At 46.4% G+C, this 461373-nt stretch carries 427 protein-coding genes, 3 pseudogenes, 2 riboswitches and 1 other annotated feature (1 of these 433 only partly in view); of the genes and pseudogenes, 81 read left to right on the top strand and 349 right to left on the bottom strand.

The window, feature by feature from the left end:
• The 90 genes and pseudogenes from recA to RB160_RS01705 form a co-directional block, all read right to left on the bottom strand.
• Nucleotides 1–502, bottom strand: the start of a protein-coding gene (gene recA / locus RB160_RS02145) for a recombinase RecA (protein WP_316568554.1). 542 nt of this gene lie to the left of the window's left edge; only the first 502 of its 1044 coding nucleotides appear in the window; it begins with the start codon at nt 500–502; the stop codon falls past the left edge of the window.
• Between the two features lie 282 nt (nt 503–784).
• Nucleotides 785–2026, bottom strand: coding sequence for a competence/damage-inducible protein A (locus RB160_RS02140; protein WP_316568553.1), 1242 nt, complete (start codon nt 2024–2026; stop codon nt 785–787).
• Between the two features lie 31 nt (nt 2027–2057).
• Entirely contained in the window at nt 2058–2636 is a 579-nt protein-coding gene (pgsA, locus tag RB160_RS02135; protein ID WP_316568552.1) for a CDP-diacylglycerol--glycerol-3-phosphate 3-phosphatidyltransferase, read from the bottom strand.
• A gap of 58 nt (nt 2637–2694) precedes the next feature.
• The gene (locus tag RB160_RS02130) at nt 2695–3609 is read right to left on the bottom strand and encodes a helix-turn-helix domain-containing protein (RefSeq protein WP_316568551.1); all 915 of its coding nucleotides are present in this window, start codon (nt 3607–3609) and stop codon (nt 2695–2697) included.
• 12 nt (nt 3610–3621) lie between these two features.
• A complete protein-coding gene (locus RB160_RS02125; RefSeq protein WP_316568550.1) occupies nt 3622–4413 on the bottom strand; it encodes a DUF3388 domain-containing protein in 792 nt (263 codons plus the stop codon).
• A 152-nt stretch (nt 4414–4565) separates the two neighbouring features.
• Nucleotides 4566–4823: a DUF3243 domain-containing protein gene (locus RB160_RS02120; RefSeq protein WP_316568549.1), complete on the bottom strand. Its 258-nt coding sequence runs from the start codon at nt 4821–4823 to the stop codon at nt 4566–4568.
• A gap of 81 nt (nt 4824–4904) precedes the next feature.
• Nucleotides 4905–5627, bottom strand: coding sequence for an elongation factor P 5-aminopentanone reductase (ymfI, locus tag RB160_RS02115; RefSeq protein ID WP_316568548.1), 723 nt, complete (start codon nt 5625–5627; stop codon nt 4905–4907).
• A 147-nt stretch (nt 5628–5774) separates the two neighbouring features.
• Nucleotides 5775–7076: an EF-P 5-aminopentanol modification-associated protein YfmH gene (gene yfmH / locus RB160_RS02110; RefSeq protein ID WP_316568547.1), complete on the bottom strand. Its 1302-nt coding sequence runs from the start codon at nt 7074–7076 to the stop codon at nt 5775–5777.
• The gene (gene yfmF, locus RB160_RS02105) at nt 7069–8355 is read right to left on the bottom strand and encodes an EF-P 5-aminopentanol modification-associated protein YfmF (RefSeq protein WP_316568546.1); all 1287 of its coding nucleotides are present in this window, start codon (nt 8353–8355) and stop codon (nt 7069–7071) included. Before yfmF ends, yfmH begins: the two co-directional genes overlap by 8 nt.
• Nucleotides 8356–8583: 228 nt before the next feature.
• Nucleotides 8584–9534 carry an ABC transporter permease gene (locus RB160_RS02100; RefSeq protein WP_316568545.1) on the bottom strand — a complete coding sequence of 317 codons (951 nt, stop codon included), beginning with the start codon at nt 9532–9534 and terminating at the stop codon, nt 8584–8586.
• Between the two features lies 1 nt (nt 9535).
• Nucleotides 9536–10615, bottom strand: coding sequence for an ABC transporter permease (locus tag RB160_RS02095; protein WP_316568544.1), 1080 nt, complete (start codon nt 10613–10615; stop codon nt 9536–9538).
• Nucleotides 10612–12135, bottom strand: coding sequence for an ABC transporter ATP-binding protein (locus tag RB160_RS02090; RefSeq protein WP_316568543.1), 1524 nt, complete (start codon nt 12133–12135; stop codon nt 10612–10614). Before RB160_RS02090 ends, RB160_RS02095 begins: the two co-directional genes overlap by 4 nt.
• A 168-nt stretch (nt 12136–12303) precedes the next feature.
• Nucleotides 12304–13413 (bottom strand): BMP family lipoprotein, encoded by a 1110-nt coding sequence (locus RB160_RS02085; protein ID WP_316568542.1) that lies wholly within the window; start codon nt 13411–13413, stop codon nt 12304–12306.
• A 72-nt stretch (nt 13414–13485) separates the two neighbouring features.
• Nucleotides 13486–14211, bottom strand: a complete 726-nt coding sequence (locus tag RB160_RS02080) for a GntR family transcriptional regulator (RefSeq protein WP_316568541.1) — start codon at nt 14209–14211, stop codon at nt 13486–13488.
• Nucleotides 14212–14773: 562 nt separating this feature from the next.
• The gene (locus RB160_RS02075; RefSeq protein ID WP_316568540.1) at nt 14774–17128 is read right to left on the bottom strand and encodes an FtsK/SpoIIIE family DNA translocase; all 2355 of its coding nucleotides are present in this window, start codon (nt 17126–17128) and stop codon (nt 14774–14776) included.
• A 180-nt stretch (nt 17129–17308) separates the two neighbouring features.
• The gene (locus tag RB160_RS02070) at nt 17309–17518 is read right to left on the bottom strand and encodes a YlzJ-like family protein (protein WP_316568539.1); all 210 of its coding nucleotides are present in this window, start codon (nt 17516–17518) and stop codon (nt 17309–17311) included.
• On the bottom strand, nt 17515–18246 hold the full coding sequence (locus tag RB160_RS02065) for a ClpP family protease (protein ID WP_316569046.1): 732 nt from the start codon (nt 18244–18246) through the stop codon (nt 17515–17517). Before RB160_RS02065 ends, RB160_RS02070 begins: the two co-directional genes overlap by 4 nt.
• Before the next feature lie 212 nt (nt 18247–18458).
• On the bottom strand, nt 18459–20126 hold the full coding sequence (locus tag RB160_RS02060; RefSeq protein ID WP_316568538.1) for a ribonuclease J: 1668 nt from the start codon (nt 20124–20126) through the stop codon (nt 18459–18461).
• Nucleotides 20127–20322: 196 nt separating this feature from the next.
• Nucleotides 20323–21204, bottom strand: coding sequence for a 4-hydroxy-tetrahydrodipicolinate synthase (gene dapA / locus RB160_RS02055; RefSeq protein WP_316568537.1), 882 nt, complete (start codon nt 21202–21204; stop codon nt 20323–20325).
• A gap of 91 nt (nt 21205–21295) precedes the next feature.
• Complete coding sequence (dapG, locus tag RB160_RS02050) at nt 21296–22525, bottom strand: aspartate kinase (RefSeq protein WP_316568536.1); 1230 nt, start codon at nt 22523–22525, stop codon at nt 21296–21298.
• A 30-nt stretch (nt 22526–22555) separates the two neighbouring features.
• Nucleotides 22556–23611 carry an aspartate-semialdehyde dehydrogenase gene (asd, locus tag RB160_RS02045; RefSeq protein WP_316568535.1) on the bottom strand — a complete coding sequence of 352 codons (1056 nt, stop codon included), beginning with the start codon at nt 23609–23611 and terminating at the stop codon, nt 22556–22558.
• Between the two features lie 197 nt (nt 23612–23808).
• Entirely contained in the window at nt 23809–24408 is a 600-nt protein-coding gene (dpaB, locus tag RB160_RS02040) for a dipicolinate synthase subunit B (RefSeq protein ID WP_316568534.1), read from the bottom strand.
• Nucleotides 24405–25307 (bottom strand): dipicolinic acid synthetase subunit A, encoded by a 903-nt coding sequence (gene dpaA / locus RB160_RS02035; protein ID WP_316568533.1) that lies wholly within the window; start codon nt 25305–25307, stop codon nt 24405–24407. Before dpaA ends, dpaB begins: the two co-directional genes overlap by 4 nt.
• Nucleotides 25308–25655: 348 nt before the next feature.
• Nucleotides 25656–25904 (bottom strand): YlmC/YmxH family sporulation protein, encoded by a 249-nt coding sequence (locus tag RB160_RS02030; protein ID WP_316568532.1) that lies wholly within the window; start codon nt 25902–25904, stop codon nt 25656–25658.
• Between the two features lie 1125 nt (nt 25905–27029).
• A complete protein-coding gene (locus RB160_RS02025; protein WP_316568531.1) occupies nt 27030–28268 on the bottom strand; it encodes a M16 family metallopeptidase in 1239 nt (412 codons plus the stop codon).
• Between the two features lie 98 nt (nt 28269–28366).
• Nucleotides 28367–29341, bottom strand: a complete 975-nt coding sequence (locus tag RB160_RS02020; RefSeq protein ID WP_396954659.1) for a polysaccharide deacetylase family protein — start codon at nt 29339–29341, stop codon at nt 28367–28369.
• Between the two features lie 195 nt (nt 29342–29536).
• Entirely contained in the window at nt 29537–31657 is a 2121-nt protein-coding gene (gene pnp / locus RB160_RS02015; RefSeq protein WP_316568529.1) for a polyribonucleotide nucleotidyltransferase, read from the bottom strand.
• Between the two features lie 179 nt (nt 31658–31836).
• Nucleotides 31837–32106, bottom strand: coding sequence for a 30S ribosomal protein S15 (rpsO, locus tag RB160_RS02010; RefSeq protein ID WP_053366210.1), 270 nt, complete (start codon nt 32104–32106; stop codon nt 31837–31839).
• Nucleotides 32107–32252: 146 nt separating this feature from the next.
• Entirely contained in the window at nt 32253–33203 is a 951-nt protein-coding gene (gene ribF / locus RB160_RS02005; protein WP_316568528.1) for a bifunctional riboflavin kinase/FAD synthetase, read from the bottom strand.
• A 69-nt stretch (nt 33204–33272) separates the two neighbouring features.
• Complete coding sequence (truB, locus tag RB160_RS02000) at nt 33273–34196, bottom strand: tRNA pseudouridine(55) synthase TruB (RefSeq protein WP_316568527.1); 924 nt, start codon at nt 34194–34196, stop codon at nt 33273–33275.
• 69 nt (nt 34197–34265) lie between these two features.
• Nucleotides 34266–34637, bottom strand: a complete 372-nt coding sequence (gene rbfA, locus RB160_RS01995; protein WP_316568526.1) for a 30S ribosome-binding factor RbfA — start codon at nt 34635–34637, stop codon at nt 34266–34268.
• A 17-nt stretch (nt 34638–34654) separates the two neighbouring features.
• Complete coding sequence (locus RB160_RS01990) at nt 34655–34933, bottom strand: DUF503 domain-containing protein (protein ID WP_316569045.1); 279 nt, start codon at nt 34931–34933, stop codon at nt 34655–34657.
• Nucleotides 34933–36771: pseudogene (infB, locus tag RB160_RS01985) on the bottom strand (translation initiation factor IF-2); the annotation flags it as partial. The pseudogene infB and the gene RB160_RS01990, both read right to left, overlap by 1 nt.
• A complete protein-coding gene (locus RB160_RS24105) occupies nt 36702–37928 on the bottom strand; it encodes a hypothetical protein (RefSeq protein ID WP_483870174.1) in 1227 nt (408 codons plus the stop codon). The gene RB160_RS24105 and the pseudogene infB, both read right to left, overlap by 70 nt.
• A gap of 22 nt (nt 37929–37950) precedes the next feature.
• A pseudogene (locus tag RB160_RS01980) lies at nt 37951–38040 on the bottom strand (translation initiation factor IF-2 N-terminal domain-containing protein); the annotation flags it as partial.
• A 19-nt stretch (nt 38041–38059) separates the two neighbouring features.
• A complete protein-coding gene (locus tag RB160_RS01975) occupies nt 38060–38362 on the bottom strand; it encodes a YlxQ family RNA-binding protein (protein WP_316568525.1) in 303 nt (100 codons plus the stop codon).
• Nucleotides 38362–38643: an RNase P modulator RnpM gene (gene rnpM / locus RB160_RS01970; RefSeq protein WP_316568524.1), complete on the bottom strand. Its 282-nt coding sequence runs from the start codon at nt 38641–38643 to the stop codon at nt 38362–38364. The genes RB160_RS01975 and rnpM overlap by 1 nt, the downstream gene beginning before the upstream one ends.
• Before the next feature lie 18 nt (nt 38644–38661).
• Nucleotides 38662–39795, bottom strand: a complete 1134-nt coding sequence (gene nusA / locus RB160_RS01965) for a transcription termination factor NusA (protein ID WP_316568523.1) — start codon at nt 39793–39795, stop codon at nt 38662–38664.
• Nucleotides 39796–39900: 105 nt separating this feature from the next.
• The gene (gene rimP, locus RB160_RS01960; protein ID WP_316568522.1) at nt 39901–40371 is read right to left on the bottom strand and encodes a ribosome maturation factor RimP; all 471 of its coding nucleotides are present in this window, start codon (nt 40369–40371) and stop codon (nt 39901–39903) included.
• A gap of 195 nt (nt 40372–40566) precedes the next feature.
• Complete coding sequence (locus RB160_RS01955; RefSeq protein WP_316568521.1) at nt 40567–44895, bottom strand: PolC-type DNA polymerase III; 4329 nt, start codon at nt 44893–44895, stop codon at nt 40567–40569.
• 189 nt (nt 44896–45084) lie between these two features.
• Nucleotides 45085–46782, bottom strand: coding sequence for a proline--tRNA ligase (locus RB160_RS01950; protein WP_316568520.1), 1698 nt, complete (start codon nt 46780–46782; stop codon nt 45085–45087).
• A gap of 93 nt (nt 46783–46875) precedes the next feature.
• Nucleotides 46876–48135, bottom strand: coding sequence for an RIP metalloprotease RseP (gene rseP / locus RB160_RS01945; protein WP_316568519.1), 1260 nt, complete (start codon nt 48133–48135; stop codon nt 46876–46878).
• A gap of 99 nt (nt 48136–48234) precedes the next feature.
• Nucleotides 48235–49389, bottom strand: coding sequence for a 1-deoxy-D-xylulose-5-phosphate reductoisomerase (gene dxr, locus RB160_RS01940; protein ID WP_316568518.1), 1155 nt, complete (start codon nt 49387–49389; stop codon nt 48235–48237).
• Nucleotides 49390–49449: 60 nt separating this feature from the next.
• Nucleotides 49450–50241 (bottom strand): phosphatidate cytidylyltransferase, encoded by a 792-nt coding sequence (locus RB160_RS01935; protein ID WP_316568517.1) that lies wholly within the window; start codon nt 50239–50241, stop codon nt 49450–49452.
• A 135-nt stretch (nt 50242–50376) separates the two neighbouring features.
• The gene (locus tag RB160_RS01930; protein ID WP_316568516.1) at nt 50377–51162 is read right to left on the bottom strand and encodes an undecaprenyl pyrophosphate synthase; all 786 of its coding nucleotides are present in this window, start codon (nt 51160–51162) and stop codon (nt 50377–50379) included.
• A 962-nt stretch (nt 51163–52124) separates the two neighbouring features.
• Nucleotides 52125–52682, bottom strand: coding sequence for a ribosome recycling factor (frr, locus tag RB160_RS01925; protein WP_316568515.1), 558 nt, complete (start codon nt 52680–52682; stop codon nt 52125–52127).
• Nucleotides 52683–52684: 2 nt separating this feature from the next.
• Nucleotides 52685–53407 carry a UMP kinase gene (pyrH, locus tag RB160_RS01920; RefSeq protein ID WP_316568514.1) on the bottom strand — a complete coding sequence of 241 codons (723 nt, stop codon included), beginning with the start codon at nt 53405–53407 and terminating at the stop codon, nt 52685–52687.
• Between the two features lie 179 nt (nt 53408–53586).
• Nucleotides 53587–54471, bottom strand: coding sequence for a translation elongation factor Ts (gene tsf, locus RB160_RS01915; protein WP_316568513.1), 885 nt, complete (start codon nt 54469–54471; stop codon nt 53587–53589).
• 206 nt (nt 54472–54677) lie between these two features.
• Complete coding sequence (gene rpsB / locus RB160_RS01910) at nt 54678–55385, bottom strand: 30S ribosomal protein S2 (protein WP_316568512.1); 708 nt, start codon at nt 55383–55385, stop codon at nt 54678–54680.
• A gap of 223 nt (nt 55386–55608) precedes the next feature.
• Nucleotides 55609–56388 (bottom strand): GTP-sensing pleiotropic transcriptional regulator CodY, encoded by a 780-nt coding sequence (gene codY, locus RB160_RS01905; protein WP_316568511.1) that lies wholly within the window; start codon nt 56386–56388, stop codon nt 55609–55611.
• Nucleotides 56389–56494: 106 nt separating this feature from the next.
• Entirely contained in the window at nt 56495–57901 is a 1407-nt protein-coding gene (hslU, locus tag RB160_RS01900; RefSeq protein WP_316568510.1) for an ATP-dependent protease ATPase subunit HslU, read from the bottom strand.
• Nucleotides 57902–57920: 19 nt separating this feature from the next.
• A complete protein-coding gene (gene hslV / locus RB160_RS01895; RefSeq protein ID WP_316568509.1) occupies nt 57921–58463 on the bottom strand; it encodes an ATP-dependent protease subunit HslV in 543 nt (180 codons plus the stop codon).
• A gap of 37 nt (nt 58464–58500) precedes the next feature.
• On the bottom strand, nt 58501–59400 hold the full coding sequence (gene xerC / locus RB160_RS01890; protein WP_316568508.1) for a tyrosine recombinase XerC: 900 nt from the start codon (nt 59398–59400) through the stop codon (nt 58501–58503).
• A 61-nt stretch (nt 59401–59461) separates the two neighbouring features.
• On the bottom strand, nt 59462–60769 hold the full coding sequence (gene trmFO / locus RB160_RS01885; RefSeq protein ID WP_316568507.1) for an FADH(2)-oxidizing methylenetetrahydrofolate--tRNA-(uracil(54)-C(5))-methyltransferase TrmFO: 1308 nt from the start codon (nt 60767–60769) through the stop codon (nt 59462–59464).
• Between the two features lie 184 nt (nt 60770–60953).
• The gene (gene topA, locus RB160_RS01880; protein WP_316568506.1) at nt 60954–63029 is read right to left on the bottom strand and encodes a type I DNA topoisomerase; all 2076 of its coding nucleotides are present in this window, start codon (nt 63027–63029) and stop codon (nt 60954–60956) included.
• Nucleotides 63030–63221: 192 nt separating this feature from the next.
• The gene (gene dprA / locus RB160_RS01875; protein ID WP_316568505.1) at nt 63222–64094 is read right to left on the bottom strand and encodes a DNA-processing protein DprA; all 873 of its coding nucleotides are present in this window, start codon (nt 64092–64094) and stop codon (nt 63222–63224) included.
• Nucleotides 64095–64257: 163 nt separating this feature from the next.
• Nucleotides 64258–65160, bottom strand: a complete 903-nt coding sequence (sucD, locus tag RB160_RS01870) for a succinate--CoA ligase subunit alpha (protein WP_316568504.1) — start codon at nt 65158–65160, stop codon at nt 64258–64260.
• A 15-nt stretch (nt 65161–65175) separates the two neighbouring features.
• The gene (sucC, locus tag RB160_RS01865; RefSeq protein ID WP_316568503.1) at nt 65176–66336 is read right to left on the bottom strand and encodes an ADP-forming succinate--CoA ligase subunit beta; all 1161 of its coding nucleotides are present in this window, start codon (nt 66334–66336) and stop codon (nt 65176–65178) included.
• 149 nt (nt 66337–66485) lie between these two features.
• Entirely contained in the window at nt 66486–67277 is a 792-nt protein-coding gene (locus RB160_RS01860; protein WP_316568502.1) for a ribonuclease HII, read from the bottom strand.
• Nucleotides 67278–67332: 55 nt separating this feature from the next.
• Nucleotides 67333–68211, bottom strand: a complete 879-nt coding sequence (gene ylqF, locus RB160_RS01855) for a ribosome biogenesis GTPase YlqF (RefSeq protein ID WP_316568501.1) — start codon at nt 68209–68211, stop codon at nt 67333–67335.
• A 32-nt stretch (nt 68212–68243) separates the two neighbouring features.
• The gene (gene lepB, locus RB160_RS01850; RefSeq protein WP_316568500.1) at nt 68244–68804 is read right to left on the bottom strand and encodes a signal peptidase I; all 561 of its coding nucleotides are present in this window, start codon (nt 68802–68804) and stop codon (nt 68244–68246) included.
• 295 nt (nt 68805–69099) lie between these two features.
• Nucleotides 69100–69444, bottom strand: a complete 345-nt coding sequence (gene rplS, locus RB160_RS01845) for a 50S ribosomal protein L19 (RefSeq protein WP_316568499.1) — start codon at nt 69442–69444, stop codon at nt 69100–69102.
• Between the two features lie 135 nt (nt 69445–69579).
• Entirely contained in the window at nt 69580–70317 is a 738-nt protein-coding gene (gene trmD / locus RB160_RS01840; protein ID WP_316569044.1) for a tRNA (guanosine(37)-N1)-methyltransferase TrmD, read from the bottom strand.
• Nucleotides 70317–70835 (bottom strand): ribosome maturation factor RimM, encoded by a 519-nt coding sequence (rimM, locus tag RB160_RS01835; protein ID WP_316568498.1) that lies wholly within the window; start codon nt 70833–70835, stop codon nt 70317–70319. Before rimM ends, trmD begins: the two co-directional genes overlap by 1 nt.
• A gap of 5 nt (nt 70836–70840) precedes the next feature.
• The gene (locus RB160_RS01830) at nt 70841–71227 is read right to left on the bottom strand and encodes a YlqD family protein (RefSeq protein ID WP_316568497.1); all 387 of its coding nucleotides are present in this window, start codon (nt 71225–71227) and stop codon (nt 70841–70843) included.
• 61 nt (nt 71228–71288) lie between these two features.
• Entirely contained in the window at nt 71289–71519 is a 231-nt protein-coding gene (locus RB160_RS01825; protein ID WP_115450473.1) for a KH domain-containing protein, read from the bottom strand.
• A 15-nt stretch (nt 71520–71534) separates the two neighbouring features.
• Nucleotides 71535–71807: a 30S ribosomal protein S16 gene (gene rpsP, locus RB160_RS01820; RefSeq protein WP_053366175.1), complete on the bottom strand. Its 273-nt coding sequence runs from the start codon at nt 71805–71807 to the stop codon at nt 71535–71537.
• 106 nt (nt 71808–71913) lie between these two features.
• Entirely contained in the window at nt 71914–73266 is a 1353-nt protein-coding gene (ffh, locus tag RB160_RS01815; protein ID WP_316568496.1) for a signal recognition particle protein, read from the bottom strand.
• Nucleotides 73267–73277: 11 nt separating this feature from the next.
• Nucleotides 73278–73610, bottom strand: a complete 333-nt coding sequence (locus tag RB160_RS01810; RefSeq protein WP_316568495.1) for a putative DNA-binding protein — start codon at nt 73608–73610, stop codon at nt 73278–73280.
• Nucleotides 73611–73736: 126 nt separating this feature from the next.
• Complete coding sequence (locus tag RB160_RS01805; RefSeq protein ID WP_316568494.1) at nt 73737–76544, bottom strand: VWA domain-containing protein; 2808 nt, start codon at nt 76542–76544, stop codon at nt 73737–73739.
• Nucleotides 76528–78300: a vWA domain-containing protein gene (locus tag RB160_RS01800; RefSeq protein WP_316568493.1), complete on the bottom strand. Its 1773-nt coding sequence runs from the start codon at nt 78298–78300 to the stop codon at nt 76528–76530. Before RB160_RS01800 ends, RB160_RS01805 begins: the two co-directional genes overlap by 17 nt.
• A 10-nt stretch (nt 78301–78310) precedes the next feature.
• Nucleotides 78311–79180 carry a DUF58 domain-containing protein gene (locus tag RB160_RS01795; protein ID WP_316568492.1) on the bottom strand — a complete coding sequence of 290 codons (870 nt, stop codon included), beginning with the start codon at nt 79178–79180 and terminating at the stop codon, nt 78311–78313.
• On the bottom strand, nt 79177–80184 hold the full coding sequence (locus tag RB160_RS01790) for an AAA family ATPase (RefSeq protein WP_316568491.1): 1008 nt from the start codon (nt 80182–80184) through the stop codon (nt 79177–79179). Before RB160_RS01790 ends, RB160_RS01795 begins: the two co-directional genes overlap by 4 nt.
• Before the next feature lie 4 nt (nt 80185–80188).
• Entirely contained in the window at nt 80189–81802 is a 1614-nt protein-coding gene (locus RB160_RS01785; RefSeq protein WP_316568490.1) for a hypothetical protein, read from the bottom strand.
• A gap of 14 nt (nt 81803–81816) precedes the next feature.
• Complete coding sequence (locus RB160_RS01780) at nt 81817–82647, bottom strand: ABC transporter permease (protein ID WP_316568489.1); 831 nt, start codon at nt 82645–82647, stop codon at nt 81817–81819.
• Entirely contained in the window at nt 82644–83579 is a 936-nt protein-coding gene (locus tag RB160_RS01775) for an ABC transporter ATP-binding protein (protein WP_316568488.1), read from the bottom strand. Before RB160_RS01775 ends, RB160_RS01780 begins: the two co-directional genes overlap by 4 nt.
• Nucleotides 83576–85954, bottom strand: coding sequence for a hypothetical protein (locus RB160_RS01770; RefSeq protein ID WP_316568487.1), 2379 nt, complete (start codon nt 85952–85954; stop codon nt 83576–83578). Before RB160_RS01770 ends, RB160_RS01775 begins: the two co-directional genes overlap by 4 nt.
• Nucleotides 85955–86116: 162 nt before the next feature.
• Nucleotides 86117–87103, bottom strand: coding sequence for a signal recognition particle-docking protein FtsY (gene ftsY, locus RB160_RS01765; protein ID WP_316568486.1), 987 nt, complete (start codon nt 87101–87103; stop codon nt 86117–86119).
• Nucleotides 87104–87120: 17 nt separating this feature from the next.
• Nucleotides 87121–90687: a chromosome segregation protein SMC gene (smc, locus tag RB160_RS01760; protein WP_316568485.1), complete on the bottom strand. Its 3567-nt coding sequence runs from the start codon at nt 90685–90687 to the stop codon at nt 87121–87123.
• A 19-nt stretch (nt 90688–90706) separates the two neighbouring features.
• Nucleotides 90707–91480: a ribonuclease III gene (rnc, locus tag RB160_RS01755; protein WP_316568484.1), complete on the bottom strand. Its 774-nt coding sequence runs from the start codon at nt 91478–91480 to the stop codon at nt 90707–90709.
• A 116-nt stretch (nt 91481–91596) separates the two neighbouring features.
• A complete protein-coding gene (locus tag RB160_RS01750; RefSeq protein WP_066200792.1) occupies nt 91597–91830 on the bottom strand; it encodes an acyl carrier protein in 234 nt (77 codons plus the stop codon).
• 218 nt (nt 91831–92048) lie between these two features.
• Nucleotides 92049–92792 (bottom strand): 3-oxoacyl-[acyl-carrier-protein] reductase, encoded by a 744-nt coding sequence (gene fabG / locus RB160_RS01745; RefSeq protein WP_316568483.1) that lies wholly within the window; start codon nt 92790–92792, stop codon nt 92049–92051.
• Nucleotides 92789–93736, bottom strand: a complete 948-nt coding sequence (gene fabD / locus RB160_RS01740; RefSeq protein WP_316568482.1) for an ACP S-malonyltransferase — start codon at nt 93734–93736, stop codon at nt 92789–92791. Before fabD ends, fabG begins: the two co-directional genes overlap by 4 nt.
• Nucleotides 93737–93752: 16 nt before the next feature.
• Entirely contained in the window at nt 93753–94757 is a 1005-nt protein-coding gene (plsX, locus tag RB160_RS01735; RefSeq protein WP_316568481.1) for a phosphate acyltransferase PlsX, read from the bottom strand.
• A complete protein-coding gene (gene fapR / locus RB160_RS01730; protein ID WP_316568480.1) occupies nt 94741–95337 on the bottom strand; it encodes a transcription factor FapR in 597 nt (198 codons plus the stop codon). The genes plsX and fapR overlap by 17 nt, the downstream gene beginning before the upstream one ends.
• A gap of 97 nt (nt 95338–95434) precedes the next feature.
• Nucleotides 95435–97483, bottom strand: coding sequence for an ATP-dependent DNA helicase RecG (recG, locus tag RB160_RS01725; protein ID WP_396954652.1), 2049 nt, complete (start codon nt 97481–97483; stop codon nt 95435–95437).
• Nucleotides 97480–98364 carry an L-serine ammonia-lyase, iron-sulfur-dependent, subunit alpha gene (gene sdaAA / locus RB160_RS01720; protein WP_316568478.1) on the bottom strand — a complete coding sequence of 295 codons (885 nt, stop codon included), beginning with the start codon at nt 98362–98364 and terminating at the stop codon, nt 97480–97482. The genes recG and sdaAA overlap by 4 nt, the downstream gene beginning before the upstream one ends.
• Before the next feature lie 20 nt (nt 98365–98384).
• Nucleotides 98385–99047, bottom strand: a complete 663-nt coding sequence (sdaAB, locus tag RB160_RS01715) for an L-serine ammonia-lyase, iron-sulfur-dependent subunit beta (RefSeq protein ID WP_316568477.1) — start codon at nt 99045–99047, stop codon at nt 98385–98387.
• A gap of 423 nt (nt 99048–99470) precedes the next feature.
• Nucleotides 99471–101141, bottom strand: coding sequence for a DAK2 domain-containing protein (locus RB160_RS01710; RefSeq protein ID WP_396954658.1), 1671 nt, complete (start codon nt 101139–101141; stop codon nt 99471–99473).
• 22 nt (nt 101142–101163) lie between these two features.
• Nucleotides 101164–101526 (bottom strand): Asp23/Gls24 family envelope stress response protein, encoded by a 363-nt coding sequence (locus RB160_RS01705; protein WP_316568475.1) that lies wholly within the window; start codon nt 101524–101526, stop codon nt 101164–101166.
• Nucleotides 101527–101822: 296 nt separating this feature from the next.
• On the opposite strand from RB160_RS01705, the gene rpmB reads away from it, so the two are divergent.
• Nucleotides 101823–102011, top strand: coding sequence for a 50S ribosomal protein L28 (gene rpmB, locus RB160_RS01700; protein WP_316568474.1), 189 nt, complete (start codon nt 101823–101825; stop codon nt 102009–102011).
• 118 nt (nt 102012–102129) lie between these two features.
• On the opposite strand, the gene spoVM is transcribed toward rpmB, so the two are convergent.
• The 17 genes from spoVM to RB160_RS01615 form a co-directional block, all read right to left on the bottom strand.
• Nucleotides 102130–102213, bottom strand: coding sequence for a stage V sporulation protein SpoVM (spoVM, locus tag RB160_RS01695; protein ID WP_048824436.1), 84 nt, complete (start codon nt 102211–102213; stop codon nt 102130–102132).
• Between the two features lie 100 nt (nt 102214–102313).
• The gene (locus RB160_RS01690; protein ID WP_316568473.1) at nt 102314–102961 is read right to left on the bottom strand and encodes a thiamine diphosphokinase; all 648 of its coding nucleotides are present in this window, start codon (nt 102959–102961) and stop codon (nt 102314–102316) included.
• 106 nt (nt 102962–103067) lie between these two features.
• A complete protein-coding gene (gene rpe / locus RB160_RS01685) occupies nt 103068–103712 on the bottom strand; it encodes a ribulose-phosphate 3-epimerase (protein ID WP_316568472.1) in 645 nt (214 codons plus the stop codon).
• Between the two features lie 2 nt (nt 103713–103714).
• Nucleotides 103715–104596 carry a ribosome small subunit-dependent GTPase A gene (gene rsgA, locus RB160_RS01680; RefSeq protein ID WP_316568471.1) on the bottom strand — a complete coding sequence of 294 codons (882 nt, stop codon included), beginning with the start codon at nt 104594–104596 and terminating at the stop codon, nt 103715–103717.
• A 69-nt stretch (nt 104597–104665) separates the two neighbouring features.
• Entirely contained in the window at nt 104666–106630 is a 1965-nt protein-coding gene (pknB, locus tag RB160_RS01675; RefSeq protein WP_316568470.1) for a Stk1 family PASTA domain-containing Ser/Thr kinase, read from the bottom strand.
• Entirely contained in the window at nt 106631–107383 is a 753-nt protein-coding gene (locus RB160_RS01670) for a Stp1/IreP family PP2C-type Ser/Thr phosphatase (protein ID WP_316568469.1), read from the bottom strand.
• Complete coding sequence (gene rlmN / locus RB160_RS01665) at nt 107384–108478, bottom strand: dual-specificity RNA methyltransferase RlmN (RefSeq protein WP_316568468.1); 1095 nt, start codon at nt 108476–108478, stop codon at nt 107384–107386. It lies immediately after the preceding gene.
• 3 nt (nt 108479–108481) lie between these two features.
• Complete coding sequence (gene rsmB, locus RB160_RS01660) at nt 108482–109831, bottom strand: 16S rRNA (cytosine(967)-C(5))-methyltransferase RsmB (protein ID WP_316569043.1); 1350 nt, start codon at nt 109829–109831, stop codon at nt 108482–108484.
• Between the two features lie 60 nt (nt 109832–109891).
• Nucleotides 109892–110836 (bottom strand): methionyl-tRNA formyltransferase, encoded by a 945-nt coding sequence (fmt, locus tag RB160_RS01655; RefSeq protein WP_316568467.1) that lies wholly within the window; start codon nt 110834–110836, stop codon nt 109892–109894.
• Nucleotides 110833–111318 carry a peptide deformylase gene (def, locus tag RB160_RS01650; protein WP_316568466.1) on the bottom strand — a complete coding sequence of 162 codons (486 nt, stop codon included), beginning with the start codon at nt 111316–111318 and terminating at the stop codon, nt 110833–110835. The genes fmt and def (RB160_RS01650) overlap by 4 nt, the downstream gene beginning before the upstream one ends.
• A 98-nt stretch (nt 111319–111416) precedes the next feature.
• A complete protein-coding gene (priA, locus tag RB160_RS01645) occupies nt 111417–113831 on the bottom strand; it encodes a primosomal protein N' (RefSeq protein ID WP_316568465.1) in 2415 nt (804 codons plus the stop codon).
• On the bottom strand, nt 113828–115036 hold the full coding sequence (gene coaBC, locus RB160_RS01640; protein ID WP_316568464.1) for a bifunctional phosphopantothenoylcysteine decarboxylase/phosphopantothenate--cysteine ligase CoaBC: 1209 nt from the start codon (nt 115034–115036) through the stop codon (nt 113828–113830). Before coaBC ends, priA begins: the two co-directional genes overlap by 4 nt.
• 425 nt (nt 115037–115461) lie before the next feature.
• On the bottom strand, nt 115462–115680 hold the full coding sequence (rpoZ, locus tag RB160_RS01635) for a DNA-directed RNA polymerase subunit omega (protein ID WP_316568463.1): 219 nt from the start codon (nt 115678–115680) through the stop codon (nt 115462–115464).
• Nucleotides 115681–116295, bottom strand: a complete 615-nt coding sequence (gene gmk / locus RB160_RS01630) for a guanylate kinase (protein ID WP_316569042.1) — start codon at nt 116293–116295, stop codon at nt 115681–115683.
• A 10-nt stretch (nt 116296–116305) separates the two neighbouring features.
• Entirely contained in the window at nt 116306–116569 is a 264-nt protein-coding gene (gene remA, locus RB160_RS01625; RefSeq protein ID WP_316568462.1) for an extracellular matrix/biofilm regulator RemA, read from the bottom strand.
• A 63-nt stretch (nt 116570–116632) separates the two neighbouring features.
• On the bottom strand, nt 116633–117508 hold the full coding sequence (locus RB160_RS01620; RefSeq protein WP_316569041.1) for a YicC/YloC family endoribonuclease: 876 nt from the start codon (nt 117506–117508) through the stop codon (nt 116633–116635).
• A gap of 335 nt (nt 117509–117843) precedes the next feature.
• Nucleotides 117844–120525 carry a cation-translocating P-type ATPase gene (locus RB160_RS01615; protein WP_316568461.1) on the bottom strand — a complete coding sequence of 894 codons (2682 nt, stop codon included), beginning with the start codon at nt 120523–120525 and terminating at the stop codon, nt 117844–117846.
• A 183-nt stretch (nt 120526–120708) separates the two neighbouring features.
• On the opposite strand from RB160_RS01615, the gene RB160_RS01610 reads away from it, so the two are divergent.
• On the top strand, nt 120709–122421 hold the full coding sequence (locus RB160_RS01610; RefSeq protein WP_316568460.1) for an Rqc2 family fibronectin-binding protein: 1713 nt from the start codon (nt 120709–120711) through the stop codon (nt 122419–122421).
• A 77-nt stretch (nt 122422–122498) separates the two neighbouring features.
• On the opposite strand, the gene pyrE is transcribed toward RB160_RS01610, so the two are convergent.
• The 45 genes from pyrE to RB160_RS01385 all read right to left on the bottom strand — a co-directional run bounded on the left by pyrE (nt 122499) and on the right by RB160_RS01385 (nt 171403).
• Nucleotides 122499–123122, bottom strand: coding sequence for an orotate phosphoribosyltransferase (gene pyrE / locus RB160_RS01605; protein ID WP_316568459.1), 624 nt, complete (start codon nt 123120–123122; stop codon nt 122499–122501).
• Nucleotides 123119–123838 (bottom strand): orotidine-5'-phosphate decarboxylase, encoded by a 720-nt coding sequence (pyrF, locus tag RB160_RS01600; RefSeq protein WP_316568458.1) that lies wholly within the window; start codon nt 123836–123838, stop codon nt 123119–123121. The genes pyrE and pyrF overlap by 4 nt, the downstream gene beginning before the upstream one ends.
• On the bottom strand, nt 123807–124748 hold the full coding sequence (locus RB160_RS01595) for a dihydroorotate dehydrogenase (protein ID WP_316568457.1): 942 nt from the start codon (nt 124746–124748) through the stop codon (nt 123807–123809). Before RB160_RS01595 ends, pyrF begins: the two co-directional genes overlap by 32 nt.
• Nucleotides 124745–125521 (bottom strand): dihydroorotate dehydrogenase electron transfer subunit, encoded by a 777-nt coding sequence (locus RB160_RS01590; RefSeq protein ID WP_316568456.1) that lies wholly within the window; start codon nt 125519–125521, stop codon nt 124745–124747. Before RB160_RS01590 ends, RB160_RS01595 begins: the two co-directional genes overlap by 4 nt.
• Nucleotides 125518–128724, bottom strand: a complete 3207-nt coding sequence (carB, locus tag RB160_RS01585; RefSeq protein ID WP_316568455.1) for a carbamoyl-phosphate synthase large subunit — start codon at nt 128722–128724, stop codon at nt 125518–125520. Before carB ends, RB160_RS01590 begins: the two co-directional genes overlap by 4 nt.
• A complete protein-coding gene (locus tag RB160_RS01580; RefSeq protein ID WP_316568454.1) occupies nt 128703–129809 on the bottom strand; it encodes a carbamoyl phosphate synthase small subunit in 1107 nt (368 codons plus the stop codon). Before RB160_RS01580 ends, carB begins: the two co-directional genes overlap by 22 nt.
• The gene (locus RB160_RS01575; protein ID WP_316568453.1) at nt 129806–131095 is read right to left on the bottom strand and encodes a dihydroorotase; all 1290 of its coding nucleotides are present in this window, start codon (nt 131093–131095) and stop codon (nt 129806–129808) included. Before RB160_RS01575 ends, RB160_RS01580 begins: the two co-directional genes overlap by 4 nt.
• Nucleotides 131058–131984: an aspartate carbamoyltransferase catalytic subunit gene (locus tag RB160_RS01570; protein ID WP_316569040.1), complete on the bottom strand. Its 927-nt coding sequence runs from the start codon at nt 131982–131984 to the stop codon at nt 131058–131060. Before RB160_RS01570 ends, RB160_RS01575 begins: the two co-directional genes overlap by 38 nt.
• A gap of 162 nt (nt 131985–132146) precedes the next feature.
• Nucleotides 132147–133451, bottom strand: coding sequence for a solute carrier family 23 protein (locus tag RB160_RS01565; RefSeq protein WP_316568452.1), 1305 nt, complete (start codon nt 133449–133451; stop codon nt 132147–132149).
• 227 nt (nt 133452–133678) lie between these two features.
• Nucleotides 133679–134239 (bottom strand): bifunctional pyr operon transcriptional regulator/uracil phosphoribosyltransferase PyrR, encoded by a 561-nt coding sequence (gene pyrR, locus RB160_RS01560; protein WP_316569039.1) that lies wholly within the window; start codon nt 134237–134239, stop codon nt 133679–133681.
• Nucleotides 134240–134441: 202 nt separating this feature from the next.
• A complete protein-coding gene (locus tag RB160_RS01555; protein ID WP_316568451.1) occupies nt 134442–135353 on the bottom strand; it encodes an RluA family pseudouridine synthase in 912 nt (303 codons plus the stop codon).
• A complete protein-coding gene (gene lspA, locus RB160_RS01550) occupies nt 135325–135837 on the bottom strand; it encodes a signal peptidase II (RefSeq protein WP_316568450.1) in 513 nt (170 codons plus the stop codon). The genes RB160_RS01555 and lspA overlap by 29 nt, the downstream gene beginning before the upstream one ends.
• A gap of 133 nt (nt 135838–135970) precedes the next feature.
• Nucleotides 135971–138736: an isoleucine--tRNA ligase gene (ileS, locus tag RB160_RS01545; RefSeq protein ID WP_316568449.1), complete on the bottom strand. Its 2766-nt coding sequence runs from the start codon at nt 138734–138736 to the stop codon at nt 135971–135973.
• Between the two features lie 73 nt (nt 138737–138809).
• Nucleotides 138810–139049: a binding site (T-box leader), on the bottom strand.
• 51 nt (nt 139050–139100) lie between these two features.
• Nucleotides 139101–139616, bottom strand: coding sequence for a DivIVA domain-containing protein (locus RB160_RS01540; RefSeq protein WP_053366125.1), 516 nt, complete (start codon nt 139614–139616; stop codon nt 139101–139103).
• 134 nt (nt 139617–139750) lie between these two features.
• Nucleotides 139751–140524, bottom strand: a complete 774-nt coding sequence (locus RB160_RS01535; RefSeq protein ID WP_316568448.1) for a YlmH family RNA-binding protein — start codon at nt 140522–140524, stop codon at nt 139751–139753.
• Nucleotides 140525–140633: 109 nt separating this feature from the next.
• Nucleotides 140634–140894: a YggT family protein gene (locus RB160_RS01530; protein WP_316568447.1), complete on the bottom strand. Its 261-nt coding sequence runs from the start codon at nt 140892–140894 to the stop codon at nt 140634–140636.
• 6 nt (nt 140895–140900) lie between these two features.
• Complete coding sequence (locus RB160_RS01525) at nt 140901–141341, bottom strand: cell division protein SepF (protein ID WP_316568446.1); 441 nt, start codon at nt 141339–141341, stop codon at nt 140901–140903.
• Complete coding sequence (locus RB160_RS01520) at nt 141331–142032, bottom strand: YggS family pyridoxal phosphate-dependent enzyme (protein WP_316568445.1); 702 nt, start codon at nt 142030–142032, stop codon at nt 141331–141333. The genes RB160_RS01525 and RB160_RS01520 overlap by 11 nt, the downstream gene beginning before the upstream one ends.
• The gene (pgeF, locus tag RB160_RS01515) at nt 142032–142859 is read right to left on the bottom strand and encodes a peptidoglycan editing factor PgeF (RefSeq protein ID WP_316568444.1); all 828 of its coding nucleotides are present in this window, start codon (nt 142857–142859) and stop codon (nt 142032–142034) included. Before pgeF ends, RB160_RS01520 begins: the two co-directional genes overlap by 1 nt.
• 58 nt (nt 142860–142917) lie before the next feature.
• Nucleotides 142918–143199: a YlmC/YmxH family sporulation protein gene (locus tag RB160_RS01510; protein WP_316568443.1), complete on the bottom strand. Its 282-nt coding sequence runs from the start codon at nt 143197–143199 to the stop codon at nt 142918–142920.
• 170 nt (nt 143200–143369) lie between these two features.
• The gene (gene sigG, locus RB160_RS01505; RefSeq protein ID WP_316568442.1) at nt 143370–144149 is read right to left on the bottom strand and encodes an RNA polymerase sporulation sigma factor SigG; all 780 of its coding nucleotides are present in this window, start codon (nt 144147–144149) and stop codon (nt 143370–143372) included.
• 167 nt (nt 144150–144316) lie between these two features.
• Nucleotides 144317–145036 carry an RNA polymerase sporulation sigma factor SigE gene (gene sigE / locus RB160_RS01500; RefSeq protein ID WP_316568441.1) on the bottom strand — a complete coding sequence of 240 codons (720 nt, stop codon included), beginning with the start codon at nt 145034–145036 and terminating at the stop codon, nt 144317–144319.
• A gap of 44 nt (nt 145037–145080) precedes the next feature.
• Nucleotides 145081–146013, bottom strand: coding sequence for a sigma-E processing peptidase SpoIIGA (gene spoIIGA, locus RB160_RS01495; protein WP_316568440.1), 933 nt, complete (start codon nt 146011–146013; stop codon nt 145081–145083).
• 412 nt (nt 146014–146425) lie between these two features.
• The gene (gene ftsZ / locus RB160_RS01490) at nt 146426–147562 is read right to left on the bottom strand and encodes a cell division protein FtsZ (RefSeq protein ID WP_316568439.1); all 1137 of its coding nucleotides are present in this window, start codon (nt 147560–147562) and stop codon (nt 146426–146428) included.
• A 172-nt stretch (nt 147563–147734) separates the two neighbouring features.
• Nucleotides 147735–149018, bottom strand: a complete 1284-nt coding sequence (ftsA, locus tag RB160_RS01485) for a cell division protein FtsA (RefSeq protein ID WP_316568438.1) — start codon at nt 149016–149018, stop codon at nt 147735–147737.
• Between the two features lie 121 nt (nt 149019–149139).
• Nucleotides 149140–149502, bottom strand: a complete 363-nt coding sequence (locus RB160_RS01480) for a small basic family protein (protein WP_316568437.1) — start codon at nt 149500–149502, stop codon at nt 149140–149142.
• Nucleotides 149502–150245, bottom strand: coding sequence for a DUF881 domain-containing protein (locus RB160_RS01475; RefSeq protein ID WP_316568436.1), 744 nt, complete (start codon nt 150243–150245; stop codon nt 149502–149504). The genes RB160_RS01480 and RB160_RS01475 overlap by 1 nt, the downstream gene beginning before the upstream one ends.
• A gap of 36 nt (nt 150246–150281) precedes the next feature.
• A complete protein-coding gene (locus RB160_RS01470; protein ID WP_316568435.1) occupies nt 150282–150986 on the bottom strand; it encodes a DUF881 domain-containing protein in 705 nt (234 codons plus the stop codon).
• Nucleotides 150967–151752 carry a cell division protein FtsQ/DivIB gene (locus tag RB160_RS01465; protein ID WP_316568434.1) on the bottom strand — a complete coding sequence of 262 codons (786 nt, stop codon included), beginning with the start codon at nt 151750–151752 and terminating at the stop codon, nt 150967–150969. The genes RB160_RS01470 and RB160_RS01465 overlap by 20 nt, the downstream gene beginning before the upstream one ends.
• A 165-nt stretch (nt 151753–151917) precedes the next feature.
• A complete protein-coding gene (murB, locus tag RB160_RS01460) occupies nt 151918–152826 on the bottom strand; it encodes a UDP-N-acetylmuramate dehydrogenase (protein ID WP_316568433.1) in 909 nt (302 codons plus the stop codon).
• A 392-nt stretch (nt 152827–153218) separates the two neighbouring features.
• Complete coding sequence (gene spoVE, locus RB160_RS01455) at nt 153219–154319, bottom strand: stage V sporulation protein E (protein WP_316568432.1); 1101 nt, start codon at nt 154317–154319, stop codon at nt 153219–153221.
• Between the two features lie 85 nt (nt 154320–154404).
• Complete coding sequence (gene murD / locus RB160_RS01450) at nt 154405–155757, bottom strand: UDP-N-acetylmuramoyl-L-alanine--D-glutamate ligase (RefSeq protein WP_316568431.1); 1353 nt, start codon at nt 155755–155757, stop codon at nt 154405–154407.
• A complete protein-coding gene (gene mraY / locus RB160_RS01445) occupies nt 155758–156732 on the bottom strand; it encodes a phospho-N-acetylmuramoyl-pentapeptide-transferase (protein ID WP_316568430.1) in 975 nt (324 codons plus the stop codon).
• Between the two features lie 366 nt (nt 156733–157098).
• A complete protein-coding gene (locus RB160_RS01440; RefSeq protein WP_316569038.1) occupies nt 157099–158577 on the bottom strand; it encodes a UDP-N-acetylmuramoyl-L-alanyl-D-glutamate--2,6-diaminopimelate ligase in 1479 nt (492 codons plus the stop codon).
• A gap of 164 nt (nt 158578–158741) precedes the next feature.
• Nucleotides 158742–160661, bottom strand: a complete 1920-nt coding sequence (locus tag RB160_RS01435; RefSeq protein WP_316568429.1) for a stage V sporulation protein D — start codon at nt 160659–160661, stop codon at nt 158742–158744.
• Between the two features lie 158 nt (nt 160662–160819).
• Nucleotides 160820–163030: a penicillin-binding transpeptidase domain-containing protein gene (locus RB160_RS01430; protein WP_396954651.1), complete on the bottom strand. Its 2211-nt coding sequence runs from the start codon at nt 163028–163030 to the stop codon at nt 160820–160822.
• Nucleotides 163031–163032: 2 nt separating this feature from the next.
• Nucleotides 163033–163389, bottom strand: a complete 357-nt coding sequence (gene ftsL, locus RB160_RS01425; protein WP_316568427.1) for a cell division protein FtsL — start codon at nt 163387–163389, stop codon at nt 163033–163035.
• A 52-nt stretch (nt 163390–163441) separates the two neighbouring features.
• Nucleotides 163442–164374 (bottom strand): 16S rRNA (cytosine(1402)-N(4))-methyltransferase RsmH, encoded by a 933-nt coding sequence (gene rsmH / locus RB160_RS01420; RefSeq protein ID WP_316568426.1) that lies wholly within the window; start codon nt 164372–164374, stop codon nt 163442–163444.
• 64 nt (nt 164375–164438) lie between these two features.
• On the bottom strand, nt 164439–164870 hold the full coding sequence (gene mraZ, locus RB160_RS01415; protein ID WP_316568425.1) for a division/cell wall cluster transcriptional repressor MraZ: 432 nt from the start codon (nt 164868–164870) through the stop codon (nt 164439–164441).
• A gap of 202 nt (nt 164871–165072) precedes the next feature.
• A complete protein-coding gene (gene bshC / locus RB160_RS01410) occupies nt 165073–166707 on the bottom strand; it encodes a bacillithiol biosynthesis cysteine-adding enzyme BshC (protein WP_316568424.1) in 1635 nt (544 codons plus the stop codon).
• Nucleotides 166708–166806: 99 nt separating this feature from the next.
• Nucleotides 166807–167202 carry a DUF3397 domain-containing protein gene (locus RB160_RS01405; RefSeq protein ID WP_316568423.1) on the bottom strand — a complete coding sequence of 132 codons (396 nt, stop codon included), beginning with the start codon at nt 167200–167202 and terminating at the stop codon, nt 166807–166809.
• On the bottom strand, nt 167199–168092 hold the full coding sequence (locus RB160_RS01400) for a 2-dehydropantoate 2-reductase (protein WP_316568422.1): 894 nt from the start codon (nt 168090–168092) through the stop codon (nt 167199–167201). The genes RB160_RS01405 and RB160_RS01400 overlap by 4 nt, the downstream gene beginning before the upstream one ends.
• A 157-nt stretch (nt 168093–168249) precedes the next feature.
• A complete protein-coding gene (locus RB160_RS01395) occupies nt 168250–169791 on the bottom strand; it encodes an acyl-CoA carboxylase subunit beta (protein ID WP_316568421.1) in 1542 nt (513 codons plus the stop codon).
• A 10-nt stretch (nt 169792–169801) separates the two neighbouring features.
• Nucleotides 169802–170014 (bottom strand): biotin/lipoyl-binding carrier protein, encoded by a 213-nt coding sequence (locus tag RB160_RS01390; RefSeq protein WP_316568420.1) that lies wholly within the window; start codon nt 170012–170014, stop codon nt 169802–169804.
• Between the two features lie 60 nt (nt 170015–170074).
• Nucleotides 170075–171403, bottom strand: a complete 1329-nt coding sequence (locus tag RB160_RS01385) for an acetyl-CoA carboxylase biotin carboxylase subunit (RefSeq protein WP_316568419.1) — start codon at nt 171401–171403, stop codon at nt 170075–170077.
• 308 nt (nt 171404–171711) lie between these two features.
• Here RB160_RS01385 and RB160_RS01380 point away from each other — a divergent pair, with 308 nt between their 5' ends.
• The gene (locus RB160_RS01380; protein ID WP_316568418.1) at nt 171712–172185 is read left to right on the top strand and encodes an N-acetyltransferase; all 474 of its coding nucleotides are present in this window, start codon (nt 171712–171714) and stop codon (nt 172183–172185) included.
• A gap of 51 nt (nt 172186–172236) precedes the next feature.
• Here the strand turns inward: RB160_RS01380 and RB160_RS01375 are convergent, their stop codons facing one another.
• The 4 genes from RB160_RS01375 to RB160_RS01360 form a co-directional block, all read right to left on the bottom strand.
• The gene (locus tag RB160_RS01375; protein ID WP_316568417.1) at nt 172237–172845 is read right to left on the bottom strand and encodes an RsfA family transcriptional regulator; all 609 of its coding nucleotides are present in this window, start codon (nt 172843–172845) and stop codon (nt 172237–172239) included.
• An 81-nt stretch (nt 172846–172926) separates the two neighbouring features.
• Nucleotides 172927–173682: an enoyl-CoA hydratase/isomerase family protein gene (locus tag RB160_RS01370; RefSeq protein WP_316568416.1), complete on the bottom strand. Its 756-nt coding sequence runs from the start codon at nt 173680–173682 to the stop codon at nt 172927–172929.
• 96 nt (nt 173683–173778) lie between these two features.
• Entirely contained in the window at nt 173779–173952 is a 174-nt protein-coding gene (gene rpmF, locus RB160_RS01365; RefSeq protein ID WP_053366094.1) for a 50S ribosomal protein L32, read from the bottom strand.
• A 79-nt stretch (nt 173953–174031) separates the two neighbouring features.
• Complete coding sequence (locus tag RB160_RS01360; protein ID WP_316568415.1) at nt 174032–174556, bottom strand: YceD family protein; 525 nt, start codon at nt 174554–174556, stop codon at nt 174032–174034.
• Between the two features lie 238 nt (nt 174557–174794).
• Between RB160_RS01360 and RB160_RS01355 the strand changes: the two genes are divergently transcribed.
• On the top strand, nt 174795–176015 hold the full coding sequence (locus RB160_RS01355) for a nucleotidyltransferase (protein WP_316568414.1): 1221 nt from the start codon (nt 174795–174797) through the stop codon (nt 176013–176015).
• A gap of 13 nt (nt 176016–176028) precedes the next feature.
• Here RB160_RS01355 and RB160_RS01350 read toward each other — a convergent pair whose 3' ends face one another.
• Nucleotides 176029–177057 (bottom strand): SepM family pheromone-processing serine protease, encoded by a 1029-nt coding sequence (locus RB160_RS01350; RefSeq protein WP_316568413.1) that lies wholly within the window; start codon nt 177055–177057, stop codon nt 176029–176031.
• Between the two features lie 3 nt (nt 177058–177060).
• Nucleotides 177061–177843: a patatin-like phospholipase family protein gene (locus RB160_RS01345; RefSeq protein WP_316568412.1), complete on the bottom strand. Its 783-nt coding sequence runs from the start codon at nt 177841–177843 to the stop codon at nt 177061–177063.
• Nucleotides 177844–178164: 321 nt separating this feature from the next.
• Here RB160_RS01345 and ylbJ point away from each other — a divergent pair, with 321 nt between their 5' ends.
• Nucleotides 178165–179385 carry a sporulation integral membrane protein YlbJ gene (ylbJ, locus tag RB160_RS01340; RefSeq protein ID WP_316568411.1) on the top strand — a complete coding sequence of 407 codons (1221 nt, stop codon included), beginning with the start codon at nt 178165–178167 and terminating at the stop codon, nt 179383–179385.
• A 56-nt stretch (nt 179386–179441) separates the two neighbouring features.
• Here the strand turns inward: ylbJ and coaD are convergent, their stop codons facing one another.
• Both coaD and rsmD read right to left on the bottom strand, forming a co-directional pair.
• On the bottom strand, nt 179442–179921 hold the full coding sequence (gene coaD, locus RB160_RS01335) for a pantetheine-phosphate adenylyltransferase (RefSeq protein ID WP_316568410.1): 480 nt from the start codon (nt 179919–179921) through the stop codon (nt 179442–179444).
• On the bottom strand, nt 179914–180495 hold the full coding sequence (rsmD, locus tag RB160_RS01330) for a 16S rRNA (guanine(966)-N(2))-methyltransferase RsmD (protein ID WP_316568409.1): 582 nt from the start codon (nt 180493–180495) through the stop codon (nt 179914–179916). The genes coaD and rsmD overlap by 8 nt, the downstream gene beginning before the upstream one ends.
• Nucleotides 180496–180847: 352 nt before the next feature.
• On the opposite strand from rsmD, the gene RB160_RS01325 reads away from it, so the two are divergent.
• Nucleotides 180848–181237, top strand: a complete 390-nt coding sequence (locus tag RB160_RS01325) for a DUF7147 family protein (protein ID WP_316568408.1) — start codon at nt 180848–180850, stop codon at nt 181235–181237.
• Nucleotides 181238–181329: 92 nt separating this feature from the next.
• Here the strand turns inward: RB160_RS01325 and RB160_RS01320 are convergent, their stop codons facing one another.
• On the bottom strand, nt 181330–181605 hold the full coding sequence (locus tag RB160_RS01320; RefSeq protein WP_316568407.1) for a YlbG family protein: 276 nt from the start codon (nt 181603–181605) through the stop codon (nt 181330–181332).
• 142 nt (nt 181606–181747) lie between these two features.
• On the opposite strand from RB160_RS01320, the gene RB160_RS01315 reads away from it, so the two are divergent.
• Complete coding sequence (locus tag RB160_RS01315; protein ID WP_316568406.1) at nt 181748–182080, top strand: hypothetical protein; 333 nt, start codon at nt 181748–181750, stop codon at nt 182078–182080.
• Between the two features lie 206 nt (nt 182081–182286).
• On the opposite strand, the gene RB160_RS01310 is transcribed toward RB160_RS01315, so the two are convergent.
• The 3 genes from RB160_RS01310 to RB160_RS01300 form a co-directional block, all read right to left on the bottom strand.
• Nucleotides 182287–182733 (bottom strand): YlbF/YmcA family competence regulator, encoded by a 447-nt coding sequence (locus tag RB160_RS01310; protein WP_316568405.1) that lies wholly within the window; start codon nt 182731–182733, stop codon nt 182287–182289.
• A 99-nt stretch (nt 182734–182832) separates the two neighbouring features.
• Nucleotides 182833–183081, bottom strand: coding sequence for a YlbE-like family protein (locus RB160_RS01305; protein ID WP_316568404.1), 249 nt, complete (start codon nt 183079–183081; stop codon nt 182833–182835).
• Between the two features lie 14 nt (nt 183082–183095).
• Nucleotides 183096–183503, bottom strand: a complete 408-nt coding sequence (locus RB160_RS01300; protein WP_316568403.1) for a YlbD family protein — start codon at nt 183501–183503, stop codon at nt 183096–183098.
• 132 nt (nt 183504–183635) lie between these two features.
• On the opposite strand from RB160_RS01300, the gene RB160_RS01295 reads away from it, so the two are divergent.
• Both RB160_RS01295 and RB160_RS01290 read left to right on the top strand, forming a co-directional pair.
• Nucleotides 183636–184136, top strand: coding sequence for a PaaI family thioesterase (locus RB160_RS01295; RefSeq protein WP_316568402.1), 501 nt, complete (start codon nt 183636–183638; stop codon nt 184134–184136).
• A gap of 6 nt (nt 184137–184142) precedes the next feature.
• The gene (locus RB160_RS01290; protein ID WP_316569037.1) at nt 184143–184505 is read left to right on the top strand and encodes a hypothetical protein; all 363 of its coding nucleotides are present in this window, start codon (nt 184143–184145) and stop codon (nt 184503–184505) included.
• Between the two features lie 33 nt (nt 184506–184538).
• Here RB160_RS01290 and RB160_RS01285 read toward each other — a convergent pair whose 3' ends face one another.
• Entirely contained in the window at nt 184539–185606 is a 1068-nt protein-coding gene (locus RB160_RS01285) for a CAP domain-containing protein (RefSeq protein WP_396954657.1), read from the bottom strand.
• Nucleotides 185607–185810: 204 nt separating this feature from the next.
• Nucleotides 185811–186245: a CBS domain-containing protein gene (locus RB160_RS01280; protein WP_316568400.1), complete on the bottom strand. Its 435-nt coding sequence runs from the start codon at nt 186243–186245 to the stop codon at nt 185811–185813.
• Between the two features lie 200 nt (nt 186246–186445).
• Between RB160_RS01280 and RB160_RS01275 the strand changes: the two genes are divergently transcribed.
• Nucleotides 186446–186805: a YugN family protein gene (locus RB160_RS01275; protein ID WP_316568399.1), complete on the top strand. Its 360-nt coding sequence runs from the start codon at nt 186446–186448 to the stop codon at nt 186803–186805.
• Nucleotides 186806–186967: 162 nt separating this feature from the next.
• A complete protein-coding gene (gene ytvI / locus RB160_RS01270) occupies nt 186968–188026 on the top strand; it encodes a sporulation integral membrane protein YtvI (RefSeq protein WP_316568398.1) in 1059 nt (352 codons plus the stop codon).
• A gap of 227 nt (nt 188027–188253) precedes the next feature.
• On the opposite strand, the gene RB160_RS01265 is transcribed toward ytvI (RB160_RS01270), so the two are convergent.
• From RB160_RS01265 to cyoE, 7 genes are all read right to left on the bottom strand, one after another.
• Nucleotides 188254–188721, bottom strand: coding sequence for a DUF420 domain-containing protein (locus RB160_RS01265; protein WP_316568397.1), 468 nt, complete (start codon nt 188719–188721; stop codon nt 188254–188256).
• A gap of 108 nt (nt 188722–188829) precedes the next feature.
• Nucleotides 188830–189723, bottom strand: a complete 894-nt coding sequence (gene ctaG / locus RB160_RS01260; protein WP_316568396.1) for a cytochrome c oxidase assembly factor CtaG — start codon at nt 189721–189723, stop codon at nt 188830–188832.
• Between the two features lie 416 nt (nt 189724–190139).
• Complete coding sequence (gene ctaF, locus RB160_RS01255) at nt 190140–190475, bottom strand: cytochrome c oxidase subunit IVB (protein WP_316568395.1); 336 nt, start codon at nt 190473–190475, stop codon at nt 190140–190142.
• A 4-nt stretch (nt 190476–190479) separates the two neighbouring features.
• A complete protein-coding gene (locus tag RB160_RS01250; protein ID WP_316568394.1) occupies nt 190480–191109 on the bottom strand; it encodes a cytochrome (ubi)quinol oxidase subunit III in 630 nt (209 codons plus the stop codon).
• Nucleotides 191109–192980: a cytochrome c oxidase subunit I gene (ctaD, locus tag RB160_RS01245; protein ID WP_316568393.1), complete on the bottom strand. Its 1872-nt coding sequence runs from the start codon at nt 192978–192980 to the stop codon at nt 191109–191111. Before ctaD ends, RB160_RS01250 begins: the two co-directional genes overlap by 1 nt.
• Before the next feature lie 30 nt (nt 192981–193010).
• A complete protein-coding gene (gene coxB / locus RB160_RS01240) occupies nt 193011–194084 on the bottom strand; it encodes a cytochrome c oxidase subunit II (protein ID WP_316568392.1) in 1074 nt (357 codons plus the stop codon).
• An 87-nt stretch (nt 194085–194171) separates the two neighbouring features.
• Nucleotides 194172–195104, bottom strand: a complete 933-nt coding sequence (cyoE, locus tag RB160_RS01235) for a heme o synthase (protein WP_316568391.1) — start codon at nt 195102–195104, stop codon at nt 194172–194174.
• A gap of 663 nt (nt 195105–195767) precedes the next feature.
• On the opposite strand from cyoE, the gene RB160_RS01230 reads away from it, so the two are divergent.
• Nucleotides 195768–196670 carry a COX15/CtaA family protein gene (locus RB160_RS01230; RefSeq protein WP_316568390.1) on the top strand — a complete coding sequence of 301 codons (903 nt, stop codon included), beginning with the start codon at nt 195768–195770 and terminating at the stop codon, nt 196668–196670.
• Nucleotides 196671–196756: 86 nt separating this feature from the next.
• On the opposite strand, the gene RB160_RS01225 is transcribed toward RB160_RS01230, so the two are convergent.
• A complete protein-coding gene (locus RB160_RS01225; RefSeq protein ID WP_316568389.1) occupies nt 196757–197956 on the bottom strand; it encodes an FtsW/RodA/SpoVE family cell cycle protein in 1200 nt (399 codons plus the stop codon).
• Nucleotides 197957–198111: 155 nt separating this feature from the next.
• Nucleotides 198112–198393, bottom strand: a complete 282-nt coding sequence (locus tag RB160_RS01220; RefSeq protein WP_053368835.1) for an Fpa/YlaN family protein — start codon at nt 198391–198393, stop codon at nt 198112–198114.
• A 177-nt stretch (nt 198394–198570) separates the two neighbouring features.
• Between RB160_RS01220 and RB160_RS01215 the strand changes: the two genes are divergently transcribed.
• Complete coding sequence (locus RB160_RS01215) at nt 198571–199065, top strand: peptidyl-prolyl cis-trans isomerase (protein WP_316568388.1); 495 nt, start codon at nt 198571–198573, stop codon at nt 199063–199065.
• Nucleotides 199066–199125: 60 nt separating this feature from the next.
• On the opposite strand, the gene RB160_RS01210 is transcribed toward RB160_RS01215, so the two are convergent.
• Nucleotides 199126–200454 carry a PhoH family protein gene (locus RB160_RS01210; protein ID WP_316568387.1) on the bottom strand — a complete coding sequence of 443 codons (1329 nt, stop codon included), beginning with the start codon at nt 200452–200454 and terminating at the stop codon, nt 199126–199128.
• 158 nt (nt 200455–200612) lie between these two features.
• On the opposite strand from RB160_RS01210, the gene RB160_RS01205 reads away from it, so the two are divergent.
• Nucleotides 200613–201200 carry a YhcN/YlaJ family sporulation lipoprotein gene (locus RB160_RS01205; RefSeq protein ID WP_316568386.1) on the top strand — a complete coding sequence of 196 codons (588 nt, stop codon included), beginning with the start codon at nt 200613–200615 and terminating at the stop codon, nt 201198–201200.
• A gap of 168 nt (nt 201201–201368) precedes the next feature.
• Here RB160_RS01205 and RB160_RS01200 read toward each other — a convergent pair whose 3' ends face one another.
• Nucleotides 201369–201824, bottom strand: coding sequence for a pyridoxamine 5'-phosphate oxidase family protein (locus tag RB160_RS01200; RefSeq protein ID WP_316568385.1), 456 nt, complete (start codon nt 201822–201824; stop codon nt 201369–201371).
• A gap of 183 nt (nt 201825–202007) precedes the next feature.
• Here RB160_RS01200 and RB160_RS01195 point away from each other — a divergent pair, with 183 nt between their 5' ends.
• Complete coding sequence (locus tag RB160_RS01195; RefSeq protein WP_316568384.1) at nt 202008–202208, top strand: YlaI family protein; 201 nt, start codon at nt 202008–202010, stop codon at nt 202206–202208.
• A 42-nt stretch (nt 202209–202250) separates the two neighbouring features.
• On the opposite strand, the gene RB160_RS01190 is transcribed toward RB160_RS01195, so the two are convergent.
• From RB160_RS01190 to typA, 3 genes are read right to left on the bottom strand one after another with little or no spacing between them, the layout of a single operon-like run.
• Complete coding sequence (locus tag RB160_RS01190; protein WP_316568383.1) at nt 202251–202556, bottom strand: hypothetical protein; 306 nt, start codon at nt 202554–202556, stop codon at nt 202251–202253.
• Nucleotides 202557–202574: 18 nt separating this feature from the next.
• The gene (locus RB160_RS01185; protein ID WP_316568382.1) at nt 202575–202889 is read right to left on the bottom strand and encodes a YlaH-like family protein; all 315 of its coding nucleotides are present in this window, start codon (nt 202887–202889) and stop codon (nt 202575–202577) included.
• Between the two features lie 14 nt (nt 202890–202903).
• On the bottom strand, nt 202904–204742 hold the full coding sequence (gene typA / locus RB160_RS01180) for a translational GTPase TypA (protein WP_316568381.1): 1839 nt from the start codon (nt 204740–204742) through the stop codon (nt 202904–202906).
• A gap of 191 nt (nt 204743–204933) precedes the next feature.
• Between typA and RB160_RS01175 the strand changes: the two genes are divergently transcribed.
• Complete coding sequence (locus RB160_RS01175) at nt 204934–205113, top strand: DUF5325 family protein (protein WP_316568380.1); 180 nt, start codon at nt 204934–204936, stop codon at nt 205111–205113.
• Nucleotides 205114–205223: 110 nt separating this feature from the next.
• Here RB160_RS01175 and RB160_RS01170 read toward each other — a convergent pair whose 3' ends face one another.
• Nucleotides 205224–206024: an inositol monophosphatase family protein gene (locus RB160_RS01170; protein ID WP_316568379.1), complete on the bottom strand. Its 801-nt coding sequence runs from the start codon at nt 206022–206024 to the stop codon at nt 205224–205226.
• A gap of 202 nt (nt 206025–206226) precedes the next feature.
• Complete coding sequence (locus RB160_RS01165) at nt 206227–206421, bottom strand: hypothetical protein (RefSeq protein ID WP_053366055.1); 195 nt, start codon at nt 206419–206421, stop codon at nt 206227–206229.
• Nucleotides 206422–206597: 176 nt separating this feature from the next.
• Between RB160_RS01165 and RB160_RS01160 the strand changes: the two genes are divergently transcribed.
• Nucleotides 206598–207218, top strand: a complete 621-nt coding sequence (locus tag RB160_RS01160) for a YktB family protein (protein ID WP_316568378.1) — start codon at nt 206598–206600, stop codon at nt 207216–207218.
• A 131-nt stretch (nt 207219–207349) separates the two neighbouring features.
• Here RB160_RS01160 and RB160_RS01155 read toward each other — a convergent pair whose 3' ends face one another.
• Together RB160_RS01155 and RB160_RS01150 are read right to left on the bottom strand one after the other, a co-directional pair.
• Nucleotides 207350–207622: a UPF0223 family protein gene (locus tag RB160_RS01155; RefSeq protein WP_316568377.1), complete on the bottom strand. Its 273-nt coding sequence runs from the start codon at nt 207620–207622 to the stop codon at nt 207350–207352.
• An 86-nt stretch (nt 207623–207708) separates the two neighbouring features.
• Nucleotides 207709–208674: an NAD(P)H-dependent flavin oxidoreductase gene (locus RB160_RS01150; protein ID WP_316568376.1), complete on the bottom strand. Its 966-nt coding sequence runs from the start codon at nt 208672–208674 to the stop codon at nt 207709–207711.
• Between the two features lie 253 nt (nt 208675–208927).
• On the opposite strand from RB160_RS01150, the gene RB160_RS01145 reads away from it, so the two are divergent.
• The gene (locus RB160_RS01145; RefSeq protein WP_316568375.1) at nt 208928–210400 is read left to right on the top strand and encodes an aminotransferase class I/II-fold pyridoxal phosphate-dependent enzyme; all 1473 of its coding nucleotides are present in this window, start codon (nt 208928–208930) and stop codon (nt 210398–210400) included.
• Between the two features lie 82 nt (nt 210401–210482).
• Here the strand turns inward: RB160_RS01145 and RB160_RS01140 are convergent, their stop codons facing one another.
• A complete protein-coding gene (locus RB160_RS01140) occupies nt 210483–210608 on the bottom strand; it encodes a GapA-binding peptide SR1P (RefSeq protein ID WP_316568374.1) in 126 nt (41 codons plus the stop codon).
• Nucleotides 210609–210787: 179 nt separating this feature from the next.
• Complete coding sequence (locus RB160_RS01135; protein WP_316568373.1) at nt 210788–211087, bottom strand: DUF3055 domain-containing protein; 300 nt, start codon at nt 211085–211087, stop codon at nt 210788–210790.
• A 154-nt stretch (nt 211088–211241) separates the two neighbouring features.
• On the opposite strand from RB160_RS01135, the gene RB160_RS01130 reads away from it, so the two are divergent.
• Nucleotides 211242–211679, top strand: coding sequence for a DUF1885 family protein (locus tag RB160_RS01130; RefSeq protein WP_316568372.1), 438 nt, complete (start codon nt 211242–211244; stop codon nt 211677–211679).
• A gap of 504 nt (nt 211680–212183) precedes the next feature.
• Nucleotides 212184–212561: a small peptidoglycan-associated lipoprotein gene (locus RB160_RS01125; RefSeq protein ID WP_316568371.1), complete on the top strand. Its 378-nt coding sequence runs from the start codon at nt 212184–212186 to the stop codon at nt 212559–212561.
• Nucleotides 212562–212618: 57 nt separating this feature from the next.
• Here the strand turns inward: RB160_RS01125 and lpdA are convergent, their stop codons facing one another.
• From lpdA to RB160_RS01100, 5 genes are all read right to left on the bottom strand, one after another.
• Nucleotides 212619–214028, bottom strand: a complete 1410-nt coding sequence (lpdA, locus tag RB160_RS01120) for a dihydrolipoyl dehydrogenase (RefSeq protein ID WP_316568370.1) — start codon at nt 214026–214028, stop codon at nt 212619–212621.
• 3 nt (nt 214029–214031) lie between these two features.
• Nucleotides 214032–215408 (bottom strand): dihydrolipoamide acetyltransferase family protein, encoded by a 1377-nt coding sequence (locus RB160_RS01115; RefSeq protein ID WP_316568369.1) that lies wholly within the window; start codon nt 215406–215408, stop codon nt 214032–214034.
• Between the two features lie 73 nt (nt 215409–215481).
• Nucleotides 215482–216459, bottom strand: a complete 978-nt coding sequence (locus RB160_RS01110) for an alpha-ketoacid dehydrogenase subunit beta (protein ID WP_316568368.1) — start codon at nt 216457–216459, stop codon at nt 215482–215484.
• A 3-nt stretch (nt 216460–216462) separates the two neighbouring features.
• Entirely contained in the window at nt 216463–217578 is a 1116-nt protein-coding gene (gene pdhA, locus RB160_RS01105) for a pyruvate dehydrogenase (acetyl-transferring) E1 component subunit alpha (protein ID WP_316568367.1), read from the bottom strand.
• Between the two features lie 528 nt (nt 217579–218106).
• Nucleotides 218107–218772, bottom strand: a complete 666-nt coding sequence (locus RB160_RS01100) for a YkyA family protein (protein ID WP_316568366.1) — start codon at nt 218770–218772, stop codon at nt 218107–218109.
• 220 nt (nt 218773–218992) lie between these two features.
• Here RB160_RS01100 and RB160_RS01095 point away from each other — a divergent pair, with 220 nt between their 5' ends.
• Nucleotides 218993–219124 carry a YjcZ family sporulation protein gene (locus tag RB160_RS01095; protein ID WP_316568365.1) on the top strand — a complete coding sequence of 44 codons (132 nt, stop codon included), beginning with the start codon at nt 218993–218995 and terminating at the stop codon, nt 219122–219124.
• A gap of 231 nt (nt 219125–219355) precedes the next feature.
• Nucleotides 219356–219910 carry a peptide deformylase gene (gene def, locus RB160_RS01090; protein ID WP_316568364.1) on the top strand — a complete coding sequence of 185 codons (555 nt, stop codon included), beginning with the start codon at nt 219356–219358 and terminating at the stop codon, nt 219908–219910.
• Between the two features lie 97 nt (nt 219911–220007).
• On the opposite strand, the gene RB160_RS01085 is transcribed toward def (RB160_RS01090), so the two are convergent.
• Nucleotides 220008–220916, bottom strand: a complete 909-nt coding sequence (locus RB160_RS01085; protein WP_316568363.1) for a DMT family transporter — start codon at nt 220914–220916, stop codon at nt 220008–220010.
• Nucleotides 220917–221411: 495 nt separating this feature from the next.
• Here RB160_RS01085 and RB160_RS01080 point away from each other — a divergent pair, with 495 nt between their 5' ends.
• Entirely contained in the window at nt 221412–221621 is a 210-nt protein-coding gene (locus tag RB160_RS01080; RefSeq protein ID WP_316568362.1) for a DNA-dependent RNA polymerase subunit epsilon, read from the top strand.
• A 6-nt stretch (nt 221622–221627) separates the two neighbouring features.
• Nucleotides 221628–223295, top strand: a complete 1668-nt coding sequence (gene rnjA, locus RB160_RS01075) for a ribonuclease J1 (RefSeq protein WP_316568361.1) — start codon at nt 221628–221630, stop codon at nt 223293–223295.
• 53 nt (nt 223296–223348) lie between these two features.
• On the opposite strand, the gene RB160_RS01070 is transcribed toward rnjA, so the two are convergent.
• From RB160_RS01070 to RB160_RS01020, 11 genes are all read right to left on the bottom strand, one after another.
• The gene (locus RB160_RS01070) at nt 223349–224011 is read right to left on the bottom strand and encodes a potassium channel family protein (protein WP_316568360.1); all 663 of its coding nucleotides are present in this window, start codon (nt 224009–224011) and stop codon (nt 223349–223351) included.
• Between the two features lie 109 nt (nt 224012–224120).
• The gene (locus tag RB160_RS01065; RefSeq protein WP_316568359.1) at nt 224121–225029 is read right to left on the bottom strand and encodes a DUF4349 domain-containing protein; all 909 of its coding nucleotides are present in this window, start codon (nt 225027–225029) and stop codon (nt 224121–224123) included.
• A gap of 352 nt (nt 225030–225381) precedes the next feature.
• Nucleotides 225382–225837 carry a TlpA family protein disulfide reductase gene (locus RB160_RS01060; RefSeq protein ID WP_316568358.1) on the bottom strand — a complete coding sequence of 152 codons (456 nt, stop codon included), beginning with the start codon at nt 225835–225837 and terminating at the stop codon, nt 225382–225384.
• 97 nt (nt 225838–225934) lie between these two features.
• Nucleotides 225935–226483, bottom strand: a complete 549-nt coding sequence (locus RB160_RS01055; RefSeq protein WP_316568357.1) for a peroxiredoxin — start codon at nt 226481–226483, stop codon at nt 225935–225937.
• Nucleotides 226484–226730: 247 nt separating this feature from the next.
• Complete coding sequence (locus tag RB160_RS01050; protein ID WP_396954650.1) at nt 226731–227864, bottom strand: N-acetyldiaminopimelate deacetylase; 1134 nt, start codon at nt 227862–227864, stop codon at nt 226731–226733.
• Between the two features lie 86 nt (nt 227865–227950).
• Nucleotides 227951–228661, bottom strand: a complete 711-nt coding sequence (dapD, locus tag RB160_RS01045; RefSeq protein ID WP_316568356.1) for a 2,3,4,5-tetrahydropyridine-2,6-dicarboxylate N-acetyltransferase — start codon at nt 228659–228661, stop codon at nt 227951–227953.
• Nucleotides 228662–228736: 75 nt separating this feature from the next.
• A complete protein-coding gene (locus RB160_RS01040; RefSeq protein ID WP_316568355.1) occupies nt 228737–229618 on the bottom strand; it encodes a transcriptional regulator CcpC in 882 nt (293 codons plus the stop codon).
• Between the two features lie 77 nt (nt 229619–229695).
• On the bottom strand, nt 229696–231132 hold the full coding sequence (locus RB160_RS01035) for an MDR family MFS transporter (protein ID WP_316569035.1): 1437 nt from the start codon (nt 231130–231132) through the stop codon (nt 229696–229698).
• 148 nt (nt 231133–231280) lie between these two features.
• Nucleotides 231281–231727: a cyclic-di-AMP-binding protein CbpB gene (gene cbpB / locus RB160_RS01030; RefSeq protein ID WP_316568354.1), complete on the bottom strand. Its 447-nt coding sequence runs from the start codon at nt 231725–231727 to the stop codon at nt 231281–231283.
• A gap of 129 nt (nt 231728–231856) precedes the next feature.
• Nucleotides 231857–232093: a YkuJ family protein gene (locus tag RB160_RS01025; RefSeq protein ID WP_316568353.1), complete on the bottom strand. Its 237-nt coding sequence runs from the start codon at nt 232091–232093 to the stop codon at nt 231857–231859.
• Between the two features lie 234 nt (nt 232094–232327).
• Entirely contained in the window at nt 232328–233020 is a 693-nt protein-coding gene (locus RB160_RS01020; protein ID WP_316568352.1) for a DUF3993 domain-containing protein, read from the bottom strand.
• 242 nt (nt 233021–233262) lie between these two features.
• On the opposite strand from RB160_RS01020, the gene RB160_RS01015 reads away from it, so the two are divergent.
• The gene (locus RB160_RS01015) at nt 233263–234045 is read left to right on the top strand and encodes a C39 family peptidase (protein ID WP_316568351.1); all 783 of its coding nucleotides are present in this window, start codon (nt 233263–233265) and stop codon (nt 234043–234045) included.
• Nucleotides 234046–234150: 105 nt separating this feature from the next.
• On the opposite strand, the gene fadH is transcribed toward RB160_RS01015, so the two are convergent.
• Nucleotides 234151–234915: a 2,4-dienoyl-CoA reductase gene (gene fadH / locus RB160_RS01010; RefSeq protein ID WP_316568350.1), complete on the bottom strand. Its 765-nt coding sequence runs from the start codon at nt 234913–234915 to the stop codon at nt 234151–234153.
• Between the two features lie 177 nt (nt 234916–235092).
• Here fadH and RB160_RS01005 point away from each other — a divergent pair, with 177 nt between their 5' ends.
• On the top strand, nt 235093–235965 hold the full coding sequence (locus RB160_RS01005) for a metallophosphoesterase (RefSeq protein ID WP_396954656.1): 873 nt from the start codon (nt 235093–235095) through the stop codon (nt 235963–235965).
• 70 nt (nt 235966–236035) lie between these two features.
• On the opposite strand, the gene RB160_RS01000 is transcribed toward RB160_RS01005, so the two are convergent.
• Entirely contained in the window at nt 236036–238165 is a 2130-nt protein-coding gene (locus tag RB160_RS01000; protein ID WP_316568348.1) for a putative bifunctional diguanylate cyclase/phosphodiesterase, read from the bottom strand.
• Between the two features lie 227 nt (nt 238166–238392).
• On the opposite strand from RB160_RS01000, the gene RB160_RS00995 reads away from it, so the two are divergent.
• Together RB160_RS00995 and RB160_RS00990 are read left to right on the top strand one after the other, a co-directional pair.
• Nucleotides 238393–239007 (top strand): PadR family transcriptional regulator, encoded by a 615-nt coding sequence (locus tag RB160_RS00995; protein WP_316568347.1) that lies wholly within the window; start codon nt 238393–238395, stop codon nt 239005–239007.
• The gene (locus RB160_RS00990) at nt 238997–240259 is read left to right on the top strand and encodes an MFS transporter (RefSeq protein WP_316568346.1); all 1263 of its coding nucleotides are present in this window, start codon (nt 238997–238999) and stop codon (nt 240257–240259) included. Before RB160_RS00995 ends, RB160_RS00990 begins: the two co-directional genes overlap by 11 nt.
• A gap of 142 nt (nt 240260–240401) precedes the next feature.
• Here the strand turns inward: RB160_RS00990 and tnpB are convergent, their stop codons facing one another.
• Nucleotides 240402–241559 carry an IS200/IS605 family element RNA-guided endonuclease TnpB gene (gene tnpB / locus RB160_RS00985; RefSeq protein WP_316568345.1) on the bottom strand — a complete coding sequence of 386 codons (1158 nt, stop codon included), beginning with the start codon at nt 241557–241559 and terminating at the stop codon, nt 240402–240404.
• A gap of 253 nt (nt 241560–241812) precedes the next feature.
• Here tnpB and RB160_RS00980 point away from each other — a divergent pair, with 253 nt between their 5' ends.
• Nucleotides 241813–242274 carry a YkyB family protein gene (locus RB160_RS00980; RefSeq protein WP_316568344.1) on the top strand — a complete coding sequence of 154 codons (462 nt, stop codon included), beginning with the start codon at nt 241813–241815 and terminating at the stop codon, nt 242272–242274.
• A 96-nt stretch (nt 242275–242370) separates the two neighbouring features.
• Here RB160_RS00980 and RB160_RS00975 read toward each other — a convergent pair whose 3' ends face one another.
• Nucleotides 242371–243690: an MFS transporter gene (locus RB160_RS00975; protein WP_316568343.1), complete on the bottom strand. Its 1320-nt coding sequence runs from the start codon at nt 243688–243690 to the stop codon at nt 242371–242373.
• Nucleotides 243691–243891: 201 nt separating this feature from the next.
• Here RB160_RS00975 and RB160_RS00970 point away from each other — a divergent pair, with 201 nt between their 5' ends.
• Complete coding sequence (locus RB160_RS00970; RefSeq protein ID WP_316568342.1) at nt 243892–245037, top strand: aminotransferase A; 1146 nt, start codon at nt 243892–243894, stop codon at nt 245035–245037.
• A 236-nt stretch (nt 245038–245273) separates the two neighbouring features.
• Here RB160_RS00970 and RB160_RS00965 read toward each other — a convergent pair whose 3' ends face one another.
• The 13 genes from RB160_RS00965 to RB160_RS00905 form a co-directional block, all read right to left on the bottom strand.
• Nucleotides 245274–245639 carry a hypothetical protein gene (locus RB160_RS00965; protein WP_316568341.1) on the bottom strand — a complete coding sequence of 122 codons (366 nt, stop codon included), beginning with the start codon at nt 245637–245639 and terminating at the stop codon, nt 245274–245276.
• A 939-nt stretch (nt 245640–246578) separates the two neighbouring features.
• Nucleotides 246579–247454, bottom strand: coding sequence for an NAD(P)-dependent oxidoreductase (locus RB160_RS00960; protein ID WP_316568340.1), 876 nt, complete (start codon nt 247452–247454; stop codon nt 246579–246581).
• A 161-nt stretch (nt 247455–247615) separates the two neighbouring features.
• A complete protein-coding gene (locus RB160_RS00955) occupies nt 247616–248065 on the bottom strand; it encodes a hypothetical protein (RefSeq protein WP_316568339.1) in 450 nt (149 codons plus the stop codon).
• A 138-nt stretch (nt 248066–248203) separates the two neighbouring features.
• On the bottom strand, nt 248204–248356 hold the full coding sequence (locus RB160_RS00950) for a hypothetical protein (RefSeq protein WP_316568338.1): 153 nt from the start codon (nt 248354–248356) through the stop codon (nt 248204–248206).
• A gap of 257 nt (nt 248357–248613) precedes the next feature.
• Nucleotides 248614–250329 carry a phosphoenolpyruvate--protein phosphotransferase gene (ptsP, locus tag RB160_RS00945; protein ID WP_316568337.1) on the bottom strand — a complete coding sequence of 572 codons (1716 nt, stop codon included), beginning with the start codon at nt 250327–250329 and terminating at the stop codon, nt 248614–248616.
• Complete coding sequence (locus RB160_RS00940) at nt 250329–250595, bottom strand: phosphocarrier protein HPr (RefSeq protein ID WP_316568336.1); 267 nt, start codon at nt 250593–250595, stop codon at nt 250329–250331. Before RB160_RS00940 ends, ptsP begins: the two co-directional genes overlap by 1 nt.
• A 227-nt stretch (nt 250596–250822) precedes the next feature.
• Entirely contained in the window at nt 250823–252034 is a 1212-nt protein-coding gene (locus tag RB160_RS00935) for a DUF4129 domain-containing protein (RefSeq protein WP_316568335.1), read from the bottom strand.
• Between the two features lie 159 nt (nt 252035–252193).
• On the bottom strand, nt 252194–253402 hold the full coding sequence (locus RB160_RS00930; RefSeq protein ID WP_316568334.1) for a DUF4129 domain-containing protein: 1209 nt from the start codon (nt 253400–253402) through the stop codon (nt 252194–252196).
• The gene (locus tag RB160_RS00925) at nt 253399–254592 is read right to left on the bottom strand and encodes a DUF58 domain-containing protein (RefSeq protein ID WP_316568333.1); all 1194 of its coding nucleotides are present in this window, start codon (nt 254590–254592) and stop codon (nt 253399–253401) included. Before RB160_RS00925 ends, RB160_RS00930 begins: the two co-directional genes overlap by 4 nt.
• Nucleotides 254592–255539 carry an AAA family ATPase gene (locus RB160_RS00920; protein ID WP_316568332.1) on the bottom strand — a complete coding sequence of 316 codons (948 nt, stop codon included), beginning with the start codon at nt 255537–255539 and terminating at the stop codon, nt 254592–254594. The genes RB160_RS00925 and RB160_RS00920 overlap by 1 nt, the downstream gene beginning before the upstream one ends.
• Nucleotides 255540–255575: 36 nt before the next feature.
• Nucleotides 255576–256319 (bottom strand): SDR family NAD(P)-dependent oxidoreductase, encoded by a 744-nt coding sequence (locus RB160_RS00915; protein WP_316568331.1) that lies wholly within the window; start codon nt 256317–256319, stop codon nt 255576–255578.
• A gap of 74 nt (nt 256320–256393) precedes the next feature.
• On the bottom strand, nt 256394–256582 hold the full coding sequence (locus tag RB160_RS00910; RefSeq protein WP_316568330.1) for a Spo0E family sporulation regulatory protein-aspartic acid phosphatase: 189 nt from the start codon (nt 256580–256582) through the stop codon (nt 256394–256396).
• Between the two features lie 104 nt (nt 256583–256686).
• Nucleotides 256687–256881, bottom strand: coding sequence for a hypothetical protein (locus RB160_RS00905; RefSeq protein WP_316568329.1), 195 nt, complete (start codon nt 256879–256881; stop codon nt 256687–256689).
• A gap of 272 nt (nt 256882–257153) precedes the next feature.
• Between RB160_RS00905 and RB160_RS00900 the strand changes: the two genes are divergently transcribed.
• Together RB160_RS00900 and RB160_RS00895 are read left to right on the top strand one after the other, a co-directional pair.
• Nucleotides 257154–257342 (top strand): YkvS family protein, encoded by a 189-nt coding sequence (locus RB160_RS00900; RefSeq protein ID WP_316568328.1) that lies wholly within the window; start codon nt 257154–257156, stop codon nt 257340–257342.
• A 242-nt stretch (nt 257343–257584) separates the two neighbouring features.
• Nucleotides 257585–258196, top strand: a complete 612-nt coding sequence (locus RB160_RS00895) for a CPBP family intramembrane glutamic endopeptidase (protein ID WP_316568327.1) — start codon at nt 257585–257587, stop codon at nt 258194–258196.
• A 182-nt stretch (nt 258197–258378) separates the two neighbouring features.
• Here the strand turns inward: RB160_RS00895 and RB160_RS00890 are convergent, their stop codons facing one another.
• Nucleotides 258379–259422 carry a YkvI family membrane protein gene (locus RB160_RS00890; RefSeq protein ID WP_316568326.1) on the bottom strand — a complete coding sequence of 348 codons (1044 nt, stop codon included), beginning with the start codon at nt 259420–259422 and terminating at the stop codon, nt 258379–258381.
• Between the two features lie 212 nt (nt 259423–259634).
• On the opposite strand from RB160_RS00890, the gene RB160_RS00885 reads away from it, so the two are divergent.
• A complete protein-coding gene (locus RB160_RS00885; RefSeq protein WP_316568325.1) occupies nt 259635–261794 on the top strand; it encodes an ATP-dependent Clp protease ATP-binding subunit in 2160 nt (719 codons plus the stop codon).
• A gap of 79 nt (nt 261795–261873) precedes the next feature.
• Here RB160_RS00885 and RB160_RS00880 read toward each other — a convergent pair whose 3' ends face one another.
• Nucleotides 261874–263568: a M3 family oligoendopeptidase gene (locus RB160_RS00880; protein WP_316568324.1), complete on the bottom strand. Its 1695-nt coding sequence runs from the start codon at nt 263566–263568 to the stop codon at nt 261874–261876.
• Nucleotides 263569–263758: 190 nt separating this feature from the next.
• The gene (locus RB160_RS00875) at nt 263759–264199 is read right to left on the bottom strand and encodes a MarR family winged helix-turn-helix transcriptional regulator (RefSeq protein WP_316568323.1); all 441 of its coding nucleotides are present in this window, start codon (nt 264197–264199) and stop codon (nt 263759–263761) included.
• A 207-nt stretch (nt 264200–264406) separates the two neighbouring features.
• Here RB160_RS00875 and RB160_RS00870 point away from each other — a divergent pair, with 207 nt between their 5' ends.
• Complete coding sequence (locus RB160_RS00870; protein ID WP_316568322.1) at nt 264407–265636, top strand: MFS transporter; 1230 nt, start codon at nt 264407–264409, stop codon at nt 265634–265636.
• A 64-nt stretch (nt 265637–265700) separates the two neighbouring features.
• Here the strand turns inward: RB160_RS00870 and RB160_RS00865 are convergent, their stop codons facing one another.
• Nucleotides 265701–266228 carry a hemerythrin domain-containing protein gene (locus tag RB160_RS00865; protein WP_316568321.1) on the bottom strand — a complete coding sequence of 176 codons (528 nt, stop codon included), beginning with the start codon at nt 266226–266228 and terminating at the stop codon, nt 265701–265703.
• A gap of 206 nt (nt 266229–266434) precedes the next feature.
• On the opposite strand from RB160_RS00865, the gene RB160_RS00860 reads away from it, so the two are divergent.
• Entirely contained in the window at nt 266435–266776 is a 342-nt protein-coding gene (locus RB160_RS00860; protein WP_316568320.1) for a hypothetical protein, read from the top strand.
• A 179-nt stretch (nt 266777–266955) separates the two neighbouring features.
• Here the strand turns inward: RB160_RS00860 and RB160_RS00855 are convergent, their stop codons facing one another.
• The 10 genes from RB160_RS00855 to RB160_RS00810 form a co-directional block, all read right to left on the bottom strand.
• Nucleotides 266956–267240 (bottom strand): ferredoxin family protein, encoded by a 285-nt coding sequence (locus RB160_RS00855; RefSeq protein ID WP_115450877.1) that lies wholly within the window; start codon nt 267238–267240, stop codon nt 266956–266958.
• Nucleotides 267240–268535 carry an FAD-dependent oxidoreductase gene (locus tag RB160_RS00850; protein WP_316568319.1) on the bottom strand — a complete coding sequence of 432 codons (1296 nt, stop codon included), beginning with the start codon at nt 268533–268535 and terminating at the stop codon, nt 267240–267242. The genes RB160_RS00855 and RB160_RS00850 overlap by 1 nt, the downstream gene beginning before the upstream one ends.
• A complete protein-coding gene (locus tag RB160_RS00845; RefSeq protein ID WP_316568318.1) occupies nt 268528–269559 on the bottom strand; it encodes an electron transfer flavoprotein subunit alpha/FixB family protein in 1032 nt (343 codons plus the stop codon). Before RB160_RS00845 ends, RB160_RS00850 begins: the two co-directional genes overlap by 8 nt.
• A 32-nt stretch (nt 269560–269591) precedes the next feature.
• A complete protein-coding gene (locus tag RB160_RS00840) occupies nt 269592–270416 on the bottom strand; it encodes an electron transfer flavoprotein subunit beta/FixA family protein (protein WP_316568317.1) in 825 nt (274 codons plus the stop codon).
• 339 nt (nt 270417–270755) lie between these two features.
• The gene (locus tag RB160_RS00835; protein WP_316569034.1) at nt 270756–271019 is read right to left on the bottom strand and encodes an aspartyl-phosphate phosphatase Spo0E family protein; all 264 of its coding nucleotides are present in this window, start codon (nt 271017–271019) and stop codon (nt 270756–270758) included.
• Nucleotides 271020–271250: 231 nt separating this feature from the next.
• Entirely contained in the window at nt 271251–271775 is a 525-nt protein-coding gene (locus tag RB160_RS00830) for a cupin domain-containing protein (RefSeq protein ID WP_316568316.1), read from the bottom strand.
• A gap of 91 nt (nt 271776–271866) precedes the next feature.
• Nucleotides 271867–272496, bottom strand: a complete 630-nt coding sequence (locus tag RB160_RS00825; protein WP_316568315.1) for a methylthioribulose 1-phosphate dehydratase — start codon at nt 272494–272496, stop codon at nt 271867–271869.
• A complete protein-coding gene (locus RB160_RS00820) occupies nt 272490–273164 on the bottom strand; it encodes a 2-hydroxy-3-keto-5-methylthiopentenyl-1-phosphate phosphatase (RefSeq protein ID WP_316568314.1) in 675 nt (224 codons plus the stop codon). Before RB160_RS00820 ends, RB160_RS00825 begins: the two co-directional genes overlap by 7 nt.
• A complete protein-coding gene (locus tag RB160_RS00815; protein WP_316569033.1) occupies nt 273161–274369 on the bottom strand; it encodes a 2,3-diketo-5-methylthiopentyl-1-phosphate enolase in 1209 nt (402 codons plus the stop codon). The genes RB160_RS00820 and RB160_RS00815 overlap by 4 nt, the downstream gene beginning before the upstream one ends.
• A 116-nt stretch (nt 274370–274485) precedes the next feature.
• A riboswitch (SAM riboswitch) is annotated at nt 274486–274588 on the bottom strand.
• Between the two features lie 84 nt (nt 274589–274672).
• On the bottom strand, nt 274673–275845 hold the full coding sequence (locus RB160_RS00810) for a pyridoxal phosphate-dependent aminotransferase (RefSeq protein ID WP_316568313.1): 1173 nt from the start codon (nt 275843–275845) through the stop codon (nt 274673–274675).
• A 133-nt stretch (nt 275846–275978) separates the two neighbouring features.
• Here RB160_RS00810 and RB160_RS00805 point away from each other — a divergent pair, with 133 nt between their 5' ends.
• Nucleotides 275979–276761 (top strand): carbon-nitrogen family hydrolase, encoded by a 783-nt coding sequence (locus RB160_RS00805; protein WP_316569032.1) that lies wholly within the window; start codon nt 275979–275981, stop codon nt 276759–276761.
• 43 nt (nt 276762–276804) lie between these two features.
• On the opposite strand, the gene RB160_RS00800 is transcribed toward RB160_RS00805, so the two are convergent.
• The 3 genes from RB160_RS00800 to RB160_RS00790 form a co-directional block, all read right to left on the bottom strand.
• A complete protein-coding gene (locus tag RB160_RS00800; RefSeq protein ID WP_316568312.1) occupies nt 276805–277389 on the bottom strand; it encodes a DUF2087 domain-containing protein in 585 nt (194 codons plus the stop codon).
• 428 nt (nt 277390–277817) lie between these two features.
• On the bottom strand, nt 277818–280112 hold the full coding sequence (locus RB160_RS00795) for a thiamine pyrophosphate-dependent enzyme (protein WP_316568311.1): 2295 nt from the start codon (nt 280110–280112) through the stop codon (nt 277818–277820).
• A 3-nt stretch (nt 280113–280115) separates the two neighbouring features.
• The gene (locus RB160_RS00790; RefSeq protein ID WP_316568310.1) at nt 280116–281126 is read right to left on the bottom strand and encodes a 2-oxoacid:acceptor oxidoreductase family protein; all 1011 of its coding nucleotides are present in this window, start codon (nt 281124–281126) and stop codon (nt 280116–280118) included.
• A 322-nt stretch (nt 281127–281448) separates the two neighbouring features.
• On the opposite strand from RB160_RS00790, the gene RB160_RS00785 reads away from it, so the two are divergent.
• Together RB160_RS00785 and RB160_RS00780 are read left to right on the top strand one after the other, a co-directional pair.
• Entirely contained in the window at nt 281449–282480 is a 1032-nt protein-coding gene (locus RB160_RS00785; RefSeq protein ID WP_316568309.1) for an acyltransferase family protein, read from the top strand.
• Between the two features lie 165 nt (nt 282481–282645).
• Complete coding sequence (locus tag RB160_RS00780) at nt 282646–284391, top strand: B12-binding domain-containing radical SAM protein (protein ID WP_316568308.1); 1746 nt, start codon at nt 282646–282648, stop codon at nt 284389–284391.
• Between the two features lie 16 nt (nt 284392–284407).
• Here RB160_RS00780 and RB160_RS00775 read toward each other — a convergent pair whose 3' ends face one another.
• Nucleotides 284408–284560, bottom strand: a complete 153-nt coding sequence (locus RB160_RS00775; RefSeq protein WP_316568307.1) for a hypothetical protein — start codon at nt 284558–284560, stop codon at nt 284408–284410.
• Complete coding sequence (locus RB160_RS00770; RefSeq protein WP_316568306.1) at nt 284560–284721, bottom strand: hypothetical protein; 162 nt, start codon at nt 284719–284721, stop codon at nt 284560–284562. The genes RB160_RS00775 and RB160_RS00770 overlap by 1 nt, the downstream gene beginning before the upstream one ends.
• Before the next feature lie 150 nt (nt 284722–284871).
• On the opposite strand from RB160_RS00770, the gene RB160_RS00765 reads away from it, so the two are divergent.
• The 4 genes from RB160_RS00765 to RB160_RS00750 all read left to right on the top strand — a co-directional run bounded on the left by RB160_RS00765 (nt 284872) and on the right by RB160_RS00750 (nt 288430).
• The gene (locus tag RB160_RS00765; protein ID WP_316568305.1) at nt 284872–285219 is read left to right on the top strand and encodes a DUF3905 domain-containing protein; all 348 of its coding nucleotides are present in this window, start codon (nt 284872–284874) and stop codon (nt 285217–285219) included.
• A 121-nt stretch (nt 285220–285340) separates the two neighbouring features.
• Nucleotides 285341–286765, top strand: a complete 1425-nt coding sequence (gene glcD, locus RB160_RS00760) for a glycolate oxidase subunit GlcD (RefSeq protein ID WP_316568304.1) — start codon at nt 285341–285343, stop codon at nt 286763–286765.
• Nucleotides 286762–288102 carry a (Fe-S)-binding protein gene (locus tag RB160_RS00755; RefSeq protein WP_316568303.1) on the top strand — a complete coding sequence of 447 codons (1341 nt, stop codon included), beginning with the start codon at nt 286762–286764 and terminating at the stop codon, nt 288100–288102. Before glcD ends, RB160_RS00755 begins: the two co-directional genes overlap by 4 nt.
• A 127-nt stretch (nt 288103–288229) precedes the next feature.
• Entirely contained in the window at nt 288230–288430 is a 201-nt protein-coding gene (locus RB160_RS00750; protein WP_059173753.1) for an alpha/beta-type small acid-soluble spore protein, read from the top strand.
• A gap of 28 nt (nt 288431–288458) precedes the next feature.
• Here the strand turns inward: RB160_RS00750 and RB160_RS00745 are convergent, their stop codons facing one another.
• The 4 genes from RB160_RS00745 to RB160_RS00730 all read right to left on the bottom strand — a co-directional run bounded on the left by RB160_RS00745 (nt 288459) and on the right by RB160_RS00730 (nt 293514).
• Nucleotides 288459–289766: an anti-sigma factor domain-containing protein gene (locus RB160_RS00745; RefSeq protein ID WP_316568302.1), complete on the bottom strand. Its 1308-nt coding sequence runs from the start codon at nt 289764–289766 to the stop codon at nt 288459–288461.
• Entirely contained in the window at nt 289763–290518 is a 756-nt protein-coding gene (sigI, locus tag RB160_RS00740) for an RNA polymerase sigma factor SigI (protein WP_316568301.1), read from the bottom strand. The genes RB160_RS00745 and sigI overlap by 4 nt, the downstream gene beginning before the upstream one ends.
• Nucleotides 290519–290637: 119 nt before the next feature.
• Nucleotides 290638–291738, bottom strand: coding sequence for a DUF5667 domain-containing protein (locus RB160_RS00735; RefSeq protein WP_316568300.1), 1101 nt, complete (start codon nt 291736–291738; stop codon nt 290638–290640).
• 195 nt (nt 291739–291933) lie between these two features.
• Nucleotides 291934–293514, bottom strand: coding sequence for a peptide chain release factor 3 (locus RB160_RS00730; RefSeq protein WP_316568299.1), 1581 nt, complete (start codon nt 293512–293514; stop codon nt 291934–291936).
• 400 nt (nt 293515–293914) lie between these two features.
• Here RB160_RS00730 and RB160_RS00725 point away from each other — a divergent pair, with 400 nt between their 5' ends.
• Both RB160_RS00725 and RB160_RS00720 read left to right on the top strand, forming a co-directional pair.
• Complete coding sequence (locus RB160_RS00725; RefSeq protein WP_316569031.1) at nt 293915–295651, top strand: AAA family ATPase; 1737 nt, start codon at nt 293915–293917, stop codon at nt 295649–295651.
• A gap of 440 nt (nt 295652–296091) precedes the next feature.
• Nucleotides 296092–296508 (top strand): YkvA family protein, encoded by a 417-nt coding sequence (locus RB160_RS00720; protein ID WP_316568298.1) that lies wholly within the window; start codon nt 296092–296094, stop codon nt 296506–296508.
• 28 nt (nt 296509–296536) lie between these two features.
• Here RB160_RS00720 and RB160_RS00715 read toward each other — a convergent pair whose 3' ends face one another.
• The 9 genes from RB160_RS00715 to RB160_RS00675 all read right to left on the bottom strand — a co-directional run bounded on the left by RB160_RS00715 (nt 296537) and on the right by RB160_RS00675 (nt 306153).
• Nucleotides 296537–297115, bottom strand: a complete 579-nt coding sequence (locus RB160_RS00715; protein ID WP_316568297.1) for a cell wall hydrolase — start codon at nt 297113–297115, stop codon at nt 296537–296539.
• A 225-nt stretch (nt 297116–297340) separates the two neighbouring features.
• Complete coding sequence (locus RB160_RS00710) at nt 297341–298210, bottom strand: carbohydrate ABC transporter permease (RefSeq protein WP_316568296.1); 870 nt, start codon at nt 298208–298210, stop codon at nt 297341–297343.
• Nucleotides 298207–299160 carry a carbohydrate ABC transporter permease gene (locus RB160_RS00705; protein ID WP_316569030.1) on the bottom strand — a complete coding sequence of 318 codons (954 nt, stop codon included), beginning with the start codon at nt 299158–299160 and terminating at the stop codon, nt 298207–298209. The genes RB160_RS00710 and RB160_RS00705 overlap by 4 nt, the downstream gene beginning before the upstream one ends.
• 378 nt (nt 299161–299538) lie before the next feature.
• Nucleotides 299539–300831: an ABC transporter substrate-binding protein gene (locus RB160_RS00700; RefSeq protein WP_316568295.1), complete on the bottom strand. Its 1293-nt coding sequence runs from the start codon at nt 300829–300831 to the stop codon at nt 299539–299541.
• Between the two features lie 303 nt (nt 300832–301134).
• Entirely contained in the window at nt 301135–301260 is a 126-nt protein-coding gene (locus RB160_RS00695) for a YjcZ family sporulation protein (protein ID WP_316568294.1), read from the bottom strand.
• 18 nt (nt 301261–301278) lie between these two features.
• Nucleotides 301279–301386 carry a YjcZ family sporulation protein gene (locus RB160_RS00690; RefSeq protein WP_082306846.1) on the bottom strand — a complete coding sequence of 36 codons (108 nt, stop codon included), beginning with the start codon at nt 301384–301386 and terminating at the stop codon, nt 301279–301281.
• Between the two features lie 160 nt (nt 301387–301546).
• Nucleotides 301547–302578: a sporulation integral membrane protein YtvI gene (gene ytvI / locus RB160_RS00685; protein ID WP_316568293.1), complete on the bottom strand. Its 1032-nt coding sequence runs from the start codon at nt 302576–302578 to the stop codon at nt 301547–301549.
• A gap of 125 nt (nt 302579–302703) precedes the next feature.
• Nucleotides 302704–305340, bottom strand: coding sequence for a cyanophycin synthetase (gene cphA, locus RB160_RS00680; RefSeq protein ID WP_316568292.1), 2637 nt, complete (start codon nt 305338–305340; stop codon nt 302704–302706).
• Nucleotides 305341–305343: 3 nt separating this feature from the next.
• Nucleotides 305344–306153 carry a cyanophycinase gene (locus RB160_RS00675; RefSeq protein WP_316568291.1) on the bottom strand — a complete coding sequence of 270 codons (810 nt, stop codon included), beginning with the start codon at nt 306151–306153 and terminating at the stop codon, nt 305344–305346.
• A gap of 206 nt (nt 306154–306359) precedes the next feature.
• Here RB160_RS00675 and RB160_RS00670 point away from each other — a divergent pair, with 206 nt between their 5' ends.
• The 3 genes from RB160_RS00670 (at nt 306360) to RB160_RS00660 (ending at nt 307261) form a co-directional block, all read left to right on the top strand.
• Nucleotides 306360–306596, top strand: coding sequence for a hypothetical protein (locus tag RB160_RS00670; protein ID WP_316568290.1), 237 nt, complete (start codon nt 306360–306362; stop codon nt 306594–306596).
• A gap of 12 nt (nt 306597–306608) precedes the next feature.
• The gene (locus RB160_RS00665; protein ID WP_316568289.1) at nt 306609–306737 is read left to right on the top strand and encodes a 3-methyladenine DNA glycosylase; all 129 of its coding nucleotides are present in this window, start codon (nt 306609–306611) and stop codon (nt 306735–306737) included.
• A 188-nt stretch (nt 306738–306925) separates the two neighbouring features.
• Entirely contained in the window at nt 306926–307261 is a 336-nt protein-coding gene (locus RB160_RS00660) for a hypothetical protein (RefSeq protein WP_316568288.1), read from the top strand.
• Between the two features lie 131 nt (nt 307262–307392).
• Here RB160_RS00660 and RB160_RS00655 read toward each other — a convergent pair whose 3' ends face one another.
• The 4 genes from RB160_RS00655 to RB160_RS00640 all read right to left on the bottom strand — a co-directional run bounded on the left by RB160_RS00655 (nt 307393) and on the right by RB160_RS00640 (nt 310365).
• Complete coding sequence (locus RB160_RS00655; protein ID WP_316568287.1) at nt 307393–308043, bottom strand: amino acid ABC transporter permease; 651 nt, start codon at nt 308041–308043, stop codon at nt 307393–307395.
• 13 nt (nt 308044–308056) lie between these two features.
• On the bottom strand, nt 308057–308707 hold the full coding sequence (locus RB160_RS00650; protein ID WP_316569029.1) for an amino acid ABC transporter permease: 651 nt from the start codon (nt 308705–308707) through the stop codon (nt 308057–308059).
• A gap of 99 nt (nt 308708–308806) precedes the next feature.
• The gene (locus RB160_RS00645; protein ID WP_316568286.1) at nt 308807–309616 is read right to left on the bottom strand and encodes a transporter substrate-binding domain-containing protein; all 810 of its coding nucleotides are present in this window, start codon (nt 309614–309616) and stop codon (nt 308807–308809) included.
• A 20-nt stretch (nt 309617–309636) separates the two neighbouring features.
• Nucleotides 309637–310365 (bottom strand): amino acid ABC transporter ATP-binding protein, encoded by a 729-nt coding sequence (locus RB160_RS00640; protein WP_316568285.1) that lies wholly within the window; start codon nt 310363–310365, stop codon nt 309637–309639.
• Nucleotides 310366–310716: 351 nt separating this feature from the next.
• On the opposite strand from RB160_RS00640, the gene RB160_RS00635 reads away from it, so the two are divergent.
• Nucleotides 310717–311070, top strand: coding sequence for a hypothetical protein (locus tag RB160_RS00635; protein WP_316568284.1), 354 nt, complete (start codon nt 310717–310719; stop codon nt 311068–311070).
• A gap of 97 nt (nt 311071–311167) precedes the next feature.
• Here the strand turns inward: RB160_RS00635 and RB160_RS00630 are convergent, their stop codons facing one another.
• Entirely contained in the window at nt 311168–312142 is a 975-nt protein-coding gene (locus tag RB160_RS00630) for an aldo/keto reductase (protein WP_316568283.1), read from the bottom strand.
• A 69-nt stretch (nt 312143–312211) separates the two neighbouring features.
• Nucleotides 312212–313090: a GNAT family N-acetyltransferase gene (locus RB160_RS00625; protein ID WP_316568282.1), complete on the bottom strand. Its 879-nt coding sequence runs from the start codon at nt 313088–313090 to the stop codon at nt 312212–312214.
• 133 nt (nt 313091–313223) lie between these two features.
• Here RB160_RS00625 and RB160_RS00620 point away from each other — a divergent pair, with 133 nt between their 5' ends.
• The 3 genes from RB160_RS00620 to RB160_RS00610 all read left to right on the top strand — a co-directional run bounded on the left by RB160_RS00620 (nt 313224) and on the right by RB160_RS00610 (nt 317059).
• On the top strand, nt 313224–314120 hold the full coding sequence (locus RB160_RS00620; RefSeq protein ID WP_316568281.1) for an ABC transporter ATP-binding protein: 897 nt from the start codon (nt 313224–313226) through the stop codon (nt 314118–314120).
• Nucleotides 314121–314132: 12 nt separating this feature from the next.
• Nucleotides 314133–315089, top strand: a complete 957-nt coding sequence (locus tag RB160_RS00615) for an ABC transporter permease (protein ID WP_316568280.1) — start codon at nt 314133–314135, stop codon at nt 315087–315089.
• A gap of 110 nt (nt 315090–315199) precedes the next feature.
• Entirely contained in the window at nt 315200–317059 is a 1860-nt protein-coding gene (locus RB160_RS00610) for a GGDEF domain-containing protein (RefSeq protein WP_316568279.1), read from the top strand.
• A gap of 82 nt (nt 317060–317141) precedes the next feature.
• Here the strand turns inward: RB160_RS00610 and RB160_RS00605 are convergent, their stop codons facing one another.
• From RB160_RS00605 to RB160_RS00575, 7 genes are all read right to left on the bottom strand, one after another.
• Entirely contained in the window at nt 317142–318098 is a 957-nt protein-coding gene (locus RB160_RS00605; protein ID WP_316568278.1) for a hypothetical protein, read from the bottom strand.
• Entirely contained in the window at nt 318088–318642 is a 555-nt protein-coding gene (locus tag RB160_RS00600; RefSeq protein ID WP_316569028.1) for a sigma-70 family RNA polymerase sigma factor, read from the bottom strand. Before RB160_RS00600 ends, RB160_RS00605 begins: the two co-directional genes overlap by 11 nt.
• Before the next feature lie 119 nt (nt 318643–318761).
• Nucleotides 318762–320018: a GNAT family N-acetyltransferase gene (locus tag RB160_RS00595; protein WP_316568277.1), complete on the bottom strand. Its 1257-nt coding sequence runs from the start codon at nt 320016–320018 to the stop codon at nt 318762–318764.
• Nucleotides 320019–320038: 20 nt separating this feature from the next.
• Nucleotides 320039–320920, bottom strand: a complete 882-nt coding sequence (locus tag RB160_RS00590) for a GNAT family N-acetyltransferase (protein ID WP_316568276.1) — start codon at nt 320918–320920, stop codon at nt 320039–320041.
• Nucleotides 320921–321155: 235 nt separating this feature from the next.
• Complete coding sequence (locus tag RB160_RS00585) at nt 321156–322310, bottom strand: glycerate kinase family protein (protein ID WP_316568275.1); 1155 nt, start codon at nt 322308–322310, stop codon at nt 321156–321158.
• A gap of 162 nt (nt 322311–322472) precedes the next feature.
• Nucleotides 322473–325433: a type III restriction-modification system endonuclease gene (locus RB160_RS00580; RefSeq protein ID WP_316568274.1), complete on the bottom strand. Its 2961-nt coding sequence runs from the start codon at nt 325431–325433 to the stop codon at nt 322473–322475.
• Nucleotides 325434–325436: 3 nt separating this feature from the next.
• Nucleotides 325437–327323 carry a site-specific DNA-methyltransferase gene (locus tag RB160_RS00575; protein WP_316568273.1) on the bottom strand — a complete coding sequence of 629 codons (1887 nt, stop codon included), beginning with the start codon at nt 327321–327323 and terminating at the stop codon, nt 325437–325439.
• A 218-nt stretch (nt 327324–327541) separates the two neighbouring features.
• Here RB160_RS00575 and RB160_RS00570 point away from each other — a divergent pair, with 218 nt between their 5' ends.
• Nucleotides 327542–328114: an FAD-dependent oxidoreductase gene (locus tag RB160_RS00570; protein ID WP_316568272.1), complete on the top strand. Its 573-nt coding sequence runs from the start codon at nt 327542–327544 to the stop codon at nt 328112–328114.
• Nucleotides 328115–328179: 65 nt separating this feature from the next.
• Here RB160_RS00570 and RB160_RS00565 read toward each other — a convergent pair whose 3' ends face one another.
• Nucleotides 328180–328563: a VOC family protein gene (locus RB160_RS00565; protein ID WP_316568271.1), complete on the bottom strand. Its 384-nt coding sequence runs from the start codon at nt 328561–328563 to the stop codon at nt 328180–328182.
• Nucleotides 328564–328709: 146 nt separating this feature from the next.
• On the opposite strand from RB160_RS00565, the gene RB160_RS00560 reads away from it, so the two are divergent.
• The 8 genes from RB160_RS00560 (at nt 328710) to RB160_RS00525 (ending at nt 335665) form a co-directional block, all read left to right on the top strand.
• On the top strand, nt 328710–329237 hold the full coding sequence (locus RB160_RS00560; protein WP_316568270.1) for a DinB family protein: 528 nt from the start codon (nt 328710–328712) through the stop codon (nt 329235–329237).
• Nucleotides 329238–329483: 246 nt separating this feature from the next.
• Entirely contained in the window at nt 329484–330014 is a 531-nt protein-coding gene (locus RB160_RS00555; RefSeq protein WP_316568269.1) for an RNA polymerase sigma factor, read from the top strand.
• Complete coding sequence (locus tag RB160_RS00550) at nt 329995–330603, top strand: hypothetical protein (RefSeq protein WP_316568268.1); 609 nt, start codon at nt 329995–329997, stop codon at nt 330601–330603. Before RB160_RS00555 ends, RB160_RS00550 begins: the two co-directional genes overlap by 20 nt.
• Before the next feature lie 132 nt (nt 330604–330735).
• On the top strand, nt 330736–331926 hold the full coding sequence (locus RB160_RS00545; RefSeq protein WP_316568267.1) for an NAD(P)/FAD-dependent oxidoreductase: 1191 nt from the start codon (nt 330736–330738) through the stop codon (nt 331924–331926).
• 255 nt (nt 331927–332181) lie between these two features.
• Nucleotides 332182–332877, top strand: coding sequence for a response regulator transcription factor (locus RB160_RS00540; protein WP_316568266.1), 696 nt, complete (start codon nt 332182–332184; stop codon nt 332875–332877).
• Nucleotides 332874–334223: a HAMP domain-containing sensor histidine kinase gene (locus RB160_RS00535; protein WP_316568265.1), complete on the top strand. Its 1350-nt coding sequence runs from the start codon at nt 332874–332876 to the stop codon at nt 334221–334223. Before RB160_RS00540 ends, RB160_RS00535 begins: the two co-directional genes overlap by 4 nt.
• Before the next feature lie 90 nt (nt 334224–334313).
• Nucleotides 334314–335015 (top strand): PepSY domain-containing protein, encoded by a 702-nt coding sequence (locus tag RB160_RS00530; RefSeq protein WP_316568264.1) that lies wholly within the window; start codon nt 334314–334316, stop codon nt 335013–335015.
• A gap of 119 nt (nt 335016–335134) precedes the next feature.
• Nucleotides 335135–335665, top strand: a complete 531-nt coding sequence (locus RB160_RS00525; RefSeq protein WP_316568263.1) for a PepSY domain-containing protein — start codon at nt 335135–335137, stop codon at nt 335663–335665.
• A gap of 49 nt (nt 335666–335714) precedes the next feature.
• Here RB160_RS00525 and RB160_RS00520 read toward each other — a convergent pair whose 3' ends face one another.
• The 9 genes from RB160_RS00520 to RB160_RS00480 form a co-directional block, all read right to left on the bottom strand.
• Nucleotides 335715–337151 carry an NAD-dependent succinate-semialdehyde dehydrogenase gene (locus RB160_RS00520; protein WP_316568262.1) on the bottom strand — a complete coding sequence of 479 codons (1437 nt, stop codon included), beginning with the start codon at nt 337149–337151 and terminating at the stop codon, nt 335715–335717.
• 115 nt (nt 337152–337266) lie between these two features.
• On the bottom strand, nt 337267–340443 hold the full coding sequence (locus tag RB160_RS00515; protein WP_316568261.1) for a DEAD/DEAH box helicase: 3177 nt from the start codon (nt 340441–340443) through the stop codon (nt 337267–337269).
• A 264-nt stretch (nt 340444–340707) separates the two neighbouring features.
• Nucleotides 340708–341802 (bottom strand): cytochrome-c peroxidase, encoded by a 1095-nt coding sequence (locus RB160_RS00510; RefSeq protein WP_316568260.1) that lies wholly within the window; start codon nt 341800–341802, stop codon nt 340708–340710.
• Between the two features lie 151 nt (nt 341803–341953).
• A complete protein-coding gene (locus RB160_RS00505) occupies nt 341954–342685 on the bottom strand; it encodes a YwaF family protein (RefSeq protein ID WP_316568259.1) in 732 nt (243 codons plus the stop codon).
• A gap of 73 nt (nt 342686–342758) precedes the next feature.
• Nucleotides 342759–343904 carry a VWA domain-containing protein gene (locus tag RB160_RS00500; protein WP_316568258.1) on the bottom strand — a complete coding sequence of 382 codons (1146 nt, stop codon included), beginning with the start codon at nt 343902–343904 and terminating at the stop codon, nt 342759–342761.
• Nucleotide 343905: 1 nt separating this feature from the next.
• Entirely contained in the window at nt 343906–346215 is a 2310-nt protein-coding gene (locus RB160_RS00495) for a DUF5682 family protein (protein ID WP_316568257.1), read from the bottom strand.
• Complete coding sequence (locus RB160_RS00490) at nt 346170–347255, bottom strand: AAA family ATPase (RefSeq protein ID WP_316568256.1); 1086 nt, start codon at nt 347253–347255, stop codon at nt 346170–346172. The genes RB160_RS00495 and RB160_RS00490 overlap by 46 nt, the downstream gene beginning before the upstream one ends.
• Complete coding sequence (locus RB160_RS00485) at nt 347255–349051, bottom strand: hypothetical protein (RefSeq protein ID WP_316568255.1); 1797 nt, start codon at nt 349049–349051, stop codon at nt 347255–347257. The genes RB160_RS00490 and RB160_RS00485 overlap by 1 nt, the downstream gene beginning before the upstream one ends.
• Nucleotides 349052–349062: 11 nt before the next feature.
• On the bottom strand, nt 349063–350475 hold the full coding sequence (locus tag RB160_RS00480; RefSeq protein ID WP_316568254.1) for an SWIM zinc finger family protein: 1413 nt from the start codon (nt 350473–350475) through the stop codon (nt 349063–349065).
• A 352-nt stretch (nt 350476–350827) separates the two neighbouring features.
• On the opposite strand from RB160_RS00480, the gene RB160_RS00475 reads away from it, so the two are divergent.
• Nucleotides 350828–351778 carry a Gfo/Idh/MocA family protein gene (locus RB160_RS00475; protein ID WP_316568253.1) on the top strand — a complete coding sequence of 317 codons (951 nt, stop codon included), beginning with the start codon at nt 350828–350830 and terminating at the stop codon, nt 351776–351778.
• Nucleotides 351779–351898: 120 nt separating this feature from the next.
• On the opposite strand, the gene cypC is transcribed toward RB160_RS00475, so the two are convergent.
• From cypC to RB160_RS00460, 3 genes are all read right to left on the bottom strand, one after another.
• Nucleotides 351899–353155, bottom strand: a complete 1257-nt coding sequence (cypC, locus tag RB160_RS00470) for a CYP152 family fatty-acid peroxygenase CypC (RefSeq protein ID WP_316568252.1) — start codon at nt 353153–353155, stop codon at nt 351899–351901.
• Nucleotides 353156–353740: 585 nt separating this feature from the next.
• The gene (locus RB160_RS00465) at nt 353741–354277 is read right to left on the bottom strand and encodes a DinB family protein (protein WP_316568251.1); all 537 of its coding nucleotides are present in this window, start codon (nt 354275–354277) and stop codon (nt 353741–353743) included.
• A 141-nt stretch (nt 354278–354418) separates the two neighbouring features.
• Nucleotides 354419–355075, bottom strand: a complete 657-nt coding sequence (locus RB160_RS00460; RefSeq protein ID WP_316569027.1) for an HAD family hydrolase — start codon at nt 355073–355075, stop codon at nt 354419–354421.
• Between the two features lie 112 nt (nt 355076–355187).
• Between RB160_RS00460 and RB160_RS00455 the strand changes: the two genes are divergently transcribed.
• Nucleotides 355188–355859: a response regulator transcription factor gene (locus RB160_RS00455; protein WP_316569026.1), complete on the top strand. Its 672-nt coding sequence runs from the start codon at nt 355188–355190 to the stop codon at nt 355857–355859.
• Complete coding sequence (locus RB160_RS00450; protein ID WP_316568250.1) at nt 355856–356875, top strand: sensor histidine kinase; 1020 nt, start codon at nt 355856–355858, stop codon at nt 356873–356875. Before RB160_RS00455 ends, RB160_RS00450 begins: the two co-directional genes overlap by 4 nt.
• Nucleotides 356876–356914: 39 nt before the next feature.
• On the opposite strand, the gene RB160_RS00445 is transcribed toward RB160_RS00450, so the two are convergent.
• On the bottom strand, nt 356915–358834 hold the full coding sequence (locus RB160_RS00445) for an FtsX-like permease family protein (protein ID WP_316568249.1): 1920 nt from the start codon (nt 358832–358834) through the stop codon (nt 356915–356917).
• A complete protein-coding gene (locus tag RB160_RS00440; RefSeq protein WP_316569025.1) occupies nt 358821–359588 on the bottom strand; it encodes an ABC transporter ATP-binding protein in 768 nt (255 codons plus the stop codon). Before RB160_RS00440 ends, RB160_RS00445 begins: the two co-directional genes overlap by 14 nt.
• Nucleotides 359589–360013: 425 nt before the next feature.
• Here RB160_RS00440 and RB160_RS00435 point away from each other — a divergent pair, with 425 nt between their 5' ends.
• Nucleotides 360014–360454, top strand: a complete 441-nt coding sequence (locus RB160_RS00435) for a C40 family peptidase (RefSeq protein ID WP_316568248.1) — start codon at nt 360014–360016, stop codon at nt 360452–360454.
• 54 nt (nt 360455–360508) lie between these two features.
• Here RB160_RS00435 and RB160_RS00430 read toward each other — a convergent pair whose 3' ends face one another.
• The 15 genes and pseudogenes from RB160_RS00430 to RB160_RS00360 all read right to left on the bottom strand — a co-directional run bounded on the left by RB160_RS00430 (nt 360509) and on the right by RB160_RS00360 (nt 378633).
• On the bottom strand, nt 360509–361639 hold the full coding sequence (locus RB160_RS00430) for an ABC transporter permease (RefSeq protein WP_316568247.1): 1131 nt from the start codon (nt 361637–361639) through the stop codon (nt 360509–360511).
• Entirely contained in the window at nt 361632–362840 is a 1209-nt protein-coding gene (locus RB160_RS00425; RefSeq protein WP_316568246.1) for an ABC transporter permease, read from the bottom strand. Before RB160_RS00425 ends, RB160_RS00430 begins: the two co-directional genes overlap by 8 nt.
• A 13-nt stretch (nt 362841–362853) precedes the next feature.
• A complete protein-coding gene (locus RB160_RS00420; RefSeq protein ID WP_316569024.1) occupies nt 362854–363780 on the bottom strand; it encodes an ABC transporter ATP-binding protein in 927 nt (308 codons plus the stop codon).
• A 126-nt stretch (nt 363781–363906) separates the two neighbouring features.
• Complete coding sequence (ribD, locus tag RB160_RS00415; protein WP_316568245.1) at nt 363907–364998, bottom strand: bifunctional diaminohydroxyphosphoribosylaminopyrimidine deaminase/5-amino-6-(5-phosphoribosylamino)uracil reductase RibD; 1092 nt, start codon at nt 364996–364998, stop codon at nt 363907–363909.
• Nucleotides 364991–365731 (bottom strand): GTP cyclohydrolase II, encoded by a 741-nt coding sequence (locus RB160_RS00410; protein WP_396954655.1) that lies wholly within the window; start codon nt 365729–365731, stop codon nt 364991–364993. Before RB160_RS00410 ends, ribD begins: the two co-directional genes overlap by 8 nt.
• Nucleotides 365732–365861: 130 nt before the next feature.
• Nucleotides 365862–366332: a 6,7-dimethyl-8-ribityllumazine synthase gene (gene ribH / locus RB160_RS00405; RefSeq protein ID WP_316568243.1), complete on the bottom strand. Its 471-nt coding sequence runs from the start codon at nt 366330–366332 to the stop codon at nt 365862–365864.
• A 50-nt stretch (nt 366333–366382) separates the two neighbouring features.
• A pseudogene (ribB, locus tag RB160_RS00400) lies at nt 366383–366991 on the bottom strand (3,4-dihydroxy-2-butanone-4-phosphate synthase); the annotation flags it as partial.
• A 12-nt stretch (nt 366992–367003) separates the two neighbouring features.
• Nucleotides 367004–367660 (bottom strand): riboflavin synthase, encoded by a 657-nt coding sequence (gene ribE, locus RB160_RS00395; RefSeq protein ID WP_316568242.1) that lies wholly within the window; start codon nt 367658–367660, stop codon nt 367004–367006.
• Nucleotides 367661–367899: 239 nt separating this feature from the next.
• Nucleotides 367900–368050, bottom strand: a riboswitch (FMN riboswitch).
• Between the two features lie 92 nt (nt 368051–368142).
• Nucleotides 368143–369843 carry a gluzincin family metallopeptidase gene (locus RB160_RS00390; RefSeq protein ID WP_316568241.1) on the bottom strand — a complete coding sequence of 567 codons (1701 nt, stop codon included), beginning with the start codon at nt 369841–369843 and terminating at the stop codon, nt 368143–368145.
• A gap of 193 nt (nt 369844–370036) precedes the next feature.
• On the bottom strand, nt 370037–370780 hold the full coding sequence (locus RB160_RS00385) for a L,D-transpeptidase family protein (protein ID WP_316568240.1): 744 nt from the start codon (nt 370778–370780) through the stop codon (nt 370037–370039).
• Between the two features lie 232 nt (nt 370781–371012).
• Nucleotides 371013–372782, bottom strand: a complete 1770-nt coding sequence (locus tag RB160_RS00380; RefSeq protein ID WP_316568239.1) for an ABC transporter ATP-binding protein — start codon at nt 372780–372782, stop codon at nt 371013–371015.
• 3 nt (nt 372783–372785) lie between these two features.
• Entirely contained in the window at nt 372786–374537 is a 1752-nt protein-coding gene (locus RB160_RS00375; RefSeq protein ID WP_316568238.1) for an ABC transporter ATP-binding protein, read from the bottom strand.
• A gap of 600 nt (nt 374538–375137) precedes the next feature.
• Complete coding sequence (locus tag RB160_RS00370) at nt 375138–376628, bottom strand: peptide MFS transporter (RefSeq protein WP_316568237.1); 1491 nt, start codon at nt 376626–376628, stop codon at nt 375138–375140.
• Nucleotides 376629–377079: 451 nt separating this feature from the next.
• On the bottom strand, nt 377080–377784 hold the full coding sequence (locus RB160_RS00365) for a DUF421 domain-containing protein (RefSeq protein WP_316568236.1): 705 nt from the start codon (nt 377782–377784) through the stop codon (nt 377080–377082).
• Between the two features lie 186 nt (nt 377785–377970).
• Nucleotides 377971–378633, bottom strand: a complete 663-nt coding sequence (locus tag RB160_RS00360) for a lysozyme family protein (protein ID WP_316568235.1) — start codon at nt 378631–378633, stop codon at nt 377971–377973.
• 375 nt (nt 378634–379008) lie between these two features.
• Here RB160_RS00360 and RB160_RS00355 point away from each other — a divergent pair, with 375 nt between their 5' ends.
• On the top strand, nt 379009–380133 hold the full coding sequence (locus tag RB160_RS00355; protein ID WP_316568234.1) for an ABC transporter ATP-binding protein: 1125 nt from the start codon (nt 379009–379011) through the stop codon (nt 380131–380133).
• Entirely contained in the window at nt 380134–381702 is a 1569-nt protein-coding gene (locus tag RB160_RS00350) for an ABC transporter permease/substrate-binding protein (RefSeq protein ID WP_316568233.1), read from the top strand.
• A 136-nt stretch (nt 381703–381838) separates the two neighbouring features.
• On the opposite strand, the gene RB160_RS00345 is transcribed toward RB160_RS00350, so the two are convergent.
• The 3 genes from RB160_RS00345 to RB160_RS00335 all read right to left on the bottom strand — a co-directional run bounded on the left by RB160_RS00345 (nt 381839) and on the right by RB160_RS00335 (nt 384548).
• On the bottom strand, nt 381839–382453 hold the full coding sequence (locus RB160_RS00345) for a GntR family transcriptional regulator (protein ID WP_316568232.1): 615 nt from the start codon (nt 382451–382453) through the stop codon (nt 381839–381841).
• 415 nt (nt 382454–382868) lie between these two features.
• The gene (locus RB160_RS00340) at nt 382869–383186 is read right to left on the bottom strand and encodes a hypothetical protein (protein WP_316568231.1); all 318 of its coding nucleotides are present in this window, start codon (nt 383184–383186) and stop codon (nt 382869–382871) included.
• Nucleotides 383187–383336: 150 nt separating this feature from the next.
• On the bottom strand, nt 383337–384548 hold the full coding sequence (locus tag RB160_RS00335) for an MFS transporter (protein ID WP_316568230.1): 1212 nt from the start codon (nt 384546–384548) through the stop codon (nt 383337–383339).
• A 204-nt stretch (nt 384549–384752) separates the two neighbouring features.
• Between RB160_RS00335 and RB160_RS00330 the strand changes: the two genes are divergently transcribed.
• A complete protein-coding gene (locus tag RB160_RS00330; protein WP_316568229.1) occupies nt 384753–385061 on the top strand; it encodes a BC1872 family protein in 309 nt (102 codons plus the stop codon).
• Between the two features lie 88 nt (nt 385062–385149).
• Here RB160_RS00330 and RB160_RS00325 read toward each other — a convergent pair whose 3' ends face one another.
• From RB160_RS00325 to RB160_RS00285, 9 genes are all read right to left on the bottom strand, one after another.
• Nucleotides 385150–385860 (bottom strand): response regulator, encoded by a 711-nt coding sequence (locus RB160_RS00325; RefSeq protein WP_316568228.1) that lies wholly within the window; start codon nt 385858–385860, stop codon nt 385150–385152.
• A complete protein-coding gene (locus tag RB160_RS00320) occupies nt 385844–387445 on the bottom strand; it encodes a sensor histidine kinase (protein ID WP_316568227.1) in 1602 nt (533 codons plus the stop codon). The genes RB160_RS00325 and RB160_RS00320 overlap by 17 nt, the downstream gene beginning before the upstream one ends.
• Before the next feature lie 100 nt (nt 387446–387545).
• Nucleotides 387546–389072, bottom strand: coding sequence for a tripartite tricarboxylate transporter permease (locus tag RB160_RS00315; protein WP_316568226.1), 1527 nt, complete (start codon nt 389070–389072; stop codon nt 387546–387548).
• Between the two features lie 21 nt (nt 389073–389093).
• On the bottom strand, nt 389094–389546 hold the full coding sequence (locus RB160_RS00310) for a tripartite tricarboxylate transporter TctB family protein (RefSeq protein WP_316568225.1): 453 nt from the start codon (nt 389544–389546) through the stop codon (nt 389094–389096).
• Between the two features lie 98 nt (nt 389547–389644).
• Nucleotides 389645–390670 carry a tripartite tricarboxylate transporter substrate binding protein gene (locus tag RB160_RS00305; protein WP_316568224.1) on the bottom strand — a complete coding sequence of 342 codons (1026 nt, stop codon included), beginning with the start codon at nt 390668–390670 and terminating at the stop codon, nt 389645–389647.
• Nucleotides 390671–390938: 268 nt separating this feature from the next.
• On the bottom strand, nt 390939–392558 hold the full coding sequence (locus RB160_RS00300) for an ATP-binding protein (protein WP_316568223.1): 1620 nt from the start codon (nt 392556–392558) through the stop codon (nt 390939–390941).
• Between the two features lie 172 nt (nt 392559–392730).
• A complete protein-coding gene (locus RB160_RS00295; RefSeq protein ID WP_316568222.1) occupies nt 392731–394530 on the bottom strand; it encodes a S9 family peptidase in 1800 nt (599 codons plus the stop codon).
• A gap of 91 nt (nt 394531–394621) precedes the next feature.
• Nucleotides 394622–396031 (bottom strand): M20/M25/M40 family metallo-hydrolase, encoded by a 1410-nt coding sequence (locus RB160_RS00290; RefSeq protein WP_316568221.1) that lies wholly within the window; start codon nt 396029–396031, stop codon nt 394622–394624.
• 166 nt (nt 396032–396197) lie between these two features.
• Nucleotides 396198–397472 carry a M20/M25/M40 family metallo-hydrolase gene (locus RB160_RS00285; RefSeq protein WP_316568220.1) on the bottom strand — a complete coding sequence of 425 codons (1275 nt, stop codon included), beginning with the start codon at nt 397470–397472 and terminating at the stop codon, nt 396198–396200.
• Nucleotides 397473–397558: 86 nt separating this feature from the next.
• Here RB160_RS00285 and RB160_RS00280 point away from each other — a divergent pair, with 86 nt between their 5' ends.
• Nucleotides 397559–398320, top strand: coding sequence for a hypothetical protein (locus tag RB160_RS00280; RefSeq protein WP_316568219.1), 762 nt, complete (start codon nt 397559–397561; stop codon nt 398318–398320).
• Between the two features lie 6 nt (nt 398321–398326).
• On the opposite strand, the gene RB160_RS00275 is transcribed toward RB160_RS00280, so the two are convergent.
• A complete protein-coding gene (locus RB160_RS00275; protein WP_316568218.1) occupies nt 398327–398497 on the bottom strand; it encodes a hypothetical protein in 171 nt (56 codons plus the stop codon).
• A gap of 299 nt (nt 398498–398796) precedes the next feature.
• Nucleotides 398797–399975 (bottom strand): M24 family metallopeptidase, encoded by a 1179-nt coding sequence (locus RB160_RS00270; RefSeq protein WP_316568217.1) that lies wholly within the window; start codon nt 399973–399975, stop codon nt 398797–398799.
• A gap of 355 nt (nt 399976–400330) precedes the next feature.
• Between RB160_RS00270 and RB160_RS00265 the strand changes: the two genes are divergently transcribed.
• The gene (locus RB160_RS00265) at nt 400331–400969 is read left to right on the top strand and encodes a helix-turn-helix transcriptional regulator (protein ID WP_316568216.1); all 639 of its coding nucleotides are present in this window, start codon (nt 400331–400333) and stop codon (nt 400967–400969) included.
• 54 nt (nt 400970–401023) lie between these two features.
• Here the strand turns inward: RB160_RS00265 and RB160_RS00260 are convergent, their stop codons facing one another.
• Nucleotides 401024–401635, bottom strand: a complete 612-nt coding sequence (locus RB160_RS00260; protein WP_316568215.1) for a superoxide dismutase — start codon at nt 401633–401635, stop codon at nt 401024–401026.
• 246 nt (nt 401636–401881) lie between these two features.
• Between RB160_RS00260 and RB160_RS00255 the strand changes: the two genes are divergently transcribed.
• Complete coding sequence (locus RB160_RS00255) at nt 401882–402640, top strand: YqcI/YcgG family protein (RefSeq protein ID WP_316568214.1); 759 nt, start codon at nt 401882–401884, stop codon at nt 402638–402640.
• Nucleotides 402641–402722: 82 nt separating this feature from the next.
• Nucleotides 402723–403289, top strand: coding sequence for a cysteine hydrolase family protein (locus RB160_RS00250; RefSeq protein WP_316568213.1), 567 nt, complete (start codon nt 402723–402725; stop codon nt 403287–403289).
• A gap of 98 nt (nt 403290–403387) precedes the next feature.
• Here RB160_RS00250 and trhO read toward each other — a convergent pair whose 3' ends face one another.
• Both trhO and RB160_RS00240 read right to left on the bottom strand, forming a co-directional pair.
• Entirely contained in the window at nt 403388–404368 is a 981-nt protein-coding gene (gene trhO / locus RB160_RS00245) for an oxygen-dependent tRNA uridine(34) hydroxylase TrhO (RefSeq protein ID WP_316568212.1), read from the bottom strand.
• Nucleotides 404369–404591: 223 nt separating this feature from the next.
• The gene (locus tag RB160_RS00240) at nt 404592–404837 is read right to left on the bottom strand and encodes a YuzB family protein (protein WP_316568211.1); all 246 of its coding nucleotides are present in this window, start codon (nt 404835–404837) and stop codon (nt 404592–404594) included.
• A gap of 252 nt (nt 404838–405089) precedes the next feature.
• Between RB160_RS00240 and RB160_RS00235 the strand changes: the two genes are divergently transcribed.
• A complete protein-coding gene (locus tag RB160_RS00235; RefSeq protein ID WP_316568210.1) occupies nt 405090–406619 on the top strand; it encodes a hypothetical protein in 1530 nt (509 codons plus the stop codon).
• A gap of 116 nt (nt 406620–406735) precedes the next feature.
• Here the strand turns inward: RB160_RS00235 and RB160_RS00230 are convergent, their stop codons facing one another.
• The gene (locus RB160_RS00230) at nt 406736–407665 is read right to left on the bottom strand and encodes an aldo/keto reductase (protein WP_316568209.1); all 930 of its coding nucleotides are present in this window, start codon (nt 407663–407665) and stop codon (nt 406736–406738) included.
• A 31-nt stretch (nt 407666–407696) separates the two neighbouring features.
• Nucleotides 407697–408281: a class I SAM-dependent methyltransferase gene (locus RB160_RS00225; RefSeq protein ID WP_316568208.1), complete on the bottom strand. Its 585-nt coding sequence runs from the start codon at nt 408279–408281 to the stop codon at nt 407697–407699.
• A gap of 256 nt (nt 408282–408537) precedes the next feature.
• On the opposite strand from RB160_RS00225, the gene RB160_RS00220 reads away from it, so the two are divergent.
• A complete protein-coding gene (locus tag RB160_RS00220; protein WP_316568207.1) occupies nt 408538–409755 on the top strand; it encodes a thermonuclease family protein in 1218 nt (405 codons plus the stop codon).
• A 143-nt stretch (nt 409756–409898) separates the two neighbouring features.
• Nucleotides 409899–410309 carry a DUF6944 family repetitive protein gene (locus RB160_RS00215; protein WP_316568206.1) on the top strand — a complete coding sequence of 137 codons (411 nt, stop codon included), beginning with the start codon at nt 409899–409901 and terminating at the stop codon, nt 410307–410309.
• 50 nt (nt 410310–410359) lie between these two features.
• Here RB160_RS00215 and RB160_RS00210 read toward each other — a convergent pair whose 3' ends face one another.
• Nucleotides 410360–411841 carry an amidase gene (locus RB160_RS00210; RefSeq protein WP_316568205.1) on the bottom strand — a complete coding sequence of 494 codons (1482 nt, stop codon included), beginning with the start codon at nt 411839–411841 and terminating at the stop codon, nt 410360–410362.
• A 213-nt stretch (nt 411842–412054) separates the two neighbouring features.
• On the bottom strand, nt 412055–412882 hold the full coding sequence (locus RB160_RS00205; protein ID WP_316568204.1) for an alpha/beta fold hydrolase: 828 nt from the start codon (nt 412880–412882) through the stop codon (nt 412055–412057).
• A 532-nt stretch (nt 412883–413414) separates the two neighbouring features.
• On the opposite strand from RB160_RS00205, the gene sstT reads away from it, so the two are divergent.
• On the top strand, nt 413415–414653 hold the full coding sequence (sstT, locus tag RB160_RS00200; protein WP_316568203.1) for a serine/threonine transporter SstT: 1239 nt from the start codon (nt 413415–413417) through the stop codon (nt 414651–414653).
• A gap of 249 nt (nt 414654–414902) precedes the next feature.
• On the top strand, nt 414903–416729 hold the full coding sequence (locus tag RB160_RS00195) for a CocE/NonD family hydrolase (protein ID WP_316568202.1): 1827 nt from the start codon (nt 414903–414905) through the stop codon (nt 416727–416729).
• Nucleotides 416730–416804: 75 nt separating this feature from the next.
• On the opposite strand, the gene RB160_RS00190 is transcribed toward RB160_RS00195, so the two are convergent.
• The 11 genes from RB160_RS00190 to RB160_RS00140 all read right to left on the bottom strand — a co-directional run bounded on the left by RB160_RS00190 (nt 416805) and on the right by RB160_RS00140 (nt 429011).
• Nucleotides 416805–417170 (bottom strand): hypothetical protein, encoded by a 366-nt coding sequence (locus RB160_RS00190; protein ID WP_316568201.1) that lies wholly within the window; start codon nt 417168–417170, stop codon nt 416805–416807.
• Between the two features lie 714 nt (nt 417171–417884).
• Nucleotides 417885–418613: a gamma-glutamyl-gamma-aminobutyrate hydrolase family protein gene (locus tag RB160_RS00185; protein ID WP_316568200.1), complete on the bottom strand. Its 729-nt coding sequence runs from the start codon at nt 418611–418613 to the stop codon at nt 417885–417887.
• A 306-nt stretch (nt 418614–418919) separates the two neighbouring features.
• Nucleotides 418920–419186, bottom strand: coding sequence for a hypothetical protein (locus RB160_RS00180; protein WP_316568199.1), 267 nt, complete (start codon nt 419184–419186; stop codon nt 418920–418922).
• Nucleotides 419187–419305: 119 nt separating this feature from the next.
• Entirely contained in the window at nt 419306–420091 is a 786-nt protein-coding gene (locus RB160_RS00175) for an SDR family oxidoreductase (RefSeq protein WP_316568198.1), read from the bottom strand.
• Between the two features lie 165 nt (nt 420092–420256).
• Nucleotides 420257–421678, bottom strand: coding sequence for a vWA domain-containing protein (locus RB160_RS00170; RefSeq protein ID WP_316568197.1), 1422 nt, complete (start codon nt 421676–421678; stop codon nt 420257–420259).
• Between the two features lie 231 nt (nt 421679–421909).
• The gene (locus tag RB160_RS00165) at nt 421910–422458 is read right to left on the bottom strand and encodes a GNAT family N-acetyltransferase (RefSeq protein WP_316568196.1); all 549 of its coding nucleotides are present in this window, start codon (nt 422456–422458) and stop codon (nt 421910–421912) included.
• An 87-nt stretch (nt 422459–422545) separates the two neighbouring features.
• A complete protein-coding gene (locus RB160_RS00160; protein WP_316569023.1) occupies nt 422546–422851 on the bottom strand; it encodes an MTH1187 family thiamine-binding protein in 306 nt (101 codons plus the stop codon).
• A gap of 501 nt (nt 422852–423352) precedes the next feature.
• Nucleotides 423353–423871: a GDYXXLXY domain-containing protein gene (locus RB160_RS00155; protein ID WP_316568195.1), complete on the bottom strand. Its 519-nt coding sequence runs from the start codon at nt 423869–423871 to the stop codon at nt 423353–423355.
• Nucleotides 423858–424913, bottom strand: coding sequence for a DUF2157 domain-containing protein (locus RB160_RS00150; RefSeq protein WP_316568194.1), 1056 nt, complete (start codon nt 424911–424913; stop codon nt 423858–423860). Before RB160_RS00150 ends, RB160_RS00155 begins: the two co-directional genes overlap by 14 nt.
• A gap of 390 nt (nt 424914–425303) precedes the next feature.
• On the bottom strand, nt 425304–426350 hold the full coding sequence (locus tag RB160_RS00145) for a P-loop NTPase family protein (RefSeq protein WP_316568193.1): 1047 nt from the start codon (nt 426348–426350) through the stop codon (nt 425304–425306).
• A 468-nt stretch (nt 426351–426818) separates the two neighbouring features.
• Nucleotides 426819–429011: a S8 family serine peptidase gene (locus tag RB160_RS00140; protein ID WP_316568192.1), complete on the bottom strand. Its 2193-nt coding sequence runs from the start codon at nt 429009–429011 to the stop codon at nt 426819–426821.
• Between the two features lie 371 nt (nt 429012–429382).
• Here RB160_RS00140 and RB160_RS00135 point away from each other — a divergent pair, with 371 nt between their 5' ends.
• From RB160_RS00135 to RB160_RS00125, 3 genes are all read left to right on the top strand, one after another.
• Nucleotides 429383–429748 carry a hypothetical protein gene (locus RB160_RS00135; protein WP_316568191.1) on the top strand — a complete coding sequence of 122 codons (366 nt, stop codon included), beginning with the start codon at nt 429383–429385 and terminating at the stop codon, nt 429746–429748.
• Between the two features lies 1 nt (nt 429749).
• Entirely contained in the window at nt 429750–430016 is a 267-nt protein-coding gene (locus tag RB160_RS00130; RefSeq protein WP_316568190.1) for a hypothetical protein, read from the top strand.
• A gap of 354 nt (nt 430017–430370) precedes the next feature.
• A complete protein-coding gene (locus RB160_RS00125; protein WP_316568189.1) occupies nt 430371–431114 on the top strand; it encodes a YhcN/YlaJ family sporulation lipoprotein in 744 nt (247 codons plus the stop codon).
• A 60-nt stretch (nt 431115–431174) separates the two neighbouring features.
• Here the strand turns inward: RB160_RS00125 and RB160_RS00120 are convergent, their stop codons facing one another.
• From RB160_RS00120 to RB160_RS00090, 7 genes are all read right to left on the bottom strand, one after another.
• Nucleotides 431175–431342: a hypothetical protein gene (locus RB160_RS00120; RefSeq protein WP_316568188.1), complete on the bottom strand. Its 168-nt coding sequence runs from the start codon at nt 431340–431342 to the stop codon at nt 431175–431177.
• Nucleotides 431343–431449: 107 nt separating this feature from the next.
• Complete coding sequence (locus tag RB160_RS00115; protein WP_316568187.1) at nt 431450–432301, bottom strand: amidohydrolase family protein; 852 nt, start codon at nt 432299–432301, stop codon at nt 431450–431452.
• Complete coding sequence (locus RB160_RS00110) at nt 432288–435368, bottom strand: GNAT family N-acetyltransferase (protein ID WP_316568186.1); 3081 nt, start codon at nt 435366–435368, stop codon at nt 432288–432290. The genes RB160_RS00115 and RB160_RS00110 overlap by 14 nt, the downstream gene beginning before the upstream one ends.
• Nucleotides 435369–435681: 313 nt before the next feature.
• Entirely contained in the window at nt 435682–436533 is an 852-nt protein-coding gene (locus RB160_RS00105; RefSeq protein WP_316568185.1) for a DegV family protein, read from the bottom strand.
• Nucleotides 436534–436704: 171 nt separating this feature from the next.
• Entirely contained in the window at nt 436705–437277 is a 573-nt protein-coding gene (locus RB160_RS00100) for a hypothetical protein (RefSeq protein ID WP_316568184.1), read from the bottom strand.
• Between the two features lie 187 nt (nt 437278–437464).
• Nucleotides 437465–438124 carry a Dph6-related ATP pyrophosphatase gene (locus RB160_RS00095; protein ID WP_316568183.1) on the bottom strand — a complete coding sequence of 220 codons (660 nt, stop codon included), beginning with the start codon at nt 438122–438124 and terminating at the stop codon, nt 437465–437467.
• 189 nt (nt 438125–438313) lie between these two features.
• Nucleotides 438314–439732: a purine-cytosine permease family protein gene (locus tag RB160_RS00090; protein ID WP_316568182.1), complete on the bottom strand. Its 1419-nt coding sequence runs from the start codon at nt 439730–439732 to the stop codon at nt 438314–438316.
• Nucleotides 439733–440214: 482 nt separating this feature from the next.
• Between RB160_RS00090 and RB160_RS00085 the strand changes: the two genes are divergently transcribed.
• On the top strand, nt 440215–440994 hold the full coding sequence (locus RB160_RS00085; RefSeq protein WP_316568181.1) for an acetoin reductase: 780 nt from the start codon (nt 440215–440217) through the stop codon (nt 440992–440994).
• A gap of 357 nt (nt 440995–441351) precedes the next feature.
• Here RB160_RS00085 and RB160_RS00080 read toward each other — a convergent pair whose 3' ends face one another.
• From RB160_RS00080 to RB160_RS00015, 14 genes are all read right to left on the bottom strand, one after another.
• On the bottom strand, nt 441352–442719 hold the full coding sequence (locus tag RB160_RS00080) for an MATE family efflux transporter (protein WP_316568180.1): 1368 nt from the start codon (nt 442717–442719) through the stop codon (nt 441352–441354).
• 12 nt (nt 442720–442731) lie between these two features.
• Complete coding sequence (locus RB160_RS00075; RefSeq protein WP_316568179.1) at nt 442732–443022, bottom strand: metal-sensing transcriptional repressor; 291 nt, start codon at nt 443020–443022, stop codon at nt 442732–442734.
• A gap of 493 nt (nt 443023–443515) precedes the next feature.
• On the bottom strand, nt 443516–444451 hold the full coding sequence (gene arcC / locus RB160_RS00070) for a carbamate kinase (RefSeq protein WP_316568178.1): 936 nt from the start codon (nt 444449–444451) through the stop codon (nt 443516–443518).
• A 152-nt stretch (nt 444452–444603) separates the two neighbouring features.
• Entirely contained in the window at nt 444604–445878 is a 1275-nt protein-coding gene (locus RB160_RS00065) for a YlbE family protein (protein WP_316568177.1), read from the bottom strand.
• Nucleotides 445879–445922: 44 nt separating this feature from the next.
• Complete coding sequence (fdrA, locus tag RB160_RS00060; protein ID WP_316568176.1) at nt 445923–447668, bottom strand: acyl-CoA synthetase FdrA; 1746 nt, start codon at nt 447666–447668, stop codon at nt 445923–445925.
• Between the two features lie 72 nt (nt 447669–447740).
• A complete protein-coding gene (locus tag RB160_RS00055; protein WP_316568175.1) occupies nt 447741–447887 on the bottom strand; it encodes a hypothetical protein in 147 nt (48 codons plus the stop codon).
• Nucleotides 447888–447985: 98 nt separating this feature from the next.
• Nucleotides 447986–449035, bottom strand: a complete 1050-nt coding sequence (gene allD / locus RB160_RS00050) for an ureidoglycolate dehydrogenase (protein WP_316568174.1) — start codon at nt 449033–449035, stop codon at nt 447986–447988.
• A gap of 59 nt (nt 449036–449094) precedes the next feature.
• Entirely contained in the window at nt 449095–450144 is a 1050-nt protein-coding gene (allD, locus tag RB160_RS00045; protein ID WP_316568173.1) for an ureidoglycolate dehydrogenase, read from the bottom strand.
• Between the two features lie 24 nt (nt 450145–450168).
• Nucleotides 450169–450933 carry a (S)-ureidoglycine aminohydrolase gene (gene allE / locus RB160_RS00040; protein WP_066201913.1) on the bottom strand — a complete coding sequence of 255 codons (765 nt, stop codon included), beginning with the start codon at nt 450931–450933 and terminating at the stop codon, nt 450169–450171.
• A 76-nt stretch (nt 450934–451009) separates the two neighbouring features.
• A complete protein-coding gene (gene allC, locus RB160_RS00035; protein WP_316568172.1) occupies nt 451010–452272 on the bottom strand; it encodes an allantoate deiminase in 1263 nt (420 codons plus the stop codon).
• Between the two features lie 469 nt (nt 452273–452741).
• Nucleotides 452742–452939 carry a hypothetical protein gene (locus RB160_RS00030; protein ID WP_316568171.1) on the bottom strand — a complete coding sequence of 66 codons (198 nt, stop codon included), beginning with the start codon at nt 452937–452939 and terminating at the stop codon, nt 452742–452744.
• A 14-nt stretch (nt 452940–452953) separates the two neighbouring features.
• On the bottom strand, nt 452954–454570 hold the full coding sequence (locus RB160_RS00025; RefSeq protein ID WP_316568170.1) for an L-lactate permease: 1617 nt from the start codon (nt 454568–454570) through the stop codon (nt 452954–452956).
• A 617-nt stretch (nt 454571–455187) separates the two neighbouring features.
• Entirely contained in the window at nt 455188–456858 is a 1671-nt protein-coding gene (locus RB160_RS00020) for a PucR family transcriptional regulator (protein WP_316568169.1), read from the bottom strand.
• A 174-nt stretch (nt 456859–457032) separates the two neighbouring features.
• A complete protein-coding gene (locus RB160_RS00015; RefSeq protein ID WP_316568168.1) occupies nt 457033–457971 on the bottom strand; it encodes an oxamate carbamoyltransferase subunit AllH family protein in 939 nt (312 codons plus the stop codon).
• A gap of 185 nt (nt 457972–458156) precedes the next feature.
• Here RB160_RS00015 and RB160_RS00010 point away from each other — a divergent pair, with 185 nt between their 5' ends.
• A complete protein-coding gene (locus RB160_RS00010; RefSeq protein ID WP_316568167.1) occupies nt 458157–459809 on the top strand; it encodes a PucR family transcriptional regulator in 1653 nt (550 codons plus the stop codon).
• Between the two features lie 43 nt (nt 459810–459852).
• Here RB160_RS00010 and RB160_RS00005 read toward each other — a convergent pair whose 3' ends face one another.
• The gene (locus tag RB160_RS00005) at nt 459853–461205 is read right to left on the bottom strand and encodes an allantoinase (RefSeq protein ID WP_316568166.1); all 1353 of its coding nucleotides are present in this window, start codon (nt 461203–461205) and stop codon (nt 459853–459855) included.
• Between the last annotated feature and the right edge of the window lie 168 nt (nt 461206–461373).

Raw genomic sequence — 461373 nt, 5'->3', positions numbered from 1 at the left:
GGCGGGCCTGCAAACCGACGTGTGAGTCTCCCATTTCCCCTTCAATCTCAGCTTTTGGAACCAATGCAGCAACGGAGTCGATGACAACGATGTCCACCGCGCCGCTTCGGACGAGGGCCTCAGCAATTTCAAGAGCCTGTTCTCCGGTATCCGGCTGGGAAAGAAGAAGCTCATCAATGTTGACTCCAAGCTTTTGCGCATATGCCGGATCAAGAGCATGCTCGGCATCGATGAAAGCAGCCTGGCCGCCAGCAGCCTGGACTTCAGCGATTGCATGAAGCGCCACTGTCGTTTTACCCGAGCTTTCCGGTCCATAAATTTCGATAATACGTCCCCTTGGATATCCTCCTACCCCAAGGGCTGCATCAAGTGCAAGCGAGCCGCTAGGGATTGTGGAAATCCTTGTCTCCGTCTTTTCACCGAGCTTCATAATTGAACCTTTGCCGAATTGTTTTTCTATTTGCTTTAGGGCCATTTCTAAGGCAGCCTGACGATCACTCACTGTGTTTCCTCCTTCAAAATCATATATATAAAAGCATAAGCGATTGACTCTAATCTAGCAAATTGCTTCTATAAATAATATACAATTTTCCATTGCGTTTGTCCAGTAAAAATACGAACATTTATTCGATTTTTTTCAGAAGGCAACTGGCTCCAAAATAACTGAATCTCCTAGGAAAACGAGGATTTTAACCGATATCGCCACCATTGTTCAGCTGTTTTACACCATTATCTGAAAATTCATCTTCCTATAGAAATGGAAAAAGAAGCCCCATTAGGCTTCTCACCCTTCGTTCAGATGCTTCAGCAAAAAATGGCAGCCGTACTTAACGGTCCGGATTCGGTTGGCTCGCCTTCCTCCACCTAGATTCAGCTTCTCCACATGGGCTGGCTTCCCGTTCATGCTGATGCCGATATAAACAGTTCCGACCGGCTTCCCTTCAAGTTCATCCGGTCCGGCGACACCGGTGAAACTGATCCCAATATCGGCATTCATCAGGCCGGCGACGTTTTCGGCAAGCTCCGCCGCGCATTTTGCGCTGACAACCCCTTCCTTTTCGATCGTTTCATTTTTGACATGAAGGATTCCTGCCTTCACTTCATTCGTGTAGCAAACGACGCCACCCTTAAGGCTTGAACCGGCACCGGGTATGCTTGTGAATTCCTCCTGGAACATCCCGCCGGTCAGGCTTTCGGCGCAGGAGATCGTCAGTCCTGTTTCCTTCAATTTTTTGGCCAGTTCATTCATCAGGGAAGTATCGTCATACCCATAAAAATAATCGCCAACCCTGTCCAGGATTTTCTTTTCCGTCTCATCAAGCAATTCAATGGCACTTCCCAAAATCGAATGCTTGGCGGTAAGGCGGAGAGTGACCTCCCCTTCCGAAGCGAGCGGGGCGATAGTGGGGTTTGATTGGCTGTCAATCAAATCTTCAATTTCATTCTCAAGCATCGCTTCCCCGATTCCGAAGAAACGGAGTACCCTGGAGACAATTTGCTCCTGGGAGGATTGCCTGCTGGTCAATGCCTTGATGCCGTACGTGAGGAACATCGGCTCCATTTCGCTCGGCGGCCCGGGAAGCAGCATATAAAGCTTTTCCCCTTTCTTAAGGACCATCCCCGGCGCCATCCCGTAATCATTCGGCAATACCTGGGAACCTTTTAAAACAAGCGCCTGTTTCCGGTTGTTCTCAGACATCACCCGGTTGGTCCGCTTGAAAAAAAGCTCGATCGATTCCATTGCCACCTCATCCATTTCAAGTCCTACTCCTAAATGGGAGGCAATCGTCTCTTTCGTCAAATCGTCTTTCGTTGGGCCAAGACCGCCAGTAATGATCACCAGGTCGGAGCGGCTTTCGGCGATTTCGAGCGCCTGTTTCAGACGGCCTGGATTATCCCCCACAACTGTATGGAAGTACACATTGATACCGATCAGCGCGAGCTGCCCGGAAAGGAAGCGAGCGTTTGTATTCGTAATTTGTCCGAGCAAAAGCTCGGAACCGACTGCAATAATTTCAGCATTCACCCATCGATCACACCTTCAACTATAAAAGCATTTATTTGGAGTTTTTAAAGACATGCATATTTTTCGCAAAATAATCCCACCCGGACCAAAGGGTGAAAAACAATGCTACCCAAAGGGCGATATCATCGAACGGGATGGATATCATTTCAAAAATAATGTTGTGGAGCAGCAAGGCCGAAATCGCCACAATCTGCGCCCATGTCTTAATTTTGCCAAGCATATTGGCCGCAACGACTTCCCCGCCCTCTACGAGGAGGAGACGCAATCCGGTTACGGCGAATTCCCTGCTGATAATCAGGATGACAATCCACGATGGCGCGAATTGCAGTTCAACAAGCACGATCAACGCCGCGGAAACAAGCAGCTTGTCGGCAAGCGGGTCAAGGAATTTCCCCATATTTGTGACAAGCTTGTATTTCCGGGCATAGAAGCCGTCAACCCAGTCCGTCGCTGCGGCAACGATGAACAGCAGCGCACCAACCAGGTGGGTGACGGGCATTGTCGCTCCGAGAAGGCTGACCGTTCCCCAATCAAACGGGGCGAGTACAATAATCATAAATAAAGGGATTAGGAAAATTCTCGAGATGGTTATCTTATTAGGTACATTCATTTGCTTTCCTCCAAGGTTATTGATTAAGGCGAGAAAAAATAGCCATCATACAGGATGACTATTCGCTCCCTTTGTTATAGCGGATCGTAATATCCTGCCGGACCCTATCTGTTGGCGGCACAGCATATTCCAGCTTCTGCCCATTCACAAAGATATCCGTATCAACAGTATTCCCGACGACTAATACCGCTTCCGCTTCATTGGAAAAATCAACTGTTTTTTCGCTTTCCGGTTTGCCAACAGCCAATATTCCCTGGAAGAAAGTCTTGCCACTGCCATTTTTTATACTTACCCAGGTTTCACCTTTGGAAACTACCTTCAGCTCAAATTTTTCCGCGTTATTCAAATCATAGGACGTATTACGCCCTTCGGTTTTCACCACTGCTATTTCCTGTGCAGGGGTCTCGGGCTCGTCGGGTTCTTCTTCTTGCTGGCTTTCTTCTTCGCCCTCATCTTTGCCTGCATCCGGCTGGTCGTCCTGTTCATCTTCTTTTTCATTTGTATCAGGCCCGACAATTGAGGCTGGGGCCTTGGTATCGCCATCGGCCGAGCTGGAATCATTCCCGGCGTTTTGTTGTTGGACGAAGTAATAAATCAGCGCGAACACTCCCAATACAACCACCCATACCAATATTTTCGGAAGGATCTCAAAAATTCTGGAACCGCCATCGGTTAGCCCTTTCCTTGATTTCACACGTGAAAGCTGCTCGGGGAGATCCTGTTGGTATGGGGAAGGGATGTCCCCCTTGTATGTATCGAAAATTTCGTCCGCATTCAGGCCGATTGCTTCACAGTATTGCTTGATAAATGCGCGGACGTAGAAGTCGCCGGGCATGCTGGAATAGTTCCCTTCCTCTATGCCGGCAAGATATCTTTTCTGTATCTTGGTTGCTGCCTGGAGGTCATCAAGGCTCAGGCCCTTCGCAAGCCGTTCCTCCTTCAATCGGTTTCCCAATTCAGTCAATTCAAACACCTTCCAACCTTATTAAAAATTGAATTCTCCAAAATCGGATGCAAACGGTTCGTTTTCCTTATCGACCACATCATAAGTAATTTCTTCGTCAGCATCATTACGGAGTTCAATGATATAGTCAAAATCCTCCATAGTATATTCCGAATTCCGAATAAAAATATCCGGATGCTCGATTACCTTGACAGCGGGCAGGCGCATGATTTCTCGGACAAGCTGCCAGTGTTTTTCGTTTGCCCTTTTGGCCGAAACAATCCCATCGATGATATAGATATTGTTTTCGCCGTATTCGTCTACAAGCAGCTGGCTCCTGATTGTTTGTTTTAAAAGGGTTGAAGATAAAAAGAGCCACCTTTTATTGGCGCAAACACTTGCAGCGACAATCGATTCCGTCTTTCCAACCCGGGGCATTCCCCTAATCCCTATTAATTTGTGGCCTTCCTGCTTGTATAATTCGGCCATGAAATCAACGAGGACACCAAGCTCATTCCTTATAAACCGGAACGTTTTTTTGTCATCGGCGTCGCGCTGGATGTAACGTCCATGCCTGACAGCAAGCCGGTCCCTTAGCTTCGGTTCACGGATTTTGATTACCTTTATTGTATCCATTGTGTGCAAAATCGACTCAAGGCGCTCAATCAAGTCATCGTTTTCGGCGCGGATAAGCAAGCCGCGCCTGCCCTGGTCGACTCCATTGATCGTTACAATATTGATGGAGAGCATGCCAAGAAGAGATGAGATATCGCCCAGCAAGCCAGGCCGGTTTTGTTTGATTTCGTATTCCACGTACCATTCTTTCATTGCCATAGTTACCTCCTGGCCGAGCTTCTGACAAATTTCATCATATTATCTAAACCTATATTATATGATTTTGTTAGAAGATGAAAGGAAAAACAATATGCAACGATGTTTCCACCATTCTTCCCGGAAAAAGCAAAAAAGAGAGGGTGTCCTCTCTTTTAGCGGGTACCGTTATTTTGGACAAGCTTGACCATCATGTTGGCAATGGCTTGCTGCTCATCCTTGTCAGCTACAGACCAAAGATCGGCAAGGATCCTTTCCTGCTCGTTTTTCGGTTCAACCTGATTTGCGAGATAATCGCCAATCTGATAGGCCAAATCCGAAACAACCTCTTTGCTGACACCCTCGTTCTGGGCTTGGTGAAGCCTGTCTGCGAGGAAGTCTTCCCACTGTTTCCAGTTATCAAGTACAGACATCATATTCCCTCCTGTTTTCATAATACAAGGTTAGTTTTCCGGAGGGAGGACGAAAATATACCTGAATTTTTCAAGGCTACATCACGTATACCATCCGCCATTGACGGACAGAATGTGCCCCGTAATATAAGATGCCTCACCTGAAAGCAGGAAGGCCACTGCATTGGCGATTTCTTCAGGCCGGCCAAGCCTGCCCATCGGGATGTCCCCTGTCAGCGCCTCCACTTCCTCCGGGGCAAACCCCGAAAGCATTGCAGTTTCCACGGCACCTGGCGCAATCGCATTCACCCTGATCCCGCTCGGTGCAAGCTCTTTTCCCAATGCTTTAACGAACGAAATTTGCGCGCCTTTCGCAGCGGAATAAACCGTTTCACATGCTGCCCCTGTTTGTCCCCAAATGGATGAAATAAAGACGATTCCGCCCGTTTTCTTTTTTAAAAGTGCCGGAATTAACGCTTTTGTCAACAGGATTGGATTTAGGACATGGATATTGAAAAGGCTGGCCACCTCTTCATCCTCCATGTCCTGGAATAACCCATATGCGGCTGTTCCGCCGCAATGCACAATCGCATTAACCCCAACTAAGCTCGGGAGCAATTCCTTGTATCCCCCCTGCTTTGAAAAATCAGCCCGTACAGGCACGTATTCCCCTCCATGCACTGAAAGCTTGGCTGACAGGCGGTCGACCGCTTCCTTATTCAAATTGTAATGTAGATATAAATTATAGCCACGTGCGGCAAGTTCAGCTGCGATTGCCTGGCCGATTCCACCGCTCGCACCTGTGATCAATGCGAATTCCCGCATTTCTCCAACCCCAATCCAGTTAACCTTATTTCTCTAAAAAAGCGCCAGAATCGGCGCTTTTCGTGATTTTAAAACTTGTGAGGCTAATCGTGCTTTTCCTGACTAAAGGGAGGATAAGTCCCTGTGCCAAGCAGCCGATTTCACTGCTTACCCTGCCTGAGTGCTTCCGCCAGGCAATACCTGGCATACTGAAAAACGGTCCTCCGAAAAAAGGTCTCTTGCTACGTTTCGGATGTCATCGACCGTGATTTTCTCCAACTCCGGCACGACAGAGAACAGGTCCATTTCATTAAAAGCATACCGGGTGAATTGGTTGGCGATGAATTCAGGCGAATTGACCGCCCTCAGGAACGAACCAATCCTTTTCCGTTTTGCCCGCTCAAGCTGCTCCTCGGATATGTTGCCATCCTTTGTTTGCTCAAGGATTACCCTCAATGCGTCAGCCAGCCCATCAGGGTTTGCCGTATCGCCGCCAATCATCGCGAACCCGAATCCCTGCTCCTGAGTATAATCGAACGAGAACGTTTCATCAATGAGCCCGTCATCATAAAGGCGGATATAGTTTTCGGAACTTTTTCCGAAAAGGATATCTAGCAGCAAATTAACCGACAATTCCTGTACAAGCATTTCCCTACCCTTTGTATCAGCATGCGCGGCCTTAAGCCCGACAAGGCATTTTGGCGTCTGGACGTTCATTTTCAACACTTGCTTCGCCTTCGCGACTCCTGCCTGCTCCGTTTCAAACTTTCTTTCTACAGGAGGACGGTCGGTAAATTGTTTCCGGGCCTGGTTCTCCCTCACCTGGGCCATCATCTTTTCCGGTGAAACCGGACCGACAATGAACAGCAGCATGTTCGCCGGATGGTAGAAAGTGTAGTAGCATTCATACAGCATATCTTTATCAATTTTCGCGATAGATTCAACCGTTCCCGCGATATCGATTTTAACAGGATGTGCATGGTACATGTTTTCAATAAGGCCGAAATAGAGGCGCCAGTCCGGATTGTCATCGTACATCGTGATTTCCTGGCCGATGATCCCCTTTTCCTTTTCAACCGTCTTTTCGGAAAAATACGGATCCTGGACGAAATCAATGAGCGTTTCCAGGTTTTCTTCCACTCTGGACGTACTTGAAAAAAGGTAGGCGGTCCTTGTAAAGGAAGTAAACGCGTTCGCGGACGCCCCCTGTTTGCTGAACTGCTGGAACACATCGCCGTCTTCCTTTTCAAACAGCTTATGCTCGAGGAAGTGGGCAATCCCATCCGGAACCTTGACGAATTCGTCCTTGCCATGGGGCTTGAATGTGTTGTCGATCGAACCGTATTTAGTCGTAAATGTGGCATATGTTTTGTTGAACCCTTGTTTCGGGAGGATATACACATCGAGCCCATTCGGCATTTTTTCGTAATAAAGTTCTTCGTTTAATTGGCCGAACTGGATTTTATCCATTATTGGCATCCTCCTTTCCAGTTAAAAAATAAATCGTATCAAGTTCGATTTTCTCACCGACTGCAACAATATCGTCGCGGGTCGCTTCCTGCATGCCCTTGATCCAACTGTCAAAAGGAATGCTTTTTCCGGCAGCAACATTGTGGTAAAGAACTTCGACGATGCCCCTGTTCGTATCAATTGTTTCAAGAAGCTGGTTCACGATAACCGCCTTTGTTTGTTCAAGCTCATCATCCGTGAAATCGCCTTTTTTCATCGCTTCCATCTGTTCCTTGATGATCCCGACGGCCTGGTCGAAATTTTTCAGGTCGATTCCCGACATGACGAGCATCAGGCCTTTATGGCTCTCAAGCCTGCTTGCGGCGTAATAAGCGAGGCTTGCCTTCTCGCGAACATTAATAAATAATTTCGAATGGGAAAAGCCTCCGAAGATTCCGTTGAAAACCTGAAGCGCATGATAATCCGGATCTCCATAGAGGATACTTGTCCTGTAACCGATGTTCAGCTTGCCCTGCTTCACATCCTGCGCTTCCTTAATCACTTTTGGCTCCCCATTTCTCGAAAGAGGCGCGTTTGCCGGTGTTTTTGCTTCATTCTTTTCAAAGTGGAAAAGTTCTCCGGCTATGCCTTTCACCGTTTCATCCTCGACATCACCGACAATGTATATGTCCATTTCATCCTCGGAAAGGGCTGTTCGGTAATAGTCATACAGGCGTTCAGGGGTAATCGCGTCGATATCCTCAATTCGTCCGTTCACGTTCAGCGCATAAGGTTCCCCTTTGAACATTTCCTCGATCAACCGGAAGCTTGAATAACGCATTTTGTCATCAAACGTTGACTGGATTCTTTGTTTCAGCGTCCGCTTTTCCTTTTCGACTGTCGCACGGTGAAATCCTTCCCCTTCAAGAAGCGGGTTAAGGATGATTTCCCTCAGTAGCTCCATTCCTTTTCTTAATAGCGGAGCCTGGTCCGAAAGAAATTTTTCATTCGCAATTTCCATGAAAACCGTAATGATATGCGAGTTTCCCTTTTTAGCAAGGTCCACACTTAAGACCGCTCCATAAAGGTCATCGAGATACGACCTGAGCAAAGTGGTCGTGGGGTATGCGGCCGAGCTGCTTTGCAGGACATGCGGAAGAAGGGCCCTTAGTGTGGCCGTTTCCTCACTTAAGGGCGCTTTCATTTTTAAAACAATCGCATTCGTTTTATACTTTTCCGTCTTTGTTACATGAAGGGTATATCCCTGCATGGAAAACGTTTGTTCAGGCAATAAGCTCATGTTTTAGGCCTCCTTTGGTAAAAGCAATAGGCAATAATATCCATATTTCTGCCATATTATTTTCCCCATGCCATTTACATTCTATTCTAACTATAATTTGTCAGGACTCGTTTTTACAACTTTACAGCTTATGTTCACGAGTATTAAAAAAGCCTCCCGGGTGGCCAGGAGGCTTAACTAATTCAGATTAAAACTGTTTTCACGCATTTAAAACTGTTCTGCAAAAGATTAGCGTTTCGCCGAGTCGAATGGTTCGCCGACCGCTTTTGGCGCCTGGGATGATTTGGAGAATGCGACCAGGGCAATCAACGTAACGACGTAAGGGAAAATCTTCAGGATGATTGGCGGAATGACGGCCAGTTCCGGAATAACCTGCGAAACGTTGGCAATCGTGCTCGCGAATCCAAAGAAGAATGTCGCGGCCAATACTCCCAGTGGCCTCCACTGGCCAAAAATCAGGGAAGCAAGAGCAAGGAATCCAAGCCCGGATACTGTACCGGTGAATTCGCCGGCATACGTAAGGATGATAATCGCTCCGCCCAATCCGGCAAAAGCTCCGGAAATCAGCACTCCCGCATACCTGATCCTCAACACATTAATCCCCGCCGCCTCCGCAGCCTGCGGGAATTCACCGCAAGACCGTAAACGGAGGCCGAATTTCGTTTTATACAAAATAAATGCGCTTGCAAAAAGAATGGCAAGTATAAACCATGTCGTAGGGTAGGTTTTTGTAAAGAACAAGTCGCCTATGACAGGGATTTTCGAAAGTAAGGGAACCGATTTAGGAGTAAATCCGCTCACCCCAATATTTCCGCTCCCGGTGATGTTTCTCGCAAGGAAAATCGTCAGTGCTGCGGCAATTAAATTGATTGCCGTACCGCTGATAATTTGGTTCGCGCTCAAATTAATGCTCGCAAAGGCGTGGAGGGTGGCAAACAAGACGCCGGCCGTCATCGCCGCGAAAAGCCCTGCCCACAGAACCATCGTATCACTTTTCCACACGTCGCCCAGGAAGTGGACTGTCAGCGCGCTTGCGAATGCGCCAATGATCATCAAGCCCTCCAACCCAATATTGACGACACCACTTCTTTCACTAAAAAGGCCGCCCAATGCAGTAATCAGAAGAGGAATTGTAAAAGCAATCGCATAAGGAAATATTTGCTCTATGATGGTCCACATATTATGCTTCCCCCTTCTTTGCCGCCGGCACATCATTTACATTGCCTTCGGAACCGCGCTTCCAAAATTTATTGACAAGGCGGTGAATCAGGACGCTAGTGGCCGCGAAATAAATGATGATGGCAATGATTGTGTTCGCCAGTTCAGGCGGGATTTCCGTCATGGCATTCATAAAGCCTGTACCGGAATAAAGAATCCCAAACAGGATGGCTGCGAATAACACGCCAAACGGCGTATTGTTCCCAAGCAGCGCAACCGCGATTCCGTCGTAGCCCTGGAATGGCAGGATTCCAATTTGGATGCTCGTGGCATTGCCTGTGTACATCGCGACCCCGCCAAGGCCAGCAAGCGCCCCTGAGATAACCATTGAAAGGATAATATTCCTGTTTACCCGCATTCCCGCGTATTCCGCCGCATGCCGGTTAAATCCTACCGCTTTTAACTCAAACCCAAGCGTTGTTTTGTTAATAATGAAAGCGATAATGATGACACTGATAATGCCAAGGAATATTCCAAGGTTGATATAGGAACCATCGAACATATCCGTCAAAAACTGCACTTTCAAAGTAGCTTTTTCCGGTAATTTCTTCGATTCGGTTTCAAGGAATTCGCCTTTAAAATAGCCCGGTACAACATAATAAACGGTCCAATAAGCAATCCAGTTCATCATGATTGTGGAGACAACTTCATGGACGTTGAATTTCGCTTTCAGCAATCCAGGAAGAAACGCCCACAATGCGCCGCCCAGGATGCCAGCCGCGATCATTGCCAGCAGAAGGACCGGCCGTGAAAAATCATAAGTCAGGCCGACCGCGGAGGCGCATAGGCCGCCAATTAGCATCTGGCCCGAAGCACCAATATTGAAAAGGCCTGTCCTGAATGCAAATGCTACTGAAAGACCAGTAAAAATAAGCGGTGTGGCGGTGGCAAGCGTGTCACCGATACGCTTGATGGTCATAAATGCTCCCTGCATTAAATACATATATCCCTCAAGAGGGTTGCTGCCAATTAAGAGCATCAATATTCCGCCAGCAATGAGGCCGAGGATAATCGCAATTAAAGATACAATGGCATTTCTCATACGTTTCTCTCCTTGTTTACCCCAGCCATCATGAGCCCTACTTCGTTTTCATTCGTTTCGGATGCATTCACGACGCCGATTAACTCCCCATTGTTTATGGCGGCTATCCGGTCTGAGAGCTGGAGGACTTCATCAAGCTCGAGGGAAACGAGTAATACGGCATTCCCCTTATCCCGATGCTCAATAAGCCGTTTATGGATATATTCAATTGAACCGACGTCGAGCCCCCTTGTGGGCTGTACAGCAATCAATAGCTTCGGATCAAGTTCGATTTCCCTTCCGATAATCGCTTTTTGCTGATTTCCACCTGATAGTGTGCGGGCTATCGACGCTGCACCTTTTCCGGAACGGACATCGAAATTTTCGAGGATATTATTCGCATATTTTTTCATTTCCGGTTCATTCAATAAACCGTATTTTGCAAAAGGCTTCTTATTGAAAACTTCCAAAACCATATTGGACTCGAGGGAGTAGTCAAGCACGAGGCCGCGTTTCTGCCTGTCTTCCGGAATATGCCCGATCCCTTTTTCGATTCTATCCCTAATGGGAAGGGCAATAATTTCCTCACCATTTAATTGGACTGATCCTGAATCTGCTTTCCTGAGTCCCGTAATGGCCTCAACAAGCTCGGTTTGGCCGTTCCCATCAACCCCTGCTATCCCGACGATTTCCCCGGCGCGTACTTCAAGGGAGAAGTTTTTCAGCGCAAGGACTTTTCTGTTATTTTTTACGGAAAGAGAATCTATCTTCAATACGACATCACCTGGCGTACTTTCTTTCTTATCCACTTTAAATGATACATGGCGCCCGACCATCATTTCTGCAAGTTGTTCTGTGCTAGTCTCGGCTACTTCCACAGTACCAATCGATTTCCCTCTTCGAATTACCGTGCATCGATCCGCAACGGCTTTAATTTCTTTAAGTTTATGGGTGATGATAATGATCGATTTGCCCTCATTAATCAGATTGCGCATAATTTTCATCAGTTCATCGATTTCACTTGGAGTCAATACTGCTGTCGGTTCATCAAAAATCAGGACTTCCGCTTCCCTGTAAAGCATTTTAAGAATTTCGACCCTTTGCTGCATTCCAACAGAGATGTCTTCAATTTTTGCATGGGGATCCACATTAAGGCCGTATGATTTTGATAATTCTTCAATTCTTCTAGCCGCACTGTCAATATCAATGACCAAACCTTTTATCGGCTCGCTCCCGAGAATGATATTTTCGGTGACTGTAAAATTTTCCACCAGCTTAAAATGCTGATGCACCATCCCGATTCCAAGCCTTGTCGCGACATTTGGGTTTGTGATGCGAACTTCTTCGCCACGAACTTTGATTACTCCCTTTTCCGGCTGGTACATCCCAAACAGGACGCCCATCAGGGTTGATTTTCCCGCGCCATTTTCACCGAGGAGAGCGTGTATTTCCCCCTTTTTTAAAGATAGGGAGATATTATCGTTGGCAACAATACCCGGGAATTCCTTCCGGATATTGAGCATTTCAACTACATAATTCATCGTTACACTCACCTTTGCCATTTACTGTTTCCTTAATGTTAAAAGGAAAAACCCGTTTTCCGAATCAAAAACCGTCCCCGGGTCTGGTAGTTTGCAAGAGTCCTATATTTCAAGTCCAATATACAAAAGAGACGGGAAAAGAACCGTCTCATTTTGTATACACGTTTTTTACTTGAACAGATCGCCTTGTTCACTCTTTACTTCAATTTCTCCACTCTTAACTTTTTCGTAAACCTCTTTAACTTTGCTGGATGTATCATCGCTCAAGTTAGGGTTTTCAGCAGGAATGCCGACGCCATCATTTTTAGCATCAAACATGAGGGTCTTGCCGCCCTGGAATTTGCCGTCAAGTTCGTCCTTAATCATGTCAAATGCCGATTGGTCAATATTCTTCACGGCAGAAGTAAGGATAACTGACTTGTCCCCATCATATTTACCGTCTTCGTACTGGTCTACGTCAACTCCGACGATCCATACATTTTTACCGTCTTTAACACGGTTGATTGCTTCCTTGATCGCACCAACGCCAACACCGCCTGCAGCTGCGTGAATGACATTAACTCCGCGGTCGAACATGGAGGCTGCAATCTGGCCGCCTGCAGCAACGTTGTCAAATGAGCCTTGATAAATGAAGTTTTCTTTCTTCATGCCAATCTTGGTTTCGAAGTTTTCATTGGCGTATTTAATTCCCTGCTGGAAGCCCCAGTTGAATTTTTGAACTGGAGGGATTTCCATGCCGCCGATGAACCCTGCTTCGCCTTCTTTCAGTTCAAGGGCAGTAGCTACCCCTGCCAAGAAGCCTGCTTGGTGTTCTGCAAAGAAAATAGAAACGGTGTTTTCCTTCACAACTGGATTAAAATCGCCATTGTGAGGATTTCCATCGATAATGACAAATTTTGCATCAGTATAGTTGTCCTGTGCCTTGAACACAGCTGTTTCGAACTTAAAACCAGGTGTTACGATGAATTTGTAGCCCGCATCGTAAAGGTTGCCAATTTCTTTCAGGTAATCAGCTTCAGTAGTACCGGATGGCTTAAGATATTTAGTCTTAACGCCAAGCTCACCTTCTGCTTTTTTAATACCTTCCCAAGTACCCTGGTTGAACGATTTATCATCGATTGTACCCGCGTCAGTGACCATACCTACTTTAAGGTCATTCTTCTTTTGGTCGTCTCCACCTTTACTAGAAGAAGCATCTTCTTTACCGCCACATGCTGACAAAAGCATCCCCGCAGACAAAAGCAGCGACATGAACAAACCTAATTTGCGCTTTTTCAAGGCATTGTCCCCCTAAAAATTGTTGTTTGATTTAGTAGAAATGTTTTTTCGCAGCAGGAAACTCCAGCAAGGCTATACCCTCTTTCTAAGAACCTTGAAGCTGAATTTATCCGCTTTGAAATAGTTTACCGAGTAAAGGATTGGTTCGTCGTCTTCATCGAAGTGCATTTGCTTTAGCACTAATAAAGCGGTTTCCGGATCGCATTCGAGGATAGGCGAAATTTTATCGTGATAGCCAAGTGGTTCAATTTGGGCTACCGCGTATGTAATTCTCCGCCCCGTCTGGTTTTCCAAAATGGAAAGGAGCGATTCTTCCTGATGGGATAAAGCCTCTGGCAGTATGCGTACAGGCATCTTGTCTATGCAATAGACAACGGGCTCCCCATTGGCGGTCCTTACCCTTTCGGTCACAGCGATTGATTCATCCTCGTCCAGCGAGAACCGGCGAATGTCCTCCTCTGCCGGCAATTGTGTTGATGAACTCAGAAAAATGGTGCCCGGCTTCATGCCTGCCTGTAAAATCATGCTCGTCACACTGCTAAGCTGCTCGATTCCGGAAGTAAACAAAGGCTTTGCGTTAACAAATGTACCGACCCCATGCCGGCGAATGATAACGTTTTCTTCTTCGAGTATACGAAGCGCTTCCCGAAGAGTCGCCCTGCTCACCCCAAGTTGTTTTGCAAGATCGAATTCTGAAGGAAGTTTCTCTCTTTCTTTATAAACGCCCTCTTCAATATTTTGCTTCAACCGATCGATCACCTGCAAATACAAATGACGGTTATCCGACTTAATAGACATGTGCATCCTCCAGGCTTTGCTGAGACATCAGACATCTGATGTTTAATCATTCCTACTAATCGACAATACTATAACATTTTTCCAGTCATAAATAAATAGAATAAAGATTTTTTTGGAAAACAAAAATCGTCGAATTTCGTAAATTTTTGTTGACATTTTAGCTTTTTTTGTAGTTAACATTATGGGTTAACAACATAAAAAGGATTGATTAAACAGCCAGACAACCCATTAAAACACCCCGCTTTCCAATTCGGCTATATCCTGCTGAAAGGATATAGTATGTCATATTGATTAAAAATATCCTTTATGGCATTCATGTAAACTTGTTTTTCAAGGGTGAGTTTCCTGTCCTGTGGGGAGCTAAGAAATGCTTTTTTGATTGGGAGTTCCGTGACATTTAACCTGAATTTCTGCTCTTGAATGTCATGCATCCGTGCTTTGCCTTACATTTAAACTAGTGTTCTGCTCTGGAATTTTACCGATGAATTTTGCCCTCGTACAAAAGGACGCAAAAAAAAGAAGCCGGCATTGCCAGCTTCCTGAATCGAATTCCTATTAATGATTAATGGCCTGCTTCTTCCGGCTGCTTCGAAACAAGCACCGCCCTCGGTTTGCTTCCCTCGTACGGGCCGACAACACCGCGCGCTTCCATTTCGTCAATCAGCCTCGCCGCCCTTGTATAGCCAATCCTGAACCTTCGCTGCAGCATGGAAACGGATGCCGTCTGCATCTCGACAATCAGGTCGACCGCTTCCTCATAAAGCTCGTCATCGACTTCGCCTTCCACTTCCTGGACATCGTCAGGAATCATTTCTTCCTGGTACTGGGCCTTTTGCTGGGAGATGACAAATTCAACCGTATCTTCGACTTCATCGTCCGATAAAAATGCACCCTGTACCCTTATTGGCTTTGTGGCGCCGACAGGGAGGAACAGCATGTCGCCACGGCCTAGCAACTTTTCGGCTCCGCCCATATCAAGGATAGTCCGTGAATCGGTCTGCGACGATACCGCGAAGGCAATTCTCGATGGAATATTTGCCTTGATTACCCCGGTAATGACATCCACGGAAGGACGCTGGGTGGCGATAATTAAATGGATACCCGCGGCCCTGGCCATTTGTGCAAGCCTTGTAATTGAATCTTCAACATCCGAAGATGCGACCATCATCAAATCCGCAAGCTCGTCAACAATGACGACGATATATGGGAGCAGGGGTTGCTTATCCTCTTCCTCCGCGTTATGCCGTCTGATATGTTCATTGTATCCTTCAATATTCCTTGTTCCTGTAAATGAAAAAAGCTCATAACGCCTTTCCATCTCATTGACGACCTTTTTCAGCGCCTGGGATGCTTTTTTCGCATCGGTCACAACAGGCGCGAGCAAATGGGGAATACCGTTATACACATTGAGCTCGACCATCTTTGGATCGATCATCATCATCTTTACTTCATGGGGCTTTGCCCTCATCAAAATGCTCGTAATAATGCCGTTGATGCACACACTTTTCCCGCTTCCAGTCGCCCCAGCGACCAAAAGGTGCGGCATCTTGTTCAATTCAGCGAGAACCGCTTCTCCTGTAATATCACGGCCAAGCCCGATCAAAAGCTTTGAATCCGGGCGGTCGTTTTGAGTCGCCTCCAGTACCTCCCGTAAAGAAACCATTGCTACCTCGGAATTGGGAACCTCTATCCCAATTGCCGACTTTCCAGGGATCGGCGCTTCAATCCTGATATCTTTGGCGGCAAGCGCCAAAGCGAGGTCATCATTCAGGCTGACAATTTTGCTTACCTTTACACCGACATCCGGATGGACCTCGTATTTTGTTACGGCCGGTCCAAGGTGCACCTGGGTTACCCTCGCCTTTACTCCGAAGCTGTGGAACGTTCGTTCAAGTTTCGCGGCATTGGCGTGGATTAATTCATATTCCCCACTTTGGTCCGCTTTTTTTGGAGCTTTCAATAATGATATAGGCGGCAGCTCATACGATGTATTTTCAAGTTCGACAAAGGTGATTGGGGGAGCGATTTCCTCTTCCTCCACCTCTTTTTCCGCTGGTTCAGGCTGGCGTTTTTTAGTGCGTTCCTGCGCGCCGCCACTTCCATATGCCTTGTCAATAAAACTTGAAATGATAGGTTCCGTTACCGATTGCTCTTCCATTATCCCAGCCACGGACCCATCGATGATCTCGGTTGGGGCAGCCGCCGGTTTTTCCGCAGGCTTTTTTTCCTTTCCGGTCTTTTCCCGTTTCTGCTTTTCTTTCTGTTTTTTCCTTTTTTCCTTCCATTCTGACAAATCAGCTTTAAACGCCTCAAGCTGGCTTCTGTAGCCTGAACCAATTAAAGAGAAAATTTTACCAAGTGCTTCACCGAACGTCTTACCGGTAAGCAGGATTAGGCCGCTCGCAATCAATAGCCCAGCAATGATTTTTGTGCCTGTCGTCGCAAACAGGTAATGGAACATCGCATACAGGACTGCGCCAACCATACCGCCTCCAAGGTCCCCGGAAGACGGCTTACCCTTTACCTCATCCCAAAAAAATCCCCAAGTGTTGGCTATCACACTTGGATTCTCAATCTGTCCATTCTTTACCAGTGTGGAGAATAGGGTAATATGGCTTAGGATCAGCAAAGCCGCCAATATAAGGTAAGCCCCTGTGAGCCTTGAATGGAAAAGAAAAGGAAATTCCCGCTTCCACATCATAATGATGCTTAACACGAACATCCCTAATAGCCCTGCCATTGCCCATTCCCCGAGCCAAAGCCGGAAAAACAGGGTAACCCCATTTCCCACAGCCCCTAGCTCAGCCATTGAAATAATGGATAGGGCGAGCATAATAAGGCCAGCCAGTTCGAATTTAAGTGTTGTTTTTAATTGATTATCCCTGTTTCGGGTTTGCCTGCGTTTTTTCTTGGCCATTCCGATCACCTTTATGTATAAGTCTGCAGCAAGGGACCGCCAAATAGAACAAGCAGCCATCCGGCTGCTTCATTCAGTATGGCAGTTCCACCTTTTGGATATGAATCCAAAAATGCCATTTTAATAAACCGTAACACGATTATAACATAAAGGGCGGCTGGATTGGACAAGACCTTCAAGCTACATTGAAATTTTCGAACCCGGCTGCCATCTTGAGTCCATGAAATGGGCGGGATCGGTGCTCAGCAGCCTGACGATCTGGAAGGAGTCCCCCGAAGGTTCTACCTCCATAGCAACGCCTTCCCTAAAGATGATTTTTCTTCCTGTCAGCACCGCTTCCTGCTCTTGTTGAAATATAAGCTCTTGGGGCATCATTGTATAAAGGATCATTGAATCAGCCCTTCTTTCTCCGCTTTCCGCATGTCAATCATTTCATTCAGTTTCTTCATTGCCGGGCCAAGACCGCCCACTTCATCAATGAGACCATACGCGACCGCATCGACCCCAATTACATTCGTCCCGATATCACGAGTCAAGTTTCCTTTTGCAAACATCAATTCTTTAAACGTTTCCTCCGGGATATTGGAATGGGTTGTCACAAATCTGACGACCCGCTCCTGCATTTTATCAAGGTATTCAAAGGTTTGTGGAACGCCGATGACTAGCCCTGTCAGCCGGATTGGATGAATCGTCATTGTGGCTGTTTCTGCAATGAAGCTGTAGTCGCAAGAAACGGCAATTGGAACCCCGATCGAATGCCCTCCCCCGAGGACAATGGATACGGTAGGCTTTGAAAGCGATCCTAGCATTTCGGAAATGGCAAGGCCAGCTTCCACATCCCCGCCGACCGTATTAAGGATAACAAGCAGCCCTTCAATTTTAGGGTTTTGCTCAATCGCAACAAGCTGTGGAATAATGTGTTCATATTTCGTCGTTTTATTTTGCGGCGGCAAGGTAAGATGCCCTTCAATTTGCCCAACGATCGTCATGCAGTGAATCCGCGAATCATTTGAGAGTTGTGGTACATTGGTTGCCCCAAGCTGTTGGATTTTCTCAATCAGCGCTGAGCTTGGCTTCTCTTCGGTTTCCGGGCTAGGCGCCTCCCCCTTGTCGCCCATCCGCCCTGACGGAAGTAAGTGGTCCATTTAAACTGTCTCCCTTCGGTTCATATAGGGTTAGTATTGAACCGCCTTGGCAAAATCATGCCTTTTACTGTTAATAACGGTAAGATTCCCGCAGCCCACTGAATGTTTTTTTTACACAAATGGGGGACTATAAAGGGCCGCAGGATTTTCCGAAAAAAAAGCACCGGCATTGCCGGCGCTTTGAATTAGGCTTCCATAATGATCGGGAGGATCATCGGGCGCCTTTTTGTTCTTTCGAATAAATATTTGTTCAGGTCATCCCTGATTTCCTGTTTTAGGCTGGTCCAATCAAAGAAATCGCGTGAAATGTTTTTCTCGACGATATCCTTGACCAGCTTGCCGGAGTCCTCCATCAGCTTTTCTGATTCCCTGACATAGACGAAGCCCCGTGAAATTATCTCAGGCCCAGCAAGGATTTTCCTTTCTTTCCTTGAAAGCGTGACGACTACAATTAATGTGCCATCCTGGGAGAGGAGCCTGCGGTCACGGAGGACAATATTGCCGACATCACCGACGCCAATCCCATCGATCAGGATGTTCCCAGATGGAACCTTGCCGCCCGGCACGAACTTCCCTTCCTTGATTTCGACTACTTCACCGTTATCGGGAATGTAAATTTGTTCCCAGGAAAGTCCGCATTCCTTGGCGATTTTTTCATGTGCCTTCAGCATCCGGTATTCCCCGTGTACCGGAATGAACAGCCGCGGCTTCATCAAATTGATCATAAATTTCAATTCTTCCTGGCTGCCATGGCTTGAAACATGGATCATTTTTTTGTTTGAAACGACATTCGCACCCGCGCGCAACAACATATCCACCGTTTTTGCCAGGAAAAGCTCGCTTCCCCTGAGCGTAGAGGCGGCGATCATGACAGTGTCGCCTTCCTTAATGTTGACAAGCCTATGAGACTTGCGCGCCATTTTTTGCAGCCCTTCAATTGGTTCTCCCTGGGATCCTGTCATGAGGATGACGATTTCCCTGTCTGGAAGGTTCCCAATTTCGGCAGCCGGGACAATAAGCCCTTCCGCAATATCAAGATAACCTAGTTCAACGGCGATGTGGTAAATCCGTTCAAGGCTCTTTCCGACAACAGCGACCTTCCTCCCTGTTTCATGCGCGGCATCAAAGATATGCTGGATGCGGTTGATATCCGAAGCGAAGCACGCCGCGATAATCCTCCCAGGAGCGCTATAGAAGGTGTCGCACATTTCCCTTGCGACAATCGCTTCGGAAGTTGTATAGCCGGGCTTTTCCGCCTCCGTGCTGTCCGAAAGAAGGCACAGCACCCCTTTTTCGCCAATCGCGGCCATTTTACCGATTTCGGGCTTGTACAACTCCGTCGCGCCCTGGTCGAACTTAAAGTCGCCTGTATAGACGATTGCCCCTTCGGACGTGTTAATGCAAATCCCAACCGAGCCAGGGATGCTATGGTTTGTTTTGAAAAATGAGACGGTTACGTTCCCAATCTCAACGATTGAATCCGAGTTGATTTCGATAAAATCCGTTTTACCCTTGAATTCCTGTTCCTTCAGCTTCGCCCAGGCGAGTGCCAGCGTCAGCTCCGTCCCGTAAACAGGAACCTTAAGTTGCCTCAGGATGTAGGATAAGGCACCAATATGGTCCTCATGGCCATGGGAAAGAAAAACCGCCTTGACCCTTTCCTTGTTTTCGAGCAGGTAGGTAATATCGGGAATGACAACATCAATGCCAAGCATTTCATCCTCGGGGAACATTAAGCCGGCATCGATGACGAAGATATCCCTGTCCACCTCGCACAGGAACATGTTCTTCCCGATTTCTCCTACGCCGCCAAGAGCGACGATCCTGATATTCTTATTTTTTTTCTTTGCCAATTTCTGTTTCCTCCTATGGTGATTTAGGCCGATCGAGATCAGTTACAATCATTATACTTGAATGCGGAAAATCTTTACAACCTTATTCCCCTCCCGCGCGCCAAAAGTGCACGCATGGAAAAAGGCAGCGGGCAAAAATCGCGCCCTGCTGCCTTAAAAATCACTTCATTTTCCCATGAAGGGACGAAAATACATTTTAAGATGGCTGATGGATTCCCAATACGGCAGACAATGTCGCACGTTCTTCAGCGGTTAAAGGAACGAGCGGAAGCCTTACCGATCCTACGTCCAGCCCTTTCAGCTGCAGGGCGGTTTTTACCGGAGCGGGGCTTGGTGCCGCGAATAACCCCTGCATGACCGGAAGAAGCTGCTGATGCAGACGGGCCGCTTTGTCAGTATCTTTTACAAAAAATGCCTGGACCATTTCTTGCATTTCATTGCCGATAATATGGGAAGCCACCGATACGACACCAAACCCGCCAATGGAAAGGACAGGCAAAGTAATGCCGTCGTCTCCACTGTAGAGGATGAAATCTTCAGGTGTATTTGCGATGATTTTTGTCATGGCATTCAGGTCGCCGCTGGCTTCCTTCACTGCTACGATATTTGGAATCTCGGATAGGCGGATGATCGTTTCCGGTGAGATATTGACGACAGCCCTGCCCGGAATGTTATAGACCATTACCGGCAGGGTTGTGCTTTCCGCCACCGCCTTGAAATGCTGGTAAAGGCCTTCCTGGTTTGGCTTGTTGTAATAAGGGGCGACCACCATGACAGCATCGACGCCAAGCTGTTCCGCTTTTTTTGTCATTTCAATTGATTCATACGTATTGTTGCTGCCCGTTCCCGCAATGACAGGGATCCTTCCGGCGACTGTTTTGACAGCATGGCTGAACAACGCAAGCTTTTCTTCTTTTGACAATGTTGGGGATTCGCCGGTGGTACCCGCAATGACAAGGGAATCAGTCCCATTTTCGATTAAATGGTTGATTAACTGTGTTGTTTTTGAAAAATCGATATGTCCTTTGTGATCAAAAGGAGTTACCATCGCTGTAGAAACTCTTCCAAAATGAATCATTGTCCTCTTCACCCGTCCTTTGTTTGGTTTGGGCAGGCAAGGCACCTGCCGGCTAATTATGTTCATGTATGTTTACAATCCTTGCAGCCCTTCAATAGTCGGCGGGCTCATTTTCAAGTTGGAATGCGTCGTGAAGGGCATTGACCGCCTTTACGAGGTCGTCCTGTTCTACAAGGACCCAAATGGTTGTATGGCTATCTGCTGACTGGAGAATACGGATGCCCTGGCCGGCAAGCGCTGTTACAATCCTTGCAGTAACCCCCGGAACCCCGGCCATCCCCGCGCCGACAACCGAAACTTTCGCGCAGTTCCTTTCCACAACCGGCTCATGGCCAATCCCATTCAGGACAGAAATCGCCCTGTCAGCGGAATCTTCCGATACTGTGTATACTACCCCGTTTGGAGAAATATTGATAAAATCGACAGAAATTTTCTCATTCGCCATTGCCTTGAAGACTTCGGATTGCAGGTTGTATTGGCCTTCTTTTGCAAACACCTTAATCTGTGTCACATTAGGCACATGGGCAATCCCGGTAACCGGCCGTTCCTTAATATCACTGCCGGCGCTCGTTCTTGCCTGGCTTGTTACGAGTGTACCCGGACCATCCGAATAGGTGGACCGGATGCGCATCGGCACTTTTGCCTGCATTGCGATTTCAACCGCCCGTGGATGGATGACTTTTGCGCCCTGATAAGCCAGATTGCATACTTCTGTGTAGGTGACGACTGGCAATGGCCGAGCATTTTCGGCGATTCGCGGATCGGCCGTCATGATTCCTTCAACATCCGTAAAGATATCAATCCACTCGGCGCCAAGTGCTGCGCCGATTGCCGCGGCAGTTGTGTCGCTTCCTCCCCTGCCAATGGTCGTTACGTCCCCGTTTTGGGCTATACCCTGGAAACCCGCGACAACGACAACATCCGCTTCATTCAATTCTTCAAGCAGCCGCTCGCATTTCATTTCGATGATTTTGGCATTCGTATGGTCATCATTTGTCCGGAAACCAGCCTGTGCTCCATTCAGGGCGGCAGCATTAATACCCGATTCAAGAAGAAGCGATGTAAACACTACGCTGGAGATGATTTCACCGCAGGACATGAGCATATCAATTTCACGCCTGCTGATTTTCCCGATGCTTCCTTCCACTAGGGATAAAAGCGTGTCTGTAGCGTACGGGTCTCCCTTGCGCCCCATGGCCGAAACAACGACGACGACCTTATACCCCTCTGAAAGGGCCTTTTCTATATGGCTTTTGGCATTTTGCCTGCTTTCTTCATTCCTGACGGATGTTCCGCCAAACTTCTGGACAATTAGTTTCATTCAAGCACCCCAAAACTGCTATGTTGTTTTTTACTTTTGTCCAACAACGCCGAGGCGGACAAGGCTTTCCGCGATTTGGACGGAGTTCCAGGCCGCGCCTTTCAGGAGATTGTCTGAAACGACCCACATATGGAAGCCCTTCGTGTTATCCAGATCCCTTCTCACCCTGCCGACAAATACATCCTGTTTCCCTACGCAATCAGCCGGCATAGGATAAACCTGGTTTACGGGATCATCCTGAAGGACAACACCTGGCGCTTCTTTTAAAAGCTCCCTAATATCGTCTGCGCTAACGCCGTCGGATTCAATTTCAAAGTAAAGAGATTCCGAATGGCCTGTCTCGACTGGGAGCCTGACACATGTAGCAGCTACCTGAAGGCTCTGGTCGTGCATGATTTTTTTCGTTTCATTGATCATTTTGAGTTCTTCTAATGTAAAGCCGCTATCATCAAACATATCGATCTGCGGAATTGCATTGAAGGCAATTTGATAATGCCTGTCTGCACTTTTAACCGGAAGTACTTTTGGTTCATATTCCTCACCGGCAAGGATGGCCCGGGTCTCCTCTTTCAATTCCTCAATCGCCGCGGCTCCCGCGCCGGATACAGCCTGATACGTAGAGACAATGATTTTTTTCAGGCCGAATTTCTTTCGAATCGGTTCAAGCGCAACAACCATCTGTATTGTTGAACAGTTCGGATTAGCTATAATTCCTTTATGTGTATGGACATCTTCTTCATTTACTTCGGGAACAACAAGCGGCACTTCCTGGTCCATCCGGAACGCGCTCGTATTGTCGATGACAATGGCCCCACGCTTTGCCGCTTCGGGCGCAAGCTCCTTCGAAACACTGCCGCCCGCGCTGAATAACGCGATATCTATGCCTTCGAAGCTTTCTGGCCTAGCTTCCTCGACCACATATTCCTTCCCATTTACCGTTACAATCTTCCCTGCCGACCGGGATGAGGAAAGCAGGACTAGCTTTTCAATCGGAAAGTTCCTTGTCACAAGTGTTTCAATCATTTGCTGGCCAACAGCGCCAGTTGCACCTACTACAGCCACATTCAATCCAGTTTGACGATCCATTTTCTGTTAACCCCTTCCGTCCAAAAAGCCTCAAATTGATTATTTAAGTGAATGCTATCCTATGATGGAGCCTCCCTTTAAAGAAGATCCATATGTATGAAAGGTATCAGCGGGCTTAGCCCGCCGATAAACTTTCCTACATTTTATCACATTCCCCCGACAATGAAATAATCAATTGCATGGCTGGCTCGAATTGGTTAGTCTTTATCCAGGTATCTCTCCACAAGAACAGGCTGCAATTGGACACCTTCAAGGGCGGATTCCACCGTTTCTTTTAAAAGTCCCATCCTTGCAACCATCGAATTCGGTTTTTTTACCGGGTCGTCCTGCCCGAACGGAATGAAAAAAATATTCTTCGACGACATAAGCCTCATTAGGTTAACACCGTTCAACCCAAGCGCGTCATTCGTTGATATTCCCAGGACGACCGGCTTCTGGTTCCGGAGTGTCGCCTTCGCGGCCATCAATACAGGGGAGTCATTGATCGCATTCGCGAACTTGCTCATCGACGCTCCCGTCAACGGGGCGATGACCATGCAATCCAGGGGTTCCTTCGGGCCGAGCGGTTCGGCTTTAACGATTGAATCTATCGCTGTTTTCCCGGTCAGCTGTTCGATCCTCTCAATCCAATCCTCTCCCTTGCCGAATCTTGTCTCGGTATTCTTTACCGTAAACGTGACAACAGGAACAACCTCCGCGCCGGCGTTAACCAGTTTCTCAATTTCCGGGTAGACGGCATCATATGTGCAATGAGAGCCTGTTAGGCCGAAACCGATTCGTTTCCCTTTAAGATTCATGTCACTTTCCCCTTTCGATTTTTAAAATCCGATTGAAGCAATTGCGTCAGGACGTTCGCCAAAATTTGGCCTGCTGTCTTCGGGGCCACAATTCCAGGCAGCCCCGGCGCAAGAAGTGCCTTAATGCCTCGTTTTTCGGCATAACGGAAATCCGTTCCTCCCGGCTTGGAGGCAAGGTCGATGATCAGCGTATGCGCCGCCATTTTCGAGATGACCGAGGCGGTGACGATTTGGTGCGGTACCGTATTGATGACGATATCCACATCCCTAAGTTCTTTTTCTATATCCGAAAGATGGAAAGGCTCAAGTGCCATTTCCGTAACCCGTGCAAGATGTTCGCTTTTCCTTGCTCCTACTTTCACCTTGGCTCCGAGCGCGGAAAACGCTCTTGCCACACTCATACCGGTCCTTCCGAGACCGAGAACAGCCACTCTCGATCCATGGATTGTGATATCGGTATGCTGGATCGCCATCATGATCGTTCCCTCGACGGTAGGAATCGAGTTGTAAATCGCCACATCATCTCGTTCAAATAGCTGAACAAGCCGCCTTTTGGATTGCTTTGTAATACCAGTCAAATATGGGTTCGTTATTCCGGTATAAACCGTGCATGATTCAGGCGTTTTTGCCAGACTTGCTTCTGTTAAAATAACCTGTTCATTTGAAAAAATCGTTTCAACCTGGCCCTCCAGGCTCGTTCCCGAAACCGGGAGAATTAGCGCATCCATTTCAGATAAGTCCGCTTCGGCGAGTTTTTCCTTTTGCGCACCTGTAAAGGCATGATCCAGTTGCTCGAAACCAATCAGCGATAGTCTTGCATCGAGTTCGGTCAGCTTCCTGATGATTTCGAGCTGCCGGGCATCTCCGCCAATGATGGCTATCTGCATACCTGTCAGCATGAACCCTTCACCTTCTTTATAAGAATCATTCGTTGCCCTGGTCTCCAGGCTACTTATCAGTTTATGAAGGGAAGCGGATTTCTGTGAAAAACAAAGGGGAATGCTGGCTTGTTCAGCTCCAGCTCTTATTTAAAAAAATTGCCATTGGCTAATATGGAGTTTAGCGTTTACATGGACCTGCAACCGACTAAGCGTTTTTATCAAATGAAGCCATGAAAAAATAACCCGGCTGCATTTCAACCGGGTTTGGTTAACATAATGTTATTATTGTTTTTATTTTTGGGATGGGAACATCCAGTCTATTTAGCTGTAAATCATTTTATAAATCTCGTGATTCACCTATTGAAGTTACTCGTCGGCTTCTCCCGGGAAATCAATGATAATCATGTCGGCACCGATTTTTTTGATGTGCTTCCATTGAACCCGGATTTCTTCCCCTTGCTTGCGGAGTCCAAACCATTTAAGGGACGGGATTAGCAATGCCTGGATTTGGCCTGTCTGTTCATTTATCTCAAGATCGGTTTGTCCCAGGACCCCAAGCCGCTCAGCCCGCTTCACATCCACAATTTCCTTTCCGCTTAGCTCGCTTAGCCTCAATTCAATCGCCCCCCTGCTATTCTTTTACTAGTGTATAGCGTAAAGGCGGAAAATAGACTAGCTGAAAATGGGTAACCGCTCTCCCTGGGTGAGGAGTGGATTTAATGACTGGCAGCTGTGTTTCCGTTCTATATCCAAATATGAGGCTTCTTTGGACAAATGTCCTTGGTTTTTTGCATTCTCTGTCCAAACACGAGACATCTTTGGACTCATGTCCCGGAATTTTTGCAATCTCTGTCCAAACATGAGGCTTCTTTGGACAGTGGCCCCCGAATTTTTGCATTCTCTGTCCAAACATGAGGCTTCTTTGGACAGTGGCCCCCGAATTTTTGCAATCTCTGTCCAAACATGAGGCTTCTTTGGACAGTGGCCCCCGAATTTTTGCATTCTCTGTCCAAACATGAGGCTTCTTTGGACAGTGGCCCCCGAATTTTTGCAATCTCTGTCCAAACATGAGGCTTCTTTGGACAGTGGCCCCCGAATTTTTGCATTCTCTGTCCAAACATGAGGCTTCTTTGGACAGTGGCCCCCGAATTTTTGCAATCTCTGTCCAAACATGAGGCTTCTTTGGACAGTGGCCCCCGAATTTTTGCATTCTCTGTCCAAACATGAGGCTTCTTTGGACAGTGGCCCCCGAATTTTTGCAATCTCTGTCCAAACATGAGGCTTCTTTGGACAGTGGCCCCCGAATTTTTGCATTCTCTGTCCAAACATGAGGCTTCTTTGGACAGTGGCCCCCGAATTTTTGCAATCTCTGTCCAAACATGAGGCTTCTTTGGACAGTGGCCCCCGAATTTTTGCATTCTCTGTCCAAACATGAGGCTTCTTTGGACAGTGGCCCCCGAATTTTTGCAATCTCTGTCCAAACATGAGGCTTCTTTGGACAGTGGCCCCCGAATTTTTGCATTCTCTGTCCAAACATGAGGCTTCTTTGGACAGTGGCCCCCGAATTTTTGCAATCTCTGTCCAAACATGAGGCTTCTTTGGACAGTGGCCCCCGAATTTTTGCATTCTCTGTCCAAACATGAGGCTTCTTTGGACAGTGGCCCCCGAATTTTTGCATTCTCTGTCCAACTCCCCACAATACAAAAAGCCATTGCATGAGCAATGGCCGTAAAAAATCAATTATTTCAATTTAGCTGGAAGTTCCCCGTCCGGGCTGATCAAAGCGATTGAGAAGTGGTTTGTGAAAATCGAGTTTGCTAGACGGTCCACGCCCTGTTTCGATACATTGTCGATCAGCTCAACGATTTCATCCAATGAACGGTGATGTTTTAACAGCAATTCGTTTTTCCCGTTCCGGCTCATCCTGCTATTCGTGCTCTCAAGGCTTAACATCAGGCTTCCCTTGAGCTGTTCTTTGCTGTTTGTCAGCTCTTTTTCGGTAATTCCGTCACGCTTCAGCGTATCGAGCGTCTCCTGGATTGTTTCATACAGCAAATTGAGCTGGTTGGCTCCAGTTCCGCCATAAATCGTGACAATCCCGCTGTCCTGATAGGCTGAATGATATGAAAAGACCGAATACGCAAGGCCGCGCTGTTCACGGACATCCTGGAATAGTCGGCTGCTCATGCTTCCGCCAAGGACATTGTTTAACACAATAAGGCTGTAAATATCATCATGGCCAACTTTCAGCCCTTCAAAGCCGATGCAAAGGTGGGCTTGTTCCGTTTCTTTTTTCCTGGAAAGCCTGTTTGCATGAAAATCTGGTTTGTTTTCGCGGATCGTAGGATTGCCGCCTTCGTACGAGCCGAAATGTTTTTCCACCTTCGATATAAATGTGTCAGAAATATTCCCGGCGATCGAGATGACGACATTATCGGGTGTATAATAGTTGTGTATATATTCCTTAAGCTTTTCACCTGTAAAGGTTTCAAGCGTCGATTCCGTTCCAAGGATTGGATAGCCGAGCGGATGGTTTTCATAGACCGCCTTGCTTAAAAGGTCATGGACGATGTCATCCGGCGTGTCATCGTACATTTTGATTTCTTCCAATACTACATTCTTTTCTTTCTTGAGCTCTTCACTGTCAAACGTTGAATTGAAAAACATATCAGAAAGGATTTCAAGCGCGAAATCGGCATGCGCATCAAGCACTTTTGCATAATAGCAGGTGTATTCTTTCGAAGTAAAGGCATTTACCTGGCCGCCGATGCTGTCGAATGATTCTGCGATTTCCCGGGCTGTACGCGTTTTTGTCCCTTTGAAGAACATGTGCTCCAAAAAGTGTGAAATTCCGTTGTTCTCAGGCATTTCATTTCTGGAGCCTGTGCCGATCCAGACTCCGATGGCAACGGACCTGACCGTTGGAATCGTTTCCAGCACAACCCGTACACCATTTTGACAAGTATATTTCTTAATCATCGAATTCCTCCTGTTCTTGGACAACTGCTGCGGCTAGCTCTGAAATCATTTTACATGTTTGGGGCGAATTCTCCAAATTTTAACGGCGATTTCGCAAGCTATTCTAATACTTCTACCCTGCTTTCCGATAGCATATCGGAAACTGTGCCGATTTTCAGTTTTTTTCCTTTTATTGATAAAATTAGACGTTCGAGTGCGAGTGCCGTCGGTTCAGTTGGATGCATAAGGATGATCGAGCCGTTTGAAACTTTCGATGAAACCCTGTTAATGATTGTTTCCGGTTTCGGCTTCTGCCAATCGATCGTATCGACCGTCCACATAATGGTCCGCATCCCCGCTTCTGCGGCAATCACGGCTGTTTCGGGACCCATACTGCCTGCTGGCGGGGCGAACCATCTACATTTGCTGCCGGTTGTCGCTTCTATGACCTCATTCGTTCTCGCTAGCTCGTCGAGAGCCTTCTCTCTGGATATTCGTTTCATATCCGCGTGCGAATAAGAATGGTTGCCGATTTCATGCCCGGCGGAGGCAATCATTTTCGCCAGCTCTGGATTCTTTTTTACCCAATTTCCTTCAAGAAAAAAACTGGCGGACACATTGTGCCTCTTCATGACGGCCAGCATATCAGGCAGGTACTCGTTCCCCCAAGCGACATTGACAGCAAACGAAACCATCGGCTTTGACGGGCTTCCCCTGAAAGTCGGGGCAGGCGGCAATTGGCCAAGATGGACCTTTGGCTTGACTTCCTTATAAACGAGCTTCTTGGGGTCGTATTTCCCCAAAGCCTTCATTTTCCGGTACGAAGCGGGAATGTCGACCTCCAGCCCATTATACCCCGGCATCGCTTTCCAAACTTTATCGATCCGGGCATCTTCAGGCTGGATTCCTTTATTCTTAGCCTCTGCTAAAATTCTCTCATACAAAGGATCACTCTGCTTTGAAACGGCCTGTGCACCGGTTTTAAGCGATTGTATGTATGTCCCGACCAAAGGGCTGTTAACAAATGATAATGAAAGAAAACATGCCACAAGAAATAATCCTAACCGTTTTGCCATTTTTGCTCCCTCCTCCATACAAAAGTATGTTGGCGAAGCATTTGATAGAACAAGCCTCCCCACGGCGAGGCATCAGCATGTCGATGGGGTTATCGGGAGGGAAAACTGGCAGCCGGTATTATTTTAAATGAGAAAAGCCAGGGATGTCCCCTGGCTTCGTTTTCCCATCCATATTTAAGGCAATCAACCCAGCCGCGGAATAATCAGGATGCATTACTTATTTTGTTGATCCGCTTTTTCACGCTGTTCTTTCAGGACGGCTTTCCTTGATAGGTTCACCCTGCCCTGGCGGTCGATTTCAGTTACCTTCACTAGCATCTCATCGCCAATTTTGACGACGTCCTCGACTTTTCCGATCCTTTCTTCAGCAAGCTCGGAAATGTGGACAAGGCCGTCTTTGCCGGCAAATATTTCAACGAAGCAGCCAAACTTCTCAATCCGCTTCACTTTTCCGAGATAATATTCCCCGACCACTACTTCACGGACGATATCTTCAATGATTTTCTTCGCTTTCTGGTTCATTTCTTCATTAGTGGAAGCAATGAATACAGTTCCGTCCTGCTCAATGTCGATTTTTACGCCAGTTTCTTCAATGATTTTATTGATCTGCTTGCCGCTAGGCCCAATGACATCCCTGATTTTGTCCGGATTGATGGTCATTGTCAAAATCTTAGGCGCATACGGCGACAGCTGCTCCCTTGGCTCGGAAATGGTCGCAAGCATCGATTCTAGGATCTGCATCCTTCCTTTTTGCGCCTGTTCCAAAGCTTCCTGGAGAATTTCGCGAGAAAGGCCTTCGATCTTGATGTCCATTTGAAGAGCCGTAACCCCTTTTGACGTGCCGGCAACCTTAAAGTCCATATCGCCAAGGTGGTCTTCCATTCCCTGGATATCGGTCAAAACTGTATAATTTTCACCTGATTTTACAAGGCCCATTGCAATCCCCGCAACTGGTGCCTTAATTGGCACACCTGCATCCATCATCGCCAGTGTGCTTGCGCAGATGCTCGCCTGCGATGTCGAACCATTCGATTCTAATACCTCGGATACGAGTCGGATCGTGTATGGGAAATCCTTTTCAGATGGAATGACAGGCTCAAGCGCTCTTTCGCCTAAAGCACCATGGCCAATTTCCCTTCGGCCAGGGCCTCTGATTGGCCCGGTTTCCCCAACTGAGAAGAGAGGGAAGTTGTAATGGTGCATGAACCGTTTTTCTTCTTCAAGGCCGAGACCATCAAGAATCTGGACATCTCCCATCGCACCAAGCGTACAAACGCTAAGAGCCTGGGTTTGTCCGCGGGTAAACAGACCAGAGCCATGGGTACGCGGCAAAATGCCAACCTGGGAAGACAACGGGCGGATCTCATCCACGCCGCGGCCGTCCGGACGTACCTTTTCTTCAGTAATCAAGCGGCGCACTTCATCCTTGACGAGCTTGTCCAGGATTTGCTTTACCTGCTTGATGTCTTCGTCCGTTGCTTCCTGCTCTACATATTTCGCAAGAACCTGGTCCTTCACTTCTTTGATGGCCGCTTCACGTGCATGCTTTTCCTGGACCTGGATCGCACTTAGCATATCTTTTTCACATAGTTCAAGAACTTCAGCTTTCAAGTCCTGGTCAACCTGATACAGGGAAATTTCGCGTTTTTCCTTGCCGACCGCCTTTACGATCTCATCCTGGAATTCTATAAGGCGCTTGATTTCTTCATGGCCGAACATAATGGCCTCAAGCATGACTTCCTCCGGAACCTCCAAGGCGCCTGCTTCGACCATGTTGATTGCATCCCTTGTTCCGGCTACAGCTAAATGAATATCACTCTTTTCGCCTTGCTCAACCGTTGGGTTGATGACAAACTTGCCATCTACCCGGCCCACGATAACCCCTGCGATTGGGCCTTCAAACGGAATGTCTGAAACGCACAAAGCGAGGGATGAACCAAACATCGCGGCCATATCGGATGGGCAATCCTGGTCTACACTCATGACAATGCTAATAACCTGGACATCATTCCTGAAGCCCTCTGCAAACAAAGGGCGGATCGGGCGGTCAATCAGACGGCTGGCGAGAATAGCCTTTTCACTTGGACGACCTTCGCGTTTGATAAATCCGCCAGGGATTTTTCCAACCGCGTAAAGGCGCTCCTCGTAGTTTACTGTAAGCGGGAAAAAGTCTAAGTTTTTTGGTTCCTTTGAAGCTGTTGCCGTGCTTAGGACGGCTGTATCTCCATAACGGACAAGGGCGGCGCCATTCGCCTGCTTTGCAAGCTGGCCAACCTCAACAGTTAGCTTTCTTCCTGCCCAGTCAATGGAAAACTCTTGTTTCGGTGATTCCATATAGTTATTACCCCTCTTTCCGGCTCATTCGCTTTTGAATATGCCATCAGCACTATTACATTTATTTAATAACAAATCAATGTTAGTATGCTCAAATTTCAGCTGGCTTAAAATATGTATGAATATTGCCACTCTATTTTTACCTAACAAAAAAGCGGGAAAATTCCCGCTTCTTTTGACTATCGACGTAAGCCAAGCTTATTGATTAACTCACGGTAGCGTTGAACGTCCTTGTTGCGAAGGTAAGTCAAAAGGTTACGGCGCTTACCAACCATTTTCAAAAGACCGCGGCGTGAATGGTGGTCTTTCTTGTGAGTGCGCAAATGATCGTTCAGATTGTTAATCGATTCTGTAAGGACAGCGATTTGGACCTCTGCGGATCCAGTATCGTTTTCATGAGTTTTGAACTCATTAATCAGCTCGTTTTTGCGTTCTTGCGTGATTGCCATCCTGTTCACCTCCTAAAATTTCAATCCCCGTTTACTGAGCAAGCGTCGGTGATTTCGACTTGCCAAGCAAAGGTTCTTTTTAATACGTTTATAAGAATACAACGTTTTGGCCCAAAAAGCAAGCATGAACCTTGAATGGAAAGGATTTATTCGTCTTTAATGCCGAAATAATCCATTGCATTCTGCTTGTCTTTCGAAATTTGGGCCACGAGGGCTTCGATGCCTGAAAACTTTTGTTCTTTCCGGAGATACTTGTGCCACTCCACAATCACAGTTTTACCATAGACAACTTCTGAAAAATTGAATATATGGACTTCCACGGAAGGCTTGCCTTCCATATCTTTATTGAATGTCGGCTTGAACCCGCTATTGCAAACACCAAAGTGCCATTCCCCGCCAATATTGATTCGGACCGCGTATACACCCGGAGGAGGAATGATATAGCCTTTTTCCGTCTGGACATTGGCAGTCGGAAACCCTATTGTCCTTCCCCGCTTGTCTCCATGGATGACCACACCTGGTGTCGTGTAATTCCTTCCGAGCAGATCGGCGGCTTCATCCGTCCGCCCTTCGGAAAGCAGCTTCCTGATGCGGGTAGAGCCGATTTTCTCTCCTCCATCACTTAGCTTCCCGACGGTTGTGTGCGTAAATTCCCCTCTTGAATGGAAGGGCAGTGTTTCCATCGTCCCTTTTCCCATCCGTCCGTACGTGTAATCAAAGCCGGCTGAAACATGGACAATATTCAGTCCGATGATATATTGGTCCACAAATTCCTGCGGAGTGAGGTTGGCAAATTCAGGCGTGAAGTCCACGATGTATAAAATATCCACACCCTGGTCTCCGATACGACGAATTTTTTCATTAAGGGGGGTGATATGTTCGATATCCTGCCCGACCTTTCCAAGCACAGCCTTCGGGTGGGGATGGAAAGTCATCACAGCCGTTTTTATCCCCTTTTGTACTGCATACTCCCTAGCATAAGCGATGACGCGTTGGTGCCCGCGATGGACACCATCGAAATACCCAAGCGCAACAGCGGCCATAGGTACCGCATGCCGGTCCAGCTTATGGGGGAATCCGAGATTTATTACTTCCACTATTGGTTCACCTTTCTCGTAAAGCTGCATCTTCGCAGGACTTTCAATGAAGCCGTTGAAGCATACTCTTTAAAGTTCCCTGTCATTTCGAAGCACTTTAACTGGCTTCATGATCCCGGGTTTGTCGGGATGGCGGCTGTAAATGGCCAGAGCCTTGCCGTCCCGGCTTTCCATAACGATAGGGCCGTCCACATCCATGATTTGCTCAGGGATTGGCAGGCGTATACCGTTCTTCACTTTCTCTGCTAATGTATCACTTATCCTGTATTTCGGCAAATGAGAAAGCGCGCTTTCAAGCGGCCGGAGAGCTTTATCGATTTCCCCCTTCTCCATCATTTCCGCAATGTCGGAAAAAGTAAGGCAATCTTCAAGCGAAAAGGATGCGGAACGGGTCCTGACAAGCGAGGACATATGGGCTGGATAGCCGAGGCGCTCGCCAATCATGACGGCAAGGGTTCTGATGTAGGTTCCCTTGCTGCATTCAGCCCTAAATCGAAAGCTGATTTTCTCACCGGCGAATTCTGTCCGGCTGTCCAATAATTCAAGTGAGTATATCTTTACCTTCCTGGCAGGCCTTTCAATTTCCTGGCCATTCCGCGCGTATTCATATAATCTTTTCCCGTTTACCTTAACCGCCGAATACATCGGCGGCACCTGGACGATTTCCCCTGTCAATGATTCGAGGACCGAGAGAATTTCCTCCCTCGAAATCGCACGGCCAACTTGAATTTCCTCGACGATGGCTCCCGACGCATCTTCCGTTTCTGTTGAAACGCCAAGTGTCACTTCGCCCTCATACGCTTTTCCCGCATCTGTTATGTATTCGGCAACCTTGGTCGCCCTTCCTACGCAAATCGGCAAAACTCCTGTAACGTCAGGGTCGAGTGTGCCTGTGTGTCCGACCTTTTTTGTTTTTAAAATTTTTCTCAGCTTAAATACGCAGTCATGAGAAGTTAGCCCGGCAGGTTTAAAAAGCGGTATAATCCCTTCCATCGCCACTGCTCCCTTCAGTTTATCTTCAGTCAGAAAAAAGATGGATAGACATACGTCTACCCATCGTGCCTACTCCTCATCGGTTTGGCCACTTTGCTTTTCTTCATTGTGGATTTTCGTGAGTAGTGTTTCAATCCTGTTCCCATAGTCAATCGACTCATCGAATTCAAATACGATTTCCGGGGTTTTCCTCAGGCGGATTCGGTTGCCGATTTCGGAACGGATGAATCCTTTTGCCTTGGCTAGCCCCTTCAACGTATTTTCCCGTTGTTCCTCATCACCGAGAACAGAAATGTATACCGTTGCCTGCTGAAGGTCGCCCGTTACATGCACATCTGTCACGGTTACGAATCCAATTCGCGGATCCTTGATTTTCCGGCCGATGATTTCGCTCAGCTCTTTTTTCATTTGTTCTCCAACACGGTTTGCTCTATGGCTCATGTCAGTCACCTCTTATTTTAAAGCCACTCTATATCGGTGAGGGTTCTCTCTATTTCTGGAAAGGAATCAATCAGCTTGATAGCATTCTGGATTTCCCTTTCAGCCGGGACCTTTGAGGAGGCGATGGCAGCGACTGCTATCGCGGTCCTTTGCCATGCATCCTGATAGTCCACTTCCGAGACGGAAACATTGTATTTTTGCCTGATGCGGGTAAGAATCCTCTGGAGGACCGCACGTTTCTCTTTAAGGGAACCGGCATCATAAATCATGCACTCGCATCTGGCAATGCCTACAATCATTTCCTTTCCACTTCCTCCATGATAAACGCTTCAATGACATCTCCTTCTTTGACGTCATTGTAGTTCTTGATTGTGATTCCACATTCATAACCTTGTGCGACTTCTTTCGCATCGTCCTTGAAACGCTTCAAAGCGTCAATTGTTCCTTCAAAAATGACGATGCCGTCACGAATGACACGGACACCGCTATCTCGGGTAATCTTGCCATCTGTTACATATGAACCGGCAATTGTCCCAATTTTGGATACTTTGAATGTCTGGCGCACTTCAGCCTGCCCGATAACTTTCTCCTGGAATTCAGGATCAAGCATACCCTTCATGGCTGCTTCAATCTCTTCAATTACTTTGTAAATAATCCTGTGCAGGCGCATATCCACTTTTTCAGCCTCTGCCGCACGTTTAGCATTCGCATCAGGACGGACATTAAATCCAATGACGATAGCATTTGAAGCAGCCGCTAGGGTGATGTCAGATTCATTAATAGCACCGACTCCAGTATGGATGATTCGGATATTGATTCCAGGAACTTCAATTTTCATAAGTGATCCAGCCATTGCTTCGGCAGAACCTTGAGCATCAGCTTTTATAATGATGTTTAAGTCTTTCATTTCCCCTAGTTTTAACTGTTCAAACAGGTTATCCAGGCTTACACGGGATTTTTCACCTCGGGATGCAACCAATGCCTGTGAGGCACGCGATTCCCCGACCTGCCTTGCAGTTTTCTCATCTTCAAAGACAACAAAACGGTCCCCAGCTTGTGGCACATCACTCAGGCCTGTGATTTCAACCGGGGTGGATGGGCCGGCTTCTTTAACACGGCGCCCTTTGTCATTTACCATAGCGCGTACGCGTCCGAACGTATCTCCGACAACAATCGGGTCGCCGACTTTTAGCGTTCCGTTCTGTACAAGCAATGTCGCAACGGAGCCTCGGCCTTTATCAAGCTGGGCCTCGATGACAGTTCCTACTGCTTTTCGGTTCGGATTCGCTTTATATTCTTCCACTTCACCTACGAGAAGGATCATTTCAAGGAGATTATCGATACCCTCCCCGGTCTTCGCTGAAAGGGGAACAAAAATCGTATCTCCGCCCCATGCTTCCGGTACAAGCCCGTGCTCCGTCAATTCCTGCATGACCCTGTCAGGATTGGCGGTCGGTTTATCCATTTTGTTGATTGCGACAATAATCGGAACTTCCGCTGCCTTCGCATGGTTGATTGCCTCGACAGTCTGCGGCATTACGCCATCGTCGGCTGCGACAACAAGGATGGTGATATCCGTGATTTTCGCGCCACGCGCACGCATAGTGGTGAAAGCAGCGTGTCCAGGGGTATCAAGGAAAGTGATCCTTTTGCCGTTTTCTTCTACCTGGTATGCGCCGATATGCTGAGTAATTCCGCCAGCCTCGCCAGCAGTTACCTTCGTATTGCGGATTGAATCAAGTAAGGTAGTCTTTCCGTGGTCGACGTGGCCCATGATGGTAACAACAGACGGACGTTCTTCAAGATCGCCGGATTCATCTTCCGTGAAATAAACCTCAAGATCGGTTGTGTCGATTTTGATTTCTTCTTCCACTTCGACTCCGTACTCGCTTGCAATCAGTTCAATCGCGTCTTTGTCAAGCTCCTGGTTGATCGTCGCCATTACACCGAGAAGGAACAATTTCTTGATAATCTCGGACGGCTCTCTATATAGCTTTTTTGCGAGTTCCGCAACCGTCAGGGATTCCGTGAAAGTAATCTTTTCAGGAAGCTCCCTTTCTTTTTTCACAACTGGAGCCTGCTGTTGCTGTTGAGGCTTCTTGCCAGGCTTATTCCTGTTTTGGCCTTGGTTATGGTTAGGCCTATTAGAAGGTTTCCCTTTATTGAACGCTTTATTTTCTTTTGACCTGAAATCATTTTCCGTTTTTTTACTTTCGCCCGGCTTTTGGCCTGCTGGCTTTCCAGTAGGCCTTTGCTGGCTGCCTGATCCCGCCTGCTGTGGACGGCCTTGCTGTCCACCCTGCGGACGGGTTGATTGGCTGCCTTGCGGACGGCCATCACGGTTCCCCTGAGGGCGTGTTCCCTGGCTTCCTTGTGGTCTGCCATCACGGTTCCCCTGAGGGCGTGTTCCCTGGCTTCCTTGTGGTCTGCCATCACGGTTCCCCTGAGGGCGTGTTCCCTGGCTTCCTTGTGGTCTGCCATCACGGTTCCCCTGAGGGCGTGTTCCCTGGCTTCCTTGTGGTCTGCCATCACGGTTCCCCTGAGGGCGTGTTCCCTGGCTTCCTTGTGGTCTGCCATCACGGTTCCCCTGAGGGCGTGTTCCCTGGCTTCCTTGTGGTCTGCCATCACGGTTCCCCTGAGGGCGTGTTCCCTGGCTTCCTTGTGGTCTGCCATCACGGTTCCCCTGAGGGCGTGTTCCCTGGCTTCCTTGTGGTCTGCCATCACGGTTCCCCTGAGGGCGTGTTCCCTGGCTTCCTTGTGGTCTGCCATCACGGTTCCCCTGAGGGCGTGTTCCCTGGCTTCCTTGTGGTCTGCCATCACGGTTCCCCTGAGGGCGTGTTCCCTGGCTTCCTTGTGGTCTGCCATCACGGTTCCCCTGAGGGCGTGTTCCCTGGCTTCCTTGTGGTCTGCCATCACGGTTCCCCTGAGGGCGTGTTCCCTGGCCGCCTTGAGGACGGGATTGCTGGCTGCCCTGTGGACGGCCTTCGCGGTTTCCTTGTGGACGCTGACCTTGGCTCCCTTGTGGACGGCCTTCGCGGTTCCCCTGAGGGCGTGTTCCCTGGCCGCCTTGAGGACGGGATTGCTGGCTGCCCTGTGGACGGCCTTCTTGGTTTCCTTGTGGGCGGCCTTCCCTGTTTCCTTGTGGACGCGCCTGCTGATTTCCCTGTGGCCGGTTGTCCCGGCTTCCTTGCTGTTGGCGGCCGGATTGGTCGCCCTGTGGCCGTTGCTGCTGCTCCTTGGCATCCTTTTTATTGTAGATGGCTTCCAATTTATTGAAAGCATCTTTTTCAATGGTCGCCATATGATTAGAGACTTCAACATTCATATCTTTCAATTTCGCGATTATATCCTTACTTGAAACATTGTATTTTTTTGCGTATTCATATACACGTGTCTTACTCATTCTTTCACCCCCGCTAGTATTAATCGAGCAGTGTCATCAATTTCGCGGCAAAACCATCGTCCAGTACAGCCACAACTACACGCGTATCTTTTCCAATTGCAGAACCGAGGTCGAACCGGTTGTCTACAGTCTTGCATGGGACACGATAGGAATTGCACTTATCAGTGATTTTTTTAGCCGTATTGGCAGATGCATCCGCGGATAATAGGACCAGCTTTGCTTTTCCGTTCCTAATTTCCTTTAGGGAAAGCTCTTCTCCCGAAATGACTTTTCTTGCCCGATTTGCCAAGCCAAGCAATGACATCCATTGATTCGATTTCATCAGGATTGCCGTTTCTCCTTTTCCATGAGCTCAAGGAGCTCGTCATATATCGCAGGATCTATGTCAGTTTGCAAATGGTTTGATAGTACGTTCTTCTTCTTTGCCAACAGGACGGCTTCACGATCCAGAGTAAGGTACGCGCCACGGCCTGACTTCTTACCCGTCAAATCGATTGAAACCTCTCCTTCTTTAGAGCGAACGATGCGAACAAGTTCTTTTTTGGGCCTCATTTCCCCTGTTGCGACACATTTGCGCATCGGAACCTTTTTCATTTTGTTCACGCCATTTCCCTCCGCTCTTTAATCCGTTTCTTCCTCAAAGTCATAATCGTCTTCCTCGTAAAACTCTTCCTCTTCGTCAAAGAGCCTGATTGTTTCCTCACGTGGGAAGATGCCCAATTCACGAGCTTCGGTTTCTGCCTTAATATCAATCTTCCACCCGGTAAGTTTTGCTGCTAGGCGGGCGTTCTGGCCTCTTTTGCCGATGGCCAGGGATAATTGATAGTCTGGAACAATCACCGTTGTCGCTTTATCGGCCTCATTGACAATGACATCCAGGACTTTGGACGGGCTCAGCGCGTTTGCAACGAACACCACTGGGTCATCCGACCATTTAACAATGTCGATTTTTTCTCCCTTCAGCTCATTCACAACTGCCTGTACGCGTGTTCCTTTAGGGCCCACGCATGAGCCGACAGGATCTACTTCCGGGTTTTCGGAATGGACGGAGATTTTCGACCTGTCACCTGCTTCGCGCGCGACAGACTTAATTTCAACGGTCCCATCATAAATTTCTGGAACTTCGATTTCAAATAGCCTTTTTAGAAGGCCGGGATGGGTTCTTGAAACAAATATCTGCGGCCCCTTTGTTGTTTTCTCGACTTTTGTAAGAAAAACTTTAATCCTGTCGTGTGGCTTGTAATGTTCATTTGGCATCTGCTCATTGACTGGAAGCAGCGCCTCAATTTTTCCAAGGCTGACATAAATGAATTTGGAATCGATCCGCTGGACAATCCCGGTCATGATGTCTTCTTCGCGATCGATGAACTCCGAATAGATGATTCCGCGTTCAGCTTCACGGACACGCTGGGTTACTACCTGTTTTGCGGTCTGGGCGGCGATCCTGCCAAAGTCCTTTGGAGTGACTTCCATTTCAACGATATCTTCGACCTGGTAGTTCGGGTTGATTTTCCTTGCCTCGTCGATTGAAATTTCCAAACGCGGATCAAAAACTTCGTCAACAACTTCCTTCCTGGCGAACACGCGCATTAGCCCGTTCTCCATGTTAATATCGATCCTTACATTTTGCGCCTGGTTGAAGTTGCGGCGATATGCCGAAACAAGGGCCGCTTCAATCGCTTCTATTAATACATCCCTGGAAATTCCCTTGTCTCTTTCCAGAATAGTTAGAGCATCCAAAAGTTCGCTGCTCATGAGTCCTTATCCCCCTTTAGCCTTTTTTAATGACATGGCAAACCGTTGGGCGGGATGCCTACACTTTAGGCCATCCGCCCAACCTGTTGCTTTATGGCTGTCCAATCAGCCGAACGTTACCGCCAGCCTAGCGCTCGCCACTTTCTCAAATGGAATTTCAACTGTTTTTTTGCGTGTTTTCACTTTGATTTCAAGTTTGACCGTTTGTCCGTCATATTCGAGAAGAGTGCCCTCAAACGACTTTTCTCCGTCGATTGGCTCATAGGTTTTGATAAAAACATTTTTGCCGATCGAATTGATGAAATCCTTTTCCTTTTTCAGCGGCCTTTCCGCACCGGGGGAGGATACCTCCAGGAAGTAATTGTGCGGAATCGGATCGAGTTCATCAAGCTTTTCGCTTAACCGTTCGCTTACCGTGCCGCATTCCTCGATATCGACGCCATTTTCCTTATCAATGTAAAGCCGTAAAAACCAATCCCGGCCTTCTTTAACGTATTCGACATCGACCAGTTCAAGGCCCAGATCATTTACAATCGGAGTGGCCAATTCTTCCACCACTTCAGTTACCTTGCTCATCGCTAACCTCCTTTACAGCTTCTCGCCCATATTGTGCGCTTTTTGCGGTGACAATTATCATTTACCCGGCAAAATGCCTTAGACAACAACGAAAGAGTGGGTTTCCCCACTCTTCCGGACATTTTGCTTAGTATTTCCAATAAGACTATACCATACACATTGCCGTATTGCAAATTAACGGCCTTATGTCCGCTTTTAGAAGAGCGACAATTGGTTTTGTTCAGGGAGGGCATCCAGGCACCCTTGTTTCTCAAGGTATTCGAGGATTGTTTTCGAAACCTTTCCTCGCTGCTGAAGGTCTTCCTTCGACAGGAATTCCCCGTCTTCCCTTGCTCTTACGATGTTTACCGCCGCGTTTGTCCCAAGGCCGGGAATAGAGTTGAATGGCGGTATAAGAGTATTGCCTTCAATAATGAATTCAGCCGCGGCTGATTTGTACAAATCTATTTTCTGGAAAGAGAAACCGCGTTCGCACATTTCAAGCGCAAGCTCCAGCACTGTCAGGAGGTTCTTTTCCTTCGGCGAGGCGTCTAGGCCCTTTAAGTTGATTTCTTCAATCTTCGCCCTGATTGCTTCCGAGCCCCGCGCCATCGCTTCTATGTCAAAATCCTCCGCCCTTACCGTGAAGTATGCAGCGTAATAAAGGAGCGGCAGGTGGACTTTGAAGTAAGCGATTCTTACAGCCATCAGTACGTAAGCTGCCGCGTGGGCCTTCGGGAACATGTACTTAATCTTTTTGCATGAATCGATGTACCATTCTGGCACCTCGTTCTTCCTCATTTCCGCTTCCATTTCATCCGTCAGGCCCTTGCCTTTACGGACCGACTCCATGATTTTGAAAGCGAAGGCGGGATCAAGCCCCTGGTAAATCAAGTAAACCATGATATCGTCACGGCATCCGATTACTTCGCTAAGGGTGCAGATTTTGTTATGGATCAATTCCTGCGCATTTCCTAGCCATACATCCGTGCCGTGTGACAGGCCGGAAATTTGGACAAGTTCGGAGAATGTCGTCGGCTTGGTGTCCTCAAGCATCTGGCGGACGAACCTCGTTCCGAATTCCGGAATGCCGAGTGTGCCTGTTTTGCACATTATCTGCTCTTCCGTAACGCCAAGCGATTCTGTTCCGCTAAAAATCTTCATGACTTCGGGGTCGTCCGTCGGAATCGTTTTTGGGTCAATCCCGCTTAAGTCCTGGAGCATCCGGATGACGGTCGGATCATCGTGCCCTAGAATATCAAGCTTTAGCAGGTTGTCATGGATGGAATGGAAGTCAAAGTGGGTTGTCTTCCATTCCGAAGTGGCCGAATCGGCTGGGAATTGAATTGGTGAAAAATCGTATATGTCCATGTAATCAGGTACAACGATAATCCCGCCAGGATGCTGCCCTGTCGTCCGTTTAACCCCGGTGCAACCAGAAGCGAGCCTGTCGATTTCCGCGCCTCTCAGGTGAAGATTGTTTTCCTGCTGATACGCTTTAACGTATCCAAACGCAGTTTTGTCCGCGACCGTTCCGATTGTACCCGCACGGTAAACATTGTCTTCCCCGAACAGTACTTTTGTATAGTTGTGTGCCCTTGGCTGGTATTCTCCTGAAAAGTTCAAATCGATATCGGGAACCTTGTCGCCTTTAAAGCCAAGGAACGTTTCGAACGGGATGTCATGTCCATCCTTACGGTATTTCGCCCCGCATTGCGGGCAGTTTTTATCAGGAAGGTCGAAGCCTGAACCGACCGAACCATCATTGAAAAATTCGGAATGCTTGCATTTCGGGCAAACATAATGCGGCGGCAGCGGATTGACCTCTGTAATCTCGGTCATTGTCGCGACGAATGATGAGCCGACCGACCCCCGCGATCCAACGAGGTAGCCATCATCGAGAGATTTTTTAACCAGCTTGTGCGAAATGAGGTAAATGACCGCGAATCCGTGGCCAATGATACTCTTCAACTCTTTTTCAAGCCTGGCTTCAACAATTTCCGGTAGAGGGTCACCATAAATTCTTCGGGCCATCGCATAGCTCATTTCCCTCATCTCATCATCGGCGCCTTCAATTTTAGGGGTGTATAGGTCATCCTTAATTGGTTTGATTGTGTCAATCATATCCACGATTTCATTCGGATTTTGGACAACGATTTTCTTTGCCTTTTCAAGGCCAAGGAAGCTGAATTCCCTCAGCATCTCGTCGGTGGTCCTAAAATGGACATCCGGAAGCTTGTGGCGGTTCAGCGGATTGGCGCCACCCTGTGAGTTTATCAGGATTTTGCGGTAGATTTTGTCGTTTTCATTCAAGTAATGGACATTCCCGGTAGCGGCGACAGGGATGCCAAGTTTTTCGCCAACCTTCACAATATTGCCGATGATTTCCTCAAGCGCCTTTTCGTTTCTGACAAGCTCCATTTCAATCAAATGCGCGTAAACGGGTTTCGGCATCACTTCAAGGTAGTCGTAAAATCCCGCCAGCTCTTCCGCTTCTTCCGGCGACTTTTGCATCATGGTTTCAAAAACTTCTCCGCGGTCACAGCCAGAGCCGACCAAAATCCCTTCCCGGTATTTTTGGAGGACCGATCTTGGAATTCTTGGAACTCTATAAAAATAGTTGATATGCGAGATCGAAATGAGCTTGAACAGATTTTTCAAGCCAGTTTCATTTTGCGCGAGCAGTGTGCAGTGATAAGGGCGGGCCCTCTGAAAAGCATTCCCTTTCCCCATGTTTTCATTGAACTGGTCGTGGTATTCGATACCTTTTTCAAGCGAATCCTTAAGCATTTTCATAAGCAGATAGCCTGTCGCTTCAGCATCGTAAATAGCCCGGTGGTGCTGGGTCAGTTCAATATCGAATTTCTTGGCCAATGTATTCAGCCGGTGGTTTTTCATTTCGGGATATAGGAATCTTGCAAGTTCAAGTGTGTCGATAACTGGGTTTTTTGCCTTTTCGTAACCCAATTTTTTATATCCCGCATTAATGAAGCCCATGTCAAAGGAGGCATTATGGGCGACAAAGATATCATCACCCGACCATTCCTTGAACCGTTCGAGCACCTCGCCGACTTCAGGAGCGTTTTGCACCATATCATCGGTGATTCCTGTGAGGTTGATTGTTGTCGCCGATAGGCGGTGATGCGGATTGGCAAACGACTCGAACCGGTCAATGATTTCACCGTCTCTTATTTTAACAGCCGCAAGTTCGATGATTGTGTCGTAGAATGCCGATAATCCTGTCGTTTCAACGTCAAAGACAACATAGGTTGCCTCCGTAAGGGGACGGTGCGCATCATTATAGGCAATCGGGACGCCGTCATCAACCAGGTTTGCTTCAATCCCATACAGGATTTTAATATCGTTTTTCTTCCCCGCGGAAAATGCTTCTGGGAACGATTGGGCAACCGCATGGTCTGTAATCGCGATAGCCTTGTGGCCCCATTTCTTCGCCTGTGCGACCAATGCTCCGACCGGAGTGACCGCGTCCATCTGGCTCATTGGGGTATGAAGATGCAACTCTACCCTTTTTTCACCTTCAGGAGCGGCGTCTTTCCTGCTCACTGGCTTAATTTCATTAATATCGTTGCCAATCATGACAAGATCCCGGACGAACGTGTCGTTTTGGATGCTCCCTCGGACCCTGGCCCACATTCCTTTTTTCACCCGCTGGAAGAGTGCTGCGTCTTCCTTGTCGCGTGAAAACATCTTCACCATGATCGAGCTCGTATAATCGGTTATTTTAAATGTCAGCAAAGTCCTTCCGCTTCTCAAGTCCCTTGTTTCCGCGTCAAAAATGTAGCCTTCTACCGCGATTCTCCGCTCTTCATCGACAATATCGATAAGCTTTCTGAACTCGGCATCGTCCTTGATCGTCAGGCCAATAACAAGCGGACCCTCATCCGCCTGGGAACCATTCTGGTCTTTCTCGGATTCACGCTTCTGCAATTCCGCGACCGCGAGCAGAGCCCGTTCCTGGTCTTCTTTTAACTTGGCCTCCATGAACTGCCGGTACTCCTCGTTCTTTTCTTCGGAAATCATTTCCGTATCAATGGAGAGTAAGGGGAATCCATAGGTTTGGTAGATGGAAGAAATGATCGAACCATATTTACTCTTGATGGCTCCCCCTTCTGCACTATTCCTGACAGAAAGGATAAGCCTTGACCCGTGGACTTTGGGGATTTGTTCATGCATGAGCTTTAGGAGCGGTGGTGCGATGCCGTCAATTTCCTGGATGCATTTTTGCCAGTAGCCATGAATGAGCTCCTCTGAAAAAGACTGATCGGCAACCTTTAATTCAAATGTAACCCCTTTTGCCAATTCCGAAAATTTCTGTTTCAGCCTTGCTTCGAGCATGCTGTATACATTGCAGGGAAGAATTTTTTCAAGTGATAGCAGAAAATGCATTGTTCTCGACTTTCTGCCAATTTGCACCTTCTCTATCATTCCTTTTTGAAAAAATGGAACAAGGGCGTCATCTGTCATTTCCAGCTGTTGAAGCAATAGCAGCAGCCGTTCCATCCTGTCATCCAAATGGGTATTCATTAAACACTCTCCCCATCTCTGTCATTCTATTATCAAAAATTAATTATACCACAGAAGCCGCCGACATTCGGGGTGAAACTACAAAAAATATGCCCGCGGCCAAGCCAAAATCGATAACTGTATTGGCCCAAAGTTTCAGCCCAAGCCCGAAAAAAGGCCGGGTGCCATCCTATCGGCACCCGGCTCGTATTAGCTTACCAACATAGAGTTAATCATTTCTTCCAGCTTATCTGTTTGGACCTCGAAGACCTCGCCAGTTTTCCTGGACTTGACCTCCACAATCCCTTCAGCAGCCTTTTTGCCTACCGTAATCCGGACAGGGAGGCCAATCAAATCGGAGTCCGCAAACTTGACTCCCGCGCGTTCCTGCCTGTCATCATATAAGACTTCGAATTTTTTCCCAAGTGATTCGTAGAGTGCTTCGGACAGGCTGGACTGGGCTTCATCTTTCGTTTTGACCGCAATAAGATGAACCTGGTACGGCGCGACAGCTTCCGGCCAGATAAGCCCTTTCTCATCATTGAATTGCTCCGCAATCGCCGACAATGTCCTGGATACGCCAATTCCGTAGCAGCCCATAATCATTGGCTGGGATTTGCCAGTCTCATCAAGGTAAAAGGCCTCCATCGCTTCGCTGTATCGTGTGCCAAGCTTGAACACATGTCCGACCTCAATGCCTTTCGCAAACTGGATGGTCCCTTGTCCATCCGGCGAAGGATCCCCTTCCTTAATGAAACGCACATCCGCATACCGGCTCGCTTCAAAGTCCCGCCCAGGGTTCACGTTCACATAGTGGTAATCCTCTTCGTTTGCCCCGCAGACTCCATTGACAATCGACTCGACCGCAAAGTCTGCCACAATCTCAACATCCTTTACCCCGATTGGGCCGACTGAACCAACTTCACAGCCAAGGATGCTCTTCGTTTCCGATGCTTCAGCAAGCTCAACCGTCGAAGCTTCAAACAGATTTTTCAGTTTAATATCATTGACTTCATGGTCTCCCCTGACCAAAACTAGGACCGGCCGGCCGTCAATCTTGAATAAAAGCGACTTGATGCACTGTGTTTCATCTACTTGAAGGTAACTGGATACCTCAGCAATCGTTTTTTTGTTCTCGGTTCTAACTTTTTCCAGTCCGCGAGGCGCCTCTTGACTTTTCACATATGAAGCCGCTACCGGAGCCATTTCAATGTTGGCTGCATAGGAAGAAGTGTCTGAGTAGGCGATTGTATCCTCGCCGATATCGGAAAGAACCATGAATTCATGTGTATCTTTCCCGCCCATTGCCCCGGAATCCGCGATGACGGCGCGGTAGTTCAAACCGCAGCGGGCAAAGATGTTCGAATACGCAGTAAAAATTCGCTCATATACTTCATCAAGGCTTTCCTTCGATGAATGGAAGGAATAGGCGTCCTTCATAATAAACTCCCTTCCGCGCAAAAGGCCGAAACGAGGGCGCTTTTCATCGCGGAATTTCGTCTGGATTTGATAGAGCGTCAATGGGAGCCTCTTGTACGACTTCACTTCGTCACGGACAAGGCTTGTAATGACTTCCTCATGGGTTGGTCCTAAAGCGAATTCTCGCTCATGGCGATCCTTCATCCTCATCAGTTCAGGCCCATACGAGTACCACCTGCCAGACTCCTGCCAAAGTTCGGCCAGCTGCAATGCCGGCATGAGCAGCTCAACCGCGCCCGCCTTGTCCATTTCCTCCCTGACAATCGTTTCAATCTTTACCAAAACCCTCTTTGCAAGTGGCAGGTAGCTGTATACCCCACTGGCGTTTTGCCGAATGAAACCGGCCCTCAATAATAGCTGATGGCTCTTAACATCCGCATCAGCCGGAACTTCCCTTAATGTAGGAATCAAGGTCATACTTTGTCTCACTATGTCCGCCTCCAACAATCTGCTTTTTTCCGCCTTCACCCTTGAAGGCATATGTATGCCGGCCAGGATTTCCCGGGCCGGCTTTGATTTTTTTTACAAAAAGAACCTTTGGATGTCATGCCATGTTACGACCAGCATCAACAGCATCAGCAGGGCGAATCCGATAAAGTGGACAAGGCCCTCTTTTTGCCTGTCGACCGGTTTGCCCCTAATCGCTTCGACAGCGAAGAAAAGGAGCCGCCCACCGTCAAGGGCAGGGATTGGAAGCAGGTTCATGATACCAAGGTTTACGCTTAGCATTGCAGTCCATTTCATTAGGACAAAGATCCCTGATTTCACCACCGTATCTGTTGTCGCGTAAATCCCGACCGGCCCGCTTAGCATGTCGATGGCGAATTGGCCCGTCACGAGAAGGCCAAGCATCTCGAAAATTTTCTTGGACCAGTAGACAGTTTCACTAAACCCGTAAGATACAGCCAGCATAGGTGATTTTTCAACAGGGCTGTATACCCCGATAATCCCTATTTTCTCCTTTTCGATTTCCTGGGCTTTCGGTGTAACAGGAATCGCAAGTTCCTTCCCGTCGCGTTCTACAACAAAATCAAGCTCGTTATTTGGATTTTTCCTAATGATTTCTACAACGTCCTTCCAGCTCGATATTTCCGAGCCGCTAATGCTTTGGACAACATCGCCCTCCTTCAGCCCCGCTTCCATTGCGGCGCCGCCATCGGCAAGCTTGCCTAGTCTCGGGTCATCTGAAGGAACCCCTTGGATAAAAGCAAGCGTCAGAAAAATAAGGAAGGCAAGGATGAAGTTCATCATCGGTCCCGCAAAAATTGCCATCGCCCTTTGGCCTAGTGTCTTGGAGGCAAATTGGCGGTTGTACGGCGCAATCTGTGTTTCAACACCGTTTTCAACCGTTACTGCTTCAGGATGTACCGCGAACGTTTGGAGTGTTTCTTCGGCGTCATCAGGATAGCCCTTCAACACCAGTTCCCTTTCCAGGTCAGCCTGCTCGACTTCGATTATCCTGGCGTCCGGGAACTTGTCCTTGTTGTTCAGGATAATCTTGCTTACCTTTCCGTCCTGGCCAACAAGAAGCCCTACCCTGTATCCTGGTTTAATTTCAACAGCTTCGGGGTCATCGCCGGCCATCCTGACATATCCGCCGATTGGCAGAAGGCGAATTGTATACAGCGTTTCTCCCCTTTTATACGTAAACACCTTTGGGCCCATGCCAATGGCAAATTCCCTGCAGAGTATCCCGGCTCTTTTTGCAAAAACAAAGTGTCCCAATTCGTGGAAGAATACGATCGCCCCGAATATGACAATAAACGCTATGACTGTATTCAATAAAAAAACCACCTTTTAAAAGAGTTCCATGTACGTCTGAACTACGGTATTGCCTGGCTTCCCAAATTGCGAACCCTGACACATGAAATCGGAAATCAATTACTTCCTTCTATCAAGGAGCGAATGAATTAATTTCCTTGCATCCCTGTCGGCTTGAAGGATTTCTTCGAGCCCCGGATTCTCAATCCGTTCATGAGTATGAAGCGCCGTTTCAATCAAATCCTCGATTTCAAGAAAGCGGATGTGCCCTTCCAGGAATGCAGCAACGGCCGCTTCATTTGCGGCGTTCAGGACGGTTGGCATAGAACCGCCTGCTTTCCCCGCTTCGTAAGCGAAACGCAGGCAGCGGAACCGTTCAAAGTCCATCTCCCGGAAATGCAGCTTTCCTATTTCCGCGAGGTTTAGCCGTTTTGCCGAAGAAAGCGGAAGCCTGTCTGGATATGTTAGGGCGTATTGGATAGGAACCCTCATATCCGGACTGCCTAGCTGGGCAATAATACTTGAATCATGGAACTCTACCATCGAATGGATGATGCTCTCCCGATGAAGAAGAACATCAATCTGTTCGTATGGTAAGCTAAACAGCCAATGGGCTTCAATGACTTCAAGCCCTTTATTCATCATCGTTGCAGAATCAATTGTAATCTTAGCCCCCATTGACCAGTTAGGGTGGTTCAGGGCATCCTCTACGGAAACGTCCTTCAGTTCCTCCCTGCTCCGGTCCCTGAAGCTTCCCCCGGATGCCGTAATGATCAGGCGTTCGATGTTTTTTGCTTTTTCTCCTTGCAGCGCTTGAAAGATGGCGGAGTGCTCGCTATCGACCGGAAGAAGGGCTACCCTTTGTTTTTTCGCCGCATCCATTACAAGATGGCCAGCCGTAACGAGTGTTTCCTTGTTTGCTAGTGCGATTGTTTTGCCGCATGCAATTGCTTCGAGCGTTGGTTTCAGCCCTACGCTGCCAACAACGGCGTTGACGACTACATCCGACTTTTCAAAGGTTGCAACACCTGAAAGGCCCTCGCCGCCGTATGAAAAATCAGTTCCCAGAAATTCTGTTTCAAGCTTTAAGGCATCTTCCTTCTCCTGAACGGAAACATACTCCGGTTTGAATTCGGTAATGATTTTTCTAGCGAGCCCGATATTCCGTCCTGCTGAAAATGCGGCCAGCCTGAAGCTTTCAGGATGTTCCCTGATGATGTCAAGAGTTTGGATGCCGATTGAGCCAGTGGCGCCCATCAAACTAATATATTTCATGATTTCCTCTCCTAAAAAAACTGCCCCTGTTACGATGTTGAGCCATTAGCCTTCCTTTATTCAGATTAGCTGGAATAAATGAATTAACGGCCATACGAATAACAAACTGTCGAATCTGTCAAGGATGCCGCCATGCCCCGGAAGGATTTTTCCGGAATCCTTAACATTGTATTTACGTTTGAATGCGGATTCGGCCAGGTCCCCAAGCTGTCCAAAAACAGAAAGGAGCGCCGTTATCACAAGCAATTTCAAAGGTGACGCATCAATGTCACTAAATAACAAGAAGGCCAGTGCGACAAGAAGCGCGCATACTACCCCGCCAATTGCTCCCTCAACCGTCTTGTTCGGACTGATTTCAGGCCACAGTTTCCGTTTTCCAAAAGCGCGTCCGATAAAATACGCGCCCGAATCGGTCGCCCACATAATAAACAGGGAGTAAAAAAGCCAGATTAGGCCGCCTGCTTCCCTGGTTTCCATAAAAAAATAAAAACCCGCCCCAACGTAGACCACCGCCATCACCATAAATGACGAATCGTCAAATGTGAATCGGTTCTTAGTTGCGACTGTATAGGAAAGAAGCAGCAAAACAGCCAGGATGGCGATTTCGTGCTTTTCCATTCCGGTACCGGATAAAAAACCCATATAATCTTTGGGAAGAATCAATAGCCACATTGTCAAAAGCGACACGATCCCTGGAAACGAAACGAGCTTTATATTTTTCATTTTTGCGAGTTCATACAGGCCGACACTGGCAAGAAGATATGCCAGAAGGACAATGGGCAAGCCCCCGACGATTACAATCGGCAAAAAAAGGGCCGCTGCTATGACTGCAGTTATAATTCGTTGCTTCATTTAATCTCAGGCAATCAGCCCTCCAAAAATAGCGCGCTTGGCTGGCGATTTGCCTTTCCTCCTTCTCGATATAAATGGCGAATTGGCGGTGTTGCATCAGTAAAGCATTTAAGTGTGCAATTCACTCTGAGCTTTTTAAGAGCCTTGAAGCCCGCCGAATCTTCGCTGCCGGTTCTGGTAAGCCTCGACTGCCTCAAGGAAATCTTCCTCGCCAAAATCCGGCCAAAGTACATCCGTAAACCAAAATTCGGTATACGCTAGCTGCCAGAGCATGAAATTGCTAAGACGGATTTCTCCACTCGTACGGATCAACAAGTCCGGGTCAGCCATCTTTGAAGTCATCAAGTAAGAGGAAAAGGCCTCTTCGTCCAAGCTGTTTGCATTTAGTATACCACTCTGGCAGTCTTTTAAGACATGTTTCACAGCATCGATAATCTCAGCCCTGCTGCCGTAATTAAGGGCAAAATTGAGGACGAGGCCCGTATTCTCCTTCGTATCCTCAATGGCCCGGTTAATCGCCTTCAAGGTGTGCGGTGGCAGTTTTTCCTTGTAACCGATCATTTGAACGCGGACATTCTCTTTTACAAGCTCCGGAAGAAACGAGCCGAGAAACTCCTCAGGCAACTGCATGAGATAATCGACTTCATTTTTTGGCCTTTTCCAATTTTCAGTCGAAAAAGCGTATAAAGTCAAGGCTCCGATGCCAAGTTCATTGGCAAGCCTCGTAATTCTCCTGACAACTTTCATTCCTTCATGGTGCCCTGCTACCCTCGGCATCGCTCTTTTTTTGGCCCAGCGGCCGTTCCCGTCCATAATAATCGCAATGTGGGCAGGCACTCCGGTGCTTTTAACGAAGTCTATCCTGTCTCGGAGAGTGGAAGGGGCATTTTGGGACTTCCAAATTTTAAGTTTGTTTAACATGTTCTTGCTCCTCCAGTTCAATCAATCTTCCCTCCGATAAAGGGATGAATACTTTGTTTGTAGGCTTCACTACCCGGGCAAGGCCCCTTCGCATTTCGTTTTTGTCCAGCTGCGGGGCCTGGGGGCTCGAGGTCGCTTCGGCCCTTCTGATGAAGCCAAAAACCGGCTTCCTCTTCCGGCCCTCCAGCGCTTGTCGCCCCCGGGCAAGGCCCCTTCGCATTTCTATGTATATGCCTATGTTTTTTTGACATGCTTTTATCATACCAAAAAAGAAAGAAGATATCTCTTTTAAAAAGCATTCTGGCGCCAATTTTCTTAGAAAAGCACAAGCGCCCGTTTAGCGCCGTATGGACANCGGAGAGTGGAAGGGGCATTTTGGGACTTCCAAATTTTAAGTTTGTTTAACATGTTCTTGCTCCTCCAGTTCAATCAATCTTCCCTCCGATAAAGGGATGAATACTTTGTTTGTAGGCTTCACTACCCGGGCAAGGCCCCTTCGCATTTCGTTTTTGTCCAGCTGCGGGGCCTGGGGGCTCGAGGTCGCTTCGGCCCTTCTGATGAAGCCAAAAACCGGCTTCCTCTTCCGGCCCTCCAGCGCTTGTCGCCCCCGGGCAAGGCCCCTTCGCATTTCTATGTATATGCCTATGTTTTTTTGACATGCTTTTATCATACCAAAAAAGAAAGAAGATATCTCTTTTAAAAAGCATTCTGGCGCCAATTTTCTTAGAAAAGCACAAGCGCCCGTTTAGCGCCGTATGGACAGGAGGGCCCCGATGTTGACTTATCGTAGCGAGGGGACCGAAGTACACTAGGCGCTGGGCGCTCCTCGAAAAAGAAAGCACTTTTCCTTCGTGCGATGCCATGCTGCCGAAGGGTTCCTTGTGGAGCTAGACATTAAATAGCCCTTAAAGCGGAAAAAACCCCATTAAGGGGCTTTTTACCTGATGAGATTTCTTGGGATGCTACACTTCCAAGATTTCCTTTTCTTTGTCCTTTGTAATCTGATCGATTTTGTTAATGTGCTCATCCGTGATTTTCTGGATATCATCGGAATAACCGCGAAGGTCATCTTCCGTGATTTCACCGTTCTTTTCGAGTTTCTTTAAATCATCATTTGAATCACGGCGGATATTACGGATGGCAATCTTCGCATCTTCGGATTCCTTTTTGACAACTTTGACGAGCTCTTTGCGACGTTCCTCCGTCAATTGCGGAATCGCGATGCGGATGAGCGAGCCGTCGTTTGTTGGATTCAGGCCAAGGTCCGATTTCAGGATAGCCTTCTCAATGTCGTTCAGGATGCTTTTATCATATGGTTGGATGACAAGTAGCCTTGCTTCTGGCGTACTGATTCCAGCAAGCTGGTTTACTGGGGTTGGAGCGCCATAATAGTCGACTGTGATCCGGTCAAGGAGCGAAGCGCTAGCCCTTCCCGCCCTGATTGTTGCTAGCTCCCGGGTGTATGCTTGAATTGCTTTGGCCATTTTTTCCTTTGTGTTGCTAATGACTTGTTTCGGCATTATTATTTCCCCCTAACAATAGTTCCGATTTTTTCACCCATTACTACACGCTTAATATTGCCTTTTTCCATAATGGAAAAAACAATTAACGGGATGTCATTGTCCATGCATAACGATGATGCGGTCGAATCCATGACAGCCAGCCCTTCCTTCAATACATCCAGATAGGATAGCTCTTCGTATTTCTTCGCATTTTTATCGTGGCGCGGATCTGCGGAGTATACCCCGTCTACGTTGTTTTTGGCCATCAAAATGACCTCCGCCTCTATTTCGGCTGCCCGAAGCGCGGCTGTGGTATCTGTCGAGAAATAAGGATTGCCTGTTCCGGCTGCAAAAATGACGACGCGTGTTTTTTCAAGATGGCGAATCGCACGGCGGCGGATATAAGGTTCGGCAACTTGGCGCATTTCAATCGATGTCTGTACGCGGGTTTCTATTCCGAGCTGCTCGAGGCTGTCCTGAAGGGCCAATGAGTTCATTACAGTGGCAAGCATCCCCATATAATCGGCAGTGGCACGGTCCATGCCCATTTCTTCACCGATTTTCCCCCGCCAAATGTTTCCTCCCCCGACGACGACTGCTACCTCGACGCCCAGTTCGGCAACTTCCTTTACCTGTTCGGCTATGGATTTGATGAATGCAGGGTTGATTCCGAAGCCAGCATCACCGGCAAGGGCCTCTCCACTTAATTTTAATACAACACGTTTATATTTGGGATTGCTCATAAAAACCTCCTATGTAATCTGAGGCCATCGCATGCCTAGTCAGAAGAAATCCGGATCTCCGTCTACGAAGGCGGATGTCCGTAATGAGTTTTTTCTTAAAAAATAGGGAACACCGCGTGTTCCCTATCCCTTTTGAAACGATTTTCAAATGGCGAACTAACGCCTTCTAAATGAATTGCCTATTTTTTATTTACCTGGCTCATTACTTCTTCAGCAAAGTTGTCTTCGCGCTTTTCAATTCCTTCGCCTACTCCATAACGGACGAATTCGCGTACTGTCGCACCTTTTGACTCAACGTATTGGCGAACTTTTTGGTCAGGGTTTTTAACGAAAGTTTGGTCAAGGAGGCAAACATCCTCAAAGTATTTTCCAAGGCGGCCTTCAACCATTTTTGCAACAATGTTTTCAGGCTTGCCTTCATTTAGGGCCTGCTGAGTAAGAACCTGGCGCTCACGCTCGATTTCTTCAGCGGATACCTCATCACGGGAAACATATTTAGGGTTAAGGGCAGCGATGTGCATGGAAACATCCTTCGCAACACTTTCATCCGTTGTTCCTTCAAGGACAGATAGAACCGCGATGCGGCCGCCCATATGAAGGTATGCACCGAACGCATCATTGTCAGATTTAGTTTTGATTTCAAAGCGGCGAAGGGAAAGCTTTTCACCGATTTTTGCGATTGCAGCATTAATGTGCTCTTCGACCGTTGCACCATTGTCCATTTTTTGGCCTACTGTTTCCTCGATGGAAGCAGGCTTGTTCTTAAGAAGATGGTCAGCAAGCTCCTGAACAAGAGTCTGGAAGCCTTCGTTTTTAGCAACGAAGTCTGTTTCGGAGTTTACTTCCAGGATAACAGCGTCGTTTCCTTCAACCTTGATTGCAGCAAGGCCTTCAGCCGCGATGCGGTCGCCCTTCTTCGCAGCTTTCGCAATCCCTTTTTCGCGAAGGTAATCGATTGCTTTTTCCATATCACCGTCAGTTTCTTGAAGGGCCTTTTTGCAGTCAAGCATGCCTGCACCTGTTTTTTCACGAAGTTCTTTAACCATTTGGGCAGTAATTGCCATATGAAATTCCTCCTTTTAATCTATGTACATTGGTTCGTTAATCTTTCTGCAGTACCCGTGCATTTCACTACTGTATTATCATAGCCAGCCTGGGGTATTGTAAACCTTCTGCAGCTTTTAATTCTTTGCTTTTACTTTAAAAAAAGGTGATAAAGGGTGTTCCCTCTTATCACCTTTTTATTTACCGTAGATGAACGAATCTTTGCTTATTCGGCAGGGACAGCTGTTTCTTCACCTTGTTTTGCTTCAAGGATCGCATCAGCCATTTTGCCAGTCAAAAGCTTGACAGCACGGATAGCGTCATCGTTCGCAGGGATGACAACATCGATTTCATCCGGATCGCAGTTTGTATCAACGATACCAACGATAGGGATGTTCAATTTGCGTGCTTCAGCAACAGCGATGCGCTCTTTGCGAGGGTCGATGATGAACAAAGCATCTGGAAGAGTCTTCATATCTTTAATACCGCCAAGGAACTTTTCAAGGCGCTCTTGTTCTTTCTTAAGCTGAACGACTTCTTTCTTTGGAAGTACTTCGAAAGTGCCGTCTTCTGCCATTCTTTCGATATCTTTTAGGCGTGAGATACGCTTTTGGATTGTTTCGAAGTTTGTAAGTGTTCCGCCCAACCAGCGTTGGTTGACATAGTACATGCCGGAACGTTCTGCTTCTTCTTTAACAGAATCCTGAGCTTGTTTCTTAGTACCAACAAACAGCATTGTGCCGCCTTGGCCAGCAAGCTCCTTTACAAAATTGTATGCTTCTTCAACCTTTTTAACTGTCTTTTGAAGGTCGATGATGTAGATGCCGTTCCTCTCAGTGAAGATATACTTCTTCATCTTAGGGTTCCAGCGGCGAGTCTGGTGGCCGAAGTGTACACCAGCTTCAAGCAGTTGCTTCATAGAAATGACTGACATGTGTTTTCCTCCTAAATGGTTTTGTTTTCCTCCGCCCGTATCGGCTTCAGCGGGAACTGGCTTGCCAGCACCGCCCGCGTGAATCAACAGGCGTGTGTGATTAACACCATGTAGTAATATAGCACAAGACGAATCGACAATCAAGAATTTCATTGAAAAACCCGAAGTTTTCTGATAAAAAAAACACATGCCTGCCGGTGAAAGCCCGGCAGGCATTGATTCATTAATTTGAACGAAGCTTATCCAATTCAACAAGGAACTTATCATTAAGGACTTTAATGTATGTTCCTTTCATGCCAAGTGAACGTGATTCGATAACGCCCGCGCTCTCGAGTTTCCTTAGCGCATTGACGATAACGGAACGGGTAATGCCCACACGGTCAGCGATTTTTGAAGCGACCAACAGGCCTTCATTGCCATTAAGCTCTTCAAAAATATGCTCGATCGCTTCAAGCTCGCTGTAGGAAAGGGAGCTGATCGCCATTTGGACAACCGCTTTGCTCCTAGCTTCCTCTTCAATTTCCTCGGCTTTTTCACGAAGGATTTCCATACCGACTACTGTTGCACCGTATTCGGCAAGAATCAGGTCATCATCATGGAATTTTTCATGGAGCCTTGCAAGAATCAGCGTCCCAAGGCGTTCGCCTCCACCTATAATAGGCACGATTGTTGTAAGCCCTTCACGGAACAAATCCTTGTTCTCAACAGGGAAGGCGGTGTATTCACTATCCACATCAAGGTTCGGGGATGTTTCATGGATATCGAAAAGGCCTTTCGTATATTCCTCAGGGAACTGGCGGTCTTCAAGCATTTTCTTCATCCGCTCGTTTTCAATCTGCTGGTTAATCGCAAAGCCTAGCAGCTTTCCTCTGCGGCTGACAACAAAAATGTTGGCCTCGATAATTTCGCTTAACGTTTCGGACATTTCCTTGAAATTCACCGGTTTACCCGCTGCTTTTTGCAAAAGCGCGTTTATCTTTCTCGTTTTTGTTAATAAATCCATTTTTCTATTCCTCCTATTTGCTACATCCATTGCTAAATATAAAACTGCTTCTATTGGAATGTCTATCTCTGAATTTACCCTTTGGAGACCGTACCAAAACGGCATCCTAGAGGATGAACTGGCTTAAATCCTTATTTCTAGATATTGCACCGAGTTTTTCCTCCACGTATTGTGGAGTGATGACAATCTTCTCAAGGTTGATATCTGGCGCTTCAAAGGACAAATCTTCAAGGAGCTTTTCAAGGATTGTATGAAGCCTTCTCGCACCAATATTGTCCGTATTTTGGTTCACTTCGAAAGCGACTTCGGCAATTCTCTGAATAGCATCGTCAGAAAATTCAATTTCTATACCTTCTGTCTGCAATAAAGCTACGTATTGTTTAATCAATGCATTGTCAGGTTCTACAAGGATTCGGTGAAAGTCATCCACCGTCAATTTGCCGAGTTCAACCCGAATCGGGAATCTTCCCTGCAATTCAGGAATAAGGTCGGACGGCTTAGCCATGTGGAACGCGCCAGCGGCGATAAAAAGAACATGGTCTGTTTTCACCGGGCCATATTTCGTCACCACCGTAGAGCCTTCAACGATCGGAAGGATGTCTCTTTGGACTCCCTCTCGGGAAACATCCGCGGAAGCTCCCCCCGAGCTTTTACTTGCGATTTTGTCGATTTCATCGATAAAAATAATCCCTGTCTGCTCCGCCCGGAAGACTGCGTCCTGTGTTACCTCATCCATATCGATCAGCTTTGCGGCTTCCTCGTTTGTTAAAACAGCCCTTGCCTCCCTGACGGTAAGCTTCCTTTTCTTTCTCTTTTTGGGCAACAGGCTGCTGAACGCATCCTGCATGTTCATGCCCATCTGCTCCATGCCTGAACCTTGAAGCATATCAAACATTGACGGCGCCTGTTCTTCCACTTCCACGGTAACAATTTCATTTTCCAACTCGCCCTTTTCGAGCCTTTCTTTTATTACGGCGCGTTTTTGCTGGGCGGAATAATCTTCAGTTGATTCCGTTTCCTGTTCCGGCTGGGCGTTGGCACCCCCAAAAAGCATTTCAAGGGGATTCTTGTAGCTGGCCTGTTTTTTCGCGGAAGGTACCAAAAGGTCGATCAGACGGCGGTTTGCGTTTTCCTCCGCCCTGCCTTTCACCTTTTGCATCTTTTCGGCTTTGACTAGCCTGACTGCGGTTTCGACAAGGTCTCGTACCATCGACTCGACGTCTCGGCCGACATATCCGACTTCCGTGAACTTTGTTGCCTCGACTTTTATGAAAGGGGCCCCGGTCAACTTGGCGATCCTTCTTGCGATTTCTGTTTTTCCTACCCCTGTCGGTCCAATCATCAGGATGTTTTTCGGAATGATTTCGTCACGGATGCTTTCATCGAGCATTTCCCGGCGATATCTGTTCCTAAGCGCCACCGCCACCGCTTTTTTGGCGTCCTTTTGGCCAATTATGTACTGGTCAAGTTTTTCGACGATCTGGCGGGGGGTTAAACTAGCTGCCTTTGACATATTCGCATTCTCCTTCCGGTTACAGCTCTTCGACTATGATATTCGTGTTTGTGTAAACGCAGATATCAGCTGCTACTTCCAATGAAGCCTTTGCGATTTCCCGGGCCGTTAAATGGTCCCCGGCGAAATTTTTCAACGAACGGCCGGCAGCCAGGGCATAATTGCCGCCCGAACCAATGGCCAGAATGCCATCATCCGGTTCGATGACTTCGCCAGTTCCGCTTACAAGAAGGAGAAAATCCTCGTTCATAACGATCAGCATCGCTTCAAGCCTTCTTAATACCTTGTCGCTCCGCCATTCCTTTGCAAGCTCCACGGCCGCCCGCTGCAAATTGCCGTTGTATTCCTCAAGCTTTGATTCAAACAGCTCGAACAGTGTAAAGGCATCCGCCACGGAACCCGCAAAGCCTGCCAGTACCTTTCCATTAAATATCTTCCTTACCTTTTTGGCTGTGTGTTTCATCACAACCGCATTCCCGAATGTCACCTGGCCGTCACCAGCCATGGCGCATTTTCCCTTGTGCCTGATTGCAAAAATCGTAGTCGCATGGAATTGGGACATGGTGCACCCCCTTAATGATTTGAGCATTGTTCGGCTATTACGCCCTTGGATGATGGGCCATATATGTTTTTTTCAGCTTTTCGTTCGTGACATGCGTATAGATTTGAGTCGAGGACAAGAATGAATGCCCAAGAAGTTCCTGTACCGTCCTCAAATCGGCGCCGTTGTTTAGAAGATGGGTGGCAAACGTATGCCTAAGTTTGTGTGGATGGATTTTTCCTGTAAGGGACGATTTTTCAATCATGCTATCCAATATTGTGCTTACTCCCCGTGTTGTAAGCGGACCACCCCTGTGATTGAGAAAGAGGGCATCCTGGTTCGGTTTTCCCTCAAGCAATTTTTTTCTTCCATCTCCGATATACGTTTTCAGAGCCTCGGCAGCCTTCGCTCCAAAAGGGACATATCTTTCCTTGCTGCCTTTTCCCATAACAAGGACGGTTGAAAGGAAAAAATCGAGATCCTTAACGGAAATATTGCAGCACTCGCTCACACGGATCCCGGTCGCATACAGAAGCTCCAGCAAAGCCAAATTCCGTTGACCGAGAGGGGTATCCGCCGGGCACGCTTCGAATAGGATATTGAGCTCATCTTCATAGAAAAATTCGGGAAGCCTTTTTTCTCCCTTTGGCAAAATGACAACAGCAAAGGGATTCTCTTCCACAATATTTTCCCTTAACAGGAACTTATAAAAGCTGCGCAGGCTTGAAATTTTCCTCGAAATGGTTTTCCTTGCCTGCTTTTGGCCAAAAAGTTTCGTAAGAAAAAGCCTGGCATCGTGGTATTGGACGTCTTTTACGTCGACAATGCCCTGTTCAGCCATCAGGGCAAAAAATTCATTAATTGCATGATGATAATGGTCAATTGTATATTGTGATGAATTTTTTTCAATTTGTAAATATTCAAGAAATAACTTTAAACAAACGTTCACATTTCCCATTTAGACCACCTCGCACAGCCTTTTAAATAGTAACATACACAAAATGCACATGCAAGGAACTTTACAAATTTTTCACAAATTTCTGAATTGTTTCAATTGCTCGATTAGCATATTGAAGATACCGTTCCTGTTTCCCTTTAATCCTTACCGGCAGCTCAGGGAACAGGCCAAAATTTACGTTCATCGGCTGGAAGTTATCCGGGTTGGCATTTGTAATGTAGTGGGCCATGCTCCCCATTGCTGTTTCAACCGGGAATTGCACGGGATCCTGTCCAAGCGCGAGCCTGGCAGCATTGATCCCGGAAATCAGGCCGCTAGCCGCCGATTCCACATATCCTTCCACACCGGTCATTTGCCCAGCGAAAAACAAATCCTTCCTTGCTCGGAACTGATAAGTAGGGTTAAGAACTTTCGGAGAATTAATGAAGGTATTCCTGTGCATGACGCCGTAACGGACAATTTCAGCATTTTCAAGGCCAGGAATCAGCTGGATTACCTCTTTTTGTGGACCCCATTTCAAATGTGTCTGAAATCCGACAATGTTATACAGTGTGCCGGCCGCATCATCCTGGCGAAGCTGGACAACGGCGAATGGCCGCTTTCCTGTTTTCGGATCTTCAAGCCCCACCGGTTTCATCGGGCCGAAGAGCATCGTTTTCTTTCCCCTTGAAGCCATAACTTCGATTGGCATGCATCCTTCAAAGAAAACTTCCTTTTCGAATTCCTTAAGGGGAACCGTTTCGGCAGACACCAGGGCGTCATAAAACCGGTTGAATTCCTCTTCGGTCATCGGGCAATTTAGATAGGCCGCTTCCCCTTTGTCATAGCGGGACTTCAAGTAAACTTTATCCATATTTATGCTATCTTTCTCAATGATAGGCGCGGCGGCATCATAAAAATACAAATACTCCTCGCCAGTCAACTCTTTCAGGCGGGCGGAAAGGGACGGGCTTGTCAGAGGCCCTGTTGCGATGACGGTAATTCCTTCCGGTATTTCGTCTACCTCTTCATTGATGACAGTAATGTTCTCATGATTCCTGACAAGATTCGTGACCCTACCGGCAAACTCATGCCTGTCCACTGCCAGAGCTCCCCCGGCGGGAACAGAGCATTGGTCCGCGGATGAGATAATGACGGAATCTAGCGTCCTCATTTCTTCCTTCAATACACCGACAGCATTTGTCAGCGCGTTCGCTCTTAGTGAATTACTGCACACAAGTTCCGCGAACTTATCTGTGTGGTGGGCGGGTGTCTGCCTTACCGGCCTCATTTCATACAGCCGTACCTTCACTCCGCGCTGGGCAATTTGCCATGCAGCCTCGCTTCCGGCAAGGCCAGCCCCCACCACATTTACTATTTTCTCGCTCATATTCCAACCTCCAGGATTGTTCAATTCAACTACTTCCACTAATAGCAGATGGTCTATCCACATTCATCTCCATCTTGCGTTTAACAATACGTACAGGCAAGCAAAAAGTTTCAGCTAATTGCCATCATGCAATTAGATCCTGTTTCTCCGCCCAAAGGAAAGGAGCGGGCATTTCAGCCCACTCCTAGCTTTGCTGCTCTTCCTTGTAATCACAATTGGAGCATTGTACCTGAACGCCTTTTTTCAGCTTCTTCTCGATCAGGACATGGTCGCACTTAGGGCAATTCCTCGGAAGCGGCTTATCCCAGGAAAGGAAGTCGCATTCCGGGAAACGGTCGCATCCAAAGAAAATCCGCCTTTTCTTGCTTTTCCGCTCAATGACCTGGCCTTTTTCGCATTTCGGGCATGTGACACCAATTTCCTTGACAATCGCCTTTGTATTCCGGCAGTCCGGGAAATTGCTGCAGGCCATAAACTTGCCAAATCGGCCCATTTTAAAGACCATAGGGCTGCCGCAGTTTTCGCAATCTTCGCCGGCAGGTTCATCCTTGATTTCTACTTCCTGCATTTCCTTCTCGGCTACTTCAAGCCTTTTCTCGAATCCTTCATAGAATTCGCCTATAATCTTTACCCAAGCAACTTTGCCGTCTTCAACATCATCAAGATCCTGTTCCATTTTCGCGGTGAACTCGACATCGAGAATCTCCGGGAAAAATTCCAGCGTCAGTTCATTTACAATTTCCCCAAGCTCCGTTGGGATAAACCGCTTATTATCAAGCGCAACATAACCGCGTTTTTGGATCGTGTCGAGCGTCGGGGCGTATGTTGACGGACGTCCTATCCCCAGTTCCTCCAGCGTCTTAACAAGCCGGGCTTCCGTATACCTTGGCGGCGGCTGAGTGAAGTGCTGCTTTGGTTCGATGCCGGTATTGCTGACCTCATCGCCTTCCTTTAAATCAGGAAGCATGCGGTCCGTTTCCTCCACCTGATCATCCGTACCTTCAACATACAGCTTCATAAAGCCTGGGAAGCGGATTTTTGAGCCTGTGGCGCGGAAGGTTACATTCCCATTTACAAGGTCGACACTCATCGTATCCATAACGGCCTGGGCCATCTGGCTTGCGATGAAACGATCCCAAATCAGCTTGTACAGCCTTAATTGGTCCCTTGAGAGGAATTCCTTGAGTGACCCCGGATCGCGGAATGAGCTTGTAGGGCGAACCGCTTCGTGGGCATCCTGAGCGTTTGTCTGCTTCTTCTCTTTTCCAGCTTCCTCTTTCAAGAAGTTTTCTCCGAACACCGAAGAGATATAATCCTTCGCTTCGGTCTGGGCAACTTCGGAAATTCTGGTCGAATCCGTTCTCATATAGGTAATGAGACCAACCGTACCCTCTTTTCCGAGGTCGATTCCTTCATACAGCTGCTGGGCGAGCATCATTGTTTTTTTTGCGCGGAAATTTAACTTCCTTGCAGCTTCCTGTTGGAGGGAAGATGTTGTAAACGGTGGTGCAGGATTCCTCCGCCGTTCCTTTTTTGTTACGGAGACGACGGTAAACCGGTCGCCGTTCATCCCAGCCAGTGCTTCTTTTACATCCTGCTCGGAATGGAGTTCCCTCTTTTGGCGGTCAACGCCGTAAAAGGACGCTTCAAATGCATCCTTTCCTTTTGTAAACGTTCCGCCAATTGTCCAGTATTCTTCCGGTACGAATGCCTGGATTTCTTTTTCACGGTCAATGATCAACCTGACAGCGACTGACTGGACCCTTCCTGCGGAAAGCCCTTTTTTAACTTTTTTCCATAGCAAAGGGCTGATATTGTAGCCGACAAGCCTGTCGAGTATCCTTCTAGCCTGCTGGGCATCAACGAGATTCATGTTGATTGCCCTTGGATGCTTAAAAGATTCCTTGATTGCATCCTTGGTAATTTCATTGAAAACAACTCTGCACTGCGAATTTGAATCAACGTCTAGGGTATTGGCCAGATGCCAGGCAATCGCTTCCCCTTCCCTGTCGGGGTCAGCCGCGAGATAAACTTTCTTCGCTTTCTTTGCGGCGGCCTTTAATTCTTTCAGGACCGGGCCTTTGCCACGGATGGTGATATATTTAGGATCAAAATCATTTTCTATATCAACGCCCATTTGGCTTTTCGGCAAATCGCGTACATGGCCCATGGACGCTTTTACTTTATATTTTTTTCCAAGATATCGCTCGATGGTTTTCGCCTTTGCCGGCGATTCTACGATGACAAGAAATTCTGCCATTCAATCATCCTCCTTGCGAGGGATTATTCTAATACCTGTTGCAAAATGTATACCAGTTTACTGATAATTTCAACCTTTTTCGTAAAATTTACGTAAATATTTCCAATTGGCGTGAACAAAACCATGAATGAATCGTCCATTTGGAGTTCATTGGTCTCCAGCCACTTACATTACCCCCGGATTCAGCGAATGTCAATAGCGGAGCTCCTCTAAAATATCCTCGGCTTTTATGACAAGTTTCGCACCCTGCTGGATTAATTCGTTTGTACCGGCTGAAAAAGGGCTAAAAATATTTCCTGGGAGCGAAAACACATCCCGGCCTTCATGGACTGCGTAATTCGCGGTTATGAGGGAGCCGCTCTTATTTTTTGCCTCTACAATGAATGTTCCCCGCGAAAGCCCGCTGATAATCCTATTTCTCATCGGAAAATGCCAGCGTGCTGGTTTTGTGCCGGGAGGATGCTCAGATAAAACGAGTTGGCTTTTCATCATTTCAAATGCCAGCTTTCTGTTTTCCTCAGGGTATACATGATAAAGGCCGCCGGCGATTACTGCAATTGTTTTGCCTCCATTGCGGATCGCGCATTCATGGGCAACCGTATCAACTCCCTTGGCAAGGCCGCTGACAATGATAGTCCCTTTTTCAATTAATTCCGGGAACATAAGCCTGATCGCATTCTTTCCGTAATCGGAAACCTGGCGGGATCCCACTACTGCTAGCTTTGGCGTAGCGTTGAGCAGCGAAAGGTCCCCAATTGCAAAAAGGGCCCATGGAGGCTGATAGATTTGTTTTAAGAGGGATGGATAACAGGGATCGAGAATGGTAATGATGGAGATGTTCCTTGCTTTATACTGTTGGAGAAGGCTCGGGAGGGTTTCATCTTTGTGGTCGGCTTGAGTCAAATCAGCTGTGGCAGAATCCTTCAAAGGGGGCAAAAACTTGAGTGCGGGCAGGCTTGCAATCGGCTCAGGCAGCGGCTCCGCCTTCAGAATGCGTCCAACGGAGTTCCATGTCGCATCAGGCCGGTGAAGAAGCCTGATGAGTTTGCTTCTAATCCTTTCCATTTGAAAAACCTCCATGGTATGATTTATTTTTAAAAAAGTGCAGATTTTTGGAGCGCAGAAATTACGAGGGTGGAGCAAATCGTTTCAACGGATGAAAATAAGGCATCAAAGGATGCGGGAATAAGCCCTCCTAATCGAAGGGCTTTTTTCCGCTATTCATCCATTAATGAGTTTTGCACTTTTCGTAAAGGCCTTTTTCCTTCAATACCTCAATCAGCGTTTCGCCCATAACGGAAGGAGTGTCAGCCACCTTGATGCCGCATTCGTTCATTACGCGGATTTTTTCATCTGCTGTTCCTTTTCCGCCGGAAATGATTGCGCCCGCATGGCCCATCCTCTTTCCAGGAGGTGCTGTCCGTCCGCCGATGAAGCCAACGACTGGTTTGGTCATGTTCGCTTTTACCCACTCGGCTGCTTCCTCTTCGGCAGTCCCGCCGATTTCGCCAATCATGATGACTGCGTAGGTTTCAGGGTCTTCATTGAAGGCTTTTAGGACATCGATGAAGTTCGTTCCATTGACAGGGTCGCCGCCGATTCCTACAGCGGTTGTCTGGCCGATTCCAGCCTGTGTCAGCTGGTGGACTGCTTCGTACGTAAGGGTTCCGGAACGGGAAACAACGCCTACATGGCCTTTTTTATGGATATAGCCAGGCATGATGCCGATTTTGCATTCATCAGCTGTTATGACGCCAGGGCAGTTTGGCCCGACAAGCCGGGTTTTCTTCCCTTCCATATAGCGCTTTACTTTTACCATATCAAGGACCGGAATATGCTCTGTGATACAGATTGCAATATCAAGCTCGGCATCGACAGCTTCAATAATCGCATCCGCTGCGAAAGGGGCCGGAACGTAGATGACGGAAGCGTTTGCACCAGTTGCATCCACAGCTTCTTTAACTGTATTGAAAACAGGTACGCCTTCCACTTCCTGCCCGCCCTTACCCGGAGATGTTCCGCCGACAATTTTCGTGCCGTATTCCAGCATTTGCTTCGTATGGAAAAGTGCCGTTGATCCAGTGATTCCCTGGACGATGACCTTTGTGTCTTTATTGATAAAAACGCTCACAACGATTTCCCCCTTTTATTTCACCAACGAAACGATTTTCTTCGCACCGTCAGCCATGGATTCAGCCGCAACGATGTTCAGACCGGATTCGTTCAGGATTTGCTTGCCAAGTTCAACGTTCGTCCCTTCAAGGCGGACAACAAGCGGAACTTCAAGCCCTACCTGTTTCGCAGCCTCGACGACCCCCGTCGCAATGACATCGCACTTCATGATTCCGCCGAAAATGTTGACGAAAATTCCCTTTACTTTCGGGTCGGAAAGGATGATTTTGAATGCCTCGGTAACCTTTTCGGCTGTGGCACCGCCGCCAACATCAAGGAAGTTCGCCGGGTCGCCGCCGTAATGCTTGACAATGTCCATCGTCGCCATTGCCAGGCCGGCTCCGTTTACCATACAGCCAATGTTCCCATCAAGGGCGATATAGCTCAGGTCGTATTTCGATGCTTCAATCTCCTTTGGATCCTCTTCTTCAAGATCGCGGTATTCAAGAATATCCTTTTGGCGATATAGGGCATTGGAATCAAAGTTCAGTTTTGCGTCAAGCGCCAGAACTTTTCCATCCCCGGTTACTACAAGAGGGTTGATTTCTGCAATGGAGCAGTCTTTCTCAATGTAAGCATTGTAGAGGCTGGTCATGAATTTGACTGCCTGGCCGACAAGTTCCTTCGGTATATTGATGTTAAAGGCAAGACGTCGCGCCTGGAACGGCTGAAGGCCGATAACAGGGTCGATTTCTTCTTTGAAAATCTTTTCAGGTGTCTTTTCAGCAACCTCTTCGATTTCCGTACCGCCCTCCTCGGAACCCATCAGGACGACACGGGACGTAGCCCGATCAAGAACGAGGCCGATGTAATATTCCTTTTTAATATCACAGCCTTCTTCAATTAAAAGGCGTTTAACCTCTTTCCCTTCAGGGCCTGTTTGATGAGTTACCAGCGTTTTACCAAGAATTTCACTCGCATATGTACGCACTTCATCAAGATTTTTGGCAACTTTAACACCGCCGGCTTTTCCCCTTCCACCAGCATGGATTTGCGCTTTTACGACACAAACCTTTGTTCCAAGCTCACGAGCGGCTTCTACCGCTTCTTCAACCGTGAACGCCACTTTTCCATTAGGGACCGCTACTCCGTATTTCTTGAGTATTTCTTTCCCCTGATACTCGTGGATATTCATTTCCCATCCTCCTAACAACCTGTCGAAAATTGCACTGCGCTTTCATTTTATATAAAGCCTCGTGGCTTGTCCACACTTTAGGCAAAACATTCCTCTCATATGAGAGTTCTCTTCATTGCTTTGTCATTTTTGAGAGTTGCGCATTCCAATCAATTTTCAGGAAGGTTCCAGGTATCGTCAGCCATCTTTACCGGAGCGAACGATTTTCTGTGGTAAGGAGTTATCCCATATTTTTTAATCGCTTCCATATGCTCTCTAGTGCCATAGCCCATATTTTTTTCAAATCCGTAAACGGGATATTGTTGGGCGATTTTTTTCATGAACCTGTCCCGTTCATTTTTAGCCAAAATGGAAGCCGCCGCAATCGATATGCTTTTTGCATCCCCTTTGATGATAGCCTCAGAAGGAAAAGGCAAATCAAGTTTGACGGCATCGGCAAGGACATAGTCAGGCAGTGGCGACAGGCCGGCGATTGCAGCCTTCATCGCTTTAATTGACGCTTGGTAAATGTTCAGTTCATCGATTTCCTCCGCTCCGACCAGGCAGGTGCTGAATGCGATGGCATCACGTTTAATGATTTGCTCATATTCTTCCCGTTTTTTGGGTAGGAGCTTTTTTGAGTCGTCAAGTCCAGGAAGAAAAAAATCTTCCGGAAGGATGACGGCGGCCGCGGCGACAGGCCCCGCCAGAGGCCCCCTTCCCGCTTCATCAGTTCCTGCAATCCATTTAAAACCTTGCTCCCGCGCTCTCATCTCAAAAGCCGTCATTTCGAAAAATTTGGCCTTCATTTTCCCTTCGTCCAGCTTTGCCTTGTTCCATTTCCTCAGGAGTTCTGCGACACCTTTTCGGCCATCCATACCCAATTCCCGTAAAAATGGATCTCGTTCATCTGTAATTGAAGAGAGCCTTACTTCAATTTCCCTGATACTTAATTTAGTCATTTGGTTACTGCCCCTATGTATTGATTTAATGAAAGAAGGCCCCCGACATGAGAGCCTATTCCGTTCCATTTTCACTTTTTTCAAGAACCTCTTCCGGCCATTCAAAGGTAAGCGGCCCGAACTTTTCCATCCTGATTTCCCGGACGACCAGTTCGGCGACTTTGTCATAATCAATCGTCCCTCCGCTGCCAAGTGCCCCCCTAAGTTTGCCGATATGTTCAAAAAGCTCTACCGGGTCTTCCGGAACATCATCTAAATGATACCTCTCTGTCAGCCGGCTATGATACTTCTTGTCCAGAAACCTCAGTCCATAAAGGGCTAACTCCTGCAAATTAAGGAGGGTATCCTTGATTGCTCCGGTAAGTGCAAGCTTTTTCCCTACCTCTTGATCTTCAAACTTCGGCCAAAGGATGCCTGGGGTATCAAGGAGTTCAAGCTCTTTGCCGACCTTGATCCATTGCTGTGCCTTTGTCACGCCAGGAGTATTCCCTGTTTTAGCGATGTTTCTTTTGGCAAGCCTGTTAATCAGCGTCGATTTGCCTGCGTTCGGGATACCGACGATCATTGCCCGGATTGCCCGCGGCTTGACGCCTTTCGCCCTCAGTCGGTCGAATTTTTCCTTAAGTATTTCATGCGAAGCGGCGGTTATTTCCTTCATTCCTTCGCCAGCCTGCGCATTGATTGCCAAGGCCTTTATTCCTTTCTCCGCAAAATAGCGGATCCAGGCCTTAGTGGCTTCCTTATCGGCCATGTCCGCTTTGTTCAGCAGGACAAGCCTCGGTTTGTGCTGGATGATTTCATCGATCATCGGATTCCTTGATGAATAAGGGATCCTGGCATCAATAAGTTCAAAAATGATATCGACGAGTTTTAGTTTTTCGGTTACTTCCCTGCGCGCCTTTGCCATGTGGCCAGGAAACCATTGGATGGTCAATGCGGCCACCTCCTGTAACATTTAGTAGAAAGTTACTCTTCCAATTTTACTATGCGCATATCCTCGACAGGCCAGTACACAACACTTGTTTTTCCAAGCACTTTTTCCATAGGGATGGTGCCAATGTGGCGGCTGTCCTTGGAATACCTGCGATTGTCCCCCATAACAAACAGTTCGCCCTCTGGGACGGTCTTCTCGCCGATTTTTTCTTCAAGTGTGAACGGGTCGGTCAGCGGTCCGTCCACGACCATTTTCTTGTAAGCATCCAAATACGGCTCTTCGTATGCTTTTCCATTTACATAAAGGGTATCGTCCTTATATTCAATATGGTCCCCAGGGAGGCCGATTACACGCTTAATATAATCTTTTTGCTCCGGCGCATGGAAAACAATGATGTCGAACCGTTTTGGCTCCCCTATTCGGTAACTTAATTTATTGACAATCATCCTATCCTGGTGCTTCAGGGTCGGCATCATCGATTGCCCGTCAACGACAATCGGTGCAAAAAGGAAATAGCGGATGACCGCGGCAAGCGCAACAGCGACAAGCAGCGCTTTGGTCCATTCCCATACTTCATTTTTCTTTTTCGTCATAATGTGTTTCCCACCCATTTCCCTTAAAGTTGATTCCATACTCTATTTTACATAACCCGACCCGCTTAAACACAAATGGAAAGTATTTTTAAGGAGCCAATTTGATGATTGTTAAAAAAAATGAAACATTTGGGTAGTGGCTAGTGTATTTTTAAAAAAGGGCTGTATTCAAGCCTCGGCTAAACAAATGAAGCGCCATCGCGGGGCACCGGCCGATAATGGCTGGGAGACCTGGCGAAGGCGCTTCCTTGTTTTCTTGTCTGGCTCAAGCGTAATGAACGCTTGTTGCGTGTAATTATCGAATTTCTTTGATACGGGCTTTTTTCCCGCGAAGTTTGCGCAGGTAGTAAAGCTTCGCACGGCGGACTTTACCGCGGCGGATTACTTCCAATTTCGCAATTTTCGGTGTGTGGACAGGGAAAGTACGCTCTACGCCTACTCCATAGGAAATTTTACGGACAGTAAAAGTTTCGCTGATTCCACCACCACGACGCTTAATCACAACACCTTCGAACAACTGGATACGCTCGCGTGTGCCCTCGACAACCTTAACGTGTACACGTACAGTGTCACCAGGACGGAACGCAGGAAGATCCGTGCGAAGCTGTGCTTTTGTGATTTCATTGATTAATTGTTGCATCGTATTCAACTCCTCCCACAGATGCTCTTGCAATCCATTTCCCTATGCAGCGGAACATCGTTTTCAAGGGCTTTACCGGAAACCGGTTCAAGCCACAAGATGTATCTTACCATAAACAGCGGTATGGTGCAATAACTACCGCTCTTCTTTTTTGATCTCCTCAAGCCATTTTCTTTGGGCGGGTTCAAGTTCGATGGCTTCGAATAAATCCGGACGGCGGTTCCACGTTCTCCGCAGCGATTCCTTCGTCCGCCATTCTTCGATCAGCTTATGGTTGCCCGAGATAAGCACATCCGGGACCTTATGTCCGCGAAAATCGGCTGGACGCGTGTAATGGGGATGCTCCAGGAGCCCCGTGCTGAATGAATCCTTCCGATGGGACTCCTCGTTTCCAAGTACCTCTGGGAGTAGCCGTACGACACTGTCGATTACGACCATCGCCCCGAGCTCCCCGCCAGTCAAAATAAAATCGCCAATCGATAGTTCATCCGTCACCAGATGCTCCCGTATTCTTTCGTCAAAGCCCTCATAATGGCCGCATATAAAAATCAAATGCTCTTCCTCGGCAAGCTCCTCTGCTTTCCGCTGGGAATGGCGTTCTCCCTGTGGGCACAAGAGGATTACTCTGGGCTTCGCGGCTGTGCCGTCCGACAATGCCTGGACGGCGTCGAAAATCGGCTGCGGCTTCAACACCATGCCAGCCCCGCCCCCATACGGGTAATCGTCCACTGTTTTATGCTTATTTTCCGCATATTCGCGGAAATTTACGACATTGTAGTCGACAGCCCCTTTTTCTGCCGCTTTTTTCAAAATCGAGCTGCCGAATACCCCATCGAACATTTCCGGGAATAACGTTAACACATCGATTTTCATCATGACAGGAGGCCTTCCATCGGGTCGATGATAACCATCTTTTCTTTTACATCCACTTTGAGGACGACATGCGCGATATAGGGGATCAAATGCTCCTTGCCGCCCTTCCCTTTTACGACCCATACATCGTTGGCGCCAGGGGTAAGGATTTCGGTTATCTTCCCGATTTCCTCTCCTTCTGTTGTGAATACCTTGCAGCCAATGATTTCGTGAAAATAATATTCATCTTCCTCCAGGTCGCCAAGCTGTGATTCATGCACTTTAAGTATCCCATCCCGAAACTTTTCAACATCGTTTATATTCCCGTAGCCTTCGAACTGGAGTAAATCGAAGTTTTTGTGCTGTCTGTGTGCTATCACCGTCAGTTCCACCGGCTCTTTTTCCTTAGGAAGGAACAGGTGGAGCTTGCTTCCGGGCTTGTACCTTTCGTCGGCAAAGTCGGTTCTCGAAATGACCCTGACCTCGCCCCGAATACCATGGGTATTGACAATTTTCCCGACATTGAACCATTTATCCATCTGCATCACCTCTTGCGTATCTCTTCAATAATCCCATCGCGAATGATAATTTCCTCCTGGCTATCCTCCCAGGGATCTCCAGGCTTAATGTCGATGATTGCCTGTACTTCGGATTCTTTTAATTCGCTCCCTAATGGTAGCATATGCAACTGTCCGATTTGAAACTCAAGCTGCTCCATCCTTTCCTTGCGGGAGAGGATTTCCTTTTCAAAATGCCTTTTGATTTCAGTGGGTGGAAGCTTGCCGGCTTTCTCGAGCTTTTTCTGTTCGAATTTCAGCTGGCCGCATTCTTTCTCAAGCTGCGCTTTCATATGCAGATAAGCATCAAGCAGTTTTCGGCGGCTCGTTTCTGTAAGGACTTGCTTTACTGCGACAGTGCGGAGAATTTTCATACAAAAACCTCCCATATGTATAAATACCAAAAAAGGAGGGAATTCTCCCTCCTTTTAATGGTTATTCACCTATTTCTAAAAACAGTTTTTTCTGCTCCGATGCACCGGCCGCATAGACGACGGTGCGGATTGCTTTCGCAACGCGCCCCTGCTTTCCAATTACTTTTCCCATGTCGCTCTTGTTGACAGAAAGGTGATAGGTTACGCGCTGATCTTCTTCCATAACGTTCACACGAACATCCTCTGGAAAATCAACAAGGGGCTTTACAATCGTTTCGATCAACTGTTTCATAGCGGACCGCCGTTATTATTTGCCAAGCTTGGCATTGTGGAATTTCTCCATGATGCCTGCCTGGGAGAATAGGTTGCGGACTGTGTCGGATGGCTTCGCGCCATTTTGAAGCCACTTAAGAACCAATTCTTCATTGATGTCGACAACCGCAGGCGCTGCAACAGGATTGTAAGTGCCTACTGATTCAATGAAACGTCCATCACGTGGTGAACGGGAATCTGCTACAACGATACGATAGAAAGGAGATTTTTTTGCTCCCATACGCTTTAAACGAATTTTTACTGCCATTTTAACTTGCACCTCCGAATAGTTTCACACAAGATAGTATAATACCAATTGTTAAATAGTTTGTAAAGTCTTTTTTCTTAACACCTAAAAATAGGTAAATAATTCCTTAGAATGGATTGAACGGAAGCCTGAATCCGCCCTTCTTTTTCCCTTTTTGCTGCATGCCGGCCATTTGCTTCATCATTTTTTTCATATCCTCGAACTGTTTCAGGAGCCTGTTCACCTCGGGAACGGTCCTTCCGCTTCCTTTGGCGATCCTTTGTTTGCGCTTCGAGTTGATGATTTCCGGGTTCGTCTTTTCCTTTGGCGTCATCGAGCGGATGATCGCTTCCACATGGGCAATCTGTTTCTCATCGATGGAAACATTATTCAATCCCTTGATTTTGTTCGCGCCCGGAAGCATTTTCAATATATCCTCGAGCGGTCCCATTTTTCTTACTTGGGCAAGCTGGTCAAGGAAGTCGTCAAGCGTAAAGGAAGCTGTCCGCATTTTTTGCTCAAGTTCCTTCGCCTTTTCCTCATCGACATTGGCTTGGGCTTTCTCAATCAAGGTCATGACATCGCCCATCCCAAGAATCCGGGAGGCCATCCTTTCAGGATGGAACGCTTCAAGCGCATCTAACTTTTCACCAAGGCCGACAAATTTGATCGGCGTGTTCGTCACAGAGCGGATGGATAGCGCCGCGCCGCCCCTTGTATCGCCGTCAAGCTTCGTCAATACAACGCCGGTAAGGCCAAGCTGTTCATTAAAGCTTTGGGCCACATTTACTGCGTCCTGCCCGGTCATCGCATCGACGACGAGGAAGATTTCATTTGGCTTGGCAAGCTCCTTGATGTCCTTCAATTCATCCATGAGCGTTTCATCGACATGAAGCCGCCCAGCGGTATCAATCAGAACATAATCATGATGGTCTTCCCGGGCCTTCGCGATTGCCTGTTTCGCAATTTCAACCGGGCTTACCTGGTCGCCAAGCGAAAAAACAGGCATGTCGAGCTGTTTGCCGAGCGTTTGCAGCTGTTTGATGGCTGCCGGGCGGTAAATGTCTGCCGCAACGAGCAGCGGTTTCCGGTTGTATTTCTTGCGCAACAGGTTTGCGAGCTTCCCGGTCGTCGTCGTTTTACCGGCACCCTGGAGCCCAACCATCATGATGACGGTCGGCGGCCGGTTCGCGACGGCGATCCTGCTCTGTTCCCCGCCCATCAGCTCGGTCAGTTCTTCTTTAACGACCTTGATGACCTGCTGGCCTGGCGTCAGGCTTTTTAAAACTTCCTGGCCGACTGCCCGCTCGCTGACCTTTTTGACGAACTCCTTGACTACTTTAAAGTTTACGTCTGCTTCAAGCAGCGCCAGCCTGACTTCCCTCATCATCTCCTTGACGTCCGCTTCATTTACTTTCCCCTTGCCGCGGATTCTTTGGAGAGTATTTTGCAGTCGGTCGGCCAATCCTTCAAATGCCATAGTGCCGCCTCCTAATCTAATTTCTCAAGTTCGGCCACCGCATCAAGCAGAGCCTGCTTAGGGAGTGGTTCGGAATTGATCAATTCTTTCATTTTCCCTAAAATGGTGCTGCGTTCCTGGAACTTTTGCAGCAAAAGCAGTTTTTCTTCATATTCCTCGAGCATTGCTTCAGTGCGTTTAATATTATCATAAACGGCCTGGCGGCTCACATCATACTCTTCGGCAATCTCCCCGAGCGAATAATCGTCCAGGTAATAGAGAGACATATAGCTTTGCTGTTTTTCCGTCAACAACGAATGGTAGAAATCATAAAGATAATTCATTCGCGTTGTTTTCTCAAGCATGCTATCCCTCCTTGTTAAGTGAAAAACCTTTACATCGTTAAGTTTACAGCCCTTGCACGGCTATGTCAAGGTCATGGGCGGTTACGGTGTAAAACAAAAACACCGCGTTTTCAGCGGTGTTCTTAGCTATCTGCGCCTCTTTTTCGCTTCAAGGAGGCGTTTCATCCTGTCTTCCGCCCCTAAAGCAGTTGAGTCCCGCGGAGCCGGCTTCTCTTTTGAGTCCCTGCGTGAAGTTTTCGTTTGGGCAGGGGGTGTTTCCGTTTTATGAAAAATTGGCTCATCCCTTTCCTGAACGGCCGCGACAGGCTTTTTCAGATTTGCTTTATTCCCGGTACGTTCCTTCGCTTTCGCAAGCCTTCCGAAAACAGCAGTACCCTCATCGTCTCCTGTACCAGTTGAAACCTTGCGTTTCGGAAGCAACCTCCCAAGCGCCGCCATTCCAAACCTTCGAAGAATGATTTCCGCTACAAGCAGCAGAAAAGCAGCGAGAAGCAAATACTCGCTAACAGGCTGTTTTGTAAACGGCTTCGGTGCCAACGGCCTGAATGCCTCCTTAGGAGAGGTAAGCTCCCTTCCCCCGCTTAAGGAAACAAGTTCATTCAAAAACTCTTTATTCGTTCCCTTTAGCAAAAACTCTTCCGAATAAGGAACGGAGAATCCGGTACGGTAAACAGAGGATACACCCTCTTTGTCCTTTTTTCTTATGGAAAGGTAGTACATATCCGGCCGGCCCGGGATAATAAGCTCATACTTCCCGGGAGAAATAAGCTTCGTGTTCGCATCGACAGCTTCTCCCTCCTGTGTCAGGACAGTCGCTTCAATCGGAATGGGGTCGGCGTTCTCGCTGCTCAACGATAGGACCGCCTCCCCTTTATCCTTATCCACTGACACCGAGTAAGGCTCGCTATCATATTTCGGGAGCGACTCGGTAACAACCTGGTTAAGGAAACCCGGCCAGCCTGGCCACCTTGCCCAATCCCCGGACCATTTTGCTGAAAGGCCTGACGTGAACGCGAGGGTTGTTCCAAGCCCATATTGCCACTGGGCAAGGACAGGATCGTCTTTTTTGCTTAAGACGGGAACGCGTGCCCTCGGCTTCGGGGTAACGGCAATATACGCATTCATTTGCGGGACGCCTTTTTCAAAAAGCGCTATCCACTCGGGGTATGCCTCGATTACCGGATAAAAGGGGACGTCCTCGATGTAAGTCCTTGATGTCATGACGGTTTCACGTGATAGCACGCTCGGAATGACCGAAGCATCGGATACATCGTAAAACCGGCCGCTCCCCATCTTCGCCAATTCTTCAAGGAGCCGCCTGTCGGCGTCACTTCCAAGGGCTACCGTTGAAAGGGTGATGTTCCGTTTTTTCCCTTCCTCTATCAATGCGGCGTAATCCCCGTTCGTCGCCGATTGGCCATCCGTCAGCAAAATAATATGCTTCCGCTGAAGTTTTAAATCACGAAGTTCCCCGTAAGCCTTTTCCAGGGCCGGATAAATATTCGTGCCTCCGCCTATGGCAACTGAACGGATTTTTTCAATGGCTTCCTGCTTGTTTTTTAGCGGAGCAGTCTCAACAACCACCCACGGTCGATCATCGAAAGCGATGAACCCGAGGGTATCATCCTCCCGCAGCAGTTCAGCCGACCTTGCCGCCGCCTCTTTTGCAAGTGAAAACTTTGCTCCTTCCATGCTTCCGGACCGATCAATGACAATAACTAGGCCGAGCGAAGGCATTTCTTTCTTGCCTTTTATATCCATATCGACGGGCAGGAGCTTTTCAATCGGCGTTTTGAAATATCCACCCAACCCGAAGCTATCCTCTCCGCCTGTCATAACAAAGCCGGTCCCAAATTCCCTGACCGCTTTTTCAATCAGGTCCATCTGGTCCTCGGACACCCTGTGGCCGGGAACATTTTCAAAAACAATCGATTGGTAGTGGAGATACCCGCCTAGCGCTGTTGGGAGCCTTTCCGGGACTATGGCATCGACAGCCAGCCCGGAGCCCCGCAAAATCGCAGGCAGACTTCCCCCAGGCGTGCCTTCAACAACAAGCACTTTGGGCACACCTTTTATATCCGTAACTGCAAATAGCGAATTGTTTTCAATATGCGCATCGTTTGAATTGATTAATTCAGCCTTGTAAACCGCGAGGCCAGTGTCCGAGGGAAGGTGGGTGAATGTAAAGGCATTTTGCCCTTCCTTTAACTTTACTCCTTTCTTTAAAATCTCCTTGTTGTTAACAGTAAGCCTCAATACTGCATCCATTTCTGCATTGCTTGAAATAGCAACGGAAACCGATGTTTTTTCCCCTTCATAGAGTGTTGGCGGAACAGAAAAAGAAGCTACGGCGGCATCGCTTTCTTCCGCCTGCCTGAGGGCAACGTAATCCAATTCAATCTTCCTGCTCTTTAACATCCGGGCCGCTGAAGCCGCCTCGCCCGCGGTATTGTTTCCATCGGAAAGAAGGACAATCCTCCCTGCCTGGGTTCCAGGAATGAGCGAGGAAGCAAACCTTAGTCCGGAGCCGATGTCTGTTTCCGTTTTATCAAGATCCCCGTTAAACTGGGTAGGTATTTCCCCTCCAGCGGACAACGACGATTCGGATAGCGGATCTTTCGCGAAAGAAGTAATGGCGAATTGCATGCCTTGCTCTTTATTAAAAACTGCCTCATGAATCCAGTCAAGCGCTCCATCACCCGCGGCCTCGACACTTTTCGACCTGTCCACAAGAAAAATGACCGTTTCCGTTTTGGCCGGGAAGACAATCTGCGGAACCGCCAGGGCAAGGATGATGATTAAGAAAACAACAGCGCGGAGCGAGCCGATGAGTTTTTGTTCCAACGTGCCTGCCCGCCTGAAAAATCTGTACATGAGAAAAGCCGCTGGAAGCACGAGGGCAAACATAAGGGGATATTTAACGTCCAAGCCCACGCCTGTATACCTCCCATTCCATCAGCAAGGCGAAAAAGGCGAGAATGCCGAGCGCCAGCCAGGCTGTTTCATTTTCCCGGAAGACCTTTTGCCCCTTTTGAAGTGTCTTTTTATTCAGGATAAAAGAATCCGAGTGTGGAGCTATCTTTTCCCTGTCGTCCAGCATTACGGAAAAATAGTGAATCTTGTTGCCGGAGAATGCCTCGTATACGCCAGGTTTGAAAGGTGCCTTGAAATTTTCCGACGTTAAGTCGTACTCGGCCAGGTTTTTTCCATCCCGGCCAAATATGGCCAGTTTGCTTTCCGGTGTATCCAAGCTAAGCCATTTCTCTTCTCCGGGCTGAAAGTACCCAAGAAACGTGGATTGCTGCGAAAGCCATTGGTAGCTGTTATACAGGAAGATCGGAAAGCCTGGATGAAGCGGCCAATCCGAGTCTTCTATTGCAAAATTCACCGCGATGGCCGGCTGGCCTTTTCTGTATCCTGTTTGAATCAAAGCCCGGCCTCCGGATTCCGCAATCGTTTTAAAAGAGTCGTTATAAGGATCGGCTGCAAATTTTACAAAGGTTTTGCTGATTTCAGTGAATTGCAGTACAGGGGATTCAACAGCCGTTATTTTTTCCTTCAATTCCAACCGTTGCCCCTTCTCCTTATTGATTATTAGGGCCGGAAGAGCGGGCAAGTTATCTGGCTCCTTCCCCTCAACCAGGAGGATTCCTTCCTCAATGGAAGCGACTGCGCTTTTATCCGGCTGGATGATTTCTAACCCAATAGACTTTAACCCTTTCAGCAAAAAGGGATTTACACTCCCAATTGCATAAATGGGCGGATTGGCCGGTGCGAGAACAGCTGCGGCTTCATTGTCCGCTTCATAGCCGTCCTCCGCGATTGCCTCGGCAAGATAATATGGCAGCTCTGGTAAATCAGGGATATCAATGATTTCCTGGCTTTTAGCGCTAATTTTCACGACCTTTTCAAACAGAACGTCTTTTTCTCCCTTCACCCTGAAGAGGGCTTCGCGTTCTTCACTTCCCTGGTTCTCAATCAACGCCACAGCGGCAATCTCATTGCCCACCCTAGCAGCGCCAAAAGAGAGAAGCGACAGATTCTGAATCGCCGCGCCGCTATTATGAACCCGGATAAACTCGTTTCCTGCGAACGCCTCTATATCGTCCTTAAGGGCGGCATCCGAGAAAATATGTATCTCGCTTCCTTCTTTAGAAGACAATGAGACAGCTAACTTAACCGCTTCAATAATATTGTCATGTTCAAATGTGAGAGAAAGGGACTGAATTGCATCCAACGCGGCCTTTTTTCCTGTTTCCCTGTTCAGGATTACTTCTGGCCTTTGCCCCGCGGTGATAAGCGTGACCTCCCTGTCCCCGCCTTTTTCCAAAAGCTCTATCATTTTCTTTTTCGCAAGGGAGGCCCTTGATTCATCTCCCGCTGCCGCAGACATGGACGAAGAGGGATCGAAAATGAACACCAAATGGTTTTCGGCCACCCCTCCGCTGTGCCAGCCCGGTTTCACAAGAGCGAACATCAAAAGGGCGAGCGCAATGACCTGAAGCCATAAAAGCAGGCTGTTTTGGAGTTTCTTTAGCCACGGGGATGCCTGCCATTCATTCATCGCCTCGGCCCAGAGCATGTTGGAAGGATTGATGACAGACTTATACTGTTTCCGGAAAAAATATAGAAGAATGACAAATCCAATCAAGCCTGCCAGAGTGAAATAGGCGGGGTTGGCGAAGTGCATTCAGGTCACCTCATTCCAGCACTTTTTTTGCCGTGCATATGTGAAAAATGAACTCATGAAAATCATCCAGGTCGGTTACGAACAAATACGTAATCCCGTATTTTTTACACAGCTGTTCAAGCGAGGCGTTGTGGGCATCCAGTCTTCTTTGGTACATTTTTACCACACCTTCCCTCATGCTCACATCGACCGCTGTTCCGGTTTCGCTGTCGATGAGCCGCAAATCGCCCGAAGCCGTCGGATTTTGCTCCTCCCCGGCCAAAACTTGGATGAACTTTACCTCGATTTTCGATGACGCAAGCTTTCTGAACAGCTTGTCAAATTCCCCGGGGTTTTCGAGTCCATCGGTTATTATGATTGCTGCCTGGGTTCTTTTCAGCCCTTCGAGGAGAGCATTTTCCGTGAACGCTCCGGCCGTCGGCGTATCGTCTGTTGCAAGGATGCTAGTAAAGACGCTTTTGGCGTAGACCGCTCCTTTTCTAGTGATTCTTCCTTCCGTTGAAGCGGATGCGGGAATGAAGGACAAACGGTCTTCCCCTATCAAGCCTATATAGGCCAAAGCAGCTGCAATTTCCTTCGCCCTGTTCCATTTTGTTTCGATCATTCGCATTGAAGGTGAAACGTCAAGAATAACAGCCGCATGAATTTCCTGTTCATCTAGAAATCTTTTAATATAATGCTTACCTGTCCTGCCATATAGATTCCAGTCAATCAGGCGGAGGTCATCCCCAGGCTGGTAGGCCCGGAAATCTGAAAACTCAAGGGATTGGCCTGGCCGTCCCGAACGGCGCCCTCCTTTATGAACAGCCCTTCTTCGGGTCCTGACCGAGAGCCTCCTCCTTTGAAGCCTGGCTAGCAGACTGCCATAACCGGCACTCATTTGGCAGCGGCCGCCTTTGAGCAACTCTCCAGGATTTCAAGGACCACTTCATCCGTAGCCAGCCCTCGAGCTTCACCTTCAAAGTTCAAAAGCAGCCTGTGGCGAAGCGCCGGGAGGGCTGCATTCTTCAAATCCCCGGTCGATACATGATACCTGCCGGAACACAAAGCTCTTGCTTTGGCCAGCATCAAAAGGCTCTGCAGCCCCCTCGGTCCAATCCCGTACTGGATGTACTTGTTGACGGATTCCGGTGACCCCTCACTTCCGGGATGAGAGCAGGTAACGATAGCGACCGCAAAATCAAGGATTTCTTCGGAGACCAGGATTTCCTTCGAGAGTTGCTGGAGCCGGATGACGTCATCCGCGGAAACGACCCTTCTTACAATTGAGGTTTCCGTCCCTGTCGTTCTTCGGGCAATATCCTTCAACTCCTCCCGTGAAGGATAGCCGACGAGGATTTTGCAAATGAACCGGTCCATTTGAGCCTCGGGCAACGGGTAGGTACCCTCCATGTCAATTGGATTCTGGGTGGCCAGGACGAAAAACGGCTTTGCCATCATTTTCGTGCTACCCATCACGGTAACAGTCCTTTCCGCCATCGCTTCAAGCAAGGCGCTCTGTGTTTTTGGGGTTGCCCTGTTGATTTCATCTGCGAGGACAATATTGGCAAAAATCGGCCCTTCATGGAAAATGAATGCCTGCCTGCCGTTATCGCCCGGCTGGAGGAGCATCGTTCCGGTTATATCGGACGGCATCAAGTCCGGGGTAAATTGAATCCGACTAAAGGAAAGGTCCATACAGTCCGCAATCGTCCGGATCAGCATTGTTTTTCCCAGTCCCGGAAGCCCTTCAAGAAGGCTGTGCCCGCCGGACAGGATGCTCCATAGGAGCTGTTCGACAACTTCGTCCTGCCCGACAATGATCCTTTTGATCTCCTCTCTGGCAGACTGAAGTTTTTCGGCAGCGCTCCTGAATTCATTTTCCTTATCTTTTATAGCATCCATGGAATCACTCCTTCTCGGGATCCAAATCAGAAAAGTAATTTTTAACGATATTTTCAAGGCCGCCCGGCAGCTTGACCCTGTCGAGGCTGTTGCGGTAGGCTGCGGCGTACTCACCATAAACCTCCTCATAAGGACGGATCGTCCCGCGCTGGACGGGTCCGTCGCTTTCGAATTGGGATGAGCCTCCTTCACCAAGCTTCCCGAAATCCGCTTCGACCGTTGTGTTCCCGCCAATTTTCTCTGGGACAGTCAGGAACTCCTGCGCTCCCTGCCCTAATCCAGCCCCTTTGCCAGCATTGCCGCCTTGACCAGTGCCGTTACCGGTACCGCTTCCATTCCCTTGTCCAGGGGAGCTGCCGGATCCGCTACCTTGCCCGGCGCCGTTCCCAACCCCCGTTCCTGACCCATTTCCGTTGCCATTTTCCGGTCCGTTTCCGGGAGTTGAACCGGTATTAGGGCTACTACCAGACTGGTTGCCGGTCGCACCGTTGTTTACCGGGTCGTTTTTCCCCTGGCTGCCCGTTGATGGCGTCTGGCCATCAGGCGAAACGTTTTGAGTTCCCATCGCGAATCCGTCTGTTGAAAGACCGTTTGCAGCCATCTCGCTTTGCATTTTTTGGCCTTGTTTTGTTAATGTATCTTGAACAGAGGCCAATACTTTCGTATCGTTTTCAGCCTGGAATGTTTCCTCAAGCTTTTTCCGGAGCTTGGCGAGTTGTTCCTCTGAAAGAGCGCTATCCGCCCCGGCAAGCTTTTTCAGCGCGGCCGATTGGGCAGGCGTTCGTTGTTCACCGTTTTTCGAAAGCCGGCGAATTTCTTCCAAAGCCTTTTCAACATCCTTTTCAGCTATGGAAGAAGCAAGGTTTTCAAGCCCAGCCTCTTTCAACTCATTTATAAGAGATTCGAGCTCTGAGGTTTTCTCTCTTTCCTTCAATTCTTTCAGGGCGAGCTCTTTTCTTTTTCGGTCGATTGCTTTCAAAGCCTCTTCTGGGCTCCGGGCTTTTTCGAGTTCCTTCATCAATTCTTCAAGCTCTTTTTGTGCGAGTGGATCTTTCTCTTTTTTCATTTTCTCGGCCACAGCTTCTTCCGCTTTTTTAATGGCGGCAAGCTCGGTTTGCCTTTTTTCGGCCAGTTCGATCTTCTTATTCGGAAATTGTCCCAGTGACACGGCCGCCGCGGCAAGAAGAAGGCCGGCTGCGAACCATTTTGTGATTGGGTATTTCTTTTTCCGGGAAAGGACGCGATCCTGTTCCCTTTTCATGTAAGTAATTGCTTCCGCTAAGAGCAGCTTTTCGATGGCTCCTTCCCTACCATGAAAGGAATGGGCGGAAAGGACCCTGTCTTCAGGAACATAGCTGTTGTAAAGCGCGGCTGCTTCCTTCCAACCCGGAAAATGCCTAACTGAAACTAGAAACACAGAAAGAAAGGCCAGCACAGAACAAACTATGGCTGCCGCAACATAGTACGGAAAAACAACCATCCTCGCCAGAAGCAGCACAGCCACATAGCCAGCCCCGGCGGACGCCAGCCCGTATTGCACCGCGGTAAACACCCGGGCCAGCCTCAGTTGCCGCCTTACCGGAGACAAAAGCTTGAGAAACTGCCTTTTATCATCCATTTCCGCCACTCCTTTTAACGTTTTGTTCCTGCTTTTGGACGAAGTTTACGGATACTAATAAAAATTGCCGCCCCAAAAAGGAGCGTGTAGGAAATCAGCTGCGCGGCCCATAACGGGAACTTAATCCCCGTCTGTCTGCCGAGGTCCTCTAGCGCGCCAGGCTCGAATATGCCGAGCAAAATGGCGAAGGGATTGAGCATTGCGAAGAAGTATGGTACTGGATTGGCCCCCTGGACTCCATTGCCGAACTGCAATGACACGACCATCAGAAAAGCCGTTCCAGCCGTAAAAAACAGAGCCGTCCCATACGTTGAGATCATTGAAACAATTGTCTTCCGAATCAATGTGGAATAAAGCACGCCAAAACTTCCAAATACGAAGATAATAAACATATAGTATCCGAGCACGGTCAGGAGCTGAAGCGGCGAGATGCCCCCAAACAGGAAAACGATGCTATAGATTGGCAAGCTTGCAAAAATCATCAGCATCAAAAAGGAAACGGAGGATACAAGTTTGCCGATGATGATGGCTCCTGAACTTTGGGTTGTCGTTAGCAGGATATTTAGCGTTTGTTTCTCCCTTTCCCCGCTGATGACGCCGGCGGTCAGCCCCGGAGTTATGAAAAGGACTAGCCCAAGCTGGATGAAGGAAAGAATCATGAACATCATCCTACTCGTATCAGGCCTTACAAACGCGCTCCCCATCGATTGGGAATTTAGAAAGATAAAACCGGCGACGAAGATAGAAACTGCCAGTAAATAAAACATGAGCCCGAGAAAACTTTTAAAGGAGCGGAACCTTAGCTTATATTCCTTAATAAGGACTGGATTTAAAAATAGCCTCATGACAGTTCCACCCCTTTCGTAATTTCCATGAATACATCTTCGAGATTGGACTCAGCCTCAGAAAAGCTGATGATTTTTATTTCCGCGGCGATTGCCTTTTTTAAAAGAAGGAATTGGTCTTCGTCTGTACCGCTGAAAACAAACTGTACCCTATCCCCTTCTGCGTTCTTTTCAAGGCGGCTGACTAGATGATGATCTTCAAAAAATGACGCGGCCCCGTCCAGGTCGCCCCCGATTTTTACGGTGATCAGTTTCTCGCCCTGCAGGTGCCTTTGGATTTCAGCCACTGAACCTTGGGCGACGAGCCTGCCTTGGTCAATGATCCCAATGGTGTCGCACATTTCCGATAGCTCAGGCAGTATATGGGATGAAATTAAAATTGTTTTCCCCATATTCTTCAATTCTTTCAGGATTTCCCGCATTTCAACCCTCGCCCGCGGATCGAGCCCGGATGCAGGCTCATCCAGGATGAGCACTTCGGGATCATGGATGAGCGATCTTGCAAGGCAAAGCCTCTGTTTCATTCCCCTCGAAAGAACATCGACATACGAGTCCGCCTTATGGGACAGGTTGACCAGATCAAGAAGCTGCGGAATTAGCTTTGTCCTTTCCGAAGCCGGGATTCCATAGCTTGCTCCGTAAAAATCAAGATACTCGATGGCCTTCAGTTGATCATAGACCCCGAAGAAATCCGGCATATACCCTATTTGTCTCCTGACCAAAGCGGGTTCCTTGCCAATGTTACAACCATTTATATAGGCTGTTCCGGAAGTCGGCGCCAAAAGTGTCGCCAAAATTGAGAAAGTTGTAGATTTGCCCGCGCCGTTTGCCCCGACGAAGCCAAACACGGTCCCTTTTTCTATATTCAGCGTAAGGGAGTCAAGGGCGGTAAACCTGCCATACTTTTTTGTTAATTCCATTATCTCGATCATTTTCCCGCTACCCCCTTGATTGTGACCGATGGCAAACGTACGTTCGGGTCGCCTTGCCCTGTTTTGTCAAGCCGTATCGTGATTTCACCGTTTGCGGATACAAATCTCTCCGGCCCGTCCGTAATGCTGGTCACCGGACTTTCCAGACTCATGAATTCGCCGCTCTTTACATCTTTAATCGAATAAACGGCCTGGCCAGTCTGTAGCATGATTGAAATTTCCTCAAACTTTTCTGTTCCCGTTGATAGCTGTGGGGGCAGATGAAGAGTGTACTCATATATGCCATATTCCAGGTATGCCTCTTTACCTCCAGGCGGAAAGTCGATGTTCCCGCCTTTGATTGGAATCAGATCGAACGAAAGGGAATCCTCGTTAACCGTGAATGCCCCGTTAACTTCCCCTGCAATTTCCACATCCTGATAGATGAGCGAAATGCTGGTCGTTTTTTCTTTTTTATTTACAAGGTCGGCATGCAATACCTGGTCCTTAGTCATGCCATAAACAATTGGCTTGTTTTGGGCCCTGGATTGATTGTATAGGAAGCTGATCCCTTCATTCTCAAGCCTGCTTTTTTTCATTTTTTCTATTTCCGCGCCATAAAAGCCGGGACCTTGGGATCCATATCCACCGAAACTTGGCGCTAATAAGTACTTTTGGTTTAGTTCGTGGTCCACGTTAAGCACCGATTCTTTTTTCATAGGGCCAAGCTCGACTTTTTTCATACCAGACCAAAAATATACATTTTCAAAATCAAAGGGAAAGTGGTTTTCAATGGTTCCTGTAATTTTCCCGCCGGAATAATGGAAATCTGTTTCGAATCCGCCAGCTTTTTCGATCGAGGCACTCCCGTACAATGTCCTTGTTGACCAATATTCAACATTCCGGAACGTGGCGGAATCCTCTTTCCTCCCTTTTTCAATAACCGCAAAGCGCTGCGGGGCTGGAGAGGGACCGAAAGAAGACCCGGGGATCCCGTTGAACTCTCCGCCCTTAAAAGAAAACGTATAATCTCCACCGGTATTCGATAAAAGTGAAACAGCTTCAATGCCGTTCATTCGGCCTCCAAAAGCTTTATACACTCCCATTTGGCTAACCTGGGGGCTTGCAATCCGGTCCTTCGCGCCAATGGCAAAGATTGCAGCTGAGCATACAAGAGCTATGGAAGGGACAATCCACCAGGCATGTTCCCTTCGATCAATCCTTTTTAAAATAAAATAAAGCGCTGGCCCGGCAAGCAACACATAAAATACCAGCATCAAGACAATCTGGCCGGTTGAAAAGTGGACCGAGGGAAAATACTCATTTACATCGGCGACATTTGAAAAGTAGCTATCATAAGGGTTGAAATATCCTGATACGTTTCCAGCTTTTAAAGGGCGCGCCTTCACCAGGATGGAGGAAAACCATTCGCCGTAGCCTTTCCAGGATGAAAAGGGTTCCTCGCCGGGAGAAAATGCGGTTTGCCAAATCTCCCCATTCCCGACTCCCCTTTTGGCGACAATAGGCGTTTCTCCGGATTTCAGGATCACTTCCGCTCCCTTCGCTGAAGATGCTCCGAAGTAAACGGGCACGGATTTGAATTCATTCCCCGGATTGATGGAGCTTTCCAGGCCGGTAAGGTCGGCCCTTGATTCGATACGAGTTTCCATTGGAAGTTCGCTGTAAAGCTTGCCATATGCCTGGACCACATTCGGCCCTCCGCCAGCAATCAAGACTCCCCCACTTTTCACCCAGGCAAGCAGCGCTTCTTGCTGGTCTGGTTTCAGGCTTGTAACAGGAAAACCATCGAGCAGGATGTAATCAAAATAATCAAGCCCGGACTGTTCGTCTGGAATGTTGGAACCCTCAAGGACAACAGTCTCAATTTTGCTGTCCGCTGGCAACGGCCTCAGCTCCTTCAGCCGATCGGGCTCCTCGCTCAGGATGCCAAGCGTTTTCCATGATTGGTCGGTGTATTTTATAGCCAGTGTCTTTGAGCCTTGGAATTCTACTTCCTTGCCGTTTTTCCAGCTGCCTTCGTACAGGAAAATATTCTTGCCAGTAGGATTGGTATACTGGCCTTCATCGGTAATGCCGGGAAAGGAAACACTGTATGTTTTTTTGCTCCCCTTTGGTACATCGATATGGATTGCCCTTGAGCCGGATGAACTGTATGTAGGATAAAAGTTGATAAGCAGGTCACCTTTAAAATCGTTACCGCTGTTTTCGACAGTGACCGAAACTGGAAAGCCCCTGCCTGTTTTTACATAGCCATTAAAACCTGCCTTTGTTGAAATCTTAAGCCCGTCCACGGCTGCCGAAGCAGGGAAGGGGATAAAAGAAAATAAAAGAAAAAATATCAAAAATAGAACCAATTTTCTGTTTTTTAGAGCCAAAATGATTCCCCCTAATGATTGCTTACTAGATTAGACGTATGTTCTTTCCTTTTTGCTCCACTTTTTAGCAACTAACTTAGTGTAATTTTACACTTCAGGTTAATAAAGTGCAATCACAAAAAAACAGTACCGCCATTTTTTGCGATACTGTTCGTTTGTTGATTATTCAGTTTTGTCAACCTGGTCTGCAAACAGGCCGTACACATATTTTTCGGGGTCGAATTCCTGAAGGTCATCCATCTTTTCCCCGAGGCCGACAAATTTCACAGGGATGTTCAATTCATTCCGGATGGCAAGGACAATGCCTCCCTTTGCAGTTCCGTCCAGTTTCGAAAGGACGATGCCGGTTACATCCGTCGCTTCCTTGAATGTTTTTGCCTGGATAAGCGCGTTTTGCCCTGTCGTTGCATCAAGTACAAGCAGCACTTCGTGGGGAGCGCCGGGGATTTCCCTTTCGATGACCCTTTTCACCTTTTCAAGCTCTTTCATTAAATTAACTTTATTCTGTAGCCGCCCGGCCGTGTCACAAAGAAGGATATCCGCTTTCCTCGACTTCGCAGCCTGGATCGCATCGAACATGACAGCTGCCGGATCTGAACCCTCCGCCTGCTTAATGACAGTGGCCCCTACACGGTCGCCCCATACTTCAAGCTGGTCGATTGCCCCTGCGCGGAATGTATCGCCCGCCGCCATCAGAACAGTTTTTCCTTCTGAAATGAATTTATGGGCAAGCTTTCCAATTGTCGTGGTCTTGCCAACGCCGTTGACTCCTACAAAAAGGATTACAGTAAGTGCGTTTTCTTGGATATTCAATCTGGAGGATTCGTTTCCTCCGGCATTGTAAATATCAACGAGCTTCTCGGATATAACGTTCTGGACTTCTGCTGGGTCACTAATATTCCGGCGCTTTACCTCGTATTTCAACTGATCGATCAATTCCATTACAGTGTCAAAGCCGACATCCGCCTGGATTAGGATTTCTTCAAGTTCTTCAAAAAAGTCCTCGTCCACTTTGCGGTATCTGGCGACAAGGTCATTCACTTTTCCGGAAAAGCTATTTCTCGTTTTCGAAAGCCCTTCCCTGAATTTGTCGGTTACACTGTCGGTTTGCTTTGTAAAGGTTTCTTTTAATTTTTTGAAAAAACTCATTTCAACACGTCCTTGTTTTATGTTTCAACCAGCTCTTTCGAATCCTCCAGCCTTACAGAAACAAGCTTGGAAACCCCTGATTCCTGCATAGTGACCCCATAAAGGACATCGGCTTCCTCCATCGTTCCTTTCCTGTGGGTGATGACGATGAACTGGGTGCCTGCGCTATAGCGCTTCAAATATTGGCTAAAGCGGTACACATTCGCCTCATCAAGCGCTGCTTCCACCTCATCCAGGATACAGAATGGTACCGGGCGGACTTTGAGGATTGAAAACAGCAGGGCGATGGCTGTCAACGCCCTTTCACCCCCGGATAGGAGGCCAAGGTTTTGAAGCTTTTTCCCTGGAGGCTGAGCGACAATATCAACACCTGTATGCAAGAGATCATCCGGATTCGTAAGCCGCAAATCCGCGCGTCCCCCTCCGAACAACGCCTTAAAGACAGGCTCGAAATGCATGCGGATAGCGGAGAATGTCTCTTCGAATCTTTTTATCATCTCTTCATCCATTTCACTGATTACAAGATGGAGTGTATCCTTCGCTTCCTGCAGGTCATTTTTTTGCTCCAGCAAAAATTCATAACGCTCAGATACACGCTCATACTCCTCGATGGCACCCAGATTAACCGTCCCAAGCTCCTCGATGCCCCGCTTAATGAGTTTTACCTTCCTTCTGGCTTCATCAGGCGGAAGGAGGAGTGGGTGGTTTTCCTTCGCCCCTTCAAACGTAAGCAAATACTCTTCCCGAAGATGGGTAAGTTTATTTTCAAGTTCAACGTCGAGCCTGTTCAGCTTAACTTCCTCATCACGCAGTGCTTCCGCCATCCCTTTATGCAGCCTTCTAAGCTCTTTCGCCTCAGCTTCGGACTGTTCAAGTTCCGTTGAAAGTTGTAGCCTTTCCTGCCTGCGTTCGGAAATCAGCTTAAGCGTGTTTTCCTTGTCCTTTTGTTTCTCCGCCGCGGCGGCAAGAAGATGGCCTTCGCCTGACAGACTGCCATCCATTTCGGAAACAAGAAGGCCGAGGTCTTCCATTTGTACTTTCAGCTTATTTGAAACGCCGTCAAGTTCTTCCGCCACACGGTTAACTTGTTCCATGGCATAAAGATATTGTTCGTTTTTGGCGGCAAATTCAACTTTAAGGCTGTTGATCTCTTCAGAAACCGCTTCTTTGGATGTGAGGGCCTTTGCTTTTTGTTCAGACAGCCTGGCGATTTCCGCGTCAAGCAATTGAATTTTCTCCCTTGCGCTATCAAGCGCGCTTTCAAGCTCGTTTTTCCTTGACAGCAGCCTTTCCCTGTCCTCGTTGATTTGGGCTTTTTCCATATCATAAATGGAAAGGCGGTCGCTAATATTTTTCAATTCTAGCTCGGCTTCCCTTAGCGCGCCTTTCAGACGCTGCTCCTCCAGGCGTTTTTCTTCGCCCCTTTTCCTTAACTCTTCAAGGAGACCTTCCGTTTCCTTAACGGTTGTTTTCAGGACTTTAACTTCTTGTTCAAGCTGGGACGTTTTTTCTTCCATATCGCCAAGCTTCGCCTTTAATTCATCAAGTTCTGCTTTCCTGCTCAAAAGGCCTGTTGCGTTTTGCTTCGCAGCCCCGCCTGTCATCGATCCTCCGGCGTTAACAACATCGCCCTCAAGGGTAACAACCCTCATCCTGTACTGAAGGGAGCGGGCAATTTCGTTCGCGCCTTTTAGGTCGCTGGCAATCAATACATTGCCCAAAAGGTTTTCAATGACATTCCTGTATTTATCTTCGAATTCGACAAGGCCGGATGCGGTTCCGATAAACGATGGATGCTGTCTGGCCAAATCAAGCTGGGACTGTGCCGGGAATTTGCTTTTTATAACACTTAGCGGAAGGAATGTTGCCCGGCCAGAGGAGTTCCTTTTTAAAAATTGGATTGCCTCCCTGGCGCTCTGTTCCGTATCGACAATTATATGCTGAAGGGCCCCGCCGAGAGCGGTTTCGATTGCTGCCTGATATTCTTTTGGAACATTGACGACCTCCGCCACAGCGCCTTCGATTCCGCTTAGCTTTGTCCCCCGCGCCTTTAAAACTTCCTTAACCCCCTGGAAAAAGCCGTTGTAGCCTTCCTCCATTTCCTCAAGCATCTCTTTCCTCGACTTCGCCTGTTGGAGGAACTGGTATGCCTGATACAGCATTTTTTCCTGCTTCTGATAATTGGCTGAAACCGTTTCAAGGTGCCGTTTGTTTTTTAAAAACTCTTGTACCTGGTATTCCAGGTCCTTTGCCACGGACTCGAGTTCCATGGTGATTTCTTCGACCTTTTGGGCAGCATTCGCACGTTGTTCGAGGAACCGCCCATTCTCTTCGTCAAGCCTTGCGCTTTTCCTGTCATGCTGTTCAAGCTGCTGAAGGACGAGCTTTGTTTCGTTCCGTGCTCCCGCCTGCGCGTTCAGCTCTTCAATGTATTCACTTTTTAGTGACTCGATTTTATCATCGGCGTTCTCGCTAAAAAGAACAAGTTCACCCTGCTTCGCTTTAAGTTTCTCCTGTAGACGGGATGCCTCGTTGCCGAGCATTTTGGCGGAAGCCAAAAGCTTTTCCCGCTCTCCCTCAAGCGCTGCTTTTTTATCGGAAAGTTCTTTAATGCTTTCTTCTAGCTGCTTTTTGTTTTGCGCGGCGTTCTTTTTTCGTTCCTTCAGGACTTCCTTCCTGCCCTCAAGCTTCTCAAGCTCCTCGCTCGCATGGAGGAGGACTGTTTGCAGATCGCTGACCGACTCATCCACCGCGGCAATCCTATCACGCGCCTGCTCAATCTCCGCTTCCTTTTTCTGAAGGGAGGCGGACAATTTAACTTCCTCCGCCTTATGTACATCGAAAAGACGGGAAAGCTCTTCCCACTTTCCATGCAGTTCCTCTATTTCAAATACGGTAAGTGCGACCTCAATTTTCTCAAGCTCTTCCTTTTTTTCCTGGTAGTCACGGGCGATCGATGCCTGGATTTTAAGTGGTTCAACCTGGCTTTCCAATTCATGAAGAATGTCCGTAACCCTGTTCAAATTGTCCTGGGTTTCAGCCAGCTTGCTTTCAGCTTTTTTCTTTCGTTGCTTATATTTTAGGACGCCGGCAGCTTCCTCGAAAATGGTTCGGCGTTCCTCCGCCTTGCTGTTTAGAATTTCTTCGACTTTTCCCTGGCTTATAATCGAAAATGCTTCGCGGCCGAGGCCCGAATCCATGAAAAGATCGACGATATCCTTTAGCCTGCATGGCTGCTTGTTGATGAGAAACTCACTCTCACCCGACCTGAACACCCGCCTTGTTACACTTACCTCATTATATTCAAGCGCAAGGCGCTGATCCTCGTTATCAAGGGTTAGCGTGACCTCAGCGAAATTCAGAGGCTTACGGGAATCGCTACCCGCGAAAATAATGTCCTCCATTTTTGTGCCTCGAAGGGATTTTGCCGATTGCTCGCCAAGTACCCACCTAATCGCATCGATAACATTGCTCTTTCCACTTCCATTTGGCCCTACTACGGCCGTTACACCGGGAACGAAATCGACGCCAATCCGTTCGGCAAAGGACTTGAAACCTACAACATCAAGCCGTTTTAAATACACTGCCTACTTCCTCCTCTTGCTATTGCCGGTTTTCTCCATCCTCTTCCAGCTGTCCACCGGTTTGCCTTAGACGTGAAAGCGCCATTTGCGCGGCCAGCTGTTCCGCCTCTTTCTTTGAGCGGCCCGTGCCCACTCCCAGCTCCTCCCCGTTAAGGGAAACACGGGACACAAATTCCCTGTTGTGTGCAGGCCCCTTTTCCTGGAGCACCTTGTACTCTACCGTTCCGGCACCGTCACGCTGCACATGTTCCTGCAGCTGGCTTTTAAAGTCCATGACGTGGGAAAACACACCGGAATTTATTTTTGGAAAAATTGTTTTTTCAAGGAAACCGACTACGGCGTCCAAACCTTTGTCAAGATACAATGCGCCGATAAATGCCTCAAACACATCCGCGAGCAATGCGGGACGGGTTCGGCCACCAGTCATTTCCTCGCCTTTTCCTAGTAATATCAGCTTGCCGAATGAAAGTTCATTTGCAAAAGACACCAAGGATGGCTCACAGACAATCGCCGCGCGGAGCTTTGTCAGCTCCCCCTCGCTCATCATTGGATATTTTTTAAAAAGGAACTTTGATACGGTCAATTCAAGTACAGCATCACCAAGGAATTCAAGCCTTTCATTGTCCTCAAAAAGCTTCCTGCGATGCTCATTAACATAGGATGAATGGGTAAAGGCTTGCTTCAGCAGCTTTTCATCCGTAAATAGAATGCCAATCCTAGATTGGAATTCTTTAAAAAGATTATCTTTTGCGCGAGTTCCCACAGTATCTTTTTCCTTATTGTTTTTGCGCATATGTCTCCACCTTGCTTCATCATTCTTAGGGATGCCAATCTTTTCTGAAAAACCTTGGGTAGTTCTATAATACAGAAGAAAGCTCCGTTTGAAAACGGAGCCCGAGAAAACTGCGATTATTTTTTGCTATTTATGTAATTAACAGCATCTCCTACTGTGCTGATTTTCTCAGCATCATCGTCAGAAATCTCCATATCGAACTCATCTTCCAATTCCATAACAAGTTCAACTACATCAAGGGAATCTGCGCCAAGATCATCTTTAAAGGAAGCTTCAAGTGTTACTTGGGATTCGTCAACACCGAGGCGGTCCACAATGATCTTTGTCACGCGTTCTAATACTTCTGCCATGCTTGTCACCTCCCCTCAAGCTATTATAGAGTATTTCAAAAAAGGGGTAAAGCGAAACTTCCGTTAGCGGGCGGGGTTCCCGCTAATGGTTAGTTGAGCCAATCGGACCTTTAGGGGCAGTTGATTCCCAGCAGGGAATCTTACTGCCCGTTAAGGTGGGGCAAAGCGAAACCGGGATGAAATTTCACCGGGGAAACTTTACTCAATTCCAGGCCGTTTTACATGACCATGCCGCCATCAATATGGAGCGTCTGTCCGGTCATATAGGAAGAATCCTCGGAGGCGAGGAACACTACCGCCTTGGCAATATCAGAAGGCTCACCGAAGCGGGCCAGCGGGATTTGCTTTAGCATTTCCGCCTTGACGTCCTCTGTAAGTTTGTCGGTCATGTCCGTCGTAATGAATCCCGGGGCAATTGCGTTTACATTAATGTTGCGCGAAGACAGTTCTTTTGCAGCAGTCTTTGTCAGGCCAATCACTCCTGCTTTTGCAGCCACATAATTAGCTTGCCCAGGATTTCCGCTTACCCCTACTATTGATGCGATATTGATGATGCGGCCGCTGCGCTGCTTCATCATCTGGCGGGTTACGGCTTTCGTGCAAAGGAAAACGCCTTTAAGGTTAATATTGATAACATCATCCCATTCGGATTCCTTCATTCTCATCAGAAGGTTGTCCCTTGTAATGCCTGCGTTGTTGACGAGGATATCCAGTGAGCCAAAACGGTCGATCGTTTCTTTAACCATGGCCGCCACGGCGTCCGGGTTGGACACATCGCCCTGGATGGCAAAGGCTTCCCGTCCCATCGCTTTGATTTCCTCCGCAGCCTCATTCGCTCTTGCTTCGCTGCCGGCGAAGTTGATGGCAACATTCGCACCTTGCCTTGCTAGCTCAAGGGCGATTTCCCTGCCTATACCCCTTGACGCGCCGGTAACAAGCGCGGTTTTTCCTTCAAGCTTCATTGTTTTTCCTCCTTAAGGGCGGCGATGGTCGCCATGCAGCTCTGTTCATCGGAAACAGAATAGATTTTTACATCACGGCTAATTTTTTTCACAAGTCCGCCGAGCACCTTCCCAGGGCCGAATTCGATGAATGTATCGACGCCAAGCTCTATCATTTTCCGGACAGAATCTTCCCACAATACAGGAGAATAAAGCTGCTTGACCAAATTCGACTTGATTGTATCCGCGCCTTCCATTGGCATCGCATCGGCATTTGCGATAACCGGTACGGATGCATCCCGGATTTGCGCGCCGTTAAGTACATCGTTCAGTTTTTGCGCGGCGGGTTCCATTAGGCTTGAATGGAACGGGCCGCTTACATCCAGCTGGATGACCCTTTTTGCTCCTGCTTCCTTCGCTTTTTCGCCCGCCAGCCTAACGCCTTCCACAGTGCCGGAAATGACAATTTGTCCAGGGCAATTAATATTCGCGAGTTGGACCGGATAACCATTGGCAGTTACTGCAGCGGCCGCATCTGCCAGAATGCCCCGCTCAAGGCCCAGTATAGCGGCCATTGTTCCTATACCATCGGGAACGGCTTCCTCCATGAACTCTCCCCGTTTCCTTACGATGCTGACCCCTTCTTCAAAAGTAAGGGCGCCTGCCGCGACAAGGGCGGAATATTCACCGAGGCTGTGCCCAGCGGCATAATCGGCCTTAATTCCTGATTCCTTGAATAAATCAAGGAGCGCTGTGCTGATTGTCAGCAAAGCGGGTTGGGCGTTGACCGTTTTTGTCAACGTTTCCTGCGGGCCTTCAAACATGATTTCAGACAAACCATAACCCAAAAGTTCATCCGCTTTTACAAATAATGCCTTGCTTCTTTCATGATTCCCGGCAAGCTCTTTACCCATCCCAACTGTTTGGGATCCCTGCCCCGGAAAGATAAATGCGATTTTTCCCATTGAAGCACCTCTTACATTAAGATTCGTTTTTGTCCGGTTTTGCCCTTTCCGCCGATTGTTTGATCAGTCCGGTTACATCGTTTGCAACCATTTCCCTTGTTTGGCGGATCGCGCTGAAAATTGCTTGCGCATTGGAAGATCCGTGCGCCTTAATAACCGGAGCTTTTAGTCCGAATAAAGCCGCGCCGCCATATTCGGAGTAATCCATCTGGTCTTTCAATGCCTTCAAGTCGGGTTTCAGGACTGCCGCTGCAAGCTTGCTTTTCAGGCTTGACGTAAGCGCCCCTTTTAGCATTTTAAAAACGGACATTGCCGTTCCTTCCACCGATTTCAATACCATGTTCCCGGTAAACCCGTCCGTGACGACTACATCGGCCACTCCGTTCAGCAAGTCCCTCGCTTCTACATTTCCGACAAAGTTCATGTCCGATTCCTTTAAGAGGGAAAAGGCTTCCTTTGTCAGGTCTGTCCCTTTCTTTTCCTCCGTGCCGATATTAAGGAGCCCAATCCTCGGTTTTGTCATTCCGCGGACCTTCTCGGAATAGACGGAGCCCATTAATGCAAATTGGTATAAATGCTCCGGCTTTGCGTCCACATTCGCTCCTACATCGAGAAGCAGGAATCCTTCCCCGCCAATCGTGGGGAGAGTCGGCGCAAGGGCTGGCCTGTCAATTCCTTCAATCCGTCCGACCACAAACAGCCCGGACGCCATCAGCGCCCCAGTATTCCCCGCGGAAATACAGGCGTCCGCATTACCTTCCGAAACCTGCCTTGCCGCAAGGACCATGGAAGCATTCTTTTTTCGCCTTACAGCCCTTACAGGCTCATCCGTTCCAAGGATAACTTCATCGGTATGTAGAATCGAAATCCTGTCATGTCCGGTGAATGTTTCCCTGATTTTCGCCTCATCACCGACAAGAAGGATTTTAATGTCTTTAAATGTGTCGGCGGCTTTAATCGCACCAAGGACGATTTCCTTTGGAGCGTGGTCACCGCCCATTGCGTCAATTGCCAGCCTCATCCGTATTGCCACCTCTGTTTTTATTTGAGCGGAACATTTCAAATTCCCCGATGAAAACGGGCTCGTTGTTCACAAAACTTGTCACTTCTACAAATGTCCTGCCATGCTCGTTGTCAATCCTGGTTACCTTTGCCTTGGAGATAACCCTCTCGCCTTCACGCACGGACCTTTTAAACTGCAAGGCGGATTTAGCGGTCAATGCGAGTTCATCGTTAATGACCGCAACCGCAAGAGAATTTGCCTGTGCGAACAAGTGATGACCCCTCGCAATCCTGTTCCGTTTGAACACATGCTCTTTTTTTATATCCAAAATGGAGATTGCGCTCTGGTCGAGCTCTATATCGATAATATCCCCTATAACTTCATCTATCGGCAAGGATCGTACTTCATCCTCGAACTTTTTTTCAGCAACGTTCTTAATTCGCTCCCGAAGTTCTGGTATGGACAGTTCAAGCCGATCAAGCCGGATTGTCTGGACACTGACCGAGAACAACTCTGCCAAATCCTCATCGGTTATAAAGGGATTTTCCTTTATCGTCAATACTAGCTCCCGCTGCCGTTCTTTTTTGTTACGCTTCATCGCATCCACCGCCATTTGCTCTTATGACTAGGTACTAATAGTAGTATAAAAGTAAGAAATCCAGATTGCAAGAGTAATTATCGTGTTTGCCCTCGCATCAATCAAGCTTCTCCCCTTTAAGCAACCCAGCTTCGATTAATCCTTCCCTAAGGTTTGCGTACTCGGGTGATTCCCAAAATGCCCTTGATTGGACGAGCTTTGCCGCATCTTCCCTTGCTGTTTCAAGAGCCCGGTAATCATGGACCATATCGGCTACTTTGAACTCTGGAATCCCGCTCTGCTTCTTCCCGAAAAAGTCCCCTGGTCCCCTTAATTCGAGATCCTTTTCACTGACAACAAATCCGTCGTTGGTTTCCGTCATGATTTTCATCCGCTCCTTGCCTACCTCCGACTTCGGTTCGGCAAGTAGAATGCAGTAGGATTGGTCGCTGCCCCTGCCGACCCTGCCCCTTAGCTGATGAAGCTGCGCAAGCCCAAAGCGCTCCGCGTCATAAATGACCATCACTGTGGCATTTGGGACATTCACGCCAACCTCGACGACAGTGGTAGAAACAAGAACCTGGATTTCGTTCGCGGCAAACGAACGCATGACTTCCTCTTTTTCCGAAGAATGGAGGCGGCCATGCATGAGCCCTGCCTTGAAACGGTCCTGGAAGAAGTGAACGAGGGAAGCGTGGACATCTATCGCGTTCTGGACATCAAGCTTATCCGATTCCTCGATCAGCGGGCAGATGACATATGCCTGCCGTCCCTTCCTCAATTCTTTTTCCATAAAAGCCAGCACCCTGTCCAGCATGTCCTGCCGGGCCCAATACGTTTCAATTGTTTTTCTCCCTGCTGGCATTTCATCAATAATGGAAACATCCATTTCTCCAAAAACAGTGATGGCAAGGGTTCTTGGAATCGGGGTTGCCGTCATGAAAAGGACATCCGGGTTTTCCCCCTTTTCCCTCAGGACACGTCGTTGCTCCACACCAAACCGATGCTGCTCATCCGTTATGACAAAACCAAGCCGGTGAAAAGCGACTTCCTCCTGGATAAGGGCATGCGTCCCGATCAGGATATCTATCTCGCCCGCGGCGAGGTCCGCCAAAATTTCTTTGCGCGCCTTCCCCTTTATCGAGCTCGTCAGCAATTCGCAGCGGACTCCGTACGGATCGAACAATTCTTTCAGTGAAGCAGCATGCTGTTCCGCCAGTATTTCGGTCGGTACCATCAGCGCGCCCTGCCTTCCCCCTGTAACCGTCGCGTATAGCCCGATTGCGGCAACGACCGTTTTCCCTGAACCGACATCCCCCTGCAGCAGGCGGTTCATTCTGTACGGCGATTTCAGGTCAGAAAGAATTTCGTTCACAACCCTTTTTTGCGCACCGGTCAGCGGAAAGGGGAGGGCTTCGATGAACGCTTTCAGCTTTGCAAGGTCATATTGTTGGACTATCCCAGGGGATTGCTCTCTTTCAAGCTTCCTGAGCGCCTGCATTTTCAATTGAAAGGCAAGGAACTCTTCGTAAACAAAACGCCTTCTCGCCTTCTTCACATCTTCGGGTGTATCAGGGAAGTGCATGATCTTCAATGCCTCTCCCCGATTGGGAAGCCTGTATTTAGCAATAAGCCCCTGGGGAAGCGTTTCTTCAAGCTCATTCCCATACAGTTCGAAAGCCTGGGCGATGTATTTCCGCATGTTTTTCATCGTTAGGCTGCCCCGCAATGTATAGACGGGTTCGAACATTTTTCCGGCTCTGTTTTCACCAAAATGCATTTCGGAAACAGTAATCGCCATCCTGTGTTGGTCCCATTTACCCGTAACTGTTACTGTTTCACTTATTTTTATTTTGCTTCTTAAATATGGCTGATTGAAGATGATTGCCTGGACAAGATACCGCCCGACTAGCAAGCGAACCGTCATCCGCGATTTGTTTTTTCCAAAACGGGCAAGGGAAGGCTCACTATGAACCTTCCCCTCCACGGTTATTCTCTCCTCATGCTTCACATCAGCGAGGTCGCGCAGCCTGTAATCTTCGTAGCGGTACGGGAAATGTTCGAGCAAATCCTTGATCGTAACAATATTCATGTCAGCTAGAAGCTCCGCTGTTTCATCGCCAATTCCTTTTAAGATTTTTACTGATTGCATGAGATTTGTATTCACTGTTTTGTAAGCGGGATTCCAAAGATTTTCGCTTCCAGCTCCCTGCCGGTTGGAGTCGCCGCCAAACCTCCCTGTGCTGTTTCTTTAAGTGCGGTTGGCATAGATTGGCCAATCTTAAACATTGCGTCAATTACCTCGTCGCACGGAATCCTGCTTTTAATCCCGGCGAGCGCCATATCAGCCGCAACCATCGCGTTAGCCGCGCCCATTGCATTACGTTTTACACAGGGTACTTCAACAAGGCCCGCAACAGGGTCGCAAACAAGCCCTAGCATGTTTTTCAACGTAATGGCCATTGCTTCTGCACACTGCTCCGGGGTTCCTCCCGCAAGCTCGACTAGTGCCGCGGCCGCCATCCCAGCAGCGGAACCTACTTCGGCCTGGCAGCCTCCAGCAGCGCCCGAAATGGACGCATTGTTCGCGACAACGAAACCAAACGCTCCTGAAGTGAACAAAAAGGAAACCATTTGTTCACGTGTTGGATTCAGCTTGTTTTTCACGGCAAACAACGTTCCGGGAACAACACCCGCGGAACCGGCAGTCGGTGTCGCGCAAATAGTGCCCATGGCCGCATTTACTTCATTCGTGGCGACCGCCTTGCTTACAGCGTCAAGCAATGTTTCGCCCGATAAAAAATTGCCTTTTTTTATATATTCCTGCATAAGGACCGCGTCTCCGCCGGTAAGTCCTGAATGGGATTTGACCCCCTGGATGCCACGCTCGACGGCCTGCTCCATAACCCGGAGGTTACGGTCCATCATCGCAATGACTTCTTCCCTTGACCGCCCTGTTACTTCGACTTCCTGTTCTATCATGATTTCCGATATTTTCACATTCCTGCTGGTTGCCAATTCGACCAGCTCTGCCACATTGCGGAACATCCGCCATCCCCCCTTTTTATCTAATCGACAATTTTTGTTACTTTCAGGATATTCGGAAGCTTTTCAATTTCATCAAGGATATGATGCCCAATATTATGGTCAACCTCAATTGTCATTAGTGCCATCTTACCCTTTTCTTTCCTGGAAACCTCCATATGCCCGATGTTAATCTGATGGCTGGCCAGGACATTGGCAACATTGGCTATCGCGCCGAATCTATCATTATGGACAACGAGAATGGCCGGGTGATGCCCTGAAAGCTTCAATTCGAAGCCGTTCAGTTCGGTAATCTCAATTTTTCCTCCACCGATTGAAATGCCGACAAGTTCAAGCTCTCCCTTGTCGTCACCGATAATGATCCTTGCTGTGTTTGGGTGATCAGTTATCGCGTCTTCCTCTATGAATCTCAGTTTGATTCCCTTTTCCTCCGCAAGGTCTATCGCCTGGATAATCCTCGGATCATCGGTATCAAAATCTAGCAAACCGCCTATTAGCGCTACATCGGTACCATGGCCGCGGTATGTTTTTGCAAAAGAGCCATAGAGTGAAATATTCACCCATTTCGGCTCCCTGCCAAACAGGTTCCTGGCAACTCGGCCAATCCTTGCCGCGCCAGCTGTATGTGAACTTGATGGCCCTATCATGACCGGGCCGATGATATCAAATACACTTTTATATTTCATAATCCATTCCCCTTTATCAGCTCGGGCCGAACCCGTTGTATTTTAGAAAGCCGTGTTGTATCCCCTTGGCGGGCTACAGTGAAAATGTCCCTTCGCTTTTAAGCACCTAGTTGAACCAATCGGGGTTCATACTCCGCCTTACTCCCCGCCTTGGCTATAATCCAGCGGAATCAGCGGAAGACCGCCGCCGATGGAAGGTTCACTTTACCCCACTCTTAAGGGACAGTAAGCCCCTTGGGCAACTGTCCCTAAAGGTCCGATTGGTTCACCTAACCATCAGCGGAAACCCACCGCTGATGGAAGGTTCACTTTATTTTAACGAATTGTTTTGTATTTTGACAAATTCTTTTCATTGTGGCCGAACTGGAAAATAAAGAAAAGGCATTCGCCTGTATTGGCAGAATGCCTTTTTCGTTAAGTCGGCTATTCGATTGCAAAAATGAAAGGATACAGCGGCTGCTCGCCATTATGGATTTCAATTTCGACATCCCCGAAATTGTCCTCGACAAACGAAGCGATTGCTGCGGTTTCTTCTTCAATAACGTCCTCGCCTTGAAGGATAGTCAGGATTTCTGATTCATCATCAAGCATTTTTGCAAGCAGCTCCTGGGCCGCCGCGACTTTTTCTTTACTTTTTACAATTATTTTCCCTTCGTTGATGCCCATGAAGTCGCCTTTTTCGATATCGAGCCCGTCAATGTACGTATCCCGGACGGCAAAGGTAATCTGGCCGGTCTTAACATGCCGCATCGCCTCGGACATCGCAGCCTCGTTTGTATCCAGATCGGCTCCAGGATTAAACGCGAGCAAAGCTGAAAGTCCTTGTGGCACAGTCTTTGACTGGATGACAACTGCCTTTGAACCTGTTACTTCCGCGGCCTGCTGGGCTGCCATAATGATATTTTTATTGTTAGGAAGGATGAATACCTTATCCGCATTGACTTCCTCAATCGCCTTTACAATATCCTCGGTGCTCGGATTCATCGTCTGGCCGCCTTCAATGACGGAATGGGCACCGATGCTCCTGAATAATTCGGCAATGCCGGATCCCATGGATACGGTAACGACCCCATATTCCCGGCGCTCTTTTGGCGCGTTCGCGGTAACAAGCGGCGTATGTGTTTCACCAATAATATTAGAATGCTGTTGGCGCATGTTTTCTATTTTGATATTGATTAGGCTCCCGTAACGCTGTCCATAGCTCAGAACTGTACCGGGCTGCTCGGAATGGATATGTACCTTTACCACATCTTCATCGGCAATGACTAGGAGCGAATCGCCATATTGGCTGAGGTCACGGCGGAATGCATCTTCTTTAAACGGTTTGGCTGCCAGCTTGTCCGCCTCGAATTTCACCATAAATTCAGTGCAATACCCGAATTCGATGTCCTCAGTGTTCATATGGGACTGGACGCTCCTATGGTGCTCGGCATTGACGAGTTCGTTCATCGATGGCATCGATTCAGGTGAATCAGGGAGTTTCTCTCCTTTAAGCTCGGCAAGGAATCCCTCATAGACAAAAACAAGGCCCTGGCCGCCGCTGTCCACCACCCCTACTTCCTTCAGGACAGGAAGTAGGTCAGGCGTCCTCTTCAGGGATGCTTTTGATTCCGCAAGTACCGCTTCCATGATTTGAATGATATCATCAGTTGATTTTGAAGCTTGGACACCCTTTCGCGCGGAGTCTTTTGCCACTGTCAGGATTGTTCCTTCAACAGGCTTCATGACAGCCTTGTAGGCCGTTTCGACACCCGTTTCTAACGCGGCAGCGAATTCTTTCCCGGTTATGGACGATTTTGTTTCGATTGCTTTGGAAAATCCCCTGAACAGCTGTGACAGGATGACTCCGGAATTTCCGCGGGCACCCATTAACAAACCTTTAGAAAGTGCTGTTCCGACCTTGCCGATATGTTCTTGAACATTGTTTTTGACTTCCTTCGCCCCGGATGTCATTGACAAGTTCATATTCGTTCCGGTATCGCCATCCGGCACAGGAAAAACATTCAGGGAGTCAACCAGCTTCGCATTCGCTGCAAGGTGGTTGGCACCCTGAATAACCATTTCCGCAAGTTGTATACCGTTTAACGCTTTCATTGACACTGATGCTTCCTCCTCACTACGGGTTCGTTACACGAACTCCCTGGACGTAAATATTTACCGAGTCAACCGTTAAGCCAACCGTTTTTTCTAGGGTATATTTTACTTTCGATTGCACGTTGTGGGCAACCTCGGAAATTTTCGTTCCGTAGCTGACGATAATGTACATATCAATATGTACTTGGCTTTCTTCCTGACGGACAATCACACCCCGCGTGAAATTTTCCTTCCTAAGGATTTCAGTGAGTCCGTCCCTGATTTGGTTCTTCGAAGCCATCCCTACGATCCCATAGCAGTCTACCGCCGCACCGCCTGAAATGGTCGCGATCACTTCGTTTGAAATATCAATTTGCCCGAACTTCGTCTTCATTTCGATGGACATGAACGTTCCCCCTTTTGGTAATTGCTCATTTGCTAAAGCCATTTTACTATAGTCCAGCCTATTTTGAAAGTTATACTGCCATGCTTATTATACAGCATCAACTTCTGTTTGATGTCAAGGTTTTTTTCTTGAAAGCTTTCGTTTCATCTATTGCAATCAGTATCGTTGTATGATAAATTATTAAAGTATCTTTTAGAAACGGGGACAGATTCCTTTTCCCCGCTCCGGACGAAACCGGAATTGGCGAAAATGCAATAGAAAAGTACTCGCTTATGGATGTTAAGGAGGGAAACAATATGCCACGCAAATGTGTTATCACAGGCAAGAAAACTACAACTGGCAACCACCGTTCTCACGCTATGAACGCTAACAGGCGTACATGGGGCGCCAACCTACAAAAGGTCCGCATTCTTGTAGACGGAAAGCCAAAACGTGTTTGGGTATCCGCAAGGGCGCTCAAATCCGGCAAAGTAGAACGCGTATAATGCTGTTCAGGGACAGGCATCCATTTGGTGCCTGTTTTTTTGTTTCTGCTAATTTACAAAAAATGGTACTAAAAAGGAAAAACACCCTTTTGCAAGGGTGCTGTAACATCCATTTTCCTCATTCGCCTTTTCTAAACATCCCAATCATTGCCCGGACAAGCCCACCCAGGAATCTCGGCAGTTTGATCGTATAAAATTTCATAGTGCCCCTCCTCACCTTTTCACACGGCTCAATCTTTACCTGCACTCTTATTTAGGATATTCCGCTCATTATAAATAAGTACATTAAACCGGAGAACAGATTAGTCATTGCTCCTTATGACTATTAATATGCCTTTGGAAAATGAAAAAGTACCGGTTTCCTCAATTAGTTCATTGCTGACACAAAGTGTGGAACCTTTAGGAACATATCGATTTTCCAGGGGATATTTGAACCCATTCAATGTCAAGCCTTCTACATTCTGTGAGCCAGGGAGGAAGGAAATATATTTTTTGCCACTCTCTTTTTCAATTTGATAGAGTCCCGGAAGCTTCACGGAAACACTATTGGAACAATCGATTAGGATGATTTCACAGGTTTGCTTTTCTAAGGCGTATTTTTCAAGCAGCTGGATATTGGCAAGGAAATGGTCAATTCGCCCACCAGTAGCGCCGAAAATACGGATGATGTCCGGTTTTTGTCCAATCGCCCAGGAAAGGGCAAGCTCCATGTCGGTTTCGTCTTTTTCGGGCTTGTACTTTTTTAGATTGGGAATAGCCGTTTCAAATTCCGCCAATTCTTCTTTGGTGACAGAATCGAAATCGCCGAATGCGGCATCAGGCATAATACTGTTTTCCAGCAACACCGCCGTGCCCCCATCGACCCCTATCCATCTCGCTTGGCCTTCGTCATACCCTCGAAGCGGAGGAATATATGCCCGTGGGCCGCCTCCTACAATATTAATAATCAAATGAGCACCTCCTCCGACTTTCAAAGCGGCGTTTTTAAATTTCCCCTTCAGCAATGCGGATCAAAGAAAAAAACCAGCATAAAAGCTGGCTATAATTTCGAACTTGTTAACCGCGGATGTCCGCAATAGCTTTTGCCCTGTCTTCCTGTCCGTAGATGGCCGAACCGGCAACAAGGACCGTCGCGCCCGCTTCAATGCATAGCTTGGCGGTTTCGGCATTCACGCCGCCGTCAACTTCAACTTCAAGTTCCTTGCCGGCCTCCAAAGCCATCGCTTTTACTTGACGGATTTTCGGCAGGACCCCCTGAATGAATTTTTGCCCCCCGAATCCTGGATTAACGGTCATAAGCAAGACCATATCGACATCTTCAATGATATGCTTGATCGACTCAGCGGGAGTCGCCGGGTTAAGGACTACGCCTGCTTTAATGCCAAAGCTTTTAATTAGGTGGATTGTCCTATGAAGATGGCGGCTCGCCTCAACATGGACTGTGATGTAGTCCGCTCCCGCTTTCGCAAACGCCTCAATGTATTGGTCTGGGTTTTCAATCATAAGGTGAACGTCGAGCGGAAGGTCCGTTACCGGGCGGATTGCCTCGACAATCAGCGGACCGATTGTAATATTCGGAACAAAGTGGCCGTCCATTACATCAACATGGATGTAGTCCGCTCCCCCACGCTCGACATCTTTAATTTCCTCGCCAAGCCTTGAAAAATCGGCTGAGAGGATAGAAGGTGCTATTTTTACCATAACTAATACCTCGGCTTTCTATCTTTAATTTCCTGTAAAAAATCTAAATAATTTTCATAGCGGTACTGAGGGATTGCGCCTTCCTCAACCCCGGCCTTTACCGCACATTTTGGCTCCTTTACATGGAGGCAGCCCCTGAATTTGCAGTTTTCGGCTGCCCGTGAAATCTCCGGAAAACATGAACCGAGTTCGCTAGCTTCGATTTCCTGGAATTCCAGCGAGCTGAAGCCTGGTGTATCTGCTACAAGCCCGTCCCCGATTTCGATTAGCTCGACATGGCGCGTCGTATGTTTGCCTCGGCCAAGATGGCTTGAAATGCCGCTCGTTTTAAGTTCAAGCCCCGGGCGAAGTACGTTCAATAGCGATGACTTCCCCACTCCGGATTGGCCCGCGAAAACAGAAATTTTCCCTTCGAGGTGGGGATGGAGCTGCTCGATTCCCGTCTCTGTTTCCGAAGAAGCGAGGATCACTTCATAACCCGCGGACCGATAGTCGGATGCATAACGTTCAATCTCTTTTAGTTCAGTTTCGGTCACTAGATCGGTTTTCGTAACGCAAATGATTGGTTCAATATGGTTGTACTCGACGAGAACGAGAAAACGGTCGAGAAGGACTGGGCTGAATGTCGGTTCAACGGCGGAAAAGACGAGGAAAGCCCGGTCAACATTAGCGATTGGAGGCCTGATAAGCTCGTTTTTCCGCTCCTTGACTTCGAGGATGTACCCTTCCTGTTCATTATCCGCCTGGAAAACAACATCATCCCCGACAAGAGGCGTAATTTTGTTTTTCCGAAAAACGCCCCTCCCCCTGCACTGCGTAACCGTTCCATTGTGGACAACATAATAAAAACCGCTTAATGCCTTAATAATTTTCCCTTCAGGCATATACACACTCCTTGATTTATCGTTTTCTCCAAGAGTAGGCGGGCTGGAATTCCTCCAGCCCTCCGCAAACTATTCGGCATCTTCATAGGATACAGTGTAATTATCGATGACCCTGTTGTCGAGGATGACCTGGTAGCCCGCTTTTTTACCGTAAGGCACCTGGAGTTCGATAACAATTGTTTCGGTGGATGTAATCGCGCCTGTTTCAGCCGGTTCCGTCATTGTATGGACAGCATCATCAATATAAACCTGGTACTCCTGCGGCTGGCCGGGTACTTCCGGATCATATTCAAGGGTTATTTCCCTCCGGATCTTTTTGGGCAGGATTTCTTCCTTCCCTTTTGAAAGCACGACAGTGACTGTATCCCCTCTGTAAAGTTCCGATCCGGCAGGAGGAGTTTGCGAGACAACTAGCCCTTTTGCAATCGTTTCATCATAGACCGGCTCAGCCATCTTTACCTTCAATCCGGTAGATTCCGCGTAATCAGCAAGGCTTTTTTCATTATACTCCCGTAAATCGCGGAGTGTAATTTTTTCTGGCCCCTTACTAATAACGAACTCCATCTCGGTTTCCTCTGGAACTACAAGTTTCCCTTTTGGTTCGCTCTGTTTAAGGATTGTCCCGGGATCGCTTTCATCATGTTCTTCGATAGCGCGGACATTCTTGAATTTTTCTTTTTTAAGAAGCTCTTCTACTTCTTTAAAAGGCCTTCCTGTGTAATCCGACAGTTCGTACCTTTCTTTCCCGGAGCTGACAAAGAGATCAATCCTCGCCCCCTCTTTGGCCGTATGTCCGCCAGGCGGGTCAGTTTTTACCACTAGCCCTTGCTGGACGAGATCATCAGGTATTTCCCTCGTTTCACCAATGGCAAACCCAGCATCTTTTAAATCGGATATGGCATTGTTGAGGGTCCCCCCGCGAACATCCGGGATTTCTACGTCCTTTGCCCCGAAAATTGCCGGGAAGACAGTTATCGTCATTACTCCCAGGAGCACAAGTGCCACGAATGTGGACACAAGGATGATCGGCCATTTTTTCCGTTTCTTCTCTACTTTTTCCTGCTGCCCGGTGGATTCCACGGCGCTCTCCTTTTCCTGGGCATGGACGATTGTTTCATCCAGGTTTTTCAGATGCTGATCCGCGGTAATGATCGGAATCACTTTTGTCGCTTCATTGTCTTGGGGTATGACAAATTTCGGCTCGTTAATCCTCTCCGGGTAAAGGGAAGTACGCAGGTCGTCTTCCATTTCCTCAACACTGTCGTAGCGAAGGAAAGGGTCTTTGGCGGTTGCCTTTAAAACAATGTTTTCCACGCTTTGCGGAATGTCTGGATTCCATCTCCGAACCGAAGGAGTTTCGGATTGGAGGTGCTTCAGAGCAATGGAAACCGCCGACTCCCCAAAAAACGGAAGCCTGCCGGTCAACAGTTCAAACATTACGATTCCGAGTGAATAGATATCCGACTTTTTATTGGCCATGCCGCCTCTCGCTTGTTCAGGAGACAAATAATGGACTGAACCCATGACCGAATTGGTTTGTGTAATGCTTGTCGAACTGAGGGCCATCGCAATGCCAAAATCGGTTATCTTAACGTTCCCCTGCCTGTCGACCAGTATGTTCTGTGGCTTTATATCCCTATGGACGATGTGATTCTGGTGGGCGTGGGCAATCGCGGAGGTCAGCTGTTTCATAATCTCGATGGCCGCTTCCACCCTGAGCGGGGAGAATTGTTGTATGTATTGCTTCAGGGTCTGCCCATCCACGTATTCCATAACGATATAATAGAGGTCTTCTTCCTCGCCGACATCGTAAATATTGACAATGTTGGGGTGGGCGAGACTGGTCGCAGACTGTGCTTCCCGGTGGAATCTCCGGATGAATTCCTCGTCGTTGGCAAAATCAAGGCGGAGCATCTTGACTGCGACATTCCTGTCCAAGATCATGTCATGTGCGAGGTAAACGTTCGCCATCCCTCCGCCGCCTATGGCATCAAGAATCTTATAGCGCCCGCTAACGCGTTTTCCAATCATCATTTAGCTATCACCCTCGCTGACTCCGGCAAACTCGACAATCGCCAAGGTGATATTGTCTTCCCCACCGTATTCATTGGCAAGGGAAATCAGCCTGGAGGCTTTTTCTTCAAGCGAATCCCCGCTTGAGAGGACCTCCGCCATTTCGTTTTCACTTACCTTATTGGAAAGGCCATCGGAACAAAGCAAAAGCGCGTCGCCTTCTTCAAACATGATAGTGCTGACATCCATCTCGACTTTTTCCTCCGTGCCAAGCGCCCTGAGCAGGACATTTTTTCGCGGATGGTTTTCAGCATCCTCCCTTGAAATTTGCCCGGAGCGAAGCAATTCATTTACAAGGGAATGGTCCTCCGTTATCTTTCTGAAACCAGATTCATTGAGAATATAGCAGCGGCTGTCGCCAATATTGGCGATTGTTGCGGAATCTTCGAGCATGATGGCGGCGACGATGGTCGTCCCCATGCCATCACACGACTTGTTTGCGCGGGCATGCCTGAAAATCACCCCGTTAACAAGGCCTATGTGCTCCTTCAGCCAGCGTTCAGCCTGGTCGGGAACCTTAATCCCTCTTGAATTCTCCCAAAAGTTTTTCAACTCCGTCAAAGCCATCCCGCTGGCAACATCCCCGGCGCGATGGCCGCCCATGCCATCCGCTACGATGGCCAGGCGGTAGCCATCGCCATTCACGAAAATCCCCCCGTTATCCTCGTTATGGCTTCTAATTTTCCCCTGGTCAGTCATATAGACCGCTCTCATCTAGCTTTTCAACTCCTCCTCGCGGGCTTTGGCCCGCAGCTGTCCGCATGCCGCATCGATGTCATGCCCCTGCTCTCGCCTGATGGTTACATTGATTCCCCTATTTTTAAGGGCTTTTTCAAACGCAAAAATCTGGTCTTTCGGAGTTCTTACATAATCCCGTTCCGGAACATAATTGACTGGGATAAGGTTTACGTGGCATTTAAGCCCTTTTAAAAGGTTGGCAAGCTCTTCGGCGTGTTCGATTTGATCGTTCACCTTCCCGAACAGGCCATATTCAAAACTAATCCTTCTTCCCGTCTTATCGATATAATACCTTACAGCCTTCATTAAGTCATCAAGTTTGTAAGCCTTGTTTATCGGCATTAGCCTGCTTCTTAACTCCGTATTCGGGGCATGGAGGGAAATGGCGAAATTAATCTGCATGTTCTCATCCGCAAACTGGTATATTTTCGGGATGATTCCGCTTGTGGAGACGGTGATGTGGCGTGCTCCTATATTTAGCCCTTTGTCATGGTTGATGATTTTCAGGAAGGAAAGCATATTGTCATAGTTGTCGAACGGCTCGCCTATTCCCATTATAACGACAGAGCTTACCCGCTCACCCGTTTCGTCGAGCGCCTTTTGGACTTTAACGACCTGGGCCACTATCTCGCCTGCTTCAAGGTGCCGTTTCAGGCCGCCAAGTGTCGACGCGCAAAATGTGCATCCGATTCGGCAGCCAACCTGCGTTGTAACGCAAACCGAATTCCCGTAATCATGGCGCATAAGCACCGTTTCAATCGAATAGCCATCATGCAGTTCGAAAAGAAATTTGATTGTCCCGTCAGCCGAGGTTTGCTGGATAGCCGTCGTGAGGGTTGTCAGATTGAAATTTTCTTCTAGTTTTTCCCGGAGGCTTTTAGAAAGATTGCTCATTTCTTCAAAGGAAACAGCTCTCTTATTATAAAGCCATTCAAAAATCTGCTCGGCCCTGAATGGCTTTTCCCCTTGCGCGGTTAGCCATTCCTTCAATTCGTGAAGCTGGAGCGAGTATATGGACGGTTTCTGCTGTTCTTCGGAATTAGATTTCTTTGCTGTATTGTTCGGTTCCATCCGTTACACCTTCTTTCGTAGACTTGCAATATAAAACCCATCAGACCCGAAGTCCTGTGGCATGATTTGAAGTTCGCAGCCATTGACCAACGGGTGGACTGCCTCAGGCATCCTGTCAGCAAGCGCGCCATCTGGTTCATACTCGGGATGCCTTTTCAGAAATTCCGTTACACTGCGATGGTTTTCTCCTTCATCTACTGTACACGTACTGTAGACAAGAATTCCACCTTTTTTTAACAGTGGGGCAACCGAATCGAGGAGTTCCTGCTGGATTTTTTCTAGTCTGCCAAGGTCTTCCTCTTTTTTCGTATATTTCATATCGGGCTTCCTCCGCATGACGCCCAGGCCCGAACATGGGGCGTCGAGCAGGATCCGGTCAAAAGTTTCAGGTTCGAACCTACTCTGGGCGTTGCGGCTGTCAAGCGCCATCGTTTCAATATTAGGTAACGTAAGCCTTTCGGCATTTTCCCGAACTAGCTTTACTTTATGCTCATGAAGGTCGAGAGAAACGACTTTTCCTGTTCCAGCCATCTTTTCGGCAATATGGGTACTTTTCCCTCCTGGTGCAGCGCATGCATCAAGGACGTTTTCATTCCGCTCCGCACCAAGAGCGTATGCAGCAAGCATGGAACTTTCGTCCTGGATTGTCAAAAGTCCCTCTTTAAATGCTTTGGAAGATGCGAGATTTCCTTTCAGGGACCTGACCGCCTCAGGGATGACAGGGCTTTCTTCCACCATATACCCTTCCTCTTCCAAAAGCGCAACACAATCGGCCCGTGAAATTTTGGAGAGATTGACTCTTCCTGTTTGAAGCGGGGCCGTCAAATTGATTTCGCACATTTCCTTCGTCTTCTCATATCCGAATTGGCTGATCCACCTTTTGACGAGCCATTCCGGATGGCTTGTTTCAATCGCCAGCCTTTTTGAACGGTCCCCGATTTGTTCAAGGGAAGGAATTCCTTCCCTCTGGATACTTCTCAATACCCCGTTTACCATGGAAGCAATTCCTTTATGCCCCCGTTTTTTCGCGATTTCAACTGCTTCATATATAGCGGCCCTGTCCGGTATTTTATCGAGATAGACCATTTGGTATACGGTAACCTTTAAAAGGTGAATGACCCAGCGTTCAATTTTCTTCGGATTTTTCAAAAAAGGCGCCAGATAATAATCAAGTGTCATGCTCCTTTGAAGGGTTCCGTATGTAAGCTCCGTCAAAAGGCCAATATCCTTCTGGGGAAGCTGGTTTTTCTCAATTGTATGGTGCAGGAGCAAATTGCTGTATGCCTGGTTTTTTTCGATTGCTTCCAGGAGATCCAAAGCTGTCTCCCGCACATTTTTCCTTTTTGCCGCCATTTTTACGGGCAATAAAGCACGCCCTTCTCTCCTTTCAGTCCAACCCGGAAAGCACCGGTGTTATTCGCCGAATTTTTGGCCAGGCTGCAGTTTTGCTCCGGCACCTCGTAAAAATTGGCTGGCATCCATCGGCTTTTTTCCTGAAGGCTGCAGCATGGTAATCTTTACTCCGGTTCCGTTCCCGGTTCCAACCGTTATGCCATCCTCTTCCAATCCAACAATTCTTCCTGGCTCTGTTTTTCCCTTTCCCGTAACTTTTTCGGCGGCCAACAGCTTTACAACTGTACCGTCAAGCGTCGTATATGCAACCGGCCATGGGTTCATTCCCCTGATTTGGTTGTAAATGTCTTCCCCCGTTTTGGTCCAGTCAATCCGTTCTTCTTCCCTTTTAATATTGTATGCGAACGTCGCTTTATCCTCATTTTGTTTGATTGGCTCCAATTGCCCACTAAGGAGCTTCGGCATCGTGTCTGATAATAGCTCAGCACCCGCTTTGCTCAATTTGTCATGAAGCGTTCCAACTGTATCGGTTTCGGTTATAGGAACCTCCACTTGGGTGAGGATATCGCCAGCATCTAGCTTTTCAACCATATACATAATGGTTATTCCGGTTTTTTCCTTACCCTGGATTATCGCATAATGGATAGGGGCTCCCCCGCGCAGCTCCGGAAGCAAGGAAGCATGGACGTTGATGCAGCCATATTTTGGCGCCTCAAGTAGCTCCTTGGGTAAAATCTGTCCGAATGCCGCGGTGACAATCAGATCGGGATTAAGGCCGATAATTTTTCCGTACTCCTCCTTCAACCTGATTTTTTCGGGCTGAAGGACCGGTATCCCATGCTTTTCGGCCTCCACTTTTACCGGAGGCGGAGTAAGTACCCTTTTCCTGCCAACTGGCCTGTCAGGCTGGGTTACAACCGCGATTACTTCATGGCCGTCCTCTATTAATCGCCTTAGGACCGGTACCGAAAAATCGGGAGTTCCCATAAAAACTATTTTCGTCATTCACTTTCAACTCCCTCAAGTTCATCTTCCTTCAAATACCGTGTCACCTTAGACGTGAACAGGACACCATCAAGGTGGTCGATTTCATGCTGGATGGCTCTTGCGAGGAATCCTTCCGCCTCAAGGGAATAGAGCCTTCCCTTCCGGTCCTGTGCTTCGATTTTTACATGGTTGGGCCGGGTAACCTCCCCGTAAAGGCCGGGAAAACTAAGGCATCCCTCCGCTCCCGTTTGTTCCCCGGAAGAGGATATTATTTTGGGATTTACCATTTCAATCGTTCCAGTTTCGTCATCGACATCAACAATGGCAACGCGGACAGGCTGCCCGATTTGAGGGGCGGCTAAGCCCACGCCATCGAATTCCATCATTGTTTCATACATATCATCAAGCAGTTTCCCGAGCTTTTTATCAAACTTGCTGATTTCGCTGCAGGGCTGCTCCAGGATTTCTGCTGGATAATACACTAGTTTGCGAATTGCCAAAGATTGTTCCTCCAATTACTTTAATATTACTTTTACCAAAAAAAGAACCTGATAATCCCTTTTTCCCCGTGCCTTGGAAGGCTAGGTAGACGCTTGGGTTACATCAACAAGTATGGATTGATGTCGACCGACACCTGCAGGCCACCGGCCCCTTCCTCTTTTTGAAACCTGTCAATGACATGCTTCAGGTTTTCGGGGAGGGACGGCTCACGTTTGTATTTTATGAGGCACTGATACCGGTACCGGTCATTGATCCTCGGAATTGGGGATGCAACCGGACCGAGCACGACAGCGTCCTCTGAAACCCTCGCCCTTATGAACGCGGTGATTTGTTCCGTGACCGTGACCGCCTTCATCAGCTGGCCATGGCTTACCGTTACTAGGGCGAGGTAATAAAACGGCGGGTATTTATGGACCTTTCTCGACATCATTTCCCTTTGGTAAAAAAGGTCGTAGTTCTGGCTTCCTGCCAGCTCGATGCTATAATGCTCGGGGGTGTATGTCTGGATGACGACCTCTCCGAGAAGCTCATGGCGGCCTGCCCTCCCGCTAACCTGGGTCAGCAGCTGGAACGTTTTTTCCGCCGAGCGGAAGTCCGGTATGTGCAGCATCGTATCCGCGGAGAGGACGCCTACAAGCGTGATATTTGGAAAATCCAGGCCCTTGGCAATCATTTGCGTGCCGAGAAGGATATCGGCACGCCCTTCCGAAAATTCCTTCAGAAGCCTTTCATGGGACCCTTTCCTGCCGGTTGTGTCCATATCCATCCTTACAACGCGGGTATGGGGGAGGAGCTTTCCCAATTCCTCTTCGACCTTTTGCGTACCTGTTCCGAAGTAGCGAATGTGTTCGCTCAGGCATTCCGGGCATTGAAGGGGAACGTGGGTTTCATATCCGCAGTAATGGCATTTCATCTGCTCATTTTTTCGGTGGTATGTCAGTGAAATATCACAATGCGGGCACCCCATGACATAGCCGCAGTCCCTGCACATAACAAAAGAGGAGTGGCCGCGTTTATTGAGGAACAAAACTATCTGTTCCTTTTTTTCAATCCTGTCTTCAATTTTTTCAAAAAGCTTCCGTGAAAACATCGACCGGTTTCCGGAACGCATTTCTTCCCTCATGTCCACTATTTCGACTTCCGGCATCGGCTGGTTATTCATCCTGTCCGGCAGCGCCAGCAGGGAGTAAACGCCTTTTTGCGCCCGCGCGAACGATTCAAGCGAAGGGGTGGCGCTTCCGAGGATAATCGGGCAATTATGCCTCCTTCCCCTTTCGATCGCCGCATCCCTTGCATGGTAGCGCGGCATTTCCTCTTGTTTGTAACTCGTTTCATGTTCCTCATCAATAATGATGATCCCAAGGTTTTCAAATGGGGCGAATATCGCTGACCGCGCTCCGACGGCCACCTTAACTTCGCGGCGCTGGATTTTGCGCCATTCATCGTATTTTTCACCCGCGGAGAGTCCGCTGTGAAGGACGGCAACTTCCGCCCCGAACCTTCCTTTAAACCGCTCGACCATTTGTGGGGTTAGGGCAATTTCCGGAACAAGGACGATTGCTTCCTTTCCTTTTTGAATCACATCCTGAATTGATTGCAAATAGATTTCCGTTTTTCCGCTGCCGGTTACTCCATACAGCAGGAAGACTTCATGGCGCACTTCCGAAATCGCGGCCTTAACTGGTGAAATGGCGGCTCTTTGGCTGGGAGTAAGCTCAAGAGGAGCCGTTTTTGGAAAATCCCTGTCTTCATATGGATCCCTGTAAACCTCGAGCTCTTTTTCGCCAAGGGCTCCCCTGTCGATGAGGGCCTTTATCGCTGATGCTGAATACCCGAGTTCTGCGGACAGTTTCCTTGTCTCAACCGGCTCCGGATTGTTTATGAAATAATCGATCAATTCCTTTTGCTTCGGCGCCCTTTTGGATAAATCATCGTACTCTTCCTTCAACTGTCCAGGCGGAAGAAGGGGAAAGATATATTTGATATGTTTTTTGCCTAGCCGTTCCCGCACTTCGTATAGGACTTCGACGGTCCCGGCCGCCGCTTCTTTCTGCAGTACAGGAACAAGCCCGCCCTTTACGGCATCTTCCCAGCCAATTGCCTTGCCGCCTTCGAAATAATGGCGGAGGCTTTCCGGAAGTTCCTCTATGCTTGCTCCCTGGGCGAGCTTAACTTTCTTATTGTATTTTGCTTTCAAGGCTGCTGGCAGCATCGCCTGAAAAGCGGATATTTTAAAGCTGAGGGTTTTTTCTGTCAGCCAGTTTCCAAGGGCGAGGAGTTCGTTGTTTAAAACAGGAACCAAATCCATTGGTTCCTGGATTTCTCTTAGGCTATCGAATTCCGAATGGTCCTTTAGGCCAATTACGAAGCCCTGAACCTTTCTAGGCCCAAACGGAACGATGACCCTCATGCCGGGGACAATCGCACCGGCCCATTTATCGGGGATTTTATAATCAAATGGCTTGTCCGTTTGTTTCGCAGGCACATCAACGATAACACTCGCAATATTCATTTAACCGCCCCCTCTGCCAGGATGGAAGCTTCCTTTAAAATCCTTTTTGCTACTTCATTCTTCGTCATGAGTGGCAGGCTTTCAATTGAACCGTCCCGCATGAACAATGTCACGATATTCGTATCGGTTCCAAAACCCGCGCCGCTAGCCATGACATCATTTGCAACGATGATATCCGCGTTTTTTGAAACAAGCTTTCGTGTTGCGTATTCTTCCACATTGTTTGTTTCAGCCGCGAAGCCAACGAGCACCTGGCGGGTTTTTCTTTTTCCAAGTTCCATCAGGATATCCTTGGTCCTTTCAAGCTCGATTGTTTCATTCCCAGGCTGTTTTTTAACTTTATGCGCGTAGGCTGTTTTCGGGCGGTAATCGGATACAGCAGCTGATTTAATAACAATATCAGCATCTTCAAAATGGCGGAGCGCCGCTTCGTACATTTCCTCGGCGCTTTCGACCCGTACGACAAGAGCATCTTTCGGCGGCTCGATTCCGACCGGCCCGGATATAAGAATTACTTTCGCTCCTTCGCGGATGGCTTCCTCGGCAATCGCATAGCCCATTTTGCCGCTCGAGTCATTCGATATGAAGCGGACCGGGTCAATCCTTTCCCGGGTCGGACCTGCTGTGACAAGGACCGTCCTGCCTGCCAGTATTCCTTTTTCCTCTCTGAAGAATCCTGCCGCGAGTTCCACAATTCTTTCAGGTTCTTCAAGCCGGCCTTTGCCGACATATCCACAGGCAAGGAAGCCTTCGCTTGGCTCGATGAACCTATAACCGAATTGATGGAGTGTTTCAATATTCCTAATAACCGCAGGGTGCCCATACATATGGACATTCATTGCAGGCGCAACCCAGACGGGCGCTTTGGAAGCAAGGAGGGTGGTTGTAACCATGTTGTCGGCAATCCCGGCAGCAAGCTTCCCGATGGTATTTGCGGTGGCAGGGGCGCAAATCACCAAATCCGGCCAATCCGCAAGCTCGATATGCGCAATGGCGCCTGGAATTTTTTCATCAAACGTATCGGTAAAAACATCATTCCGCGACAAAGCCTGGAATGTCAATGGCGCGACAAATTTTGTTGCTGACTCGCTCATGATCACTTTAACCAGGGCCCCTGCCTGGACAAGCTTGCTAGTAAGCGCGGCAGCTTTGTATACCGCAATCCCTCCGGTGACACACAGCAGGATTTTCTTTCCTTCAAGCATTTGTCATTCCCTCCGCCTCTACTGACATTAGATTCAAAAACATCCTCAATGGATGATTCTCAAAACAAGAACACTCGTTCCTATTATATCAAAAAATGATAGAGCTCGGATACACAAACATTTTAATGCCATATCTATTCAAGCCCCACCTGATAAAAGTATTCAATCATTGCTCTTTTTTGAAAAACACAAGCGCCCGGGAACAGGCGCTTGTGTTTGGTCAAATCGATGGAATGTTCTTTCTTCCCTGTCCCCTAATCCAATTACAGGCAAGATGTAGTTATCAACAGCGTTCTATTTTCTTCATTCCTTAGCATTAAGAAAGGGGCTGACATATTCCCATTGCCATGCCCCAATCTGCAATTTCCTTTCGATGAAAACCATGCTAAAGCTTAGCAGCCGTTTTGCCGGCACGCATTAGCCTACTATTCAGCGGGGGTTTCCCCTTTTTTTCCGACCCGGTAGGTTAGCTGGCCGCTGTGAATTTCTTCAAGCGCTTTTCCGACAAATTTATGTGATACATATTTTTCTAGGCGAAGGCCGCCGTGTTGTTGCATGTATCTTGCCCTTTTCGCAGCAACAGATACGAGTGAGTACTTCGAATCAATCTTATTCAACAGGGAATCGATAGATGGATATAACAATTATTCCGCCTCCAATAATTTAATGTATCGCTGTTCAACCCGTTCACGGCGGCAGTGCTCCGCAGTGACGATTGCTTTGATGCGTTCGCAGGCCAGATCGACCTGATCGTTTTCGACAACGTAGTCATAAAGATGCATCATTTCGATTTCTTCACGCGCTGTCAACATCCGGTTATTGATGAGGTCCTCGGTTTCCGTTCCCCTCGTGACGATCCGGTTCTTCAGTTCTGTAAGGCTGGGCGGCATGAGGAAGATGAACAGCCCCTCCGGGAACTTTTCCCTCACTTGCTTGGCACCCTTTACTTCGATTTCGAGGAAAACGTCTTTTCCGGAATCAAGTGTTTCCCGTACATAATCAACGGGAGTCCCATAATAATTCCCGACGTATTCGGCATATTCAAGAAGCTTTCCCTGGGCAATCAGCTCTTCAAAATCTTCCCTGGATTTAAAGAAATAATCCACCCCATGAACTTCCCCTTCACGGGGGCTCCTCGTTGTCATTGAAATGGAATATTCAAAAGACGTATCGGGCTGGGAAAAAATCTCTTTCCTAACGGTACCCTTTCCTACTCCCGATGGCCCTGAAAGCACTATGAGCAATCCTTTTTCCTGCATTTGGCCTATCCTACCCTTCATCCATTATATCTTCGCGGTCCGAAAGCCTGCCCGCAACCGTTTCCGGCTGGACCGCCGATAAAATTACATGGTCGCTATCCATGACGATAACCGCCCTAGTCCTTCTTCCATACGTGGCGTCAATAAGTGAGCCGCGGTCACGGGCGTCCTGAATAATCCGTTTTATCGGAGCGGACTCGGGGCTTACAATTGAAACGATCCGGTTCGCGGATACGATGTTCCCAAAACCAATATTGATCAATTTAATGTTCATGCCCATTCTCCAGTCATCAATTTTATCATTATGCCCCTTGGGATGCCTTCTAAAACGGGGCTCCTATTCAATGTTCTGAATTTGCTCTTTCAGCTTTTCAAGCAGGCTCTTAAGTACAACAACTTGTTCGGATATACGTGAATCATTCGACTTCGACCCGATTGTATTTACCTCCCGGTTCATTTCCTGAACTAGGAAGTCCAGCTTTCTTCCAACCGGGTCCGATTCATCCAAGGCGGCTTGGAATTGGCCGATATGGCTTTTCAGCCTCTCCAGTTCTTCATTGATATCTGATTTATCTGCAAACAGGGCTACTTCGGCGAGAATCCTCGATTCATCAGCCCCGCCATCAAGCAACTCCGACATCCGTTTGGCAAGCCTTTCCCTATATTGCTCAACGACGGACGGAGCATAGACTGTCAGCTCTGATGCGATATCATGAAAACGCGCCAAATTGGAGGACAAATCTTCCTTCAGTGCTTCACCTTCCGCCATTCGCATTTGCTTCGCCATCGACCCAGCCTCATCGATTGCCTCCAGAATCATGGCCTCAAGCTCCTCATTCCCGCTTTCCCGTTCCTCAATATGTACGAATTCCTCCCGCCCAAGCACATGCTTAAAGGCTTCCATGGAATCAAACCCGTATTTGGCACCAGCCTCGGCAATAAAACGGTAATAGCCGTCCAGCAGGTCCCAATCGACACGAAGGACCTTTTCGTGGGGCCCTTCCCCTTCCACGGAAATGTGCACTTCTGCACGGCCCCTGCGGATATGGCGGCCAAGAGCCTTTTTAAACTTGTCTTCTGCCTTCAACAGGTAGCGGGGCATACGGAAACTAAACTCACAAAATCGATGATTAACCGTTTTGACTTCAACATGTATGGAAAAGGTTCCGGTTTCTTTTTTACAGCTTCCAAAACCAGTCATGCTCACAATCATCATCCGCACATCCTTTTCACAATCCGGCCGGCTCTATTGCCATTCCAGAACAAAATGCGTAAGCGCCTTGGTCAGCCCCGACCAGCATAAGACGGGGCCTGCAGGACGGGCCTGCCCTCCGGAGGGAACCAGCTTATGACCTCGAGGGGCTAGGCGCTCCTCGGAAAAGAAAAACACTTTTCCTTCGTGCGATGCTATGCTGCCGTAGCTTTCCTTCTGGAGCTGGATTACAATAACTTATTTTGAGTTATCCACAAGGTTCAATTTTATAAATTCCTATGTATAAAGAAAAGGCAATAGAGCCGTCTCTACTACCTTTGTGATTATATCATACCTCATTTTGTTTTTCTTGCCAAAAATGTTCCTGCCAACAAAAAAGTTGGAATTGCGGAAAGCCCTACAATCAATAGCCAATCATTTGGCCTAATGGCAACCGTATGGAATACCGGCTGCAGCGGCGGATAGTAAATGACTGCAACCATCAAGGCTGCCGATGATACTACCGCCCAGACAAGATATTTGTTCCCGAACGGGTTCCTGGAAAGAACGGAAATTTCACTGCGGCAGTCGAATACATGAATGAGCTGGGCAAGGACGAGTGTAGCGAATGCAACTGTCCTGGCATATTCCAGCTGTTCCGGATGCCTGTTGTAAATCGCCATAAAGGCAAGAAGCGTTACAATCCCAATCAAAAATCCCCGCGAGACTACTTTCCAGCCAAGGCCCCGTGCGAAAACACCCTCACGTGGGCTTCTCGGCTTCCTCTTCATCACATTTTCCTCTGGCTTGTCGAGGCCAAGGGCCATGGCAGGCAGCCCGTCCGTCACCAGATTCACCCATAGGATTTGGATGGGAACTAGTGGGAGCGGCAGGGCAAGGATCATGGCGAAAAGCATGACAAGGATTTCTCCTACATTTGAAGCCAGTAAATATCGGATGAATTTACGAATATTTTCATAAATGTTCCTGCCCTCTTTAATGGCCGATTTTATGGTGGCAAAATTATCGTCGAGAAGGACGAGCGACGACGCTTCTTTGGCAACATCCGTCCCTGTATTTCCCATGGCAACGCCAATATCGGCGGCCTTGATCGCGGGAGCGTCATTCACGCCGTCACCGGTCATCGCTACAATATGCCCGCGGTTTTGGAACGCCTTCACTATTTTCAGCTTATGCTCAGGCGAAACACGAGCAAAAACCGAAACGTCTTCAACGACCTCTTCAAGTTCTTCGACTGTCATTTCTGAAAGTGCCTTGCCATCCATAACCCTGCTGTTCCGAGAAAGGATTCCGAGCTGGCTGGCGATAGCCTTTGCCGTTATGACATGGTCTCCAGTAATCATGACCGTCTTAATTCCCGCTTCACGGCATTCGCGTACAGCATCCTTTACCTCGGGCCGCGGAGGATCAATCATTCCCTGTATGCCGATGAAAGTCAAATCCTTTTCCGCTTCACGTTCATTCAGGATAACACGCCCTGCAGGCAGGGGCTTATAAGCAACAGCTATCGTCCTCAATGCTTTTGATGCAAGGCTTTCAACTGCAGCGTTGGCCTCCGCCTTCGTTTCGCCAGACATCTGTTGGACTCTTCCATCTTTTAGGATACCGCTACTTACCCCAATCAGGACATCAGGCGCACCTTTTGTAACAACAAAGACCTTTCCATGCCTGTCCTCGACGATAATACTCATCATCTTTCGGGACGAATCGAATGGGAACTCATTTACAATTTTATATTCTTCGAGAAGTTTTTTTCTATCATACCCGGCCTTCATGGCGCTGATAAGAAGTGCGCCTTCCGTTGGATCCCCATCCAGGAAAAGCTCGTTCTCCTTCCGGGCCAACACTGAATGGTTGCAGAGCATTCCAAACATGAGTAGCTGCTGGAGCGCTTTTTCGTTCCTCACCTGGATGGACTGCTTGTTCCCTCCGTAAAAGCTGCCCTCTGGCTGATAACCGATCCCGTCTACGGTCCAGCTCTTCCCGCCGCTCCACAAATGGGTAACCGTCATCTTGTTTTGTGTCATCGTCCCTGTTTTATCCGAACAAATGACCGATGCGCAACCGAGTGTTTCGACCGCGGGTAGCTTCCTGACAATTGCATTGCTTTTTATCATTTTCTGGACGCCAAGCGAGAGGGCAACGGTTACAATGGCGGGCAAGCCTTCCGGGATCGCTGCAACAGCAAGCGAGACGCCCGCCAAAACCATCTCGTACAGGCCATGTCCCTGGATAAGACCGATCACGACAACAAGCAACGTTAATAATAACGCGACTGTAATGAGTATTTTCCCTAGCTGGGCGAGCCTTCTTTGCAAAGGCGTCTCCGCTGTTTCCGCATTTTGAAGCAACTCGGCAATCTGGCCCATCGCCGTTTTCATCCCGGTCGCAATAATGGTTCCATAGCCGCTCCCCCTAGTGACCATCGTACCCATGAATGCAATATTCTCCATATCCCCTAGTCCAGGGTTGGGTACGGATAGAACATCGGTGCCTTTTGAAACTGGCACAGATTCTCCTGTAAGGGCCGACTCTTCAATTTCTAGGCTTTTAGATTCGATAATCCGTACATCGGCCCCGATTCTATCCCCGCTTGAGAATTTGACGACATCACCCGGGACAGCCTCCCTCGAAGGGATTTTAAGCCATTTCCCTTCACGGAGCACATGGATTTGCGGTGCCGATAATTCCTTCAATGCCTGAAGGGATTTTTCAGCTTTCCTTTCCTGAAAAAAACCAAGGCAGCCATTTATCAAAACGATTGTAATAATCGCTATGGCATCGATATACTCGCCCAACAGCCCGGATATGAGCGTAGCTGCCAGAAGGACCAGGACCATAAAATCCTTGAACTGGCTAAGAAAAAGCAGCAGCGCGGATTGCTTTTCCCCTTCTTCGAGCTCATTGTACCCGTGGATTTTTATCCGCTTCCCCGCTTCATCCAGGGATAATCCAGACGAATAGTCAGTATTCAGTGCCTCTTCCACCTGGCTTGTATTCATTTCATGGAACCTCATCCGGCCATCACGCTTCCCCCTTTGATTTTTCCACGGAACGCCATATTTCCTCCCGCATTCCATACTCTCAAGTAAGCTTATTCAGACTCGTCCAAAAAAATGCTAAAATAGAAGGAGCAACAGCTTCAGTGCATAAGATGCTTCTAGATTGCGTTAAAACTAGTGAAAGAGAAGGTATTTTCGATGTCATTTGATGGATTATTTACTAGAGCCATGGCCGGCGAGCTTTCCAACATACTTTCTGGCGGCCGTATCAATAAAGTTCAACAGCCGTATAAAAATGAAATCATTCTCGTCATTAGGGCAAATGGCGCCAACCATCGCCTCCTTCTTTCCGCCCATCCCAGCTACGCACGGGTTCAATTGACGAATGAAACGCATGAAAACCCTAGTGAGCCACCGATGTTCTGCATGCTCCTTAGGAAACATATCGAAGGCTATATACTCGAGGACGTTTACCAATCCGGTACGGACAGGATCCTCATTTTTGAAATAAAGGGGCGGAATGAAATTGGCGATATCAGCTACAAGCAGCTGATTGTCGAGATTATGGGGAAACACAGCAATATCATCCTTGTGGATAAAAACAGGCAGATGATATTGGATAGCATCAAACACGTGTCGTTCGCGTTGAATACCCATAGGGCCATCCTTCCCGGCCAGCCCTACATAGCACCACCGGAACAACATAAAATGGACCCATTTAAGGCGACAGATGAAGATGTGCTGAAAACAATTGATTTTAATAGCGGGAAGCTCGACAAGCAACTGGTCGACGCTTTTTCCGGTGTGTCTCCACTGTTCGCAAAGGAAGCTGTGTTCTCAAGCGGCCTGGCAAACAGGACGACAATGCCGAAAGCTTTCGTTTCAATGATTGACCGGATCCGCGATGGCAGGATTGAACCAGCGATAACGTCCGGCCCGAGCAAGGAGGCATTTTACCTGTTTCCCCTCCATCACCTGAAAGGCGAACCGAGGGTTTTTCCAACCTTGAGCGGCATGCTGGACCGTTATTATTTTGGCAAAGCCGAGAGGGACAGGGTTAAACAACAGGCTGGCGACCTTGAAAGGTTTATCGCTAATGAAAAAGAAAAGAATGAAAAGAAAATCGAGAAGCTGAAGAAAACCCTGAAGGACGCGGAAAAAGCAGAGGAGTTCCAAAAATTCGGGGAACTGTTGACAGCGAATATGCATGCAGCAAAAAAAGGTATGAAAGAAATTGAGGTGCTTGATTACTACGATGAAAATGGGGCGATGGCGGTCATTCCGCTTGACCCACAAAAAACGCCATCTGAAAACGCGCAAAAATATTTTTCAAAATACCAGAAAGCCAAAAATGCTGTTTTGGCCGTGAATGAACAAATTGATAAAGCGGAAGCAGAAGCGGTTTATTTTGACGGCCTGCTGCAGCAGCTTGATTCCGCTTCCCCAAGTGATGTAGAAGAAATCAGGGAGGAACTTGCCGAAGGTGGCTACATCAGACAGCGGGCGAAAAAGAATGGGAAAAAACAGGCCAACTCGAAACCCGTGCTTGACAGCTATACCGCTTCGGATGGAATAGAAATACTCGTCGGCAAAAACAACAAGCAAAATGATTATTTGACCGGAAAGCTTGCAGGACGGGATGAAATCTGGCTCCATACGAAAGATATCCCGGGTTCGCACGTTGTCATCCGGAGCAAGGAGCCTTCCGAAGAAACAATCCGTGAAGCCGCGATGCTCGCAGCCTATTTTTCAAAGGCTCGAGATTCCGGTTCCGTCCCGGTGGATTATACGCGTGTCAGGCATGTTAAAAAACCAAATGGCGCGAAACCAGGATTTGTCATCTACGACAATCAAAAAACAGTCTATGTGACCCCTGACGAAGAAACGGTGCTGGCACTTAAGAAAAAATAGCCGGCCTGCACCGGCGAGGCAGGTAAAGAATAATGTACGATATGAAATAGCCCGGCTTCTATGCCGGGCTAGAACTTTTATTTCATCCATTCACTCGGGTTTTTGTACCACTCCATCAGGAGGCCGAGTTCGTCTTCCTTGATATACCCCTCATCCGCCGCGATTTTTGCGAGTTCTGGAAAATCAGTAATCGTATAAGCGGCAAGGCCGGCATCCGCTAGCTCCTTTTTCCCCTTTTCAAGCCCATAGGTGAAAATCGCCGCGACCCCAAGGACTTCCGCACCGGCTTCCTCAAGCGCCCTTGCAGCTGTAATCACACTGCCCCCGGTTGAAATAAGGTCTTCGATGATAACGGCCTTTTGTCCTTTATCCACCTTGCCCTCGATCTGATTGCCCTTTCCATGCCCTTTCGCGCTGCTGCGGACATAACACATCGGAAGCTCCATATCGGCGCTTACCCATGCGGCGTGGGGGATTCCCGCAGTGGCAGTCCCGGCAATTACCTCTACATCGGGAAAATGCATATGTATCAATGAAATCAGGCCTTCCGCAATCGCCTTCCGGATAGCCGGATAGGAAAGTGTCAGCCTGTTATCGCAATAAATCGGTGACTTTATTCCGGATGTCCATGTAAACGGCTCATTCGGCCTTAAAGTTACTGCATTGATTTCTAATAGTTGCGCGGCAATTGTTTTGTTCATCGTGATGCTCCTTTCCAAGCTTCCATCCATGTTTCATAGGCTTCAACAGGTTTTTCGGCCCTGATGATCGGCCTGCCCACGACAATGGCCGATATCCCGGCTTCGCGCGCCTTTTTAGGGGTTGCAACTCGTTTTTGATCTTGGTGGCTATCAGTACCCATCCTAATGCCAGGAGTCACCGTCAAAAATCCGCTGCCTTGAAGTTCCATAATCTTTCCGGCTTCCCATGCGGAGCAAACGACTCCATCCAGTCCGGCTGACTTGGCTAAAGAAGCATAATGTAATACAGATTCGTCAAGGGAAACAGGAATGAGCTGTTCCTCCTGCATCCTTGCTTCTTCCGTGCTGGTAAGTTGTGTGACGGCAACACAGGCTGGCCTCACTCCTCCCGCAGGCGTTCCGGCCTCAAGCCCTTCCATCGCAGCTTCCATCATTGCTTTCCCCCCGGCCGCATGGACGGTTGTCAAATCGCATCCAAGGCTGGAAAGCGACCTCATCGCGCTCATGACAGTGTTCGGGATGTCATGAAGCTTCAAATCAAGGAAGACGCGATGGCCCATTTCCTTCAAAGTATGGACTGTCCGCGGACCTTCCTTGTAAAACAGCTCCATTCCGACTTTCAAAAACAGGTTGTGGTTGGTAAAAGGCTTAAGGAATCTTTCAACCTCTGCCATGTCCCCAAAATCAAGCGCGATGATAAGCGGGTTGTCCTGCATTGTTCCAGCTCCTTCCCTTGCATTCGAGGATATGTTCATATCCCAATTCATCAAGCAAAACAGGCAATTCTTCGATGATTTGCGGGCACACAAACGGGTCGGTGAAGTTTGCCGTCCCGACCGCGATGGCACTAGCTCCCGCGTAGAAAAATTCAATTACATCAGTTGCGGACTGGATACCTCCCATGCCAATGATCGGCAGGCTTGTTCTCTGGCTTACTTCATAAACCATTCTTAAAGCAACCGGTTTGACTGCCGGTCCCGAGAGCCCACCGGTCCTGTTCGCAAGTATCGGTTTGGCGGTTTTAAGGTCCATTCTCATTCCGAGGAGGGTATTGATCATAGTGAGGCCGTCCGCGCCGCCGGCTTCCGCAGCAAGGGCGAGCTCCACTATATTTGTTACATTTGGTGAAAGTTTCACATATACAGGTACGGCGGAAACATTCTTTACCTTTTTCGTGAGTTCCCTCAACACGACAGGATCTGTCCCAAAGGCGATCCCGCCTTCCTTCACATTCGGACACGAAACATTCAATTCGAGGGCGCGGACATTCGGCGCCTTTGAAATATGCCTTGCCACCTCGACATACTCATCTTCGGTAGAGCCAGCAACATTTGCAATAATCGGCACATTGAATTGTTCAAGCCAGGGAAGTTCCGTTGCGATAATTTCCTTGTAGCCTGGGTTTTGAAGACCAATCGCGTTCAGCATACCTGACGGGGTTTCCGCAACACGCGGCGTGGGGTTCCCGAACCGCGGTTCGCCGGTAGCCGCCTTGATCATGATTGCTCCAAGAACGTCCAAATCGTAGAGCCTGCTAAACTCCCTGCCGAAGCCAAAACAGCCGGAAGCCGGAATGACCGGATTTTTCAGGTTTAACCCAGGCAATGAAATTTCAAGTCTGTTCATAATACTACCTCCCCGGCACGGAATACAGGCCCATCACTGCAAACCTTTTTATAAGCATGGCCAGACTTATCCCCTGGCACCCTGCAGACACAGGCAAAACATGCGCCGATGCCGCAGCCCATCCGTTCTTCTAGAGAAAGGAACACTTTCTTATCCGGATACGTTGCCTCCAAAGCTTTTAGCATCGGAACCGGGCCGCACGCATATAGAGTGTCGAAGCCAAGCTGTTCCTTCCTCAAGATATCCGTCACAAACCCCTTTTCCCCATATGTCCCATCGGCTGTTGCGATAAATGTATCCCCAAGCTCCGAAAATTCTTTTTCGTAAAAAACGGATGAAGCTGTCTGGAAACCAAGTATATGGACTACTTTGACACCCTTCTCGACGAGTTGGCGGGATAGCTCATAAAGAGGCGGAACACCTATCCCCCCGCCAACAAGCAAGGCAATTTCCCCGGCGGCAGTCTCACTGGCCGGAAACCCGTTTCCTAGCGGGCCGAGGATATCGATTGCTGTTCCAGCCGTATAGGTTGATAGCAACTTTGTCCCCTCGCCGCCTGCACGATATATGAGTGTCATCCTGCCGTTCTGCCTGTCGATTGACGAGATGCTGATTGGCCGCCTTAAAAGCGGTCCCATCGCACCGCCAATCTTTATATGCACAAATTGGCCCGGCGATGCTCCCATCGGCATTTTCCCTTCAACCGTCAGCCTGAAGATTGAGTCTGCAATTTCTTCCTGGCGGACAATCGCGCACATTTCTTTTGTAATCAAATCAAAGCTGCCTCCCTTGTGTTTGGGCCGATTGTTTCTACTGAAAAACTCATTGATTCAATAACTTTTAAAATAGCGCCGGCAGTATCAAGCGATGTAAGGCAAGGAATCCCATTTTCAACTGCTTCCCTTCTGATTCTGAAGCCATCCCGCTCTGGCTGCCTGCCCTTCGTTAACGTATTGATGATAAATTGAACCTCGCCCTTATGGATAATATCGACAAGCGTAGGCCCCTCGGAACCGATTTTCCCAACAACCTCAACAGGGATTCCAGCCTTATCAATTGCCGCCGCAGTACCGGAAGTCGCGATGATCCTGTAGCCCTGCGAAGCAAACCTTTTTGCGAGGGAAACCCCTTCCGGTTTGTCCTTATCCGACACTGTCATAAGAACTGCGCCAAATTGCGGAATCGAAATTCCGGAAGCTACTACGCCTTTGTATAAGGCTTTTTCAAGCGAAAAATCTTTGCCCATTACTTCTCCGGTTGATTTCATCTCCGGGCCAAGCGTAATATCGACGCTTCTTAATTTCGCAAAAGAGAAGACGGGCACTTTTACAAAAACTTCTTCTTTCTCCGGCATGATTCCGCCTTGGTAGCCCTGTTCACGGATGGAAATGCCAAGAACCGCCTTCGTTCCGATTTTAGCCATTGGAACGTTTGTAATTTTGCTTAGGAATGGGACAGTCCTGCTTGAGCGGGGATTCACTTCAAGAACATATATGCCGCTATCAGACAGGACGAACTGAATGTTCAAAAGGCCAATGATGTTCAACCCTTTTGCAAGCCTTGTGGTATAGTCAGCGATCCTCCGCTTTTCTTCAACTGTCAGCGATTGCGGCGGGTAGACGGCAATCGAGTCTCCCGAGTGGACTCCCGCCCTTTCAATGTGCTCCATTATCCCTGGAATCAACACATCCGTTCCGTCCGAAATTGCATCAACCTCAATTTCCCTGCCCGTGATATAGCGGTCCACTAGGACTGGATGGCCCGAATTGACTTTTACCGCGTTTTTCATATAAAGAATTAAATCCTGTTCATTGTGGACGATTTCCATCGCCCTCCCCCCGAGGACGTAGGAAGGGCGGACGAGTACAGGATAGCCGATTTCATTCGCAATCGTAACGGCTTCCTGGACGGATAATGCCGTTTTACCAATTGGCATCGGTATCCCGAGTTCTACAAGGGCGCGCTCGAATTTGTCGCGATCCTCCGCCCTATCAAGGTCCTCAAGGCTCGTGCCCAATATCCGGACGCCCCTTTCTGCAAGTCCTGATGCAAGATTGATAGCCGTTTGGCCGCCAAATTGGACCACGATTCCAATCGGCTTCTCATGTTCGATGACGTGCATCACATCCTCGATCGTGAGCGGTTCAAAATACAGCTTGTCAGAGATGCTGAAATCGGTCGATACCGTTTCTGGATTGCTGTTTATGATAATTGCTTCATAGCCTGCTTCCTGGATAGCCTTTACCGAATGGACGGTCGCATAGTCAAATTCAATCCCCTGGCCGATCCTGATTGGACCGGACCCCAATACAACAACGCTTTTCCTGGTACTCGGCACCGATTCATTTTCATTTTCGTACGTTCCGTAAAAATACGGTGTCGCTGCTTCAAATTCGGATGCGCATGTATCGACCATCTTGTATACTGGCAATATACCATGCTGCTTCCTCCATTCAGAAACGTCCAGTTCCCCGCAGCCCCATAACCAGGCTAATGCCTTATCCGAAAATCCGCGTTTTTTTGCCTCTAGGGCAACAAAATAGTCGAAAGGCTTGTTTTTAAGGATGATTTCAAGGTCAAGAATCCCTTTAAATTTTCTTAAAAAGAAAAGGTCGATTTGACTCCATTCGTGAATAACCTCGACTGAAACTCCCCGCCTCATTGCTTCGGCAATATAGAACAACCGCTCATCAACAGCTTTCCGAATTCGTTTTTCAACCGTATCATCCGAAATGGATTCCCCGCCAGGCAAGGCAAAATGATGGACGTTCGCTTCAAGTGACCGGATCGCTTTTAAAAGCGATTCTTCAAATGTCCGCCCAATTGCCATAACTTCACCAGTAGCCTTCATTTGTGTCCCAAGTTCCCGGTTTCCTGTTTCAAATTTATCAAACGGCCACCTCGGAATTTTTGTCACGACGTAATCAAGTGCAGGTTCAAAACTTGCATATGTTTTGCCCGTGACAGGGTTGATCATTTCATCAAGGGTCAGGCCAACAGCAATTTTTGCGGCCAATTTCGCAATTGGGTATCCGGTTGCCTTGGAGGCAAGCGCCGAAGACCGGCTGACCCTCGGATTCACTTCGATGATATAATAGTTGAAACTTTCGGGGTCAAGGGCTAACTGTACATTGCACCCTCCCTCAATGCCAAGGGCGCGGATTATCTTCAACGATACGTTTCTTAAAAGCTGGTATTCCCTGTCGCTCAATGTCTGGCTCGGGGCCACAACGATAGAGTCGCCCGTATGGATACCAACAGGATCGATGTTTTCCATATTGCAGACAACAATTGCCGTGTCGTTGGCGTCACGCATCACTTCGTATTCGATTTCCTTATAGCCGGCAATGCTCTTTTCCAAAAGGCATTGTCCAACAGGGCTGTTTTTCAATCCGCTTAAAACTATTTCTTCAAGCTCTCCGAAATTCGAGCAAATTCCCCCGCCAGTCCCGCCAAGTGTGAAGGCGGGTCGGACGATGACCGGAAAACCGATTTTTTCGGCAAATGTTTTGGCTTCCGGGAGCGAGTGGACAATAGCGCTTTCGGGTACTGGCTCGCCAAGCTCATTCATCAGATTTCTGAAAAGCTCACGGTCCTCAGCCTTTTCAATCGCATCCAGCTTTGTACCAAGAATTTCGGTCCCGCATTCCTTAAGCACGCCCGATTTGGCAAGCTCCACCGCCAGGTTGAGGCCAGTCTGCCCGCCGAGGGTCGCAACAAGCGCATTCGGACGTTCTTTTCTAATAATCCGCGATACAAACTCCACCGTCAGCGGCTCTATATAAACCTTATCAGCAATTTCCGCATCGGTCATGATCGTCGCGGGATTCGAGTTTACGAGAATGACCTTGTACCCTTCTTCCTTCAAAGCAAGGCATGCCTGTGTACCGGCATAATCAAATTCAGCTGCCTGCCCAATGATGATGGGGCCTGAACCAATAACCAGAATGGTTTCTATATCCGTACGCTTTGGCATGCTCGCACTCCTTCTTTTTCATGGGTTTCAATCATGTTCAGAAATTGATCGAAGAGATTATTTGCATCGTCCGGGCCAGGTGATGCTTCCGGATGGTATTGGACGCTGAATGCGGGAAGGCTGGAATGCCGGAGCCCCTCGATAGTGCCGTCATTCACCGCGATATGGGTAACTTCCAATTCGGTGTTTTTTAGGGAATCAGCTTTAACGGAATATCCGTGGTTTTGCGAGGTAATCGTGATTTTCCCAGTCGATAGCTCCTTGACCGGGTGATTGGAGCCACGGTGGCCGAACACCATTTTTTCGGTATCAGCACCCGATGCCAGGGCAAACAGCTGATGGCCAAGACAAATTCCGAAAATCGGCACCTTGCCAAGGATTTCCCTGATCATATTGATTGCTTCAGGTACATCCTTTGGATCTCCGGGGCCATTTGAAAGCATGATGCCATCCGGCCGGAGCTGCATGATTTCATCCGCGGTTGTATCATAAGGAACCACCGTCACATCGCAACCCCGCTTGTTCAACTCCCTCAATATCCCATGCTTCATTCCATAATCGACGAGGACAACCCTTTTGCCACGGCCGGGGCTAGGATAAGCATTTTTTGTCGAAACCATTTTGACATGGCCGGTAAGAAGCGGCTGGCTTTTTAGTCTCTCAACCACTTCCTCCATATCAGATTCAATTCCGCAAATGGCACCCTTCATTGTTCCATGCTTGCGGATCGCCCTTGTCAGCATCCGGGTGTCGATTCCTTTTAATCCGGGAATTTTCTTGATTTTTAAAAACTCATCGAGTGTTGTTTCACTTCTCCAGTTGGATGGAAAGCTTTCCGCTTCTTTTACAATCAAGGCTCCTATTGCCGGATTGATTGATTCAAAATCATCGCGATTGATTCCGTAATTCCCGATTAATGGGTACGTAAGGACGACGAGCTGCCGGCAATAGCTTGGATCTGAAAGAATTTCCTGATATCCCGTCATGCCGGTATTGAAAACTACTTCACCTTCTGTTTCTGAAAGGTCCCCAAAACCTTCGCCAATAAAAACAGTGCCATCTTCGAGTATCAGTTTTCGTTTCATGCCAATACGTCCGCCTTTTCTTCCCAGGCGACTTTTCCTGCTGCTATCGTCAAGACCGGCCAGCCTTTGCACGGCCAGCCTGCAAACGGCGTGTTTTTCCCTTTGGACAAAAATTCGAGCGGGTTGATTTCCCGTTGAGTTTCCAAATCCAGCAGGACGATATCTGCCGCTGCGCCTTCTTCAAGCTTTCCAAACGGAAGCCCGAACGCTTCAGCTGGTTTAATAGTTAGCAAATCGACCAGCTGCTGCAGACTGAGTATGCCTTTTTCAACAAAATGGGTGTACAGAAGTGGAAATGCTGTTTCAAGGCCTGTTATCCCAAATGGGGCAAGCTGCATTCCCTCCGCCTTTTCTTCAGCCGTATGCGGAGCATGGTCGGTGGCGATAAAGTCAATTGTTCCGTCTAGGAGCCCCTCAATCAATGCCTCCTGATCCGCTTTGCCCCTTAAAGGCGGGTTCATTTTGTAATTGGCATCGAGGCCTGGTATGTCGTCCTCACACAACAGGAGGTGGTGTGGGGTAACTTCCGCAGTGACGCGGATCCCAGCGCGCTTCGCATCACGGACCACCCTCACCGATTCCTTCGTGCTTATGTGGCAAACATGGTAGTGGCAGTTGGCTGCTTCCGCAAGCAGAACATCCCTGGCGATATGAACGCTTTCACATACGGAAGGAATCCCGTTAAGGCCGTTTACCTTTGAAAATGAACCTTCATGGACGCACCCTTTGTTAATGAGCGAATCCTCTTCGCAATGGGCCACAATCGCCATATCAAGCTCGGCCGCTTTTTTCATCGCTTCAAGCATTAACGCTGCCGTCTGCACGCCTACTCCGTCATCCGTAAAAGCGAATGCGCCAGCCTCCTTCATTTCTTCGAAGTTAGTCAGTTCCCTGCCCAACTCGCGGACTGTAATCGAAGCATAGGGAAGCACACGGACCGCAGCCGTTTTTGCAATCCTTTCCTGAAGCCAGTCAAGCTGCTCCTTCGAATCCGGGACGGGCCTTGTATTTGGCATCGCGGCGACAGTAGTGAATCCACCCTTCGCAGCCGCCAGTGTACCTGTTTCAATCGTTTCCTTCTTTTCACCACCGGGTTCCCGAAGATGGACGTGGAGATCGATGAAACCGGGTGCCGCGAAATATCCATCACCATCAATGGTCCTGTCCGCCTCCAGATTTAGTTCCCGGCCAATTTTTGCGATCGTCCCGTTCTCTATGAAAATATCCTTTATTTCCAATCCTGTAGATTTATCTTGCAATCGCACGTTTTTCAGTAAAAGCTTCATGGTACCAACCTCCTGTTTTTTGTGCCAAAGCCCTCTTCAGGACCGCCATTCGGACATAAACGCCATTTTCCATCTGTTTAAAAATCCTCGAACGAGGTGATTCTACGAGACTTGAAGCAATTTCGACATCCCTGTTGACAGGGGCCGGATGCATGATGATGCTGCCGGGCTTCATATGTTTTTCCCTTTCAAGGGTAAGCCCGAAATCGTAATGGTACTCTTCTTTCGATATTCCCGAATGCCTTTCATGTCGTTCGTGCTGGATCCGGAGCAGCATGACAACATCAGCTGTCCTCACCGCACTGTCGATTTCCTCATAGTTCGTATGCCCATCAAACCACTCCGGTGGACCTGAAAAAACGACTTCTGCACCAAGCTTTTTCAACGCGACAGCATTGGAATGGGCGACCCTACTATGCCGGATGTCTCCGACAATCGCAACCTTCAAACCTTCGAACCTGCCAAACTCTTGCTTGATTGTCATCAGGTCAAGGAGCGATTGGGTCGGGTGGTGGCCGCAGCCGTCGCCTGCGTTTAGAATCGGGATTCTGCAGCCCCCAATGAGTTCGTCATAGTACTGGTCAGCAGGATGCCGGATGATGACCGCATCCACCCCGATCGATTCCAGTGTACGGACCGTGTCATAAAGCGTTTCACCCTTGAGCGCACTTGAAGCACTTGCCTCAAACTGGATAACTTCAAGGCCTAGCTTCCGCTCCGCGACTTCAAAGCTGCACTTCGTCCTGGTGCTAGGTTCAAAGAATAGATTCGAAACAAACGCCGGCCTTTGCGGAGCCCAGATTGCCCCTTTTGAAAAGCCTTCCGCTTCATCAATCAGTGTGTGGATTTCTTCCGGCTGCAAATCAGCCATAGTCAGTAAATGCTTGATCATTTGTCCATTCCTCCCCAGATTTTGTGCTTTAGGGCGAAAGAAAACGCCCTCGGCGGTAGCCTGGGCGCAGATTTCCCCCTGCTGCCTAGGAATTTGGATTCCTGGCGGCAGGGTGTGCACCCTTACCGGACTCACGGGACCGGTTTAAAAGGTGGTACCTTATGCAGATTTTTTGTCTGATGAAGCTTCAAACATGTCGTCTTTTACTGGGTCCCTTCCAGGCAGGATTAGGTTCAGCAATACCCCGAGGATTGCCGCGAGCGCCATGCCATGGATTTGAAAGCCGTTTGTTATCTTGATGAACGCCCCTCCGATACCGATTACGAGGATGACGGATGAGATGATGAGGTTCCTGTTGTTTCCAAAATCTATTTTATTGTCAACAAGCATCCTCAGCCCGGAGGAAGCGATGATACCGAAAAGCAGGATGGAGACGCCGCCCATGACCGCTGGGGGAATCGAACCTATGAGTGCGGTAATTGTTCCACTGAAACCGAAAAGGATTGCCGCCACCGCCGCGCCAGCAATGACATACACGCTATATACCTTTGTAATCGCGAGGACGCCGATGTTTTCACCGTAAGTTGTTTTCGGCGGTCCGCCAATCAATGCGGAAATCATTGTCGCCGTACCGTCGCCCAAAATAGAGCGGTGAAGGCCGGGCTGCTTAATGTAATCACGGCCGACTACCTTGCTCAGCACAAGCTGGTGGCCGATATGCTCAGAAATCGTCACGACCGCGACTGGAACCATCAAGAGGACCAAATCCAACGTTATATTTATTTTATAATCGACAAACGGAATGATGAAATCAGGCATTACAAAGAGATTTGCTTCTACTACCTTTGAGAAATCGACTAGACCCACTGCCAGAGAATACACGTATCCGATAATTATTCCCGCAAGTATTGGAATGATGCTCAGTACCCCCCTCGCGTATATCGAGAATATAATTGTAGCGATAAGGGTAACGAGAGCCGCCGAGAAATGTAGCATGCTGTAATTATTAATGTCTTGCAATGTATTCATTGCCATCCCGACAGCGGTTCCCGCCAGTGAAAGGCCAATGACCATGATGACCGGCCCCACAACAATCGGAGGAAGAAGATTCATAATCCAGCGATGGCCCGCCTTCTTAATGATCAGGGCGACGATGCCGTAAACGAGGCCAGCCATGAAGCTGCCAATCATCGCGCCGCCAGGGCCGCCCATTGCCTTCGCACCGATTATCGGTGTAATAAAGGCAAACGATGATCCGAGATACGCTGGGACCTGCCATTTTGTAATTGCGAGGAACGCCAAGGTTCCAAGGCCGCTTGAAATGAGGGCGATCGCAGGGCTTAGATCCACAAGGTAAGGCACAAGGATTGTCGCTCCGAACATGGCGAATAAGTGCTGAAGGCTAAGCGTAAGCATCTGGCCGAGCCTTGGTTTTTCGTGTACATCCAGAATTGGGTTGTTCATTCGTTTCTCCTCCGATTTTAATAGGATTTGCATGTATTCCTTAATTCAGCTGAAAACTTATCTAATCAAGCACAATTCATGTTAGACAAAAAAACCTCCCTGCATCCAAAACGCGAGGAGGTTAAAATGCATGCCGGACTTTCGTTATTCCGGCTCGTGGCAGCGCACACCCGTGGTGCGGCCCGGCATTTCCCCCTTTGCAGGCTCTCTGGACTGCTTTAAAAGGGCTATTCGGTTGTTTTTTCGGTTAATTCGTATATGCTTACCTGGTCGCAGCCGTCTACTTCTTCGAGCTCGACGACAATCCGCTCTGAACTTGAGGTTGGGATATTTTTACCGACATAATCGGCCCTGATCGGCAATTCGCGATGGCCTCTGTCCACAAGGACTGCCAGCTGGATTTGGGCTGGGCGTCCGAGGTCCATGATTGCATCCATTCCCGCCCTCACCGTCCTGCCGGTATAGAGAACATCGTCCACAAGAATGACTTTTTTATTCGTTACCCCACCTGGGATATCGGATCCCTTCACATGTGGTTCCTGGTCGTCGGTGACTTTGGTCAGGTCATCCCTGTATAAGGTTATATCGAGTTCTCCAGTGGCTACTGAGGCTCCTTCGATTTGGCGGATCCTTTCAGCAAGGCGCTCTGCGATGTATATGCCTCTTGTCCGAATCCCGACAACGACACATTCTTCGATTCCCTTGTTTTTTTCGATGATTTGGTGGGCGATTCGTGTCAGCGCCCTTCTGATAGCCTGTTCATCCAACACAATTGCTTTCTGGCCCATCATTCCACCTTCTTTCATTAACATATGTCCATTAAAGATATGTCCATAAAAAAACCTCCCGCAGTTGTGGGAGGTTGGATAGTCACATGTAGCCACACCCCCTATTTTGGGTGTGTGATTGTCCGTTCCTTCCCAGCCTCTCTGGACTGCTTTTAAAGGGCTTATTAATCTATAGATATACTACTTGAAGCAGTTACCGCTGTCAACCATTTTTACGCAATTCCTCAAGCAAATTGTCGAAATACGCGGGCAGCGGGGCTTCAAACTCAAGATATTCGCCCGTCCTGGGATGCTTAAAGCCAAGGATTCCTGCGTGGAGGGCCTGGCCGCCAAGTTCAAGCGTTTTTTTCGGGCCGTATTTTGGGTCTCCCGCAAGCGGGTAGCCGATATATTTCATGTGGACCCTAATCTGATGAGTTCTTCCAGTTTCAAGCTGGCATTCGACGAATGAATAATCGCCCAGCCTTTCTAGGACATGGAAATGAGTAACCGCATGTTTCCCGTTATCAACGACCGTCATGCTTTGCCTGTCTTTTGGATCCCTGCCTAGAGGGGCGTCAATCGTTCCATAATCGTGGGGGATGCTTCCATGGACAAGCGCCTTGTACTTTCTTGTGACCGTTTTTTCAACGAGCTGGTTTACGAGGCTTTCATGCGCCATGTCATTTTTCGCAACCATGAGGAGGCCGGATGTATCCTTGTCGATTCTGTGGACGATACCGGGTCTCAGCACTCCGTTTATCCCGGAAAGATCCGTGCAATGGTACATAAGCCCATTTACAAGCGTCCCCGTCAAATGGCCTGGAGCAGGATGGACTACCATCCCTTTTGGTTTGTTCACTACAAGGACGTCCCCGTCTTCATAATAAATATCCAGATCCATATTTTCCGGAATCGCATCAAGCTCCTCCGGCTCCGGGATGGATATTTCAATAACATCGTGCTCAGCACATTTATAATTTGTTTTTACAGGCCTGCCATTTACAAGGACAAGGCCATCCTTTATCCATTGCTGGACCTGGGTCCGGGACCATTCTTCATTCAGGCTTGATACCGCCTTGTCTATTCTGTCACCCTTCTCGCTCTCAGCGATGGTGTGTACCATTTTTTCCATATGTTTTCTCCTTCTTGCTTTCGCGCTCTTCTTTCAGCATCTGGAACATCAAAAGGCTCACGCCGATAACCAGCGCGGAATCAGCAATGTTGAATACTGGGAAATTGTAGTTGAAAATATACGTGTGGATAAAATCGACTACTTCCTTGCGGTAAACCCTGTCAATAAAGTTGCCAATTGCCCCGCCAAGCATAAACCCAAGCGAGACACCCAAAAGCCTGCTTCCCCCAGCAGCTTTGCGCATGTAATACACGATTCCTATGATGACCACAACGGTAATGACATAAAAAAACCACATTTGGCCCTGGAGAATTCCCCAGGCCGCTCCCTTGTTTCTATGGGAGGTTATATATAGGATATCCTCAATGACCGGGATGCTGTCCCCTATATTCATGTTTTTTACAATCAGCCATTTGGTAAATTGGTCAAGTGCAATGATAAATGCCGCAATTACGTAATAAAACACCAAGTGAACCCTCCACATCTTCTCGATGACTTCTTATGCATTTTAGCACAAACAAGCATACTACCACAATCAATGGCGCCGGCCCTCTTTTCAAAAAAAAACAGCCGCCCTGCGAAAGCAGGTGCGGCCCACACTTTTTAATCAACCGATCTTACAATTGAGAGGTTTCCTTCACAACACTTGCGCAGCGGGCGCACAATGTCGGATGATCCGGGTCCGCCCCGGTATCGGTTGTAACAACCCAGCATCGATCACATGTCTCGCCTTCCGCCTTCGAAACTACAATTGAAGCGTTCTCTAGCTTCAGTGCCTCTGCTGGAGCTTGTTCCGCTTCGCCAGCCACCTCTAATCCGGAAACGATGAATAGCTGTTTCAGGTCCTCATCGATTGAAGCAAGGAGATCCCTTGTCTGGTTATTTACATAAAGGGTTACCTTAGCGGTCAGTGACTTTCCAATTACTTTTTCATTACGTGCTTCTTCTAGTGCTTTCAGGACATCATCCCTGAGCTTCATGAACGCTGTCCATTTTTCCATTAACGCTTCCGCATTTTCATATTCCTTGTATTCAGGCATATCGGTCAGTTGGACGCTTTCCTCTTTGACGCCAGGAATGAATTCCCAAACCTCGTCCGCTGTATGGGATAAAATCGGGGAAACAAGCTGTGTAAGGGAAACGAGCGCCTCATAAAGAACCGTTTGAATTGCACGCCTTGCCTTGTTATCCTTTGCTTCGATGTAAAGAATATCTTTAGCAAAATCCAGGTAGAATGCACTCAAGTCAAGAGTGCAGAAATTGTTGACCGCATGGTAAATTCCCGAGTATTCATACTTGTCGTAAGAGGTTCTCACCTGTTTGATGAGCCTGTTAAGCTTCACGAGCATGAATTGGTCAACTTCTCGCAGTTTTTCATAGGAAAGGGCATCTGTTTCCGGATTGAAGTCTGCCAGGTTTCCGAGCAGGAATCGGAATGTATTCCTGATTTTCCTGTATACTTCGGCAACCTGCTTCAGGATGGCATCGGAAACGCGCACATCGGATTGGTAATCGACCGAAGCGACCCAAAGGCGCAGGATGTCGGCACCCATCTGCTTCATGATTTTTTCAGGAATCATGACATTTCCGAGTGACTTACTCATTTTCCGGCCTTCCCCATCCAGGACAAATCCATGGCTCAAGACCCCTTTATACGGCGCCTTTCCAGTCACGGCCACAGCGGTAGAGAGCGATGAGTTGAACCAGCCGCGGTATTGGTCGGAGCCTTCCAAATAGAGATCGGCCGGCCGCTGCAGGTCATCCCGTTCTTCAAGGACCGCCTGATGGGAGGAACCGGAGTCGAACCAAACATCCATAATATCGGTTTCCTTCGTAAACGTTCCATTCGGAGAACCTGGGTGTGTAAAGCCTTCAGGGAGAAGATCCTTGGCCTCCCTTTCAAACCAAACATTCGAACCGTGTTCACGGAACAAATTAGATACATGCTCGATTGTTTCATCCGTAATGACAGGTTCGCCATTTTCAGCGTAGAAAACGGGAATCGGTACGCCCCAGACACGCTGGCGGGAAATACACCAGTCGCCCCGGTCGCGGACCATATTGAACAGTCGCGTTTCCCCCCAGGCCGGAACCCATTCCGTTTCTTTAACCGCTTCAAGCAGTTCGTTCCGGAAATCCTTAATGGAAGCGAACCACTGGGCAGTCGCACGGAAGATAACCGGCTTTTTCGTCCGCCAGTCGTGCGGATAGGAGTGGGTAATGAACGATAGTTTCAGCAAGGCTCCCGCTTCGTCAAGTGCCTGTGTGATCGGCTTATTGGCTTCATCATAAAAAAGGCCTTCCAAACCTTCCGCTTCGGCTGTCATATAGCCTTTGTCATCTACAGGGCAAAGTACGCCTAGCCCATATTTCTGGCCTACATGGAAGTCATCTTCCCCGTGCCCAGGAGCCGTGTGTACACACCCGGTTCCGGCATCGGTTGTGACGTGTTCGCCAAGCATGATAAGGGAGTCGCGAGTGTAAAGCGGATGGGCTGCAGTAATATACTCAAGCTCGCTGCCTTTAACCTTCCGGGCAACTTCATAGGAATCCCATCCGATTTCCTTTGCCACTGACTCAAGAAGTGCCTCGGCAACAACATATTTCTTCCCATTTGCCGCTACAACCGCGTAAACTAGGTCAGGATGTACAGAAATTCCTAGGTTGGCTGGAATGGTCCATGGAGTTGTTGTCCAGATTACAATACTCGTGTCTGTATCAAGGACCCCTTTGCCATCTTTCACTTTAAATGCAACATAAATAGATGGAGATTTTTTATCTTTGTATTCGATTTCCGCCTCTGCTAGAGCGGATTCACTTGATGGTGACCAGTAAACTGGCTTGAGGCCCTTGTAAATATAGCCTTTTTTCGCCATTTCCCCGAATACTTTGATTTGCTGCGCCTCATATTCAGGTTTTAGGGTGATATATGGGTTTTCCCAATCCCCCCTGACCCCGAGCCGCTTGAATTGCGTCCGCTGGCTGTCGATTTGGCCAAGCGCGTATTCTGTGCAAAGCTGCCTGAATTCGGCTACGGTCATTTCCTTACGCTTAACACCCTTATTCGCCAATGCCTGTTCGATTGGCAGGCCATGAGTGTCCCATCCTGGCACATACGGGGCATTGTAGCCTGTCATGGACTTATGGCGGACAATGATATCCTTCAGGATTTTGTTAAGCGCATGGCCCATATGGATATCGCCGTTCGCATACGGTGGGCCGTCATGCAGAACGTACATTGGGCGGCCTTTAGTCCGCTCCTGTACTTTTTTATAAATATTCTGTTCTTCCCATTTCGCCTGGATTTCCGGCTCCCTTTTTGGAAGGTTGCCCCGCATTGGGAACTCCGTATTCGGCATCAATAATGTGTCTTTGTAATCCATTTTCTTTTCCTCCTGAACTTACAAGCCATTTATTAGGGACGTTCTGGTGAAAATAAAAAACCTCCCCATCCCAAATAGGGACGAGAAGGTTTTGCTTTCCCGCGGTACCACCCTGATAGGCAGCATTTTAACACGCTGCCCGCTCAAACATCCGTAACGTGGAATTTGCGCCGCAGCTTACTTGGCTTTACTTAAGCCTTTCAGTGCGGGACTCTTGGGTGATTTTCCAATTCCTTGCTTTTGCCGGCTCCCACCATTCCCGGCTCGCTAAAAAAAGCTTCTGAAATTGTACTGTCCCTTTCATTGCCTGTTAGTCTTTTCAATTCTTATATTAGGAAATTATATGCCATAAGGAAGGCATCCGTCAAGCGAGCGAGTCCTCTTCCTCCGTTGCCTTTAGCTCGGTCGCATCCAGCTTGTAATCGAGCAAGTGATCCCAGTCGTCGTTGTTGATCATATCAAGCTGTGCTTCGATAAGCATTTTGAAACGCGTCCTGAATACTTTGGATTGTTTTTTCAGGTCTTCAATTTCAAGAGCGATTTTACGTGCTTTCGACAGGGACTCGTTTACAATCCTGTCTGCGTTCTTCTCGGCTTCCTTGATGATAAGCTTTGCTTCCTTCTGGGCAATCCGCTTAACTTCTTCGGCCGCTTCCTGGGCGATGATAATGGATTTGTTCAGCGTTTCCTCAATGTTGGTAAAATGGCCGAGACGGTCATTCATATCATTCAGGCGCTCTTCCAATTCCTTTTTTTCACGAAGGATCAATTCATAATCCTTGATCACTTGATCGAGAAATTCGTTTACTTCGTCTTCATCATATCCCCGAAATCCCTTTGTGAATTCCTTATTGTGTATGTCCAATGGTGTTAATGGCATACCGCCACCTCCCTTAAATTGAGTATAATTTTTATGCAGGATGGCTCGTTTTTCGCTCCCCGCTTGTTTGCTATGTATTTTATCTACTAGTTAATTCGACAGGAACAGGCATTTTCCTGCAAATGGCTGTAAAATTATTTTTGTTTTCCGGCAACAATCCGCCATTTTTCTTTTTTGGTTTTCCCCTCAATCGCGAGCACCCTAGCCCGGCCATATCCCCGGACAGAAATCATATCGCCCTCTCCCAACTCGAAAGCGGGATTCACAGCCTCTGCCCAATTTACCTTGACGAGCCCCTGTTGGATGAAGAGCTGGGCTTTTTGCCTCGATAAATGATGGATGGCGGCCAGGACAGCGTCTAGCCTGAGCGAGCTTACGGTCAGCGACTCTTCGGACCATGTTTCAGCTGGCTGAAGAGCCTGGCCAATCGGAATTTCACTGACGCCTACCGAAGCTCTTCCGATTGACTCCAGCTGCATTTTTACGAAATCCGCCACTTCGGACGCGCAAAAAAACTGAGCTTTTCCTTCCCCTATCAGGATGTCCCCGTATTTCCCCCTTTTCAGGCCTATTGACATTAGGCTGCCTAGAACCTGGGGATGTTCGATTGAAATAAATTTCGAAGGGTAGCGGATATCCATCAGGCTAATTTGGAATTCTTCCTGCCCTGCTACGGCATAATCCGGGAGCAAAAGCGCCCGTCTTCGTTCGGCATTTTCGATGCCTCCAGAAAATTGGACCCGGACTTCTCCGTTCTCACCGATTAGTGTTTTAAGAATATGCTGTTCCCTTGGATCGAGAAAATCGGTCAATTTCATCGCATAGGAAGTTTCCACCTGGCTCTTCCATTGCAGCGCCTGATCGATGAACTCCCTTTCCGAAGGCCTGAAATGCTGGTAAATATTCATTTTTTTACTCCTCGACAAAATCCCTTAAAGAACAAAATGCGGAAGCGCCTTCGCGACAAGCAAAAAGACTGGCTGCCTTAGCCAGCCAGCCTAAAAGCCAATGCGGCCATCAAAACCAGGTGAACACCCTGTACAGACCTCTCATTGCAAATTGGAGAACAAGGATAGCGACAATCGGTGAGATGTCAATCATCCCAAGCGGAGGAATAAACTTCCTGAATTGCTCTAGATACGGTTCACAAATCCTCGCCAAAAATTGCCCAATCGCAGTACCTCTCGCATTAGGAAACCAGGACATTAATATGTAGATAATTAAAGCCCAAATATAAATATTAATAATTGATGTCAATATATTCACAATTACAGCCATTAACTGTTACCACCTCGAATCCTGAAAATCATGTTCATGCATCAGCTCGGAAATATTGCCGGAAACCTCGACGTTATCCGGAGTGCACAGGAAGATGCTCAATCCTATTTTTTGGATGTCCCCGCCAATAGCGTATACGGTACCACTAAGGAAATCAACAATTCGTTTAGCTTGGTCATGGTCGATCCTTTGAAGGTTGACGACAACGGCCCTGCGGTTTTTCAGGTGGTCGGCGATTTCCTGGGCTTCCGAATACATTCTTGGCTCGATCAGGACCACCTTCGAATTGGATGCCTTTTGGACGCTTTGGAGGCTGACGACATTTTGCGTCTTGGCCGCCTGCTGTTTTTGCGGCTTTATCGGCTCAGGCTCTTCAACATAGCCCTCTTCTTCATCGTATTGATCATCCAAAAAAAAGAAATTCTTAAATTTCGATTTAATGCTCATCTTCCTGCACCTCCATATCGTTTTTTCCGACGAGGGCCGTGCCGATCCTGACCATCGTCGCCCCTTCCTCGACGGCAACTTCATAGTCATTCGACATCCCCATCGACAATTCCGTGCATGGGGCATGTGGCAATCCCATTGCCTTTATCATGTCCCTTAACTCCCTGAGTTTTTTGAAGCAATCTCTGAGTGCTGCTTCATCATCCGTCAGGGGAGCCATCGTCATTAGTCCAACAATCTGGATCTTCCTGTATTGCTTAACTTCCAAAATGAATGGAACAACTTCCTCGGGTTGCAGCCCGTGCTTCGATTCTTCTCCGGAAACATTTACCTGGACGAGGCATTTTACTTCATTTTCCGCCCGCTTATCAATTTCTTTGGCGAGAGATAGCCTGTCCAAGGAATGAATATAATCCGCTTTCCCGATGACATTTTTTACTTTCCTGGATTGCAGCGAGCCAATGAAATGGAACGAGGCCCTTCCGCCGAGGGAATCCCACTTTTGAAGAAATCCGTCATCACGGTTTTCCCCGATGTCCCGAATCCCCGCCTCTACTGCTTCCAATGCCCTTTCCGTACTGACATATTTTGTTACGGCAATAATTTTCACTTCATCAGGATCCCTATTGGATTTTAGGCAGGCATCTGCAATCCTGGCGCGTATATCTCTAAGATTTTCTGCTACCCCCATTACCTCAAAGAACCCTCCTTCCAACCAATAAATCCAAGCATCCTCCCGGTCTTTCCCTTTTCCCTGCGATGTGAAAAGAAACTTCCTCCCCCGCACGACGAACAAAGACCGGTTGTCGAAATGTTACGCGACGGTATTCCTGCCTCTTCCAGCAAGAGTTTGTTCATTGCCTGGAGGTCGAGGGAATACTGCCCGGCGCTAATTTGATTATATGGTTTTTTTTCGACATGTTCTAGTCTCTTTTCCGCAAAAGCTATTACCCTGTCATCGACAATGTAACAATTTTTGCAAATCGATGGCCCTATGGCCGCCAAAATAGTTGTAGGCGATATCCCTTCCGACTTCCAGGCATCAATCATTTTCGGGCCAATCCCGTTAACTGTACCCTTCCAGCCGGCATGGGCGATTCCCACCATCCCACTCCCCGGATCAAAGAAATAGAGCGGGACACAATCCGCGAAACAGAGGGACAGCAGGATGCCTGGCTCATTTGTATAAAAACCGTCCGTATCCGGGACGGAATCACTGTATGCGGATGCTCCCCTCCCCTTTAAGCTGGAGCCCGCTTTGACAATGTTCGTCCCGTGTGTCTGCTCGGCACCGACAATATCCAGGAGCGGAAAGCCCGCCAGCCTGGCGATGGCCTCCCTGTTCTTCCTTACGAGATTCTGATTGTCCCCTACATGGAATCCCGTATTCATGCTTTCATATTCTCCGGTGCTATAACCTCCGGCCCTTGTAGTAAATCCGGCGGAAAGGCCGGGATAATCCTTCATCCAACCGCCAAGAACTAGAATTGACTCATGTTGTGAAATAAATGGTTCCATGGTTTACCCCTGTTTTTTCTCTAGTTTACCACACCACGCCTAAATCCGACAGACTAACTTACCCGGCGCTGTTTTCCTGGCCTTCAGAAGTGGATTTATGCGTTAGCCCGCTTGCCCTGACAAGGATTACGTCCTGGCCAATCTTTAGAATATTTGTCCATGGAATGACAGTGTCTTCATCCTTGCCGAAAAAGCCAAGTACCCTTCCCGTACCGCCAATCACCACCGCCTGTATTTTCCCGGTGGCAAGATTTATGTCTATATCGGTTACATTGCCAAGCTTTTTTCCATCAGCGACATTAATGACGTCCTTCATCTGAAAATCGGATATCCTCACCATTAGCGATCCACTCCTGTCATTTGCTATTTAAACTATATGACAGAGGGACGGGAAAATTGTTTGCAAGGGGGAGAAAACTTGGCAGGCCATCCATTATCCATGCATGGCAGCCTTTTTTCTTCAGGCGCGACAGGAAACGGAAAATGAAGAAGCCGCCTTTACAGGCAGCTTCAGCTTTGGATATTTTTATTCATTTGTTTAATGGCCGCTTTTTCAAGACGTGATACCTGCGCCTGCGAAATCCCTATTTCATCCGCGACTTCCATTTGCGTCTTCCCCTGGAAGAAGCGTTTTCGCAATATTAGCTTTTCACGGTCGTTCAGCCTGCGCATCCCTTCCTTAAGCGCGATTTCTTCAATCCATTGGGTATCCTTGTTACGTTCGTCGCTTAATTGGTCCATAACGTAGATTGGGTCCCCGCCGTCATTGTAAATGGGCTCAAACAGGGAAACCGGATCCTGGATTGCATCAAGGGCAAAGACAATTTCTTCATGGGGAACTTCAAGAACCTTCGCAATTTCTTCTGCTGTTGGCTCCCTTGAGGTTTCGCCCATCAGCTTCTCCCTGACCTGCAGTGCCTTGTAGGCGATGTCACGGAGCGACCTCGAAACCCGAATCGGATTGTTGTCACGCAAATAGCGCCTAATCTCACCTATAATCATCGGCACCGCGTATGTGGAAAACTTTACGTTCTGGCCCAAATCAAAATTATCGATTGACTTCATGAGGCCGATACAGCCAACCTGAAATAGGTCGTCGACAAATTCTCCGCGGTTGTTGAAACGCTGGATGACACTCAGCACGAGCCGGAGGTTGCCGTTGACAAGCTTTTCCCTTGCAGTCAGGTCACCTGCCTGCATTTCACGGAAAAGCATGCGCATTTCATCGTTTTTCAATACAGGAAGCTTCGATGTGTCGACGCCGCATATTTCAACCTTATTTCGGGTCAATGCCTTTTCCCTCCTTGTAGGAGCTGCTGTTCAAAAAACAGTATCTCCTTGGAAAGGAAAAATATGCAGGGCCACATCCACCCGGAGAGGGGACATAAAAGCCGAATCCCTTTATGTTCGCGATTTCCGGCTTCAAAAAAAATTTTTGGACCCTTATTTAAGTCCTGTTAGACCATTTTATTGAATTCCTTGCGTAGCCTTTTGATAATCCTTTTTTCGAGCCTTGAAATATAGGATTGTGAAATACCTAGCATATCGGCGACATCCTTCTGCGTCTTTTCCTCTCCATTCGCCAGTCCGAAACGAAGCTCCATAATTTGCTTTTCACGGTCCGACAGCTGGTGCAGCGCTTTGGAAAGCAGCTTTCGGTCGACATTTGCCTCAAGATCCCTTGTGATAATATCGTCATCCGTCCCAAGGACATCCGATAGAAGAAGCTCATTTCCATCCCAGTCAATATTCAATGGTTCATCGAATGAAACTTCCGAACGGATTTTGTTGTTCCGCCGCAAATACATAAGGATTTCGTTTTCAATGCATCTGGAAGCATAAGTGGCAAGCTTGATCTTTTTCTCTGGATTAAATGTGTTTACCGCCTTTATAAGCCCGATGGTGCCGATGGAAATCAAATCCTCGATATTGATACCCGTGTTTTCGAATTTCCTGGCAATATAAACGACAAGCCTCAGATTCCTTTCAATCAGGATGGAGCGCGCGGCTTTATCCCCCGCTGGAAGCTTTTTTAAAAGGACTTCCTCCTCCTCTTTGCTGAGCGGTGGAGGCAGTGCTTCGCTGCCCCCTATGTAATGGACTTCTTCACTTTTCAAGCCAAGCTTAAATAGAAGCCTGGACCAGTAATAGTAGAAACGGAGCCTCCATTTTTTCACGTTTGTTCCTCCTTCTAAAAAAATAATCTGTGAGTATATTAGTATTAACTTGCCATGCCGGGGCCTCCCGGAACGCCTGTCAGCATCTTTGGATGGACAATGCACTCAAAGGACCCATCGGATGAAAGCTCCTGAAGCGTAAATGAAACAAGCGCTTTGTTCGTGCGAAACGTTTTTTCACCTTGCGTTATGGCAACCATATCTGGTTTGATGGCAAGCACCAGCCGGTTTTCTTCTCCAACTACCGAATATGGGACAATTCTTACCCGATGCCCCCATTCGCTGTCCAAAGCTTTGTCACCATAAATAATCGCTTCCGGATCGGCTGATGCGGCCGCGAGTGGAGGAGGCAATGTTCCAATCGTCTTTTTCACGGAAGCAAACATGACTGGCAGCCTTGTTATCGGGTCATACAGCTGGTTCCCGCTGTCAATTAATCCGGTAAAGCAAAGCGATTCCCCATTTATCGTGATTATGACATTGACAAGCTGGTCAAACTTGATTTTCGCCATTTCAATGGCCCCAAGCCTGTTTCTTGAAAAATGCCATGCGAGTGGAAAGCCAATCAATACGAATGCCCAGCTTACCGGATCACCGAACCCTGCCGAAACGGAAGAGAGGAACGCCTTCGATGCCCCACCGCCTGTTTGCAGAAAATAATGGGTTCCCATCATTGCCCCCCCGATCAAAAAAGTCGAAAGGTAGAGGGCGGCTAGCGATGACAAAAAAAATCTCATCCCTTTGTAGCCAAAAGCAGATAAGACCATCAAAACCGAAAACAGAAGCTTTGAAAGGGGATGCCCCGCATAGGTGCCAAAAGGAGTGAAATGAAGCAAGATAATTAGGGAGCCGATGAAACCTCCAGCTGCTATTCTCCAGGGAGGAACAGCCCGTTTCAATACAATTGCCGCCAAGCTGAGGAGGAGGCAGTCAAAGAGCAGATTCAAAGCCCAGATTACATCCAAATAAACAGTCACACGCATAATCTCCTCGGTCGGGATCCTGATAGACAGGATGCCGTGTTCTGTTTACGAAAAAGTATATAGCATCAAGAGGTTGAAAGTGTGTCGATTCCTGTACGTGAAAAGATGGAATTTTCAACGATTCCCCTCAGCTTTTGCCAATATCTTTGTTTAATGCTTTCTTTGGCACAGAGGAAAGGTAGACTTCCATTTCGCCACGCAAGTTTCCTGGAGTCATTTCGCAGAGACAGGCGATTATTGGCTGTAGCGAAGCTCATGTTTTCCGCGGGCTGCCTCCGCTTGAATCTATAAAATAAAACTATCAGCACTGTTCTTTTGAGAGTTTTGGAAAAAATAAAAAGCACGCCCCTTTTCATCGGGCGTGCTTCATCGTAATTTTTTTTTGAGTGGGGTAAAACCGCCAACATTACCTTCTTCTGTTTCGGTTCCGAAGGAATGTCGGGATATCAAGTGTATCTTCCTGTGAAGCCGAAGAAGGCCTTTGCGGCTCCTGAACCGGTTCTTCACGTTTAGGTTCCCTCTTGACAGTGCCAATCGATGGCTTCGGCTGACCGAAAGACGGACGGGCTGATGGCCTTTGCTGGATGGATTCTTCATTGAATCCAGTCGCTATTACCGTAACAAGAATCTCATCCTTCAAATTTTCGTTAATGACTGATCCAAAAATCATGTTTACTTCCTGGTCAGACGCTGAAGCAACAATATCTGCAGCTTCCTGGACTTCATACAGGCTAAGGTTGGTTCCGCCGGTAATGTTCATCAGGACACCTTGTGCTCCATCAATCGATGTCTCAAGAAGCGGAGAGCTGATTGCTTTTTTGGCGGCTTCGGCAGCGCGATTTTCACCTGAAGCGACCCCAATTCCCATTAGCGCCGAGCCTTTGCTGGACATAATCGTTTTTACATCCGCAAAGTCAAGGTTAATCAGCCCTGGCACGGCGATAAGGTCTGAAATACCCTGGACCCCTTGCCGTAATACATTATCCGCTTCACGAAATGCTTCAAGCATCGGAGTGCTCTTGTCAACTATTTCGAGGAGACGGTCATTCGGAATAACAATAAGGGTATCAACAGCGTCCTTCATCCCGGCAATGCCCATGGCTGCCTGGGTCTGCCGTTTTTTTCCCTCAAACGTGAACGGGCGTGTAACAACCCCAACAGTCAGGGCGCCAAGGTCTCGAGCGATTTGGGCAATGACAGGAGCAGCGCCGGTACCGGTGCCTCCGCCCATTCCGGCTGTAACGAATACCATGTCGGCTCCACGGAGCGCTTCCTCAATTTGTTCCTTGCTTTCTTCGGCGGCCCTTTTACCTACTTCAGGATTTGCGCCGGCTCCAAGCCCTCTAGTTAGCTTCGCGCCAATTTGCATTTTCACTTCTGCTTTGGACAGATTGAGGGCTTGCGCGTCTGTATTGACAGCGATGAATTCAACCCCCTGGACACCATGTTCAATCATGCGGTTTACAGCATTGTTTCCGCCGCCCCCGACGCCAATAACTTTTATGGTAGCTAATTGATCTAAATTTGTATCAAACTCCAACATGACAAATCCTCCTAATTCGTCCAATTTCCTTGTCGCCCTGTCGCCCCGTTCATTAGAGGCAAATAGCCTGCCTGATTGTCTATAAAGAAAAAGGGATTCAGGCAGGAGAACCCCCGGTTTCAATCGATTCATCAGTCAGTGTCTGGAAAGCTGTTCAAAACAACATTTTCGCCTATTCAAAAAAGTAGCCAAAAAATTTCTTTACTTTCGTGGACATTTTTTCCTCAGGCTGTCTTGCCTGCTTTTGCGCGGCTTGCTGTTTTGGCGCCTTGTTTTCCTTCTGATCCTGGGAATGCGGAACGCTTACCGACTGGACATAGCCATCAAGCCTGCTGTTTCTGCTGGCATATTTAATTAAGCCGACTCCCGAAGTGAATTGTGGTTCCCTGACACCGATGTAATCAGGAATGGCCCTTCTTACCCTGCTTTGGAAAACCGCCTGGGCTAGTTCGAGCACGCCTTCCATATTCGAGACGCCGCCCGTCAGGACATAACCGCCTGGGAGGTCACTGACTCCCATCCTCCTCAGTTCATTCAGGACAAGATCAAGTATTTCTTCGAGCCTCGCTTCAATGATCTCCGATATTTCTAGCTGGGTAAATTGCTGGTGCTGGTCGCTGCCTATAACAGGGACGCTGAAAACTTCATCCCCCGAAGCTTGCTCGTAAAAGGCATGTCCATACTTGATTTTGATTTTTTCGGCATTTTCCGTTGAAGTCCTAAGCACGATGGAAAGATCCTTCGTAATATGTTCACCGCCAACAGGAATCACGCTTGTGCCAATCAGGCGGCCTTCATCGAAAACCGCGATTGTTGTTGTGCCTCCCCCGATGTCGATTAGAGCAGTACCGAGGTTTTTCTCGTCGTTTGAGAGGGAAAACATTCCGGATGCAAGAGGCTGGAGCGTTATATCAAGAATTTCGAGATTCGCCCGTTCAACACATCGTAAAACATTATGTAGGATCGTTTTGTAGCCTGTTATGATTGTGCCTTCCATTTCAAGCCTTACACCCATCATATTGATTGGATCGGTAATTTCGTCCTGGCCATCGACAATGTACTGGTGTGGCACCACATCGATGATCTCCCTTTCAGGCGGAATGGAAATAACCTTGGCTGCATCTTCGACACGGATGATATCCTCCCGTGTAATTTCCTTGTTGTCACCGGAAACGGCTACTACCCCGTGGCATGGCTGGAGCATGACATGGTTCCCCGTTATCCCGACAATGACTTGCCTGATTTCCATTCCTATCATTCTCTCGGCCTGTTCGACTGCTTTTTTAATAGAATGAACGGTCTCTTCTATATCAACGATGGCCCCTTTTCTGAGCCCGGCTGATTTCACGTTGCCAACTCCGATAATATTTAACGAGTCATTGACCTTCTCACCAATGATTACTTTTACACTGGATGTACCGATGTCAAGACTTACAAATATCTCATTGTTGTTCATCCTATGGCACCTCCTTCAGCAAATACTGCACTTTTTACTAGATTTATCGTTCAAAAATTGTAAATATAATTATATATTATAAAAATATTCGTCAGAACGAAATGATTCCCTTTAAAAAATATCAAATTTTTTCTGTTTTTTCACGTGATGCCGACCATTTGGTCAGCATAATCCGCCTGATGACCGCAATATTCTGAAAAAGCCTGACTCCAAATGCGAACACGGCAGCTAAATACAAGTCTACACCAAGATGGACTCCCAGGAAAGCTAAACTTGCTGCAAGGATTATATTAAAGAAAAAACCGGAGACGAAAACCTTTTCGTCATATATATTCTGCAAATGCGCCCTGATTCCGCCAAACAGGGTATCCAACGCGGCAAGGACGGCAATCGACAAATAATTTGAATACTCATCAGGTATCCTGATTTCGGTCATTAGCCCGAGAATCACTCCGACGATGAGCCCCAGGACTGGAAGCCACATTAGGAATCCCCCCCTTCATCGGTCTTGGCTGGCTTCATTGTGTTTATCCTTATTGGGTTTTCATATGCCCCGATAGTGATATCCTGTATGGGATCTGAAACCGTTAACCGCAGGTTATCAATGAAGAACTCTTCCATTGATTGCGAAGCTTTCATCCGGTTGGAGAGTTTTTCCGCGGCCTGTATATTGTCAGCGATAACCTTTATTTCTATCGGAAGCGCAGAGAGCCGATGGCCGTCTATCCTTGTTTCCGAGCTTATTTCACGGATGACCGTCGAATTTATTATTCGCTGCCCATCAATGGCTATTTGTTTTGCCTCATACATATTCAATTCATTTGTCAGCCTTTTTAATAGATCGGGAGTAACAGTCGTGTTGATCGGGTCCCCGATGAGGACCTCCTCAAAAACAGGTTCAATTGTCAGGATAATGCCCGGCCCGGTTATTTCAGTCAAGCCCGCCTCTATCTTTAATTCCTCCAACGTTTCCCTAAGTACCTGTTCTTTCCCGTTTTGCCTCTTTGTTTCATACCCTGCAAGTTTGTTCTCGGCAGACCGGATTTCACCCAGAAGTTCCGACTGCAATTTCTTTTCCTTCAGGATGTCCTGCCTTAGTTGCCAAATATCCCTTGTATCGCGTACATCAGCAGGTTCCTTTACGGTCTGGAACTGGATGGCGATCATAAAACCGATGATGGCGGCAACGATTGAAAAGCTGGTAAAATTCTTTTTTTGCTTGTCCACAGTTTTCACCTAACCTTCTTCGTGGACATGAGTTAATTAGCTGCCCAATATGGGATTAAAATGAATAGAATCTTTTTTCTCCAAAGTAAAAACGATGTTATCATTCACAATCTGGTCCCTGACGCCGCCTGTCATATTGAGGGCCGATTCCAGGACCGCCGGGTCGCCAATCGCCGATATAACAAATGGAGCGGGATGCTGTTTACCGTCGACGGTTATGACAGGGCCATTGCAAACGATATACGAGTTTGCGGATAGCCTTTGGCCATTAATGGCAACCGCTTCCGCGCCGGATACATACAATTCATTTACTACCTTGAAAACATGGTATTCATGTACGAGATAGTTATTAATGTTTTGTTCATCAGGATTATAGTCCCCATCCGCGAGGGAGACCTGTATTCCCGGCCCCTTTACCTTTACCTTGCCAAGGAACATCCGGAATTTTTCAGCTTCCCTGGCGATTGATGAGTATGCTTCTTCTCCTTTTGAAAGTTCTTTTTCATTCTGAAGGACCTTTGCCTGCTTTTTATTGTATTCCCTTTGAAGCTTACGGTTCTCCTCCTCCAGGTAAATGAGCTGGTTGCGCAGGTCCAGTGTCCGCTCGTAATGGCTGCCTGTGACTTGTTTGTTTTTATGCTTGTTTTCCACTATTGTTAGATGATATGAAAAGGCCATAATGTATCCAAGAACTAGGCAAACGAGCGATAAAATCACATGTTTACCCCTCACTTTCTTCATCAAGGCCTTCCTCCCCCTTTATTTCATATGCTTTAAAGTAGGACCCGACTTCCAAATCAATGACTCCTTTTACGTTTGGATCAAGCTGGCTCACAATTGATGGATAATGAACCATTTTTTCCGCGAATGTCCTTAAGGAAGCACTAACTTCAAACCCGTCATTCATAAACAGTGACACATGGAATTCATCTGTTTTTTGGGGAGTATAGTGGATTTCTGAAATGGAATTGTAAATTTCCTCTGGAAGCGTAAGGAGGGAAGAACACATTTCATCAAGCACTTTGCCTTCCTTGAATCCCATCAGGACCGGAACATTTTCTGAAAGAGACTCCTTTTTGTTCCCCGGAAGAACTTTGCCGTTTTCCATTACCGGGTAAAATCCTGCGTCTTTGGCGAGATAGGCAATCCGCCTATGCTCTGCTATGTTGATGAGGATTTTATTTGGCAGCACGAGTTTTACGCTGGCACTCTTTATTTCAGGAAACTTTGTCAATTTTTTGGATATTGCGTCATTTTGAATTTTCCAAATGTTCGTCTCGTTGGTTATTCCGGTAACTTTCACAAGTTCCGTGTCCTCGTAAGCGGAATTTCCCCTTACCTCCACTGCACTAACGTGGCTAAGAGGGGATTGTATGTAAATGACGCCGGCAATTAGGAAAAAAAACATAAAAAGCAGAAGAATCAGCCTTCTATTCGCCTTTTTCCGCCGTTGTTCCTTCAATTTCGGTATCCTGTCTTCCAGTGTGAGCACTTTGCCCTTTTGCATTTCCGTTCACCCCATCGTGATTAGTGAAAAAACTCCCTGTAAAGGAAGGGATAATCGAAAACAACGGCACGATCGTCTCATGCCGCCGTTTTTGGTACAGCTTTTCGCCTAATCCAATGGAAATATTATAGCATACAATTATATGCCGGTATGATGATTTTCCTGCTATTTTCGGCCAATTATTTCGACTTCGGTTTCCATGTGGATACCTTTATGGGAGAAAATCGTATCCTTGACATGCTGGATAAGCGCCAGCACATCCTCTGCGGTCGCGGTGCCGGTATTGACGATAAAATTCCCGTGCATTTCAGATATTTTCGCGCCGCCGATTGAGTGGCCTTTTAGCCCGGCATCTTCAATCAGCCTTCCTGCGTAATTGGGAAGAGGATTGCGGAAAATGCTGCCCGCGCATGGAAAATTCCAGGGCTGCGTTTCCTTTCGATAGTCCTTGTTTTTTTGAAGTTCCGCTACAATTGCCTCCCTATTCCCTGCTTCAAGCTGGAAAACAGCTTCAAGGACAATCCCCGGCCTTTTTTTCTGGAGGATAGATGTCCTGTACGAGTATTCAAGCTGTTCATTTGATAGCCACTCTATTTGGCCATCCTCGAAAAGAATATGCGCTTTTTTTAAAATTTTACTAATGTCCGAACCATGTGCGCCGGCATTCATGTAAACAGCCCCGCCTACCGAACCCGGAATTCCGCCGGCAAATTCAAAGCCTGTTAGTCCTTTCCTGCTGACTGAGGTGGCGAGCGAAACGAGTGACTGTCCGCCCCCGACCGTTATTTCGGTTCCGTTCTGTTCCAACCGGTCAAGGCCGCTTCCGAGTTTGATTACAACCCCTTCAATCCCCCGGTCCGAGACGAGCAGGTTTGACCCACGCCCGATTGCCCGCCACGGTACGCCGTGTTGCCTTACAATTTTCATTGTTTTAAGCAGGTTTTCGATTGAGGACGGCTCAACAAAAATGTCCGCTGGCCCGCCAATTTTAATTGTTGTATGCTGTGACAGCGCCTCCGACTCTTTTATTTTTCCAATTCCAGCCATTTCAAGTTCTTTTTTTAGCCCATCCATAAGATCCCTCCCTTTCTGATTACAAACGGAGTTTTTTTTAGTGTATGCAATGCCTAATTAGTGGTTCGTTTCATTTCTGCCAAGGGACGTCTCCCAGAAGGAAAGTATTGGGCTGCGTCCCCTCGCTTTGCTTGCTCATTATGTAATGCCCTCGGCAAATTTGTTAATGAATCTTGTTTACTTGAAGCATTTATTCTATAGACCAGCGAATGATTTTAAAACCGCCGTTCACCAACTAACCAGGAAAACTCGAAAAAAAGCACCCGCTTCATTTACCCTCATTCTACTATATTTTAAACATAGAAACGATGAAAAGGGTCGTTTCATGTATGGCATTTTTATCCTCAGCAAATACCAAAGTGAAAAAGAACCCTGCATCGGCAGGGCCTTGGTTAATATTTTACATAACGGCTAATGTTCAATAGTACCCCGATTGCCATGAGCATAAGGGTCAGCGATGAGCCCCCATAACTTAAAAAAGGCAATGTGATCCCAGTAACCGGCATGAGCCCGATTACAACACCAATATTGATCATCACTTGGATGGCGACCATCGAAATGATGCCCACTGCCAGAAAGCTCCCAAACAGATCCGGAGCGCCGAGCGCAATCTTAATCCCTCGCCAAAGGAGGAGGGCAAATAACAGGAGAATAAGCGAGCCTCCGATGAAGCCCAGCTCCTCGGCAAGAATCGCAAAGATAAAATCTGTCTGCGGTTCGGGTAAATAAAAGAATTTCTGTCGGCTTTCTCCTAGGCCCAGCCCGAAAAGGCCGCCCGGCCCGATTGCATACAACGACTGTATAATCTGAAAGCCGCTGTCCTGCGGATCGGACCAAGGATCAAGAAAGGAGGTTATCCTTTTAATTCTGTATGGCGCCGATATGATTAATCCAGCGAAACCGGCGGCGCCTAGAAGAATCAACCCTGCGAAATGGAGTATCCTTCCCCCGGCCACGAATATCATGACCAGACATGTTCCTACCATGACTGTACCGGTACCAAGGTCGGGCTGAAGCATAATTAGCGCAAAGGCAATGAACACAAGCCCAAGCGACGGTACGAGGCCTTTCCGTAAGGACGTAATGAACTTTTGGCGCTCCGAAAGATATTTTGCCAAAAATGCGATCATCGCAAGTTTCATGAATTCGGAAGGCTGAATGGAGAAAGCCCCGACTCCAATCCAGCTCCTTGAGCCATTCCTGACATTCCCGACCCCTGGAACGAGGACTAGCAGCAGTAGGAAAAAGCAGATAATGATAATGACTACAGCCCATGTACGCCATGTCAGGTAGTTGATGTTCATGATGAAAAACATTGCGGCGATTCCGACCCCGGCAAACAAAACTTGCCTTTTTGCGAAGAAAAAGGAGTCATTGAATTTGAATTCCGCCCAAATCGCACTTGAACTATAGACCATGATAAGCCCGAAAGCGAGCAGCGCGAATGTTACAGCCAACAGGATCAAATCGGGAGAATTTTTTTTTACTGGCACTGCCAAACACCTCTGCCCCATGTATTGGGCCTTCCGGAGAGCCAGGGGAAAATTCGTGCTAGCGGCTCAAGCAAGGAGACAAGCCCTACTTAAGCTTATGCACCGCTTCAATAAACATGTCGCCCCTGACCTCAAAAGTTTTGTACTGGTCCCAGCTCGCACAGGCAGGAGACAGGAGAATAACATCCCCGGGCTGTGAAAGCCTGTACGCTTCCGGAACAGCACCCTCAACATTATCGGCGCGGACAATCGTTTTTATTCCCGCCTTCTTAGCCGTTTCCGCAAGCTTTTCCGCTGTTTCCCCAAAGGTAATCAATGCCTTGACATTTTTCATGGAAGGAATGAGCTCGTCAAATCCATTCCCCCGGTCCAGTCCCCCCGCAAGCAAAACGATTGGTGCGTCAAATGCCTCAAGCGCTTTTTGGGTGGCGAGGATATTCGTCGCCTTTGAATCGTTGTAAATCTTCCGTCCATCCTTTTCCGCAACGAACTGAAGGCGGTGCCTGACACCCGTGAAGGATTTCAGCACAGTTTGGATTGCCTCGTTATCCACTCCAGATAGCTTTGCCGATGCAACTGCCGAAAGAATGTTTTCAAGGTTATGCTCGCCTGGCAGGGCGACATCCTCACGATGAATGATCTTCTCGCCTTCAAAGCAAAGCCACCCCCCGCTCTCGTAGGCTCCCCTCCCTAGTTCTTTCGTGGCTGAAAAAGGAACAAGCACTGCTTTTGAGTTTTTTGCAACAGCGATGGTTTCTTCCTGGTCGGCGTTATAAACAAAATAATCGCCATCTCCCTGATTCTTCGTGATGTTCGCTTTAGCCGAATGGTATTCCGCCCTTGTTCCATGATAATCCAGGTGGGCATCATAAAGATTGGTAAGGACGGCGACTTTTGGCTTAAAACCTTCTATGCCCATCAGCTGGAAAGATGAAAGCTCGATGACGATCGTATTTTCGTCTGTTGCTTCCTGAGCCACTCCTGATGCGACCGTACCGATGTTCCCCGCGATGAGCGGTTGTTTCGCCCCTTCTTTGAGCATTTCAAAAATCAAAGTTGTCGTAGTTGTTTTTCCGTTCGTACCAGTAATCCCAATGAACGGCGCTTCGGAAATTTGCCAGGCCAGTTCGACCTCGGTTATAACAGGAATCCCTTTTTCAAATGCTCGTTTTACCATTGGGTTTGTGTATGGAATGCCAGGATTTTTGACAACGAGTTCAAAGCCCTCCTCTAGCAATTCAACAGGATGGCTCCCCGTTATCACGGTGATTCCCTGTTCAAGCAGCCCCTGGGCCTCCTTGTTTTCGGAGAGGGGCTTAAAGTCGTTAACGGTGACGAATGCTCCAAGCTTATGCAGGAGCGCTGCCGCCGTCACGCCGCTTTTCGCAAGCCCCAGTACAAGTATTTTCCTATGCTGATACGTATCAATCATCTTCACTTAAATCCACACCCCGATATAAATTCCAAGAATCGCAAAAAGGAGGCCTACTGTCCAAAACGTGACTACAACTCGCCATTCGGACCAGCCTGATAGTTCATAATGATGGTGGAGCGGGCTCATTTTGAAAATCCTCCTGCCGGTTGTTTTAAACGAAATAACCTGGAGGATGACCGATAACGTTTCGATTACGAAGACGCCGCCAATCACTAAGAGCAGGAATTCATGGCCGGTAAGGATCGATAATGCGGCTATGGCCCCCCCAAGCGCGAGTGATCCGGTATCCCCCATAAAAACCTTGGCAGGGTGAGCGTTGAATACAAGGAAACCCAGTACTGCGCCAACGACTGCGACACTAAATATCGAAAGTTCAAATTGGGACTGGCTCCAAGCAAGCACGGCGTAGGCACCGAAGGCAATAGCCGCCGTCCCAGACACAAGCCCGTCAAGCCCATCCGTCAAATTGACGGCGTTTGAAAAACCAACTAGCCAAAAGATGACAAAAACGAGATAAAACCAGCCAAGGTCAATGGAATAATCGGTAAAAGGAAGCCCCAATTCCGATGGGAGTTCATTTCTTCTATAAAGAAGATAGAAAATGACCGAAATAATAATCTGGCCCAACAATTTCTGTTTCGATGTAAGGCCAAGATTCCGCTTCATTGCAACTTTTATAAAGTCATCGAGAAAGCCGAGCAGCCCGAAGCCGGCGGTGACAATGATCAGCATGTATGTCTTAGAGGTCGGCCCCGCGAACTTGCCCGCCATGACGAGCGAGGTAATAATAATCGATAACAGAATCATAATCCCGCCCATCGTAGGCGTTCCTGTTTTTTTTAGGTGCGATTTCGGGCCCTCTTCCCGAATGCTCTGCCCAAACTTCAACCTTCTCAGGAAAGGAATGAATATCGGGGAAAGGAGGACGGTTATTAAAAACCCCATCAGTATCGTGAAAAAAATAACTTGTTCAAGCATGAAACTGCCTCCTTACAGGAACAGTGGCGCTCACAAAGACCGCTGCCACAGCACTATCATATGAAGTTTTACTATTCGGGAGAAGGCCCCTATGAAAAAAAACAATTTGTTTGCTACTCATATCAATACGTTAATCTCCATTGTTTAAAATTTTGTTTGAATTAAAATTGTATATTCTACAGTAACCATGCGGTTGATTTCCGCTCCGGGCACACGCTTTCCGCGGGGCGTCAGTGGAGCCTCCTCGGCGCAAGCACCTGTGGGGTCTCCACCTTGCCGCTGCATCCCGCAGGAGTCGGTGCCCTCCGCTCCAATCAACTTGCATTTCAAAATAAAAGTGTAGAAATTTATCTCAAACTAAATAGTTTAATTCTTTTTTCCTTTTTCCAATCTTATGACGGCATCTCTTGCACAAACCCGGTCATCGAAATCATATTTGACGCCTTTAATTTCCTGGTATGTTTCATGTCCCTTTCCTGCGATGAGGATGATATCCCCGGATTGGGCCGACCCGACAGCATATTCAATTGCTTCTTTCCTGTCAGGGATGACTTTGTAGTTTCTTCCTTTAACGCCTTCTTCCATATCGCGGAGGATGGCTTCAGGGTCCTCGCTCCTCGGGTTATCCGAAGTGAAAATCGGATGCGTCCCGTACTCGCAGGCGATGCGGGCCATCAGTGGGCGCTTTGCCCTGTCCCTGTCCCCGCCACAGCCCGCCAATACATATATATCCTTTTTTGCGAATTCACGAATCGTTTTCAGGACATTTTCAAGGCTGTCAGGGGTGTGAGCATAGTCGACAATAATGGAAAAGTCCTGCCCGGCGTCGACTGTTTCAAACCTTCCTGCCACCCCTTCGATCCGCTCAAGTGACGAAATGGCGATTTCCGGGGTTATTCCAGATGCAAGAGCCGCTCCAATCGCCGCAAGCGCGTTATAAACATTGAATTTGCCGACCTGTTTCATTGAAACAGAATAAGGTTCTCCGGCAATTTCAACCGTAAAGGTTGTGCCCTGTGGAGTAAGGCGGATGTTTTTGGCCATAATATCCGCCTTTTCGTCAATCCCGTATGTAAGTATGAATGCCGCGGTTGCCCGGATGAACTCTTGGGCGGCGGGGTCGTCTGCATTTATAACAGCGAACTTTGGTGATGTATCGGAATACGCATTTCCCAATTGGGAAAACAAAAGGCTCTTTGCCTGCCTGTACTTATCCATCGTCTTATGGTAATCCAAATGGTCCTGGGTCAGATTCGTAAAGACCGCAACATTGAAATCAGTCCCATGAACCCTGCCATAATCGAGGGCATGTGAGGAAACTTCCATAACCGCATGGGTAACTCCCTCATCGGCCATCAACCTGAATGTCTTTTGCAACGTAAGGCTTTCCGGAGTTGTATTTTTGACTTCGAATTTCCGATCGCCCACTTTTGTATACATCGTTCCAATCAGCCCTGTTTTCAGGCCCGAGTCGGAAAAAATCTGTTCAATTAAATGGCTCGTCGTTGTTTTTCCGTTCGTTCCGGTTATCCCCGTCAAATGGATGCCGTGGCTTGGATGCCCATAAAATGCATCAGCCAGAATCGCTTTTGCCCGAGACGTGTCGCGCACAATATAAACAGGCACGGGCACATCGAGCTCCCTCTGGGCAACGATGGCGACTGCGCCTTTCTGTACAGCCTCTGCGGCAAAATCATGTCCATCCGCCGAAAAGCCCTTTATGCAAATAAACAGGCTGCCGTTTCGCACCTTGCTATGGCTGTCTTCAACCGATGATATGTCCGGGTTTGCTTCAGGCAATTTACCCGGTTGACGCAAATGTTTTAAAAGCTCACGCAACTTCATTGTTTTCAATTCCTCTCCTGCTTAACAATCGATACCTATTTTACATGATATACATGTATTTCGCCATTAATCCATAATGATTTTCCCGTAGAGTTCCCGAGTGATTGGCATATGGTGGAGACACAGGAAGAAGGCGGTGGAAAAATTCCATCGCCTTCCATGTTTTAGTTTCCTTTGCCGAAATAAAGAATGATTGTCGAACCTTCCTTTACCCTCGTTCCGGCCTGCGGCAGCTGCTTAACAACCATATCGCCTTCCCCTTTAGCCTCGATTTTCAGGTTTTCGAGCTGCTCCCCAAGCTCCTTTTTCGTCATCCCCTCCAGGTTGGGCATTGAGATCATTGGGACATCCTGCCAAGTCTTTTTCTTTTCGATTTGGTCCTTTCTCGGCTCAACCCCCATGGCAAGCAACGAATCCTTCATGATGTTCCCAACGATCGGGGCAGAGACGACGCCGCCAAACTGGACGGTCCCTTTTGGGTTATCTACAGCAACGTATACAACAAGCTGTGGGTCATCCGCAGGCGCAAACCCGATGAATGAAACAATATGGTTATTTTCCAAATACCTGCCGCCCTGCGCTTTTTGGGCCGTCCCTGTTTTTCCTCCGACCCGGTAGGAATCGATGAATGCCTTTCCACCAGTCCCCTGTGCTACAACGCTTTCGAGCGCATGCCTGATTTGCTTGGATGTTTCTTCGGAAATGACACGCCTTTTCAGTTTTGGTGAATTCTTCATCACTACCTGCTTGGTTGCCGGGTCAATCAGTTCCTTCGCGATATAGGGGGTGTACAAGTATCCACCGTTTACAGCCGCGGCCACCGCGGTCACCTGCTGGATCGGCGTTACGGAAACGCCCTGGCCGAAAGCTGTTGTCGCCAATTCTACCGGGCCAACACGGTTCATATTGAACAATATCCCGGTGCCTTCCCCCTGAAGGTCAATTCCCGTCTTTTGGCCGAAGCCAAACCCTTTTACATAATCAAATAGTTTTTCTTTTCCGAGCCTCTCTCCAAGCTCTACGAAACCTGGGTTGCAGGAATTTTGGACAACTTCCAAAAATGTCTGGCTCCCATGTCCGCCCCGCTTCCAGCACTTCAGCCGTGCACCGGCTACCTGGACACTACCTGAGTCATGAAAGTGTTCTTTTTCCAAATTTACCTTGCCTTCCTCAAGCGCGGCGGCAAGCGTGATGATTTTAAAGGTGGATCCTGGTTCATACGTGCTCCAGACGGGGAGGTTCCTGTTGTAGACTTCTTGAGGCACCGACCGGAAATTTGCTGGGTCGAAATTCGGCCGGCTTGCCATTGCAAGGATTTCTCCATTATTCGGATTCATGGCAATCGCGATCAGCCCGTCCGGGTTATACGTTTTTTGGGCGATTTCCATTTCCCTCTCCACAATGGTTTGGATTTTCGTGTCAATCGTCAGTTTTAAATCAAGCCCGTCAATTGGAGGCTGATAATCGTCCGCCATATCATTCATCCGCCGGCCTTTTGCATCGGCATAAAATTGAACCGACCCTTTTTGCCCGCTTAATTCTTTATCATAGAACAGCTCAAGGCCCATCAAACCCTGGTTGTCAATTCCCGCAAAGCCAAGCACATGCGACAAATAGCTGCCGAAAGGATAGTGGCGCTTGGAATCATCACCAATATAGATTCCTTTCAGGCCAAGTGAACGGATTTCCTTTGCTTTTTGATGTGAAATTTTCCGTCCAGATGGCAGGCGGATAATCGATTGTGTCTCTGTCAGGCTTTTTAGGACGCTTTCCTTCGAAGCATTTAATACGGCCGCCAGCTTTTCCGCGGCCATTTCGGGTTCCTCTATTTGCCTCGGAACGATCCAGACGGTCGGGGAACTTATGTTGGTTGCCAGGGGAACGCCATTGCGATCGATAATTTCTCCTCTTTCCGGAGCGAAAGGAATGTTCCTGCTCCATGAATCCTTCGCCTTGTTGGTCAGCATATCACCCAAATAAAATTGGACGTAACCAAGGCGGACATCAATAATAAAGAAAATAAGAATGCCTGTAAATAAGGCTGCCATCAGGCGTTTTCTTACAGTAACATTTGAAACCCGCATAAATGTTCCTCCTTCTTCATGCGCCAGGGCATGGGTAACAAGCCTGGCACTCCCTTTAAAAGGACATGCCTGTCGTTCATTTTTATGCGGGACTTCAAAAAATTAGAACGCCGGCGTTCCAATCATCTATGTGATAAACATCCTTATTAAGCTTTTCTTTATTCCTTTATTTCGGGGTCCCTTTCTTCCTCATTCTTCCCATTCAAGTTGTCAAGAGGCGTTTCCAGCTCAATTGTGAGACGGTCACCACTTTTAATGGGGGCTCCCTTGGTGATGCTTTGCTTTACAACGTAGCCAGAGCCTTTAAAGTTAAGGTGAAGCTTCGCAACGTTCGCAGCCTTTAGCGCATCCCTCAGCGACCATCCAGTCAAATCAGGCATGGCCGCATCACCCGAAGTGCGTAAAATTACTTTTTCACCTTCCAACACAACCTCACCAGGAGCGGGAAGCTGCCCTACGACAGTTCCACCCTTGCCGATCGTAACCGCATCAAACCCTTTGCCCTCAAGAATTTTTGAAGCTTCCGCCGAAGTCTTGCCGACAAGGTCAGGAAGCGCCTCTTTTTTTGCGACCACGAGGCTTGAAGGTTTTATATTCATATACTGCAAGCTATTTTTCATGACTGGGTTAAAGACCATCGAAACAGGAAGCGATCCTTTGAAATAGCTATCGATATCAGGCTGCTGAACGGCCACATAGACAATCAGCTTCGGATCATCCGCCGGCGCCATACCAAGAAAGGAGAAAATGTAATCCCCCGGACCCTTCAAATATCCACCGCCCTGTGACATTTCCGCTGTACCCGTCTTCCCAGCCACACTGTATCCTTCAATATTGTACCGTTGGCCTGTCCCGTTCGGAGAAGTGATGACTGTTTCAAGGATATCCCTGACTTTTTTCGCAGCATCGGGTGAAATTGGCTGTGAAACCACCTCAGGTTCCTTTTCCATAATCGTTTCACCTGTATCATGGTCGACGATTTTCTTGATGACGTATGGCTTCATCATTTTCCCGTTGTTCGCGATAGCTGTTGCCGCCTGGATTTGCTGGATGGCTGTAATCGCCGTCCCTTGTCCATATGAAGTTGTGATTTTTTCAATTGGCCATTCATAGCGCAGTTTGCTTGTCGCTTCGTCCGGAAGATCGATACCTGTAGGCCTGTCGAGCCCGAACTTCGTCAAATACTCACGGAACTTTTCAAAACCCAATTTTTCTTTGGCGATTTTCGCAAACGCTACGTTCGATGAGCGTTGGACGCCCTCAAGATAGGAAATCGAACCCCATCCTTTTCCATTATGGTCCCTGATGGCCTTATCACGTTCGGTAACTTTGTAGGAGCCCGATTTGTACTTTTCTTCAGGATTGAATACTCCTTCATTAACTGCAGCCGCAAGCGTGAAAATTTTCATTGTGGAACCTGGTTCAAACGGATATTCTATTGCTTCATTGTGCCAACTTTTTTCAATCCCATCCCTTGTTTTCGGATGGAAGGTTGGCCTTTGCCCCATTGCCAATATTTCCCCGGTTTTCGGATTTGCGACAATGGCGATGATTTTTTTCGGTTTATATTCTTCGACCGTTTTATTTAAAGCATCCTCGAGAAAGGTCTGAATTTTCTTGTCCAAAGTGAGATGTATATCATTTCCATTTTGGGCGGGCGTGACAAGCTCCTTGCCGGATGGAAGCAAATATCCCCATAGATCACTTTCATAGTCAATCCTTCCATTCTCGCCTTTTAAATACTTGTCCATCGATTTTTCGATGCCAAGCTTTCCGAATGTTTTTGCAGCGGAATTATTCCCTTCTGCTTTCTCGACGAAACCAATGACATGTGAAGCAAATACGCCATTCGGATAAAAGCGTTTCGATTCTTTTTTAAACGTAATCCCCGGAAGCTTTTCCGCCTCGATTTGTTTCTTTGTCTGGAAGGATATGTCCTTACCTGCCTTACCGAATTCCACCTGGAATAATTTTGGATTGTCTTTTTTCTTGGAGAGAATCCTTAAAATTTCACTTTCGCTCAATTCAATATATTTTGATAGTGTAGCAGCGGTTTTTTCAGGGTCGAAGACATGCTTGGGGTTATCCGGATTGGTGGTCATTTTTTCATCAAGGATGGCAATAAGGCTATAGGAAGCGGTGTCTTCCGCGATGATTTCACCGGTTCTATCCTTGATAGTGCCTCTCTCCGCTTCAATTATGCCATGCCTCATATGTTTTTGTTCAGCCTTGGCCGCAAGTGGCTGGCCGGCAGCCTCCCCAGTTATTCCAATAGCGAAAAAACGGTAGAGGATGGCAAAAAAGAGCAGGCTGAATAGAAAAAACAATCCAACTGCTCCCCTGTTAATATTAGGTTGTTTTTTTGGCATTTTTATTGCACGACCTTGACATTATTTTCGTTCAGCATCAAACCCAGTTCCTTTGCCTTGGCCATTATACGGTCATAGTTGCCGAGTTCTTTTACCTGTATTTTCAGGTCACCGTTCGCTTTTTCATACTCTTTGATAGAAACTTCCATTTCCTGAATATCCTTGTTAACCTTGTATATTTCTGATTGTGCCGAGACGATTTGCACTGCACCGAAGAAAAGCAGGGCAGCGAAAATTCCCCAAATTAGTCTTTCGCCAGGGGTTACCTTATGCCTTAAAGCTTTTCTCTTTTCCGGCTGGACTACTGGCTGTCTTTGCTGGCTCTGCTGTTCCTGGAGCTTCCTTGCTAAACTGCTCATTCTTTCCCCTCCTGAACTACTGCTTTTAGTTTCTCGTCTATTTTTTCACTGGTTAAATTTTTTCGGCGATACGAAGCTTTGCTGAACGGGCGCGGTTGTTTTCTTCAAGTTCCCTTTCAGATGGAAGAATCGGTTTCCGGTTTACGAGTTTTAAAACAGGCTTGAATTCATCCGGAATAACCGGAAGCCCCGGAGGCAGCGGCGGTGTTTCGGATGCCTGCTTAAATGTTGCTTTACAAATCCTGTCTTCAAGTGAATGGAACGTTATAACGGAGATCCTCCCGCCCTTGTTCAGAAGGTTGATTGCCTGCTTGAGGGAATTTTCAAAAACGCCCAGTTCATCATTCACCGCAATTCTGATTGCCTGGAAAATCCGTTTTGCGGGATGGCCGCCTTTCCTCCTCGCAGGTGCCGGGATGGCCTCTTTAATCAGTTCAACAAGCTCAAATGTTGTTTCAATTGGCTTTTTGGCCCTGGCTGCTTCTATTTTACGGGCAATCTGCTTGGAGAATTTCTCCTCCCCATAGCGGAAAAATATCCTGACCAAATCTTCATAGTCCCAACTGTTAACAATGTCGTAAGCGGAAATATCGGCGCTTTGGTCCATCCTCATGTCAAGTGCTGCATCATGATGATAGCTGAATCCCCGTTCAGGTGTGTCGAGCTGCGGAGAAGAAACACCAAGGTCGTACAAGATCCCATCAACTTTATGTATTCCAATTTCTTCGAGCCCGCTTTCAAGATGCAAGAAATTGCTTTTAATCAGGGTCAGCTTGTCCAAGTATGGAGCAAGCTTTTCCTTTGCATGTTTGATTGCGGTTTCGTCCTGGTCAAATGCGACCAGCCTGCCTTTTTCGCCAAGCTTCCGGATAATCTCCAGGCTGTGGCCCGCACCTCCCAGCGTGCAGTCCACATAGATTCCGTCCGGTTTAATATTTAGCCCATCAACTGCTTCATCCAATAATACGGTTGTATGTTCAAACATAACTAGATAGCCACCCTTCCAATCGAACGATAGACAAAGAAACTATTGTGAAATAATAATTCCCTTAAATATCGAAGCCAATCATATTTTCTGCAATTTCTGCAAAAGAATCCTCGGATTCCTGGAAGTATTCTTCCCAAATCTGCTTGCTCCAGATTTCGATTCGATTGGAAACCCCTAAGATCACACATTCTTTTTGTAAATTCGCATAGTCAAGCAATGGAGCCGGGATGTTGATTCTGCCCTGCTTATCAATTTCGCTTTCCGTTGCACCGGAAAAGAAAAACCTTGTAAAAGCGCGGGCGTCTTTTTTTGTGAGCGGAAGTGCTTTAAGCTTCTCTTCAATCACTTTCCACTCGGATAGCGGGTACCCAAATAGGCATCGGTCCAATCCCCGGGTAATAATAAACATTTCCCCAAGGTTGTCCCTCAATTTGGAAGGGACAATCAGGCGGCCTTTATTATCAATGTTATGATGATATTCGCCCATGAACATGCCCACTACCCCCACTTTCTAATTAAACTGTACCACAATCCCCCACTTTCCTCCACACTTTTTTTCTTTTCGCCCCAAATTGTTTACCTAAATTTTTTGATACCGATCAAGTGTAAAAAAACCAAATAAAAAAAGCCCTCCCAAAAAAGGAGAGCCATTGATGTCTATTCTGACCGTGGAAAAAACTTGATCGAATGTTCACTCATATTCGAACCAATTTATGTTTGCCGTCGAATTCATATTCAAGATCGGATAGCCTTGCAACAAAATCGAGGCCATATTTATTCAGGTAATAGATGATGTTCCATATCCGTTCCTGCGGGCTGCCTTCCGGGCGGAGGGCTAGGTTCACGCGCGCGAATTTATCGAGGATCGCTTTATGCTTTAACCGGACCGCTTCTTCAAGTTTCCTTTCAAGGAATGCAATTTGTGCAAGGACGATCGCCTCATTTTTTTTCATCAGCGGAAGTAGTCCAGGAGCCGAACCGGCCGCCTTCCCAACAAGGCCATCGTATTGCCTGAGTATTTCAGCCTTGGCCCTGGCAAAAGCCTCTTCCAATTCATGATCCCGTAAGGAAGAAAGGAACGTCTCTTCCTCGGCGGCCGTTCCCCGGATCATGGCCTCAGCAATATCCAACCCAAGTTCCTGAATGTCTACTTCCACCGGCCTTTCAAGGATCGTAATATTCAATCTTGGAACAATTGGCGGCATCTTCATTCCGAAGTGTTCAAAAACTTGCTTCAATTCGGCCCAATAGGCAATTTCGCCAGGCCCCCCGATAAAGGCCAAGACCGGAAACAGCCATTCCTGCATTAACGGCCTTGTCACCACATTGTTGCTCAACCGGAACGGCTCCTCCCTTGCGATAAGGAGCAATTCTTCTTTTGTAAAAACAACCGAGCCGTTTTTACCGGTAAACCGTTCTTCCGAAGGATCGTATTCAAGAAGAATTCTCTCTTCAAGCCTGCTGTCGTAATAAAAAAGGTTTGCCGAGTTTTTAGCTGCTTCAATTGTATTCGCAAATCCTTGTTTTTTGATTTCCTCCTGCTGGCTTATAAGCGATTCCGAAATTTCCGCATGGCTGTGAATGATCGCCTCGAATTTTTCACTCTCGAGTAGGCGCAGTTCCCTATTGCCAGAATCCACAATCAGCAGTCCGGAATCTTTGAAAAGGTGGAGGACCAGCGCCGCGAAAAAATCAGAAAAGGAGGAGTGCGCTTCAAGGAAATGTTCAATAACCTTGACCAATTCCTTTGTATAACCCGTTTCTCCAAAATGGGCAATCAGGTTTGAGACCCACGCGCCGCAAAGGTCCCGATCAATTTCAATATCAGTGACCATTTTCTTCCCACCTGTTTTTTGGGGAAAAATCCATTTCTCCATTGAGTTTCCAGCCGGGACGAATAGATGGTTGACCTCATCATAATCATGGTCTTCGCCCGCAATCCAAAAAACAGGGACAACCGGAACGCCAAGCCTTGACTCTTCAAGCTCCGCAAGGCGGATAATGGAAATAGCTTTATGTATCGTATAAAGCGGACCCGTCAATATCCCGGCCTGCTGCCCTCCAATGACAACCGCGCTATCGGGACGCTTCAGTTTTTCTATTGATTTGAGGTTTTCCTCGCTTTCACCGAACCTAGACATATACGATTCAATATGGGAAGCAAGCCGTTCCCTTGGATAATCCCTTGATGCCAGATCTTCAAGCCTTTCCCTATATACCCCCGGCTTGTTATATGTATAATGAAAAAACGGTGTTACTGCTTCCGTCTGCTTTAGGTATTCAGAAGCAAATCGATTCGCAGCCGGGAGCGAGAGATTCGAAATCTCCATATAGTACTTCCTTTCTGATTAAACAATAGTCATACCATATGAGTATAGCATTAACACATTGCCAGGAAAAAAACTTTGCCTGCATATTTCCAGGCCGGGCTAGGATGCCTGGACGGCATGAATGGCCCGTTCCACAAGGCCGAACAAAATCAAACCGATATAGGCCGCAAAAAAGAGCAAAAAAGTAAACCGCCAAAATCCTTTAAAAACTTTCCGTAAAACGACTTCCCCTTTTGTTTTCCACTGGATGATCGCCGAAGCCATCCCCAACGACAAAAGAATAACAAAAATCAGCCAAAGGAATGAAATGTTCCATATTGTCACAATCAGGAAATGGACCGAGATGACGAGCAGGAATGTCGTGGCATCCAATGCAAGCCCGACCGAAAGCCGATGGTTCCCTGTCAGCGGTTTGCAAATGGAGAATATTAGTATGTAGCCGAGCAACGGAAGAAAAATGAACAATGCGAATATGGACGACAAAATTGTACTCAACGATTTACCCTCCCTGTCCATTCTCTTCCTTTAATCATTTCATAAAAAGCCCCCAAAAGCGGCGCCGCCAATCCTTTACTGGATGCTTTATCAAGGAGGTAGCCAAGGATGGCGTCAACTTCAGTCGGCCTTCCCGCATCAAGATCCTTCAGCATTGACGACCGATTTTCAGATGTATTGCGGCAAATGCCCTTTACCTTCAAAAGCCTTTCATGTTTATCATTGAAATCCAAGATTCCCGCCGCCTCTTCAAACATTTTTTCCAGAACCCTTTCATAGCGCGGATTCTCGACGAGTTCCCCATTCCTCACTCCGAGGACTGCAGTCAAAGGATTGATGACGGCATTGGCGGCAAGCTTCCCAGCAAGCATTTCATAGTAATCAGGTTCAAGCTCCATTGGAAAGTTGCCCGGAAGCAACGACGCAACCTTCTCTAGCAGCCAGGGATCCCCTCTGAAAACAGCCACCCGGGTAAGGCCTGCCCCGTTATGGCTGACGGTGTCGGGCGTTTCCTTTAACGCCCCGTGTTCAACCGAGCCGACATAGATGTCCTCAGCCTTCAACCGATCGAGAAGCTTCAAATGCCCCATTCCATTTTGCAGAAAAAGCAGACCTCCCTTAGCCGGAAGGTGGCCAATAACCGAGTCAAGCTGATATTGCTTGACCGCTACGATTGTCAAATCGTTATCCATTTCGTTTGCGCCCAAAACTTCAGCCCGGACTTTCGCCGTCAGGGGGCCTGCTCCTTTCACGAGCCTAATACCGTTTCTATTTATCTGTTCAGCCTGGCCGTGCGACCTAGTATACACTGTTACATCAAACAACTTATGCATGTATGCCGCGAAAAGCAGACCGATGGAGCCTGCCCCTACAACCCCTATTTTTAACATAAAATCTCCCTGCCTTTTCTTTGCCTACATTTTACCAAATAACAGGACCTTTGTACCGGAAAATTAGATATTTACCTTCCATTCTACATCTTTTACACTTGTAAGAAGAATAAAAAGGGCTTTCCCCCATCAAAAGGGAAAAGCCCTTATACCAATCCTATACCGGATAGACCGGATGCTTCCTTGTGCTGAAGATTAGTTCCTTCGTTTCATAGTAAGCAAACCGATTGATCAATACATCCCGGAGTTCAGATGGCGCGACTATTTCATCAACAATCAATTCGGATGCCAATTTATAAATATCGATTGATTCCTTGTATTCCTGGTGTTTCGCCTGGACAAAAGCAATCCTTTCCTTCGGGTCTTCGATTTCGTTGATTTTGTTTGAGTAAACCGCGTTTACCGCGGCTTCCGGACCCATGACCGCGATTTGCGCCGTAGGCAGGGCGATGCATACATCCGGTTCGAATGCAGGTCCCGCCATCGCGTACAGACCGGCGCCATAGGCTTTCCGGACAATGACCGAGATTTTCGGTACGGTTGCGGAGCTCATCGCGGCAATCAGCTTTGCTCCGTGGCGGATAATTCCGGCCCGTTCCACCTTTGTTCCAATCATGAAGCCTGGAACATCCGCAAGGAAAAGCAACGGTATATGGAAGGCATCACAAAGCTGGATGAATTTGGCGCCTTTATCCGCCGAATCAACGAACAGCACCCCGCCTTTCACCTTAGGCTGATTTGCAATAATACCGACTGTCCTTCCGCCGATGCGCGCCAGCCCGGTAATCAGTTCGGGGGCGAAAAGCTTTTTTATTTCATAAAAGGTTCCTTCATCAATCAAGGATTGAATTCCTTCATACATATCGAACGGGGCATTCTGGTTTTCTGGAATGATTGCTTCAAGTTCCCGTCCCGTCGCAGGCGGCTTTGGGTCGACAGCTTTCGGCTTTACACGGAAGCTTGCAGGGAAGTATGCAAGATATTTTTTTGCCGATTCAATCGCTTCCTCCTCGGAAGATGCGAGGATGTCTCCACAACCCGAAACCGTACAATGCATGCGGGCGCCGCCCATTTCTTCAAGTGTGACTTTTTCCCCGATTACCTTTTCTGCCATTCTCGGAGACCCGAGGTACATAGAAGCGTTTCCGTCCACCATGATGACAATGTCACAAAACGCCGGTATGTATGCGCCGCCAGCCGCGGAAGGTCCGAAAAGAATGCATATTTGCGGAATCATTCCCGAGAGCTTTACTTGGTTGTAAAAAATCCTCCCCGCCCCACGGCGGTTCGGGAACATATCGAGCTGGTCCGTAATCCTAGCACCAGCAGAGTCCACAAGATAAAACAGCGGTACTTTCAACTTTTCGGCGGTTTCCTGAATCCTGATGATTTTTTCCACCGTCCTGGCTCCCCAGGAACCCGCTTTAACGGTCGAGTCGTTCGCCATTACACAAACGGTCTGCCCGCCCACCTTTCCAATTGCCGTAACTACCCCATCGGCGGGAAGGCCCTCCGCCATATTGTTGGCGAATTTGCCGTCTTCCTCGTATTCACCACCGTCAAACAGAAGGGCAAGCCGTTCCCTTACGAAAAGTTTCCCTTGTTCTCTCAGTTTGTCGTGGTATTTTTGGTGCCCCCCTGCTTCGGCAGCCTTTCTTTTATCGGTTAATTTCTGCTGGATTGTACTTGGCCCTGACATATGCTCCTCCTTATTCCAACGTGGCCAGTACATCGCCTTCATTTACGAAGTCTCCGACTGCCACCCTTATTTCGGCTATTTTTCCACTGCCCGTGCTTTCAACAGGGATTTCCATTTTCATTGATTCAAGGATGAGAATAGTTTGCCCCTCAGTAACCTCATCACCTGCCGAAGCCAAAATATTGAATACTGTTCCTGCCATTGAAGATACTATTTCCTTCATGCGTTATTCCTCCATCATTCTACTATTTTTCCAAACTGGCTCTTTCCCGGGCTAAACCGGCTAGCGGGTGTTCAGGAAAGCTGTTGTGTATTTCCCTTCCGAAAAATCCTTGTTTTCGATGATTTCCCTGAATAGAGGTGCATTTGATTTAATTCCTTTTAATCGCAGTTCGCCAAAGAATTTTTTTGCCCGGGAGAGTGCTTCGTTCCTGCTTTCTCCAGAAAAGATGCATTTTGCAATCATCGGGTCGTAAAAAGGGGTAACGGAATCACCTTCTCCATAACCCGAATCCATCCTTATCCCCTCGCCTTCGACAAACGAGAATTCCTCGATTTTCCCAGGAGAAGGGAGAAATTTCACAGGATCTTCGGCATACAGGCGGAATTCAATCGCATGGCCGGAGGCGGTAATGCCACCCTGGGCAACAGGAAGCGCTTCACCGCGTGCGACATGAATTTGCCATTCAACCAGGTCGATGCCCGTCAGCGCCTCCGTAACCGGATGCTCAACCTGGAGCCTTGTATTCATCTCTAGGAAATAAAAGTTTTCCTTTTCATCAAAAATGAACTCGATTGTTCCAGCATTTGTGTAGTTTACCGCTTCAGCGGCTTTGATAGCGGTTTCAAAGAGCTTTTGCCTGGCCCTTTCCGAGAGGAACGGAGATGGGGATTCCTCAACAACCTTTTGGTTCCTCCTTTGGATGGAGCAATCCCGTTCGAAAAGGTGGACGATATTTCCTTGGCTGTCCCCAAAAATCTGCACTTCAATGTGCCTTGCATTCTCAATGAATTTTTCAAGAAAGACGCCGTCTGAGCCGAAATAGGCTTTTGCCCGCGACTTAACGGACGTAAAGGACTTTTCCAAATCTTCCTTTGTAGAACATTTCACCATACCGATACCGCCACCGCCGCTGGACGCCTTAAGCATAACTGGATAACCGATTCCCTCGGCAACTTCAATTGCCTCTTCCAGGGATTCAATTCCAGCGATGCTCCCTGGTACAACCGGGACCCCGGCCTTTTCCATCGTTTCCCTCGATGCAACTTTGTCCCCCATCAGCCGTATTGTACCTGGATCGGGACCAATGAAGATTATTCCTTCCCGCCGGGCTGCTTCGGCAAAATCGGCATTTTCCGACAAAAATCCATACCCTGGGTGGATGGCATCTGCCCCCATGTTTTTCGCCGCATTAATAATGGCTTCCCCTTGCAGGTACGATTTGACAACTGGAGGTTCGCCTATCCGTATAGCCTCCGTCGCAGCTTTAACAAAAGGAAGGCCTATGTCGGCATCGGAATAGATGGCAATCGTCTCAATTCCCATCCTCTTACACGTTTTTATAATTCTTAGGGCTATTTCACCCCTGTTGGCAATTAGAATCCTTCGCACATAATACCCCTTTCTTCCCCTTAGTCCAACCATTCCCAGGAAACTTGCAAAATAGCATTTTTATGGCCTGGCATTTGCATCCGTGTTGTAAGCGGATACAAAATTTTTCCGAAAGGTTAAGCCCCTATACTATGTTTCTACCATATACTCTGAATATCCTGCAAATTTTGAAAATCAGAATTTAATCTTAGATGCAGAATTTTTTGTTTTTTTGATATATAATTAAGATGTTAGAACAAAAGATACACATTAAGACCATTTTCTTTTTTTCGAATCGTAATAAAAGAGGGTATTTAGGGGGTATCAACATGGCGGTAAAAGTTGAAAAGCTGAAAGTCAATTACAAAACGCTTGAGGAATTCAAAAAGTTTAAGGAGTATGGGCTTCAGGAACTGTCGATGCTTGAGGATCTTGAGGCAAATATTATTGAAAATGACAGCGACTCACCTTTTTATGGCATTTATTTCGGTGATAAGCTAGTCGCGAGGATGAGCCTTTACCAGGTCGACGCAAAATTCGACCGCTATTTTGAGCCTCCTCAAACCTATCTTGAACTCTGGAAGCTCGAAGTCCTCCCAGACTACCAGGGAAAAGGGTATGGAACCGCGCTCGTCCAGTTTGCAAAAGAGTACGGATTCCCAATAAAAACGAACCCCCGTGTAGGATCGAAAGGGTTCTGGGAAAAGCATGGCTTTACAAATGTTGAGTATGAGGTGGAAAGGGACCTTGGGGAAAACCCTCTTGTCTGGTATCCAGAAGGAGTCACCGCCCAACATCATTAAACCAATGGGAAAGGCTGCATGGACGCCATGCAGCCTTTTTTCGTTCAACGATTATTCAATCCGCTCCAAATTGCCGAACTTGTCAACCTGGAATTTCACCTTTTGCTGTATCTGCGGGGCCCCGTCCTTGCCGATTGCCATTGCCCGTGCTTTTTCAAGGATTTCCATCAGCGATTGATAATCTTCTGTTACCCTGTTAAGCTCTGTAACAAGCCTCTCGTTTTCTATCTCCAGCTCTTCCAACCTCTCAAGCAATTGTTTTTGTCCATTGGCATTGGACGCTGAATTTTCAGCCAGTTCATAGAGCTGTCCGAGATAGGAAATAATTGATTGGAAATCAAAAGAAGGTTTTCCTTCTACTTTCTCCTGCTCTTCCCCTTCTTTTTCCACTGCGTTCTGTGGAGTGTTTTTTTCCAGGTAAGCCCCTTGTTTTTTCCCTTCTTTACGTTGGTTCTTGGCGTGTTCAATCCCAGCCTTGTATTGCTTCCTAACATGGGAGTTCCACCTGAATCCACATGCTGCGGGAGTGCGGGACAGCTGCCTTCCCACTTCTTCAAATGCCTGCAGCTGTGTACCACCCTCCCTAATGTTCCTTAGAATTACCTCGGCTAGCAGCAAATCCTCATCAGGGGTCCATGCGTCCTGGCGTGTAGATGGCATTCTTGCATCCCTCCTACTTGTTTTACCTCATACATATGCACGTAATAGGAAAGATAGAATAGCATCCGAATATTGGATGTTTTAGCCTCTTTTCAGGAATGCCGCGACGTGGCGATGGTGGGCTTCACTTTCCCACAGTGTGGAGCAAAAATCAACTTCCATCTCAATTCTATTCCGGAGCTGCGAAGCTTCCCATTTCGTAATCCAAACTCGTTTGTAACCTTCCAAAACTCCCGCTTCATGCCTGAGCATCTTTTCGAGGAACATTGTTGCCGCATTTTCGGGATCTCCTTCAAAGATTTCATCAATGAAGCCTGCCTCCGCCAATTCTTCAGCAGGAAGCGGTTCGGCTTCCATCAATAGCCTCATCGCATGCGGGACAGGTAATTTTTCCGAAAGAATGGACCCGCCACCCCAACCAGTTGTTATTCCCTGCCTCCCCTGGATAAAACCTGCCTTTATTCCTTTTTTGGCAATCCTGAAATCGCAGGCTGATGCAAGCTCGCAGCCGCCTCCAACCGCTGTGCCGTTAAGGATTGCGACTGTCGGTTTTGGCAATGTCAAAAGGTTGTAGAGTGTATTGGCCATCGCGGTGAGCATTGTTAACGCTTCATCTTTTGTCTTAAGTGTGTGAAATTCAGCAAGATCCCCTCCGGAACAGAATGCACGATCCCCTGCCCCTGTTAATGCAATTGCCTTGATCCCTTTCCCACGCGCGTCATCTACTAGCCGATTTAGGCCTTCCATGATTTCGTAGTTGATGGCATTCCGCTTTTCTTCCCTTTCAATTGTAAATAGAAGAATGCCGCCATCAAGCTGGTTTATTGAATAAGCCATTCAAAGACCTCCAGGAAAAATTTCTATGTATTACTTTGCCCCAGGGACGAAAAAAGCACAAGGGATGTACTCCCTTGTGCTTGATCGAACGGAAAATTAGTCGTTGACAACTTCTTTCCCCTTGTATGTTCCGCAAGCTTTGCAAATACGGTGAGCAAGCTTCATCTCTCCGCAATTTGGGCATGCCACCATACCAGGAACATTTAATTTAAAATGAGTGCGACGCTTTCTTTTCGCAGTTTTAGAAGTCCTTCTAAAAGGTACAGCCATTCTTCCCACCTCCTTAAAGGGTTATCAGAAGTTATGAAGTCCAGAAATGCTGGTTCTTCACTTGCTTGCTTTTTGCCGATTATGAATCGGATGGATTGTTGTCGTCAAAAAACTTGGCGAGCCCTGCAAGCCTTGGATCAATCCGGTTGCTTTTGTCTTCCTCGCGGACAACTTCCCAATCCTTCCCGGATTGAGGAGCGGCCCCTTCGGCATTTGTATCGTCACAAAATACCTGCATTGGAACCTCAAGCAGGAGGATTTCTTTTATGGCCGGCATTAAGTCGACTACGTCACCCTTAACCTGGTGGGCTTCCTCATCTGTTTCATATCCAGAAGTATTGAAAAGGAATGTTTCCGTTGTTTCGACATCAACTGGATAATTGACATCAACTAGAGTCCTGGAACAAGGCAGGATCAAATGGCCTTTTAACCTAATATTGAACACGACCTTATGCGCTCCAATATCAGCCCGTCCCGTAACATGGATCGGGGAAACGCCCCTGATCGATGAATCAATCTCTTTGATTTCATCGGCATGGACCACTTCATCAATGGCCAATTCCTTATTCCGGCTTTTTTGCAGTTGGTTTATTGTCCATTTCATTTACATCACCCCAAGGCAACAAAGGTAATTATAGCCCCCATGAATCTATTTGTCAATATTTTTTCTTTACACCTAAAAGGTCCGAAAAGTTCTTCCCAAGAACCGGCGAAACCTTCTATTTAATTAGTTTAACCTTAAATGGTGAGCGCAAACATAACCCCATAATCGGGGATTTTACTGTTCGTCCCTCCTGCTTTATAGTAAAAGGTAATAGTATCTGAAACAGGAGGGCTAAACGATGAAAGCCGTCGGACTTGTTGTAGAGTATAATCCGTTCCATAATGGCCATTTGTATCACTTGGAATCCGCGAAGGAAGTATCGGGAGCGGATATCGTCATTGCCGCAATGAGCGGCAGCTTCCTCCAGAGAGGTGAACCCGCACTTGTATCAAAATGGGCAAGAGCGAAAATGGCCCTGTTAAATGGCGTTGATATTGTCTTTGAATTACCTTATAAATTCAGCACCCAAAAGGCGGAAATATTTGCCAGCGGAGCCGTTTCCATTCTTGACGCAGCCGGCTGCGCGTATCTTTGTTTCGGCAGCGAGTCAGGGGAAGCTGGCGCGTTCGTCAAGACAATCGATTTTATCGAAGGGAAAAGAGCGGAATATGACGACCTGATTAAAAAATACAGTAAAACAGGGGTAAGCTACCCCAAAGCAACCGCCCTGGCATTGGCTGAGCTGAATCCGCCCGAGGAAACAATTCCATTGTCCCAGCCAAACAATATCCTTGGCTATCATTATGTAAAATCCATTTCCTCCTTGGGGAGCAAGATGAAACCCCTGACGGTAAAAAGGAAAAATGCAAATTACCATGACGAGGATTTTTCTTCCGCCACCATAGCGAGCGCGACGAGCCTTAGAAAAGCTCTGTTCTCTGGCGGGACAAGCCTTGAAGGTATTGGACAATTTATCCCTGCGCCGAGTAGGGCAGTCCTTAGGGAATACTCGGAAAACTTCGGGGGATTCCATCATTGGGAATCGTATTGGCCTTTTTTGAAGTATCGGCTCCTTCAAAGCAGCCCCATCGAAATCAGGACGGTATACGAGGCGGAAGAAGGACTCGAAAATCGTCTTGTGGAAGCCGCTCGCCGATCGGAAAATTTCCAAGAATTTATGGAGCGTGCAAAAACAAAGCGCTACACCTGGACAAGGATCCAGCGCCTTTGCACGCACGTACTGGTTAACGCCAAAAAAGAGGAAATGGCTGAACATAACAAGGAGGTGGGCTACTTGCGCCTTCTCGGAATGACGGAAAATGGGAGGCGCTATTTGAACAAGCACAAAGGATCATTCGGGATTCCGCTCGTGTCGAAGCTCTCCTCGTTTTCCAGCCCAGAAATTAACCTAGATATCAGGGCGTCCGCCATCTACTCGCTAGGACTTTTGGGAAACAGCGGCCAAAAACTGCTTGAAATGGAATACAGCCAGCCTCCTATACTTATTGAAAAGGGATAAAGCCTTTATAGCTTCATCCCTTTCCTTTTTTGGGCTTAAGGTTTTCAAGATAGGCAACAGCTTCATCAAATGTATCAACCGGAACGATTACCATCTCCGTCCCAATATCTTTCGCTGTTTTAACAGCGGCCCGATAATTCGAATCCTTCGCATCATTTTCATTTGGAGCAAAAAAGTAATCGGCCCCCGCCTTGTCCGCGGCGACAATTTTTTGTTCTATCCCACCGATCGGCCCAACATTTCCATCGCTTAACGTACCAGTACCGGCAATTTTGTACCCTTTCGTTAAATCATCCTTTGTCAGCTGATTGTATATTTCAAGTGCAAACATCAAGCCAGCGGATGGCCCCCCGATTTCATCCGTTTTCACGTTCACTTTAGGGTTAACAATGATTTCCCTGTCGTCAACCGGTTCAATTCCGATGCCTGCCTTTTCAGGAAGCTCTTTGAATGGTTTTAATACAAGGTTGACCTTATGCCGTTTCCCTTTCCTTACATATTCCAGATCAACGCTGTCCCCGGCCTTTTTCGCTGCAAGCCGGGACAAAAGCTCGTCCAATGACTTCAGGTTTTTGCCATCCACGCTCATCAGCCTATCCCCTGTTTCAAGCTTTCCTTCTGCGGGCATCCCTGGTACAATGTTCATCACATAAACACCCTTGTACTTGTATTCAACAGGAATACCGGCTTTTTTGTATGCGGCCTCTATTGCATTCGTTTTTGAACTTTCCATCATATGCAGCTGTTTCGTGTTGTAGTCATGCTCACTTTCCCCTTTGCGGAGGATATTTTCAACAGGGTAAATTTCCTGGTATTTACTGAACTTCGCCAGAAGGTAACTATATATATTCGCTTTCCCCATCCTGACCGTCGTAAGCATGAAGCTTCCTTCTTCCTTATGGCCACCTTCCACCTCGATTATTGGTTCAAGTTCCTTTGCCATTCCGGGCTTTGAAATATAATAGGGCAAAGTATAAAACATGCTTGCCGCAAATATGAGTGCTGCGAGTACGTACGGAATTTTCAGGTATTTTTTGTGCATTGTCTATTGCTGCTCCTTCCAGCGCCTAATGGCAGCATTGATTGGCTCTATTTGTTTCAATGCTTCTTCTTCACCTATTTTAATAATCTCTTCAATATTGGTAAAGGCGCGAGAACTGAATCTCCCAACTTCAGGGCGAATCATCACATCTGATTCGATTTCACGGTTTTTCAAAAGTTCGGCCTGCATGATGTCAATGCTTTGCATAATGACATCATAAATCGAATCGATCCTGGCATTTCGTTGATAACCCGAAACATCAACAGCGATAACTATATCCGCACCCATTTCCTTCACCACGGAGACAGGGATTCGGTCAGCGACCCCTCCATCTACGAGCAGCCTCCCGTCGATTTTTTCAGGAATCAGGATGCCAGGGATCGAGATACTGGCCCTGACCGCTTCGGCTGCGGGGCCTTTTTTAAAAACAACCTTTTCCCCGCTCATTAAATCGGTCGCAACAATTGCGACTGGCAGATTCAATTCCTCAATATTTTTATTATGTGTGAAAATCCTGATAAACTCTTTTACCCGTTTCCCAGCGATAAACCCCATCTTTGGAACGGAAAAATCAAGGAAATATTTCCTCTTGAAGGATATTGATAGTTTATAAAAGCGTTCCAGATCGATTCCGGTCCCATACAGGCATGCAACAAGTGCACCCATGCTGCTGCCCGCGATCATGTCAATAGGGATGCCTGCATCGCGGAAAACCTTTAGCACACCCAAATGCGCAAAGCCCCGGGCTCCCCCTGAACCAAGTGCCAAACCTACTTTTGGAGCCATAACAATCTGTCCTCCCCTAAAAACGAATCATTCCTACCTTTGGCAGAGGCTTCAATGCCGGTATATAAACTTGATAACCGGAATTGCTGGCATGGCTTGAAAATCTCCTTCAATCTTATGGTCTAAATCATCATTCTATGAGTATATTGTGTTACAGGGACAAGGGTTATGCGGCAGCGCACAGCCCTTCCGTAAACGACTTTTACACATTGGAGCCAATTGCCTGGCCCTTTCTGCAAACTTTTAGCATGCCAAACAATTCTATCATGCCTTTTTCCGCTTAACCATACATTCCACTTTGTTTCCTGAAGGAGGCCAGTCATGTTCCGTTCAAAAATAAAAACAATCTTCCTGGCAGCTTCGGTAACCATCATGGCAGCCTCGCTCATTTCCTATCCCCAGGAATCCTTTTCCGCTTCCATCCGCGGCCTGAATATGTGGTGGGAAATTGTCTTTCCTTCCCTGCTTCCCTTTTTTATCATCTCAGAAATGCTGATTGGATTTGGAGTTGTCAAGTTCATTGGAGTCCTTCTTGAACCATTTATGAGGCCGCTATTTAAAGTGCCGGGTGTTGGGGGATTCGTATGGGCAATGGGCATGGCCTCCGGTTACCCGGCAGGCGCGAAGCTGACCGCGCGGCTGAGGCAAGAAGGGAACCTGACAAGGGTAGAGGCAGAAAGGCTGGTGTCTTTCACAAACTCCTCAAACCCCCTCTTTATATTCGGGGCTGTTTCGGTTGGTTTTTTTCATAATCCCCATTTAGGCATCATCCTTGCGGTTTCCCATTATCTTGGAAATATTGCCGTTGGCCTTCTTATGCGGTTTTATGGAAAAGATGAGCGGGCAACAAGAAGCAGCCGCCACCGTAAATTTAAAATCAGGGAGGCGCTCGCAGCTCTCCACAGGACACGGATTAAGGACAACCGGCCCATCGGCAAGCTTCTTGGCGACGCGGTCACTTCATCAATACAGACATTGCTTATGATCGGCGGATTTATCATCTTGTTTTCCGTTATAAATAAGCTATTGTTCCATCTGCATATAACCGCATTCCTGGCAAAAGGTGTTGATTTTCTGCTCTCCGCGCTGGCTTTTCCCGAGATGCTAAGCATTCCTTTAATTTCGGGATTGTTTGAGATAACACTCGGAAGCCAACTTACGAGCCAGGTTCAAGAGGCGACATTGCGCCAGCAGGCCATGGTCACAAGTTTTATCCTTGCATTTAGCGGCTTCAGTGTCCAGGCACAGGTCGCAAGTATTTTGGCACAAACGGATATCCGGTTCAAGCCTTTTTTCATCGCAAGAATTTTGCACGGGTGTTTTGCGGGTGCATTCTCTTTTTTGTTATGGGAGCCTTTTTATTCAAGGATTGCCGGGTCGACAGCACCGCTGGATGCAATCCCCGTAATGCTGCAAGAGCAGTCGCAAATTCTATCCTATTCCTATATCAAGCTTGCGGAAGCAGGTCCGTTGATCACTATTTTTGCACTGGCCATCTACATAGCCATTTTATTCAGGAAACTTAAACAGGGGAGCCCATAATCTGTCTTACTATAAGCAAAAGCCGGGCGTTAAGCTGCCCGGCTTTTACAATTTCCTTAGTCAAATTTCCTGTGCAATGCCGCCTCGACGGCCGGAGGAACGAGCTCCGAAATTTTACCGCCATATTTCGCGACTTCCTTTACAATGCTTGAGCTCAGGAAGGAATATTGATTGTTGGTCATAATGAAAAAGGTTTCAATGTTTTCATTCAATACCCTATTCATTGAAGTGATCTGCATTTCATATTCAAAATCTGAAACTGCGCGCAGCCCCCGGATGATGGCTCCCGCGTTAACGCTTTTCGCATAGTCGACAAGTAGCCCTTGGAACGAGTCGACCTTTACATTCTTTAAGTCTTTTGTGACATCGCCTATCAACGATATTCTCTCCTCAACGGAAAACAGCGGGTTCTTTGATGAATTGTTAAGGACAACAACATAAACTTCATCAAAAACCTTCGCACCCCTCCGGATGATGTCGAGATGCCCATACGTAACCGGGTCAAAGCTGCCCGGGCAAACTGCAATGCTAGCCATTGTCATTACCCTCCTGGATTGGATATGGATAAGCAAAAATCGAAATCGCGATAACCCCATAAACTTCGCTTCGTATCTTTTCAAAGCCGCCTGCATTGTCCGGCAATTGTACATCCTTGCTATGTTCACACACAATTTTCCCTTTGCTTGTTAACCTTCCGTCCTCGTATATCCTCTCCAGGAGGGAAACAAGCTGCTGTTTTTTATAGGGAGGATCAAGAAATATGTAATCGAAACCAAGTTCCCGCTTCTTCAAGGCCTTTAAAGCCCTTTCCGCATCATTCCGGTATACCTCAGTGCGTGGCTCGAGGGAACACGCATGAATATTTTCCTTAATTGTCATAATCGCTTTCGGGTCCCGGTCAACAAAGATGACCGTATCCAGGCCCCTGCTTAATGCTTCTATTCCAAGGCCCCCGCTGCCCGCAAACAAATCAAGTCCAGCGCCTCCCTCAAAATAGGGGCCGATCATGTTGAAAATTGCTTCCTTTACTTTATCGGTCGTCGGCCTTGTGCTTACTCCGGGTACGGCTTTCAGCGGGCGGCCCTTGCAGCTTCCTGAAACGACTCTCATCAACTATCACCGCTAATCTGCATAATACTTTTTTCCATAATCCTAACACAATTGGCCCTGCCAGCCAAATCAAATTTCCTTTTCTAAAAAAATTCGAGAAAGGTGTGTATAACCTTGCCAGCAGTGGAAATAATGGTAGTAACAACATCGATTCGAGGATGTTGTTGCCAACCGCGGAGAAGACTTACGTTTCCCCATAAGTTCTTCCTCCGGTTTCTCCTCTCCCTTTGCCTTCTGTCCCCGGTGGGATATAGAAGGACCCCGCAGGATTCCTGCGGGGTTTTTTTCTTTTTCCAAACGACTTGGTATGGTAATGTAAGTAGGCAGAATAAGTGAAAAGGGGCGTAATTCAATGATTCAGCGTTTCATTGAACTTGGCAGGGGGTACGGGGATTTATACGAATTGATTGAAATCGCGGAATCCAATTCTCATCGCATCAAGCATTTCCTCGCTCTGCATACAGTAATCGACAATAAGGACGTTACCTCACTCGCGATCGTCCTTAATCCCGCAGGCGAAGGAAAATTTCAGCCTATTTATATTTGCAGGGAAGGCGTGCCCGATCCGCGTACGTTGTCATCCAAAAGATACTCGCTCTTTCAGGAAGCGGCAGCATCGCTCGGAAAGGAAATTTATGAATTGGACGTAAAGCCATCATCACTATTTGCGGAGACTGAACTTTATTATCAACAGTTGATTGGCATATTACGCCTAAACCATTTCCTGCCTCCACTATCGTAGGCTTAAGAAAAAATAAAAGCGAGGGAGTCTCTCCCTCACTTAGATTCCACTCTTAAACGGGCTGAACATCAGCGGAAAAACCGGCTGACACTTTAGATCCCCATTTTATAATCGTATTCTTTCGCTTTGTCAGGTGAAGAATTTTCATATTCCATTTTTACAAAAGGTTTATAGGAAGGCTCCACCTTTTTGACAAAGGAGTATGACTGAAGCTTTTCCATAATTGTTTCTATATCGCTCTGGTTACAGTAGATGACAGCGTATTTAAGCTTCTTGGAAATATAGTGGACATTCCCAAATCTTCGCAGCATTTTGGCTTGTTTCAACGTATAAAGCCAAACCACCAAACCTTGCCTTTGCCCAAACATACGTTTTTCCCCTTCATGATCGATGTTTCTTTTAAGTCTAGCATATCGAAACGGTATAAATCAATCAGGCTGGCGGCAAGAATGAAATTGCTCTCGAATAAATATAGAAGGAACCTGGAACTTTTGAGAGGAGTTCTAAATAATGGATCTTGATTCGATTTGGAATCTATTTATTGAAAAAGCAGCGGGAATACAAGGGGTAACGGCAATTGAAATGAGAAAAATTGCCGGTATCCCGTTCCTGTTCATCCATCCTGATGAAAACGGGACCCTCGATGCAATTGAAAGAGGGATACGGGTTTGTTCGGCAGAAGTGATGAAAGGAAAGAGGCTTAGCAGCGAAACGATCTTTGTTAGAGCAGAAGGCAGCTATTACGTCTTTCGCCATCGGTTTTTAGTCCCGCAAAGAAAAATGTTTTGCTGTGGGAATTTATGTATTGACTGTGTCAGATTCTCACATGACCGATTTTTTTAGGCATAGTGCAGAAAGCTATGCGGTTGTTAAAGCAGGCAGTTTGCAATTTGACAGTTGGTCTTTATTGGGAAACGCAGCCTTTACAAAGGTAAGGGCCGCTAATGAATGAAATGGGACACAACCTTTTTCCGCGGGCTGTCTTTTTTAAAGAAAACAATAAAGGCCGGCAAATGCCGGCCATAGATTTCTCCACTATTCGCAAACCCCTATGCCGAGCATCCGCAGCTTCCGCCCGAACCACAGCCTCCTCCACAATTAGAACCAGTATCGAAAAACGGATTTCCGGTTGGGACTTTGATGTGCTTTGAAACGGAACCGCCGACAAGGACACTGATTTCATCAAGCAGCGATTGCAGGTCATTTTCAGCACGCTTGAATTCCGCAACTCTATCGTCCAGATCCATATCCCGTTTGGCTTCCCTTATTTCCATCATAACGGACTTGTAATCCGGATGGTATTTTCCGAAGCGTTGTACTTCTTCATATTGATCTTTCAATTTGATGAAACGGGAAATCTTTTTTTGAGACTCCCGGCTTGTACGCAATTTATATAAACAAAGCCGATAATACTCGGCCACATCGGATTCGCTAACCATTTTGCCCAACTGCTCGGCATATTCAAGCAATTCAACTCTTTCAGTAGTCGCAAGCAAATTTGTACACCTCCACTGCCATTTTACCACGTAGACAGAGAAAAGGTGAAATCTTTCTGAAAATAACCATATACTTTCCAATTTAAACAAGGAGATTTCCTAACCGCCCTGATTAGAATTCTTCATACTTTGGAGCATTTGGAACATCATTGAAGCCATCTGTACGCCGTTTGAAAACTTTGCCACCCTGTGGGGAATCGTCTTTTCAAAGTAGTATAAAGACGCCGTTTCAAACGCCTCCAGGTCATTAGGATTCCTTGACAGCTTCCGGTACCAGACCGGCTGCTCCCGAAGGAATTGTTGCAAGTCCTTCCGTGCCGCTATGAATTCCATCACTTCCATCCTCATCGGCTTACCTCCCATCAATCCTTGCGGTACGGAAAGGGCTGTGGAGGAATCGTTTCACGCTGAGGTTCCTGAGGCGGTGGGTTGCTTTGAAACTGGCCAATCAATCCCTGAATCGCTCCAAGCGCCTGGCTTAGATTGTAAAGGTGCCCCTGCAGCTGGGCAGCGTCCATTTTTTTGGCCATATTCAATAGATTCTTCATCAGGTCGGACTTTCCACCGTCTTCTTTAACCTCGGCCGCATCCGTTTTTCCTGTTTCGGATTGGCCATTCCAGCGCGGATCTTCTTCTCCCAGAAGGTACCATTCCTCATACAATTGCTGCCATGTCGCTTTTCCTTCCCGTACTTCCTTTACAATATGAGGATTATTTGTGACAAATTCCTTAAACCTGCTTACAGAAGGATGCAGCTTATCCCCTGCCATTGTTGCATCCCCTCCTTTTTTCATGCCTATATTACGATATGTAGGCGAAAAAGAAAGGTGAAAGGCGGATTCTAAAAACTATAAAAACATCATTCTTAATGGTACTATTTAGGGAGAAAAGGAGAGAACAACTTGAAAAACGAATTGGAACAGCTTCTTAAAGATTATATGGACAAGGCGGACGAAACCGATCTTAAGGCATTGGCGCATGTCCTTAAAGGAATGAAAAACAAGATTGAAGGAAAGTCAACCACCTATATCGGTGGGATCCTCCATTACGAAAAGAGCCCCAGTGATTCTGTCTGGGAAGTAACGATTCCTATCAATCCGTCACTGTACAATTCTTTGGGAATCGTTCACGGGGGCATCACCGCCACATTGGCCGATTCAGCCATGGGGACCCTTGCCAATACGCTCGTACCAGAAGGCTATGGAGCAGTTACATCCCAACTGAATATCCACTACCTTGCCCCCGGGATTGGCAATACGCTTCGATGCCGCGCGGAAATCGCCCATCAGGGAAGAAATACGATGGTGGTAAGTGCGGAGGTTTTTCGGGAAGATGGCAAAAAAGCCGCACAGGCAACGGGAAGCTTCTTTATTGTCGAGAAGAAGGTAAGCAGCGGAGAGTGATTCTTGATGGTTACCGCCATCCTCATACCAATTATTTGTTTGTATTTCCTCTGGATTACCTTGAAGGAGGCCAAAGAGAACGAAATAAAATGGCTTCAAACAGGTTCTGCAAAAGAAGAAGCTATCGTCACTGGAGAAGTGCAATCGGTTTTTAAGGAAAGGCAGCGCTTTTATTACCACAGGTATATTTTTGTCCAGGAGCTAATAATAAGGACTGAAACGGGGACGGCCAAGGCGAGAATCATCACCCCATTAATGAAGGGCGCGTCTCCGATCAACTATCACGCAGGCCAAGTTGTCCGGATTTATGGCAGCTGGGAAAAAAACTGGTTTCACGCGAACAGGGTTGAGTTTGTTGAGAAGGACTGAAAAGGAGGGTGGCACATCGCCACCCTCCATTCATTATTCAAGCCACTTCTGGATAAAATTCTGGGTATAATACTTCCGGTAAACGCCGACTCCCAAATGGGTAAAATCCTTATTAAGAAGGGTTTCACGGTGGCCCTTGCTGTTCAGCCAGCCCTCGACCACTGCGGGCGAGTCAATATAGTTGGCGGCAATATTTTCACCAGCCGATTGGTATACTACCCGTGCCTTTTTCAGGCGGTCGGATAAATTCCCGTACTTTTTCGAAACATGGGAAAACGTATTTGTTTCGTACATATCAAGGCTGTGGCCATAGGCCGCCTGTGCCGTTTTTTCATCCCATTTAACTGGTTCTAGCCCGTGGCGGATTCGCAATACATTAGTTAAGTCAAAGATTTGCTTTTCCGCACCCATCTCCACTTCTTGCCACTCCTCATCCCCCAATTCCCTGGGTTCGATTAGGGTTCCCCTGTAAGCCACTTCATAAGGCCGCATTTTAATGAGTGTTTCGGCGTCAAGGAACCGGACGCTGGACAGGCTGCCGGTAAATTTATCGATATATAGCTGGGCATAAATATCTCCGAGCTGAATAAGCGGCATCGTATTAACATCCGTATCGGTCAAATCAAGCCGGTAAGAATTCCCCTCATACTCAAACTTGATATTTGTATGGATTGCGAAGGAAGTAAAAATCTCTTCGAGCGGTTTCCCAATAGAAAACGGTTCGACATTTGTGTCCCTTCCAATTGCATAAATGGTAACCGCCTTATTATCAAGGATTCCGACTTGGAGGTACTTATCCAGACTATGGTTATAGATATACCAGTCGTAATCATAACTGGACTTATCGATTCTTTGCGGCTTTCCAAGTGCTTTTTGCACTTCGGCCACATTCTTTCCGATCAATGTAGACAATCCTTCATCTGGCCGCTCGGGAATTTCGTATCCCGTTGTCCCCCTCTGATCAGGTTGGGTTGGTTCCTCCGGTGCTGGCACTGGCTCTTCCCTAATGAGTGAATCATAATCTGAATTATTTTGGCTCACATAAAATCCAATTGTCAGAAAGACAGTCGATAGTATAAGGATCCGTAAAAGAGTCTTCAGGACCGTCCCCCCTTCCCCGATTGTCTACAAAGCTATATATGTATAGGCAAAATCAATTATAACATCAGTGGCGGCCAAGGTAATAGCCGCCTTTAAAATTATAACAAATTCTTAACAAAATTTGCGCAATGGGTTTGTTTTTACTCAACTGGGCACTCCGGACACCATTCAAAATGAAAAAAGGCGATTTTCACGCCTTTTTTCCTAATGCTGGACTCCGTTATAGTTTGATTCGGATATTTCCGAAAGGGCGCCTTTTGCCTGATCATCACTTAATTCCCTGACTGCGAAATCACCGAGCGAAACGATGCCAATCAATTTATTTCCCTCAACCACCGGCAAGCGCCGAATTTGATGCCTGGCCATCAGCCTTGCCGCCTCCTCAGTGGTTGTATCAGGTGAAATTGTATACAGTTTTTCCGTCATGATATCCTCCACCCTTGTGGAACCGGGATGCTTTTCCGCCGTACCCCTTACAACAATATCCCTATCGGTGATGATTCCAACAAGCTTGCCGTCATCCACAACAGGAATCGCCCCGACGTTTAAATCCTTCATTTTAACAGCAACTTCATACATATTATCGAGTAATGAACAGGTTTCTACATTTTCCGTCATGATATCGCCGACTTTTTCCATCACTGATTCCTCCCGAAAAAAAATGATTTGGTTATATGAATACGTTTTTATCTTTCACCCAGGCGCGCCTCATTATTCCACAACGGATGGATCTTCCAGTTGAATTCATTGCATAATGACGGCATTTCCACTATTATAAAAATTGAGCAAATTGCCGGATAATCTTGTTACAGGCAAGTTTTCAAAGGGGGATAACAAAAATGAAGTTTGAAAATACGGGTATTGAAAAACTTAAGGCTGATCTAGGAAGGCTTGATGAGGTAATGCTTAGCCATGGCCTCGTCCGTGAAGGCCAGTGGGATTATGAACGTGTTACCTTTGATAAAAAATTCGAATTGAAGGATGGAACTTTCTATCTTAGGCTGCGTGGTTATGCGGTTGAAGGGGATATCGATTCGAGAAGGGCAATCATTCAGCTGCTTCCTCCACTTCTTGGCAAACATTATTACCCGCATGGGGTTGAATACGGTGAAGGCGAACAATTCCCCGCTTCCCTTGTCAATCAGTGTAAGAATTTGCTTGATCGGCTAAAAGAAGAAATTGAAGCATTTGCGGAGTAGCAAACAAACTATAAGAATGATATTTTAGACGAAAAAAGCGCATCAGTGATTGCGCTTTTTTTATTTCCCGAATCTTAAAGAAAGACGGTATTGTTCGTTTTTCATTTTTAACGCTATAATGAAAGTACAAGGTATTTATTTGTATAAGGAAGGTATAAACCATTGACTGCTTTTTTTACCAAAAAGAGAATCGCCTGGGTTTGCGGAATTGCCGCCGCTGCCATTGTCCTATATTTCATCTTGCCAGTTTCAATCCCGCTGATTATGGCGCTGATTACAGCCATTCTTCTTGAGCAAGGTGTCCGGCTTGCCACCACGAGGCTCGGGCTGAAACGGAACACATCCGTGCTTGTTGTATTTACGCTCTTTGTCCTCATCGTTGCTTCCGCTGGTTACTACGTTGCGACCAAAGCGATTACCGAAGCGGTCATCGCTGTCAACCATATGCCCGACTATGTCAATAGGCTGTCGGCACATTGGGTCGAGGCGAAGAATGCAATTGCCCGGGCAGCAAAGGATTTGCCGGAAGCCATCGTCCTACAAATTACCGGCCAGCTCGATAAATTTATCGTGACCATTAAAAATACCCTTCTGGCATATGTAAATATCGGGAATATGAGGGCGCTGCTAACAAACGTCCCAAACCTCCTCATATCCTTCCTAGTTTATTTGGTGGCTTTGTTTTTGTTTATGATGGATATCCCAAGACTAAGGAACGGCCTCCAAAAACATTTGTCGGAGCGGACAGCGGAAAAAGTCAATATTATGTTTTCAAGGCTATCCTATATTATGCTCGGTTTTTTGAAAGCCCAGCTGCTGGTTAGTGTGCTGATATTCGCGATTTCCTTGCTTGGGCTTTATTTGATTATCCCGGAAGCGGCTGTTTTTGCTGCGTTTATTATTTGGATATTCGATTTTATCCCAATAATTGGCTCGATTATCGTTCTTGGGCCATGGGCGCTATTTGCCGCCTTAACGGGCCATGAATTGTTAGCCATTCAATTGTCGGTGCTCGCAGCCGTATTGATTACCACAAGGAATTACCTTGAGCCCAAAATGCTCGGTACCCATTTCCGCCTTTCCCCTTTGCTGACACTGGCCGCGATGTACCTTGGGTTCAAAATTATTGGCCTTACCGGGATTGTCCTAGGACCCATACTCGTCGTAGCTCTTAGCTCTGCCCGAGAAGCCGGGATTGTAAAATTCAATTTTAAAATTTAACAGAACAAAATGCGCAAGCGCCTGGTCAGCCCCGACAAGCATAAGACGGGGCCCGCAGGACGGGCCTGCCCTCCGGAGGGAACCGGCTTATGACCTCGAGGGGCTAGGCGCTGGAGCTGGATTAAAATAATTTATTTCGAGTTATCCACGAGGTTCCAATTTAAAATTTCTTAGACAATAAAAAAACAGGCAGCCCTTAAGCCGCCTGTTATTTTTGTCCAACCACTTTATGAACCTAATATTGCCTTGATGACTGATGTCGTTTCCCCGCCTGTGTAAATCACATAGAGAAGCAGGTAAACTGTAACCCCTGTTATAGCGGTCGCAAACCAGACGATACTGGTCACCGGGCCGAGTTTCCGGTGAATGCCAAGCTTGTCCTTTAGGCCGGTGTATATGTTTATAAGCCCCATTATGCCGCCTATTGTAGACAAAATAATATGGAATACAAGGAAAACCGTATACAATGTTTTGAGGTTGTCAGGTCCTCCAAATGAAGTGTTTCCAATGAATATTGTCCTAGATGCATAAATAATGAAAAACGTTAAAGCTGCTGCCCCCGCAAACAACATTGTCCGCTTATGGGCCTCCACCTTCCTTTTTGAAATCTGGTACCACCCTATTGCAACAAGGATAGCACTAATAACGATAAAAGAGGTACTGATGGTTGGCAAAATCGGGAGGGTGTGATCCATGTTTTAATCCTCACAATCATATATTCTACTATAATTTTAAACCAGTTGAAGCCGTTTTTCAAACCAGTATTATTCCCATCGATAGAAAAGCCCCCATAGAGGGGACTTTTACTCGGCAGGAATCGGTTCGGGTGCTGGATCAATCCCGGAATGCTCCTTCTTGTACCATTCAAAAAATACTTTTGCAAGGAAAATAGCATAAACAACTTCCTGAATAATCTTCATTATAACGCCGCCCAGCCTTTGGTCTTCTACAAGTGTCATGGAACTGAACATTTGAGGTCCCGTAAGGTCAAGGCCTGCAAGCAGAGTTGGAGAGACACATAGCTCCAAAGATTTCGCCCAAAGGGCCGGATCGGAAAAAGTAGCATATAACGGGCTGTTCGTAAAGATAATCAGGGCGCAAGCAGGCGTAAGTAAGATTCCGTCACCGAAGATGTAAGCAATTTTCTTAAGGCCGCTTAATGTTTGATGCTCCGGCAGTTCATTTACGAGCGGCCACCACATGCTGATGGCAAGAAAGAACAAAGTACCTGTATAACTAGCATGCAGTAACATCGACTGCTTTACGGCATCAAATACAAATGGGACATGGTAAATCGAAAACATTCCGTTAAATACTATTAAAGCAATAAGCGGCTTCGTCAAAAATACAAAGATTTTATTGAAAACCGCCTTCCCCAAGGCAAACCTCCACAGCCACGGAGGAATTCCCATAATAATAAGCGGCGGGACAATCAGGAACAGAGATGCCATCTGAATCATATGCGCCCAAAAAGTTATATGGCCCAACAAATCCAGGGGTGAGCCTTTTATCACATAAATCAAAATCACAGCTGTGACGAAGTAGGAGGCCTGGCGTTTGGTTAACGGCTCACTGCCTGAGAAACGCTCCCTGAACTTTACTGTCACCAAAAAGTATCCAGCCGTCAAAACAGCAACCGATATAAAAAAGTACGGGCTCCAAAGCGCTTGAAAACCAAATATGTCTAGAGTAAGCACCGTATCATCACCTCTATAAAATTTCTTCCACTCCAATTATAGCTAGTGGAAAAGCGGATAGCAAAGGAAGCAACTCCATTGACAGAGCTAATCCATAAAAAGAAAATCGGCATAAAGCCGATTTTCTTTTTTTTACCAATGAGGATACATAAAGTTTGGCCAGCTACGGCGCTTAACGGGCGCTTTCGCTTTTCTTTGTCTAGCTATAGCGCCCAGCGCCTAGTGTACTTCGGTCCCCTCGCTACGATAAGTCAACAACGGGGCCCGCCAGTCCATACACCGCTAAACGGGCGCGTTCGCTTTTCTTTGTCTAGCTATAGCGCCCAGCGCCTAGTGTACGTCGGTCCCCTCGCTACGATAAGTCAACATCGGGGCCCTCCAGTCCATACAGCGCTAAACGGGCGCTTTCGCTTTTCTTACCACCAAACGATTGTCATTAGGGCAAGGATTGTTATAAGGCCGACCAATAGGCCGGTAAACAGAAATAACGTAGGTGCTTCATGTCCTTTATGGCTCATATGCATGAAATAATACAACTGGAAAATTACCTGGACAGCAGCCAGGAGCAAAATCACGGGAACAGTAAACCAGCTTGAAAAGCTTCCCATGCCTACTGCAGCGAAAGAGATGAATGTCAAAAAGAGCATCAACGAGAAGGAGATGATCTGGTGGCGCATCTCCTCCTTGCTTTTCCGCTTCCTGTAAGCAAGGTCGATTCTTGGGTTCCCTGAGTTCAAATTTTGATTCGCCATCAGTTTATCCCACCATTCCCATTAAATAAACTACTGTAAAAATGAATACCCATACAACGTCGATAAAGTGCCAGTACAGGCTTGCCAAATAAAACTTAGGTGCATTATAAAGGTTTAAGCCGCGCTTCGCGTTGCGGATCATCAACGTTATGATCCATACCAGGCCGAAGACAACGTGCGCGCCGTGGAATCCAACCAGCGTATAAAATGCTGATCCAAAAGCCGAACTTGTGAACTTGTGGTCATATTCATGGACATAATGGTTGAATTCATAAATCTCAAGGCAAAGAAAGCCGAGGCCAAGAGCGACAGTAATGCCAAGCCAGAGCATCATCTTGTTGTGAGCAAAGTTTTTCATATGGTGCATCGCATACACACTTGTCAGCGAACTTGTCAACAGGAGCATAGTCGCGACAAACGTTAGCGGCAGGTCGAAAATATCCTTCGCCAAATGATGGGTATCGTCGGGCACCCTGTCCTTTAAAGCAAGATAAGTCGCAAACAGGGAAGCGAACAATACCGTTTCCCCGCCAAGGAATAGCCAAAAACCAAGAAACTTGTTTTTTCCTTCAAGCGTTGCTTTTTCAGGGAGGGCGGGCCAAGTTTCAAACGTCAATTTTTCTTCAGTTTGCATTATGCCTCAACCCCCTTGTCGTCTTTATCAATTAGGTCTTCTTTATGGATGTGGAATCCATGGTCGTCCTTGACGGAACGGAAAATCATTGCCCCAAAGGAAATAAGGAGCCCAATGATTATTACCGGGACCGCCCACACATGCCCGTCCGGATTATACATCGCGCCAAAAGCGGCAACGAAGAAACCAAACGAGATGACAACTGGGACGAAGGAAGAATTCGGCATGTGGATGTCGCCAAGCGGTTCGGCAGGCATCATGCCTTTTTTCCCTTCCATTTTTTCAAGCCATAATGCATCTAGTCCGCGGACTAGCGGAAGCTGCTTAAAGTTATAGAATGGAGCTGGTGACGAAATTGACCATTCAAGGGTCCGGCCGTCCTCCCAAGGATCATTTCCAACACGCTCATTCTTAATTTGTGTAACAACAATATTGTATAGCATCACAATTACTCCTGCGGCCATTAAAAATGCGCCTATTGAACTAACCATGTTCCCGGTATCAAGCCCTTGGTTAGGCAGGAAAGTGAAAATTCGGCGCGGCATTCCCATCAGGCCAAGGAAATGCTGGATAAAGAATGTCAGATGGAAGCCGATAAAGAATAGCCAGAATGTAATTTTACCCATAACTTCGTTGAGCATCGTCCCAAACATCTTCGGCCACCATAGATGTGTTCCGGCAATAAGGGCGAATACAACGCCACCGACGATTACATAGTGGAAGTGCGCAACAACGAAATAAGTATCATGGTATTGATAATCCTGTGGAGCGGATGCTAGCATGATACCAGTTACGCCCCCCATGACGAATGAAGGAATGAATGCGACAGCCCAGTACATTGGGGTCGTAAACTTAATACTTCCTCCCCACATCGTAAACAGCCAGTTGAAGATTTTGATTCCTGTCGGTACCGCAATTGCCATCGTTGCAACGGCAAAAATAGCGTTCGCCACAGGGCCGAGACCAGTTGTAAACATATGGTGAGCCCAAACCATGAATCCAAGGAAACCGATTAAAACGGTTGCAAAAACCATTGAAGAATAACCGAACAAGCGCTTTCGTGAGAAAATACTGAAAATTTCAGAGAAAATACCGAACGCCGGAAGTATCAGAATGTATACTTCAGGGTGACCGAAAATCCAGAATAAGTGTTCATAAATTACAGTGTTTCCGCCATTTGCAACGTTGAAGAAGTTTGCTCCAAACATCCGGTCGAACATTAATAACGTAAGGCCAACAGTTAGCGGCGGGAAAGCAAACAGAATAAGTGCCGAAGCTACAAAAGTAGTCCATGTAAACAACGGCAGCCTCATATAAGTCATGCCTGGCGCACGCATATTAATGATGGTTACAAGAAAGTTGATCCCCGCCATCAGCGTACCAAATCCGGAAATTTGCAAGCCCAGAATATAGAAATCGACACCATGTCCCTCACTATGTGTCGCTAGCGAGGCGTAAGACGTCCAACCTGCATCAGGTGCGGTGCCGAAAAACCATGAAAGGTTCAGGAAAAGCCCCCCAAAGAAAAACAGCCAGAAGCCAAGTGCGTTTACAAATGGGAACGCAACGTCGCGCGCGCCGATTTGCAGGGGCACAACGGCGTTCATAAATGCGAATAGCAGCGGCATGGCTGCAAGGAAAATCATCGTCGTCCCATGCATTGTAAGTAATTCGTTAAACGTGCCCGCAGATACGAAATCATTATCGGGGCGCATCAGCTGGATGCGCATGAACATCGCTTCCAGGCCGCCGACGATAAAGAAAAATCCGCCTGCGATTAAGTATAGGATCGCAATTTTTTTATGGTCGACAGTCGTTAAATAGTCCCATAAAACTGCGCCGAATCCCCTTTTTTGAGCGTAGGTACTCACAGTTTTACCTCCCTTTCAACAAATCCCCCGTTAATCTTGGACTTTCAACCCCATCAAATAAGCTGCGAGCTGGTCAAGCTGCTCATCGCTAAGTTCTCCGTAAGCCCCGGTCATAAGGTTTCCTGGCTTGTATTTATCAGGATCTTTAATCCAATCTTTCAAATTTTCTTCATTATGTTCCAAAATGCCCGCAATGCGTGTACGATCGCCAAAGTCAGTCAGATTTGGACCTTGCCTTGCGGCTTCAGGAGTCGTATTGGCAGGTGTTACTGCGTGACAGCCAATGCAGCTCTGATTGAAGATTTCCTGTCCAGCCTGCGCATCAGCGGTTTCTGGCTTGGCAGGTTCCGTAACGTCCTGCATGGAAGCCACCCACTTATCAAATTCATCGCGCGGTACTGCCCTCACCTTGAAATCCATCAGGGCGTGTGATGGCCCGCACAGCTCGGCACATTTCCCATAGAATAAATCCCCTGCTTCTTCCGCTTTCTTGCTGTCAAACACGAGCCACATCTTATTCACAGTATCCGTATTTGTGTCCATCTTCCCGCCTGCAGCAGGAATCCAAAATGAATGTTTTACATCGGATCCTTTAAGATTGAAATATACTCTTTCATCGGTAGGAACGACCAGTTCCTGGCTCGTCACAATCTTTTGATCCGGGTATTCGAACTCCCACCAATACAGGCTGGCACGTACATTGACGACAAGCGCATCCCTTGTGCCATCCTTGTTTTTCTTATCCATTTCCTTTACATCCGCGAGATGGAAAGTATCGGCAACAGTTGGTACTGCAAGGATCAATAGCAAAATAATAGGAATAACTGTCCAAATGATTTCCAGCGCGTGGTTTCCTTCAACCTGTTTTGGAATTTCCTTGTCATGCTTTCTGCGGTATTTAAACAAAACAATAAGGAAGATGACCGTTACTACCAGGATAACCAAAACCATAATCCAGGTGCTTAGTTTCATTAGCCAAAGTTGCCTTTCAGCAACCTCGCCAGCAGGTCGAAGCGCTGATAGATATGGTTCCCCGCAGCCGGAGAGAATGAGCGCCAAAGCCGTGAACAACGGGAACAGGCGCCATTTTGCAAGCCTTTTCATAGCCTAATCTAACCCCTCTTTCATTTAAAGTCTTAATGTGTTGGCGGATCCGCCTTCCTGCCGGGCAGGAAGCCCCTGTGGGTGAAACTAGATGACTGAGAAAATGACCATCGCCACGAACATAATCGTCATGTACTGAAGCGAATAGACAAACATCAATTTCGCCCATTTGATATCATCTTTAATCCTATATCCATAAATCCCCAATGCAAGCCACCCAATGTTTAGCAAAGTAGCAAGGACCAGGAATGGGATCCCAAGTGAATCAAGGAAAAATGGGATTGGGAGCAGCATGGCAACCCAAAACACAATATGATGCTTTGTTACCTGAAAACCCTTTACAACAGGAAGCATCGGAATGCCAGCGGCCCTGTATTCTTCGACTCGCCGCATTGCAAGCGCGTAAAAATGGGGTGGTTGCCACGCGAACATTAAAGCGAACAACGCCCATGCCATTGGATTGAGGCCCGGATCAACCGCAGCCCATCCAATTAGTGGCGGGACAGCGCCTGAAATGCTTCCAACGATTGTATTTGATACATAAAGCCGTTTGGACCACATTGTATAAAGGACCACATAGCTGAAAACGCCAATGATGCCAATCACTGCCGCTGTCGTGGTTGTCAGGAATAAAAATAAAGTGCCTATTAGGACAAGCGCAAGACCGAGCCATAACGCAAGTGCAGGCTGTACCTTGCCATTTACGGTTGGACGGCTCTTTGTCCGTTCCATGTATGGGTCGATGTCTCTGTCGTAAAAATTATTTATGCTGCAAGACCCCGCGATAATGAGCGCAGATCCCGCTAGCGTGAAAAATACGATTTCAAGGTTGTCAAGGAAACGCATTCCGGAAAATTGAAGGGCCAGCCAGATGCCTGTAAACGCTGTAATTAAATTCGAATTAACTATGCCAATCTTGATAAGAGCCAAAAAGTCTTTCCAGGCCGTCGTCTTTTCGAGGCCGATTGTTCCAAGTCCTTCATTTACCGATGCTTCGCTGTATGCCTTCGGATTGGACATCCTGATTCCTCCCTATCTTCCCTTAGTCAGGCATTTCCTTTAAAAGGCCATCCTGCCAAAGGGGGTAATCGGTCTTGATTCTCTCTATCTATTTTGCTGTTATATTTTCACTATTTAAATAGTGTTAATTATATAAGAAAAAGGTAATTGCTTTCTCTGTATATTAAATCACACTTCATACCTTTTTTGTGAACTTTTTTTGAATTTAATTTAACAAATTTATGACAAAGTATGATTGCCATTGAACATTTTTTGTTTCGGCATCAACTTAAATAAGTTAAAATGAAAAAGACGGCTATTCCTTCCCTATTTTAACGAAAAAATGAATAATGTTGCCTGGCATCTTGAATGGTGCTTGTAAACCCGATTATTTCGTGGTATTTTCTTATTTTACTATAATAAAAGAACTAACCGATATTATTGAAAGAAAATTCACGCATTTTTTCTTTAGGGAATGAAGCTGTAGAAATATGCGTCTTGCCATTGCCAGGAATCGACTATCGGTTTTGTACGCCTCATTAATGAGGCGGAAAATCATGCATAACTCTGTTCTTTTCTCCCTTTCTTGGCTATTATGTATGAGGGCCTCTCCGCCAACTCCCATTTATTATACTGACAACTGGTTTTTATGACAAATTATTGAACTTTAAAGAAGGTGATCTTTTGCGACGCTCATTGAAGTGGTTTGCAGTTGCAACAACAATTGGTATGATATTTATTTTACTTGGAGGCGCGCTCGTAACAAAAACAGATTCAGGAATGGGTTGCGGAAGATCGTGGCCATTGTGCAATGGCGAGTTTATGCCAGGTGATATAACACCGGAATTAATCATCGAACTCTCCCATCGCCTCGTGTCTGGAGTAGTCGGCTTGATGGTATTGGGCTTATCAATTTGGGCATGGCGAGCGATCGGCCATATAAGGGAAACAAAATTCCTTGCACTCCTTTCTTTCGCTTTTCTTGTGATTCAAGCTTTGGTTGGAGCGGCGGCGGTTGTTTGGGGGCAATCCGATTTTGTACTCGCGCTACACTTTGGCATTTCTCTAATTTCTTTCGCATCAGTCTTTCTTTTGACCCTGCTTATTTTTGAAGTGGATAAGAAATTCGATGCCGAAAATCTTGTTATTGACAAGAGGATGCGGTTCCATATTATTTGGGTGACAGTCTATAGCTACATTGTCATTTACACCGGGGCACTCGTCAGGCACATAAACGCAAGCCTCGTTTGCCCAGAATGGCCTTTGTGCAACAGCAGCGGTTTTACCTTGCCGGATAATATTTATGAATGGGTACAAATGGGCCACCGGACGGCTGCTGGGATTATTTTTATTTGGGTGGCGTATATCGCATGGCTTGCTGCGCGGAATTACCGGGATCAGAAGGTGATCTATTGGGGATGGATAATTTGCCTCATACTTGTGTCCTTACAGGTAATGTCCGGAGCCCTTGCCATTTTTACACGATTGAACCTTTACATCGCACTTTCCCATGCGTTTTTCATCACGTGCCTCTTTGGGATGTTCAGCTATTTTATCCTCCTTGTTTATCGGAGTAAACTGAAATAACACAGAAAAAAGATGCCTCACTCAGCGAGGCATCTTTTTTGTTAGATTTCAGTTTTTAAAAGGTTTTTAACAAGACAGTCGCCCGTCTATCTCCTTACACTGATTGGTTCACGAACCGCAGGCGCGGGTGGGGTTTGCGCCTTCTTCGTTTTAAATTTACTTTCATAATTGGCAAACATCGAAACATTGACGAGAATCCCGGACGCAATCGCCAATTGGATAATGGATGACCCCCCATAACTGACGAATGGGAGCGGTACCCCTGTCAAAGGAATCATTCCCGAAACACCCGCAAGGTTAATAACTGACTGGATGCCAATCATGCTAGAAATCCCCAGGGCCAGGAGACTTCCAAACGGATCCTTGCACTTCATCCCGATACGAATTCCTTTCAACACAATGAATGCGAGGCAAACGAGAACAAACGCGACTCCTAAAATACCAAGTTCCTCCGCGATAACAGCAATGATGAAATCGGTATGGGACTCAGGCAGGTATCCCAGCTTCTGTACTCCCTTTCCCAGCCCAAGGCCCGTGATTCCTCCAGACCCAATTGCAAGGAGTGAATTCGTCAGATGAAAGCCTTCATCCTGCTCGTCCCTAAACGGGTCTTCGAGGACTGTAAAGCGCTCCAGCCGCTCGGGAGAAAATATGTGGTCATGAAAGCCAATTGCAAAAATAGTAAGAAGGACTGTCCCGATCCCGATAAGCTTTAATATATTTTTCCAATTCATTCCCGAAGAAAGAATGATGAAAATTGCAATCAGCATAATAATACCCGCAGTACCGTAGTCTGGCTGGAGCATGATTAGTACACTTATGGCCACTAGATACATGAGCGGCGGTACGACGCCTTTGTTAAACTCATTGATATAGCTTTGTTTCTTCGCATAGACAGCAGACAAATAAATGATGACCCCTAGTTTTGCAAATTCAGATGGCTGGATACTTATCCCGCCAACTTCATACCAGCTCTGGGCATTTCCGGCCACTTTCCCAAACACAAGGATACCTCCGAGGCCCGCAAGCGAAAGGAGGACCATAGGAACGAGAAACCTGGTGCTTTTCATGATTTTATAGGGAAAGAAAGCAAATAGTGAAAAAATTACTGCTCCCCCCAGTAAAAAAATCCTTTGTTTTTGAAAAAAATGGTCAGGGGCCACGCCATATCTTTGGACTGCGAATGCCATGCTTGCGCTATAAACCATTACCAGGCCAAAAATTGATAACATTGCTATGACCGCTATCAACGAATAATCATATGATTTAAGTATTTTTTTCAGCATCGCATTTCCCCAATTCCATAATGGATGTATCTATTATAAATGAAAATGATGTGTTTTAGTTGTATAAAATGCTATTTTACTGATTTGAAATATATTTGAAATACGGTATGCAAAAAATAATAAAACCCAAACACGGCGGTGTTTGGGTTTGAAAATTATTTTTTCATTGAGGCTTCGTGAAGGGCGGACAACTCCCTCTCCAGTTTTTCAAGGATGGCTTTGCCGTCCTTTTCATCTATCAGCCCCAGCCTTGAGGCGAAATCTATTTCCCTGGATAAGCCAAACATCTGCGTGTCCAATACCTCTTCATAAAGAGGGCATTGGGGCATCGTCAAGTTATCCATTTGTACCTTGATGAGCTTCAATATTTTTTCAGCGTCAGCCTGTAAAAGGGCATATGCTTTTTCCTGATGATTGATGATCATTTCGGACGCCAACATCGATCCCCCCGTTTCCGAGCGATTACTACACTATCTTTAAATTTTACAGGTCCTGTCCTGAAATTGCAAGAATTATTAAGCCAAACGGTTGGTTAATCCTTCTCGCCCGGATAAATGACATTAAACAACTTACAGGGTATACTCATAATGGAGCAAGAAATTGGAGGAATGGTTATGGATGGAATTATTCAAGTAACCGGAAAGGTCAAATTTCCGATTACCATCGACCCGGGCGTCTGGATTTTTGACGAACGCCGTGTGGATCTCGAAACGATTTTTGAACATGCGCAAGAATCCGGCAGCGAACTGGAGGCATATACAAAGTCAGCGTCGCAGCAGTGGGACAAAGAAATCACTGAAGGGGCACAACCTCCAGCAGCACCAGGAAAGAAAACATATGAAAAACAAAAAATTCTCGAAGGCTCATTCGGTATGCCGATTGAACCTTTCCTAAAAAATGCGGAGCCGGATGCAGATGCAAGTACCCTTATCGTAAAGGCTGGCGGCAAGGAATATTCCTTCCCCCTTTCCGAAGCTAACAACTTGATCGCCGCATTTTCATATAAAGGCAAGCCGCTTCGCGAAGATGGCCCGATCCATCTTTACCTAAAGGATGGATCAAACAGGGACAATCCCATTAGGAATGTAACGGAATTATTCATTAACTAATGAATTCAAAGAGGAACCTTTCCGCAATGAAAAAACAGCCCGCGGGCTGTTTTTCCTTCTTCATAATAAATCCGCAGCAAGCCGTGCCAGCCCAGACCTTTCCCCCTTCAGCAGCTTTACATGGCCAGCAATCGGCTGGTCTTTGAATTTTTCAACGACATACGTTAGCCCATTATTGTATGCATCCAAGTATGGATGGTCTATTTGTTCAGGGTCGCCCATCAGGACAATCTTGCTGCCCTCTCCCACCCTTGTCAAAATGGTCTTCACCTCGTGTTTTGTCAGGTTTTGAGCTTCATCAATGATAATATACTGGTCAGGAAGGCTCCTTCCCCTTATATAGGTCAGCCCTTCCACTTCAATCGAGCCAAGGCCGGCCAATATCGCATCCAGTTCCCCAGGTTTTTTTGTATTAAATAAAAACTCCAGATTATCAAATATCGGCTGCATCCACGGCCTGAGCTTTTCCTGTTTTTCCCCTGGCAGGAAACCAAGATCCTTTCCGACAGGAACGATCGGGCGGGCCACAAGCAGCTTTTTGTATTGCTTCAAGTCCTCAATTTGCATTAGTCCAGCGGCCAACGCGAGCAGCGTTTTCCCGGTTCCCGCCTTCCCGGATAAAGTCACTAGTTGGATATCCCCCCTCAGCAGCAATTCAATCGCCATCGTTTGCTGGACATTCCTCGCATGGATACCCCAAACATGGTCCTGTTTCGCGACGAGCTTCCTTGCCTTTTTTCCCGAGCTATCGATAAGCCCCAAGGCGGAGGCTGAACTTCCAAGTGCATCTTTCATAATCAGGAATTGATTTGGATAAAAAGGGTGGTTCGCGAGTTCCGAAACATGCAATTCCCCAGTTGCATAAAATTTGTTAAGCGTATCAACCGGTAAGTGGATTTCAAGGAACCCGTCATACAAGTGGTCCGCTTCGACAACCCTGTCCTGTAGGAAGTCTTCGGCGTAAAGGCCGATCGCATCCGCCTTTACCCTGACCAGGGCGTCCTTACTAACAAGGATGACGAGCTTCCCGTTTTCCTTCGCCTGTTCTTCCAAAAATAAGTTCTTTGCTACCGCAAGGATTCTGTTGTCATTTGTTTTTTCTGTGAAAATTTCCTGAAGTTCATGGAACGAACGATGGTTAATTTCTATCCTCAAATTCCCCCCGTTTTCCAGCTGGATTCTTTCATGAAGCTTGCCGTACGCCCTGAATCCGTCAATCAGCCTTGATACCTGGCGGGCATTCCTTCCGATTTCATCCATATACCTCTTTTTAGAATCCACTTCCTCCAATACAACAGCAGGGATGACAACATCATTGTCTTCAAACGAAAAAATCGAATACGGGTCCTGCAGCAAAACATTTGTATCCAATACATAGATTTTATTCAATTGAATGCCTCCCGCTTATCTGGCCTCTCTCGAACTTTTTGTAAAATATATGATTCCGGGAATAAAGATAGACGATATTCCGGACAATAATCGTGTGATCCGTTTCAATTTACCGGAACGGGTGCTTCCGGCATTCTATAAGAATAGGTGGTTATGCCATGGGCAAATTGTTAATCATAGTTGGCATCCTGCTAGTCATTTCCGGTTGCGGGGCTAATGAGCGGCCGGATACGGGAAAAAATTCAAGGCATTTGGTACAGGTAAAAAACAGCGCCGCCCCAAATGCGGACAGGAAGGCTGGACAAAGGGCCGCCAGCCATCTGGAGCAAATCGCTTCTTCTGTCCCGAAGGTAAACGGAGCAAATGCAGTCGTCCTTGGAAAATATGCAATTGTAGGAATTGACATTGATTCCAAAGTGGAACGTTCCGAAGCAGGCACGATCAAATACTCGGTTGCAGAGGCACTGAAGGATGACCCTTACGGCGCGAGGGCGATGGTCATTGCTGACCCGGATTTGAATGCCCGTTTAAGGGAAATATCAGCGGACATTGAAGACGGCAGGCCCGTCCAGGGGATTTTATATGAACTAGCCGATTTGGCCGCAAGGATTGTTCCCGAAGTACCAGGCAAAAGCGTTGAGCCTGAACGCGGCAGGCCTGTTAAAGAATCCAAGGAACAAATGCGTAAAGAAGATAAGGGAAAATTGGAAAACAGGCAGGAAGAAGAGTCACATTGGAGAAAGTAAAGATTTCGTTAACGGTAAATTGATGAAAGTGATGCCCCGGACGTGATTTTCACGTCCAGAAAAGCAGTTTTTTGCCCCTGTAAGGATTGAATGTGTAGACCGGAGGATTTTACAAGAAAAAGCCTGGCAAAAAATTTGCCAGGCCTATTAATTTTGCTGTAGATGCATTCATGCATTCCTGAAAGCATCCATAACTTGATTGTCAAGCCGTGTGGCGGCGACTTTATCATACGTCTTATCGTACTGTGGTTCCTGGGTAATTTTTGAGCCGTAGAACATGACATCCCTTACTTCATTGATTTTCACTTCAATAAGGGCTAATTTTAACGGAACCCCTTCCAACTTTTCCTGCTTGATAGCCGCATTGCCGTTGATCGCGTATGTAGTTTCATTGGCAATGATATTTATGGCCACATCGCTTTTGTTCTTAATGTTCTGGACGATCCGTGATCGATTATCCACCGCGAAATAAATGGTGGTTTCATCTTTTGCAAACAGCCAGGAAATGGCGCTGATATTCGGACCTCCGGTTTCGTGGTCGATTGTTGCGAGGGTGGCAAACCGCTCCTTCTGCAATTCATCAAATAACGGTTTAATTAGTTTTGGCTCTACTTGGTTGGCCATTGTTAATTGCTCCTTTCACTTCTCTTCTGTTAAATGCCCGGCTCCAACAATCTTACTATTTACAAATTCATTCATCAACTTGCATGACCGCCAGGCTATGTACATGTAATTTCCCATGTTATACTATTAGTATGCCAGCAAATTAGCCAAGGTGAAAGCAAACAGATTCGAGGTGGCCCCTGCTTGAGAGTAAAATGCGTTTTATGTGATACGATTGAAACAATCCCTGATGAGTCCCCAGAGGCAAAAAGGCTGCGTAACCGGCCAATCCATACGTATATGTGCGCTCCTTGCCATGACAGAATTGCCGCCAGGACAAATGATCGGATAGCAAGCGGAAATTTCCGCCTGTACCGGACCAAAAAAGACAATGATGATTTTTGACAGAAAAACCCCCTGAACGTCCTGTTCAGGGGGTTTTGCGGTTTAGCTATCTGTTTCTTCAGGATAGTTACAGAATTTATCCGGTTCCATATTAATCTGATTCAGCATAACCTCAATCAGTTCCCTTGGAAAACGTGTTTTCTTTTTTTCCCCATCACGCTCGTAGTGGACATAATACATGTCTTCATCGGTTTCAATGAGTAAGTCCGAAACGGTGACACCATAGTTTTCAACCATCATCTCTTCAAAAAGCTCTTTTGTTTCAAAAGCAGCAGAATCATCAGGCCGGGCATCACAAACTACTTTGATGGTTAGCCAATTGTAAATCGTATCCTGCAAGGAATTCATCAGCAGACTCTCCCTACATTAAGCTTCTGTTTTTTGTTTCCGTTCCTGATTCAGGCGGATTTTGTAAATGATTAAGATGATTGCAGCGACAACAAGCCCCTCGGTTATTGGCAGCATGACCCCCAGGAAGGTGAGAATCGTACTTCCAAGCGCGAGAAAAATGTAAATAACGGCGGATTTTACAGGAGGAAGTTTTTTAGCGAAACCCAGCTTGTACACAACGATAGATAAAGCAACAATCGTTACATACAGCATCCACATCCCCACTTCTGGGTTATCCCCTACCCTGTAAAGAGCTGCAAAAAAGGACAGCCTGTCCTCCATTTCTTGCATTCCTCCCCTAACTCCTAATTCATTTCTGCATATTTCTTCTTCTTGGCAATCCGTTCCCGCTCATTTTTATCAAGAATTTTCTTCCGTAGGCGGATTGACTCCGGTGTAACTTCACAATACTCGTCTTCATTCAAATATTCAAGTGATTCCTCCAAAGTCATAATCCGTGGCTTTTTAATTGTTGAGGTCTGATCCTTATTTGCCGATCGGACGTTCGTGGCATGTTTGACCTTTGTGATATTTACCGTAATGTCATTTTCACGCGTATGTTCACCGACAATCATGCCTTCATAAATTTCAGTGCCCGGCTCAACAAAAATGGTGCCCCTGTCTTCAACCTGCATAATTCCATAGGTTGTAGCCTTCCCTGACTCCATTGAGACAAGCACGCCCTGGCGCCTTCCTCCTACTTGTCCGGCAAGCATAGGCTGATAGCTGTCGAATGTATGGTTGATGATACCATAGCCACGCGTCAATGTAAGGAATTCGGTTGTATAACCAATTAACCCACGGGCGGGAACCATGAAAATAAGGCGGACTTGCCCATTACCATTGTTAACCATATCGGACATTTCACCTTTTCGCGCCCCGATTGATTCCATGACCGCTCCGGTATATTCTTCCGGAACATCGATCTGGACTCTTTCAACTGGCTCACAGCGAACGCCATCAATCTCTTTAACAATAACCTCAGGCTTTGACACTTGAAGTTCATATCCTTCGCGGCGCATATTCTCAATTAGGATCGACAGGTGAAGTTCACCGCGTCCTGATACTATCCAAGCATCTGGTGAATCAGTGTTTTCAACCCTCAAACTTACATCCGTCTGAAGCTGAGCGTGTAAGCGTTCCTCAATTTTTCTCGAAGTTAAATATTTTCCTTCCCTTCCCGCAAATGGGCTATTATTAACAGCGAATGTCATTTGGAGGGTAGGCTCATCAATATGGAGCACCGGTAAAGCTTCCTGATGTTCAACGGGGCAAACTGTTTCACCGACATTGATATCTTCCATGCCTGATACAGCGACTAGATCTCCGGCATATGCTTCCTGGATTTCCTGGCGCTTAAGGCCAAAGAAACCAAACAATTTTGTTACACGGAATTGCTTTACACTGCCGTCTAGCTTCATTAAAGCAACCTGCTGGCCGACCTTCATCGTCCCGCGGAAAACTCGGCCAATACCGATCCTTCCCACATAGTCATTATAATCCAGCAGGGCAACCTGAAACTGAAGAGGCTCTTCCCTGTTATCAGCTGGTGCCGGGATATGCTCAATGATTGACTCATAAAGCACCTGCATGTTTTCATCTTGGCGCTCGGGATCTGTGCTGGCAGTACCATTTAACGCAGAAGCGTAAATGACCGGGAATTCAAGCTGATCTTCATTTGCATCAAGCTCGATAAACAAATCTATCACTTCATCAATTACCTCAGCGGGACGGGCGAAATCCCTATCAATTTTATTGACAACGACGATAGGAGTCAGATTTTGCTCGAGCGCTTTTTTCAAGACAAATCGGGTTTGAGGCATGGTACCTTCATATGCATCAACAACAAGGAGAACGCCATCGACCATTTTCATGATCCGCTCTACTTCCCCGCCAAAGTCTGCGTGTCCCGGGGTATCCAGAATATTGATTTTTGTATCCTTATATTGAATAGCAGTGTTTTTTGCAAGAATGGTAATTCCCCGTTCACGTTCTATATCGTTGGAATCCATTGCCCTTTCCTCAATATGCTCATTCGAACGAAAAATTCCCGATTGCTTAAGCAGCTGGTCGACGAGGGTTGTTTTCCCATGGTCAACGTGGGCAATTATCGCTATATTCCGTATATCATTTCTTTTATTCAAGGTAGTTCCTCCTGCCTCTTGTTTGGGGTAAAACCTATTATAGCCTTATTATGTCAGGTACAACTGAAACATTATAACACAAATCAAGTAGAAACCTATAAATTTTTTGGTTACAATAGGGCTTGAAGTATATATTTTCCCTTTATTTATGGCTATAAATCCAAATAATAGTTGGAAAGGATTGGGAATAGGTGAAAGAATTCAATTGGGTCATCCTCGTTTTTGCCATTCTAACTGCCGCGGGCATTTCAGGTATTGGCATCGCAATCGGGGAACAAAGCATTTATGGGGTCCTTTTAAGTATCGCCATTCTAGTATTTGCGATTAGAGGAGGATTTAAACAAAAGAGGAAAGCTGCAAAAAAGCACTGAAGGGCCAGGCACGGCGCCCTTTAGTGCTTTTGTTGTCTGACAATCATCTACAAATTTTAAAAGAAATCGTTTGCTTTTTCCAACTCAAAACAGGGAGTTAGATCCCTGCCTCACTTTATTTTTCCTGCTTTAAGGTACCGTTCCAATATTTCTCCATGCAGGCCTGGACTTGCAGCGAAAACGGAAGATTTATTGAGCATATCCAGCTTATCCCCATTAAGGCTCGTCACACTTCCGCCCGCCTCTTCCACAATAATTGCCCCGCCGGCATAATCCCATGGTGCCAGCCTTGGTGAAATATATGCATTTACCCTGCCTGTCGCAACATAGATGAGCTCGATTGCTGCTGACCCATAGGACCTAGTCCCCCTTGCCTCACGGATAAGTGGGATGAGGATGTTATGGTCGACCATATTATTTTCCATCACCCATGTAGCATTCATGGCTACGATCGATTCTTTAACGCTAGCCCTTTCAAGTTTCGGCAATTTCCTGCCATTTAAAAAGGCGCCTTTCCCTTCCAGTGCATGATAAAGTTCCTTGTGGACAATATCATAAACAAGACCGATTTTTCCCTTGCCATTCTCATATATTCCGATTGATATCGCAAAGTTCCTCTGCTGGTGGATAAAATTCATTGTGCCATCAATCGGGTCGATAATCCATACTACTCCTTCGAGGTCGGAGAGAGTGTCGCCGAACCCTTCTTCACCAAGAATCCTATCCTCTGGGAAAGCGCCTCTAATTTTTTCGATAAAGAATTTTTCCGTGTCCCTGTCAATGTCTGTTACCAAGTCATTTGGATCCGATTTTGTATGGACATTAAGAGTTTTATCAAAGGAAGAACGAATGCGTTCCCCCGCTTCAAGAATCCACTTCTTTGCCTGTTCAAACACGTGTTCAGTATCCATTTAGTTATCCCCCCAAACAATCATCCTCTTAATTATCCGCCCGTTATTTCAGCTTATACAAATGTGCAGCGTCCATCAACCTTTAGGGTACCCACAGAAGTTTAAAAATAATAAACGAACTCTCCAGCATTGCCGGGAGTCCGTTTAAACTTGCGCGTTTCTATATGCAAACTCCATTTAATAACCTTCCTCGTTGCCCTTGTTAAAGGGCCTTTAATCGGAGAAGTTCCTGCCGGATCTTTTCCAGGCGTAATTTGCAATGTTTTTTCATCTCTTCATTGTTTTCTGCCATTGCATCATACAATGTCGCAAGCTCATAATCCATTTCAAGCCTTAAAACTGCTGTCCTTTCTTTATCGAAAGCCTTTTTTCTTGTCGTATTAATCAACTGTTTCATTAGTAAGCACTCCTTCCGGCCATTAACTGAATTTTCGAATTTTTATTATCATAGTATGAAGCTCTCTTTGAATCTGCGACAAAATGTGATTCTATCCCTCTTATAAGGACAACTATTTTTAACAGTCGGCTTCTGTATGCTAAAATAATTTCATCACTGTAATTCAGGAGGACCATATGGAATTTAATGGTTTCACCCAAGATGACTTTAATGTGTTTTCTATTGACGGCCTGGAAGCTCGAATGGAAGCTTTAATTACCCGTGTCCGTCCAAAATTAACCTGGCTCGGCGAACATTATGCCCCGATTCTCTCCGAAATGGCAGGCCGGGATATGTTTGCACATGTAGCAAAGCATGCCAGAAGGACCAAGAATCCGCCGAATGATACATGGGTTGCCATCTCCGGTAATCGAAGAGGGTATAAAATGATGCCCCATTTTCAGATTGGCCTATGGGAAACCCACCTTTTCATTTGGTTCGCGGTTATCTATGAATGCCAGGAGAAACCGCAAATCGGAGAAAACTTTCAAAAACACCTGGGTGACATCCTTTCAGGAATCCCGAACAACTTTGTCTGGTCAGAAGACCATATGAAGCCTGGAGCGATTATGCATGGCAGCCTTTCAGCAGAAGAACTGAATGAGTCCTTCCAACGCCTTAAAGATGTTAAAAAAGCGGAAATCCTGTGCGGCTGTCACTTTGATCGCGATGAAGTTGTCAAGATGGGCCCATCCGAATTGCTGCAACATTTTGATGGTGTATTTAGACAAATATTACCCCTATATAAATTGACATAAACCTGCAAAATATAATGAAAAACAATTGTGCCATAATAAGGGAAAGTTCCAGATGCCTTTCACCCTTCAGGCGACAATTTTCAATGAAAATAATGAACCCCCATACCGTTTCGGGCATGGGGGTATCAATTTTACTTAATGCGGAGTTTTCCTCCTTCTGGGAGTTCCTTTGCTCTCATCACTGCTTTATAGGAGGAGTAGCCGCTTAGCTCCTCGAATTCTCCGCATAGCTTCTTTTCATCAGATTTCCCTGGGACAATCTTTTTGAATGTCCGGTATGCGGCCATAAATTCATCCCGTCCTATTCCTGTTTCATATGCTTCCTCAACTGCCTGAAAAAACTGGATAACCTGTACAGTTTCATCCGTAGTCCATGTGTAATCAATTGGATATTGGTAATCCATCTTTCGCACCTGCTTTACTATTTAATAGCGCTAATATAGTTTACCACTTTTCCTGGCAGCCAAAAAGAATCGGAGTTCGCGCGATGTTAGTTGGATTTTTCCCATCGCCTTCGGATTTCGGATGCTTCGGCAAGGATCCGTTCAAACAATTCCGATGTGGTAGGGATATCACGGATCAACCCTATTGCCTGGCCGGCCCACGCAAAGCCTTCCTCCACTTTTCCGTCATATATGAACCTCCGGTTAGCTTCACCGCTGATGTAATCCTTTAATTGCTCGTACCCTAAGCCTTTCTTTTCAAGTTCAATTATCTTTTTAGCCCATTCATTATGAAGGACCCTTCCCGGGGCACCGAGCGATTTTTTTATTATAACGGTGTCGGATTCACCGCTCTCAAGCAATTTTTGTTTATACTGTTCATTTGCATGGACACATTCCTTTACAGCAATGAATCGTGTTCCCATTTCAATTCCTTCGGCGCCAAGGGCGAACGCGGCCATAAGCCCCCTGCCATCGGCTATCCCTCCGGATGCAATAACCGGGATGGAAACAGATTCGGCAACTCGGGGAATTAGGACCATCGTTCCTATATCCTCCTTGCCTAGATGCCCTCCTCCCTCCTGGCCTACCACCATTACAGCACCGGCGCCAAGCTGTTCCGCTTTCATCGCTTGCCTTCTCGAGGCAACCAGGACGAGCGTTTTACAGGACGTACCTTTTATTTGGCCAAAAATAGGCGCCGGATTTCCCCCTGTCATTGAGATGACCGGAACATTTTCTTCCAACGCCACCTCCACATATTGATGAAAAGGTCGCCCATGCTGCCCAATGGCAAAATTCACTCCGAATGGCTTATTCGTCTTTTCCTTTGTTTTCCGGATTTCCTCACGCAGCAATTCCGGGCTATCCAGGGACATAGCTGTTATTTGGCCCATGCCGCCAGCATTGGATACCGCCGATGCAAGTTCCGAATATGCAAGATGGGCCAGGCCTCCTTGTATGATGGGGTATCGGATACCCAGCATCTCTGTTACTCTCGTTTTCCACTCCATTACCATGCCTCCTCCATCCTGTTCCCTTATGTTATTCTCCAAATTCGGTTAATTTCCCTCCCTTAACGGGAAACTACATAGAAAGCCGGAGTATGCCTAATAGGAAATGAATATTTATTTGCAAACGAAAGCAGAAGTGCTATAATTCATTTGTTTTATGTCCTGCCGGCTAGATTTGTAATTGGGCGAGGGCCTTGCTTTTGCAGAAATATAGTTGAACGAACCGATTATTTAGTAAAGAGGTGTGGAAATCTTGTCCCAATTTGAAACGCCGTTGTTCACCGGCCTTGTTGAACATGCCAAAAAGAATCCAGTCCAATTCCATATCCCAGGCCATAAAAAGGGAACAGGTATTGATCCTGAATTTCGTGAATTCATAGGTGACAATGCGTTAAGCATTGACTTGATAAATATTGGCCCGCTTGATGATTTGCATTCCCCGAAAGGAATTATCAAGCAGGCTCAGGAATTAGCCGCTGAAGCATTTGGGGCGGACCATACATTCTTTTCAGTCCAGGGTACAAGCGGCGCCATAATGACGATGGTTATGACTGTTTGCGGACCAGGGGACAAAATTATTGTTCCCCGCAACGTTCACAAATCGGTCATGTCGGCGATTGTATTTTCAGGTGCCATACCGGTATTCATCCATCCGGAAATTGATGAAAATCTCGGTATTTCCCACGGCATTACAACCGAGTCTGTTGCCAGGGCTTTGGACCAGCACCCAGATGCTAAAGGGGTGCTCGTGATTAATCCAACCTATTTCGGAATTTCCGCAGATCTTCGTAAGATCGTGGAAATTGCCCATTCATATAACGTGCCGGTCCTAGTGGATGAAGCCCATGGAGTCCATATCCATTTCCATGAAGACCTTCCTTTGTCGGCAATGCAAGCGGGAGCCGATATGGCAGCGACAAGTGTGCACAAACTAGGCGGGTCCATGACCCAGAGTTCGATATTGAATGTACGGGAAGGCCTTGTCTCGTCCAAACGCGTTCAATCGATTTTAAGCATGCTGACAACCACTTCGACGTCCTACCTTCTCCTGGCATCACTCGATGTGGCTCGGAAAAGGCTTGCCACAGAAGGGCGTGAATTAATCTCAAAAACAATCAGCCTTGCTCAATCGATAAGGAAAAGAATCAATGAAATCGACCGGCTTTATTGCGTGGGGCCCGAAATATTAAAATCAAAGGCAGCCTTCGATTACGACCCTACGAAGCTTATTATTTCTGTTAAGGACCTTGGAATACCGGGCTATGAAGTTGAAAAATGGCTTCGCGACAGACATAATATCGAAGTTGAGCTTTCGGATTTGTATAATATCCTTTGCATCGTCACCCCCGGTGACACAGAGCGCGAGGCCGATATCCTCGTCAATGCCCTCAGGGAGCTTGCCGAAGAGTGTGTTGAGGGAGCAGGGAAGCCTGAGCCATTAAAGGTGTTTCTTCCGGATATTCCTCTCCTGGCTCTTACACCAAGGGATGCATTTTACTCGGAAACGGAAGTAGTTCCCTTCGAAGAATCGGAAGGAAGGATTACCGCGGAGTTCATAATGGTTTATCCACCCGGAATTCCGATTTTTATTCCAGGAGAGATTATAACGAAGGAAAACCTTCTGTATATCCAAAAAAACCTGGAGGTTGGCCTGCCTGTTCAGGGACCTGAAGATGACCAAATTAAGAAAATCCGGGTCATCAAAGAATACAAAGCGATTAAATAACAAAAAACAGGATTCTTGGGAATCCTGTTTTTTATTTAAGATTTATTTATCCCACAGTTCTGTTTCAGGCATTCCAACATTTTTACAGGTCGTTATCCTGGCGGGTATGGCATTTTTCACATGTGCATTTTGAGTAAAGGACTGTCACTTTTTCATCTTCGAAATGATCAATCGTTGAATTGCAAGTTTGGCATACAATTGTTCCCATGTTGATCAGCTCCCTTAAGATTTAGTAGAAATGTAAGCGCTTAATGTAATTTATTTATATATTAATATAACCTATTTAAAATTTCAAGTGATATTGTATGTCACTTTTAACATATTTTTCGCCAAATAACACCATATGCCCTCTAAACGGAAAAACAGGCCTTTGAATGGCCTGCCTTCTTAGTCATATTGAGTTATAAATGGCGCGGACGGAAGAATTTCCGAAAAGAAATCGACTAGTTCATTTGCCTGTCCTTCATCATTAATCCGAAAGACATGTTGCAAATGCTCTATATCATCCAGGTCTTTAGGTTCGAGGAGAGTTGATCGGCCGGTTTGCATACAAACGACAAGGGGCTTTCCGAAAAACAGAGAGGAATAGACTACACCGAAATCATAGCGGGCATTTTCAGTAGTAAATCCAGTGAAACGAACCTTGACATTTTCATGTTCGTCATAAAGCTTTTCGAATTGATCCATAACACTCCTCCTTAAAAGTTGTTAGAATATTATTATAATTCAACTTTGACAAAATTTCAAACAAAGTGATTCTTTGCCATTTCGCGGTTGTTTAACGAATTTAGACAATGCTACAATGAAGTTGTACAGAAATATGGATCAAGGGGGTATGGTGTTGGCTGAAAACGCTTTTATAAAACTTGTGCCTTCATCAGCGAAGCAATCTGTTACACTGGATGAACTAAAGGACTTTTTCCATTATTACAAGGACATAACATCTAAAACTGGCACCCAGGTTAATTGGGAGTATAGCGAGAGCGCATTTCCATATGAACTAAAGGAAACGCCGGAAGGGAAGGGAGAATGGTTTTACTTGCATTCCACCGACCCAGACCGATACCGCGCAATTGCCTTGGCGGTCGGTAAAGAAGCTGTGGAGGCGGAGGATGGCACCTCTGCAATTCAGTCCTATGTCCAAGTTACCCTGCCTGACGGGGCTACCGCGGGAGACAAAGGGAAGGCGAACGAATTCTGCAAGTTCCTGGCCAAAAAATTGCAGGCTGAACTGCATTTGTTCAACGGAAGAATCATGTATTACAATCCAAGGAAATAACCCGAAAGCATCCCAAAATAATGGGATGCTTTTTCTTGTATCCTGCTTACAACTTCTGCAATATGGAAGGAAACTCAAAATAGGAAAGGATTATATGAAATGATGAGTACAGCCCAAGACTGAAAGCTGTAAGAAAAAGAGCCTTCCTTTGGGACTCGATTAAGTGTTCGCCGATTATGACGGCGAGATAAAAAAACACTAAGAACATGAGGACATTATATAAAGGATGGTCGTGCTTCGACAGCCATTCCGTTAATGTATAACCGCTCCAGATTATAAACTGGATAAGGAATAAAACGTACACCTTCATCCTTTCCACCGCGCCTGATACCCCCCAGGAAAACCTAGCCATTTACAGAAGTATATGCCAGGCCCACCTGCGATATTTTTCATTTCTGTAACATTTGCATGACAAGGGAAGGTAGCCGCTGGCCATGTGATAAAATGTTGATGTCGTGTATTGCCAGCTGTAGGTATCATATCGGACTATTGGGGGCAAAAGATATGAAAGGTTTTCCTGTTTATGTACTCTTTTTTTCGTTAATTATTACAGCATCCTGCAGCAAAGCTGAGCAGGTAGCTCTTTCAGTGGATAGAAACACAAAACAAATTATTTTCTTTTCGGATGAAAAGGAATATAGCCGTGAAGCAGCCTATTACGATGCCTTGATTGAACTAAAAAAAGATTTTCCGGAAGAGATGGAAAACCTTTTAGTCCTGTCAAGTAAGGAAGAAAAGAAGTACTACGACGAATTTGATGTTAAATCAGGCCCTGCCCTGATTGTCCTTTATAAAGAAAAAGTTATGGTTAGAATTGATGGACTTACGACGAAGGAGAAAATCATCCTGCCGGTATCCAAAGCATTGGATGGAACAAATTAATATTAAAAAAAAGCCCTTCCCGTTTATTGCGGGGAAGGGCTTTTTGTTTAGCTTCATTTATTTTACGATATGGATTGGGCTTCCGATGGCTACTTCTGCCGCTTCCATCGTGATTTCTCCGAGTGTAGGATGGGCATGGATAGTCATAGCCAAATCCTCCGCGGTCATTCCGGTTTCAATTGCCAAACCGAGCTCGGCAATCATGTCCGAAGCGCTTGGACCTGCGATTTGTGCTCCAATAACAAGCCCATCTTCCTTACGGGTAATTAGCTTCATGAAGCCATCGGTTTGGTTCAATGCCAATGCGCGGCCGTTGGCGGCGAACGGGAACTTGGCTGCGGTTACTTCAATGCCTTCTTCCTTTGCCTGTGCTTCGGTATAACCGACGGATGCAAGCTCAGGATCAGAGAAAACGACTGCCGGAATTGCCAGATAGTCGATTTCAGACGGGTGTCCTGCAATAGCCTCAGCTGCAATTTTACCTTCATACGAAGCCTTATGGGCCAAAGGAGGACCCGGTACGATATCGCCAATGGCATATATATTGCCAATATTGGTCCGGCACTGCTTATCTACCTTGACAATACCCCTATCGGTTATTTCAATTCCGACCTGTTCAAGACCAAGTTCATCGGTATTTGGACGGCGTCCGACCATGACGAAAACATAATCAGCTTCGACTGTTTGTTCCTCGCCTTTTACCTCATATGTCACTTTAACAGAATCGGCTGATTCCTCTACACCTTTTGCCAGGGCTTTTGTAACAATTTCAGCCCCTTTTTTCTTAAGGTTTCGCTTAACGAGCGACGACATTTGTTTTTCAAATCCATTCAGGATTTCGTCAGCACCTTCAAGTATGGTTACTTTAGTTCCAAAGCTCGCGTACGCTCCTCCAAGCTCCGTTCCAATATAGCCTCCGCCTATAACAACGATGCTTTTTGGAATTTCGTTCAGCGCAAGCGCGCCAGTGGAATCTAGAACACGCTTTGTATACTTAAAGGCAGGCAATTCAATCGGGCGGGAACCTGTTGCGATGATTGCATTTTTGAACGTATACGTTTGGGCAGAATTTTCATCCATAACCCTTAACGTGTTCGCATCAACAAAATAGGCTTCTCCGCGGACAATGCTAATCTTGTTGCCTTTTAGTAAGCTTTCAACTCCACCGGTAAGCTTTTTGACAACGCCCGCTTTCCATTCCTGAACTTTTGAAAAGTCAACAGTTACATTTTCCGCATTAATGCCAATGTCACTGGAATGAATTGCGGATTCATACCTATGGCCAGCGGCAATCAGAGCCTTGGAAGGGATACAGCCGACATTCAGGCAGACGCCTCCCAATGTTCCTCGTTCAACGATCGTCACTTTTTGGCCGAGTTGGGCAGCCCTAATCGCTGCAACATACCCGCCGGGGCCAGCACCAATCACTATTGTATCTGTTTCAACTGGAAAATCTCCTACTACCATTTTTTACGCCTCCATTAACAAGAGTTCCGGGTCGTTCAGCAACCTCTTAATGTGGTTCATGAAATTCTGTGCGGTTGCACCATCGATAACCCGATGGTCAAAGCTTAAGGAAATTGCGAGAACTGGCCCAGCAATGATTTCCCCATTTTTTACGATTGCTTTTTCCGCGATACGGCCGATTCCAAGGATGGCAACTTCTGGATGGTTGATGACAGGCGTAAACCATTGTCCTCCCGCCGAGCCGATGTTCGTAATGGTACAGGATCCGCCTTTCATTTCATCCGGAGAAAGCTTTCCGCTCCTTGCTTTGGAAGCAAGCTCGTTTATTTCATTGGAAATTGCAAATACCGATTTTCTGTCCGCATCCTTAACAACAGGGACAAGCAAGCCTTTTTCTGTATCGGCGGCGATTCCAATGTTGTAATAATGCTTTTGAATGATTTCCCCCGCCTCATCATCAACAGAAGTATTCAGTGCAGGGTACTCTCTTAGCGCGCTTGTAAGCGCCTTTACGACGTAAGGAAGGAATGTAAGCTTAATGCCCTTTTCGGCGGCAACTTCCTTGAATTTCTTGCGGTGAGCAACAAGGCTTGTTACTTCCACTTCATCCATAAGGGTAACATGCGGAGCTGTATGCTTGGAATTCACCATCGCCTTGGCAATCGCACGGCGGATTCCACTCATCTTCTCACGCGTTTCAGGATATTGTCCTTGCGGAATTGGAGTAGGTGCCTGCTTCGCCTCTTCGGCTGCTGGGATGGCTGCTTCATTTACGGCGCCTTGGGCATCAGCTTTCGGAGCTCCCTGCTCCCCGCTCAAGAAGGCATCAATATCGCCTTTAAGGACACGCCCATTATTGCCCGAGCCTGAAACTTGGCGGATATCGACTCCTTTTTCACGCGCATATTTCCTTACCGATGGCATGGCAATGACTCTTCGATCCGGATCGACTTCGGCTTTTGGCGTTGCAGCTGCAGCAGCTCCTGCGCCAGTAGCCCCTTCCGGTTTTTGTGCCTGTGCCTCTTCTTTATTAATTTGCTGGCCGGATTCCAATGTAGATTGAACCTGGGCCTCTGTTTTTTCTTTAGCAGCTGGTTCGACATCTTCATTGCTATCGCCTTTGAATTGAAGGTCTTCATAGCCAGGTGCATCGAACGTAACAAGTACCTGACCAACTGTAGCCACTGTACCTTCGCCAACCAGGATTTCCTCGACAGTTCCCTCTACTGGCGAAGGAATTTCGACTACAGCCTTATCGTTCTGTATTTCGCAAAGTACATCGTCTTCATTTACTTTATCCCCTGGTTTAATAAACCATTTGACTATTTCGCCTTCGTGGATTCCCTCACCAATGTCAGGCATTTTAAATTGGAATGACACTATGCTTCATCCTCCTATTATTCCTGAATATCTTCACGTTTAAAAAGCTTCGCCAGACTCAGCGCTTGTCCAATTAGAACGTAAGTACTTTCTTGGCCGTTTCAATGACATCCTTATAGTTTGGAAGCCATACGTTTTCAGCCTGGGAGAACGGATAAACCGTATCAGGCGCAGCCACAATAAGCACAGGCGCTTCAAGGCTCAGGACGGAACGTTCCATGATTTCACTGACAACATGGTTTGCTGCGCCAGCCTGCCTTTGGGCTTCCTGAACAACAATTGCCCGTCCTGTCTTTTCAACGGAAGCAACGATCGCTTCAATATCCAATGGCATCAGTGTACGGAGGTCAAGTACTTCCACGGAATGGCCTTCCTTCTCAAGCTCTTCTGCCGCTTTGAGTGATTCATGGACCATCGCGCCATACGTAATGATTGACAAATCTTTTCCTTCTCGCTTAATATCCGCTTTCCCAAGTGGAATTGTGTATTCTTCCTCTGGTACCTCCTCGCGGAATGCCCGGTAAAGCTTCAAATGTTCAAGGAAAATAACCGGGTCATTATCGCGGATGGCTGAAAGCAGCAATCCCTTTGCATCGTATGGCGTCGAAGGAACGACAACTTTCAATCCTGGTGTCTGCATCATTAAACCTTCAAGGCTGTCAGAGTGAAGCTCGGGAGTATGTACGCCGCCGCCAAATGGAGACCTAACCGTAATTGGCATATTGTATCGTCCCCCGGAGCGGTAGCGCATCCTGGACATTTGTCCAGCTATAGAGTCCATTACCTCAAAAACAAATCCAAAAAACTGAATTTCTGGGATTGGCCGATAGCCAGTCAATGAAAGGCCGATTGCCAATCCGCCAATTCCGGATTCAGCTAGTGGTGTATCAAATACCCTATCTTCGCCAAATTCTTTTTGAAGGCCTTCGGTTGCACGAAAAACACCGCCGTTTACACCCACGTCCTCCCCGAAAATCAAAGTCTTCTCATTATTGCGAAGCTCTATGCGTAAGGCATCGGTGATTGCCTGGATCATTGTCATTTGAGCCATGATTTACTTCGACTCCTTTGCTTTGTAAATTTCATATTGTTCCTTCAAGTGGAAAGGCATTTCTTCGTACATAATCGACATTAGGTCGGTAACCTTTTGTTTAGGGGCTGCATCGGCCTTCTTAATTGCCTCTTTAATTTCTTCCTTCGCCCTTTCGATCACTTCATTTTCCTTCTCTTCGTTCCAAAGCCCCTTGCCTTCCAGGTACTTCCTGAAACGGACAAGCGGGTCCTTCTTTTCCCACTCGCTGTCAAGGTCAGAAGTCCTGTAGCGTGTCGGATCATCCCCTGCCATCGTATGTGGGCCGTAACGGTAGGTCAACGTTTCAATTAAAGTAGGCCCCTCGCCATTAACAGCACGGTCACGGGCGTCACGGACAGCTTTATAAACCGCAAGAGGATCCATTCCATCCACTTGGATTCCTGGGATACCCGCTGCAACAGCTTTTTGGGCAATGGTTTGCGCGGCAGATTGCTTTTCGACAGGCGTGGAAATGGCAAATCGGTTGTTTTGGACGACGAAAATCGCCGGTGCCTTGAATGCGCCCGCAAAGTTGATTCCTTCGTAAAAATCGCCCTGGGATGCGCCGCCATCGCCAGTGTAGGTAATCGCAACAGTTTTTGAACCATTTTTCTTTAATCCAAGCGCAACGCCGGCTGCCTGGACATACTGAGCGCCAATAATAATCTGCGGAGACAGAACATTGACACCTTCAGGAATTTGGTTCCCCTGATAATGGCCACGGGAAAAAAGGAATGCCTGGTAAAGCGGAAGTCCGTGCCAAATAAGCTGAGGCACATCCCGGTACCCTGGTAAAATGTAATCATCCTTTTCAAGCGCGTATTGTGAAGCGAGCTGGGAAGCCTCCTGCCCTGCTGTAGGCGCGTAAAATCCAAGACGGCCCTGTCGGTTAAGGGAAATGGACCGCTGGTCAAGAATGCGTGTGTACACCATCCTGCTCATTAATTCCTGGAGCTGTTCATCGCTCAAATCCGGCATCGCCGCCTCGTTAACGACCTTGCCTTCTTCATTTAAAATCTGGAGCGTTTCAAATTGCTGCTCAACTGTTTCGAGCGTCTTTTTCGCATCGACTTGGGCGTTCTTTGTCTTAGAAGCCATTTTGGTCACCATTCCTTTCTTTTTCACAAATTTTCTACTTACAGCAAACACATTCGGGGTTTCCTGTTTTAATGGGTTATAAATACTCACTTATGTTGCCCTAAAAATCGGATAACAGATTCTTTCCTTAATAGATTGTTTTAAAATTCCTGCCTGGTGCTCCCGTTTTATCGAGGGCTGCTGGCTCATATCTATATTGTTTTCCACAAGCACTGCGACTGGAAACCCATATTCCCTTTCGCGCTGCCTTTTTATGCTGTACCAGTTTTTGACCCCATTAAATTAATACAATGTCCCCCTGCAAGTTGAGTTTACATCATTCTCTTTGAAACCGTCAACAACCATGACTTATAAATTTATCACTATAATAATGATAGTAAATAATTTCAAAAATAATAAATCTGTACCACTTAATAATCCTAATCTGTATCAATCCTGTTTCCATCCTTATATGCGCCTGGGGAAACACTAGGAAAGCGCTTTACCCCCGAAAAAAAAGGAAAAGCAGGCGGATTTCGCCTGCTCCAATTAGGATTCCTTCCCCATAAGCCCAGCCAATTCATAAAAGTTGAGCTTTTCCTTATTGTACTTTTCTGTTAGTTCATTAAACTTTTCATTCGCTTCGAGAATGCTCGTGTAAAAGTCATTGAGGGTATTCACCTGGTCTTCAAGGTTTTCCAAAGAAACATCCTTCGCTTTAAGCGAGGTATACAATTTTCGATCCCCTTCAAGCGCATTCATGTATTCCTCATAGAGGGTTTCGTGTGTCTTGTATCGCTCTTTCATAGTCTGATACAGTAATTCCGCTTTTTCCTTCAATTCAGGCGTTTTAATTTCCTGCATAATCGCTGATGCTTTTTCAAATTGCTCCCGCGACTGCTCTAAGCTTTGCCGCTCAAGTTCGATATGTTCCTTTCTTTTGTCGACAATGTCCAGTGCCTCATCTGAAAGAGTGGATATTTGACTGTATTCCTTTAGGCCTAGGCCCATGATTTTATCAAAAATTGCTTTTTCCTTTGATTCAAGCTCAATGAGTGGGTCTTGCTGGGCTTCAAACTGTTTTTCGGCTTTAACCGCTTTTTCCATCACTTCATATAACTGCGATTCGGGAGTTTCTTTTCCAAAGCATCCTGAAAGCAGCAAAATGGCAGCTCCTAAAAGGAACAGCAGTTTTTTCGTTGGAGAAAATGGCAAAATAGATCACTCCTTTTCTTAACAATTCAACTATATCGAGAGTTTTTGTATTTGACAACTTTCAAAGTAACAAAAGCTTGTCCGCCGCATTTCAGTTTATTCATGAAAATTGCCTTTTATGACTGGGCGTGGGCCCATACTACCCCAGGCAGACCCGCATAGGCTGTAATAGTCGCCCGGTTAATAGGGAAGGCAAACATTACGCGGAGGAGGTTCGCTTATGTACGGTTACGGATATGGCTATCCCGTCGGATTTGGTGGATACGGTGGATTTTGCGGATGGGGCAGAGGATTTGCCTTAATCGTTGTCCTGTTTATTCTTTTGATTATTGTTGGCTGTGCCTGGCTATAATGGCAAGTGAAGAGGAGGCGTTCGCCTCTTCTTTTTGTAACCGGATAAGCCATTTCCCCTGCCTCTTGTTGCTGCCGTATCTCCCAAATGCCCCTAATGCAGAATAGATTTTAGATGGTGGAAAAAATTCATGTAATTAACTTTTTGGTGATTGTCTGATAGACTAATGTCATACTTTTTCCTATGATAGGGATTGGGATTAATGTTTTGTTTTACAGGAGTGAACTAAATATGATAACAATGGACGATATTATCCGCGATGGGCATCCAACCTTAAGAATAACAGCCAATGAAGTGCCGCTTCCACCGTCAGAAGAAGACAAGCAAATCCTTACGAGTCTCTTGGAGTATGTTATAAATAGCCAGGATCCCGAGATTGCTGAAAAATATGGGCTCCGCCCTGGAATCGGCCTGGCCGCGCCGCAAATAAACGTGCCAAAAAGAATGATTGCCGTCCATGTACATGACGAAAAGGGAAATTTACACAGCCATGCCCTTTTCAACCCAAAGATTGCGAGCCATTCCGTAGAAAAGGCTTACCTAACTTCAGGTGAAGGATGCCTGTCAGTCGATGAGCCTTATCCCGGTTATGTCCCGCGTTACGCACGTATAACGGTAAAAGGATATGATGCGGATGGGAATGAGGTTAAGCTTAGACTGAAAGGGCTAGCCGCTGTCGTTTTCCAGCATGAAATCGACCATTTAAACGGAATAATGTTCTATGACCATATCAACAAGGAAGATCCATATAAACCAATTGAAAATGCTTTAGCGATTGAACGATGATGATACAGCCGCCTATTATGGGCGGCTGTTATCAGGTTAACGGAATGATTAGATTGATGGGGTAAGTTATAGCATTAATAGCTGTATTTGCCCCTTCCTATTTGGCTCCATGATTGGAAGCGATAGGGAATTTCTCTCGTGATTTTATGGAGGAGATGTAGACACCGGAAAAAATGATACCTAAGCCCAAAAGCATTGACAAATGGATATCCTCCCCTAGGAGGAACGCTCCCCAAAAAATTGCGAAAACCGGAGCAAGGTAGGTCACGAGTGCTGCAAATTCCGGGCTCCCTTTTTGGACAAGATAATAATAAATAAGGTAGGCAAGTCCAGAACCTACTGCCCCTAGACCAACAAAGGCCCCTACATTGGGCAGGCTGAAGAAAACCGAGGCTTCCGGCAGCCCCGTAACGAGCATGGCAATGAAGCTCGCTCCTGACGAAAAAGCAAGTGTATATAGTGAAAGTTCAAAGATTGGTATTTCATCGGCATATTTCTTCGTCATATGCGATCCAATGCCATAACAAAGCGCAGCCCCGCTCATCAACAGGATGCCAGCGAAATTACCCGCCCCAAATGAATCCCCTCCGAAATCGGATAGAAAGAATATTCCGCAAAACCCTATGAGAGCACCAATCCACTGGTTTCTCCTAAGCTTTGTCGAAAAGAATAAAAAACCGATTAACAAAGTCCATATAGGGGTAGTAGCATTAATAATGGAGGCAAGGCTTGATGTTATCTTTGTCTCCCCTGCGGAAATTAACAGCCAGGGCAAGACATTATTTGCAAGTGCAATGGCTAGCAGTTTTGCATGGGGAAGCTTCATGAAAGGCCGCATCGATCTTCTCGTGGCTACTGCAATGGCCACAAGCATGGCCGCGCCGAAGAACGTCCGGCCGAATACTACCTCCGCCGGGCCAAGCGTTTGTAAAAGAATTTTGATAAACATAAAGGAAGTTCCCCAAATCACACCCAACCCGATTAACGAAGCATAAAGCCTGCCCAACTAAATTCCCCCTGACGTCTTACAATAGTAAAAACATTAATCTTTCAAAAATATTTTGTCAATTCACTGACATTTGCCGATTCCATGATTAACCATGAAGAAATTGAACAGACACACATATACTAGTAGTACCAGAGGGACGATTTTTGTTAAGATTTACGCCCAAAATCTGAAAAATACGCCCAATTATTCACCTGGCTGCTTTACATTGGACAAGGATGGTATAAAATAAAGGTAAGGAGATGATCCACTATGTTAAAGAAGCTAAGAAAGAAGCTTTTAAAACAGTGGAAAGATTTATTACGAAAAAAATCCATTGCCTAATGTTTTGAGCCCTTCAAACTTGCGAAGGGCTCCTTCCTTATTGTAAATTGAAAAGCAGCAGTATCATCCAAACGATGTTAGCGTTTCCCCCGGAGTCCGGTACAGGCTGTGCATTCGGATCAGGGGTTTTATAATAAGAAAATGTATTTGTGGAGATAGGAGCGAGGAAACATGTTATTCAAGGTATACTATCAGGAGAGAATCAACGAGGTACCTATCAGGGAAAATACTAAATCCCTGTACATCGAGGGTGAATCGGAGCGGGATGTAAGGAAAAAACTGGCCGACCGGGGCTACAATATTGAATTTGTCCAGCAGGTAAACGGTGCCTACCTGGAATATGAAAAACAAAATGAAGACTTTAATGTATTGGAGATATGATAATTTATGAAATTTGTTAAAAATGACCAAACCGCTGTTTTTGCCCTTGGCGGCCTTGGCGAAATCGGGAAAAATACGTATGCCGTCCAGTTTCAGGATGAGATTATCCTCATTGATGCAGGGATTAAGTTTCCGGAGGACGAACTTCTTGGAATTGATTATGTCATTCCGGATTATTCCTACCTTGTGAAAAATGAAGAAAAAATCAAAGGGCTTTTTGTTACCCATGGACACGAGGACCATATTGGCGGGATTCCTTACCTATTGAGGGAAGTCAATTTACCGATATATGGAGGAAAGCTTGCGCTTGGCCTGATTAAAAACAAACTGGAAGAGCATGGCCTACTAAGGACAGCGAAGCTGATTGAAATTAAGGAAGACGATATAATCAAGTTTAGGAAAACCTCCGTTACGTTCTTCCGTACTACTCACAGCATCCCTGATTCCTATGGCATCGTTGTAAAAACTCCGAATGGACAAGTCGTCCATACCGGGGATTTCAAATTTGATTTCACACCGGTTGGCGAGCCTGCGAACTTGACGAAAATGGCCGAAATTGGAAGTGAAGGCGTCCTTTGCCTTCTATCGGATAGTACGAATAGTGAAATACCCGAGTTTACGATGTCCGAGCGCCGGGTTGGAGACAGCATCGATGATATTTTCCGGAAGGTTGATGGCCGTATTATTTTCGCGACTTTCGCTTCCAATATCCACAGGCTTCAGCAGGTAGTTGAAGCAGCCGTCGCCAATGGCAGGAAGGTTGCCGTTTTTGGACGAAGTATGGAAGCGGCCATTAATATCGGCCAGGACCTTGGCTATATCCGCGCACCAAAGGAAACCTTCATTGACGCACAGCAAATCAACAGGCTGCCGGCAAACCAGGTAACCATTCTTTGTACAGGGAGCCAGGGTGAGCCTATGGCCGCCCTTTCGAGGATTGCGAATGGAACACATCGCCAAATTCAGATTATACCTGGTGATACCGTTGTGTTTTCTTCCTCCCCAATTCCTGGGAACACTATCAGCGTGAGCAGGACCATTAATATGTTGTTCCGCGCGGGCGCGGATGTCATTCATGGCAAATTAAGCAATATCCATACATCAGGCCACGGAGGCCAGGAAGAGCAAAAGCTCATGCTTAGGCTTATCAAACCGAAGTTCTTTGTTCCAATTCACGGTGAGTACCGCATGCAGAAGATGCACGCAAAGCTCGCGGTTGATTGCGGCGTACCTGAGGAAAATTGTTTTATTATGGACAATGGCGAAGTGCTCGCCCTTTCAGAAGACAGTGCGCAAATCGCTGGAAAAATCCCTTCCGGTTCCGTCTACATCGATGGGAGCGGGGTTGGCGACATTGGGAACATCGTCCTTCGCGACAGGAGGATTTTGTCAGAGGAGGGCCTTGTGGTGGTTGTTGTTAGCATTAATATGAAGGAATTCAAGATTGCTTCCGGCCCTGACATCATTTCTCGCGGATTCGTCTATATGAGGGAGTCGGGTGATTTAATTAATGATGCACAGGCCCTCATTTCGAAACATCTGAACAAAATCATGGAGCGGAAGACGACCCAGTGGTCCGAAATCAAAAACGAAATTACCGATACACTCGGACCATTCCTATATGAAAAAACAAAACGCCGCCCGATGATTCTTCCAATCATTATGGAAATCTGATTTGGCGGTTAAGGATTAACAGAAAAGGAAGCTTGCAGCCGCAAGCTTCCTTTTTAATCTTCAATAACCTTCTTCCTGAACCTTTCAATGTCCACATCCGCCCCAATTACGATCAGTATATCGCCAAGCCAGATTTTCTCGCTTGCTAGCGGAGAAACGATAATGTCATTCCCCCTCTTTATTGCGACAATGTTAATCCCGTACTTGGCGCGGATGTTCAGGCCAATAATCGTGTTTCCGCCAAGCCGCTCATTCGCGACGATTTCGACGATGCTGTGCTCATCGGAAAGGTCAAGGTAGTCTAGGACTGTAGTTGTTGAAATATTATTGGCAATACGAATCCCCATATCCCGTTCAGGATGCGCCACAACATCGGCGCCAATTTTTATAAGAACCTTTTCATGGTAATCATTCAGTGCTTTAGCTGTTACATGCTTTACCCCAAGTTCCTTCAGGATCAAGGTGGTCAGGATGCTAGCCTGTATATTGTCCCCAATCGCGACAATGACGTGATCGAAGTTCCTGATTCCGATTGCTTTAAGGACCGCCTCATCGGTGGAATCGCCGAGAATGGCATGCGAGGCGATGGATGCGTATTCATTAACCCTTTCTTCGTTGTTGTCCATAGCAAGGACTTCCATTCCCAGTTCGGACAGCCTCCGGCAAATACTCCCGCCAAAACGGCCCAGGCCAATGACTGCAAAATCTTTTTTCACTCTGATTCCCCCAAGGAATATATTTATTCCTATAGTAGCAAAAAAGTGTCGAAACCGGAACATTACTTTTTTTTGAGTTCACAACCAGCGTCGAATAAAGGAAGCTCTATCAACCTCCCCTTCTTTTTACGGCTTTTTTAAAGAAAAGGAAAATAAGTAGCGCGACAGCTGCAAGAAAGAGAAGTACGGGCAGGTTTCCCAGGAAAAAGACTGTCAATCCCGATCCGGCAGAAAGAAGGAAGTTCGAGCTGCTAATGAACTGTTTCTTCGTCCTTGCCCAAGTATCCAACTCCTTTGGTGTCGTCGCTTTGGCGATTAATTTCCTTTCAAAAAGGGTAATTTTTATTGTCGATAACGATGACTGGTTTTGAAGATACTTCATTTTTCCTGTTATTTGCTCGATTTCTTCTTGGACCTCTCCAAGGTCGGCTGAAATTTGAAGCAAGTCCTCCGTTTTGGTGGCTCCTTTCATAAAATCTAGGAGCCTTGCTTCAACCGCCCTCTTGGACTTTAACCTTGACTCCAGGTCGACATATTGTTCCTTTACATCTTCGCCGCGGATAGACCGGTCAAGCACTTCCGCTGCGTCCTTTTCCGTCTCATTCAAAAAGCTATTAAAGTGTGCGGCAGGAACACGGACTGTCATCACGCCGCTCATCTGCTCGTCACCGTCCCGTGAAACTGATGATTCGACAATATATCCTCCATATTTTTCTGCCTTTGTTTCAATCGATTTTTGAGCATTTTCAAAATTCTTTACGCGCAAATGAAGTTCGGCGTTCCGGATTACCATCCTCTCCGAGACAGTCGCCGATGGTTTCACTCCATCCGGAGCGTCAGACTTCTCCTTTGTGTCTCCCTCCATTCCAACCGAGTCGCCGTATTCCCTGTCCATCGTGTTTTGCCCCGAACCGCCTGACATTTTCGCTGAATCTGACTGCCCCGCATTGCTGCAAGCCGCCAATAACGCAGACAGCGAAAGAAACATGACCAGCACCCATTTTTTATATCGTGCCATACAAGCACCCCCTGCTTCCTTTACAAATTAGACGGAATTGGCGAATCCTTTGTGGCAGCGGGATTATACATAGACGAACAAAATGCGCAAGCGCCTTGGTTAGCCCCGACAAGCATAAGACGGGGCCCGCAGGACATTGAATGGCATCCCTGAATTCGCCCACGCACGAAGGAAATGCGAGCATTTCCGAGGACGGGCCTGCCCTCCGGAGGGAACCGGCTTATGACCTCGAGGGGCTAGGCGCTGGAGCTGGATTACAATAACTTGTTTCGAGTTATTCACAAGGTTCAATTTTATAATTTCCTAAGAAAGATAAAAGGCCTGGCATCTAATGTGCCAGGCCTCATTGATTCTATTCAGCTTTTTCCGTTTCGTCCAAAACGCGGTTTACCCGCTTCTCAAGCATCTTCATGCCGCTGCCGCCCGCCTGGAAATGCCTAAGCTTTCCTTCCTTATCAAAAACATAATACGCAGGCACGTATTCATTACCGAATGCGTCCGTAAGCTTATGCTCACTGTCTACGAATATTGGCTGGGAAATGCCGTGTTCAGCTGCGGTTTTCTTAATATCTTCTAAATTCAGGTCATCTTCGGACCTTGGCATATGTACTGCCACAACATTTAGCTTGTCTTTATAGTCGTCACGGAACTGGTTTACCTGCGGCATCGCTTCCTTGCACAGGTGGCAGCTAACTGACCAGAAATGGATAAGGGTCGGCTTTTCGCCAATTAATTGGTCCCTTGCCACTTCACCGTTCAACCATTCGGTTGCGCCTGTAAGTTCGGGCATTGGTTCACGTAATTTCATCTCATTACCTCCCCGATGTTTTGTTTCCTAAAAAAAGACCTAACATATTAATTGGTTAGGTCTAACTTTAAAACAGTTACCATTTATGGCTGTACAATTATACGCTGAGTGTTTTTTGGCCTGGCTTCCAGTTTGCCGGGCAAAGTCCGCCAGTTTGAAGGGCCTGAAGGACACGAAGGGTTTCATCAACATCACGTCCAATGTTGTTGTGGTTGACTACCTGGTACATCAATTCACCTTCAGGGCTGATGATAAACAAGCCGCGAAGCGCTACGCCTTCTTCTTCGATCAACACACCGTAATCACGGGAGACAACATGGTTTGTATCGGCGGCTAACGGATATTTCAAATCGCCAAGGCCATTGTCCTTCCTGTCGGTTTTGATCCAGGCAAGATGGGTATGGATCGTGTCGGTAGAAACACCAATGATTTCAGCATCGAGGTCTTCAAATTCATCATAACGATCTGAAAGAGCTGTGATTTCGGTTGGGCACACGAAAGTAAAATCCATCGGATAGAAGAAAAGCACTGTCCACTTGTCGTTTTTCATGTTTTCTTCAAGGCTTACTTTGCCAAATTCCTTGTTCGGCATTACCGCTTCCATTTCAAATCGCGGTGCTTGCTTTCCTACCATACGTTCCGGCATGAAAATCCCTCCAAAATAAAGTTATTTACGGGATATTAAGCTGCGTTCACTATCCCTTTCACATCGCCTATTATAGGGCAACCCCTTCATACAGTCAATTTTAGCCAATCAAAACTCAAACCAAAAAACTCACTGTCGACAATGGGATCCACCCTAATAGTCTTACCCATTTTCGCCTTAATTAACCAGGAGAAAGAGGCCCATTCACAAGTCTATCATTCCTATTTCAACAATAGAAACAGTTTGCTCAAGGCCTGTCCCCTAGCTGGGATTTAAAAGTAATATAACCGCAGAGCAGGCGGATAGCCAATGGAATCGCCGCCTCATCGGGCATCAGCCTTGAATGATGGAGACCATTGGGTGAATTGACCCCGAGCCAGAACATGAAACCGGGTATCTCCTTCAGCATGTAGCCGAAATCCTCACCCGTCATCGCTTCCCTGCAACGAACGGCTTCTACTCCATCCATGGCGGATGCAAACTCAAAAAATTCCAATGTGAGTCCAGGATGATTGAAAACCTGGTGGTACATTGAACCATAATCGATTGCCGCTTCACACTCAAACCCTGACTCGATTCCCTGAACAAGAGCTTCAATCCTTCTTTTGACTGTTTTCATCGATTCAGGAGACAGGGTCCGGATTGTCCCCTCAAGCCTCGCCCTTTCAGCAATAACATTTTGTACTGTTCCGCCAGTGATTTTCCCAATGGTAATAACAGCGCTGTCAAGTGGATCGACATTGCGTGAAACAATCGTCTGGAATTGGGATACAAGATTGCAAGCCGCAACGACCATGTCATTTGCCTTGTGAGGAAAAGCTGCATGCCCCCCTTTCCCAGTAAGGTCAATAAACAGCTCCGAGGTATTGGCGAACAGCAATCCCTCTTTAAGCGCGACCGTTCCTACCGGGTATTCAGGGGCGATATGGAGCGCGATAATCATATCAGGCTTCCATTCCTGCATGATATCGGATTTCAACATTGGTTCCGCGCCGCCCGGCCCTTCCTCGGCGGGCTGGAAAATGAACAGCAAGTCATCCTCGATTGGATTGTTCGCAAAAAACTCCGCTACTCCAAGAGCGATGCTCATATGTAAATCATGTCCGCATGCGTGCATATTGCCTGGATGGATGGAGGAAAACGGATAGCCTGTATCTTCCGTAATTGGCAATCCATCCATGTCCGCCCGATAGCCGATTATTTTTTTCGGATTGAGGCCATGAATTTTTACAAACAGCCCGGTGTTCCACTTTCGAACAGTCAGCCTGTCCTGTGGAAGTCCAGCAAGAAAATTAAGTAGATATTCCTGTGTTTTATATTCCTGGAAACCCAGCTCTGGTATCCGGTGAAGGTCGCGCCTTATTCTAATAAATGAATTCATTGATATTTCCCCTCTTACTAACAGTTTCGGTAGCATTGCAAAAGAAAGCGCGGATTGGCTCCACGCTTTCTTCATTCTTATTTACTTTAAAGCTGGCGCAGCTCGGCCATAATTTCTGTTTTTGACTTTGTTTTCTCATCGATTTCTTTAATGACCCTTGCAGGCGTGCCGGCAACAAGTGTATTTGGCGGAACATCTTCAAGGACGACCGCTCCAGCGGCTACGACCGCGCCCCGGCCCACGGTTACCCCTTCTATTACCACTGCGTTCGCGCCAATGACAACTTCATCCTCAATTACGACAGGCTTGGCGGAAGGCGGTTCAATGACCCCCGCTAGGACAGTGCCGGCGCCAATGTGGCATTTTTTCCCGACTGTCGCCCTTCCTCCAAGGACAACGTTCATATCAATCATCGTACCTTCACCGATTACCGCCCCGATATTGATGACCGCACCCATCATAATTACAGCGTTGTCCCCAATTTCAACCTGGTCGCGGATTGTAACACCCGGTTCAATACGCGCCTTGATATTCTTTGTATCGAGCAATGGAATGGCCGAGTTCCGGCGGTCACTCTCAACAACATAATCATCAATTTTTGCCTGGTTCCTTTCAATGACAGGGTTAATTGTGTCCCATTCGCCGAAAATGACGCCTGTGTTACCTGAAATGAACGTTTTGGTATCTGCTCCAAAATCAATTCCTTCCAAGTCACCTTTTATATATACCTTTACAGGTGTGGATTTTTTCGCATTTTGAATAAACGAAATAATTTCATTGGCGTCCATCATTTTCATTGCTACTCCTCCGATATGTATATTCTTGGTAAATACTTTATCAGACTGCCTGAGTGAAAACAAGAAAAAAAAGAGTTACTTCCCGTCATTAATATGCTCAAGAATCAACTCGGTAAACGCCCTGACTTGTTTAAGTTCAAACGCAGATTCATATCCGAGCAGCCATGTGTCACGTTTAATTGGCCTATTCCATTCATCAAGAAGTGGGAGCTTGAAAATATCCTTATCGGCGCCATGCAAGGTGATTTCCGGAAGGATTGCATAACCAATTCCATTGAACGCCATTTGTTTGCATGTTTCAATTTGATCGACAAGGACGGTTCTCTTTGGCGGCAGCTTGAATTGGCGGTGCCACCATTCCTGGATTTCCTGATAGTAATTGGAATCGCTCTTGAATTGGATGAAAGGCCGGTCTGTTTCCAAAACCTGCTCTATACTGGAAATTTCCCTGTCCACCAGAAACAGCCTGTCTTCAAACAAATGCACCTTTTTGCCCTTCCATTCAGGTGCACCCCTGATAATGCCAATATGGACTTGATGGTCATAAAGCGAACGAAGAATTTCACTGCTCCAGCCGGTTACAAGCGAAATCTTTGCCTGGGGATAACGCTCAATAAACTTTTTGAGCACCTTTGGGAGCCAGTGTTGTCCAACAATCGTCGCGACGGCGATCTTAAGCGTCCCAGCAACGGCAGACTCCATGGAATGAATGGCTTCCCTTACCTTTTCCTCTTCGGCAAGTACGCCATTGGCAAACCTGATGACCTCTTCACCCTGAGGAGTAAGGGCAAGCCCTTTTTGTGACCTTATAAAAAGCTTCGTGCCCCATTCCTTTTCAATTGACTGAAGCCTCTGGCTTAAGGCGGGTTGGGAAACGAACAATCGCTCTGCAGCCTTACGCATATTCATTTCCTGTGCGAGAACTGATAAAAGTTGAAACTCGGAAAGTGAGGACATTTTCTTTCCCCCATAAGTTTTTCTTATATTATATCTTATTAAACGATCAAAAAATAACCCGGGTTTCCCCGGGTGTTCTAAGCAGGTTTCTTTTTTGGCAAGAACAATATCAATGCCATGCTGATAAGCGCGAACAGCAAAACACCGATATAGACTGTATGAAGAGAGAGTGTAAGCCCTTCCTGGAGGAGGGCCCTGACGTTCTCAGGGAGTGCAGCCCGGTCTTTCGCATCGAGCAGGACATTGGCTGTTTCAAGCGTAGGTTTGCCCTCTACGCCTGTCCCATTTTTTTCAAGGTAAGCCATAAACCGGCTATTAAGGATACCACCTAGCAAGGCTGCTCCAATCGTATTTCCCAGGTTCCTCATGAACATGTTGGACGCCGTCGCAATCCCTCGCTGCTGCCAGCCCACCGTACCCTGAATCAACAGGATAAAGGCGGTCGATGTAAGACCCATACCCACACCTGTAAAAAAGGAGCCAACCGCTGCCCACAACGGGCCAGCCCCGGGAGTCATTGTCGCGAAAAAAGTTCCCCCAACAATCAGCATCAATCCGCCTGCCATACATGTGAACCTATATCCCTTCGCAAGTGAAATCCTTCCAGCAAACGTTGACGCGATTGGCCATCCGATAGACATCGCCGTCAATGCGAACCCGGCTACAATCGGGGATTCTTCCATTACACCCTGTACAAACGCGGGGAGGAAGCTTGAAATGCCTATGAGCATTACCCCAGTTGTAAGGGAAACAATGTTGGCAATAAAAATCGACTTTTCTTTCCAGATTGAAAACGGCATCATCGGTTCGGCTGCCCGCTTCTCATTGATTACAAACAAAGTGATCGCTGCAAAACTTACCATGAAGAAGGCCGCAGAAGGAAACGATATCCATTTCCAGCGATGGCCGCCTTCCACAAGGATATACATCAAGGAAGAAATTCCGATTGTAATCAAAATAGCACCTATGTAATCAATTTCATGGCTTTTCTTTTCAATCTTCTCATGCAGGAACATCCAAAGGCCGAGCATGGACAAAATCCCAAGAGGAATATTTACCCAGAAAACGTATTGCCAGCTTGCAAATTCCACAAGGAGACCCCCTATTGCCGGGCCAAGGATGGCTGATATCCCCCATACACTTGAAAGGTATCCCTGAATTTTCGCGCGTTCCTCTGTAGTGTAAATATCCCCAACGATCGTTGTCGCAATCGGCATCACGGCTCCGGCCCCGAAACCCTGGATGAGCCTAAACAAAATCAGCATTTCCATATTTTCTGAAAAACCGCACAAAATTGAACCGATCATAAAGATCGTAAGCCCGAAAAGAAGGACTGGTTTCCTTCCAAATAAATCAGCCAATTTCCCGTATATGAGTACTGTTACGGAGTTCATCAGCAAATAGGCCGAAAACACCCAGCTATAAAGGGAAAAGCCTCCCAGTTCCCCAACAATTGCCGGCATCGCAGTCGACACGATTGTTGCTTCGATTGCCCCCATGAACATAGCAAGCATTACAGACGCAAGGACGAATGGACGGCGTGTAAGCTTCTTTCCCTGCTTCTCTTTAAAGGCCTCTCCCACAAACTGCACCTCTTTCACACAAAAAATCGAACACGAAGGAAAACAATAGCCCCCAATAGTGGGAGCCATTTGGCATCAATTACTTTTTGTTCTGTTTTTTTAAATGCTTATTCAACTGGTTCAGCACGGTACTCCGCGGCAGAATCCCTTCAAACAGCCCATCGCTTGATTCAACACACAAAAACGGATGGTTGATTAACAGTTCGACGCAGCGATTGATGGACGCGCTCATTTTCACACGCGGCACGGAACGGATCATGATTTCTTCAACTTTTTTTTCTTCGAGCTTTTCAAATTCGATCCTTTCAAGCCCGAGGATGGAGTCCATGATTATTGTTGTACTGATCAGCCCATGAAGCCTGTAGTTTGGGTCAAGGACAGGAATCGCGGTATAACCGCTCTTTGTAAGGACAAGCAAGGCATGCTCCAGATTATTTCCCATTTGGACATGCGCTACCCTCTCAGAAGGAATCATCATATCCTTGATGCTTATTTCTATAAATTCTCCACTATGAAGACTTATCATTACGGAATGCTCCTCAAATTTGTTTTACTCCATATATATTCTATCATAGTTCGGGGAGGCACTGGTCACTTTTTAGCCTTCCAAACCGGAAATGAAAAAGGAACCTGTTTTCGAGGTTCCCCGCGGTATTTACTGAATCAATTCAAAAATTTCAATGGTGATCATATCGATATTATCGAACTGGTAACGCTTTGGTTTTTCCTTATCATTGTATACTTCCAGTTCGAAGGTTTCTGTTTTCGGGTGAAACGTAACCTGGCATTTCCGCTCGCCATTTACCTCAAAAAAACGTTGTGCAGGCTCACCGCCGCCCGATTGGTCCTGAAGATTTTTTAAGCGGGTAATAATCCCTTGTAGCTGTGACATGCTTTCTCTCCTTTCAAAACACAAACAAGCTATTGCTATTAGATTTCTCTCCCCGCACGTTTCTATCCATACGGATCTTCCCGGAATTTCTTCCGATACTGCCTTGTTTGCCAATAATAACAGCATAAATTAGTTTTGTACACACATACAAGTAAAAACTGATTAAACAGGTAAATTTTTAATTCTCTGAAAGAAAACCGCCCATTCTTGTGGGCGGCATTCACGGATTGGCGTTCATTCAGCAAAAGCTGTGTCATTTTCCCCAATCTTGCCATTAGCTTGGCCTTCACCTATAAAGGCAGCGTATTGAAACAAACCACCTATCGGGTTCACGCCTAGCTGAAACTGGATTGAAGCAGCTTCCACCGCGTTATTTTGCTCCTGGGCTGCGGGAGGCTCCGCGCGGTTGATTTCCTTCGTGGCAGCCGGTAATTCCGATTGGGAAATGACCGAGTCGGGAATGTTGTCGTATAAATACCTTGAAACTTTCCAGCCATCTGGCGACCTTACAAGCAAAAGGCCTTCATAATGGCTATCATATCCAACTGGCCCTTCTGTGCTTTCAGGGAAAAACTCGAAAACGTACGCTTCATTTTTCCCTACTACAACTTGTGTATTTTCGGAAAATCCATAATAAGGGATATAATATTGGCCAAAGTCGGTCCCATATGTAACATATTTTCCATCTTCCTCAACGAGGTTTGCTTCAAGGAAAAGCTCTTTATAATCATCTGTAAAATATGGGGCAAGGATTGCGTCTACTTCTTCCTTTGAGCGAAGCTCTTCACCAAGCGACAGCTGGGCTTCGAATGCATTCCTTAATAATAAGAACGCCTCGTCCCTTCCCATTCGCTCTCCTGCTTCCGCTTGGGTATACAGAGGCAAAAACAGCATAAACGCACAAACCAAAAGCAATGATTTTTTCACGAATATTCCCCCTGTTCCGCCCTCCCATAGGGCATATGTTTTGATGTCGCCATTGTGGCATTCAGGGCAAAACCATTTGTACTTCTTATCCATTACCCGTTATCAAGGGTGATTAACCAGGTTTGGCCCTTGCTGAGAAAAAAATACGGATTGCCTCCTGGCTTGTTTTGGCAACCGGCTTCCTTTATACCAAAAAGCAAATAGGGAAAAATAATAATATGCTTATTTTTTGGGGGGATTTTATGAATATCCATTATTTCCTGGCGGGATTATTATTCATCCAGGGTTGCAACGGCGATGCACCCATTCAGAAAAGCAACAACCACCCCCGTAGCCAAGCCATTCCCACAAATGAAAGAGATGTGGAAAAATCCTATGGGCATACATTGGATGAAAATCATCCAATGGATAAAGCGATTGGCGATGTACCGGATAAGGTGATGCTTGATGTCCCGCTCATTAAACAAAACCCAGAGCTGAAATACGGCTGTGAGGTGACGAGCCTTGCGATGGTCCTGAATTACGCGGGAGTAACCGTTGATAAAATGGAGCTTTACCGGGCGGTCAAGAAAGAGTACGATCCTCTCACCAGGCCAGGAGGGGATATTAAGCGATGGGGGGATCCTGCCCGCGGATTTGTCGGCGATATGACAGGGAAAGCACCAGGTTATGCTGTTTTTGATAAACCAATTGTTGATTTAATGGACCAGTATTTGCCGGGAAGGGCTGTCAATTTGACTGATAAAGAGTTTAGCGATGTACTCAGGCACATCGCGGCGGGATATCCGGCGGTGATCTGGACGACCGGTGATTTCAGGCTTCCGGACAGATGGGAGTCCTGGCTGCACGGAAAACAGACAATCAGGACTCCTTTGGATCTTCACGCCGTCGTTCTGGTCGGGTTTGATTCTGACAAGGTCTATGTTAACGATCCCCTTTCCGGCAAAAAACAGCACGGAGTGGACAAAGAACAATTCATCCACTCTTGGAAAGCATTAAAAAAACGCGCAGTCAGCTATAAATGAGCTAAACAACAGTTCATTTTCTATCGAATTTTATAGTGGTGATTCTTGTTAAAAACAAGCCCATTTCCTATTTGCGGCCATTGTCCCCAAACAGGAAATGGGGTTTTAGAACGGGAACTGGTTGAGCCATTGTCCGCCGTCCATTGTAATACACTCCCCATTAATATAGGAGGCATTTTTAGAAAAGAGGAAATAAGCCAATTCGGCGATTTCTTCAGGTTTTCCAAGCCTTCCAAGCGGTACGCTCTCAAGTGTTCGCTTGGCTGCTTCTTCTGATTCCCAGAGCTTTTCCGCACCCCCGGTTCTTTCTATTGGCCCCGGGGCGATTGCGTTTACCCTTATGCCATACTTCCTCCCCCACTCGACCGCGAGAGTCCTTGTCATGGAAAGTACGCCAGCCTTTGCAGCGGCCGAATGAATAACTCCCGCCCCTGCATCCCACGCATAGGTTGCAACCATGTTAATGATTACACCTTCCACTTTATTTTTGATCCAGTATTTCCCTACCTCGCTGCTGCAATAAAATGTACCATTCAGAACAATGTCGATAACTGACTTCCAGCCATTCGGGGTTAGCTTTTCAGCCGGGCAAATAAAATTTCCGGCAGCGTTATTCACCAAATAATGGATTTCCCCAAATTCCCCAATTGTTTCTTTTACCATCCTAGTGACGTCATCGATACTCCTCACGTCCATTTCTATGGCAAGGATGCTTCCTCCGCTTCCGGCGATTTCCTCCTTGGCCTTTAAAAGCCTATCAAGCGACCTCCCTGTTATTGCTACATTCGCGCCCGCTTCTGCAAACCTTTTTGCCATATACTTGCCCATTCCGCTTGATCCCCCGGTGACAATTACCGTTTTTCCGTTCATTTTTTATACCTCCATACTTCTTTTTCCACAGCATAGCACAAAAGATGGGAATGTTCTGAAAATTACATTCGTATTTTAGTAGAGGAATCCGCTTCTATTCCAAGTTTTAGTTTGATAGTATTAAAGCTGTATGTACGAAAATTTATAGAGTATACAAGACAGGCTGGTAGATAAATGATGGCAAAAAAACAAACGCGCAGGACGTTTCTCAAATCGTTGATTGGCGGGACACTTGCGGTGTTTGGGATTGGAGCGGGGGGATATTTCTACGCAAGGGAAGTAGAGCCAAACTTGCTTGACGTCCAAACACATATTGTCGCACACTCCCTAATTCCCGGGCAATTCGACGGCACACGCATCGTCCAATTCAGTGATACGCATCTTGGCTTCCAATATCCGCTCGAAGAACTTAAACGACTCGCACAAAAAATAAACAGCCTTAAGCCCGATATGATTATCTTTAGCGGCGATTTAATGGATGAACCGAATAAATATGATTCAGCCCATGCCATCGTTCCTATACTTGAGGGGCTCCATGCCCCACTTGGGAAATTTTCAATCTATGGCAACCACGACCATGGCGGATATGGTACAAATCTTTATAAAACCATAATGGATGCATCAGGATTTCAGACCCTCGTGAACGAAAATGTAGCCCTCACTCGGAATGGCCAATCCATTTATCTTGCTGGAATCGACGATGCCATGCTGGGCAAGCCAGACATGAAAGCTTCCGTAAACGGCATTCCTACAGGGGCTTATAAGATTCTTTTGTCCCATGCCCCAGACTTGGCCGACGACGCAATCGAATACGGGTTTCACTTCCAGCTAAGCGGCCATAGCCACGGGGGGCAAATTAAGATTCCGTTCTTTGGCGCGCTTGTAAAGCCACCGTTCGCGGAGAAATACCATGAAGGCTTTTACACCATTGCTGGAGAGGTTCCGCTTACTCTTTATGTCAACAGGGGATTAGGAACAACAAGGCTCCCCTTCAGGTTTATGTCTAGACCAGAATTAACGGTTTTTACGTTAAAAATTCCAACTGAGTAACCTTTTCAAAAGAAAAACCACAACATAGCCAAAAGGAAGAACCCTTTATCGGATGATAAAGGGTTCTTGATTAGCTGTATTCCCGCAATGCCGGCATGGCAAGTTTTAGGTAAGTGCTCTCCAATTCGTGGGGAGGGACAGGTTTTGCAAAATAATATCCCTGAGCCTTGTGGCAGCCTTCCATCGCAAGGAATTCCGCCTGGCCGGCCGTTTCCACCCCTTCAGCAATCACCTCGACCCCGAGGCTTTTGCCAAGATGGATGATTGCCGAGGCAATCGCCGCATCCTTTGCCTTTTCACTTATATCCTTCACAAAGGATTGATCGATTTTAAGCACATCGATTGGAAACTTCTTTAAATAACTTAACGACGAGTACCCTGTCCCGAAGTCATCGACCGAGACAGTGACGCCGATGTTTTTAATGATTTTGAGCACAGGTGCTGCTTCTTCCGTATTTTGCATCGAGCTTTCGGTAATTTCTATTTCCAGGCATGCCGGGTCAATCAAATGCCGCTCCATCGCGGCTTTTAAGTAAGCTGGAAAATTAGGCTGCTGCAGCTGCTTGGGGGATATATTAATGGCTACCCTGAACCCTTCATACCCAATTCGTTTCCATTCCTTGATTTGCCTGCATGCTGTTTCGATTACCCAATTCCCAATCGGGACAATCAAGCCGGTATCTTCCGCGAGAGGGATGAATACACCTGGCGAAATCGGACCCAACTCCTTCGAGTTCCAGCGCAGCAGTGCTTCAAAGCTCGTCGCTTCTCCTGTCATTAAATCCACTTGTGGCTGAAAATGAAGGCTCAGTTCCTTTTTCTCAATTGCTTTACGGAGGTGCGTTTCAATCGAAAGGATATTGTTCACCGAAGAACTCATACCCGTCCTGTAGAACTGGAAATGCGCCCGGCCCCGTTCCTTAACCCGATAGAGGGCTTCATCCGCATTTTTCAAAAGGGTTTCAGCATCTTTTCCATCATTTGGGTACATACTGATCCCGATACTAGGCGAAATATAATATTCCTGTGAATTAAAGTAGAATGACCGCTTGAACATGGACAGGATTCTCTGAGCAAAAAAAGCGGTGGCCTTCCTCGTTGTCTCAAGCAGAAGGATGATGAACTCATCCCCACCTTGCCTGAATACAAAGCAATGGTCATTTTGGCATTCCAACAGCCGTGCCGCGGCCTTTTTCAATATTTCATCCCCGACTAGATGCCCAAGGGAATCATTCAAATATTTAAATCGATCCAGGTCGATGGAAATCAAGGCGAACTCCCTTTCATGCCTTGAAGGAGAAAAAAGCTGTTCATTAAGCTTATCCAGTAGCGCCCTTCTGTTGAGCAGTCCTGTCAATTGGTCATGAAAAGCCATATATTTAATCATTTCCACATTTTTCGATTGCTCGGAGATGTCACGGATTATGACATAGATACCTTTTATTTCACCGAAAACGATAATGGGAACTGTTTTGATGTGCAACGTTAGCAAATACCCTTTTCTATGAATGAATCTGCAGTCGAGCGATTCTAGTGATTGGCCGTTGCCTGTGTTTTCAACGAGCCCCTTGAAATTCGCAAAATCCAAATCCGAGACGAGTTCGTATATCGAACTTCCGACAAGCTGCTGTTCGTGAAAGCCTGTCAGCTTTGCCGCTGCAGGATTCGATTCGAGGATTTGCCCGTCCATGGAAATTGAAAAGATTGCATCCAGGTTATGGTCGACGATCGACCTGTATCTTTGGCCGCTTTCTATGATTTTATTTTTTTCATGGAGGTAAGCCGTAATATCCCTTGTAATCGCAACAATATACTGAATCAGGCCGTCTTGGTCCCTCACGGCTGACAGGATGGTTTCACCGAAAAACTCCTTGCCATCTTCCTCAAACGAGGCATCGAACACAGATTTGGTGCCATTGGATGAAAGAAACCGAGTATATTCTTCCTGAAGTTTTCCGGCAATATCCGCGGACAGGGCATCTTGGAAGGTTTTCCCTATCGAATCGTGCGAAATACCAGCCCTATGGATACCACTTTCATTCGCAAACAAATAACGAAAGATTGGCCCCTCTTCCACTTTCATGATAAAGACCATGTCCTTCGTATGGCGAAATACCAGATCAAATAAGATATTCTCTACATTCGCAGCCCCTTTTCGGCCTGTAATCCCCATATCCAAAATGTCCTTGTTGAACTCCATACCATCATCCTCAAATTATTTGCAAGTTTGTCTGTTCGAATTACTTATATCTTCTTCTGACAAAAAAATAGACTTTTCTACAAATTCCCTTCTCCTATCATACTATAAGTTTTTCCAAACTGGGGAAAATATCGAAAAATTTTCCTTTTTGCAGGAAAAAAATATTGCTAAAATTTGTGAGTTTATATATCATGTTGATATATCAATCTGATAGGTGGAGGGATTCTATGTCAACCGAGCATGCAATTCTAGCCGTATTAAGTTTTAAACCGAGTTCCGGCTACGATATAAAAGCTGAATTTGAACATGAAGCTGCGGGTCTTTACTGGGGGATGAGCTATGGGAGTATTTATCCAAAGCTAAAAAAGCTGGAAGAAGAAGGCTTGATTATTGCTTTTGAAGATGATTCGAAAGGCAGGCGTAAAACCCTTTATGAACTGACCCGCTCCGGCTGGGCAGAACTTGAACGCTGGCTTCTTAAAGCCCCTGAATACCCTGTCATAAAGGATGAACTGTTTATGAAAATGGCCGTCTGGCATGAAGGTATGGATAACAATGCCTTGATTTCCCATTTGCGTGTACGGCGTGGAAAAACATTGGAGATCCTCCGGTTTGTAAAAGCTTGGCCGGAAAACAATACCTCCTACGTCAGCGGGATTGGAAAACTAGCCATTCGGTATGCAAGGATGCGGCTTGAAGTGGAGCTCGATTGGATAGATGAAACAATCGCCGCCCTTGAAAAAGGGAACCTTCCCGAACCTCAGGATCCATCCGGGATGGCTAAAGGCATAGCCAAGAGGCGAAGGCGGGCTATGGAGGGAGCGGATATAGATGAAAAATAATATGTTTGGCGTCCTTAGGAACAAGGCTTTCCGGTCCCTGTTCACGGCTCAGCTTTTCTCCGACCTTGGAAATTGGCTGGACTTTATCGCCATACAGGTCATCGTTGCCTACCATTGGAACCTCGGTGAGGAAGCCATTGCCGCAGTCATCATCGTCCTCGGGCTTCCATGGGTTGTTATTGGCCCTTTTGCTAGTGTTTTTGTTGAACGGATGTCCAAAAAGCACGTGATGATTGTGACACTGCTTTTGAGGGCGGTTTTCGTATTAGGGCTCTTTTTTTCTCCTAACCTCTATATCCTTCTTTTGTTTTTACTATTAAAAAGTACAGCTGGGGCATTGTACGATCCCGCAAGGCAAGCGATGATACGGGAAACGGTTAGCGAAGAGGAACTTCCGCGTGCGGTGACCCTAAGCCAGCTGTCCTTAAATTCAATGAAAATCATTGGCCCTGCTCTTGGTGCTGCTATCATATCGGTATTGGGAGTAAAAAGCCCGTTCCTGTTTGAAATTGCTGGCTTCGTTATCGGGACCGTATTCCTTTTCATGCTGCCCGCCTCGGAATCCAGGCATGCAATTAAACACAAAGGCAAGGCATCGGCCGGCAAACCCGCTTTCAAAAAGGAACTGGCCGAGGGAATCAGGCATATCTTCAAGGTTCCGGTTCTTAGAACCTCGGTTATCCTTACAGCCGCCGCATTGTTCATCATCTTTTTGTATGATGGCCTTTTTATCTTCATTGCAAAGAGTATTGGCTTCACCGGTGAAAGCTTCGGCCTGCTAGTCAGCGCCGTGGGGCTTGGAAGTGTCGCTGGCGCGATCTTTTTGGGAAATTGGACCCGGTGGAAGTCGCTTCCTGTCCAGTTCATGTCCGGATCTGCCCTGTTTAGCGGGTTCCTGATTATCTGCATTGGACTTGGAGGGCATAGAGTATTTACACTGGCGGATTGGGGATGGATGATAGGGGCTTTCATGCTTGGAGTCCTTGGTGCTAGCCAATCTGTCCCGTATGGATACGTACTGCAATCCGAAACTCCAAGCCAGTTGATGGCAAGGGTATCGGCTGCAGCTTCCGCCCTTCAGACGTTTTCGATGCTTGTTGCCCCAGCGGCAGGTGCCTTGCTTGCAAAATTAATTAGCGTCCCTAATGTCATGCTTCTAGCAGGCACAGCAACAACTTTGCTTGGCGCATGCATCCTTGTTGCCTATTCAGCAAGAAAAAAAACTGTTGAAACCAAAGTTGGAGCGTCCTAATCCGGATGCTCTTTTTCTGTCCGAAACCTAAAATCACAAATTGAACTACTCCCACTTACTTCGTTGAAGTGGGAGATTCCTGCGAACACCGCCCTAACAGGCAGTTTATGAGCAGGCTACCCCCGCAGTTCCTGCGGTTTTTTTATGCAGTCAGAAGCCGTCTGGCTTCGTTTAATAGGTTTTGGCTTGCATTGTGGTCACGGTCATGAAGGCTTCCGCACTCTGGGCATGTCCATTGTCTTACTGACAGATTTTTTGTTTCTTTATGCTGATGCCCACAGGCAGAACACAGTTGGGAGGATGCATACCAAGGGCTGACCACCAAGACCTTCCTGCCATACCACTCTGCTTTATACGTGAGCATCCTGCGGAATTCTCCCCATCCCACATCCCTAATGTGTTTGGATAAGGTTTTGTTCTTCACCATATTGGCAATGTGTAAGTCCTCAATGGCAATGAGGTCGTGGGTTTTGACCACTTGCGTCGAGAGCTGATGCAAAAAATCCATTCTGGCGTTGGTGATTTTTTCGTGAAGACGTGCAACAACGATTTTTTGCTTCCTCCAGTTCGAGGAGCCGATGGTGCGCCTTGAGAGGGTTCGCTGTTCCTTGGCGATACGTTGTTCCATACGCACCAGAAAGTGGTGATTAGGGGCTTTTGTCCCGTCCGACAGGGCGGCAAACTCCTTGATGCCAAGGTCAATGCCCACTTCCTTGTGGACTGGATCCATAGGTTGGCTGTCCACTTCAGCCACAATGGAAATGTAATATTTCCCGCTCGGCGCTTTGCGGATCGTGGCATTCAGGATGCGTCCTTCCACCTCTCGGCTCTTGGAGAAGCGAATCCATCCAAGTTTCGGTAGCTTCACTTTGTTGTCGTCAATGGCAATGTTTCCGTTGACACGCTTGGTTGTGTACGCCTGGACAGGGATGCGCTTGCTTTTGAAGTGGGGTGCTTTGTTCTGCTTTTTGTAGTAGCGTTCATAAGCATCATGGAGGTTTTCAACGGCTTTTTGAAGGGCAATGCTGTCCACTTCCTTTAGGAAGGGAGCCTGCTTTTTCAATTCTGGCAACTCCTTGATGGACGTGAACTTTTGGAAGAAGCCGCTTTTCCAGTTATTCATAGGGAGCTGACCGTTTTGAACCATTTCCTCCGTCATGTGCCAGTAGGCTTCCTTTTTCTTTTGTTGCGCAAGGAAGTGGTTGAACACAAAACGGGTACAGCCAATGGTTCGATTAATCAGGTCGGCTTGTGCCTTGGTAGGGTACAAGCGAAACTTGAAGGCTTTGTGATGGCTCAAAACAGTCACCTCCTTGGAAATAGATACCTCTATTATAGAACATATGTACTGTTTTGGCTAGTCTTCAAAAGAGCAAAAGCATTTGACGCCATTCATCTCCCACCTGCTTCGCTGAGGAAGGAGTCTTCTGGCTAGTAATGATAAAATCGTGACTGCCATCGCTTATAGGAATAATTGAAAAGGGAAAGATTTCAATTTTTACGGAATCGGGTTATAATGAATGAAATGCACCAAAAACGAAAGGAGACTTTGCTTGGACAGTACGAATCCCCGGTTTACCGACCATAAACTATCTCTTAAAAACCTCTCCCAGGCAATCTATATTGTCAATCGGCACGCGAAGACGGCCCCAGACCCTAAATTCCTTTATCTTCTTAAACATGAAGCGATAAAAAAACTTCTCAATGAAGGGAAAGCAAGGAAAGTCGGACTGCATTTTTCGAAACATCCAAAAAACAGCCAGCAGCAATCCGATGTCCTTGTTAAATGTGGAGACTACACTTTCCATATTCCTCCGGAGAAAAAGGACTTTACCGATCTTCCCCATCTGGGATCACTCGATGGTTTGGTAAGGAATCCTAAAGCGGCGCTTTCCCTCACACAATCGAAACTGATTCTTAAAGAATACACAGGGATAAAAGAAACCCAGCAACCACCCAGGGGAAAGAAGGCGTACCAAAAGCCCGTTTTCAAAAGGCTTGGAGAGAGCTATTAGGCCTCTCGAAAAAAGTTTTCCCCAAACAGAAAAGAAAGCCTGCGGCTGCAGGCTTTTTCTGTTTTCATTATAACTATTGGAAATGCACTTTACATTTTAATCTTCCCGGATTTTCCTATGCACAAGGAGCCCCACTACAGTCAAGATGATGAGTGATCCGAGGGCAAGCCTGCTAGCGATATTCCCATAATCGGCAAATATAAGCGTGATGCTTCCGTACAAAAGCGGACCGATGATTGACGAAACTTTTCCAGAAAAAGCGAACAGCCCGAAGAATTGCCCCCGTTTGTCCTCAGGGGTCAAGTCGACAATATAGGTCCTTGTCGTTACCCACATGGAACCAAGAGCCACGCCGAACATGCTTCCGGCAATCCAGAACATCGCTCCATTGACTGCGAAACAAGCGATAATCAAGGCCGCCAGGAGCAAAATGCCCACGTAGTATACGGCCAGCCTGGCACCAGTCTTTTTTGTCACATAGCCGAAAATAAACGAACCTATAATGCTTGAAATAGTCGAAACAAGATAAAGTAAAATGAATTGCCCGGTTGAAAAGCCAACGATTGTTTTGGCATAAACGGCCATCATTGCAATCGTCGTGGCAAGAGCATCATTCAGGAAGAAATACGCGACCATGAAGGTAAAAATATTTTTATGCGCTTTCATTTCCCTGAACGTCGCGGCTATTTCCTTATAGCCGGAAAGGAATGATTCCTTTTTCGGCGAGGTGAGCGGCTTTTCTTTCGCAAAAAAGAAAATTGGAAGTGAAAAAACCAGGAACATGATTCCTGTTGGGATAAAAGCTTCATGGAATCCGTCATTCCCGACGAACGGGTAAACCGCCAGTCCGACCAAGGTCCCGACATAGCCAATCGCAACGCCAAATCCGGAGATTAAAGGTATCTCCTGTTTCGTACCAAGATCCGATATCATCGCGTCATAAAAGACGAGGCTTGAATGGTAAAAGAACTTTGCAACAATAAATAATATAAGAACCATAAGGAGCGGGATTGGCATGCCAAGCCATTTACCATCCAGGCTGGCCCCGCCGAAAACACCCATAAGAATTGTCGACAATGCGGCTATTACTGTGAAAACCGCAATATATTTCTTTTTCTGCCCCGTGCGGTCAATCATCACTCCATAAAGCGGGGAAAAGATAACTAGGAAAAAGCTTGCGATTGCGTTCGCATAGGAAACGAATGTGCTAGCAATCTGGTTTAACACTTCATTGTTGCCGATTGCTTCCGTCATATAAAACGGGAAGAAAATCGTATTAATATTCGAGGAAAAAATGGTATTGGCAAAATCATATAAGGCCCAGGAAAAGATGGGCAATGTAAAGTATAGCTTCCAGCCAGTCCGGTTCATTGCTACTTGTGTACTCGCGGGATTTGGTTGTCCAGTTTGTGCCATCGGTTCATCTCCTATTTGCAAAATTGCCTTTCCAAATCGAAAGTTCTTTGGATAAGTATACCATTAATTACTTTCCAATTTTACAAATTTTTTGAATAGTTGCCGTAGCCGGATAAAGGAAAGCTGGGGGATTGCATTTTCCTCCCAATTTCTTGTAACATGTTAGAATATAAAATCGTTGGAGAGAGGCGGTTAGCGAGGGTGGAACATTTAATAAATAAGAGGGTTACGCAAATTGAAATATCAGGGATCAGGAAATTCTTTAATCTAGTTTCCGGTGTTGAAAATATGATTTCACTGAGCATCGGCCAGCCTGACTTCCCAACCCCTGAACATGTTAAGGAAGCAGCAATTCGGGCGATTAGCGAAAACCAAACAGTTTATACCCATAATGCCGGGCTAATTGAAACAAGGAAGGCAGCAGCACGATTCGTAGAGCGGAAATACGGGTTGATTTATAATCCTGAAACGGAAGTCATCGTGACCACTGGTGCCAGTGAAGCAATTGATATTGCTTTCCGCGCCATTCTTGAAGAGGGCTGTGAAGTAATCCTTCCCGGACCGGTATACCCAGGGTATGAGCCGATCATCACCATGTGTGGAGCCACTCCAGTCTTTGCGGATATCCGGTACAACGAGTTCAAGTTTACTGCTGATGTAATAAAGAAATACATAACTGAAAAAACCTGCTGCGTCGTTCTTCCTTACCCATCCAATCCGACCGGTGTCAGCCTTTCCGGGGATGAGCTCCGGGAAATAGCCGATTTGCTGAGAGGCAGGGACATTTTTGTGCTGGCAGATGAAATTTACAGTGAATTATTGTATGGCATGAAGCATATATCCATCGGTTCGTTCTTAAAGGAACAAACCATTGTCATAAACGGGCTTTCCAAATCCCACTCAATGACTGGTTGGCGGATCGGCCTTCTTTTCGCTCCTGAGAAAATTTCCCACCATATTTTGAAGGTTCACCAGTACAATGTCACGTGCGCCAATTCTATTGCCCAGGTAGCCGCATCCGAAGCTCTTACTGTAGGAATCAATGATGCCCTACCAATGAGGGACGAGTACGAGAAACGGCGCGACTATGTTTACAAGCGCCTTACGGAGATGGGGTTAAAAACAGTAAAGCCGGATGGCGCGTTTTATTTTTTCGTCAAGCTTCCTGAAGCTGCGAAGCTCAATTCATTCGATTTCGCCATTGACTTGGTTAATAAATCGAAAGTGGCAGTCGTGCCAGGCAGTGCCTTTTCGGAATTCGGGGAAGGCTATTTCCGCCTCTCCTTTGCCTATTCCATGGATATGCTGAAAGAAGGCCTGGACAGGATTCAAGCTTACTTACATTAATTTTATTAATATAAAACGGGTAAAATCAAGTCTGCTAGCTGGACCGAAGAACTGGAACCTCCCGAAATTCATTGGGGCACTAGAGGATGACTTAGTGACCGAACAGCAGTGGATGGCCGGGCCTTCGGGCGTTAAATGAAGATTTATCGACCGAACGGCAATGTTCAACTGGTACTTCGGGTATTCTTTTTGTGAAGAACTTCTAAAACCCCCGCCTAACATGGCAGGGGTTTCACTTATCCCATTTTTCTGATGAACCGGACTTCCCGGTATCCTTCAATTCTGTCAGTCGTGAAAAGGCCGATTTCTGCGAACGTGCCTTTGAGGCTTGAAAGGATGGCTTCAAACTCCTCGGGAGACTTTGGTTTCGAATACCCAAGCCTCCGGATTTCTTCCATCAGAATCCTGAACCCGCCATCCGTCTCGATATGGCTGAATTTTACGGGCAAAGTCCCCTTCACCTCATTCATAAGGGTAAGATCCCACTTTATGGGCCTGGCGCCGTTCACGGTCTTTTCCCTGCTGAAACCATCAATCCTCACAAGATACCTGCCATCCTCAAGCTCATCGAACTTTTCTTTAATATCCTCAAACTGATTCATCCCAATCCCCTCCTTCATAGAAAGGGTATTAAGGACAGCGTGATTTTAGAAGGTAAAGTGAACCTTCCATCAGCGGTGATTTTCCACTGATGGTTAGCCCCGTTCTACTGCCGTTAAATTATCCGCTAACGCGTATAATAATCGGCAGTACGAACCCGATTGGTTCAACTACGCCGCTGAAATCCACAGCGGCAAGTTTCACTGTAGCTCACTTATCGGACCTTTAGGGACAGTTGCCCTTAAGGGCTTACTGTCCCTTAAGAGTGGGGCAAAGTGAACCTTCCATCAGCGGTGATTTTCCGCTGATGGTTAGCCCCGTTCTACTGCCGTTAAATTATCCGCTAACGCGTAGAATAATCGGCAGTACGAACCCGAGTGGTTCAACTTCGCCGCTGAAATCCACAGCGGCAAGTTTCACTGTAGCTCACTTATCGGACCTTTAGGGACAGTTGCCCTTTAGGGCTTACTGTCCCTTAAGAGTGGGGCAAAGTGAACCTTCCATCAGCGGTGATTTTCCGCTGATGGTTAGCCCCGTTCTACTGCCGTTAAATTATCCGCTAACGCGTAGAATAATCGGCAGTACGAACCCGATTGGTTCAACTTCGCCGCTGAAATCCACAGCGGCAAGTTTCACTGTAGTTCACTTATCGGACATTTAAGGGCAGTTGCCCTTTGGGGCTTACTGTCCCTTAAGAGTGTGGCAAAGTGAACCTTCCATCAGCGGTGATTTTCCACTGATGGTTAGCCCCGTTCTACTGCCGTTAAATTATCCGCTCACGCGTAGAATAATCGGCAGGACGAACCCGATTGGTTCAACTTCGCCGCTGAAATCCACAGCGGCAAGTTTCACTGTAGTTCACTTATCGGACATTTAAGGGCAGTTGCCCTTTGGGGCTTACTGTCCCTTAACGGCGGGGTAAAGTAAAACTTCAACATTCCTTATTCCCAGTATTTATAAAGGGCTTGTGTTCCGCTGTTTTCTTCGCCTTTTCCTGCGAGTTCATCATAAAGCGATTTCGCAAGGGTTAAACCCGGTGCGTCCATCCCCATTCGTTCCGCCTCTTCCAGTGCGATGCCCATATCCTTGATGAAATGCTTTATGTAAAATCCGGGGGCAAAATCGCCTTTCAGCATCCTAGGGGCAAGATTGGATAACGACCAGCTACCGGCAGCGCCTGTCGAGATGCTTTTTAAAACATTCTCAGGGTCAAGGCCAGCCTTTTTCGCATAAACCATTGCTTCGGCCACCCCAATCATATTCGAAGCAATGGCGATTTGGTTACACATTTTTGTATGCTGCCCGGCACCTGCCTCTCCCTGGTAAACAATATTCGTCCCCATTTTTTCAAGGAGCGGCCTGACGTCCTCAAACGCATGCATATCCCCGCCCACCATAATGGCAAGACGGGCTTCCCTCGCCCCAATATCACCTCCGGACACAGGTGCGTCCAATGCATGCATTCCCCGCTTTTTCGCCTCTTCATAAATCTTTTTCGCTAGTAAAGGTGTGGACGTTGTCATATCGACAAAATAGGTCCCTTCCCGTGCATGTGCAAAAAGGCCATCGTTCCCCATGTAAACTTCTTCCACATCATGCGGATACCCCACCATTGTAAAAACAACCTTGGCATTACGGGCCGCATCACCTGGAGTATCCGCCCATTTTGCTCCTTTTGCAAGGAGACTTTCGGCTTTTTCCCTAGTCCTAGTGTAGAGAGTGAGAGTGTAACCCTCACTCAACAAGTGGCGTGCCATGCTTTTTCCCATTACTCCTATTCCGATAAATGCAATTGAAGCCGTTTCTGTAGTTAACATTGAATCAACCCTTTCCTTGTCTCTCCCTTCTATTTTAGCACGCTGCTTTTTTGTAAAGGTGTTTTATAACAAAAGAAAAACCCCGGGGGAAACACCCGGGGCAATGTGCCAATCTCCAATTATGCACATTTCCATTATGCCCTATATAAGGCCGTTTAATCCTATAACTCGGTGGAAAAATTGGATAGATAACCGCGGCCGAAGACCTCCTTGCCATTGAACACTTCAATCGAAACGGCATTCCCCTCGGCGATCATTTTTTCAAGCTCGGCTATATGTAAATCAATGTTCAAAGGAAGTGGAGCCATAAGAATATAATTTCCGCCATTCTTTTTTACTTCAATGTACTCTCCATTCACCACCTCTTCCTCCCCATAAATAATTTCCTCCGTACCGAGCGCTTCAGCTAGCTTTTCATCATGGATATTCACCTTAACCTTGAACATATCCTCGCCATTTAAATAGTCTTCGTTGATTTTGAATTTAAATTGAAGTTCATTGTTTTTCGTTAAAGTTGCTTCCGCATACTTGCTGACGATGATATCCTGGTCCATAAAAAGCCCGCAACCTGATACTGAGAGCATAAGTATTAGATAAAAAACGGTTCGCATATCCTTTCCAACCCCTTCCTATACTTACCAATCGTTTACAATAACCTTAGCCAAAAGGCAGGCGGAATAAACGCTTGCAGGAAAATTATTGAAAGGTTTTAGAAAGACAAAAGCCCCTGACAAGCAGGGGCTCCCGTTCTATTCCACATGTTCCACATTTGTTCTATTCTTCTTTTTTGGACCTCCAAGGGATTGCATTTGATTCATCAGTTTTTCACGCGATTCTTTGTTCCTCATTAGATAAGCCGCACCAAGTGCAACCGTAGTCATAAGCATTTTTTTCCTGTCCATCAAAATTTCCCTCCCTGGTTATGTTCAGTCTTTAAAAAATTTCCCTAATGACCAAGCATATAAACCTGGGGTGGCCAAAAAGGAGTTTCCAAGCCAACCACTTTATTCCAGATTCAAAAAAAAAAAATCCGGCTGCATTTGCAGCCGGCAAAAAGGGGGAAAATGAGAATGATTAGCTTACACTAAATCATACTAGTTGCTTGGTAGTATATTACCCGTAAACCTGTCCCTAAAACCTTTTAAATATTACATTAACATTACAAATCTATTTCATTTTTTACAGATTGAATAACTTCTTCAACCGTACCCATGGAAAGCGCTTTTTGGGCCAACTCTTCCATATCTGATTTGCTAAGCTTTTTCATAAGAGACCTTGCTCGAAGGATGGACGAGGCGCTCATTGAAAACTCATCCAGCCCTAGTCCGACCAGAAGAGGGATTGCCGTTACATCGCCCGCCATTTCGCCGCACATGCCAGCCCATTTCCCTTCTGCGTGGGCGGCATCAATCACCATTTTAACAAGCCTGAGAATTGCGGGGTTATACGGCTGATACAAATAGGAAACCCTTTCATTCATACGGTCCGCGGCCATGGTGTATTGGATCAAATCGTTTGTTCCAATACTGAAAAAGTCGACTTCCTTTGCGAATTGGTCAGCCAAAATGGCAGTCGATGGAATTTCAACCATAATTCCGACCTCAATACGATCAGAAACTGTAACCCCTTCTTCCGTAAGCTTTGACTTTTCCTCTTCCAAAATCTCTTTTGCTTTCCTGAATTCATCAAGCGTTGCAATCATCGGGAACATGATTTTCAAATTCCCATAAGAGCTTGCGCGCAGAAGGGCCCTTAGCTGGGTACGGAAAATTCCATCCTGGTCAAGGCAAAGCCGGATCGCCCTGTATCCAAGGAATGGATTCATCTCTTTCGGAAGGTTTAAATAAGGAAGTTCCTTATCTCCACCGATATCAAGGGTCCTGACCACGACCGGCTTTCCTTCCATTCCTTCGAGGACGGCTTTATACGCTTCAAATTGCTCATCTTCCGTCGGCATCTGTTCCCTACCCATGTAAAGGAATTCAGTCCGGAAGAGGCCAATCGCTTCCGCCCCGTTTTCAAGGGCGCCTTTTAAATCCTTCGGAGTACCGATATTGGCGCCAATCTCAACTTCATGGCCGTCAGCGGTCACAGTCTTTTCATTAATCAATTTTGCCCAATCTGCCTTTTGGGCTTCATAATCGGCTTTTACCTGCTCGTAAGCCTGTACCAATTCCGGAGTAGGGTTGATATGGACTTCACCTTTAAGGCCATCGACAATAACCAAATCCCCGTTCCGGATTTCCTCAGTCGAAGTCCTAGTGCCTACAACTGCCGGGATTTCCATTGAACGGGCCATAATAGCCGAGTGGGATGTCCTTCCACCAATATCCGTTGTAAAGCCTTTCACAAATTGCCGATTTAGTTGTGCAGTATCTGATGGAGTCAAGTCTTCCGCAACGATGATAACTTCTTCGGCGATCATGGAAGGGTTCGGAAGCTGGACGCCAAGCATCCTGGCAAGCACTCGTTTTGTAACATCGCGGATATCCGCGGCTCTTTCCTTCATGTATTCATTATCCATGTCTTCAAACATGGAAATGAACATGCCTGCAGTTTCATTCAAGGCCGTTTCGGCATTGACCTTTTCACCCGAAATCCTGTCCTCAATTGGAGAAATAAGCTCAGGGTCGGAAAGGACGAGAAGATGGGCTTCAAAAATGGCAGCTTTGTCCTCGCCCAGGTCTACCCGCGCTTTATCGCGAATCTGGGCCAATTCAGCCTTCGATTGCTCAACCGCAGCCCTGAACTTCTCTATTTCCGCATCGGGATTATCGATTGATTCCCTGCTGAAAGATAAGTCGGGCTCAATTAACCTGTATGCTTTGGCAATGGCGATTCCATTCGAAGCGGCAATCCCCTGTAAAAATGCCATTATTCAGCCAAGCCTTCTTTTTTCAATGTTTCTTCAAGTGTGCGAAGAGCTTCCTCGGCATCTCCGCCCTCAGCTGAAATGGAAATCGCCGAGCCCTGGCCGATTCCCAAGGACATAACGCCCATAATGGACTTCAGGTTCACTTTTTTCCCTTTATATTCAAGGTTGATTTCGGAATCGAACCTGCTGGCTGTTTGAACAAGAAGTGTTGCCGGCCGAGCGTGGATTCCTGTGTCTGCAGTAACCGTAAACTGTTTTTCCGCCATACTTGATCAATCTCCTTCAATTTTATATTAATGGTCTGTTGCGAGGACGACCGCCGTTTATACGGGCTATAATGCCCGGCAACCAAAAACCGCCCCTAACCTTTTTAACTTAACCAATATTTATATTATAGTCAAATAAACAGGCAGGCTGCCGGTATTTTACCCTTTACAGGTAAAATACAGGAAACCTGCCTCGCATACATTACAAATAGCTACCGCCAAAGAAACTACCCTTTTGGCTTCTTCTTTTGTTCCTTGCGTTTCTGCTTAATTTGTTCTCTTATTCCCTTAAGTTGATGGCGTGCAAATTCAAGTTCCGACGGATCAATCTTGATGTCTCCATAACGGACATCCTCGTATACTCCGATCAGTCTTTTGTCGGACGGCATCCCTATCCGGCTCAACCATTCTCCGATCGTTTCCGCCTCGAATCGCCCGAAACCGTTTTTGAACGCGAAATATTCCAGGTTGAAAACCTCCCGCCGGAGCGGATTATTCGGAGCGGCAGGCTTCCTCCTTTTTACTATTCGCCCACCTAAATGGGCAACTAGCGACTGTTCAATGGCATTACTGGTTTTTCCATCTAAAACAATCCTGTTCCCTTTATAATAAAGGTAGATGAAAATCACTAAAAGAGCCAACCCAGTCAGCACCATCAGAAAGATTCCTGTGAAATAATAGGTACCCTCATTGTCAAACCGTTGTAATTGCTGCTGCCACTTCATAAATTCGGTTTCTTTTGGCATCCTATTCGAATCAAACAATAAAGAAACTATCTTGAAGGCTAAGAAAAGAATTGGCGCCGTGATAATGCCGTAGACCCAAACGATTCCTTGTAATACAAAAAAGAATACCAATTTGAAATAATCCAATGCAAGTGCGATGCTAATTGAAAACAAGACAAGCAGGGTGACTTTTTTTGATAAAAAAGTGACAAAACCTGCTTTCTCTCTAAAATTTCCTTTAAAATTGTACAGGTTCAGCAACAACCGCCCTAAGAGTACGCCCATAAACTGTAAAATTACTAAAATAATCGTCATGTGAAATAACGATTCATTTTTGAAGTGCGAAAATATTAATCCTGGAACAACCGCCAGACCCCAAAAGGAAGCGACCCATAAATCATGGTCTTCCTCCCTTCCACCTTCGAGGGAATTCCCTCTCCAGAAAAGGAAGGCTCCCGCACTAATCACCGAAAAAGGGTGGAAGCCGGTAAACATTCCAATCAAAAGTAGAGCAGGAAGAAAAAAGATCAAAAACAACATTTTCGCCTTTTCTCCCCACCTGCCAAGAAGCAAAAGATAAACGGTGAAAAAAATAACCAATACAAAAAGCGCTGGAAAAACATACCACAGTCTATCGTTTGGCCATAAATACGGAAAAACTAGAAGGACCCCGAAAAGCAATTCAATTAAAAACAAATAAACTTTTCTAATCATATATCGCCTTCCTTTTTCAAAAGGTAAAATAGGACAACCTATCCATTACATTAAATGCAAAAATAACTCACGGCATGTTTTTGAATAAATCAGTGCTGTCCTATTTCCTGCCATGCAGGTCTTTTAACAAGGAGGCTATCTAATAGAAATGAAAATTTGTTACTTGCCCTTCCGCTTCTTTTGTTCCTTCCGTTTCTGCTTAATTTGTTCCTTTATTCCCTTAAGTTCATCACGTGCAAATTCAAGTTCCGACGGATCAATCTTGATGTCTCCATAACGGACATCCTCGTATACTCCAATCAGTCTTTTGTCGGACGGCATCCCTATCCGGCTCAACCATTCCCCGATCGTTTCCGCCTCGAATCGCCCGAATCCGTTTTTGACCGCGAAATATTCCAGGTTGAAAACCTCCCGCCGGAGCGGATTATTCGGAGCGGCAGGCTTCTTCTTTTTCAGAGTCCCACCAGCTGGATTCAATATTCGAGTGAGGCCCGCAGAAGTTGCTTTTGTGTTTTCAAAATGGGTGCTGTTCCTCTTTTTATACAGATAGATGAATAGCCCGATTAATGCGAGCACTGCAAGCACCATTAGCACCATTTCAGTATTTTTTTGCATTGCTTGTTCGCGCATGACTTTAGCCACGCCCGGCCTTTCAATTACCTCGATCTGATTGGCAGCGTCTGGATCCGTCCACAAATTCACTGATTCAGACCACATAAGTATAGGTGATGCTATGATTATGAAAATCCAAGCCACTCCTTTCATGACCAAAAAGAACGCGGATTGGATGTAATCCATGGCGAGTGCGATAATGCTGCCCGCCAAAACAATGGGGCTGACGAGTTTCCCAAAAAACGCAAGGTAGCCCACCTTATCCTTTCGATTCCCTTCAATCTTCGCAAGATTTAAAAGGAATCGGCCTGAAAGCACCACCAAAACCTGTACGACCACCAAAATGATTGTAATAAAGAAAATCGTTTCGTTTTTTGTATAAGCCCCGATCATTGCCGGAAATGCAGCCATGGCTGAAAAGGTCGCAAGCAACAAATCATGGTCCTCATTTTTTCTCCCTGCAAGGGCATTGCACCTCCAGAATAGAAAGGCAATCGCGGCCGCCACGGGAACCGGGTGCAGGCCGGAATAATAAGTCCCGGCTGCATATAGCGCTGGTAAGAATAGGGCCAAAAATAAAATCTTCACCGTCTGCCCAAATCGGTCCAAGAGCCATGTATAAATGATAAAGACGATTAGGAAAAGGGAAAGGGCCGAAAACACCTGCCACCCTTGTTCCCTTGGCCAAAAATATGGAAATACGAGCATGGCGGTGAAAAGCAATTCTATTACAAACAAATAGACTCTTTTCATCAAGATGACCGCCTCCCTTCCACAGAAGGTGAAAACTGGGAAAGCTCCGCTTTATCCTGAATCGTTTTTAAAACCAGTAGCCTTATGCCCCTATTCTTAAATTCATCCAGCTTTGCTGCTGTAAATCCCGGCATTTCACCCGCATGGATTAGGCAGGGAAGCATATGGAGGTTCCTGTCCATATAGGAGAGCATCTTGTCATACGGAAAGGGAGCAAAAGAATTTGCAAGCGCTAGCATTTCATATATTTTCTGCAGCTGCTCCCTTCCATTTCCCGGCGGAAGGTAAACGAATGGTACTTCGCCAGCATTCCTCATATTCATGCAAAGTGATACCGGGATTTGTTTCGAATAAGCAAAATAAGCAAGATCGGCGGCACTTTCAAGTATTTCTTCAAGGTTTCCGGGAACAGAATAGCCATCCGCGAGGTTTATGCAAATAACGATCCCTTTTTCCGAAACCTGGTCATACAGTTTAGTTTGGAGCTTCCCAGTCCTGGCACTCGCTTTCCAGTGAATTCTGTGAAAACCGTCCGAATAAGTGTAGTCCCTTGTTCCGGCGGGAGAAAGCGTATCCTCGTAAAGGGAAAATGGAGTAAACTCGGATCCTGGCTTCAATGAAACCAAATCCATTTTATTCACTACTTCGAGCCTGTCTGGATAAACGATTACTTCCTGTGGAAGCGCAAACCGGTATTCGAGATTGACTTTCCCGAATCCGAACAGGTTCGGTATTTGAAGTTCAATCTTTCTGATTTTCGCCAATCCTCTTTGTTTGCTCAAAAATGGGAGTTCGAACTTCTTTGACTCCCCCTTATTGACTGATAAATGAAAGGAAACTTCATGAAGCCATTTCTTATCATTTTCATCAGCGCCTGGTGGCTCGACTGCCTGGTCGAAGAAAACTCTTGCTTCCGCATTTAAAATCGGCCAGCCTCCATTTGTGAACACCATTTCCCATTTGCCTTGTTCGTTGATGAAATACCGGTCCCTTCTCCTCTCCATCAATACTTCAAGGCCTTCCCCCACTTTTTTTTCATACAAAAGATTGAGGGATATCAATACAAAGGATATGACACCGGCAAAGAATAATAAATTTGAATCAAGGTAAAGTGATAGCAGGACTAGAAAAACCGCCGCGAACTGGATGGGGACGATTTTCCCTTCTGAAAATGAATGCTTCCCCCACGACATTAGCTAGCCCCCGCTTCAACCGGGACAGGCACACTTTCCATGATTTCCGAAATAATTGCCTCCGGGCTTTTTGTAAGGGAGCCTTCTGTTGATAAATAAATGCGGTGTCCCAATACAAATGGGGCAACTGCTTTAACATCATCCGGCACGACATAATTCCTGCCAGCCAGGAAAGCCTTTCCCTGTGCAGCCTTCATCAAGGCAAGCGTCCCCCTCGGGCTGACCCCAAGCTCGATTAGCGAATGTTCCCTCGTTTTCCTCGCAAGTTCAAGAATATACGTCTCAACTTCATCATTTATTTGCACTTTTTTTGCCGCGTTTGACAGTTCCTGCAGCTCGTTCTTACCGAGAACCTCCTCAATCCTGGAGGCAATAATGCCAAAACGGTGAATCTTCAATATTTCTTTTTCTTCATTAAACTCAGGGTAATCGGCATTTAATTTAATGAAAAAACGGTCCATTTGCGCCACTGGAAGGGGGAAGGTTCCCTGCTGGGATTCGACCGGATTCTGAGTGGCGATAACCATGAAAGGCCATTCTAGAGGCAGGGTATGCCCATCAATTGTTACCTGCATTTCCTCCATCGCCTCAAGAAGGCTCGACTGAGTCCTTGGCGTTGCGCGGTTTATTTCGTCAGCCAGGACAATATTTGCGAAGATTGGCCCGTGCAGCAACTCAAACTCCTGTTTCTTCGGATTGAAAAACTGGATCCCGGTAATATCCCCAGGGAGAACATCCGGGGTAAATTGAATCCGTGAAAAACTTCCTCCAACCGCCTCGGAAAACTTTTTTGCAAGCATCGTCTTGCCCGTTCCAGGAACACTTTCTAAAAGAACATGGCCATTGAACAGCAGAGAAATGAACATTAGCTCGATTTCCTGATCCTTTCCGACCAGATGGACCCCTATTTCTTTCTTTAGCTTGTTACCAACCTCTAAAACTCCCATTTTCCCACTCCTATAATTTTCTTTTTTTATAAACGTCTACTCTTCATACACCATCTTCTTCGTCATGCCGCCATCTATGATGATATTTTCTCCAGTTATGAAATTATTCCGGGGATCGGCTAGGAAAAGGCAAGCCCTTGCAATATCCTCTGGCTTTCCGACCCTGCCGCTTACATGCTGGCTATGATCGCGTTCCGTAAGCAAATCGTAGTTGGCAGTTTCAATCCAGCCTGGGCTGATACAGTTCACTGTAATTCCATAAGGCCCAAGTGTCCGTGCCAATGCATGCGTCAAGGCAACGATGCCGCCTTTTGAAGCCGCGTATGCTTCAGTATTTGGCTCAGACATAAATGCCCTGGTCGAAGCGATGTTGATGATGGTACCCCCAGTCTCCTTCATGATCCTGGCAGCAGCCTGAGAGCAAAAGAACACGCTGCGGAGGTTTGTATTCAGTATCTTATCCCATTGGCTTGCCTGCATTTCAAAGAAATCATGGAAGGTTGAAATGCCTGCATTATTCACGACAACATCAATTTGCCCGAACCGCGAAACAGTTTCTTCGAATAGACCGGAAACGCTTTCTTCACTCCGGACATCCGTCTCGAGGAAGACCGCATTAAAGTTCACTTCCTTGAGGCTTTCAGCGGCTTCCCTTCCGCTTGGGCTGTCAATATCGGCCATCACTACATTCGCGCCCTGGACGGCAAACTCCCTTGCTATGCCCAATCCAATCCCATTTCCTGCCCCGGTTACAATGATTGTTCTCCCTGCAAATCGCATTCCACATACCTCCCAACTGTTGCTTATCGGAAAAAACAGGCGTCCAGCAGTAAAACTGGACGCCCTCGGCCGATTCAATTTTTCAAAGCCAGTGAGCAGGGAAAACCAACAACGATCGCCTTATTATGCAGGTTTAGCAAATCATCCAGTTCCCGGCTAATAGTAAGGGTATGGGTGCTTGCTATCCCAGTCATGGCGGCCGCCAAAATCATTTCTTTCCGCTTGTTTTCTATTCTATACAGCAGCTTTTCATGGGATGGCATTGGTCTTTCACCCTCACTCCGCATAGGTTAATGGGTTTATTGTACACCTACAGGAAAAAATTCACAATATATTCGTAAAATTTTTACAAAAAATCTTGACCATTTTAGCTTCTCGGTTCCGGTAAATATTCATATATAACATTTCCGCCACGCTGGGCTATTCCGCGAAAGTGCTTGAAATCCTCCCTGTTAACGAGTATCTTTCGAAATTCAAGGAAATCTTCATTCGTAACGTAATATTCGGCAAGTTCTCCGCTTTTTAGCCTATCGAGTATTTCATGGATCCCTTTCTCGTCCATTCTGATTCACCACCTGCTTGCAACAATTTAATAGGAATGCTCCTTTATTCCAAATCATAAATGAGCCGATTTTGGCTGTCCAGCCCCTGAACTTTTTAGAAAATAGTTACTAGGTAGAAAATTTTAGGAAAGAAAGCCTTTACGTTTTCATAAAATTAGTGCAAACTGTTAATAAAATCTGCCCAATAGTGAGATAAAAAGCTATTCCGATTTAAAAAGCATCAATTGGAAATAGTCTATTAAAAATTAGGGATGAAAAAGGAGAGAGACAGTTGAAGAGAGCAGAAGTAGGGAACGTCATTGAATTCCGTGGCGGGCTGCAGGGAATCGTAGAAAAAGTAAATGAAAACTCTGTTATCGTAGACCTGACTTATATGGACAATTACCGTGATCTTGAATTGGACCAACGGACAGTTATTAATCATAAAAACTATAAGATTATTAAAGAAACAGCCAACTAATACAATATCAAAAAGCAGCGGAGCCCGGAGCCCCGCTGCTTTTTTTTCGGGAAGCTTTTCGGCCAAATGCCACATCTATTCCTTCCGCCCAACGGCAATTCTTTCCCCTCTTTTTTTCCTGCCTAAAGTGGGTTGGCGGCCTTTCACAATAGGACTTCACTTGTAAAAAATCCACGGACTTTTTTTGATTCCTTCTATTTGTTACAATAGGTCTTAATGCACGAAAGGAGACAGACGTTTCAATGGTATCGGAAAAAATTGATTACCGCTTAGTTGGAGGCTTTTTGCTAGCCCATCTTTTACTTTATTTCACTTTTCAGGATAAAAAAATTTTTTGGTATATATTCCCTGCCTGCCTGCTGGTCTTAACAATATGGACAATCCTGCTTGAGGACGTGGACGACAGAATATCTTTTATCCGGTATATTACAGCTGGCATACTGTCGGGACTTCTTTTGTATGGGCTCTTTTATTTTGGGAATGCGATGATCCATTATTTCAATTTCCCTCTTGGAGACAACATCGGAAGGCTGTACAAGTGGTTCGCGCCAGAGCAATTTTGGCACTATATTGCCCTTGTTTTAATTGCTGTCCCCGGAGAAGAGTTATTTTGGAGAGGATTTATTCAAAAAAGGCTCCTCAGGCACTTTTCAGCATTTTGGAGCATTGTTGTCTCAGCTGCCATGTATGCTTCCGTCCATATTTATTCCACTGAAATGATCCTCGTTTTCGCGGCATTTATTTCAGGGATTATCTGGGGCTTATTATTCGCCTGGAAACGGAGCATTCCGCTCGTTATCGTATCCCACCTCGTTTTTGACCTATTGCTATTTATTTTGGCTCCCCTGTACTAATGCGAAAAGGGAAGATGCCCGTTTAGCGATTCACGGGAATAGACGGAAGCAGCTGCTTGAATTGCTTCCCTGTAACTTTACGGCGAGCTGAGCGGGATTACATTAACTTATTTCAAGTTATCTACAAGGTTCCATTTTAAAATTCCTAGACATACAACAAAGGCCGCCGGTTTCCGGCGGCCTTATTTCATACCTGGCAATGGCTTTACCCACAAAAGGATAAGAAAAAGAAGGCTGACATAACCGAACAGCGGATATAGTAAGGAAAGAAGCGTTCCGTAATGGACAAGGCTTGCGGCATACGAAACAGCAAATATTCCAGTCGTTATCGTTATGGTATGAAGCGGCACATATTTTCTAATTTGGCGTTCGAGCCCATAAATATTTCCAATGACTGATGTGAAAATTTCCGCGTAAACAACTGCTATAAACACCCAATGAAGTCCTCCAGCCACATTTCTCATCACTTCCGCCATTGGGATGTCATAGGTATCAAGGTTTGGGAGCATGACAAGTGTTAGGTGGCTTGAAATGAGAATAAGAGTAAGCGCGGAACCCCCGAGAATCCCTCCCCATTTGATTGTCCAATCATCCTTTACCTCGAACGCGATTGGGACAAGGACAGCCTGTGACAATCCCAGATTGAAAGCAATATATAAAAACGGAGAGATGGCTCCCTTCCAGCTTCCGCTTAAATCTCCCACCTGAAGGAAGGCTTCGGTAAATCCCGGCATCGTAACCGATAAAGACATGAGCATCAGGCTGAACAAAATCATGGCAGGTACAATGAACGTGTTGACCGCGAACAGCGCTTTTGTCCCGAAAACCATAACAATAATGGAGAGTGCAATCGTTAAAAGGACACCGAAATTCCTTGAAGCGCCAAGCTGTTCCTCGAATACCGCCCCGGCTCCGGACATCATGACGGAAGTTACGCCAAGCAGCATGAGCAACATAAGGATGTTTATGGCTTTTGAAGCCCTGCGGCCAAATAAAAATTCGTTAAACCCCTGATACGTATCGACATTCGCCCTAGCAGCCGCCCTCATCAATTTCGCACCCATTGAGATAAGAAGATAGCCGCTAATCAATATTCCAAAAAATCCAATCAACCCATATCGTGAAAAAAACTCGACTATTTCCCTGCCTGTCGCAAAACCAGCCCCAACCACGGTACCAACATAAACGGCCGCAATTTGGAAAGCTCCTGGCCAATTCCGTTTCACCCAATCCCCTCCCCCTAAACACTATATGGAGAATAGGACAAACAATGCCATCAAATTCTGTGCCACCAGGAAATGACCGTTTTTGGTAAAAATTACACAAGCAAAACTATTGAAAGTCAAAGTTGGTCAGAGTATACTTATCACCAGAAAGGTCAAAGAAAGTCAAAGACAAAAAAGACCTTCAGATAGATTATTAAAAAGGAGGCAGATTTATGCTTTGCCAACTATGCAACCAATCACAAGCAAATGTACAATTTAAACTTATGGTGAATGGCAGAAAGAAAGATTTATTGCTTTGCCAGGACTGCTTTAGCAAAGAACGCCAGGCAATTGCCGGCTCATTCGGGCCATCTGCCGGATTTCCATCTTCATTTTTCAACCAATTTAACGAGCAGCCATTCGGCGGAATGGGCTACCCAGGCCAAATGGATGAAACGATAAAGGAACAGCCTAAAAAAAGTGGGGGCAACGGATTTTTTGACCAATATGGGAGAAATCTTACCCAATTGGCCAAAGCGGGCCTAATCGATCCCGTTATCGGACGTGATGAAGAAGTTGAACGGGTTATTGAAATATTAAACCGAAGGAGCAAGAATAACCCGGTCCTCATTGGGGAACCAGGGGTTGGTAAAACGGCAATCGCAGAAGGCCTTGCGTTGAAAATAACGGAAGGAAAGGTACCCTCCAAGCTCTTGAACAAGGAACTTTATCTGCTTGATGTAGCGTCCCTGGTTGCCAACACAGGAATTCGGGGCCAGTTTGAAGAACGGATGAAGCAAATGATTTCCGAGCTACAATCCAAGAAAAACATCGTCCTATTTATCGATGAAATTCATCTATTGGTCGGAGCTGGTTCTGCAGAGGGATCCATGGATGCAAGCAACATCCTCAAACCGGCGCTGGCTCGCGGCGAGCTTCAGGTGATCGGCGCAACAACCCTGAAGGAATACCGCCAAATTGAAAAGGATGCGGCACTTGAACGAAGGTTCCAGCCAATCCATGTCCATGAGCCTTCCGTCGATGCCGCAATTAAAATCTTAAAAGGAATTCAATCAAGGTATGAAGACTTCCATGAAGTGACATATTCAAACGAGGCAATTGAGGCGTGTGTCCAATTATCAAACCGCTATATCCAGGATCGTTTCCTCCCGGATAAGGCAATTGACTTGCTCGACGAAGCCGGCTCAAAACTGAACCTGTCTGCCGTTGCGGTTTCCTCGAAAGAAGGCATTGAGGAAAGATTGAAGGCAATTGCTTCTGCTAAAGAAGCCGCGCTTAAAGAGGAAAATTATGAAAAAGCCGCGGAACTGCGTGATGAAGAAGCGGAACTTGAAAAAACGCTTGAAAATGCAGGGCAATCAAACCGCCCGGTCGTGGAAGCGAAACACATTCAGGAAATCATTGAAAAGAAAACCGGTATTCCAGTCGGCAAACTGCAGGAGGATGAACAGCAAAAGCTGAAACATCTGGAGGAATCGCTAAATGGCAAGGTCATTGGCCAAGAGGAAGCTGTCCGCAAAGTAGCGAAAGCCATCCGACGGAGCCGCGCCGGCCTTAAAGCAAAGCAGCGCCCTATCGGCTCATTCTTGTTTGCCGGCCCTACAGGCGTCGGTAAAACTGAACTTACAAAAAGGCTTGCTGAAGAGCTTTTCGGTTCAAAGGATGCCATGATTAGGCTTGATATGAGCGAGTTCATGGAAAAACACAGTGTTTCCAAACTGATTGGTTCCCCTCCAGGCTATGTCGGCCACGAGGAAGCCGGACAGCTCACCGAAAAAGTCCGCCGCAATCCATACAGCATCCTGCTTCTCGATGAGATTGAAAAAGCCCACCCGGATGTCCAGCATATGTTCCTGCAAATTATGGAGGACGGCCGCTTGACAGACAGCCAAGGGCGGACAGTAAGCTTTAAGGACACTGTCATCATTATGACAACGAACGCCGGGGTCGGCGTTAAGCCAATCCATGTAGGCTTCGGAAACAGTGGATCTACGTCCGAAAGCACCCTGCTTGAATCACTCGGAAGCTTCTTCAAGCCCGAATTCCTGAACAGGTTTGACAGCATTATAGAATTCAGCAGCCTTAAGAAAGAAGACCTTCTCCAAATTGTTGAATTGATGGTAAAAGAGCTTCGGGACAACTTGTCCGAGCAAGGGCTTAGCCTTACTGTCAACAATGAGGCAATGGAGAAACTGGCCGAACTTGGTTACCATCCGGCGTTCGGCGCCCGTCCGCTCCGCCGAGTTATCCAGGAACAGCTTGAAGATCAAATCGCAGACCAGATTCTTGACAATTCGGATGTTGTAGAGATTGAAGCCGTTTTGGAAGAAGGACAAATTTTGGTCCGCCCGCAATCAGCAGTTCGCCAATAATCTAATCGCTAAACCCTTATGATAAAAATGAAGCCCGATCCAGACATTTAAGTTTCTGGGCCGGGCTTTTTTACATGGATTAAAGTTTTTTATCGTCGATGGAATTCAGGTAGTCCTCAATTACGCCGACCACGGATTCGACACAGCCTTCCTCGAATGGAGAAATCAAGCCGGCCTCCTTGACTAGACCCGTAAATGATTGGCTTCCTCCTAGTGTGCAAAGGCGGGCATAATCCTTCCAGGCAGATTCACGGTCTTCCCTGGACTTTTTCCAGAACTGGAACGCGCAAATCTGCGCAAGCGTATAGTCGATATAATAGAACGGAGAATTATAAATATGGCCCTGGCGTTGCCAGAATCCGCCTCTCGATAAGTAATCATTGTTTTCGTAATTTTTGTGCGGCTGGTATTTCCTTTCAATTTCCCGCCATTTCGCTTTTCTTTCCACAGGCGTAGCATCCGGGTTTTCGTACACCCAATGCTGGAACTCATCAACAGAAACGCCATACGGAAGGAACAGCAGCGAATCGCTAAGGTGCTGGAACCGGTACTTATCAGTGTCTTCCTTGAAGAACAGCTCCATCCATGGCCAAGTGAAGAATTCCATGCTCATTGAATGGATTTCACACGCCTCATATGTTGGCCAGTAGTATTCAGGCACATCGAAATGGCGGCTTGAATACACTTGGAACGCGTGGCCTGCTTCATGTGTCAACACGTCAATATCGCCTGATGTTCCGTTGAAATTCGAGAAGATAAAAGGTGCCTGGTAGTCCTCGATATATGTGCAATAGCCTCCGGACGCTTTTCCCTTTTTCGCAACAAGGTCCATAAGGCCATTTTCCTGCATGAAACGGAAGAATTCTCCCGTCTCAGGGGAAAGCTCGTCGTACATTTTCTGTCCATTCTCAATAATCCACTCGGGGCTTCCCTTCGGAGCTGGGTTCCCTGAAGTAAAACTGAATCCTTCATCATAATAGTAAAGCTTGTCCACGCCAATTCTCTCCTGCTGGCGTTTTTTAATCTTCGTGGCAATCGGCACGATAAACTCTTCGACCTGCTTCCTGAAACCGGCGACCATTTCCGCGTTGTAGTCAGTGCGATGCATCCTGTAATAGCCAAGTTCAACGAAGTTTTTATAGCCAAGCACGTGGGCGATTTCTGTCCTTACCTTGACAAGGTCGTCATAAATCCTATCAAACGCCTCTTCATTTGCGCTGAAAAAGCCAAATTTCGCTTCGCTGGCCCGTTTCCTTGTGTCACGGTCAACAGATTGGATGAATGCATCAAGCTGCGCAAGGGTACGTTCTTCCCCTTCAAACTCATTTTTTGCGGAAGCAACGAGCTTCGTATATTCGGTCGTTAGCCGGTTCTCTTTTTGAAGCAGCGGCACGATTTCCGGCTTAAAGGTTTTCAGCTGTCCTTCTGCCAGCGCAAACAGCTGGCGTCCCCACTTTTGCTCAAGCTCCACGCGGAATTTCGAATTCGTTAGGGCTTCATAATACTTTGTGACAAGCCCTTCAAGCTCAGGTCCAACTTCGTCAATATAATCCTGCTCCGCCTTGTAAAACTCATCCTCCGTGTTAATTGTATGGCGGACAGAAGCTAGGGAGATCATTGTCCCGATATGATTCCTTTGCTTATTGATTTTTTGTATCGCTTTTTCCTGCTCCGATGCACTGGCCGCGGAGTTGAATTCCTCGAGCGCAGCTTCGAACTGCTTTTTAATATCTGCCATGTCCGGCCTTACGTATGTATAATCCTGAAATTTCACCTGGAACCCCTTCTCTCTTTTTAATTTCACATAGTTCATTTCGACATCCGAAACTTGGATTCCTCCAATTTGTGAAAAATCCCATTAAAATTTGTACCACGCCCATGATGGCAGACACCAAGGTTATGAAGATCTCGAAGAACATAAAAAAAAATGGCATAAATATGCCATTTTTTCTGGAGCCCGATCCTTAAAACTTCCCGGATGGCAGGCCAAGTTTCTTCAATAGGGTGATTGCCTCTTCCCGTTCCTGTTCAGTTAGGCGTGACATGAGCTCATGAATATTCCGTTCGTGCTCGGGAAAAACCTCTTCAATAAAAGACTTTCCTTTATCGGTAATTCTCGCATAGGTCACCCGCCGGTCACTTGGACATGCCACCCTTGCAATAAGCCCTTTTTGCTCCAATTTATCGACGACATAAGTGATGCTCCCGCTCGCAATCAGGATTTTTCCGCCGATTTGCTGAAGGGGCTGGTCACCTTTATGATAAAGGAGCTCAAGAACGGCAAACTCGGTTGGGTTCAGGCCGTTTTCCTGAATAAATTTATTGACCTGCTCGTTGATCGCCTTATAGGCCCTGGATAAAACAATGTAAAGCTTAAGTGATTGTGAAATTGACTCTCTTTCCAATTTAATCAAATCCTTTTATTATGGCGATTAAAATCGCCTTGAATTCAAGATAATTATAATAAACTTTTTGGACAGTGTCAATGAACCTGTTTACAATAACTTCCATGATTGATTTGTCATTAAAACAATTTTAAAACGTATCTTTTTATTTTTAATGATGACAAAATACTGTAATATAGGGGGTACAAACTTAAGGGAGCATTGCATATGAACCAGGCAGCATTAGTCCAAAAACCTGCCGATTCCGGCCAGGCTACCACCTATAAAATTCTTTTTATCATAGCCCTATGCCATTTATTGAATGATTCGCTTCAGTCGGTTGTACCCGCCATGTTTCCGATTATCGGCAAGACGCTTGGGCTTAGCTTCACCCAGCTGGGCATGATTGCCTTCGCTTTGAATATGGTTTCTTCCGTCATGCAGCCTGCCGTCGGGCTTATGACTGATAAAAAACCGATGCCCTATGCTTTGCCTGCTGGGCTTGCCTGTTCGATGGCTGGTATCCTCGGCCTCGCTTTTGCGCCGAATTTCGCGTTTATTATCCTATCGGTAATTTTTATCGGAATCGGCTCGGCTATTTTTCACCCCGAGGGATCCCGTGTCGCATATCTCGCGGCTGGCCCAAGAAGGGGACTGGCACAATCTATATATCAGGTTGGAGGCAATTCCGGCCAGGCCCTCGCTCCGCTCATAACGGCTTTAATCCTTGTTCCATTTGGACAGAAGGGTGCAGCCCTATTTGCAGCAGTCGCTGGCATTGCGGTCGCCCTGTTACTGTATATCGCCCGCTGGTACACCGAAAAGCTTTCTGCCACAAGGAAGGCAGCCGTAAAGAAAATCGGTAACAATGCCGCGAAGAAGGGGCTTCAGAGAGGCATCCTGCCAGCGCTGGCGTTAATCCTGCTCCTGATCTTCGCACGATCCTGGTATATATCCGGAATAACGAACTTTTACGCTTTTTTTGCAATTAATGAATATTCGTTTACGATCAAGCAATCGCAATTCCTTCTTTTTGCGTTTCTGGTTTCCGGTGCTGCCGGTACATTTTTTGGTGGGCCGCTGGCAGACCGGTTCGGTAAGAAGAATGTCATCTCTGCATCCATGCTGTTCGCGGTGCCTTTTTCGGCAATCATTCCATTTTTGCCTTCCGCCGCCGCACTTGTTTGCCTAATACTAAACGGATTCATTTTGATGACAAGTTTCTCAGTTACCGTTGTATATGCCCAGGAGCTCGTGCCAGGGAAAATCGGGCTTATGTCCGGGTTAACTGTCGGCCTTGCATTTGGCATGGGTGCAATCGGGTCCGTTGGGCTTGGCTATATCGCCGACCTGGCAGGCCTGAAGGAAATGATTATCGGAGTCGGCTTCCTTCCATTTCTGGGCATCTCATCGCTTCTCCTGCCTTCTGATAAAAAACTCGAGCAATGGCAAACTTAGAAAAGCGGCATCCATCCTACTTAAGGTTGGCTGCCGCTTTCTGTTTGGTTTTTAGTTACTATTTCTAAATTTCGTTGATTCTTTGATATAGCTCCGCTTTCTCATCGTCTGATAACATCCGTTGCGCCATCGGGAAAAGGACATTCTCTTCTTTTGCGAAATGCTCGGTCAATGTATAGTATGCTTCTTTGATTTGGGAAGCAAGCTCCCGGATTTCATCCTCGGAAAACTCAGCCCCCTCTTGCGCGGTTCTTTCCAGGTAAGTGCCAATAAGTGTTTTTGCCCGGTCATGTTCGTATTCCATTACAGCAATCGGACCTGATGTACGGCCAATATATTGTCCCATCATGTCAAACAGGACGCCTTCCTCCCGGTCGGAATGGGGCCCCAAATCGGCAATGAATTTGTTAGTCCTTTCTGTCAGCCTGGAGAACGTTTCTATAACATCCTCCTCTTTTTCAATTTTCCGTACTTCTTCAAGCAGGCCATCCAATTGGGATAGGAGTGGAGGATGTTCCTCCTTTAATTGTTTCAGCCCTGGACATAGCTCAACCTGTCCCGCTCCACCAAATGCACTCATGCAACCGCTCATTGATATTCCCCTCTCAATAAATTGTTATTTGAGAACAGTATAGGACGTTTTCATGAGAAAAGTTGTGATGGCTATCACAAGCCATGAATTTGTCAAAAAGTATGTGGATACGCTTTCAAGTTTCGAAAAATTTTAACATTTGAACTGGTATTCACCTTCATGGATTTCATATAATTTAGTTAGAACCAAAAAAGGAGGGACAGAACTTGAATTTCCCATATTATAGAGACTTTTACCCAAAAATCATCATGCCAATCGGGAGCAACGACACTGCATTGTTAAAGGAATCCCCCTTTGCGGAGACAGGCGCCACCCATTGGTTGATTGCGCTACAAGGTGATCATGAAGGGGTTCCCGCCGGATGCTGCAATTGGAAGGTGCTCGTCTATACATCAGACCCCGATGGTACATTCAGCTGGGATAAACCGTATTATGCCTCTTCGTTGATGGAGTCGATCGACTCTGCTATTGAACTTGCGCAGGAATTTGAATCATTTGGAAAAAATGACGTACTTTGCACAATGGGTTCAGATAAAAAAATCAGCTAATCTCTAAAATCTTCCTCTTTTTAGCTTCATCTTTTTGCCTTCTATTGTGAAATCCCATACATAGCATGTAAATAGTGTTTACTCTTATTCTCATAAAACGATTAACAAAAGGTTTCATCCAGTCAATAGAAAAGCTGCCTGCATTTAATTGCAGACAGCTTTTTAATTTCGTTTCTATCTTAAGCAAGCCGGAAGACGATTCCGTGGCCGCCCTTTGGATATTCCCATTTAATATTCTGGTATGGACAGCCTATCCTGCAGCTGCCGCACTCATGGCAACCCTCAAAACCGACCTGCATCCGCTTCCCTTCCCATTTATAAACTTCGGCTGGGCAGAAAACAGTGCAAAGTTTATCAGGGCATTTGGTCGCGCAAATGTCGTGATCAAGAACGGTTAAATGGGACTTTGTGTCACACCTGAAACGAAGGAGATACTGTTTTTCTTCCAGAGTTTTGGTTGACATTATTTCACCGCCTTCCATGCGCGATAGACATCCTGCAGCACCTTGAGCGTGCCGCGTTCACTAGTAATACTCTTCATGATTTCCTTCTGTTTGTCGCGTTTAGGTGTTCCGTCAACCGTGAAGAATTTGCTCATCGCCTGGTTCATCATCGGTACATATTCCTTGAAGTACTGTGGATATTTTTCGAATGTATGGGCTGCATCTTTGTATTTTTCAAGGTCTTTCATGATAAAGCTTCCATATAGTGCTTCACGGTAGCTGTTCAGGCTCGCTTCACTGAAATTGTTGCGGGCTTTCGCCTCTATGATCGCTTCTGCGGCAAGCTTTCCAGAATACATGGCCATGTTCGATCCTTCGCGGTGAATCGCATTGACAAGCTGCGCAGCATCCCCTACGACTACAACCCCATTCCCAGCAACCTTTGGCACTGACCTGAATCCGCCCTCCGGAATTAAGTGGGCCAAATATTCAGCTGATTCCCCGCCTTCAAGCATCGGGCGTACCATTGGATGAGTCTTCAGATAGTCGAGCAGGTCATATGGCTTCAGCTTCGCCTTAATCATGCTCGACAACGTTGTACCTACTCCAATATTAAGGCTTTCTTTATTAGTATATAGAAAAGCCGTTCCAAGGTTCCCTTTTGTTGAATCCCCGAATATTTCAATTGTACACCCGTGGTTTCCTTCAAGATTGAACCTGTCGTTGATTTTCTCCTTTGGAAGATTAATAACTTCCATGACAGTCAGGGCAACTTCATCCGGACGGAACTCTTTATGGAAGCCAAGCTGTTTTCCAAGCAACGAGTTTACCCCATCGGCGAGTACAACAACATCCGCGTACACATCGCCATCCGGCCTGTCAGTACGGACCCCAATAACCTTCCCGTTCTCGACAATGCATTCCGTTACTACCGTTTCGTTAATCAGGAGCGCCCCTTGCTCGACGGCCTTCTGTGCAAACCACTGGTCGAATTGAGCCCTGAGGACGGTAAAATTGTTGTATGGCTCACTTGCCCACTCCATACCTTTATATCCGAAGGAAACGACTGATTCCTTATCCATCATCCAAAAACGCTGCTCGACGACAGGACGCTCAAGAGGCGCTTCTTTCCAAAATTCTGGAATTAATTCCTCTGTCTGCTTCCTGTAAAGGACGCCGCCCATTACGTTTTTGCTGCCTGGGTATTCCCCTCTTTCAATCAGCAGCACGTTCAATCCGTTCTTTGCGCACACAAGGGCGCATGCTGTACCGGCAGGGCCAGCACCAACTACGATTACATCAAATTTTTCAGGCATAACTGATTTCACCGCCCTTTTGGTTCCGCATCTGCTTAAATTGTTCTGTCAGTTTCGGGACGATTTCCAGCGCATCCCCTACAATACCGTAGGTGGCTACATCAAAAATCGGCGCATTTGGATCTTTGTTGATCGCAATGATGATTTCTGAGTTTTTCATGCCGACCACATGCTGGATTGCTCCGGATAAGGCAATGGCAAAGTAGATTTTTGGCGTAACCGTTTCGCCTGTCTGCCCAATTTGGAGATGGTGCGGCAGCCATCCGGCCTCAACAACATCCCTCGTCCCGCCAACAGTCGCGCCAATCGCATCGGCTAGATCGTAGAGCATTTGGAAGTTTTGCAAATCCCCCATACCTTTACCGCCGCATACTATCACATGGGCATCAGAAAGGTTTGCTTTATTTGTTATGTCTTTCACAATTTTAAGCACTTTTGTGCGCATGTCATCTTCCGACAGGGCAATGCTCTCTTCAATGATCCTTCCGGTGCGCGAGGTGTCCGGCTCAAGCGCTTTCATAACTTTCGGCCTTACAGTCGCCATTTGAGGCCTGTGCTTTTTGCAAAGGATGGTAGCCATGATATTTCCTCCGAACGCCGGCCGGCTGGCTTCAAAAAGGCGGTTATCGAGGTCAATATCAAGCATTGTCGTATCCGCGGTCAAACCGGTGTTCAAATCAGTCGCAACAGCGCTTGCAAGATCCTTTCCGTTCGGTGTCGCACCATAAAGGAAGATTTCTGGTTTATACTTTTCTGCAAGCATGATGACGCCCTTCATGAACGACTCTGTCCTGTAGTTCTTCATGACCGGGTGGTCGATAACATACACTTCATCGGCCCCATATGCAATCACCTTTGATGCGAGCGCCTTTATGCCATGCCCCATCAGCACACCAGCAAGCGGAACCTCAAGCTTATCGGCAAGCTTTCTGCCAGCGCCTAGCAGTTCAAGCGAAACGCCTTCAATTTCGCCATCCGTTTCCTCTATAAAAACCCAAACTCCTTTGTAGTCCTCTATATTCATCAGAATCCTCCTATCCCCTTATGCTGGTTTAATTAATTTGCCGAATTGGGCGTCAAAAGCTCTTTTTTGTCCATCAGGAGGCTGATTAGCTCCTTTACCTGCTCATCCGCGCTTCCGTCGAGCCTTTTTCCACCTTCGGGCTTTGGAGGGGAAAACATTTTGCCTACGATGGTAGGGGATCCTTTGAGCCCAAGCTGGGTTCGGTCAACATTTTCGAAATCACTCACTGCCCAGATGACAGGCTCGTACCTGGCCGCCTTAATCATATTTGGGAGAGGCGAGTATTCAATTTCATTTATTTCCTTTTCGACTGTCAACAGACAAGGCAACTGGGATTGGATAAGTTCATAGCCATTTGTTTGCTTCCGTTTAATCAAGACTGTCTTTTCTTTCAGATTCACTTCAGCTACTTCAATTACATTGGTGATAGGCGGGATATCAAGCCTTCTTGCAATACCGGGGCCAACCTGCCCTGTATCCCCATCAATTGCATGCTTTCCGCAAATCACCATGTCAATTGGCAGTTCCTTGCTTATTTTTTCCAGTGCTTTTGACAATGCATAGCTTGTAGCTAGAGTATCCGCACCAGCAAATGCTCGGTCGGAAATGAGGTAACCCCTGTCGGCCCCGATTTCGACACTCCGCTTAATGACAGCGGTTGCCTGGGGCGGGCCCATCGAAAGGACCGATATCGTTCCTCCCGTAAGTTCCCTGATTTTTACAGCTTCCTGGACGGCATGGGCGTCATATGGATTCAGGATGGCTGGCGCGCTCCGCCTGTCAAGCGTATTTGTTTTTGGATTGATTTTGATGATTTTTGTATCTGGTACCTGTTTGACACAAACAACAATATGCATGTACTACCTTCCCCTCTGCAGAAAATTTGTGTAAGCGTTTCCCTTATTAATTCATTTAATGCTTTTGTTTTACGATATATGATTCGTAAGACAAGCATAGTACCAATAAAAACCTGTTGAAATACATGATGAACTGTCCTCGTCCTGTTCGTATTCAGCCCGAAATAGGAAAAACAGTTGAGGCGGTTATTAACATGCTGTTAATACTACTATAAAAAATATTCAGATATAGACAATGATATAAATCACATCTTATGGATTTTTATATAAAATTTTGGAAAAATAGAGAACTTTTTCGACAAAAAAAAGAATGCCGTTACGCATTCCTTCCAAAGGGTTTTAAATGGCTGATGAGACCGCCAGTCTTTCCCGATTAATTGTTGTTCGCCCCTTACGCCAGTTAGTAAGGAAAATGGCGGAACCGTTTTCCGGCTGCCAGCTCGTCTGCCTCGCCTTTTGATAGGCAACAATTAACTCATCCAGTTCCTGGCTGTACTGAATCGTTCTTTCATTGGTTAAACCATTTTCGATAGCCGAGTCGATCATCACTTTTCGTTTCATCTTAATCTCGTCCAGCAGATTCAACAGGTCAAAGCTATTCATAAGCACCTTTATCTTGCCTCCAGATAAATCCATTATTTTACAATAGAGATGTGCCCCTAGATCGTAAAAAGAGGCGCTTGTTGCATTATGCCAGCCTTTGGCACCAAAGTAAATAGATTCGCAAAACAGGTCAAAACATCTTATATTTCTTCGTTATTCGACATGGCCGGCTTCTATTTTTCCGATAAATGAAAAGAGCCGGATAAACTGCGCCGGCTCTCTTGGATAATTTTATATAGCATTTTCGTAAATTGGCACCCAGCCTTCAGAGGTAACAAAAATCCTGATTGCAACTACCTTTTTGTCGTCCTGGAGTGTAAAATAGTGGCGGACATTCTCCGGGACTGAAATTAGGTCGCCCGGGTCAAGGTTGACTTCAAAGAATTCACCATTTTTCCCCTGAATCACAAAGACCCCGTGCCCGCTTACAATAAACCGGACTTCATCATCAGTATGATGGTGTTCCCTCTTAAAATTTTCAAGGAGTGCATCCAGATTCGGTGTCGACTCGGACAGCGAAATTACATCCTGCGCCTTATAGCCCCTTCTTGCGGAAATTTCCTTGATTTCATTCTCGAATGCCTTTAGAATCTCCTCCTTGTCCCCTTCGGAAAGAGCATAGTTCTCCTTCAGGTTTTCAGGCAGCTTGCCGACATTCCAGTTCTCATAAATGACCTCCTGCGATTCAAGGAAGGCCGCGACTTCCTCCTCCCTCCGTAACTCTTCACCGCTCGTTTGAAATTTGATCCATGCCATTTCTATTCCTCATTTCCTTATCTTTTGGCCAGGTTTTCCACCTGGCTGATTTCCGCTCCAATCAGCCAGAAGGCTTCCGTTTCAATAATTTTTACACTACCCTGAACAATTGGATTGGTTTGTGTTCGAGAAGGCGGAGCTGATATTTGAATAAAAATTCGGATGCCTCCAATAGCTTCTTCGCCTCGAATGCACTTCTTCCCCATACGGTGATTCCATGATTGCGAATTAGCACCGCTCCCGTGTCGCCATGGACGTGCTGCGCAAATTCCTTGGCCAAAGTCGGGATATGGGCATAATTCCGGATAATCGGGATTTTCAAAACCGCATCCTCATCCCATTTATCAAACGCCTTGATAATCTCCTGCCCTTGGAACGACACTTCCCCGCGGTCCCCGTAAATTTCGGATATGACATTGTTGTCGATGGTATGGACATGAAGGCTGCAGCCCGCTTTCGTCCTTCTGTATATTTCAACGTGGAGGAGCGTTTCGGCTGAAGGCTTCAAATGGGTTTCTCCCACCGGCCTGCCATACTCATCTACCAGCAAAAAGTCTTCATCCGTCCTCTTCCGTTTGTCCTTCCCGCTAGCTGTGACAAGGAATTGCAGCGGCCTGTCGCTTACCTTTATCGCAAGGTTGCCGCTTGTTCCCATAAACCAATCACGTCCGGAAAGTTCATCCTTCACATCTGCAAGCTCATTCCACTTTACATTCAGCATGCCTGCTCCTTCACCCCTGTCCTTTTTATAATTGTTTCGATGCAATCAAGGAAGTTTTCAAATGGTGAATGGGGAAGACCCCATTCTTCACACTTTTCCAAAAGCAAGTCCCGGGCCAGGACGAAATCGGCCTGTTTTGCCGCTTCAAGGTCGGTGACTGAATCGCCTATAACAATTTTAAAATAATCATCCCCGTGTCCAAGCCTCCTGATGACACTTGGCTTACAGCAGCCGCAGTCATTTTCGCAGCTTTCATCACAGCTGTTGGGCCAAAGGATGCGAATTGTTTCGCCACCAAAGTCCGCACCGTTGCAGAAAATGCCGTCAAACGGACCGTATTCGGAAAGGACTGGATGAACAAAGAAATCGATCCCGCCGCTTACGATATATAAAGGGATGCCTTCTTTCCTTGTAAAAGAGACAAACTCTCCGAAACCCTCCCTGATTCTTGCCTGTTCAACCGCAAATTCGGCAATCTGGTTTTTCTGTTCCGATGGGAGCAGTGAAAATAGTTCCCCAACCCCTTTCCTAATGGAGATTTCTCCTGAAAGAATCCGATCCTTAATCCGTTCCCATCCAGGCGGAGCAAATGTCTTCATGATTGCTATGATGTTATCCTTTTCGGTAACCGTCCCGTCAAAGTCACAGTAAATCACAGGTTTTTTCATCTCAAGGCCTCCTCTTGCGGTGCACCCCATAATTCCAACGCTTCTTGAAGTTCAGGGTGGTATGCGGCCGAACTGGACAAGCTGTGGCCAGCTAGAACTGCTTCAATCGCCTGCCGGAATGCCTTCCCTCCAGCCGCCGCGCCTCGTGGATGTCCATGGACTCCACCGCCCGCATTGATGACCGAATCAATTCCGAAATCGGAAATGAGCAAAGGTACAAGGCCAGGGTGGATTCCTGCCGACGGTACCGGGAACGCCTTTTTGTACGGCTCGTCCTTCGTCAGTTCCTTTGCAATCCCGAGCGCTCTTTCCCTTTCAAGCGCCACCGAACCGTACGGTGATGGGAATAATGAGAGGTCCGCTCCGGCATACCTTAGCAATTTTCCTAAAAGGAGCGAGTGGGAGACCCCATATACAGACGATGATGCGATTGCCCCGCTGAATGCCGGATGCGCCATGATCGGCAGGCCTATATTATCGTCCTCCCTTAGTTCCTGCAGCACGTCTAGGCCGTAGGAAAAAACATTGACCAATAGGGCATCCGCACCTGCTTCCGCAAACCTTTTTGCCTTTCCCCTCAGTTCCGAAGTCCTCCCCGTCAGGTTCACAGCGTAAAGTGTCCTATGCCCCGTTTCGGAAAACACTTCATCCAAGATTCGGCGCCCGGCCTGAATCCTTTTACCTGATGGAGTCAGGGGGTTCTCAAAAAGAATTTCGTCATCCTTGACGATGTCAATTCCCCCCAATGCCTGCTCCTTTAATTGGCTTGAAAGGAAATCAAGCTCCTTCCCAATGACTCCTTTAAAGATGCTCATCAAAAGGGGGCGGCGATGGACGTTAAGCTTTTCCCTTAGACCCTCAATCCCAAGGCGGGGGCCTGGGAAATAGCTTTTCAGCTCCTCACTGAATTCAAGGTCAAGCAGCCGGATTTTCCCATCAAGGGACAATTTCCCAAAGACGGTAGTTATAATGGCGGGAAGGTCGGCGGAAAAGTTGGCTGCGGGATAAGCAATCGAGATTTTCGCAATATTTTCGCTGATTTGTTCAGCAGATACTACTCTTCCTTTGTGTTTCTTTAGCTGCTCCTTTTCAAGGGCGGGCAGGCTGGTCCAAGAACCGACCGTCAGGCCCAAGGCTATTTCCTCCGCTTTTTTCTCGGGATTCTTTTCATCCCGGACATGATATGTCGCTACCAATTCACTCATGATGTCCTTCCTTTCCAGGGCAGTGTTCCATGTTCCATCCAACACAGAGTTGATTTTGTTTTTTGGCATTAAAAAAACCCCTTCCAAAGAAGAGGTTAGCACGGCAAACTAATCTCTTCTCATCTATCAGCTTTCGCTGCAAGAATTAGCACCGTGCTTAAAAATAAGTCGGTTGCCGGGCTTCATAGGGCTAGTCCCTCCGCCTGCTCTTGATAAGAAATGATTTTTATATATTTACTATTTTCATAATGTTAAGATTTAATTTGGATTATCGCAGGAAATAAATTCATTGTCAAACATTTTTTAAAAAATATCCAAAGCCTTTATCCGCCGAACCGCTTCCGACAGCCTCTCTTCCGATGCGAGGAGGCCAACACGGACATAACCCTCGCCAAATCGGCCAAAGCCAATGCCCGGGGCAACCATGATATGCGCTTTTTCCAACAGAAAGTCGGCAAATTCCATCGAACTGAATCCTTCCGGAACCTTCAGCCAGGCAAAAAACGAACCAGCGGGTGCATTGACATCCCAGCCAATTTCTCTTAATCCGCCAATTAACGCACTTCTCCTGCTTTCATACAAGCGGACAAGTTCCCCAACACAATCCTGTGGGCCATTAAGCGCCTCCGCGGCCGCTTCCTGGACAGCCCCGAACAGGGAAACATACAAATGGTCCTGTATCAGTTCAATTGCTGAGATAACACTTTTGTTGCCAACAGCAAAACCGACCCTCCACCCTGCCATGTTATATGTTTTTGAGAGAGTATAAATTTCAATGCCAATCTCTTTCGCTCCTTCTGATTGAAGGAAGCTGACGGGCCTTTCCCCCTCAAATCCTATTGCCCCGTAGGCAAAATCATGGACAACGCAAATGCCATGCTTATTTGACAGCGACACGGTTTCATCAAAGAACTCCTTTGTCGCAACCGCGCCGGTAGGATTGTTCGGATAGTTGAGAATCATGAGTTTCGTATTGTACAAAACTTCAGTTGGAATCGTACCGTAATCGGGAAGGAAGCCGTTTTCCTCAAGGAGCGGCATCATCTCAAGCTTCGCCTGTGCAAGGGCTGCGCCCGATAAATAATCCGGATAGCCCGGGTCAGGAACAAGCATTGTGTCTCCCGGGTTAAGCAAGCATTGCGGAATTTCCACAAGGCCGGCTTTCCCTCCAAAGAGGATGGCCACCTCCGTATCCGGGTCCAAATCAACATTGTATTCCCGTTTATAAAAATTGGCCGCTGCCTCTTTTAAGTATTTGTATCCCTGAAAAGGAGAATATTTGTGGTTAACCGGATTTTCGGCAGCCAGCTGGAGCCGCTTCACAATGTGAGGCGGTGTAGGCTGGTCCGGGTTTCCCTGCCCGAGGTTGATCACATCATGTCCCTGCGCAATCGCCTCGCCCACCTTTTTGACAAGCCCAGCAAAAAACTGCCCCGGAAGGCTGTTCAATAATTCGGACTTCGGGTATTCCTTCACAATAGACCACCTGCTTTAAAATTTTTAAATGGATTAATATATTCATGGAAATCTAGTCACAAATGATATAACGTAATAGGTATCTTGTAAAGAGGTTTTTTACTTTTCTGAATTGGGGGAATTTAACTTGAAGATGAAAATTGCCATCGCGCAAATGGATATTGCATATGGAAATCCCGAAGAGAACTATGCCATTGCGGACAGATTGATTGGCGAGGCTGTTAAAGAGAATCCCGATTTTGTTGTCCTTCCCGAACTATGGACGACGGGATACGACCTAGAAAGGCTTGATGAAATTGCCGACGGCCAGGCTGCTGAATCCATAGCCTTTCTCGTTAAAAAAGCGTCGGAGAACAAGATCAACCTGATCGGTGGATCGGTTGCGAACCGCACCGGGGCCGGCGTGGAAAATACGATGCTCGTCGTTTCAAAAGAAGGCAGCCTTGTCCATACGTACAGCAAGCTCCATCTGTTTCAATTGATGAACGAACAACACTACTTTATACCGGGAACAGGAACCGCCAATTTTGAACTTGACGGCCGGACGCTTGCCGGCTTTGTCTGCTACGACATCCGCTTTCCCGAATGGCTCAGGAAGCATGCGTCAAAAGGGGCGGAAGCTATCTTCGTGGTAGCGGAATGGCCAAAACCAAGGGTTGCCCATTGGCGCTCGCTCCTGATTGCAAGGGCAATTGAAAACCAGTGCTATGTCATCGCCTGCAACCGGGCAGGTAGCGATCCGAAAAATGTATTCGCCGGCCATTCAATGATCATTGACCCGTGGGGCGAAATACTTGCTGAAGCAGGAGAAGGAGAGGAAATCCTTACTGCTGAAATCGATTTTGAAAAGGTGAAGGAAGTGCGTGGGATTATTCCCGTCTTTGAAGACAGAAGGCCGGAACATTATAGAGACTAGTATAACAAAGGAGGCTCGATAGACGAGGCCTCCTTTTTGTGTTTTATGGCTTAGCCCACATTTCTTCCGGATTCAGCTCATATATTGCATTTTCCCTGTACATGTAATGGTTGATGATAAATTCCCTGCGAATGGTCGCATAATCCTCGTGAAACTTTTTAATATACTCGTTTATTTCCTTTTCCTCGTATTTCACACCCTTTTTCAGCCCTTTTACAATATGCTCAAATACAAATAGCTTTTTCTTCCGCTGAGCCGGAATGTTTTTCAGCTTCCCTTCCGTTGTGAAGAAGTTGCTGATAACCTTCTGCCTCTCTTGGTTTGTTGCATTAGCCATTTCGTCTAGTTCCTCCCCTTGCCGTTCCGCAAGCTGTGTTAACGCCTTCGCTTGCTGCCCAAGCACTTTTTCATTCAGGTAAAAATAAATAGTATTTTTGTCCCTTTTTTCAAATACGACATGCACATCCCGGAGTTTTTTCAAATGATGGGTAATCGTTGGCGGGGTAAGCCCGAGCTTACCCGCAATTGCCTGGCCATGAAGCGGGCCACTTGCCAGGAGCGCAACAATGCGTATCCGAGTGGGATCGCCCATCGCTTTATAAAAAGCAACCAGCTTGTCTAATTGCATATTCATCACCTTAGTAGATTTGATATATATCTAATTAGATTTATATCAAATCTACATCTTGCAGTCAAGAGGGGTTGGGGTAAATTTTCTGATATGGGCCGGCTAAACCCGGTTTGCGATTTTGTCCGAAATGTGACAGTTTTCGATAAGTGGATGGAAATTTTCGTTATCCCTCTAAAAGTTTTCGATATATCTAAAATTTTTTCGATAACGGCACGAAATTTTTCGATATATTTTCCGAGCTCAAAAAAAAACAGTCGTTTTACATTTTAAGGTCGGACAAATTCGCCATTGCGACTAAAATGAAGCTGGAAACTGGAAGCCTTCCAAAAAAAACACGCCAATCCCGGTTTTAAAATAAAAAAAGCGGCCCTTTTTCATAAAATGGGACCGCTTCACTTAAATTTTTGGTGCCTCGCTCAATTTTTTTATAGCATCGGATGGTCGTGTTTAGCTTTCAGGCGCTGCCAGCGGTTTTCGATTTCCTTTTCGAATGCCGCGAGCATTTCCTTATTTTCTTCCTTAAGTAAATGCTTTGATTTACCCATATATTTCAGCCATTCGGACGCAGGCACTCGCTTATCTTTTTCCTCTGGATTGTACGTAATCGTTGTGGAGCCCTGTTCGATTTCATACAGCGGGAAGAAACAGGAATTGACTGCTGCTTCCATGATGGTGTTGCCGTACCGGTCCTCAGATTTCCAGTTCAGTGGGCAGGTAATCAGTATTTTTCCATAAACGGTACCGACATTTTGCGCATACCACTGCGCCTTTGCACCTTTTTTGACTAGGTCCTGAGGGAATGCTTCCGTACCTGTGAAGACGTACGGAATATTCGCCGCGGCCATCAGCTGTGCCGTGTCCTTATGATGGAAGCTCTTGCCTTTTTGCGTTTTCCCGACACTCGTAGTGCTTGTCATATGGCCCATAGGCGTTGAGTATGACATTTGCGAACCAGTATTCATATAACCTTCATTATCGTACTCTACGATGATCAGCTTATGGCCGCGAAGCGCGGTGCCAATCGCAGAGCCCATTCCGATATCCATTCCACCGTCGCCGGTAACCATCACAAACGTTACATCATCGGCAATCTCGATTTCCCCACGTTTTTGCAGCTCAAAGAAAGCCTCGACCGTACCGGACAATGTTGCCGCCCCGTTCTGGAAAAGGTTGTGGATCATTGTTTGCTTGTGTGAAGTGTACGGATACGCTGTCGTCGTTACATAGGCGCACCCGGTCTGATAAAGAACAACGATATCGCCCTCGATACCTTTAAAGAAAAGCTCAAGTCCTGGGAATATGCCGCATCCCGGGCAAGCGCCATGGCCGGAACCGAGCCGCTTCGGCTTCGCTGCAAGCGCCCTGAGCGGAGGGATTTTCACCTTCAGTTTGCCGGTTTCCTCATCCATTTTTACGTCGATTAGGCCAGAATTATACGTTTCTCCGTATTGCGGTTCAATGACAGGCTTGAGCGCTTTTTCCGGGTTGCCTGGAACAATTCCGTAATAATCGAACGGCTTTTCTGCATATCCTTTTTCTGCTGCGCCGATTGCAAGTTCAAAAAATGCTTCAGCATCGTCCGCGTAAAAATCTTTGCCGCCTAGGCCGAACACCCTGCTCAGGACAATGGTCGCGTTATCCCTGTCGTCCTGTAACGCCGATTTCACTTCATGAGTCAAATTCGGCCCGTGGGCGCCATATGAATCTGCCCGCTCGCCAACAAGCAATGCCTTGACGTTCTTAAGGGCTTCGCGGATTTCCTTCGCCGGGAATGGCCTGATGATGTTTGGTGAAATGACCCCTGCCTTGATTCCTCTGGATCTTAACTTGTCAACAACATCCTTGGCTGATTCGGCCGCGGAATTTAGGAGGAACAAGGCAACTTCAGCATCTTCCATTTTATAAAGGTCAAGGACAGGGTATTCCCTTCCGGAGAGCTTTGCGTACTCGGCCGTAACTTCCTTGAAAACTTCGCCCGCAGCGTAAATCGCTTCGGATTGCTGGAAGTGGTTATTCATCAGGTCCTCGCCATTCATATGCGCGCCAATCGTAACCGGTTTTTTAGGATTCCTAGCAAAATTGTAGTCGACCGGGCACTCGCCGACGAATTTCTGGACAACCGCTCGATCCTTGAAATATTCAACCCGCCTCTTTTGGTGAGAGGTGAAAAATCCATCATAGGCAACGATGACAGGCAGACGCACCTTAGAATGCTCTGCGATCTTCAGGGCCATGATATTCATGTCATATACTGCCTGCGGTGTTTTCGCGGTCAGGATGACCCAACCCGTATTCAAACCGTAATAAAGGTCTGAATGGTCTCCCCTGATATCAAGCGGTCCACTGACCGCCCTTGTCACCAGATTCATGACCATCGGAAAGCGCGTTCCCGCCTGGACCGGGAGCTGCTCAATCATATATAAAAACCCGTTCGCACTCGTCGCGTTGAACACACGCGCCCCTGTTGCCGCCGCACCGTAGCAAATCCCCGCAGAGCCATGTTCACCATCAGCCGGGATTAGCTTAATGTCATGCTCGCCCCTCGCCTTCATCATGTCAAGGTATTGGGCGACCTCGGTTGACGGTGTGATAGGGAAATATCCCATTATATGATAATTGATCTGCGCGGCTGCCATCGCCGCCATTTCGTTGCCGGACTCAAATGTCAGCACTTGCTCCGCTTTTGCATTTTCTTTTAATTGTTCCTCTAGCATTGCCATATTTTATATCCTCCCCGCCGCATAAGGAAAGTTTTGCCTGACCCGGTTGGCTTCCGCATAGCCAATCGTTTCGCGCAGATCGCTGAGCGCATCGGTTGGGCATGCCTCAACACATTTCAGGCAGCCTTTGCAGTATTGATAATCGATGCCTTTCAAAAACATTTGCTCCCTGCCGCGCTTGTCCTCTCCTTTTTCCCAAACAAAGCAGAAATCAGGGCAAACCGTATCACATGAAGCACAGTGGATGCACTTTTCGATTTTCAATTCTGGAAGGAATCCTTGCCTTGATCCGCTTAAATCTTTAAGGATGCTGTTCGCCGGAGCGATAATGGCGCCGCCTATCTCCTGGGTAAAATAGCCAAGCTGCGGAAGCGGCCGGGAAAAGGTCTTCCCTTCCGCACCGACCGGCGCATCATAATGCTTGAAACGGACTTCATTGTATCCACGCTCAAACGTCCTGATGTTCGGTTCGACCATATGCGGGTATTTCTTTTCAAATGTTTTCCTGATTACTTTCTTCATCGCATCCGGGTCAAGAAAATCGCAAATCCGGAAGAGCGCTCCAAGCATTGCTGTATTGACCTTCGTTTTCTCTTCCACTGAGATTGTGAGCGCGTCGACAATCGCGAGGGTCCCGTATTCAAGTTGCAAATCCTTTTTGATGCCGTCAAAATCCCGTGGTGAATTGACTAGAACAATTCCCTCTGCATCCAGGCCGCTTACAACATCGACCATTTTATACAAAGCCTCATGGAAAATACCTATGATATGCGGCTGTTCAATCGGGCTGTGATCCCGTATTTCCACATCAGGTTCACAAAAACGGATAAAGCTCTTTACAGGCGAACCCTTTTTCTCAGAACCATACGATGAAAAATTCGAACCATTCAGCCCAAGCCCGAGTACCCCTGCTTCAGCAAGCATTTTTCCGGCCAGGTTTGCCCCGAGGCCGCCAATCGATTCAAGGCGAATTTCAAAAAATCCAAGTTCATTTCTTTTTGGCAGTATAGACATGTTTTCCCTCCCATTTCCCTCTTACATTTTCAATGCAGAGTTAAAAGCCTGCATTCCCCACCATCTATTTTAGGCAACAGGAAATATTTACGCTGTGACAAATGTTATACACCCCTATTAAAATTTAGATACAGCCCGAACACCTTTTTCATGAATACAGGTTTTGCAAAGGCTGAAGGTTATGCATAACAACTAGTACAGATAACCTGTTGTAATATAACAGACTTAGAAACCCTAATGGATTTCATTACCTGTTTCATCAAAATCGTTTTCGGGTAACAATTAAGTGGGATAGCTGGGGGTCTCTTAGTTGGAGGAAATAATGAAAAAACGAAACTACTACTTTGATAACGCAAAATTCATTCTGATTTTTCTCGTTGTTTTCGGCCATTTGCTAAGGGCGTTCATTGAGGATAATGAGGTCTTTTTCGCACTTTACAAGGCAATATACACCTTTCATATGCCCGCTTTCATCCTGATCTCTGGTTTTTTCGCCAAGGGATTCAATGAAAAGGGATATGTTGCGAAAATAGCAAAAAAATTAATACTTCCGTATATCATTTTCCAGGTAATCTATTCGGTTTTTTACTATTACCTTTACCAGAAACCAAACTTCAGGATTGACCCGTTTGATCCACATTGGTCACTATGGTTTTTGGTCAGCATGTTCTGCTGGAACTTGATGCTGATTCTATTTACGAAAATCAGGCCATCTTTTGCCATTACGGCGGCGTTTGCAATCGGATTGCTGATTGGCTATGTCGGGTGGATTTCGAATTACTTGAGCCTTTCCAGGACGTTTGTGTTTTTCCCGTTGTTCCTGGTTGGCTACCATATGAAAAAAGAACATTTTTATTCGCTGTTCACCATCAGGAAACGGATACTCGCGCTTGGAATATTCCTCGCGGTTTTCATAGGTTTTTATTTATATCCGGATACGCAGTATCAGTGGCTGCTAGGTTCCAAGCCGTACGAGGCAATGGGGGCCGCATCAGTCTGGGCCATGTTTAAACGCCTCGGTATTTATGCATTGAGCCTTGTCATGGTGATGAGCTTTTTCGCCTTTGTCCCAAGGAAGCAATATTTCTTTACGACGCTTGGAAAAAACACGCTTTACGTCTACCTTCTGCACGGTTTCTTCGTCAAGGTTTTCCGTGAAAGCAACTTTGCTTCCTATTTTGATGAGACGGAAAGGATTGTCCTGCTCGCCGGCATGTCACTTATCATTGTCCTTGGGCTGTCAAGCAAGCTGATTACATCCTTTACCCAACCGCTGATTGAATTGAGAACCTCGCAGATGAAAAAACTTCTAGGAAGGCTGTCAGTCGGCCTGCGGCTTAACCAAGGACGCTAATAAAGCTAGAGAATCCCAAATCCTTACATCCCTTCCGACAGCCGGAAGGGATTTTTTTATTCCGTAAGTTTGTATCCCCTTTCCTATTAAATTTTCCTTCCTTTTACAACCTGGCGTGATTATACTAAAATACTGATTAAGAACCTTTTCGAGGAGTTACTAAAAATGAAAATCATCTGTTCAACATTGAACGCGAAATATATCCACACAAATCTTGCAATCCGATACCTAAAGGCATATGCGGCTCCCGAATTTGGCATTGAACTGGCGGAGTATACGATTAAGGACCCTGCCATGAACATCGTTTCGGACCTGATTGCAAAAAAGCCGGACGTTATCGGTTTCAGCTGTTACATTTGGAACATTGAAGAAACGCTTAAAGTGATTTCGATGATAAAAAAAATCAATCCTTCCATCACCATTGTCCTTGGCGGGCCGGAAGTTACGTATGATACTACAGAATGGATGGAAAAAGTGCCTGAAGCGGATTTTATCGTTATCGGTGAGGGCGAGGCAGCATTCAAGCAGCTTCTGATGGAACTGGATAGCGGGGCGCCAAAGCTTGAAAACGTACCCGGTTTGGCATACAGGCAGGATGGCAAGGTTAAATTCAATCTCCAGTCCGGCAAGCTCGATTTGAAGGAAATCCCTTCCCCCTATCGTTTCCCGGAAGATATCCCCCAGCTTGCAAAACGGGTCACGTACATCGAAACAAGCCGGGGCTGCCCGTTCAGCTGCCAATTTTGCCTATCGTCCATTGAGGTGGGGGTCCGTTATTTCGACAGGGAGAAAATCAAGGAAGACATTCGCCATTTGATGGCAAATGGGGCAAAAACGATAAAATTTGTCGATCGGACATTTAATATAAGCAGGAGCTATGCAATGGACATGTTCCGCTTCCTTATAGACGAACACCTGCCCGGAACTGTTTTTCAATTTGAAATAACAGCCGATATCATGCGCCCGGAGGTTATTGAATTCCTTAACAAGGAAGCGCCTCACGGGTTGTTCCGTTTTGAAATCGGCGTCCAGTCAACTAACGACTATACGAATGAACTTGTGATGAGGAAGCAGAATTTTGAAAAACTGAAGCGGACTGTCACAATGGTGAAGGAAGGCGGCAAAATCGACCAGCATCTTGACCTGATAGCCGGCCTGCCGGAGGAAAACTATCAATCTTTCCGAAAAACCTTCAATGATGTATTTGAGATGAGGCCGGAAGAATTGCAGCTCGGTTTCCTGAAAATGCTCCGCGGGACTGGCCTAAGGCTTCGCGCGGATGAGCATGATTACATTTTTATGGATCAGGCCCCTTATGAAATTCTCGGAAACAATGTCCTCCCTTTCGAAGATATCATCCGTATTAAGCAGGTTGAGGATGTTTTGGAAAAATACTGGAACAGCCACCGCATGGATGCGACGATTGAGTATTTGATTGCCCAGGAATTCGAATCACCTTTTGATTTCTTCCAGGAGTTCGGTGCCTATTGGGATGAAAAGGGCTGGGCCAGGATTGGCCATCAGCTTGAGGACCTGTACAAACGCCTCCATACCTTCCTGGAATCACGGAATACCCGGAATCTTGACATTGTAGAGGGACTCATGATGTTCGACTATTTGTCGAGGCAGAAATACAGCCCGCGAAAACCATGGTGGGAAAAACGCTTCGATAAAAAAGACAGGAGCTCTCTATACCAGCGCATCCTGGCGGAACCGTCCATTGCCGGGAAAGCATTTGAAAGACTCGGCCTCTCTGAAAAGGAAATGTACAAGCATACGATATTGGAGCCTCTAGCCTTTGATCTGAACGCCTACATGTCATCAGGTGAAATCCGGACAGTCCCTTCCGCATTGGCGGTTTACTATGACCCGTCCGGAAAAGGGCCTCTACTTGGTTCATTCGCACAATAAGCCGGCAAATGCCGGCTTATTTTTTTCCTTTTTCGGGTTCATCCTTATCCTTTTTAAGCTCTTCGCCCCTGCTCATTGCAAAAAGTTCATATAGTTTGATCCCGTTTACATCCCCGAATTCAATGCTGAATTCTTCCTGTCTGCCTTGTTTTTGGACCCTCTCCTTCATCAGCCCCGCCCTTTCCGCCCAAGATTGGAATTACGGTTAGCCCCTTTCATCGGGTCTTCCTCGTGGGCAAGTTCTGCGGAAAAATCCGACTCCCGGGTATTTTTATATGGGGTCTTGCTATATTTCTCGACCGCATTCCGTTCCGCTTTACGCTTAGCCATAGATGATGCCTCCTTTTTTATTAGTCTCTTTCACTTATAGTTTTTTCATGCATACCTTTTAAAGCGAACATTCACCCCAAGCACGGGCCTTCCTGCCGGGATAAAAACACCCATTTTTTCAAAAAATAATCCAAAAAAGGAGGAAAGAGAATGACAAAGGATGCGGACGGTTTAAAACGGCCAGAAATTGACGGAACTCTCCCACACCAAATCAATGCACCCGACTTCAAAGGAACGGGCAGGAACATGGAACCGCCTTTTGTGAATCGACATGGCGTAATTATTGGGGACAGCTCCTATACTTCCCCAAACTCCCCTCTTGAAAATTGGTCAGAAGAAACGGATCCAGAAATTATGGCCGGCAATGAATGGGTCCATCCAACAAACGATATCGGCTGGAACACCGCCGAAAACAGGGAGCTGCTTGAAATTAGGCGAAAGCCAAAAGCTGCCCCCTTCATGCATCCGAATATCGATACAGGAAAAGAAACAGATTAACTATCCAGAACCGACCCCCACATGCGGGGCGGTTCTTTCTTGTTCATTTTAAAGGCGTCAATCTACAATTAGGTTTATAATGGCTTTAAGGCTGTACTTCAAAGGATGGGAGGAATCATCTATGTTGGCGCAAGGAATTTCAGAGGAGATAAAAAAGAAGTTCATCGCAATTGTATCGCAGGAAAATTACGAAGATACACAAACGAGCCGGCTCGTTTATTCTTATGATGCGACACCAAATTACCAGGCACTACCTGAAGCAGTCATTAGCCCGAGGAATACCCGGGAAGTATCAGAGGTACTGAAGATTTGCAATGAACACCGGATACCGGTCGTCCCAAGGGGGTCAGGGACGAACCTATGTGGGGGTACATGCCCGGTCGAAGGAGGAATCGTCCTCCTTTTCAAACATATGAATAAAATCCTTGAAATTGATGAAGCGAATTTGACGATTACTGTCCAGCCTGGTGTTTTAACTGGCCAAATCATCCAGGCCGTCGAAGCGAGGGGGCTTTTTTACCCGCCGGACCCAGGGTCAATGAAAATCTCGACAATAGCTGGCAATATCAACGAAAATGCCGGTGGGCTCCGGGGCTTGAAATATGGCGTTACGAGGGATTATGTAATTGGCCTGGAGGCGGTATTGCCGAATGGCGATATTATCCGGACGGGCGGAAAGCTTGCCAAGGATGTCGCAGGCTACGATTTCACACGCCTGTTTGTCGGCTCCGAAGGTACACTTTGTGTCGTAACCGAAGCAATCTTGAAACTCCTTCCCCTGCCGGAAACAAAAAGGACGGGGCTCGCACTTTTCAGGGACCTTGAATCGGCTGCCACGGCGGTATCGAAAATCATCGCAAATAAAATCATTCCGGCTACCCTTGAATTCCTTGACAATGCAACCATCAGGGTCGTTGAGGATTATGTAAAAATCGGCCTTCCCGTCCATGCCGAGGCAATCCTATTGATTGAACAGGACGGCCCGCCGGAAATCGTTGAGCGCGACATGGCTAAAATAACGGAAATTTGCTTGCAGGAAAACGCGTTTTCTGTCGAGGTCGCGAGAACGGAACAGGAAGCCGAAGCGCTAAGGATGGCAAGAAGGACGGCATTATCCGCCCTTGCTAGGCTTGCACCTACAACAATTCTCGAGGATGCGACAGTGCCTCGCTCGGAGATTGCCAGAATGGTTAAATCAATTACTGAAATCGCCGGGAAATACAATCTTAATATTTGCACATTCGGCCATGCCGGCGACGGGAACCTTCACCCGACCTGCCCGACCGATATCCGGAACCGCGAAGAGATGGATCGTGTCGAAAAGGCGTTCGAAGAAATTTTCGCTAGAGCCATCGAGCTAGGCGGAACCATAACTGGCGAGCACGGAGTCGGGATTATGAAGGCCCCATACCTTGAGATGAAATTGGGAAAAGAAGGCGTTGCAGCCATGAGGGCAGTCAAGGCGGCGCTTGATCCGAACAACATCATGAACCCAGGAAAAATCTTTGCTGGAGACAGCCGGAATCGGGTGGTGGTATCAAGATGACAACGGTAAAGGAAATGAAATCCATCGAGCGGGGTTTTAAAACAAGGATGGATGAAGACGAATTATTGAATTGTATGCGATGTGGATTCTGCCTCCCAAGCTGTCCGACCTATATCGATTCCGGATTTCAGGAGAACCATTCGCCACGGGGCCGCATTGCGCTGATGAAGGCAGTCGCGGATGGGCTAATCGAGCCGGATGAAGGCTTTGAGCGTTCATTGGACCTTTGCCTTGGCTGCAGGGCATGTGAGACGGTCTGCCCGTCCGGAGTCAGATATGGCTCCCTCCTTGAGGAAGCACGCGATATTATCGCAAGCAACAAAACCTATTCGCTGCCGGTGCGAGTTGCCAGAAAGGCCGCTTTTAGCGGGCTGTTTCCACACCAAAACCGCATGCGCACGGTGGCAGGCCTGATTGGGTTTTACCAAAGATCCGGTTTGCAAACGGCCGCCAGGAAAATTGGGTTTATGAGCCTCCTTCCGGAAGGGCTCGCTTCCATGGAAAAAATACTGCCTGATGTACCACCAATGAAGGAATTAAAAAACAGGCCCGATTTTATGCCGGCATCAGGCGAAAAGACAATGAGGGTTGCATTTTTCAGGGGCTGTTTGATGGATACGATGTTTCTTGAAACAAACAATGCGACAATCAAGCTTCTCCAGCTCGCAGGCTGTGATGTGGTTATTCCGAAAACCCAGGCTTGCTGCGGCGCCCTCCACGGCCATTATGGAGAAAAAGATTCCGCAATGGAATTGGCGAAAAGAAATATTGAAGCGTTTGAAGGGACAGAAGCGGATTATATTATATCCAACGCTGGCGGATGCGGCGGCTTCCTTGTCGAATACGGCCACCTGTTTCAAAATGATGCAAAATGGAGAACGCGTGCCGAGTCCTTCTCCGGCAAGGTAAAGGACTTATCCGAAATTTTAATTGAAGCCGGTTTCCTGGAAAAAGTTAAGTTGATGCTTCCACTGCAAATCGTTACGTATCAGGATTCCTGCCATTTACGGAATGCTATGAAATCGTCCTCCGCTCCGAGAGCTTTGTTAATGGCGTTAGAAGGCGCGGAATACCGGGAAATGGATGAAGCGGACCGCTGCTGCGGCTCAGCAGGCATCTATAATATTTTGGAATCGGAAATGTCAATGAAGGTTCTTGATTACAAAATGGATAAAGTAAAAGAAACACATGCTGCAACGATTGTAACCGCGAATCCTGGCTGCCTGCTGCAAATGAAGCTTGGCATTGAGCGTGAAGGCTTATCCAAGTCGATGCGAGCGGTCCATATAGCCGATTTGCTTCTTGAGGCTGTAGCACCGAAAACGCAAGCATTGTAAAAGTGCCGATGTTTTCCTTCTGGATTTGCCACCCGGAAAAAGAATTACCACTTATATTTTCTGTCTCCTCCCGAAAAACTATACCTACAGAGATACATTCTCTGATGTTAGTGAAGGAGTGAGATCCATGGCAAGAAACAGCAATAAGTTGCTTGTTCCCGGTGTGGAACAATTCCTTGACCAGGTCAAATATGAAATTGCCCAGGAGTTTGGCGTCCAGTTGGGATCGGATACAGTTTCCCGCGCAAATGGTTCTGTTGGCGGAGAAATTACGAAACGCCTCGTTCGCCAGGCCCAGGCTCAAATGACCGGGCAAAACAACCAATAACAACCGAATACAAATGGAAAAAGTCCGGCTATTTGCCGGACTTCCCTTTTTCACTATTTTTTGGTTCAGCTTCCTGCCAATTGTTTTTTGAGGTTGAATCTTTGCTTTCTTTCTTCTCCAGCTTACTGTTATCTTTCTGGCCATTGTTTTCTTGTTTATTGCCCTTTTCCCCATTCTTGTTTTTAGAATCATGGGTGTGGTTCTGGCCATTATTATTGCCTTGCTTGCTATGAGCATTTGACTTTTGGCTGCCGTTCCCTTTTAAGCTGTTCTTATCCTTCTTGTTGTCTTTCTTTTGATTCGGGTCACCACCTTTTACATCACTGCCCTTTTTTCCCTGGTTATCCCCCTTGCCATTCCCGTTGTTTTGTTCGTTGCCTTTTTCTTTACCTTTTCCATTTTCCTTATTGCCATTGCTATGGGTTTTCCCTTTTTGATTGCTGTTGTTTTCTTTAGGTTTGCCCTCTTGTTTTCCTTTACCATTTTCAGCATTCGGGTTTTTAGTTCCATTGCCTTTGTTTTCAGGATTTAAAGGTACGACTGGCTTAAGAGGATCAGCTTTCTTTGTCTGGCCTGGAGCAGATGATTTTCCTTCATTTGCTTTAACCGCTGAGTGGCTTGCCGCAGGATTGTCCTTCACAGCCGGATTCACATCAGCCTGCTGTTCGGCAGAAACCCCAGCCTTGTAATTGCCGGTTGTCTTTCCCTGTTTACGGGCTTCCTTCAATTCCCTTGCCGAAGCGCTCACAATCGTTACATCGTGTTTATCCCTTTTCGCTGCGTCGGAGATTTCCTTGACTGTCTCCTTTAGCCTTAGGTCGGCCTTTTCTTCTTTTTCTCCAGTTTTTACAGTGGAAATGATAACTTTATTCGTTTTTGCAAAATAGCCCTGGCGCCCAATTTCGGAAAGGATTTTCTCCGCTACTTCGGATACATCTTCCTTTTTCCAATCTTTAAGCCGCGAGACTATTTTCTTTCCTTCATCGTTATAGCCATCCATTCTCAGGACCTGCATTTTCTCATTAACCCCTAGCTCAATGCTAGGGTTCACATCAATGGACATATATGCGTAGACCTGATTGCTGCTGTTCAGCGGGAATATCACAGAAGCCATAATGATCAATGCCGCGGCTGCGGACATCCAAACCTTCTTCATACCGGCCAGCTTTGCAATCGCGTTTCTCTTTTCTCTATGCGATTGGGTTGCAGGTTCAAATGTAATCTCCTGGCCAATCGAGTATACCTTTCCTTTCCTACGCGCCCTTAAAAATTCTCCCTCAGGGGTTAATAAGGTTAGAAACGACTCATCCATTTCCAAAATGATACCTGTTCTCATGAATCAAGCACCCCTTTTATATAATCCTTCATATATACATAATCATCGGACATGATCAAAGCCATTGCGATAATGTACTTCCTGTTCCGTTCAAGCGTTTTTCGGCTGACATGAACCAAATCTTCCAATTGCTTCATTGGAAGCCGTTTTTTAACGAGAAGGCTTTCCCGTAATTCCTCATTTTCAGCAAGAAGCCTTGCCGCCTCGATCGCGTTCTTTCGCGCATCCGCGTGTTTTGGCGCCTGGTCGACCAAATCTTGGAGGCTTAAGTCATAATCACGCAGATGTTTCTGGAAACGAAGAATTTCTTCCCTCCTCAATTCCTCATCCGTCTTTTTCCGGTAGTCATCAAGCGATATTTCATTTTCGATTAATGATCCCCTCGAATCAGGTTCTCCCGCATCTGTCTGAAGCTCAAAGCTTACGGTCTGATTCTTTGCTTCCTTCCGGATATGGTCAATGACACGCCTCTTTATAAGTACTTCCGCAAAGCTCAGGAGCGAGCTTCCTTTATCAGGCGAATATTTTTGAATTGCTTCATTAAACGCAATAAGGCCTATGCTAAACTCATCGTCTGATTGAACGATATATCTTTTGCATACAACCGAAACAGTTTTGGCAATGAACGGCTTATAGGCTTCAATCAGTTCATTATTCAGCTTCTTGTCGCCCTGCTGTATTAGTCTGACAGACTCTTCTAGCGTTTGCTTCTTTTTTCTGGCTAAGAACAATAAGCTTAGCATAAACCTCACCTCTCTAATCCCCAATTATAGCATATGAGAGATGCCTGTGGTTTAATTGGGAGAAAAGATAGCCCAAATAGGACTATCTTTTCGATTGCTCCATGCTTATGGATTCCGCCTGGTCAGCCTTAGTTGCCGTTCTTGCCATTTTCGGCTCCATTGCCGTTTGCTTTCTTTTCAACTTTTACTTGTGCTTTCGCCTCAACCTTGGCGGCTTTTTCAGCCTGCTTCACTTCTTTTGCCTGCTGTTTTGCCTGGCTGCGGACTTCCTTTACTTCCTGTTGCGCTTGCTTGCGTACTTCTTTTGCTTTTTGCTTTGCTTCCTGCTTAGCAGCGGATGCCGGTACAGCAGGCGTGGCAGGGACAGCTTTTATTGCAGCATTTTTACCTTTAGTCTCTTCCTTTACAGTAACCTCAGCTTCAGCAGATACGGCCTTGTCGGTTTGAGTTGATTTTTCAGTTTCGTTTGTCTTGGCCACTTCGTCTGTATTTTCCGGTGCTTCGTCTTTTTTATCAATTTCGGATTTTTCTTGCTCTTGAACAGATTTTTCAGCCTTTTCAGCCATTTTAGCTAGCGTTTTGTCGATGTTTTTCTGAAGGGCAGCCCTGGCTGTTGGATTTTTAACTTTTTCAAGCGCGGCTTTCAGCGCAATAATGTTATTGCGGACTAGCTCATCACTTGATTCTGTCTTGTCTTCATCTTGTTCAGTGGCTTCTTCTTCCACTGGCTGTTGCTCAGTGCCTTCTGTTTTGTCTTCAGCTTTTTGCTCGTCCGATTTTTGCTCCTCTTCTATAGGTTCTTCGGACTTTTGCTCATCGGTTGTTTCTTCCTGCTTTGCATCGTATTCGTTCAGAAAGGCAATACCGTCCTGAAGGGTTTTAACCGCCAAGTCTTCTTTTCCGGCATTGAAAAGCTCTTCTGCCTCAGCAAGCCTTTCTGCGGCATATCCCGCCAACAAATCAGCTTCTTTTTCCTTATCGAATGTAATGGCTAGCTTGATTTTTTCAAGAGCGATTTTTACAAAGTAGAAGAAATCGCCAGGTATCAAAGCCGGCTTTTCAGCATCGTTCTTTACTTGGACATCGGTCGTAACTGACGTTTCAGCCTGAACCTTCTGTCCCTCCTTAAGTGTGTCCGCGGACGCGAGTGCTGGCGAGAATGCAACTGTTCCTGCAAGGGCCATCGCCATTGCTGCTTTAGTTAATTTTTTCATTTCTACGTTTTTCATTGTTGTCACCTCGTGAAAGATTGTAGCGGCCGCTTTCATTAAACCTTACGCAGCCAGGGTGTGTTTTTCTGTGGGTAATAGAAAAAATATGTTCTTAACAATGAAAAAGGGCGATCAATTTATGCTGCAGAGTGAACTAAAAAACAAAAGGCCGCAGCTCGGTGCGCTGCAGCCTTTTTAACTCGGTAAAACCTGTTACTCATGCATATCCATTGGATTGTAAAGTTTTATTTCAGGATTTTTATCCTGGAACCATCTTAAGGCAAATTCATTTTCAAAAAGGAACACATACTTTCCGAATCGATCCTTGACGAGAAGGCTGCGTGAATTAGAGAGGTTTTCATTTACTGTTTCCCCTTCAACCCATCTTGCTACTTTTGAGCCGAGGCGTTCCATAATGACATCGGAATTGTATTCATTTTTCATCCTGTGTTCAAAAACCTCGAACTGAAGCACCCCAACGGCACCGAGCAAATATTCTTCCATCCTGGCTGTTTTGAAAAGCTGGATGGCTCCTTCCTGGACAAGCTGTTCAATTCCTTTATAGAAAGACTTCTGCTTCATCACGTTCTTCGCTGACACTTTTACAAAAAGTTCTGGGGTAAACTGTGGCAGACGCTCAAACTGGAACTGGGTCTTGCCACCAGTTATCGTATCGCCAATCTGGTATGTCCCCGTGTCATAAAGGCCGATAATATCCCCGCTGACCGCCTCTTCAACGGTGCTCCGCTCTTCCGCCATAAAAGAAGTAGATTGTGAAAGCTTAATTTGTTTCCCAAGTCTTGGCACATTTACGCTCATCCCGCGCTCGAATTTTCCTGAACAAACCCTTACGAAAGCAATCCTGTCACGGTGGGCAGGATTCATGTTCGCCTGGATTTTAAAAATAAAGCCTGAGAAGGTCTCGGAAAGGGGATCGATTTCACCTATCGAGGAATTACGCGGTTTTGGCGGTGGAGCGAATTCCAGGTAGGATTCCAGGAAAGTCTGGACGCCAAAAGTAGTTAGCGCGCTTCCGAAGAAGACAGGCGTCAAGTTCCCTTCTGCGATGCGTTCGGGCGAAAACTCGTTCCCCGCCTCATTCAGCAGCAATACTTCTTCAAGGGTCTGATCATATAATCCCGTTTTTTTAATCGGGTGGTCCCCTTCAATTTCACCGTCATCATTCAATGGAATGAAACGGTCTTTTTCATCAACCCGGAACTGCTCAATCCTGTTGTGGTACCTGTCGTAAATGCCAAGGAATTCCTTTCCCATGCCGATCGGCCAATTCATCGGGTACGATTCAATCCCAAGGACTTCCTCCAGTTCAGCTAGCAGCTCAAGCGGCGGTTTCCCCTGGCGGTCCAGTTTGTTCATGAACGTGAAAATTGGAATCCCCCGCATTCGGCAAACCTTGAACAGCTTCATCGTCTGTTCCTCGATTCCTTTCGCGGAGTCGATGATCATGACGGCGCTGTCGACAGCCATCAGCGTCCTATAGGTGTCCTCACTGAAATCCTGGTGTCCAGGTGTATCAAGGATATTGACCCTGAAGCCGTCGTAATCGAATTGCATAACACTTGATGTAACGGAAATTCCGCGCTGTTTCTCGATTTCCATCCAGTCACTTGTCGCGAATTTACCGGTCTTTTTTGCTTTAACAGTTCCCGCATCACGGATTGCCCCTCCAAAAAGGAGCAATTTCTCCGTCATTGTTGTCTTCCCGGCATCCGGGTGGGAAATAATCGCAAAAGTCCTTCTTGAGAGGACTTCTTCTTTTAAACTCTTACCCATTTTTGTATCCTCACTTTTGACAATTTAGATTTTGTCCGTAATTTCTATCTTATCCTTGAGCAATAAAGTTTGCAATCCTGAATATTTTCCTTATTAACAGGGAGTTCCTTTTGAAAAAAAACAAATATGGCTGAAATGTGTCCATATTGGGGGTGATGCCGAAAAAAACAAATTGCATTTTCGTTTAGGTTTTCAGTTCGATTTATACGCCGAAAGTCCCTTCCCTACAATGCCCTCGATGTGTTTGGAGTGCTAAAATACTCATAAATTCACAGGTTGTTCATATCCCTTACTGCTAATTTCCTGCAATTCCCATTGGGGATAATTCTCTTTCCCTATTTATTACAAATGGTATTTTCATATAATAGAGATAGACATAAAGGAGTTGAGCATAGTGGATATGAGTAAAAAAGCTTTAAATAAATTCATTCCGCTGATTGTAGCAGTGATAATAGCAGCCGCGGGAATTACTTGGACAATACAGTCTACGGCAAAAGAAACCGTTATTCCGTACTCTTCAATGGAAAATAAAATCAAGGCGGAAAACGGTAAAATGGTCTCACTTGAAGAACGGTCCGATGGCAGCCTGACATTAACAACAAGCGAGGGGAAATTTATGGCAAAAGTGCCACCAAACAGCCAAATGGCAGATGAATTGGTTTCCAAATACAAGGTTGATTATACATTTACGAACAGCAGCAAGTACGGAAAGTGGATTATGGGTGGGGTCATTGTTTCATTGGCAGCCGCGGCGTTTGCTCTTCAAAAAGCAAAAGGCGGCAGCGGAATTGGCGTTTCAAACACAATGAAAAACAGCCTTTCCAAAGCCAGGCCACTGCCGGAAATCTCCCTAAAGGATGTAGGCGGACTGGGTGAAGAAATGAAAGAAGAAATCCTCCAGACGCTTTCCATTATAAAAGAACCGGAACGCTCCTCGAAGCTTGGAATCAAGCCGCCAAAAGGTATCCTTCTATATGGGCCTCCGGGAACAGGTAAAACACTATTGGCGCAGGCGATCGCAAAAGAACTTGGCGCATCATTTTTTTCAACAAGCGGCTCAGCCTTCAACGAACTGTTTGTCGGAGTAGGTGCTTCAAGGGTTAGGAGCCTGTTCCAAAATGCGAGGAAGCAGACACCTGCAGTCATTTTTATTGATGAAGTGGATGCCCTTGCCGGGAAACGAAAAGCGCTTGGCGGCGAGGAATCCGAAAAGACGCTTACGGAGCTGCTTGTCCAGCTTGATGGCGGACATTCAAATGACGGAATTTTATTTGTGGCGGCAACAAACCGAAAAGACATGCTGGATGATGCATTCCTCCGTCCAGGAAGGGTCGACTTCTCGTTCCAGGTTCCGCTGCCCGATACAAAGGGCCGCAGGGAAATCATTGAGATCCACACGAAAGGCAAAGCGCTTGCCGACGATGTGATGGCATCACTTGATGGCCTCGCAGAAAGTACATCTGGATTTTCCGGTGCCGATTTAAGCATGCTTTTTGAAACAGCCAGCCGCAGGGCAGTCAGGAACGGGCAGGATATCATTACAAAGGCAGACCTTGACTATGCGCTGGACAGGACCATCCTAGGCAGTACATCACGTGAGCTTCAGGATTCCGATACAAAACGGCGGGTGGCAATCCATGAAGCAGGCCACGCCATTGTGGCTGCAATCACAAAGCCGGGATCCGTCCGGAAAGCAACCATCATTCCAAGGGGTGACGCACTCGGCTATGTCGCACCAATTCCAAAAGAACTTCATCTTTCGACTACCAGCGACCTCCTTGACAGGATTGCAATGATTTTGGCAGGCGGCGTCGCCGAGAGGATGTTCCTTGGCGAGCACAGCATCGGGGTAAGCGGCGATGTTCGGCAGGCAAAACATATTATTGAACAAATGGTCGACACTGGCATGCTTCAGGATGGGTTCACCCTCACCTTCGTAAAAGCCGAAAAGGAAGCAAAAATGCAAGAACTATTCCAAAACGGACTTGAAAAGTCCGAACTGATTATACGTTCAAACCGCCAGGCTTATGAACAATTGGTGGAAGCTCTTCTGAAAAAAGAAACTCTCGAAGGCTCCGAAGTCGAAGAAATTATCGCCTCCTGCAGAGCCGCAGAGGAAGATTATATTTACGCATAAAAAACAAAATGCGAAAGCGCCTTCGCGACAAGCAAAAACCGCTTGTCCCTGCGATGATTATCCTCAGGAGCTTTCCTTAGTGGTCAGCCCCGACAAGCATAAGACGGGGCCCGCAGGACGGGCCTGCCCTCCGGAGGGAACCGGCTTATGACCTCGAGGGGCTAGGACGCTCCTCGAAAAAGCTATCGCTTTTTCTTCGTGCGAGGATTATGCTTCCGAAGCTTACTCTTGTGGAGCTGGATTACAATAACTTATTTCGAGTTATCCACGAGGTTCCATTATAAAACTACCTAGACAACAAGAAACCGGGTCCTAATTAGTGGGACCCGGTTTTTCATGCAGTGCTATCGCATAGAAAAATGTTTAACGTTTAGCCAGTCCCATTCCGTGGAAAATGACCTTAAAGCAAATACCATTCTATAAATGAAAGGATGCTTTATATGGCAAAAGGCTTTGCAGGCTTCGGCAAGAAATACAAACAGGAAGCGGAAACGTATTATGATCATCCGCATAAGACCGACTCGCTCCTAAAGAGGGCATTTGGAAAAGCGGACAAAAACAGAAAATCTCTGGGTTTCTCCTGGCAGAAACTTCAGCTTTTATTTGAATTGGTAAGGGCATGGGCCAAAGGAGATTACAAAAATGTATCTAAAGGAACAATCCTTGCTGTCATTGGGGCAATCATTTATTTTGTTTCCCCGGTCGATATTATTCCTGATTTCCTTCTCGGATTTGGCCTTATTGATGATGCTGCAGTCCTTGCGTTTACATGGAAAAGGCTTTCAAAAGACCTTGAAGAATTCAGCGCATGGAAAAATACGATAGATTTGCCTCAAACTGAAAAACCCCTTTCCTAAATGGATAAGGGGTTTTATCATGCCATGATTAGCTTGTAAATACATGCCTACCTATTTTTCCTATGATTGACCTTTTTCGAATCCATGTATCAGTGGCAATATCAGGATTATAGAAAAACAATGCATCGGTTACCTTCTTATCTGTTCGGATAGCTTCCTCTACAGCCTTTTTCGCATCCGGTCCCGCAGGCTTGTTAATTTCCCCGTTCGAGACAGGCTGGAATTGCCTTTTTTGATAAATCACGCCTTTAACTGTATCCGGAAAATTCCCGCTCTGAACTCTGTTCAGTACTACCTCCGCTACGGCAACTTTTCCTTTAAAAGGTTCTCCCTTAGCTTCAGCATGGACAAGCCGGGCAAGAAGCTCCTTCTCTTCCGCGGACAATGCCGGCACACGTTTAGCGGGAGGCACCTGGTTTTTCTTTTGAGGCTTCGAGCCAGGTTTTGCCGAGGCGGCCGCCTTTTTGGGCTTGAATAATTTTTCAACGGCCGGGATGCAATGTGGATCATTTTGTTTTTTAACTGACGGGCTGCCAGATAGGAAATTAGGAATGGCAAGCAAGAGCGACATGGCCGGCATAAGAAGCATAAATGCTGGTTTTTGCATTCTCATCCCTCCAACTCCCTTCTTTTTAGCTCCCTATAAGGCTAACATTGACTAAAGCCGAAACCAACCCCAAAATGTTGCCATGGAAAGACAGACAACTTTTACCGGAAAGAAAGTTGGTTCTTCTTTCAGCTAAGAGTCATGGAGAGCCAATCCTTATTCAAAAAAGAAAACCCGGAGCACCCAGGCTTTCCAATCTTTATTCTGTTATGAGGGCAACATCCTCTACCCCTTTGTCCCGGAAGAGATATTTGCGCCTTCAATAAAATAACGCTGGAAGAAGAAAAACAAAAGAACGACAGGCAGCAGAACCGTTACAGACATGGACATTAAGTAATGCCATTGCGTCTGGACGGTGCCCTTAAAGGTTTGCAGGCCAATCTGCAACGTATACATCCGTTCATCATTAATGTAAAGAAGCGGACCGAGCAGGTCATTCCACGCGCCATTAAAGGAGAATATGGCCACAACCATCAGCGCAGGCTTTGTGAGCGGAATCATGATATGCCACCAAATCTGTAGATGGTTGGCGCCGTCAAGCACAGCTGCCTCGACAAGCGAATTTGGGATTGTCATCATAAACTGGCGAAGCAGAAAGATGAAAAACGCGCTTCCGAGGAATGCCGGGACGATCAATGGCAAATACGTATTTACCCAGCCAAGCTTGGAAAACAGGATATACTGGGGAACCATCGTCACAAATCCCGGGATCAACATCGTTGACAGGACGATGACAAATAAAGCATTTCTCCCCTTGAACCTGATTTTTGCGAATGAATACGCAACAAGGGAGTTGACGAGAACACTCCCGATTGTCCCGACAATTGCGATAAACGCGGTATTCATTGCCCAGCGAGTAAATGGCGCTGTCTGCCAGGCTTTTATATAATTATCAAACCTAAATTCCTTTGGAAAAAATGTCGGCGGGTATTGGGCGATTTCAGCCGGCGTTTTTAGGGATGTGGAAATCATCCACCAAATCGGAGACAGGATAATCACACTGCCCGCCAGAAGCAGTATGGTAATGAGCCACGCCTTAATCTTTTCCTTGAATTTCTTTTTTTCGTAAAACTTTGGAGCAGTGTAGGCACTCATTTATTCTCGCCCCCTTCATAATGGACCCAGCGTTTTCCAAGCTTTAGGTTGAGCACAGTCAAAACCATGACGATGATGAAGAGGATCCATGCCATCGCAGAGGCGTAACCCATATCAAAAATCTTGAAGGCGTTGTTCCACATATGCAGGTTGTAGAATAGCAGCGAGTTAGCCGGCGCCCCACTTCCATTTTCCGTCATGACGTAAGCTTCCTGAAAGATTTGGAAACCTCCTATAGTACTTGTGATGATATCAAAAAAGATAATTGGGGATATCATTGGCAGCGTGATGTAGAAGAACTTCTGCAGGCCGGTCGCCCCTTCAATATCCGCAGCTTCATACATTTCCCGAGAAACCCCCTGGAGGCTCGCCAGATAAAGAAGCATCCCGCCCCCGACACCCCACATTTTCATCAGGATCAATGCCGGCTTGGTCCACTCAGGATCAAATAGCCAGGCGGGTCCATCGATTCCGAACCATCCGAGGAAAGTGTTCACCAGACCTGTTGACGGGCTTAACAACTGCATCCATAAGAAATACACCGCGACTCCGGATAAAATTGCAGGCAAATAATAAATCGTCCGGAAAACCTTCATCCCGAAAATTTTCTGGTTTAATAGGACCGCAATCAGAATAGCGCCTGCTGTCGTTAATGGGACCGAAAAAACGACATAATAGAGCGTATTCCATAAAGACGTCCAAAAGAGGTCATCAATCGTGAACATCCTGACAAAGTTATCAAAGCCAATGAAGTTCATTTTTGATGTAATATTATAATCCGTAAAACTCGCTGCAAGGGAAAATAGCAGCGGGCCAAGCGTTAAGCCGAGAAACCCAATTATCCACGGACTAATAAACAAATAACCCCAAATATTTTCCTTTACCGCCCTCGATATCCCTTTCTTTGGAGACGTATTACGGGAAGCATCAACCTGAATATCATCCGTCATCGGAAGCTGTTTTTCGTCAGTCAGTGCAACGTTTGCCGATTGTGGCGGTTTCATTTTTCTTCCCCCTTTTTCTCTTTTATATTGGAAATAATAAAATAGAACTTCTGGTCAACTCGAAACAAGAAATTGTAATCCAGCACCACAAGAGTAGGCTTCGGAAGCATAATCATCGCACGAAGAAAAAGCGTTAGCTTTTTCGAGGAGCGCCTAGCCCCTGCGTGGGCCAATTCAGGGATGCCATTCAGTGTCCTGCGGGCCCCGTCTTATGCTGGTCGGGGCTGGCCAAGGCGCTTCCGCATCTTGTTCTATTATTGAAAAGAGAAAGGACAGCGCAGCGCGGCCATCCCTTCTCTTTTGTAAAAAGCATTACTTTATGGATTATTTCTTTATTTTTTTCACATCCGCTTCCGCTTTCTTTAATGCTTCTTCCGGGCTTTGCTTTCCGGTAAAGACCTTGTCGATATGCGGATTGATTCTGTTCTGGTAGTCAGGATATTCGACAGGGACAGGATAAAGATTCGTTTCCTTCAAGTTATCAACAGTCATCTCGTATACTTCCCTGGCTTGTCCATCGAGTGACTCGGAAACAGCTTCAGCGCCTTCAATGTTGGCGACGTTGTCGTAATTCTTTTCTCCCCAGTATTTCTGCGCTTCCTTGCCTGTCAGGTATTTAATGAATTCTACAGCTTCTTTAGGATGCTTGGAGCCTTTTGGAACTTCAACAACAAAGCCTCCGCCGTCAGCCCAATTTCCGCTGTTTTCATCATAAGCGGGAATTTTGGCAACCCCGAATTCCATGCCGTTCCCGTAATCACGGATTTGCGTGTAAAAAGTGCCAACATCAATAATCATTGCTACCTTGCCCGAAATGAATGGGTTGGCCTGCTCGCTTCCAAATTCAGCCTTGAATGCTTGAACATTCTTTTCGCCATATCGTTCCTGCCAGCCCAGCAGCCATTCAAGCGCCTCTACTTTCCGCGGTGTATTAATTTCCAGCTTCCCGTCATGGATGAAGCCTTTACCTCCGTCCGCGCTTGCCATCCAGGAAGCAGGGCCAGTGCTTCCCCATAATGGATAAAACCCGAAGCGTTCGTATTTATTACCGTTTTTAATATCAAGCTTTTTTGCGTATTCCTCCAGCTCCTCCCAAGTCCGCGGAGGTTTGTTTGGATCCAGGCCTGCTTCCCTGAATGCCTGTTTATTGTAAAATAGCAGCCTCGTGTCGGTATTGAAAGGAACCGCGTAAGGTTTTCCTTTATATTCAACCATATCCCAAAGGTGAGGATAGAAATTGTCCCTGAAAGAATCATCCAGGTACTTGCTTAAATCTTCAGCCTGGTTATTCTCCGCCCGCTGCGCAACTGAGTTGATGTCATTCACAATGACATCAGCGGGATTTCCCGCTGCAACCGCGGCAAGGTTTTTCGTCCAAATGTCTCCCCATGGCAAAAACGTATGTTTAACTTCAATTTTATCCTGGGAGTCATTGAAATCTTTAACAATCTTTTCGATAATCGGCCTCCGTGTTTCCGAACCCCAGAACGTCCAGAAATTGAGGACGACTTTGCCCTCTTTCTCCTTCGTGTCAGCCGAGCTCTTTTCCCCACTGCATCCAGCTAGGATCCCTATTACCAAAAGAATACTCAAAAACCCAATTAACCCCTTTTTCATTTTCTCCTCCTACAAATTATTATGTATTTTTAAGCACTACACCTATTTACCCACGTTCTTGCAATTCAAACTTTTTTTGCGAAATTCATTGCAATTTCGACATTTTTTTAAATCTAAAGGATGAAAAGGGTTCAGCTTCATTAAAAAAGGAAGGTGAAATTGGGTTAGCTTCTTTCGGCAAACAGCGCATTATTCTTAAATACTTTTGAAACCGCAGTAGTTATTACAAAACGCATGAAGGGATAAGGAGCGGGATTGTAAATAAAAAAGACTGAACCACGGAGGTCCAGCCTTTATTTCCAACTAGTATCTAAAACATGCAGCGCCAACGATAATCAACAGGATGAACAGAACGACGATCAGGGCGAAACCGCCATGTCCGTAGCCGCCATAACCGTAACCGCAGCCGCCATATCCGTATCCAAACATAATAGAACCTCCTTTAAATTAATAGAAACCTCCGTACCCCCAGGAAGCCCCGATAATTACCAACAGGATGAACAGGACTACCAGCAGGGCGAAACCGCCGCCATATCCGTAAGCTCCTCCAGACATTCACATTACCTCCTTTAGTAAAGTCCATATATCCTATTCAGAGGCATGAAAATGTGCAATAGACTCAGGATACAATTTTAATAATTGGGCGCGAAGAAAAACGTAGCCAAGTTTAACTGAGCCAAAGAAAAAAGGAACCTGTTGAAAGGTCCCTTTTCCTCTAGATTTTGAAGTTCATTTTGATGACATTCACCTTTATGAGCGCGTCGATAATAATGACGATGGCAGGCCCGGCAAACAGGCCGATAAAGCCGATAAGCTTGAAACCGATGTAAAGGCTGGCAAGGGATGCAAGTGGCGATATTCCAAGGCTTGTCGCATAAACTTTTGGCTCCACGGTCCGGCGGATGACAGTAATGGCTACGAAAAGCACAATCAATCCAATCCCAAGGAATTGTTTATCCTGGATAAGGGAAAGGACAGCCCACGGAACGAGGAAGGAGCCAGTTCCGAGGATCGGAAGGATATCGACTATCACGATTAGAAGCGAAAGCAGAGCGGCATACTTTACTTTTAAAAGAAGCAGTCCCACAAAAGCAAGGATATAGGTCATAAGGCTGAGGATAATCTGGGCTTTAATAAACCCGACCCCCGCTTTGGTTAACTGGTTTAGGACAATGGATACCTTCCTCTTTGTCCCTTCGGTAAGATGCGCTTTGATGGAAGCCTTAATCTCCGGAAGTTCAAGGCTGATTAAAAACAAGGCTACAAGGTAAATAAGGAATTCAATTAAAAAACCAGGAATTGAGGTAAGGACACCGATTAAAGCCTGGATGATTTCATGAACAAACCGGTCCAGCGCATTAACGGAATTATCAATCGTTTTCTCCACGGAAATAATAACATCCGGCGGAAGTGTTTTTGAATAGGCTTTCCACTTTTTAATAAGCGGTTTTATTCCTGTTGAATACAAATCCCTGACAAATGTAGGGGTTTTTTCGGATAGATTAATAACCTGCTGAAAGAGAATTAGGAACAGGTTGTAGCCAATAACGAGTAGGCCAGTCAGGAAGGTTATAAAAGCCGCAATAACGGATTTGGCCCTGGTCAGTTTCAGCTTCCTTTGAAAATAACCAACCAGCCCTTCCAGGAATATCGCGGTTACCAACGCAAAAATTAGCGGCAGGCTATACGGTATAAAAAAGATAAACAGCAGGATTAGAGCTGTAATTGTGATCCACTTTTTCCACATTCTACTTCTCTCCCGGGAACTATTAGGCATTTAAGCATTATTATTCAATTATATCTTGTATATCCGCCCAAAGCGAAACATTTGTCGAAAAAAAATGGGGGCCCATTCGCGGGCCCGCCTCCTTATCAAATTATTTTCCGTGCCAGGACATTTTTCCGCCCGCTCACCAGAGAGAAAAACTCTTTTACGACAGAGTATTTTTCATAAAGGAATATAAGCGTGTCCCCTTCTTCCGACAGATTCCAGGCCTCCTCATAAGCTTTGAGTTCATCAGGGATGATGGAAATCTGTTTCCCGCTGTTTCCTTTTTCCTTAAGCGCCGCGGCTTGCATGATATTCGCTATTTCATAGGGCGCCCTTCCCCTTAGGTCTTCGTCTTCCCGGATGATTATTCGGTCGGAATGTCGCATGGCGATTTTGGCCATTTCGCGGATTTCATGATCCAGCCTGTCTCCCGGGGCGGATATAACGGCTATCGCGGATCCTGCCTTAAAGTGGCGGACTGTATCGAAAAACGCGTTAATCCCGGCAATGTTATGGGCATAATCAACAATTATCTTCCTTCCAGCTATCTCGTACGTATTGAACCGTCCCTTCGATTGTTCACTGTCCGGCTTAAAAGATAACGCCTTCTCTTTCAACACTTCAAAAGGGACGCCTTGCGCGTATGCTGCAGCCAGTGCCTGAAGGAGGTTGGAAATGTTGTGTCGGGCCTTTCCTTCAATTGTTACCGGAATGTCCCTGGCTGGAAGGAGCCTTTTCGGGTTGCCATTTTCAATGCAGCAAATCCAATTTTCTTCATCGAGAATCCAAACTGTCCAGCCTTTCTCGGCGGCTTCCCTAATATGGTGGTTTGTATAAAACAGGCTGGTATAGATAATCTTTCCTCTTGTATATTCCGCCATTTGAACAACTTCGGGATCATCGGCATTCAGGATGCAATGGCCGCCATCCATGACCACCTCCGGAATAAGCCGTTTCAGTTTGACGAGCTGGCCGAATTCCTCAATCCCGTCAAGGCCTAGATGGTCTTCGGATACATTTGTGACAATCCCAACGTCGCATTGCCTGAAAGCAAGGCCCTCACGCAGGATGCCGCCCCTTGCCGTTTCAAGGACCGCAGCATCGACGTTAGGGTTTGATAGGATTTTGCGAGCGCTGATCGGTCCGCTGCAATCCCCTTCGTCAATGGTATTGTTCCCGATGTAAACGCCATCTGAATTTGTCATACCGACTGTATAGCCTTCCCGTTCAAGGAAATGCTTAATCATCCTCGTCGTTGTTGTTTTTCCGTTCGTTCCCGTAACCGAAATAATGGGAATTGACGCATCTTCCTTTGACTTGAAGAGATAGTCGACAATTGCCTTGCCAACATCGCGCGGTTTCCCTTTCGCAGGATAATGGTGCATCCTGATTCCTGGAGCAGCGTTCACCTCAACAATCGTTGCTTTTTCCCTGTCAAGCGGAGCTGAAATATCAGGACATATAAAGTCTACTCCCGCCACATCCAGTCCGATTGCTTTAGCCGCTGTTACGGCCACGTCCCTAATTGTTGGGTGAACTTCTTCCGTCACATCGATGGCTTGCCCACCTGTTGAAAGATTCGCATTCCCTACAACCTGGATAATCCTTCCTGGTTCCGGGGTGGAATCGAGTGTCACCCCTGTTTTTTCGAGATAACAGGAGACTGTGGCATTCATTGGAATTTTGGACATCGGCTTTTCATGGCCGTCTCCCCTTAGCGGATTGTTGTTTTCCTCCTCGATCAAGGCCCGGATGGAGTCTCGGCCGTTCCCGATAACATAAGGGGCAATACGCATGCTTGCGGCAATGAGCTCGCCATCCACAATCAGGAGCCGGTAATCATGGCCCTCATAAAATCTCTCCACGATAAAGTTGGTTTCCGGTGATTCCATGCAGTGGAGAATGTTAAAAAGCTCTTCCCTGCTTTTAATATTCGTATAAACCCCCCGCCCCTGATTCCCGTTCAAAGGCTTTATTACTAATGGAAAACCAACACGGTCCGCAGCTTCGAACATTTCCTCGGCGGTTGATGCCATCTCTCCTTCAGGGACTGGAACGCCTGCTCCCGCGAGGATGGTTTTGGTTATTTGCTTGTCGCAAGAATTTTCAACAGCCATGAACGATGTCTGACTGGTTATGGTAGCCTGGACGTATTTTTGCTTCGAACCGGTGCCAAGCCTTAATAAACTGTCCTTCCCGACTCTTTCAACAGGGATTTGTTTCGCAAAGGCGGCATTGTAAATCGCCTCCGTACTTGGTCCTAGCTTATTTGTGTAATAAAGGTCTTCGATTTTTTCAATATATGGACCCGCATCAACGGAATGGCCGCTCCCAAGTATTTTTTCAACAATCTCTTTCGCCGCCTCGAACGCATAGAGCCCCGACTTTGGTTCGCGGTAATCGTACGTAACGTAATAAATGCCCTTTTTGTTGCTTGTCAGGGTTTTCCCTCTCCGGACCTTTATTCCGGCCAAATGCTGCAGTTCAAGAGCAATATGTTCAAGGATGTGTCCCATCCAGGTTCCTTCGTGTAATCTTTCTACAAATCCTCCAGGATAGCCGAGGGAACACGTGTGTTCCATCAAACTTGGAATTGTCTTAAGTAACGCTTCATTAAAACCCGGGAGCTCATTGGAAGGGCTGAATTCCATTTCCTCCAAATCCAGCTCGATCCACATGGTTGGTTTGTAGTTAAAGTAGTTTGGCCCCTTTAAGTACCTTACTCGATTTATCTTCATGGTTTACTCCCCTTTGATCAATAGTTTTCTGTTTTTTAAATCGAATTTATAGCCATGTGTAAGGGTATGAAGCTTGAAGTTGGAAAGCGTCAGTTCCTCGCTCCCCTCCTCGGTTTTGTTTACTTCGACAAAACTGTTTTCCTTCCCATCAAGGATTAGCACCTGATGCTCGCCAATCACTTCAAATTGATCACCTTCTACTAGTATTGCTGTGTTCTCATCTATTCCTATTCCCATCAAATCCGGATTTCCCGCAATCGCCCCTAGCAGCCTGTCAAAACGGGATCTCTGTGAAAAATGCTGGTCGATTAGCATATTTTCCATGAACCCGAATCCTATATCCATCTCAACTTGGAGGATTTCATCGGAATCTTTAGTCAGTGCATTCACAATCATATGCTTTCCCATAATGGACGCGCCCGCGCTAGTACCGCCAAGCACCATCCCTTGTTTCCATTTGTCAAAAAAGAGCTTGTGCAATTTTGTACCCGTTATCATTTGGGTCAACCTGCTTTGGTCCCCGCCTGTAATGAATAATGCGGAAAGGCCCTCCACATCCTTAAGTATTTTTGGGTCTTCGGATTTTTGCCTTGAATCAACATCAAGGGTGATTGGGTTTTCTATCCCCAGATTTTCAAACACAGTTTTATACTCGCCGCCTACTTCAATAGGTATTTTCGTGGCGGTTGTCAAAATTCCGACTTTCCCATCATTTTTCTTGGAAAGCTCCACAAATTTTTTCAGGATGATGACACCGCTGTATTTTTCTTCAGCGCCGCCAATGATTAATAAAGGGCCATTTTTCACACTCATCACCTGTCTGGTCAGAATTAGTAAGAAATTACAACAACATATATTTACCCGTTCCTGCTTTTTTAAAACGCAATCCGTAACAACGTATATGTTTGAAAAGATATAAATATAGCTTATTTTTTCAAATATCCTAAAGGAATTTTCATTTTCCCTAGTTGTTTTAGCCATAACCGGAAAAGGGTATACAAATGCTAGAGGTGATAATCGTGGATAGAATCGGAAAGAAGCAGAATGCATCACTTCAGCAGGGAAAACGCGACAATCCCGAGCAATTTCCTACAAATACTGAGAGTCTATTTGACAAATTCGAGAGCGAGAGGAACGTCGACCCGATTCCTTTGGAGGACCTAAAGATGGAACAGCGGGAGGAAAAGGCCGGACACCATACAAAAGAGGATTCTTCGAGCGAGCGAAAATACAATACAGGTTTTAATGATAATTAGGAGGGAGCAAGGTTGGATAAAAACAAAGAACAAAGCAACTCTTTAGAACAAGAACAGAAAAGGAAGATGGGTGAAGACATCGAGCCCCAGCGGGATCCCGTCAAGCCACAGGAAGAAAAACCAAAAGATAAAACGAAATGACCGAAGAAGCGAAGCCTGGCCTAAAAGCCAGGCTTTTCTATTTCATCGTACCTTTTTTAACAACACGGCATACGGTTGTATCTTCACAAAAAAATCGGACCATTCATAAACTATCTTGGAAGACATTGAAGGAGGTAGGCGAATGGAGAATAGACAAATGTTAGGCTTCCCCACTGGTGCGGGAGGATATGGCGGATATCCTGGCTATGGTGGATTTGGCGGATATCCCAGCCATGGAGGTTATCACGGATTTGGGGGGTACGGCGGAGTTCCTGGTGTTGGAGGATATCCGGGTTATGGTGGATATCCAAGTTATGGAGGATATCCGGGATACGGCGGGTTTCCTGGGCATGGCGGTTATGGAGGATACGGCGGATACCCCGGGCACCATTATGGATATGGCCACCACCATCATCATGGGCATCACCACGGACATCACCATGGACATTACCATGGACATGGAGGCTATTCCGGAGGCTACGGCCACAGGCAGGATTAAGGAATTCCAGCCTCTTGCTCTCTAACGATAGCAATTGCGTTGCGGCAAGCAAGGACCGCTAATTCTCCGCGATAACGATTCTTGGAATCTTTGCTTAAGCGCGGAAATCAACAGCAAATAGCCTTAAAAGGAAAAAGCCTGGCTCCTCCAAAGGAATCAGGCTTTTTTGAGTTCGAGTTTTCCTGCTAAAATCGACAGCAGGTAGTTGACTGCAAAATACATAAATGCAAGGAAAACGAGCATTGGAATAACGTATCCATCCTTCTGTCCGTAAATAATCTGGGCATTATGCGTTAATTCCGGCAATGAAATGACAACTGCCAGGGAAGTATCCTTTAATAGGGAAATAAATTGGCTGACAATCGGAGGGACCATTCTTCTCAGTGCCTGTGGCATAACAATATACCGGATTGTCTGGACATAGCCCAATCCTGAAGAACGAGCCGCCTCAATTTGCCCCTTCTCAATCGAATTCAGGCCGCTCCGGATGATTTCCGATAGCATTGCCGATTCGAATATGGTCAGAGCGACAATCGCCGCGGTTGTTACTGGTAGCTTAAGCCCCACTTCAGGAAGCGCGAAATACGTAAAGAATATGATGAGAAGTAAGGGCAAATTACGGATTGTTTCAACCCCAACTGCCAATATTTGTGAAACGACCGGAATCCTGGCATACCGAGCGGTGCCTATTGCCCCTCCAATAATGAAGCTTAACACGATGGCAATAAAAGCAACCAGGAGGGTAACCCCGAATCCCTGCAGAAGAAACTTCAAATGGTCAAATGAATAAGCGCCGATAAAATCCATGCGGGCACCCCCTTTAATTGCTCCTCGCCAGACGGCGTTCCAAATAACCTACACCCAGGCTGAGCGGAATTGTCAACAGCAAGTAAAACAATGCGACGATAATATACGTATCAAAAATAACAAAGGTCCTTGAGGAAATAATGTCAGCTTGGTACATCAAATCCAATCCAGCGATGACGCCAAGGATTGAGGAGTTTTTTACGAGATTGATAAATTGGTTGCCAAGCGGCGGAATAACAATTTTGATCGCCTGGGGAAGGATTATCAAAAGCATCGCTTGGTTGTACGTCAAACCCGACGACCGGGCTGCTTCCATTTGTCCCTTTGGAACAGCAAGGATTCCCGCTCTAATGGCCTCTGCAATAAAAGCAGCCGTGTACACGGCCAATGCGATTGTTCCCGCCGTCAATCCGTCAAAATCCACCCCAACGGAAGACATTCCAAAAAAGAAAAAGAAAGCGATGACCAGTACTGGAATATTCCTGATAAATTCAACATACGCCGTTCCAAACCAATTCAACGGCTTTATGGGAGCAATCCTGAAAACAGCTATAAGTGTCCCGAGCAAGAAGCTGGAAATAAGCGCGATTAAACTTGAAATGATTGTTACTTTAAAACCCTCGAGATAGAGATCAAGGTTATTCGTTAAAATTGAAAAATCCACCCGCGTCACCTCTCTTGCATTTTGCCAGTCTGGCAAACCTATATCCTCTTTATGCAATCAGGATGAGCCAGGAAGGCCCATCCCGATCTTGTTTGCCGATTATTGTTTAATCCATTTATCCTTGATCTCATCATATTTGCCTGAATCCTGGACCGCCTTAAGAGCTTCGTTCAACTTTTCGACGAGATCCTCGTTGCCTTTTTTCACGGCAATCCCGTATGGTTCCTCAGTGAATGTGCCACCGACAAGCTCAAAGGACGGATCTTCAGCAGCCATTCCGTATAGAATGGAGTCATCAGTAGTCAGTGCATCACCTTTTCCTGATTTTAAGGCAGTAAACGCTTCAGCGTAATTTTCAAACTCGAGCACCTGGGTTTCAGGGGCTTTTTCACGGATATTGATTGCCGATGTAGAACCTTTTACCGCCAAAACCTTTGTACCTTTTTTCAAATCTTCAAGGCCCTTGATTTTGCTGCCCTTTTTGACAAGCAGGGACTGCCCGGCCATAAAATACACATCGGTAAAATCAACTTCTTTTTTACGCTCCTCGGAAATGGTCATTGTTGCGACAACAGCATCGATATCTCCATTGTTTAGCATTGGAATCCTTGTTTTGGAGGTGACTTCCTTGAATTGAACCTTATTTTCATCTCCGAGGATTTCCTTTGCCAAAGCTCTTGCCAAATCAATATCGAACCCTTCAACTTCTCCGGTGCTTGGGTTCTTCAACCCAAAGAGCCTTGTATCATGTTTCACGCCAAAAATGATTTTGTCACGTTTCTCAATCTGGGCCATGACGCCCTTGTCTTTGCCGGCCTCTCCGCTTGTCTTTTTGTCATTGCCTCCGCATGCGGCGAGAAGCAGTACAGCGATAATTGAAATAAGTGCTAATTTAAAAATCCTTTTCATAAACATTTCCCTCCTGAATTTTAATGGTTTAATATACGGCTGAGGAATGACTTGGCCCGCTCTTCACGCGGGTTTTCATAAAACTCAGCCGGTGTTGCTTCTTCAAGGATCCTGCCTTCATCCATAAACACAATCCTGTCAGCTACTTCCCTAGCAAATCCCATTTCGTGCGTGACGACCACCATCGTCATACCTTCCTTTGCGAGCGCTTTCATAACATCCAGCACTTCACCGATCATTTCCGGATCAAGAGCGGAAGTCGGTTCGTCGAAAAGCATGATCTCCGGATTCATTGCAAGGCCGCGCGCTATGGCCACACGCTGCTGTTGGCCACCCGAAAGCTGAGAAGGATACGAATTGGCCTTTTCGGGAATGCCTACCTTTTCTAAGTATTTGATTGCTGTTTCTTTAGCCTCCTTTTCCGATTTTCCAAGTACTTTCATAGGTGCCAAAGTAATATTTTCAAGGACGGTTTTATGCGGATACAAATGGAAATGCTGAAATACCATCCCGATTTCCCTGCGCAGTTTATTAATGTCGGTTTTTTTATCGTGAACGCTTACATTATTGACAGTCAAACTTCCGGATGTTATTTCCTCAAGCCGGTTAATGCAACGGAGCATCGTGCTTTTCCCTGATCCGGATGGACCGATGACAACTACCACCTCCCCTTTGTTGATTGTCACATTAATGTCCTTTAGGACGTGGAAATCCCCGAAATACTTGTTAACCTTGTCAAAAACAATCATGCCATTTCCCCTCTCATCAAACATCAATTCATTCGCATACAAATGGATGAAAATAAATGTTTTTGCAAACTAGATAATTGTAAATTTTCAGAATTCATTTTCCTATTATAATATAACAATTACAAATTGGTCAACACTGTAACATTACAGGTAATCTAGACGCCATCTTATTCAATGTTTAAAGTTTTTATGACCCAAGGGATAAATGCTCTTTATTTTACAGCAGCATTTGGTTTCGATTTTCCGCGACAACAGGTTGATTCCAGAGGTTTCTTTAAATTCCAAGTTTAACTTTTGGCTCAAAAGGAAGAAGTACAGGGAGGAATGTTATTTAAGGGAGGAATTTTTGTTATGCATTTAGATAATTTCGAAGATAAAAAAGTACAGATTAAATTCCGAAACTTCCCAGAGGAAATGAAAGGCGAGGTGACAGGCATATACGAGCCGGAAGAATGGTACCTTGCGAAACTTGTAAAAAGCGAAAACTTTGGCGTTTGGGTTGAAAACCCGTGCTACAAACGGACAATGATTCGAGACGAAGAAGGAACCGTAATCCCACAAGAGGAGCAAATTGAAGAAACATGCATCACCCACCTTCTCATTCGCTGGGAGTACATCAGCGCCATCATCACCTTCCCCGAAAAGAGCCGTGTCGGAGTCGACAAAAAAGCCCGCCTTATCGGTTTCCAGCCAGATAACGATTAAAAAACTCCAGTGCCTGGCACCGGATTGGGACGAAGCCATCCCAGCCGTGGTGCCAGGCAATATGAAACCAAAATGAAAGCATTGTATAATCAAAATATTATGGCAGACGATTTCCTCTTGAAGCGATGTAGAGTCTGTACCATTCTTCTCGTGTCATGAGGCTGGCCTGCCGGGTTGCGTCCTGGCAGTTTTTGATGCGTTCAATGTTTGTGGTGCCGATGACGGGCTGGATGTTTGCCGGGTGGCGGATGAGCCAGCCAAGGAGAATCGCTTCTTTTGTCGTTTCTTTTTCTTTGGCCATCATTGCGACGAGTTCAGCGGTTTCTTCTTCGGCTGCTGAGGCAAAATCCGTCCTGCCTGTGTAGAGCCCTTTTGCAAGCGGCGCCCATGCCTGGAGCTGGATTGATTCGAGCATGCAATATTCGATTAACCCTTCGGAAAAATGAGTCTCCAATCCAGCAGACTGGTTGACATGGACTCCTTGATCTACCCAATCGATTTTTTTCAGGCTCATCTCCATTTGATTAACAACGAGCGGGCTGCCGATATATGCTTGAAGAAGCTTCATTTGCCCGGCATTCATGTTCGATACCCCAAAATTCCTTACCTTTCCCGCTTTAAGCAAGGAACTGAAAGCTTCGGCGACTTCTTCCGGTTCCATCAACGGATCTGGACGGTGAAGAAGGAGGATATCCAAATAATCCGTCCCGAGCCTTTCGAGTATGCCATCCACCGCTCCGAGAATGTGGCTTTTTGAAAAATCATAACGGGCCGGGTTTGCGGCATCCGCAAAACGGATTCCACATTTGCTTTGAATGATGATTTTTTCCCTTAAGCCTGGCCGGTTTTTTAGGCATTTCCCGAATACTGCCTCCGCTTTTCCTCTTTTATAAATATCCGCATGGTCAAACATTGTAATGCCTGTTTCCAAGGCCATATCAAGGCCTCGTTCGGCATCGGCAAGTTCACCCTTCCCAATTTCACCTGTTTCCCAATCGCCTCCAAAGCCCATAAAACCAAGAATAAGGCGGCTGCTGGTAATTCCCCTTTTTTCCAATGGCATGATTGACATCTCTTTTTCCTCTCTTTCAATTAACTTTTCGGAAATATGAAAAAACACAAAAATTCCTATGGCAGACTTCTAAGCCTGGGCTGTAAGTGGGTGCTTAAACTTTTCAGGCAAACATACTCCCTCAGCCATACGGACAAACAAGGTTTCATTTCCCTGGTATGTATGACTTTCAAACCGCAACCCGACGTCTTCTGGCATAAAGTGAAAAATGATTTTTTCGGTTTTCTCGCCGGCAATCTTGGCCACTATCGAATGCAAATCGACGCGGGATATGCTGATGAGATCGAAAAGCTGCAATTCTCCTGCATCTTCTTCATAAATTGCGATGCATTCTTCATCTTCGAGATAATAAATACAATGACTGAATACATTCAAGCAGTAGAACATGAGAAGCTCCTGCGTATCGGTTGCCGTGAACCTTCGGGACACCTCGATTCGCCGCTTCGCGAATTGAAAAAGAAATTGCCTGTCGCGTACATCTTCCATATTAAGTTTTCGAATTAGCGCGCTTATTTCCCCGCTTCGCTTAAAGGACAGGGAGAAAAGAAACTCCTTTTTTTGAACAAAGCCAAATTTGGGGTAAAAATCGAGCACTGATTGGTTGGCGAACAAATACATCACATCATACTTGCCTTCAAAATCATCCAAAACAAATTCCATTAGTCTGCGGGAAAGCCCCAGTCCCCGAAAATCGGGATGTACCATCACGGTTCCAATTTGGAGCCCTCTTCTTTCCACCCCATCCATTACAAGGCCAATTCGATTAACGGAAACATTTGCAATAATATTTTCGCCATCACAATACGAGTATGGGATATACTTGTCTGTCCAAAATCCCATCTCATACCAGCGATTAAACTGTATCCCGAATATGGACCTTGCCAAACTGAAAAAGCTTTCCCTTAAAACTGGGTCCTGTCGATACCCTTTTACAAACCTAAACGCCATCCCGTTCTCTCTCCATCCTTTTTAAGAACTTCTTTCCATTTTACTCCTTTGTTGGATGTAATACTAATCTCAAATAGTGTACTATTAAAATTAGAAATTTAGTTCTATTGCGCAGCAGCTGGAGGGCATTGCCGTGGAAAACATATTACAATTAAAAAATGTCAAAAAAACGATTGGAAAAAAACCAATTATTAACGGCCTGAGTTTCACGGTCCGTAAAGGGGAAGTTTTCGGTTTTCTTGGGCCGAATGGCGCGGGCAAGACAACAACAATCCGGATGATCGTCGGGCTAATGGATATTACAGAAGGAGACATCTTTATATGCGGGACCAGCATCCGGAAAAACTTTGAAGAAGCGATCGGAAATGTCGGGGCGATTGTTGAAAATCCCGAAATGTACAAGTTCCTTTCAGGCTATCAAAATTTGCTCCAATACAGCAGGATGCACGGGGGCATCCCTAAAAGCAAAATTTCTGAGGTTGTCCATCTGGTCGGGCTTGCCGATAGAATACATGACAAGGTAAAAACCTATTCACTCGGAATGAGGCAGCGGCTGGGGCTGGCCCAGTGCCTCCTCCATGATCCAAAGCTTCTTATCCTCGATGAACCGACAAATGGCCTCGATCCGGCCGGAATCCGTGAAATCAGGGACCACCTGAGGATGCTCGCGCGCGAAAGAGGCATGTCTGTAATTGTTTCAAGCCATCTTTTATCAGAGATGGAGCAGATGTGTGACAGGATTGCCATCATCCAGGATGGCGAGCTTATCCAGGTCCAGGAAGTGAATGCGTTTGTTGCTGAAACAGGCAGCAAATATTCCTTTGAAACAGGGCCGCTGGGAGATGTGCGCGGCTGGCTCCAATCCGAGTGGGGCGCTGTCTTCTCGGAAGATGGCTTTACTGTCGATGCAAAGCGGGAAGACATTCCATTTATCCTGAAAAAATTAATCGGAGCGGACGTGGCCGTTTTCGGAGTGAAGGCGGAATCGAAAACATTGGAAGACCGCTTCCTCGAAATCACGGCCAACTAAGGAGGCTCATTCATGAAGAATCTTGTAACAAACGAATTAGTTAAAATTTTCAGCAGGGCCGGGACGTATGTGATGATCGGCCTGATTGTCATTCTTGTAATGGGGATGGCGGGGCTGTCCAAATACGAGGAGTATGACAATCCTCCAAAGGAAAATCCGCATTGGAAAGCAGAACTTGATAAACAGATTGTGAACGACCGTGCCTCACTTGAAAATTTTCAAACGGGAAATCCAAATCTGGCTCAATTCTACAAACGGGAAATCGCTATCAAGGAATATCGGCTCAAGCATGATATGGCTCCACCTTCCGGGATGCATGTTTGGTCTTTCGTGAATGATGCAAAAAATTTCATCAGTTTTGTCGGGCTTTTTGCAATTGTGATCGCAGCAGGCATCGTTTCGTCCGAATTTTCCTGGGGGACTGTTAAGCTTTTGCTCATCAGGCCGATTGGAAGGTGGAAAATCCTGCTCTCAAAATATTTATCTGTACTCATTTTTGGAGTGGGCCTATTAACCCTGCTGTTTGTGTTTTCCCTATTGGCGGGATTAATCCTTTTCGGGTTTCCGGACCATCCAGCTCCCCACCTTGTTTATACCAATGGCCAGGTGGTTGAACGGAACATCGCCCTGCAGCTTATCGCAGAATATTTGCTAAGTTCCATCGACATCCTGATGGTTGCGACAATGGCATTCATGATTTCTGCTGTTTTCCGGAACAGTTCGCTTGCGATTGGGATTTCACTGTTCCTCCTCCTCACTGGCGGTACATTGACCATGCTGCTTGCTGGCAGGTTTGAATGGACAAAATACTTCCTTTTTGCAAATACGGATCTGACTGTTTACCTTGATGGCACACCTCCAATTGCGGGGATGACACTTGGATTTTCCATCACAATGCTGCTTCTTTACTTTTCACTATTTCATTTGCTCGCTTTTTGGATATTCTCGAAGCGGGATGTCGCGGCCTAATCCCCTCAGTTGTCTTCACAAGGGGGATTCTTTTCTTTTTGTAAGAAAATTGTAAATTTAGGCAACCTTAACCAGTCCATATGAGGTATAATTAAATTGGGTGATGCTTAATGAAATATAGGGCTATTATTATAGCAATGTTGACGATGCCAGCTTTGTTATACATACATATTAAAAATATGGATACACTCCTATTATCGATTTCTCTTGCAGCCGTTGCTTTTTGCGTTTACAATCTCTCTCAGCTTAAAAAGGCAAAACTAGCTGCGAAACACGCCCGGGATGAACTTATTGAAAAAACCAGGAAACTGGACACCATGTTTGGCCACTCGGCCCTCGGGACGATGGTTGCCGACAAATCCGGGCAGCTATTGGATGCCAACCCGAAATTCCTTGAGATGCTAGGGTATTCCCTGGAAGAATTGAAAACTCTTAGTTTCATTGACCTGACTTTCCCAGAGGACCGCGAAAAGGACAAGGAGCTCTATGAGCAAGCCGTAAAAAAGAAGCTGCCTTATTCAAAAGAAAAAAGATACCGGAGGAAAAATGGCGAGATGTTCATCGGAAAGCTCTCTGCTTCTTTTGTCCTTGGTGATGACGGCGAGCCGATGTACGCAATTGCCCATGTGGAGGATATAACAAAGGAAAAGCTCCTTGAAAAGGATTTAAAGGAAAGCCAGAAACGGTACCGCGACCTGGTAGCCTATTCTCCTGAACCCATTATCGTCCACCGCGACGGCGTTATTATTTTCGCAAATGAAAAAGCCTGCCGAATGGTTGGAATGTCAATGGAAGAATTGCATCACAAATCCATCTATGACTTCATTAGCCCTGACTACCACAGTAGGACAAGGGAAAGGCTTGATGAGCTACAAAATGTTGTAGGGGAAGAAGAAACACGCAATTTTAAAATTATCATTCCTGGCGGACGAAAGCTGACAATCGAAATAACTCATAAAGCCATTGAATATGAAGGGCTTCCCTCCATCCAGGCTACCTTCCGGGATGTAACGGAACGAAACCGGCTTGAAAAAGATCTTCGGAAAGCGACTGAACGCTACCGCTTCATTACCGAAAATTCGAAGGACGTCATTTCTTTCCTTGATTCCGTTGGCCGCTATGACTATATTTCTTCCGCCAGCAGGGATATCCTTGGGTATGAACCGGATGAACTAATCGGCAAAAATGTTTTTAGCTTCGTTCATGAAGACGATGCCCCTGAATTGGAAAGAGCACAGCTTGAAAATCTCATCGGGGTGAATGACCATTTTTCGTTGATTTACCGGCATCGTTTAAAGGATGGAAGCTATCGTTGGATTGATACAGTTGCCAAAGTGCTTTTGAATGAGAAGGGAGAGATTGATTCCTTCCTTGCGATTTCTCGAGACGCCACCGAGCGGAAAGAGAAGGAAAAAAGCCTTGAAACCGCGAACGATTTCCTAAAGTTGCTTTCTTCCCTCGACGGCTTGACGGGCATTTCGAACCGCCGCTATTTCGAGGAAAACCTCGAGAAGGAATGGGAGAGAAACAAGGCAAATGAAACTCCCCTTTCCGCAATCATGCTCGATATCGACTGTTTCAAGCTTTACAACGACACGTTCGGCCACCTTGCCGGCGATGATTGCCTAAAGAAGGTTGCATCGGTTATCCGCGACTCCCTAAAACGGCCAAGGGACCTTGCGGCAAGATATGGCGGCGAAGAATTCATCATCCTTCTCCCGGAAACGGATAAAGCGGGGGCCATGCTCATTGCCGAAACAATTCGGCAATCAGTCCGAAAGCAGGAAATCCCCCATACATCATCGGAAATCGATTCGTATATCACCATAAGCGCTGGCTACGCCACCATTGTCCCAGATGAACAGTTTGAGCCGAAGGATTTAATCAGGGAAGCCGACATCGCCCTTTACCAAGCCAAACGGAACGGGAAAAACAAAGTGAGCTCGAAGCTGGTGAACTCTCCTTTATAGCCATAGTAGGCGGGATGGTTCGAATACAAAAAAGAATCAAAAACGCCCAGAATTAAATCTGGGCGTTTTTGTGCATTTTCAATCACTGAAGCTGACCCCACATACTCAAAAATATGTCATCATTCATTTTGAAATATGCACCCATAAATCCATAATAGATATAACCATCTTTAAGAAGGATAAGTTTAACCTTTGTTCCATCATTTAACTGAATCGTTAATTCCTTAAATTCATCGTTGTTTCGGGAATTACTGATTGGGTCTAAATTTTCTCCGCGAGGGAGAGGTTTTGTTTTATATAACTCTTCAACAAAATCATTTAAAATTTTCATATTCGCAATAGGATGATAATTGTCAACGCTATTGTCCCAATCGCTGAATGTTCTATATTCCGCACTGGATACATTCCCAGCCATTTTTAATTTACCAAAAACATCCACACCACTATTTATTGTTATCCCGTTAAGGTTTTCGTAAAAATCCGCGTGAGGCTTCCCGTCCCATTCGCCATAAACCATTATCCTAAAATCTTTATCGTACCCTTCAACAGAAAAAACGTCTTCTATCCCTATTATAGATGCGAATTCTTCATCATAGGCCTCTTGTTTACTCCATTCATCAATGGATGCCTTTGTCGTACCAAGTTTCTGTCCTGTAATAGCTTTTGCTTTTTCCCCATCTATTTCAGTGCTGGTTTGAGTATAAATCTTTCCGTTGTAAACGATTAAACCAATCATATCAGCTTTTGATCCATCGTTTGGCAATTCAATATCCGGGATTTTCACACCGCCGCCATTCGTTGCAATTGGTGTATTTTTAATGTTTGCTGTGTCATTTGGAGAGGAAAGATCATGATTTAAGAAAGCGAACGTCCCAATGGATAAAAGCAAACAAGCGACGATGCCAATACTTCTTAAATAATATCGTTTTCTACTGTTTTGCATTTCATTCTTTGCTTTAAGAATGCCAATCTTACTTCTTTCACTAAGTTCTTTTGGAATTTCAATTCGATTTATTTCTTGTTTAATTTTATTGCCCATAAACACCATCTCCTTTCAATTTTTTGCGGAGGTTGCCTAAAGCTCTATATAAAATTGTCTTTGCTGTGCCCAAAGGAATATCGAGAACTTCTGAAGCCTCTTTAATCGTCAAACCCTCGTAAAATCTTAAAATAATCATGCTTTTCTCATCTTCATTTAAAAGTTCGATTAAATCTCGAATGGTTATTTCTAAATCAATATCGTCTTTGTCATCTACAGGTATGAATTCCTCATACTCCGGTTTTAATTGAACTACTTTTTTTTGCTTACGAAGCAAATCAATAGAACAACTAATTGCAATTTTTATTAACCAGGTTTTAAAGTATTTGGGTTCTTTAAGATTTTTGATTGATTTGAATGAACGATACGCTGTCTCCTGGACGACATCAAGAGCATCGCTTTGATTTTTCACATATATAAATGCTGTTCTATAAATGTCTTGTTCATATTGCTGAAATAATGTTAAAAACGCTTTATCATTACCTTTTAGAGCTTGTTTGATTAAATACACCAACCTAGCCGCCTCCTTAACTCCCTTACTCATTAGACGGACAATTACTTCTTTTGGCTTTAAAAATTCCTGTTTTTTCATAAAAAAAACATCCTGCCTATTCAACAGGATGATTCTACTAAAGTAAAGTATATCGTCTATTTTTTGATTTTTTAAAAAGGCGTAGTGCATATCGGTTTTTCATCTCCCTGGAAAGCCTCCTCCATGAGAGGACCGAATTCCGGTTTGCTTAGCTTCAGCCTTCCAAAACGATGGAGCTTCCTAAAGCCAACCGCTCCAACCATTAGGGAGGAGAAATCGGTGATATCCAGTTCAATGTTAAACTGTGAATCTTCCGCCTTTCCTTTCGAAAGCTTCCCATCTTCCAGTCTGACGTTTATTGTTACGGGTGAGGCCGTCTCGAAGCTGTCGTGGACAAGCAGGGAAAAACAAGCTGTCACATTGCCGAATACCCGTCCCTCAAGATCGCTAATTATCTTTTCCATGTCGATTATTTTGTACATTAAGCCGACGCCAGAACGATTCGTTTCGTGGAAAACGCTTGGAATCAGATAATCACTGCCGTCCCGCGCATCACCAAGAAGATATTCGAGTCCGTCATCCTGGGTATTCAGGATAATTCGTTCAATCTGGTCGGACTGTGTATTAAGGAATTTTGACAGGCTGGCAAGGGCATCGGAAGTTTCATAGATGAACTCCCTAATAACAAGGTTGTTACGCAGAAAATTTTGTTTATCCGCCTGTTCAAACCCATAAACGATATAGCCACTCAGATCCCCACCATTGAAAACGCCAATAATGCGGTTTTCAGGGTTTTTAAAAAGGGCGTCCGTGTCGAACACGGTTTTGAGAATCATGCCGTGTGTCTTTTTCGCGTACCGGTTATAGCAATCCCTAATCTTTTCCTTATCGGTCTCGCCAAGCATTGCAAGCCCTTCCTTGCTTCCCCCTGGCGGAAAGCTGTCTGGTTTAATCCTGTATTGGTTCATCTTCGTCCCGTAACCGAAGCCCATTTTTTTATAAAAATCAGGCCTGAAAGGGTAGAGCATCGCTATGGACGCCCCTTTTTCCCGAAAATGGCGGATGAAATAGCCAATCAGTTCTTTGGCAACCTTCTCTTTTTTATGCAAGAAATTGACGGCGACAAGGCCGACTCCCCCAGCAGGAACTATTTTTCCAAAAAGGTTCATTTCAAATGAATGGAGCCTCATCCCGCCAAGCAGTTTCCCGTTCCGGAACAGGCCGTAAAACCCGATTGTTCCTGATTCTTCGTGGATCCGGCGGAGATTTACCGCAAATTTCTCCTTGTATTCGGGAGTGTTTTCCTTATTCGCCGGAAAAGCCTGTATGGCAATGTTGGCAAACTCAAGGAATTCATCCTCGGCCAACTTTCTAATGGTTGATTCCATTTTAATTTCCCCCTACAGCGTTATTCCATTTCACGGTTCATCATGACTAGGGAGACAAATGGCGTAAAGCCGATTTCCTTCAATGTTTCATGGGCAAGCCTGCTCCGTTCCTTTGGCAAATTAAGGACTACACGCCTTATGTCTTCTTCAAATGAGCCAAAAACCTGTGTTAAGAGAGTTTGCAGGATCTCCTTTGCATCATCCCTGTTTTCATCCGCTTCGCATTGGCAGATGGTGGTCGAAGTATGGACGCCTTCTTCATTAAATGCTTTTTTGAAATACGCATAGCCGGCATCGTTCCCGTTTTCATCCGACAAAATCACCGCTTCGGCATCCTTCGCGCTTTGCCAGTGGGTTTGCCAAGGGTTGCCTCCTTTGTAAAAAGCAAGGTTTCCTACTTGTATCGGATATGCTTTCCTGATTGAAAATCCTTCTTCTTTTAAGATCGGGTTCTCTTCAAGCTTCCCTTTTAATTCGAGGAATTCCAGCTCATCAACGATTTCATAGCCGAGGCTATCATACAAGGCAATCGCTTTTTCGTTTTCTTTGATTGCTTCAAGCATCGCCAGCTGGACGCCTTCCTGCCTGTATAAATCGAGCGTTGCTTCCATCAGCGCACGCCCGACGCCCTGTTTCCGATATTTCACAGCGACTGCGGTCCCTCCATTCCAACCCGTTTTTACCCCTTTGATTGTTCGGATTCCATTTACAATCAACCCAGCAGGTTCTCCGTCCACAAAAGCGACGACACTTATTGAAGGTGAGAGGTCCTCGGCTGAAAACCTCCTAAGAAATACCTCATGGGACATCGTCATATTTACAAAATACTCCTCAAACCCGGTGTTCCAGGCTGTCAGCGCCTCATTAAATGTACAGTCTGCAAGCCGCTTTATCTCTATCATTCTCTCTCCCCCAATTAGCTTTATTTTCCATTCTTTTTTTAGTTTAACTACTTGGTGGTTTGTCCGTCAAAAATGAACCGCCGCTCGGGATAGCCGGGCAGCGGTATTAATTATCTATATAACGACTTTTTTGAATGTATGTATTTTTTAAACCAAGGAAATGTTGGTCCTCTGTCCCGATTCCACATTTATTGGGACTCATAAACCGCCAAAGACGCTTCTGTGTCCCGATTGATTACAACGCGTTCTGACTCTTTACCTTAAGCAGCCTTGCAACATTTTCCGCTGCTCTTTCAAGATTCTTCGGCCCATTGGCAAGTGCGTTTTCCAGCGGAACCACTCCTTCTGTAATCCCAAAAATAGCATCGATTTTTTCATATAGGGGTTCAATCCCATCGCCAATTTTTCCTGCAAAAGCAATCACTGGCTTGTTCCACCTTTTGGCCAGCTCAGCGACACCGTATGGCGTTTTCCCATAGCGGGTTTGAAAATCGATGCTTCCTTCCCCGGTCCAGACCATGTCCGCGTTTTTTATTTTTTCCTCAAGCCCGGTGTATTCGGTCACAAGGCTAATGCCTGGCTTCAGGCTGGCATTTAGAAAGGCGATCAGGCCGGCTCCAAGCCCGCCAGCAGCGCCGGCGCCCGGGATATTGATGATATCGTGCCCAAGCTGGTTTTTGATGGCCTCAGCAAAATTCTTAAGGTTTTCGTCAAGCTTTTTAACCATTTCCGGGCTCGCGCCTTTTTGCGGCCCGAAAACATGGGATGCGCCCTCTGGACCGCAAAGGGGGTTGGAGACGTCGCAGGCAACCTCGACTTCAATGAATTTCAACCGTTGATCGAGCCCTGAAAGATCAATCCCGTGCAACCTTCCAAGACTGCCTCCCCCTTTTGGAAGTTCAATCCCGTTTTCATCGAGGAACCGTCCGCCTAGCGCCTGGACCATACCGGCGCCGCCATCATTTGTGGCGCTTCCGCCAATCCCAATCAGCAGTTTTTTGATGCCGTGGTCGAGGCAGGCGCCAATCAACTGCCCTGTCCCAAAGGTTGTGGTTATAAGCGGATTGCGTTTCTCCCTCGGTACAAGATGGATTCCACTCGCGCTCGCCATTTCGATTGCAGCCGTTTCCCCATCGCCAAGGATTGCATATTCAGCTTCCACCTCTTCGCCAAGCGGGCCGCTTACCGTTTTTGTGAAAATCCGCCCGCCGGTCGCATCCGCAAGCGACCGCATTGTTCCTTCCCCGCCATCGGCCATCGGGACTTGGATGCAGCGGGCAGGGAAACCGCATTTATGGATTCCCCGTTCCATCGCCACGCACGCCTCCTTCGCCGTCATACTTTCCTTGAAAGAGTCTGGTGCGAGCACTACAGTAAATTCCATTTTCATGCTGACCCTCCGTACAATTTCGATAACTTCATCGTAACAATGTGGAAGGTTTACGTAAAGTTCCTTCAGGCGGCGTTCAAGTGTTAAAAGCTAAGGTTTAATTTTACAAAAACCAACGAACTTACGATTCAGAAAAAACAGCCCGGGCATCCCCGGGCTGCATCATCCATTCACCTTCAGCATAAATTCATGTACATCGCTTACTGGTCCAGCAAAGGCGAGTTCTGCGTCAATAGCCTCAAAATGCTTTTTCGCGAATTTGATTTTCGCGAGTTCTTCTGGACGTAGTCCGGACTCGATGCTTGTGCCTTTCGTCTCGATGACAAAGTACAGCTTTTCCTCGCCGTCCTTTGTGATGACCGCGGCCCAGTCCGGGTTGTAATTGCCAACAGGCGTTTCAATTTTGAACCATCCAGGCAGCTTCACATATACTTTGACATCTGGGTCATTCTCGAATCGTTCGGCAAACTTCGCCTCGATTGTATACGAGTCGTACAGCACATAGTCGAACGGGGACTTCCTGCTCGGCAGCGCATTGTCATTCAAATAGGCGAGCAGCTCTTCATTTTTGAAAAGTTCGACCGCATAATAGGCGCCATCCCCAATCTTGTGGTACCGGACACCATCCGCGAGCAGGAGCCTCATTTCCCGCTGAATGATTTTCGAAGCCTCTTCAATGAATTTTTGCGGGTTGTTTTTAAAATCGTCAAGCCTTCCGCAAGCGGCCAATATCCGCACTACCGTCTTCCTCGTCAAGTTTGTCCGGTTCTGCAGCTCGGTGATGATATCCGGAAGTACATGCCCCGGACCAACATAGTCCTCGACGCGTTCACTTGTCATCGCACCTTGCACGCCTGACAACCGGTCAATACCCGAAATCCGGTCTTTCCTAGAGATGATTCGCACCCTGTCGATTTTCGGCATCGAGGAAATTCCTGCCACCGCCTTTTTAATCAGCTCTTCGCTGTCAAAATCCACCGAGTAGACAGTCTTGTACTTAATTTTCTCCCATAGTTCAAGGAAATCGGCTGAATCGAGCACAGCCTTGTTTAGCTTTACCTTTCGTTTCTTCGAGGCATCCTTTATCGGCAGGCTGTTCACAATATGATTCATTTCCCTCATGATGGCCGATGTCCAAGGGCTAAATTCATCTGGAAGCGCAAGTCCGCCGTTTTCAAGGGCTTCCTTCATGGAACCTGTCGCCTTGTCTTTCCTGTCAAGATATCCGGCAGCCTTCAGCCATTTGAACAACTCCGCTGATCTATCATATCCAAGCGTTTGTAATTCATCGCTTTCCGGGTTAAAATAGCCAAGCTTCGCAAACGTATGCTTTTCAATTTTCCCAAAAACAATCCCGGTCTGTTCTTCCATTTCCTTTTGCAGATTTGCGACAAACTCTTCATATGATTCATTGGCCATTACGGTAAGCGTGTTAATATTGTAATCCTCAACACGCTCTCCCGCCTGGTTGACGGCAAGCCGCAAACCGCGGCCGATTTCCTGGCGCCTGCTTATATACGTGCCTGCTGAATCCTTAAGCGTACAAATCTGGAATACATTCGGGTTGTCCCAGCCTTCCCGGAGTGCCGAGTGCGAGAAAATAAACCTGAGCGGCTCATCAAGGCTTAGAAGCCGTTCCTTCTCTTTCATAATAAGCGAATACACATCCGTATCGGCCGCTGTGTTTCCTTTCGTATCCTTTAAAACGCCTTTTTTATCCTGTGCAAAATAACCGTTGTGGATCCGGTCAACTTGTCCGGCTTCCTCATCGATGTCTTCGAACAGCCCCCGATATTTCGGTTTCCTGATGAGCTTGCGGTATTCTTCTTCGAAAATTTCGGCATATATACCGGGAACCGGGTGCCCGTTCCTATCGTAATCACGGTAGTTAGCGACCTTGTCGATGAAAAACAAGCTCAGTACCTTGATACCTTTTGTCTTCAACTGCAATTCCTTGTCGAGATGCTCTTCGATGGTTTTACGGATTTGATACCGTTTCAAATCATCTTGCACATGGCCTCCAATTGCCTCCCCAATCGCCAGCCTGTTCCCGTTTACCTCGATTGACTCACTGCCTTCCGTCCAATCGATTTGCTCTACGAACATATTGCGGTACAGATCCCTCCCGCCTGAAACCTCGAACAGGTCATCGCCGTTTTTCACCGTTTTGGCTGTACGCTTCACTTTTCCCCGTGTTTCCACATCAAGTTCAAGCTTCGCCTTGCCCGGCTTAACTTCAATAAGCTTCATGTACGGCAGGTTATGGTCCTCTTCGGAGCGGACCGACATGACTTCAATTTTCTTGACGAGTTTTTCATTATACGCATCCACCGCGTCGAGCCTGTATACCATATTGTATTTTTCTACATGCGTCGCCGAATAGCGAAGCGTGCAAAGCGGATGCAGAGAGGAAATCGCTTCCTTTGACTTTGGCGTCGTATCAACGCTTTGCGGCTCATCAATGATGACGATCGGGTTTGTCTGCTGGATGAACTCGATTGGACGGTAGCCATTCATGCGGTCATTCGCGCGGTGAATCAGGTTAGATTTATCCTCTTTGTCCGGGTCATCAAAGCTTTTCCGGAAGGCATCGATATTGATGATCATCACCTGGATAGCCGTCGCGGTGGCAAAATTGCGCACCTGGTCGAGCTTGTCGGAATCATACACGAAATACTCAAGCGGCGTCCGGTCGTAAAGCTCGGCAAAATGCTGTTTCGTCACCTCGAGTGATTTATGGACGCCCTCCCGGATGGCGACGGATGGAACGACGATGACAAACTTGGAAAAGCCGTATTTCCGGTTCAACTCATAGATCGTCCTAAGATAGACGTACGTCTTTCCGGTCCCTGTTTCCATTTCGACTGTAAAATTTATGCCATCAAGTGTTTCGCTTTTTGCAAGACCGTTTTGGACCTGGATTTCCTGGACATTTTTCAAAATTTCAACCTCAGTCAATTCAAGCCTGTTCCCTACTCCTAGGTCGGTTTGGAGCATCCCGGCGTCTTCCCCATAGGAAACCGTGAAGTTCGACTGCTTCATCGGCTGGCCTTTAAAAATGCCAACAACAGAATCGATTGCCCGGCGCTGGTAGGGTAGATCGGAAATAAATTTTAGTTTCATCCCCTACACGCTCCTGACATCGAGAATCCCGTTTTTCTTTAGCGTCTGGATCGCGTTTGTCTTGACGGTATCGTTCGGGAAACCGGATTCCTTGAAAATCACCTTTGTGTCGAGGGAGGTAGACTTTTGATTCGCCAGCTCGTTGACAAGATTAAAATTGATTTCATCTTCAAGGCAAAGGAGAACAGCCCCATTTGCAACCTTATAAATTGTCTTTCCGGTAATCTGGATTTCCTCTACCGTTTCTGTCAGCGGGATTCCAACCTTCAGGAGCATTTCCGCGAGAAGGTCCTCCTTCGTCCGGCCTTCCTTGATGCTGTTTTCAAGGTCGAACAGGCTTTGTTCAAGATTGTCGGTGTCCGGGTCCCACACCTTGATGTTCGAGCTATCAAGCTTGTACACCTTGAATCCGGTATCTATATCTGCTCCGCCCGTGGCATCTATCTTTTCCCCGGCACGGCGGATGCGCTCCTCCGCAATTTCGCAAATCGTTCCAAAGCCTTCCCTTGCAGCTTCCGAATCAGCGCTTGTCCGTTCCGGAAGCTGGACCATGATGAACTTCCGCCTGCTGCCGAATTCCCGGTTCACGTCCATGACCGCATGTGCGGTGGTGGCTGAACCTGAAAAGAAATCGAGGATGAGATCGTCCTCCTCAGACCCAATCAGGATGAAATCCTTGATGAGCTCGAGAGGCTTCGGGTTGTCGAACACCTTCCCGTTAAACAGGCTTTTCAGCAGGTTCGTCCCGTTCCCGGAGCTGTATTCAGGCTTGTAAAACAACGACTTCGGTTTTTTGCCGCGAATGCCCTTGTCCTCTTCAAGGCGCTGCTTTTTGTAAAAAGAAATGCCATTAGCCGTCTTTTTCACAATAATTTCATCATACGTTTCGGCGAGCGTTTCCTTCGAGCGCCGCCACGACATTTCCTTGCCGTCGGCTGTTTTCGGATACACTTCGTAGTCGTCGGCATTCATCCGCTCAATCGAAATCCGCGAGAGGTCCTTCGTTACATAAATGGGATAATAACCTTTCGGTCGTTTTTCCCGGGCGCCCGCCTCACCTGTCCGCATCAGCGTCGCACCCTGTTTGTAATAGCCCTTTTCATCTTTAAGGCTGTAATCGCCGATATCTTCCTCTGTCAACGGCAGCTCGCCAACCGAATCCTCATTGGCAATGTTTTTTGCATAAACAAGAGTATATTCATGGGTTCCCGAGAAACCGTATTGGTCATTGTTTCCTTTAAGGTTCATGATGGTCGGGAGCTGGGCCACGAAATTAATTTCGCCGAAAATCTCGTTGCAAATCGCGCGAAGGTTTGTGACTTCGTGGTCATCAATGGAAATGAAGATTACTCCATCGTCGGAGAGCAAGTTCCTGGCAAGCTTCAGCCTCGGGTACATCATGTTCAGCCAATCTGTATGGAAACGCCCGCTCGTTTCGGCGTTCGCTTTTGTTGCCTGGCCCGTCACTTCCTTGTAGTTTTTGAGATTGTCGATAAAATTGTCCTTGTACACAAAATCGCGTCCCGTATTATACGGAGGGTCGATATAGATCATCTTCACCTTACCGAAATACGCTTTTTGCAAAAGCTTCAGGACCTCCAGGTTATCTCCTTCAATGTAGAGGTTTTCAGTGGAATCCCAGTTTTTGCTTGAGCCTTTATCAGGGCGCAGTGTCCCTGTGGAAGGGGATTGGGCAATTTTTAACGCCTGGGCTTTCCCATTCCAACTGAACTCATAGCGCTCCTTGCCCGTTTCGACCGCATCGCTAAGCAAAGCCCGTAATTTATCAAAATCAATTTTCCCTTCCGTTGCCGCTTCGGGAAAAAGCCGTATCAATTCATCGATGTTTTGCTTCGTTATATTTAATGAAGAACGTTCTACTTTTTGCATCCAAAACTCTCCTTATGCTGAGAATCATTTAGCAGGACATCTATCCTGTCCATAACCATTTCTTTTTTAGTATAACAAACTCGCTGGATTGGTTAAACGGTTCATGCACAGGGGGCTGGTGGGGTTGGAAACTGCATAGGCAAGTCTACTTGGTTGACTTTGGCAAAAGCGTTGTTTAAGATATCTTTAGTTCAAGAGATACTTAAGGAGGTTACAGAATGTTTGATATCGCAATTATCGGAGCAGGCCCCGCTGGAGCAAGTGCAGCACTTTTCACCGCAAAAGCCGGTAAGAAGACAGTCGTCATTGACAGTGACAAAGGAATGACAAAGCGTGCATGGGTTGAGAACCATTATGGTGTTCCAGAAATAACCGGCCCTGACCTAATCGAAACAGGTAAATCCCAAGCCAAGAAATTTGGCGCGGAAGTAATTGAGGATGCCGCTACTAACGTTGAAAAAACTGAAAGCGGTTTTAAAATTGAAACCGAAAATAAAGGTACTGTCGAGGCTAAGCACGTTATTTTTGCCACAGGCGTTTCCGTCGATCTTGCCGAAAAGCTTGGCGCAAATACGAAACCGGGTACGGAACCTAGGATCAAAACCGTCCTGGATGCCGACGCACAAGGACGGACGAATGTTGAGGGCGCATGGGCAGCCGGCACATGCGCGGGCGTAAGCGTCCATACAATCATCACAGCCGGGGACGGCGCGAAGGTTGCCATCAACGTCATCAGCGAGCTGAATGGCGAACGCTATGTCGACCACGATGTTTTAAAGCCAAAGGAATAAGATTCCTTTGCCACATTCATTCTTTCAAAAGAAAACGGCCACGCATGCGCTTGGCCGTTTTTCTCCTAACAATTGCAAATCATCAGCACATTTCCATCAGGATCTTCAAAATTAAAATACGCAAACTCTCCAATCCGTTCAATCTCCCTGACAACCGGAATATCCTTATCTTTTATAAACGCATACGCTTCATCGATATCCTTTACATAAAAATTGAACAAAACATGTTTGGATGGCCGCAATGTAAAACTTGGGTCAAAGGTATGGTCATCGAGGGATAAGCCTGTTTGGCCAGTTACGGGGATGTTGTATACCGGCGATTCGATTTCCTCAAGGTTGACAGGTAGGCCCAAAAGCCTGCAATACCAAGCCGCGGATTTTTTCAAATCACTGACATGGATGAATACATTGTTGATTTTGCATGCGATTGGTGATGCTGATGTTTCCATTAGAATTCCACCTTTACGTTTTATCCGCTATGTATTCTCCTTTTCCACTTTAAATACCTTTATAAAGCATAAAATTACTTGTCTGTAATTCTCACTCATTATTCTTTTGCCTGTTAAAATATCTAAAAATACATGAGGTGAATTGAATGAATTTTTCTTTGAATGAAGCGATCGAGGTCCTTGATAGGACACCGCAAACGCTTGAATTCTTTTTAACTGGCCTATCCAGCGGCTGGCTTGATTGCAATGAAGGTAATGGAACATGGAGTCCCTCCAAAGTAATCGGACATCTTATTGAAGCAGAAAAAACCAATTGGATTCCAAGGCTCAAATTTATTTTAAATGAAGGGGAAAGCCAACCTTTCCCCGCTTTCGACCGTTTTTCGCATTTGATTGAAACGGTAGAAAAGCCATTCCACGAAAAAGCGGATGAATTCAAGTCGATTCGGAAACAGAACATTGCCATTCTGCGGGAGCTTGTTCAATCGGAATCATACCTTGAAAAAACGGGGTTTCATCCGGCTTTTGGAACTGTAAAGATCAGGGAGCTGGTCTCCACATGGGTTGTCCATGATTTGACTCATATCTCCCAAATCGTTCGGGTGATGGCCAAACGGTATAAGGAAGATGTTGGGCCTTGGAAGGAATACCTGGGCATTTTAAAAAGTGTTTAAGTGGTTCTTAAAAATGTTTGTAGTATCTTGATAAAGAGCTTGGAGTCTTTCCGTCGAAAAAGGAATACAAGCCTCCGACACGAATAGTAATTCTTAATGAACGTTTTTCAAATCCACAACCAGGAGGCCCTGCTGCGAATTGGATTCGGGCCTTTTCGGCGCGGAAATTGTACATATTTTTAAAAAGCTGAAATTATCCCCTCACTTCTCCGTCTAATTCGTAAATCAAAGCAAAGGAGGCCGGACATGGAAAATGAAAACCTCATCCAGAAATGGTTCAACGATTATCACGATGATGTCTATAACTACCTCGTTTATTATTTTGGGACAAAAGACGTGGAGGATTTTGTTCAGGAAGCTTTCATAAAAGCCTATCAAAATATGTACAGGTTTGAAGGGCGCTCGAATCCGAAAACCTGGCTGATTACAATCGCGAGGAATGTGGCAATCGACCATTTGCGGAAAAATCGTCTTAAACGATTCCTCCCTGTCAGCTTGTTGAATAAGGCCGCCACTCCGGAAAAAAACCCTCTGGAACATGTCCTTGAAGACGAAACGAAGCGTGAGCTTTATGAAATGATTAAGCAACTGAAGCCTGCGTACCGGGATGTCCTTATCCTTCGCGGCATTATGCAGCTTACGCCGGAGGAAACAGCCGCAATCCTAGGCTGGGAAAAAGCCAGGGTCAACCTTTCCTTCCATCGGGCAATCGAAGGGTTGAGGAAACAGTCAAAAAATGAAAAAGGAGGTTCCCAAAATGCGGCCATTAACGAATGAAGAAATCCAAAAAGAGCTGAACGACTTCCCTCGGCTAGGCCTTAATTATTCAGCGAAGAAACGGATAGCCGCATCTCTGGAGCGGATTGATTCCCCCATCGTGAAAAAGAAGAAGTTATTCCCAGCAGCCCTTAGCTTCGCTGTGCTTGCCCTTCTCTTTATCGGGATTTCCACCTTCGTGATAAACAGCATTTCCGGTAACGGCCTCTTCTTCGGCCTTGGCTCGGCCCCCGCGGAAAAGTTTTCGATTGACCCGATGGATAAATTTACGATCGAGAGGATTGCCGATGACGAAGTGGAGTTTTATGTGGATGGCAAAAAAGCGGGCGGAATTGAAATCATGACCGAAGCGGAAATGCATAAGAATATTGCCAAACAGAATCTTTTTGAAAACAATGTCCTTCCGGGCTTTCAATACCCAGTTAGATGGACGCTCGACCATCAGAAAACGATGGAAGCAGTTCAAATACGCCACTACTTCTTCCTCTCCGAAAAATCGAAGCTCCGCTACCATGTTTATTTTTACTCGCAGCGGATAAATGATCGAGACGCCGAAAAAATCGTTAGGACATTTCGGATAAATGAATAACCCATCCGCGCCGGTATCGACCGGCTTTTTTTTTGCCTTTTTATAAAAAAGGAAATATGCTCATACTTTCACAATAATAGATTGTGAACAACTGAGCAAGGTAGTATACTATAGTCGAAGGGAGTGATACAGATGGTAAAAAAGGAAAATATTGTTATCCTTGGTGGAGGGTACGCAGGTTTGCTAACGGCCGTCACTCTCCAGAAGAAAGTCCATACAAAGCGCGCGGAGATTACCCTCGTCAACAAACATGACTACCATTATCTCACAACCAAAGTCCATGAGTCAGGTGCTGGGACCATCCCGTCGGAATCTATCGTGTTCCCGATTAAGGAACTGATCGATCCAGAGCGGGTAAACTTTATTAAAGATGAAGTAACCGGCATCGACCTTGCTTCGAAAACAGTCACGCTAAAAAACAATGAACTCCATTATGATTATCTCGTTATTACGATTGGCGGCGTCCCGCAAACATTCGGGCTTCCCGGAGTGAATGAGCACGCCTTCTTCCTATTTGATTGGGAAGGAACGAACAGGCTCCGCGGCCACATCGAGGAACAGTTTGAAAAATACCTTGAGGACCGAGATGAAAACCGGCTCCGGTTTGTGATTGGCGGCGCGGGGTTTTCAGGTATGGAATTCATTTATGAACTTACTGGTAAATTGCCTGAACTATGCCATAAATACGGAATCGACCTTGATCTCGCGAAGGTCATCTGCGTTGAGGCACATACTGAATTGCTGAAAGGCTATGATTCTTGCATGGTAAAGGATGCGAAAAAGGCCTCCGAGAAGATTCCGGCCGAGTTCAGGACTGGAACCGCGATCGCCTCCTGCACCGAAACGGAAGTCCATTTTACGGACGGTTCATTAATTGAAACGAATACATTCGTCTGGGCGGGCGGTGTCAAGGGCAATCCGCTTCTTGATGGCCTAGGCTTTAAGACCTGCAGTGACGGTCGCATCATTGTGAACGAATACTGCCAGGTGCCGGGCTACCGCGATGTGTATGTGCTTGGGGATGCTTCCGCCAGCTTCTCCCCCGAAGGTGTTCCCTACCCGCCAACGGCGCAAATCGCCCTGCAGCAGGGACAATATTGCGGGTATAATCTCGCTGCTAAAATTTACGGTGTTCCGGCGAAACCCTTCAAGTATACTCACCGCGGTACCGTGATGAGCATGGGCCATCATAACGCAACAGGTGTCGTATACGGAAAGGCGATTCACGGGCGATTCGCCTCCTTCATGAAATGGGTTATAGAAAAAAGGTATTTCTTTATGCTCGGAGGCCCCCGCCTGCTCCTAAAGGAAATCAGGAAATAAAGGAAAGAATGAAGTTGCCGTCCGCTCATGCGGGCGGTTTTTGTTTGTACAGGATACGGCTCCTGTTCCAAGGGAAGTGAATCACCCAAATATGCCCCCTGCCGCTCATTATAAAATATTTTGTTATTATGCGATTTACCCTACAAGTCTAGTAGACCTGTCCTATTTCTCACTATTTATTTTTATTGTGTGGTAAAAACGAGGTTTTTTATCTATTTTTATAGGAAGGGAAGTTTTTTACCAGGAGGCTGTTGAATGGAAAAGGAATCTATTTTAATTGTTGAGGACGAAGAAAAGATTGCTCGGGTGTTGGAGCTCGAACTTGAATTTGAAGGGTATTCTGTTAAGAAAGCCGCGGATGGGATCGAGGGCCTTGAAGCGTACCGGACGGGCAAATGGGATTTGATTTTACTAGATGTTATGCTGCCTGGCATGAGCGGGGTCGACCTGCTCAGGCGAATAAGGGCGAACGACCCTGTTACAAAGGTCATTATGCTGACAGCGAAAGGCGAGGTGGAGGATAAGGTGGCCGGCCTCGACCTTGGGGCAAATGATTATATAACGAAGCCCTTCCAAATTGATGAACTGCTGGCAAGAATCCGCGCTGCATTAAGGTTTAAAACAATCCTGCCATCCAATGAGGATAAAAACGAACTGACCTTTGGAGGGCTGACTCTCAACATGAATACGCGGGAGGTAAACCGCTCCGGCACTTCGATTAATTTGACGCCAAGGGAATATGATTTGCTTGTCTATCTGCTCACCAACCGAAGGCAGGTACTGACAAGGGACCAAATTCTTGAAAAGGTTTGGGGCTATGACTTTGCCGGCGATACAAATGTCGTCGATGTGTATATCCGCTATTTACGAAAAAAAATAGACCTTTCCGGCCTCCCTCCCCTTATCCATACGGTACGGGGCGTCGGGTATGTGCTGCGGGAGGCCCAATGAAACTCCGGTCAAAAATAAACCTGTACACAACCGCACTGTTCGCACTTGTGTTAATCATTGTCAATGGTTCCATATACATCACATTCAGCAAACTGACCTATGGAAGCCATATGGAAACTACCGAAGACGAAATGAAAAAAGTCTCCGTCGTCGTGGCCCAGTCGCTAGGGAACATACCCGAAGTCGTTCTGTTGCGTGCCTACGTGCCTGTTAACGGGATGATTCAGCTGGTCAGCACTGAAGGGAAAGGATTGGCGACAACCACTTCCCAATCAGAGAAAAAGCTGGCCGAACGGACGCCCCGCTATTTCGCGAGTGATACGAGCAAAAGAATTGAGTACCTTGGCCGGGATTACTCGTTCCAGTCGATGCCAATTATTCTTCCAACCGGAGAAGTCGCAAATCTTCAGATAACCACAAGCCTGGAGCCTGCTGCAAAAATCGTCCAAACACTCGGTCTTGTGCTCCTGCTTGCTACATTAGCCGCTTTGATTCCCGTGCTGGCTTCAAGCGCATTACTCGGAAAAATCATCATAGGCCCTGTTACCTCGATGATTGCGACAATGTCTGACATCCGGCGCAGCGGCCAGTTTAAACAAATCGCGCTTGAAGGTAAATCGAAGGATGAGCTATACCAAATGGGCGAAACATTCAACCATATGATCGAGCTGCTTGAATCAAATTTTGACAAGCAAAAGCAGTTCATTTCAAATGCTTCCCACGAGCTGAAAACGCCAATTACGATAATTGATAGTTATTCCTCTCTATTGAAACGGCGAGGCATGGAGAATCCAAAAATTTTCGAGGAATCGGTTGAAGCAATCCATTCAGAAGCCATTAGGATGAAGGAGTTGACTGAGCAGCTTTTGCTTCTGGCAAAGCATAATGAACAGTGGAACCTCCAAATCGAACCTGTTAATTTGATTTCGCTTGTTATAACTTCTACAAAAGCGTTTGAAAATGCATTCAACTCTGAAGTGATTCTGGAGCACTCCGGAGAGCCCCTCATCGCCAAGACAGATGAACAGAAACTGAAACAGCTGCTGTTTATTTTTCTCGACAATGCCCGGAAATACAGTGACGCACCGATAACAATCACAGTTGGCAATGATGGCCGGGAAGCGGTAATCACAATTGCCGATAAGGGAATCGGAATAGATAAGGACGAATTGCCAAAGGTTTTTGATCGTTTCTACCGTGTGGACAAAGCAAGAAGCAGAAAACACGGCGGTTCCGGCCTTGGCCTTTCCCTGGCAAAAGAAATCGCCGACGCCCTCGGAATCCGGCTGCGGCTTGAAAGTAAGGTAGGAAGTGGAACGAGTGTAAGCCTTTATTTTAAAAAATGAGGCCGTTCTCAGGAAATTTTAATGTTTGCAGTGCAAACTGGTTGAAGAATGCAGCTGTGGTAATCTGAAAAAAGGCGGTGAGATGTATAAGTGGGAAAGAAATGGGGATTTATCACTTTATTTATTTCGCTTCTCATCCTATCAGCACTGGTTGGCTGGCTCCTGCTTAAGCCAGAAGATTCCTCAGCCGAGGCGATTTCAAAACAAGAAGCGAAAAAGATTGTTGAAAACCGCTACGGCGGGAACGTAACTTTATTGCAAGCCGAAGAACAACTATATTACGCAAGGCTGGACATCAAAAACCAATCCTACTGGGTAAAGATCGATTCGAAAACAGGAAAAATATTATCTATTGAACGGATTGGTACGATAAATGAAGAAGATCCGCCTCCCTCCCTTTCAGAAGACGAGATTAAGAAAATAATCCTCTCAAAAGCTGCCGGGGAACTAATCTCTTTTAATAAAACGGAAAGCGGTGGAAGGCCGGTTTTCGTTGGAGTTGTCAGGGATACAGACGAGAATAAAACAACTGTCACAGTCGATGCGGATACCGGTAACGTTGTTTCTGAAAAAACAACCCCAGCCAATCCACCAAAGAGGGTTACAGAGAACGAGGCGATTGCGGCGGCCCAAAAAGAAGTAAAGGGCGAGATTGATGATGTAGACATTGAGACAGAGAATGGCCAGACGTTCTATCTCATTGAAATAAAGACGCCAGACGATAATGAAGCGACCGTCCAAATCCACGCCATAACGGGAGAGGTCATGTCCGTGACGTGGGACGACAAATAAACGCGTAATCCAGTGGAACAAATTGCCGGCTTTCTCATGAATTTCTAATCTATTTATCCCGTTTTTCTCATTTTCTCACGATATAGTGGAAGCAGAATAACGAATGGGAGTGAAAAAATATGAGAAACAGATTATTGGCTGCGGGCATCGTATTTGGGCTGATTGCCGGAGGAACGTTCGCGGTTGGAGCGGTAGGAAAAGATGATTCCGGCCGTGAAGTGGAATTTAAGTATGAGCGGGAATCCGAACATGGGGTGGAATTTGAGCACGAGCAGAAATCAGAACATGAGGCGGAATTTGAGTATGAGCAGGAATCAGAGCATGGGGTGGAATATGAGTATGAGCAGGAATCAGAGCATGGGGTGGCTTTGGTTAAAACGAAAGGAACCGATGATAAAAAAGCCATTGAAACTGCCGCTTCAATTTCACTTGAAAAAGCAGCAAAAATAGCAAAAAGCACTGCAAAAGGTAAAATTACAAAGGTTGAAGCTGAATTGGAACACGGCCGCATCGAGTATGAGTTCGAACTTAAAGATGGGAAAAGAGAAACAGAAGTAAAGATTGATGGAACAACCGGAAAAATCCTCGAAATTGAAATCGAGGACGAACGGGATGACGACAAGAGTGATGATAAGAGTGACGATGATTAAGAATTAATAAAAAGGCAGAGTCCGTTAAACGCGGATTCTGCCTTTCTAGTTAAAGCTGCATCGAGATATATTTTATCTCAAGGAATTCGTCCATGCCGTGATGGCTGCCTTCCCTGCCAAGCCCGCTCTCCTTCATGCCTCCGAATGGGGCCTGGGCCGTTGCCGGAAGCGCATCATTCACCCCGACAATGCCATATTCAAGATTTTCAGAATAATAGAAGGCTTTTTGGAGCGATTGTGTAAAGACATACGCCGCGAGCCCGTAGCGCGTATTATTGGCTCTCCGGATGGCTTCTGCATCATCCGAAAACGTGCTGACCGGGGCAACCGGGCCGAATGTCTCCTCCCGCATACAATCCATATCGTCCGTCGCACCTGAGAGAATGACCGGCTCGATGAAGAAGCCCTTCAATTCATCGGCTTTCGCCCCCTTGATGGCTTCCGCCCCTTTGCTAATGGCATCATCGATTTGCCCCTGCACCTTCTCAATTGCCGCTTCATTAATGAGTGGGCCGATGTCAGTCGATTGCTCAAGCCCGTTTCCGACACGCAAGGAAATGAGCGCGGACTTGAACGCATTGACGAATGGTTCCTTTATTTTTTCATGGACATAAATCCTGTTCGCGCACACGCAAGTTTGGCCAGCGTTTCGGAACTTTGATTGCATGACCCCGTTTACTGCCGCGTTAATATCGGCGTCCTCGGCAATGATGAACGGCGCGAGCCCGCCAAGCTCCAGAGATACCTTTTTGACGGTTTTAGCCGCTTTTTCCATCAGGAGCTTGCCTACTTTTGTTGAGCCGGTGAATGTTATTTTTTTGACTCGGCTGTCCTCGAGCCACACGTCCGAAACAGCTGCCGCATCATTTGTCGTGACCACATTGAGAACTCCTGCAGGCATGCCCGCTTCATGAGCGCATTCAGCCAAGAGCAGTGCGGTCAATGGAGTCGCCGGCGCAGGCTTGATGACGACAGTACAGCCCGCGGCAAGGGCAGGAGCGACTTTCCTCGTAATCATGGCTGCCGGAAAGTTCCATGGCGTAATCGCCGCTACGACTCCGACAGGCTGTTTTTGGACAAGAATCCGCTTTGAACTTGACGTGGCTGGGATGGTTTCGCCATAAACCCTCTTCGCTTCCTCGGCAAACCACTTGATGAACGAGTTCGCATAAGTAATTTCGCCGCGCGCTTCCGTGAGAGGTTTCCCCTGTTCGAGCGTAATCATCCTTGCCAGTTCTTCCGTTCTTTCCGAAATAACTTGGAACCATTTTTCTAGGAGTGCCGATCGTTCATAGGCTGTTTTTTTCGACCATTCATGAAATGCTTCGTGCGCGGCATCTACGGCCGACTCAGCCTCTCTTGCCCCTCCATCAGGCACATACCCGATCGTCTCGAGCGTCGCAGGATTATCTACGGCAAATGAATCATTGTTGAAAAGTTCCTCACCGTTTATATACATGCCTTTTTTTAAAATTGCTCCATCCATCCCTTTGTTCCTCCTTATCGGAAAATTTTCAGACTGGGCCAAAACCAAGGTGCTTGAAGCAAAATCAACATCCTTTTTAAATGCAAGCTTAATACTTCCAAAATTAAATTGGCAATCAGCCGCTTCCAAACAGGAGGATTTCCCTTATATCCTCTTCGGTGAGCGTAGCGTTGGAAGGATCGGCCGCTCCGATTATCCCGTCAACAAGATCCCGTTTCCTTTCCTGCAAATCGTGGATTTTTTCCTCGATTGTCCCTTTGGCAACCAGCTTAATAACGTGGACGGTATTTTTCTGCCCCATCCTGTGCGCCCGGTCGGCTGCTTGTTCCTCGACAGCCGGATTCCACCAAAGATCGTACAAAATAACCGTATCGGCCCCCGGCAGGTTAAGCCCTGTTCCGCCTGCCTTAAGCGATATCAGGAAGAAATCGCGCTCACCCATATTGAAACGGTTGCAAATGTCGACGCGTTCTTCTGAGGGAGTTTGCCCATCAAGATAAAAATATGGAATTCCCAGGTTTGCAAACTCCCTCCCAATTAGTTCAAGCATTTTAGTAAACTGCGAAAAGATTAGGATGCGCCGGCCGGCCAGCCTGGATTCATCGACAATTTGCATGAGCTGTTCGAACTTTGCGGAACCATCCTTGTAACCGTCGACAAATAAGGCGGGATGGCAGCAGATTTGCCGCAGCCTCGTCAGCCCGGCAAGGATCCGGATCCTGTTTTTCCGAATCGTCTCCTTATCAAGATGCTTGAACGTCTTTACTCTGAGCTTCGCCAAATACGCCGCATACAGTTTTTTTTGCTCAGGGAGCAGTTCGGACGAGTCGGTTGTTTCGATTTTTTCCGGCAGCTCCAAAAGGACGTCTTTTTTGAGCCTGCGAAGCATGAAAGGCCTTGCTCTCCGGGCGATTTGCTTTCTCGTCAGGTGGCTGTACTCGCGCAAGCCCTGGAATAAATCAGGGAAAACTACGTGGAAAATCGACCATAGCTCCTCGATAGAATTTTCAATTGGTGTGCCGGTCAGGGCAAACCGGTGGGCCGCGCGGAGCTTTTTCACAGCACGCGCCGTTTGGGTTACAGGGTTCTTGAATGCCTGGGCTTCATCAAAGATAATGCAATGGAACTCTTGGCGCTCATATGTGCCGATATCCTTCCGGAGCAAAGGATAGGATGTAATTACCGCATCAATTCCATCCAGGTCCCTAGCCAGGCTCGCCCTCTCCGCCACCCCGCCGTCGGCAACAACAGCATTCACTTCCGGTGCGAATTTGGCAAACTCGTTCAACCAGTTATAGGTTACCGAGGATGGGCACACAATTAGCGCCGGCAGCTTCTGCTCCCTTAATTTCGGAAGCTCTGACAGGATGAATGCGATGCTTTGCAGTGTTTTTCCAAGTCCCATATCATCTGCAAGGATACCGCCAAAACCATGGCTGGCAAGGTTTTTTAGCCACTGGTAGCCTTGTTTCTGGTAGCTTCGCAAAACAGGCTCCAGCCGTTCTGGTACAGGATAATCCATCTCACCTGGGTTCCGGATTTCTTCAAGGAAAGAGCGAAACGATTCCTCAAATGAAAATGTCGTCCCTTCCCCAACCGAATCGAGCAGGCGCAACCCCTGGATGATCGGGACATTCAAAGTCGATTCAAAATCCTCTTTCTGGATAGGCGCTGCCTTCAGGAACCGTTGGATTTCTTCGTACTCCCGGTCCTCAAGCGAAAGAAGGGAGCCATTACGAAGGCGGTAATACTTCCGTTTTTCTTCAAGCGCGGCAAGGACATCCCGTATTTCTTGATCTGCTATTCCGGCAAGCTTGAATGTAAATTCCAGCCAGTTGGTCCGTTCCTTCTTAACCTTAACGCTGATTTTCGGAGGGGAAGGGGTTTTGAAAATCCGGTTCCTGACCGCGGTCGTCGCAAAAATCTGGACATATTTTTCAAGCATCGGGACGATGTGGTACAAAAATTCATACTCCAGCTCTTCGTTGTGCAGGAAATAGCCGCCTTCCGTTTTTGCAAACGAACCCTTTTCCATCAAGTCAAGGATGAGGTTTTCCTTTTCTGTATTGCGGTGAATTCCCGGGTTATGGGCGGAAGCGCCTGTTTCCAAAGGATTAAGGATGTAATCGCCATAATGGAACTCAAGCCCTGCTAAAAGGCGGTTCTTTACCCTGTCCAAATAAAGCTTCGCAATAAGCGGCGGAAAGGCATCCTTCCTTGCAACCGTCCCGGAAACCTGGATGCTTCCTAGCTTCCTTAATCCCGGGACAACTTTTTCGAGAAAAAAAGCTTCCTGTCCGGAAGGGATGGGAATGCCCTTTATCCCTTCTCCTTTAAAAAGCCGCTTCAGTTCAGCGAGGCGGGCACAGTCTTCTTCCGCCAGCTGAACGAGTTTACCGTCCGCCAAAGCAATGCGGTACGGCTCCATTAGCACTATTTTTCCGAGCCCTTCAACCACAAGCTTATGTATCCCGGTTTCTTCCTTCATCTCAATCTGCAAAGGAAGCGGGCCGTCTGACAGCTGCATGCTGGGATATTGATGGCCGCCATAGGAAAGTTTTACCCTGGGTGCCGCGGCAAGCAATGGCAAAAGCTGATTCCAGGATGCAGGAGGGATTGAAAGAAGTACCGGTTCAGCCTGCCCGCCCGCATATCCGCTCTCTGAAAATGTTTCCTTCAGTATTTTTTCGTCCTCCATAATCCGGATTAATTGATGGAGGACGGAATCTGTTTCGGCATCGAAGCAATGGAGCTGCGGATCATAATGGCCGGATGCATCGGGAGCGCCTTTTTCAACGCTTTCAAGGAACCCACGGATATTCTCTATCGCATTAGAATTTACATATAACTCGATTCCAAGCATTGCCTGTCCATTTTTCAGGACAGTGGGCCTGCAAATGAAGCCTGTAGGCAGGACGCTTCGTGTTTCAAAATGAAGCCTTTGTCCAGAAGGGAGCTTGTTCCGATTGGTAAAAAGGGCAGCGAGCGGCCCGTTATCCAATAGCGGAGACGAATGTTCTCGAAGGAGCGGAGTTTTCCCATCCCCTAATATGGCAAGCAGGACCGCGGCAACGTGCTGGCAGTCTTTGTTTACCGATGCCAGGGAAGGGCAAGTACATGCCGTTATGAACCCCCCTCGGCCGTCGGCTTCCACAGTCACGTTGAAATCCTCGGCGCCATTTACGGTGGCAGTCCATTCCCCTTCTCCGGCGGAATGCAATTTCACCTTATTCGCGCGAAAATAAGCCTCACCCCTTTTAAAGGAAGCCGGGCCGCAGCGATTTTTTATCATAGTTTGAGTCAGCTTTAGTTTCAATGGATAACCCGTTCCTTCCATGGGAAAAACGTTTTTAGAAATGTTTTTTTATGTGTAATTCGAACCTTACCTCATTATAGCCCTCCTTCAGGGCGGGTTTCCAGAGTAAAGCGATGATGAAGAAGGGGCCTTTTATGCTTCATTGCTACACTTGGGATGGAAAGGGCAATTTTTTAAAAAAGAAAAACCCCGCCTGGGGCGAAGTTTAAGTAGTTAAGCATATAAAATAGCAATGTGCCTCTACGGAAGGATGGGCTTTTCAACAATTGGAGGCTGCCCTCCAAGGGTTTTCAGGAAAGCAAGAAGATCCGCTTTTTCCTCATCCGAAAGCCCGAGCGGCATGAATTGCTTCATAAAGAAGCTTTTATTAGGATGGTTGTCTCCACCCCGGTCGTAATAGTCAATCACATCTTCAAGAGTTTTTAGGCTGCCGTCCCTCATATAAGGAGCAGTATGGGTAATTCCGTAAAGGCCAGGCGTTCGGATGCGGCCCATGTCACGAGGGTCCTTTGTGATAGCGAAACGGCCTTCATCAGCCGATTCAATACCGATATTGTAATAGTTATTGTCTGAAAGGTTCTGTCCATTATGGCACGTTACACACATTGCCTTGCCGACAAATAGATCGAGCCCGCGGATTTCCTTGTCTGAAAGTACGTTCATATCCCCTTTGAGGAATTGGTCGTACCGAGTATCTTTTATGACAATCTGCCGTTCGAACGCAGCGATGGCTTTGGCGATGTTATCCTTCGTAACCCCGTCGCCAAAAGCTTTTTTAAACATCTCTTCGTAGCCTTTGACCGCCTTTAGTTCCGGAATCAGTTCCTCAAGCTTCTGGTTCATTTCGTTCGGATTTTCAACCGGGCCCAATGCTTGTTCTTCAAGCGATGCGGCACGGCCATCCCAGAAATTCGTACTATAATAGCCGGAGTTGATAACAGTCGGCGAGTTCCTGGCACCCGCTGTTCCATCCACTTTTTCGAATGTTGCTTTTCCGTCCCCATAGCCAAGGCCGGGGTCATGACAGGACGCACAGCTCCTTGTATTGTCTCCGGACAGGCGGGGGTCGAAATAGAGCGCCTGGCCAAGCTTCAATACTTCCGGAGTCATCGGGTTGTCGCCAGGGACAGGGATGTCTCCAAGCGGCGTGAGCATTTGATGGGTCTGAAGGACATGTTTCAATTCGCCGGACACTTCCTTGCGCTCATCCCTGGCTTCCTCGTTAGCCTCGGAAATGGTTGGCGCTTTGACTACCGCCTCTTTGGAGATTGAACAGCCCGCCATGTTTAGTAAAATATAAATCAAGAATAGAATGCCAATTATATATTTAGCCATTATGGTTCCCTCCGGATTATCCTTCGTACTTCCATTATAAGCGGGGGGTTGTTGCCAAACGGCTATGCTATGTGAACAAATTATTAAACATGTAAACGTGAGAAACTTTCTGTTTTTAAAAAAAGTGAAGCAAGGCTTCCCCTGATTCACTCTAATTCATTTGCCTGGAAGTTCCGGACGCCTTTCCCCTTTCACGGAAAATCAGCCAGACAATCAGGCTGAGCGAGACGAGCAGGCCTTCGAGTGAAAGGATGTACCATGGATATGGCCCGAGTACGTCCAGGAGGCTCGCGGTTTCCGGCTTGTGGCTCAAATACATATAATTGCCGCCAACCATTTTGTTAATGAGCATGACAACCGGCATAATCAAATTCAAAAACACGACGAGCCTGATGACGGATGAAAAAGCCGGCCTGTATCCCTTGACCCACGTGTAGTAAAGCGGGACAAGGACGATCAGCATGTGTGTATAGAAAAAATGGACAAACCTAAAATGCGGAAAGTCATAGAACAAATATGGCGTTGCGAGCGCCTGAGTGGCGCCGAGCAAAGCAGTGTAAAGAAGTATATCATAGACCGCTTTGCTTCCTGTTAATAAAAGGATTACCGCCAGGATCAGGCTGATGCTGCAAAGGCCGGCGGGCAAAGAATCGACCGCCCGCCAAAAGCCGTTCGCATACATCCAAACGTGGTAGAGGGATTCCATTACAATGAGCGTTCCCGCCGCCCAAACTTCCATTTTCCGCTGCCCGTGCCCTTTGAGACGTTCACGAAATACATAAATCGCGATTGCCGCCAGGAGAAGAATCGCCAAAACGATGACGTGCGATACCGAAAACATGACAAACCGATAATTCTCCGAACTTCCTCCGAACCAGTCCATGGTAAATGCCCCTTTCAGCCCCGTTGGATATAGGGTTGGGATTATTCGTTCCCCTTTACTTTTAACCCCTTCTTCATTGCTTCCCTTTGGCCCATTTGTTTAGGCTGTTGCCTTTTAGGATGTCCTCAAGTAATTCGGGGAGGAGGTTAGGGCTGCAGCCGAAGCATGGGATGCCCATTGCGGCAAGCTTAGTGGCGTTTCCCTGATCGTAACTTGGGACGCCCTGGTCGGATAAGGCAAGCAGCGTAAGGACCTTCACACCTGATTCATGCATTTCCTTCATCCGGCGGAGCATCGCTGCCTGGTTTCCTCCCTCATAAAGATCCGTTACGACAATAAAAATGGTTTTTGACGGGTCTTCAATAAATGCCTGGCAATAAGCAAGCGACTTATTAATATCCGTCCCACCGCCAAGCTGGATGCCGAATAGAAGGTCGACCGGGTCAAGATTGGCCTGTTCAGTCAGATCGACAACTTTGTCATCAAATGCGACAACATGGGTTTTCAGGGCCGGGATGCTTGCAAAAATGGAACCGATAATGGAAGCGTAAATGACTGAATTCGCCATCGAACCGCTCTGGTCGATATCTAGGATGATTGTCCAATGATGCGCGTTTTTCTTTCGATCAAAAAAGTAAAAACGCTCGGGGATAATTGTCTTTCTGTCAGGCTGATAATTTTTTAAATTCCTTTTGATTGTGTAGTTCCAGTCAATGCTCTGCGGCCCGCCCGGCAGCAGCGTCCGTTCCCTCCGGTTCAACGCTCCCTTGACTGCTCGGCGAATGTCGTTTTCCAGCAGCTTCTTAATATCCTCTACGACGGACCTGACCAACTCCCTGGCCGCGTCTTTCGTCCGCTCGGGTATCTTCCCTTTTAGCGCCATTAGAGCTGCGACCATTTCAATGCTCGGTTTTACCGTCCGGAGCGTTTCTGGTTCAAATAGGAGCTGGGACAACCCCTTCCTTTCAATCGCGTCATTTTGGATGACTGAGACAATGTCATCCGGAAAACTGGCCCGGACGTCGCCAAGCCATTTGGCCAGCCGAATGCCGCCGGATTGTCCGAGCCCACCCGTACGGTCTGGATCATAAAGGGCGGCCAAAGCTTCGTCCATGAGCAATTCTTCTTCACTTAAAAGCGAAGTGGAGTCCGCACCCGCAAGATTCTTTTCTGCCGCCTGGCCTAGTATGAGCCGCCAGCGCTTTTGTTGAGTTTCCATATCACCAGTCCCCAAAGTCGAAATCATTTAATTGGTCAAGCACGGATTCTTCTTTTTCCGTTAAATCCTCATTTAGCTTTTCGCTAACTTGCTGTGCGTTCAGGTCCCAGCTTTCGGCAAGGATTTCGGCGACTTTTGATCTGTCCCCGGCGTTGTAAGTACTGAAAGCCCGACGTAAAAATACCAAGGCCCTTAAAAACTCTTCGTCCGAAAGTGTGGCTATGTAGTGATCCACCTTTTCCCACAAAAACGCTCTGGACAGGAGTGCATACTTGTTTCCAAGGCACAATCCCTCGAACCATCCGCCGCCAAGATCGGCTGGGATTCCCGGTGAAAGCCTTCTTGATACCTCTTCCTCCAGTTTTTCCGGGCCAATTTCATTTTTCTCCAACAGCAGCGCACAGCAATAGCCTGATAAAATCGGATTTAAGTCATCCCTTTCGCTAATTTCCTTTAAAGTTTGAAGCCAAAGGGGCTCATCAATTTCTTCATAAAGCTGGCCGGCCGTTTCGTCCATTTCCTGAATCCCTTTCAGGACCAACTTTGCCGCTTCATTATTGCAGCCTGAAGAACCCGGCAGAAGCAGAGCGCCCCGCAAGAACAGCCTCGCAACGAGCGGTTTGAGCATGTCGGTGTCAAGGCCCCGTACGTCCCCGAACTGAAGGACGTAGGCAATCTGCCCAACAGCGGCAGCCGTTTCTGGAAAATCCGCCGCTTCAGCCCCAAGCGCCGCTACGGCCGCCCTCGCCTCCTCCATCATCTCCATCATCCCGCATAGCCAGCTGTCCCTAATCACAGAGGAAGCTTGCCCTACATTCTCCGCCTTCGCAAGCCTTTCTTTTAAAACAAAGGCCGTTGCAAGCTCGATTGTATCTCCGAGCAGGGTCGTTTCGACGAGACGGATTTCGGACTCGGGCGTCCAGCGAAGATTCCACTGCTCCGCCCAAGATGCCTGGTCCTGTTTATATCCTGACTGGTTGGCAAAACCAATGCCCAAAACATTCAGCTGATGAAAAAAGAATGACCTGTTCCGGTCGAGAAACGCGGCTTCCCTGCTTTTCACCCGCCTGTTCTCACGTAAATCGAGCCTTAGTTCCGTAAGGGTAGGAGATTTATATTTTTCCAGCTTCAACTCCCTGATCCTTCTCGTAAAATCCTCCTGGATGGGCGCCTGGATCACACCATCGGGCAGCTCACCGATTGCCATACCCACTTCAATCTTCGCGCAAGCATCGGCAATGACAGAAAAGTTCCCGTGGCCGAGGCACATGACAGCCGAATCCCTTAAATCCTGAAGCGTTGGGCCCCCGTTCCGAAACGAAGCAAGCGCATAAGCAAGCCGCGTTCCTTCCATTACTTCCGCAGTCGAGCGGAATGTACCTGATTTTCGAAGTTCCGCCGCCAATGATGACAAATAATAAAATGGAAGTTTGCCAGGATCGGATTCCCTCATGCAGTGCCACATCATATGAAAATACGACGGAGCATGGTTTCCCGCTCCGTATCCCGATTGGGAGGAAAGCCGGAAATTTGAATAAGGCATGAGTGTCATTTTTATCTGGACAGAGGGCAGTTTTGAAAAATCGGTCAGTTCCCCTGTTTCCTCAAGAATCCCTTTAATATGGAAAGCGCCTGTCACAACGACGATTTTTTCGGGATGGTGGCCCGCGGCAATTACTTCGGCTATCTTGCTTCGCATATAAGCTTCCCGAAGGCGATTATAGTCCTGCTCCTTTTGATTGTCTGTTGTTTCAGCCAGTAAACGGATTTCCGCAGAGAACGCGGCCATGGCCGAACAGAACCCCTCAAGGTCTCTAATTTGCTCAAACGATCTTTCCCAGTACGATTCATAATTCTGCTCCCCAGCCAAACGGGCAAGCTGTTCGTATACGGAGTGGCGCTCCCCGGCCGGTTCGCCTTCCTCCTGCCCCTCGTTTGCTTCCTGCCTGTGGACTGCAAACGAATTTTTCGCCGGCAAATCAATGAATTCAGCATGCGAGCCGTGTTCAGCCGCCCATTTTAACGCCCTGTATTCGGGCGAATAGTCAGCGAGCGGATAAAGAATGGTTTCAATCGGAATCTCTTCCGTGTATGCTAAAGCCGCGATAGGCGGTTTTGTCTTGTGTTTTACAATATCGGGTATCAATCCCGACATATCGGCAGGCCCTTCAACGAGGACGGCTGTCGGCATAATCGCATCGAGAAAAGATTCAATATGCCTGGCGGCCGCGGGAGAAAGATGGCGCACCCCAAATACATGCGGCTTCATGACTGGTTCATCTCGCTGCAAGCAAGATACAGCTTCCGCCATTCCGCTCCCCTTTTTTTCATGATATTTTCAAGATATTCCTTCCACACGAGGCGGTCCTTTTCCTCATCTTTCACGATAGTGCCCTGCAGCCCCGCGGCGACATCTTCCTCGGTAATCCTTCCTGATCCGAAGCTGCCCGACAAGGCCATGCTGTTTGTTAAAAGCGAGATTGCTTCAGCTGTCGAAATGACGCCGCTCGGGGCTTTAAGCTTTTCCTTCCGGTCGAGTGTCATGCCTGCCCTGAGTTCCCGGAAAATGGTGACCACTTTTTCCACAAGTTCCTCGCCCGGCAATTCCGATTGAAGCTGGAATTGGGTAGACAGCTCTCCAACACGTTTCCTTACGATATCCATCTCTGTTTCAATATCGCCAGGCGCGGGAAGGACCAGGATGTTAAAGCGCCTTTTCAGGGCAGAGGACATTTCATTCACGCCCCTGTCCCTCGTATTCGCTGTCCCTATAATAGAAAAGCCACGGACCGCAGAAACTTCCTCCCCGAGCTCTGGTATCGTCATGCTTTTTTCCGAAAGGATTGATATCAATGCGTCCTGCACTTCCGAAGAACAGCGTGAAATTTCTTCAAATCGGGCAATCGTTCCGGACTCCATCGCCCGGTAGACAGGGCTTTTTACAAGAGCCTCGCGGGAGGGGCCATTTGCAAGTAGCATGGCATAATTCCAGCTGTAACGGATCTGCTCTTCTGTCGTACCAGCCGTACCTTGGATGATCTTTCCCGAGTCCCCATGGATAGCGGCCGCGAGAAGTTCGGACAACGTTGACTTCGCGGTTCCTGGCTCCCCGATCAAAAGAAGGGCCCTGTCTGTTACAAGTGTAGCGATTGCCATTTCAATCAACCGCTTGTTGCCAATGTATTTTGGCAGGATGTCTTTTTTTCCAGCCTTTCCACCGGCGATGAATGTAAATACCGCACGGGGGGACATCGCCCAACCGGCGGGAACTGTCCCTGAATCTTCCTTTCGTAAAATCTCCAGCTCTTCTTCATACAATTTTTCCGCTGGCAGGCGCAGCAACTCGGCCATTATGATTCCTCCCTAATTCGCATATCCTTTGCAATTTCAAAAAGCCTTTCCTTTAATAGCTCATGTTCAAGTTCCGATTCAGCAATCTTTTCCAACTCACTAGCATGAGAAGCCGGCAAACGGGAGAACAAGCCAAGATTATCACGAATCCTTTGGTAGTGGAACTGTACCGATTTCATGTTCACATCTGTCTTTTTCAATGTATCGACAAGCACTTCAAAGGCGTTTTCATAGTTAATCTGGATGAGTGACGCCATCGCCATCATCCCCCGCTTGCTTGAAAAATAGGGATTGAGGGCAAGCTTATCCAGCACGTACTTCAGATGTTCCTTGCTGTAGATTTTCCGGGCAAACCGGAAAACGAGGTTTTCCTCGTCAAGCTCGATAAAAAGCGGAAGCCATCTATCAATCCACGCAATTTCTTCTTCGCCTTCTTCCTTTTCACTGTCCTCCGCATACCGATAGGCTTGCCATCTGTATTCCTGGTCAAATTCCTGAAGGCTTGGCTCGAATGAAATAAGTTTATCCATCGTTTCGAGAATAGCCCCACCAGCGGGATCCTTCCTTGATTTCCTAACAAATTTTGCATACCTGGAATACACATCATCCGGTGTTCGGATCGACAAGGAGGCCAGGAAGGATAGATCAGCGAAATGCTCCTTTTTCGGTAAATGGCATAGGTACTCAATAAACTCCCTAACTTCATATACCTCCTTCTGGAGCAGGATTCTTGCTGAGTCCTTTGATAGTTCCGTAGAAACACGGGATTCTGCGGCGACTTTCTTCAAAAACTCGATAACGCCTTTACTCTCGCCACCATCGAGGCTCCAGATTACAGAAGAGAGCAAATTCGAGGTTTCCCGCTTTTTCCCTTCAAGATAAACCTGGAGTGTTTTTTTAGCAAAATCGAGCAGGGCATCCGCAATTCCAGGTGAAGGATTTGCTCTTGCAATTTGAAGAATCATCTCCTGGTCTTTGGACTCAACAGCATCACCGAGGCGTTCAAGTGCCGCGGCGGTTCCCCTTGCAGCCAATGCCGTATAAGCCGCGCGCCTCGTTTCCGCCCTCTTTGCCATGGTTTGTTCAAGAATGGCTTCCTCAGCCTCGTCATAGCGGGCCAATATCTCGAGCGCAGCCTCCTTAATTTGCGGAGAACCGTTTTCAAGGCATTCAAGATAAAACGGCAGTCCTTCGTTTTCCAAAATGGCATGGATGGCGATCAGTTTTTTTCCGTCACCCGCCTTCCCTTTTATTGAAAATGTCTCCTCAATATACGGAAGGATCTCTCTTCCAAAGCGGGGCAATACCTTTTCTGCTATGAAAACACCAATCTCTGGATAGGAATCCTCAAGGCCTTTAATAAACGGCATGACGAGGCGCAAATCACGGAACTTCCCCGACTTAACCGCTTCCTGAATGATTTCCGTCCGTCCATACCCTTTTGATTCCAGGGCGTGTATGACTGGCTGTAATTCAAGCCACGACAAATCGGTCGGCAGCTCAATGCCCCCTTCACTTTGGGCCAGTTCGCCATCCTTGCCTGTTGTTCCCATAGTAGACAAAACGGATGTCAGCAATCCTGATAACTCCAGCAGATTTGCCGCAGAGTTCTGTTCATCGGTAATTAGCGTTTCCGCCATTTCCGAAAGGCGCCTGAAGACCGGAGCCCTCTCGCCAAGTTTTTTCAAAACGGGGATGATCGCTTTCACCCTAGGATCGCCAATTGCCAGGCTGCTGCCCGCTATTGCCAGCCTCTTTGTTTCTTCCTGCAGTTCATATAATGCTTGTATGCTCATTGCCTTCCCCCCTACCCGACCAGCCTGATATGCCGGTCTTCTGTAATGATTGCCAACGGCTGGGCCCCGAGCCTGCCGGTTAGAAGGTCTGGGTAAAACCGGACAAGCATCGCCCCATTTCGGGTGTATTTCTCAGGGAGAAGTTTTAGCAGGCCCAGTGAATTGCATCCTTCTTCCGGCCCTTCCACTAAGGAAAGCCTCTGCCCTTGCCGATCCTCAAGCTGCCAGTCGCCATCAGCCAGTCCGACTCTTTCATAGGCTACAAATGCAACCGGATGCTTATCAGCCAATGGAAGCTTCAGGAGATTTTTCACCTCTTTGATTACCTCTGCCACGTTAACACGCGCTAAGCCCTTCAACTCTGTTAAATCCGGTTTTCCATGGAAACTATACTCATTCCAGCGTACCCGGCGGATTCCCTCTCCCGGGTAAATGAACAACTCATTTGTACCGAGTACTTCCATGATGGAATCCTCTTCTTTTACATGCTTCAGCGCTTTAAATGGCCTGTAGTTCTTTGTGCAAAAGAGCTCCCCTCCGGCAAGGTCGATCCATATTCCCTCGTCGATAAACTCCTTCCGCGCATCGTGGCGGGAGGAGGAAAAGGACAGCTGGGCCAGCCTAACATCTGGGCGGACTAGCTCTAGCTCCTTCAGCTCGGCAAGCTGCCATGTATGCCCGAGCCATTCCTCAATCGAAGAGGAAGTGTCTGGCGTAAGGTTTTCATCCTCAAGCCGGCGCTCAAGATGTGCGTTTCCTTTTTTGCAAAGCGTGTGGAGAAGGATGAGTTTTTCATAAGCAATCTGATAGAGCCGTTCCTCGGGAAGTTTCTTCCCCCACAGCAGGGTAAAATCCCTGAGTTCATTTTGCGCCTCTTTCAGGTAATGGTTCCCTAGCTGTTTTGCGGTTTCTTCAAGCTGGCTTAGTTTTCTCGGGCTCATGGACGCCAGGCCCGCGGACAGAAGTTGGCTGATTTGTTTTTCCAGCAGTTGAAGCCCGTCAAGCTGCGCCTTCAACTTCTTTGCTAGCGCAGCCTTATTTGGCTTTTTCTGGCTTTTAGTTTGGTCTTTTTTCTTTTCCTCACGAACCGCGGCCTTTTCACGTTTTGCCGCTATATCCTCAGGTATTGGGGCTTCGGAAAAAGCCGCGCCATTTATGTATGCGTACAATAAGCCTAGGGAGTGCTTGCACGGGAACTGGCGGCTTGGGCAACTGCACCTAAAAACCGGCTGGCCGCCAATGAAATCCGCCGATGTTAGGTAAGGATTTTTCCCGCTGCCTTTACACTCGCCAAAGAGAAGGGTTCCATCGGCGCTCCTATGCATGTTTTGGAACTGATTTTTCCGGACGAGCCCCCAGCCGTTCTTTATCGCCGCCGCATTCGGGGCCAGGGAGTCCACATACGCTTCAGTCAACGCTTGCATATATCCACCTCTTTACGAATTTTCAAAAAATAGATTAACAATATTTTACCATCATTACCTTAAACGGGGAGGATGCAAAAATAAAAAAGCGTACGGAAATATTTTCCGACGCACTTCGCGGTGACACTAGGGAAACGGTTCAATAGGAGATTTTTTACAAAGGGCGTGCTTGGTATTGGGCGTGTTCCTTTTTCTTTTGTAATGTGGGATATTCAAGAACTGCAGATGGCTTCCCGTCTGTTCCGAATGGTAAACTATATTGGTACATATTTGCTGGATTCGTAATTTTTTTGAGGGGCCTGCATTGCGGAATTGGTTAATGCACGTCGCCTTTTTAAAGGGGGATTATTTTATGGGGAAAATAAAGGTTGGCATCATTGGCACCGGGGGTATTGGCGAGCGCGTAATGAACGCATTCCTGGCGCACCCTGAAGCAGACGTTCAGGAAGTTTTCGACGGCAATGCGAAGCGGCTCGCGGAAGTTTCCGAAAAGTATGGGATAGCCGCCGCGGATGACTATAAGGCTCTTTTCGACAACCCTGACATCAACTTGATTTATATTGCCGTTCCGCCAAAATACCATCACCAGTATGTCATCGAGGCGCTTCGGGGAGGCAAGAATGTCCTTTGCGAAAAGCCTTTGGCCAGTACGGTGGCTGAAGCAGATGAAATGCTCGAAGCGGCTGAGTCCAGCGGGGTAATGCACGCGGTCAATTTTCCGACGATCTTCGGCAGCGGGTTTTTGGAGCTGGAGAGGCTGGCACGTGATGGGTTCCTGGGCGATTTACGCCGGGTTGAACTACACTGCCATTTTGAAGAGTGGCCGCGCAAATGGCAGCAAAACAGCTGGATTTCTTCCAGGGACCAGGGCGGCTTTGTCCGGGAAGTGTTCCCGCACTATATCCAGATAATCTTGCATTTGTTCGGAAAAATAAGCGATGTCCGTTCTTCATTGGAGCTGCCGGAAAATCCCGGCCTTTGCGAAACCGGCATCATTGCAAGCGGACGCCTTTCAAATGGTGTGCCTGTCCTTTTCAACGGACTGTCTGGACTTGGCATGAAGGAAGAGCTTCGTTTTGATTTGTATGGTACAGAGGGGACTCTTTCCCTCCGTAACTGGTCGGAGCTGTGGGCTGCTAGAAAAAATGAACCCCTTCAGCGGATTGAGGTAGAGGGCGCAAACAGTTATCACCGGTTCATCGATGAGCTTGTGAAAGCTTTCGAAGGAAAACCGGCCCGGATTGTTACCTTCCAACGTGGAAGGGATGTCCAGGAAATCCTCGACCAGCTCTTGGAGGGGTGAAATAGTGAAGCAGTGAGGCAGGGGAAATATCCTTTGCTTCATTTTTTATATGGAACATGAGTAAAAAAGGGGACGGGCCCTCCGCTTTCGTTTTTGCGGAAGTGATCCGTCCCCTGTTTTTTATTGAACCCTCTTAACGTTAGCCATTATAAATCCGCTTTCCGGGCGCGTCGGCATCCGGACGAGGCTGTAGCTTAAATCCTGTTCCTCCGGTACTTCATACGTGATTCCGTTTACTAGCAAATCAAGGCAAACTTTCATTACCTCCACCGTAACGCCTTCGCCAGGGCAGCGGTGGCCTTTTGCCGGATCCCCGCCTCCCTGGGGAATGAACTTGAACAGGTTTCCGTCCCAATCCCGGAACCGTTCAGGATGAAATTGGTCCGGAAATTCCCACAGCCTGTAATCGTGGTTCGTTCCGTACATATCAAGCAGGACAAGCTGTCCCTCTTCAAAATTGTAGCCGTGCCATGTAAATGCATTTTTTACCCTTGCACCGACAAACGGCCCAAACGGGTAAAACCGCCTTACCTCCTCGGAAAACCATTCCCGGTATTCGTCGCCTTCCGTACGGAGCTTTTCCTTGCATTCCGGATGTTCATGCAGAGCCAGGGCACTAAACGAGATGAATGTGGCGATCGCTACAATTGGCCTTAGTACATTTATCAGTTCGACCGCGGCCATTTTCGCGTCAAGCGGTTGTCCATCCGGGTCACGGTAAACCGACCATGAATGAAGCGCCGACCCTTCCCTCGCCGCAAGTTCCCCTGCCCTGACATTCTCGATAACTTCGGTGATCCATTCCTCGGCGCGAGTCCGGGCCCTCCTGCCTTTCCAATGGCGTCGCCCCACAGCTCCGAACGCATCGACCATCGCGGTGAAATCCTCCGCGCGTTCTTTTGCCTCATCCTCTTTTAAAGGAACGCCCGCCCATTCGCAGGCAATTTTACAAAGGATTTCTTCAGCCTCTTCAAAAAGGACGACCCGGTCCATCGTTTCCCATTTACTAGCGGCTTCACGGAAATACGTTTCGGCCAGTTTACGGACCTCGGCAACTCCCTCCGGTGACAGGAGCGCCATGAACAGCATCTTTCTGCTTTGGTGCACAGCGCCGTCCTTTGTCTGGACCGCATTTACCCCAAACAGCGTCTTTTGGACCCTTTTCGGTGCCGCCCCTTTTCTTTGAAACTTATCATTATCATAGAAAATCCTCGCCGCTTCCTCGCCGGTCATGCACACGACCTTTTGGCCAAGGAGCCGCGCCTCGAACAGGTCCGCGCCATATTTCTTGCATCGGTTCCCGATAAATTCATACCCCTCCTGCATCAGTGCCAGGCTGTTATCAATGCTGTGGTCTTTAGGAACTTCACCGTTCAAATCCATCTTCTCCTTTTTGGAAAAATAAGTTCTTCCTACTGCATACATTTTTGCCTATCGAAAGGCTTGCTAAACAATAAAGGATCCTTTGCCATTTGACCGAATCATCCCAGTTAATGCGGACGGCCCTAATTGTGTCCAAATTTGCCAGTTCTGGATATGTGCCTCGAATTTTAGATATCTGTTTCGAAATCCTGGATATCCTCTTTAAAATCCCGGATAAGTGTCCTGAAAACCCGGATAAGTGGTCTGAAAACCCGGATAAGTGCCTTGAAAACCCGGATAAGTGCCTTGAAAACCCGGATAAGTGCCTTGAAAACCCGGATAAGTGCCTTGAAAACCCGGATATCTATCCGTTTGTATGTATGTTGACCAGGTAAACCGGAGAAAAGCAGCCTGATTTATGAAAATGCCACCAGTACAGGGACTTTCTCCGAAGATGGAGTCCAATCAGCCATACTGCACTCCGAAAAACAAAAAAGACAGGGAATATATCCCTGCCCTCGAGCATTTCGTTTGTTTTAAGATAGGACTCTTCTATCCAAAAATCACTAATACGTCCCTCGTTTCGTACTGTTTCTTGCCTTACTCTCCGGGAAAACCACTAGATCCCATGTAGCGTTCCATGAGGATTTTGCGGTGATGGAGTTCGTGGCCTGCGATCATGGCGGCGATTGCCCGTACTGATACGAGATGGCCATTGGCATTCCCAGTTCGTGGCCACGCTTCCTCGCTGAGCGACCTTACCAGAGCGCTTGTCGACGCCCGAACCGCCATGAAATTCGCCAGCAAGTTCTCAAGCGGTTCCCTGTCGAACCCAGCTTCCCGAACGTACGCGTTCTCCTCAAAGCCAGGGAGTGGTACCGTGTCCCCGCGCGCAATCGTCAATAGCCGGTACGCCATAATCCGTTCCGTATCCGCCATATGGCCCAAAACTTCCTTAATGCTCCATTTTGATTTGCCATACCTGAATAAAGCCTGTTCGTCCGATAAACCTTTCAGGAGGATGACGGTTTCATCCGCCTGCCTCTCCAAAGTTGAAACGATATCCCCTTCCGGAACCAGCGCAATGTAAGGTTCATAATAGGTTGCATATTCACCATGTTCTGGCCTTTTATACATGAAAACCACTCCCTTCGGTTGCTTAATTTTACAATATCACGTTCAAAGGTACCTTTACCAAATATAAGTGGACTGCAAACATAGCGCCCCCTTATAAAAAAATCGTGAAGGTAAATAAGAATAATTGTCCGCCCCTGTTTACTAGTCGTACCTTTCAACTTCCTTTAGCACTTCCGCCAAACTTTTCTCTGCCATCGATCCAAGCCGTAGCCGGTAATTTTCAAATGGAAGATGGTTCGTTACCGGGTTCGGGACGATGACACAGTGCATTCCGGCGGAGATGGCCGCGGCTGACCCATTCAGCGAGTCTTCGAAAGCAACCGCCTCATTGGGCGAAATCCCCAGGCTCTCCAGGGCCAATAAGTAAAGCGCGGGGTCCGGTTTGACTTTTTCGACGTCTTCTTTGGTCTTAATTGTTTCAAAGTAGCCGTAAATGCCAAACTTCCTTAAATACGATTCGACCCATTCCCTCCGTGAGCTTGAAGCGAGGCCAATTTTCACACCAAGGGCCTTTGCTTCATCCAAATACTCGCGAACCCCCTCACGGAGCGCCAGGCTGCCTGCTTTTTGCATGTAAAACTCCTTCGTTTTCGAATGGATGCCTGCTTCCTCGACCGTCATGCCTGTCATTTTTTCAAAATATGCATTCAGCACTTCGTTGGTCGTCCCGATCACCTTTGAAAATTCTTCAAGCGGGAGTTCGCACCTGAATTCTGCCATGATTTCCTTATATGCTTCATACCAAAGCGACTCCGTATCGACAATCAGGCCGTCAAAGTCGAAAATAATTCCCTTGATCACGCTATTCCCTCCAGTCAATTCCCGAAAAATGGAACTCTACTAAATTCCTGCCAAGTCTACTATACTATAGATACAAACTTTGCAAGAAGAAGGTGGCCTTTTGAGAAGAGTGATGATTGTCGAAGATGAACCGAAGTTAAGGCAGTTGATTGCCGCTCACCTGGAAAAATGGGATTTTTCCCCCTGTCCGGTCGGCTCGTTTGAGGAGATTGATGTACAAGCCGCCGATTTGAAGCCGGATCTCATCTTGCTCGATATCAACCTCCCAAGCTACGACGGGTTTTACTGGTGCAAAAAAATCCGTGAAGTGACAGCCGCTCCCATCGTGTTCATTTCATCGAGGACGGAAAATATGGATATTGTCATGGCCATGAATGTCGGCGGCGACGACTTTCTCCAAAAGCCTTTTTCGTTAGACGTGCTAGTCGCGAAGCTGAATGCCATTTTGCGGAGGGCGACAGCAACGACAATCGGACAGCAGGAAACGAATGTGCTCCAATATAACGGCCTTCTCTTGAACCTTGAGAAAGCAGCCATACAATTTGAGGGCAAGGAAGCCATTTTAACAAAAAACGAATTCCATTTAATGGCGATTCTAATGAAACGGCCTGGTAAAATCATAGGAAGGGACGAAATGATGCGCGCCCTGTGGCAGGATGAGAGCTTCATAGACGACAATACGTTGACCGTCAATATGAACCGTCTCCGAAAGAAGCTTGAAAGCCTCGGCCTTAGCGGCATCATCCAAACGAGAAAAGGCCAGGGGTACATATTGCTATGAAACTGGGAGAATACGTTTCCGACAACAAAGCCCTTATCATCTGTTTCTTACTCATCATCGGCTTCATCAATGCCGTCGTCCTTGCCGACTCGTCCCTGTCCATTCATCCGGCGAGCCTGTTGTACATCGATTTTGTTTCGATATTGATCTTCTCTGGTTATCTAGTCAGCAATTTCCACAGGAAGAATGCATTTATGAAAGAAGCAGGAACCTACGAGCCTGGCGGCGCACCACGTTTGCATAGCATTAAAAACACTCACGAAGAAAAACTTTATCTGGCTATGATCACGGACCATTATCAGAACTATCTCGAAGAGCTCAGGCACGCCAATAATGAAAAAAAGGAATGGATGGAATACATGACATCCTGGTTCCATGAAATCAAAACGCCGATTGCCGTTAGCCGGATGCTCTATGAAACCGGTGAAGGCAGCGCGAGCCTTGAAGAAGAAATGGACCGGATTGAGCATTTCGTCGAGCAGGCGCTTTATTTTTCCCGCCTGAACGATTTCAATAATGACTACCTCATTCAGGAGGCTCAGATTGGGAAAATCGTCAAGGAATCCCTGAAAGCCCATTCCAAGGTTTTTTATGCAAAAAAAATCCGCCTGGACGTCCGCTTCGAAGACTTTGAGGCGCTCACTGACAAAAAAGCCCTTCTGTTCCTTTTCAACCAGCTACTCGGGAACGCGCTAAAATATACCCCGCCGGGAGGGGAGCTAACTGTGTCCGTCCTTCCAAAGGAAAGGATAATTTCCATCCGCGACAACGGAATCGGGATTTTCCCCGAGGATCTTCCTAGGGTTTTCGAAAAGGGTTTTACCGGGAAAAACGGTCGTGAACTTTATTCCTCTACAGGGATGGGGCTTTATCTCGCCAAAAAAATCGCCGATAAGCTCGGCCATGCGGTAAGTGTCCAGTCCGAAAGGGGGGTATTCACCGAGGCGCGCATTCACTTCCCTGTTCCTGGCGGAGCCGCCTATCTTGGACTGGAAGCCGAAAACCATATGGAATAATAGACAAAAGGGATGGAGGAACCATCCCTTTTTTCATGGCTATTCATTTACGAGTGCATAGAAACGGGCCGACGTGTAAGAAAAGTATGCCAAATACAGGCCTATATACAGGCCAAGGACGACCATGAACGGACCGGCCATCCGGATGCCGGCAAACCCTGCGAGCGCCGATATAAGGACAGAACTATGCGATATGGCAATCAGGATTGGAATAGAGAAAATAAACAGCGTTTGGACCCTGATCGATTTCCTCAAATCCCGCGCTCCGAGCCCAATCTTTTTCAAGATTTGGTACCTCGGCTTGTCGGCGGCCGCTTCCGACAACTGCCTGTAAAAAAGGACGCTGCCGGTTGCCATCAGGAAGACAAGCCCGAGGAAGCCGCTGATAAAAATAAGGATGCCGTATGTTTCCATTCCTTGTGAATATTCCTGGTAAAAACTCGACCAAATCACCTCGTTCCGGTCTTCCGCATGGTTCCAGAGGATTTCTTCTATTATCCCCCCCAGCTCCTTTGTAGCCTTTTCTTTTCCGAGCTTGTATATCTGCAGCTGTGTTGTCGGCGCACCAGACTCAACGGACTTTTCATAAACGGCGTCCTTGACGACGAGCGGGAATGCGAAAATGGCTTGATTCAGCAGCGAATAGTTTTCATAGGAAGCAATCGTTACGTTTTCCCCTCCCGGCAAGCCGATGCTTCTGCCGGTATAAGGGTCATTGGTCCTGTTCAGATTTCCATCATAAAAGGCGATCGCTTCATTATCCGCGAAATCAATGGCATCTTCCTTCCCCATTTTCCCGGCAAGTTGCCTAAAAGACGATTCGGGAATAAGCAGGACTGGATAATAAGGAGGAAATCTTCCTGAAAAATCCGGTCCCGCTTCCATTTTCACAGGCTCAAGTTTTTGGCTATAAAGCACATCTTCCCTGCCCTTGAATAACCGGCCGATTTCCGTTTCCTCATCCCCATTTTGAACTGTATAAATAAAGCTATGCGGAAAATTGTCTTTTGAAATATCATTCAGGTTGGCGTACAGGCTCCACGTCACTCCCATCAGGAAAAGCGTGAACGTAGACAACAGCGCCAATACCGACAGGACGGCGATATTTCCTTTTATCCTATATAGGAGATTCGATGCACTAATGATGTTTGGTCCTTTATAGAAGAATGCCTTCCTTTTCAAGAGTGCCGAAAGCAAATAGACGATGAACGACCGGATGAATAGGAACGTTCCAATTATGATGCCCACAAGCGCGCCTAGGATTTTCAGCCATGCGTAGCTCGACCAGATGCCGGATGAAACTGGCTGAAGAATGACCCAATAACCAGTTCCGATGAGCAGCAGTGACAATACAGCCACAGCGACGGAGGCAACCGGCTTTTTCTCCGCTTGTTTTCCCGCCTGGAAAAGTTCTCGGAGGGTGGATGTCCGGATGACCCGGGCATTATAAATCGAAGCAGCAGAAATGATGAGAAAAAAAACAACAACCGTTTGGACTGCCGCGGCTACAGATAAGGTGAAACCCGCGACGATTTGAATCCCCATCAGCTTTACAAGAACCATCGCAAACAGCTTGGAAAGAACCGCACCAATGCCTATGCCAATCAGAAGCGCCCCCGCGCCGACAAGCAAATTTTCCAAAAAAAGCATCAGCCCAATTTGTTTTTTCGACATACCAAAAAGAGAGTATAATGCGATTTCTTTTTTCCGCTTTTTCATAAAAAAGCTATTGGAATAAAAGATGAACAGAGCCGAGAAAGCGACCAGGAAAACAGAAGCGGCCATAAATGCGGGCCCTATTTTACCAAGGCTCGCTGCAGCATCTATAATTTTCCGGTTGTATTGCAAGGAAACAAAGGTAAAGTAAATCACTACGCTAAAGGACATCGGATAAAAATAAACCAAATACGCCTTGAAGTTTTTACGTATATTTCTTTTTGTCAGTTCAAACAGACTCAATCTGTCCACCCCCCAAGGCAGCCAGCACATGGACAACTTGCTGGAAAAACTGTTTCCTTGTTTGGCTTCCCTTTCTTAATTCAGTGAAGAACCCACCATCCTTTATAAAAACGACACGGCTGCAAAAGCTTGCTGCGAAAGGGTCATGGGTTACCATCAATATGGTCGAGCCTTTAATCCTGTTGATTTCCTCAAGCGTCTTCAATAGGATATGGGCCGACTTCGAATCGAGGGCTCCCGTAGGCTCATCCGCGAAGACAATACTCGGGCTTGCGACAAGCGCCCTCGCTGCGGATGCCCTTTGTTGCTGCCCACCGGAAACCTCATAAGGATATTTGCCGAGTAGTTCTTCTATCCCGAATACTTTTGCGAATTCCGCTGCCCTCCCCGCAATTTCGACTGGCGGCATACCAGCAAGTGCGAGCGGCAAGGCGATATTTTCTTCAATTGTCAATGTATCCAGGAGGTTGTAATCCTGGAAAATGAAGCCGATCCTATCCCGCCGGAACCTACTGACTTCCTCTTCATTCAAACTTTGCACATTCGTACCGTTTATCCTTACGATGCCTGAAGTCGGCACGTCGATCGTCGATAATATGTTCAGCAAGGTTGTTTTTCCGGCTCCTGAAGGCCCCATAATCGCGGTGAATTCCCCTTTTTCAACCTTTACATCGATGTTGTTCAGGGCGGAAAAAACATTCCCCTTTCCTCCATAAGTCTTATTGAGCCCGACAGCTTCCAAAACCAATTCCATTTTCATCCCTCGTTTATCCTTTTGTTACTTTTACTGTAATAAAATTCTTTTCTATCATCCATCGCATTCCCTTACATTTTTAACTTGCAGCCTTACAATTTTGTAAGAAATAGAAGGTGAAAAAATCTATTTTTACAGTTGTTTTACATATTTTCGGCACATTTTTTTACTTTTTTCACAGTTTGTTTACATTTTGGCAACCATGAACCATACTGTACCTAAAATGATTTAAGAGGCTAAAAACCCAGTCATATCAATGTTTCTGGCAGAAAAATCTAGTATTATCACTTTTTAAAGCAATAAAAATGTTAATTTTCTGAATTTTCACAGCCTCTTGTAATAGACTTGTAATCTACCTGTGAAGACGCTGTTAAAAAGAATAGAGTATAGTAGGTTTAGCAAAAAACACCAGGGGGTAAACTTACATGTTGAAGAAATTTATGGCGGTTCTGTTTATGACAACTTTGATGATGACACTTCTTCCGTCCATGAGTGAAGCTGCAACTTACCACAACAATGCAATTTCTGTCGCGAAAGCCAATATGGGAAAACGGTATACATGGGGCGGAATCAGCCCAAAATCCGGTTTTGATTGCTCAGGCCTCGTAAAATATTCTTTTGGTAAAGCAGGAAAGTCCCTTCCAAGGACTGCAGGGGAAATGTGGGGCAAAGGTAAACGCGTCTACAGCCTGAAGCCTGGCGACCTTGTTTTTTATAAAACGTACAAGTCTTCAAGACCGACTCATGTCGGCATTTATATCGGAAACGGGAAATTCATCCATTCCGCTTCATCCAAGGGCGTATCTGTTTCTTACTTAAACAACTCTTACTGGAAGCCACGTTACGTAGGTGCAAAGCGTATCTAATTATACTATAAAAAGAGAGCCGGACGGCTCTCTTTTTTGTTTTGTCTATCAAAATCAGTTCTCGTATTTCAGCTTCCTTATTCCCAAATAGTAGAACAGCAGGCAGAATCCTGCTAGTACGGCGATTGCAGTCCAAATCGTCGGTCCGTGCAGGCTTCCGCTCACAATTTCCCGGATACCCGACATCATCCAACTCTGCGGGACGAATTTTGCAATCAGCTTCATGAAATCAGGTACGACATCAAGCGGCCAGTAGACACCTCCGAGCATGCAGGTGCTGACAATGATAACCGCGCTCAACGCGCCCGCCTGCTGTTTTGTTTTTACCAGTCCGGCAATCATGAGGCCCAGTCCGACCACAGTCAGGATGACAAGCGACGCAAATGGGATAAAATAGAGCGGGCTTCCCCATTTCCCGTTGAACAGCACTTTAATCGAGAGAGCGAGAATGCCAAGCTGGAGCCAGCCAAGCAAAAAGTAGGACAGGATATAACCGCAAATGATTTGAACCCTGTTAACAGGGGCGGCCATCAGCCTTGCCCAGGTTCCGCCCGCCCTTTCTTCAAGGATTGTCGCTGCCGCTCCCGAGATCCCGAACATCATAAACATGATGGTAAATCCAATGGTACTCAAGGATACTGCTTCTCCCTTGCTTCCTTCCCTTTGAATGATCTCCTTGTCAACGCGGATTCCCTGTTGGCCTGACGCTTCCTGTAAAAGTGCCGAAAACCCATCCGTCCCGATAGCGGCAGCTAATTCATAACCCGAGGCAATCGTCCGCGCGGCTCCTTCAAGATGGGGATACAGCGCCAAATACTCCTGTGTCTCGCGTTGGATTGCAACGGTGAACAGCGGTTCTTTTTTTGCAATCCGTTCTGCCAATCCGTCTCCAATCATGACCGCAGCAATGGCCTTTTGATTGTTAACCGCTTCCCTAGCTTTTTGTGCGGAAACTTTTTCCCATTTATATTGTTTATTGCCTGTCAGCAGTTTCGCAGTCTGTAAAGATAAATCATCGCTTCCGGCTGAATACAGTACAAGCGGTTTGTTTTTTTCCGAACTGCCAGCCATTCCACCGAAAATAATACTGAATACGAGTGGCATGACAACCATCATTACCCATACTGAGGGGGTGCGAGCCATCGACTTCAGATGCAACAGGGCAATCGCAGCTGTTTTACGCATACTTTCTCCTCCTTTCCCCGGCAAGCATAAGCCAGCCGATAGCAAGGAATAGAACCCCGAGCCCCAATAGCCCCGCCGCGCCCGGGAGGATATCCTTTATCCCGCCCCCAGCCATCAACTCCAGGAATGATTGAAGGGCAAGTGCGTTTGGAAAAACTTTTACGAGCGTGTTCACCCAATCAGGCATCAAGTACAAAGGCACCATACTTCCGCCAACTGCCGACATGATTTGTGTGCCGAGCATACCTACAACGTTAAAGGCCTTTCCCGTGTTCACCAGTGAACCCGCCATGACTCCTAGTCCGCAAGCGCTGAATACGAAGCTAATACCGATTATGAATACGCCAGTGAGGGATGGGCCCCAATCAACCGAAAAAATGAACCGGGTTCCGAGTATAATTACAAACAACTGAAGCATGCACAAAAAAAGCAAGCCCAGGACTTTTCCCGCCAAATACTCATAATGGGTCAATTTTGATACAAGCAGCCGTTTATAAACCTCCTGATCCTTTTCTTCAATCATGGCCGATACCCCAATGGTAACTGTCATCAGCAGGAACATGACCCCCATGCCCGCGGCGTAATATTGAAAGGAGCCGACCGGCAATCCTTCTTCCTTCGGAGCTTCCTCTTTCACAAGCGGGAAGGGTTCCTCCCCCAGGGAAAACTGCGCGGCACCAAGGTTTGCCTGCCCTTGATTCCCCGCTTTTGCGGCAGCCTCGATGACAGCCTTCATCCCGGCCGTCCGGATAGCGGCTTCACTTGCAAACTGTTGGATGATGTTCTCGGTAATTGTCGCCTGAATTCCCGCCGAAGGAATCGAAATGAGTTTCACTTTCGCTTCATTACCAGATAGAACCGCATTAGAAAAACCTTTTTCGATAATTAGGCCTACGGCGGCTTTTTGGTCTTTAAGGGTTCTATACAAATCAGCTTCATTCATTTTTTTAACTTTCACAAGATTAGGCAGGCCTTTTTCGAAAACTTCTTCCTCTAGAACCGTGCCCATCTCCCCATCGTCAAGATTGGCCACAGCGAGTGTAAATTTGTCCAGCTTCACTTCGCCGTCTCCCATGAGCTTGCCAAATGCCGCTCCCAATATACCAATCAATAACAACGGCATCAGGATGAGTGTCAGCAAGGCTTTCCTGTCCTTTGCGATAAGGATTGTGTCTTTTAAAGCAAGCCACCACAAATTCATTCTTTCTCCCCCCTTAGTCGCGCAGGTTTCTTCCTGTCAAATGCAAAAAGACGCTTTCCAAGTTCGGTTCGACGATTTCCACTCCGGAAATTTGCGCACCCGTTTCCGTAATTCTTTGTACGAGCGTACTTAAGACAGCTTGAGGCTCCTTGTGGAACACCGTCAAATTCTCTTCAAAAACCTGGCAATCACCTGCCGGAACAATCCCATTTAGCATGTCAGGGTTGGCCGCGCCTCCCTGAATGGCAAAGACCATCCTCGACCTGTCGCCTATCGTCTCCCTCAGTTCCGGAATGGTTCCTAAAGCAATCAGCTTTCCATGGTCCATAATGCCAATCCGCTTACATAGAAACTCCACTTCCTCCATGTAATGGCTTGTGTAAATGACAGTCATTCCCTCATTATTCAATCTCTTAACCGTTTCAAGGATATGGGCCCTTGACTGTGGGTCAATTCCAACGGTTGGCTCATCCATAATCAATAATTCAGGCCTGTGGAGGATGGCCGCGCCAATATTGACCCTCCGTTTCATCCCCCCGGAAAACGTCTCGACTTTATCCTTCGCCCTGTCGGCAAGTCCAATCAATTCGAGTGTTTCGGCGACCCGATGATCAAGGATGCTGCCGGAAAGGCCGTACATCCTTCCCCAAAAATAAAGATTGTTTTTCGCGCTCATCGTTTGGTACAGCGCGATTTCCTGCGGGACAATCCCAATCAGCGCCTGTGCTTTTTTCGGGTTGGCTTTCATATCAATGCCCGAAATCATGATTGAACCCTCTGTAGGTGGAAAAAGGCCCGTCAGCATGTTGATAGTCGTAGACTTTCCTGCGCCATTCGGACCCAGCAATCCAAAAGCTTCTCCTTTACTGACTGTAAATGATACGCCGCGTACTGCTTCAAAATCCTTAAACGCTTTCCTTATTCCCGACACCGAAAGCAGTTCCATTCTCCTATCCCCCTTCTTATCTATGACTATTTTACTACAACTATTTTCTAAATTGGGTGAATTGTCCAGTGATCTGGAAAATTATTCAAAAAAAAAGCCAGCATGAGCTGCTGGCCTTCGTTATTTATAGGAAGGATAGCCGGTGAACTTGAAATCACGGCCAACCTTTTCTATCGACGTATTTTCCAATTCAACTACATCCGCCATTGTATTGGCGCCTGCCCCTTCAAGAAATGTAGGCGCCGCTTGCCCGCCAATTAACATCGGAGCAAAATAAAGAATGACTTTATCAACCAATTTCTTTTCAATAAAACTCGCATGGACGGTGCCGCCGCCCTCAATCAGGATGGAGGAAACGAGCTTTTCCCCAAGAATATCAAGCACTTCTCCAGGGTCCACTTTCCCCCGGCCCGCTGTCCGGAAAACACTTGCGCCCCGCTCCCTCAGCTGTATCTCCTTATCGGTGTCAGCATCTCGGGTTGTAAAAATCCACGTTTCCGCCAGTCCGTCCGTAACCACCTTGGAATCGAGCGGTATTTTTAAGGAAGAATCAAGCACGACACGAATTGGATTACGGCCATACGGAATCCTTGTCGTTAATTCCGGATTGTCTTTTATGACGGTATTGACCCCAACCAGGATCGCCATGTGTTCGTTCCTTAAATGATGGGCATCCCGGCGAGCATCTTCGGAGGTAATCCATTTGCTTTCAAATGTGTGGGTAGCAATTTTCCCATCAAGGGAAGACCCCGCTTTCAATGTGACGAATGGCCTCTTATCAACGATAAATTTATTGAAAACCTCGTTCATCTTACGGGATTCCTCTTCACGGATGCCTATTTTGACTTCAATTCCGGCATCCTGAAGAATTCTAACTCCATTGCCTTTGACAACCGGGTTCGGGTCGAGTGTTGCAATGACCGCCCTTTTCAAACCGGCCTGTACAATCGCCTCGGCACACGGGCCTGTTCGGCCATGGTGCGAGCAGGGCTCCAACGTGACATAGATGGTGCCTCCACGGGCCTTCTCCCCCGCCATCCGGAGGGCGTGGATTTCCGCATGGGGTGTTCCAGCCTTCAAGTGGGCCCCAACACCGACAATCCTTCCTTCATTCACGATAACCGACCCGACAAGAGGATTTGGATCCGTCTGGCCTTTTAACGCCCGTGCATTTTGCAGGGCGAGGTCCATATAGAACGCATCGCTAGTCATTCGTGCAATTCCCCTCTTCCCTCAGGTGTCCTGAACGGTTCACCTTCGTTTGGAGGTATTGCTCATTGTATTCCGAAATATCTCCCCATAGCGGCCGCCTGCCTGAAATTGGCATACCTGACTGCCTTAGAGCCTCAAGTTTTTTCGGATTGTTCGTAATCAGCGTGACAGGCTTGGAGCGCAATGCTTTCAGGACGGAAATCGCATCTTCGTAATTCCTGGAATCGTCGACAAATCCAAGCCCTTCATTTGCCTCAACCGTATCATAGCCATTTTCCTGGAGAATATAGGCCATCGCCTTGCTGAACAGCCCAATTCCCCTTCCTTCATGATTGGCAAGGTAAAATAATGCGCCCGTTCCATGCTCGACAATCATTTTCATTGAATTTTTTAATTGGAAGCCACAGTCGCAGCGCTTGCTTCCAAAAATGTCACCTGTATGGCAGATGGAGTGCATCCTAATCAGCGCTTCGTTTCCGAACTGGAAATCCCCGTAAGCAAGGACGCTTGATTGCTGCAATTCCGCAAGATTGGAAGAGGACAGTTTATCAATGATTCGCTGATAATCTTCCGTCACTTCATCACAGTTCAGCCAGCAGTACCACTGGAATACGACCGTTTCCCCGTAAAGATTGACAGGAAGCCGAATTGGGCCGACAAGGTAAATCGCCCCTTTGCCGGTTTTAATGAGTTGAATCTTATCTTCCAAAATGGAAAGCACTTTTGAATCCATTTTCAGCTCGCTCACTACTATTTCTCCTTTATAAAAAGATGAGGATTTTATAAAACCTATCAAAGAGCCATTTTTCGGTAACTCACTTTAAGAAAGGAACACGCGGTGCGGTTCCTTGAATCGTCTCGAACTATGCCTCAATGGAACGGAGAAGGTTAGCCATTTCAATTGCCGATGAGGCTGCCTCCCAACCTTTGTTTCCGGCTTTCGTACCCGCGCGCTCGATAGCCTGCTCGATTGAATCAACCGTTAGTACGCCGAAAATGACGGGAATTCCCGAGGATAGCGCGGTGTTCCCGACGCCTTTTGCAACTTCTTTGCATACGTAATCAAAATGCGGTGTGGACCCGCGAATGACCGCGCCAAGAGTAATGACTGCATCATATTTTCCGCCTTTGGCCAGTTTTTGGGCGATAAGGGGTATTTCAAAAGCGCCTGGTACCCATGCCACATCAACGTCTGTTTCATTTACTCCATGGCGCTTTAGGGCATCCAACGCGCCTCCCAATAGTTTATCAGTGATAAATTCATTGAAACGTCCTGCAACGATTCCTATTTTCAGTCCGGTGCCGATGAGGTTGCCTTCGTATACTTTATTCATTTTCCATTCCTCCAGTCATTATCCAACAGGGCAAATTATTTTACTGCCCCTAGCTGTTCTTTTCTTTTTCTAAAAGCAATCAAATCTTCTATAGTTATCATTTTGAGCCCGAAGCGTTCCGCAACGCCCTTTAGCTCCGGTACCCTGGCCATTGTGCCATCTTCATTCATTATTTCACAGATGACGCCGGCGGGCTTAGCACCGCAAAGTTTTGCCAAATCAACCGCCGCTTCTGTATGTCCTGGCCGTTCCAGTACTCCGCCTTTTTTCGCAACAAGCGGGAAAACATGCCCTGGCCTTTTAAAATCATCGGGCCGGGCGGCTTGGTCGATCATGCTAAGGATTGTTGCCGAACGTTCGTAAGCAGAAATTCCCGTTGTCGTGAATTTATGGTCGATGCTGATGGTAAAAGCGGTCCCGTGGGCATCCGTATTCTTGTCCACCATCGGGTGGAGCCTTAATTTTTCCGCGATGCCTTCCTCAACCGGAACACATATTAGGCCCCTGCCATGGGTGGCCATGAAATTAATGACTTCCGGTACCGCCTTTTCCGCCAAAGAAACAAAATCGCCTTCGTTTTCGCGCCCTTCATCATCGCAGACAATGATGACCTTCCCTTCCTTTAAATCGCGAAGGGCTTCTTCTATTGTGCTGAACATTGTGCTCCCTCCTTAAATGAACCCATTCTTCTCCAGGAATTGGGCGGTTATTTCCGGTTTCTTTTTCCCCGTTTCGCTTTTGCCTGGATTTAGGATATGGTGCACATATTTGCCAAGCATGTCGCATTCAATATTGACACTGTCCCCCGCTTCCTTAAGGGAAAGAATCGTTTCAGAAAGTGTATGGGGGATAAGTGAAACAGTAAACGTATCGCCGGTTACATCAAAAATTGTCAAGCTTGTCCCATCCACCGCAACCGATCCTTTGAGAATGAGGAAAGGAATAATGGATGGAGCTGCTTCAATTTCATAATAAACAGCGTTCGCCATTTTGTTTTTTCTTACAATCGTTCCCGTTCCGTCAATATGGCCGCTCACAAAGTGGCCGCCAAACCTCCCGCCGGCTGCCATGGCACGTTCAAGGTTGACCTTGGATCCCGGCTTTAAGTCCTTAATATTCGTAGCTTTCACGGTTTCAGGCATCACATCGACGGTAAACCTACTTTTTTCAAAAGAAGTAACAGTTAGGCAGACTCCGTTGACGGATATGCTGTCTCCGAGATTTACATCCTCCAAAACCTTCTTCGCCTCGATTGTAAGGACCATGGATATGCCTGTTGAGGCAATCCTTGAAATGGTGCCAATTTCCTCAATAATTCCTGTAAACATTCTCTTCTCCTTTTTATCGTGGCTTATCCATTATGAGGATATCCCAAAGGGGTGGAAAAACATGCGAAAGCCCCAAAGGCAAAAGCGCTTTGGGGCTGAAAAATGGCATGCTCAAATATAGGTTTGAAAAACAATAGAGTCAGGCACGCCCAAAGAAGGCCTTCCACCATGAAACAAGCCTGCCTATATACTGCCGCTGTTTGCAGAAGGGCACACCATTCCCTTTTTTCAAAACCTGCTGCTTCCTTCTCCCATCCAGACTATACTGTCGGCCCCGGATTCACACCGGATCCACCGCTTGCCATAACCAGATGGCAAACGGGTCACGGGCTGAGAGGCATTTGCCCCATCACCGCCGGTAGGGAATTTCACCCTGCCCCGAAGGAATATTCAATTGGAATAGAAACATTATACTCAATTCGCCGTCAAAAAGAAACTATTTCGTATTATCGGCCGGGGGGTTTCCCATTTTCCAACTCTGGTTACAGGTTAAAAAAGTCCTGGAAATCACTGTTTTCGTAAGGATTGAAATCAAGCCAGGAGGTAAAAGGGCGATTGTCCACTTTGAAATATTCTTTCGTGAAACGAATGAATTCAATCGTTGCCAGTTTTTTGCCTGAATAGGCGGAAAGGTAATCGGAAAGGAAGGCAAGTGCAGTATCCGTTCCGTAGGGTTTCATCATTCTCCATAGATATAGCGTGGGTTTTGCCTGGATATGCCCCACCATTCCGCCGGGCAATCCGGTATATTTGTCCGCGGCCATGTTTGATTTAACATCCGTCCTCATAATATAAAAGTCATCAAATGCGTTTGCATAGGCAAAGCTTTCCGCTTCGCTTTTCTTTTGGCCGCCCAAAAAGAAGAGGGAAACGGCCAGCTCGGAAAGTCCGTCATTCAGCCAAGCATCCGTATGCCGGTCAAAATGGGCTTTGCCATAAAACCATTGTTGGGCAAGCTGATGGACGAGCAAATGGTCAGGAGTTTCCTCAATAGGCTGATAGAAGAGCTCGTTACTTTTGATAACGTCCGGCTGGAAAACAATCCCCGGATAGCTGCCCTTCCGCTCGTTTGTCAAAACAATATCAATCTGCTTATTGGGCAAATCGCCGAGGCGGGAAACAAAAAAACCAACCGCTTCCGCCGCTGTGCCAAGTACCATTTTTCCCTTTTCCATTTCCTTTTCCGGGGCAAATACACGGACTTCAATGGAACCCGCCGACGTTTTAATCATTTTGTAGCCATCCAAAAGAACAACATACATTTCTTTCAGCCAGTTTTCCTGAATGTCTCCTGTTTTGCTTGCCTGATCCCGGTCGGGACCCGAAGTTACCGCGATAAGATTCCCTGGGATTTGATAGTGTAAAGTGTAATTTGAAGCCGGTGCGGAATATGTTTCTTTTCCCGGAGCAGGCGGCTGGATTAACCAATCATATGTATAATCCGGAAGCATCGGATGCCATTGGAGAAGATCATAAACATGCTTCTCATTTCCCGCATTTGGCATTGAGAAAGAGTAGGAAATCTCGACGTTTGCTTTCCCGCCAGTCTTCAAGGCCTTCATTAACGGCACCTTCAGCTGTAGGCCTTCCAATTCATACTTTGACGGTACACCGTCGATTTTTGTACCGTCCACTTCCAGATTACCGCTGCCAATTTCATTAAGGCACTTGTCAATCGCCCAAGTGAGGACCTTCCTGCGGCATTCTTCCCTTGCCAGATCACCGAGCTGGTTTGGAAAAAAATGAAAATAAATTTGATTCCAGCCCATTTCAGATGTATTGGTTACATCAATTGACGCGCTGACCTGAAATTTGTTTTCCTGTGGCACTTTTAAATCGAGGACATAGGAAGCGGAGGAGCCTTCACTTATAACCTGAGGATGAAAATCCCCCGGCATCCCTGGTTTTTGCAGATTTTCTCGTGCGGATTTTTCTGATCCGGCTGTAGTCTCCTTCAAGGAATCCCGCCCTATCCCCCGCTCCGAAGGTTTCATTTTTTCAATTGAGAAAAACGCTGCAACAAGCAGGGCAAGTGAAGCAATGATGATTGCCGCGTACCGGTAAGTTTTCTGCGTTCTCGGCTTGACCTCTATATTTTCAGAGGAATATGTAAATTCCTTTTGCTTTTGTTCCTTATTGAGCATCTCATAATTTTCGTTAACAAACGTGAATTTCTTTTCCATGGCTATCCTCCAGTGGCTGTCTTTTTTCCTAAACCTTTAGACTGTATTTTAATGGATAAGGTTACAAGAAAAAGGATACTTTACAAAAATTCCCCACTCCTGTTCAGAAGCGGGGTTGCTTTTCTATCGCCATGTTAAATATTTGAACCTTCGACTTGCTATTTTTAAGAGGCAAGCCTGCTTTTCCCTGGTGCTAAAATTTCTCCAAAGCCTTCCAAGTGCCTGAGTCAACGATGCCGGTCACTTTCAGTTTGTTGTCCTTTTGGAACTTCTTCACGGCTGCTTCCGTACCGGGACCAAAAACCCCGTCTATCCCATTCGTCTTATAGCCCCTTTGCGTTAGAGCAATTTGCAGCGTTTTTACGTGTTCGCCCTTGCTTCCTTTTTTTAATGTAACAGAAGAAGGGACAGCTGCCGGAATTAGCGAGCCAGACACTTTATATCCATTCGCTGAGGCGATGGAGTGAAAAGGCAATTTTGAAGCAGTGATAATGACGGGTGTGTTAACCGCTACCTGATCAAAAAGCCACTGGACCTCCTCATTGTGCATCCTGATACAGCCACCACTTACGTATTTGCCAATCGAGGAAGGATTGTTGTTTCCATGAATGGCATAGGTCGTGCCCCATGTCCCATTGGCATTCAGTCCAAGCCACCTTTTCCCAAGCGGGTTCTTAGGGCTGCCACCGGGAATTTTCTCTTTGTAATACGGGCGATTGACGATTTTGTTGACGACTTTAAATTTCCCCTCTGGCGTCAGGGATGGCTCCCTTCCGGTGCCAACACTAAAGATTTTCACAAGAGTACTATTTTTATAATAAGCCAATAGGTTGGTCGACTTATTGATAATAATAAAATCACCACCCGCAGCCAGTGCCGGTGCTTCATAAAGCACCATTGAAAAAAACAGAAGCAGGCTTATTAGCACTTTTTTCATTTCCATTGCCCCCTTTAGTTGCGACAATCACTGTTTGGCGAATTGCCCTCTATATATTAGAACGATTTATTACATAATAGTTACACAGTTTTCACCGTAGCGGTATTTTTTTCTTCCTGCTTTTTACGACAAATTTCTCTTGTTCCACGATGTCTTCACGCCTAACCGGTCTTGATAAACATAAAAAAGGCTTCCCCTCATTTAATAGGGAGAAGCCTCTATTATAAAAACTTTATACAGCCTTCTGGGAGGCGTGGAGTTTCCAGTAGTAGCCCTTTCGCCGCAACAGTTCCTGATGGGATCCTTCCTCAACAATCCGGCCATTATCGATAAACAGGATGCGGGTTGCATTTTGAATTGTCGACAGGCGGTGCGCGATGATAAAGGACGTCCTTCCTTTAAGGAGTGTTTCTAATCCTTTTTGCAAGGCGAGTTCGGTTTCTGTATCGATTGAGGAAGTAGCTTCATCGAGGATCAAAATCCTCGGGTCGGCCAGCAATGCCCGCGCGAAGGAGATTAGCTGCCTTTGCCCGGTTGATAGCCTTGTTCCCCGCTCGTTTACTTCCGTTTGGTAGCCGTCCTTCAGCTGGCTGATGAACTGATGGGCCTGGACGGCTTTTGCCGCTTCAATTACTTCCTCATCGGTGGCATCAAGCCGGCCATAGCGGATATTGTCCATGATGGTCCCCGAGAAGATAAACGGATCCTGCAGCATGACGCCCATCTGGCCGCGGAGCGATGGTATCGTGACACTATTGATATCGGTGCCGTCAATTTCTATTTTGCCGCCGGTGATATCATAAAAGCGGCTGATTAGGCTTACAATGGTTGTTTTTCCGGAACCGGTTGCGCCGACTAGAGCGATGGTATCGCCCGGCTCGACCTTAAAGCTAACATCGTCAAGGATGCGGTCCGCTTCTTCATAGCCGAACACAACATTTTTAAACTCTACCCACCCATGGATGGGGGCAAGTTCTTTAGCGTTTGGCGCATCTGTCACGGCTGGCTTTTCATCCATTGTTTCGAAGATCCGCTCAAGATAGGCCATAGCGTTGATGATCGCGTTATAGAAGTTTCCGATGTTTGCAAGCGGCGTCCAGAACATCCAAATATACCCCACGAATGCAACCAATGAACCAACCGTGACTCCATCACCGATCATTGATACACCAATGATGTAGATGAAAGATACAGTCAGGACGGAAATGTTTTCAATTGCCGGCCAGAGCAGGAAGTGGATTTTAATCGCGCGCATCCAGCTCGTACGGTAGCTGCCTGAAACATCACTGAAGATCTTGGCATTTTCCTCTTCCCTGGAAAAGGCCTGGGTCACTTTTATCCCGCTGATGCTTTCGTGGATATACGCATTCATGTTCGATTGCTTATTGCTCAAAATTTGCCAGGCCTTCCGCTGTGCATTTTTTAAAAGAAGAATGACGCCAGCAAGAACCGGGAAGCCAGCCATCGCGTAAAGGGTTAGCTTCGGATCGATTGAAAGCATGAATCCAACGATAACCAAAAGGCTGAACAAATCGGTAATGACATTGATAATCCCGTTTGACAAAAGGTCGCTTAGGGAGTTGACGTAGTTTACGACTCTCACAAGGATTTTTCCATGTGGACGGCTGTCGTAAAAAGAGAAGGACAGCCTCTGCAAATGAATGAACAAATCCTTCCGGATGTCCCTAATAATGCTCTGACCGGTCTGGGACATCATCCGGATTCGGAATTTCATGCATATTCCAGTCGTGATGAGCGCCAGGATATAAATCCCTGCCAATATCATCAATCCGGAAATATCCTTTGCGGGGATTTCCTTATCGATCGCCTGCTTGACCAGATAAGGCCCAATAAGGTTGGCACAGCTTGCCAAAAGCATCATCATGACAGTAATCATGATTTTTTTCTTGTAAGGCTTTATATACACAAGCAGCCGTTGGAAGTGGACGAGCCTGAATGGCGACTCCAGTTCCTCATCAACATCAAATTTATTCCGCGCCATGGCCTACACCACCTCCTTAGCCGCATCCTGGCCCTGATAGCTGTTATGCTGATTTTTGAAAACCTTTGAGTAGTACCCCTTCTTATTTAGCAATTCTTCATGAGTTCCCCGTTCAATAATTTGGCCGTTTTCCATGACCAGGATCAAGTCGGCATCTTTCACGGAAGAAATACGGTGCGCGATAATGAAACAAGTTTTTCCCGTCAGGACTGACTTTAACGTTTCCTGGATTTTGATTTCGGTTTCCATATCGACCGCCGACGTTGTGTCATCCAGAATCAGGATCGATGGATTTTTTAAAAGAGCCCTCGCCAGCGCAATCCGTTGTTTCTGGCCCCCGGAAAGGCCGACACCGCGTTCCCCGACAATCGTGTCATAGCCTTCAGGGAGTCCGAGGATGAACTCATGCGCTTCCGCCATTTTTGCGGCGGCCTGGACTTCTTCCAAGGTTGCGTGGGGATTACCGTAAGCGATATTTCCTTCGATAGTATCCGAGAAAAGGAAGATATCCTGCATGACCATCGCCATGCTCTCTCGGAGCTTGTAAAGGTCCCAATCTTTTACATTGATGCCATCGACCTTTACTTCACCGCTGTCAGAATCGTAAAACCTGCTCAAGAGATTCACCAGGGTTGATTTTCCCGCCCCCGTCGCACCGATGATACCGATAGTCTGACTAGGCGAGGCTGAAAAACTGATGTTCCTCAGTACATCCTCATCGCCGTAGCTGAACGAAACATTACTGAATTCGACAAATCCCTTCAGTCCTTCCCCATTCAGCTTTTTGCCATCATTGGCGATTGATGGTGTTGTCTTCATCAATTCCTCAACTTTTTTAGCGGAGGCATTAAATCTTTGCACATCGTTTATAAGCCATCCCGCCATCCGCATCGGGTTGTTCAGTGCCCAAATGAGTCCGTTGAACGTTGCAAGTTCCCCGATTGTAAGCGAACCGTTAATAACCATAATTCCGCCGACGAGAATCATGACAACCGTGAACAATCCCGCAAGCGAGTCGAGGACAGGAAGGAATTTCTCCCATACCTTTGCAGAAGCAAGCGACTTTTCCTTGTAGCCTTCATTCTCAGCGGTGAATTTATTAATCTCGTAGTCTTCCTTCGCAAATGCTTTTACAACCCGATTTCCGCTAATATTTTCCTGGACTACCGAGTTAAGTTTCGCGAACTGTGCCCGGATTTCCGAAAATGTCGGTCCGACGGCAAACGTCATCTTATAGGCAAAAAAACCGATAATTGGCGTTATAAGCATCATCGCAAGGGCAAGCTGCGGATGGATGTAAAACATAAAGCCGACCGCGAAAAGCAGGATGGTCGCATTTTCAAAAATCATATAAATGGACCATGCGGAAAACGCCCGGACCATTTCCATATCCCCGGTCATCCTTGCCATAATGTCGCCGGTCTTTGTCTTATCATAAAATTGAAAATCCAGCTTGTTGAGGCGGTCATACAGCTCTTTCCGAATCCGGAAGATTGTATTCTGGGAAATCCGCTCAAACTGGATTTGGTAAGTGTAGCGGATAACCGTTTTTAGGACTGTAGCCCCGATCATCACACCGATGAATGGCCATAACAATTCCTGTTGCTTCCCGAAAATGACTTTGTCTATGATTTTTCCCGCGAAAAATGGATTAACCAAATTTAAAGAAGTAACGCCGAGTGCAAGGGCCAACCCAAGAAAAAAACGGAACCGATACTCCCTCAGATACCCCCATATCCAACGAAAACTTTGCATTTCTTTCTCCCCCCAGGTAAAACTAAACAGTTAGTAAGTGAACCTTCCCTCATGGGGGTTTTATTAATCCCCAAAGTGGAATAAAACCAATATATTGTGGATCCGACCCTCCTATGTCTAATTATGAACTATTACGAAAAGCGAAATAATAACTTGATAACCATTCTACAACAGTAATAACTGCAATACTAGATAAAAATGCCATAAATTGAAGAATTTATTAAATAGAAGAACAAAATGCGTAAGCGCCTTGGTAAGCCCCGACCAGCATAAGACGGGGCCCGCAGGACACTGAATGGCATCCCTGAATTGGCCCACGCACGAAGGAAATGCGCGCATTTCCGAGGACGGGCCTACCCTCCGGAGGGAATCGGCTTATGACCTCGAGGGGCTAGGCGCTGGAGCTGGATTACAATAACTTATTTCGAGTTATCCACAAGGTTTCATTTTAAAATTTCCTAGAGAAACAAAAAGCCCTTAGTAGGCTATATTTTGAGGTTCAAGAGAGGATTTGCTTTGAATCGGGAGGGCTTTTTTCTTCTGGCCAAAAAGAAAAGCACCTGCCCCCTTTAATTCGGGAGCAGGTGCTTAGGAAAGGTATTAACGAATTCCCTTCATAAAGCCTTGTATTTTCGGAGCTAATATGAAGAGCACGATACTTAGGACGATGGACGCGCCACCGATTATGCCGAAGTATGCCATTTCATTTTCCGGGGAATAGAATCGCACAATTTGGGCATTAATTGCCTGGGCAGCCGCATTCGATAGAAACCAAAGGCTCATTGTTTGCGCGGAAAACGCTGCCGGCGCAAGCTTTGTTGTCGCAGATAGCCCAACAGGCGACAGGCACAATTCGCCGAGTACCACAATCAGGTAGCTCAGGACAAGCCAAAGCGGGCTCACCAAAGAGTCAGTTCCGCCGAAATATGCAGGCAGCAGGATGACTAGGAAGGACAAGCCTGCAAATAACAATGCCAGCGAGAATTTTTGCGGGATTGTCGGCTGGCGTTTGCCTAATTTAACCCACATCCAGGCAAATACTGGCGCTAAAAAGATGATGAAAAGCGGGTTCAGAGATTGGAACCATGCCGGGGATATTGTCATACCGGCAAAATTCAGCTGGGTACGATTGTCCGCATAGCTGGCAAGAATTGTCGAGCCCTGTTCCGCAATCGCCCAGAACATAACAGAGGCGATAAACAGCGGAATGTAGGCGAGTAAGCGCGAACGCTCAACATCATTTGTTTTCGGGCTGCGGTACATCACAATGAAATACAGGGTCGGAATTAATATTCCCAGTACCCCTACGAGATTAATAAAGCTGTTGAAAGTCAACAAGCCTGAAGGAATCGCAATTGCAATAACCACTGCAAGAGCAGCGACAACTAAACCGATGATGGTGTAGGTTTTTTTCTTTTCATCACCTGTAAGCGGGTTTGGTACATAAGTCCCGGCAAGTCCAAGATTTTTTTTCTTCGTTTTAACAAATTGAACCAAACCGAGGAACATACCAAGAGCTGCAATACCAAATCCAAGGTGGAAGCTTGTTTTCATAGCGGAACCAACAATCAGCGGTGCGAGGAATCCACCAAGGTTAATTCCCATATAGAAAATACTGAAGCCAGAGTCACGGCGGGCATCTTCTTCACTGTAAATATCACCAACTACTGCTGAAACGTTTGGCTTTAGCAACCCGGTACCAAGAACAATGAGCACCATTGAAATAAAGAACAAAGCAACATTGCCCGGAATCGCAAGTGCGAGGTGGCCAAACATGATTAAAATACCACCATAAAAAACGGCTTTAGATGTTCCGAATATCCGATCCGCAAACCACCCGCCGATTATACCGGACATATAGACGAGTGAACCGTAAATCGACATAATCGAAAGTGCGAGAGTCTGATCAAGCCCAAGCCCACCTTCAGAAACCTCATAATACATATAGAAAACTAGGATTGCCCTCATTCCGTAATATGAGAAACGCTCCCAGAATTCTGTGAAGAAAAGAGTGAACAGTCCTTTTGGATGGCCAAAGAAGCCTGTTTGAGGGACACTAGCCACAATTTTCTGTTTATCATAGTTTGACATTTGTCTTCGCCTCCTCATTTACATTATTTTATGATAATTTCTATCGTGTAAATTTGTCAAAAACTTTTTTTGCCAATTATTTTTAAAATGGTTTAAAAATGCTGATAAAACAATGAATTCTAAAAATATCACACTAAAAATAAAGTTTTTTTAAAATAATTTTAATATTCAAAAATGTCTCCTTCAACACGAGTTTCACCTCTTCACGCTGAGTCCTCACTTTGCAAAAAAATTGGCCCCAGCCAAAAATGGCGGGAGGCTGAATAACTGGCAGTTCCCCATCCAACTGTGCAAGTTTTTCCGACTGTACCCGGAGCTGACTGGAACGCCACTTGATTGCGGGCTTCTAGGTATGAAACTGCTTGTTCCTGTGCTGGAAGGTGAAACTGAAGGCCTAAGTGTTACCCTGGCCGTGAAAACTTGTTTCCTCCAAAGCTTCCAACGGCTTGCCTCATTCCAAATCAACAGGCGAAGAAAGCTTGTCCTCATATTTGTCGATGAAAAGGACTCCTCCCGTGTTGATGACAGCATAATAAATGTCTTCAACTCTAAGGTTTCTATTTTTGCATTCCGCCTCAATCCAATCCTGGCTGTAGATTCCGCTCGTATTTTTGGCTATGATTTTCCCATCCATGATTAACTCGACTGGCAGGGACTGTTTCGCATACGCCATCCCAAGATCCTGTTTTGTAGGCGGTTGGAAAGGCGATTTTTTAATTACGGATAAACCTCCGCTTACCTCAAGCAGGGCATACTCTACCTCGCCAACATTAAAAACGTTCTTTTCCCTTAATAGCTGATTTAGATCATCAATCGACAATTTGACTTTCTTCATGTTCGTATCGAGTATTTTTCCGTTTTCAATTAATACTGTCGGCCTGCCTGATAGCCACTTCCTTATCCATCTGCTTCTCCAAGACAATAGAAGGCAAAGGTAATATAAAATCAATAAAGCAATAAATGCGATTAATATATCCATGAATTTCAGATTTGTATGGAAGCCCATATTGGCAATAAAGGAGCCAATTGAAACGGACAATGCAAAGCTAAAGTGAGTTTTATGCGAATTAATATGCTTGCCGATTACAAGGGTTACAAAAACGAGTAGAACGAAACTGGTTAACGTCCTCCCTATCGGCACTAAAAATTCTTCCATCCCAATCTTCCCATCACATTGGATTCCTTCTGGCATCATAAAAAAAACAGGCCGGGGAGATTCCGTAGAATCCACCCGACCTTTATTGTTCCAAACTATTCAATATTTATCCTTAATCTGTTTGGTGTAAAAAAGCTTCCAAAGCCTGTCCTCCCAGGCTTCGATAGGAAAAGTCGAATCCGTAAATCAATGGCGTTTCCCCGCCAAAGGCTGATTCAACTTATGCAGGTTGCTCATCACCTTCGTGCTGTACGTAAAATCCCCGTAGCAATAAGGGTAGCGGAAGTTGTTTTTGTCCCCGCCGCAATTGTATAGGGTAGGATTCTTTTGGACTTGAATATACGAATATTTTTTCGCGAATTCCTCTTTGTGCTTCCCGCCATTTTCCGCAACAAAGTCAATGTAGCCCAGTCCCATGTTATACGCCTGAATGATGGTGGGAAGATCGACGTTCTTCTTTTCTCCATATTGGATTGCCCGCTGAAAATGCTTTACTCCCTGCCTTATACTTTGCTCGGGATCAGTAATGGCATTGGGAGGCAATCCCGCAGATTCAGACGACTGCATCGGGTCTCCGCCCTTTCCCTTGCTTTCCTGTTGCATAACCGCGGCAAGGAGCGGTGTATACTCCTCGAGCTGTACCTTCATAAGTTCATTATGGATTAAAGGGGTATACCGTTTCACATTTTCAGATGGGATGTTTTTGTAAACGAGCTGTGGCTTTTTTATAAAAGAAAATTCCTCGTTTAAAACCTTAACAAGGAAGAAGACCCCGGCAAGGATGATCAAAATATGAAACAATCTCCGCTTTTCCTTCCTTCTATTCGACAATTTCCGTTTCTTCTTCATCTCGTCTCTCCAAACCTTGTATTCTCTTATCTATTATTATCAAAAAATAGCGGCGAAGACTACTATTTGGAGGTGCAAAAAATACTAACACTCTCCGTTTTCACCAAAGTGGCCCCAAGTTCAGAAGTCCTGCCAGAAAGCTTTTTCAAAGGAAAAGGTTTCCTTTCCGGAAAGTTGGTAAATAAAAAGGATAAGCAGCGAATCTACACTCATTTGTTAACAATGCTGATAGCCATGCTCCCAGTATTCACAACTGCACCTTTCTTCCAATTTCGGAAAAAACTATGTAATTTCTTTTTAAACAAACAACTTTTATGTTAATATAAAGTTGTTACTTTTTATTAAAAAACTACTGCCCAAAAAAGGGGGAATATGATGATTAAGTTTGATAACATCGTAAAAAAATATCATCGGCAGGCCGTTATCCACAATTTCAGCCTCGAAATTGAAGAAGGCCAGCTTGTGGTTTTCATAGGACCGAGCGGCTGTGGAAAGACCACTCTTTTAAAAATGGTCAATCGACTGATCGAGCCCACCTCCGGAAAAATTTATATTAACGGGAAAGACATCTCCAAAATAGACCCTATCGAGCTCCGGAGGAATATTGGCTATGTCATCCAAAGCACCGGCCTTTTTCCGCATATGACAATCAGGGAAAATATTGAACTGATTCCAAAGCTTAAAAGCGAAGATCCTGCAGCAATTGAAGAAAAAACCGAGAGGCTATTGAATCTTGTCGGCCTGGACCCCGTCCAATATCTCGACCGCTACCCGATGGAATTAAGCGGAGGCCAACAGCAGCGCGTCGGTGTTGCCCGCGCCTTTTCCACCGACTCCGATATCATCCTCATGGATGAACCATTTAGCGCCCTAGACCCCGTAACTAGAAGTTCCCTTCAGGAAGAACTGTTCAACATGCAGAAAGAATTGAACAAGACAATTATTTTCGTGACACATGATATGGATGAGGCGTATAAAATCGCCGATCGCATTTGCCTTTTGAAGGACGGAGAAATCCTTCAATATGACACGCCTGAAAATATCCTTAAAAACCCTGCTTCGGAATTCGTTGAGAACTTCCTTGGTAAGAGGCGGGTATGGAACAACCCGGAAGTGCTGAAAGCGGAGGATATTATGATTCCGAACCCTGTCAAAGTTTCGCCGGTACGCAACGTGCTGCAGGCGCTTGAAATCATGAAGGAGAATAAGGTAGACAGCCTAATGGTCACAAGCAAGGATAATAAGCTGATTGGCCTTGTTACATTAAAAGACATCCAAGTGACCGACCGGTCCATGCTCATCGGCGAGGTAATGGAGCGGAATATCTATTCCGTTTCCGAAGACTTGGATTTAATTAGTGTTTTTAAGAAAATGAACGAACACAGAATTGGCTATTTGCCTGTCGTCAATGATTCCGGGCAACTGATGGGGCTGATTACCCGGAGCAGCATTCTTTCAGCCTTGAGCAGCCAGCTTATGGACCTGGAGGTGGCATTTTAAATGAAGGATTTCTTTGAGTATGTATCGAACAACACTGGCCAAATCTTGAACTTGCTTGGCCAGCATATCTATTTAAGCATCCTTTCAGTATTGATCGCTGTTGCCATCGGCGTGCCTCTTGGAATCATCATTTCGCGGAATAAATCCCTGTCAAAGCCGGTAATCGGAGCGGCGAATGTCGCGCAGGCGATCCCAAGCCTTGCGCTGCTCGGTTTCCTTATTCCTTTTATCGGGATCGGCAGTACGCCCGCGATTGTCATGGTCGTTATTTACTCCCTTCTTCCTATTGTTAAAAACACCTACACAGGGCTGACGAATATTGACAGGGATATCCTTGAAGCCGCGCGAGGAATCGGGTTGACAAACAGCCAAATCATGAGGAAAATCCAGCTTCCGCTCGCGTTTCCAGTTATCATGGCTGGCGTACGGATTTCAGCTGTAACAGCAGTCGGGCTGATGACGATTGCCGCGTTCGTAGGTGCCGGGGGTCTAGGCTACCTTGTCTTCTCTGGGGTTTCATCAGTAGACAACAATATGATCCTTGCCGGTGCCATCCCAGCATGTATTCTCGCATTGCTCATCGACTTCGTTGTCGGCAGGGTTGAGTCGAAAATTTCCTATACGTCGAAAACATCCGCCAAGCCTGGACGCAAGAATGCGCCCCTCATGAGAAGAATTGCAATCCCCGCATTGATTGGGATCGTTATCATTGGAACAGGTGTTACCTACGCCTTCAATATGGCCGGAGCGAAAGAAAAAATTGCAATCGGTTCCAAAAATTTTACAGAAGCGGTGATTCTCGCCAATATGGCAGCGGACCTGATAGAGGACAAAACCGACATTGAGGTTGAACGAAAACTGAAGCTTGGGGGAACCCAGGTTGTGTTCAATGCCCTCAGGAAAGGAGACATTGATACGTATATCGAATATACCGGGACGGGGCTTGTCACCATTATGAAAAAGGAAGTCTCGAATGATCCCGATGAGGTGTACAACATGGTCCGCGAGGGTTTCAAGGAAACCTACGGCCTTGAAACACTGAAACCGCTTGGCTTCAATAACACATACACACTTGCGGTTCGCCAGGACACCGCCGAGAAGTATGGGCTCGAAACGTTCTCAGACCTTGCGAAAGTCAGCAATGAATTGACACTTGGCGCAACGATTGAGTTTACAAACAGGAAGGACGGGCTTCCAGGTCTCGTAGAAATGTACAATATGGACTTTGGGGATTTACGAGCAGTCGACGGGGGCCTTCGCTACAAAGCTCTTCAAAGCAGAGAAACAGATGTAATCGATGCTTTTTCAACAGATGGTTTGCTTGAGGAATTTAAGCTTAAGGTACTTGAGGATGACAGAAAATTCTTCCCGCCTTATTTCGCGGTTCCAATTGTCAAGGAAGAAACATTGAAAGAACATCCAGAAATAAAGGACGTGTTTGACCTGCTTGCAGGCAAACTGACAGATGAAAAAATGCGTAAACTGAACTACCGGGTCGACAGCTTGAAGGAATCCCCGCAGGAAGTCGCAAAGGACTTTCTGATTGAAGAAGGTTTAATAGGCAATTAAATTACAGAGCAAGGGGCCGTCAGTCCTTCTTTTTTGGAAAAAGAAGATAACTGAGCTGCCCCTTTTTCTGTTGAAGAAAGGGAAGGACAGTTCGAGCGTTGCTTTCCCCAATCCTAGGAGAGTGTGTCCCGCCCCTTTACTCTTTTAAAAAGTCGGACACGCGGTTGTATGTATGCTCATTGCCGATGACGAGCAAAATATCGCCCGCTTCAATGCTGGCGTATGGTCCTGGCGAGATAATGATATCCCCTTCCCTTTTCAGACCCACAATCGTGCCACCGGTATTTTGCCAAAATTTCATGGCCGAAATCGTTTTGCCGATTTGCGGACAGTCCTCGTTAATTTCAATTTCAAACGGAACCAGCGGATTTGTATATCTCAGCTTTCCTGAGTAATCAACGATTTTCTCAATCGTTTCAAATAACTCCCCATCCAGCCTTTCCCGCTCCCCAATAATCTTTCGCAGCTTCTTTTCCATATCCTTTACGCTTTCAAGGTTGGAAAAACGATTTATGTACGTTAAGGCGTTCTCCCTTGAAGAAATAACAACCCCAGCGCCCTTCTCCGATTTTACAATCTCAACATCTTCAAGGATCTTGATTGCTTTTCTAACCGTTTCCGGCGACACGTTGTATTCGCTTGCCAGTGTGGAGCGCCCGTGAATCTTTTCGCCGACCTTGTACTTTTCATTGTAAATCCGGTTCGCAATATCAATCGCAATTTGTTCATAAATGGGAATTTTAGCCCGCATCAAAATCTTCCTTTATAAGATGATAGTGTTTCTTTTTAAAACAGTTCCGCAGGTTATATCCAAGCGGATTTTAAAAGACACATTGATTACAGTATACCATTTCAAACTGAATTCTTTATTCTAAAACTGTTTCAAAATCCGACAATCGTGAAACGGCCATCATAAAGGCGATCAAGACCGTTTCGACTCGCGCCTGCCTTTGAAACGGTCTTCATCGGCCATCATTATCTTCTCCACACAGCAGAAAATAAAAACTATATATATAGAAAGAAGACGGCTTCCATCATAAGCCGCCTCCTTCCTATTCTTTCGCAAATGGACTCTTTTGGTCGTTCAACATTAATAAGGCTAAGGGATGATTTAATTGATTGTAGTTTTCAATATCCTTTATAGCCCGTCCACTTTGAGCGCTTTTTTATAAAAACATAAACGTTCCCAAGAAGAGGCAAAGCGACCCGACTGGAATGGGATGCTTCAGAAATGATGCAAAATACTGAAGGAGTGATTCGGCTTCATAGCTTTCTTTTCGGAAAACGCCTAGAGTAACAGCCAGGAATACCGCGGAACAAAACAGCAGGATGTATTGAAAAGACATAAAGTGCGTGCTCACAGGGATGCGGAATGTGTACACAAAACCCCTCTCCTTAAGCATGATGAAGACTGTATACGCAAGAAGGATTTCAACTCCAAGTGTCAGCACTGCCCAAAGCCAGAATTCGATTTTCTTTCCCATACATTTCTCCTTTGGTTGATTTTCCCTTATTATAGTTGGACAAGCCCTTTCCATCAATACTCCTAATCTACCGATCTCGCCCTTTTTCCGAAAAAGAAAGCCTGCCGCCCGCCCGATTTTTCGGGGCAAAGCCTGCAGGCTGATACAAATCTATTTCCCGTGTGCCAATGACCTTCTAATTTTGCCGCCTTTCAGCTCCCCGGCGTTCAAATGGACGGCAGCCATCGCGGCCAAAAGCAGGATGCCTGTTGCGATGAAGACGACCTGGACAGGAAAAATACCTCCGATAAATCCGCCAATCATTGGCCCTATCATACCGCCGAGCTGGTTCGCGGTTTGATTCAGGCTGAATGCCCTGCCGCGGAAATCATCCGGGGTTGATTTTACAACGAGACCATTCAATGCAGGGTAAACCGCGCAGAAGAAGATCCCGAATATAAACCTGATAATGGAGAAGCCCCAAATATGCGCGAATAAAACATGCGCCAGCATGCCGAGGCCTCCTCCAAGCAAGCCGATAAACAGGACCCGCTGGAAACCAACTTTATCCGCCCATCTGCCCCACCGAGGTGCGAACATGACGCTGGCGATGGCTGGAAGGGAGAAAATGATTCCAGCCAGTAGCGCGGCGCTATCCGCAGACCCGCTTAATTTTACAACATACAAAGGAAGGACAGGTTCGATTGTCATAACCGAACAGCTGACGACGAGCGTCAGGATAAGCACGAGCAAGAAAGTATGATTGTTAAGAGCCACCTTGAAGTCTTTAAACACGGAGCCCTTTTCCTTGCTCGGCTTGAAGTTTTCCTCGCGTACCCAGAAGATGATCAGCAAAGTCGCCAGGCCGACGATGATTCCCCCGGTAGCAAATGCCCAGCGGTTCCCGACAAAATGGGCAATCGCGCCGCCAAACAGCGGCCCGGCAATCTGTCCGGCTGCTGAACCCGAGGAAATGAGCGAGAGTGCGTAGCCTACATGCTTGCCCGGAGTGTTTGTCCCGACAAGGGCGATCGCACCCGGGATGAATCCGCTCAACAATCCCTGTAGGATTCTTAACCCAAGTATTTGATAAGGGTTCGTAACAAATGCCATAAGTGTATAAATAACAAAAAGGGCAATACCTGCCCTTACAATCATCGGTTTACGGCCGTATTTATCGGCCACCCTCCCCCAAAAAGGCGAAGCAATGGCGCCAGCGAAAAATGCAGAGCCGAAAATGAGCCCGGACCATAATTCAGTGTTTTCTTCAACACCCAATTGCAGAAGAAATAATGGCAGGAACGGAATGACCATTGAAAAACTAGCTGCTGTAAAAAACACACCAATCCATAGAACCCATAAATTACGTTTCCATATTTCCATGCACTATCCATCTCCAAGCTGAAGATATATTAAACATCCCATATATCGACAATTATAGCATGGAACGAAATTAATTTCACTATCGAAACTTTCGTTATCCGAAATAATTTTTTAAACTGTTTTCGAAGGTTAAATTTCCAAAAATTAAATCAGGTACAAGCTTGAAAAATGCTAAAATAGTATCATCTGACAAAAGGAGCGGACATGATGGATAAAACCGAGATTATTGCTAGGAGAATTATGGGCTGGAAACTGAACAGGTGGGACCGCTGGTACGATCCAGAGAACAAGGTTTTCATTCCCGTAGCCGATTTCCAGCCCTCTAACAATCTGGATAACGCCATGTCAATCATAAAGCGGCTGGAGCAGGCCGGATACACCTATGAAGCTACCAAAAAAAATGAAGTTTCCTTTAATGGATTCCGTGCCACTGGGGACACATTGGCTGAAGCAATTACGGAAGCCGCCTTTGCAATCGCTGACAACAGCTCAGTTGATGATGGCTGGTTTTAATATAATTCTTGCAGCACAATTGTCCCGGCAAATACCAACAGCCCGGCTTTCCACTATAGCCGGGCAACACTAAGAAACGATCTGAATCCTATTTTTCCTTCACCAAATAAATCCGTTCCGGCCTCCCAACTGTTCCATACGCCAAGTCCGCATCGACTTTTTCTTCAGATACCAAATACTCCAAATAGCGCCTTCCAGTTGTCCTGCTAACCCCGATTTCCATAGAAACTGATTCCGCCGTAAGCCCGGAATCGGCTTTTACAAGGACATCGAGGACTTTTTCAAGCGTACGCGGGTCAATGCCTTTTGGCAGCAGGGGTTTCTCCGCCACAACGACGCCGGCCTCTTTTCTTAAAAGCATATCTACCTGCTGCTGCGTAACATGGGAGGACTGCCTTCCAATAGTATGAAGCTGGGTGTAATAGTCTCGATACCGGACAAGCGATTGCTTAAATCGTTCAAAAATGACCGGCTTGATAATAAAATCAAAAACGCCAATCGTAACTGCTTCCTGGACTCGGTTAAATTCCTTTGTAGCGGTAATCATGATGACATCCATCTTCTTTTTTTGCTGCTTTAGCTCCCTTAACAAGTCCATGCCGTCCATATCGGGAAAATAAACATCCAACAGGACAAGATCGGGCTGCATGATGTCAATATAGCTTCTCGCCTCATTATAGCTCGCGGCAATCCCGACAGTCGTAAAGCCCCCGACTTGTTCAATAAACTTCTGCTGGATTTCCGCAATTCTTAAATCGTCTTCTATGATGAGTACTTCAATGTTATTGCCGCTGTCCATTCCGCTTCCCCCTTTTTGGCAGTGCTACGGTGAAAAGTGTCCCTTCCCCTTCAACGGAAGAAAAGGTGATGGTTCCGCCAAGGCTTCCCGCAGCATTTTTTACAAGGCTAAGACCAATTCCCTGGTTCGTTGATGAACGTTTCGTCGAAAAGCCTTCTTCAAAAATTTTGCCGCAGTCATCCGCTGGTATTCCTTTTCCGTTGTCCTCAATTTCTATAATCAAGTCCTTCCCCAAGTCGGTCAAAAATAAGGAAACTTTCTTCTCCTTGTCCTTGTTATTCTTAACCGCTTCAAATGCGTTATTAATGAGGTTCCCAATAATAGTAATCAATTTGTCTCTGCTGATTTCCGGGGGAACATCCTTAAAGGAACTGGACTCGTCCACATGAAACGTTAGTTTCAATTCACTTGCCAGGCTTGCTTTACCAAGAATGAACCCGGCAATTACTGGATCGGGCACTTCCCTCATCAAAAATTCGATAAAACCCTGTGCATGATCCATTTCATTCGAAATAAATTCGATTGCCTCTTTATACGAGCCGAGTTGGATTAGGCCCAAAAGTGTATAAAGCCGATTTGAATATTCATGTGTCTGTGCCCTAAGCCCCTCCGCATAGGATTTGATATGCGTCAGTTCCCTAAGGAGCTTCGATATCTCCGATTTATTCCTCAGGCTTGCAACAGCCCCTATTACCTCATTTTTGTGGTTAATAATTGGCACACGGTTAACAAAGAATGAACTTCCGTTAATGGTGAGCTCCTGGTCATATTCCGCCTTTCCGCTTTTTACAACGTTAAGAAGCTGGGAATTAACAATGACCTCTTCAATCCTTTTGCCTCTTAAAAGGACTTGATTTGGGACGTCCAGGATTTTATGGGCCGTTTCATTGACGACCGTTATTTTTCCTTCAGTGTCGATTGCGATGATGCCTTCGTAAATCGATTCAAGGATGGCGTGCTTTTCCTGGTACATCCAGGCAATTTCCTTTGGCTCCAGCCCAAAAATGGCTCTTTTAATATTTAAAGAGATTAACAGCGCTGCAACGATGCCGCCGAGCAAAATTGTGAGAGTCGCGAGGAATATTTTCTGTTGGACCTTTGAAACTTCCCTTTCTATATCGGTTTGAAGGTATCCGACTGAAACGACGCCAATGACTGTCCCATCATGGAAAATCGGTGCTTTACCGCGAAGAGATGGGCCAAGGGTTCCGGTAGATTCAGAGATAACAGACTCTCCTTTGAAGACCCGGACGTTGTCTCCTCCGACCATCGTTTGCCCAATCCTCAACGGATTCGGGTGGGAGTATCGAATTTCTTTCCTATTTCCGATAACAATAAATTCCGCATCAACCTTTTGCCTGATTTTCTCGGCGATAGGCTGGATAATAGCGGATGGATTTTCCGAAAAAAAAGCTCTTTGGATTTCCGGCATATTTGCGATGGACTGCGCTACTGAGAGGGCTTTGGTTCCTTTTTCATGTTTTAAATTCTCTTCCATTATCGTTTTAAACGTATATTCAAATATCCCGCCAATCAGCAGGATGACCAAGCTTATGCCGACCATCAACTTTGTATGTAAGCGCATAACAACCTCCCTCTTCTTACTATAATGAATCATGAATATTCTGCCAACAAGATACTTTTTTAAAAAAGCAAAAAAACTCCTCGAAAGGAGTTTTTGCATATCAAGCCTCTTCGTTTATGACTACCGTTTTTCCTTTAAGTTTCATCAATACTGGAATGATGAGCCACAATACGGTCATCAAAAGGAAAACGAGAGAGAGTGGCCTTGTGAAAAACGGAGTGAAGTCGCCGTTTGATATGGTCAGCGCCCTCCGTAAATTATTTTCGAGCATTGGCCCCAATACGACACCAAGAACAAGTGGGGCAATCGGATAATCATTTTTCCCAAGAAAGTAGCCGACAAGGCCGCAGAAGATGAGCAGCAGCAAATCATTGACTGAAACCTGGACCGCATAAACGCCGAAAATCGAAATGGCGATAATAATCGGTATCAAATACTTCTTTGGCGTCTGGATGATTTTCGCGAAAACTCTTACTAGCGGCAAGTTCAGCACTAGGAGCATCACGTTGCCGACAAACATACTCGCAATTAGCCCCCAGGCAACCTCGGGGTGGTTGTCAAATAGGAGTGGCCCCGGCTGCACATTGTACATCATAAACGCCCCCATCAGGATGGCTGTCGTACCGGAGCCCGGAATTCCGAGTGTCAAGAGAGGAATCATCGCTCCGCCTGATGCGGCATTGTTAGCCGATTCTGGAGCAGCAACCCCCTCAATCGCGCCCTTACCAAATTTTTCAGGGTTCTTCGAAATCTTTTTTTCAAAAAGATAGGAGAAAAAAGATGCTAGGGTCGCTCCCGCTCCGGGAAGTATCCCGATAAAAAAGCCAAGCAGTGAGCCCCTTGCAATCGGCGCGGCTGATTGCTTCAGCTCGGCTTTCGTCGGATACAGGTTCTTGATGGCGGCGGCTTGGGTATCCTCCGAATCCTTTTCCAAAATTGTCTTAAACACTTCTCCGAGAGCAAAAAGTCCGACAGCAATTGTCAGGAATTCAATTCCTTGATAAAGCCATGGCTGGTTGAATGTAAACCGGGCAATTCCCGACACGCTGTCAATCCCAATTGTTCCAACCAAAAGCCCCATAATGGTCATAATCAATGCTTTCGTCACTGACTTACCGGCCAGCCCGCTAACAGCGCCAAGGCCGAGGAGCATCAACGAAAAATACTCGGCAGGCCCGAACTTAAGGGCAACATTTGACAGTGGGGTTGCCAGCGCAACAAGCGCGATCAAGGTAAAAATCCCGGCGACAAACGAGCCGATTGCCGCAATGGACAAAGCGCTTCCGGCCCGCCCATTTTTCGCCATTTGGTAGCCATCAAGCGTTGTAACGACCGAGGAAGATTCTCCAGGGGTATTTAACAAAATCGACGTCGTCGACCCACCGTACATCGCTCCATAATAAACGCCCGCCAAAAGAATAATCGCACTTGTTGCAGCCTGCTCGGGAGGCAAATTCCCGGTAATCGACGCTGTAACCGGAATGAGGAGCGCGACTCCACTCATTGGCCCGATTCCGGGCAAAACCCCTACGGCAGTGCCAATTAAAACCCCGACAAATGCAAATATCAGATTGTACCATATTAATGCCGTACCGAATCCATCCGCTAAATACTGTATAACGTCCACTTTACCTTCTCCTTCCCTTATCTAAAACCAAACCGGCCAGCCAGGAAGCGTTCCTTTAAGCACTTCGACAAACATAAAATATACCCCATATGAAAAAATGGCTGAAATGATTAAGGAAACCACCCATTTGGAACGCTCCATTACCTGGAAGCAAACAAAGAGAAACACAAATGTCGTGATGACATAGCCGATTATCTCCAAGGTAAGTGCGTAAATAATCGTTGCTGCAAAAATGATAAGGAATGGTTTGTAGTGGATTTTTTCCTTTTTACCGCCGCTGTTCTTCCTTTTAAAAGTCTCATAGAAAAGCCGTATGCTCAAAAGGATAAGCAATACTCCCAAGGAGAAAGGAAATATATCGGGGCCTACACTGCTTCCGTACGCCGAGGCGGCCAGCTTTTTGCTGCCAACCGCGAAGGCGAGGCCGACCGCAAGAAAAAGAACCGATGCTATCCGATCAAACTTGTTTTCCATTGTAATTCCCCCTCGCATCCCCTGAAGTTTCCATTTTAATTACAGCAAGGGACAAAATTTAAAAGGGGGAAGGAGAAGAGACTCCTTCCCTCAATATCCTATTTTTGCATTCCGAGTGCTTCAAGAAGCTTCTGTACCTGGCCTTCCTGATCCTTCAAAAACTGTTTGAAATCCTCGCTGTTTTTGTATTCCAATTCCCAGCCCTGTGATTCAACCTCTGTTTTCCATTCAGGAGTTTCAACGAGCTTGGCGATTGTCTTGTCCCAATAATCTTTTGCGTCATCAGACATTTTCTCCGGTCCGAATACGCCGCGCCAAATCGTAAACTCAGCGTCTACTCCCTGTTCCTTCGCGGTAGGAACATCAGCATAGTCCCCTTCAAGGCGTTCAGAAGAAGTAACAGCAAGAACCTTTACCTTCCCGGCCTTCACGAATTCCTTAACGCTCGACGCGTCCGTACCAATGACATCGGCATTGCCTCCTAGAAGAGCGGTAATCGCTTCGCCGCCGCCATCATAGGAAACATATTTTACCTTCGATGGGTCAATTCCATATTCAAAGGCAGGCAGAATGGAAATCAAGTGGTCCATTGAACCAGGTGCCGATCCCCCTGCGAATGTCAGCTTGGCAGGGTCCTTTTTCACCTCATCCAAAACCGATTTCAAATCAGTAAACTTGGAATCCGCCTTAACGACAATCGCTCCATAATCACGTGTCAATTGGGCCAAAGGCGTCGTGTTCGCATACCCATACGGGCTGTTTCCTTCTTTTTTAAGATTGTTGATAATTATCGGTGGTGAATTAACAAACAGCATTTGGTTGTTGGATGCTTGCTGGGTTGCATACTCGGCCATAAAGACCGCACCGCCGCCGCCCGGCTTATTTTCTACCGTCATTGGCTGCTTGACCAATTTTGTTTCACTAAGAATCTTTGTAAACGAACGTGCGGTTAAATCCCATCCGCCACCCGCGCCGGATGGAGCAACTACCGTTATGGCTTTGTTAGGATAATCAGATCCACTTTTTTTCTTTCCCCCTGCAGTTTCCTTTTCACTGCATGCCCCCAGACTTAATGCGAGTACCCCCGCCGCTGCTAAAAGCGAAAATTTCTTCCATGCTTTCATACATATCCCCCTTTTAAATTGAAAACGCTTTCTTAATTTTATTAAAAATTTTGATAATTTGAATATTATAAATATAAATTGCATTAAAAACTTAATCTTCATTTTGTTCATTTTGTTCACTCGAGAGATTCGCCGCCTAAAAACATGTTTGATGAGGACGCCTTCCGATTTCCCTCAGTTGCATTTTCTTAAATAGAAAAAGCCTCCGTGATGGAGGCAATAAACTTGGTTTTTAAAAAATAATTAACACAAATAAATTGGTAGGCTTTCATCCCGCAAGAGGCAACGTGATTGTGATGAGCGTCCCCTCATTCACCTGGCTCTGATAATGAATACTCCCATTATGCTGCTTAATGATTTTATGGCAAATCATCAAGCCCAGGCCCGTCCCTTTCTCCTTCAAGGTGTAAAAAGGCTCGCCAAGGCGCGGAAGAATCTCCTCGGGAATGCCGCAGCCATCGTCCTGAATAGTAATAACACATTTCCCGGTTCGATCTTTTCGGAGCATGATATGGATTTCCCCTCCGTCCTCCATCGCTTCCATGGCATTTTTAAAAATGTTCAGGAACACCTGCTTGACCTGATTCTTTTCACAAATTATGAGGCATTCCGGCTCTTCATACCGAAAACTGAATTGGACATCCTTTAAATGCGCCTCTGGCGAAAGGGTGTCAATTGTATTTTCAATGATATCCCTAATATTTGCCTTGTCCATTGTAATTGCCTGCGGCTTGCCTAGCGACAGCATTTCGCTCGTGATTGTTTCAATCCTGCTCAATTCATTTAGAATCAAATCATTAAACTTAAAAGCCGGGTTTTCTGCCTTATAAAGCTGGATAAATCCCTTAATCGTTGTCAGGGGATTGCGGATTTCGTGGGCAACCCCTGCCGCTAGCTCGCCGACAACCGAGAGCTTCTCCGACCGCAACAGGATTTCTTCGGCTTTTTTCCGTTCAGAAATATCCCTGCTCACGATGACAATGTGCTCGATTGAATCGTTTTCTTTTACTGGCATGAGGCGGGATTCAAAGTCAATCCAGCGTCCGTCTTTATGGCGCAATCTCAATTCAACCGAAAGGGTCTCTTTTTTTTGAAAAACTTCTTCAACCGCCTTACGGGAGGAATCAAAATCATCCGGATGGATTGTACTCACTATCCCCATTGCGTCAAGCTCTTGGAAACTGTAGCCCAACGCGCTTCCATGGGATGGGGAGAGATAGGTAAAGGATCGATCCTTGCCCAAAACGGAAATGAGGTCTGAGGTGTTTTCGGCAATAACCCGGTACTTTCGCTCGCTCTCTATCAAACTCTTCTTAATAGCCTGCTTTTCGGCAATAGTCCTATGAAGCTTCTCATTCGCTTCAATAAGGAGTCCTCCAAGCAGAACCCCGAGCAGGATAAATAGCAAGTATTCAAAGTGGAAAAAGAAATCATGCCTGAATATATTAAATGCGAATGGAACAATGGCAATGTAAATGCCGGTATAGGCCACATAAAGAATGAAACATTTCAGGAACGGACTGAAAATGGAATATCTTCGATGAATGAGCGTAAATGCCCCCATAATCACAAGCCAGCCTACGACCGCCGGTGGCCAGTTCGGGCTTTCCAACAGCCTGGACATAAGGGAAATTCCTCCTGCTAACAGTCCCGGAAAAGGACCAAGATAGGCAAAGACGAGGATGAGTACCGCGTAACGGATATCATATAAATATCCCTGTTCGTGTATGGAAAGATACACCAGTACAGAGGATACAATTCCTGCATACAGACCTGCAAGAAAACGACAATGTTTCATTTGAATGGGCTTCATGAACGAACGAATTACTAAAGGAATGCTGACCATCATTGAAAAAATTGAAAGGTTTATCATATAATCCAGCAACATCCAATCGCCCCAATCCTTACCCTGAAGTGATATTCCTATTTTCAGTAAATCACAAATTTCGGTATTTTTATACATTTTTTTCTAAAAAAATAGCCCCCGCTCAGTTTCCTGGCGGGGGTTGCAAAACGGTAGATGGGATTGTTTTCTTTTTGCTTATATAATCTGTCTTTATTTACATAACGGCTGTCGCTGCCTTCCCAATGTGTTCGTCAAGGAAGTCGGCAACGCCTGTATAGGCGGTAATGTTGTTTTTCAATTTTACAAAGAAATGGCCTTCATCCTCAAAACGGATGTACTGGACTGGATGGTTCCGGGCTTTCAATTCATTGACCATCTGCTCGGTTTCCTCGATCGGCACACGCGGGTCGTTCGCACCGTGGAGCATCATGACTGGGCATTCAATGTCCTTCGTCCGGTACAGCGGATCAATTTCATCAAAGAAATCGCCATCTGCTTCGATGCTGCCGTATTCGGCTTCCCTTAGCTTGCGGCGCCAAACGCTCGTATTTTCCAGGAACGTGCGGAAGCTTGATATCCCGACGATATCAATTGCCGCCGCCCAAAGCTTCGGATAATGGGTGATGGCGGCAAGAACCATGAAGCCTCCATAGCTCCTTCCCATGATGGCGATTTTATCGGGATCGGCGTTTCCTTCCTCCTTCAGCCAATCGACAAGCGCTACGAGATCCTTGACTGAGTCCATCCTCTTCCTCACATCGTCCAGGTGGGAATAGCTCTTCCCATACCCGGTGCTTCCCCTCACATTCGGCGTGCACACCGCATACCCTCTGCTCAAGAAATATTGCAGGAACGGATTATAGACCGCGCGAATTTGCGACTCGGGACCGCCATGGACAAACACCACGACCGGCAGCTTCCCTTCGGCATTTTTCGGCCTGTAATAAAAGGCTGGCACCTCAAGGCCATCAAACGATGTAAATGTAATTAACTCTGGCGCGATGAGCTGTTCCTCGACAACCGGCAGGCTCGATACGAAGGTTAGCCTTCTGGTATTCTTTGATTCTATTTCCAGCTCCCATATATCGGATGGCTGGGTCGCGCCGTTCAGCACATATGCCAGCTTTTTGCTGTCCGGTGAAAAAGAAAGCTCGGTAATCACTCCGGCCGGTGTTTCCCATGTTTCAATGGAACCCGCTTCAAGATGATAAAGAACTCCTTTTGAAATTCCACCCTCATTCACCGTATAGGCAAGGACGCTCTTATCCTTGCTTATCGCAAGGCCTTCAAGGTCCCATTCCCTCTCGTCAAGCCACGCCAGTTCTTTTGTTTCAACCGTAATGGCGGCCAAGGCGGTGAATTCACGATCCTTGTTTGTCAAAACGTAAATGGCCTTTCCATCCTTGCTGAATTCGGGGTTTTCAAATTTCGCTTCACCTTCATGGACGGTCAGCCAGGAAACTTCCCCGCTTTCAAGATTGAGGAGGCCAAGGTCATTATCAAGATTTGTGTTGACTCTGTCAATCAGGAGAGATTGGCCATCAGGGGACCATTTAACCGCATGATACATGCCGTCCCCCTCGAAAATCTTTTTACATTCTAACGTTTCAAGGTTTTGGATATAAATATCAAACTGTGCCGCGTTCCTCCGGTTGCTCGCCCACGCAATCCAGCTTCCATCTGGGGAGCTTCCGCCATAGTGATGGATATGTTCAGGAGAATCGGTAAGCGGCACAAGGGTTCCGTCGTCATTTAACAGGAACAGCTGCTGCTTTTCGTTCACTCCGGCGTCCATTCCGATAATGCGTTTGACCGTTCCGGCTATGTAGCTGACAAACATAATTCTTTCTTCCGTAAACGAGTTTTGCGAAGGCCAGCCGCCATTCAGGCTGAGCTCCCACACTTGTGGCAGGCCGGTATTATCGGTGATGAAACTGATTCTCGTGCCATCCGGGTGGTAAATCGGCTTCTTCGCCGTCCGGACATGCAAAAATGGCTGAATTCCTATTGTCATTTTGGTTTGGTCCTTTCTCTTAAAAACTATTTTTAATTTGGATGTTGATTTCCTCTCCGGGCACACGCTTTCCGCGGGGGGGTCTGTATAATTAAGCTTCGATGGTTTCGGCGGCAAGCTTTATGGCTTCCGGGAATCCAGCAAGCATATGGGCCATGTGGACAATTCCCTGTTCGAAGTCAGCCAGGCGGATCGATTCATTCGGCGCGTGAGCCTTTGATTTCACCCAACCCACCCCGGTGCTGACGATCGGCAACTGAAGCATTTCGCCGAAAATATACATTGGCCCTGTACCGGCGGAATTCGGCGCAATGACGCTTCCAGCTTCGTACACGTCATTTGCGGTCGCGATAACATGCTGAATGAATGGATGGTTATAATTCGAACGGTATGCTTTCTGTCCGTTCAGAGATGTAACCTTTACATCATGGAAGCCGTGCTTTTCCAAATGCTTTTCAACACAGTGCAGGATATGGTCCGGATCCTGGCCCGGAACTAGCCTGCAATCGACCTTAGCTTTCGCGCTTTTCGGAAGGACGGTTTTCGATCCTTCCCCGGTATAGCCGCTTTCCAGTCCGCAAATCGTCATTGTTGGATGGAAAACCATCGCTTCTCTCGGGTCCTCGCCCTTGGCTGCCGTAATGAGCGGCCGTTTCAGCCCGTAAAGAGTTGCGGTTGCCTCTTCATCAAATGGGAGCGCCCTGACCGCCTCCAGTTCTTCTTCAGTCGGCGGGATAATTCCGTCATAAAAGCCTTCTACCAGTATCTCATTCCATTCGTTCCGCATTGTCGCAAGAGCCTGGACCAACCGCCATGCCGCGTTATCCACATAGGCGCCAACAGACGAGTGCATATCAATATCGGCACCGATACAGGAAAGTTCGAGGTACGCCATCCCTTTTATGCCGGCGACCATATTGATCCGCTCTTCGCCATCCTTTCCGCCAAACTCCCAAATGCAAGCATCAGCCGCAAACAAATCCTTGTATTTTTCCAAATAAGGCGCAAGATTCGGGCTTCCGATTTCCTCTTCGCCTTCAATTAGGAATTTAATATTGCATGGAAGTCCGCCTTCCGCTTTTTGCAGCACGTTGATGGCTGCAAGTCTTGCGACAAGATCGCCCTTATTGTCCGCTACTCCGCGCGCATAGAGGATTCCATCGACAATGACCGGGTTGAACGGTTCGGAATGCCACTCCTCAAGCGGCTCCGGCGGCTGGACATCGTAGTGGTTATAGAACAAAAGCGTCTTTTCAGGGTCTCCGCCTTCTCCGGCCGGGAAAAAGGCGTAAACAACCGGATTGCCACCAAGGTCATCGAGAACTTGGGCTTCACCACCCGCATCCTGGATCATATTCACAACAAAAGCAACCGTTTCAGGAATCGCTTTTTTTTTGGCAGAAATCGTTGGCAGCCTCAAATACTCTTTTAAAAGATCAACCGCCCCCGGCACCTGCTCCTTCGTATAGTTTTTCAAATCCTCCAACTGTAGCCTGGCCATAAACCTGCCCCCTTTTAAAAATATGTAAATAAATATTTCGACACCCGAAGCACTAATTCCTTCTAGTTTTCTAAATGTTCTTTTAAAAATGATTTGGTTGATAGAATCATCGGTGGACTCAAAATGGAAAAAGGAGAGGCGGCGATTAATCCGTCTCCCCCTCCTATCACCGCTTTGGTAAAAGAGGCTGGCTTACCCCTTCGACGCCGACAAGACCGAGTATAGTTAAAAAGATATTTTGCACTCCTTGAAATGCGCCGGTTGGCTCGTAATATTCCTCTAGGGTATGGCAGCCGCCGAAGGCTCCTCCCCCGCCGAGTGTAACCGCCGGGATGTCAAGGCTGATCGGGACATTGGAATCCGTGCTCACCGGTCCGTTCAATATAGGATCAAATCCAAGCGCGGAGGATGCAGCCATTGCCGCCTGAACGATCCTGCTGTCCTCGGGCTGCGAACCAGCGGGCCTATCCCCGACAAGCTTAATATCTACCCTAATTGAGTCGGTATCCCAACGCCTGTTTTCCGCCTCAGCCGCTTCCCTTACAATTCCAAGTGCCTTCTCCTCAACCTCGGCAAGGGCATCAGGTGATACAGAACGTAAATCAAGGAGCATGTCGGCGCTTGCTGAAATCGTATTGACCGATGTTCCTCCATTAATCGTCCCAACGGTAAATGTCGTTTTCGGTTCAGCAGGGGTCTCGATATCACTAATCCCCGCAATCGCTCGACCCAAGGCATGGATTGCGCTTGGCTTTCCAAAATCCCCGAAGCTGTGCCCGCCTGGACCAGTATACGTTATATGATAGCGCCGGCTTCCGGTGCCAAGATACGTAATCCGTTCGGGGCTGCCCGGCTCGATTGAAATGAAACCATCAATACCGTTGTTATTTTCAAACAATGCTTTGACTCCGTTCAGGTCACCAAGGCCTTCTTCCCCAACGGTTGCGCCAAATAGGATGTCCCCAACAGTATGTATGCCTGATTTTTCAAAAGCCCGGAGCAATGTCAGGACTGCGGCAAGCCCGCGCCCATCATCGGCAATGCCCGGCGCATAAATCCTTCCATCCCGCTGCTTCGCCTTCACATCGGTCCCTTCAGGAAAAACGGTGTCAAGATGGGCGCACACAACAAGCGTCGGCCCATTGCCGCTCCCTTTCCGGATGCCAAATACGTTCCCTTGTTTGTCAGTCGTGACATTTTGAAGGCCGTACCCGATTAATCTCCGTTTGTAGTCCAATCCGCGGACCGACTCATCGAACGTAGGTGCCGGAATCTCAGTTATTGAAATTTGCTCGCTTGTCGTATAATCATTATCCTGCTCCAGGAAATCCAACCCTTGCTGAACGAATGCATCTTTGACAAGCGATTCATAAATGCCTTTTACATGTTCGGAAATCAGCTCAACTGGATTTTCCTCGGCCAGCTTCAACTCTTTTGCCATTTTTCCTACCTCCCGTGTTGTCATAGGCTAACAACTTTAACTATACTCCGATAATTCAGAAAATTAAACAACAATGCTTTTGGATTATGTATAGTTTTTTTAAAATCCCTTATTTCAGTGACTTCCTTTTCGAATTTTGCCAAATCAATATCACTCATCTGGATTTGAGTGACTTCCTTTCTGGATTTTGCCTAAACAATGTCACTTATCTGGATTTGAGTGACTTCCTTTTCGGATTTTACTCGAACAATGTCACTCATCTGGATTTGAGTGACTTCCTTTTCGAATTTTGCCTAAACAATGTCACTCAACGCGTTTTGAATGACTTCCTTTCTGGATTTTGCCTAAACAATGTCACTTATCAGGATTTGAGTGACTTCCTTTTCGGATGTTACTCGAACAATGTCACTCATCTGGATGTGAGTGACTTCCTTTTCGGATTTTACTCGAATAATGTCACTCATCTGGATTTGAGTGACTTCCTTTTCGAATTTTGCCCAAACAATGTCACTCATCCTGGTTTGAGTGACTTCCTTTCTGAGTTTTGCCCAAACAAAGTCACTTATCTGGATTTGTGTGACTTCCTTTTCGGATTTTGCCCAAACAAAGTCACTTATCCCGATTTGAGTGACTTCCTTTCTGGATTTTGCCTAAACAATGTCACTCAACGCGTTTTGAATGACTTCCTTTCTGGATTTTGCCTAAACAATGTCACTCAACGCGTTTTGAGTGACTTCCTTTCTGGACTTTACTCGTACAATGTCACACAACGGGATTTGAGCGACTTCCTTTCTGGATTTTGCCCAAACAAAGTCACTCAACGGGGTTTGAGTGACTTCCTTTCCTGATTTTTCCTAATCAATGTCACTCAACGGGGTTTGAGTGACTTCCTTTTCAGGTTTTGCCCAATCAATGTCACTCAACGCGTTTTGAGTGACTTCCTTTTTTAATTTTACCCGTACAATGTCACTTAACGGGATTTGAGTGACTTCCTTTTCGGATTTTGCCCAATCAATGTCACTCAACGCGATTTGAGTGACTTCCTTTCCTGATTTTTCCTAATCAATGTCACTCAACGCGATTTGAGTGACTTCCTTTCCTGATTTTTCCTAATCAATGTCACTCAACGCGATTTGAGTGACTTCCTTTTCGGATTTTGCCCAATCAATGTCACTCAACGGGATTTGGTGCGACATCTTTTCGGGATTTCTGCTAATCTTTGTCCTTTAGGCACTTCTATTTCGCCAAACACATTTCCAAAAAGTTTACCCGCCAAAAAGAAAGAGAGAAATCTTCAAGATCCTCTCCTCCACAAAAATGCAGTTTAATAGCAAATCATCGATGCGAAGTCCCTTGGATAATAAGTCAGCATTTCCATGCCGTTTTCGGTTACGTGGACGGTGTCGGAATGCCTGAACCCGCCGAGGCCCCTGACATAAATTCCCGGTTCTACAGTAAATACCATTCCCGGCTGCATGATCGTCTGGTCGCCTAGATCAAAAAATGGCGCTTCGTGTCCCAAAAGCCCTATTGCATGTCCCGTATGGTGTTGGACAAGATGCTCGACCCCCGACTCCTTCCAGAACTTTTGAACGGCCTGTTCGACAACGGAACACGGTTCGCCAGGCTTGATTGCGGCGAATGCGACCTCCTGGGCATCGTACATGATGTGAAAATATTTTTCCTGCTCTTTGCTCGCTTCCTGGACAAACATCGTTCTTTCCAACTCACTGTGGTAGCCCCAAACATCCGCCGCAGCTCCGGTTACAAGTGTATCGCCTTTTTTCAAAATAAGGTTTTGGGTCACGGCGTGAGGGAAGGCTGACATTTCCCCTACCTGGCCGCGGAAAATGGCGTAAGCCGTCCTTCCATGAGGGCGGTAGTCTTTCCCTAGCGTTTCAATCATTGCCATTGTTGCTTCAGTGGACGCCTTGCTCGTAATCTCGATTTCACTCAATCCCGGCTTTGAATATTTTTGCAGAAGGCGGTGGGCGAGATTCCCCCAACGGCACGATTCCTTGATCAATTCTATTTCGGCCGGGGACTTGATGAACCTCATCTCTTCCACAAGGCCTTTCAAGGAGACAAATTCCGCTTCGAGGAAATCGCTTACTGCCGGCCCGCGATACCCCATCGATGATCCATAGCCAATTGCGTCATAGCCTACAGCCTTTCCGGTAATACCAGCTTCCGTAAGGGCATCCTTTAAATACTCCATCGGATGGCGAAGCCCCGGATATTCAGGATATGAATGGACATGGTCAACAACTGCAAACTCCTCCGCATGCTCATGCTCGAGTGCCGGGACAAACAGATGTGTCTTATGGTTCGGGTCCACAAAAAAGCCGATCGGCCTCTCGGTTGGGTGAAAGTGGAAGTTCGTCAAATAAAAAATATCCGTCACGCTGAACAAAATTGCGCAATCCGCTTTCCTCTGGCCAAGCTCCGTGATAAACTTCCGCTGCCTTTCAAGAATCTCTGATTTCGGAATGGATAAAAGCATACATTCTCATCTCCTTTGTTTTTCTTTTAAAAGCGTTCTCTTAAGCTTATAAAAAGGAGTCCGGAATCGGTTCTACCCAATAACCCGTTAAGACTTGGAAGTATCACAAAGAGATTTCCGAATTATCCTCCTTTTCTGAAATTAATAAACGTTCTTCCATTTGTCAATATTATTTCGACTGCCTAAATACATAAAACAACTGAAAATCAAAAATTGCCCGCAATAGTAGAAAGGCTTCGATTCAGGCCCCATTTCCCATTGCCTTTCCATTTTTTATACTTTAATGTATAATTAGTTGATTTTAACCGTACCCAGCGAGCCGGTCTGCGGTTTTTAACAGGAAGGGGTGATGAGGATGGCGGAGCTAAGGAAACCCACTAAGGAAAGAATTCTTGAATTATTAAAGAAGGAAACCAGCATGACGGTCGTATCTCTTACAAACCATCTGAATATCACCCATATGGCAATTCGGAAGCATCTGAATGTCCTTGAAACGGATGGGTTGGTCAATTCACGCGAGGCTAGGCAGCCGATGGGCAGGCCGCTACAAATCTATTCTTTGTCAGCTAAAGGAGAAGCTCTATTCCCTAAAAATTATGAAGGGATTACCCTTGAATTCCTTCAGGATATCCAGGAATTATACGGGGAAGACGCCGTAAAAGATCTTTTCCAAAAAAGGGAGAAACGCCTGACAGATGAGTATTCGCGGAAAATCGGCGAGAAATCGAATCCGGATAAAATTAAGGAAATTGTCAGCCTTCAAAATGAAAAAGGCTATATGGCCGCAGCCACAAAAATTGACGATCACACGTACGAGCTGGTCGAATACAACTGCCCCATCCTTGCGGTTGCCAACCAATATAAGACAGCCTGCAAGTGCGAAACACAAATGCTGAAGAATGTCCTTAAGACGGAAAACATCAACCGGATTAGCTGCAAAGCGGACGAGGATGACCACTGCCGATTTAGAATCGGGTTTACCGTAAATAAATAAAAAAACACTTTTAGAAGGGAGATCCCCGTCCTAAAAGTGTTTTTTTGTTGTTACTTATTTCGCCGCGGAATAAAGCTTGTTCACTTCCTCCCAGTTGATCACATTGAAGAATGCTCCGATGTAATCAGGGCGTTTGTTTTGATATTTCAGGTAATAAGCATGCTCCCAAACGTCAAGTCCGAGGATTGGAGTCTTGCCTTCCATGAGCGGGCTGTCTTGGTTTGGCGTGCTTGTCACAGCCAATTTGCCGTTATCGACAACTAGCCAAGCCCAACCAGAACCAAAACGGGTTGTTGCAGCTTTCGTGAACTCTTCTTTGAATTTATCATAGCTTCCGAATGCTTCATTGATTGCATTCGCAACTTCGCCAGTCGGAGCGCCGCCGCCATTTGGCGAAAGAAGTGTCCAGAACAGGCTGTGGTTCGCGTGGCCGCCGCCGTTGTTGCGTACAGCAGTGCGGATGTTTTCTGGAACCGCATCAAGATTCGCGATTAGCTCCTCGATTGTTTTACCGGAAAGATCATCATGGCCCTCAAGCGCCGCGTTCAGGTTGTTCACATATGTCGCATGGTGGCGATCATGGTGGATTTCCATTGTTTGCGCATCGATATGGGGCTCAAGCGCGTCGCTTGCATAAGGCAATGCAGGTAGTTCGTATTTAGCCATTTTCCAAATCCCCCTCTATGTAATAATAGTACGATTTGATTATAAAACTGTCTTCTTACTTTTTCAACTAATAAGTATAAAAACCCATGTGTAGGCCTCCAACTTGCCGCTGCATCCGGCCTAGGCTGCTTCCTTTGCTAATCTCCTTTAAAGTTCATACTTTCCTTTACTAATGCTTTTTTAAAGAAGCCCCGACTCACTCCGAAAAGATCTCTGAATACTCTAATGGGGAGAGGAGGGCCGTATATGGGTTTATATAAGCAAGAGGAAGTCGCAGGGCTGGAGATGGAGCTATGGAAAAAGGATGCAGTACAGAAATTTTCGGAAAAAGTAAGCCATAAGGAAAGGCCATTTCCTTGCATACCAGCTACCATTGGCCAGCACCTCGGGCACTTCAGATTTCAATTTCTGCCTCACCCCAAGGAGGCCGATTCAACTGCCAAACTGGCACTAACACTAGGAGAATATGCTAGGAGATACAGGGAGTACGGAAACTATACTTCCCTCGTTCTATTTTATAAAGATACTGACCAGGATATTTTAAGTGTTGCACAATATGAGCAGTTCTTTTGGGAACAATTGAAGGAGTGCTCCCGGCTTGACTCTGCCAAATGGCCGGCCCATATACCTGTGGATGCCGGGAATCCATTATGGGAGTACTGTTTTAATGGAGAGCAGTTTTTCGTATACTGCGGAACTCCCGCGCACCAACAGAGGCAAAGCAGGCATTTTCCTTATCTAATGCTCGCCATAACACCGAGGTCCGTTCTGGTGGAATTTAATTCGGTGGAGGCTCGCGCCGCGAAATTCAAGGCGGATATCCGGAAACGTCTTGCCGCTTATGATCGCGCTCCGATACATCCGGATTTGAATACGTACGGAAATGAAAACAATTTTGAATGGAAACAATACTTCCTCAGGGATGACGAATCAAGTCCTGGAAGCTGTCCCTTCCATCATTTTTTAAAAAGCAGGGAAAAAGTGAAGGTTGAGGGTGAAGAATAACATTCAGCATGCCTCTTGGGCATGTTTTTTGTGGCCGGAGGAAACCTATATTGCAGAGAAACATTAATAAGGAGGAACTTTTTTGCGACAACTATTCGATAAACCGGCTCTGCTCATCCTCGACGTCCAGAAGGGTTTTGACGACCCTTATTGGGGAGAGCGGAACAATCCCGAGGCAGAGGAAAATATTTATAGGCTTCTGGCAGAATGGAGGAAGCGGGAATGGATTGTCGTTTACTCGCAGCACCTCTCCCTGCTGCCCGACTCGCCGCTGAACTATAAAAATGGCATCAATATTGAAATAAAGGAGCCCCTCCGGCCGCTTAAAGGCGAAACGGTGTTCACGAAAAATGTCAACAGCGCGTTCATCGGGACTCCTTTGGAGGAATTTTTAAAAGGGCATCAGATTAAAACGCTTGTGATTACCGGCTTTTCGACCCAACATTGCGTTTCAACGACAACAAGGATGGCCGGCAATTTAGGGTATTCGAACTTCCTCGTTTCGGATGCAACCGCAGCGTTCGAAATTACCGGCCCCGACAACGTAAGGCATCCCGCCGAAGAACTTCATAAAATCGAATTGGCGATGCTTCATAAGGAGTTTGCGACCATCACCACAACGAACGAGATTCTTGAATCGATTGGATGATATAGCCGAACCAAAACCCGCTTTTGCGGCTGAACGAATTTTATATCCTATCCCTTTAAAAAGGGACAAACCCGTTAAAGGTTCGTCCCTTTGTTTTTTTATTCACCTGCATGGTGGACCGGCGCTTCTTCACCAAGCTCTTTTAAGCGCTCGGCAACTTCCGTTTCGGTTAAACCATGTTCTTTTACATAAAGGTTCCGTGGATGAACACGGCACTCGTGCGTACATCCGCGCATATACTTGTGCTCGTTTTCCTCGGAGCATAGGATTTGCTTGTTGCATTCAGGGTTGGCGCAGTTTACATAGCGCTCACATGGTTCGCCAGTAAAATAATCCTTCCCGACAACAACATGTTCAACCTGGTTAATCGGCACGGAAATCCTTTCGTCAAAGACATACATTTTTCCGTCCCACAGCTGCCCCTTCACCTCAGGGTCTTTTCCATAGGTCGCAATCCCGCCATGAAGCTGGCTGACATCTTCAAAGCCTTCCTTCTTCAGCCAACCTGAGAATTTTTCGCAGCGGATGCCTCCTGTGCAATAAGTAAGGATTTTCTTGCCTTCGAACTGATCCTTGTTTTCCCTGATCCAGTCAGGAAGATCGCGGAACGCCTTGATGTCAGGGCGAATGGCGCCGCGGAAATGGCCCAGGTCATACTCGTAATCATTCCGGGCATCGATTACAACTGTTTCCGGATCCTGCATCGCTTTAAAAAATTCCTTCGGTTCCAAATAATTCCCGGTTAGTTCATTTGGGTCGACATCGTCTTCGAGCCTCAGGGTAACGAGCTCGGCCCGCGGGCGGACGTGCATTTTCTTAAACGCATGTGTATCCGATTCGTCAATTTTGAAAACCATATCGGCAAAGCGCTCGTCTCCCCGCATCGCCTTCATATATGCATCGGTTTGTTCAACCGTACCGGAAACCGTGCCGTTGATGCCTTCCTCGGCAACAAGGATACGTCCCTTCAGGCCAAGCTCCTTGCAGAACGCCAGATGCTGGTCGGCAAATTCCTCAGGATTGTCAATGTGCACATATTTATAATAGAGCAAAACTCTATATGGGTGTGAATTTGTCATTTTCCTTACTCCAATCTAAGTAGTCTATCTAATAACGCTAATAGTCAGCGTCTGGACATTTTTATACCAAAAGGCATAAAAACATTGTATAAAAAAATCCTCTTTTTTTCAATATGGCCCGTTATTCGCCAGTTTTTTTCGAAATATTTGCGGATTTTCCGAGAGCTTTTCCTTGTTCGCGAAGGTTTGCCACCTGTTCGGAAGACTATCCTGATGTGAAGCTTTATTCAAAAATCGCAAGCTCCTTTTCAATCTGCTTTCGGATTTTTTCCAGGCACTCCTCGGGGGTTTTCGCAAAAACCCTCTTCCCATTCACAATCGCAAACGGGCTTCTCGCACACATCCCGCAAAACGACAGGCAATCATTCTGGAGAACGGACACTTCCGGGTATTCCGATTCGAGGATCGTTTCAATATCAAGCACATTGATGCTGTTGCTTTGGCATATATCCACGATGACAATTCCCATAGTGGCCCCTCCCCCCTTTTTTTTAAAAAACCATCAAATTTAGTATACCCTTCATTCCGCGTCGATATTGCTGTTTTGCTTTCTGAGGCTAGCGTCCCAAGAAAGTCATTTTTTACGGGATGGTGTCTAAAATTGCTACAAAATTATAGCGAAAATTATTTTCCACAAAATGCATCTTTTTCTCAGATTTACCCACAAAAAGAAATTCCACCCACCGAAACGTATGGTAAATTCAGTTAGGGGGTTTTACATTTGAAAAAGTCATTGAAGATTGCAGTACCAGCCCTTGCTCTTGGATTGGCATTCTCCTCTGCAGCAGGAAACGTTTCGGCCACTACCGTGGGACACAAATCCGAAGTAAAGGTTTCAGCTTCTGTCTCGGTAAAGGCGTCTGCCAAGGATAAAGAAGCAAAAAAGCGCCTTGCATCCATACTTAAGAATATTGCCAAGGTAGAAGCAAGCACGAGCAAACTGGCAAAAGCTACGGCCGAGCTATATGCGAAAGCGGCAACCGGTACAATTTCGGCTAAAGCAGAAGCTGAATTTTACTCAAGCACATCGGGCAAATTGAAGGCAAACAGCAACCAGCTGAAAGCGTTCAAAAAACAGGTCGACCAGGTGGCCAAAAAATATGGAAAAACGGAATCAGTCATCGCGGCCTACGCTAAAATTACAGCGCAAACAAATGTCATCTCCCAGGAACAAAAAAAGCTTGCCGATTTGCACAACCAATTTGTCCAGAAGCAAAAACAAATTGATGTAGCCAAACTGATGGCTTCCATTCAGGATAGCGTCGTAAAAGCTGAGGCAAAAGTGGCCGCACTCTCAAAGGCAACAGCCGATTTTTATGCGAAAGCGGCAACCACTCCCGTTACGGCTCAAGCTGAGATGGAGTTCTATAAGAAAACATCAACTGATTTAGGTTCCGCGTCAAAAGAGCTCGCAAATGCGAAAAAGCAGCTCGATGGACTAGTGAAAGTATATGGGAAAACAGATGTAACGATAGCCCTCTATGCAAGAATTACCGTCCAAAATGATGCAATTGCCGTAGCAAAAAAGAACCTTGATAACTTGCACAGCCAGTTCCTTCAAAAGGAAGCCGCCAAGCAGCTCGCCTCCTTCAATGAAGCCCTAGTGAAGGCCGAAGCAAACCTGGCAGCCACTTCAAAGAATATTACGGATTTTTATGCGAAAGCGGCAACCACTGCGGTAACCGCAAAAGAAGAGGCGGATTTTTATAAAAAGTCGGCAGGGGAAATTACTGCGCATGCGGTCCTCTTGTCTTCTTTAAAAAAGCAGCTTGACGCTCACGTCAAACTAAACGGAAAAACCGATGCCACAGTTGCCATTTATGGAAAAATCACCGTCCAAACATCGGCGAATGCCGCTTTGAAAAAGAAGCTGGACGAATTGCATAGCCAGTACCTGAAGGCTGAAGCAGCGAAACAAGTAGCCGTGATCTCCGGCGAGGTGGCCAAAGCCGAAGCAAAAGTGGCTGCAACTACGAAAGCAATCGTCGACTTTTATGCAAAAGCGGCAGCCACTCCTGTTACGGCAAAAGCAGAAGCGGAATTTTACGTGAGCATGACGGGCGAACTTGCCACAAGCTCCGTCCAGCTTGCAGGACTGAAAAAGCAACTCGATGAATATGTAAAAAAACAAGGGAATACAGAAGCTTCATTGGCGGTTTATGCGAAAATAAATGCCCAAAATCAGGCAATTGCCGCGGCAAGCAAAACACTTCTCGAATTGCATATTAACTTCAAACCGGCATCAGCTTAATTTTTAAAGGAAGGCTTTTTAAAGGCCTTCCTTTTTACGTTTTATCCAAGGTACAATTGGGTGCTCCAGCCTTGAAGCCTGAAATAGTGTCAGGATTTAAGCTAAAGCTCTTTAACCTACTCCCTAAACGCAAGGTCGATTTGGCGTATTTCATCTTCCGTCAAATTGACATCCAGCGTTTTCAAGTTATTCATTACTTGTTCTGGCCGTTTTGCTCCCGGGATGATCGCATCAATGACATCGCGTGTCAAATACCAGGCGAGGACGACATTTGCAATATCCGCGCCTTTTTGCTCAGCGATTTCCCTTACTTTTTCTACTTTTTCCAAAGCTGCCTCAAAGGTTTCCTTTTGGAAAAACTTCCCGCGCTTCCCTTCAAGGTTTGTATTCATGTCGTACTTCCCGGTCAAAAGCCCTTTTGCTAGCGGGAAATAAGGGATAAATGAAATATTTTTTTCGCGGAAATATGGAAATAAGTCCTGCTCGGCACTGCGGTTCAGCAAATTATATTCGCCCTGATAAACATCGATGTAGCCATCCTTATTTGCTTCCTTCAACTGCTCAAGCGAAAAGTTGGAGACACCGATCGCACGGATTTTCCCTTCGTCCTTCAGACGCTTCAACGCTCCGACCGCCTCATCCTTTGGCGTATTCTTATCCGGAAAATGAATATAAAACAAATCGATATAGTCCGACTGAAGACGGTTAAGGCTTTCCTCGACGGAACGGGTCAAAAATGCCGGGTCATTGTTATGAACAACTTCATTCCCGACAAATGTATAGGAAGCTTTTGTGGCAATGACCGCTTCCGAACGTTTACCGGCCTCTTTTACCACCTGTCCGATAATTTCCTCGGACCGCCCCAATCCGTAATAGTATGCAGTATCGAAAAAATTAAGGCCATTTTCCAAACCGGCCCGGATCATGTCATAGCTTGCCATTTCATCGATATTCGGATAAATATTATGCCCCCCGACCGCATTCGTTCCCATGCCAATCGGATTCACCTCTAATTCCGTCCTTCCAAGCCGCGTCTTACGTGCCATTCCCAACCATCCTCCCTATATGTAGTAAATTTCATTCTAACAAACCGGGCTTTCTGCAAAAAATGATTTGCCGCCCTTCCTGTTCATTTTCTTCAAAAAAGAGAACCTCCCACTCCCAAAACTGCTCCAGCAGTTCATTCGGCTTGAGCCGGAATCGTTCTGAAACCTTCCCCCCTTCCTTATTAGGAGAATTATAATACGTCTCCATAAAGAAATGGCCTCCTTCCTTCAAAAGGCGCTTAACATAAGGAAACAAGGAACGGTCCAAATAATTCGCAATCACAATAAGGTCATACGCGCCATTTTTAAATGGAAGATTTTCCGAATCAGTCAGGTCCATAACCGAGGCATTGATATTTAATCTCCTCTTCACAGCGAGCTCCCGCACAAACTCAATTGCTGTTTCCGAAATATCGACTGCCTCAACCACGAAACCCTGTTCTGCCAAGTACAAGCTATTCCCGCCTAAGCCGCATGCGAGGTCAATGGCAGTCCCTCCCTGTACAGTTGGAGAAAGGTTTTTCAACCGTTCATTCGGCAAAGGGTCGGACATGTCCGCCAGCCGTTCTTTATGCTTCTTGTTCCATTTTGCTCTTGCATAGTCTGATTGCAGCATGAAGTTACTTTCCTCCATTCCATTGGCGTTTCATTATTTAAGTTCAACAAAACGCTTGTTAGACCCTTCCTTTTTAAAAAAATATCGCGATTCCATTGCCGGTTTAAAGTGATTCTTTCTATTAATAAGATTTTTCATCGCTCCACTGTTGCTTGGCAAAGTAACTTATTTCCCTATAAGCCATTAAATACCATCATATCCAACTTAAAAATATTGGTATAATTGGTAGCGAATGATTATTAGGGGGAAAGAGAAGTTGAAGCTTATTAAGACCATTATGATGATTTTGCTGCTGTTGTTTTTGTTGATCCTAACGACTGCGGCACCAATCGCCTTGATTGGCGTGGCTGTTTACGGGGCAGGTTTTTGGCTGAGCCACCAGAAGTCAAAGGGCAAGGTTTATTTTAAAAAACCTTGGTTGTTCCTGACAGCGGGAGTTGTTTTGACCTTTATTCTGGTAGGAACATTTGCCGAGGCGACCGAGGGCCAAGCCTCTTCCAAGCCAGCTGTAAAAGTTGACAAAAATGCTGGCGAAAAGAAAGCCGCTATAGATAAAGAGAAAGCGGACGAAAAGGCCAAGGAAGAACTTTTAGCAAAACAAGCCGCTGAGGAAAAGGCCAAAGAGGAAGCAGAGAAAGCAAAAGCTGAAGCTGAGGAAAAAAAACTAGCTGAAGATAAAGCAAAAGCTGAAGCAGAAGCGAAAAAACAGGCCGAGGAAAAAGCAAAGGCTGAAGCGGAAGCGAAACGTAAAGCTGAAGCTGAGGCAAAAGCCAAGCAGGAAGAAAAAACTAATGCGCTCGTTGCCGCCCTTGCACTTGAAAAGGTTACGGTTGGCCGTGTAGTCGACGGGGATACAATCCATACAACCGACGGCAGAAAAATCCGCTTCGTCGGAGTGAATACGCCGGAATCAACGACTAGGCACGAACCCTACGGCAAGGAAGCAAGCGATTATACGAAATCGAGATTAAATGGGAAACAAATCTGGATCCAAAAAGATGTGAGCGATACGGACCGGTACGGACGCCAGCTCCGCATCATCTGGCTTGCTGTCCCAACGAATGACATGGATGAAAAGGAAATTCGCGCAAAAATGTTCAATGCCGAGCTCGTCCTGAACGGGTACGCGGAACCTTCCACTTACCCTCCCGATGTCAAATACAGCAATTACTTCGTGAAGTTTGCACGGGAGGCGCGCCAAAACAACAAGGGACTATGGGCATATGGGCCGAACGGGACAACGAAAGGCGACCTTGATCCGAAACCATCAGCTCAAGGCACTTCACAACCTAAGCCGGCTGCCTCCCAGCCTGCTAAATCAACTACAACGACACCACCCGCCGGAACGAAAACCGAGTTTTTCAAAAACTGTACTGAGTTAAGGAAAAAGTATCCGAACGGCGTGCCATCAACGCATCCAGCCTATCAGGCAAAAATGGACAGGGACAAAGACAACTACGCCTGTGAACGATAAGGAGTGAAGCCATTTCGGCTTCACTTTTTTATTGGGTAAAAGTTTTTCGAATAGATTACCGAACCAGAATATCACTTAACGTTCAAACAAATCAGACCCCTGTTGAATACATTGAAAGTATCATTGCCGGGGCGGTGTCTTAAATGGAGTATGCCAAGTCAACAAAACAGAAAGAAAAGAATGTTCAGGAGAAAGAACTTGAGGAGCTTAAATTAACTCTTGAAAAGCAAATCGCAATCTCAATTTGGATCCAGGCAATCGGGCAGATAATGGAAGCCATACTCGTTTTAAAACTATTATCTATAAGCGATAAAACTGAAGGAGAGCAAACACTGGCTACCGGGGTTGTGTTCCAGATGATTGGGCAAATTGTGGAGTCGATAGGTGTAACAAAAGAAGTAACGCTTCGTGCACCAGGTGTTCTGCCAGAGGCCCAGCGAATTGCCATCACTGGTGATTGGCTCCAGTCGATTGGCGCCGCAATCGAAGCCATTGGAGGAGAAATGGTACTTACAGAAGAATTGCAAAGCGGACGGCCTGATTTTGTACCTTAAAAGGCGATTAAGTGAAGAAGAGGAACCCCCCCTCCCTCACTTAACCGCATTCACTTCAAGCTTATCCATTGGCTCGTTTGCTCGAGTTGGCCGGCTAGCCGGAATAGAATGTCTTCTTTTCCTTTGGCCGCCATAAATTGAACGCCGCATGGTAGACCGTTTTCTGTCATGTGCATCGGTACGGACATTGCAGGCTGGCCAGTTAAATTTGCCAGTTGGGTAAAAGGGGTCCTCATCAGGCTTTTCTCGGCAAGCTGGTCGACAATCCCTATTTTTTTGAGGACCCCTCCCATTCCGGACCTCCCAACTATCTGAATCGCCATCCTTTCAGTGGGCCCGGGCTCCAATTCGCCTATTTTTGCCGGTGGAAACGCTGTCGTTGGAGTTATGTAAAAGTCATAGGTTTCATGGAATTCTTCCATCTGATATGCCGCCCGATCCCATTCCCTGAGTCCAAGAACAAAATCTTCAGCGGATGTGGCTTTTCCTATAAGCCCAAGCAGCCAAGTGGTTGGTTCGACATCTCCGAACCTCGCTCTTCTGCCGAGTGTATCTTCAAGGGAAGCCAGTGTTGCTGCAACTTCACCGAAATATAGGGTTAAATAACTGTTTGCGATTTTTTTCCCATTGACCGGTGCATCCACTTCCTCTACATGATGCCCCATTTCTTCTAACAGCTTTGCAGTTTTATAAACTGCTTCCTTGCATTCCGGATCGACCTCCGTGCCAATTGGCGAGCGGACTGAAAAGGCAATTCGCCTCCCCTTTTCAAGCGAAATGCCAACCTCTTCAAGGTAAGAGCCCTTATATGGAGGTGCAAGGAAAGCCGCCCCTTTTTCATTAACAGCAAGTTCGTCCAGCATAGCTGCACTGTCTCTTACTGATTTGGTCAGTATGTGGTCGACTGATGCACCTTGCCAATGCCTTCCGAAAGATGGCCCTACAGGCGTTCTTCCTCTTGTAGGCTTCATTCCGAACAAACCGCAATAGGAAGCGGGGATTCGAATCGACCCTCCTCCGTCATTCGCTCCCGCAATAGGAACCATTCCCGAAGCAACCGCTGCCGCCGACCCTCCGCTCGATCCGCCCGGAGTGTGGTTTTCATTCCAGGGATTTCGAGTCGGCCCATAATGGGCAGGTTCCGTTATCCCCATCAATGCGAATTCCGGAACATTCGTCTGCCCCAGGAAAATTGCCCCTGTTTCCCTAACCTTTCGGACAAAAGCCGAATCCTGTTTTGCCCTATTGCTCTGCAGCGAGCTGGAGCCCGAAGTCAACGGCTCCCCTTCTATTTCCTGTGTAATATCCTTCATGAGCATTGGAACCCCCGCAAAGGCACCATCATCGCTCGCCTTCTCTGCCGCCAAACGGCCCTTTTCATACATTTTGTTGATGACCGCATTCAAACTGGGATTCAGCATTTCAATCTTTTTTATTGCTTCCTCCACCAACTCCCTTGGGTGAATTTCTTTCTTTTTTACAAGTTCGGCCAACCCAAGTCCATCATAATCTTTATACTCAAGAAACGACACAGCTTCTTCCTCCCCGCTTGTTTACTGTATTAATTCTCGTTCCAAGATTCCTATCCTTTAATGTTTCATCTGACAAGCCGAGGATTTCCCGCTCAATGTAATTTTGGTAATGATTTTTTCAAAAGCGAATTTGCCCCAGTTTGAAAAAAACAGGAGGCAACACTGCCTCCTGCACATCTTCACTTCCAATAGCCGATAGGAACGTCCCTCTCCTCACTTTTGGCCGCTAAGGAACTGGGTAACGATTTCGTTAAACTTCTCGCTATGTTCCCAAAACATCATGTGCCCTCCAAGAACCTTGACATTGGCATTTGGAGTTAGCTTTAGAAGGTATTCAGCTGCCTTATCTCCCCAATGCTCAGCAACAATGTTGAGAGTGGGAACAGAGCTGCTCGCACGTTTTGCTTCCTCGCGATAGTCCGAGAACATCCCGCTGGCAAACAAATTAGCGGCTATATAATAGGGGGTTTTCATTGATTGCTCAACAATCCAGTTCAGTTCTTCTTCCCCTAACTCCCTTTGAATCATTACGCCGGTTGTATAGCCACTGATAAACTCCCTTTGCCCCTGTGGATTCCTAAGGAATGCATTGTAAGCTCCTCCAATATCATCGAGAGTTCCCTCTACCCATTCCGTCTCCTGGTTAATCGATAATGATTTTGGCGGCATATCTACAAAAATTAATGACTTGATATTTTCTGTCCCATGCTGCCTGATATATTCCCAAATGGTTAAACATCCGAACGACCAGCCTACAAGAGTTACATTCTCAAGTTCCAATGCTGCCATGAGCGCGGCCAAATCGGATCCATGGGTTACATACTCATTTCCATGAAGAGTAATTGAAGAACGCCCATGGCTCCTCGGATCAAAAACAATGGTGCGGTTCGTTTTTGAAAAATGCTCCATCTGCGCAGAAAAAACTTCTGTAGTGAACGTAAAGCCTGGGATGAAAACGATCGGATCCCCACTCCCAGCCTCCTGGACAAACAACTCCACTCCCGGTTCTACCTCAATATAGGTTCCAGCTGCACTTGACATATTCTTCATTCCCTCCATTCTTAATCCTACTGTCTCTTTAATGATATTTAGGCAAATCTCTGAAAAATCCCTTCTTTATAAAAATATAATTTACACAATATTTTAACAATTAAATGTTAAGACTGCCTGCTTATGGAAGTATGGCAAAAGGTACCTCCCGTTTTCTTCCGGTCTAAATCACCTCTGAAAACTTAAAAAGGATGCATGGAACAAATGAGAATGCTGCCTTCGAAAATGACATGAATGCCATTCTCTTTTATATTGAAATAATAAAATATGCACAGAAATGAACTGGTTCAGGAACCTAGGGTAGGCTCTTGAATCTTAATATCTACAAATATATTTATGGATTTTTATTGAACAATTGTAAATTAAAGGTTTAACTTCCATGTTTCTTTCGGACAAAGTGATTTTACTCATTGTAATATATCTAAATTTTCAATATAATATTCTAAATTAACGTTATGCACAGATAGCTTTAAAGGCTATCATCAAGAAGCATCAAGTCAATTTGCACAAACGGGGGGAGAATATGAAAGGTCTATTTAAGAAATGGAATCAATTAAGCCTGGTCAAGCAAATCATCATCGGTTTGGTGGTTGGTATCATCCTGGCTGTTGCGATTCCTAGCGTAGCAAAGCCTTTAGTTATTTTAGGTTCATTATTTGTAGGCGCCCTGAAAGCAATCGCGCCTATTTTGGTCCTGTTCCTGGTCATGTCGGCCATCGCGCAGCATAAGAGCGGCCACCAAACGAATATGAAATCAATCATTGTCCTTTATCTTCTGGGAACCTTTCTGGCTGGATTAATCGCGGTTATTGTCAGCTTTGCCTACCCTGTCAGCCTGACTCTTGCAGAAGGTGCGGAGGATTTATCGGCCCCGGGTGGAGTTGTCGAAGTCCTAAAGACTTTGCTTCTGAACGTTGTCGACAATCCTGTAAAAGCGATATTCAATGCGAACTATATCGGTATCCTTGCCTGGGCGATCGTCCTGGGGATTGCCCTGCGCAATGCACCGGATACAACCAAAACACTTATTTCCAATTTTTCTGATGCCATAACAAAAGTTGTTACATGGGTAATCAAATTGGCTCCGCTCGGCATCATGGGCCTAGTTATTGAGTCAATCACAACAAGTGGCCTTGAGTCTTTGTTAAGCTATGGCAAACTGTTGGCGGTATTAATCGGCTGCATGCTGTTCGTCGCATTCGTTGTCAATCCGCTGATTGTATACTTTACAGCGCGCATGAATCCATATCCGCTTGTTTTCCAGTGTATACGCGAAAGCGGGATTACCGCCTTCTTTACACGTAGTTCCGCGGCCAACATCCCTGTTAATATGAGGCTTTGTGAAAAGCTTGGATTGGACAAGGATACGTATTCCGTCTCTATTCCGCTGGGCGCAACCGTCAATATGGCTGGTGCAGCTGTAACAATTTCCGTTTTAACACTCGCGGCCGTCCATACACTGGGAATTCAGGTTGATATCCCAACAGCGATCATTCTTAGTGTAGTTGCAGCAATTTGCGCATGCGGCGCATCCGGAGTAGCCGGCGGTTCATTATTGCTGATTCCTCTCGCGGCAAGCTTGTTCGGAATTCCAAACGATATAGCCATGCAAATCGTTGGTGTTGGCTTTATCATCGGTGTCCTCCAAGACTCCTTTGAAACAGCCCTCAACTCTTCAACAGACGTCCTGTTCACTGCGGCGGCTGAGTACAGGGAACGCCGAAAAGAAGGAAAAAGCATTAGTATGAAAAAAGCAATCTAATTTAAAGTGAGGCAGGGGACAGAATCCTCTGCCTCTTTTATTTTGTAAAAGAGATACGATCCTCTGCCTTACGTGATTCCACTTCCCATGGCCTCTTCGATTTTTTCCCGCCACATTTCTACACTACCAGCGTGTAAATTTGCAAAATACTCCATAAGTACCCTTCTATTTAGTACCTTTACAGTATCTAACAAACCGGCCTTGTTGTTTACTATGAATGTAAACCCTTACAAAAAGGAGGCTCGGCCAATGAGGTGGAGATATATCCGCTCTTGTATCTCACTGCTGATCATGGTGGCTCTTTTAGTGAATCCAGCCCTTAGCAAAGCATCTTCGAAAAGTACTGCCCCCGAAAAGACCCCTGCACCTTTGCAGCAATGGGAAGAAACAATATATGACCGGCCAGAGCAATTCTCAGGCTATAAAACAATAAAAGACATCTTTATCACGATGCGGGATGGGGTCATCCTCGCGGCCGATGTGCATCTCCCGGACGGGCCAGGCCCATTCCCTGTCATCCTTACACAAACCCCTTATAATAAAAATGTCAGCAATAAGGAAAATTTGAACGAATACTTTATTAAGCGCGGCTATGCCCACATGGTTGTCGATGTCCGGGGGACCGGAACATCCCAGGGCACGTGGGACTCCTTTGGCGAAGCGGAACAGCTCGATGGAAAAGAACTTGTCGAATGGGCGGCCCGCCAGCCGTGGAGTACCGGTAAAGTCGGACTTTACGGTTCATCCTACAGGGCAATCAATCAGCTTCTAACCGCCGCACATCAGCCGGATGGTTTGAAGGCTATTTTTCCGATTGTCCCGATGGCGGACATGTACCGGGACATCCTGATGTCGGGCGGTCTCGTTAATACAGGATTCATTCCGCTCTGGCTTGGCCTTGTAACCGGAAGTGGTTTGCTTCCGCCAACTTACACACTTTCGGAGCCGATCATGGCTTCCACCCTGTTGATTAGCCATGCCGGGCAAACGACAGGGTTTCCTGCCAGTACCCTAAGCTCCGTCTTGACTGGAGGGGAATTTGCGTATGACGGCCCGCAATCATGGCTGCGGTCTCCAATCACTGGGGCAGACCGAATCAACGTACCTGCATTTTTTACAGGCGGCCTTCATGATTTATTCCAGCGGGGAACGCCCCTTCTTTATGAAAAACTAAGGGCCAACGGCATCACAACAAAGCTGCTCATGGGGAACTGGACGCACGGGGATTATGGGAGCGGCCTTCCTGATGGCAATGTCCCTGCCCTCGATCAAGTCGCGCTTAGGTGGTTCGATCAGTACTTGATGGGGATCAATACGAACATCAACAAAATACCGGACGTCACACAATACGTAATTGGAGAGGACAAATTTATCGTCCAGCCTGGCTGGCCACATCAGAAAACTGCAGCAGAGAAGTTTTACCTGCGGGCGGGAAATCTTCTAACGAAAGACACACCAGCCTTGCTTGAACCTTCCAAGTCGATGTTCCAGCAGCCATTGAATGGGATTTGCTCTGGAAGCACAAACCAATGGATGGCTGGTACTCCAAGCGCCATTCCATGTACAAAGGACAATCGCCTGACAGAATTGACCGAGCTCACCTATACGACTGCACCCGCCAGTTCAGACCTCAAGGTTTCCGGGCCAATTGCCGCGAACATCTTCGCAAAAACAACAGCCAGGGAACTTGTCCTGTCTGTCCGGCTGACAGATGTCGCGCCAGATGGAAGCTCGAAGGAAATAACGGCAGGCTGGCTCGCCGCCTCCCATCGGGCAGTGGATGAAAAGAAAAGCAGGTTTTTGGATGGGCAAAACATCCAGCCATGGCACCCTTTCACGAAGGCTATGGTAAAGGAGGTCACCCCTGGGGAAGTCATGGAACTGAACGTTGAAATCTTCCCTTCTAATTTCGTCATTAAAGAAGGGCACAGTCTCCGCGTCGCCATCGGTCCAAGCGACTTCCCGCATTCCATTTCGCCTATACCAAATCTTCTAAACCAGCTTGGCGGTATAGCAACCATACTTAGCAACAAAACGTATCCATCCCACGTTGTCCTTCCGGTCGTTAAGGAGTAGAGGCCAGTCTGAATCTTTTTTGGAATATCAAAAAAGCAGCCAAATTTTCGCAAATTGGCTGCTTTTTATGTTGGGCTATTTGTCGAACCTGACCGGGATTTTAACCAAGGTGTAGTCCCTAGTCCATTTTTGAGTTGTGAGAATGAGAGTATCTCCCTGTTTTTCAAAAAACAGGCCACTTCCTTCCTTTTGGAAATAAGTCCAGCCGTACCGATTGACGAGCTCTATGATGGCCTGGTCAGCTGTTTCCATATTTCGTCCTCGAAGAATATACCATGCATAATTGTTTTCAGTTGATAGCCTTACAATCTGGCCATCCATTCCATTCGCTTTTTCTATAACTTCCTTCTTGCTCATTTGTTGAATTGGAAGCGGCGGATAGTAAATCTTGCTAGAGAAAAGAATTGCTCCGGCAAAAGTGGCCAGCACCACTGCCAGCACCCATTTCATCCGGAAACCTTTAGCCATTTGCGGTTAGTGTCTTTTTTTCCAGATTGATGCTTCCGCAACGGAAACAAACCTTTGACGAATTGGCAATCAATTTCTTGCATTTGAAGCACCTTTTCATTTTATCCTTCATCCCTGTTCCCTCCCAGAGAATTAGTGCAAAGCAGCCTAAGCAAGTGTACATAGGAAAAAACCTGAATTAGCCGATCGAGCGGCCCCAAGCGAACAACAGCGGCTTCTCTATAAGGGCCTTTCCAACAAATCCACTTTATTTTATTTGATTCAGACTTAGGTAAAAAGGTTACAAAAACAGGACTGCCTTTCTAGTAAAAATACTATCTATATCTATTATTCTATAGTGAAGTTAGAAAATCCTTTATTTCAGTGATTAAAATCAGAAAAGACAGAAAATTTAATGATGGTGATTTTCAGCCTCTCCTAATAACTAAACGGGCTTGAACATTTTTTCTAATATCTCGGTTTGACATCCCGATCCTCCTAGATTTATAGATTCTATTGGCCGCTAATCGCCCTCTACTATAATTTTATTAAATCCTATCTTAAAGTAAAATTCCGGGTGGTTTTTCCCACTAAAATAGGGCTTAAGGCCCTGTAAAGATGTAGGAGAGACCCCTGCTTTCACTTTTCAGGAAAATAAAAACAGGAAACGGCCTTATACCGTCTCCTGAGATTTTGTACTTTATTTTTTTAAAAAACGGGAACCTTCACGCTGCAAGCGATAAATTCCTTGAATAGCCGGTTCATGGCTTCATCGGTTGGGGCGAGCGATTCCGGATGCCATTGGACGCCAATCGTAAATCTGGAAGGCTTCGCGTATTCAACCGCCTCCACAATGCCATCCGCCGACCGCGCCACAACGCGTAAATCATTGGCCACTATGTCCAGTGCCTGATGGTGAATGCTGTTCACCCTAACCCGGTCGGTACCGAAGATTTGAAACAGCCTGCTATCGGGTGAGACTGAAATCCAGTGTGAGTCCTTGTGCCTCGGAATCTTTTGCCCATGCTGGATGGATTCCGGCACCTGGCTCGGAATGTCCTGAATCAATGTCCCGCCGAGGGCGACGTTCAGGATTTGGCTGCCCCTGCAAACGCCGAGGAGCGGAATATCATGTGCAATCGCATACCTCGCGATGGCAATTTCGGCCAAGTCCCGTTCAAAAATGGTAGGGCCCAAATTACGGTGCGGCTCCTGGCCATACATATCCGGATTGACATCCTCGCCGCCGCTGAGGATAACCGCATCAACCAGAGGGAGCATGTCAAGCGCCATTTCCGGGCTGATGTATGGAAGAATGATCGGTATTCCCCCATTGGCGGCCACTACCTTGTGATAATCATGATGGACATAGGCGCCTTCCATATTTTCATTGTGTTTAACATAGGCAGAAGTAATCCCAATTACCGGCTTTCTCATCCCTTTTCCCCCAACCGTGTATTTTACTCTCTATATCCAAAATATAACACAAACCGTAAGGGGAACAAGTGAGAAAAATACCTTTTAATGAAGGAAATACGCAAAGGATTTAGTAATTAGACGGGAGCCATTGAATTCAAGTGGAAAAGGAACTCGAAAAACCAATTATGTCCCCTTTAGTAGTGGCCATCCACTTATATTCGACTCACTCCACCGTTCGGGAGCTTCATTTAATTGGTTCAATTATTTTATCATCTAGTACTGGCAGTTTTTTATATTGTTAGGCATTGGTAGGAATATAGAATTTTAATCTCCTGGGTATGGCTGGACCTCTGCAACCCTAATGCTATTATAATATACGGTTACGGGCGACAAATACCCATCCAAGTCATTCACATAATAGGTAGCCCCGCATTTACATGAAAAACTGCCTATTTGCCCATAGCGGCTGTTGTCATAGCCAATTACATAGTTCTCACTGCAAAGGTTGCAGGTAAAATTAATGTAAAAAGCCGAAGTTTTTTTGTTGGTGGCGGAGTTAATTTTAATATAATGGCCTTCTTGATAAACCATACTTTTTTCCTCCCTGTATGGAGCATGAGCCTTTACTTTATCTCCTGTCTTTCGCATTAAATTTTACCATAATCCTCGTAAAACCCGTTGTCGTTTAAGGGATTCATGAGAATAATTTGTTAAATGTCCATCTCCCACCACTTTTTTTCTGTATCTTTCATTTGCTTTTTGGTTTCCTCCGGGTAGGCGATGCGGAATGAATGCTTGTCAGCCGGGATGATTTCGACCATTTTATCAATCATATCCTGAGGATCAAATTGATTTTCCAAACCTTCTTCAGCCTTTAACAAATCCTCTCTCTTCGTAAAATTCTTTTCCTCATCGTACCATTTCCAAAGTTCTTCTGCGGCTCGATCGTTAAAGCCGGTATTGAACGCCCCGGGATTTATGGTCGCAACCTTCACTCCAAATCCTTCAAGCTCCTGCTTCAGTGTTTGCGCGATAGCTTCAATCGCATGTTTCGTGGCTGCGTACGGTCCGCCGTATGGAGACGACATAATTCCAGCCATGGAACTCATGAACACAATTTTCCCACCCTTTTTTTCGACAAGCTTTCTTGCCGCCAGTTGGACTGTTTCAAGCGTCGCGAAAACATTCACTTCGAAAATCGCACGGAAGCGGTCCAGCGGCACTTCAGCGATTGGCCCTCGTTCATTAATGGCAGCATTGGCAACAAATACATCAAAGTCGTATTTGGGAATCTCTTCACGATCCCGCGGATTTGTAATATCCAGTTTGAATACATCCATATCCAAACCCATATCCTTTGCTTCACGCAGTAAGTCTGTTTTTTGCGAAGTCAGTTCTGTGGCTGCAATAACCCGATGGCCTTTCCTCGCCAGGCCAATCGCGGCACCTCTCCCAAGCCCGCTTCCCGCGCCTGTAATGAAAATGGTCTTGCTCATTTAGAATCCCTCCTATGTGATGGCATGCCAATTTCCTGTTCCCATTGCAGTCAACAGAGAAACATTGCAATTTAAGGACGAGCCACATACCGGCTGATTCCCCATAAAAAAAAGACCCTAAGCCGGGTCTAAAAAAATTGTTCGCCAAGCGATATTCCAGCGTGTTTACAGCCCAACCTGCTTCTCGATTGCGTCCAATTTTTTTGATAAATCTTCGGATTTGGCTTTGATTTCATCGCTTTTCTTTTTATCCAAATCCGAGAAATACGTATTGATTTTGTCATTCCGGTCCCAGAGCCACTTAGAAATTGCATTCTTCTTTACAGCATCAATCATGCCTTTTTCCTCAAGCCGGTCCAGCAGTTCCTTGAATCGCTTTTCTTCGTTCTTCCTGAGCTTGTAGGATTTACCCATTAGCGAATCAACAGCGTTGTTGTGGTCCAGCGTCGTCCACACATTGTCGGCAAAACGGTGGACGGCCCACCATCTCCATGTATTTATGTTGATTTTTTCTTTCCATACATTCTTAATTTCCTCGAGCTCCTGCTTTGTTTTAACAGAGGAATATTCACCGCCGCCAGCCTCAGCTACCACTTTGAGCTGCTGGTCAGCAGCATCATCGACATCAAATCCAATGATATTGATTTTGACATTTGTATTATCCTGGACAGCTTTTTTCGCTGCGGCAACCGGGTCGCCATCGCATGTCTCAATCCCGTCACTGACAACATAAATAAAGTTTTCCGTGTTTTCATCCTTTTCCGCGGCCAACTGCTCGTTTGCCATCGAAATCGCGGCCGCCAGCGGAGTCCAGCCCATTGCATCAAACTTTTTCAATGAATTACCGAATGCTGTCCCTTCAAATGTATTCAACGGGTACATCGTTTCCACCGCCTTGCAGGATTTCGACTTATCCGCATCGCTGCCCGTTCCTTGATGGCCAAAGGCTATAAGAGAAACCTTTACGGACTCGGGAAGTTCCTTTGCCAGGCTTTCGATACTTTTTTTGGCGAGTGCCATCTTGGCCTCCCCGTCCACCTTCGCCTTCATGCTGCCGCTCGAATCAATGGCCATGACAACATTCACTTTTTTATCTTCATCCTTAGTCACTTCGTCCATAGTGAGGTCCTCGAGCAGGCGGCCGTCCGGCAACCTCAGTTTTTCGTAAACGACAGGGTAGTTTTCCAGCTCTTCTGCAACATCTTTATAGCCTGCCCGGAGCGCTTTGGTGATGGATGCCGCCCACTTTTTCTCGTCCCATTTTTTCGTATTTTTCTTTCCAACTTCCTGGATGTAAGCATCCAGCGCATCTGAAGTTGCTTTTTCTAAAGCTTCCTTGTCATCGGTAAATTCCTTGCCTTCTATGAACTTCTGATAAAGATTCCCCTTGCCTTCCTGTATGTATTCTTCGCCCGTGGTAGCCGGAAGCTCCACTTCATCAGGCTTTGAAGTGGCAATCGCCTTCCCTGGGACGATTCCTTCTTCTTTTGGTTCCTGATTTTTACGTCCGCCCTCGTCCTTTCCCTGGCAGCCCAGCAACAAAACGGCTGTGAAAAATAAAGCAACAACTAGTTTAGCTCTTTTCATTCTAATCCCCTTTCAATTCTATTTTTCTAATTCACAAACCCTTTAGAATGGAATTTATAGAAGGATTTGCCAAATAACCCTTGGTCCTTTACCCTAAATGAAGGATATTATGCATGTGAAATAAAAAAACTGTCGAATTTTCAGTTCTTATTTGGTCCTAATCGTTTACTCATTGAAAAAAGACTGCCTTGGCAGACAGCCCCATCTAAAAAGTAACCCCTATATTAAGCTTTACTCAAAAGGATTAATAATCCCGTATAAATCAAGGTCTTCAAAGGTCCCGTTCTTAAAAACATGGTCTTTGAGTGTGCCTTCGTACACCATCCCGCATTTTTGCATGATTCTTCCTGAAGCGGGATTGGAAGTAAAATAGCGTGCGTAAACTTTGTGATAGCCCTTTTCTTTAAAAACAAATTCGATCACAGCTTTTGCGGCTTCCGTTCCATAGCCATTTCCCCAATATTCTTCGCCAATCCAGTAGGCGAGTTCGCCGTGTTTGTGCTGTTTTTTATTCGATATCCCAATGGCCCCATACAATCTGCCGTTTACTTTGTCCGTAACAGCGAATTCATACATACGGTCTGAATTGAAATTTTCCTCATGGCTGGCTATCCAGGAAACCGCGCATTCCAACGGATACGGAAACGGCAGCGTCAACGTGCTTTTGTAAATATTAAAATTATTGCACATCCTGCTGACTTCGTTCGCGTCCCCCTCGTTAAACAGGCGCAAATGCAGACGATCCGTTTCGATTGTTCTCTCTGTTTTGTTGTAAATCATTCCCTTTCCCCCTGTACGAATCGCTGATTATATAACAAAGGATACATCTCTGCTTCATTTTAAAAATCAAAGATAACATACCCTGCTTCACGCTAGTTTGTCGTTTACGGCTTTGAGTTTAGCTTCCATTGTGCTTTCCTTGTCACGACGGTCGTCGATCCGGATATTTGTGGCGACTCGCTGAATTCCTTTCTGAAACGGAACCTCATGGATTTCCCCAACAACATCAAGCAATTCCTTTAAGTCTCCTTCCATCAATGTACTCATCGGTGTCAATTGGTACTTAATTTTCCCTTCGTACTTTTTAAGGACTTTATGTATATCGGCCACATACTCACTTACGCTTGGCGTTTCCGTCCCGATTGGAATTACTGTAATATCGATGATTGCCATCATCTTGCCTCCTGTTTTCTGTATTTTTTTCATACTATCATAATCGCCTAATTGAAAAGAACATACAAGGTAAAGGAACGGTTAGAAATTAATAGGGAGTTGGTTCAGTCATTCAGCAAAAGAAATAGAGCACTTATCATTGGCGGCAGTGCCGGGGATGAGAAAATCTACAATTCTTTTATAAAAGTGATGAACGTAGTCGAACCGGCTATCACTTTGCGCTCCCTCTTGATAAACTATGGCAAATAGAAAAAAGCTTGGTTGATGATCTCAAGCTTTTCTTTTTAAAAAATTTCCCGGGACATTAAACGATTCCGCCCATGGGTATCCTTTTCCGCTTTTGTTTCAGGCAACTCACTTCACGCTTCGAAAAAAAAGTGGACACATAGTTATGGAAGGTTCGCAATCGTTGCCGGAATGCTCCATCGTTTCCCTTTGCGCCTGATAAAATCAGAGCATGAGTGAAAGTGAAAAACAAAAGCAAGGCTTCGTCCTGTTTTTTCATTGTTCTGTACGGATGGATTTCAGGTAGCCGTACCCCATCCATACCTTAACTGTCCCGACGATCTTACCTTCCCTTGACCTGTCTTCCCAGTAAAGCCCGGTCCCTTCCTTTAGGTAGTAGCGGTCGAACGGGTATGTCACGCTGAGCGTTTTACGGGAGGGGTTATAATAGCCTTTCACCTTAAGATAGGTTCCGGAAGGCCTGCTCTTTGTGACCTGCACTGCCTTGTCTTTTTCAAACGCCACATAGAAGCCAGCGTCTGAGCCATAGGAGTTGTACTCATATCTTTCCAGTTCCTTCAGGAAGCTGGGGTCGATCTTTTCGGCAGGGATTGTCGCGTCCTCGAACTTGAGCCGGACATAATCCCCATAGAACGGATCCCTCGGATCGACCGGGATGGTCTTCATTTGGATCTCTTCTCCAAATGCGAACGCCATGAACGGCTTTGCCATGAGATAAAGAAGGAATAGAGTAGGGATAAGGAACGAGAGATAAAACAGCTTATTCTTCCTCATGATGGTTTCCTCCTTTTTTAAAACGGTGCAACAGGAACGCGACAGTTAAGATGACAACTCCGGCAAAAACAAAGAACATGGATTTCGGAAGGAACTTAAACGACAGGTCGAAATAGAACCGGAGCAAAAGCGATGCCATCAAAAGAGCGGCAAGTATTCGTTCCGTCTTTAACAGGTAGAAGAGGTAGAGTACGTAAAGGACGTTGAAGACGATGGTTCCGACATCCGGGAAGAACCCATACCAGATGCTGTCGAACGAAAGGAATATCCCTGACACCCCGACCGAAAGAAATCCTACCCATTTCCCTTCATACCTGAACGCACCGTAAGGCAGGTGAATCAAGAGGATGCCGATGGCGAAATAAGCCAAAAGGATCAACGCCTCCTCTGCATGGAACGTTTCGAACAGGGGGATGAGGCTCGCTAACAGGAACAAAAGCGAGAGCACGTGCCCTTTTTTCGACTGGATGACCTTTTCGTTTAAGGCAAGGTAGCCTAACGAAAGGAGGAATGGGAGGAAAAAACCAGGCAATTGCCCAAGGAACTGGCCCCCTATCGATAGGATGATTGAAAAAGAAAACAGCCACGTGCTTCTTTTATAAACCGCAAGCGGAATGATGCCAAGCCCCCAAAGAAGGAATGCACCCGACGCTTCACCGCCAAAATTGAACGTCTGGCCAATCAGGAAAATGCCGCCTCCGTAAACAAATGTGCTGAGGATGTACAGACCCCAGGATAGCTTCGGAAACGTTCCTTCAAGCCTGTACCCGCCGTAAAAAACGAGAAGAAAGAAGGAGACGATCATTCCGCATTTCAGGAAATCAGGCATATCGAGCCAATTCGACGCGACAAAACTTAGGATGCCAAGCCCGATCGAAACGGCCGCAATGACAAGAAGAACCGCGATAAGAGAGGGGCGTTTTGCCATCTCGTACATTGATAGGATTGCTGTTGTCTGGGAATCGGACAGGACCCCTTCCTCGGCAAGGTAGGAACATTCCTTTTGAAGGAACTCATACTGTTTCTTTCGTATTTTTTTCATTTTTCTCCCCCCGTCTAGTTCTTTCACCGGCGAAGCCTGATTTCTGTTTGCATTTTCATTAAAAAATCGCACTTCGGAGGACCGTTTTTTAAAGAAGAACAATACATCACCGACAAGAACACAATCGGATGGCCTAAACGGTCCCCTCAAAGTCTCGCATTTCCTCTGAAAAAATCCCATTTTTTACATTCTCTATTTTCATTTACGCAAATGAAATCGATTTTGTCACTAGAATTTTTCAGAAACTGTTCCGCGAACCTGCCTTAAAAACAGGTGCTAGTTTGTCATGATGGAAATGGCAAAGACCAGACTCGTAAACGTCTGGTCTTTTTTTAAACAGCTGGCTATTCAAGTCTTTTACTCCATTTTATTGGCGGTAAAGCGGAAGGCCTATAGCTTTCCTACAAACGACAGTTCAGCCGGCTCCTTGGAGTCATAAGCACCATCAATGATTTTGCGGACATCCTCGATTGTTTCCTTCAGGTCAACATCGACGCCCTTTTGCCCTGTAAAAGCCTCAGCAACGTAAAACGGCTGCGTCAGATAAGCCTCGAGCCTTTCGCCGCGGTGGTATGTTTGCATTTCGGCATCAGGAATACCCGCAATGCCCTTAACGTTCACGAGTGAACGAAGCTCCCTGTACCTGCGCAGCAGTTTTTGGGCTCTTTGCTTTACAGTCAGGTGGCTTTGTTCAAGATACGCCACTTCAAGAATTGACGAGGTCGAAGAGATTGGATTGACGGCGGGAAACCTGAACCTTGCAGCAAGATCCGCATCAAAGTTCCATACCGTTTCAAGCGGCCCGTACGGAAGTTCCTCGTCAACCGCATCCCCTTTCAAATCAAGCAGGAAGGTGGTGACCGTCCGGATTGATTCATCCTGCAATTTTTCCTGCAGTTCGAAGATTTCCCCTGTTAAAACATGCGACCTATCTGCCGTAAAAATGATATCGCGGTCTTTTCCAAGCTCGGAAATCTTCTTTAACGCGTCGTCGATTGAGGTGACAATCACATCAACATGTTCATTCAAATCCTCGAGTCCCGGATAGCCTTCCGCTTCCGGCTGAAGCACAATGCTGAGATACCCTTCTTTCTTTAGCCTTAGAAACAACTCTGAAAGGACCACTAATTGCCCCATCCCCGGCCTTGCCACCAGGCCAACCGTGCCGCCTTTTACAATTGGCGCGAATAAATCAAGCGTCTTAATCTTCGTTTCAATCATTTCAAACGCCTCCCCTTTTAAAATCAATTCATCCAAGCTGCATTGCGCCAGCGATGCGAGCGCAGCCAATGTCCGTACCTCCGCACGCCCAATCGGAATCTTTCCCGTGCATAAGTTTGAAACTGTCGCCGGCCGGAGCCCAACCGACTTTGCCGCACTCGTTAAATTCGGCACCCGTTTTCGGAGCAATGAAACATTCAACCTTAAATCTTCCATCTTTTTCCCCTCCTTGTTTTTATTGTAATTTATTTTACGCTTTAAAGCAATAATAAGTTACTCTTAAAAGTAAATATTTTTACTTTTAATTAATTTACCATTACATATAAGGGTGTCCGAAGTTAGGGATTCAAAAGTTGGGAAACTTCTGACTCGATGGGAGCATAATCCTGAAAAGCTGTCAGAAGTTTGGGGTACTTCTGACTAGATGGAGGTGAAATCCTGGATAGGTGTCAGAAGTTGGAGGTACTTCTGACTCGTTGGAGGTGAATCATAGAAAGCTGTCAGAAGTTAGAGGTTCTTCTGACTCGATTTAGGTAAAAATCCCGCATAGGTGTCAGAAGTTGGGTTAGCAACAAACTTACTGCACCTGAAATGAAGTGTTCATAGAATAGGAGTTGCCAAAATTACAATTAAAAAAGGAAACCCCTTCCAGCCATTAGCCAAAAGGGGATTTCCCGAAAATGCTTAACGATTATAATCAATCACATACATGTAAGGGATACGGATATCGCCACCAGTGGATGTTACAGTAATGTATCCGCTTATGAAATCGCCGGATACGTTCTTTCCACCGGAATGGGTTCCCCTGTTTACAACATCCACTTTGAATTCCGCCTTGCTCTTTGCGGCAATTGAAACTCCGGATTTGCTAAGCTTCAGATTATCATCCCCGGAAAAACTGTAATCCAGTTGTTGATCAGTCGGATTCACCAAAGTGACTGTCATTTGATAAGATTGATTTCCAGTCGGACGCACCAATCCGAAACTTAAGGAGGACGGGAATGCCATTGCAGGAGTGTTCATCGCCCTACCAAGGTCAATGATGCCCGCGCCAACCTTTAAAGGATTAACAACATCTGTATCTGGAATCACGCTTCCCTCGACATTTTGGGCGGTTCCCATCAAGGACGCTTTGACTTCCGCAGGTCCCCAGCCTAGCTGTTCTTGTTTGCTATAAGCAAGAAGGACGGCAGCTGCCCCGGCCACATGTGGCGATGCCATGGAAGTACCTTGATACAATTCATAGCCCCCACCGACAACCGAGGAATAAATATTAACTCCAGGTGCCGCCACATCAGGCTTCAGCGTGTAATTCGGCGTCGGGCCCCATGAGCTGAAGTCCGAAATCAGATTTGGCACAGCTCCGGTTTCAACTGGAGGATAGGCGATTGTAACTGTCTTGTCCCCATCCCAACCAGCTAGCGTTTCGCCAGCCTCTTTGCTAATCATAATGGCCGGAATCTTCACGCCATCCGTTGCCATTGGAATTGGATCGGCATTACTGTTCTGGTATACTATGACCCCAACTGCCCCGGCCGCTGCCGCATTATTAATTTTTTCAGCAAACGTACAGGAGCCGCGCTGCAACAACGCGATTTTCCCTTCCAGCGGTTTTCCAGCTACTGGCGTACAAGCAAGTTTATCCCCGCCAGCAACCTCACTCCAAAGAACGTATTCACCTTTAAGTTGCTTTTTCACCTCTCCACCCTGGGTACCAGTCGTGGCTATTGTTTCCCCGCCTGGAAGAGCAGCTGATTTTAACCGCATCGCAAAAGTACGGCTGTTTGTTGTAGCGGCAACGGTGATAACCTTATCCGCTGTTCCCGGAGACCCAACCGTGTAGTTCCCAGGCCCTTCATTCCCCGCGGATATAGCAACTACGACTCCTGCGTCGACCGCGGCGTTAACAGACATATCAAGCAGGTCTGCACCTTTATGTGGCGTCCCGCCCAAACTAAGGTTCAGGACGTCCATTCCATCTTCGACTGCTTCTTCAACTGCTTTCGCAATGAACAAGCTTTTCGCATCAGCCACATTCCCAGGGAAAACATTATAGTTTCCAAGATAGGCTCCAGGTGCGACGCCGCTCATCGCTTTGCCTCCAAGAGTCGGAACCGTGCCCGCTTTTCCGGCAACTGTGCCGGCAACATGCGTCCCATGGCTGTCAACCGCTTCCGCACTTAATTTTGGATCCTGGTTGAAAACCTTTGCGACAATTACTTTAGCGCTTGTAAATCTAGTATCCCCTTTAGGGAATCCTTCAGGCGCTTTCATCCCCACATTTGGCTGCAGGAAAGGATGTGTTTGGTCGATCCCGGAATCGATGACGCCGACTTTCATTCCGGCTCCGGCATTCGCCTGTCCGCCAAGTCCATTCCAAATCGGGCCGGCATTGATCAGTGCCGTACTTTCGCTCATCGTCTTACGGTACGTACCGCTTACTCCGGCTTTCACGACACCCGGCCCACGGCTAATATCCTTCAGCGATGCGCCATTAAGTTTCAGGCCAAGGCCGTTGTACGTGACGTCATATTCCGCCACCACTTCAACTTTTGGAAGCTGCTTTGCGAGCCACTTTTTATAATTTTCCCGCTGCGACTCAAGCCTCTTTCCGTACTTCTTTGCCGCAGGGGAATTCAGATTTACCTTCTGCCCTTTGGCTGGCATTGTCTTTTCATAACCGGAAATTGAACCATCGTAGGAAGCAATTGGCGCATCACCGAATTGCACGAACACATACTCCTGATCCGCCGACGCCGCATTCATCGGGCTATCGTCATTTTTGACAATCGCCTCCGCAGGAAGCCCCGCGTTCATAATGAGCAGCAGGATCAGCGAGATCCCCAACACGTTCCTGAACCTTTTGAACAACTTCAATCCTTTCCCCTCCTTATGTAACTCCCGGCGTGAGTATCAAGCTGCCAGGTCATAAATCACTACAAGATTTAAATTCGAGAAACGAATCTTAAATCCTGTAGCTTAATTTGTAATATTCCGAAAACTATTTTGTCAATTAAAAAGGGATTGAAAGGCATCTTGTCGAGGTTGGGAAAATTGGAATGCCACATCGTGCTTAAATTGGCCGGTTCCGAATAATCGGTGACAAGCTGGTCGTTTTTTTAACAAAAAATCAGTAGCCAGTTTACCGGAAAAACTGTGCGGAAAACAATAATATCCTGTTAATAATGGTATAATTAGTTAATAACAACTGGCCTATTTTGAAAAATGATTGGAGGTGGATTAGGAAAATGAGCACAGTCCTTACATATTTGGCTTCCCTTGTTGTGATTGTCGTTTCTGTCATGGTCACGCTTTACTTCAAATCCGAACTGGAGCGGATGTTCCGGGAAAAGAAAGAAGTATTTGCCTTTCATGTATGCAATGTGCTGATTATCTTAATGGCTTCCTTCGCTGTGCATGCCGTGACGGATTATATGCTGCAGACTGGGATCAATTATTTGCTGCAATTGGCCATCCTCTTAGCAATCATCATACCAATCTATATAGCAGGCCACTTCGCCTATGAAAAATACAAATTCCTAAACCGCAAATACGTCAAAACCGATAACGGCAAAGTTCTGGTAATAAACGAAAAATTCCTACGCCGGAGATAAGGTGAAACGGGAGAGAAACTTTCGCTTCATCCGTGGCACGAAGTACTCCCCCTCCCCTGAAACGGTAGCAAATGACGGGGACGATGAATCATTTGTTGAATATCGTTGCAAACTAAGCTTGGTTTCAACAAACGCGGGTGGTGAGTGTATGGCGAAGAAAAACGATAAGGAAAGCAAGAAGGCTATGCCAAAGGCGGATGTGGAATTCGCGGATAATGGGCTCGAGAGGATTGCCTTAAAAGCTCAGAAAACGAAGCAAAATAAGTAATTGGTAGCCGGCGCGCCACTATTTTCCGCCAAGGCCAACCAATACTAAAAAACAACCCGGGATAAAATCAATCCCGGGTTGTTTTGCTATGGTGCTCCTGCTTGTGATTGGCAAGCACGGTTTCTTCTATCTTAACTGAGTGGTCGCCCATTAGAGAAGATGTCAACATACATTTCCCGGCTAGAGAGGTTTGAATTTTTAAAAAAGAAAGCTCATAAATGCCTCTCCTCCCTGCTCTTGCCGAAAGATTTCAAACAAATCCATCCAGGTAACAGACTCTCCCTCCAAATAATGGATAGTTTCCCCCTTGAAAACCCAAACTATGGACAAAACGACAGGAAGGAGGATTGTTTTGTGAAAAAAGCATCGAAAATCATGCTGACAGTCTTGCTTCTTCTCTCATTAAGCAGTTGTGGTACCGGCAATAACGACAACGGCGGCAGGGCCGGAATAAATAGGTTAAACAACAATGCTGCCGGAGGGAACCGTACTTTGAGGGTTTCCATGGAGGCTGCCCGCTCGGTGGAAAGCCTGGTCGAAGTTCAAAGCGCTCTTGTTGTCATTAGCAATCAGGACGCTTACGTAGCGGTGAGGATGGAAGGCAGCGAGAACATGAGGGCGCAAGGGTATGAAACGAACAAGAAGAATCATCGCGGCGAAAATACGGGGATATTCGGAAATCCCGGCTATCGTGGATATGGCAACGGGACTCAAACCGGTGACTACAGCGGGACGGGAATCGGCGGTGGCAGTATCGATGGACTAACAATCGCGGATCAACCAGAAAGAGGGAAAAACTTCACAGCAGCGAACAACCCTGACGGCAACTTACAACCGGAATCAACAAGCCCTGCCATTGTGTTGGACTCTTCGTATTCGGGCATATCAGCTTCTTTCAAAAAAAACATTGCCGATCAGGTTGCAAAGGCCGACAAACATATTCAAACGGTTTACATTTCATTTAACCGGGCTTTTTATATGAGGTTAAACCGGCTTGCTGATGACCTGAACAATGGCCGGGATGATGTAAAGGGTGATTTCACAACATTGGTCGATGGAGTTTTCGACAATTACTATCCGCTTCTTCCTACCCAATAACAGCAAAAAAAAAGGAAGCCGGAATGGAGAATCTCTCCACATCGGCTTCCTTTTAAAATATCATCCAACAACGCAATTGCACACGCTCATCTGATTCACAACAGGCAGCCTGCAATAAAAAGGTTCTTTTTGTACCAGTTCGATATCCCGGCTGATAAATTCCAGTTTCCGAATTTCCTGTTCACGATGCTGCATCGTTTTTTCAATCATATAAATATCGCTATACATGAGTTCCATCTCCCTTGTTCTTGTTACCTCTATCTTACAAGGCCTCCGTTTTCTACACATTGGCCTTTATAATGGAAATAACTAAGACTTTGGGATGAGAACAAGGTTTACAAAAACCCCTTAATTTTCGGAAAAACCTTCAGAGCTGTCTCGTAAAAAACAGCCTGGTGGTACTCCTTCGGGACGATGTCGGCGATGAATTCGATGTACGGCTTGATTGGCGTGAGCGGCCAATCGGTCCCGAAAAGGAACTTCTCATAATTATTCGTAAATGTAAGCGCATGGAGCAGATGGTCAAAGAACCTTGTCTGCTGCAGCTTCCGGATGTCCCCGTCCTCTCCGACAACAAGACCCGATAGGTCGGCATACACGTTGCTGTTCTTATACACTAACTCCGCACCATCAAGCACCCACGGATCGCCAAAGTGCGCCATCATGATCGTCATGTCCCGATGCTTTACTGCGACTTCATCAATCGCAAGCGGATGGGAAAACCGCAGCCTGCCACGCTCGGAATACGTATCCCCGGTATGATAGACGACTGGAACCCCGTACTCCTTCGCGATTCGGTACACCGGCTCGTACACGTCGTCATACGCATAAAAAGGATAGTATCCGAGATAGATTTTAATTCCGACACACTCAGGCTTTTGGACTTCCTGCTCAAGACGGGCAAGCGCCGCCCTGTCCAGTTTGAACGGATTGATGCCCGCGCAATATACGATATTTTTCGGAATGTCCGGCGTCAGGTCGATGCCCATCGGCGTTTCGCAAGCCGAGTCGGGAAAACCCTCCCCGGCTGTTTCCGTCACGCCCATTGCAATCCCAAGCACGACGCCATTTTCGGCGAACTCCTTCTGGATTCCTTCATATGAATAGTCGACCTTCGAAATGTTCCGGGCCGTCTCATGAAAGCTCCCGATTTCGGAATAATGGATATGCGCATCAATAATTTTCATTGCTTACCTCTTTAAAAGTCAGTTTTTGCAGTCCCTTCACTTCGTCCCTGGATAGCTCCCTGTCTCCTGCAACGATGAACGAAGGAGCGGATAGCCATTCGGAGCCGTGGGCAAGGTCAATTACATGGTCAACGCCAATCAGCATGACTTCCTTGTTCATGTACATCTCCATTCCATTCGATTCCCGGTCGGCGATCACCTGGAGAAACTCGGCGCATCCGTCCGAACCAATGACCGCATGGCCCGAGAGATACGTCATGACTTCCGATTTCCCCGCTAGATACGAACGTGTTCCCCCCGCGTTTTTCATCCAGCCTTTTTGGAAAAACAACTGGCCGAACCAGTTCTTTTGATGGAAATACGTCCCGCTATGCTGGCTGATTTTCGTCACATTCACAAGCACCGGAACGCCCGGCAGCATGCAATAATACTGATGGATCCCGAGCCCATTCCACATCTCGTTCTTTTCAAATACAGTCGAAACCCTTATTCCCTGCCATTCACGGCCTTCATTATCAAGAAGCGCCGCGGTTCCTACACGTGTTTCTTCCTTTGCGAACGACTTTGTGTTGATGCCTTCAATACCGGTCACCATCCCGCCGCTCCATGGATTCCACCACGCTCTAGGCTCAAGCGAAGGGAAAGACGAATCAAGCCACTCACGGCCGAATGCCTCGAGCGAGAACAACGACGGGTAAAATCCTTTAGACGCCGCAATTGTCAGCACACCATTTCCCGCCGTCAATACCGGCAAGCCATCCCGCTCCTCTTCCCTGATGCGAACCGAGCCATCCGCTGGGTTCAGGACGAAAACATCCATCCTGTCGCTGATTCCATTGATTTCGTATGCAGCCGACAATGACGAAAGCGGCTCCCCGCTACTTTCAGCAAACGCAGATGCTTCACGCCTTCTTTCATCAAGCGCAAGTCTCGTTTGATAAAATTCCTGTCCGTCCCGCTCAAAGCTAACTTCCCCGTCAATATAACTCGTTTTCCGGCCCGACAGGATAACCTCTTCAGAACCATCTTCCCTCCTGGCCACTTGAACCTCAATTGGACCAACAGGAGAATTCGCCCTGTGCTTCCTTCTCGTCGCAAACTCCCGGAATTCCTCCCAGCTTTGATACGCCCCGAACGACAGCGCGACTGGTTCCGTTCTTAGCTCGCCACCCGCCGGAATATGGCCGAGTTCATGCTCTACGTACATGTACCATGACTCAAAATTCACGGACGCGCCTTCCGGCCAAGCGACCCCGTGCGCATACGGCTCATTCCGCGAGAACAGCCAATTTTCCGAAAGCCGCTTGCTGTCCCAAAGCCCGTATTCCGCATCCGCCTTCTCATCAAACGCCACGATTTCCCCGTCCATAGCAAAAACAGGCCTGTTCAGCTCGTGGTAAACCGGCTGGGAAACACTGATTGGCGAGTCCGTCTCCGAATCGCCCGTATTGCGAATGATATACGACTGCTCAAGCAAACCCTCTCCGTACAGCTTCGACTCGCTTACAAGGACAAGCCCCGCGAAATCAGACGACTCATAAACCGCCGACATGACAATTGCCGCGCCTTCTTCCCTATACTCGACGCGAACAGGCTTCCGTTTCGAAAACTCGCTCGAATACGGCTTCCCTATTTTCGGGAACATGCCCATCGTTTTCTGTGCGCCTTTCGTCAGCCTTCCCGGAACAACCCAGTTGTTAAACTTTCGCAAATACGTATGATACAACCCATTGTAAATATGCCAGTAATCATCACACTCGCCGCTGAAACGTGCCCCCGGCCCCTTAAAGCCAAGACCAAGCTTTTTGGTAAAAGTGGACATCGAACCGCTTTCGGTGTCGGTATCAATTTTCAACTCCGGCGCATAGAAACCGTAGCCACTCAACACATAAGGAATCGCAATCGACGTTTTCGCTCTCGCTCCAAGTTCAATCCTGAACGTTTTCTCTGGCAGCTGTATAAACCCGCTTTCCGGAAACTGAATCGTGAACGCAGCCGGTTCGCTGAAGTTATTTTCAACGTCTAGATAGAAAACCGCTTCTTCATGAAGGTAGCTTTGTGAACCAGGCACCTTCCCGGCCACTTTCGCCGGCTGCTTCGGCAGGACACCAACCGCGAACTTCGCTTCCTTTCCGTTGATTAGCGCCTTGGTGACGACTGATGGGTGGGTGCGCCAGTTGCTTTGCTCCTCCTCCAGCTCGCCAAGCGTAAATTTTGCTTCGACAATTTCTTCGCCTTCAACCGCTATGCTCTTTTTAAAATCAAATGTAACAGTTTTGTGATTTTCGCCTTCCAGCTCTACCTGAAGCAGGTTACCGGACTTGTTTTTAATATGGTAGGTCACCGTGTATTCAGACCCGCAAACGAGCTTAAAATCCTCGACGGCCACGGAAATAAGGTAGTCGTCTGTTTCAATCAGCCGCAACCCCCGGCCGGTCCGCTCGAACTCCATCCGCAGGCTGCCGGCGCCTGACTTCCAGCTATACTCATAATAGGAGAAATCGTTGTCCTTCCTGCCATCCGGTGTCACGTCTATGGCTCTCGTGCTCTCGTTATACCAATCGATGTCCGCAAAATAGTCCCGGACCGCTTCCGTATTCAGCACTGTCGGCATGAAATTCATCAAATGCGTCGTATCATCCCGGTCCTCCCAGAAGAAGCCGCATTTCTTATAGAGCGGAACAGCCTTCGTGTTGCTCGGCCAAGTATACAGGTCAAGCCGTGGCCAGCCGAGTTCTACCGTCCGTTCGAGCGCCCTTAGGACAAGTATTTTGCCGATTTTCTTTCCATGATAATCGGTACGGACGTTCAGGAGCGGAATATACAGCGCCCCCTCATCCTCCCGGTACTCGCAAAGTCCGCAATAGCCGACGACTTTGTCGCCATCCATCGCAAGAAAAAGATTCAGGTTGCCGGAATTCGCTTCCTGGACGCGGACCTTTTCGGCTGTCGTTACCTGCGCATCCCCACCCCAGCCTTCTCGGCTAAGATTCCACATCTCTGCAACACCGGCAGCAAGCCCTTCATGGTATTCCACTATCTTAATTTTTTCCTTCGTCAATTCCATAAAAAAAATCCTCCAATCCAATCCCCAGCCCCGCTAGGTTTCCAGTTTCCTATTTTCATCGATACCCTTTCCCTTGCAAACTGCACCCTTCATCATCATTTCGCTCTCCTCCTTTGAATAATTTGGTTTTGCAACCACCTTCTACTATATAGTAGGCCAAACAGAGCAGTAAAGGAATTCCGCTCAATTTACTGAAATTTTAAACTAAACAACTTGCTGAGTTTAAAAGAGGAAATAAATAGCCCTCCAGGAAAAACCGAGGAAGGCTTTATATTTTGAGCACTTAAGTTGTTTTATTTGAATCACATTTAAACTATATTTCCAACCCTGCGATGCCAAAGCCGCCAGGCCCGGCGTGAGTTGAAATCATCGCGCCTGCCTGGATCCAGCGGACGTTCCTGAATCCCGCCTCTTTTGCCATTTCATCCATCCGTTCCTTGATGCTTTCATCAAGCCCAAGTGAATACAAAAGATACAGCTGCTCTCGGTCAATATTGTATTCACTCAAATATTCACTCATCAGCCTTTCAGCGACCGCGCCCATTTTCCCACGATACTTTTTCGTGGATACAAGCTTACCGTCAATCAGCTCTATTACTGGTTTTATTTTTAACAATGCACCGCCAAGATAGGCAATATTGCTGACTCGTCCACCCGCGCGTAAAAAATCGAGGCTGCCGGGAATGAAAGCTAGCCTTGACTTCGGCACCACTGCTTCAATCTTTTCAATTAACCGCTTAGGTTCAATCGAAGGCTCCTCCTCCAGCAGCTTTACAGCATACATGACGATTGCGGTCAATCCGCCGGTAACGTTCAAAGCGTCAATCAGATACAAATCCTCAAAGTCCTCCGAGGCAATCACCGCACTTTGAAAGGAAGCGGAAGCCTTTGACGTATAACCAATGTGGACAATGACACATCCAGGAAAGTCCTCTTTTATTTTAGAAAAAAATTCCTGATACTCATGGACATTCGTTGCGGCAGTAGAAGGGATTTTTTTCGTCCGCTCATAATAATCATAAATATTCTCTACTGGCAAGGAACCATCCAAATAATCCTTGCCATCCATGATGACATGCATCGGCACCACTTGAACAGCATATTTCTCAGCCAAATCCGTTGGCAAATCTGCTCCACTCTCTGTCGACAAAATAATACGCCTCATTGTATGTCCCCTTCCGTATATATAAAACTGCTTAAACCTTAATCTAACTATACATGAGAAGGGAAAAACATACATTAAATATTCAATCGCCTGCTGCCTTAAAAGCAAAAAAGCCCCAACCCGTTCCATCGGGTTGGAGCGAATGATCAAATTTTTCCATTTGCGGAATGATTAACTGCCGCCGTATATCGCCGTTTTATTGTACTTTTCTTTCCAGAGCACCCACCCTAGCCAGAGGATTGCAACACCGGCGAGAGGCTGTGCCACATAGGATCCATACGGGACAAAATCCAGGATTGGAACGAGTGCCATAATAATGCCTGGCCACTTCGGAAGAATCCCTTTCAAGGCAAGAAGCAAACCGAATAAAAGAAGCCCGATAAAAAATGGATAAAGTGACAACGATACCCCCACCATCAATAATGCCGGCGGCTTATCCAGGATTGCCGGGGCGCTTTCCTCAAGGACAGGCACAATGAACGCGTTTACCCAGCTGTGCCCGGTCCACATCGCAGCCCCGAAAAAAGCTAATAGAAATACACCAAAGCCCAAGTTTCCGAAGTTCTTAGCATTAACAAGATAAATCCCAATAAGTGCGAAAAGCAATAGCAGCATGCCAATCAAATCCACATACGAACCGAATGCTTCCATTGAAATGTTGTACCAGACCGACAGCGAAACGAACAGAAGCCCCGCAATAATCCCACACAAACCGGTGAAACGGATAAAGCTTGAATACGACATACACCCCACCACCCGTTATGATATATGGAAAACTGTCCACAGCCCAAGCGTCTCCGAAAAAGATGGAGTTACTCTAGATATATTAACGGGCGAGCCATTTATGTATAGTACAAATGATGTAAATTTCGGATTATAAAATACGGCGGACAACATTAAACTATAAGCGGTTCTTATTTTACTAAGTGGATTATCGTAAATCACAAAAATGGAATCGGCCTTTGTCCACCTTTTCACCTATTGTAAAATCAACTTTGCGTTTAAACAGCGGCCCGTCAAAACAAAACGTATGGAATTCGCCGTTTTCCCCGCACGGGTCGACTGCTGCTGGCAGCTCATTCAGGAATCGTTCATCAATCACTCTGCCAAGAAACGGGGAATCCAGTTTTTCGGTATCGATACAGGTGGTAATCGTTTCAAAACCAAGCGATAAAAACTCCTGAATCAAGTCTACCGTGTTCTTGCCCCAAAGCGGAAATACCCCCTTCAATCCGTGTTCCCGTACCTGATCTGCCCGGAATTCCTTTACATCCTCCAGCAAGATATCGCCGAACATCACCGCAGTAACCCCGTCTTTTTTCAGCGACTCCAGCATTCCGCTCATCCTCGCCTGGTAAACCTCATTTGAACAGTTGGCTGGTATGTACAGATTCCGCAACGGGAAACCGAGGCTTTCCGCCTGCTTGTCCAACAAGCTTTCTCTAACGCCGTGAATGCTGACCCGGCTGTATTCCTCGGTTATTGTTGTAAAAAGGGAATCGACGATGTACTCATCGCTTTGCAAAAGCTTATAAAGTGCGAAACAGCTGTCCTTTCCACCGCTCCATGAAATTGCGATCCGTTCCTTCATTTTCTTCTCCCTTAAAATTATTAAATTGGATAGCTATAGAACTTTCAAAATCCATTCGCCTACGAGCAAACCTCTATTTTTCATTATACAATCATAGGATTGTTGTGCTACTTTTATGAAAATGTTAAAACCAAAAAAGCAGGACGGCTCTCATTTGCCAATAGGCAAGCAAGAACCGTCCCCGATTAATCAACTGGTCTTTTCTCTTGGAGTTGTGTACATTTGTCTTTCTTTTTTCACATGTACATTTCTTGAGTAAGCTTTACTGTAGTATTTGCCCTTCGTATAAACGGCTGTAACAACTGTAAGGATAGAGGCTAATATCGCAGCAAAGAAAGTCGCCGTATTTTGCAAGAACAGCCCCATGTATCCTAATGCTGCAATTGTTCCAATCACACTGGAAATAAGTAAAGGCAGAACCCCTACTGGATTCCATTTGTATAACTTATCCTGTCTCGCTTCGTATTCTGGCGGGACAATTTTTAAAAGCTTTTTCACAACTAATGCATCTGTGACCAAAATAGCGGCCCATGCCATTAACAGAACTCCCTGGAATGTCATCGCACTGGCTAAATGATCGAGAATGCCGCCCAGCATCAACACGATTGAAACGACAGCTGAGAACACAACCCAAAAACGTCGATCGGGTTTGAAATGAAATACATTCTCAAAAAAATTGGACAATGACAGGGAAGCACTATAAATATTTGTAATGTTAATACGCAATTGCGTTAACATCGTAAAAACGACTCCACCTAGTCCAAGAAGTGTGACAATATAGACACCCGGATTCGATTCGGCTAACCGGACACCAAACCATATTCCAAGCAAACCCATGATACCAAAACAGAAAACCTGTGGTATAAATCCAATCATAAAGGACCCAAGTTTAATATCTTTAGGCTTAAGGAAACGCGCATAATCTGACGCGATTAAAGCTGTTAACCCCATTATGCCATGCTGCATTCCTATACATAAAAGCAATGCTGTTCCGCCAATCTGCACACCATCTGGCAGATATGTCCAAAATTGCCCACCGAATTTAGATGGGGTATTGAAGGCGACGATTATTGTGGTAATTAAGAAGATACCGAAGATCGGTAATGACCATTTCTGTAGCTTGTCTAATTGTTTAATGCCGAACCAATTTAGGGGGATGACAATTGATCCAAAAACGATAATTAGAAGCCATAATGGAATTGCGGGGAAATATGCATGTACAGCGGTAACGAGAATCATACCTTCAAATGCACAATACATGATGAAATTGGATGCGTATATTAAAGAGGTTAACGAAGCACCAATATATCCAAAACCTTGTCTTGACATAAGATTTACGTTCATCCCTGATTTCGCGGATAAATAGGCAATGATTGTTCCTAAGACTCCCGCTATCACGATGGCATAAATGGCTGAAATAATGGCGTTCATTGCGCCAAACTGAAGTGCCATAACACTACCTGTTTGAAAATAAAAAATCGCGGTGGCAATGCCAAATGTTATGTTGGTTACACTAAACCACCCCATGTTCCGTTTTTCAACCGGAACCCTGTCATATGAATAATCGTCTTGTTCTACTGTGAGATCTGTTGTCTGGTTTACACTCATGCAATCATCCTTTCAAAGTGCTCTACACAGACTGTCTCCTTCATTCGTTTAATTTTTCACATTCCACTCTACCCTCCCAAAAAAAGAATGCCGGTTTTTGAAGGATAACAGAATGTGTTTTTATTAGCTTATTTTATTTTTTAAAAAAATCCTTACTCCCCTCCTTCTATTTGTAGAAATTTTTCCGCAATAATAATAGTATAACATAATATCAGCTTGATGGCGACTCTCAACTGCTAGCAGTTGAGAACCACTAACATTTACCTTAATCAAAAGAACCAATTGTATGGAACATTTCATTTGAATGGGAGAAAAAAAGGCCGGGTTACAAAAGTAGAATCCTCCAAAAAAGTTATTTTAAAAACACGGGTAGGCACTTTGTTTGAAAAAACAAAAAATTAAGGCTTATACTTAAAATGTATTCTAGAATACTAATTAGCAGCTAATGAACCATTCAAAAAGACTAGGAGGAATACGGCACAATGACTACACAACAAGTAGCAGTTATTACAGGTTCCGGCCAAGGAATAGGGAAAGCATTAGCGGAACGCTTAGCGAATGAAGGGTTTGCAATCGTATTAAGTGATCTTAATGAAAAAACGGTAAAAGAAACTGAGACAGAACTTAAAGATAAAGGATTTAAAGTTACATCATTTGTTGGGAATGTTACAAATCCTGAAGACCAAAGAGCACTTGTTCAGCACGCAGTCGATACTTTCGGGAGCGTAGATGTTTTTATTAATAATGCTGGAGTGGAAGGCCAAGTGGCACCTCTAACTAAAGTAGAACCTAAATCGGTCGATTTTACTTTAGATGTTAATGTTAAAGGTGTAATCTATGGCATTCAGGCAGCTGCGAACCAAATGATCAAGCAAGGGACCGGCGGCAAAATCATTAATGCTTGTTCTATCGCAGGCCAGGAAGGCTTTGAGATGCTGGGAGTATACTCCGCTACTAAATTTGCAGTAAAAGGGTTGACACAAACAGCCGCGAAGGAACTTGCACCACATAAGATCACCGTTAACTCATACTGCCCAGGAATAGTAGGAACGAGTATGTGGGAACGTTTGGACGAAAAAATGATGGAACATATGGGGACGAAAAAAGGAGAAGCATTTTCCAAATTCACACAAGGCATTGCGCTTGGCCGCCCTCAAACCCCAGAAGATGTAGCCAATTTAGTATCATTCCTGGCTTCCTCAAATTCTGATTACATCACAGGGCAAAATATCCTGACTGATGGCGGGATGGTATTCAATTAAGCCACTATTTCTATCATGCCTAGAGTGGTCATTAATAAATATCCATGTTACTATCGTAAAAAAGCTCAAAGCTCTGAACTCTCAGACTTAGATGAATTCGCAGGAGTTGCGGGTTTGTCTATAGTCTTTATTAATTGGAAAAAACGTGAACAATTTGAAATCTGACCATCTATGAATTAGAATTAGTCCCTGAAAATCATTTAGTACGCAAGCTGAAAGCTCATAGACTTTATGCTGTGAGCTTTCTTTATATTAGGGCGTTGTTGTACATAAGCACCCGTTTAGTTTGGGTACAATATTTCACAATCTTAATAAAAAAGGCGACTTTCCTTGTCTAAGGTTCGTCGCTGTACCGTCTTACTTTACTTTTAATTGAGCATACAATGGTAATTTTGATAATCCTCTAAATTGATAAAATAGGAAAATTGCCCGAACGTATAAATCAACCAGAATTGATAACCAAATACCCGCTATTCCCAAACCGAAGTGGATGCCTAATATATAGACTCCTAATACACGAATAACCCACATTCCAATAGCAGTACTGTACATAGGGCTTTTTGTATCTCCTGCCCCTTGTAAAGCTCCCGCCAACACCAATCCAAACGCCAGGGCAGGTTGTGCAAATGCATCAATCCTTAATGCGGTGACTACCATGTCCACAGCGTTTTTATCTGTCGTGAACCATGTCGCAAACCATGGTGATAAGAAGAACAAAAATGCCCCAATAACAGACATAAAAACCACTGCAACCCATGTAGTCAGCATCCCGTACTGGTATGCCTCTTTTGTTCTCTTAGCTCCAATACTTTGACCGACTAGTGTAGTAGCTGCAACTGCCAGTCCATAGCCAGGCATGTACGCAAACATTTCAATATTTCCCGCTATGGAGTGGGCAGCATACGTATCCGCACCAATTTTAACAATAAGCCCGAAATACAATACCTGCCCAAGCCGCATAATCAACCGCTCAATTGCAGCTGGTGTCGATAAAGCTAGAATGGCTTTGGCTTCTTCATTTGATCGGGAACCTGAGAAAGTAAAGGATACCTTTGACTTTTTAATGTAATAAAACAAGGCGGCAGTTCCAATGATTCGAACAATAACCGTAGCCCAAGCAGCACCAGCTACTCCGAAACCATCGAAGCCAAAAATGCCGAAAATCAGTATGTAGTCTAAACCAATATGGATAATATTGATCCACCAAGCGACTTTCATCGGTGTTTTAGTATCACCCGCAGCACGAAGTATGCTACCAAACGTAAACATCAATGAAATGAAAACGGATGGTATTGCGACAATCCTAAAATAAGTAACACCGTCTGCTAGTACCTTAGATTCCGCTCCCATCAACCGAAGCAATTGCTCACTGAAAAACAACGATATAAGTCCAAAAACCAATCCTGCAATTACCGAAATGAAAGTTGATTGACGGGCAATTGATTTCGCTTTAATCATATCCCCTGCCCCAATGTTTCGGGCAATCAGGGATGATGTCCCTACCCCTATCGCCATAAAAATAGCAATATACACAGCTAATATCGCATTCGCCACTCCCACCGCAGTTACTTCATTTAAACCTAATTGTGCTACAAACAATGTATCCACAAAACCCACTATTGTTTGCAGGATATTCTCAATCATGGCTGGAACTGCCAAAGCAAGTATCACTGCAAGTTTCTGTTTAGTTGTTGTATTCGGCTTTACTTCAATCTCTTCTTTCATCCATCTCTCTCCCTAACGGATAAAATTATCTAGTGCCTTTTTTATATCTGATAGCACTTTATCTTCGTTTCCTTCGTGAACAGCATTAACAAGACAGTTTTCCATATGGTCCGTTAATATTAGTTTGGCTGTGTTATCAAGTGCTTTTCTAATAGCAGCAATTTGCAGAAGAATTTCTGGGCAATCACGCCCTTCAATAGCCATTTGTTTTACTCCCTTTATATGACCTTCAATTATAGAAAGACGGTTAATCACATTCTTTCTTTGCTTATGTTCGTGGTTATGTTCATGATCATTAGCCACAACTTATCCTCCCTTTTCTATAAATATCCTCCCAGGGGGGATATAACGTCAAGAAAAAAAGACCGTTCAAATAAATCGGTCACCAAAAAATACATATTTCCTTATTGAGCATATCTGCCCTGTTTGTCTAAATAAAGAATTAAATAAAAAAGGCGGTTAATCCTTCTTGGATCAATTGAAAGGTTCCCGTCTCTATTGTGAACCTTCAACATTTCACTACGCCAAGGAGGCTCGTTACTGCTCCTGCGCCAAAGCATATTCGAGGAAGCTGTCATCAGCTCGTCGCAAATCTGCATGAAGTATTTCAAAAAAGCTTCTCTGAAGGCATTACAGGTAGTTGCTTTGACACCCCTCAGAAAGCGAAGTGCCTGTAGCGTATATCATCAATTTATCGAAACCCAAATCAAAAGCCCGAAAGAGGATATTCCTCTCACGGGCTTTTGTCGACTTTCAAAAAGGATTGCCTTGTATAAAAACCAAACCTTTTTTTCGATTATAGAGTTATGCGTGTGCCAGTTTTACCTTCCAGGGCATCTTGAAGCTTATCCATAGATGTAATAATGACGTTTTTACCGCCTTTTTTCAAGAACAGGATCGCAGCTTCGATTTTTGGTCCCATGCTTCCTTTTGGAAAATGGCCTTCTTCCATATAACGCAATGCTTCATCAATGGTCATTTCAAATAGATTTTTTTGTTCAGGTGTTCCAAAGTGGATCGCAACCTGCTCAACACCAGTCAGGATGAATAGATAATCTGCATTGATTTCAGCAGCCAGAAGCGCACTTGCGAAATCCTTATCAATAACTGCATTCGTTCCCTGCAGCTTCCCATTTTCCTCGATAACAGGGATGCCGCCGCCGCCAGCTGTAATGACCGTAATTTCTTTATCAAGCAACGCTTGAATGGCTTCTTTTTCAACAATTGTAACTGGCTTTGGAGAAGCAACGACACGTCTGTATCCTCTGCCGCTATCCTCAATGTAAGAAATCTCTTCCGTTTCAAGAATTTTGTCCAGCTCTTCTTTTGTGTAAAATGGCCCGATTGGTTTAGTCGGGTTAGAGAAAGCTGGGTCGTCTTTAGAAACAACCGCTTGAGTAACAACTGTCGCAACTGTTTTCTGGATATTACGTTCAACCATTTTATTTCTAAATGCTTGTTGGATCAAATATCCAAGATTTCCTTGAGTCTCAGCGTCTAAAACATCAAGCGGATAAGCTGGTACCACGGATTCAGCCATTTGGTTTTTAATTAATGAGTTTCCAACTTGTGGCCCATTGCCATGAGTGATTACAACTGTATTCCCTTGCTCGATTAGGCCTAGAACAGGTTCACAGCTTTCATCGATATTTTTTTTCTGCTCTTCGAGTGTGCCCTTTTGGCCTTCTTTGATAATGGCGTTTCCACCGATGGCTAAAACAATTTTGCTCATTATGTTATCTCTCCTGTTTTTAAATTTACTGACTTTCCTCAACCTATTTAGTTCTAGAAGCAATCATTTATTCCAAATTTTCAAAAAAATGTTCTTCATCATAAAAGGAGGAGAGGAATCGTTTTTCCTTTCCCTCTCCATCAAGAACTTTATTATTGAGCTTCAATTAGGCCAAGCTTTACTGCGTAAGCATCGATTGCTTTTTCGAAGCAAGCCAGTGGCGCGCGGACAGTACCCGCACCGATTTGTCCAACTCCCGCTTCTTTATGTGCAATACCAGTGTTGATGATCGGTTCGATACCCAATTCAACTACCTTCCTTGCGTCGATTCCAAGTGCGGAACCTTTGAAGTCCCAAGTAGGAATAGAGAAGTTCGGGTTATGGTCAATACAAATTTCCATCATTTCATTACTTGTATTAACTGCATCGTCCATACCGCCAGCGCCTACGAAGCGAGTAACCCCAGGTGCAGCAATCATTGCAAAGCCGCCTACCCCGAATGTTTCAGTAATGGCACTGTCACCCATGTCAGGGCAAGCCAAGCTTTGATCATAACCTGTAAAGAACAAACCTTGCGGCGTATTTACAGGTGCTGTAAACCATTGGTCACCCATGCCGGCAATTCGGATACCGAATTCATAACCGTTACGGCACATTGCTGTTACAACTGTTCCATGTTGGATTTTACGGGCAGTGTCCATTACAGCCTTAGTTGTCGCCATCGCAATATTCAAGAAGAACTGGTCTGTATCAGCCAGGAATTGAATAACGTCTTCTTTATCCTTTTCAGATGCATCTGTTTTTAAAATATACGGAGTGATTTCTTTTAGGAAAATAAGCGATCCAGCAATATTACGTTGGTGGAACTCATCACCCATTGTAATTGCTTTCGCCATCATAACGTTAATGTTTAATCCGTCACCTTTAACTTTTAGCGCTTTAGCCAGGATCGGGCCAAGTACATCCCTGAACCATTGCAATCGGTTGATTACTTCATCAGAATATGCACCGAAACGCAGGACCGCACCAATACCTTCATTCATTGTGCAGTATGCTTGATTATCGCCGTCACGATTTTCTACAACAAAAACTGGCATATTGCCGGATGTAATCCCACCCATTGGGCCGACAGCATTTACATGGTGGCATGGGATAAATTCAACTTCATTATTCTCGAACAGTTTAAATGCTTCTTCAGCATTAGCCGCCCATCCTTCGAATAATGCAGCTCCTACACAAGATCCTTGCATCGGGCTTGTCATGTTTTCCCACTTGATTGGTGGTCCTGCATGAAGTAGGACCTTTCCGTTTAATTCTTGAATGACAGATTTTGCAGGCACTACATCTACTAAGAAAGGTGCACTTGATACAACTTTATCGATTACTGCGCGGTTTGCTTCATCAATTGTTTTAAATTGTCCGTACATTTTGTTTCCTCCTGATTTTCACGTTAGTGTAATTTACGATTGGATTAACGAAGAACACTTAGGACTTTACGCATTCTCTCGTTACCGCCAGCTACTGGACGCCAATCGAATTGAACAGCCCTACCGCCGTTTTCTGTAATAGCAGTGACGAATTTCTTCAGGCCAACGTTGACAACATTCGGTTTCTCGTTCAATAATTTCTCGATAGCCGAGGAAACGTTGATTTCCGCTTTTGCAGCTGCTTTGCCAGAAACCAATTCTTTATCCTTCTCTTCAATCCGGATATCAAGCATTGCAAGAGCCGTGCGGATCGCTTGGTTATTGCTGTCTCGTAAAATTACACCCGCTTGTTCAAGCTTTGATTTTTGCTCCTGAATGTTTTGTGGGTCTTGCTCCGTACCACATACAGTCGCAACAAAGTAAATGTTTTTGCCGTTTTCACGCGCATTGCTTTGGATTTTTTGAATTGCTGGCAGCAACGCGCCCGCCATGTCCTCATGTGACCCGTAACCAAGTACAACATCAAACAGGATAATCGCTGTAGACTCATCCTCTGCAGCCTTTTGGAAGAATTTCACTCGTGTATCAGGATCGATCATTGGATGTGGCTTTCCTTGAGTATAAATATCGTCACCCAAGTCAGCGACTTCATAACCGTTTGCTTTTAACAAGTAACCTTCCTCATGGGAGTCACTCTTGCCAAGGCCAAGGCCTCTGCTAATAAGGGTCGCTGCTTCATATCCTAACGTACCGCCGGAATAAAGGCCTTTAATCGTTTTTTGTTCTGGTTTCAAGTCAACAGCAGGTACTTCTCCAACAAGTTTGTTGTAGTTTCCTTTTACAGGATTTCCTTTTGCAAGGTCTACCGCAATTGCTGCTGTTTCTTCAAGGGTATTCGCATAGTAGATGTTTCCTTCATGATTGTGTGGCTCTTCACCAAGGAAGATAGCGACAACAGGTTTAGATAGGCTTTGAAGCAATTCAACTACCTGGTCACGGACTTCTTTTGCTGGTGGCTTGGAGACGATTCCAATCACTTCTGTTTGCTTATGTGCTTCAAGTCCTTTAATTGCATCGATCATTGTGATGGCGCCAATCTTATCAGATAGGTCACGGCCGCCTGTTCCGATGGCATGAGTTACTCCGCCGCCAAGCCGGTCGATTTGGACAGTAACTTCCTGAATACCTGTTCCGGAAGCACCAACGAGTCCAATATTTCCTTGCTTAACAACATTCGCAAACGCAAGCGGAACGCCAGACAAAATTTCCGTTCCACAGTCAGGTCCCATTACGAGAAGGCCTTTATCATGGGCTTTCTCTTTGAGGCGGCGCTCATCTTCAATTGAAACGTTGTCGCTGAAGATAAGGACATGCAAATCGTTGTCAAGCGCCCTGTCCGCTTCTTCTGCCGCATATTGCCCAGGTGTTGAAATCAAAGCGATGTTTGCACTTGGTAGAGCCTTAACTGCCTTATCCCATGTACGTACTGTTTCAAATTCTTCTTTACTGCTGCTGATTGCCTGATTGTTTAAGTAGTTATCAACTTCATCAAGTACTTCTTGGATCTTTTCTTCCTGGTCGGTATCAACAACAAGACACATGTCGTTGGCAGCTGCTTTTTCAAGCTCTTCAGTGTAAAGGCCTGAGCTTTTGAAAATATCCTTATTGGCTGGAGTCCCCATCATAATTTGGACCTTGTTGATTCCGTCCATTGTCGAGATTTTATTTGTGAGAAGCATTAAGTTAACAGAATCCTGGTAGGAATTCTCTTTAATAATGGTATATAGCATTGGTTCACGCACCTCTTATTGTAATTTTTCTTTTTGAAAAAAAAGCTGCCTAATTGAGCTATATAGGTTGAATCAAAATTTGTAAACCTTGCGGTTGATTTCCACTCCAGGCACACGCTTTCCGCGGGGCGTCAGTGGAGCCTCCTCGGCGCTAGCGCCTGTGGGGTCTCCACCTTGCCGCTGCATCCCGCTGGAGTCGGTGCCCTCCGCTCCAATCAATTTACATCCTCAAACTAGAATTCATTTCAACCTATATAGAAAATCGCCATGTAAGAAGGGTGGCATCTCGCATGAGACCACCCTTCCTTCTTCTGCTTTTACTTTGCAAAAGGACTTTTATTGTCATAAGCATTGTTGTGGACCACATCGGACTTTAAGTACTCGTATATATGGTCTACTATTTCAATGCCGTCCTCTTCATATTTCTTCTCCCTTTCAGCACTTCTTTGGCCAGGATAAGAAACTTGATCAAAGCCAGGAGCGGGCTTAATGCTATTAAGATCCTTCATCGTCGTTGCAATGCCTTCTTGGAATGCATTGAGGTTTGTGAAAAATTCAGGATTAATAACAATATGTAGCTGTCCAAGGTTCCGATACTCAGTCAGATCATGGTACATTGAAGAAACCTTGTTTCCAAACGGAAGGCCAAGCAATATTCCAGATAAAACATCAACCATCATCATTAGCCCGTAACCCTTTGGACCGGCAATAGGCAATAATGCATTTACTTTAAATGGATCGGTTGTTGGCTCTCCGTTGCTATCGACAGCCCATGTATCAGGAATGGATTCATTTTTCGATCTGGCATGAAGAATTTTTCCCCAGGCCTGTACGGTTGTCGCCATATCGAATGTAATATGCTTGCCGTCCTTCCCTGGTGCAGCAAAAGCAATTGGATTTGTTCCGTAATAAGGCTCCGATCCGCCAAAAGGTACAACCATCGGATCGGACTGGCATACGGAAATCCCAATCAAATTCTCATTGACAGCCTGTTGAACAAAATAGGAAAGCGCACCGCTATGGCCGATTCTCCTGACACCTACCACAGCGACTCCATTTTCCTTGGCCATTTTTATGGCCTCATCCATAGCAAACTTTGCCGCGACATGCCCTGCTCCATTATCACCGTCAAAAACTGCTGTACATGGACCCGTTTTTTCAAACGTAAACTCCGGGTTATTATTGATTCCACCCTTAGCAATTCTTTCGGCATAATATTCCACTCGCATTGCGCCATGAGAGTGAACACCTCTTGCATCAGCATGAGCAAGCACGTCCGCTACTACGCCCGCATGCTCTTCTGTTAATCCAGCCTTCTGGAGCTTTGTTGTGATTAAATCCTTCAATTGCTCTTTAGACAATCTCATTCCTGCTCACCCCTAACGTTGGTTACCCTATCGAGCTTATCTACTACCAATTCTAATAATTATTTAGCAAACGGGTCTTTATGATCATATTGGTTGTTATGAATGACATCCGAGGTTAAATATTCATGGATATCGTCCACGATTTCAATCCCGTTTTCCTTATAATCTGCTATGACAAGATCGTTATTCTGTCCAGGGAAAAGAACCTTTGAAAAACCTGGGGCAGGTTTAATCTGATTCAAGTCTTCCATGGTTTGTGTTATATCTTTCTTGAAGCCGGTTATACCTGTAAAGAATGCTGGATTGATGACAATATGGAGTTGTCCCAATTTCCGGTATTCAGTTAAATCTTCGTACATAGAACTAACTTTATTACCGAATGGGAGTCCTAACAGTATTCCAGACAGCACATCAACCATCATTGCAAGACCGTAGCCCTTAGGCCCGGCAATTGGCAATAATGCGTTCACACTGAACGGATCAGTCGTTGGTTGTCCGTTTTTATCTACAGCCCATGTTTCGGGAATCGATTCATTCTTTGATCTGGCATGAAGAATTTTCCCCCACGCCTGGACAGTTGTCGCCATGTCCAAAGTAATCTTCCTGCCGTCGCTGCTTGGAGCGGCAAAGGCAATTGGGTTCGTGCCATAATAAGGCTCAGCACCACCGAATGGAACAACCATTGGATCGGATTGGCATACGGAAATACCAATCATATCTTGGTCCGCTGCTTGGTGAGTAAAATAGGATATTGCTCCGCTATGGGAAATATCTCTAACCCCAACGATCGCAGCGCCATTTTCTTTTGCCATTTTGATTGCTTCGTCCATAGCCAGCTTTGCGGCAGCATGGCCATTCCCGCCATCGCCATGGAAGATGCCCGTACTTGGGCCGGTTTTCTCGAACTTAAAGTCAGGATTTGTATTAATCCCGCCCTTTGCGATTCTTTCAGCATAGTACTCCACACGCATGGCTCCGTGGGAATGAATCCCTCTTTCATCTGCAAAAACAAGAACGTCAGCGGCTATTTCGGCGTGGTCCTCGTTTAGGCCGGCTTTGTGAAGCTTATTTTGGATTAGACTTTTCAAGTCCTCTCTAGATAATCTCATGGTGACACCTCTTCGTTGGGAATATTATAATGATGCATCCCGATTACAATCTTTTGAGTAAACATATGTTAATGGTTCTCTTCCAACCGCATAAGCAGCCTGATGGACATAAGGGCCCATAAAGATGTAATCGCCTTTTTTAACCGGAATCCATTCGTTATCAAGATTATACATACCTTCTCCGGACAGCAGGTACGCACCATGCTCTTGGACATGTGTTTCAATAAATGGATGGCTTGCTGCTGGGTCGAATGATAGGATGTGGAAGTTCATATCAAAATCGAGGTCCATCGGCAATAGGTCTTTGATGTGAACGTTATGCATTTCATCGTAATCCCTATATTCAATATCATTCGCATGGCCGGAAACAACCCATGGCTTACGGCCTTCTAGTGGCTTATATTTTTGTTTGTACAAGAATAGGCGGGAATCGCCGGATTCAACATTTTCCAAATACATTTTCACTCCTGGCGGGCAATAGAGATAGCCGCTTTCCTGCAATATGTACTCCTTGCCATCGGCAGTTGCCTTCACTTTTCCACCTAGGACGTAGACAAAAGACTCAACATCTTCCTGTCCACAAAAACCTTCGCTATTTTTGCCTCCTTCGTGCATTGTGATGATATAATCCACGAAGCTTGCACCCAATTTCGGTGAACCCAAAATGGACATTGTGCAATTTTCAAAACCAGGGACAACGTTATTAACTAGGCCCTCTGGTGCAATAAGAGCATATTTGCCGTGTTTAATAATTGACCTGCTTGAAAGTAAATCCTTTGGATAACCCATCTTTACATTCTCCTTTTTACAAATAGTTTTATAAAATGGTTTAAAACCTTTAATAACTAGTTGCGTTGCACATTGATTACTCTTTGTACCCCAATTCATAAAGGGCGCCAATCAGTGCTTTGACACCTTCCGCCAAATCAGCGGGCTCTGTAAATTCCGCCGGATTGTGGCTAATTCCCTTTAGGCTTGGCACAAAAAGCATGGCTGTAGGCACAACCGGTGCAAAAATTTGTGAGTCATGTCCTGCGCCACTGTGCATTAGCTTATAATTGAGGCCATTTTCTTTACATTGTTTTTCAATAAGTTCCACAACCGTTGGATCCATTGGGACCGGATCCGCATCCATCCACATATCGATTGCTGTTTCAACTTCATGCTCTTTTGAAATGTCATTCATTCTGGCAGTCATTTTTTCCGTGAAGGACACAATCGCTTCTTTATCCGTATGGCGAACATCAATGGTGAAAATAGCCTTTCCCGGAACGACGTTTACAATGTTTGGCTGAACCTCGATTTTACCAACTGTTGCGACAAGCGGATCCCCAGCTTCCTTTGCCATGGAGACAATTTCAACAATCATCTGGCTTGCTGCAAAGACCGCGTCTTTTCTATAGCCCATGGGCGTTGTCCCAGCATGGTTAGCCTGGCCTGTGATTTCAACAGTGTAGCGCCTTTGGCCAACAATACTATGGACAACCCCAACTGATTTCTTTTCAGTTTCCAGGACATTCCCTTGTTCAACATGAACTTCGACGAAAGCTTTTAAGTCATTGCGCGGCCCTTTTGATTCGTCCTTGAAACCAAACCCGGCATCAGACATTGCTTTGACAAATGGAACACCATCAAAATCTGTTATGGTTTCGACATCTTCACGTTTTGCTAACCCAACAATGTTTTTAGAACCCCAAAACGTGTAAGGGAAACGGCTACCTTCTTCTTCAGCCATTGAAACGACTTCAATGTTGCGCAGTGGTTGGCCAAACTGTTCTTTCAAGTATTTTAGTGCCAATATACCAGCGACGATCCCATATGCCCCATCGTATCGGCCGCCATTTTTAACTGTATCGACATGCGAGCCAGTCAAGATTGTTTCGTCCGTGTTTTTTCCTTTTAATTTACCGAATAGATTTCCGACCTCATCAAAGTGAGCTTCAAGGCCTTCGTTTTCCATCCATTCTTTCAGGGCATTTTGGCCCTCGACCCATTCTTTTGAATAAAGCAGACGTGATACTCCACCTTCGAAATCCGCCCCGAAGCTACCTAGCCATTCAAGCTTTTGGGCCGTTTCTTCAGCCAGTGCTTCAAGCTGTTTCCCGGTTGCTTTTAGTATGTTACCCAACTTCCATCTACCTTTCCTCATTATGTAAAATAGTTCAATTTAGAAACTGTTTTCAAAACATCCCTCTTATTGTTCCAACTAACGCTAATACTAACCGCACGGACAAACATAGATCCATTTGAATGCCAGTTTCTTGCCACCTATAATTGTAAGCGTATTGAACGGGATAGTCTTTATGATGAATGGATAAAGATGATTCATCGCTTTTATCCTAAATAGATAAAAGGGTGCGTGGCTGGTAATAGGTTTCCACGATTTATCTGCAATGGATAAAATAGAGCAGGCGCATAAAGTTATTCATGCGCCTCTCACTAATCCATTCGTCCGATCATAGTTTGCGGCTCTTTATGTTGAGCACCGCATGTTGTGATTTTTTGTTTTTTACATTGACTTAGGAGATTCGGATACAAAAGGAAAGCCTAGCTTTCACTGTCCTAGTTTTCGAGGATGCTTACCCCTTTGGTTGTTCTTATTTCGGGCTTTTTTTTGCATGCCTAAACCCTATGACTGGAACAGCCAACATTCCCCCAAGCATCAAGACGATACCTATCATCAACACCCCGTTATTACCCTGAGTTCCTCCTGAATATAGAAACAGGAAGGAAAACAGCGTAACAAGTGTGGCAATTGTTTGTTGTCCAATTTTAGTTGAAAAAAATTCTCTCATATCTTATCACCACTTTAAATAAACTGTGTAGCAATCGTTAGTATTATCCCCATCAAAATCGCGATAATGATAACAAAAGGCAATATCTTTTTTAAGACAAGTCCTTCTTGGCCTAGAATTCCGGCTGTTGTTGTCCCAAGGATGATTTTACTTGGTGAAAAAACGGAACCAAGCGCCCCACCAGCTGTATGAGACCCCAATATTGCAGCTTCATTTATATTCAAAAGCTGTGAAGTCGCCTGTTGGAACCCACCTAATAAAATATTCGAGGACATATTACTTGAAGTCATAAATGATCCAAGAACGCCAATAGCTGGTGCCAACATTACGTAAGTCTGGCCCATCACTCCGGCAGTTCCCATGGCAAGTTCGGTTGTTTGGCCAGATCCGCCCATGATCTTGGACATTATAATCAGTCCGATTACGGCAATCGTAGAGGGAATCGATTTTTCGATTGTTCTCCTCACAGCCCGTGTTCCTCCGCCTTTTTCGATTTTTCCTTTACTCTTGAAATAGACAAAACCGATGATTGCGGCAAGAAGCAGAAATAACCCTGAATTCGTTAATGGCATAACAGGCGAATAGAGGTCATAAGCATGGTTCACCACGCCATATCCAGTCGATGTCTCAGGATAGCTAAGGCCTAACTGCCACTGATTTAAAAACTCTTTTAGTGGATTGACCAGTAAGACCAGCAACGTAATAGCGGTTAATACGTAAAAAGGGAAAAAAGCTTGATTCATTGTAAGTAAGCCTTTTGTATCCGATTCGTCTTGTTGCTTGTTTCCCTCTTCTTGGCCAAGCATCATTTTACTATCCTGAATACTCCATGAATTTCTGTACATTTTAAGTTTGCCTATGAAAAGAATAGCTACAAGTGACAGCAATGATGGAATAAATGCAGCTAATGAAGGATTTGCCTGTGAAAGAACCATTTGTCCTCCACCTTGGATGAGCGAAATGATCAATACTGCTGGAAGTCCTTTCCTAACAGCTTCCATTCGGCCATAGACCCAGCTAATCATAATTCCTGTAGCAATATTGATTATCCAAATGAATAAAGAAGCCCAAATAGCAGCTTCCACTAAAGTGGAACCTTGAAGGCCTGTTTGGGCAACTAGCGCATCCCAAGCTACAGCAAGAGTTCCAAACGTATTCCCCCAAGCCTGCCCTAATAAAGAAATAACTACAGCCCATAGAGGCCTTACTCCGAGCCCGACTAATAATGGAGCACAGACTGCAATAGGTACCCCAAAACCAGTGATACCCTGTAAAAAGCTAGCAAACACCCAACCGATAGCGAAAATTTGAAGTAGTTGGTTTGAAGTAAACTTTTTTAATCCGATCCGGATAGAATCGAATGCTTTTGCCTCGGTGGTTACTTCATATATCAGAATCGCAGGCAAAATAATCGCGATAACTGTAAGTGAAGTCCATATCCCTTTTGCACTTTCCAATCCAATCAATTGAAGATCGGATTTATAAAAAACGATGGAAATGATAAATGACGCCAATAGTCCAATTGGTGCCGCTTCGGCAGCTCCCCACTGGAATTTAATCATTAGTACGATAAGTATTGCTATAGGTAAGACCGCCATTACCCACATCAATATATTCACAGGTAATTCCATTTCCTGTTCTCCTCCTTCTATATGGCATAAAATAAAACTTCAAACGGTGGAGGTATTTTCACCTCCACGGATTCGTAGAAATTTCACTCCAAACGGAAAACAATTACTTTTTTAGGATAACTGTTTGCTCACAAATTATAATGTACAACTTTCTCATGTTTCTTTCAATTTGCAAAGTGGACAAAAACACCATTAATTTTAGTGCACTATATACAATGAAGATGACGAATAGTTCCAAAAAAAACAATGTTCCATAGACTTATGATGTAAAGAGAGTCCTAAGATTATCCACTCGTCTGGAAACACGAAAAAATAGTAAGCCTTTGCTTGCTTACTATTTAATCTTCCTTCAATTCTCTTTAAATATCTCTACATTAAGTCGTTTAGAGGAAACCCGGATGTTTGGCAAGATTATCCGGGGGTTCGGCAAGATTATCCGGGGGTTTGGCATTATTATCCGGGGTTTGGCAAGATTATCCGGGTGTTCGGCAAAATTATCCGGGTGTTCGGCAAGATTACCCTGGTGTTCGGCTTTATTACCCGGGTGTTCGGCAAGATTATCCGGGGATCCGGCTTTATTACCCGGGTGTTCGGCATAATTATCAATTTAGGCGAATTCAGTCTTTATACATTTTTTTTCGTTCTAGAAGATCGATAATTTTTAGTCCTACTTGTACGGATAACAGTTCCTCCGAATCATCAAAATTCATTCCAGTTATTTCTTTAATTCTTTCTAAACGATAAACCGCGGTTTTATGGTGTATATAGAGAAGCTGAGATACTTTAGTAGCATTTTGGTTACACTCTAAAAAGATTTTTAATGTTTCCAACAAATCATTTTTATTCGACTGCGGGTAACTCAATAACTTGTTGAGAGAAGGCGGGATGAACGTCTGTAAAAGGGCTGGATCATCAAATTCGCAAAGAAGCCTATAAATCCCTAATTCAGAATACGCTGTAATGGCTTCCTTTCCATTTAAAATCTCTCCAAGTTCCAGCGCTTCTTGAGCCTTTTTATAACTTTCGCCAACCTTGAGTATTCCATTTGCTAAATTCCCCAAACCAACTTGAACAACGATCTGGTTGTGTTGTTTTTTTAGAGATTGTTGAATTTTTGCTGCCGTTTCTTTTATTTTATCCATCCATACATAATTATTTTTTTCATCCTCTTCTATTTTCCAAAGTATCACCACTAAGCCGCTTTTACTGCCTACAATACAATTTGGCAAGTGCTTGTGAATTGCCTCATAAAGCAATGTCTCATTTCGATTTGACATCCCACGCTTAATCTGTTTCTTTGAAAGCGGCCCATTATTTTTGCTAATTTTGAACAAAACCGCCACAAATGAACCTTCTATATCCCAGCCAATTAAATTGGCATTCTGGAAAAAGGCGGTAGATCGAATTTTCCCCTCAATTAACTCTTCTAATAAATCATTTTTAAATCTTTTATCCACTTCCGCTACCGCAAATTGTTTCACTAATTCAAGCGAGAGCGCGGTTGCGGCATTTTCGACAGCAATAAAATCGAGCTCTTCTAGAGGTTTATTCATTTCACTTATTAATAAATATGTTTTGATATTGTTAACTGTTTCAATTGGAACGACTATTTGGTAGCCCTTTTGCCCATCCAATTCTGGATATTTTACAATTTGCCGGTAGTGGGGAAACTTTATTTCCTCCGTTTGATCATAATAAGGGATTTTTTCGACAATTTGGAATCTGGTTATCGATGATTCGGTTGAGGTAATACAATGGAAGTTACGGTCAAATAAAGCAACAGAATTCCCAATTAATCCTTCCAATGTCTCAATTATTTTTTCCGGGCCTTCGTCGGCTAAAGATAATGCAGTAAACTTATCATGGATATTTTTATAGTATTGAAGCTTCTTTACTTGATTATTCACTATCTCCCCCATGACTGGGTACATGACATCTATATAAGGGACCTCTTTTGGCAGCTGGAGGATTGGCAGCCCATTCTTTTCTCCCGTTCTAATTATTATCTCCGGGATCCCATCCACGAAACGGAGGTTTTTAATCAATAGGGCACTTACTCCCTTATCCGCTAACCGATTAATGAATTGCTCTTGTTGGTCATCATTAAAATTTCGGATGGGGTAAAGACTGGTTAAAATTAATTCCCCTCCTTTTAACCAGTCTGTAATATCAGGCGCTTCCATGATCGTTGCCCCAGTTATCACTTTATTCAAATTGTTTTTCCCGCTGAGAATTACAGCATCTTTCAGGGATGCGACCTTCAACAAATCTTTTACTTTAAATTCCATGAGCATTACGAACCTTTCTGCATGTAATTAAGTCTTTTTAACAAAAAAGGACTAAGAGATAAACTCAAAGTCCTTTTTACCTCCTGTGGATGAAGGATAATCTGCCTTTTTACGTAATGACCATTTTTATAAACAGTTTTACCATTTATAATCCTTAGCATGGCTTTTCCTTCATTAAATATAATCAACCGTGGCTTTTATTCCTACCAACATCCCTATTATTGTATCTGCCCCGGATGTATGGCCTATTTTTCGCATGTCTTCAAGAGCAGCCAAAAACTCTGGCCCACGTGGTTTATCCATGACATAACACATCCGAATAAGATATGAGTGAAATTTACTCTCAGTTGCATATAAAAGGTATTCTAACGCGATATGCGTTGTCCTCTTCCTGCCATTTTCCACCAAATAGGATTTCAACTGCTGCTGAAAAGCTTTATTTGTTCCATTTAATGCAGAAAGGATCGCACAAATTCCTGTGATGACATCGTCCCCACTTGGAGTAAGCCCCAGGCCCCTTCCGATCCAATAATTAAAGACGGTTTCGGCTACTGCCGTTTCTTCGCCATGGGCAAGCTTTTTTAAGTTGTCCAATTCCTTCAGAATCAGATTATCCTTTTGGTCAAATATAGGGTCTAGCAAATACTTGATTAACATCCTTTTATCATCGTTGTTTTCTGCCAGGCCTGTTTGCCAATAATCATCGAGCAGCGTGTCGGCAACAAATAGAAAGTTCTCTTTTAAGAGATGAGGATTATAATAATGCCCATCAAGCGTATGATTTGTCACTTCTGCCTGTTCTAACGAAATGGAAGCTCCTTCAGAAAAAACGATCGTTTTTGATGGCACATCCCAAGCTACTTCCTGTTTATTGCTTATCTTCATGATAAGCTGCTGTACATCATGACGAACCAAACCAATACTGAATGGAGATAACCCGTTTTCGACAGGACCAACATGGACTAAATAATTATCAAAAGCTAAGTTAAAACTATTGTTAAAAATACTATGGACATAGCCATTAGGATTACTTTTTAGGATTTTATATATTTCATCACTGAAAGCGCGAGCAGGCCAGCAATTCTCTTTATATTTCCTTTGCACTAAATTCATCACCAATTCACCCCGCACTAAATAGTTCCTTGAAGAAATTGCTATAAACATTTTGTTTTACCTTATATACAAGTGTAAGGTACAATAGGACTACTGTCATTGTTCAAAGTAACTAAAATTTACTTGCTTTTTGTATATATTTTACGTAAAACCACGAATTAATCGGTAGTAAATGAGGGATAATCATGAAAACAATCAATGATTTATTTATTTTAGAAGGTATGAAAGAGAGTGTGGTCCTCGCTGGCCACAGAGGGCTTACACGAAATGTTCAATTCGTTAACATATCAGATACACCCGATGTTACCAAATTTTTAGACAGCAATCATTTACTTCTCACAACAGGGTATGCGTTTAAAGACGATATACAGCTAATGTGTGAGTTGATAAAACAAATGCATGCGTTAAATTGTTCGGGAATGGTCATTAAAATTAATCGATTTTTAAATGAATTGCCAACGGAAGTTAAATTGCTTGCCGATGACTTGGCTTTTCCAATTATAGATTTACCTACAAAACATACTTTAGGTGAAGTATCCCGCCACATTTTGAATTACTTAAATGATGACGAAACTGAGCAACTTTATTATGCCCTGCATGTTCAAAAAGAGTTTTCCAAAATGATGATAAAAGGATACAGCCTGAATGCACTGATTGAACAATTAGGACATTTTTTGTCCCGCCCAACTCTTTTATTAAATCACAGAGGAGAAAAAATCGCCTCTAGCCATGATTTTGGAATGGAATCGATGAAAAATGTCGAAAGGGAAATCATTCAAAAAGTTAAAGAAGATTTAGTCGCTGCCCGGCAAGGCATGACATTTACGATCCCTCTACGAGACCATCAATCCATCTCTACATTTCCAGTACAAACCAAACGGCTATATCCCAGTATGTTGGTTATCTTTGATTCTTTAACCTTGCCCTATCCCTCTTCACAAATGGCGATTGAACAGGCTGGGAACGTCATTTCATTTACAATTATCAAAGAACAAGCTATCGAAGAAAATTCGAGATTATTAAAAAATAATTTCTTTGATGAGTTAATTGAAATGAGGATTAACTCTGAGGAAGAGATTTTAAGCCGTGGAAATTATTACGGATTGAAAGAAAACATGGATAATATTTGCATGATTTGCACCATTGACCAAAAAGGGCAGAATTACGAGTCATTGCAATTGTATGAAAAAAAGGTCGGAGAATTATACAATAGTATTTACGATCAGCTTGAGGACGAAATCGTTCATAATAATATTGAAGCAATTTTATTTACAAAAGAAAAATATTTTGTCATGATTCTCCAATTCCCCAAATTTGGCGAAACGGATTTGAATAATCTAACCAGATTTATTGAGAATTGCCAAACCAACTTGCAGGTTGATTATTCCATTTCCTTCGGAGTGAGCAATCCAGTCTTCTCAATAAAAGACATTTCTACTGCCTATCACGAAGCGGTGGAAGCATTAATGACTGGATATGAAATGAACAAGCTAGGATTCATAAATTTCTATAAACCGAAAGAGCTTGAAGAATTACTAAGCGCCGTTCCTAAAAAGGATTTAAAAGCACTTTACGAAAATACATTAAAGTCACTTGCATATCCAAAAACAAAAGAAGAACAGGAGTTAGTTAAAACCATACAAGTTTACCTTGATTCCCAATGTGAAATTTCCGAAACATCAAGGAGATTGTATATCCATAGAAATACGGTTAAGTACCGTATTGAGAAAACAGAAGAAATGCTAAACTGTTCTTTTCGTGATCCAGCAGATTCACTGAGAATCCGTGTTGCTCTAGTAATCGGAACCATCCTTAAAGAAGATGAAAACCAAGAGTAAAAAAAAACCAAAACCCTCATATATCGGGTTTTGGTTTTTTTACTTATGCTTTAACTTCTTCTTTTCCATCAACAATAATTTTTTCGTTATCAAAGACAATTTCGCCATTGACAATCGTTGTTTTGACTTTACCTTTAAATGTCATGCCAACATACGGTGAGTGCTTATGGCGGTAGAACAAATCTTCATTCTTTAGCTCAAAGCTTTCGTTTAGGTTAACAATGGCCAAGTCAGCATCGTAGCCTTCCGCGATTGTTCCTTTCGTTGTCAGCCCGAACAGTTTTGCCGGATTTGTCGCAGTCAGTTCAACGATTTTTTCTAATGGAAGATTCCGTTTAAAGTGTCCCTCAGTCAATAGAATATTCAAAGTGGACTGAGCACCGGAGATTCCTCCCCAGCCTTCAAAATAGTTGTCTGTTATTTTTTTCATGGAAGCCGGAGCGGGTGAATGGTCGGAACCGATCACAGTGATTTCACCGTTAGCAACAGCCGCCCAAAGATCTTCTACTTCTTCTTCATCCCTTAACGGAGGAGCGCATTTCGCCAAAGCTCCTTTTTCTTCCAAATCCTTAACAGTCAAAGATAGGTAGTGCGGGCATGTTTCGACTGTTACATCTACACCCCTTTGTTGAGCTTCTTTGATAACTTCGACTACTTTTCGGCTGCTCGCATGCACGATATGGAGTTTACATCCAGTTGCTTCAGCATAAGAGATTACCCTTCTGACCGCTTCAATTTCTGAAATAATCGGCCGGGATTCAACATAATCTCGTGCAGTGATTCTGCCTTGGCTTTGCTTTTCTTGTGCGATTTGATTAGTAATAACCGTGCTTTCCGCATGAACAGCTAATAGGGAGCCAAAGGATGCAATTTCTTTCATGCCCTTATAGAGTGTTTCATCATCAACATTGTCGAAATCAGCAATCCCGCTTGGTGACATGAATGCCTTGAATCCAATGACGCCATTCTCATGAAGTTCCTTAAGATCAGCAATGTTTTCCGGCACTAGCCCACCCCAGAAACGCGGATTAACAATCGACTTTTTATCTGCAGCTGAGCTTTTCAGCTCCAAATTAGCCTTGTTAATGGTTGGTGGCGTACTGTTCAGCGGCATATCAAAGAATGTCGTTACACCGCCTGCAGCGAGGCTTCTGCTACCAGTTTCAAGCCCTTCCCATTCGGTTCTGCCCGGTTCATTAAAATGGACGTGAGAGTCAATTAAACCAGGCAGGATATGAAGCCCTTCAGCATTAATCTCTTTAACTGCTGTTGCCTCCAGGGGTTTGCCCACGGATACTTCTTTAATCTTCCCATCCTTTATGGCGATATCGCCCTGGACGGTTGACTCCGATGTGACAATACTCCCGTTTCTAATAATTAATTCGTATGAAGCCATGTTTCATACCTCCTGCCATTTAGTAACCCTTTGCCATTGCCAATCGCTGACAATGGCAAAGCGGTTAAATGTTACGTTTTTAAAATCAATTATTTAGCAGAAATCAGCTTTCCTACAGGGTTACCAACAATGCCTTTTTCCAAATCGAAAACGACATTCCCGCGCACG

This window comes from Neobacillus sp. YIM B06451, assembly GCF_032667185.1.
GTDB lineage: Bacteria > Bacillota > Bacilli > Bacillales > Cytobacillaceae > Bacillus_D.
The sequence above is the reverse complement of the archived record's forward strand: the minus strand, read 5'-3'. Positions and strand labels throughout refer to the sequence as shown.

Coding starts and splice junctions, on each gene's coding strand:
- pgsA (WP_316568552.1), bottom strand. CDS start 2,636: ATGAATGTACCTAATAAGATAACCATCTCGAGAATTTTCCTAATCCCT.
- RB160_RS02125 (WP_316568550.1), bottom strand. CDS start 4,413: ATGGCAATGAAAGAATGGTACGTGGAATACGAAATCAAACAAAACCGG.
- RB160_RS02120 (WP_316568549.1), bottom strand. CDS start 4,823: ATGTCTGTACTTGATAACTGGAAACAGTGGGAAGACTTCCTCGCAGAC.
- ymfI (WP_316568548.1), bottom strand. CDS start 5,627: ATGCGGGAATTCGCATTGATCACAGGTGCGAGCGGTGGAATCGGCCAG.
- yfmH (WP_316568547.1), bottom strand. CDS start 7,076: ATGGATAAAATCCAGTTCGGCCAATTAAACGAAGAACTTTATTACGAA.
- yfmF (WP_316568546.1), bottom strand. CDS start 8,355: ATGAGCTTATTGCCTGAACAAACGTTTTCCATGCAGGGATATACCCTT.
- RB160_RS02100 (WP_316568545.1), bottom strand. CDS start 9,534: ATGTGGACCATCATAGAGCAAATATTTCCTTATGCGATTGCTTTTACA.
- RB160_RS02095 (WP_316568544.1), bottom strand. CDS start 10,615: ATGAGAAATGCCATTGTATCTTTAATTGCGATTATCCTCGGCCTCATT.
- RB160_RS02090 (WP_316568543.1), bottom strand. CDS start 12,135: ATGAATTATGTAGTTGAAATGCTCAATATCCGGAAGGAATTCCCGGGT.
- RB160_RS02080 (WP_316568541.1), bottom strand. CDS start 14,211: ATGTCTATTAAGTCGGATAACCGTCATTTGTATTTGCAGGTGATCGAT.
- RB160_RS02075 (WP_316568540.1), bottom strand. CDS start 17,128: ATGGCCAAGAAAAAACGCAGGCAAACCCGAAACAGGGATAATCAATTA.
- RB160_RS02070 (WP_316568539.1), bottom strand. CDS start 17,518: ATGATCCTTTATACAATGATGCCCCAAGAGCTTATATTTCAACAAGAG.
- RB160_RS02065 (WP_316569046.1), bottom strand. CDS start 18,246: ATGGGCGACAAGGGGGAGGCGCCTAGCCCGGAAACCGAAGAGAAGCCA.
- dapA (WP_316568537.1), bottom strand. CDS start 21,204: ATGATTCATTTTGGAAGAGTTTCTACAGCGATGGTAACTCCTTTTGAT.
- dapG (WP_316568536.1), bottom strand. CDS start 22,525: ATGAAACTAATTGTCCAGAAGTTTGGCGGAACATCCGTCAGGAATGAA.
- asd (WP_316568535.1), bottom strand. CDS start 23,611: ATGGATCGTCAAACTGGATTGAATGTGGCTGTAGTAGGTGCAACTGGC.
- dpaB (WP_316568534.1), bottom strand. CDS start 24,408: ATGAATCTTAAAGGGAAACGAATCGGTTTCGGCCTAACAGGCTCTCAT.
- dpaA (WP_316568533.1), bottom strand. CDS start 25,307: ATGCTGACAGGTATGCAGATAGCCATCATTGGCGGAGATGCCCGGCAG.
- RB160_RS02025 (WP_316568531.1), bottom strand. CDS start 28,268: ATGATTAAGAAATATACTTGTCAAAATGGTGTACGGGTTGTGCTGGAA.
- RB160_RS02020 (WP_396954659.1), bottom strand. CDS start 29,341: ATGGAGGAGGGAGCAAAAATGGCAAAACGGTTAGGATTATTTCTTGTG.
- pnp (WP_316568529.1), bottom strand. CDS start 31,657: ATGGAATCACCGAAACAAGAGTTTTCCATTGACTGGGCAGGAAGAAAG.
- rpsO (WP_053366210.1), bottom strand. CDS start 32,106: ATGGCAATCACGCAAGAACGCAAAAACGAGCTGATTAATGAGTTCAAA.
- truB (WP_316568527.1), bottom strand. CDS start 34,196: ATGGAAGGGATTATACCGCTTTTTAAACCTGCCGGGCTAACTTCTCAT.
- rbfA (WP_316568526.1), bottom strand. CDS start 34,637: ATGAGCCATAGAGCAAACCGTGTTGGAGAACAAATGAAAAAAGAGCTG.
- RB160_RS01975 (WP_316568525.1), bottom strand. CDS start 38,362: ATGAAATCGAATCAATGGATGTCATTGCTTGGCTTGGCAAATCGGGCA.
- nusA (WP_316568523.1), bottom strand. CDS start 39,795: ATGAGCAGCGAACTTTTGGATGCTCTAACTATTCTGGAAAGAGACAAG.
- rimP (WP_316568522.1), bottom strand. CDS start 40,371: ATGAGCAAGGTAACTGAAGTGGTGGAAGAATTGGCCACTCCGATTGTA.
- RB160_RS01955 (WP_316568521.1), bottom strand. CDS start 44,895: ATGAATACCCATTTGGATGACAGGATGGAACGGCTGCTGCTATTGCTT.
- dxr (WP_316568518.1), bottom strand. CDS start 49,389: ATGAAATATATTAGTTTGATGGGCGCCACTGGCTCAATCGGCATCCAA.
- RB160_RS01935 (WP_316568517.1), bottom strand. CDS start 50,241: ATGAAGCAACGAATTATAACTGCAGTCATAGCAGCGGCCCTTTTTTTG.
- RB160_RS01930 (WP_316568516.1), bottom strand. CDS start 51,162: ATGTTAAACAAACTTAAAATTTGGAAGTCCCAAAATGCCCCTTCCACT.
- frr (WP_316568515.1), bottom strand. CDS start 52,682: ATGCCGAAACAAGTCATTAGCAACACAAAGGAAAAAATGGCCAAAGCA.
- pyrH (WP_316568514.1), bottom strand. CDS start 53,407: ATGAGCAATCCCAAATATAAACGTGTTGTATTAAAATTAAGTGGAGAG.
- tsf (WP_316568513.1), bottom strand. CDS start 54,471: ATGGCAATTACTGCCCAAATGGTTAAAGAACTTCGTGAAAAAACAGGT.
- rpsB (WP_316568512.1), bottom strand. CDS start 55,385: ATGTCAGTCATTTCTATGAAGCAACTGCTTGAAGCTGGTGTACACTTC.
- codY (WP_316568511.1), bottom strand. CDS start 56,388: ATGGATTTATTAACAAAAACGAGAAAGATAAACGCGCTTTTGCAAAAA.
- hslU (WP_316568510.1), bottom strand. CDS start 57,901: ATGTCAAAGGCAGCTAGTTTAACCCCCCGCCAGATCGTCGAAAAACTT.
- hslV (WP_316568509.1), bottom strand. CDS start 58,463: ATGTCCCAATTCCATGCGACTACGATTTTTGCAATCAGGCACAAGGGA.
- xerC (WP_316568508.1), bottom strand. CDS start 59,400: ATGGGAAATGTGAACGTTTGTTTAAAGTTATTTCTTGAATATTTACAA.
- trmFO (WP_316568507.1), bottom strand. CDS start 60,769: ATGAGCGAGAAAATAGTAAATGTGGTGGGGGCTGGCCTTGCCGGAAGC.
- topA (WP_316568506.1), bottom strand. CDS start 63,029: ATGGCAGAATTTCTTGTCATCGTAGAATCGCCGGCAAAGGCGAAAACC.
- dprA (WP_316568505.1), bottom strand. CDS start 64,094: ATGGAAAGGATTAGAAGCAAACTCATCAGGCTTCTTCACCGGCCTGAT.
- sucC (WP_316568503.1), bottom strand. CDS start 66,336: ATGAATATCCACGAGTATCAGGGGAAAGAAATACTCAAGAAATACGGA.
- RB160_RS01860 (WP_316568502.1), bottom strand. CDS start 67,277: ATGACTAAATTAAGTATCAGGGAAATTGAAGTAAGGCTCTCTTCAATT.
- lepB (WP_316568500.1), bottom strand. CDS start 68,804: ATGACGAAAAAGAAAAATGAAGTATGGGAATGGACCAAAGCGCTGCTT.
- rplS (WP_316568499.1), bottom strand. CDS start 69,444: ATGCAACAATTAATCAATGAAATCACAAAAGCACAGCTTCGCACGGAT.
- trmD (WP_316569044.1), bottom strand. CDS start 70,317: ATGAAAATCGATGTGTTAACGTTATTCCCGGAAATGTTCGATGGGGTA.
- rimM (WP_316568498.1), bottom strand. CDS start 70,835: ATGGATAAATGGTTCAATGTCGGGAAAATTGTCAATACCCATGGTATT.
- RB160_RS01830 (WP_316568497.1), bottom strand. CDS start 71,227: ATGAAAATTCTCCGCACTGTCGCAGTAAAGCAAGTCCTTACAGAAACG.
- RB160_RS01825 (WP_115450473.1), bottom strand. CDS start 71,519: ATGAAACAGTTGATCGAAACGATTGTAAAGCCCCTTGTTGATTTTCCA.
- rpsP (WP_053366175.1), bottom strand. CDS start 71,807: ATGGCAGTAAAAATTCGTTTAAAGCGTATGGGAGCAAAAAAATCTCCT.
- ffh (WP_316568496.1), bottom strand. CDS start 73,266: ATGGCATTTGAAGGATTGGCCGACCGACTGCAAAATACTCTCCAAAGA.
- RB160_RS01810 (WP_316568495.1), bottom strand. CDS start 73,610: ATGCTTGAGAAAACAACGCGAATGAATTATCTTTATGATTTCTACCAT.
- RB160_RS01800 (WP_316568493.1), bottom strand. CDS start 78,300: ATGCACTTCGCCAACCCCGCCTATTTCACTCTGGCAGGCTTGATTGGA.
- RB160_RS01795 (WP_316568492.1), bottom strand. CDS start 79,180: ATGAGTGCCGGTTATGGCAGTCTGCTAGCCAGGCTTCAAAGGAGGAGG.
- RB160_RS01790 (WP_316568491.1), bottom strand. CDS start 80,184: ATGGATGCTATAAAAGATAAGGAAAATGAATTCAGGAGCGCTGCCGAA.
- RB160_RS01785 (WP_316568490.1), bottom strand. CDS start 81,802: ATGGATGATAAAAGGCAGTTTCTCAAGCTTTTGTCTCCGGTAAGGCGG.
- RB160_RS01780 (WP_316568489.1), bottom strand. CDS start 82,647: ATGAGGCTATTTTTAAATCCAGTCCTTATTAAGGAATATAAGCTAAGG.
- RB160_RS01775 (WP_316568488.1), bottom strand. CDS start 83,579: ATGATCGAGATAATGGAATTAACAAAAAAGTATGGCAGGTTTACCGCC.
- ftsY (WP_316568486.1), bottom strand. CDS start 87,103: ATGAGTTTTTTCAAAAAATTAAAAGAAACCTTTACAAAGCAAACCGAC.
- rnc (WP_316568484.1), bottom strand. CDS start 91,480: ATGCGCAAAAACAATAAGGAAAAAGATACTGTGGGAACTCGCGCAAAA.
- RB160_RS01750 (WP_066200792.1), bottom strand. CDS start 91,830: ATGGCAGAAGTATTAGAACGCGTGACAAAGATCATTGTGGACCGCCTC.
- fabG (WP_316568483.1), bottom strand. CDS start 92,792: ATGAAGCTTGAAGGAAAAACCGCGCTTGTTACCGGCGCGTCAAGGGGT.
- fabD (WP_316568482.1), bottom strand. CDS start 93,736: ATGGGAAAAATCGCATTTATCTTTCCGGGGCAGGGATCCCAAACAGTT.
- plsX (WP_316568481.1), bottom strand. CDS start 94,757: ATGAGGCTGGCAATTGACGCAATGGGCGGTGACCACGCTCCAAAGGAA.
- fapR (WP_316568480.1), bottom strand. CDS start 95,337: ATGAAGCGTAACAAAAAAGAACGGCAGCGGGAGCTAGTATTGACGATA.
- sdaAA (WP_316568478.1), bottom strand. CDS start 98,364: ATGTTCCGCAATGTGGCAGAGCTGGTCGAATTGGCAACCAGCAGGAAT.
- sdaAB (WP_316568477.1), bottom strand. CDS start 99,047: ATGAAATATAAAAGTGTATTTGATATCATCGGCCCGGTCATGATAGGG.
- RB160_RS01710 (WP_396954658.1), bottom strand. CDS start 101,141: ATGAAAGCGTTAAACGGTATACAACTTGCGGAAATGGTTATTCAGGGT.
- RB160_RS01705 (WP_316568475.1), bottom strand. CDS start 101,526: ATGTCCATCGAAATGAAGACGAAGTTCGGGCAAATTGATATTTCAAAC.
- rpmB (WP_316568474.1), top strand. CDS start 101,823: ATGCCACGCAAATGTGTTATCACAGGCAAGAAAACTACAACTGGCAAC.
- spoVM (WP_048824436.1), bottom strand. CDS start 102,213: ATGAAATTTTATACGATCAAACTGCCGAGATTCCTGGGTGGGCTTGTC.
- rpe (WP_316568472.1), bottom strand. CDS start 103,712: ATGGTAAAAATAGCACCTTCTATCCTCTCAGCCGATTTTTCAAGGCTT.
- rsgA (WP_316568471.1), bottom strand. CDS start 104,596: ATGCCTGAAGGGAAAATTATTAAGGCATTAAGCGGTTTTTATTATGTT.
- pknB (WP_316568470.1), bottom strand. CDS start 106,630: ATGATGATTGGAAAACGCGTTAGCGGGCGCTATAAGATTCTTGATGCC.
- RB160_RS01670 (WP_316568469.1), bottom strand. CDS start 107,383: ATGAGAGCGGTCTATATGACTGACCAGGGGAAAATTAGAAGCCATAAC.
- rlmN (WP_316568468.1), bottom strand. CDS start 108,478: ATGGAACCGAACAATACAGCAAAGAAATCTAATTCCGAAGAACAGCAG.
- rsmB (WP_316569043.1), bottom strand. CDS start 109,831: ATGGCGGCAAAAAGGAAAAATGTGCGGGAGACAGCTTTGGATCTCCTG.
- fmt (WP_316568467.1), bottom strand. CDS start 110,836: ATGACGAAAATAGTTTTTATGGGAACTCCCGATTTTTCGGTACCGGTC.
- priA (WP_316568465.1), bottom strand. CDS start 113,831: ATGAATATTGCGAGTGTTATCGTTGATGTGCCTGCGAAACAAACGGAC.
- coaBC (WP_316568464.1), bottom strand. CDS start 115,036: ATGCTTGAAGGAAAGAAAATCCTGCTGTGTGTCACCGGAGGGATTGCG.
- gmk (WP_316569042.1), bottom strand. CDS start 116,295: ATGCAGGAAAAAGGATTGCTCATAGTGCTTTCAGGGCCATCGGGAGTA.
- remA (WP_316568462.1), bottom strand. CDS start 116,569: ATGAACATTAAATTGATCAATATTGGTTTTGGGAACATCGTATCCGCG.
- RB160_RS01620 (WP_316569041.1), bottom strand. CDS start 117,508: ATGATTGTGAGCATGACTGGTTTTGGAAGCTGTAAAAAAGAAACCGGA.
- RB160_RS01615 (WP_316568461.1), bottom strand. CDS start 120,525: ATGAGGTTCCATGAAATGAATACAAGCCAGGTGGAAGAGGCACTGAAT.
- RB160_RS01610 (WP_316568460.1), top strand. CDS start 120,709: ATGTCATTTGATGGATTATTTACTAGAGCCATGGCCGGCGAGCTTTCC.
- pyrE (WP_316568459.1), bottom strand. CDS start 123,122: ATGAACAAAACAATTGCCGCGCAACTATTAGAAATCAATGCAGTAACT.
- pyrF (WP_316568458.1), bottom strand. CDS start 123,838: ATGCAGGACAACCCGCTTATCATCGCGCTTGATTTTGGGGACATGGCA.
- RB160_RS01595 (WP_316568457.1), bottom strand. CDS start 124,748: ATGAACAGACTTGAAATTTCATTGCCTGGGTTAAACCTGAAAAATCCG.
- carB (WP_316568455.1), bottom strand. CDS start 128,724: ATGCCAAAGCGTACGGATATAGAAACCATTCTGGTTATTGGTTCAGGC.
- RB160_RS01580 (WP_316568454.1), bottom strand. CDS start 129,809: ATGAAACGAAAACTGATACTCGAAGATGGCACTGTTTTTATTGGCGAA.
- RB160_RS01575 (WP_316568453.1), bottom strand. CDS start 131,095: ATGAAGCTTTTACTGAAAAACGTGCGATTGCAAGATAAATCTACAGGA.
- RB160_RS01565 (WP_316568452.1), bottom strand. CDS start 133,451: ATGAACAACCCAATTCTGGATGTACACGAAAAACCAAGGCTCGGCCAG.
- pyrR (WP_316569039.1), bottom strand. CDS start 134,239: ATGGGCCAGAAAGCAATTGTGTTGGATGAACAGGCTATCAGAAGGGCG.
- RB160_RS01555 (WP_316568451.1), bottom strand. CDS start 135,353: ATGGAAAAAATGGTACACACCATCGCTGAGAGCGAGAAGGGTGACAGA.
- lspA (WP_316568450.1), bottom strand. CDS start 135,837: ATGTGGAGGGTTCACTTGGTGTTTTATTACGTAATTGCGGCATTTATC.
- ileS (WP_316568449.1), bottom strand. CDS start 138,736: ATGGATTACAAAGACACATTATTGATGCCGAATACGGAGTTCCCAATG.
- RB160_RS01540 (WP_053366125.1), bottom strand. CDS start 139,616: ATGCCATTAACACCATTGGACATACACAATAAGGAATTCACAAAGGGA.
- RB160_RS01535 (WP_316568448.1), bottom strand. CDS start 140,524: ATGAATATTTACCAGCATTTCAGGCCTTCGGAAAGGGAGTTCATCGAT.
- RB160_RS01530 (WP_316568447.1), bottom strand. CDS start 140,894: ATGGCTGTAATTGTGAATATATTGACATCAATTATTAATATTTATATT.
- RB160_RS01525 (WP_316568446.1), bottom strand. CDS start 141,341: ATGAGCATTAAATCGAAATTTAAGAATTTCTTTTTTTTGGATGATCAA.
- RB160_RS01520 (WP_316568445.1), bottom strand. CDS start 142,032: ATGGGGGTAGCAGAAAATCTTAGAGATATACGCGCCAGGATTGCAGAT.
- pgeF (WP_316568444.1), bottom strand. CDS start 142,859: ATGGAACCATTTATTTCACAACATGAGTCAATTCTAGTTCTTGGCGGT.
- RB160_RS01510 (WP_316568443.1), bottom strand. CDS start 143,199: ATGGTGAGGATATCCGATTTTCAGATGAAGGACGTCATTAATGTCGCT.
- ftsZ (WP_316568439.1), bottom strand. CDS start 147,562: ATGTTGGAGTTTGATACAAATTTAGATCAATTAGCTACCATAAAAGTT.
- ftsA (WP_316568438.1), bottom strand. CDS start 149,018: ATGAACAACAATGAGATATTTGTAAGTCTTGACATCGGTACATCCAGT.
- RB160_RS01480 (WP_316568437.1), bottom strand. CDS start 149,502: ATGTGGCTTCCAGTCCTGGGGCTCATCGTCGGAGTGATTCTCGGGCTA.
- RB160_RS01470 (WP_316568435.1), bottom strand. CDS start 150,986: ATGAAGAAAGTGAGGGGTAAACATGTGATTTTATCGCTCGTTTGCCTA.
- RB160_RS01465 (WP_316568434.1), bottom strand. CDS start 151,752: ATGCAAAAGGGCAAAGTGCTCACACTGGAAGACAGGATACCGAAATTG.
- murB (WP_316568433.1), bottom strand. CDS start 152,826: ATGGATGGGCTAAAAAAAGAACTTGAAATGGCTGGAATTGGAAAAATA.
- mraY (WP_316568430.1), bottom strand. CDS start 156,732: ATGCTTGAACAAGTTATTTTTTTCACGATACTGATGGGGTTTTTAATA.
- RB160_RS01440 (WP_316569038.1), bottom strand. CDS start 158,577: ATGAAGTTGCGTGAGCTTTTAAAACATTTGCGTCAACCGGGTAAATTG.
- RB160_RS01435 (WP_316568429.1), bottom strand. CDS start 160,661: ATGCGGGTTTCAAATGTTACTGTAAGAAAACGCCTGATGGCAGCCTTA.
- RB160_RS01430 (WP_396954651.1), bottom strand. CDS start 163,030: ATGCCAAAAAAACAACCTAATATTAACAGGGGAGCAGTTGGATTGTTT.
- ftsL (WP_316568427.1), bottom strand. CDS start 163,389: ATGAGCAGTTTAGCAAGGAAGCTCCAGGAACAGCAGAGCCAGCAAAGA.
- rsmH (WP_316568426.1), bottom strand. CDS start 164,374: ATGTTTGAACATACAACCGTATTATTGGATGAAGCAGTTGATGGGCTA.
- mraZ (WP_316568425.1), bottom strand. CDS start 164,870: ATGTTCATGGGCGAATATCATCATAACATTGATAATAAAGGCCGCCTG.
- bshC (WP_316568424.1), bottom strand. CDS start 166,707: ATGGAGATTTCGAATCTCTCGCTCCCGGCTGCGAATCGATTTGCTTCT.
- RB160_RS01400 (WP_316568422.1), bottom strand. CDS start 168,092: ATGTTAAAAATAGGGGTTGTAGGGGCAGGCTCCATCGGTCTGCTTTTC.
- RB160_RS01395 (WP_316568421.1), bottom strand. CDS start 169,791: ATGTCAGGGCCAAGTACAATCCAGCAGAAATTAACCGATAAAAGAAAG.
- RB160_RS01390 (WP_316568420.1), bottom strand. CDS start 170,014: ATGAAGGAAATAGTATCTTCAATGGCAGGAACAGTATTCAATATTTTG.
- RB160_RS01380 (WP_316568418.1), top strand. CDS start 171,712: ATGGCGGTAAAAGTTGAAAAGCTGAAAGTCAATTACAAAACGCTTGAG.
- RB160_RS01375 (WP_316568417.1), bottom strand. CDS start 172,845: ATGCCATCTACACGCCAGGACGCATGGACCCCTGATGAGGATTTGCTG.
- RB160_RS01370 (WP_316568416.1), bottom strand. CDS start 173,682: ATGGCTTATTCAATAAACCAGCTTGATGGCGGCATTCTTCTATTTACA.
- rpmF (WP_053366094.1), bottom strand. CDS start 173,952: ATGGCTGTACCTTTTAGAAGGACTTCTAAAACTGCGAAAAGAAAGCGT.
- RB160_RS01360 (WP_316568415.1), bottom strand. CDS start 174,556: ATGAAATGGACAATAAACCAACTGCAAAAAAGCCGGAATAAGGAATTG.
- RB160_RS01355 (WP_316568414.1), top strand. CDS start 174,795: ATGAAAGCCGTCGGACTTGTTGTAGAGTATAATCCGTTCCATAATGGC.
- RB160_RS01350 (WP_316568413.1), bottom strand. CDS start 177,057: ATGCACAAAAAATACCTGAAAATTCCGTACGTACTCGCAGCACTCATA.
- RB160_RS01345 (WP_316568412.1), bottom strand. CDS start 177,843: ATGGCTCCAAAAGTAGGTTTGGCACTTGGTTCAGGGGGAGCCCGGGGC.
- ylbJ (WP_316568411.1), top strand. CDS start 178,165: ATGTTCCGTTCAAAAATAAAAACAATCTTCCTGGCAGCTTCGGTAACC.
- coaD (WP_316568410.1), bottom strand. CDS start 179,921: ATGGCTAGCATTGCAGTTTGCCCGGGCAGCTTTGACCCGGTTACGTAT.
- rsmD (WP_316568409.1), bottom strand. CDS start 180,495: ATGAGAGTCGTTTCAGGAAGCTGCAAGGGCCGCCCGCTGAAAGCCGTA.
- RB160_RS01325 (WP_316568408.1), top strand. CDS start 180,848: ATGATTCAGCGTTTCATTGAACTTGGCAGGGGGTACGGGGATTTATAC.
- RB160_RS01320 (WP_316568407.1), bottom strand. CDS start 181,605: ATGTTTGGGCAAAGGCAAGGTTTGGTGGTTTGGCTTTATACGTTGAAA.
- RB160_RS01315 (WP_316568406.1), top strand. CDS start 181,748: ATGGATCTTGATTCGATTTGGAATCTATTTATTGAAAAAGCAGCGGGA.
- RB160_RS01305 (WP_316568404.1), bottom strand. CDS start 183,081: ATGAGGATGGAAGTGATGGAATTCATAGCGGCACGGAAGGACTTGCAA.
- RB160_RS01300 (WP_316568403.1), bottom strand. CDS start 183,503: ATGGCAGGGGATAAGCTGCATCCTTCTGTAAGCAGGTTTAAGGAATTT.
- RB160_RS01290 (WP_316569037.1), top strand. CDS start 184,143: ATGGTTACCGCCATCCTCATACCAATTATTTGTTTGTATTTCCTCTGG.
- RB160_RS01280 (WP_316568400.1), bottom strand. CDS start 186,245: ATGGAAAAAGTCGGCGATATCATGACGGAAAATGTAGAAACCTGTTCA.
- RB160_RS01275 (WP_316568399.1), top strand. CDS start 186,446: ATGAAGTTTGAAAATACGGGTATTGAAAAACTTAAGGCTGATCTAGGA.
- RB160_RS01265 (WP_316568397.1), bottom strand. CDS start 188,721: ATGGATCACACCCTCCCGATTTTGCCAACCATCAGTACCTCTTTTATC.
- ctaF (WP_316568395.1), bottom strand. CDS start 190,475: ATGGCGAATCAAAATTTGAACTCAGGGAACCCAAGAATCGACCTTGCT.
- RB160_RS01250 (WP_316568394.1), bottom strand. CDS start 191,109: ATGCAAACTGAAGAAAAATTGACGTTTGAAACTTGGCCCGCCCTCCCT.
- coxB (WP_316568392.1), bottom strand. CDS start 194,084: ATGAAAAGGCTTGCAAAATGGCGCCTGTTCCCGTTGTTCACGGCTTTG.
- cyoE (WP_316568391.1), bottom strand. CDS start 195,104: ATGTCCAATCCGAAGGCATACAGCGAAGCATCGGTAAATGAAGGACTT.
- RB160_RS01225 (WP_316568389.1), bottom strand. CDS start 197,956: ATGCTGAAAAAAATACTTAAATCATATGATTATTCGTTGATAGCGGTC.
- RB160_RS01215 (WP_316568388.1), top strand. CDS start 198,571: ATGGATGGAATTATTCAAGTAACCGGAAAGGTCAAATTTCCGATTACC.
- RB160_RS01205 (WP_316568386.1), top strand. CDS start 200,613: ATGGGCAAATTGTTAATCATAGTTGGCATCCTGCTAGTCATTTCCGGT.
- RB160_RS01200 (WP_316568385.1), bottom strand. CDS start 201,824: ATGGCCAACCAAGTAGAGCCAAAACTAATTAAACCGTTATTTGATGAA.
- RB160_RS01190 (WP_316568383.1), bottom strand. CDS start 202,556: ATGAATTCCTTGCAGGATACGATTTACAATTGGCTAACCATCAAAGTA.
- RB160_RS01185 (WP_316568382.1), bottom strand. CDS start 202,889: ATGCAAGAAATGGAGGACAGGCTGTCCTTTTTTGCAGCTCTTTACAGG.
- RB160_RS01170 (WP_316568379.1), bottom strand. CDS start 206,024: ATGGATACTGAACACGTGTTTGAACAGGCAAAGAAGTGGATTCTTGAA.
- RB160_RS01165 (WP_053366055.1), bottom strand. CDS start 206,421: ATGAAACAGTTGATTAATACGACAAGAAAAAAGGCTTTCGATAAAGAA.
- RB160_RS01160 (WP_316568378.1), top strand. CDS start 206,598: ATGGAATTTAATGGTTTCACCCAAGATGACTTTAATGTGTTTTCTATT.
- RB160_RS01155 (WP_316568377.1), bottom strand. CDS start 207,622: ATGGATTACCAATATCCAATTGATTACACATGGACTACGGATGAAACT.
- RB160_RS01150 (WP_316568376.1), bottom strand. CDS start 208,674: ATGGAGTGGAAAACGAGAGTAACAGAGATGCTGGGTATCCGATACCCC.
- RB160_RS01140 (WP_316568374.1), bottom strand. CDS start 210,608: ATGGGAACAATTGTATGCCAAACTTGCAATTCAACGATTGATCATTTC.
- RB160_RS01135 (WP_316568373.1), bottom strand. CDS start 211,087: ATGGATCAATTCGAAAAGCTTTATGACGAACATGAAAATGTCAAGGTT.
- RB160_RS01125 (WP_316568371.1), top strand. CDS start 212,184: ATGAAAGGTTTTCCTGTTTATGTACTCTTTTTTTCGTTAATTATTACA.
- lpdA (WP_316568370.1), bottom strand. CDS start 214,028: ATGGTAGTAGGAGATTTTCCAGTTGAAACAGATACAATAGTGATTGGT.
- RB160_RS01110 (WP_316568368.1), bottom strand. CDS start 216,459: ATGGCTCAAATGACAATGATCCAGGCAATCACCGATGCCTTACGCATA.
- pdhA (WP_316568367.1), bottom strand. CDS start 217,578: ATGGCTTCTAAGACAAAGAACGCCCAAGTCGATGCGAAAAAGACGCTC.
- RB160_RS01095 (WP_316568365.1), top strand. CDS start 218,993: ATGTACGGTTACGGATATGGCTATCCCGTCGGATTTGGTGGATACGGT.
- def (WP_316568364.1), top strand. CDS start 219,356: ATGATAACAATGGACGATATTATCCGCGATGGGCATCCAACCTTAAGA.
- RB160_RS01080 (WP_316568362.1), top strand. CDS start 221,412: ATGTTATTCAAGGTATACTATCAGGAGAGAATCAACGAGGTACCTATC.
- rnjA (WP_316568361.1), top strand. CDS start 221,628: ATGAAATTTGTTAAAAATGACCAAACCGCTGTTTTTGCCCTTGGCGGC.
- RB160_RS01065 (WP_316568359.1), bottom strand. CDS start 225,029: ATGGCACGATATAAAAAATGGGTGCTGGTCATGTTTCTTTCGCTGTCT.
- RB160_RS01060 (WP_316568358.1), bottom strand. CDS start 225,837: ATGAAATTACGTGAACCAATGCCCGAACTTACAGGCGCAACCGAATGG.
- RB160_RS01055 (WP_316568357.1), bottom strand. CDS start 226,483: ATGCCGGAACGTATGGTAGGAAAGCAAGCACCGCGATTTGAAATGGAA.
- RB160_RS01050 (WP_396954650.1), bottom strand. CDS start 227,864: ATGAATTCATTTATTAGAATAAGGCGCGACCTTCACCGGATACCAGAG.
- dapD (WP_316568356.1), bottom strand. CDS start 228,661: ATGAAAATGATGGACGCCAATGAAATTATTTCGTTTATTCAAAATGCG.
- RB160_RS01040 (WP_316568355.1), bottom strand. CDS start 229,618: ATGTCCTCACTTTCCGAGTTTCAACTTTTATCAGTTCTCGCACAGGAA.
- RB160_RS01035 (WP_316569035.1), bottom strand. CDS start 231,132: ATGCTTGCTATGTTCATGGGGGCAATCGAAGCAACAATCGTGTCGACT.
- cbpB (WP_316568354.1), bottom strand. CDS start 231,727: ATGATAAGTCTTCATAGTGGAGAATTTATAGAAATAAGCATCAAGGAT.
- RB160_RS01025 (WP_316568353.1), bottom strand. CDS start 232,093: ATGTCACAGCTACAAGGGATTATTACCCGCTTAAAAAATCTTCAGGAC.
- RB160_RS01015 (WP_316568351.1), top strand. CDS start 233,263: ATGAATATCCATTATTTCCTGGCGGGATTATTATTCATCCAGGGTTGC.
- fadH (WP_316568350.1), bottom strand. CDS start 234,915: ATGAACGGAAAAACGGTAATTGTCACCGGGGGATCAAGCGGAATGGGC.
- RB160_RS01005 (WP_396954656.1), top strand. CDS start 235,093: ATGGCAAAAAAACAAACGCGCAGGACGTTTCTCAAATCGTTGATTGGC.
- RB160_RS01000 (WP_316568348.1), bottom strand. CDS start 238,165: ATGGAGTTCAACAAGGACATTTTGGATATGGGGATTACAGGCCGAAAA.
- RB160_RS00995 (WP_316568347.1), top strand. CDS start 238,393: ATGTCAACCGAGCATGCAATTCTAGCCGTATTAAGTTTTAAACCGAGT.
- RB160_RS00990 (WP_316568346.1), top strand. CDS start 238,997: ATGAAAAATAATATGTTTGGCGTCCTTAGGAACAAGGCTTTCCGGTCC.
- RB160_RS00975 (WP_316568343.1), bottom strand. CDS start 243,690: ATGGCACAAACTGGACAACCAAATCCCGCGAGTACACAAGTAGCAATG.
- RB160_RS00965 (WP_316568341.1), bottom strand. CDS start 245,639: ATGAATCAGTTTGAGGATATTAAAGAAAAGTTCGATGAGCTTGAGGAT.
- RB160_RS00960 (WP_316568340.1), bottom strand. CDS start 247,454: ATGTTAACTACAGAAACGGCTTCAATTGCATTTATCGGAATAGGAGTA.
- RB160_RS00955 (WP_316568339.1), bottom strand. CDS start 248,065: ATGCGAACCGTTTTTTATCTAATACTTATGCTCTCAGTATCAGGTTGC.
- RB160_RS00950 (WP_316568338.1), bottom strand. CDS start 248,356: ATGGACAGGAAAAAAATGCTTATGACTACGGTTGCACTTGGTGCGGCT.
- ptsP (WP_316568337.1), bottom strand. CDS start 250,329: ATGGCATTTTTACAGGGGATTGCCGCTTCGAATGGAATCGCCATTGCC.
- RB160_RS00940 (WP_316568336.1), bottom strand. CDS start 250,595: ATGGCGGAAAAACAGTTTACGGTTACTGCAGACACAGGAATCCACGCT.
- RB160_RS00935 (WP_316568335.1), bottom strand. CDS start 252,034: ATGATTAGAAAAGTTTATTTGTTTTTAATTGAATTGCTTTTCGGGGTC.
- RB160_RS00925 (WP_316568333.1), bottom strand. CDS start 254,592: ATGTCGTGGGGGAAGCATTCATTTTCAGAAGGGAAAATCGTCCCCATC.
- RB160_RS00920 (WP_316568332.1), bottom strand. CDS start 255,539: ATGGGAGTTTTAGAGGTTGGTAACAAGCTAAAGAAAGAAATAGGGGTC.
- RB160_RS00915 (WP_316568331.1), bottom strand. CDS start 256,319: ATGCGATTTGCAGGGAGAACAATCATTGTAACCGGGGCAGGAAATGGG.
- RB160_RS00910 (WP_316568330.1), bottom strand. CDS start 256,582: ATGCCATCCCATGAAAAGCTGCTGTATAGAATAGAAAACAAGCGGAAA.
- RB160_RS00905 (WP_316568329.1), bottom strand. CDS start 256,881: ATGGACGAGAAAGGGATCCATGAAATACTCGATAGGCTAAAAAGCGGA.
- RB160_RS00895 (WP_316568327.1), top strand. CDS start 257,585: ATGGTATCGGAAAAAATTGATTACCGCTTAGTTGGAGGCTTTTTGCTA.
- RB160_RS00885 (WP_316568325.1), top strand. CDS start 259,635: ATGCTTTGCCAACTATGCAACCAATCACAAGCAAATGTACAATTTAAA.
- RB160_RS00870 (WP_316568322.1), top strand. CDS start 264,407: ATGAACCAGGCAGCATTAGTCCAAAAACCTGCCGATTCCGGCCAGGCT.
- RB160_RS00865 (WP_316568321.1), bottom strand. CDS start 266,228: ATGAGCGGTTGCATGAGTGCATTTGGTGGAGCGGGACAGGTTGAGCTA.
- RB160_RS00855 (WP_115450877.1), bottom strand. CDS start 267,240: ATGTCAACCAAAACTCTGGAAGAAAAACAGTATCTCCTTCGTTTCAGG.
- RB160_RS00850 (WP_316568319.1), bottom strand. CDS start 268,535: ATGCCTGAAAAATTTGATGTAATCGTAGTTGGTGCTGGCCCTGCCGGT.
- RB160_RS00845 (WP_316568318.1), bottom strand. CDS start 269,559: ATGAATATAGAGGACTACAAAGGAGTTTGGGTTTTTATAGAGGAAACG.
- RB160_RS00840 (WP_316568317.1), bottom strand. CDS start 270,416: ATGCATATTGTTGTTTGTGTCAAACAGGTACCAGATACAAAAATCATC.
- RB160_RS00835 (WP_316569034.1), bottom strand. CDS start 271,019: ATGAATAGCTTTGACCTGTTGAATCTGCTGGACGAGATTAAGATGAAA.
- RB160_RS00830 (WP_316568316.1), bottom strand. CDS start 271,775: ATGGCATGGATCAAATTTCAAACGAGCGGTGAAGAGTTACGGAGGGAG.
- RB160_RS00825 (WP_316568315.1), bottom strand. CDS start 272,496: ATGCTGAATGTAAAGTGGAATGAGCTTGCAGATGTGAAGGATGAACTT.
- RB160_RS00820 (WP_316568314.1), bottom strand. CDS start 273,164: ATGAAAAAACCTGTGATTTACTGTGACTTTGACGGGACGGTTACCGAA.
- RB160_RS00815 (WP_316569033.1), bottom strand. CDS start 274,369: ATGAGTGAATTGGTAGCGACATATCATGTCCGGGATGAAAAGAATCCC.
- RB160_RS00805 (WP_316569032.1), top strand. CDS start 275,979: ATGAAAATTGCCATCGCGCAAATGGATATTGCATATGGAAATCCCGAA.
- RB160_RS00800 (WP_316568312.1), bottom strand. CDS start 277,389: ATGCAATTAGACAAGCTGGTTGCTTTTTATAAAGCGATGGGCGATCCC.
- RB160_RS00795 (WP_316568311.1), bottom strand. CDS start 280,112: ATGGCAATGCTAGAGGAACAATTAAAAGAAAATGCAAAAGCGGAGCAA.
- RB160_RS00790 (WP_316568310.1), bottom strand. CDS start 281,126: ATGTCTATACTGCCAAAAAGAAATGAACTTGGATTTTTTGAAATTCGC.
- RB160_RS00785 (WP_316568309.1), top strand. CDS start 281,449: ATGAAAAAACGAAACTACTACTTTGATAACGCAAAATTCATTCTGATT.
- RB160_RS00780 (WP_316568308.1), top strand. CDS start 282,646: ATGAAAATCATCTGTTCAACATTGAACGCGAAATATATCCACACAAAT.
- RB160_RS00775 (WP_316568307.1), bottom strand. CDS start 284,560: ATGAAGGAGAGGGTCCAAAAACAAGGCAGACAGGAAGAATTCAGCATT.
- RB160_RS00770 (WP_316568306.1), bottom strand. CDS start 284,721: ATGGCTAAGCGTAAAGCGGAACGGAATGCGGTCGAGAAATATAGCAAG.
- RB160_RS00765 (WP_316568305.1), top strand. CDS start 284,872: ATGACAAAGGATGCGGACGGTTTAAAACGGCCAGAAATTGACGGAACT.
- glcD (WP_316568304.1), top strand. CDS start 285,341: ATGTTGGCGCAAGGAATTTCAGAGGAGATAAAAAAGAAGTTCATCGCA.
- RB160_RS00755 (WP_316568303.1), top strand. CDS start 286,762: ATGACAACGGTAAAGGAAATGAAATCCATCGAGCGGGGTTTTAAAACA.
- RB160_RS00750 (WP_059173753.1), top strand. CDS start 288,230: ATGGCAAGAAACAGCAATAAGTTGCTTGTTCCCGGTGTGGAACAATTC.
- RB160_RS00745 (WP_316568302.1), bottom strand. CDS start 289,766: ATGAGAACAGGTATCATTTTGGAAATGGATGAGTCGTTTCTAACCTTA.
- RB160_RS00735 (WP_316568300.1), bottom strand. CDS start 291,738: ATGAAAAACGTAGAAATGAAAAAATTAACTAAAGCAGCAATGGCGATG.
- RB160_RS00730 (WP_316568299.1), bottom strand. CDS start 293,514: ATGGGTAAGAGTTTAAAAGAAGAAGTCCTCTCAAGAAGGACTTTTGCG.
- RB160_RS00725 (WP_316569031.1), top strand. CDS start 293,915: ATGAGTAAAAAAGCTTTAAATAAATTCATTCCGCTGATTGTAGCAGTG.
- RB160_RS00720 (WP_316568298.1), top strand. CDS start 296,092: ATGGCAAAAGGCTTTGCAGGCTTCGGCAAGAAATACAAACAGGAAGCG.
- RB160_RS00715 (WP_316568297.1), bottom strand. CDS start 297,115: ATGCAAAAACCAGCATTTATGCTTCTTATGCCGGCCATGTCGCTCTTG.
- RB160_RS00710 (WP_316568296.1), bottom strand. CDS start 298,210: ATGAGTGCCTACACTGCTCCAAAGTTTTACGAAAAAAAGAAATTCAAG.
- RB160_RS00705 (WP_316569030.1), bottom strand. CDS start 299,160: ATGACGGATGATATTCAGGTTGATGCTTCCCGTAATACGTCTCCAAAG.
- RB160_RS00700 (WP_316568295.1), bottom strand. CDS start 300,831: ATGAAAAAGGGGTTAATTGGGTTTTTGAGTATTCTTTTGGTAATAGGG.
- RB160_RS00695 (WP_316568294.1), bottom strand. CDS start 301,260: ATGTTTGGATACGGATATGGCGGCTGCGGTTACGGTTATGGCGGCTAC.
- RB160_RS00690 (WP_082306846.1), bottom strand. CDS start 301,386: ATGTCTGGAGGAGCTTACGGATATGGCGGCGGTTTCGCCCTGCTGGTA.
- ytvI (WP_316568293.1), bottom strand. CDS start 302,578: ATGTGGAAAAAGTGGATCACAATTACAGCTCTAATCCTGCTGTTTATC.
- cphA (WP_316568292.1), bottom strand. CDS start 305,340: ATGAAGATAAATCGAGTAAGGTACTTAAAGGGGCCAAACTACTTTAAC.
- RB160_RS00675 (WP_316568291.1), bottom strand. CDS start 306,153: ATGAGTGTGAAAAATGGCCCTTTATTAATCATTGGCGGCGCTGAAGAA.
- RB160_RS00660 (WP_316568288.1), top strand. CDS start 306,926: ATGGCGGATATCCTGGCTATGGTGGATTTGGCGGATATCCCAGCCATG.
- RB160_RS00655 (WP_316568287.1), bottom strand. CDS start 308,043: ATGGATTTTATCGGCGCTTATTCATTTGACCATTTGAAGTTTCTTCTG.
- RB160_RS00645 (WP_316568286.1), bottom strand. CDS start 309,616: ATGAAAAGGATTTTTAAATTAGCACTTATTTCAATTATCGCTGTACTG.
- RB160_RS00640 (WP_316568285.1), bottom strand. CDS start 310,365: ATGATTGTTTTTGACAAGGTTAACAAGTATTTCGGGGATTTCCACGTC.
- RB160_RS00635 (WP_316568284.1), top strand. CDS start 310,717: ATGCATTTAGATAATTTCGAAGATAAAAAAGTACAGATTAAATTCCGA.
- RB160_RS00630 (WP_316568283.1), bottom strand. CDS start 312,142: ATGTCAATCATGCCATTGGAAAAAAGGGGAATTACCAGCAGCCGCCTT.
- RB160_RS00625 (WP_316568282.1), bottom strand. CDS start 313,090: ATGGCGTTTAGGTTTGTAAAAGGGTATCGACAGGACCCAGTTTTAAGG.
- RB160_RS00615 (WP_316568280.1), top strand. CDS start 314,133: ATGAAGAATCTTGTAACAAACGAATTAGTTAAAATTTTCAGCAGGGCC.
- RB160_RS00610 (WP_316568279.1), top strand. CDS start 315,200: ATGAAATATAGGGCTATTATTATAGCAATGTTGACGATGCCAGCTTTG.
- RB160_RS00605 (WP_316568278.1), bottom strand. CDS start 318,098: ATGGGCAATAAAATTAAACAAGAAATAAATCGAATTGAAATTCCAAAA.
- RB160_RS00600 (WP_316569028.1), bottom strand. CDS start 318,642: ATGAGTAAGGGAGTTAAGGAGGCGGCTAGGTTGGTGTATTTAATCAAA.
- RB160_RS00595 (WP_316568277.1), bottom strand. CDS start 320,018: ATGGAATCAACCATTAGAAAGTTGGCCGAGGATGAATTCCTTGAGTTT.
- RB160_RS00590 (WP_316568276.1), bottom strand. CDS start 320,920: ATGATAGAGATAAAGCGGCTTGCAGACTGTACATTTAATGAGGCGCTG.
- RB160_RS00585 (WP_316568275.1), bottom strand. CDS start 322,310: ATGAAAATGGAATTTACTGTAGTGCTCGCACCAGACTCTTTCAAGGAA.
- RB160_RS00580 (WP_316568274.1), bottom strand. CDS start 325,433: ATGAAACTAAAATTTATTTCCGATCTACCCTACCAGCGCCGGGCAATC.
- RB160_RS00575 (WP_316568273.1), bottom strand. CDS start 327,323: ATGCAAAAAGTAGAACGTTCTTCATTAAATATAACGAAGCAAAACATC.
- RB160_RS00570 (WP_316568272.1), top strand. CDS start 327,542: ATGTTTGATATCGCAATTATCGGAGCAGGCCCCGCTGGAGCAAGTGCA.
- RB160_RS00565 (WP_316568271.1), bottom strand. CDS start 328,563: ATGGAAACATCAGCATCACCAATCGCATGCAAAATCAACAATGTATTC.
- RB160_RS00560 (WP_316568270.1), top strand. CDS start 328,710: ATGAATTTTTCTTTGAATGAAGCGATCGAGGTCCTTGATAGGACACCG.
- RB160_RS00555 (WP_316568269.1), top strand. CDS start 329,484: ATGGAAAATGAAAACCTCATCCAGAAATGGTTCAACGATTATCACGAT.
- RB160_RS00550 (WP_316568268.1), top strand. CDS start 329,995: ATGCGGCCATTAACGAATGAAGAAATCCAAAAAGAGCTGAACGACTTC.
- RB160_RS00545 (WP_316568267.1), top strand. CDS start 330,736: ATGGTAAAAAAGGAAAATATTGTTATCCTTGGTGGAGGGTACGCAGGT.
- RB160_RS00540 (WP_316568266.1), top strand. CDS start 332,182: ATGGAAAAGGAATCTATTTTAATTGTTGAGGACGAAGAAAAGATTGCT.
- RB160_RS00535 (WP_316568265.1), top strand. CDS start 332,874: ATGAAACTCCGGTCAAAAATAAACCTGTACACAACCGCACTGTTCGCA.
- RB160_RS00525 (WP_316568263.1), top strand. CDS start 335,135: ATGAGAAACAGATTATTGGCTGCGGGCATCGTATTTGGGCTGATTGCC.
- RB160_RS00520 (WP_316568262.1), bottom strand. CDS start 337,151: ATGGATGGAGCAATTTTAAAAAAAGGCATGTATATAAACGGTGAGGAA.
- RB160_RS00515 (WP_316568261.1), bottom strand. CDS start 340,443: ATGATAAAAAATCGCTGCGGCCCGGCTTCCTTTAAAAGGGGTGAGGCT.
- RB160_RS00510 (WP_316568260.1), bottom strand. CDS start 341,802: ATGGCTAAATATATAATTGGCATTCTATTCTTGATTTATATTTTACTA.
- RB160_RS00505 (WP_316568259.1), bottom strand. CDS start 342,685: ATGGACTGGTTCGGAGGAAGTTCGGAGAATTATCGGTTTGTCATGTTT.
- RB160_RS00500 (WP_316568258.1), bottom strand. CDS start 343,904: ATGGAAACTCAACAAAAGCGCTGGCGGCTCATACTAGGCCAGGCGGCA.
- RB160_RS00495 (WP_316568257.1), bottom strand. CDS start 346,215: ATGGCGGAAGCTGTATCTTGCTTGCAGCGAGATGAACCAGTCATGAAG.
- RB160_RS00490 (WP_316568256.1), bottom strand. CDS start 347,255: ATGGCCGAGTTGCTGCGCCTGCCAGCGGAAAAATTGTATGAAGAAGAG.
- RB160_RS00485 (WP_316568255.1), bottom strand. CDS start 349,051: ATGAGCATACAAGCATTATATGAACTGCAGGAAGAAACAAAGAGGCTG.
- RB160_RS00480 (WP_316568254.1), bottom strand. CDS start 350,475: ATGCAAGCGTTGACTGAAGCGTATGTGGACTCCCTGGCCCCGAATGCG.
- RB160_RS00475 (WP_316568253.1), top strand. CDS start 350,828: ATGGGGAAAATAAAGGTTGGCATCATTGGCACCGGGGGTATTGGCGAG.
- RB160_RS00465 (WP_316568251.1), bottom strand. CDS start 354,277: ATGTATAAAAGGCCAGAACATGGTGAATATGCAACCTATTATGAACCT.
- RB160_RS00450 (WP_316568250.1), top strand. CDS start 355,856: ATGAAACTGGGAGAATACGTTTCCGACAACAAAGCCCTTATCATCTGT.
- RB160_RS00440 (WP_316569025.1), bottom strand. CDS start 359,588: ATGGAATTGGTTTTGGAAGCTGTCGGGCTCAATAAGACTTATGGAGGA.
- RB160_RS00435 (WP_316568248.1), top strand. CDS start 360,014: ATGTTGAAGAAATTTATGGCGGTTCTGTTTATGACAACTTTGATGATG.
- RB160_RS00430 (WP_316568247.1), bottom strand. CDS start 361,639: ATGCGTAAAACAGCTGCGATTGCCCTGTTGCATCTGAAGTCGATGGCT.
- RB160_RS00425 (WP_316568246.1), bottom strand. CDS start 362,840: ATGAATTTGTGGTGGCTTGCTTTAAAAGACACAATCCTTATCGCAAAG.
- ribD (WP_316568245.1), bottom strand. CDS start 364,998: ATGACTAGCGATGCGTTCTATATGGACCTCGCCCTGCAAAATGCACGG.
- RB160_RS00410 (WP_396954655.1), bottom strand. CDS start 365,731: ATGGATTCAAAAGTGCTTTCCATTTTGGAAGATAAGATTCAACTCATT.
- ribH (WP_316568243.1), bottom strand. CDS start 366,332: ATGAATAAAGTATACGAAGGCAACCTCATCGGCACCGGACTGAAAATA.
- ribE (WP_316568242.1), bottom strand. CDS start 367,660: ATGTTTACAGGAATTATTGAGGAAATTGGCACCATTTCAAGGATTGCC.
- RB160_RS00390 (WP_316568241.1), bottom strand. CDS start 369,843: ATGGAAAAGAAATTCACGTTTGTTAACGAAAATTATGAGATGCTCAAT.
- RB160_RS00385 (WP_316568240.1), bottom strand. CDS start 370,780: ATGAAAAAAGTGCTAATAAGCCTGCTTCTGTTTTTTTCAATGGTGCTT.
- RB160_RS00380 (WP_316568239.1), bottom strand. CDS start 372,782: ATGGCGCGGAATAAATTTGATGTTGATGAGGAACTGGAGTCGCCATTC.
- RB160_RS00375 (WP_316568238.1), bottom strand. CDS start 374,537: ATGCAAAGTTTTCGTTGGATATGGGGGTATCTGAGGGAGTATCGGTTC.
- RB160_RS00370 (WP_316568237.1), bottom strand. CDS start 376,628: ATGTCAAACTATGATAAACAGAAAATTGTGGCTAGTGTCCCTCAAACA.
- RB160_RS00365 (WP_316568236.1), bottom strand. CDS start 377,784: ATGGAAGAATTTTTAGTGCCGATAGGGAGGACGTTAACCAGTTTCGTT.
- RB160_RS00360 (WP_316568235.1), bottom strand. CDS start 378,633: ATGAAGAAGAAACGGAAATTGTCGAATAGAAGGAAGGAAAAGCGGAGA.
- RB160_RS00355 (WP_316568234.1), top strand. CDS start 379,009: ATGATTAAGTTTGATAACATCGTAAAAAAATATCATCGGCAGGCCGTT.
- RB160_RS00350 (WP_316568233.1), top strand. CDS start 380,134: ATGAAGGATTTCTTTGAGTATGTATCGAACAACACTGGCCAAATCTTG.
- RB160_RS00345 (WP_316568232.1), bottom strand. CDS start 382,453: ATGCGGGCTAAAATTCCCATTTATGAACAAATTGCGATTGATATTGCG.
- RB160_RS00340 (WP_316568231.1), bottom strand. CDS start 383,186: ATGGGAAAGAAAATCGAATTCTGGCTTTGGGCAGTGCTGACACTTGGA.
- RB160_RS00335 (WP_316568230.1), bottom strand. CDS start 384,548: ATGGAAATATGGAAACGTAATTTATGGGTTCTATGGATTGGTGTGTTT.
- RB160_RS00330 (WP_316568229.1), top strand. CDS start 384,753: ATGATGGATAAAACCGAGATTATTGCTAGGAGAATTATGGGCTGGAAA.
- RB160_RS00325 (WP_316568228.1), bottom strand. CDS start 385,860: ATGGACAGCGGCAATAACATTGAAGTACTCATCATAGAAGACGATTTA.
- RB160_RS00320 (WP_316568227.1), bottom strand. CDS start 387,445: ATGCGCTTACATACAAAGTTGATGGTCGGCATAAGCTTGGTCATCCTG.
- RB160_RS00310 (WP_316568225.1), bottom strand. CDS start 389,546: ATGGAAAACAAGTTTGATCGGATAGCATCGGTTCTTTTTCTTGCGGTC.
- RB160_RS00305 (WP_316568224.1), bottom strand. CDS start 390,670: ATGAAAGCATGGAAGAAATTTTCGCTTTTAGCAGCGGCGGGGGTACTC.
- RB160_RS00300 (WP_316568223.1), bottom strand. CDS start 392,558: ATGTTGCTGGATTATATGATAAACCTTTCAATTTTTTCAATGATGGTC.
- RB160_RS00295 (WP_316568222.1), bottom strand. CDS start 394,530: ATGACAATAGGAATTCAGCCATTTTTGCATGTCCGGACGGCGAAGAAG.
- RB160_RS00290 (WP_316568221.1), bottom strand. CDS start 396,031: ATGGCCAGGCTACAGTTGGAGGATTTGAAAAACTATACGAAGGAGCAG.
- RB160_RS00285 (WP_316568220.1), bottom strand. CDS start 397,472: ATGGCAAAAGAGTTGAAGCTGGCCGAGGAAAATCCAGTTGAGCTGATT.
- RB160_RS00280 (WP_316568219.1), top strand. CDS start 397,559: ATGTATAGTTTTTTTAAAATCCCTTATTTCAGTGACTTCCTTTTCGAA.
- RB160_RS00270 (WP_316568217.1), bottom strand. CDS start 399,975: ATGCTTTTATCCATTCCGAAATCAGAGATTCTTGAAAGGCAGCGGAAG.
- RB160_RS00265 (WP_316568216.1), top strand. CDS start 400,331: ATGGCGGAGCTAAGGAAACCCACTAAGGAAAGAATTCTTGAATTATTA.
- RB160_RS00260 (WP_316568215.1), bottom strand. CDS start 401,635: ATGGCTAAATACGAACTACCTGCATTGCCTTATGCAAGCGACGCGCTT.
- RB160_RS00255 (WP_316568214.1), top strand. CDS start 401,882: ATGGGTTTATATAAGCAAGAGGAAGTCGCAGGGCTGGAGATGGAGCTA.
- trhO (WP_316568212.1), bottom strand. CDS start 404,368: ATGACAAATTCACACCCATATAGAGTTTTGCTCTATTATAAATATGTG.
- RB160_RS00240 (WP_316568211.1), bottom strand. CDS start 404,837: ATGGGAATTGTCATCGTGGATATATGCCAAAGCAACAGCATCAATGTG.
- RB160_RS00230 (WP_316568209.1), bottom strand. CDS start 407,665: ATGGCACGTAAGACGCGGCTTGGAAGGACGGAATTAGAGGTGAATCCG.
- RB160_RS00225 (WP_316568208.1), bottom strand. CDS start 408,281: ATGCTGCAATCAGACTATGCAAGAGCAAAATGGAACAAGAAGCATAAA.
- RB160_RS00215 (WP_316568206.1), top strand. CDS start 409,899: ATGGAGTATGCCAAGTCAACAAAACAGAAAGAAAAGAATGTTCAGGAG.
- RB160_RS00205 (WP_316568204.1), bottom strand. CDS start 412,882: ATGTCAAGTGCAGCTGGAACCTATATTGAGGTAGAACCGGGAGTGGAG.
- sstT (WP_316568203.1), top strand. CDS start 413,415: ATGAAAGGTCTATTTAAGAAATGGAATCAATTAAGCCTGGTCAAGCAA.
- RB160_RS00195 (WP_316568202.1), top strand. CDS start 414,903: ATGAGGTGGAGATATATCCGCTCTTGTATCTCACTGCTGATCATGGTG.
- RB160_RS00185 (WP_316568200.1), bottom strand. CDS start 418,613: ATGAGAAAGCCGGTAATTGGGATTACTTCTGCCTATGTTAAACACAAT.
- RB160_RS00180 (WP_316568199.1), bottom strand. CDS start 419,186: ATGGTTTATCAAGAAGGCCATTATATTAAAATTAACTCCGCCACCAAC.
- RB160_RS00175 (WP_316568198.1), bottom strand. CDS start 420,091: ATGAGCAAGACCATTTTCATTACAGGCGCGGGAAGCGGGCTTGGGAGA.
- RB160_RS00170 (WP_316568197.1), bottom strand. CDS start 421,678: ATGAAAAGAGCTAAACTAGTTGTTGCTTTATTTTTCACAGCCGTTTTG.
- RB160_RS00165 (WP_316568196.1), bottom strand. CDS start 422,458: ATGATTTACAACAAAACAGAGAGAACAATCGAAACGGATCGTCTGCAT.
- RB160_RS00160 (WP_316569023.1), bottom strand. CDS start 422,851: ATGGCAATCATCGATATTACAGTAATTCCAATCGGGACGGAAACGCCA.
- RB160_RS00155 (WP_316568195.1), bottom strand. CDS start 423,871: ATGAGGAAGAATAAGCTGTTTTATCTCTCGTTCCTTATCCCTACTCTA.
- RB160_RS00150 (WP_316568194.1), bottom strand. CDS start 424,913: ATGAAAAAAATACGAAAGAAACAGTATGAGTTCCTTCAAAAGGAATGT.
- RB160_RS00145 (WP_316568193.1), bottom strand. CDS start 426,350: ATGGAAGATTTAAGGTTGAATGTTTCATTGCTCCGAAAACGGGTGCCG.
- RB160_RS00135 (WP_316568191.1), top strand. CDS start 429,383: ATGAGCACAGTCCTTACATATTTGGCTTCCCTTGTTGTGATTGTCGTT.
- RB160_RS00120 (WP_316568188.1), bottom strand. CDS start 431,342: ATGTATAGCGATATTTATATGATTGAAAAAACGATGCAGCATCGTGAA.
- RB160_RS00115 (WP_316568187.1), bottom strand. CDS start 432,301: ATGAAAATTATTGATGCGCATATCCATTATTCCGAAATCGGGAGCTTT.
- RB160_RS00110 (WP_316568186.1), bottom strand. CDS start 435,368: ATGGAATTGACGAAGGAAAAAATTAAGATAGTGGAATACCATGAAGGG.
- RB160_RS00105 (WP_316568185.1), bottom strand. CDS start 436,533: ATGAGGCGTATTATTTTGTCGACAGAGAGTGGAGCAGATTTGCCAACG.
- RB160_RS00100 (WP_316568184.1), bottom strand. CDS start 437,277: ATGTCGTATTCAAGCTTTATCCGTTTCACCGGTTTGTGTGGGATTATT.
- RB160_RS00095 (WP_316568183.1), bottom strand. CDS start 438,124: ATGAAGGAACGGATCGCAATTTCATGGAGCGGTGGAAAGGACAGCTGT.
- RB160_RS00090 (WP_316568182.1), bottom strand. CDS start 439,732: ATGAGTGTAAACCAGACAACAGATCTCACAGTAGAACAAGACGATTAT.
- RB160_RS00085 (WP_316568181.1), top strand. CDS start 440,215: ATGACTACACAACAAGTAGCAGTTATTACAGGTTCCGGCCAAGGAATA.
- RB160_RS00080 (WP_316568180.1), bottom strand. CDS start 442,719: ATGAAAGAAGAGATTGAAGTAAAGCCGAATACAACAACTAAACAGAAA.
- arcC (WP_316568178.1), bottom strand. CDS start 444,451: ATGAGCAAAATTGTTTTAGCCATCGGTGGAAACGCCATTATCAAAGAA.
- RB160_RS00065 (WP_316568177.1), bottom strand. CDS start 445,878: ATGTACGGACAATTTAAAACAATTGATGAAGCAAACCGCGCAGTAATC.
- fdrA (WP_316568176.1), bottom strand. CDS start 447,668: ATGCTATATACCATTATTAAAGAGAATTCCTACCAGGATTCTGTTAAC.
- allD (WP_316568174.1), bottom strand. CDS start 449,035: ATGAGATTGTCTAAAGAGCAATTGAAGGATTTAATCACAACAAAGCTC.
- allD (WP_316568173.1), bottom strand. CDS start 450,144: ATGAGATTATCTAGAGAGGACTTGAAAAGTCTAATCCAAAATAAGCTT.
- allE (WP_066201913.1), bottom strand. CDS start 450,933: ATGGGTTATCCAAAGGATTTACTTTCAAGCAGGTCAATTATTAAACAC.
- RB160_RS00030 (WP_316568171.1), bottom strand. CDS start 452,939: ATGAGAGAATTTTTTTCAACTAAAATTGGACAACAAACAATTGCCACA.
- RB160_RS00025 (WP_316568170.1), bottom strand. CDS start 454,570: ATGGAATTACCTGTGAATATATTGATGTGGGTAATGGCGGTCTTACCT.
- RB160_RS00020 (WP_316568169.1), bottom strand. CDS start 456,858: ATGGAATTTAAAGTAAAAGATTTGTTGAAGGTCGCATCCCTGAAAGAT.
- RB160_RS00015 (WP_316568168.1), bottom strand. CDS start 457,971: ATGAATTTAGTGCAAAGGAAATATAAAGAGAATTGCTGGCCTGCTCGC.
- RB160_RS00010 (WP_316568167.1), top strand. CDS start 458,157: ATGAAAACAATCAATGATTTATTTATTTTAGAAGGTATGAAAGAGAGT.
- RB160_RS00005 (WP_316568166.1), bottom strand. CDS start 461,205: ATGGCTTCATACGAATTAATTATTAGAAACGGGAGTATTGTCACATCG.